This window comes from Deinococcus sp. QL22 (assembly GCF_023370075.1).
Lineage (GTDB): Bacteria > Deinococcota > Deinococci > Deinococcales > Deinococcaceae > Deinococcus.
In genome coordinates, this window is record NZ_CP097152.1 from 113,267 (window position 1) to 541,487 (window position 428,221).

A 428,221-nucleotide genomic window follows, 5' to 3' on the forward strand; every position below is an offset into this window, starting at 1 on the left:
ACATCTTCAGTAGGCGCAGCGCTGACCGGGCCATTGCTCAGGGAATAGAGTAGTCGCTATGAGCAGCTTCCCGAGCCTCGGCATGCGCCTCACGACCCTGCTGCTGCGCACCCAACCCAAACTGCTGGCGGATGCCCAAACTTACCGCCAGATCAAGCAGCACCGGACATATCCACAGCCCGCTTCTCTTCCCGACTCCCTTCAACTCTTGACCTTCATTCGTGAAGAAGAAGTGGACGGTCAGGTCGTGTACACCCTCAAACCCAAGGCTGGCCGCAGCGACTGGCATTTTATCTATACCCACGGCGGCGTGTTTGTAGAAGCGCTGATCAGCCCGCACTGGTACATCATCGAGCAATTGATTCTCCACACTGGCGCGACCGTCACGGTGCCGCTCTACCCGCTCACGCCAGAACACACCTACCGCGAGACGTTCCCATTGCTCACCGAGGTGTACCGGCAGGTTCTCGCCTCCACATCTCCGGAGAAGGTCATCTTGTGCGGCGACTCGGCAGGCGGAAATCTGGCGCTCACGCAGGCCCTCCACTACCGTGACCTGGGGCTGCCCCTGCCCGGACGGTTGCTGCTGTTTTCTCCATGGCTGGACCTGTCGATGTCCAACCCTGAGATGACGGCCATTGAGCCGCATGACCCGATGTTGGCGCGGCCCGGCTCCCGTGAGGCGGCCAAGTGGTGGGCAGGTGGCGATGACCTCCGCCTCCCGCTCCTCAGTCCGCTGCACGCCGACCTGCGCGGGTTGCCTCCGATGGACGTGTTTCAGGGAGAGCTAGACATCCTTTGGCCAGATACGCGGCGGCTGGCCCAACAGGTTCAGGCGGCAGGAGGAACCCTGCGGCTGCATCCCTATCCCGGGGCCTTTCATGTGTTCATGGCGGCCACCTACACGCCGGAAGCGCAGGATGTCTTCCGCCAGATCGGTCGGCTGCTGAGCTACAGCCCGAGGGCGGTCAAGCGCACTGGGCTGATCAAACTGGTGTCGCTGCCCCCAGTGCGTCTCGTGGTTTACCTGTCTGAGCGTGCTCAGCAGCGCCGCAACTCAGATGCCCCAAGGGAGGGAGCGGGCAAGCACCGGCCCTTGGGGATCCTGCTGGCCGTCCTCGCCCTGTGGCTGTGGCAGCGCCGGAAGTAAAGCGCACATGTGGTTCTCGTTCAATCCCTTGCTGTCCTCAGGTGAGACAAGGTGTATGAACGGGCGCTCTATTGACGGCCCTTTGTGACCTGTTGTCCTTCAACACGGACAGTGTGGTCAGTCGTCCAGGACTGTTCCAGACCCCCCACCATCAGGCTGATGTTGACTCTTTGACCTAAAGCGATGCGGCGGCTGTTCTTTATCAGGGACTGCAAACGTATACACGGTCGCCTGTCTGTAGGTTGAACAGGGCACTCCACCCCTGGCCAGACCTGTATTCGCAGCCCTCCAGCCATCAGTTGCTTACACCGTTGCCTATTGCAACCGTGACTCTTCCCCCGTAACTCCGGGCTCAGGTTCAAGGACAGAGATTTGCGTCCTCAAGGCGGTGAGATGACGGTGCATCCGCCTGGCGGCTGCCTCCGTGTCACCGGTATGAAGCGCCCGAACGAGGCCATCATGCACCCCCACCAGTTCCTGCATTTGGACTGGTCCAGGGGGATGGGTCGCCGCGGCCGAATAAATCAGATCAATCAACGCGTCGACGAACAGACTCAAGATCGGGTTGTGGGCGGCCTCTACAATGCGGCGCACAAAGCCCAGGTTCAGGCGCGCGACCGTATCGAACGTGACAACCTGAAAATCCAGATCCTGGTACTGCTGCGCAATGGCGCGCAGGTCTGCGAGGTCCTGTGGCTGTGCCCGCTCCGCCGCCAGTCGCGCGCAGGTCACGGCGAGTTCCTGCCACGCGTCCAATAAGGCGTCTGAGCTAACACCAGACAGGTGGCGAAAGGCCTCAACGGTGCGCCCCAGTGGGGCGGTGATGGGCTGTCCCACCAAAATGCCTCCACCTGGACCAGTTTTGGTTCGCACCAGTCCTTCGCGCTCAAGCATGCGAACGCTCTCGCGAACCCCAGCCCGACTGATTCCTGTGGCCTGCTGCAGCGCACGTTCAGAACAGATGCGCTCTCCAGGCTGGAGGTTCCGTTCCCGAACTTCGTGCTGAATAAAGGCCACGACGCTGTCGCTGGCACGGGGCCTAGATGGCGCAGGGGAAATGGGCATGCACATTCAAGCTACTACCTTTCGACTGGCCAAGCACATCTGTCCCTCGATTGAGTATACTCAATTCATTCCAACTGATGATGGGCCCTTGGGTCCATTCGCTTTGCCTGATTCGTTGGGCCGGAGGATCCATGGATTTTATGCTGAACGACGAAGAACGGCAGCTTGAGCAGCTCGCACGCACTTTTACCCAGCGCGAAATCGTACCTGCCGCTGCCGCACTTGACCGCGAAAAACGCTTTCCCCAGGCCATCTACGACCAGGCGCTCAAGCTGGGCTTGCTCAATCTGACCATTCCTGAAGCGTACGGCGGCGCGGGCCTGGGCTGCCTGGCCCTCACCTTGGTCACCGAACAATTTGCACGTGGCTGCGTCGGCGTTGCCGCGGTGCTGGGGATCAACGCTCTGGCCGCAGACGCCATCATCCACCATGGGAACGAAGAACAGAAAAACTGGGTGCTGCCGCGTCTTGTCGCCGGAGAGCTCGCCAGTTACGCCGCCACCGAACCGGGCGCCGGCAGCGACGTGGCCGGTCTGCAGACGCGCGCTGTGCGGGACGGTGACGACTACGTCCTGTCCGGCAACAAGATCTGGATCAGCAATGCCACCCACGCTTCCTTGTTCGTCGTGTTTGCCCGAACCGGGCCGCAGCCTGGCGCCGCAGGGCTGAGCGCCTTCATTGTGGAACGGGACACGCCTGGCCTGAGGGTGGGTGAACCGCTCGACAAACTGGGCCAGCGCTGCGCACCCACCAGTGAGGTGTTTTTCGATGGCTGCCGGGTGCCGCTGACTCAGCGGATCGGGGAAGAAGGCCAGGGGTTCAAGATCGCGATGGACGCTTTTGACCATTCACGGCCGATGGTTGCGGCCTTCGGGGTCGGGGTTCATGCCCGCTGTCTGGAAGAAAGCCTGGCCTACGCCCAGACCCGCCAGAGCATGGGGCAACCGATTATCCGTCATCAACTGGTGGCGGCCAAGCTGGCTGAGATGTCCACGTCGCTGGACGCCGCTCGGCTGCTGACCTACCGGGCCGCCTGGTTAATCGATCACGGGCACCGCAACACTCTGGCGGCGTCGCAGGCGAAGCTGTTTGCTGCTGAAAGCGTGATGCAGGCCGCCACCGAAGCCGTACAGATCTTTGGAGGGATGGGGTACTCCACCGAGTACCCCGTCGAAAAGCTCTTCCGTGACGCCAAGGTCCTTCAGATCTACGAAGGCACCAGCGAAATTCAGAAACTGGTGATCGCGCGGGAACTACAACGCTGAACGCCAGCTGGCAGCGTCAGGAGACAGAATGAACCTGAAGGAAAAGACTGTACTGGTCACGGGCGCCGCGTCAGGACTCGGCGCGGGAACTGCCCGGATGATTGCTGCTGCCGGAGGTTATCCCCTGCTTGTTGACCTGAATGTCGAAGCTGGAGAGCAGCTTGCGGCTGCACTTGGTGGCCTGTTCGTTCGGGCCGACGTCACCAGTGAAACCGATCTGCAACGGGTCATCCAGGCTGGACAGGCTCACTTTGGAGGACTGCACGGGGCCGTGAGCTGTGCAGGCATCGCCCCGGCAGCAACCACCGCCGGGAAACACGGCCCTCATCCACTGGACCTGTTTGAACGCGTGATCCGCGTGAACCTGATCGGCACTTTCAACGTTCTACGCTTAGCAGCACAGGCCATGCTGGAGAATGTGCCGAATAAGGAGGGTGAACGCGGGGTCATTGTCAATACCGCCTCGGTCGCTGCCTTCGATGGACAGGTGGGCCAGGCGGCGTATGCCGCCAGCAAGGGAGGCGTCGCTGGGATGACCTTGCCGATTGCCCGTGACCTCGCGCGCCATGGCATCCGGGTCATGACCATTGCCCCAGGTATTTTTGAGACGCCCATGCTGGCCGGTTTGCCCCAGGGCGTGCAGGCGTCACTGGGCGCGCAAGTTCCTTTTCCCTCTCGGCTCGGCCGCGCGGACGAGTTCGCCGGGTTAGTCCGGCACATCTTTGAAAACGTGATGCTCAATGGTGAAACCATCCGCCTGGACGGCGCCGTCCGAATGGCTCCCAGGTGAGCGGAATCACCAGCAACCGACTGCGGCAGACCACATGCACCAGCACGCGGGGGCTGCATCCACACAGGAGTCCTGATGAATGAAGCGGTGATTGTAGAAGCGGTTCGTACCCCCTATGCGCGGCGCGGCGGTGCTTACCGGGAAGTTCGGCCTGATGCCCTGCTGGCCTACACGCTCCAGGGCCTGATGGACCGTGCGGGTCTCGACCCCGCCCGGATTGAGGACGTGGTCACAGGCGCGGTCACGCAAACAGGTGAGCAGGGGGCAAACATCGGCCGCCTCGCGGTCATGATGGCAGGCTTTCCGGTGCACGTCCCGGCCGTGAGCCTCAACCGCATGTGTGGCAGCGGGCAACAGGCGATTCATTTCGCAGCGCAGGGGGTTCACGCTGGTGACCAGACGTACGCCATCGGATGTGGTGTGGAATCCATGACCCGCAGCCCGATGTTCAGCGACATCGGCGGCGGGTTCGAGCGCCTGAACCCAGAACTCCTGAGAAAGGTGAATCTGATCCACCAGGGCGAAAGTGCTGAGCGGATTGCTGACCGCTGGAAGTTAACGCGCACCGACCTGGATACCTACGCTGCACGGAGCCACCGCCGTGCAGCCGCCGCCCGGACACGCCATACGGAACTGCTGCCCGCTCCCGGCGTGGATGCCGCAGGTGAGCCTCTCATGCTGACGGCGGATGAGGGCGTACGTGACCCGGTATCTCTCGATAAAATGGCCTCTTTGACACCGGCTTTCCGGGAGAACGGCGTCATTACTGCGGGAAATTCAAGTCAGATCAGTGACGGCGCGGCGGCTGTGCTGGTTGGAGACCGCGCCGCGGTACTCGCGGACGGCCTGCAGATGCGCGCGCGCTTCCGCGCCCGCGTTGCGGTCGGTGACGACCCCACGCTGCAACTGATGGGGGTGATCCCCGCGACCCACAAAGCCCTAAAGAAGTCCGGCCTGACCCTGGCAGACCTTGACTGGATCGAGATTAACGAGGCGTTCGCGTCCGTTGTGCTCGCGTGGATCCGTGAATTTGGTGCCGACCCAGAAAAGGTGAATCCGTGGGGTGGGGCCATCGCGCATGGTCATCCGCTCGGCGCCAGCGGGGCGGGTTTGACCGCGAAGATGCTCGCTGGACTTGAAGCCACTGACGGAACCTTGGGTCTACAGGTGATGTGCATTGGGCATGGAATGGCGACCGCCACAATCATTGAGCGCCTTTGAAGAAGGGGCCCATTGCGCACAGGTGGAAGTTGGGGATGCCTCGCTTGGCGGCTCTTCCGCACTGGCGACTCGCAAGCCCTGTCAAGTGTCCTTGACCAGTAGCCCCACCCCCACAATCGCGCCTAGGGCTCGCAGGGCAGGCTCTAATACGATCTGAAAAACCGCGGAGCCGCTCGCCAGCTGAAGATCAAGCTCGCGAACCGAACCTGCGGTGGGGCTCAGACCGCGAATCTATGGGTTTGGTGATAGATCGGAATTTTGTCTTTGGACATGCAGGCACTCTTCTTAAGCGCGGGCTCAAGCGGGCATGCAGTATCCCTCATGGGACAGGGGGCCGAACGTCGGCTGGGGACAGCGTAGGCTGATCACGCTGAAGCACCTGGTGTTCGGCCAGCCGCGGGCGAAACCATCCTGGTCTCAAACAGCAGCTTGAGCCTCCGCTGTTCACCGCATATCCCTTCCCTTTTGCACACTTGTTCTGCTCTATATCCCCCATCAATAGCGTTCAGGTCAAGAGCTCAGAGGTTGATGCCCTTAACCTGTGGTCGTGACGCCCAGTCATTCTCATGGCCGCGGGAATTGGCAATGCTGAACGATCAGCGCCGCATCCACCTGGCCTCTCATGGTAAAACTCGACTTCTAGGACAGGGTTCAGGGCCGATGAAATCAACGTTTTTCGCACCTGATGATCCGAGGAAGCAGGTGGGACACAGGTAGTATGAGCCCGGCGTACACAGGAACGCACATCATGGAGTCAGGCCAGATAACGACCTTTCAGGGGAACACGGGGCAGATGACCAAGCACACCAATTGGGGGGGCAACTATACCTACCGCGCCGCGCGGTGGCACCAGCCTCATACCGTTGAGGACGTTCAAGATGTCGTGCGCCGCTCGGTACAGGTTCGGGTTTTGGGAACACGCCACTCCTTCAACGGAATCGCCGATACGCCCGAAGACCTCATCTCCTTGGAACACTTGAACCGCGTCCTGGCGCTCGACGAGGGACAACGGACGGTCACAGTGGAGGGCGGCGTGCGGTACGGGGAACTGTGCCGATACCTCGACGAGCGCGGCTGGGCACTGCATAACCTCGCCTCCCTGCCCCACATTTCTGTGGCAGGCGCGTGCGCGACTGGCACCCACGGCTCCGGAAATCGCTCACCAGGGCTCGCTTCCGCTGTGACGGCCATGAACCTTGTCACGGCGGGTGGGGAGATGGTCACAGTCTCGCGAGACCAGCATGGAGCGTCTTTTGAAGGCATGGTGGTGGGGCTGGGGGCTCTCGGAGTGGTCACCAGCCTCACATTGAAGGTCGAGCCCACCTATCTGGTGCGGCAGGACGTCTATGAACACCTGCCTCTGGTCCAGTTCACACAGCATTTCGATCAGATGACCGGAAGCGCCGAGAGCGTGAGTTTCTTCACCGACTGGCGTGAGCCCCACTTTCAACAGGTGTGGCTCAAACGCCGCGTTTCCCCGCAAGACGCATTCCAACCGGATGCCGAGTGGTTCGGGGCGACCCTGGCGCAGCGCGACCTTCACCCGATCCACCATCTCTCAGCGGCGCCTTGCACAAAACAGCTCGGTCTCCCGGGGCCTTGGTTTGATCGCCTGCCCCATTTCCGCCTGGAACATACGCCCAGCAACGGCCAGGAAGTGCAAAGCGAATACATTCTGCCCCGCGCGCACGCCCCCGCCGCTGTACACGCCCTCTACGCCCTGAGGGAACGACTGGCTCCTATGCTCCTAATTTCGGAGGTACGCACCATCTCTGCCGACGGGCTCTGGCTCAGCCCGTGTTACCACCAAGATAGCGTGAGCGTTCACTTCACCTGGCACCCGGATGAGCGGGCCGTGCGGGCTTTGCTGCCTGGGATTGAAGAGGTGCTCGCGCCGTTCAGGGCGCGCCCGCACTGGGGGAAGATCTTTACCCTGCCACCTGCCCGGTTGGAAGAACTCTATCCGCGCCTGCCGGACTTCCGGTGCCTGGTAACGACGTGGGATCCGGGGGGTAAGTTCCGCAACGGCTTTTTGGACGCTCATGTGTTCGGGAGCACCTGCAAATAAGGTGTGACATCACCCTGTATTCAGATGCTAAGTGCCGAGGTGCCCTCAGGAGCACGCTTGGGAGGTATGTTGACTGGGCCACTGTTTCATGAGCTCCACCTCGGCGGCGCTCCACAACTAACCTGAGGCGCGCCCGACACAAGGCGGCTGTTCCCCGTATCTCAGCGGCCCTGATCGAACTATTCCCTGAGGATCTGCTGTCCTTCCTCCGACGCCCTTCCCATTGTTCTCTGGAGGGTTGTGTGGCCTTCACTTGCCGCGCAGCAGGTGGAGGGCAGGGGTGGCCTGAGGTTCAAGCCACCCCTGCCGCAACCGCAGACCACGTCTGGAACGCTTGTCTTTGATGCGCTCTTCGGATCAGGGCGGAAACGCTGGTGCGAGTGTACTGGTAAAAGTTCAGAGGTCCGGGCGTGCCGGCTCAACACTTCCTGAGCGCGTTTTCGTCGCTTGAATCCAAGTTGCGTGTTGCAGCGTGCCGTGGAGATGACTTGGGGGGTCGACGTGGATTCAGACGGGTGAGTTCCTGGATCGCCGCCCCGTCACTTCGCCGCCCATCGGTGTGGATGACCTCTGAGACATCAGAGTCTTCCCACCGCCGGGTCAGGAAGGTCTGTGCAGCTCCTCCGTCCCGATGTCTCTGAAGGAGAAGGTCGAGGACGAAGCCCTGGTCATCCATGGCCCTGCACCACCAACGCCGGACGCCATCGACGCTCGGACACACCTGCATCAGAGGCCAGCGGGAACCCCACCCCTGTTCCCGGTGGCGTACATCTTCAGCGAAGAGGGAGGCGAACTTGATCCACCCTTCGCGCAGCGTCTCGTGACTGACCTGTTGGGCCGCGCCCGTGGCGCAAGTCCTGAATGTCCCGGTCACTGGGAGGAAAGCGGTGATCGCGCCAGACGGCGTGCTGGAGGATGATCATGGGGATACGGTGGCGGGAGGGCTGGGCAGCGGTCACGCACAGTCAGCCTCCCCCGATCCGGTTAAGGCAACACCACCGTTTCAGGATGTGCATCGAACCTCCAAATGTCTGTTCACTTGAGGAGGAGGGCCGGGGCGCCGACCCCCAATTCTTGCTTAAGACCTGTTCGACCTCGCCGCCTCAAGTGGAAGAGACTCTGTTGCTGAGGCCGGGGCTTCGGGTCTGGCGGTGGCGGTTGGAGACTCGGGCGTGGAGGGCCAGGAATTCCTGCGTTCGACGCCGTTGTTTGAAAGCGAGCTTGCTGCATTCCTGCTGCCGGATGGGCTGAGAGAGCCGCAGGACGTAGCCAATACCGTGGAGAGGAAAACAGTGGGGGGAGGGCGTCCGGCCAGGCACAGCCGACCACCCGCCCTCGCTTGCGGTGCCAGAACCGGTTTACGCATGATTGCAGGCAACAGCGTTCAGCAGAGCACTGAACCTCACGTTCACCTTTTCGGTTTACCGGACGACGTTCCATCAAAAAGCTGATTCAGCTCCTGAAGCAATTCGCTCACACGTTGGCGCTGCTGTTCATCCAGAGCCGAGAGCGCTTTACGGTTTTGCAGAGCCCGAACCACTTTCTGGGTGTGATCCACTGGCTTATCTTTCCGGAAAGATAGAACCCGCTCACGCAGTTGGGTTTTGGTGACGCCATCAAGGGCGAACTTCAGCAGCGCCGCCTGATGCTCGGCGGGCGCCGCTGCGACCACACCGGCCACGGTATATCCCAAGCCCCGCTCACGCATAGCCTGAAGAATCGGCGCAGGCCAGCGCAAGATTCTCACCTTGTTTTTAGTGAATGATTTCCACGACTCCCGGCCTAATCCTGCGAACAGGTTCTCCAGCCGAGTGACTGTCTCAGGATCTTCCTGAGGTCGGTTGGCCAAAACGTTCAACCGAACAGGCACTTCAGCAGCAGAGAGTCCGAGGTGCCGGGCCACCAGCTTCACCACCAGATCAATCTCGTCGATGACGTTGAGATCTTCACGCTGAAGATTTTCGACTGCTCCAGCGTCGAGCGCCTCGTCATCGGTCAACTCCCGGATGATCACGGGAACACTGGTCAGGCCCGCCAGCTGGGCGGCACGCCAACGGCGCTCTCCGGCGACAATCTCAAAGTCAGTGCCAATTCCAGGGGGCCCAGGACGCACCAGGAGCGGCTGCAGGACGCCTTGAGTTTTCAGGCTCTGGGCGAGGTCAGTCAAACTCGCCTCGTCAAAGGTCCGCCGGGCTTGGAATGCGCCCGCACGCAAGCGCTCCAGCGGCAGGCTGGTGGCCGGTTCCGTTGGGGCGTCCACCGGGGAGAGATTGGCCACCAGCGCGGCCAACGCCCCCTGACGGACGTCTGTCTGTTTATTTCGCGGCGCCATGTCGTCCCGTCTCCAGTTGGGCAAGCAGTTGATCGGTCACGGCTTCCAGTTCAGCCACCGCCGGATTGCGGGGATCATAGAGGGCCACAGGGAGACCCTGCAGTTGGGAGTTGGGGTACAGGCTTGGACGCTCGGTCACGGCGTCACTGATGGGCGCGATGCCTGAGCCCCGTAGCGCCTCGACACTGTCCCGGCTCAGGTTGGTGTTGCTCACGCGGGTCGGCACCATCAGGGCAATGCGCAAGGTGGGAACGGCCACCTGGCGGAAGGTGGCGACCATCCGGGTCACGCCTTCCAGTCCCTCCAGCCCCTTGTTGCCTGCTGGAACTGGCACCACCAGCTCGTCTGCGGCGAGGACAGCCAAGGTCGACAATTGGCCCAGGCTGGGCGGAGGATCAATCAGCACGAAGTCGTACTTGCCCTCTATTTTACGAATCGCCGAGCGCAACCGCAGCTGACCCATGACTTGCCCCGGCAAGAGCGGCTCCACCTCGGCCAGATCCAGGCAAGACCGGATCACGTCCATGCCGTGGGCGACGACAGGGGCGGGTAAGGCCAAGGTGTCCGTCGCGCCCAGAACAGCCGAGTAGAGGGTGTGGAGTTTGGCGTCTGAACCAGTGGGAACGTCGAGGCCGACCCAGCGGGTGAGGTTGGCCTGAGGATCCGCGTCAATCAATAAGACCCGGTGGCCCCGCCGACTGAGGCTATAGCCCACATTCAAAGCGGTACTGGTTTTTGCGGCTCCGCCAGCGTGATTAAAAAACGTGATGACATGCATGAATGCCCAGAGTCTAGCGTGAGGGGCCGGAAGTCTGGACAGTCCGCCACCCAGAACAGGCAACTGTCACCGTTGACCACGCTGGTTCAGGTGGCCGTCACCGGCAGCCACCTCTATGGGCATCAACTTGAAGAATGGACTGCATGATGCCCAGGCAACGGATGAGCACAGGCCCGACAAGGTCTGCGCGGCACAGCATTCACGCCTCCTCAAATTCACCGTCAGGTTGCGCTTCTAGTTCGGTTCCAAGTTGCTTGAACGGATCGACATTCTATTGAGCTTGTTAGGCCTGAACATCCTCGCGGTACAGCACCAGTCTCGACTCCACCTGATGAGAGGGGAGCAGACCTTCCTCGCCCAGCCTCACCAGTTCACTGGGACTGATCCCGAGCCATGCAGCCGCTGCTCGGAGCTCCAGCTCATCTGTGGGAGCAACCGAAATCGGTTGGCCAGTCTGTAACTGATGCAGCAGATACTTGAGCAGCTCGGCGAGGTGCATCGAAATCACTCCAGAGGGGAAAGAAGGCGGGAGCCAGTGCGGCAGCTCCTGCTGCTCAGCACACAAAATCTGCCTCCCTTGAGAAATTCCGTCTTACCCAGAATGAAGGTGCCAGAATCGCTCCTTGATGGAGTGAAGAAGGTCTGTAGGCATTCCAGTTGTGATTTGGGACGTGGGCCGCTGACCGAGATTGCTGGTGCTTTCATCACCTTAAAATGCCAGAGACCTGGTCACTTGCACATTCATCGGTCGCTTGACGATTTTTTCGGTGCGCTCATCCCTGATGGAGACGTCAGTGCCTTTGCAGTTGTGCCTTCTTCATTCCATCACGAGATTTAATCTCACCTGCCTTTCCGATCGCCGAAGCTGCGGCATTCTCAGGTGTACAGTGATTCATGGATCGCTCGCCAACGCCGCGTCCAGCCGCGCTTGCCCCACTGTGTGGCCGCGAGCACGACTTAATCCAACTTGTGGCGCTGCTCCACGGCGGCGTAACGCTGCTGACCCTACGATGGCCGGGCGGGATTGGTAAGACGGCGTTGGCTCAGCACCTGGCCCGGCGGCTGACCGACGACTACGATCACGTTCAGTTCATTGACCTCAGCGCCGTGAGAGCAGCGGATCAGGTGGCCAACCTCATCGTGGCCGCCCTGCCTGCCGCCGACCACGCTTTGGAGCCGGGACGGCTGATGCGTGAGTTCACCGCTGGACGGCGCACGGTGCTGGTGCTCGATAACTTTGAGCAAGTGTTGCCTGCGGCGGCCCTCCTGGGCGAGTGGTTGGCCAGTACTGAACATCTCCAGCTCGTGGTCACCAGCCGGGTGGCCCTGAACCTTCATGATGAACATGACTATCTGGTCAGGCCGCTGAGCCTTCCTCTGGGAACCCGTGATGTGCTCGGCAGTGCGGCAGTGCAGTTGTTCGTGGCCCGCGTGCAAGCCGTTTTGCCGACCTTCACCCTCAATGCCCGCACGACACCCCAGGTCATGCGCCTGTGTGAACTCCTGGAAGGCGTGCCTCTGGCATTGGAACTTGCCGCTGTCCGCACACGCAGCTACTCGTTGGGCGACCTGCTGGTTCAGCTAGAACATCCCCTTGACCTGTTGAAGGCAAACTTTCAGGATCGGCCAGAACGCCTGCGATCCTTACGGGCCGCAGTGGAGTGGAGCTACAACCTGTTGGACGAACAGGAACGGGCGGTCTTCGAATGCTGCGCGGTGTTTAAGGGGAGTTTTACACCGCAGGCCCTGACCGCGGTCTGGGGCTCCCCCGAAGTACTCGGTCAGGCCGAATCCCTCTTGGAGCAGAGCTTCCTCCACCGCCTAGAAGCCTCCGAGACGCTCTGGAAGATGCTGGAACCGCTGCGCGAACTGGCACACGAGCACTTGGCCCACAACCCGTTGACTCCGACCTGACACGAGCGGCACGCCCTGTACTTCTTGGCCATGCTGGACAGACATGACCGGAGCTGGACACAGAACGCGGCAGATCACCGTGGAAGCTACCTGCCGCACTATCCCAACATCCGCGCTGGGATGGTCTGGACCATTGAACAAGGCCGCAACGACCTGGCCTACCGCTATCTCGGTGCCATCAGAGGCTTGTGGATGCCTTTTGGCCTGACCATTCAAGAACTTCCTTTGGTAGAGCAGGTGCTGGCCTTGCCTGCGCCGAGTGACCGCACCGTGCTGCTCCGCGCCCTCAAGAACAGCGCCGATTGCCTGCAGCACAGTGGACAGCTCCAAGCGAGTGAGGCCTGCCTGCATGAAATCTTGGCATTGTGCCGTGACCTTGGAGACGGGGAGCGCGCGGCGTGGGCCAAGTTGAGTTTGGCTGGAATCAAGCGGGAAGCTGGACTGGGCGAACAGGCCTTGAAGGTCGAAGAACAGGTTCTCCAAGACTTCGCCACACAGGGGGAAAACCACCTGCAGGGCCGGATGCACCGGATGCTGCGGGCCAGAACCAGGTTGGGTCTGGCGTTGAGTCTGCTCGAACTTGGCCGCAGCGAACAAGCCCTGGAGTTTGCTCGGCGGGCCGAGGATGGTTACCGGAAGGCAGGAAACAAGGTGTTTGAGCTGGAATCTCGGCTCACCATAGGCCACCTGCAGCTGGAACTTCATCAAAGAGCAGAGGGACAAGCCACGTTGTTGGCTTGCTTGAACGAAGCAGTCGAAGCGGGACTGAGAGGCGTGGCTGAAGACATTTTTCGGTAGGGGTTGCCTCTCCTGGCGGCTCAAGTGCAGGACTGGAGCACGCTGGTTCAGTTTGCCGCTTTCGTCGACGATCCAGCTTTGGAAAACTCGCAGAGCGTTGTAGACCGCCAAGTCCGACACAATCTGCTCCGTGCACGTGAGGCGCTCGGTGAGGTGGCCTATCAGCAAGCCTGGATGACAGGAACACAACTCCGGTTGTCTGACGTGGTGGCGTTGGCTACCCACTTGGCACACCCTCAGCCACCGCAGGAGGAACTGCCTTCAGCAGAGCTCACTCCCCGGGAATGGGAAGTGTTGGCGCTGATTTCGCAGGGCCATCCTGATCGGCGGGTGGCCCGGCTCCTTGGCATCAGTCCGGGCACAGCCAGCAAGCATGTCAGCAACCTACTGGGCAAACTGGGTCTGCGCAACCGAGTTGAACTGGCCCGTTGGGCGATCGAACATGCCCTCTAGCGTCGGTTGAACAACGCGTTAGGGCATGACTTCGGTGGCCAGGTTCTCAGCAGTCGGTAGAAGTAGTTCTACCGACTGTTACCGGGAATCGGCTCCTGCCTGTACCTAATCCTGGCGATGTCTTTGTCGCCGTGCTCCGTCACATTCTAGCCATCAGTTGAGCGCTGATCTGCGGGGAATCGGGAGGCCAAAGGAATCATCTGGCCCCACACCTTCCCTGCCCTCCATCTCACGTTCGTCAACCCCTTCCCTTTGCACTGACTGCTGTTTTGCCGCATGGGAATGCCAGCAGAGTGCGGCGGCAGGTTTGCCCTGCCCAGGAGAACTGACCATGACCTTCTCTGTCTGGTTCCACCGCGTTTCCCTCGCCGCCGTCACCCTGGCCGTGTTGGCTTCGACTGGCCAGGCGTTCCGGCCAGCCGATCTGCCTGAGATCCCTGCCCCTCAGGTGTCGTTTCTGGCGGGCGAAGGACTTGTGCTGAGCGAGTGTCAGCAGCGGATGCACACCTTGGCGACCCAGCTCCAGGACGCCGGATACAACCCCGTGCAGACCCACATGACCAACGAGGGCCAGCTGCTGGCACGCTGGTATCACCCGCAACGGGACATAACAGTGGTGATGGTCTCTGGCTGGCAGGCGACAGAAAATGTTTTCTCTGCCGAAGCAATTTCAGGTTTGGTTCGCTGGAATGCATTGATCGGCACCCCGTGAATGCTTCATCAAGCAACGGCACTCAACTCGGTTCTGGCAGCTCAACCTCAGCGAGACTGGAATAGCTCAGCAGGCGGTTGGGTGGCTTCGTCGGAGGGCAGCGGGCATTGTCGTTCAGGGAGGGCCAGGAATTCCTGCGTTTGTCGCCGTCGTTTGACGCCGAGTTGAGCACGTTCCGGCTGCCGGGTTAGTCGATGGGATGGTTCCACGGGGGTATCACAACGGGCGGTGGAGACGACCCCAACGTGCTCCACTGCGTATAGCATGGGAAGTTACCGCAACGCTGCCCCGTCGCTCAACTGTTTGTCTGTGTGAGTGATGTCCGGCAGGTGGTCTCCCCCACCAGGTGCACGACCAAGGAGTTTGCAGCCTCAGTCTCCCAGTGTTCCGGAAGAAGGATGCCCTGCATGTCGCCACGTTCATCCACCGCCCGCTATACCCAGTGCTTCACCGCGCCGACCTTGACGCACCCCTCAATCAGAGGCCACCGAGAATCTCGCCGGGGTTCTCGGTAACGCAGTTCTTCAGTCAGGAGCGGCGCAAACGTGATGTTTCATGGGCAGAGGGTGTCATGGCTGACCTGAAGAACGCGCTGAAGGAGGAGTTCCTGCACGTCACGCTGGCGGAGTGGCAAGCGGTGCGGCAGCCACAGGGCGGAGCCGATCACACTCAGAGGAAAACGGTGGCGGTCAGGTTTCCGGTCGGTCACGGCTGACCAGCCTTCTGGCGTTAAGGTGCCAGAACCCGCGGGGCTGCCGAGGATTTGCGCGCTGACGACCGTCTTGCGGGATCAGGCGCTCCCCGCTCCAAGCGCGCCGTCCAGGGAGAGAATCGACCAAGCGCAAAGTTCTATTCTGAGTCTCATGCGGCCCCGCGGAGCAGAGGACAGCAGGCGTGAGGGCTGAGTACTGAGCAGTTGAAATGAGATTCTGGGAGGCTTGACCCAGAGTCGTTCATCTGTTCTGTGCTGCTCCTTACTGATTTGCCTTCTCGTACTTCCATTCACCCAGCTTCACCGCCGGGGCATTCTCGTACCGCGTGCTGCCCATCTCGTTCGAGCCGTTCGGCTTGAGCACCTGGATGTAGCTCCACCCGGCAGGCAGCTTGAGGTTGACCTCCGTCACGTCGGACAGGCCAGCGCCGGCGCAGTTCATCTTTCCCTGGATCGTGACCGGACAATCCATGTAGATCAGACAAATTGAACTGGAGTAGCTGCGGGTATCGGTAGAACCGGGTTTGAAGACGGTATCGGCCCGGTGCGCCTTCTCAAGAGCAGAGTTGGCCGTGCCTTTAAATCCCTTCGGCAGAGGATGAAACGCGTCGAAGGAGAGTCCCTGGGCTTTGGCATCGCTGATCTTCAGCGCTCCTTTGGGCGGACAGGGGGAGGCACTGTACAGATAATTGTCAGCACTCAGGAACGCCTGCTGGGCGGGGTGCAACAAGTGTGGAGGAAGTTGTTTGCCCACCAGCAGCGGCAGGCTGAATGCCCCCGTGGCGCTGATGTGGCCTGAGGCCAGCACATCGGCGTCTGGGTTCTCATCCTCGGGCGTATCCAGTGCCTCCCCGTTCCCGTACTCGTGCAGCCATTACCACCAAGAAGCGCTCACCGGGTGGCCAGCCAGACACCTTGCCCGTCAGAACGTTGTCCTTGACACCGGGTGCTGCCGCTGGAGCGACAGGCGGCGGCACAGGCTTCCAATTTTCTGATCGTTGGCAGATCACCAGGGTGAAATGGTCACCGACTGTCCCCTTGGCCCACATTCCCAACAGGAACGCGCTTCCCTTGCTGAACAATAACGTCCGCTAATCTCCATCCTCTCTGGGAACTTCGCGGTTCAGCCCATACCCCTGCCGGATCACGCCCGCGCCGAACTTCTCGTACGCCTGAAAGCTGTTGGGAAGAAACACCCCACCTTCAGTGCCTTCCACACAGGGCCAGGGTTCACTGAGACCGTCGGGGGTTCCCGCAAGGTCATTGCGGGCCAAGATGAACATCATGCCCGCAACGTGTTGCTGTGCCTGATTGAACTGGGCTGGGATAGCCCCCTCAATCTTCTCGTTGAAATTGTTGTCGTGAAGCTGAATCCGGTCGAGAACCAGTGGCGTGTCAGAAGCCATTGAGACAGCATGTGGTTCGGCTTCCTGCAGTCCTGACCAGATATCAATCGTGGGATCGTTTCGGATTCCAAGTCGAACCACATGTCACGATCCATGCTGAGGCCATCACCGTGAATGACCTTGGCTTTGACCCCATGTGTGATCAGGTCTCGCCTTGAGGTATCTGGCCAATGCTGAAGTTGGTCGGGCTTCATACTTGCCTGCACCGTATTCCACATGCACCTTCGCCTACACGACCTAGCTGTACTCCGCTACTTCGTTGCCGTATCTCACACAGCTTTGAGGTGACTTAAGCAAGGTTTGGTTTCTATTGGGTAACGTGCTGGTTCGGTGCACTCATGACCTGTTCGGCTGGTTGGGACGGATCACCTGCGGCGAATGTGTCATGGATGATGAGCTCATGACGGAGGAGCCTTATGAAGTGGTGACTCATCCTCGCCGGATGGAACAAAGGAGAACAATGCGTTTAACGATTGCCCTGACTGTGTCCTGTGCCCTGCTGCTTGCAGCATGTGGATCAACTCCTAGCGCCAGCGACACTGCTCAGATGACTGCACAGGCCCAGAAGGTCGCCGTACTGAGCGTCCAGACCGCGCCCGAGGTTAAATTCGTCAGCCTCGAACTCAAGGAAAGCAAGAGCGGCGCTGTTCAGACTGCGACCGCGGTGCCCCAGGATGGCAAGGCCATCTTTCAGATCAACAATGTCGCCGGAGGAACCTTCCAGGCCACGGTGCGCGCCTATGACCAGGACGATCGCGCCGTCATGCTGTACAGGGGCACCGGCTCAATTTCTCTGAAGATCGGCCGGGCGACCACCTTCCCCCCCCTGACCCGCGTGACCGCCACCGTGACGGTGAATGCTGCGCCGACTTCCGACATCTCGGCCACCTTCAGCGCAAAGCTCGGTGAGACCACTCTGCCGATGACCTTGAAAGAAGGTGTGGCGAGCGTGCAGTTCCCTGGCGTGCCCACTGCCCGCGCCCTGAACGTGCTCGTGCAGGGCACCTCCAGCGACGGCCAGGCCACCCAATCGGGCGAGGCGACCTTCAACCTGAGTGAAGGCGGCGCTGCCGTGCCCGTGGCCCTCACCGAGATCGCCAGCTGCCCAGTCCCCACAGGCACCTTGACCACCATTCCGGCCATCCAGGGTACCGGCACGGCCAGCCCTCTGGCCGGCCAGACCGTGACCGTGCGCGGCGTGGTCACCAGTAACTTGCAGAGCGGTCTTGGCGGCTTCTACCTCCAAGACGTCAAGGGCGACGGTAACGCTGATACCAGCGACGGCGTGTTCGTGTTCACCGGCCTGGGCACCGCTGCTGCGCCGCAGCCGGTTACCGTAGGGGATCTGGTACAGCTGACCGGCACTGTCAAGGAGTTCTTCAACTTCACGCAGATTGATACCGTCAGCGACTTTGCTAAGTGCTCGGGCAGCCTGATTGTCAAACCGATCGAAGTACAAGCCCCTTTCAACGACCTCGAGAAGTATGAGGGCATGTCCGTCACCTTCCCAGAGAAGCTGACAGTAACAGACAATTTTACCTACGGCCGCTTCGGTGAACTGGGTCTGTCGGCCGGGGGCAGGCTGTTCAACCCCACCAACGGCAATGTCACGCCCGCGCCCACCGCTGCCGAGCTGGCCGCCCGGCGCATCATCGTGGACGACCGCAGCAGCCGCCAGAACCCGGCCACGGTGCCCTACCTGGAGGGTGGCAGCACCCGCCGCACCGGCGACACCGTAACCGGCCTGACCGGTGTGCTGCACTTTGCCAACAACGCCTTCAAGGTTCAGCCCACGGCCGACCCACTGTTCGTGAACGAAAACCCGCGCAGCGTCACCCCCAAAGCGGTGGGCGGCACGCTGAAGGTCGCGGGCGCCAACGTCCTGAACTACTTCACCACCTTCGGCTCGAACGATCGCGGCGCCAACAGCGCCTACGAATTCGGGCGCCAGAAGACCAAGGTTGTCGCGGCCCTGAAGGGACTGGACGCCGACATCGTGACCCTGATGGAAGTGCAGAACAATGGTGATACCGCCCTGAACGATCTCGTCAATGCGCTGAATACCGCCTACGGTGCCGAGACCTATAAGTCTGTGCCCACCGGCACGATCGGCACCGACGCCATCAAGGTCGCCATCATCTACAAGCCGGCGCGCGTGCGACCGGTCGGCAGCTTCATGACCGATTCCGCCCCGGTGCACAGCCGCCCCCCGCTGGCCCAGAGCTTCCAAGATCTCGGCACCAGCGGCGTGCTGACCGTCGTGGCGAACCACTTCAAGAGCAAGGGGTCGTGCCCGACCACTGGCACGAACCTTGAGAACCAGGACACCGGCCAGGGCTGCTGGAACCAACTGCGCGTGCAGCAGTCCCAGGCGCTGCTGAGCTTCGCGGACACCCTCAAGACCCGTGTGAACGATCAGGACGTGCTGATCATGGGTGATCTCAACGCCTACGGTCAGGAAGATCCGATCAACACCATCGTCGCGGGTGGGTACGCCAGCCTGAACCTGCGAATTCCCGAAGCAGACCGCTATTCGTACCAGTTCAGCGGCCTGTTCGGCTACCTGGATCACGCGCTGGCCACCTCTCACCTGAACTCTCAGGTGACTGGCATCACTGAGTGGCACATCAACGCTGACGAGCCCGTGTTCATTGACTACAACGTCGAGTTCAAAAACAATCCGAACTGCACCGGCACCACCTGCACCAGCCCGGATCTGTTCACCAACGATGCCTACCGCGCCAGCGACCACGACCCCGTGCTGGTCGGCCTGAACCTGAGTGCTGACACGGTGACCGATCCGACCGAGCCCCTGACCGTGAGCGCAACTGGCAATGACACCGTGACCGTCGGCCAGCCCTACACCCTGACCCTGGGCACGGGCGGCACGCCGGACAGCCTGAGCGTCAACTGGGGCGACGGCAGTGTGGTGGAGACCCTGGCGACGACAGCCACCAGTGCAACCCACACCTACGCGGCCGACGGTAGCTTCACCGTGTCTGTGACCGCCACGCGCGGCGCTGAAACGAAGGCGGCGACGAAGGTTGTAAGGGTCAATCCCGTCGTGACGGGCGGCACTGGCAAGCTTGTGATTAGCCAGGTGTATGGCGGCGGCGGGAACACCGGTGCCCCGTACAGGAACGACTTTGTCGAACTGTTTAACGCGGGCAGCGCGCCAATCAGCCTTGCTGGGTACTCGGTGCAGTACAACAGTGCGGCGGGCCTCAGTTCCTTTCTGGTCACCCCGCTGACCAGCGTGACGCTGAATCCAGGCCAGTACTACCTCGTGCAGCAGGCAGCGGGAGCGAGCACGACGGCCCCCTTGCTGCCATCACCCGACACCACGGGCACCATTCCTATGAGCGGCACGGCTGGCAAGGTCGCGTTGGTGAAGAACTCCACCGCTCTTTCGGCAACGGACACGCCCAGCAGCAACGCCAATATCATCGACTTCGTGGGCTTCGGCAGCGCCAACGTCTTCGAGGGTACGGCACCCGCACCAGCTCCCTCGAACACCACCGCTGACCTGCGCGCCGGCAACGGATGCACTGATAACAACCAGAACACTACCGATTTTGTGGCGGGCGCCCCGACCCCACGCACTTCGTCCAGCCCTGTGAATGTCTGCCCCGGAACCTGAGTTCAGCCCAGCTGTACTTCAGGGTATATTCGGGCGCACTGTCCAGGCCAGCATCTTCGATGCTGGCTTTTTTGTTGAAGCGCACCCGTCTCCCTCAGTGGGCTCGTTACTTCCGCACCTAGTTGAAGGCCTCCAGGTTACCGTGCACTTGGGGGCGTCGCCTGCCGACCCTGCGCCGCTGGGTCTGCAGGGCGAAGTCAAGGTGCGGGCCGCTTCAGCCCCACTGGCCAACAGGCCACCTCCCAGCTGAACTGGGCAACAGCTCACGCCACTTGGACGCGGGTGTGGATCAACAGCAGTTGGCTGTTCAGGTCGTTCAGCCGAATGCGGGCGGCCCGCTCTGCTGGCTTATCGTCTCGCCAGACCGCTGTCTTAAACCGGGCTTCGGTGGCCACAAAACACTGTGATGTCTGTGACAGGCCCTGATGATTACAGTTGACCTCCGAGGAGATTCGATGAAGAAAAGGTTGTGCTTTGCCGCTCCGCTGTTGGCGTTCATGCCGCTTCTTTCTGCTCCGGCGGGTGCTGCGCTCGCCGCCTCTTCTTCCAAAGTTGCGGCCACCCCCGATTTCCTTCAAACCGACCCGAAGGCCGGCTTTGCTTCTGCCGGAGCGCAGTTTTGTGCACCGACCGCAGTCTCGAATTCATTGACCTGGTTGGGCACGCACGGTTATCCCGCGTTGCTGCCCCAGGGGAGCAACCTCCACAACGTGCAGGCAAACCTCATCCGTCTGCTGGGAAGCGCGAGCTTCACGAACACGGATCCGGCGAGCGGGACAGGCCCCGCGCAGTTGATGCGGGGCGTGGGTCAATACGTCCAGAAGGCCGGCTACGGCATCAGCGAGCTGAGTTATGAAGGCTGGCGAGCGGTTCCCGCAGCACAGCGCGTGAGCATGACACCTGATTTGGACAATATTCGTGACGTCATCGATGACGATGCTGGTGCCGTCTGGTTAAATGTCGGCTGGTATCGCTACGACGAGAATGACGATACCTATGAGCGATCCAGCGGGCATTGGGTCACCGTGGTGGGCTACGGTGGTGATGACCTGTTGATTCACGATCCAGCGACTTCGGTCGGGCGCACCGAGCGCGCCACGGTCACGCCTTTGGCGAGTGGATCTCTGGTCGGCCAAGAGGCGAACTTGCCGCGTGCCGCCGAGGAGTACTACGAATTGGGCGGATCGCTGGCCAGGGAGAACTGGGTCGCGATTCTCGATGGCGCCGTTTTTTTGCTGCTGGACTGAACCAACAGACTGTTCAGTCTGAATGGACACGTCGATGGTCAACTGATGAGCCGTACCCGGCTTCCTGTTGGGGTGCGGCTCCTCCTGGTAAGGGATGGGGGAAACCGATTCAGCGGTTGGGCGTCGGGTCAAGTGGGCAGCGGCCATTGACCCAACGTGAGCGGCAATAGGGGACGCGCAACGTCTGGTGCTCCTCTGGAGTGAACAGGGCCATGCCCGAGGCTCACTCGGAGACACCGCTGTCCAGACCCCTGGTAAAATCGCTGGCCTCGGCGCTGAGCGGCAGCTTTCTTCTTTCCTCAGGAACTGCGAGGGTGTGTTGCCTTAACTGGGTCAGGAGAGGCTGATCCGCCGCCACCGACCCTCAGCCCTCTTGCCACCGATGCTCGATGACGATCATCCAGCATGTCGTTTGGCTGTATCACCGCTTCCCCCTCAGTGACCGTGACGTGCAAAGCCTGACTTTCCCCTCGCTCACGCGGGTCGGTCTCCCGTCTGGGCTTCCCAAAGTGTTGTGCACAAGCGGGACAAAGGCATGTGGAGTTCTCCCTACTGGCAGGGAGCAGAACTGAATCTGTACCGTGACGGGAGACTCAGGTCAGGACGCCCGGCAGGAACCAAAGAACATGGCTGCCTTGGAGACCTAGCTTTCCAACCTTCTCCGGCCAGGGGCGTACCTTCTGCTCAGAGTCCAGGTGCCCACACCCAGCGCAGCGAGTTCAGCGGCTCCACATAGGGAGGGACGGGGCAGCCACTTCAGGGCAGTGACGGCAAACTGGGGGGGCGTGTCTCGTTGGAGGAGGCAAATGAGCTCCTTCGAGGCTAGGAGCCGCGGCTCTGGCCGACCAGTGAAGACGGCTCTTGCGCCGTTCTAGTGGGCAGCACACAGGGTGCGTAAAGGGGCAGGTGGGGGGCAACGAGAACGGGCCGAATGCCGCTGAGCGGAAGACACTCACCCTCAGCGCTTGGTGTGGGCGCTTTCCTGACCAACGGGGGCGGCCCCGACGCTGCGGTACTGGGGTGGGGTTCAGTTTCCTGGCCGGGCGTCCTGGTGTGCCCTCACTCGCTCAGTCGGGCCAGCGCCGAGCCAGCCTATGACGCCTCCACAGGCACCGGCCCGCCCACCGCAACACTCCTCAAACCGTCAGCCCTTAGCCCGCTGGGATGAGCGCCGCGCACTCCGGGCCAGGCTCAACCACGAAGGCTTGCAGCTCGGCTATTTTATTGCCACGAAAGCGCCACACATCGCAGTAAGCGTACCGGGTCGCCTGCCCCTCCTCATTCATCAAGGTGATCTCACCAAGGGCAACCACCCGGTCATGCTCAGCAATCATGCGCTGAACGTCAAACTTGGGCGGCTCTTGATACGTGGCCGCCATCCACTGGCGAACAGCTTCCTTTCCCTGAAGGGTTCGGTTCCCCACAAATGTCCACTGGGTATCCTCGGTGCAGCACCTCAACAACCCTTCATAGTCCCCTTGGGCGACTGCAGCGTTGGCCGTCTCCAAAATCTTTTTGTACGTCTCTGACATCTGGAACGCTCCTCAGTGGCCTGATCTCGAGAGGTCTTGTTCGGTCGTGTTCTCCATGCCAGCGTCTGCCGCTGTGGTGATTTGAGGGTCTTCTAGGGCAGGCGCGCAATGACCTTGATCTCGAAATCAAAGCCGGCCAACCAGTTCACACCCACAGCAGTCCAATTCGGATACGGCGGATCACCAAAGGCCTGAAGTCGAATGGGGGTGATCAATTCGAATTGCGCTGCTGGATCGGTATGGAAGGTGGTTACGTCAACGATATCGTCAAACGTACACCCTGCAGCCTCCAGTACGGCGGCCAGATGGTCAAAGGCCAGTTGAACCTGTCGTTCGAAAACTGGCTCGGGCGAGCCGTCCTCGCGGCTGCCCACCTGGCCGGAGACGAACAGCAGATCTCCGGAGCGAATGGCAGCCGAGTAGCGGTTGATCTCGTAGAGGGCCTGCGGAACAGCGGGGAACACAGCGTCACGTCGGTTCATTGGTGTACTCCTGGAACGAGCGAAGGCTACGCTCTGAAGAGCTGAAACAGGTTCATGGTGAACGTGCTCCGCGTCGCTCAGAGACAGCGGGGTCACCAGGGTCTCCAACGTTCAGAGAACCACTGACATACGCGCCGTATGTCCTGGTACACTAGCGCATACGTGCCGTATGTCAATAGGCATACCCGCCGTATGTCGCTGGAGGAGGGGGAAGGTCATCGCGAACAAACGTCTGCAGATGGTGGAAGAAACCCGGTCTAAACTCATCCACGCGGCACGGAAGGCCTTTGCCGCTCAGGGCTATGCCGCAGCGTCAATGGACGACCTGACGGCCGACGCCGGCCTGACGCGGGGCGCGCTGTACCACAACTTCGGCGACAAGAAGGGCCTCCTTCAGGCGGTCATCGATCAGCTGGACGCGGAAATGCTGGAGCGGATGCACGCCGCCCACGCCCAGGCGGAGGGGGCCTGGGCCGGATTTCTGGCGGAGCATCTCGCCTATATCCAGATGGCGCTTGAGCCAGAGATTCAGCGCATCATGCTGCTCGACGGGCCAGCAGTGCTCGGTGATCCCTCGCAGTGGCCCAACCAGACGGCCTGCCTGCAGCGAACGACGCACATGGTTCAGGCCCTGATCGACGAGGGCACCGTGAACTCCCTCGATGCAGAAGCGGCGGCGCGGCTCCTGAATGGTGCCGCGCTCCACGCCGCCCTTTGGATTGCCGCTGCCGACGATCCTCAGGTGGTGTTTGAGAAGGCAGTCACGACCTTTCAGCACCTCGCGGCTGGTCTGTTACGGGGCAGGGCAGAAGCAGTGACATGACCCCTGTTTCTCGGTTCACTTCGGTGGCGACACCACTGACAGTCAGGCGGGAGATGAACGGGCAACGGTCGACCGAGCAACCCCCATGCTGGTGATGCTCGGGGAAGTCGATGCGGGTGAGGCACTCGCTGAGATCACCCGGAGCCATGGCGTTGCTGCCAGTCCAGTTCAACGCTGAAAAACTGGTCTGGCCGCCTGACGGAGGACGAAGCCAAACGGCCCTCGTCTCCGAAGAAAAACATCGACGACTCAAGACGCTGGTTGCCAACCTCTCGCTCGACAACGTACTGCTCCAGGAGGTGGTGACAAAAAATGGTGAACCGAGGGGCGACACCACCATCCCAAACCCCAGCCGAACTCGGCAGATGACCGCTCGAGTTCGAGGGCGTCGGCCAAGAGGGGCTGCCTCTGCATCAGCGCAGGCTCGCTTCCGGCTTGCGAACGTCGTTTGACGGTTGGGGGTCTACCGGCTGCGCAGTCAGAGAGAAGGCGGTGGAAGCTGTCTGGCTGCCGAATGACTTGCGGATGGGCCGGGTCAGGCAATGGAGTCAGGTGGTGGCCCTTTGGCCTTGAAGCGTTGCCTGCGCCGCCATCGTCCGCATATAGCATATAGCCCGCAAACTGCGGCTCCGCCTCGTGCAGCAGTTCAGACAATGCCGCCCGGAAATCCTCGCGGGTGCACCAATCCCGCACAATACAGGCCCACGTGACCCAGATCTGCCGCATGCGGGGCGTCTGAACGGGAGGGTGCAGCAGGGTATACGCCGATTCCAAGACCACCAGCAGCAGGTCGTAGAGGGCCAGCCGCCGGGCCGCTTGCTCTGGGGTCAAGAGGTGGGACGCCGCCGCAGAGGAGAGACGCGACTGCAACTGGAGGTCAGCATTGGCGATCAGCGCCTGGGAGAACACCATAGAGCGGTCTATGAGGTGCTGGTAGAGCGCCAACTCTTCGTTGTGACGGGCTCCGCGTTGTTAGCGAACAAAGATCCAGATGGCGACGGGCAGCCCGATGATCGTGAATGCGTCGTGTAGAAATTCCATCGTCTCCAAGGAGGGCATGGCTTACTCTAGGCGCTCTAAAATGCACTGGAATCGCTCGTGGGATGAGGCCTGCAGGGGAACTCCTCTCCTCGGGTGTTGAGCAGAGTTGTGAGCCTCCATACGCAACGATGATGGTTGGAATTGAGCGGATCAAGTCAGTCAGGCTCCGTTGCAGTGGAGCATTCAGATGGATGCATACACCCTAGACAGGGGCAAACGGCCGGTGTGTCTGCCACAGGGCAAGGCGCGGTGAGAAGTCTTGCAAACCTTGACCGGAGGCTAAATCGGCTGCTTTCCGAAAAGGATTCCTTGAACTCGGCCGGTATGTGGTCGTGCACCTGGACGACTAATCCGGCCAGCCAGTCAACCATGAAGCGGGGTGGATAATCGGCCGGCCCTCAACCTGTGAGCCGCTGCAAGGCCCCGTGGTGCTGGTGCTCGTTGTCAGAAGGCCAGAGCAATCGCGTCCCGAGCGCAAGCACTAGCGGCGCTCTCAGGTGCAAGCACCGTCAGACATAAAAAAGTGTCCGAACAACAGTGGGGAAGTCGATATCCCCCTCTTACAAAGTCATTTCCCCGGCATAACTTCCCGTCCACCGGGTGATTGCCACGTCTGTCCGAGTCGATTTCAGGCCGACTCGCCTCCCCTACGTATTGCCTTTCAACGTCCTGGACGGCATTTACATGAAGCTTTACCTTTAGCATCCTACCCGCTTCGAAGAGTTGGAATACAGCGTGAGTATGAGAACCTTCATGTCGGACGAACGAAAGATCAACGTAACCTTAATTAACTTAGTCTCCATGGAACGGGTGGATCTGAGACCAGCCACCACGGCCCCCACTGACTGCAAGCGTCTTCACGGCGCACCCAAGAGTTCGAGTCAGTACCCATGGAGCTTTCGATGAACACACCACACCTGAAAACCCTCGCTGCCGCCGCCACCCTCTCCCTGAGCCTGATCATCTCCGCCTGCGGAACCACGCCCACCCCCACGGCAAGCACCCCGGCAGCAGCATCCGAACCAAGCAGCGAAACAGTCTGGGTCTCCGGCGTACCCAGCCTGTCCTCACAGTCCATACAGTCCATCGCAGGCGGCACCAACAACCTGACGCGCGTGCCCTGGACCTCTGCCACCAACGGCTGGGGGCCAATCGAAATCGACCGCTCCAACGGAGGGCAGGCAGCCGGTGACGGGCGCGTGCTGACCCTGAACGGCAAAACCTACACCAGCGGCTTCGGAACCAACGCTGCGTCGAGCATGACCTTCAACATCGACGCGCGCTGCCAGACCTTCACGGTGGGCATGGGCATCGACGACGAGGTCGGCAGCGTCGGCAGCGCCGTGTTCGAGATCCACGCGGACGGCGTCAAGGTGTACGACTCGGGCCGCATGACTGGCAAAAGCGCGACCAAGAACGCCAGCGTCAGCGTGAGCGGCAAGAAGCTGCTCAAGCTGGTGGTCACCGACGGCGGCGACGGCCCCTCCAGCGACCACGCCGACTGGGTCTCCCCCACCCTGCTCAGCTGCACGGCGCCCGCGCCTGCCCCCACGCCCGCACCCGCCCAGCGCTTCTTGTCCGACCTGGCCTGGATCAGCGCCAGCAACGGCTACGGCCCGGTCGAGCGCGACATGTCCAACGGCGAGGCCGCGGCCGGCGACGGGCGCGCGCTGACCCTGCAGGGCGTGGCGCACGCCAAGGGCCTGGGCGTGCACGCCGGGTCCACGGTGGCCTACGCGCTGGACGGCACCACCTACGCGAGCTTCCGCGCGGACGTCGGCCTGGACGACGAGGTCGGCACCAACGGCGCGGCCACCTTCCAGGTGTGGGTCGACGGCGCCCTGCGCTACGACTCCGGCGAGCTGACCGGCGCCAGCGCCACGGCGCAGCCGTTCGTGGACATCCGCAGCGCCCGCGAGCTCAAGCTGGTCGTTACCCCCGGCGCGAGCGCGGACTCTGACCATGCTGACTGGGCCAGCGCCCGCCTAAGCACCGAGCTCGCGCCGGCCGCGCCCGCTCCTGCACCCGTTCCTGCACCCACCCCGACCCCCGTGCCTGCCCCCGCCCCCGGCACCGTTACCTACGGCGGCAAGCTGGTCATCACCCGCGGCGGAACCTACACGGGCAACTGGGAGAGCACCGACACCGGCGCGGCCGTGACCATCCAGACCTCCGAACCCGTGGTCATCGAGAACGCCAACATCCGCGGCCAGGGCGCCCTGATCGCCGGCTTCGGCGTGAACCTGACCGTGCGCAACACCCGGGGCATCTCGCTGACCCCGAACGTGCTGGGCCGCGCCGCGGAGATGGCCATCAAGGCCGAGGAGATCCGCAACCTGCGCGTCGAGGACTCCACCTTCACCGGCGGCGGCATCTACGTGCGGCGCTTCATGGGCGACCAGGCTGCCGGCCAGGGCATCCGGATCCTGCGCAACGTGTTCGTCAACATCGATGGACGCAAGAGTAATGGCGCCGGAGGGTACTCGGGCAGCGAGATCCGCCAGATGGTGCAGTTCAACAACGTGACCGGCATCGGGACTGCGGAGATCGCCTGGAACCAGAACATCAACGAGGCGTTCAAGAGTGCCGGCGAAGACCTGATCAACATGTACGCGTCTTCGGGCACGCCCGGCGCAATGATCCTGATCCACGACAACTACCTGGAGGGCTCGTATCCGGCCAACCCCCTGACCGACAGCCACTATGGCGGGGGGATCCTGCTGGGCGACGGAACGGTGTCGGTGGCGGCGAACAACGGGTACCAGTCGGCGTACAACAACCAGGTGGTTTCCACAACGAATTACGGCATGGCGATTATTGGGGGGACCAACAACCGCATCGAGAACAACCGGGTGATTTCGAGTGGGCGCACCCCGGACGGCACGCGGGTGGCAGCGCAGAACGTGGGGCTGTACGTGTGGGACATGTACAACACCGGCAGCATGTTCAGCCAGAACGTGATGCAGAACAACGTGAGCGGCTGGACCAAGGTGGCAGCGGACGGCAGCCTGTCGAACAACAACTGGTGGTTGCCCAACGGCACGACGAACGGCTCGCTGGGGCAGAACAACACGGCTCTGGGCACGCAGACCCGGTCAAGTGAGCAAGCAGAGTTTTCCCGCTGGCAGCAAAAGCTCTCCACCGCTGGTATCACCATCGGCGCCCGCTGATTCAGACCCGCACGGCAGCGGTGCCCCGGAGCTCTTGGCTCCGGGGCACACTCCATTCCCCCGAGGAGGCACATCCCAGTGTCAGGGAGGCTGAACGAATTGTGTCCCCAGTTTGACGGGCCACGCCTGACCCCCACAAACCAGAAGGGGAGCTACGCGACCTCCACGAGCGGTTGTCCGGGCCCCGTGATCACCCACCTGTGTCAAACGCGGCCCGCGAGCATGCTCCGCCTTCAGCTTTCAGACTCCGTGGCAGTCACCGGTACCGCCCACGTGCCACCCGCTCCAGCTCTTGATACAACCCAGCGATCAGATCTGCACCGAAGCCAAGCCCCTTGAGAATCGTCCCAACGGCTTCAGCGCCCAGACTGAAGACAGTCTTTAACGCAGTGGTAATGGCACTGGCGTCAAAGCCAAGGGCCTTCAGGATGCTGCCAATCACTGCGGCACTCTCGTTGAACACGTCCAACAGAGCCTGCGTGATGGTGTTCACCCCAAAGCCCAGGCTGTTAGCCCGGTGATCGCCCCTGCACCAAAGCCAACCGCTTTCAGAATTCCCCGACCACATCCGCACTGGGGCCAAGAACGTCCTTCAGGGCTCCGGTGATGGCGCCGGCCCCAAACCCGACCGCCTGTAGAATGCCGCCAATGGCCTGTCCTCCGAGGCTGTATACGTCTCTCAGGGCACCTGTGATCGCGTTGGCACCGAAACAGAGCGCTTTCAGGACTGCACCAGTGGCTGTCCCGTCGAGACTGAAGATGACTTTCATGGCCCCCGCAATGACGTCTACACCGTAACTGAGAGACGTCAGAATTTCACCCGCCGCCAGCCTTCCGAGGGCGTACACCCCGTTCAGGGCTCCCGCGATGTGGCGTTGGCGAGGTCACCTAACAGGTAGGCCGATTTCAGGCCAGCCGACACTGCATTAACGCCAAAGCCGACCGCTTTCAGAATGGTCGCGTTGGTCAGGTCGCCCAGGCTGTAGGCCGTCTTCAGGCGCCTGCCGTTTGCGGCCCCGAGTAATTCACGCGGAACAGGATGGTGCCAGTCGCAAGGTCTCCCAAGGCAAAGACACTCGTCATGGACAAGGCCACCTCGTCAGCCGTAAAGAGTTCATTCTTAAGTAATTGTGCGGTCACGTCTGCGGCCAGGTTGAATTCGGCTTTCAGTTCCGTGGCAATTTCACTGGCAGTCTTGCCAAGTCCCTTCAGGGCGTGCGCGCGGATGATTGGACTCTTGTTAACGCTGCATGAGGTTGTGTGTGAGGGCAGCCAGAACGACCCACGCCGCCGTTGTTCTTTCCTCAGCCGTACACCCATCCTTTCTTAAACTTTGCTTCTTTCAAATCTCATCTAAGAGGGGCAAAAATATGCAAGATAAAGATATCTTCAGGAATCGACGTGGACGATCCAGTCTGCGTGCTCCCGTGAAAATCGGCCCGTCGCTATGACCTATGAACTCTGGAGCATGTCCTGCGTGGACTGCACGGTAAAAGGGGGATGACAGATGCGCGAGCCTCGACGCGTCCGGCCAGTCCATCTTCTGGTGGGCGCCCTGATTTTACTCAATCTTCAGCAGGCCTCCGCCCATAACTGGTGGTTCTGGCACTGGGACCAGAGCACGCTGGGCGTTGGTCTCTGGAATGACCTGGCAGAAACGGACGCTGTTCGTGCCGAGTGGGACAGCCGTACCGACCTGAGCCTGCCCCGGCGCAGTGAGCACACGGACATCAGCATGTTTGGCGGCAACTTTGGTGACACCGGCTGGTGGGGGCTGGCGACCATTGAAGGCTGGGGTCTGGACTGGCCCTGGCACTGCCCGACCATTGGCGGGTGCCGCATCACCCACGGGCACGCCAGATTCAACAGTTTTTATGGCGGAACGACAGGAACTGGCAGCGGCAGTGACAAGCGCGGCGTGTATTGCCAGGAAATCGGCCACCTCTTCGGAATCGACCACAGCAACACTGGGGATTGCATGGGCAAGACATATTTCAACACTGCCAACCTCTCCGGTCCACACAACTGGGCCGACATCAACAATCGGTACTGATGGCGTAGGAGGACTGCCCTATGAAACTTTCACTTGTTGTCGCCGCCTTAAGCGGCCTGCTTGTGGTGCAGTGGCTGGCGCCACTCCGCCCCAGGGGGCCTCAGGCTGCACCTGGCATGCACGCCAGTTGGGTCAATGTTGCTCGCTCTCTCGACGAAGCCGTCAAGCTCTCACAGACGGTGGTCGTGGCCCGGGTTGTGGGGGTCAAACGTGCCAGCGACCTGACCGTCAAGGCAGCCGGCGAGCCTAACGGCGTCGACCGTGTGCCTGTGGAGCGCGTGTTGCTGGAGGTTCAGGCCCTGTACGGCAGTGCGCCGCAACAGGTCACGCTGTTTCATACTGGCCTGAGCACCGGGCAGCTGACAGATCAGACGCCCCCGGAAAAGGCACCTGACTTGAAGCCCACGGATCAGGCGGCGCCTACCCAGACCTCGCCCCGGACCACCCTGCTCGAAGATGATCCCGAATACAAGGAAGGTCAGCAGTACGTGCTGTTCCTGCGCCCTGGGCCGGAGCTGGACGGCGAGAAAACCCTGCGGGTCATTGCGCCGGAAGGCCGCTACCTGCTGGAAGGACAACGGTTGATGGCGGTGACAACCCGCGGCGCCGCCAAGGAAATTGCGGGCCTGAGCCTTTCGCAACTCGCCGCGCGGCTCAAGGCGCTGTCCGCAACCCGGTTCCCAACGGGAGATGTCCAGCTGCTTCCGAACTCTCCTCTGGTGCCGGTCAAGCCCCCACCTCCCTGACACTCACCCACACCTGAATCGCTGGAAGTGCAAGGAGCACGCCCACCGTCGGGGGAATTCTTCCGATGATCGGCTTTAGCGCGTAGGCGATTGCGGAAGGCCTGGAAGCCCTGCTTCATCTCAGCTTGGAACCGCTGCTTGACGATATTGGCTCCGCCACAGCATTGATTGGCGGCTTCCTGTGCTTCTGCTGCTTTGTCCCCCTTAGGTCAAAGGATGAAGGTGCACCGTGGACACCATGTTAATGGTCAAGGCCAACCCGAAACCGACCGCAGAGTCCTACTGCCTGCGCCTGGGACAACAGTTCTGCACGGCCTACGCCGCTGCACACCCCGAAACAATCATTACTGAGCTTGACCTCTACCGGGATCACATCCCCCTCATAGACAGTGAAATCATGTCCGCCTGGGGAAAACTGGCCAAACGCGAAGACCTCACCTACAGCGAACAGAACAAGCTGGATCGTCTCAATGAAATTGTCGAACAGTTTATGCAGAATGACACCATCGTTTTCGTCGCTCCCATGTGGAATTTTGGCTACCCGCCGATGATGAAGGCCTACATGGATGCCATTGCGATTGCTGGCAAGACGTTTAAATACACGGTGCAGGGCCCGGTCGGATTGGTTACCGGTAAGAGAGCGGTTGTTCTAGAGGCACGAGGTGGCCTCTGGAGTGAGGGCGCTGGTTGCCAGCTGGAACATTCGTTCAGCCATCTGCGCGGATTTCTGGCTTTCCTGGGGATCACAGACGTCACACCAGTGTTCGCTGAAAATCTCAACGTAGACCCGGGAAGAGCCGAGGAGATTTTTGCTGTCGCTGCTCGACAGGCCAGGCAACTGGCCCATCATCTTTGAAGGGTTGTGTCAGGTTAGGTGAAGGTCATGTGGAACATGAGTCCAAGCGTACTCAAAGTCATGGCCGACTGGGGGAGAGCGGCCCTTCATTGCCAGCTATATTTTGTCTGGAACTAAATTAGGCTACGCTGACTCATCATTAGGCTACAAAAATAAAGTGGCATGAGTTACCAAACACTTAACTTGACAGAATCCGTCAATCAGATGCCACCGAAAACCGCGGCGGGGTTTTCGGTGGCGCAGTTCTTCCGCGAACAGTGGATTTCACTTGATACCTTACTCGCGAAGGATCTCATGGCTGACCTGGATGCCGCGTTGGTGGAGTCATTCCTGAACATCTCTGTACCTCAGGGCGAAACGGTGGTACAGCCAGATGGCGTGCTGGATGATGGTCACCTTGAAGCGGTGGCGGTAGGGCTTGAGGTCAGCCACAGCGGGTCAGCCTCCCCCGATTCGGGAAGGCAACATCATCGTTGGGTTTGATCCTGTTGATCTGCTTACAACCTGACGGCTCCTCTGATCATCAGGAGCAAGATCGCCGAGAAACCCTGCTTATTGCAGCTGTCGGAAGAAGCCAGCTAGATATACATTGCAGAAAATCAATATGCTTGAGGCCACTTCAGCGCAACCTTTATCCCCAAAACTGTTAGACATCAACGGGGAGTCCCGGTCAACAGCAGAGTAAGGAGGAGGCCACCTGTTGAATGGGCGGCATGCATTTTGACGATACGGTGGTCTTCCGCTCCCCTCTTACTGCTCGTTCAGCCGCTTTAATACCGTTTGAAGTGTGGAGGAGGGGAGGCCTTGCAAGAAGGGATTGACGGCCGGGGAAAGCTGTACCGCAGCTACTGTCGCCTGACCTCCAGGCACCTGAAAGGCCAGCCGAAAAAACTCGGGGCTAGGAGCGTCTTCTGTCCGCACCAGGCGGCTGCGGGCGAGAATCTGCGCCACCTGTTGTTCGCGCCGTAGCCGGCCCGAAACCAGCAGTCGCTGACCGTCGGCACCCAACGCCACTTGAATCTGGTTGAGCGTATGGTCTACTCGGGCCGTACTCAGTACTGTGAACCGGCCCAAGTCTGAAAGCACTTTCGTCAAAGCTGCCCGGTCTTCGATCATCGGCACTGCTGATGTAGGGCGCAGCAATTCGGCGAGTGCGCCCACAGTCACCAACAGTTCGAATATGGACGGCTGCCAGCGTGTGAGGGGTTTCACCGTCTGTAGAGAGACAGAATCGGAGCGTACAACGGGCCGAAATACGCTTGCCGAGGAGCCAAACGCCGGAGCACCTGCCAGTAACACCACTGCCAGACCGAGAACTGAACGCGAAAAGGAAAAGACTGTGGATCTTGTGGACATGACGTCTCCTGTAACGTTGGAAACCAGACGCGCGAATCAACCGTCAGCAGCCGAACGCAGCCAAAACCATTGTTCATGAGCGAGTTGACCTTGTTCTGACCTGAGAGGGCATTTGTTCCTGAGACGCTCACAACATACTTGGCGGAATTCTTTCCGTTCATCTGGACTCCGTCCTGTCGCTCGCCTTTGGAGCATCTTTGGATAGAGGCCGGTTGTAAGGGGCTCCCTTGCTCTCTGTGAAAGCTTTTCAATCCCAGTTGAACCGGACGTCGCATCTTGTGGATTTTGATCGGAGGACAGATCAGTCATCAATACCGAATTCAGGCTAAGGTCGGTGGCAAAACTAAGCGGGGTGCAAAGATGAACGACTTTCTAGAATGGTCAGGGATCAGAGCCGGTTCGTAGACCCTCTGTTTCGGCAACTCTTTACAGGGCGCGAGGAGCCAGAACAAAAGGGAGGCCCGATCAGCCTCCCCAACGTTCAGAGCATTTCCCAAGGAGGGAGTGGACGCCAAGACTTCCTTTCGTCCACTCCCTTCTTCTCGGCAACATTCTCCCTTCCGATCGGTCGCCTTCCAATGTTCAGGTCAGCAGCTGTTTTAAGGAGCGAGGCGCTTGACCCGCTGCGCTGCGGTTTCTTCAGGGCGCTGCACAGGCCCCTGTACGGGCCGCATATGGTTTACAGCGCGCGCAGGCTTGACCTCTGCCGCAGACAACTGACCCACGCGGTTGTACCATTTATATCCCTCGACATTAACTCCATTGGCCCGGGCCGCCGTCAACACAGTGCGGTAGCCATCGTGGGCCAAGCGGGCAGCGGTGGCATACTGGCGAGCCTGATAGGCCGCGATTGATTGCGTGAAGGCCTGATCCGCTTGCTGAGCGGCGGCGCTGACCTCAGGCACTTTCGCAGCGTTTTGGGTCAGGGTCAAAATGGCATTGCTGTTGGTGAGATAGGCAGTCGTCAAGTAACGGTACTGGGCATCCAAATTGAATTGCCCAAAGACTTTAGAGAGGTTGTTATAGCTCATGACGCTGTGTACCTCATCGCCGACGTTCACGAAGTTGGTATCGCCACTTGGGCCGTAGTCTTCATTGCGCTCGCTGTCGTAACCGTCGTGCGGGTGAGACTGACTGAGGTGGTGACCCGACTCGTGTACCACCGTATCGGTAAAACCGTACCCTGCGTCCAGCAGATCCGGGGTCAGGTAATTGACGGTCATGGTCTGGGTGCCGGTCACGCCGTCGTCGAGCGCTTGCCCCAGCAGGCCAAAATTGGGCGTTTTAGGATCACCGTCGTTAAAGAGGTAGGTGGCCAGATTGTACTGGGTGGGGGTCAGCTGGGCGCGTTCGCGTACCTCTTTCTGAGCCAGCTGGAAGAACTGTTCTCCGTTGGCATCGACGTAATCCGGTGAACAGGCGTCGTCTGTTGGCAGCGGGAAGAAGCAGCGGTAGGCAGCGGCCAAGTCGCCGCTCAGCGGAGTTTCCCGGACGCTGTGGCTCCACTGTACGAAGGGATTGAGAACCGACACCCGATCCTGAATCAGTTGCGGTTGCAGCACTCGGCTGGCAGGAGCCGCCTCTGTGCCCTGTCCGAGCGCCAGATCCAGGTGAATCTGCTCAGGCATTTCCGGGGGCGTCAGGGCCACCCTGTACAGGGCACTGGGGGTAAACAACAAGTTGATGCCGACATACCGCACGACCTTGCCCAGGTCAGCCGTAATGTTGGAGGCGTAGGCCGCGCTGGCCTTGCGGGTGCCGTATTCCCAGATGGGCGGCATCCGTTTGTCATAGATTTGGTCGCCGTCCAGATCTGCGTTGGTCACGTCCCAAGCATTGGTCCAGTAATCGGGGTTGGCCGACTGATCATAGAACCAGATGCGCTTGGCTGCTGTCTGGTCAGCGCTGGGCGTGCCGCCCCAAGCCACAGTGCGGCGGCTGCTGCGGGCACCGAAGTTGTTCTGGGTGTCGGTTTCGACCGAGTCGGCACGCTCATGGCTGTAGCTGTGGAATTTGAAATCGGGACGGCCGTACCAGTTGATCAAAAAGACCGTGTGCTGCGTGGGATCTACGCCGGCTTTGCTGGCATTGTCAGCCAACCATTGCTCGACCAACGCGCCGTCGACCTCAAAGTTTCCAGTGATTTCGCGGGCAATGTTGGTCGCAGGCACCGGACAGGCGTAGACGGGTGTGTCTTCGCCAGTAATACTCAGCCGCTTGACCACATCACTTTGACAGTTGTACTGGGCAGAGGCGAGATTGAGATAGGTCAAGCCGTCTTGCTTGATCGACTGCTCTTTACCTGAAGCTTGCAGAAAGGCAAAGAACTCATTTTCGAACGAAGTGTTTGCGTTGATCATGTTGTACTCGAACTCAAAATCATTGCCCGTGAGTTCGGGGGTGCCGTAAAAGCTGGGATAGCGGTTGATGGTCTGGTACGTAGAGGGCAACTCGCTGCGCAAACCCGCAAAGTTGAGCTCACGTGGGTCGGCGACTTGGCCCGGCGAAGTTCCCCGGTAACCGATATTGACGATATTGATGTTGAGTTGTTGTTTGATGACGCCGCGCTTGCCCGGCGCCAAGGTTTTCAGTTGATTGAAGGTTGACGGATCGGGTGACGGCTCCGGCGGTAGTGGGTCTGGAGAGACGTTGTTGCAAGCGGACAGCAGACCAAGCGTCAACAGAGATAGGCTGAGGTGTTTTATGTTCATATGAACTCCCAGTGAGGTGAGGGGATCAGCAAAGAGTGACGGAAACCGCTGCCAGGTGACCAGCAGGCCGAAGCAGGTGGAATAGTGCCTACAGCCTAACCCAAATGGCCCGGCGTGAGTGCCAAAGCCCTGTACAGGTCTCAAGTATCTGGGCATGTTTCAAAAATTTCGACGGAACACGGCTTAAGGTTGCACTTCGCAGGGCTGATGGCCTGACACAATTTATGAGAAAGCGTCCCCGGTAGGGGACACTTTCTGTTTGTGAAGACCGAAAATGCCACCGGGGACGCCCCCCGACTGTACCAAGCGATCCTGCCCCACCTCCACCCCGCCCTGTGGAACGACGTCCGCAACGCCCGTACGCTGGCCTGGATGGTCAGCGGCTTGGTGCTGTCCCAGAGCGTTTCCATTCCCTCCTGGCTGCCGCACATCCACTCCCAGGCCACGGTCGCCCAGAGCACCGAACGTCGCTGCCGACGGTGGCTGGAGAATCCAGCCATCGCCCCTGGCGTGTATGGCCCCTGATTACCCGAGCCTTGCGGGATTGGGGCCCGCATTCTGACGCTGGCGCTGGACACCAGCATCCTGTTCGGACGCTTCTGTCTGATCCGGGTGGCCGTCCTCTACCGGGGACGCGCGGTACCGCTCGTCTCCCGCGTCCTAGAGCATGCCAGTGCTCAGGTCGGCACCGAACAACTCCTGCCTGTCCTCGCCGAGGTCAAAGGCCTGCTGGATTTTCTTGGGCTGCACGATGTTCGACTCCTGGCGGATCGGGGTTTTTGCGACACGGCCTTGATGGGCTGGCTCCGCGTCTGCGGATGGCACTTCCGCATCCGCATCAAATCGAGCCTGATTCTGGCCGCTCCAGACGGGCAACGGGTCTGCACCATCGGGAAATCAAACTCGCAGCGCGCGAAACGCGCTGCTTCCACAACGTCACGATCACCGGACACCGATTTGGGCCGGTGGGAGCTCTGGGCCGTCCCACGGACGGCCCAGAGCAGTGGCAGGTGGTGAGCGATGAACCCACCAGTCGTGCAACGTTTGCTGAGTACGGCGAGCGCTTCCAAATAGAGGAAGGATTCTTGGATGATAAGAGTGGCCTCTTCGGTCTGGAGGACTCCAAACTGCGTGATGCCGCCAGCCTCGAACGCCTGATCCTGGTGATCTCTGTGGCCACGCTCCTGCTCGTCTCCGAAGGACTCCAGCTCGTGCAGCAGGGTGTGCGCAGAACCATTGATCCCCATTGGAACCGCGCCCTGAGCTATTTGAAACTTGGTTTACGCGGCGTCCACTTCGCGCTGAGCCGGGGCAGGCAGTACTCAACCGCCTGACGCCCGGAGGCGCCGATCCGGCGCCTCCCGGACGTCGCAAGAAATCGCATGTCAGTTCTGTGGACGCTTTAGAAGGCGGCTGGGTGCTCAGATTTCGCTCTCCCTCATAAATTGTGTCAGGCCGTCAGCTTCGCAGGGTCTTCTTTTTTAGGCATCACTTGGAGAGGTCTGGACACAGCAGTTCTGACGGTTGTGTTGCCTTAATCCGGGGTTGGATATGGGGAGGACAGGGGTGGCCTGAGATTCAGGCCATCCCTGCTGCAACCGCAGACCACGTCTGAAAGGCGGGCTTTTGATGTCCTCTTCTGGTCGAGGCGGAAACGCTGGTTCGCGAGTGATGGTGGAGGTTGGTGATCCGTGCGTGCAAACTCAGGAATTCTTGAGCGCGTTTCCGCCGCCCCAATCCCTGCTGACTTCGCTCTTGTCGCCGTGTAGATCGATGTTCCTGCTCAATCAAATTAGTGCAGCGTGCCCTGGCGACCACCTGCAGGTGGTTGACGTGAACGAGGCTCGAGATCTCCCGAATCGCGGCACCGGAGCTTCGCAGCCCATCCGTGTGGATCACCTCTGGGACGTCATCTTCACCCAGCAGCCGCGTCAGAAAAGTTGTTGCTGCTCCTCGGTCTCGGTGCCGCCCAAGCAAGATGCCCTGCACAAAACCGTGCTCGTCCACACCCCGCCACAACCCGTGTCGGATGCCATCCACCGTCGTGCAGACCTCATTCAGAGACCACCGGGAACCCGCCGGGGTTCCCGGTGGCGCAGTTCTTCAGCGAACAGAGGGCCGAATTTCATGCACCACTCGCGCAACGTTTCGTGGCTGACTTGGCTGCTGCGCTGGTGCAGCACTTCCTGCACGTCACGGTCACTGAGAGGGAAACGGTGATACAGCCAAACGGCGTGCTGGATGATGGTCACCTTGAAGCGGTGGCGGTAGGGCTTGAGGTCAGTCACAGCGGGTCAGCCTCCCCCGATTCGGTGAAGGCAACATCATCCTTTCCACACGAGAACTCCAATGAAAAAAGCCTTGGTTCACTCGCTGCTGTGCTCGCTGGCTCTCGCTTCCTGCGCCCCGATGGCCTAACTCCTCCAGCCTGCCGAGCGCGGCACCCTGACCCGCGACGGCTTCAGCCTGGTGCTGACTAATCCCGGCCCGGACGCCCTCACTGGCGACCCGACCAAGCCCACAGACGGCCCGGCGCTGACCATCGACACGTCGGACACGCTGCGCTTGGATGCGGTGGCGCAGGCCTGGTGCACGTCCGAGAAGATTTCGATTGGTCTGCGCTGGTCGTGCAACGTGCCGAACCTGCTGCCGGGCACTCAGGTGCGGGTGCGGTTCGAAGGCGGCACCGTGATCGACGCAACCGTGCTGGCGTATCGCCCTGGCAGCGGCATCCGTCCCGTGTCGGTCTGGCTGAAGTAAGCCGTGAAGGTTCGGCAGTGGACATACCCGGAGGCCGGGCAGGGATTTCCTTCCGATGCAAAGGCGGCGGCGGATACCACTGCGTGACGACCACCGGGCAAGGGGCCTGGACATGGAACGGTGACACTGGGAAACCAGTGCTGTCCCCATCGGCCCTGGTCACGCTGAAGTATCCCGACAAGACGCACGTGTGCCACACGTTTGTCGGCTGCAATGGCGCTCAGCCAAGCGAGATCATCTTCTTGAGCGACTGCACGCACCACCTCGCGGGGCAGGTGCGGGAGTTGCCCGACTGGACGGATCTCTGAGCAGTGCTGGTACCACCCTTCTCCAACCAAGCGCCCCCGCCCCAGCTTTGGCTGGATGGCGGGGGCGCTTTTTGCGTGTGGGTCAGACTACTTGTGGCATGCTTTGAGGGAGTTGATACCCTCTTCCCACTCCTCAGACCGAGTGATGTTGAGCAAGTGAAACTCTAATACTGTTGGCTGACCGCTACAATGTTAATGGGGAACGGGTTGTTGTTCGTCGCATGCATATACACCGAGCCGTTCGTGGCAGTCAGGTTGTAGTCATATACATCGTTGCTGTAAGTGTACTCAAAGGCACGTTGATCCGCCCGGCTGGTACCCAAAGTCCCTGTAATGGAGTGGCCGTCGTAGCTGTAAATTTCATTTACAGTGTTGCCCGTCCAGCCGTTGGTATTGACCTTGATCCACAACTCACCGTTTGCAGGAACCGTGAAGTACTGATAGTCATAACCTCCCATGTTTGCGTAGTCGAGCAACACGTCATAGTTGTTGAGGGGTGCAGCAGCCACGGAGACCGTCTGCTCGGCGCGGGTTTCGTTGCCCGAGCTGTCCGACACGATCACACTCAAGTCATGGCTGCCTGCTGTGGTGGGCACCCAGGTCGTGTTCCAATTGCCACTGGCGTTCGTGGTAATGGCGGTCACGTTGTCGCTCGCCACGTTGCTCGCGACCAACGCGTTATCGTCATACACCCGGATCTCACTGAGCATCACGTCGTCGGTAGCCGTGCCGCTCAGCGCACTGGACGCGCCGACTGCCGCATTGCTCACGGTATTGGAAACCAACGTGGGCATGACGGTGTCCGCGACCAAGGCGTTGGTCTCAATCGCCTTGCTGAAGTCCAGCGTGGTAGGGCCGTACACGGCGGTGTCGGTGCCGTCCACTTGTGTCCAGGCGTTAAAGCTGGCCGTGACATTCAGGGTGCTGTCTTCCGCCGTGCCACGGGCGGTGAGGTTGATGCCGATTTTGCTGCCTGCATTGTTCAGGACAGCGTCGGTGGCGTTGCCCAGGGTGTAGGTGACGTTGCCGATGTCGGTGGTGGGCACGGTCGCGCTCAGGCCAGTGACCGGGGCAATCTTGGGGGACAGCTTGAGGTTGAAGGTGCTGTTGGTGAACAGCAGGGGCGTGTTGGTGCTGAAGTCCAAGCTGCTGCTGGCTTTATGGAACACGGCATGGAACGTCAGACGCACGACTGCGCCGTCACCCTGGATCGTGGCAGTGTTTTCCGCAGCGGGGCCGTAGGCGAGCAGGGTGCTGCCGGTGGCGCCATCTTTGGCGGCGGTTTCGAAGGAGTAGGTGCCAGCGGGGAGGAGCAGGGTCTGACGGAAGGCGTTGCTGAGGTTCAGGGTCAAGGTCTTGGTGCCGGTGCCGGTGGGGTCAAAGGTGGTGCCGTTGAAGGCCACGAGTTGATTCTGGCTGTCGCGGACGTTCACGTTGAAGAACAACGGCCCCGCGTCGCCGGTCAGGCCTTGGGCGCGCAGACCGCCGAGGGCGGCGACGTCGACCTTGACTAGGGGAGCGGTGGCTCCGGGGGTGGTGACGCCGGGGGTACCTGGGGTGTTGGTGCCGCCGCAGCTGGCGAGGATGAGGGCAAGGGACATGAACGCGAACACAGTGGGGGTTTTACGCACAGAAACTCCTGTTCAGCTCCCCAGGGAGCTGAATTGAAAGGCGACGAGTGGCCTAGGGGGAGTTGCGGTGGGCGCACCACTTGCTCGGTCTGTGCCAGGTGCCCGGATACGGCGGCAGACGTCCTCGCGTCACAACAGGACGGCGCTCATGAGGCTTGACTCACGAACTTCATCTTCGTCTCATAGCGTGCAGCTGCGATTCTGACTCAAACCTTACAAGCCGGGTGGCGTGCTGGGGGGGAGGGGGAGGGGGAAACCCGAACGGTTTTCGCCCGACTGAGATGGACGGCAGGGTTCAGTCACCCCGAGAACACCAGACGACTCCAGTGAACCCGCCCCGCCCCAGCTTCGGTTGTGGGGTAGGTCTTGGTCAGCTTTCATTACCGTCCATCCCCTCATTGAGTTTTTCTGGATCAGTCTTCGGCTAAACTTCGAGCCACTTGATCGCTGCCTAGAGCGTGCCGACTTCCCCTCGGCTCGCCGGACTGCTGGAACATCATGCATCCCCACCGATCTAGAGGAGATCTATGCTCGAACTGAAACCCATGACGGCCGCTTCCTATGCCACTTTTTTGACGACGAGCCTCGTCAGCTATGCTCAAGAAAAAGTCGCCAGCGGGGAATGGCAGCCTGAAGACGCTCCTGAGAACGCGCGCCTTGAGTTTGCAGAGCTCTTACCTCAAGGGGTCGAAACCCCCCTCCAATTCCTGTTTGATCTGCATGATTTCTCCAGATCTGAACAGGTGGGCGTGTTGTGGTTTGCGCTGCGCGGTTCAGCCCAGCGCCGCCGCATTTTTGTCTATGACGTGCTGATCTATCCACAGTTCCAACGTCAAGGCTACGCCGCGAAGGCCTTTGAATTGTTGCAGGAAAAAGCGCAGACGCTGGAGGCCAAAGATATTCGGTTGCACGTGTTTGGGCACAACCAAGGCGCCATAGCGTTGTACGAAAAGCTGGGCTTTGTGATGACCAATATCATCATGCAATTGGATTTGTCCGCGTCTGAAGGCGTGTAGAGAAGGCTGGCGCAACCTTTGCCAGAGTGCACATGCGCGGCAGCGCCCCCGCTCCAGCTTCGGCTGATAAGGGGGGCGTTTTTGTTAAGGTCAGATGCCTTGAGCCGATGAATCCTTGATGTGTACTGGTTCACGTTTCTAAGACGTATCGGGGGTCTCTCCCCCCGAGACTGCAGGTGTTCCTTTCGGCCCTTCCCCTTGCTCGTTGGACTGGAGTCCTGATGTCGTATGCCCTGCCCCGCCTGTTGGTCGGTCTGACTTTACCCCTCGCTTTGTGGAGCTGCAGTCAGCCCACCAGTGCCACTGCGGCAGACCCCTATTCCAACGGCCAAAGCTACCCCTGGTCGCAGACCACGGCCCTGACCCCACAGTCGCTCACCCCCGGTCTCAATACCCTGCAATACGAGACCGCCCTTTTCGCCCGCAACAGTTGGGGACCGATGGAACGCAACCTCAGCAACGGCGAACAACAGGCCGGCGACGGCAAACCGTTGACCTTGAATGGCCAGGTATACGCTCAGGGCTACGGGGTGCACGCGGGCAGCGAACTGCGCTTCAGCCTGAAAGGCACGAACGGTGCACAGTGCACCCGCTTCACAGTCGATGTCGGCCTGGACGACGAAGTGGGCGCCAGAGGCAGTGTCATCTTTAAAGTCCTCCTCGACGGCGAAGTTAAGCGGGCCACCCTCCCCCTCACCGGCAACAGCCCAACTCAACAGATCGACCTGAATATCACGGGCGCTCAGGAATTGACCTTGATCGCGGACTCCGCGGGTGACGGCATCGATTATGACCACGCCGATTGGGCCGATCCCAAGATCTACTGCAACGATCAGGCGGCTGCAGTCCAGATGAGCCTCGACCGCTCCGAGCTCTCGATCTTCCACAAACTCAGCGGCACTCTGAACGCGACCTTTTCGTCGACCGCTCAGGTGGCTGGGCCGTTGACCTTGCGCCTGGAAAACGGGGATTGCCTTTAGAGCTGCTCACCACCTCGGTGCCGTTCATGGGGCCGGGACGAGTACGCATGCCGTGACGATCGGTGCGCCGAATGAGCTGTCTTATGACCCAGAACGTAATTTGTCGTCCTACCGCCTGATCGCCAGTTCGGGGGGGCAAGATGTGGCGAGTGCTCTGGTGACGATTGGGGTCAAGCCGCTCCAGGTGCACGCTTCTCTTGAACCCACCTTTGTCAGTGGCCGGGATGGTGAGATCAAATCGGTGACGGTGGTGTTGACGACGACGCCGCCGCTCCCGGGCCCGGTGCCGCTCGGCTTGCTCTTCGAGCCCATCAACAGTACTAAAGACTTCGTGGAGGTCTTGAGTATGGGGCCGACTCGGATGGAGGGCGGCACCATGCGGGCGGAGGCACAACTGCGCTTCTTTGACACGCCGGATCTGCCGGATCACCGCACGCTGATGAATGCCCTGATGCAGGTGTCGTTCGGGGGGACAGGTTACGAAATCTCTGGCTACCGCCAGGCTGGCTACGGTGGGAAAATGCAACCGACCCTAGGCCTTCAGCTGCTGCGGTAACCCCAGACGGATCGCCTGAGGAGATCAGCACTTCAGCGCCCCGCTCCAGCTTCAGCTGGCAGGCGGGGGTGCTTTTTGGTTGCAACATGACGCTGCTCGCTCAGCTAAGTACAACGCATTTAGCATGTAGACTTAAGCATGGCCCGTCCTGCCCGCCGCATTGACATTTCTGAAGACGCTGATGCGCTGCTTCGAGAACTGGAGACCAGTCCATCTACCCACCCGAAGGTTCGTCTGCGGGCCAGCATTCTCCGGCTGCATCGACAGGGCTGGAGCATTCCCCAACTCTCCGCGCACTTTGGCCGGAACCATCAGGCCATCCACCACGACTTCACCCGTTTCGAAGAGCGCGGCATTCCAGGATTGAGCGACGAGTGTCCACCGGGACAGCCTTCGAAAGTGACCCCCGAGATGGAGCAGCGCTTCTGGAACGCTCCACGGCTGTGCGAGTGCCTCGCACAGCAGTTTGGGGTGGGGATTCGACCTCGTGCATTGGCCAATCACCTGCAACGCCTGGGGTATAGCTGGAAACGCGCCCGGTATTCACCGGCTCAGACGCTCGATCCTGAACTCATTGCCCCGCATCAGGCTTCTTTGGAAACCCTAAAAAGGGGGCACTGGACGGCAAGCTGACCCTGAAATATCTCGATCAGACCGGACTTTCTCTGATGTTATCGGTGGGAGCGACGTGGTTTAAGCGGGGTTCCGGGCAACAGTTTGAGATCCCCACTCGGTGGGGATCGTCGGGACGGATCAACCTCATCGGCACCTACAGCCTGCACGCCTGCGAAGAACAGCTCGAAGTTCGCGAACTGGAAGGCAGCTGCAACGGGGATCAGGTCATCGCGTATTTGAACACCTTGGCCTCCGGCTGTGACCCAGATCAGCTCACGGTCGTCGTCCTGGACAATGCGCCCTTTCACAAGGGCGCGAAACTCAGGGAACAACGCGCGTCTTGGGAACAGCAGGGGCTGTTCCTTCGATACCTTCCACCCTATGCGCCCTTTTTAAACCTCATTGAGGAGGTGTGGCGGAAGCTGAAGGGCATCTTGATGCCGCGTCGTTGTTACAACGCCGTGACTGAACTTCGGGCCGCACTCGTGACTGGGTTGAAGATTCTTGGGGCAAGATTTATCTAGATGTTAAATGCGGCGTACTTAACTTTAATGACCACTCATGCACAGACCAACCGGGAACAGGTGCGCCTCCTCCGTGAGGCCCTGGCAGCAGCTCAAGCAAACCTGCCCACCATCCCTGTGCTGTGGCCCAGATGCAGCCCCAAGAATTCGCCGCCAAATGGCGTGTCCGCGCCCATGAAGTCACGGAAGAACAGGGCTATCAGGAGCATTACGCCGACGTCGCCTCCTCTACCAAACTCGCCCATCTGCTGGACGCCGCTTACCGTTAAGCCAGCAAGCGCCGCCTCACAGTTCAGATGAACGCGAATGAGTTTCTGTGGTGGAGCCTTCCACCCCTGCAGGAAGGAAGACCAGCGCCACCATCCCACCCAAAAGCGTGATGCACGCTGCGGTGATCAGCATCTGCACCGTCCCCACGTGCGGCCCAATCAGGCCGGCGGTGACCGTGGCCAGCACACCCACCAGCGCATTCGTCGTGCCTAGAGCGCCGTAGATCCGCCCCCGGTAGGCATCTGGGGTCACCTTCTGAATCATGGTCGAGAGGGCGACGTTCGAGACCACCATCGGGATCCCGAGCAGGGGGACGAAGGCGAACAGGAGAGGCAGCGACGACAGGCTGTACATGCCCAGCATCAGGAGGCCGACCAGGAGGGTGCCAAACGCGATCAGGGCACGCGGGGAAGCGCGGCCACCCCACCACGAGGACACCACGCTCCCGACGAGCGCGCCGGCGCCTCCCAGAGCGCTGAGCAGGCCGATGGTTCGGGCGTCTGCCTGCAACACCGCGACCAGGAACGGCGTGTAAAACGGATCCACCAGTGTGCCGCCCAGGCTGCTGATGCTCAGGACAGCCATCAGGGTCAAAATGACCGGGCTGCGCCAGATGACGCTCAGTCCTTCCCGCCATTGACGGCCCAGGTCACGCCAGGTGTGGAGCAGGGACACCGCTTGAGGCGGCAGGTCTGGCGTGAGGGGTGCTGACATTTGGAGCCGCAGGAACATCAGGCCCGCCAAGATGAACGAGGCGGCGTCGAAGAGCACGACGCCGGGAATCCCGAGGCTGGCCATCAGCACTCCGCCCACCACCGGGCCCAGCAGGCGTGCACCCGTCGTCCCCAGGGAGAGGGCGGCGTTGGCCTGCATCAGGTTCTCCTGGGGCACGAGGGCAGGGAGCAGGGCGCCCGCGACGGGCGTCGAGAGCGTACTGATCGAGAGTTCCGCGAAGGTGACCGCGTACGCTACCCAGATCAAGCCCGGCAGCGGGGCGAGGAGCAGCAGTGTGATGACCATGCCCTGGAGCAGGTGCGTGGTCACCAGCACGCGCTTGCGGTTCCAGCGGTCGGCCAAGACGCCTGCAAACGAGCTCAAGAGCAGGCCCGGGAGGTAAAACGACAGTGCGAGGAGGGCGGTGGCCAGGGTGGATCCGGTCTCCTGATAGATGAAGTAGGGCAAGGCGAGAAGCAGGGCCCGGTCACCGACCAGGGAGATCACCTCGCCCAACCAGAGCCGACGGAAGTTGGGAAGGGTCAGGAGAGTGGTCATAGGAGCCTCATGCAGAGCAGGGTGAGCGGTATCCTGGTGAAAATGACACTGGACGATTCACCCTGGGTATGGCAGCGCCTAGACGATCCCGAGGTGGCGGGTGTCCTGGCGGATGCACAGTCACGGCAATACTTTGAGCCGTTTATCTGGAGGGAGCGGCGGGTCATAGACGTGGCCGCAGAACTGGGCGTGACAAAGAACGCCATGTTGTACCAGGTGAACAAGCTGCTCTCCCTGGGGTTGCTGGAGGTGACCCGCAGCGAGGCGCGGGCTGGACGCGCCATTCGGTATTACCGGTCTTCCTCTCAGGGCTACTTCGTGCCGTTCACCGCGACTTCGGCGGAGTCTATTCACGCCCTATATGAATCGTCCCTGGATCACACCCGCCGCTCCGTCCTGTCGCTGCTGACTCGGGCGTGGAGCACGCTGGCCGAGGATCCCCGGTGGTTTGGACTGTATACGTATGGAGACGAGCAGGGGTTGAAGAGTCACGCCCTCCTGCCGGTGCGGCCCGCTTCGCTGGCGTCACCTGACCAGGGCATGTTGCAGTGTCTCCTTCAGGGGGACGTGCCAGCCATCTGGGATAACACCGCTCCCGTCAGTCTCTCCAGAGAGCACGCAAAGCAGCTCCAGAGAGAGCTGCATGATCTACACGTGAAGTACCAAGCATTACATGAGGATGCTGGAGGCGAGCCGTATGTCCTGCGGCTGACGCTTGTTCCCGTTTCCGAGCGTCGGTAGGGCCCTCAACGTCCGTCAGCATGGCCAAGCACAAGCATCCCGCAGCAAGCGGCGGCGGTTCTTGGAGAGCAGCGCCTGAAAGACTTGGTGACCGAGTTGCGCGACCAGGTGATGTTCTCAGGCGCTTGAAAACGCTTTGCCAGAAGTGGAGGGGATAACTGTTTCATTGACCTTAACCGCTCCAGGTTTCCGGAAATTCGTAAAACTTTCCGGAAATCCGTAATTTGTATTTTTTTTCTTTATCTCATATTCTCGGGCCATGCGCGTATATGGCATTACCAACGTCAAGGGCGGGGCCGGAAAAACGCACGCCTCTATTCATCTGGCCTACGAAGCCGCACGCTTGGGCAAGCGCGTGGCAGTCCTGGATCTTGACCCCACCCGGCAGAGCGTGAACTGGGTTGAGTTGGCCGGGCTGGGGCTGCCTGCTTTGCACCTGGACATCAAGCAAAGCGACCTCGAAGCGTACATTGAGCAGCTGCGGGCCGACGGTGACTTTGACGTGATCGTGATCGACACCCCGGCCAATGACCGCGACGCCGCCCTGGAGACGCTGATGGTGGCCGACGTGGCGATCATCCCGGTCGGAGTGGGCACCTCTGACACGGGCATGCTGGGCACCACCGAGCGCCAAGTCAAGCGGGCGCTGCAGCTGCGGCCCCATCTCAAGACCTTCATTCTGCTCAACCGTACCAAGTTCGCCCCCGCCCGCGAGCGCGAGACCGAAGAGGAATGCCGCAAGACGGGCATCCCGGTGCTGCAAGCCCGTGTGCCTCTTCGGGGCGACTATCAGGCAGCGGCGGGCAAGGTTCCCAAAGGCGAACATTACGGCGATGTGTGGCGGGAGATAAACGCATGACCCTGCGGCCCCCTCCCGCCAAAAAAGGCGCGTCCGCCCCGTCCATGCTGGACAAGAACCGGGAAGTCGAGGAACAGCAGGCCTCGCAAGACGCCCTCACTCTCCCGGCCCTCGCAGAAGCGCCCACCGGCAAATTCACGGTCTCCCCCATCCAGCTCGACACCATTGACGGCTTTGAGGAGATCTACCAGAAGCTCCGCAAGCAGCGCCGCACCCTCAAGCGCTATCAGGTGGCTGAAGCCCTGCTGGCCGCACTGGCAGAGCCCGTGGTGCTGGCCGAGGTCGTCAAGCGCCTGAAATAACCCGCACGAACAGACGTTCATCCCCTTATTCGAGGATGGACTTCGTATTGCAACTAAAAAAAAGACTCTGGTAAGGAAAACGGAAAAACGGATATATTTCCGGATTTCCGGAAGAGTAGAATCAGGCACTGTGGATGGTGGCAGCTTGGGCCTGTGGCACTTTGTGGCGTGGCCCTAGTTCCCTCCGCAGCAGTCGCAGCAGGAAGCTCATCACGGGTCAGGGGAGGGGAGAGGCGAGCTGTGCAACGCGTTGCCCGCCCTCGCCCAGCCTGAGGCCAGCACGCCAGGCTGAACACCTGACCGAAGCCGAGATGTACGCCGTGGGGCAAAAGGTACTGACTCAGCTGTGGCAGGCCGATGCCTCCGCTCTGCAGGTGGGTAGCTATACCAGCCCACATCCTGGCGCCTTGGTGTTCATGGCCCGCCAACGTGGCGGCACCGGACGTTCTGTGCGGGCAGGCACGGTGTACGTGTCGAAGCAGGCCCTCGACGATGACGTGGAGGCCGCCGCCCTGGAAGGCCTGGATTATCTGCTGACCCGCGTGCGGATGGAGACGTTTCCCGCCTGCCCGATGACGCGCAAGGCCCCCGTTCTCGCGGTGCGCGATTCCAAGGGCAGGCGGGTGATGCGTGACGGTGACAGCCTACCGTTCTAAACGGAACCCGAGAGTCCAGTTAGGCAGCGCCGTTGTGGTTGCGCCAACTGAGAAGCAGGGCTGGGGAAGAGCCTGCATACCCCAACTGCCGCGCGTATGCGAAGTCGGCATGCGTGGGCGGAATGCCGGGAGTCCAATCAGAGAGGTACAACACGCCCTCATAGGCGGCCATGCCCCATGAACCCTGCCAAGCCTGGTCTAACTTCACCGTCACCCGCAGGCGAACGTCCGGGATAGGCAGTGCGGGCGCGGGCGAGCGCAGCAGGCCGTTGAGTGTCCACACTTTTTCGGGATCCACGGCAGGTTCAACCACATTCACAGTGGGATCGGGGGGCACCAGCACGTTGACGGCTTTGGTTCCCCTTGCCAGCCACACGATCTTGTCGAACTCCGCCGTCATTCCCTCATGATGCGGCATTCCGGCCTCCTGGTGCCACCCGGTCCAGCAGCAGGTTCCCGACAGGCCGTAGCTCCAACAGGCCGCTCGCTTCAACCAGCGCCAGTGCCTGCCTCAGCCGTCCGTCATCACCCTGAACGCGGGCCAGCACCTCCCCCCGCGTAACACTGATGTTCCGCGCCGTACGTTAGGACGTCAAGGAGCGCCCGCGCATCTGCCGTCAGCGGCCCCGCCTGTACCGCACTCAGGCCAAGGCCTCCCGCGTTTGCGTGGCCGTCAAACTCGAAATTTCAATTTGGGATGGGACTGCGTTGCAATTTTCGTGGAGTTGCGCTTTGCCACAGTACCGCCAACAGCATGTCCTGCATGGGCAATGTCATGTTTCCACTTTGCCACGGTCAGAATGAAAGAAGCCGCCCAAAAGGATGCAACGAAAAAGCTCCACCAGTTCTTGGTGGAGCTTCAGCTTATGCAACAGCTCTCCAGGACATCAAATACATCATTATTGGGACACACTAAGGGTATTACTTCCTCAGAACGGCACGAACGGCGGCATTGGCATCCAAGAGCGGAAGTCCTCCCGAAACTCTGGCGCTGGAGAGCAGCAGCGCGCGCGTCTGAGGCGCCGTCAGGTCGGGATTCGCCGCCCGCATGAGGGCCACCACACCACTCACCAATGGGGCCGCCTCGCTGGTTCCCGCTGTAGTCGTGTACCTGTTGTTGGGCGCCAACACGAGGTGATCCTGACCGGCTTGTGCATCGTCGCACACGTCCACGCCCGCCCCTCCAGGCGCGACCAGATCCAGCCGACGGGTCAGGGTGTCGTTCGGACGGGCACTGTAACAGGCCAGTTGGGTGTCGCTGCTGCCGACCGCACCCACGGCAATGACGTTGGGATTGCTGGCCGGATAGTACACGCCCTCTCCACGGGTATTGCCCGCAGCAGCGACCAGCACGGCCGTTTGCGCAGCCGCATTCAGAGCCGTGTCTAGGGCAGCGTCTCCGGGATCTCCAGGAATGCCGAGGCTCATGTTGATCACTTTGACGCGCTGAGCAACGGCCGCATTCAGCCCCTGCGTGAGATCACTCGTGGAGGTGTTCCCAGCAGCATCCAGCACCTTGATGGGCAGCACCGTGCGTCCACTCCAGGTCATCCCGGCCAGCCCCACAGCATTGTTCGTGGCCGCGCCGATCAATCCAGCGACGCCCGTGCCGTGTCCCAACTCGTCGGTGTTCGCTGGGGTGTCCACGAACGACTGCCCGGGAAGGAGGCGGTCTTTGAGATCCACATGGGTGGCATCCGCTCCGGAGTCCAAGACAGCCGTCAACGCCCCAACGGGCGCCGCGCCGCAACTCTCCAGGTGATTCCAGGCACCGGCGGCATTCACGCGGGTCAAGTACGTTTGCGTGAGCGTGACATTCTGCACGGCGATTCCCTTGTTTCCAGGGAAGCCAGGATCATTGGGGAGGGCAAGCGACGAGTACACGAAATCTGGCTGAACCCGCAAGCCGGCGGCGGACAAGGTGGAGGCAAAAGCCTGATCGCCCTGGCCTGCAGGCGTGACCGCCAACGTGAGGTTCGGACTGATGCGCTGCGTGCGGATGGTGGAGAGCACCCGCAAGTTCTGAGCGACCAGTCGGGTGTGATCCTCCAGAATCAGCACCCGGCCAGGCATCCGCGCAGCAGTCCAGTCCGGTGCCCGGACAGCAGATGGACTGACGCTGGACACGCGGAGTGCCGCGGCGCTCACAAACCGGCTACAGGTCGGGGGGGTAACAGGTTCCGGCTCCCCCGGTCCACCGCAGGCTGCCAGCAGGAGAGGGAGGGCAAGAAGCGGGAAGCTAAGCAGGGGCGTGTTCATGGAGTAAGTGAATGGTATTCCAATCGTGCTGGCAGAATCTCATGTGGAGAGACGCTTGATCTTAGGTTCAGCGGTCATGGCGTCCCTTTGGCTTGCGCTTGACCGACCGCCGACGCGAGGCGCAGCCGCTCCAGCATTGCTCTCCCGTCCGGGGTGATGGCAAACAGCTTGGCCCGGCCCGCCGTGTCTCCGGGCTGCATGGGCACGACCTCCACGAAGTTTTGCTTCACCAGCTTGATCATCCCCTCCCGGATGGACTGATCGGACATCGGATTCTCGGAGAGGGTGTCGAGCTGTTCTGTCCAAGCCCGTTGGCTCTGACCGTCTGCAGACGCGGTTGCCAGCAGGCGGGCCTGAAGACTGCCGGGGACGAGCATGCGGGGCATGACGTTGGTCATCCTGTCTTCTTTAGCGCATTCAACAGGGCCAGGGCTAGCAAGGCGGAGTTGATCAGAAAGCTGCCCATTTAATCTGCCGCCTTCCGGATACAGGGCTTCGTGGCGGCCAGCCGTGAGGGCACAGGCTCCGGCGATGACCAGGCAGCGATAGGCGTCGCTCAGGCGGATGCGGCCCACCTCCTGCGGGATGCGGGCGAACGGCAGCTTCAGGGGATCACCCACCCAGCGCCGTGCGGCCTGATCGGCGGCCCGGCTGGAAGGAGCGGGCAAGTTGGAGGTCATACGGCACCCCCAAAGAGCGGCGTAGATGCTTTCTGACGCTCGGTATGCCCCGCCGCTTCCAGCCGGGCCGCCGCTTTGGGCTGTCTCAGCTATTCCGTGCGTTCCTCAGACAACAGAGCTTTACCGTAGGCCGCATGTACCGCATCCGCCACACGACCTTCCCCATCGGCAGAGCAGTCGAAGTCCCTCGCTACCAGATTGAAGCTGCTCCGGGCAACAAGCTGGAATTGATCCAGGAAGTGCGCCGTCTGCGGGTGGATTTTGCCACCTTTGATGCCCGCGCTGTCGCCTGTGCCACGGACATTCAGCCGGAAGGCTGGGAAATTCGGGGCCTCATCGCCGTAGACGCCGTGCATTTCGCCCATGCCCTCCAGCAAGCAACGGCCACCGGCACCTCGCGCAAGTTCGGGGCCGTGCTTGGGGATGAGTGGTATCTGCTGGCCCCGATTGAATGGCACGTGCCCCCACAGGCAGGGCAGTTCGTGGTTGTCGGCCTGTACCGCTGACCCTGTTCTCCGAAGACTTATAGTCCTGTGGGCAAGCAATGGGGAAGAGCGGGGTTTGGTGAATACGGAGGACGGTAGGGTACGCCGCATGTACCGCACCCGCCGCACCTCTTTCCCCCAGGGCATGAAAATTGGGTTGTGTTGCCTTCACCGGATCGGGGGAGGCTGACCCACTTTGACTGAGCCGAAACCCTACCGTCACCGATTCAAGGTGACGATGATCCAGCACGCCATTTGGCTCTCCCACCGTTTTCGCTTGAGCGACCGAGACGTTCAGGAATGATTCCACCAGCGCGGCCCAACAGGTCAGCCACGAGACCCTCCGCGAATGGTGCATCAAGTGTGGGCCGTTGTTCGCAGAAGAACTGCGCCAGCGAGAACCCCGTCGGGGTTTCCGCTGGCATCTGATTGAGGTGTACGACCGTCGATGGCGTCCGCCACTGGCTCTGGAGGGCGGTCGACGAGCACGGATTCGTGCAGGGTATCCTCCTTCAGCGGCACCGTCGCTGCCGGGGTGGCCTGAATCTGAGGCCACCCCTGCCCTCCATCTGCCCTGGGGCCGATTAAGGCAACACAACCGTCAAGACCACTGGCAGAGTGACGGCGAGCATCCCCAATACGATGCGGATGAGAACAAAGCGGTGCCAGGTGCAGGATATGGGTGAGGTGCTGATCGGTGAAACGTTCATGGTGCCTCTATAGAGCACTCTGATGGGGGAAATTTATTGTCGGCTCTACAACAAGTGCAGCATTGCCTTTCTGTTCTTCGCCCTTATGCACCAGATTCACCGCGTGGTGTGATGAGGACGGGCAGGCGTACGGTGAACTGCACGGGCCGCCACACGACGACTTGGCGCCACCAGGGCAAAGGAGAGGGGCTCTGGCGAACCAAGCGGGCAGTGGCTGCCTCTTCAAGGAACTTCGTGTTACGGTCGAGGGCAGCCTGATAGCGCTCTTCTAAAAACATACTTACCTCCGCAGCGGGTTGTGTCACCAGCCAAGAACAGGGATGTGTTGAGGAAACGTGAGGCTCAGGTGTCGTGCAGCGCGCCCGAGAAACCCATCACGATGAACGTGCTTTTCTTCGCGCTGGAGGTGTCGTCCTCTGAGGCGAGGTCCGTGAGAAGGCCGTCGAGAGCCGCTTGAGCTTGCTGGTAGTGCTCGGGGGTGAGGTGAACCGTCCGGATGCGCATCGCGGGAGGGTACGGCCCTTCAGGCGTTTGGGTAAAACTCTCCTCCTGCCCGCTTCCGTCCAGGTGCACCGTGAGCTGTGAACCGTCACCCACTGAGCTCTGTGGATCACGCCGAGCCTGCCACTCCAGAACGGCGTGTGCATAGGCAGTGGTGATGTCCCGCATGACCGGTTCGATCAGCGTCAAGGGTTCATCGAGCCGGACGAGGGCACGCGGAACGTGAAAGGTTTGTGCGACCACCTGGTACAGGACGCGTTTTCCTTGATGTCCAGCGACGTGCAGGAGGCCAGCATCAGCGAGTTTGCGGACGTGGTAGGCAATGCGGTTGGCCGGTTCTGCCAGGGCGTGTGCGGCTTGGCTGGGGGTGCGGGGGTGCAGGAACTGTTCCAACAGGCGGGCCCCGTAGGTGAAGTCCAGCAGCGCTTCGGCCTGTGCAGGCGTCCTCACCTGGAAGGCAGTGGTTCGGGCAACGGTCATGCCCGCATTGTGCGTTCTTCAAATTTCAATTGAAACCTGGAATTCTGAAAAAGACACCGCCGCCTGACTCAACACATATGTCCCTCTCCTCTTTGTCCTACACGACTCAAATACCACTTCTGGAGGCTTTGTCATCCTGATGACGTGAAACGCATGGGGGTCGAGGATAAGTCTGGAGTTGCGGAAACGGTTGGCGGTGGAGTGCCCCCCAAAAACAGAACGGCGTGAAGTAGAGACGAAAACTCGCCATCCCAGCCCTGATTTGTCAGGCTGGAAGACGAGGAGACGGCGTGAGACAGAAGCAGGTCACGGAAGAACAGATCCGGGAAGTTGCTCCAGGAGGCCAAGACCGGCCAACAGCCCACAGAGGAGTTGTGTGGGGACTTCGGATATAGCCCGGCGTCGTACGACACGTCGAAAAAGAAGTAAGGCAATACCATGGCGGATGACGCCAAGCGGCTGCGACACTTGGAGAAAGAAAATACACGTTTGTTGCGGATTGTGGGCGTCTTGGCCAAAACGGCACCCGTATGGGGCCTGGCCGCCAGCAGCGCCCCCTGATTGCGGCGGTCAAGGAGATGTGGGCAAAAAGCGCTGACAACCACTGAGAAGCGCGCTCTGGTGCACGAACGGATCACGCAGCGGGTTAAACCCGTTCGGGCTTGCTTCTTGGTGGGTTGACCCTAATCATCGTGGCACTCTCAATCGAAGCCGCGCCAGGACGATGAATTTTGTCGTCGGATTCGCGAACTGGCTTGGCAACATCCGCGACGTGGTTCCGGGTTCATCCACGCTTTGCTCGTCAAAGAAGGCAACAAGGTCAACAGGAAGAAAGTGAGACGAACCTGACGGGAGGAGCAGCTGACGGTCAAGAAGAAACCCAGCCGGAACATTCGCACCGGCAACCCCATCCCCATGAAAGCGGGCCGTGGCGACCACCTCTTGGTGGTCGACCTGGATCATGATGGGCAACTCCTGCGGGAGGTTCCGTATCCTCCGGGCACTTCCCCAGCCATCACACGTTCAGGACAGCCTCTCAGTCGATATTTCGGTTCTGGGGCCCTAGCAGGCGACGGCTCGCTCAGCGAATCCGACCTCTCTGATCGTATGTCGCATTTGGGGATGCCTCCCTATCCACCTTCTTCGTCATAAATCCTCTTCGTCGGGCCTGCCCTTCTTTGAGGTTGACCGTTGCCGCGCTGTGAGACGGCGCTCAAATACACTTTTTTCGATGGTGCCCTGTGCGTCCCATCCTCTAAGCTGCACAGGAATGTATGACACACAGGCTCAGGCCGCTGCAGAGGTTCACGCCCTATCCCGAAAGGCTGTTTCACACTTCCGGCTCTCCCCTCTGCTGCTCCTGCTCCTGTGGAGCGTCTCTGGGGCGGCGTCCCTGACGTCCTATACCGTCCGGGCGGGCGATACGCTGTTTAGTTTGGCGCAGCGCTCGGGCACCTCTGTGGAACGGCTCCTGCAGCTCAATGGGTCGATCCGTCCCGTCCTGAAGGTGGGTCAAGTCCTTCGGCTGCCCGGGTCTCTGTTCTCGCCGGCGGCCGTCTTAGTGCGCCCGGTCTCCAGCCCCGTTCGTGGGCCGTTGCCCCAACCCCGAGTGTCTCCCCCTTCTCTCCGGTTGCCCCGGCCTGACCTGTCCAAGATTTCCGGCCCCGTGACTTGGCCCACCGCGCCCGCAGCCACGGTGGCCAGCTTCATCGGTTGGTTGCCCTTGACGTCCAGTTCACCGATTGGGGACGCGTTGCCCGTGCGCACCTATCTCCACGGGCTGGCCTTTGACCGTCAGACCTACAACAACTGCGGCCCCAGTGCCCTCTCTGCAGTGCTGGGGTTTTACCGCGTGCAGATCAGTCAGGAGGCCATTCAGCGCACGGCCCGGCCCAACGGCGGCTACATGCAGATCAGCGCCATCGCCCCAGAATTGGCCCGCTTCAAGCTCAAAACAGCCGTGATTCGGCAAGGCCAACTCGCTCAAGTCAAGCGCCTGTTGGCCCTCGGGATTCCCGTGATCGTGCTGCAGTGGTACGACCGACCCGGCAATATCAACCATTTCCGGGTCGTGCGGGGCTATGACGACCAGGCCGGGATCTTCTGGATCAGTGACAGCATGGTGGGGCCGCTGACCTACCTGAGTTACCGCAGTTTCGACGTCCTCTGGAACACGCAGTCACGTCAACTGTTTCCGGTATATCCAGAAGGTTACGACCGCTTGGTGCAGGGACTGATGGCCAAAGGGAGCTAAGGGGCCAGCAGCACGGCCCCGCCAACAAATCACCTCTAGAGGTGTTCAGATGGAGTCTCCTTGGACGGCGTTGAGGGTCTGGGAGCGCACGTCCAGCCGTACGAAGGGCTAAGCTTTCGCGGACGCCTCCACCTGCGGCAGGAAAGTGATGCCCAGTGGTGCAAGGAAGAGAGCCAGACAGGCGCCGCTTGATTGATACCGGTGTGAATGTGAGTCGTGGGATCGAGTCAGGTCTTGTGCTGAACGTATCCTAGCCTGCTGCCTTGACCTGAAGGCAACTTTAATTTCTACCGGTATCAATAAAGTCAAGGAAGTGTGGCAGATCGGCAAAGGCTGAACCCCCGAACGCACCTCAAGCTGAGCTGCGTCAGAGCAGGTGGCCGGGCAATTCCTGATTGGCGCCTGGCCTGCTAACGCTCAGGCCAGGCGCCAATCAGGGCACTATGGCCCTCACACCCGTGGGCACTGCTGTCTGTCCATCAGTGTTCTGTCCCCAAGCGACGACCGAACCATCGGATTTCAGCGCCACATTGTGATACATTCCTGCCGCGATCGCGACGACGCCGCTCAACCCAGCCGGCACCGTCGAAGGGACACTATACCCCCAGCCGACAACCGTGCCATCCGATTTCAGCGCCACACTGTGATACCGCCCTGCCGAGATTGCGACGACCCCGCTCAGCCCAGCCGGCACCGTACTCTCGAAAAATTGATTGCCCCCCCAGGCGGTAACGGTGCCGTCCGACTTCAGCGCCAGCGTGTGATACGCCCCTGCCGCGACCGCCATCACACCGCTCATCCCGGCAGGCACATTGAGCTGCCTATCATTGTTGTTCCCCCAGGCGGCAACGGTGCCGTCTGATTTCAGCGCCACCGTGTGAAGCCACCCTGCCGAGACGGCGACCACGCCACTCAGCCCTGCCGGCACCGTCGTCTGGCCAGAGCCGTTAGACCCCCAGGCAACGACCGTGCCGTCCAATTTCAGCGCCACTGTGTGGTAGCTAATGTGGCCTGCCGCCAGGGCAATGACACCATTCAGCCCTGCAGGCACCGCCGTCTGGCCATTGCTGTTACTCCCCCAGGCGGCCACCGTACCGTCCGATTTCAGCGCCACACTGTGCTGCGCCCCTGCGGCAACACCGACCACACTGCTCAGCCCAGCCGGCACCGTGGTCTGGCCAGAAGCGTTGCCCCCCCAGGCGGCCACCGTGCCGTCTGACTTCAGGGCCAGCGTGTGCGTTTCCCCGCCCCCCAGGGGGATGAAGGGCGAGGTGCGCATTGAGACAGAAGCCGTCTGAGCACAACTGCTGCTGGCGGCCAGCGTGCTCTGGCCCTGAACCGTGGCAGTCTGCCGTTGCAGTGGGAAGGACGCCACGGGGTGCACCAGATTGTTGGTCACAGTGAGGGTCGCCGGGGTCAGCGTCTGCAAGGCATACGGAATCGAAAACTGGCTCCCGTTCGCAGCCAACGTCACGCTCGGCTGCGACTGCGTCCCACCGAGGATGGACGGCAGAGTTGGAGCGATCACGGTGAGGGTGCTCTGGGTGTTCACCAGCGTGCCCGTGGGGGCACTCCGCGGTCCAGCGGTGCGCACCCGGCACACTGGCCGGCTGCCCGTCGCGATGGTCGCGGGAGTCAGGGCTGGCCCCAGTAGGGTGCGAACCTCCGCCCCGGGCAGCGCTGCTGCCCGCAGTTCAACGGCCGCCTTGCCCGCAGCGTCCTGCTCTTCGAGGCCCTGGGTGACGGACGTGACGATGTTGCTGGCGGCACTCACCAGTAACCTGAAGCTGAAGACATCCTCGTTCGCTGTGGCCTGGATCGGCACGGAGAGGGCGAACGTGACTTCCCCCGTGCCGCCCACCGGGATCACCCGGCTGCCACTCGTGGTGGTCGTCACAAAGCCGTACGGCAGCAGGTCATAGGTGGTGCCGCTGGCGTCCACCTGGGCCTGCAACGCGTCGAGTTCTCCGCCCGCCGCATCATCGAAGACCTGGAGACCGGCGGTGGTCTGATCGACCTTGAGCGTTGTGCGGGAACCATACATGGGCTGAGTGGGCAGGATCTGCGTGGCGAGACTGACGGCCGCGGCGGTTCCACCGAAGGTGTTCATGGCTGTGATGGCCGAGTCACCCAAGGTCGCGTTGGATCCGAGGCGGCGCACGGCCACATAGGTCAGGTTCTGCAAACTGGTGGTGCAGTTGTTCGTGACGGGGAAGGTCGCCTGCATGTAGCGCTTGCCGCCGAAGTCGACGGTGCTCTGTAACAGGCTAGACCCGAGAACCACGCAGGGCCGGTCGGTATCCGTGAGGGCCTGTGGGGTGAGTAGCCTTGGCGCGGTCGCCTGGAACTGCGAGCTGGTTGCTCTGAACTCGATTTCGATCACACCCAGCTTGGGGGCCGCCTGCGTCGGTGTGGTGGCCAGGGGCAGATCTGGACTCGGGGGTGTGGAACTGCAGGCAGTGAGGAGAGCCGTTAAGAGCAGCGCTGCACAGAGGGAGCGCACTTAGAACATCTGGCGGTCTGGGTTCAGACCGGGCAGGGAGAGGCCCCCAGGGCCAAGACCAACACTCTGCACGAGGGTGACCACCTGCCAGGGCCCCAGGTCTTGCACATGAGGGGGCTGGTAGGGCAGAGCAAGCGGGCATGAAGGTTGAAGAGTGGACGTGGGGGCAGGTTGTTTCTGGGGGGTCATAGAACTCCTTGGATCGAGTCGGCGCAACTCAGGTCAGCCGCAACGAACGGCACATCCTTAAACACTCTGCGTTATGACAGCGTGACTGTCACAAAACAGTGACGCGGTAAAGAACGCTGGCCCTCCTTTCTCTGCGCTGAGCAGGTCATTGAAGACCTCCGCACGGTTGCCTTGGCCTGACCTGCCGTGAGATTGCGCCTGGAAGGGGTTGCGTCGGGAAAGCTGTGTCCATTCGCAGAAGAGCTAGTAAGTCAGAGCGAGGGCTGACCTCCAGTGATCCGGTCATGGGAATGGTCACATCGACCGCTGATCCACCTTCCCTTTGGGGATACCTCGATCTTGCGGCTCTTCCGCACTCCCGATACCGCTGGCTTACTCAGGCAACTTGTGCGGGAAGGCCTGTGAAGGCAGACACGCGAGTTTTGGCGCGGGGACGCCCGTTGAGATGATCAGCGACGCGAAGCAAGTTGAGCGCTGAGACCGTACAGAAATGTTGCAGACGTGTCTTGGTCAGCCCGCAATAACGTGACCGGCGCATGCCGGTCACCCGGACGCCGACAGAGATGGTGCCTTCGGCTCCGGCACGCTCGGCGTACAGGGCCGCAAACTCTTGGGTTTGTGTCCAAGATCGCCACTCCAACAGGGCTTCATGACGGTCTCTCTCTTGGAAGGTGACGGTACGCCGCGCTGCCGTAGTGCAATCTGTTTTGAACGCACAATTTTTGCATGGAGTGATTGAGAACTTTACTTTCACCACGGCTCGCTGCCGATGGTCGACCTCAACGTCAATGCCCAGCTCGCGGGCTTCGCGGGCGACCCGCCCAGCATGGTTGCTCCCTTCTGAGGAGCGGCTGGTGCAGGCGCCGCGGATCATGCCCGTCGCGGGGCGGGAGTCCTGGTGGGGGAGGGCGCGGTTCTCACGACCCCGCCCGGATCTGCCCGGCCAGAGCCTGCGTTTCGGCCTCCGGCTCGGCGCCCAGTTCCTCGGTGAACCGCTGCCGCCACAGGCCGTATTGCCGCAGGGCTGCCCCCCGATGTCCCCAGCCTCCGTTCGACCCCCTGTCCACTGAGGGAGACTGTATGTCCGCCTGAGCCCGCGCTGGAGCAGGTGAAAGAGTGCCTGCATGTCCAAAGGTAAAATTCTGACCCCCACCAGACCCATCCCCTGATCCCGACACCATTGAAGCCCTGAAACTGGAAGGCCTGCAGCCTGCGAACGATCAACCTGTGGCCGCCTTGTTCAAACTCTGGACGGGCGACCGCGAACACCTCTGTGGCCTCTACCGACGAGCAGACGCCGTGCCGCTGCACGTCAAAGAGGCCAGTCGAGTGCCGGTGCGCTCCTTAGAGTGGGCTTAAGGCGACGCCCGAACGGTGCGCGACTGCTGCTCCGCCCAGCGCCCCTTAAACTGGCACGATGACTTCGTCGTCTCCAGCCGTGTTCAGGGTAGCGGTCGCGGTGCGGGAGGAGTCGTTTTTCTTGTCCCCGCCGTCCCCACCACTCAACGGTGAGCAGCTCCTGATCCCCGTGGACTCTGCTGCGCAGCCCGCCTCCCGGACGACGCACTGGACGCCCAGGCCCACCCCCTCTTCGACCATCTATCCTGTGCCCTGACCCCGGAGATGCCCCATGACCCGACCTCTTGATCGTCGTGCCCCTCAACACCGCGTGTCTTTCGCGGAAGGGGCGGCCACTTGGGCCCGCATCGCGGCGCTGTCGTTCGGCGGCCCGGCCGGGCAAATCGCCGTGATGCACCGCATCTTGGTCGAGGACAAGCGCTGGATCAGTGAAGAGCGCTTCCTGCACGCCCTGAACTACTGCATGCTGCTCCCCGGCCCGGAAGCCCAGCAGCTGGCCATCTACATCGGCTGGCTGCTGCACGGCACCAAAGGGGGCATCGTCGCGGGCAGTCTGTTCGTCTTGCCGGGTTTCCTGTCCATCTTGATCCTCAGCATCATCTATGCCCTGTATCAGGAGACCACGCTGGTTCAAGCGGTGTTCTTCGGTCTGAAAGCCGCCGTGCTGGTTATCGTGCTCGAAGCCGTACAACGGATTGGGAAGCGTGCCTTGAAACACCCGCTCTTGGTGGTGCTGGCGGGCCTGGCGTTTGTCGCCCTCTTCTTCTTCAATGTGCCTTTCCCCCTCGTGGTGCTGGGGGCCGGGCTGACCGGGTACTTCGGAAGCCGCGTCCGTCCCGAAGTGTTTCAGGGAGGCGGGGGGCACGGCGGCCCCAAGTCTGGCGAAGAGGTGAAAGCCGCCGTGATTACTGCCGAGACCGCCATGCGGGTCATCCCCAGCTGGAACCGCTTCTTCCGCATCCTGTCCACCGGCCTCGCGGCGTGGTTCGGCCCGTTGCTGCTGATCGGCTCCGTCTTCGGGTTCGGCAGCGTCTTCTGGCAGCTGGCGACGTTCTTCAGCACGATGGCGGTGGTGACGTTCGGGGGGGCGTATGCCGTACTCGCTTACGTGGCGCAGCAGGCAGTGCAGGTCTACGGTTGGCTGAGCCCGGGGGAGATGCTCAACGGGTTGGGCTTGGCCGAAACGACCCCCGGCCCGCTCATTCAGGTCGTGCAGTACGTGGGCTTCCTGGGAGCCTTCCGTGACCCGGAGGGGTTAACGCCGCTGGCCGCGGGCGTCCTCGCATCGGTGGTCGTGACTTGGGCCACGTATGTGCCGTGCTTCCTGTGGATCTTCCTCGGGGCACCGTACATCGAGCAGCTGCGGGGCAACCGGGCGCTGTCGGGGGCCCTGACGGCGATTACGGCCGCGGTCGTGGGGGTGATCTTGAACCTGAGTGTGTGGTTCGCGCTCAACACCTTGTTTGCGAAAGTCGCTGAGCTGCAGGTCGGCCCCTTGCGCCTGTATGCGCCGGACTGGCGCACCTTGAGTGTGCCGTCTCTGGTGCTCGCTTTGATCGCTGCTTTCGCCCTGTTCCGCTTCAAGCTGGGCCCCATTCCGACGCTGGCCATGACCACCGTACTCGGCGCGCTGTACGTGCTGCTGCTTCAGGGCCGGTAGTCTGCCCAGATCCGCGTTCTCGCCCTGATCGCCTGACCACCCCCGTTGGGGGAGCGGATGCCGACTGACAGGCCGAGTTTTTAATCAAGCCGTCTCCAAGCCGACGCCCAAGGATGAAAGGGAACCTGCCGTTTCACCCTCCGCTCCCTTCAGCAGCGAAGGCACAGATGACTGAGCCGAACAGTCTTCCCGACGAAGCCCGGCAGAGGTGCGCCCTGCGTAAGGAACTCACCCGCCTGACCAGCGGCCACCATCAACTCAAGCACCTGCGCGGTCAAGAACTCCTGCTGCGCTTTCTTCCGCACGCACGAGCGGGGCTCAACCTAGCGAAGATGCGGATCTACGCCAGCTGCGATGAGAGATTCCCCATCAGATGTGTCCGATGGAGGAAGAAGGATTGATTGTCAATAAGCAAGCGGTGGCGAACATCAGTGGCCCTCTCTGAACCCGAGGCGATCCCGTTTTGCAACATGGGGTCGCCTCGTCCATCAGCTTGCTCCAACCACGGCCGAAGCGAAGAGTTTCGCCATGCAGCGCTTTACTCATATTTTTAGCATTGCAGATGGCGGAATTGACTGCCTTCGCTAGGTTGAGCCCAATAACCGCGCATTTTCTTTGTTCAGGTGACGAAGCTGCTCGGCTTCATCAGGACTGGTGTCGCCGTATTCCTTTTTCGACGTGTCGTACGACGCTGGGCTGCACCCAAAATCCCGGCATAAGGGTGGGCTCCCCGCCTCTTCTCGCGTCTTGGAGCACCTTGATCAGTTGATCTTCCGTGAACTGCCGATGGTCCATGACGTCTCCTCGCGTTCCAGCCTGACCCTTCACGGCTGGAATGGCGAGCCTTGGTCTCGACTTCACCCCACCCAATTTTTGAGGGCATTCTAGGCCATAGCAAGCTTGGAGCGCTGAACCGGATAAGCAGTCATGAGAGGCAGGATCATTGAACAGGGAACAGCTGACGCTGTTCCCTGTTCACTTTCCCACCGAACTCTGCCTCTCCTCACACTGCGCTGGACAGCAGTCTCCTTAAAACACCCTCTACTTGATGTTGCTGTTAATTTCCTTCAAGGCCCCCTCCAAAATGGAGGCGTAGTTGGGATTGGGTTTCTGTACGCTCTGGCTGACGGCGCTGCCCCACGGCCCCCAGACCGATCCCATCTGCGGCACGTTGGGCATGGGCGTGCCTGCCGAGATCGCTTTGCCGAACCCCGTCACCACCGGGTCTGCCTTCAATTTCGTGCGGGCGGCCAGACTGACTGGAATGCGCCCACCGGCCTGATTGAACGACACCTGCGACGTGCTGGTGATCAGCCGTTTGGCAAACTGTGCCGAGGCATTCTTGTTCTTGCCGTACGCGTTCAGCACCACACCCTGCACGCCCACGAACGGCGACCACTTGGAGGTGGCTCCGGGAGGGGTTGGCAACGTGGTGATGCCGTACTGAATCCCCGCTTTTTTGATGTCGCCCATGTCCCACGGCCCGGTGATGATCATGGCGGCGCGGCCATCCACAAACGCGCTTTTGACGACGTCGTTTGACACGCCTTCGGGCACGAGCTTGTATTTGTAGCGCAGGTCGTTCATCAGCGATACGGCCTTCAGCGCCCCCGCGTTGCCGACCCCCACGTCTTTCACGTTCAGGGTTCCGGCATTATTTTTAAAGATGTAACTGCCGTAAGCGCTGAAGATGCCGTAGTTGGCGTAAGCGTTGGTGAGATCCACCAAGAAGCCGAACTTGCCGTTCCCCGTATTTTTCTGGGCCACCGAGATAAATTCATTCCAAGTGGTGGGCGGCGTGGGCACCAGCGCTTTGTTGTAGATCAGCGCCATCGCTTCGGCAAACATCGGAAAGCCGAACACTTTGCCCCGGTAGGTCATGGCACTCAGGGCGGTGCGGTCGGTATCCGAGGTCGAGAGAATGTAGCGGTCAAGTGGTTCCACCACACCCGACGCGGCCAGTTGCCCAAAGCGGTCTTGCGGCAGGGTCACGATCAGGTCTGGCCCCTGACCTTTGGGCGCCCCCTGAATCAACTTGTCGGGAATTTGGTCGAGGGGCACGCTGACGATGGTGACCTTGTTGCCGCTGGCCTTGGTATACGCAGCGGCCTGCGTCTGTAACCACGAGACTTCGGCGGCGTCTGTAAAGTGGCTCCAGACGGTCAGGGGGGCGGCACTGGCACTCGCGGCGAGGGTCAACGACAGCAGGATCAGGACTTTGTTCATGGTGTTCTCCTGGAGGGTGAAACCCGGAAAAGTTCCGGTGGTGGGGCTGGACTTGAGTGAGGTGGCGTCAGTTCAGGCCGTCTACGGCAAGGGTGGCGCGGCCTTGGTCGTCGAACAGGGAGCGGCGGGAAGCGTCGTCGTCGGTCCAGCCGGGCGCCGTCAGCCAGCGCGCACTCTGTGACCAGAACGCGCCCCAGTAGAAAATGCCGCTGCCGCCCGCATTTCTGACGGCTGGAGTCAGGGCTTTGAGGTAATCGGACTGCCCTTGTTGGGTCTGGGGATAGGGCAGGCCGCTGTAGCCGACTTGGTTGGTGTCCCAGTAAAAAGCGGTTTCGGCCAGATATACTTTGGCCCAGGAAAAGTTGGAGCGCAGGGCCGACACCGTGCTGCTGAGATTGGCAAAGTCACCATGCCACATGGGGTAATACGACAGGCCGATGGCATCGACCCAGCCGCCCGCCGCAACAAAGGTTCGGTACCACGCCACCGTCTGGGCCGCGTCGCCTGTTTTGGCAATGTGCACCATGATCGGGGGCATGCTGGCGTTGCCACCGCTCGCGTCCCGCACCGCCGTCGCCCCAGCATTGCTGAGTTTGACGAAGTTGGCCATATTGCCGATTCGTCCGGCTTCCCAGAGCAGGCCGCCGTTGATCTCGTTGCCGATCTGCACCATGTCGGGCGCGGTGCCCTGAGCGCGGAGTTGGCTGATGACGTCTTTGGTGTAGGCGTACACGGAGTTGGAGAGCGCATTCACGTCTTGTCCGGCCCAGCGTGCCGGAGTCCACTGGTTGCCGGGATCGGCCCACCAGTGCGAATAGTGCAGGTCGAGCAGCACCTTCAGGCCGCGCCCCTTGGCGTCTTTCATGACGGCCTTCACGTAAGGCAGGTCTTGCAGCAGACCGTAGGTGCCGTCCGGATCCACCATCAGCCGCACCCGCACCCAGTTGTACTGGTGATCCTTGACGATCTGGAGGGCTGGCTTGACCGCGCCGGCGCGGTCTTTAAAGGTCACCCCCGCCGCTTCTGCGCCCCTCGCCTCCGAGACGTCGATCCCCTTGATCCATTCGCTGGGCAAGGTGGCCTGCGGGGTGAGTGCGGCCGCGGGCGCAGTGCTGGACGGTTCGGTCGCGCAGGCGGTGAGGGCCAGGGTCAGCACGCCCGTCAGACCGAGGCAGGCAGATCGAACAAACCCAGCGCTGAGGAGCCCCGTGCCCAAGAACGGTGTGTTCATATTGAAACCTCCGCAGGTTGAAGCAGGCGGGTGCTGACCGGGGCCAACTCTTGCCCCTGCCAGTGGACGGGGTGTGTATTCCAGTTCTGAAGCAGGGTGACGCCGCCGCGCCGCGAGAGCCGCACACCCTCGGGCAGCGGTAGAGGACTCAGGCCCGCGCCTGTCAGCAAGTCTTTCAAGACCTCTGAAATCAGTGATTCGCTGTGTGCGCCGACGACGGTCACATTGCCGTGCCGGATCACGGCGGCTTCCCCACCGAGTGGGCCGCCCCGGTAGCGGTACAGGGCTTCTGCGCCCTCCAGCTCGTAGCTTTCGGCCCAGTGCCAAGCCAGGTGAGAGGCGGCCTGGTGTTCGGTGGACAGGGAACCCCCGGGGTTGGCGGCTACGTTCTGGGTCATCTCCGGGTAGAGGCTGTCGTAATGCAGGAGGGCGGCTCCGACCAACCCAGCGAGGTCACCAAACTGCCCCGTTTCTGGCGTGCGGCCCGACACGGTACGGAAGGCGGTGCGCGGCCCGAACACCAGTTGGCAGTGCTGGGCAGCAGCTTCCAGGTGGCGGGCGCGTTCGGGGGTCATCAGCGTGAGGGCCGGGGCCACCACCAGCGCGTACCCGCTCAGGTCGCTGTCGGGGTGAATGATGTCTACATCAACGCCCAGAGCACGCAGAGCGCGGTAATAGGCAAATGCCTGTGCCCAGTAATTCAGTCCTTCAGCGTGCGGCTGCAAGTTATAGAGCCACAAACTCTCGTAGTCGTGCAGCAGCGCCACTTTGTTCTGCACTTTGCTCAAGGGGAACTCTTGCGGCTTCAGGGCCTCGACCTCGGCGTACCCCCGATCTGGTCGCTCGCCGTGCCGCAGCAGGCCAGAGTGCATCACCTCTTGAGCCATGGTCGCGGCGCGCCAGCGGAAATAGCTGACCACGTCGGCCCCGTGTGCCCATGCTTGGGCTGTCCAGAGCTGTACCGCGCCGTCGGCGGGCAACGGGTTGGAGGGGGCCCAGTTGACTTGACCACACTGCTGTTCCATCACCCAGAAACCGCGGGAAGGATGTGTGGAGAGTGGTGAGTGGGTCGGGTGTAGTGGGGCAGATGTGTTGGCCTGTGCGGTGTCAGCAGAACTGGAAGGCACATTCTTCACTGACTCACTCAGCATTCCCCGGTACAGATCATGATTGAATCCCGTCAAATCCGGATGCCCTGTGCGGGCGAAATCATGCGCCAGATGCGGCTCAGCCAGCTTCCATTCATGCAGGGCCTGCAGGGTGCCGGTGGGATAGCTGTCCCAACTGGCAAAATCGAGGCCTGCAGTCACGCGGTAATGGTCGAAGCCGCTGAAAAAGCCCATGAAATTGTGCGTGATAAAGCGGCCAGGAGAGAGTTCGCGCAAGAGAGCGACCTGCTCGGCCTGAAACTGCACGATTTGGTCGCTGGAAAAGCGCAGGAAATCCAGCGCATGTGCCGGGTTGACCTCAGACACCGCCTGGTGCGGCAATGGAATCTGAGTCCAGTCAGCGTATTCCATACTCCAAAACACGTTGCCCCAAGCCTCGTTCAGCGTGTCCAGCGAGCCGTAACGCTCTTCCAGCCACCCCTGAAAGCCCTTTAACGCAGCGGGGCTGTAGCTCTGAGCGGTATCCCCCCAGCCGAATTCATTGTCGGTTTGCCAGCCCACGACTGCCGGATGCTGCCCATAACGCTCCGCCATCGCCTGCGTAATCCGGCGGGAAAAAGCCCGGTATATGGGGCTGGACAGGTCGCAGTGTCGCCGGGAGCCGGACGTTTTCACTTGCCCAGTGCGTCCGTACGGCAGGATTTCAGGATGCTGGGCCACCAACCAAGCAGGAGGCGCGGCGGTGGGCGTACACAGCAGCACCTCCAGGCCTGCTGCTGCGTAGATGTCGATGGCCCGGTCGAGCCAGGCCCAGTCGTACTGCCCTGGCTGCGGTTCCATACGGCTCCAGGCAAATTCCGCGATTCGCACATAACGCAGGCCCAGCGCTTTTTGCGCCGCCGCGTAATCGGCCCAGCGGTCTTCCAGCACATGTTCCGGATAATCGCAAACGCCGAGTTCAAGGTGAGTGGTCTGAAATGGAAGCATACATACCTCTGAGAACAGGAGCTTGACCCCGGCTGAAGCTGGAGTACGGCGTAGAGGAAAACACGGCACAGTTGCCGCGTTGAAAGTGGACTGAAGAGGTCAGTCTGGACGGAGATTGATAGCGCAAACAGTAGAAGATGTTAAGGCTAACACTTGCAGGACAGATCACGTTTTGGTGTTCTGCGTCTTTAGAGCGCTTCGCCATAGTTCAGCATTCCCTGGATGAGCGCTGCTCAGACGATAAATCCTGATCAAGGAAGGGAGTTAAGCTGAACTTATCTGCAGGAAGCCAACCCCCTTTCCTCCCGCCTGCGATAGAGGTGCCCCGCCCGCACAATCACATATGTTAGCCTTAACAACAGGAGGCATCTTCAATGAGAACAGGTGAGAAAACGGCGACCTTGGCTGACGTAGCGCACCTTGCAGGCGTGTCGCAACAAACCGTCTCCCGCGTGGTCAATACGCAGGGGAAGGTGTCGGCCCGCACTCGCGCCCGCGTCATGGACGCTGTCGGACAGCTGAACTATGTGCCCAACCGTTTGGCGCAGGGGTTGGCTCGGCAGCGCAGTCAGTCCATCGGATTTGCCACCAATGATATTTCTCTGCACGCGCCTTCCCAACTCACTTCCGGCATAGAGCGGGCAGCTCGGGAATCCGGCTTCAGCTTGATCGTGTCTATCGTGCCGGGCTACGGCCTCGCCAGCGTGACCCAGGCAGTTCGCGCCCTCAAAGAGCGGCAGGTGGACGGTGTGCTGATCAACGCCTCTCTGAGCAGCACGGACGCCGCCGAAATCTCGCGCCGATTTGCCGATGTCCCCTCTGTCTTCTTGGATGTTCCGCCGGATTCGCCCGTCAATGCGGCGCTGCTCGATCAATATCACGGCGCAGCTTTGGCGGCTCAGCATGTCGTGGAGTTGGGCCACACCCGGATCGCTTGCGTCCACGCGCCACAAAACGCGGTGGCTGAACATTCACGCCTGCAGGGGTGGGTGGATGTCTTGCAACGTCAAGGCTTGGCGTTGGTGGCCCAGCAAGAAGGCGATTGGAGTCCAGCCAGCGGCTACTGCGCCGCAGTGGCGCTGTTGGCTTCGGGCATACCATTTACGGCAGTGTTGGTCGGGAACGATCAGATGGCGGTCGGTGTGCTTCGGGCCTTGTGGGAGCGCGGCCTGAACGTTCCCGGCGACGTGTCGGTCATCGGGTATGACGACACTGCCGAAAGTGCGCTGCTGATTCCGCCGCTGACCACCATCCGGCAGGACTTTCCGACCCTGGGACAGAAAGCGTTTCACCATCTCAAGGCCCTCTTGGACGGCCCAGAACCCACCCGCGTGACCCTGACCCGGCCTGAATTGGTGGTGCGTGCCAGCACCGCCGGGCCGCGCCTCGGCCAACGCCTCCAGTGGCAGGAGGCCTTACAGGTCGTGCAGCAGCACCTCTGGAACCGAAGAACGGAAGAGGAGGGGGCCGAGGAAACGAAGTGAGCGAGTGTCCCGAACGTGATCTCGAACGGCCAACACTACGTACCGACGGAGTAAGGAGTAAGGCGGCAAGGCCGCCTTACTCCTGCTTGAGCTCATGCAAAAGTGAAGGCTTTTGCGGGGAAGAGTGGATGTTTAGGCTGCTGCTTGAGATCAGGATAGTTTCGGTAGCGGTTGGCCTGATGCGTTCTCCAACGGAGCCTCTGGCAGTTCCAAGACTTCTCCCTCTGGCAGCGGGCGCATCTGCTTTCCAGGCTGGCCCGTGTCCATTGAGAGAGACGGTGTGCCCGCCTGAGTCCGCGCTCCGGCCAGGCGACCGAGAACACCTCAGCAGCCTGTACCGCCGAGCAGACGCCGTGCCGATGCAGGTCAAAGAGTCCATCTTCTTAAGATTGAGCGCTGGGCGAAGCCATCACCTTCCGCCATCCACAATGAGGCAGTACTCATTAGGAGGGCAGCAGGCTAAAGTATCCAGGTAAATCATTCGCTCTGTTCAGGCCAGAGCCGGAGTTTCAGATCGATTACACTGGATAAATGACTACCGTCGCTGCACCCACTGTTCTCGATCAATTGAAGGCCCTTTCACATGAGATCCGCTTTGACCTCGTGCAGCGCCTGGCGCTGGGAGAGCGGTGTGTCTGTGATCTCGAAGACCTCCTTTCCCTGCCCCAGTCAAAAGTGTCGTATCACTTGGGCATTCTCCGAGACGCTGAATTGGTGCAGGCGGAGCAACGGGGTAAAAACACCTATTACACGCTCCGTCACGAACAGTTCTTTCGGTTGGGTGGGGCCCTGCTCACTGAAATATTTACGCAGCTTCCTGGTTTGACACATCAAGAAAGTTCTATATGCTGAGCACGATATGACCCGTGTCCTGATTCTGTGCACCCATAATTCGGCCCGCTCGCAGATGGCTGAAGCCCTCACCCGGGATGCGGCGCAGCGTTTGAAGGTCGATCTGGAGGTTCACTCCGCTGGGACTGAAGCGACCCGCGTTAAGGATGATGCCAAGACCGTCATGCAAGAGATTGGCCTGAGGCTGGACGCCCACACCAGCAAAACGCTGTGGGACGTGCCGGACGCGCAGAACTTCGACTACGTCATCACGGTCTGCGATTCTGCCGCCGAAGCCTGCCCGGTGTACCCCGGCAAAACGAATCGGCTGCACTATCCTTTCATCGATCCCAGCGGCGGCAGTCTCGACCGTTGGCGGGCCGTGCGCGACCAACTCCGGGTTCAATTTGATGCCTTCGTTCAAGGGTTGAAAGACGGTCAACCCGTGCCCGCGACCTACGAAGACAGCCCCAGCGTCGCGGTGGGTTAGGTGAGCGTTCCCCTGCCGCGTGCCTTGGCCGCTGAAGGCATCGGCACCTTTGCCCTGATCTTTTTCGGCCCCGGCGCTGCGGTGGTACAGGCGCAAACTGGGGCGCTCGGACATGCTGGTGTGGCTCTGGTCTTCGGTCTGACCGTCGCCACCGTCATCGCCGCCCTGGCCCCCATCAGCGGCGCACACATCAACCCGGCGGCCACCTTTGCGCTGGTGCTGGCTGGAAAGTTTCCGCTCAGTCGCGCCGTCCCCTATGTGCTGGCCCAACTCATCGGTGCATGCCTGGCCGCTTTCACCCTGCTGGCCCTGTTCGGGATGAAGGGGAATGTGGGCGTGACCGTGCCCGCCGGAAGTGTGGGTCAGGCCTTCGCCCTGGAAACGGTTCTGACGTTTTTCCTGCTGCTGGTCGCCCTGCGGTCTGGATTGCCGTGGGTGGTCGGGGGTGTGGTGGCTTTGGAGGCCATGATGGGCGGCCCGATCACTGGGGCCAGCATGAACCCGGCCCGCAGTTTTGGTCCGGCGCTCGCCAGTGGCATCTGGACGGCGCACTGGCTGTACTGGGCCGCTCCGTTGCTGGGCGCAGCTCTCGCGGTAGCGGCCAATCATTTCATCAGTCCCAGCGAACCCATTGAAACCAAGCCCCATCAGGCGCAGGAATTCGCCCCGACAGGAGAACTGCTATGACTCAGAATGAATCTGCTGCGCCCCGTCTTGCCCGTGTCTTGTTCCTCTGCACCGGCAACACCGCCCGCTCTCAGATGGCCCAAGCCCTCCTGGAGCACCGGGCGGGAGAGCGGTTTGAGGTCATGTCCGCAGGCCTCGAGCCCGGTCAGGTCAATCCACTCACGGTGAAGGCTCTGGAGGAGCTGGGGTTGCCGACGGGCCACTTGGCTGCCAAAGGGGTCAAGCCCCTGATCGCGGAGCATTTCCACTACGTCATCACCGTTTGTGACCGCGCAGAAGCCAGTTGCCCGATTTTCCCGAACGCCCGTTACCGCCTGAGCTGGCCCTTTGAAGACCCCGCTGCAGCCACTGGAACCGACCAGGAACGCCTCCAAGTGTTCCGCCGCGTGCGCGACGAGATCAATCTCAAGATCCTGGCCTGGCTCAAAGAAGGCGCATGAAGATCGCAGTGTTCGGCGACGTGCACGGCAACCGCTTTGCCTTAGAAGCTGTCGTGCAGGACATAGAACGGCATGCTCCAGACGCGTGGGTCAACCTCGGGGATCAGGTCTTCGGCGGAGCAGATCCGGCGGGGGCGTGGCAGCTTCAGCAAGCCTTGAAGGCCCAGCACGGCGTCCTGGAAGTGCGGGGCAATACTGACGAACGGTTGGGTGAGCCGCTCACCGAGACCACGGAGAAGCGGGCCATGCTGGCATGGTTGCACGCTGCCCTACCAGACGGGACAGGGACCTCCGTCGCCGGGCTGCCCACCCAGGTCACGCTGGCAGGTGGCGCCGTCATGGCGGCCCATGGGACGCCGGACAGTGCCTGGACGTATCTGCTCCTCGACGGAAAAGCGTGGGCCAGTGACGCGCTGGTGCTGGAACGCCTAGGTGATCTGGGAGCGGTCCGAGTCGTGGTGGTCGGCCACTCGCATCAGGAGCACCTGCGGCAGATCGGCCCGCTGACGGTGGTCAATGTCGGGGCGGTGAGCCGCCAGAAGGACGGCTCTCCTCTGGCCCGCTGGGTGCTGCTTGAAGGCGAAGGCGACTACTGGAACGTGACCTTCCGCCGGGTGACTTATGACGTGAACGCCGCCGCAGCCTGGGCTGAACAGCACGCCTATCAGGGGGACAAGGAAGCGGCCCAGCTCCGGACCGGCAAAGTGGGTCACTAGAGCCTGCTCCACTGTTGAGATCGGCAGTGCAGGCGACTGACTGCGGATCTGAGCGCGCCTGCACCGCAAGCTGAAACTGCGGATACGCTCCTGTCACCCCGCTCGCCTGGCGCTTTGAAGGCCCAGACCCATTTACAGCAGCTTCTCGACGATCACCACGTCTTTCCAGACGCTGTCCAGCTGGCCATGGTGTTCGTACGTGCCCACTTCCCGGAAGCCCAGGGACGCCAGGAGTTTCCGGCTGGCTGTGTTCTCAGGAAAGACCCGGGAGAGCAGTTTCCAGAACCCAGCGTCCTGAGCTGCAGGGATCAGAGCGGTCATGGTCGCTCGGCCCGCTCCCAAGCTCCGCGCGTCCCGGGCCACATACACGCTGAACTCCGCAATCCCGGCGTAACAGTCCCGGGGGCGGTACAGACTCGTGCTGGCAAACGCGACGACCCACCGTTGTGCGCTGCCACCACAATGGGGTGAACGCCATCAAACCAGGCTTGAATGTGCTGCATGGTCCGGGGCTGGGTTTCGAACGTACTGGTGCGGTCTTCAATGCCCTGGTTATAGATGAGTGCGATGTGTTGAGCGTCGGTTGGGGTAGCCAGGCGGGTGGTGAACATGCAGGATCTCCTGATCGTTGAAGTTGACAACGACTTATCCACAGGTGTACGGTCTTTTCAGACCGTTGTCAAGGTCAACGAAAGGAGCATGGATGATCCAGAACCCTGGCGATCTGCTGCGCCGCATCACCCGCCTCCACACAGCCCTCCAGCAACGCACGGCCAACTGCTGCGGGGTTCAGAGCCTCACCCGCTGCCAGCTGCTCACCACGCTCGGCCGGGAGAGCCCCTTGACCCTCGCGGACCTCTCTCGCCGCCTGAACGCCGACAAAGGCTGGCTCAGCCGCAACGTGGATGAGCTGGTGCAGGACGGGTTGGTGAACAAGCAGCCCCGCGCCACGGATCGGCGGGCGATTGAACTCACGCTCACCGCTCAGGGACAGGAGCAGGTTGCCGCCCTCAATGCACAATTGGCCGCCCAATCGGTGCGCCTCCTCGGCCATGTTCCGCAGGAGGAACAGGCGGGCGTGCTCCGGGCGCTTGAACTGCTGGCCGACGCCTTGGAAGCGGAATCCCAGGATAGCCAGGCATGTGTTACGACGTGACCTTCCGGGAGGCCACAGCAGACGACCTGACGGTGATCGAGACGCTCCTGAGGGCGGCGGCACTTCCCCTGGAAGGGATTGAGGCTCACTTGCCCGGTTTCGTGCTGGCCCACCGTGACCAGGAGGTGGTGGGGCTCGCCGGAACCGAGCGGTATGGAGCGTATGGCCTGCTCCGCTCGGTGACCGTCCGCTCTGATCAGCGGGGCCAGGGCAAAGGACAGGCACTGACCAGCGAACTGATCCGGCGCGCGCATGACGCTGGACTCTCGGGCCTGTTCCTGCTCTCGACTGCGGCGGAACGCTTCTTCCCGAAGTTTGGCTTCACGCCCATCACACGGGGTGACCTGCCACCAGGTCTGTTTGCCTCACAGGAACTCCAGGGGGTCTGTCCAGCGTCAGCAGTGGTCATGCACCTCGCACTCCAACCGACCCAAGCTGGGATACCCCGATGAGCCTCCGGTACGACGCTCTGGTTCTTGGTGCTGGGCAAGCAGGTCTGGCCACGGCTTACCACCTGCAGCGGCGCGGCCTGCAGTTTCAGGTGCTGGAGGCCGGTCACCGGCCAGTCGGCTCCTGGCCCCTGCACTACAGGAGCCTGAAACTGTTCTCCCCCGCCCGGCACGCAGCGCTGCCAGGCCTGCCATTTCCCGGAGATCCGGAGCGCTACCCCTCGCGGGATGAGGTGGTCGCTTATTTGAACGCGTATGCGGCGCATTTCCGGTTTCCAGTGGTCACAGAGGCGGAAGCGACGCAGATCTTGCCGGATGATGGAGGGTTCCGGGTGCTGACGGCAGACGGCCGAACCTTCCTTTCCCGAACGGTCGTCGCTGCCACCGGAACATTTCGCCGCCCTTTCATTCCCGCGGTGCCGGGTCAGGAACTGTTCGGGGGCACTGTTCTGCACTCCCTGGCGTATCAGGAACCGTCACCGTTCACCGGGCAACGCGTTCTGGTGGGGGCGGGCAACTCAGCAGTGCAGATTGCGGTGGAATTGGCTCAAGTGGCCCGGGTGACCCTCGCCGTCCGCACGCCGGTGCTGTTCGCGCCGCAACGGATTCTGGGCCGGGATATCCATGACTGGATCACCTGGCTGAGGGTGGATCAGCTGACCCTGGGGCACATCCGGCGCCTGCCGTCCCCACGCAACGTGTTTGATCCTGGCCTGTACCGTACGGCCTTCCGTCTGGGACAGCTGGATCAGCGGGCGATGTTCCTGCAGTTCACGGCGCAGGGAGTGGTGTGGCCCGACGGGCAGGAGGAAGCGGTGGACACCGTGGTGTTCGCCACCGGATACCGGGCGGACTTGGACTTTTTGCGGGGCACGGGAGCCCTGGATAGCCAGGGAGAACCCGTTCAACGTCTGGGCGTGAGCCGCACGGTACCAGGGCTGTATTTTGCGGGCCTGAGTGGGCAGCGGGCGTTGGCATCGGCGACCTTGCGGGGAGCGGGACAGGAGGCCGCACTGGTGGTTGAACAGATCGCCAGAGGGCAACCTTAGAAGTGCCTGTCTCCCATTGACAATCTTCTATGCGTTGCGTACTATACATCCATGAACTTCGATGAGACAGCCAATGTCTTCAAGGCATTGGGAGACGTGCACCGCCTCAGGGCACTGCACTTCCTGGCGACCGTCGACGCTGGCTGCTGCTCCACTGGGCAGGGCGTCTGTACCTGCGACGTTCAGGAGATGCTGGGCCTGAGCCAGCCCACCACCAGCCACCACATGAAACTCCTGGCAGACGCTGGTTTGGTCGACACCGAGAAACGGGGCAAGTGGACCTACTACACTCTCAGCGCTAAAGGCATGCTCATCGCCCGCACCGCACTGGATCAGCTGCTGGCCGCTGTGCCGCAGGAACAGAAGGAGGCCGTATGAATTGGATTGCTCTCGAACAGTTGGTCTTGGAACATCAACGTGAGCTGCGGCACGAAGCTGAGCAGCAGGGTCAAGCTCAGTGCCTGGTTCGCGTTCGTCCGCCGTTCTCTTGGCCTTGGCGCCGTGTGACTCGCCCTGCCCCGACACCTCCCTGCGCCGCCTGCTGATTTTTTCGCCGCCATCCATCGACATCTATCGATTAGGAGCTCACCATGATCCAGACCATCCCCGGCTTGACTGACCAGACCTCGACCGTCACCCTTCTGGGCGAACTGCGGGCTCAACCCCAGCGTCCTCTGGAGTTTCACCTCCATGGTGAACCGCTGGTGCCCGCGGGGTACCACGTCACCGAGGTCAAAGCCGTCACGATTGAGGCCATGGACTGCGGCGGCAAGGCAAATGCCTGGCGTGAAACGGTCATTCAACTGATGGACGGCAGTGAAAAAGAAGCCTTGGCGGGTTTCATGACCAACCGCAAGTTTTTGGCCATCTATGACCGGGTGGTGCGGCATATCCCGGTGCGGGACGAGGCCGAGGTGCGCTTTGAGTACGGCAACAGCGTGACTCCAGCGATGCAGTACCACGTCAGCCACGTGGAAGCCCAGCCGGAGCGGATGATCGTCCACCTGCGGACACCGGGCGTGCAGTGCAAGGCGGGAGATGCCTGTGGTCTGCCCATCAGCGACTCCACCGAGTCGGCCGATGGCTGCGCGCCGGACAGCGGGTGCTGCTCGCCAGCCCCCGTTCAGTTGATGACCTTGGGGTGATGGGTTCATCCGCTCGCCAGCGTCTGATGGTCTGGACGCTGGCGCTTTTGGCGACGGTGGCGTATGGCGCGCTGTATTACGCCCAGCCCTTGCTGGCGGTCGCGACGGAGCAGGCCTATGGTTGGAGCCGCACGCAGACCAGTTTGGCCTTCACTCTGGCGTTGCTGGCCACGGCCTTTCTCGCACCCCGAGTCGGGCGAGTCCTCGATCAAGGGCACGGACGAACCTGGCTCGCTCTCGGCGCACTGCTGGGTGGTCTGGCCTTCGGGCTGTTGGCCTGGACGAGCAATTACGTTCTCTTTGTGGCCGCTTGGCTGCTCGCAGGCGCGGCCATGAGTTTGACCTTCTACGAAGCGGTATTCACGGTGCTGGGGCAACAGGTGGGGGGATCGGCCCGCCGTTCGGCCACCCTGACGGTCACTCTGATTGCTGGACTGGCGAGCACTGTGTTTGTCCCGCTCACTACTGCGCTGTTGGGGCAGGGGGGGTTACAGACCGCGCTGTGGTGCCTGGCCAGTCTTCTGATGGGTGTGGGTGTGTTGGTGTGGTGGATCATCCCCGCCAGTGGGCTGGTTCAGGCACACCGCGCCGTTGTCCCCTTTACGCCCGATTTGACCTTTTCACGACTGGTCTGGGCGTTTACTTTGTCACGGATGGTGACTGTTGGCATCGGTCTCCAGCTGGCCCCCTTGCTCCTGGCGTCGGGCTATCCCCCAGGCATGGCTGCCGCGTTGACAGGACTGATGGGTGTGGCGGCCCTGCCAGGACGGGTGATTTTTGCGCCGCTGCTCCAGTACTGGGGAGTCCAGACGCTCACCGCGATCCTCTTGGGTTTAGTGGGCGTCGGCGCACTGCTGCTGCACTTCAGGGCATCTCTGCCTCTGACCGCCCTGGGGATCGTGCTCTTTGGAGTGGCCAATGGCGCCTTGACCCTGGCCCGCAGTGAACTGCTGGTGACGTGGTATCCCCCGGCCCAGTTTGGCACTGTGAATGGTCGTCTGGCCTGGCCCGTCAATCTGGCGCAGGCCTTGACGCCCTTCGGGATGGGGCTGTTGTTCGTTGGGACGGGTGGCTACGGGTGGTCACTCACGATTCTGACAGGCTTGGCAGCCTGGTCTGTGTGGAGTTTACTGAGCCGATCTACAGGTACAAACGAGCTCTCAATAGGGTGACTCTCGACAAAAACTTGGTGCTGAATACTGCTGGCCGAGGTGGCGGCCTCGGTCACTTCGAGAATCCGAAGACTGAGGACGGTGATGCTTTATCGGACAAAGCAAAGTGGTGTGACCTACATGCAGTAAATGCGTCATTCAGGCTGAAATATCGAAGGTGGCTTCTGGATCACCTTTCTCTTTGCTGCTTATACTCTGGTAAGCTAGTAGTATGGGTCTGCAAATGAATTTGGGAGCGTACCTGGAGCGCCGGGGCATTACCGCCTACCGCCTAGTCAAGGCCACCGAAGGGCGGTTGGCTGCGGCCACAGTCTACGGACTGGCCGCCAGACCAGCCCAGCGCATCGACCTCGCCACAGTCGGCACAGTGTTGGAGGCTCTATCCGAACTCACGGGTTCCCCTGTGCAGGTACAGGACGTCCTGGAAACCCTGGACGCCGAGGGAGATCAGCGCCGCGAGGAGGCTCGCCGCCGCATCGCCGCGCCCCGCAGGGCAGGCAAAGCGCAGGGCAGCGCTGCGCCTGCCCCCGAAGGTGAATGGAGCGTGCCCGACCAACTGGCCGAGATGCGTGGGCGTGACCTTTGACCCAAGCGTCCCCGCTGTTTCTGGATACCTCAGCCTTGCTGCGGGCTTACCTGACCAAAGATCAGTTCCATACCCAGGTGCAAACCGCTATCGCGCAGGCCGAACCTGTGGTGGTCAGCGGACTGGCCCATCCCGAACTGGTGGCCGCGCTGACCCAGCGTCAACACCGTGACCATGCTGGACGGCTGGGAGCAGGCCAGGTCAACGCCTTGTTGGAACAGTTCCGAGCAGACTGGGACACCCTCTATGTCGTGCCAGTCGATGAAGCCCTGCTGTTGGAAGCGTCTGCATTGGTCATCCGTCAGGCGACATTCGGCCTGCGAGCGATGGACGCCATACATGTGGCGAGCGCCCTGCTCGCGGCAGAGGCTTTTGAGGGCCTGCGCTTCTTGACCTTTGATGCTCGTCAGCGGCAGGCTGCCCAAGCCGAGGGATTGATCCTCTTTCCAGAAAGCTAAGTGACCACAGTGGCGTGAAGGCGGTCATCTCTTCCTCACCTCACGCTGCACAGCCTCAGCACGGGCGCGGGCGGGCCAACTTCCGATTCCTTCCTGCCCGACCTGCCCCAACTCCAACCGCTGCCGGACGGCAGACCTCGACCGCCTCTCCCGACAGACAGGGGTGAGCAGGTTACGGGGCGCACGGTGGGATCAAGCTGGAGCCCCAGGGTGAGAGGTGGTTCAGCCTCTTACGGTTAGGTGGTCATCTGCAAATTACACCTGCCAATACAGCCGCTCCAATCGTATCTTCACTGCTCAGAGGGCTGCCTTTGAGGGCACTGCCCAACATCATCGAATTGCATAAATTCTGCCGGTGAGAGGCCAAAGACCCGGGCAATTTTCAGTAGGGTAGTGAAACGCATATCCACTTTGGCCGTCTCCAGGCGGTGGGGGTAGGCCCGGTTGAGACCAGCGAGATGAGCAAAGGTGTCCTGGCTCCATCCCCGCCCCTCGCGCAACTGCTTGATGCGCTCGCCCAGCATGATTTGCGCTTCACGCAGGAAAAGACTCTCTTCTAGTGGCTCTGCTGGCATCCGCTGAGGGTGCTGGATTCTGCTCTTGCGTTGTCGCCTTATATGTTGTCGCCTTATATGGTGATAAGATTTTGAGGATCCAGCTTAGGAGGTGCTTCCCGTGTTCACTCAGCGCAACCGCAAACCGATAAGAAGGAACATGTTTTCCTCCCAGCGCAGAAAACCTGCTCCCTTTCCCTTTCTCTGGAAAAAAGCCATGAGCTCTTTCAGATTGCTTCTCCTCATTCAGGCGATGACCCAGCTCAGTGCAGAGGGTGTGCCTTCTCTTACAGGGCAGTTCCATGTTGCTTGATCACTTGCCGGATCAATCCACACTGGAACTGAAACTGGGAGGGCGGTTTCAGTTCCATGGCCTGATTGGTCCAACACCCTCACCCCCACCGACCCTCCTCCACTACATCTGGGCGTATAGACGACGTCGGCATGGTTTTGAGCAAGGCGTCGAAGCGTCAAACGCGCAGGATCTGGTGCCCTATGGCACGGACGTGTCAGTCCTTGAAGCCCTATTGAGGCTGCAGACTCTCCAAGGTGTTCCCCCTGGAAAAAAGTTGGCCACAACTGGGGAGGAACTCCAGTCCGTGATTCGAGAGGTTGATCCGCAAGTCAACCTATCCACTTTCGAATTGTTGACTTCGTTGCATCGCCTGATGGGCGCTGTTTATCAAGTGGTGCAACCCAAACCGTATTACTGGAGTCTTGGATTTCGGCTCATCAATTCACTGGATGTCACGCTTCCAAGGATGGGTTCAAAAGAGACGCTGCGTGAAATTAAGCTCGAATTAAGTGAGACGACTCTGCACTTGCACACTTCTGGAAATCTCACGACATGGCCCCATGAATACTGGTGATTTGCCAAGAGGACGTGTGTAAGTGCGTGTGGATTAAAAGTTATGAGTGCCACGGAAGGGAGAAAGATTTGGGCCAAAATTGGGGACTGGGGAAGCATCGCTCAGCTAAAGCCTAGTGGGTCACTTGCCACAGGTGTAGGGTATGAGGATGGCTCGTGTCCAGAAGAACCCCCTGCCGCATGTGCCGCCGCATCTGCTCGCCTGGCGGCACCGCATTACGGTGCGGCGCCACATCGTGCGGCTCTGTGAGCTGGCGGGAATCCGTTACGAGGGGCGTGAGGTGCATGGTCTGAGGCACACGGTAGGAACCCGCACCTACATGGAGACAGGAGACATCCTGGAAGCCCGGGATCTTCTCCGGCACCGAGATATCAGTTTCACCCAGGTCTACGTCGCGTACGCCCGGAGAGGAAAAAAAGCGAGCTGTGAAAGCATAAGAATGTGGGAACCCAGCGGCTGAGAATGCGGCGAAGCTGCCCTGTTGACCCGGGCAGCTTCAGTGACCAGCCCGCTGAACTGGTCTCACACGACCAACGGAACCGGTCGCGGGTCTCCTTTCAGCTTCCGGCGCTGTCCTGGGATCAAGGGCGGCTGTTCTCCCACCTGACGGACCCGGCCGTCCTTCACTTCCAGGTGCAGGTCGAAGTCGCCCACAAACCGGTCGGCCTCATGCATCACCGCCAGCACCGTTTTGCCGGTGGTGTGCTCCAACATCAGGTCCAGCGCGACCTGCCGGTTGAGATCGTCCAGATTGGCCAACGGCTCATCGAAGACGTACAGATCGGCCGGCCGCAGCAGCGTCATGATCAGGGCGAACTTCTTGCGTTGCCCCAACGATAGTTCTGTAAATCGCCTCTCCAGGAGCAGTGTCAGTTGAAAGGCAGCCATCAACCGCTGAGCCTCCACCGGATCCGACCCGGCCAGCAGGGTGGACAACGGCAGTGCAGGGAAAATCACCGGTTCAACCAGGCCACTGACTGTTCCCGGCCGGGTCAGCACGCCGCTGGCCGGTTCCAGCAGCCCCAACGCCGTGAGGGCCAGCGTGCTCTTGCCCGCGCCGTTGGCCCCGCTGATCAACACCCGTGCCCCACGGGGAATAGTGAATGTCACCTCCTGCAGGGTGGGCGGGGTCCCGAGGCCACAGCTGACCTGCATCCAGGCGAGTTCTCCGGGGGAGGGGAGAGCTGCTGGGGCCTCCGGCGTCACCGAGGCGATCTCGCGCAGCCGGTCCACCCGGGCGTGCAGCACACTCAGCTGGGGAATCAGGTCGATCATGTTCTGAACGGCATTGACCGCCAGCCAGTAGGCACCCATATAGGCCATCAGTCCACCCAGACTGAGGGAAGTCGTCATCACCGCGTAGCCCCCGGCGATCAACACCATGAACTCGGCCAGGCCCAGAGACATCCGGCTGAGCGTGCCGTACAGCCCGGTACTGCGGCTCAGGGTGTAGACCGATCCCAGACGCAGCCGCACCGCCTGCATCAGGTCTGCCAGGGTCCGCTCGGCCAGTTCAAAGGTTCGCACGGCCCGGTAGGCCCCGACCGCCTGGGTGTGGACACTCTGCTGCTGGGCCGTGCGCTCCTGAACGTCCCGGGCATTCACGTTCAGCTGGCGGGCAAAGAACCGGGAGAGCGAGAGCAGAACTGGAGTAATCACCAGCAGGGCCAGGGTCAACTGCCAGGACAGAATGACCACCGTAGCCAGTGCAGTGACCAGGGTGGCCACCGCACGCAGCAGGCCTGTGCCGATGCCCGTCAGTGGCCCGACCGTCTCCTGCACCTCGGTCATGGTCCGGGCCACGTAGTAACCCTCGCCGTGAGACGCCACGGTCTGGGGCGGCAGGTGGTAATAGGCCGTCATCATGCGCTGCGTGACCTGCTCGGTCATCCGGTTGGTCAGACGCTGCTGGTAGAGCAGGGCGAGGTAATCCAACCAGCGGATGGCCGAGAAAACCAGGGTGGCGGCAATGGCAACGGTCAGCAGCAGGTCCAGGCGGCGTTGAGGGACAGCCACGTCGAAAATCCAGCGGGTGACCAGCGGATTGAGCAGGGTAAGTCCAGTGGCCAGGGCGCCAGTCCAGGCCAGGGCCAGCGCGTACGCCCGGCCCTGGGCGCCGATCACAAACCCTGCATCCTCGCGCAGGCGGCGGATCATGCGTGGACAGCTGCGGGGCGCTGCAGCAGAGCGTCTGGGAAGAGGGGATGGGCGCCGCCCTGGGCCAGCCGGTGCAGGAAGACCGCGATGCCCGCGCCACCTGTGCCCAGATCCGTGCTGATGCGGTGCAGGTGATCGCCCGGGAAGGCCAGGCCCTGAGGCTTCTGAACCCCGAACAGCAGGGTGCCCTCTGCGGCCCGGTGGGCATCCTGCAGATACCGGGGGTCCTGCAGGAACTGGTAGGCGTCGAGCGCGTACATGCCCAGACCAGCCAGGCCTGAATGGAGCCCGGGGAACAGGGTGTACTTATGGGCCACCGCGGCGTGAATGCCTTCCAGCACCGCCTCATCGCCGGCTTCGGGGGCCACGTGATGGAAGCGCAGCAACACGCTGCCGACGCCCGCACTTCCAGTCATCAGGTAGGGATACAGGATGTTGCCCTCACCGGCCCGCTCTGGGAAGCCAAGCGCCTCTTCACCGTCGACACGCCGGCCCTGGGCGATGTCGGCGGCCAGCGCCTGACGGCCCAGCTGCAGGTACTGCTCGTCCTGGGTCGCCACGAACAGCGTGAGCAAGAACAGGGCCATGCCGCTGCCGCCTCCGGCCAGGCCCACCTGCACTGGCCCAAGCGTAGGCCACGTCGCCCGCCCGTCCTCCACCTGAGCGGTCTGGGTCAGCACCGCGCCGATGCGCCGGGCCTGCTGGAGCAGCTGGTCTTCCCCCGACGTGCGGTGCAGCTCCAGGGCGGCCAGCCCAGCCCCACTGGCCCCAGTCGCCAGGCCGGGCGTCTCGAACAGCAGGGGATGACGCAGCGCGGCCTGCAGGGCCCGGGTGGCCAGTGAACTCTGTCCCAGCCGGTGGAGGGCGCTTGCGACACCACCCAGTCCACCCAGGTAGCCGGAAGAGAGGCGTCCAGTCTGCAGCGGTTGACGGGCGATCCAGTCCATGACCTCAGAAGGGACGTGGCCGGTGACGGTCTGCAGGGCCAGCGCCACGCCCAGGGCCCCGTGGTCGAGGCTCAGGGGGTTGTTGTGCTGCGGTCCTGCCGGAAACAACCGGTCGTCGCGTCCAAAGTCGGCCACGGCCAGGGCATACTTCAGCGCCCCCTGGGCGGCGGCCTGAAGACGCTCGGGATCCACGGCCGCGGTCGGCGTCAGGATGGCCAGCTGGGAACCGCTGTCCGGCAAGGCTTCGAGCGCGTCTGCCAAGGCATGCAACTCCACCGTCGACTCGGTCTGGGTCAGGGCCAGGACGGCGTCCATATAGGCCGGCGGCAGATCGAAATCCCGTTCGAGACTGCGGCCGAAGACCTCGTAGGCATCGGGCTTGACCCCGTTGATGATGGTGATCGGCATGATCAGGCCCAGCATCAGGGCCCCGAGGGCGTAGTGGTCGTCCGTCAGGTGGGTTTCGCGCCGTTCCAGACGGGCAGCGGGCGCGTAACCGGGTGTAAACATGTTGATCGCGCCGTCGACGCCGATCTCGCAGGCGCCCTCGAAGTCGATCAGCCGTAGTTCGGGGTGGGCCGCTTCCGGATTGGTCACCATGATGTTGTTGGCCGACAGGTCGCCGAAGGCGATGCCCCGGTCATGCAGGCGGGCCACCAGCCGGATGGTGCTGACAGCGAGGGAGCGAACCTGACGGAACCACGCCTGAACTTCAGGCACGGTGTAACGAACCCGGATCGCCTTGCTGCGCTGGGCGGCAAACCCGTGCAGGGTGTGGCCCTCGATGCGTTCCTGAACCAGGAAGGCGTGTTCCCATTCCACGAAGAACGCCACGGGTTCCGGCGCGATCCCAGTGCCGGAGAGGGAGGTCAGCAGCCGGTGTTCTTTGCGCAGCTTGTCCACGGCGTCGGCGCCCGAGACCGACACGTTGATGTGCGGCCGCGCCTCTTTCACCACCACCTGTTGCCCGGTGGCGTGATCGAGGGCCAGGTACACGCCTCCCGTATTGGAGTGGTTGAGCACCGAGGTGATTTCGAAGCGGCCACCACCCAGCACCAGATCGGTGTCCTCTTCCGGGGCCTGAAAGGGATCGCTGATCCATTCCGGTAGCTGGAAATAAGGGGTGCGCTCGTCCGGTACCTCTTCCAGGGTCGGGCTCAACAGGAAAGACGCGCGGCCCCCACTGGCGTCCACCCGGGTAAACGGCAGGATCCCCCCGTAGCGGTAATAGACGACCTTGCTGTCCTTGTAGCGCCTGTCCGACAGGATGTAGGGGCCTTCCTGGTCTTTGAGCTCCTCGTACAGCGCATCCAGCAGCTCCTGACATGACTCGACGCTGCGCGGGTAGATGGTCATGAATTTTCCGCTCGAGCCCCGCGCGCACCCTTTGGAGAGCAGCATGCTGAGGATCTGCCGGTCGCTGGCGAATTTGAAGGGCACGCCGGCTTTCACGCAGATCCGGCCGGCCTTCTCCAGGATGGTGGTGGCGTTGTCCTGGGTGGCCGAGACGTGAATCTTCCAGCCCTGCATCAGGCTGCGCGCACCGAGAGGTTTGACGTGGGTCCAGAAGGCTTCCTGGATCAGCTGGCTGGTGACGGGAACGAACGTTTCGGCCACGCTCAGAAAATGGTTGCGCGGGCGGTAGCGTTCCAGGGGCTCGTAGAATTCAGGATCCACCTGCAGGCGGTGGGAGACGGCTTGCAGCCGGGCGCGTTGGGTGTCTCGTGGGGTGTGTGCAGTCATGGCCAACCTCCTGGGGAACGTCAATAAAAATTCTGGTGTTGGGGTGGAACAAAAAAGAGTGGGAACGCAGCCTGGCTGCGTTCCCACAGGAACCTTCAGTTGACTTCCTGGGTGCGGGTGCAGCCGTTGCTGGCGGTGCTCCACTCATCAGTGCCGACCGTGTTGCAGCCGTAGCTGCTGGTGCTCCAAGCGGCGGTGTCCTCGACGAGGCTGGTGGTGGACAGGCTCTGAAGTTTCAAGATCTTGTTCATGGGAATCCTCCTGGGGATAGGCGAGAGGCGAAAAAGAAGGCTGGACAGCGGGGATCAGTTGACTTGTTGGGTCTTGGTGCAGCCGTTGCTGGCCGTGCTCCACTCGTCGGTGCCGACCGTGTTGCAGCCGTAGCTACTGGTGCTCCAGGCAGCGGTGTCTTCGACGAGGCTGGTGGTGGACAGGCTCTGAAGTTTCAAGATCTTGTTCATGGGGACCCTCCTGGGGGTAGGCGAGAGACGAAGAGACGGTGGACAGGGCAGTGAGGATCAGTTGACTTGTTGCGTTTTGGTGCAGCCGTTGCTGGCGGTGCTCCACTCATCAGTGCCGACCGTGTTACAGCCGTAGCTGCTCGTGCTCCAGGCAGCGGTGTCTTCGACGAGGCTGGTGGTGGACAGGCTCTGGAGTTTCAAGATCTTGTTCATGAGGACCCTCCTGGGGGTGGGTGAGAGGCGAAAAATGCCGGACAGCGGGGATCAGTTGACTTGTTGGGTCTTGGTGCAGCCGTTGCTGGCGGTGCTCCACTCGTCGGTGCCGACCGTGTTGCAGCCATAGCTGCTGGTGCTCCAGGCGGCGGTGTCCTCGGCGATGCTGGTGGTGGACAGGCTCTGGAGTTTCAAGATCTTGTTCATGGGAATCCTCCTGGGGATAGGCGAGAGGCGAAAAAAAAGGCCGGACAGCGGGGATCAGTTGACTTGTTGGGTCTTGGTGCAGCCGTTGCTGGCCGTGCTCCACTCGTCGGTGCCGACCGTGTTGCAGCCGTAGCTGCTCGTGCTCCAAGCGGCGGTGTCTTCGACGAGGCTGGTGGTGGACAGGCTCTGAAGTTTCAAGATCTTGTTCATGGGACCCTCCTGGGGTAGGCGAGAGGCGAGGACGGGTGGACGGCAACAGGGAAACCTTCTGAATGCAGTGACGGCGAAGCAAGTGCGGCTTGCCGGTGAACATCACCTCCTGCAGCGGTGTGGGGTCACGTCCCATGGGGCAAGTTGTACGCCCCGGTCTGGGAAGCAGCCGGGACGGCTTCACATGCAGCTGGGAATCTCCCGGCGCTACAGTGGGTCATGGGTTTTCCAGAGGCGTCCGTGCATCCGCAGGCCCTTGTTCCGCGGGCGCTGCAGGTCGAAGTGGTGCGCTCAGAGCTGCTGGAGCAACTCGCAGGCGCGGACCGGCCCTGCGTGGCAGTGGTGGCCCCGAGCGGGTACGGCAAAACCACCCTGTTGGCCCAGTACGCCCGCAGCACGGCGCGGTCGGTCGCCTGGCTGACCCTGGCCGAGAGTGACGTTGAAACAGGTCAGCTGTTCCTGGCCCTGCAACGCGCGCTGCATGCCTATCCTGGCCTGCAGATTCCGCTGGACAACCTGCCAACGCCGGACCGCTTCCTGTCTGACCTGGTGAGGCGGCTCTCGGAGATGGACGGTTGCCTGGACCTGATCCTGGACCGCGCGGAGCGGGTCACCCGGTTGCAGGGAAGCTGGCTGGGTCAACTGGTGGACGCCCTGCCAGAAGGGCACCGCCTGATTCTGGCGGGCTACGACCTGAACGGCTTTCCCCTGGCCCGCCTGGTGGCTTCCGGACACGTGCAGCTGGTCACGCACACCCAGTTGCGCTTTACCCTGCAGGACACCGAAACCTTTTTGCAGTTGCGGGAAGCGTCGCAGGACGCTGCAGCCCTGCAGGACGCGCTGGAGGGCTGGCCCGTCGGCGTGGCGCTGGCCTGCGTTGAGGACGCTTCACCGGTGGAGCTGGACGACCTCCTGCACGACGTACTCGATCGCCTTCCCGGCGACGTCCGGCAGGCCTTACCAGAGCTGGCCCTGATGGAAGAGTGGAGCGAGAACATGGGACTGACGCTCGGCTTGACGCTGCCCGCCAATTGGCTGCGCACCACCCGTCAGGCGGGACTGCCACTGACGCCGCTCGGCCGGGGCCTGTACCGCCCCCATACCCTGCTGCTCGACACCCTCCGCACCGAGCTGGAACGTGATCCGGCGCGGGCCCTGCCGCTGCACCTGCGGCTGGCCGAACAGGCGGTTCAGCAGGGCGACCTCACCCGCGCGGTGCAGCACGCCGCCTGGGCTGGAGACGTCGCCCTGCTCGAACAGAGTGCCCAGACCCTCTTCCCGCGCTTGCGGGGCCGCCATGAGTTCGCGCTGCTGGCGGACCTGACGGCCCTGCACCCGGCCCCCCTTCCAGCCTGGTGGCAGGAATACAGCGCCGTGGCCCAGATCGAGACGGGCCAGGTGGCGGCGGGCCTGCGTCTGCTGGAGCAGCTGGAACAGGCCGGGGCATTGGGCACTCTCGGTTACGCGGCGTTGGCCCTGCAGGCGGCCCGGCGAGGAGATTTCGAGCAGCAATTGCAGCAGGCCGAGCGGGGGCTGGCATTGCCCGACAGCCCGGTGCATCAGGTGCTGAACATGCAGCGGGCCTCCGCCCTGATCTCCCTGCAGCGTCCAGAAGAGGGGCTTGAGGTCAGCCAGCAGATGGTGGAAGAGGCCCGGCGGCGTGGCCTCCCCCTGGACGAGGCCAACGGCCTCAACACCCAGCAGTACGCCCTGATGATGCTGCGCCGCTGGGACGAGCAGGAGGACGCGTTGACCCGCGCCCGTGCCCTGTTTGCGGCGAATGGACGGGCCTCGAGCGTCTTGCAGATTGACCAGCAGCTGCTGGACATCCACCTGCTGCATGGCCGCACGGCGGAGGCCGAAACCCTGCTGCGGGACGCCCTGCCGGCGGCCGAGCGCAATCAGCCGGTGCTGATGCCGACGCTGCTGCTGGCCAAGGCGCGGTTGCTGCTGGCCCGGAGCGACTGGAGTGCGGCGGCTGAAGCACTGGATCAGGCCGAAGCCCGCCTGCAGAGCCTGGGACTCACCGTGCTGCTGCCCTTCGTTCACTTCACGCGCTTTGACCTGTGCACCGCTCAGGGCGACGCTCCAGCCGCGTCGCGGGCCTTTGACGTGGGAGTGACCACCTCGGTGACTCCCTTGTTACGCGACCTGTATCTGCCGTTCTACGAGGGCGCCCGCGCCTTTGATACGGGGGACTGGCCCCGCGCCCGCAAAGCCCTGGGCCGCGCCGCGCATGAGAGTGCCGAACGCGGACATCAGCTGCGGGCAACGGTGCTACTGGCAGCCCTGGAGGAGGCCACAGGCCAGTCCGGGAGTCGCCACCTGCAGGCCGTTGCGGAGCAGTTTGGGGCTCTGGACGCTGCCCTGGTCTGTGCGGCGGATCAACCGCGCCTGACTGCGCTGGTCACGGCGCTCCAGGAACGCCAGCCAGATCATCCTCTGGCTCGCCTGGGACCGCTCCGGGTGGCCCATCCGCCCGCCAGCTTTCTGGTGCACGCCGAATCGCAGGTACGGGTGACCTTTGAGGGCCAACCGGTACGGCTGCCCCTCAGTAAGGCAGGTGAACTGCTGCTGTGGCTTCTCTGGTACGGCAGCGGCACCCTCCCTGAAATCCTCAATGCCCTGTGGGACGGCTCCCGTGATCCGCGGCACCACGAGTATTACCGGGTGGTGGTGCGCCGGCTGCGGGCCACCCTGCGTGGCCTGATCGGTCAGGACCTCGATCCGGTGCCCCACATTCAGGGCCGCTACAGCCTGCATCCCAACTTGGTGATCACGTCCACCCTGCACCAGGCGCTGCAGCAGGCCCGGCAGGGCAACCCGGTGGCCATTTTGCAGCTGCGGGCCGATGAACTGCTGGCCGATGTGGAGTCCGAGTGGGTGGAGGCCCTGCGCGAAGCGGTGCGCCGTGAACAGCACCTGGTGCTGGGAGACCTTGAGGGCCAACTGGCCTCCCGCGATCCTGACCGGGCCGTGCAGATCTTGAAAGACAGCCTGCGCCACCAGACCGATCAGGAAGCGTTCCACCTGTCCTTGATCCGGACTCTGCTGCTTCACCGCCCGGTTGAAGCCCCCGCGGCCTACCAGGGCTACGTCCACATGCTGGAAACGGCCCACGGTCAAACGCCGGATCCCGCGGTCCGGCGGGCCCTGACGGCCCTGGGGCTCAACGCCTGATTCCCTGCCCCAGCCCCCGTGTCCCAGCCTATTCCCAGCCGCCGGTTTACTGTATGGGTACTTCACCACCCCAGGAGGATCCCGATGCGACACCTGATCAAGTTTGTGCTGACCGGACTGATTCTTTCTCTCGCCCTGAGCGCTCCTGTTCAAGCTGCGGACACGACTTCTGTTCCCCAATCCAACGGCGCTGCAGATGATGGGGACAACCAGGCCCCAGCGTGGCCGCCCATCTGGTGGCCCGGAGGCGGGTGAGCGGCGCGTCCGCCCCGGTCATCCAGCGCACCTCGGCCCTGATCTGGGAACAGGTGCAGGCCCACAGCAATTTGGTGCTCCGGGCTTCGGTGCAGGACCTGTTGACCCAGCTGCAGATGTCGGAGGCCCAGGAGCGCCGGCAACGCCTTCTGGATGGGTTGGACCGCGCGCTGCGCACCGACAGCGATGATCGGCTGATCGTGGCCCGCGCCCACCTGAGTGCCCTGCGCGGGGTACTGGACGAAGAGGATTAGCGCAGGGATCACCAAAGGGCTGGGCAGGCTGGTCTGCCAGGCGGTGAAGAACGACGGTGCGGCCCGGCACCCAGTCGGCTGAGGCATGAACCGGTATGAGCGCGCGGTACAAACATGGGCCGTCCTAGCGTGGGCGGCCCGTCATCGGCAAACCATCACCTACCAGCAGATCTCGTAGGCCACAGGAGTGTCCACGGGCGGTCTGGGGAACGTGCTTGAGCCGATCTAGGCTTACTGCCAGGCCCATCAACTGCTGCCCCTCACGATTCTAGTGGTTCAGAAAGACACCGGGCTGCCCGGCGCAGGGTTTACGGCGGCCCAGGCCGTTCAGGTCGCCAGCGACTAGGCCAAGGTCTTCTTGGTCGACTGGTTGGAGCACGGCAATCCTCAGGAGGAGGGGCTCCGGCAGGCCAGCGAAGCGGCAGCGAAGTCCTCAGGTTGAACGGGGATTTCTGTGATAACGACTGCTTGGGGCCCATTGCCTTGCGTTCATTGAGGTGAATAATCCACTGAGCTCAAGCTCCCAGAGCTGAGACAGCCTCTGCGAAGGCACAGGCAGTAGCAACAGTTAACATCGTGCTGGCCGGGCTTTGACCTCTTTTCAATACAATGTGATGGGTCGTGGCTTCAACGTAATGACGCGTTGTAGCGGTGAATGAACATCCAGATCAGGAGTTCGAGATGCTCTTGTTTGCGGCTAAAGGACAGGCTCTTGCGTACCAAATGAGCGACCCGAAGCCGCAACGTGGCATTGAAGCGTTCGATATGTTGTGTCCCGCCGATCACGTGCAGCCCACCAAAAACGACGCCTTTATAGGCACTCAGGCCGTCGGTATGACACACGGCATCGAGATAAGGGGTGGGCAAGCTCTGCCACAACCCGAAGGCTCCAGCGGCATCTCGGTTTCCGATGAAACAGCCGACGATCTGACGGGTGGCGCGGTTCATGGCGAGCCAGATCCAGATGTTCTTTGTCTGCTGCGCCACAAAGGTGCATAACTCGTCACACTCCAGCACCAGCGGGGCTGGTGCTGGAGTGCTTACACTTTTTTTGCGACAGGCGTTTCAAGCTCGATGCTGTGTGGCACGGTCTTCATCAGAGATTGCAAGTGCCGGCGGAACCAGCTTCGACTGACCCCGATGACGCGGCAAATTCCCCGGTGAGAGAGGCGTTCGGAGAGCAAACGATCCACCAAGGTCACGGTTTCGGGTGAAACCGGAGTTCGAGTGTGGTTCAGGGTGAATTGATGTCGATACACGCGGCACAGATACCGTTGTTTTCCGGTATGGGCGTGACCGTTTTTAACGATGTAGACGCCCTCACACGCTGGACACGTCAGACCGTTCATGCTCTATGAAACCTCAATCATTCCTAAGAAACCACGACCATGTGATGCATCTCCTGTGCATGGCCTGTATATTGGGCTATATTAGAGGAATCAAAGGCGGCCTTCGGGCCGCTTTTTTGTCTGGCTTCTTTACTCTGGTAAGCTAGCAGTATGGGCCTGCAAATGAACCTGGGAGCGTACTTGGAGCGTCGGGGCATCACCGCCTACCGCCTAGTCAAAGCCACCGAAGGGCGGCTGGCTCCGGCCACGGTGTACGGGCTGGCCGCCAGACCCGCCCAGCGCATCGACCTCGCCACAGTGGGCACGGTGCTGGAGGCTCTGTCAGCACTCACCGGCTCCCCCGTGCAGGTGCAAGACGTGTTGGAGACTCTGGATGCCGAAGGCGACCAGCGCCGCGAGGATGCCCGCCGCCGCATTGCCGCGCCCCGTAAGGCGGCAGGCAAACTGCAGGGCAGCGCCGCGCCCCGGAAGGCGACTGGAGCGTGCCCGACCAATTGGCCGAGATGCGCGGGCGTGACCTTTGACCCAAGCGTCTCCGCTGTTTCTGGACACATCAGCCTTGCTGCGGGCCTACCTGACCAAAGACCAGTTCCATACCCAAGTGCAAACCGCCATCGCGCGGGCCGAACCCGTGGTAGTCAGTGGTCTGGCTTATCCTGAACTATCTGCCTTGACTCAGCGTCAACACCGCGACCACGTTGGAAGGCTAAGGACCAGCCAAGTGAGCGCCCTGTTGGAACAGTTCCGAGAAGACTGGGACACCCTATATGTCGTGCCCGTCGATGAAGCCCTGCTGTTAGAAGCGTCGGTGTTGGTGATCCGCCAGGCGGCATTCGGCCTGCGGGCGATGGACACCATTCATGTGGCCAGTGCCCTGCTTGCGGCAGAAGCATTTGAGGGCCTGCGCTTCCTGACCTTTGATACCCGCCAACAGCAGGCCGCTCTAGCCGAGGGGCTGGCGCTCTTCCCAGAAGGCTGAGTCACTCCAAGCGAAGGCGGCGCAGGCGCCCTCTGAGTTGCCCTGCTCTGAGGCAACAGGCGAAGTCACCTCTGAGGTCAGGATCACTACGCCCGCGGTAGGTCTGGAATTGCCTGCCAATCCGCCGGTACCGTTCTGGAACTTTTACGGCAACAAGATCATGTGGGTGTTGCTGGCGATTTTGGGATCAGAGTTTTCTGAAAGCGACGGACTGAATCAGCCGTAATCTTGACCCTTGGCGTGGTCTGCCGCTAGAGTCTGAGAGATGCACGGCTGAACGGCTCGGGAGGCTGCCAGCCAGACAGGATTCCAACAAGCATTCCCCTGCGAAATTGTTCGCAGGGGAATGCTTGTTGTTTGAGGGATGGACAATGCGCAGCCCAGTCCCACGCCCTCCAGTTAGGGGTCATTTCAAGATTGGCACGCCCTCCTGCGCTCAGGAAAGAAAAGCCCCTGGCAAGACGGTTGTCTGAGCCTACGGCCGGGTGCGCTCACCCTTCTCGCGGCGTTGCTTAAGCCTTTCCTGGAGGGAACTGGGCCGCTCGGGACGGTGGGCCGCCAGCCGCTGCGCCACCGCCCGCAGTCTGGAGTCCGCGAGTTGGGTCGCCTGCTCAATGCCCTGTCTGGCCTCTTCACCTGTCAGGTGGCCCAGCGCGCTGAGCGCCGCGAACCGAACCTCCCAAGTGTGGTCCAACAAGGCTTCCGTCAGGGCAGGCGCAGCCGCCGACTCACCGAGCAACCCCAAGATATCTGCGGCATGGGCACGCCGTCGGGCCTCCGGGTGCTGCAGCAATTCCCGTAGAGGGAACAGCGCGTCCTGTCTAAACTCCATCAGGGCTCTGCTGAGCGTGTTGCGCCGCTCATTGTCCGGGTGGCCCACCTCTGCGACCAACGTGCTCAGTGCTCCCGAGTGGCCCAGCTGTCCCAGGGCAAAGATCGCTTTGCGGGCCACCTCGTCATCTGGGTCGCGAACCGCTTGCCCCAAGGCCGCCACACTTACAGGATCGGCCAACTTGCTCAGCGCGTGAACGGACTGCAAGCGCACCGCAGCGTCCGAATGCTCCAGCAATCCAAGGAGCGGCGGTACGGCCTCCACACCCATCCGCACGATGGCCCAGGTCAGGTTCTCTCGGACAAAGAAGTCCGGTTCACAGCCCAGCCGTTCGATCAGAGTAGGTAGGGCAGCCCGGTGCTGGGCAGCGCCCAGATCCAGCGCCGCCCGGATACGGACGTTCTTGTCGGGATGGAGCAGGTTGGTTACCGCGCGCTGATTCGTCATGGCTGCTCCGTCTTGTTGAGAGGACATCGCCTCTGAAATAAACGTCCAGGCGCTGTGCAGCTCTGCCGGGACGTGATGTTCGTAAGCCCTTCCAAGAGCTTGGGCAATTTCAGGGCAGTCAGCGGTGGTGCGCCCGACCAGACGCTGCCAGCGAAGTGCCAGGGTTTGGGCTTCTTGGGAAGTGGGGGGAATACCCTCTTCCAATGCGGTAAAGACCTGGGTCAGCAGCGTCTCCCAATCATCATTGCCCGAGTCCCAGGACTGGTCCTGGAGGCTCTGGAGTTGTTCGTCACTGAGAGTAAGTTGCTGCGTGAGGTTCTGTGCCGTCTGCATAAAATGTCCCACCTGCCGGGCCACACGCTGGGTCAGGGCGATGGTTTCGGCGATCTCCGTCCAGCTCGCCTCAGCGGTTCCCTGCAATTCGCGCAGACGGCTGACCAAGTGCTGCTCCTGTGCGATGCGCGCCTCGAGCACCTCAATGTGTTGCTGAAGGATGTTTTGTGCGGCGTAGGCAGGGTCGTCCAGCGCCCGGGCGATCTCCGGCAGGGTCAGCCCCAGGGTCTTGAGGCTTTGGATGTGGAGCAGGCGGGTCAGGTCTGTGGGTGAGTACAGACGGTAAGCGGACGGGGTGCGCTCAGTGGGTTTGAGGAGGCCCAGCGCGTCGTAATGGCGCAGGGTACGAATAGTGAGGCCCGTTCGTTGGGCCAGTTCCCCGATCTTAAAGTTCACAGAAGACCTCCGCCACTTACGGTAAACCGTGACGCTACGAGAGAGTCAAGAGGGGATGGCGGGCGATTCCACTCAAGGGCAAGCTCCTGCATCCAGCACTGAAGACCCGGATGGGGGTGCTGTCGTCCCAAAGGCTTTGAGCCTTCCCGAGTTGGGGGCTGAAGAACGTTGTGTTTCTGAGGTCTGGTGGTGTTTCGATCGAAGGAGAGCTTGATGGGGACACAGGTGACTCAGCAAGCAGCATTTCCAGTGTGGCGCTGGTTGAGACCGAGAAAGTTGAGCCTTCCGTCAGCGCTGAGCGGAGGAGGGCGCATAGATCTTGAAGTGACCCCGATTTGCCTCTGCCGCTCATCGAGACGGCTCTCGATCTGATGAACCGGGATGTTGCGGCTGCACCCCTACTGAACCGTAGCCTGGGCATCCCACTCCCGCTAGGCTGGCTCTTTGATACTGGTCAGCAGCGTCACCAGATGGCCCCAGGGCAATGGGTCAACAGGCTGTTGACCAAATTCGAAGCCAGGAGAGGCGCCGGCAAACATGCGCATGTCGTTCAGGTTGGTGGGGGAAAACCCTTCGAGCTCCGGGAACTCCGTGCGCAGGTCTTGGGAGAGCCGTCCGATCACCTGGGCGTAAGTTCGATAGAGAACGCTCCGCGGCGCAGTGGCGTCGAGCAGGCCAGACGCTTTACAGTGCAGCTCATGACTGTTCTGCCCGCTGTGGCCTGCCACGTCACTGCCGGCGGCACGCGGGTCTACACCGTGACCCTGCGGGCGTTTCCCCAGTTTGAGGCCAACACCTTCCTGGTGGTTCAGGGCGAGCCCGCGGCGCCAAGTTACGCCGCCCTGGTGGACATGGGCAGCGCGCACGAGGACAGCCTGGGCGACCTGCACGCGGGTCTGGCGCACATCCGTTCGGCCTACGGCGAGGCGTGGTCTTGGGACACCCTGAGCCGGCTGCTGGTCACTCACCCTCACGCCGACCATGTGGGCGGGCTGCCGGCCGTGCGGGCGCTGACCCCTGCGCCCGTCGCGGCCCACACCTGGGCGGTTCCGGCCCTGGAACAGCCCGAGGCGCGCGGCGCCGCGTGGCAGGTTCAGGTCGAGGGCCACCTGCGCTGGGCGGGCATTCCCACAAAGAGCAGTTACGCGGCGCGTCTGCGCCGCCGCGCCCACAACCTGATGCTGCCCAGCCGCGTGGCGGTTCAGACGCCTCTCCAAGACGGCGACCTGCTGGACGGCGTCTTTCAGGTCATTCATACTCCCGGCCATGACGGCGCGCAGGTGTGCCTCCGGGTGGACGATCTGTTGCTCAGCGCTGATCACCTGCTGCCGCACAATTCACCACCGCTGATGCCAGAGCGCTACCAGCGGGGAGCGGGGCTGCAGCACTACCTGGCTTCGCTGAACCGCATCGAGGCACTTGAAGGCGTGGAGGTCGCGTTGGGTGGTCACGGCGGCCCCATGGCCGACTGGCGCGGGCGCATCCGCGCGCTGCGGGCGCGGTATCAGGACAAGCTGGCCACCCTGCGGGCGGCGGCTCAGCAGCCCGTGACCATTCACGACCTGCTCCCCTTGCTGTACCCGAACCTTCGCCCCGCACAAGCCATCTTGCTCCTGGATCAGACGGCGGCGCTGGCCGAGTATCTGGGGCAGGCAGGAGGGCTGGAGGAAACGCAGCGGGAAGACGGCGCGGCCCTGTTTCAGACCCGGTCGTAACGCCGCCGCCTCAACGGCGGCTCTGCGCTCTAAAGCGCCTGCCAATCCCTAAGCGAAGAGTCCCCCGGGCTCGCAGATCATTCAGGCTGCCTAGAAGCACATGATTAAGGCTGGCCAGGAAGACCTCCAACAAGTCTTCCTGCGCTGTTTGCCGGGAAACGTGGGCGGATGACCGTTTTTCTGCTGCGAGGGCCAACGCTTCACCCCAGCCACAATCCAATCAGGAAGCCAGCTTTGCCGCGGCACCCCCTCCATATTGGCTTGGCCCAGCAGCGCAGAAGGCGCTCCTGCGTCACCTGATCAATGTCCTGAATCAGACGAACCGCACCCGCGGGCGTGATGCTCAGATTTGCCCCAAACCAGTGCATACATCTGCCCTGCAGGCTACAAATGAGCTCCGCCATCTGAAGGTCGTGGCGAGTCCCCCGGTACGTGTCACGGTTCACGCTGGCCGATGCGAGTCAGAACGTCTATAGATTCAAAGTCGCGGTGAGCAGGGTCAAGATTGAGGCACAACTGGACAACTACGCGGAAAGTGTGTGTTCTGCACATAAGAAACGCTGTTTAGGGTCGTGAGCCAATGAGGGATTAACTGCCTGAAATCCCGCCTGTTCTCCAGGGCCGTGTAGCACGGCACAAAATCGCTTGGGAAGCCTCGGAAAGAGCGAGGATGCAGAGAGTTCAATTCGAGAGCCAGCTTTCGCGCTGGGCCAGCACCCGTAACGCATAGGCCACGGCCGAGAGCAGGGTCGCCGTTGTCGTTCCCCCGTCCAACCCCAGATACGCTGCTGAGTGCAAGGCGTGATAGGCCGCTGGCAGTGGTTCATCTCGCTCTGCGACCAAGCGCTTGTACCAGCCTTGCCCCAGCGCCGGCAAATCCAGGAACCGTTCCCCTGCCAGCGCTGCGACGTCTCCCGCATGCCGGTCCAGTTCAGCAGCAAACGCCAATAGGATCTCCCGAGTCGGCTGGGTGTGATGGAGGGCTGGGGCAAATTCCACCGCCGCCAACACCTGCAACGTCGTCGCCACACACGTCTCAAACGCCTGCTGGTTGCACAGCTGGAAGTGGGGAGGTTGAGGCACAGCCGTCATCCCCTTCAGCATGGCGCGGTCCTGAAAGACGGTCAAGAGCAAACTGGCCTGCCCACGCCGCGTTACACCCAGCGTGGGCAGGCCAAGCACGAGGTTGAAGACGGTGACCCGCAGGGAGTGAATCCCGTCTGCAGCGCCGTGGGTGCACCGAAGTGGCCAGAGGCCATCTCATCTGCCAACCACGGCAGGTTGTTCCGGCGATCCGAACCACCGAGGTGCTGGATCTCTCTTGAGGCCCACAGGCGCTGTGCCTGGTAATACTAGGACGTGTAGAACGGCAAAAGCCAAGTCAGAGGGGTCTATATCCTGGGCAGGTGCTGGCTCCTTTGCTGGCCATGAAGATCGCCCGGCGTCCAGCGCTTACTCGCGCCAGAGCACGCCTGTCTTACTTACAGCAGTCTGAACCGGACGGTCAAATAGCCCAGTTGGCACACCCCGCAACTGCAGGTCAAAGAACACATTCAAGTAGTGGTCTGCCGTCTCCTGCCCCGCCGCTGGATCGTAGCTCCTTGGGGCGATCAGGGGCAACATCAGCGGCATGATCGTAAAGGAGTAGTGGTTGGTTCCGGATACTTCCAACCACATGGCCGGGGCCTTGGCCGCCTGGACGTAACGTCTCCACCTTTGAATGGCGTACTCCAGGGAATTGCTATGGCTCGACGTCATCAGCAGCACTGGACGCTGTGCAGGCAGGAGCCCCCCTTGGGGCAGCCCACCGTCCAGGTTGACGGCCGCGCGGCACCGGAGCTCGACGCGGCAGACTTCAAATGCGGTGACGCCCCCGAACGAATGCCCAAATGACCCCATACGGCGCACATCCAGGCGGCCTGCAAACAGGGGATCTGACGCTTGCCAGGTCGTGAGCGTGTCGTAAACCAGCCGCTGATCCGCGACCCAGATAGGCAACAGAACCCGTGTGGATTCTCCGAGCTCTTCCGGCCGAATCCCGAGTCGCTGGAGGTCATACCCTCTGGCTTCACCGTCCGGAAACACGGTGACTGCCGCCGCGTCGGTGTGATCCAACGCCACCACCACAAAGCCGCGACTCGCCAATTCCTGAAAGGTTCCACTGTTCTGTAACCGGACGCCGACCAAGCCATGTGAAAACACGAGTACGGGAAAGGGTGGGGCGGAGGACAGCATCGGGGCGCCGAGGCTGGCTGAACTGGTGAAATACCGCAGGTGTTGCAGCAGTGGAGCGGCGGCAGGCAACCCAAAGGCGCGGGTGAGTCCTGCGGCCATTTTTTCGGAATACAGGGTGAGGGGCGCGCGTGCTCCCTTCTTCGCCGCCGGATACCAGACGGAGACCATCAGGCGCCGTGCCCGCACGGGATCGTTGAGTTCACGGTCGACGACTCCGACGGCATACCGCCCAGTCGGCGCAGGCAACGTGACCACGGGCAGAAGCCAAGCGGGGAAGGCGCCCGCCAAAGCCAAGACCACACCAGTCCCCAGTAGACGCAGCCGGGGGTGACCGACCTTCAGAGCCCTGTCCCTCAACCGCAGGCGCGAAAGCAACAACAGCGCCGCCAACAGATACAGCGGAACCATGTGGATTCGCCAGCCCTCGAACACCACATGGGCCAGGGTCGCGAGCATGGGAAGAACTGCAGCAAGGTCCAAGAGCCCGTGTCGCCGACCATTGCGAATGACCCAGGGGAGAAGCAAGGCGGGAAGAAAGGCCAGAAACGACAGCCACTCTAAAGGGCGCATCTACACCGCCGGAGCTGTCGGGCTTGAGTTAAGGTCATCACGTTCCGATGGTGACTTGAATGTAATTTTCCCACGACCTCAAAAAGGTGTATCTGGAGACAAGCAAGCACGCCAAGTGAGCGTTGAACGCTCAGGAGCGTACAAACCAGTGCCGGGCTTCTGCGGCAGGACGTTCCAACGCAGCCCGCACCGTGGCGACCTGCTCTGCAGTCAACGCTTGCAGTGCTGCCAAGGCCGCCGCTGAAGGTGCCCGGCTCAGCCCCAAGCCCCACTGGCATGCCCAGCGTCGCACGGGCGTCCTGAGGGCCAGGCCTCCTTCTATAGGCCTCAAGGGCGCTTCTCCACTCTGGAGAGGCCTTTCTGGGCACTTCAGTCGCCTCGAAACCCTACTTGCTGGACTCGCGCACTGCCTCTCTCCCAGAGGCGGTCAACGCTTGAGAACGTGATTCAGCGGCGGGTCGCCCGTCTACTGGCTGTAAGGCCGGTGCCACACAGTCAGGATGACCCGCCGCCAGCGCTTCTGCCACGGGCCGGGTCACATCGCAGTCGAGCAGACAATCCAGCAACTTTAGGTTGCAACACAGGCAAGAGGGTGTATGGAACGCTGCCTGCTTTGTCACTATATTTGCAAATTGCCTTGCGCAGAGCCTTCAAAACTGTGCCTGAACATTGATTCAGCGAAGGCAACAATTTCATCGTCAGACAAGGCTGAAACGGATCGAAGGAAAGCCAGACACTGCAACGTGAGACATGGCAGCGTACAAAAAAGAGCCACTCCTACCTGGTGAGGGGGCAGCAAATTAAGATCCAGACCCCTTGATCAGGCTCTTCTTTTCCGTAGGCGTTGGAAAGTCTCAGCGGCATACACTGTCGCCACCGCCTGTGGCACTTTGTGGAATTAGGGTTTGTCTCCCTGTGGCACTTTGTGGAATTAGGGTTTGTCTCCCTGTGGCACTTTGTGGAATCGCCCGCGGCACTTTGTGGAATTGAGATAAATTCGGGGCAACCAACCTGTGGCACTTTGTGGAATTAAGGTTTGTCTCCCTGTGGCACTTTGTGGAATGGCCGACGGCACTTTGTGGAATCTCCGGAGCTTTGCCTGTGGCACTTTGTGGTGATTTTGATTCTTTACCTGTGGCACTTTGTGGAATCAGAGGGTGTTCGCCTGTGGCACTTTGTGGAATTCTTTCAACAAATGCCGTCTAAAACAGTGTTTTTTGCTTTGCCTTGAGTGATGATCATTCATATGTTTTAACTTCTTTTAAAAAGATTGATCATCAATCACTACTGGCAGCAACTGATTCACGAAGTCTGAGAACCCTGTAAACTGCTCTCATGGCGACCAGGGACGCAGACGTAGAGTTACGGCATGACGAACCGAACCTGGCCCGGCTCAACTTAGTCCTTGCACCCAACCGCACAGAGCTCTACGAATGGACCAAACAATTGGCCTTGGACGCACTGGGGGCGATTCACATCACCTGTACGGCGCCGCGCAACAGTTTGGTTCCGCATGGCGTCGACAATGACATCTTGCTGGGCTTGGTAAATGCTGCCGTGTTGCAAGGCCTTCCGGAAGATGACACGGTGCGGGTGACCAGCCGGGAACTGCTGCGGCTCAGTGGAATCACCCCCAGTGCCCGCGCCTATGAGAAATTACGCGAGTCGCTCCGCCGTTTGCAGTACACCGCCTATGACGTCATTGACAGCTGGTATGACGGTAGCAAGCACCGCTGGCGCACCATGAGCTTCAGCCTGATCGTGAAGCATTCGGCTGAAGACAACACGGCAGACGTCACCAACCTCGGGCAATGGCGTGCCCAGACGGTGCTGGCTATCAAACTGGATGATGGCGTGATCAAAAATATTCGGGCCGGTCATATTCTGCCGCTGAATTTTGAGCTGTTGGCCAAGTTAACTCAGCCTCTGACCCGCAACCTGTTCCGCACCCTGTCGTTCCAGCGGCAGGGGAGCGGGCAGCCTGTGTTGGCTTATTCGGTTCCGCTGAGTGTGTGGGCCAGCCACCTCGGGATGCACGAGATGCGGCCCGATACGGTCATGCGCGCGCTTCAGCCCGCCCATGTCGAGTTGAAAGCGACGGGCTTCTTGCAGGACGTGACCTATCAGGGCCGGGGGAAATCGCGTGTGGTGCACTACACCTTTGGCCAGGTGGACGCCACAGCCACTGACCCCGAAGCGGCCGCACTGTTGGCCCGCTACGGGGTCAGTGGAGGGCGCACACTTCTATTGGCCCAGAGCCACGGACTGCAAGCGGTGAAGCGGGCCGTGGGGGTCTTGGAGGCCCTGCTGCGAACGGAGTACCGCACCAAGATCCGGAACAAAGCCGGAATCCTGACAGATATTCTGGAGCAACCTCACAAGTACGACATCCTGCTGATCCAAGCGGAAGGTCGGCAGTCCAGCACTCCAGCCGTTCGCCATTCAGCGGCTCAGCACCCCAGCGATGCGGATGCACCGGTGGCTGTCCGGGATATTGCGGCGGCACACATTATTCTGATGGGCACTTACGATCAACCTGCTGAACGCCGAGAGATTCGGGATCGGGTCTCGGCCCTGTATGTCGGGGGCCGAGTCACGACCCTCGACTTAATCGGAATGTTGGGCAAAAGTACTGCCGAGGCTCAAGCCATGCTCGCCCATTGGACAGGATAGAAGGGCAGTAGGCGGCCTGTGCTGAAGGTTGCCGATGGTCTTAAAGCGGCTCTGCTCAGTAGACCTCTTGCGAAAGTGATGGGCTAAGCTGGCAGCGTGGAGCGAGACCGTCTGACACGCACGCTGAAGATGAATCGCAAGCCGTTTCGTCGACGCACTGGGGTTTCCCCGGAAACCTTTGCCAAGATGGAAACGGTGCTGGCACAACGGGAAGAACGGAAGAAGAAATCTGGCCGCCCAGCCGCGCTCAGCGTGGCTGAACAACTCCTGATGACGCTGGAATTCTGGCATGAGTCCCGTACCTTCGCACACCTGGGTGACGACTGGGGCGTGCATGACGATGGCGTGCACCGCACGGTGGAACGCGTGGAAGCGGCCTTGATTGCCAGTGCGCGGTTCCAGATGCCCAGAAAACGCGTATTTCAGGAAGCGCAGCTCGTCTACAGCATCGTGGCGCTTGATGCTTCTGAAGTGCCGTGTGAACGGCCCAAAAAAAGCAGCGCGCTTGGTACAGCGGGAAGAAAAAACGTCATACCCTGAAATTTCAGCTGCTGATCTGCACGGTGACACAGCGCCGTGTTGGGCATCCCCACGAGTGCTGGGGCCGTTCATGATCCCAAGCTGTTCCGTCAGTCGGGTGTGCCGACACGGCGCTGATCGGGGACGCCGGAGACCAGGGACTCTGGCGGAGCCACGGGCACGCCATCACCACCCATAAGGCGACGCGAGCGTCGCCCCTCTCCGCCGAACAACGCCAAGAAAACCGCGTGCTGGCACATGCCCGGCAGGGCACCCTGCATGCCATCCGTCGTATGAAGATCTTCCGCGTCTTGAAGGGCATGTACCGACATCGGCGGCGTCGGTTTGCGCTCCGAGTTCAGCTGATCGCGGCGCTCTGCAACCTCACCCGTGCACGTCCCGCCTGACTTTCGCAAGAGGTCTAGTCAGTAGTAAAGCAATTGCTGCACTACTGCAATCAGTAAAATAAGGATGCTTGCCACATTGCTGAGCGTATGAAGTAGCTTGTGTTGGATCTCGACAATCGCTCTTCCAACTTAAGGCAAGGCAGTCACATGTGGCCTTCGGGTCGCCAAGTGCGCACATTTTTAGACCGCCCACCTGTGGGCTCGGGAGCGATCCAGTGCAGCACCGAAATTTGCCAGCCACGTCGGACATACGCCTCCTGCAGGCGGGTATGGTGCGGGACTGGAGGCAGCCAAGCGCTCACCTGACGGACTTGATTGTTGGGTTGAGCAAAGACGAGCCCCAAATCTGCCTCGACTCTAGCAATTAAGAGAACATTCAGGTGATCCCACTCCGGATCAGTCAACACGACTGACATTGATGGGACGTAATCTTGCAGAGAACACCAGCCCGCCCCAACAATTTCGGCGTCTGCCTCAACCACCCACAGGCTAGGCCAGGAGTGCCCGATGGGCGGCAAAGAGTACGGTGGGCAGGCATTGAGAATCTGCCACCCATTCGGAACCACATGCTGAAAGAATTCGAGCAGGGCAGAGGCATCCGCTTCGGTACCTTGTCTCAAGGTGTGAGGGGCTCCCATCAGTTTTTCCACCTCTGAAGGCCACCGTGGCTGGGCCTGATGGACAGCAGCGGGAGGAGTTGTTCAGCGATAGCTGCCAGAAAAGCCTGGCTGTTTTGCCTGTATGGCAATGGGTAGCCAATGATAAGTCCAGTCCACATAATTTTCTCCTTGAATGGGGTGTGATCTTGAAAGTGGTTGGGCGCTATCCCGCCGCTGTGGTGAACTCGAGGACGTGATACAACTTCTGTATGACTGTACCCACAGTAATAGTACCAGCATTCACTGTATTAAAAATTGCAACCTCATTCACGCTTAAGGGATGCCCTCCAAGAAACGCCCAGCCAGTAGCGTCCGCATTCTTTTTGGACGCCGTCTGCGTGAGGAGCGTCATGCCCGCGAGATCACCCTTGAAGAGTTGGCGGAACGCTCGGATATGAATTGGAGCTATATCGCTCAAGTGGAGCGGGGAGTGAGAAACGTCAGTATCGACAATATGGCCGCTTTGGCAGACGGACTTGGCCTGCCACTTCGCGACCTGCTCTGAGATGCTCACCTTTGTCATCCAGCACTAGCTCGGTCAGTTAGGCTGTAAAAGGTAATTCGGACACCTAAAGTTATTAGTGCCATTTCCTGATGCCCCTCCCCCACCGGAACACCACCGGCGATGGGGGGGGGCGCCAGCGTGGTCAGTGGTTCTGGTGTCGTTCCAGGACCACTGGTCGTGAGAGGCGAGGAGCCGAGGAAGGCAGGAGCCAGATGCAAATGGAAAAACCCCCAAACATTGCTGTTTAGGGGCCAAAATCACCAGATTGCCCTTAGGTTTTGTGACCAGATTTGCAGCGCGGCTACGCTGTCGTCTCAGAAAGGACGTAAGGGCCGACGAGTCCCCTACATCACCAAATCAAATCCCACCTAAGGGCCAACGTGTACCGAACAGTGCAGGCCAGCCATGTTGGCGGCCCAATCCCAGCCCCCTCTGAGGATCTTTTTCCCCGCCGACTTGACATACCAGGTTCGGGTACTGAGCTCTTCGCCGCTGGATGGGATTCTTGGAACATTATCCAGGTCTGCCAAATGAGTTCACGCAGCCGGAAAGCCATGTCGCCCTTGAGCAATTCACATTGGTAGGTCGTTACCCAGATACAGAGATATTGAATCTTGTATGTGGTGTGGTTCCCAGAGCGGTAGCCCATTGCACCAACCTAACGGCTGAAGGCTCACCGGCTAAAGCGGGTGGTTTGAACCTTCTGTTCAGAGCAATCAAATCACGCAAAAGTGAGGCTAAAGCACAAGAAGGAAACGCAGCAAAAGCTGCATCAGCACCCACCGCAGAAGCCGCCGCACCTGCCCGCAAAAGCAACGCGGGCTCCACGACCGTCGCACCCGAGGAAAACGCTGCAACTGTCTGAAATCGCCCTCCACCCCGCAGGCTCGCGGGGTGTTGCTTGTGCTGAAAGGACAGCACAGACCCTGCCAGAACGCCACAGAATCAGCTGCAATCCACGTGACAGCGTAAAGTGAAACGCTGTGAAGCAGACCCCATCTCAGGCCCGCTCAAGGGATCAGTACAACTCCACAAAGAGATCAGTCTGCCTCTGTAACCGATCCGCCACGGCTCTACAGAACAGAACATTGACACCCAGCAGGCAACTGAAGGACTGAAGAAAAAACAGAGCAGAGTAGCAGGCGAAACATCCTGACCAGAGATGCCGGGAAGCTGAAACAGCTGACTTCTTTGCCCAAGGTAACCACCTCCTGAGTGAAGATCAACAGGCAGCTGAAGTACTGAGAAAACATAAAACACAACAGTCATAAACGCACTGGCCGAAAGCGTCTGAATACCTGAATCAACTGTGATGTTTGTACCGGTTTGCGAACTCCAGAACACGAATCCGTACCGCAGTAAATGAGCTCAGAAACCTGAAATGAATGGACAGTTGTAAACCCCATAGGGCAGTGTTTCTTCGGCGAAGTCAAAGGCAGATCTGCCATCAAAACACGCTCCGCTACAGTCCGATCACAGCCGAGCATCGCATGGGTAGTGAGAGCCTTGCAGCAGCGGCGCAAACTCAACATGTTGGCATTGTCTGCTCCTGCTGAGAAGAGATTTCCGCGGCAATCCATCTGCCAAAATGCTGTGAAGGAACACTCTCAACATAGTAAAAATCGAGAATGTTTTACGGCAGTTATCGTTCAGATTTCAGCTTCAACGCTGCCCCCAGAAGCCGCGAGACTCTTGAGGTCAACGTTGCGGAATCGCAGAAATTCAACCGTAAAATCTCGGGCAAAAAACAGCGAGCGCACCTAAAATTTGGAAGCACCGATGCGCGAACTATCGCAGACAAATGCAAGAAGATGAGACGTGCAAAACTCTTGCAAAAGCTTAGAAAGCAAGGTCGCAAGACACTGAAAAGTGCGTCCAGATTTGGAAGATGTTGGAATAAATGGCGTCCCCAAATGCCGGTTCATGCGATGTTCTACGTCGCACTATCGGGCGCGGCCAGTGCTTCAGGTAAACCCTCCAAGAACACGACAATGAAGCAAGACGAACAAGACCGCATCAATAGAACGGCCTGGAATTTGCCACGAATTTGCACAACACCCCCTACGGGCACGCACTGGTGGCCGCCAAGCTCACCGGAAACGGGTATTCCACCAAGCACATACTCCGGATCGCGCAGCGCCTCCGCAGCAGTGCCCTGTCAGAAAATTTCTTCGTCATTATCCTGACTCCTAACCCGCGCAAGGGCCAGGTGTACGCCGCCCAACACGAAGCGTTTTTCAAGGTGATCAGCGTCTTGCCGGAGGCCCACACGCCAGTTCTTCCCCAGCCTCTGGTACAGGTGGTGCCGCAGTCGATCACGCCGCCTGGACCCCACCTGAGCGGAGAGGCCTGGAAGCATGATCCGCAGTATCTGCGGCTGCCACAACCCATTCAAAACGTGCTGCAATGTCCGCGCGACGAACGAATTGAACAGGCGATGCTGAGTGTGGAATGCGACGGGGTAATGAGCGCCGCGAAACTGAAATCTTTTTACGCGCTGACCCCCGAGGACCTGCACGGAATTTACCGCCGCGAAACTCTACTTCGCACCACCCCGGCACAGCGCACCAGCGGTCCCCGGAAATCCAAACAACCCGCCCAGGGCCCCCGGAAATCCAAACAGCAACACCCGGTTTTTGTGTCTACTTCAGTCCTCGTTCCGGGGAAAACCTGCGCCGAAAGTCGCCTGCTGTCATGCGCTCGGAAGGGGGCTGTGACCCACAAAACGAGAAGGGATTTGAGGGCTTACCCGTTCAAGCTGGGGCCTCAGCATTCTTCTCCGAAGGCAGGAGGTTTTAAAAATTCTCCCCCGGGAAAACCGGAAAACCAGGAGAAGAATTCCACTCGGAACGCCGCAAGATCGCCTCTGTGTTCAGGAGCAGCAGGAACGATTCTGGAAAAATTATCGTTCGGATTTCGCACTCAGGACTACGCTCGGAGGATGCACGATTGTCCAGGTCTGACCTTCAGAACAGCAGGCATCAGTACAGAAATATTCGCTTCGCGCACCGCAGAAATGCACTGCCCCTGAAGAATTTCAAGCATCCATTTGCGCAGAAAATCCGGACAAGATGCATGCCGTCAGAAGGGCCACGAACACCGAAACGCAAACTGAGAAAACAGAAGATGCGGTGTCCGTACCTACCAGATGGAGCACCGCACACGAGGTGGTGATGTGTCGCTCCTGGGCTGGGGGAGCACCGCAATTCGGAACAGAATTAACCGGTCAAAGAGGTTCATCAGAGCAGCAAAGAACAGAACAAGCCGTGCCAGATTCATTCACAAAACAGACGGACTGTGCAAGGCGCTGGTCATCAGCAACCCGGCCAGAAATGAGAACGCTCGGCTGATTTGCAGAAACCACCCACATACAACTTACACGGGAATCAGGACATCTTATGACTAACATTAAACGCGGTCCTCAGCGGCCATTACTCGATCTCAGCAAGGCTGAAACTCAACTTCTTGACCAGCTGTACCGGGTTGACGGGGCATGGACCATCGAAGAAGCACTGGCAGCATTTGGAGAAGAGAAACTCGCACAACTTCTGCGGGTTGAAGCGCTGGGAATCACGCACACCGAAATGGGTGAAATGCTTCTGTTGCTCTCTCATGGACGCATCATGGCCTTCGGCATCTCCAGCGCCGCAGTGAGTCTGCACAGACAACTGAACCGTGCCTATTTCCGCCTCTGCCTGACTGAACTGGACTGGCACATTCCGCAACCGAGCGAGGCCACACGGCATCTAGAGCAATTTGATCCCAGCAAACAATTCCGTGAGGTGATCACCCAGTACGGACACGCTCTGGTCGTGGGCAAACTGACCGGAAACGGGTACTCCACCAAACACATGATCCGCCTCGCGCAGCGGCTGCGCAGTACGGCCCTGTCCGAGAATTTCTTCGTAATTGTTCTCACACCAAACCAGCGCAAAGGACAGGCCCATGCGGTTCAACACGAAGCATTTTTCAAAGTCATCACTGTCCTCCCGCAAACCAGCAACACGTTTCTGCTGACCCCATTCGTTCAGGACATTCCGGAGCTTCTTACACCCCCTGGACCCTACCTGAGTGGGGAGGCCTGGAAGCGCGATCCGCAGTACCTTGTCCTTCCCAGAATCATTCAGGATGTCCTTCAATGTTCACGCGATGAACGCATCGAACAGGCCATGCTGAGTCTGGAGTGCGACGGGGCCATGAGCACGGCCCAACTGAACAGTTTTTACGCGCTCACCCCTGAAGACCTGCACAACATTTACCGCCGCGAAACCCTGCTGCGCACCTCGCCGTCTCAACGAACCAGCGAGACCAGAGTAGAGTTCCTCACCCTCAGCAAAAGGCTGTCACGTTTGGATGATCACCGCCTCGCGCACCGCTGCGGAACAGGGCGAATGCGGCACCTGATGGACATTGCGCCGAATACAGAAGTGTGGAAAGCGGAGCACCGAGGAGCGCTGCGATACGAAGAACCTGACGCAGTGATTTTTGAGCAGGACGGCGCAGAACGCGGCATTGAATTTGACAACGGAACATACATCATGTCAGTGGTGGGAAAGAAAATTTCAACCTTTCAGGATAGAGGATTTACCGAGATCATCTGGGGGGTGTCCAATCCACTTCGCAGGCGCAATCTCATGCGTGAAATTAGCGACCACCTACAGCGCGAAATCCTGCTGGCCGAATGGTGGAAATAGGGCAGAAAGTCCCGCGAAGGCCACCGCCGACCGCTCTCAATCGAGGGCGGTTTCGTGTCTCCTGAGCCTACTGAATGCTCCTAAAAAGGGAGCGAGTCACACGGACTGCACAGACCGAAAACTGGTACACATCACATCAGAATCAAACAGAACTTTGATCAGCGTTAACCACGAAAACACGATTGAGTAGCAGGCACGAACTCCAACATTTATAGGCTGAATCTCATACAATCTGGATAACTCGAAAGGGCAGGATAGCGTAGTGATTGACCGCCGGGTCTAGTAGGACATATAGAAGTATCTCGAAAACGGCCAAAACGTCGAAGTCGGACATATAGAAGTATTTCCGAATCGTGCTGGGTGGGAAAGTCGGACATATAGAAGTATCTGCCAGATTGGGTTCTGCTGAAAATCTAGGACATATAGAAGTATTTCCGAGATACTTCAATGAGTAAGAGAACTGAACCGACCCACCGGCCCTCCCCGCGAACCCTCCCTCTCCACGGTGTCCTCCTGAGCCCCCGCAAACGCCCCTCTTGAACCCCAAAATCACAGCACCGCCTGGGCCCAAAAAACGCGGCACACCTCACCCGGAATCACCGCCGCCCCACCAGAGACGCCGCTGAAAAAAGCAACACCTTCACCCCCACACAGACGGGGGTCAGAGGGCGGTATGAACAAAGCGATCAAACCCCCCGTCCGCACCCCCGCCACCCGCGCCGTCTCCGGCACCCACTTCGCAGAAGCCACCGTGGCCCTGGACTCCATCCTCAACGGACGCAAGATCACCAACTACCTGCCCCTGACCTTTATCGGCAGCGCAGCGACCTCCGCCGGTGAACGCCTCACCGCAGGCACCACGGTTTCCGTGCAGGCGACGGTGCGTCAGGAGAAGTGGGCCAGCCCCGAAGGCCAGAAGCGTTCCAAGGTTCGCCTGCAGGCCCTGCGTCACGAAGTCTTGGACGGCGACTTTGCGACCATCGCCGACCGGAACGGTGGACAGCGCCTGGCTGAAGGTGTGAACTCGGCCCTGCTGGGCGGCAACCTGGTCAGCACGCCCGAAGTGCGCTACACGCCCGCTGGAGATGCCGTCACCGATTTCACTCTGGCCCTGAACGAGAAGTTCACCAACCGCGCGAGTGAGCCAGTGGAACGCACCTCGTTCGTCGAAGTCACCGCCTGGAAGGAACTGGCCGTGAAAGTCGCGAGCATGGTGAAAGGCACCCCGCTCACCGTGATCGGCGCAGCCATCTCCGATTCGTGGACGGACAAAGACGGCAACAAGCGCTCGGCACTGAAGTTCGAAGCCGCGCAGATCTTCATGGTTCAGCCGTCCCAAGGTGGATGCCCTGAACTGGCCCCGGCCACCGCTTCCGGTCAACCCGGCGTGGACCTCCTGCCGCCTGAAGGTGACCTGCCCTTCTGAACCCCGGTTCCCTCTGGGCCCCTGCCTGATCCGCAGGGGGTTTTTTCTTGGCCGGTTCGGGCACCCACCAACGCTGCCGGTCAAGGCCGCCCCGGAGCACTGACCCCTGCGAACCCGGAACCACGGGCAGAGGTCTCCACACAGGCGGGCGCGGGCCTGTCCACATTCCGGCCCAACCTCCCATTCATCCCACCGCGTCAGCGGGAGCCGCACACCTCCCAGGAGAAGACATGACACAGCCTGCCGAACACAGACCCGCGCCCACTGAAGCCCACATGATCAGCGACGTCATTCCCCGGTTGTCGGGCGGACTGATCCCCGAACGCTGCACCGTGATTTCTTTTGACCGTTCCCACCGCTTGCGGCTGATCGAGGACGCCCTGCGCCTGAAAATCCCGCTGCCGCTGCTGGAACAAGCGGGCGATCCGGAAGGCCAGGCAGTTTTCGTCTTTGAGGCAGGAGAGACCATCCAGATGGACGCCCGAACCTCACTCGCGACCCTGAGCGACATGACGGCAGATGACCGCACCCGCGAACGTGACGTGTTCTTTGAGGCCGCCACGGCCTGGCCCGCCCAGCGGTTCACGGTTACCAGTGGTGCAGGCTGCGGCTACGGGTACTTCGGTTTGGACCTGAGCCGGGGCGAACTGATCAAGCACCTGATCCGGGTCTACAGCGATCTGGATTTCACCTGCCTCGCGCCGACCACCTTGCTGAACAAGATGCGGATTGAGAAGCAGGACGTGCGGGAAGGAACGCGGACGTGATCCTCGCGCCTGAGAACGCCACGGTCGCCGATCAGTTGCGCTGCACCCTCGAAGCGCTGGCCCTTCACGGTGTTTGGAAACAGGCACTGGCAGACCAGCCTGCAGGCGTCCTGGTCTACACCTCTGGCGGCTCGCCGCTGGTGTACGTCTACCAGGTGGAAGATGACCTGCACTCCGTGGAAGGCAGGGGCTGGTCGCTGCTCTTTTCCACCACGGCCAGACCCGGCACCCTGACCCGAATGCTTCAGGTGTATCTGCGCCGGGAAGAACACCCGAAGCTGCCCTGGTATGGAGACGGGTGGCCAGAGAAAACCAGAAGTGCGTGACCTGTGCGCCGCTGAACGGAAGAACAGAATTCATCCTGACGGGTCAGTGGGCAGCATGGTTCTCATCGTCGATTTCACCCTGCCCTTCCCCACCCCGTTCGCCAACCGCGACGAAGCGGAGGCCCAGGCCGCCACCGTCAATGAAGGATTACTGGTCAGCGCCTACAGCGAATTCTTGCCGACATCAGGAGCGGGGAAATCATCAACGCGTCACACCCGCAACCGGGGTCACTTCCCACAGAGGTGCCCCCGGTTTCACTGAAGAGAAAGTCAACGGCGCTTCACCCCCTGAACAGCTAGGGGGCAGGGCGCGGCATGAACACGCTGATCCAGATCCTGCTGCGCCGCGCCGCTTCCCGCCTGAGCGTCTGGGCGGATGGCCCAGCACCTGCCGCACCAGAACAGGACGGCCCTACGATACGGCTGATTCATCCGGGTGGCCAGGTGGAAGTGCTGCCGGTGGCGAACTTCCTGCGAACCGCCCGCCGCGCCCGCGGTTCGGAACCGGAACGGCCACACTTCAGGGCCCGCCTGAGGCGAACCAGCTAAGCGGGGTGGCCCCCCAAATCTGGGTGGTCGTGGACTTGCTGACGGCCACCGCCCATCAGCCGCGTCAGCCTCTGCCCGGAGACGAGGAGCACCTCCTGCCCATGGTCAAGCGCGCCCTCAGGCACTGGCCGGAACTGGATCTGCCGCTGCACCGTATGGCCACGCCCCAGTGGTTGCCGTCTCGAGCGATGTCTTCAATGCCAGCCTGATCAGGGCCGTGTTGGTTGCCCTGCCGACCTCCAACCTCAAGTGAGAACGTGCTGCTGGCCGACGCAGTCAACAGCCTGCAAAATGACAGCGTGATCAATGTTTCGCAGGTGTTGGTGGTGGATACAATGCGTCTAGAGCGTCGCGGGCATCAGTTGGAGGGTCAGTGCGCAAGGGTTGGATCAGGATCTCACACTCGTGTTAGAGCTGACCTGAGGGCACGGTGGTAAGCGTGTTTGGCGGCTCAATGGCGCAGGGTTGCAACTTCAATTGGTAAGTGATGTCGTCAGCCCACTTGCTTCCGACTGCACATGCTCTCCGATTTCCCTTCGGCCTTCGGAACGAGCAACGTGATGAAGGGGGTTCCAGTTTCTGCCCACTGCGGTGGTGAATGTATGGAGGGCAAGGCGCTGGAGCTTCGTTAACGCCAAAGCTCTAGCAAGCCCAGCAAAGCCCTTGCATAGTGGCCCAGGACTCCCAAGTCCGGCAGAGGAGCCGCTTGGCCCTCATGACGCTTAGGAGCCGTTGGGAGTGCTGCTGCAGTTGGGACTGAGCCTGGCGCTCTCACCGGCTGCATTAGCTGCGCTTCAGGGCTTGAGGGCCAAGAAGCTGAATACCGTCCGGACTGCACTGGAACGCCCGGTGACAGAAGCCTTACCACTGGTGCGGGCGCTCCTCAGCGTTGAACTCCAACCTAGCGTGGATTTATGCGGTGTCAGGAGGGATCCTCCTGTTCCCAGCCGCACTTCTGAGCATCCATCAAACCGTTCCTCCACCGCACAGTGGATTGACCCCCTCGGACAGGACTACAGGCCAAGACACTTCGCCCCAGTCAGCGGATACGCTGAGTGCATCGCGAAGGAGATCCCATCCCCGGACGGAACCACAGCCGCGAATTCAAACTTGAGGTCGTCAGCCAAATCAACACCGGCCAACAGACCACCGCCCAGCTCAGCCGCACCCATTCCTTGGCGCCGGGTCTGATGTACCGATGGCGCAAAGAGGTCGAGGCACGTGGTGAAGCTGCGTTTACAGATGGATCCAACACAGATCGCAGCGATGAACTTCGCATTGCCGAGTTGGAACGGTATTGCGGTCAACTCGCTCTGGAGAACACCATCTTGAAAAATCGTTGGCGACGTATCGCTCGAAAAGCGGCACCAAATGATCACGTATGCGCGCAGCGCGCATCCAACGGTGTCGGTACGTCGCTTGTGTGAGCTGCACGCGGTCAGTCGGTCTTGGTATTTGGGTCAGCAGACTCGGACACCAGTGAAGCCGGATTTAGATCTCACGAAAGAGATTGAGGCCATCGTGCTGAAGTGGAATGGTTACGGCTATCGACGCGTGACCCACGAATTGGCCTGCCGGGGACGTCCAACCAATCACAAGCGCGTCTTACGTATGATGCGGGCCGGAGGGTTGTTATGCCGTCCCAAACGGCGATTTCAGGCCACCACAGATTCGACGCACAGCGAACGTCGTTTTCCGAATCTGTTGCCTACGGTGGTGCCGACTCAACCCAACCAAGTCTGGCAAGTCGATCTGACTCACGTCCGGGTCAGACAGGGGTTCGTTTACCTCGCCTGCGTTCTCGACAGTTTTACCCGAGAAATCGTGGGCTGGGCCGTGTCCAAATGCATTGACGCAGCGCTGGCCTTGAAAGCGCTCGCTCTTGCACCCGCCGAGGTCAGAGGAAGAGCCTCCTGCTTGTGCACTAAAACAGCACCAAAACTCACCACAGAAGACACCCTCAATCTGCCCGTCCCAGCCGGTGCTTGACCAGCCGCTTCACTTCTTGGACGATCCTGGAAGAATGGCTGGAGCCACTCAATCTGCTCACACTGACGCTTTGACCCCCAAGAGCGGCCGGCCTCTTTTACAGCAATGCCTCTCCACGAGCAGCGCTTCAGTGGCAGAGGCGGCCTTTTCGCTGGGCCAACACCCGCCGCGCGTAACCTACGGCTGAAAGCAGCAGCGCCGTCGTTGATCCACCCGCCAGACCCAAATACGCCGCCGAGTGCAGCGCGTGATAGGCCGCCTGCAGCGGTTCATCCCGCCCGCTCGGCAGCTAGGCGCTCGTACCAGCCCTGACCTAGGGCTGGCAAGGCAAGTCCAAATGCCGTTCCCCGGCCAACGCCACGACGTCTCCCGCATACCGGTCGAGTTCCGTGCCAAATGCCAACAGGGTCTCCCGGGTCGGTTGGGTGTGATGCAGTGCTGGAGCGAATTCCACGGCGGCCAACACCTGCAGCGTCGTCGCGATACAGGTTTCAAAGGCCTGCTGATTGCTGGGGTTGGGGCGGTTGGGACACGGCGGTCATTCCCTGCAGCATGGCGCGGCGTGCCGAAAAGATCATAAGGCAGACGGGCAAGGCCTAAGTTCGAGGTAAAGACCCTTCAGGGTGCCCCTCACTGCACCGCGTCAAATAAGGAGGGTAAGACGTGGCGTCCAGTGGGGTCTTGCAGGTTGCCCACGGTGATGCCCAGGAGCCGCACCGCCCGGCCCTGCAGGAGTTCCAGCGTGAGGAGCTGCACAGCGATGCGCAACAGATCGCTCTCCAAAAACACTGGCCCTGGCAACGAGATTTGCCGGGACACCGATGCAAAGCTCGCAAACTTGACCTTGAGCACCACCGTTCGGCCAGCCAGGCCCTGGGTTTCGAGTCTTCTCTGAAGCTGCCCGGCGATCTTCACCAGCTGAAGGTGCATCTCCTGGAGGCTTGTCAGGTCGAGATCAAAGGTTTCCTCGACACCAACACTCTTGCGCTCCCCATTAGGATCCACGGGTCGGTCATCTTGACCCCGCGCCACCGCGTACATCTGACGGCCCTGCACCCCAAACAGCGAGATCAACTCTTGCAAGGACACGGCCTGCAAGTCTGCCCCCGTCTTGACTCCGCGCTCTTCCAATCGACGGGCGGTCACCGGACCAATCCCGTGAAATGCCCCGACAGGCAACCCAGCCACCAACGCTTCAACATCTTCGGGCAAAATCACGGTCAAGCCGTCCGGTTTGTTCATCCCGCTGCCCAGCTTGCTCAGGAGTTTATTGAAGCTCACGCCGCAGGACACGGTCAAGCCGCCTGTCCGTTCTTTGACTCGCCGCTTGATTTCGCGGGCGATCAGGGTAGCGCTGGGTGGGCCTTGCTTGGGTTGGGTGACGTCCAAGTAGGCTTCGTCCAAACTCAGGGGTTCCACGAGATCAGTGAATTCATAGAACACGCCTTGCAGTATCTGGCTGGCCTCGCGGTAGACGTCCATGCGCGGCTCGATGACGATCAACTGTGGACAGCGGGCCAGCGCAGTCCGGAGCGGGAGGGCGCTGTGCACCCCAAACTGCCGGGCTTCGTAGGTGGCAGTGGTGACCACGCTGCGGGGGCCGTGATACGCCACGGCGAGGGGGAGGCCGCGCAGCCGGGGCTGATCGCGCAGTTCCACGCTGGCATAAAAGGCGTCGGCATCCACGTGCACGATCTTGCGCATGACGCGCGCAGTCTAGGTGGGGCAGGGTCGGCTCAGTGTGAGACCGAGTCCGCCTTCAGGACGCTTTGCCCGGACGGGGAAGGGCGTCTGACCAGCCTTCACGGGTGGAGGGCGTCAAGGCCTCAGGGCGGTCTTGAACAGGGGTGAACCTCAGAATCAGGTACGGCATTTGCTGGGGGAGACCCGGCTGAGCGGCTCGGCGCTGGGCATAACAGGCCAGCGCCAATTGATGCACCCCTTGACTCATCGGCCCGATCCACAGTGAACCGGTGTAGCTGACCGTTGACCGCAGACCGTCCTCCCAGCGCAGCAGCACCAGCCATTGAGGAAGTGAAGGCGCAGTCATGCCCCCAGTCTGCCTGATGAAGCGGGCGATGGGGGCAGATGTGCCCTGGGGCTCTCAAGCACACGGGGTAAACCCACCCCCAGCTCTTCTGAAGTGCCGACCCCACCCAGGCTGCTGGTTGACGCACTTCAGTCAGCGATCACCACGTCGTCCTCACCCTCCTGGCCCCGCCAAGCGTGCAGCACCTGCGCGGCCCGTTCCTCCTGATCGGCGGCACCGGGAAGGTATTCAGTGAGGCCGCCGCCCACCACCTCAAACCGGGCATGCAGATCCTTCAGCAGGCTCAGGAGTGCCCCCAACGTCAGGCCGCCCGGCGTGGGCCACCCCAGCGCCGAGAATTCGGTGGGGTCGAGCACATCGAGATCGAGATGCACGTACAGCTTCCGGGCGCCCCGCTGGGTCAGGAGGTCTCCCACCGCGGTCGGCTGCGCGTTCAGCGTGGCCGCCGCGACAGGGATCCAGCCCTGGGCGTCCACGTAGGCCTGTTCGGGCGGGTCAAGCTCACGCACGCCGGCCAGAACCACTTGCGAGGGGCGCAGGGTGGACGGCAGGGCGGCCAACACCTCAGCGTCGCCTTCCCCCAGCAAGTGACGCAGGGGCATGCCGTGGAAGGTGCCACTCGGAGAGGAGGCGGGGGTGTTGAGGTCACCGTGGGCGTCCAGCCAGACCAGGGTCAGCTCCGGGCCATAACGCGCATTCAAGGCAGCAATCGGTACGAGTTCGGCGGCGCAGTCGCCGCCGAGGGTGAAAAGTCGCGTGGGTGGCTGGGCCGCCAGCAGGGCCAACACCGTCTTCAAGTGCCTGAGGAGGGGAGCACGTCCCAGGATGCCGCCTTGCACCGTCAATGACTCTGTGGCTGTGATGGGTACCTCGTGCCACGACAGGTCAGGCGCAAGGTGCGCGAGGCGGCGCGCGCCCTGTGCGAGGGCGGGAAGATGGCCTGCGCCTTGCCACTGCGGAAACAAGAGGTACATGAGGAATTGTTCCACGTCGTGGTGGAGCGCACGCGCACCTTGCGCTGAACCTCAGCCCGCACCTGTGTTCAGGCGTCGGCGTTGACAACGCGTTGTTGGCGGGTGACCGGAGACCAGAAACCACAACCTGCGCTAGGGAGTCCGGTGAAGATGTGCCTCCAGTCAGGACGGGTCACGCCGCAGTCTGAGGTCGCCCTGGGCCATCCTCGGCGAGCGCGTGAAATCGGACGAAGCCCGGGGAGAGGCTCATCCCGCAGGGAGCTGCGCCGGGCCGCCTCCGCCTCTCGCACTGGATGGGGGGGGGGGCCAGTACCGCGCCATTCATCCAGCCCGCGTCCCCATCAGCGTATTCCTCCCCGGATACCGCCCGCCATACGCATCGCCTGGATTGAACAGTGCACAACGCTCCAGCGACAGACAACCACAACGGATACACCCGCCCAGATCGTCACGCAGCCTGGTCAGCGTCGCAATCCGGGTGTCAAGTTCAGCACGCCAGCTCTCCGAGAGGCGTTCCCACTCCGCCACTGTCGGTGCGCGTCCGGCAGGCAGCTCCGCCAGCGCGGCGCGAATGTCGGCCAGCGGGACGCCCACACGTCCGGCAGCACGGATAAAGGCCAGCCGCCGCACCGTGTCGCGCGGGTAGCGGCGCTGGTTGCCCGGAGTTCGGGTGCTGACGATCAGGCCCTCACGCTCATAAAAGTGCAGCGCGGAGACGGTTAGGCCGCTGCGTTCGGCCAGTTGGGCAGGCGTCCAGTGGGAAGCGGGAAGAGACATCAGGTACCTCCGGGGGGTTGACCTCAACTTTACTTGAGGTTTTAAGCTGAGTGTCAACAACGTCGGGGAGAACCCCTGAAACCGATCTTGAGCCTGTCCACCCACTGGATGAATACCGTACGTTCACCCCCGAAAGGATCCCCATGCATATTGAGAGTCTGACCCTCTTTACTCCTGACCTTGACGTCCAGCACGCCTTCTATACCGGAGTCCTTGGCCTGGACACGGTGACGAGAACCCCCGACAGCGTGACTTTCCAGGCTGGACGAACCTTCCTCACCTTTCGTCAGCAGGGTGATCCCGGGCGCTTCTCCCACCTCGCCTTCGACATTCCGCGCCACCAGATGGACGGGGCCGAAACGTGGCTCCGGGCGCGCGTGCCGCTGCTCGAAGATGAAGAGGGAACCAGCCGCTTTCCGCTGAGCGAGGGCTGGAACAGCGAGAGCCTGTATTTCGAGGACGCTGCTGGCAATCTTCTCGAATTTATAGCCCGACACGATGTGCTGAACGATCACGCTGCCCCGTTTGGTTCCGGTGGCGTGCTGCATGTCAGCGAGCTGGGCATCGTGGTGCCGGATGTCCCGGCTGCCGTGCTGGATCTGGAACGCCGCTTCGGCCTCCTGACCTTCCATGAGCAGAGCGGCACCTTCACGCCTGTCGGAGATCATAACGGCCTGCTGATCGTGGTGAGGGAGGGCCGGGGCTGGTTCCCCACCGGGCGGCCTGCGGCTCCCGCGCCGTTTGAAATCACCTTCAACTGCGGCGGATCGACCCAGCGCTTCCAACACAGCGATCTCCTGAAACGACCAGGAGCCCGCCCCTGCTGACCCCTGCCACCCACATTCGCCTGGCCCGACCCAGCCTGAACCTGCGCGCCGCCGAACACTTCTACACGGCGGGCCTGAACCTGAGCGTCCTGTACCGCCATGACAGCGCGGGAGAGGAGGCGTCCCTACTGATGCTGGGCGTGATAGGCGCGGCCTGGCATCTGGAATTGACGCACCTGGCCACGCACCCGGTTCTCCCCACACCGACGGAAGACGACCTGCTGGTGCTGTATCTAGGAAGTCCGGTGGAGCCGTCTCTCATTCAGCACCTGATCGAGTGCGGCGGCACGCACGTCCCGGCGCTCAATCCGTACTGGGACACGTACGGTGTGACCATCCAGGATCCGGACGGGTACCGCTTGGTGCTGTGTCGGCGAGCGTGGACGGTCTGAACAGCCCCGCCTTTCCCTGCGAGTTTTCCGTGGTGTCCTGCATGGCTGGAATGAAACATCCCTTGGCGGTGCTGATCCCTGAGCACAGGTTTTAGGTGCCAGTCTCAGGTCTAGTGGAGGCCGCCATGGCGCGGGAGGCATCAGAAGCCCGTTAAAGGCTGTGCTGCCTGCCGAATGGGAGGTGGGCGAGAAGAGTCAGGAGAACCCATGGCCTCCGTTGTGCCTGTCGCGCACCCTGGGACACGGAGAGCCTGGCCGTTTCCCTTTGGTTCAAGCAGCGCAGGCTCACCCCACCGCAGGGCGCTCCCGGCGACCTGCTCGCCACGCCGCCCAAGCTCCGGTCGACCACAGGGCCCAAACCACCAGCAGCGGTTGAAAGAACAGGCGGATCAGCCGGGCCTGGTCGGTGTTCAGCCCAAAGGCGTCCGTTTGGGTCAGGTACTGCGAGATGTTGCCCGGAAACACGGCGACGAAGAAGGCGGCGACGACCGCGCCAACCCGGACTCGCTGCTTGGGCAGCACGATCAGTGCCGCGCCAAGAGCGAGTTCGACCACGCCTGAGGCGAGCACCACGAAGTCTGGGTCAAGAGGAAGCCAGGGCGGCACCTGCGCTTGAAAAGCCTGACGTTGGGTGGTGAGATGTCCAGTACCGGCCAGCAGCAGGGCGCCGCCCAGCAGGAACCGGGCTGCGTTTTGAACCCAAGTGGTGGGCTGGTGGAGAGGGGCAGTGGACAGAGAGACTCCTTCAGGAAAAAAGTGGCCTGAGCGAACGCAGACGCGGCCAAACGCTGACAAAGTGATGTTCAGCTAACCCTGGAGATGAGGCGGCGTAACGCCCGTCAGCATGACAGACCCACCACCGTCCGGCGACTCAACCGGCGGCCTGCAGTCACCAAACGCTCTCCATCAGCTGGCAGCGTACTCCAACCCGGCTGGTGCGCCCAGGAGCGGGCCACGCACCAGTGGGGGCGGCTTGAGCGGGCCGCTGATCCGCATAGGTGGCGAGTCGGCGGTGGGGCCAGGCGAGACGTTGAGGAACATGGTTCATAACATCCTCCGGTGCGGGGCCCAACGCGCTCGACGGTCCACCCTGGAGAACCGGTTCAGGGGTCGAGGTCGTGCAGGCCCGACTCAGTTGTCGGTTCTGTTCACCTTCCACCGCAGCATAGGCGCGGAGACGGCGGACAGGCGGATGCACCTAGCGTGCTCCCCCAGTGTGCCAAGCTGAAGGGGAGCGGGATCTCCAGCCGGGATCTACACAAGCACCAGCCCTCTTTCATGTTTTGGCGCTCCAGTCAACCCCTGTTCGCGGTGGGTGACAAAGTCGCACGGATCACATATGAGTTGGATGCCAGAAGGGCTGAGCGCAGCATTGCCCGTCTCACAGCGCCCCATACAACCCTAGGCCGCCATCCATAGAACTGTGTGGCAGATTGCCCTGCCGTAAGCTGAACCATGTCTCTTCCCTCCGGCACGCTTGCACGCCCTTCCCTGAATGAGCGACTGCAAGACGTGACCCACGCCCTCGCCGCGTCCACGACGGTTCACGGCGTCTTTGAGATTCTCCTCACCTCTGCCCTGGAAGCTGTAGACGCCACGACTGGGGCCGTCTTGTTGGTCAACGCGGACGGTGACCGCCTGGAACTGGCGCAGAGCTACGGATACACCCCGGACGTGCCCACCATCTGGAAAGATGGGCCGCTTGACGGCAGTGTCCCGGCTGGCGAAGCCTTGCTCAAACAGACTGCCTTGTTTTTCGAGCATCAGGAAGCGCTGATGCTGGCCTATCCTGACCTTGAAGAGCGCGTGGGCGCGCCGCCGCCAGTGGCCACCGCCGTGCTGCCCATGTTCGAAAACCAGAAATCCTTGGGCTTGATCGTGCTGGACTTCAAGGAGCCGCACCACTTCACGCCGGAGGAACGCTTTTTCCTGCGCACCCTGAGTACCCAGTGCGGCATTGCGCTGGGCCGCGCCCGCCTGATGGCCGACCTGCAAGGTCAAGTCGAGCAGCGCACACAGCAACTCCAAGAGCAAAAGGCAGAGGTGGAAAGCCGCAACCGTGCCCTGGAGGCGGTGGCCCAATTGTCCCGCGACCTGCGGCTGCAAGACGACCGCTACGCGCTGATCCACCGGGCACAGCAGAGTCTGGCGGGCCTGCTGGCGCCGGGCGTCTTCACCTACTTTGAGCTGGAGGGCGACTGCTGGTGCCTGAAAGCCCAGGAGGGTCAGTTCCAAGATCCTGCTGTGCAAGAGCAGATGGACGCGGGTTGGCCCCAGGCTACCCCTGCATTGTGGCTCCCTTTCGAGACGCGGCAACCCTTGTACCAGGCCAAAGACTCCCTGAGCACGGATCCGCTTCCTGAAGCTGGAGAGGATGTGCACGCGGCCGCCACCTTGCCGCTGCTGGTGGACGGGGTCGCGGTGGGCTGTTTCCGGGTCGCGCTGTTCACCCAACGCCTCTGGACGCCGACCGATCAACGGGTGCTGGAAATCATTTTGCATGGTCTTGGCTTGGCGCTGGAGCGGGCCGAACAGGCGGGACGACTGCGGGCGCAGCGTGACGCGCTGGCGGCCGCCAACGAGGAACTCGAGGCCTTTGCCTACTCCGTGTCCCACGACCTGCGCACGCCCGTGCGGCACGTCACCAGTTTCGCTCAGCTGCTCCGCAAAACCCTGGGTGACCGGCTGGATGACAAGTCGGCGCGTTACCTGGGCGTCATGGATCAGGCGGCCGCCCGCATGACTACGCTGATCGACGCGATTCTGGAACTCTCCCGCACGTCCCAGCAACCGCTGCACCTGCGGATGGTGGATCTGGGAACGGTGGTGGCCAGTGTGCGGGAACTGCTGGAGCCTGAAGCCATTCACCGACAGGTGAGGTGGACGGTGGGCCCCCTGCCGCTGGTGATGGGCGACCTGGGGTTGCTGCGCCAGGTCATCGAGAACCTCTTGTCCAACGCGCTGAAATACACCACACCGCGGGCAGAAGCGCACATCGAGGTCTGGGCGGAAGAAAGCCCTCAGGACTGGCGCGTCTCCGTGCGGGACAACGGGGTGGGCTTTGATGCGGGCTATACCCACAAGCTGTTTGGGGTGTTTCAGCGGCTGCACCGTCAAGAGGAGTTTGAAGGCAATGGGGTGGGCTTGGCCAATGTGCGGCGGGTCATCACCCGGCATAGTGGAACGGTAACCGCAGAGGGTGTCCTGGATCAGGGCGCGACCTTCTCGTTCACGTTGCCCAAAGCGTAGAGACAAGCCGCAGTGACCATGTTCACCCCGAACCAGAGACGTCAGTCAGGCGGCCCCATGTCTCTAAGGGTCACGAGTAAGCGGAACAAAAACACCCCTGGAGTCCTCCACAAAGCCAACTTTTGCCTTTCCTCAAGCTTGAGCGTCCAAGTCCATCGGCACCACAACCCCGTCACGATTTGCGGCTATGGCCCGCACGACACTCTTGGGGAATTGGCTTGTTGATGGGAACGACATACTTGGGGGATTGCGGGTTCATTCCATAGTTTTTCAGTGTTACTGAGCGAGGATTTCGCATTCCTCTCGACATTGATCCTGCGGTAAACCCTCGTACGACATACTTGGGGAAAGAGGAGAAAACGGCACGACATACTTGGGGAAAATCTGCATATTCAACGACATACTTGGGGGATTCAGTCCAGATCAGGCACGACATACTTGGGGGGAAAGCGCCTGAAAAGCACGACATACTTGGGGCATTTAACCGGGGCCTGACGACATACTTGGGGGAAAGAGGACGTAAAGCGCGACACTCTTGGGGGGAAAGAGGACGTAAAGTGCGACACTCTTGGGGGGAAAGAGGGCGAAAACACTGTCTGGCACACCCAGGGCCCCTCCCGCTTGATGTTGAAATCATCATTCTTTACTGCTGTACTTCATCTAAAAGAACATCAACATTCAAGGCGTGGCCCTGCACGCGCTAGACTGGCCACACCGGAGACCATGTGACGCGTGAACGCAAGAGCAAAGTTCAGCGAGGACAGGCCATGCAGCGCTTCACGGAGGCCAACGTGGCGCGGCTGGGCCTCATTTCCATTCAGGAACGGATTCCGGCGGACTTCACCCGTTGGGCTTTTGAATTTGACGTCGACGGCCGGATGGGTCACCTCTCCTGCTTCAGTCCTGCCGAGTGCGGGGGCGTACCGCATGGCCTGGACGGTGACATCGCCAACGCCCTGATCGACCTGTTCATGGAACAGGGTGCGCCAGAAAACGGGACGGTCACCACCACCGCCAGCCAGCTGCTGCTGCGGGCCGGGCTGCACAACAACGGTCATTATCACCGGGTGCTGACCGAATCCCTGCGGCGGCTCAAGCAGGCCACCTATACCCTGAGTCACGCCTGGCGCGACCATGAACAGCAGCGCTGGACCAGCGGCACCTTCAGCTACGTGCTGGCCTATGAGGTGACCTCCGGGGAGCGCGATACGGTCACCGAGGGCGCGGTGCTGGCGATCACTCTGGCGCGGCAGATCGGCCAGTCGATCCGGGCCAAATACGTCAAGCCACTTGACTACGCTTTTCTGACCTCGCTGGAACGGCCCCTGACCCGGGCGCTGTACCGGTTGTTGGATGCCAAGCGGCATGATCCGCATGATCTGACCCGGGTGGTGGCGTCGTATCAGGTCAACCTGCTGGACTGGGCGGCCGAGTGCAAGATTGTGGATCTGCGGACGGACAAGATCCGCCGCACCCTGGAGGGCGCCCATGAGGAGCTGCGGGAGCGCGGCTACTTGCAGGAGGTGGTCTATGAAGGCCGGGGCCGCAAGCAGACGCTGACCTACCGCTTTGGCGTGCAGCTGGTGGGGGAGAGCGACTCCGCCCTGATCCTGGCTCTGGTGGCCTTGCGGGTGGCGCGGCCTGTGGCCCGCAAGCTGGTCGACACTCTGGGAGAAGCGCGGGTGCAGGCCCGGCTGAATAAGTTTCGGGCCCTGCTGGCGTCCGGGTATAAGGCCCGCAATGCGTCAGCCCTCCTGGTGGACGTCATCAAGGATGAGGAGGGCAAGTACGCCGATCCGCTGGGTTTTGCCCCCCCAGAGCAGGAGAAGGCGGTGCAGCAGGCGCAGGTGGAGCGCCAGAAACGGGCAGTGGTGGATTTCGAGCATGAGGAGCGCGAACGCGAAGCGGCGTTTCAAGCGTTGAGTCTTGAAGCGCAGGCGGATCAGACGGTGCGGACGCTACAACTGGTGCTCAAAACCCGGTTGGATACCGCTCAGTATGCTCGGCTGCGCTCGGCTCTGGCCGCCGGGCGAGCTGATGCCGGACAGGTCGCCAAAGCGGTGACCAAGGCGGCCTTTGAAGGCACGGTGGAAAAGGTTCTTGAGGACTTGGCTGTCCTGACCGGATAAGGAAGCAAAGCAAGGTGAGGACACGGTCCTGACATGAGGAGCCCCGTGCTGGGAACAGCCAGACCGGCGCAGGCTCACGGGACATCACCTCCGCGATAGAGGGGAACCGCCAAGGTCTAGTGGCTCAACCAGACCTACGCAAAGTCGGGTGAGGCCCAGGGAGCGCGGGCGCCAATCGTGTTGCCTTAACTGAGTCCACCAACATCCGGGGGAGAGGTTCAGTCAGTGGACAGCCCTCTGGCAAGCAGCGTCTACGGCACCTAACGACGGCTGTTGGTAGGTTTCCAGACTCTTCTTGCCCAGATGGCCGCCCGCGACCGGGCCAGGTTTGGGGGGTACTCCGGCGATGAACGAGCTTAGCGCCGCACTACAGACGCCGTCCCATCGGTCAGGCGCTCGATGCCGTCCAGGATCAGATCGAGACCGATCTCAAACTCGTCGGCATACGCGTATCCCGGCTGAAGCACGTGATCTACAGCGATCTCCAAGAGAAAGGGGTACTCTCCTGCGGGCATCTCTGCCAGCAGGGTGTCCGCAACGGGAGCGGCCTGACCAGAGGTGTTGAAAGGCAGGTTGATCTGTTGAAGAACGAAGCCGTAGAGGTAGCTGTCCAGCACCGAGTAGGCGTGGGCCGTCGCTGGAAGCGGGAATCCGCCTGTTCTGAGGCAGCCGAGCACCGCGTTGTGGTGACGCAACGTGGCCGGGCCAGGTGCGGTGCGCGACTCCATCAGACCGATGGCCCAAGGATGACGGATCAGGGCGGCGCGGGCGGAGATCGACCGCGCCCGCAGCGCAGTCTTCCAGCCGTCTTCCGAAGACGGCAGGTCGATCTCGGCAAACACCAGGTCAATCAGGCCGTCGAGCAGCTCGGTTTTGTTGGCGACGTGGTGGTAGAGCGACATCGCCTTGACGCTTAACGCATCGGCGAGCTGGCGCATCGTCAGCGCGTGGATGCCGTCCCGGTCGGCGAGGAACAGGGCGGTGCGCAACACCAGTTCCCGGCTCAGGCGAAGTCGAGGCGTCGTCGTTGGGTCATTCGGGGGGATCGGCGGCTTGTCCATAGTCTCCATTTCTGCTTGACAAGCTTACAGCGTAAGCCTATGGTTGGCTTGCTGCCTTACAGTGTAAGGTCAGCGGAAGTTCAGGAGGAACCGCCCATGATGAGCAAGACCGCACGAATCGCCCCTCCTTTCGCTGACCGCCGCACCATGCAGGCAGTCGTGCGTGACCGCTACGGCTCGGCCGATCTGTTGCAGCTCCGGCAGGTCGAGCTTCCCACGATCACCGGAGATCAGGTGCTTCTCCGCGTCCATGCGGCGGGCCTCGACCGTGGCGCTTGGCACATCATGACCGGGCGGCCTTACCTGATGCGCCTGGCGGGTTTTGGCCTCCGCGCGCCCAAGAACCGGACGCTGGGCTCGGACGTGGCGGGCGTGGTCGTGGCCGTCGGCCCGCAAGTGACCGACTTCCGACCTGGAGACCGAGTTTTTGGAACGTGTTTCGGCACCAGCCACGGCTCCTTCGCCGAGTACGCCGTGGCCCGCACCAACAAGCTGGCCCGGATGCCTGCCGACACCTCGTTCGAGCAGGCGGCCGTCGTACCGGGGTCTGCCCAGACCGCCCTGCAGGCCCTGCGGGATCACGGGCGGGTGCAGGCCGGTCAGCGTGTCCTGATCATCGGCGCCTCAGGGGGCGTGGGCAGTTTCGCCGTGCAACTCGCCAAGGCGTTTGGTGCGGTGGTCACGGGCGTGTGCAGCACGGCGAAGGTCAACCTCGTGCAGTCGCTGGGGGCCGACCACGTCATCGACTACTCGTCAACCGACCTCGCCCAGATGACTGAGCGCTACGATCTGGTGCTCGACATCGGCGGCAACCGGTCACTGTCGCGGCTCCGGCGCCTGCTCACCGCCCACGGCACGTTGGTGCTGGTCGGCGGTGAGGCGGGAGATCGCTGGACGGGTGGGCTGGGCCGTCAGGTGGGGGCCATGTTGATCTCGCGCTTTGTCCCTCAGCGCCTCGTGTCCTTCATCACCAAGGAGAACAGCGCCGATCTGGAAACTCTGGCCAGGATGATCGAAGCCGGCACCCTGATCCCGCAGCTTGACCGGATCACTCCACTGGCGGGCGTGGCCGACGCGATGCATGACCTGGAGGCGGGCCGGGTGAGCGGCAAGGTGGCCGTCTCCGTCGCCAGCTGACTTGGAGCGGCAAGAAACCTCCTATTCTTGAGGTGACATGAAACGTAATGCAGCTCTGATTTTCTCCGGTTGTGTCCTGGTTGTCGTTTTTTTCCAATGTGCTCTGGCTGCTGGCGCACCCTGGGGGAGCTACGCCATGGGCGGCGCGTTCCCGGGGCAGTTCCCACCCGCCCTCAGGATAGCGGCCCTCGTTCAAGCGGCCCTGCTGGCCGCGATGGCTGGTCTGGTGCTGTCCCGTGCGGGTGCGGCCCTTCCGCGGTGGGCCAAAGCGTCACGCGCGCTGATCTGGCCCGTCGTGGCTTTCTTCGCACTGGGGTTGGTGCTAAACCTCATCACCCCAAGTGCACGCGAACGTGCCATCTGGGCGCCGGTCACGCTCGTCTTGCTGGTCAGCAGCGCCCTCGTGGCCACCCATCGGCGGGAAGGCCGCGTCTCTCCCTAGCCTGCGCGTGCTGCACTGCACCCGCAAGTTCCTCGGGCCCTGACAGGACTGCCCCCGAGGGCCAGTTCTGCTGGCTGCCGCCTCGGACTGACCCACTTCAAGCGGGGCTAAGGGATGTTCAGCGCAGGGGCGGTTTGTGCTGGCTGGCTGACGGTTCCCACGGCAGGCGTGAACGTCTTCAGGCCTTTGACCAGGAGCCAGCCCGCGAGCATCATCTCGTAGGCGGCCACCGGCAGTGCCAGCCCCACTCCCCAAGCGGAAATCTGCTCAATGATACCGAACAGCTCCAACAGGCCTGCGGCAAAGACCGAGACGGCCCCCACCATCCCCAGCCCGGAGATGAACCGGGGCACGAGTTTGGCGGCATAGAGAAGCAGGGCGCAGAGGAACGTGTTGACGCCGAGCATCAAATTTGGCCCCAGAATAAAGGTCCATGTGAGATGGAACTGGCTGTCGAACAGCAGGTGCGCCAGCGCCTCAGGACGTGGTTTGTTCAGAAGCTGGAGGAGCGGACGCAGTGCCCGAACTCACGGCTTATTTCGAAAGCCATGACCGCCACCTTACTGGCCAGCGGCGTCTGCGAAACGGCCATCCAATGGGCCCGGATGTCTTCAGCCCCGCCTTTGGAGCCCTGTCTCACCGAGGCGATGGTGTTCTTGTCCGCAGGACTCCAGTCAACCGGATACGCCACCTGACCACGCTGTGTGAACGTCATTCCCTCCGACGCACCCTGAATTGAGCTGTGAGAGGGTGCCCACACGGCTGAAAACCCCAGGCGCTGCGCGTCGCACCTGGGGTTGTGTTGCCTTAACCGGGCTGAGGGGGCCTCACCTGGCGTGACCGATCCGGTCCCTGACCGCCACCGATTCAGGGTGAGCATCATTCAGCACGCTCTCGGGTTGTCCCACCGCGCGAGATGTTCAAGAGGGACTGCACGTGCGCAGCATCGGGGTCAGTCACGAGACTTGGCGACAGTGGAACATCCCTTTTGCGCCGCTCCTGACCGAAGCCCTGCGTTCCCGAGAACCCCGGCGAGGTTCTCGGCGGCATCTGATGGAAGGGTGCGTCAAGGTCGGTGCGGTGAGGCACTGGGCAGGGCCAGCAGTTGACGAATGGGGCGACGTACAGGGCCTCCTTTTTCGGGAACACCGGGAGAGCGAGGCTGCCCACGCCTTGTTCGTGCGCCTGTTGGGGAAGACGACCTGCCGGACATCATTCGCAGCGGCACGTTGTGGCGTGATGGGACAGCGTTGCGCCACCCACCTGAACGCCGCGAGCTTGGCGGCAAACGCAGGACTTCCTGGCCCGGCACGCCCGGGTGGGTCTCCCACTTCCACCGCCAGACCCGAAGCGCTGTACCGGGCATCTGGAGGAAAAACCACCCCTCCCCAGCGGTTCTCCTGGGGCACCGAGCTGAAGTGGCCAGAACCCTTGTTACGGTGCCGCCGAACTGCCCACCACGAACGCCCGAATCGCCTGCAGTTGCTCGTCGGTCACAGGTTCTCCGTTCAGGCCCACCTCCGCAAAGCGCGGCATGACCACGCTGAGTTGGCGGCCTTCGGGGGCTTTGCCGTGCAGCACCGCAGCGGTAAATTCGGCCTCCGACCAGGTGCGCGATGAGGTCAGGGCCGGGCCGATGCCCCCCTGAGCCTGAGCGCCGTGACACCCGCCGCAACTGGCGGCGTACAGCTGGCTGCCGTTGACCGGGGCCGAGGCCAAAGCAGGCGACATCTGCGCGCCTTGGGGGCCAGCCATCCCCAAACCCGTACGGTAGGAACCGACCCCGATTCCGGTGGCTACCGCGACCAACGTTACGGCCACCAGCACCTCACGCACGCTAAAGCCTTCACCTGACATGTTGCCCCCCTGCTTTCATCGCCACTCTCAGCAGTCCAGCTCCCAGCAGTCCGGCGCTCATCAGTACAACTTCCAGCCGGGGACGGGTTGCAGACCGGTGACCATGCCCAGCAGCACGGGGCCGTACATCAGCAGCACCAGCAGCAGGGCCGCCGCCCACAGCGCCAAGAGGGGTTCCGTCACGCGGACGAGGCGGTTGGCTCCCGCCAGGTGTTCCCCGGCGGGGCTGAGGACTTCGCTGTAGGGGAGCGGCGTGGTCACTTCTCCCTGATCCACGCGGGGCGAGAGCAGCATGCGGAACAGGACATAAAAGAACATCAGAGCGCTGACCAGCAGGATGACGCCGCTGATGGCCGTCAGCAGTTGCGGCACGGCGATAGGCAGGTCGCGGTACACATCTGCGCCCGTCGCGCTGATCTGGGCCCGGCGCGGCACTCCCAGCAGGCCCTGCCAGTGCATGCCGAGGGCAAACACCATCATGCCGAGGAACCACGTCCACACTGACGCCGACGCGAGTTTCATGCTGGGGAGGCGCTTGCCGGTCAGGTGCGGAATCAGCCAGAACATGATGCCCATAAAGGTCAGCGTGGTCGCCGTGCCCACGGTGATGTGAAAGTGGCCGGGAATCCAGGCCGTGTTGTGAATGACGGGGGCAAAGGTAGAACTGGCATTCACGATGCCGCCCGCGCCGCCCAGAATGAACGAGATCATGGCGAGCACCTGGGCGCTGAAAATAGCGTTGCCCCAGGGCAGATACCGAATCCAGCCCACGATGCCCCGCCCGCCTTTGGCCCGCGCCGCGTCTTCGAGGGCGGCGGCCACACTAAATGCGGTGAGCAGGCTGGGCACGGCCACCAAAAAGGTCAGGAACATGTGCAGCACTTTCCAGAGCACCGAAATGTTGGGGTCGCTGTACTGGTGATGCAGGCCTACGGGTGTGCTGTTCAGCAGGAACAGGGCGAAGGTGAGCCGGGTCAGCGGTTCGGAAATCAGCCGCCCCCCGGCGTGGCGTGGCACGAAGGCGTACCACGAGATGTAGGCGGGCAGCAGCCAGAAATAGACGATGGCGTGGCCCGTCCACCAGAACAGGGTTTTTGCCAGGAGTGGGTCTACTCCCGCCGTCAGGCCCAGCGACCAGGGGATCAGCATCACCACCACTTCGGTGACCAGACCCAGCGAGGCCACCAGCCACATCATCCAGGTGGCGACGCACATATAGGTCACGAGCGGCGTGACGCGGCCCGGATTCGCCCGTTTCCATTGCCACCAGACCCAAATGACCTGCCCGGCCACGAGCAGGCTGGCCGCCACCATGATCGCGGCCCCGATATAGAACAGCGGGCTGCCCTGCATCGGCGGATAGAAGGTGTACAGCAGGGTGGCCTCATTGGTCAGCAGCGGCACGGCGGCCAGCAGCAACCCCGCCGTCATCATCAGGTACGTGAACCAAGCAAACCGCAGATTGATGCGGACACCGAGGTCACGTACGGGCAGGTACAGCATCCAACCGCTGATGAAAAACTGGGTGAACACCAGCGCGTTGAGGACGCCGTGCAGACTGAGGCCCTGATAGTAGGATTTGAGCAGGGCCTTGAGGATCGGAAACTCGTAGACGTTGATGCCGCCGTAGTTCAGGGCTTGCAGTGGCCCGATCAGCACGCCGATGAACAGGGCCAGGAACGCGGTGACGACGTAGTACTGCGTAACGGTTTTGAGCCGCGTCAGGTGAGCCGCGTCCTCTGATACGGCGGCAGGCCGAGAAGGTCTGGACAGGGTGATGGTCACGGTTGCTCTCCTGCGGATGTGGCGGTGTCCGGCCCGGTCACGATCACGCGGGCCAGCATGTTGTGGTGGCCGATGCCGCAGTATTCGTTGCATACGCTGTCCAGCGTGCCCGGCTCCCGGAAGGTCACGCTGAAACTGGTGACCTGTCCGGGAATCACGGTGGCGTTGATGTTGGTGCCCAGCACCATGTAGCCGTGCATCACGTCCACAGAGGTCAGGTGGATGGTGATGGGCCGTCCGGCGGGCACGCGCAGCACGGCGGGATCGAAGGCGAAGGCTTTGGCGACGATAAAGGCCTCCAGGCTACCGTCTGCGTTTTCGCGCAGGCCCGGTGTGGCAAACGGCGTGGCGGCCAGGGCGCGGGGATCGAGCCGCCCGCCCTCGACTCCAGTGATGTGGTGGCCCACACTGACGCCGCCGTTGTCACGCACCGCCTGATAGGTGCCGCTGATGAAACTGACCAGCACGCCTGTAAACAGCAGCACGGACAGAATCACAGAGATGACCAGCCAAATCGTTTCGTAGCGCTCCAGGGTGTGATGGTCGAGCCGGGGTGCGGGCAACAGGGGAAGGCGGGCCATCCGCTACGCCCGGCCCTGCTGAATCCCCAGCACCAACGTCCACAGCCACAAAACAGAGAGCAGCAGCACGCCGATGACCATCAGGGTGCCCCAAGGCACCACCGCAGACGCAGTCAGGGGCGGGGAAGGGGGCGGAGGGCCGGGGGACTGAACAACAGTTTGAACTTTGGATTCAGTCAGGGCAGCTTCAGTCAGGGCGGGTTTGGTCATGGGTGGGACTCCATGGTGTTAGGCTTCCGCGTGCCCATTACCAGGGCATTACGGCGAAGAGTGATGCGGGGCAGGACAGCAGAGTGCGCCGGACGCGCAGAGATGAAACCGAGTCCGACGAGCGTTTGCCTCTCACTTGATTGCGGCTGGAATTTGGTTTTAGGCCAGTGGCACGGCCCTATTCCACTTCACTTGATTGCTCGGTCAAGCCCAAAGCGGCGTGGAAAGCCAGCTCAGCGAACACGCAGGGGCGCTCGCCCGTTTTGATGCGCTCAGCCAACTGCACGGTGTCGGGCATGGGCGTATCTCCAATTTCGTCGCGCAGATAGAGGCGGTAGCGGCGGTAATGTTCTACCGCCCTGAAACGGCCCTGGGTCTGGGTCAGGCAGCCCATCAGGCGTTGGTGGTGGTCTTCCCCGATCAGCGGGTCGTTCTGAACAGCCTGCATCAGCAGGTCTACTGCCGCCGCACACTCGCGCTGGGCGCAGCAGAGGGCCGAGAGGGCCAGGCGGGCGCGGAGCAGCGCGGCACGGTGTCCCTGCCGGGCTTCCTCGACCCAATCGCCCCGAATATGCGGCAGATAGTCGCCCTCACTGCCGGCGATGACGCGCCGCAACGCCGCCGCCTGTTCCTGTGGGTCTGGAGCAGCGTGGGCTTCTTTCAGATCGCGGTGCATCTGCGCCAAATCGCTGGCGGCCCACACCTGCGGGTGCAGCAGATAACGGCCTTGCTGCTCGGTCACGGCGTCTGTCCGGCCCAGTGTTTTCCGCAGTCGGTGCAGGCTGACCCGGAAGCGGTTGGCAGCGGCAGGCGTATCTTCTTGCGCCCAGAGGTCAGACAACATGGTGGCCCGCGACGCGCCGAGCGGGTGGGCGTGCAGGTACCACAGGAGTTCTTCGGCGCTGCGGGCAGGCCACTGCAACAGCATTTCGCCGCGCCAGACGCCCACTTGCCCCAACGTCTGAAGACGCAAGGGCGGCGGGGCCGTGGATGCTGTCGGTTGTAGCATGTCGTGCCTCCTGACTTCAGCCCTGGATGAAAATGAAACGCGGAAGGGGGCGGCGTGACAGCCGTGGGACGTGGACTGAATTCGGAGGGGAGCCGGACGAGTGCAGAAACTTGCTGCACACTTCATCGGCCCCTCGCTCCATGCCCCAGCATCCTCCCCACTGCCGCCCAATGCCATGACTTTCGTCAAGACGGTGTGGGGCCGCGAGCGGGGCCTGACGATTGGCGCATAGCTTTAGACCTGACGCACAGCGCAGCCTTGACCATCAGCCCTTGACCAAAGTCATGGCGCGCGCCGCCCCGCCAGAGGATGCTGGGGCATGCCGCACATCATCACCAGCCCCTGTATCGGCGTTAAAGATCAGGCCTGCACGGAAGTCTGCCCTGTGGAATGCATCTACGACGGGGGCGACCAGTTTCTGATTCACCCCGACGAGTGCATCGATTGCGGGGCCTGTGTGCCCGCCTGTCCGGTCAGTGCCATCTATCCGGAAGAAGACGTACCGACAGAAGAAATGGCCTACATCGCCATCAACAAAGCGTTTTTCGGCCTATGAATATCAACCCGACCTTGCCTACCACGCCTTCCGAAGCTGGCCCGCGCCCGGCACACGGCCCTCTGGACGACGCCGAACTGCGTGCGCTGCTGTGGGCTTTTTACGGCGCGGTCATGCAGGACGGCCTATTGGCCCCGGTGTTCCGTACCAAATTGGGGCCGTTTCCCGGCGCGGGCTGGCCGGTGCACATTGCTCGGCTGGCTGGCTTCTGGCGGGCGGTCACGGGCAGCCCGAGCCACTACCGGGGGCAGCCTGCTTTGGCCCACCGCCATCTGGGTATTGGGGCCGAACACTTTGACCGCTGGCTGGAGCTTTGGCAAGACACCCTGAACGGGCAGCAGCGGTTGCCCTCCACGCAGGCGCACACCCTGCTGACGCTGGCACGCCGCATGCGGGTCAATCTCCAGCGGGCCGCCCTTCATCAACAGGATGACCAATGAACCGGGCCGAACCGCCCCAGATTCTCTGCGCCACCCCGCACGGACGCGTCCTTCTGTTCACATTGCAAACGGGCCAGGGCCTACCCAGTCACCGCCACCCACAGCACTGGGGAATCATTACGGTGCTGAGTGGAACGTTGGCGGCCACTTTTGGGGGGATGCAGACCCTCAGCCGATCTGAAGTGTTCAGATTCGACGCGAACGAGCCGATTGAACTGCGGGCGGCCACCGACGACACCTGTTTTCTGGTGACCCTGATCCCCATGACGCCGCCTGAAACGTTGCCGTGAAGTGGGCGGACGACTTGGGGCGCTAGCATGACCCGACTGTGACAGACCGCGCCCTAAGGATCTTGCTGCAACTCCCGATCTTTCGCGGCTCAAGCAGCGGGGTACTCGGTCCTCTGGCGCGTCAGGCCGAATTTCAGGCGCTAGAGCGGGGCAGCGTGCTGTTCCGTGTGGGAGACGCCATCGAGTACGTGCATGTGGTCGTCAGCGGGAGCGTGCGGGTCTTCCGAATGTCTAAAGACGGCTACCGGGAACTGACCCTGCACGTCGAAGGCCCCCGGCAGATGGTCGCCGCCATCGCGACCTTTCAGAGGCAGGCCACCTATCCTGCCAGTGCCGAGGCGTTACAGACCCCCACAGAAATTCTGCGAATGCCCGCCGACGTGGTACAGGCCACTGTCTTCGCCTCTCCTGACCTGTCGGCAGCCGTGATCGGGGCGTTCGCCCGGCGGCAGGCAGAACTGCTGAACCGCATAGATCAGCTGGTCTTCAGCGGTCTGAGCGTGCGCCTGGCCATCTACTTGCTGGAACACGCCCAGACTTCTTTTCAGCTGCCCACCAACAGTGAATTGGCCGCCTTGCTGGGCACGGTACCGGAACTCGTCAGCCGCAAGCTCGGAGAGTTTTACCGTCTAGGCCTGATTCGTCTGGAACACCGCCGGGTCGTGGTGGCCAACCTGGAGGAGTTGCAACGGCTGGTCGGTGAATCCTGAGGGGGAGCCAAGGACAGGCCAACCTCCTGAACCGCGTTAGGAAGTTAAACAGCTATCTGTGGGGGGTTCTGGCCACTTCAGCTCGGTGCCCCAGGAGAACCGCTGGGGAGGGGTGGTTTTTCCTCCAGATGCCCGGTACAGCGCTTCGGGTCTGGCGGTGGAAGTGGGAGACCCACCCGGGCGTGCCGGGCCAGGAAGTCCTGCGTTTGCCGCCAAGCTCGCGGCGTTCAGGTGGGTGGCGCAACGCTGTCCCATCACGCCACAACGTGCCGCTGCGAATGATGTCCGGCAGGTCGTCTTCCCCAACAGGCGCACGAACAAGGCGTGGGCAGCCTCGCTCTCCCGGTGTTCCCGAAAAAGGAGGCCCTGTACGTCGCCCCATTCGTCAACTGCTGGCCCTGCCCAGTGCCTCACCGCACCGACCTTGACGCACCCTTCCATCAGATGCCGCCGAGAACCTCGCCGGGGTTCTCGGGAACGCAGGGCTTCGGTCAGGAGCGGCGCAAAAGGGATGTTCCACTGTCGCCAGGTCTCGTGGCGGTTTCTGACAAGTTTATAGGTTGAGCTGAGTCGACGTCTTTCCGGAAAAAGGCTCAGTCCATCCTGGACGCCGTCACCACCAGCCGGGTTCCTGCCCGTTGTCGGTGGTCTGAGGTGCCGCAGGCTTGTCCAGACCAATCCTGTCTTCAGGTCATCGCGCTGCCTTCCGCACCCGCGCCTGTTCGCGTTCGGCTTCCCTGTTCCGAAAGCGCGCGGGCCCCGCGGAGATACCCGTTCAGCTGCGTGTGGTATACCCACCGCCAGAAGCGGGATACGCCGGTTGCGCTGCGTTCTTCCAGGTCTACCCTGCCGCGCGGGTGAGAGAGAAGCCGCCCGGCAAGACTGGTGACTGGCGCAGGGAGCAGCTCCAGGCGCCGGAGGTGCTTGATGTTCTTGTAGCCGTACAGTTGCGGCGCGATCAACCGCAGGGGCGCCCCATGAGCGGGCGTCAGCGGGGCGCCGTTCATGTGGTCGGCCAGCAGCACGTCGGGTTGCATCAATTCTTCCAGCGGGACGCACGCCTGGTAGCCGTCGTGGGCGCTGACCATCACGTGCGTCACGTCTGGCCGTGCGGAGTCCGCCAACGCAGCGGCCCACACGTCCGTAAACCGCCAGCCCTCCCACTGTACCCGGGGCGCGGTCCAGGTGGTGACGCAGTGGAAGTCACGAATGATGGCCGTCCGCGGGACGTGGGCCAGGAGCGATGGGGTCAGGACTGCTGGGCAGATGACGTGGCCGAAGATCCCGATCGGGGCATCGGGGGCGACCTGTACCTGGCGCCCCAGGTAGCGAGGCAGGCCAAATCGGGGCATGGGGCCGGGCAGAAAGACCTGGCCGGGAGCGGGGAATTCAGGGGTCATGGTACCTCCAGAGACGTTCGTTCCTGAAGCAGACTAGCCCAGTGGTGCGCAGGCCACCAGCACGTTCAATCCTGAGCGAAGGTGTTGGCAAGAGGAAACCTTACTGCGTTGCGAAAGCTATGGCCATCACCGCCGCCTCAATGGGGCATAAGCCCTCCCTTTTGCAGACTTGTTGTACGGCTCAGCCCCGTGAAGGCAGCGCCCTATAGCCGGCGGGTGATTAACACCTGGGGTTTCACCCAGCGAAGCTCTCAGAGATCGAGTGCCTCAGGCCGGGCGAGCAGGGTCACTGTGGCCAGAGGCGGTTCATCCAGCCTGCAGGATCTGTCGCGGTTCCTCTGACCCGGAGTTCGAGATGCAGATGCGGGCCGGTACTCAGGCCAGTGCTGCCGACCTCACCGATTTTTTGCCCGCGCTGAACCCGCTCGCCAATCCGAACCAGCAGCTTGCGCTGATGAAAATACAGGCTGGATACCCCCGCACCGTGGTCGATCACCACCAGACCACCCCGCACGGGAAATAGCTCAGCTAACACCACCGTTCCGTCATTCATGGCCGTCACAGGTGTGCCTGCGGGGGCCGGATAGTCTATGCCGTAGTGGTATTGAACGGGTCCGCCCGTTACATAGATCCGGGGTTGGCCGAAGGCGGTACTTTGCCCCTGCACCTTCAGTGCGGGTTGAAAGGGCTTCGACCAGGCCTGAGGCGTTCGCCGGAGGTAGGTCTGCTCTACCACCGTGTCCTCTGCTTTGCGGGCGGAAGCTTCCAACTTGCTGCTGAGACTGGCCGGAAGATTCAGGCGTTGGATCGGCTGCGGAAGTGAGCTGATCTTGACTGTTCCGCGAAGACGCTCTTCGCCCACCTGAATGTCATAGACGAGCGGTGTGCTTTTTCCGAGAACGACCCGCCCCAGCACCACAAACTCGTTTCCAAAGGCGACCGGCTGCAGCGCCTCGCCCGGCAGCTGGACGTCTTCGCCCTCTTCGCTCAGAAACCGTACGGTGGCTTGAGCGGCACGCGGTCCACCCAGCCTCAGGACAAACGCCTCCCCCACCTCCAGCGTGGCAGGAGCCACGACCGTCAGGCCCACCAATTGCTCGGTCTGGGGAGTGGCCGGCGTCTGAACAGGCACTTCTCCAGGAAACTGGAGGGCCTGTCCGACTTCAAGGGCGGTGCTGGTCAGGCGGTTGAGCCGCATCAGTTCCGCCACGGTCGTTCCCTGAGCCCGCGCCAGGCTGTACAGGGTATCGCCCGGCTTTACCGTGTAGGCGCTGGCCCCACTGCTCAGCAAGGCCAGCACCAGGAGGGTGGCCTGCCGAAACTGGAGGAAGGGGCGGCGGCCTTGAGTCCGGTGCGCCGCGCTGGTCTGCATTGAGGGGCTGGTTGGGGGGCGGGGGGTCTGAATCATGGGGTTCCTGTGATCATGGCTAGATTCTGCTTGAAAACGCCGCCTAACACTGGGCAAGCCGGGGTGGTCGCTGGCCAAGAGGTTCCACCTTCCCCAGTCTGATCGGGCATAGTGCGGCTATGAATGTTCCTGTGGCTCTGCTCGCGGTTCTCCTGTCCTGGGGTTCAGGCACGTACACCGTCAAGCCCGGCGACACCCTGTATTCCATTGCCCAAACGCAGGGCACCACCGTTTCTGAGTTAACGGGACTCAACCGCCTTCAGAGTCCTGCCCTCCAGGTCGGCCAGATCCTGCAACTCTCTTCAGCTGCTCCTGCTGTGCAGCAGATGGCGGGCGTCACCGTGACGGCTCCAACTCAAGTTCGTATGGGTGACGCATTCGTGTTGCGCCTCTCGGGATCCCGGGTGCAGGAGGCGACCGTGCGGTTTCCAAGCGAGGTGGGTGAAGATGTTCGCCTGCCGAACGAGGTGCTGAAGCCGGTCAGTTCCGCCGGAGGGGCACTCGTGTTCGGACGGGTGGTGTTGGGCAAGTCGACGCCCGTCGTGTACGAGATTCGCGTGGGACAGGACGTGATCCGGGGTTCCATTCCGGTCACGGACCAAAGACAAGCCACACAGCATTTGAACCTGCCCTCAAGTATCAGCAGCAGAATGCAGGATCCGGCCCGCAAAGCCGAGGAGGAGGCCGTCGAACGGGCCTACACCCTGCGAACGGCCCAACAGTGGAATCAACCGTTCCAGGTCGCGCTCTCGACCCGGCTGACGGCGAGCGCATTTGGTCAACCCCGCACCTATACCGCCGGCAGTCCCGTTGTGTACCACTACGGCGAGGATTACCTCGCCAAAGCTGGGACACCCGTCCGTGCCGTCAATGCCGGCGTCGTCGTCGTCGCCGGCAACTACCCGGTTCGCGGCGGCCTCGTGATCATTGATCACGGCCTGGGGGTCACCAGCCTGTACTTCCACCAGCGCCGCGTGCTGGTGCGCGTGGGCCAGACGGTGAGCCGGGGGCAGCAGCTCGGAGAAGTGGGTTCCGAGGGTGTCAGCAACGCTCCCCATTTGCACTTGGAACTGCGGGTGCGCGGAGAGGCCACCCGTCCCGCACAGTGGATGAACCGGATCTGGCCACAGTAACCCCGAGAAGAATGGGGTAACCAGGGTGCCTGGAGCCCGTGCACTTCCGGACGCCGTCCTGAAAGGTGATCTTGCTGGCCACCGTAACGTTGTTCAGGGGGCTTGTGGTACCCACCAGTCACCGGCGGCACACTCCGCCGTCAGCGCTGGCAGACACCACGGCGCGTGAGTCCGACACATCAGCTCGACCTGCAGGCCTTCAATGCGCAGATCCCGCGCAGCGGCCCGCACGTCGCCGCCGCGCTCACCGACTTTGCTCAGCACTTCGGCGAAATTAACGGCACTGATCACGGCGTCATTCTGGAGGGCCGCGTCCACTTGATCTGCGCCCGGTTCCTGCCGAAGCCAAGCGATGATGGCGCTGGCATCCAGAATGATCACTCGCCTCCTTCACGTCGCGCAGCCTCACGGCGGTCTTGCAAGAACTCCTCTGTCAGATTCACGTCTTCGGGGGCAAGTTGGGCGCCGAGGGCGAAGAGGCGTGACCGCGCTTCGCCTTTTTGTTCCATCACAATGCGTTCCCCATCCACATACAGCACAAACTCGCTACCTTTAGGAACATTGAGGCGTTCACGCACTTGGACAGGCACAACAACGCGACCTTGGGCGTTCATGCGCAACTTTGGCCGTCATGGTGTCAGGGCACCAAAAAGTATGTCAGACCTTTTCCAGATCTGTCATTCGAAGCTCCTCTTTCTGGTAAGCAAGTCTCACCAAAAGGGTGAGAAAAGCGGTGGGAGTGAGTGTTGCTTGTGCCCTGTCTGTTAAAATCAGGCATGACTGTGATGCTCTCCTATCATCTAAAATTACAGGCACAGGGACGCCTTGTGGTACCTACGGATGTTCGTGCCGAACTTGGCTTAAAAGAGGGCGATGAGGTCATCCTCCTGAAAGAGAGCAATGGGTACCGCCTGACCAGTCGCTCTCTATTGGCGGCAGCGCTGCTTGGCTCCCTGCAGAAGACAGGCGCTCCCGAGCTTGACCTCACGGCGGAACTGCTCTCCGACCGGCAGGCCGAGGCGGCACAGAAGGGTTGGTAAGGGGTGCTTCTGGATGCCAGTGCCCTGATGGCCTATCTGCTGGACGAGGACGGGGGAGAGCAGAGTCTGCAGGTGATCGCCAGCCGACCGTGTTTCGTCAGCAGCGTGACGCTCACCGAGTTGGAGGGCAAACTGGTCGGACGTGGGGCCTTTACTCCGCAACAGGTGCAGGCCGCGCTTGATCCGCTGCTGTCTCTGGTCTCTGAACTCCCCTTTGATGCCCAGTGCCGTCCCCGAGCCGCGTTTTATTACGCCCGCAAGAGTCCGTATGGACTGAGCCTCGGCGACGCGGCCTGTTTGGGCACGGCGGACGCGTTGGGGCATGACGTCCTGACCGCTGAACGAGGCTGGGCCACCATTCCAGACCTGCCGTTTCAAGTGCACCTGATCCGGTGAGGCAGCCTCAAGAACCCTGGCGGATCAGAGACCTTGGGTAGGGGGAGAGATGACGCTGGAACTGTAGCGGCAGGAAACTCTGGCCCCTTCCCGCGCTTGGGTGGCCCTCGCCCCGAAGAGCGGAGGCGACGGGCCGTGGCTGCTGTCACCGAAGGCGACACCGCCACGCTGCTCGACCTCCTCGAAGCCCATTTTGTCCGGACGCACGGCCACGTCAGTCCTGAAACCTTGCGCAAATACCGGCTGGGTGCCCGCACTTGGCTGAGCTATGCCCAAGCGAACGCGGTCGAGGTCTTGCATCCGGAAGCCGAAGACACCGACCTGTGGGTGCGGGCCATGGAGACTGCCGGGAAATCCCCCGCCTCTGTCGGCGTCCTGCTCGCCGGAGCACGCGCCCTCTACGCTGCCCTCCGTTGGAGCCGGGCCACCAAAGACACGCCGTTTACCGACACCAAGCCGAAAAAAGATAGGCGGCGCCCTTGGGATGAGCGCCAACCCTATCCAGAGTGGTGTATCAAGTTCAGTTCCCTATTTGCGGAAGAACTGCATGACCGGGAACCGGGGCGGGGTTCCCGGTCATGCAGTTTGATGACCTGCCCGCTCTTGCAGCTTCACTGTGTTGGTTTTTTCATTGCTTCTCCCCATTGCTTCGCTCAGGGCTTTGGGCAACGAACATCCTGTCCAAAGTATTTGACGCTGAGCTTGGCATAGGTTCCGTCTGCCATCAGGGTCGCCAGGGCTTTGTTGACCGCGCTGAGCAACTCGGGATTGTTTTTGTCCATCGCCATGCCGATGCGTTCAGGAAATACGATGTCGCCCAGTTGCAATTTGCCGGGCAGTACCTTGCTGGCATCGATGGCGTTGAAGCGGTCGAGCACCATCGCATCGGCGCGGTTGTTCAGCACGGCGTTGATTTGGTCGTTGGTGGTCGAAAACGTCTTGACGCCTGCAATGCCAGGCAGCTTTTGAACGTAGCCCAGATAGGTGGTGTTGACGCCCATGGTGACCACCTTGCCTCTCAGGTCTGCCAAGGTGCGGGGTCCGCCGGGCCGGGCGACCAGCACGCCGCCGCTGCAATAGTGCGGCGCTGAGAAATCCACCGCTTTGAGCCGCTCGGGGGTGATGCCGTGGGAGGCGATCACCAGGTCGTAGCGGTTGCGGTTCAGCCCCAGCAGCAGGCTTTCAAACACCACCGTTGTCCACACCGGCTTCAGGTTCAGCTGACGGGCCAGCGCATTGCCCAGCTCCACCTCAAAGCCAGTCAAGGTCTTGTTTTTGTAAAAATTGAAGGGAGGATAGTTGCCCTCGGTGGCGAGCCGCAGCACCCCCGATGTTTTGATCTGCGACAGGGAAGACGCCTGGGCAGGAAGCGTAGCACTCGCAAGGGACACGACCAGCAGGGCATACATCCGGGACTGGGACATTCTGTTCTCCTTAGAAGGGGCTGAGCTGTTAAAGGGGCGTGGACTGAAGAAGGTGAGCAGGAAAGGGCGCGCCGTGCCCAAACGCTCCGGGGGTAGCGCAGTTGCGGGCGGCTTCTTGGGCACCGGCGTTCAGCGCCGCTGGGATGTCCTGATGCTCGGCCCACTGCTGCAAAAAGGCGGCAATAAAGGCGTCACCAGCCCCGAGGGTGTCGGTCACCTGCGCCGGAAGACTGGGCTGGAAGTAGAGTTCCCCGCCACTCAAGGCCAATGAACCCTCCGCACCACGGGTCACCACTACCACCCGCGCCCCGTGCTCCGCCGCCGCTGTGGCCAGAGCCTGCGCCGCTTCCAGCGAACCTTCGCCCGCCGATAAGAAAGCCACGTCCAGCAGGGGGCAGACCTGAATCAGAAGCTCTGGAGTCCATTCCGACGAAAAATCGTAGGACAGCACTGGCGCGGCCTGCCGAATCTGGGGCAGCACTTCATCTAAGGCGCTGTAAATGCTGGTATGCACCAGGTCGTGGCGGGCAATGAAGCTGAGGTCCTGATCGTCGAGAGTCCACTGGCCCTGCACGCCGGGGTCACTGCCCACAAAATGACGGTCGCCGCCTCGGTGCTCGATTTTGGACCAGGAGGTCAGGCCCTCTATCTGGCGGCAGTGCGTGATATCCACGCCCTCGGCCCTCAGGGCCCCCAGAATCAGGTGGCCCGCCGGATCTGTGCCGACACAGCCCATGTAGCTGGAAGGGTGGCCCAGCCGCGCGCTGAGCGCTGCGGCGTTCACCGCGTTTCCACCGGGGTACATGGTCGCGCTGCTCAGGTACAGGTCAGCGGTATTGTCCCCCATTCCGAGCAAGCGGGCCATCTCAGTACTCCGTGATCCACATGTAGCGCCGGGTGTCCAGAGATTGCTGGCGCTCGGCGGCAAGGTGTTCTGCAAAGCGGTTCAGGGCAGCCTGAAGGGCGTACGGGGCCAGAAGCGCCCGAACCTCGGGAGCCACGCCCGTCATGGGCAGGTCGCGGGAATCGTAGGCCATCACGTGGCTGGTGTATTTCTGGCAAAAGGCCAACGCCCGCTCGGCCAGAGGGCGGCTGGGGTCTTCTCCAAGCAGCACGAAGACGGGGGTGTGTTCATCCAGAATCTCAAAGGGACCGTGGAACCATTCGGCGGCCTCAAAAGGAACGCTATGCACCCACTGCATTTCCATCAGCATGCAGACGCCGAACACGTAGGCAGTGGCAAACACCGGCCCCGACGCCAGATGATAAAAGGTCTGGTTTGTGCGGTACGTCTGGGCGTCGATCCGGCCCCGCGCGTCACTGAGTTCCGCCGATTCCACCAGCACGCCGGGCAGGGCGTCCAGCGAACGCATCAGCGGTTCATAGAGGGCGTACCCGTGCCGTCCATCCAGCAGCCCGGCCACCAGCCCCTGCAACACGATATACACCCCGGTATGGGCCTGCTCGGTTTCTCCCATCAGGAGCAGATGCTGTGCGCCCTGTGACAGGGGTTTGTCTGCGGTACTGGTGACCACCACGGTGCGGCAGATCTGGCCCCTCAGAAACTGTGCCGCCTGAACCGTTTCCTGCGTGGTGCCCGATTTGGAAGCCAGGACTACCAGGGTGCGTTCGTCCAACTTGGGCTGCAAGGCCAGAAATTCTGCTGGAAAGTAGCGCTTCACCACCAAGTCGGTCTGGGCCTGGTCAAGCCAGTACTCCAGGCTGAGCATGACGCGGTTGGGCGCACCGCAGGCCACAAAATAGATGCGGTCGATCTGATGGGCCAGCTCACGGCCCAGTGCAGCCGCCTCGTCTTTGGCCCGCAGCGCCCCTTGCAGGCTGCTGACAATCAGATCGCGGTCGATGGCGGCGGCAACAACGGACGGGACAGTCTCGGGGGTCAGCATACAGCTCCTTGGTCTACTTGGTATATACCAAGCATACGCTGGACTGTTTGGGTTCGTCAAGGCTTCCGGTCAAGAGCCTGCGTTCAGGGCTCCTGTGCCACGACGGCGCGGCCCTCGCCGATGTTGAACACCACCAACTGTGGGTGATTGACCGATTTAAGGTATTCAAACGGCTGGCCTGAGGTGTCCTGCACCACCGAGCGGTACAGCAAAACGGCGTGGTTGGGGGCCAGATTGAGGGCTTCGGCCTCAGGCGGAGTGGCGAACGAGACCCCGATCACGCTTTCCCCCAGCGCGGCGGCGATTCCGTAGCGCTCTTCAAGGATCTGATACAGCGATCCGCCTTCCAGCAGGTCTTCGGCGGCCAGGCCCGGAACCCGCGCCGCCGACAGATAACTCGTTTCCAGACAAAAGGGCACGCCGTCCACGAGGCGCAGGCGGCGGATGACCACCACGGGGCTGCCGGGAACGAGGTGCAATTTGGACGCCACATTGGCCGGAGCCGCGGTTCGTAGGAATTCCAGCAACTTGCCTCCGGCCCGCCCCCCTGTGGCCGCCACCATCTGCGTGATGCTGTGAAGGTGAGCGTGATTAAGCAGTCGCCGGACTTTGGGCGTGCTGACCCGCGTGCCGGTCGTGCTGTCCCGCTCCAGCAGCCCCTGTTTGACCAGGTTGTCGACCGCCCGGCGCACTGTCATGCGGCTGACGCTGAGAGTCTGGGCCAGTTCTCGCTCCGAGGGCACCTTGTCGCCGGGCTGGTACTCGCGGCTTCCGAGCATTTCCTGAAGACGCTGCTGAACCTGCAGGTAGCGGCGTGGCGTTAAGTCGTCCGTCATTTCCTCTATCATGCCGTCTTTCGGAACCCAGCTGGGCCACACAGACGGATCTGGCCTCTGGGATAAGCCCAGTCTCAGCTACCCAGAACGGGATGGTTCCTCCAGCGCCTGAAGATCGGCTGGCGTGAGCTGGATGCTGAGGGCCGCCACGGCATCTTCGAGGTGCGGCATCTTGCTGGCTCCCACGATGGGCGCGGTGACGCACTTTTTAATCACCGCGAATAGGGGTTGACCTGTAGGGTAAAACATGCGAAAGGGACGGTGTTATGGGCCGTCCCGACCTCACTTCACTGCCGCTTTCCACTGCTGTGCCCCTGCTCCGTCGTTGAACCCTTCCTTACACTCCACCGAACCTGCTTCATCCACACGAAAAAATCTCAGACGCAGAACTCCTGGCGATTGCCCTTCTTCAAAAACTGCATCAGGTGCCGTATTTCAGCCGCTGGTGGAGCTTTCTCAAGCTCAATCACTTCCCCCACTTTCCGTCCGGGACCCAGGCCCGCATTCGGCTGGCCCGCTTGACCCGGTGGTTGAGCAGCTCGCGACCGAAGTCCAGGAACTGGACTTCGGTGCCGTGGACTCCGAGCCCCTTCCTGTATCGACGTTCAAGCGAGCACCACGCTGCAAATTCAAGGGCGCGAGGTACGGATTGAGCACGGCTGAACCCGTCTACGGCTTCAAACTTCATGCGTAGAGTGGCCTGAACGGCAAGACTGTGCGCTATGAGATTTGTCCAGCCAATGAGCATGATTTCAGCGTCTTGTGTGACATGAACAGAGTTTGGCCCTCCGTAGGAGGGCCAAAGCAGCTTGGGGATGAGGGGTATCAATCCGGGACGTGCCTGACGCCGGTTGAAACGGCGAGTAATGTCTTCGCCTGACTCACGATGATCGCAGCCGTGTCATACGACCGGCTCAACCGCTCCAATGTGGCGCGTTCCTCCTCAGTTAGAGCACGCAGCGGGTTTTTCTGGACACGGGGCATCCTCAAAGACTACGCCCGTGGCAAGTGACCCACCAGGAGAGCGGAGAGTGGGTTTTAGCTCAGACCCAGGCTTGGGCCGTCCATAGGGCGCCGGGCGTTCTGGCTTGACTCAGGCGAATGACGGTGCCCCGCTCGTCCTCCCAGACTTGTACGTGCTCACCGCCGTGCATCCTGAGTGCGTTGTCATGGGCGATATAGCGATCTGAGCAGTGCACCAGCGTCACGACCCGGTCTCCAGTTTCCACGAGCACCTGCTCACCGTTATGCGTCAATACTTTCATGGCTGAGGCTAAAACAGCGTGATTTCCTACAATGAAGTGCTTCTTGCCAATAGCTTCATAAGTGTGAAGCGTTCTGCCCTGGCTGCTTCGCCGAGCCGTCTTAAGGATGCCGATCCCTGACCAGCATTTATAGATTGAGTACACGAGTGATGTTGAGGGCTAAACCGACTCCAGCACCCGGCCCAGGAAGTGGGCACGCTGCCGCGTGATGATCAAGCATTCGCCCGGCAGGTCGTCGGCCGGACGAAGTCAGAGATCGCATCCGCCCTCCAGTCCAGTCTCCGGCACGGCCAAGCTCTCGCGTAGGGGGCCGTTGTTACTGACAGAAGCCCGGCCGATCATGGCGGGGGTACCTTGGCGTTTGGGAAGACCTACTCCCGCCGAAGCGTGGGGAGAACATACAAAACCACGAGCATTCGTTCCCAAGAGCAAGTGTCTCGACTCGTGGTAAGACACCTCCAATTCCGACGCGCTCATGCCGCATCTACCCGGATCAGCACCCCGATGCCTGCCTCTGTCGCCGTGCAGAAGCCCGTGTCTACGGCGTCCAGTATCCTGAAATAGCGCCGATGGTGCGTCCGTTGGTTGGGCTGCTGGAAGACATGGTGACCGCAGGCATTAAAGCGGCGTACCCGTTGGCCGTCAAGCGCAAGGAATACCGGACAGCTCCGGCAAGCTTGACGCCCTCTGTGCGCCTCAACGCTCAAGACCGCTTTACGGGGTTTGCATCCTCTGACAAGGTGAACAGAGGACAGTCGAAGTCTTAGAGGAGACCAAATTCTAGTGGAGGTGACAGATGACGCGTCATGACGAAGAAGAGCAGCGTACAAAGACCCGTCAGCCTGAAGCGGTGCCGGAAGAGCACGGTCAACCTGAGCCCACAGATCACCAGGGTCAGGAACGCCCGAATCCCAGCACAGGGCCGGGCACGCATGGTCGGCCTTCAGACGATGCAGACCCCGGCCACAGCTGAGGAGCGCTTTCCTCCTGCGCCCCAGCTGTGGCTAAGGGCGGGGGCGGTTTTTGGGTTGAATTTAGTTATGGGTCGCCGGGCACACACTCCTGGCCGATGGAGACGGCGGAGAAGGCACAAATGTGCGTCAGATGGCTGTGAGACACCTCCTCCTACACTGCTGGACATGACATTCCACACCCTTCCAAGTGCTGTCCACCTGGAACAGCTCAAGCAAGACCTTGAAGAGCGCCTTCCTACGAACTGTACCGTCTACGTGGAAGGCTCGCCAGCCGTGATGCCTGAGGTATTTACCGTCACCGTCAAGACCTATCAGGTCAAAACGGCGACAATTGCTGGGGTCGTGTTGCCTTTTGTGGCGATGAAATGGAAGCAGAAAACACAGCAACAAATCACAGAGGATGTGGCCGCGCTCGTTCAGGTGGAACTGATGAAGGGGTTACCGCCCAAAGGCTCGGAAGGCTTCACGCGCCGCACACTCCACTAATAGGCGTCCCTGCCCCAGCTTTGGTTGGCAGGCGGAGGCGGTTTTTGGCGTTGGGGGTGGGCGAGCTGATGGAGAGGCTCAGCAAGCCGGACAGGTGGTGGAATCGTCGATGCTTTGAAGTGCCTATCTTACAAAACTGGCCCAGCGTTTCTGCCGCGAGGGTGGTCACGCGTCGGCACAAGCGACCCCCAGTACTGGAATTCAGCCGCTCTCGTGGTGTGATTGCGGTGGGGAGAGGTGATTCGGCCCAGCTTGAGGTTGGAAACGTGCTGGCGGTTGGAGTAAAAATATGGGTTGCCGCTGCTTACTTCAAAGAATCAAGGAGCGCGGAGAGCGCCCGGAGTTGCGTCGCAGGCACGTGCCCGATGAGGTCCTCGCTGATATGGGCTGCAGAGGAGAGGGCATGGCTGAGCAGTTCACTGCCCGTGGGGGTGAGGGCGACGTAACTGATGCGTGCGTCGCGGATGTCTGGCAGGCGCGTGATCAGGCCAATCTTTTCCAGAGGGAGGAGCAGCCGCGTCACCCCCGAGGCGGTCAACCCCAGCTGCGTGGCCAGATCGCTGCGGCGCACCTTGCCCTGAGGCACTTGAGCCACGAAGTAGAGGACAGTGAAGTCGTTCAGACTGAGCCCGTGCAAGGCGCTGAGACGGTGATCGATGTGACGGGTGAGGACGGCGGTCGCCCGGTTTAGGTTGAGGCAGAATTGAAGGGTGTCACGTCCGACCGGATCAGGCTCAGACATGTGCTCCTGCTCCATGAAGTGCTTCGGCTAATTCTGACGCGGTTGGTGGCTGGTATACCCGTTCCATCATGTCGAACATGGCTGGGGTGACGGTCAGGGCGAATGTTTCGCCTTGGATCTCGTTGCGGTGGAGCACACGTGAGCGGCGGAGATCGGCTGGCGCGTCAATCAGGTGAAATGTCGGTGTCGCGCCGCATTGTACGGCCAACTGCCGGGCACGCTCGCGGTCATCGGTGGTCAAGAACCCGAGGTCGAGGATGACGGAGATATGGACGGTCACGAGTTGCTGAACCATAGTCCAAATCTGAGTATGGCAGCGGGCAACGCGCGCCATGACCCAGCTCAGGTCAAGTGGTTGAGGCAGATCCGAGCCGTAGAGGGTGACCATCCACTCATCCATGGAGAACCGCACCCCCTGGGTCTGGGTGGTCAATGTCCGTGCGTGGGTGGTTTTGCCGGCGCCTTGAGGACCGTAGATAACGTGCACAATGGGGAGGGGCTTCATCTGGACTCCTGTTCAATCTCATTGATATGTATTTGATAGATCAAATATATATCAACCTTAAGCTTGATCGCCTGTGGTGTCCAGCCCATGGGCCATTGTGCCTATATCCTGCTCTGCGATAGTCCTCGGAAGCTGCCTTCAATCAGGTGGTGTAGATGTTCAAACACCACTTGAAATTCTGCGATCTCAGCACCTGATGGTCTTCCGAGCTACCCGTACTCCCGGTGATTGAAGTCCCCTTGGCTGATCAAGAGCCCGAGCCGTATGGGCGTGTGATGACTTCTAAACCATGCCCAGCAGCATCCTTGAACTACACGCCGCGTCCACCGTGGTGGGTATTCATCTGCCCAGGTTGCGTGCCCTGTGGATCTAACCCATGTTCGAGGCCAGTCGCCTGTATTCGCGTGTAACTCTGGTCGAAGGTGTCGTCGTCCACGAGAAACGCAACGCGCTGCATTTGAATCTCCTCCACCCTGGGCTCTGCACACTGGAGATGCACACCCTCGGTGAGGCTCACGCTGGTCAAAGGCCCCCAAGAGGTCGGTTCGGGCAAGCCGAACAGGTGCGCGAAGAAGGACGCAGAGGCCTGCCGGTCACGGGCGGCGAGGAGGACATGATTGAATTGAACGCTCATTCGAGCCACTCCTGGCGTGGCATCACCCTGTCTCAAGCAGCCGGACATCAGCGCACAACGCTCTTCCTGAGCCTACTGGGTGTGCGCCTGCAGCGCAAGTTTGGCCCTAGACACAGCTCGAGGCTCCAAATTGACCGCAACGAGTCACGTGCCTGATTCAGGAGCAAGCGGCACCAGCGGCTGAAATACGCGACCTTGTGCAGGGGTGGGAGGATCGCGACCCCGATGAGATCAACATCGCTTCTCATCGGGGAAGTGGATGCGCTTCGGTGGAGTGTGAGGCAGGGTTCAGCGACTGAGCAAGGGGACAGCGACCTTGAGGGTTAGAAAAGTGAGGTCGGGACGGCCCAGAGCACCGTCCCTTTCGCATTTTCCGCCGCTCAGGTCAACCCCTTATGTAGTACGTCTGGGTCCATTCCTGATCAGAATGGAGATTGCCAGGCCAGTCCGAGCCGCCAAGTCCGCGTCAACCCCAGGTCCAGCAAGACCGTCGAATAGTCCGGACCGGCTCGGGCGCTCTTCTCGAAAACTGAACGCTATCCAAGGCCACCAAGCCTGCACCATAAGAGCCAGTGCCGAGAGAGTCCGACCTGCTCCACCCCTTTCTCCAGGAGGTTGTTATGTTTGCCCTCGGCCTGGACATCGGAAAAGACTCTCTCTACGCACATTTACGGCTCAACGACGACCTGGAACAGTCACTCCCTAACCTCCCGAACACGCCCACTGGATTCAAGGGCCTGCTGCAGTGGGCCCAACACCACGGTGTGACGCCAACGGAGCTGCACGTGGTGATGGAGGCCACCGGCGTGTACTGGGAGCAGTGCGCGAACGTCCTGTTCAGTGCGGGCTGTACCGTCAGCGTGGTGAATCCCACCAGCATCAAATACTTCGCCCGCGCCACACTCAAACGGGGCAAGACCGACCGCATGGACGCAGCGGTCATTGCCCTGTATGGCGCCATGATGCGGCCGAAACCTTGGTCACCGCCCAGTACAGCGCTGCAGGAACTCAAGCAACTCGTCCGTGAACGCACGGCGTTGTGCGAAGCGCTGACACAGGATCAGAACCGATTGCACGCCTTAGAACGCCGGCAGCATGAAAGCCAGATCGTCGTGGCGTTGCTGAACACGCGCATTGCCCTGCTGAAGCAACAGATCTTGGAGCTCGAAACGGCCATCCGCAGCCTCATCCACGCGAATGACGCGTTGCGTGAGCCCTTTGAGTTGCTGACCAGCGTTCCTGGATTCGGCTTGCTCACGGCAGCATCGGTGTTGGCAGAAACGGAGGGTTTTGCGGTGTTGGAAACCGGCAAGCAAAGATCAGCTCATGCTGGCATTGCTCCCTCTCCGTTTCAGTCGGGTACGAGTGTGAAAGGCCGAGGGCGCATTTCAAAAACGGGCAATGCTCACCTGAGGCGTTCGGCGTACCTTGCGGCCTGGAGTGTCACGCGAAACAAAGGGCACCTGGGTGACTTCTATCGTCGTCTGCGAGCCAATGGAAAGCCACCCAAGGTGGCTTTGATCGCGCTTGGGCATAAATTGTTACGGACAGGACTGGCCGTCGTGAGATCAGGGCAGCCATTGGGCGAAACGTACGTGAAACCAGCTTCACACCAGGTGTGAAGTGGTTCGGCGAACGGGCGACCACTGTAGACAACCTCCAAAAACTACGCTATCTATTCCCGGTAACTTAATATTGAGCAAGCCAAATCTACCCAGTGGCGATCTGAAGTTCAGACCGCTGGATCAACGGCGTGTTGCCAAGCCAGGTGGGCCTTGGACTGATTCGTTCTTCCATTGAGCGCGGGGACAGTGGTGCGGGTGGAGAGTTGAAATGCGGGCATGTCGGGCCAAGAATTCCCGCGCTCGTCGAGGTTTCCTGAAGCCCAACTGACTTCGCTCCTGATCCCGGGGAGGCCGATGGGATTGCCAGGTCAAGGTATGGCAGCGCGCCGTTGAGATGACTTGGATGTGCTCCACAGCGTGGAGCACGGGAACTTCTCGAATGGCCGCCCCGTAGCTCCAGCGCTTGTCGGTATGAATGACGTCTGGGACATCGTAGTGGACGAATAGACATTCTTTGAATGTCTTCGCGGCCTGGGTGTACCGGTGGCGCTGCAACAGGATGTCGAGCACCGCGCCGGATTCTAGGGCGGCCCGCCACACCCCGTGTCTCTTGCCACCCATCTCGGTGCACACCTCGTCCAAGAACCACCGGGAACCCCGGCAGGGTTCCCGGTGGCGGAGCTCCTCGGTGAGGAGCGGCGCGAACTTGATCTTCGACTGGCGGAGGGTGTCGTGACTGACGATCGTGCCGCGCTGGTGCAGCAATTCTTGGACATCGCGCTCGCTCAGAGGAAAGCCGGTGGGAGAGCCAAAGGGCGTGCCGGATGATACTGAGCGGAAAACGGTGTCGGTAGGGCTTGCGGTCGGTCACGGACGGACAGCCTACTGCGGTTAAGCTGCCAGAACCCTGCCGGATGCTTCTGCACCGAGTACGCCCCTGCGGGTGGTTTCGCTGGAGTGCAGCACAGACCGTCGTACCGAGTTGGGAAAGTCTAGTCAGGGCCACGCCCTCCACCCTTGTGGGTCACTCTGCCAGCGCCTGAAGCCGACTGGTGTGCCTGCAGAGCGAACGCTCCTGGGAGCGCGTGCCCACTGCCGTGAGGGGCGTTCCACCACCGATTTACCGCCGTAGGTCGTATGACGTGGTATTCGGCGGCAACCTGCGTCCAGCAGGCTCTTCCACCATCGCTTGATCGGGAGTTTGAGGGATTATCGAGCATCCACCTGTGCGCTCGCGCTGCTTCCGGAACCCTGACCGGAATTCCTGAGGGCACAGTTGCTCGGTGAGCTTTGGGCATAGGTGGATACGTCTTCAGGCAAGGGGACTCGGCGGTTGGCCCATCAAACATTTTCAGGCAGCTGAGAGACAACCAGACCGCCTGTCCGGCAATGATCGCCGCAGAGGAGGAACAGAACCCGGTGTCCCTGACTGACCGGACAACCTGGCTGCAGTGCGTCTAGGCCACCTGCCCTGCTGCAGTCAGACTGCTGACAGAAGAGACACGTATGCTTTAGAGAACTTAAAGAAGACTTTCATGTGTTACCCATGAAGTTTGAGGGAGTGCTTATGGATGATCAGACGGCAGGCCTAAAATCCATTCCTTTCGATGTCAACGATCTGATCCGCGGTGACGACGGCGAGTTCTATCATCTTCCGACTCTGCGCGCCCTGAATGCCGCTGGACGACTGTCGCCGGACAGCATTGGCTACCTCCTCCTGCTTGAACGCAGTTGCGAGCGCACCCGCCTGATAGCCTGACCTCTTTCCGGCCGGTTCCAGTCAATTCTGGAGTCGGTGAGGGCTTGCCAGGATGCCGGCTGTCCTCACCGCCTTCAGCGGCCTTTAAACTCGGTCACGCCCTTGTTCATCTCCAGCTTGCCACTGGCGTGCAGCAGTGGACTGCGTTCTGTGCCGAAGCTGGAATAACGCCCCAGATGACTGATCTTCGCTTCCGCGCCGGTCAGGTCTACGGCGAACAAGGCCACCCAGAACGAGAAGTGGTTGCGTCCGAGGACTGGTGTGCGCACTTCCTGTCCCAGGTCATCTTTAAACACGGCTACCGGCCGGTACCCCGCAAATGATCCGACGCCGTTTTCCACGGCGCTGCACGCTGCAAACACGACATGTGCGACCTCTTCCGGACGGTGAATGACCGCCGTCTCCTTCCCGGCTGTTGTGCTGTCCGCCGAGAGGGTGATGTAGGGCGCGGCTCTGCAAGCGCCCTGGTTGCGGTAGCACACCTTGCCGGTCGTGCTGTCTTTCAGCACATAACGGAGTCTATCGATGCACCTTGCTAGCTCACGCTGGACGAAGCCGTCGCCGTCCTGTGGGCCGAGGGCCACCCGGAGACGATCCTCGTGCAAAGTGACGGCGGCAGCGACTTCACGAGCGAGGTCTTTCAACAGGGCTGCTTGAAGTACGGCCTCTGGGTGCGCTCCAAAGTGTCCCAGCCAGGCGGCACCGGAATCCTGGAAAGACTCAACAAAACCTACAAATATCAATTCGCTTTCCGTCACGACTGGAAGTCCATGGCGGAGGTTCGAGGCGCCATGCCAGACGTTTATCACTGATACAACCACCAACGCCGTCACTCGGCGCCTGGCTACGCCACGCCTTGGTCGACACTCACCTCATCGGCGAACGCTCGCAACGCCGCTTGAAGAATCTCTTGGAGCACTACCCTCCTGACGTGCTGCCCGAAAGTGTACTCGCCGCGTTCCCGACGAAATTCGTTGAGCAGCCTGTCACGTCAACCGCGGACAGAAGCTACGGGAGCTCAGAGCTCCCGCATGGTAGGTTGGCCAAAATTTAGCCGTTCGCCAGGTAAAGCCTTGGAAACAGAATCACCCAGAGGTAAACAGAATTTTTCATCTTCTCATTGGCAGCCGGTTCCGTCTTGGATGGCGATGACCTCACCAGCTGCAATTGGACGATGTGCCTGGCTCGGCGGGATTCGGCGCCGTGACAGTGTGTCTCCATTGTCCGTCAAGTAAACCGCGCGGCCTCAGTTGCAGCCGGCCTCTGCGGACAGTCAAGACAGTCCTGCTCGGCAGCGAAAACCTCTGCTCCGTCATTCGGAAGTGGGGCGCTCTACCTCCTCGCCGCTCAGGATCCTGCTGTCCCGCGCCAACCTGCGGATGCTCTGAGTGCTGGCCTCTACCTCGCGCGCGCTGGCCCGCAACGCTTCTGCGCCTTGAGCGTCCCCCTGATGCTGGCGTTGCTCACTCAGCATTCCCAGTAGGATGACCGCCTCTTCCAAAGTTCTCAGTACGGTGTAGGCTTTCTCCTCAATGGATCCACTGACGTGTGACAACAGGCTGTTCGCCGTATAGGCGTGCCCGGTATGACACCGGAAGCGCGTCACCGTTCCCTCCTTGAGCTCCATCAACGTGCCCCCGCAGTCCGGACAGGTCACCAGCGACGGCGGGCCCAGATGGGTGACCCCCTGGCTCAGGGCGTGGCGTTCACCCGCGATGCTCACTTCGATTTCCAGGCGGCGTTGCTCTTCAGGGCTCATTGAGGATTGACCCGGGTTCCTGAGCAGGTTCTGTACCAGTGTGGTCAGCAAGGCCCCCATCTCATCCAGGGGCACCCTGTGGTCGACGTTGACGGCTCCGAGCGCACTCCGCGGCATCGAGCCGTACTCAGCATCGTCCGGATCCTGAACCACCGTCAGGCCACCCGCCTGCTTGATCGCATGAAGGCCGGAGGTGCCGTCGTCCAGATTCCCGGTCAGCACCACGCCGATCGTCCTGGTTCCGGCGCTCAGGGCCGCCGAGCGGAACAAGGGATCGATCGCTGGTCGGGAACGGTTTTCCTTGGGTCCCCTGGTCAGCGCCACGGTCTGTTTCTTCACCAGCAGATGATGGTCTGGGGGGGCGACGTAGATCAGTCCAGGATGAAGCGACTGACCGTCCCGGGGATGGATGGCGTGCAGTGATCCAGCGGAGCTCAGGATTCTCGGCAGCATGCTGGGGTAGGCCGGTGACGTGTGCTGCACCACCAGAACTGCGGCTGGAAAGTCACCGGGCAGCTGCGCGCAGAGCTTCATCAGGGCGGAGACCCCGCCCGATGAAGCCCCAATGACCACGAGGGGAAAATCAATCATGGGTGACCATCCTTAGAGCGAACAAAATCCATAACGGTGAGGAAAGTCACGTGAGGTTTACTCACGAATCACCGGGGACTTCGGCCAGGCTAACCAGAAGGTGGCGCCCTGATCGACTTTGCCTTCTGCCCAGACGCGGCCCCCGAAGCGTTGAGCGGATCGGCGTACGGTGACCAGACCCACCCCGGTACCTTCATAGACCTTGGACGAATGCAGGCGCCCAAACAACTGGAACAACTGGTTCCTCTGGCGCATGTTGAAGCCGCTGCCGTTGTCCTCGACGCCAATGTGGTACTCAGAGTCGAATTCCCGCACCAGGACATGAATTCGGGCCAAGTCCTTCTCTTTGGTATACTTCAGCGCGTTCGCGATGTACTCGTCGAAGATCAGATAGAGCGCCTGAGTGTCGCCCTGCACAGTGGGTAACGCATCACTGGTGATCTGAATCTGCCGCTCGGCCAGCAACGGTTGAGCATTCTTGCGGATTTCCCGGAACACGCTGTTCAAGTCCACATATCGCAACCGGACGCGCATGGAGCGCATTCGCATGTACCGCTCCGTCGAGGCCATGAGGGCAATCACCTGCTGAACGGCCCGCTCTGTGTTCAGGAGTGGCTGCTTGACCTCATCTGAGGCGTCGCCGAGGGTGCGGCGTGTCAGGCCCAGGAAATTCATGGCCCGGGTGAGCGGCGGGTGAAGTTGTTGAATGAAGACCGTGACGACTTGTTCCAGCTCCTGATTCAACTCCCGAATCCGGGTACTGTGGGCTTGAGCCTCCTGCTGATGGGACTCCGCGTCATTGAGCAGGTGAGTATGCGCGGCTTTGTAAGCCGTGATGTCAGTGATGACCAGGCGGAAGCGTTGGAATTCCCCCGCGGCCTTCTCGGCGTTCAGATCCAGCAGCACCTCGAACACCGTGCCGTCCACATGAAGCAGTTGAACTTCACCGCGGTGACTGAGTCCCTGCTGCGACGCCTGACTGAGCAGCTGATCCAACGACCCCTGGGAAGTAGGCATCAGGAATTGGCCGAAGTGCTTCCCCAGGAGGACTTCGCGGGCGCGTCCAAGCAGTGAGGCGCCAGCAAGATTGACGTCCTGGATGCGGCCTTGTGAGTTCAGTAACAGGTAGGGAGCAGGCGCTTCGCTGAAAAGCGTGCTTCCTTGTTGCTGCCTATCCTGAAGCTGTGCTTCAAGCTCTTCAACAACGCGTTGAAGAGCTTGCTCCTGGGGATCAGGGTGAGGTTGCTCTTGGGACATAGGAATTAAGCCACCTTTTTCGCTTGAGTGTTCAGAAACGCCCTCAGAGTTCAAGTGACGTGTTTCCAGTGTGGCTGCTCACTTCAAATGAGGCAAGCTCATCTTCGGGAAGAGACAAGTGACCGCGAAAAGAGGTGGTCAGGGGAGACCAGGCGCTGAGGCTGATGGCCTGACACAATTTATGAGAAAGCGTCCCCGGTAGGGGACACTTTCTGTTTGTGAAGACCGAAAATGCCGGGGACGCCCCCGACTGTACCAAGCGATCCTGCCCCACCTCCACCCCGCCCTGTGGAACGACGTCCGCAACGCCCGTACGCTGGCCTGGATGGTCAGCGGCTTGTGCTGTCCCAGAGCGTTTCCATTCCCTCCTGGCTGCCGCACATCCACTCCCAGGCCACGGTCGCCCAGAGCACCGAACGTCGCTGCCGACGGTGGCTGGAGAATCCAGCCATCGCCCTGGCAGTGTGTATGGCCCCTGATTACCCGAGCCTTGCGGGATTGGGGCCCGCATTCCTGACGCTGGCGCTGGACACCAGCATCCTGTTCGGACGCTTCTGTCTGATCCGGGTGGCCGTCCTCTACCGGGGACGCGCGGTACCGCTCGTCTCCGTCCTAGAGCATGCCAGTGCTCAGGTCGGCACCGAACAACTCCTGCCTGTCCTCGCCGAGGTCAAAGGCCTGCTGGATTTTCTTGGGCTGCACGATGTTCGACTCCTGGCGGATCGGGGTTTTGCGACACGGCCTTGATGGGCTGGCTCCGCGTCTGCGGATGGCACTTCCGCATCCGCATCAAATCGAGCCTGATTCTGGCCGCTCCAGACGGGCAACGGGTCTGCACCATCGGAAATCAAACTCGCAGCGCGCGAAACGCGCTGCTTCCTAACGTCACGATCACCGGACACCGATTTGGGCCGGTGCATGTGCTCTGGGCCGTCCACGGACGGCCCAGAGCAGTGGCAGGTGGTGAGCGATGAACCCACCAGTCGTGCAACGTTTGCTGAGTACGGCGAGCGCTTCCAAATAGAGGAAGGATTCTTGGATGATAAGAGTGGCCTCTTCGGTCTGGAGGACTCCAAACTGCGTGATGCCGCCAGCCTCGAACGCCTGATCCTGGTGATCTCTGTGGCCACGCTCCTGCTCGTCTCCGAAGGACTCCAGCTCGTGCAGCAGGGTGTGCGCAGAACCATTGATCCCCATTGGAACCGCGCCCTGAGCTATTTGAAACTTGGTTTACGCGGCGTCCACTTCGCGCTGAGCCGGGGGCAGGCAGTACTCAACCGCCTGACGCTCCAAGGAGGCGCCGATCCGGCGCCTCCCGGACGTCGCAAGAAATCGCATGTCAGTTCTGTGGACGCTTTAGAAGGCGGCTGGGTGCTCAGATTTCGCTCTCCCTCATAAATTGTGTCAGGCCGTCAGGGCGCTGAGGTCAATGCGGCCAACCGTTGCTTCACGCCATCCAGTTTTCGGGGAGCCCTCCGGCTGCGGAAAGCCGGCCAATGGCCTGAAGAGAGGGGTGGTCTAGAGGAGCAAGGGTCAGTCCAGATCACGGATGAGTTGAAGAGCGGGGGCTGATGGTTGCGGCGTCCATGATGAACTGAAGCTTTTCGAAAAAGGTGTCTGGAGTCCACCTGGCAGTGGTTCACTGATGGATGTCGTCCGAGATCCCTGTACCGGGGAGTGGAGCAGAGCTGGCCGAGCGTATAGAGCGATTTCGACTGTTGAACTTAGACCTTCAAGCACGGCTGATTGAAGTGGCTTCACGGTGGATGGAGGTTGAGGCCATACAGGCGGAGCGACGATGGAGGCGAGAGCAACAGGCCAAGAAATAAGCGCTCTGCCGTGATCAGTGGGCTTATAAGTGGCCGCCTGAAAGACAGGTTGAGCACCTCAGAGGGCTCACGCACCAGACAGGGCCGAAGTCAAACCAGAACCTCTGCGCGTTCCCCGCAGCGAACAAAAAGAAAGTCGATTGAGGTTCGACAGTAGCGCACGCCGTCAACAGAGGCCAAGGGTGCTCAGAGGCCAGACAAGTTCGTTGGGAGCAGACACTAAACCCTGCAAATCAGCACAAGGCCCATTCACTCCGTGTCAGGGGACGCGAGGGGGTCATCAAGAAGTGGGCAAGTCTGACGCACCCCATAGGGTTCTAGGCCAAGGCATAAAGGTGCTGGGCCGCGATAGCAATGGGGTCTGGGTCGAGTTCGAGGGCGTCCCCCTGCAGCTCACCTCCTGCGTTGACCGCTACGTCGCCTGGAGTGCCGGGGCGTTCTCTCAGTCTCACCAGCTGGTGGAAATTTGGGAAGACGAGGTGGGCCATGTGATCCGGCTCAGCAAACCCCTGCAGCTGGACGCCCCATGGGATGCCCAAGCCTGGATTTGACTCCCAGCCGCGCGTTCTTGCTGGAGAGCAACCCCTTACACTGGGGTATGACCTCTCCCACAGACCATAACCTGCCGAGTGACCCCGATTCCCGAGCGGAACGTATGGCGTCCTCAGCGGCTCGGGAGCACGTCGGCGAAGCCGGCTTTATTCAGCAAGATGTGCTGGAGCACATCATCAACGCGGGCCGGGAACAACTGGTGGTTGTCCAAGCCTTGCGGCGCGTGGTGGCTGCCACCTTGGAGCAGGTGCGGGCCACGCCCCTGGCCGAGATCGGCTCCGTGGCCGCCGTGCACTTGGCCACCCTGGAAGGCATCGTCGCGTCTGGCCGCACGCAGATTCAGACGGCCCATGAGCTGCGGCTGACCATCCAGCAGACCTTGATCCAAGTCCGAGAAACCCCCTTGGAACATGTCAGTGCCCACCTGCTCACCAGCCTCAGCGAGGCCGTGCATGAGCAGGCCCGCAATCTGGAAGAGATTATCGCGGCAGCCTTGGGGCAGGCCAGTTCCTTGACCCAGATTGCCGAACTGGAGCGGATGGGGGCCGAAGCCGTGGAGCGGTTCCGGCAAGCCGAGCATCGCCAGGGGGAACGCGAACTGGCCCATCTGGAACGTCAAGCCGCTGAAACTCTAGAGCAGATCCGCACCCTAGAACAAGATGGCCACACCCACGCCCATCAGAAGCAGTTGTTGGCAAACGCGGCCGAAGAGGCCGAAGTGCACCTTGCCCAGTTGGAACATACCGAGGCCCGAGACCGGGCCGAGATCAGTCGCCTGGAACAGCAACAAGACGCCACCAGCGCCCAGCGGCTGATCTTAGAAACAGCGGCGGAAGAGACGCAGGACACTCTGCAGGCCCTCCAAGCCGCGTCAGCCTCCCAGACGCCAGAGACTGACGCGACATAGCGTGCATCCAACGACACACCTTCCACCCCGAAGGGCTCACTTACCTATAGGGACTCCGTTGACTCTTGAGCTAAAGGATGTCCAGCACGCAAGCACAGCCACCATCTGAATGGCCAAGAACCAGGTGCAGGGTACTCCCTTCCCAGAAGTCAACGGAGTCCCACTAGGCGTGACCGCCTGGGGACTGAACCTCAATCCCGGAAGAGCGTCTAGGAGCAACGACACCCCACCATAGATTCTGCGTCAGGGCAGTTCGAACGCTGCTCCTGCCCTAATGTAGAAAAACTGCCGGATCTTATCCTCCCCTCAAGGCCAAGCGTGCGCCCAGGATGCCTGGCTGAATCAGTCCCTATTGGCATACAGAGCGGCACATGGTTCCTTCGAGGCAATCCTGAGGCCGTGGATCCAGATACGATGCCAGACGGCGCAGGAGCGCAGCAAGTCGCAACTGGATGCCGGGTCGGCTCCCCTGTGCCAGAAAAGTTAGCCGGTCACGCTCCACTTCTTTGAAAAAAACTTCTTCCCGCACTTTGACTTCGTCCTCGTGAGATTGCATCTTGAACCTCCTGCTGCCCAGCCTAGGCAGCAAGCTTTACCATGGGAAACGATTCGCTTCTGGTCGAATCCATAGCCTGAAACATGAGCGTGCGAGCTGTAAGGAGAACCATGGGTGTGATCCATCTGCCATTTACAGCCACCGATCTGGTCAAGACGCGCTTTGCTTTCGGTCACCTCTGGGAAGCAGTCGTGAGCTACCGAGCCCTACAAAATCTAGGTCAGTTCACCAAGTCTATACTCACCTCATGAAACGCGGCACCCTCCTGATGGCCCTGTGCCTCCTGACCTCGGCACTGGCCGGGACAGGGACCACCTCCACCCTGACCGGCATCACCCTTGCTCCTGGAGCCACACGACTCTCTGCACCGGCCACCACAGGCCTTCATGGATACCTGACCCTCCTCGCCAGAGATCAGAAAAGTAGGTGCACCGCTCACGAAGTCTTCGACTGGAATGAAGAAACTCGCGCCGCAATGATCGGGAACGCCCTGAAAACCGGGTTGACCAGCAAAAAACTGACCTATAAGGAAACAGACGTCGATGAAGACGATACGGCAGTAGTACGGGAGTTCCTGTTGACGGGCACCGGTGTTCGCTTTGTGGGCCTCTGGATTACCGACACAGGAGGCAGCATCCTGGCATGGTGCACACTCAAATCCTATTGATAACGTCATAAGTTTCAGAACACCCTTCTAAAGACGCGGGTCTACAAAGAAAAGGACACCGTCTATCTCATAGCTTGCTGAGCGGTTTCAATTGTGGACGTTATCAAACGTAGGGGGTTGAGTCTGGGAAACCGTGCGATGAATACGTCGGTCTTCTTATCCTTACCTGGTGTGGTTGGCGTTCTTCATCCTCAGAACCATAGCTCTCAACCGTTATCGGGCAGCAAGTCAACGGACTATCACTATTGATTCCTGCCTAATTAAGCAACGCCTCTGGGCCATGGAGGAGGCGGTCAGGGAGGCGAATGTACCGGACTCGCTGCCATGCTTGGACGAGGCGAGCTTTGAGTTGGGGCAGGTGTCGCGGGCAGAAATTGCCCAGCATGTGCCGTTTGACGTAGGCCCAAGCAAGGTAGGAGTCAGTGCCGGTGCATCGGGCGGGAAATACTCCACTGTCAGTCGTGTTTCACCTTCCACGAAGGCGCCCAGCGCCTTCGTTTTATGGATGCGGGCGTTATCGAAGAGCAGGGTGACTTGGCCCGGGACGTGGCAAAGCACGTGCTGAACGAAAGCAAGCACCTGTGGCCCCCGGATCGCGCCGGGATGAGTCTGCTGCAACACTTGTCCTCTGGTGGTGATCGCCCCGATGGTGGAGCGTTTGTGCCAGCTGGTCTTGGCGGTCAAGATGGGCGTTTGACCGCAGGGCGCCCACGTGCGGGTCACCGCGGGCTTCAGACTGAAGCCCACTTCATCGGCGAAGACCAGCGTTTCCCCGGCCTCGATCTTTTTTTCCAACTCGGGGACGCGCACGTTCACCCCAGTCTCTACGGCGTCTTCTGAGCGTTCCATCGCCCGTCTATCCGGTTTCTGTGGGGAGAATCCCCACAGATGTACAAGCGACCGACATGATCAACGTCGTACCAGACGTTGATCCGAAGCCCAATCACCTCGCGGACTCGGGGACACGTCCAACGCTCATCCGGGAACCGAGTTGGATCTGGCCCCGCCTGGAGCAGCTCCATGAGCGTAGCGATCTGGTCATCCGTGAGCCGCCGTGGTGGGCCGGGTGCAGGGGTCGCCAAGCCCGCACCGTACTCGGACTGACCCCACTCATCTCCGCAATCTGAGCGGCATTGAGTTCTCCAGCCTCCATGAGCGGCTGAGCGAACAGGCGACGCTCCTCTCACTGTGCCCGTGTCCACTGGGATGGCTGCCAAATCAGCGACATGTCTCAAATTTAACTCGGCGTTGTTCAGCTGTACAGGGATCAATAACTGGCCTTCAGAGCAGATTCTCGGCTCGTGTCAGAGCGGCGTGGAGTGTGGCATCCGCCCCCGCAGAGGCAACTGCTTGCCTTGCTCGTAGACGGCAAGGCAGCCTTTAGCTCGAGCAGCCGTGCGGATGCAGGCAGCCGTTTTCTGCTCGGCTGTGGTTCAGCGGGCCCTGGAGGCAGTTGGAGCCGCCAGTTAACCTGGAGGGGCACGGCGTCTGCTCGTCGGTACAGGCCGCTGAGGTGTTCGCGGTCAGCCGTCCGGAGCTTGAACAGGGCGGCCACGGCTTGACCGTTGGCGGGTTGAAGACCTTCGAGTTTCAAGGCGTCAATGGTGGCAAGGTCTGAAGGGTCGGTCTGGTGGGAGGTCGGGATCTTGTCTTTGGGCATGAAGGGACTTTTCCGCCGGCTCCAGCGCGAGCTCAGCCGGCACACAGTGTCCCTCATGGGACAGGGGGCAGGCGGATGCTTTGGACAGAGGGGGCTGATCACGCTGAAGCACCCGGTGTTTGGCCACCCTGTACCTTGCCCAAAGCAACCCAGACAACAGCTGTTCTTGTTTCTGCTGCCAGAGGGAAGGCTCCTGCAAATGCAGGTGTCAGAAGTGCTGATGGAGAACGGCGCCAGGCCCGCCGCGGCCGAAACCAGCTTGGTCTTAAACGGTAGCTTGAGCCTCCGCTGTTCCCCGCACAAGCCTTCCCTTTTGCAGCACTCGGCCAGGCATGAATCACTTTATCGCCTCGATCGCCCAAAACCCCCGTTCGGGACTTGAACTCTGGCTCAGACGTCATTTCTACGAACAGTTCCCGAGGAGGTGGGCAGGCGAGATCAACGGTCGTTCTTTCAATCTGACCCAGAACTCCAGTCCGTTAGGGCCAGTTGAACTCGCTTCATAGCGGCAAAGCAGGCCAAAAGGGACGCGGATTGCTCACGCTGCCAACTTTGACCCCGACGACACCCTTTCCTGAACAGATGTTTTCGGAGGGCACTGGGGTATGGACCCGTTGAGGCGGAAAGTCATCCCGGGAACCCACGGCTGTGCTAGACCTTCACCCGCTCCCGAACCTGGTCTCCGACCATCCGGTTGCGTCCGGTGCTTTTGGCTAAGTACAACCGCTCATCGGCCTGGCGGAGTACACCCCGTTTTTCGCCCTCCACCTTCACCCAACCGCCCGATACCGTGATGGTCTCGCCCCACAGTCCGGCCCGCTCCGCCACCTGTTGCTCCACTTGAACCCGGAGCCGGTTGGCCACCTCCGCTACGCTGTCCGGGTCACAAGGTGTCAAGACCACGGCAAACTCCTCGCCCCCCAACCGGTAGATGCCGTCGAGAGGCCGCAGGTGGTCACGCAGCACCTGCACCGTTTGAATCAGGACTTGATCCCCCAACTCATGGCCATAGGTGTCATTGATCCGTTTGAACAGATCTAAATCCAGCAGGAGCAGAAAAGCGGGTTGGTGAATCTGGGGGTAATCGTCATCGAAGCGCCGCCGATTGAAGCTTCCCGTCAGAGCATCGAGGTAGGCCAAGCTTTCGAGCCGCTCGACCCGGGTGAGGGACTGCAGGCGGCTGCGAATCACCAAGTGGGCGACCACCAGACCCAGCGCACTCAGACCACCGAAGGTGAGATACACCGCGAGGGCGTCAATCAACGGTTGTTGGGTCACTTGGAAGGCCAGAAACGTGGTGAGATTCGCGCAGCCGAAAATCCCTACGGGCACCCACCACCGCTGATGCAAGCTGAACCCGCTGGGCTGGGGGGTCAACCGGAGCCACCCGCTCCGGTGGGCTGCCAGGAGGGCCACCAGCACGAGATTGAGCACACCCACCCATGCCGTCGGGCCACCCCGGGCCAGACGGTAGAGGGCAATCGGCAAGGCGACAAGCACGCCCGCAAGAAGGCCGTAGCGCCGGGCGGCCAAGGCCACCAAGACGGTACGAAAGTCAAAGAGCAGCCCCGGGCCGATCTGCACGCTGTTGAAGAGCAGGAGCAGGGCGACCGTGACCGTGGTGGCGTAACGAACAGCCAGGCGTGCCCAAGAGTCGCGCAGGCTGGCTTGCCGGTAGGTGAGGCTAATGGCGAACGCGCCCGCGACCAGCAACGCAAAATTAAGCAGCAGGTCGTTTAACATTGGCGCCACGGTCGCATCCCCTGGTATAGCTTGAGCCATATGACCCACCCCTGACTTCCATGAAGATGAGGGCCACAGGATCGACAGAGAGCGTTTATAGGATCAGCAACACGTCCGATTCAGTGAGACACAGCGAACAAACGTCCCAGAGCCAGACCACGTCCTTCTTCTGCGGGTTCACGGAGATGAGGCGGGATGGAATCTTCCCTTTGCATGACCTAGGTACGGCCCCGTCGTCCTGCAGGCCCAGCCTCCTGATGGGATTCCAGAGGTTGCCTGGGCGCTGAGGCGTATCACGGTAGGCTGCCCCATGCCCGACCACTTCAGTTCGCTCAGCGAAGGTCTGCAAAGTGTGACCGAAGCGCTCGCGGCCACGCGCGCCTGCTGAAGTGCTTCAGATCGTCTTGCACCCCGCCCTTCAGGCCCTGGACGCCGGCGCACACCTTCCGGGCCGATGAGATGGACGTGGTGGCCGAAATCAACGCGGCGGTTCCGGGCGGGGTGGATTTCTCTTCGGACTGCGTGGGTCGCCCGGCAATCCTGCGGCAGGCGTTCGAGGGACTGAAAGTAATGGATACGTGCGGTCTGCTTGGCGTTCCTCCGTACGGCACTGAAGTAAGCGTGCCCATGCAAGCGCTGCTGAGCGGACGCCGAATGGTGGGCATCATTGAGGGGACAGCGACCCTCAGACCTTCATTCCCCAGATGATCGAGATGAACCGAGCTGGCCAGTTCCCGTTTGACCGCCTGATCCAGCCGTATACGCTGCAACAGATCAATGAAGCCGCACACGACATGCACAGTGGCAAAACCATCAAACCGATCCTGCGCATGCCTGCCGGGGAACAGCCTGGGCGCTCTCAAGTCAACAGGTAAGGTGGGCAACGTGCCAGCCGCCGCCACATCAAGAAAAAGCCCAAGAGAAATACCCCCAGACGAATCCAGGGGCGGCGCCACGCGGTTTAAAAAGCATTAGGGGAGGGAGGGGAGCCCAGTGGGTCGATCCTACGGGGCGGACAGCTCTTGGCGGCCTGCAGAACCCAAGACTTTTTTTATACCAGCCATCCTGGGCCTCTTCATAACGGCCGTCGAGAACGCCGGCCTCCCCAGCTCTGCACCCTGCCCTCCACTCCAAGGATCAATCTGGCGTGCTTTCGCACCTATTGTCGAGAACTCACTCTTGTTCACCCTAGAAAGAGAGATACCCCTGCCACACGTGCGGTGTTACTTCACTTTGACAATCCAACCTTCCGGAGCAGGCCGGTCTCCATACTGAATCCCCGTCAGTTCGTCATACAATGCCCGGATGACCGGCCCGACTTCCGTTTCGCTGTAAAACACATGGAACCGCTCTCCATGCTGAATGCCGCCAATCGGGGTAATGACAGCCGCCGTTCCACACGCGCCCGCTTCGCTGTAGCTGCCTAGCTCGTCAATCAACACGTCTCCTTGCTCCACCTCTAGTCCCAGCCGATCGCGGGCGATGTCGAGCAGCGAAAATTTGGTGATGCTCTCCAGAATGGACGGTGAGCTGGGCGTCACCAAGCGCCGTCCATCTTTGGTAATGGCAATGAAATTCGCTGCCCCCACCTCCTCGATTTTCGTATGCGTGGCAGGATCGAGATAGATGCAGTCTGCAAAGTGCTGGTTTTTGGCCTCTTGCCCCGGCAGCAGGCTGGCCGCGTAGTTGCCGCCGACTTTTGCGGCCCCCGTGCCGTTCGGTGCGGCGCGGTCATACGAGGACACCATAAAGTTGGCGGGCGTCAATCCCCCCTTGAAGTACGACCCCACAGGAGTGCAGAACACCGAGAACCGGAACTCTGACGCACTCCGCACGCCGATATTGTCGCCGACACCAATCAGGTAGGGCCGCAGGTACAGCGCCCCACCCGAGCCATACGGAGGCACGAACCGTTCATTGGCGAGCACCACCCTACGGCATGCCTCAATAAACATCTCTGCGGGCACGGGCGGCATCAAGAGCCGGGCGCAACTGCGCTGCATCCGGGCGGCATTCTGATCGGGTCGGAACAGGTTGATGGAACCGTCCTGACACCGGTAGGCTTTGAGGCCTTCGAAACACTGCTGCCCGTAGTGCAGGGCCGTGCTGCCCTCGCTGAGGTGCACCAGGTTGTCTTCGGTCAGGGCGCCCTCATCCCAGGCGCCAGCTTGCCAGGACGAGACGTAGCGCAGGTCGGTCTTGATGTACTGGAAGCCGAGGTTGTGCCAGTCGAGGTCAAGTTGGGTCACCTCCCCATTCTGCGTGATTGGACGGCCCACCGGATCGGAAAAGCTTCGAAGTGGGTCAGGATCGGGGAAGGATGAAGTTGCAGAGGCGTTGCCGCTGGGCAACTGCGCCTCCTTCCACAGGGCACGTCTGGATCTCGGCATGGTTGCCCTCTCCGGCCGCATCCGGGCGTCCGCAGCTCAGGTGGTCAGCGCCCTGCACGCCCTGAATATCCAGACCGTGATGTTGACCAGGGACAACGCCCACACTGCCGCCCCCTTGGCCCGGCACCTCGGGATCGACACGGTGATCGCGAACGTCTTGCCGGAAGACAAAGCCGCTCAGGTTCGGACCTTGCAGAGTCAAGGCCGTCAGGTGGTGATGGCGTCAATGACGCGCCTGCCTTGGCACAGGCTGAAGTGGGCATCGCCATCGGCGCGGGAACCGATGTGGCCGTCCAAACCGCCGACGTCATCCTGATGAGCAGCGATCCCGTTATCGTCGCGTCCGCCATTCCCTTTGCCGCGGGAGCCTTGTATCCGGCCTACGGCATCCTGCTGCTGGGCCGGATGAACGCACCGGTTGGGCAAGAAGTACGGCGGATATGAGGGTGGGCTGAGCCACCACCTGACTTGACAACGCTCGTCCGTTAGCTGTTGGAAGCATTACGGCACCCCTTGGTAGCGGCGGACATGGATTCATCTGTGAGAGCCAATCTTCTGTGCCCTTGCCCCAAACGCCGAATTCTGACTTCTGTGCTCAATGAATTCTGTCCTGCAAAAATTTCGGCCTCGAGGCTCGACATCCAACGGGCCTTGGCCAGTCATTCCCTGCATCCACCGGAGGGTTTCTAGAGGATTCGGCACCGATCAATTCAGCTTTGCCGGATAGGTGACCAGTTACAGCCGGGGTTCGCAACCCGAGAAAAGATCACTTCTACTCAGCCCAATGCGTAGGTCTTGGACATTCAATTGAGGTGTCTCGGATCTGTTTCTCAGATGCACCTTCCTGATTGTTGTTTTCTTGTGACTGCTCAGCAGGGGGCCTGGACTGGGTGGAGCAGGTAGAGTAGGGACATCTCCGACGACGCCTGCCCGAACTGCAAAAAATTGGAAGCTCAGCTGGCCAAAGTGCTTGCTGAGTTACAGGAGATCAAAGCGCGTCTGGGGCTAAACAGCACAACCTCGCATCAACCTCCGAGCCAGGACAAGCCCTGGACGCCGAAGAGTGAGCGCCAGAAGACCGGCCGGTCTTCTGGCGCTCAACCGGGTCACCCAGGCAAAACGCTGAAGATAGTCGAGCACCCTGACGAGATCGTCACGCTTCCTGTCACCGGGCACTGTGGTTGTGGTCAAGCCTGGGACACGGTGATCGTCAGCGATGAACTGGCGCGGCAGGTTCTGGACCTGCCAGAGATTCGACTTCATGCCGTGGAGTACCGCGCCCAGGTCAAGGTGTGTCCGAGCTGTCATCACCGCGAGCAGGCTTCTTTTCCAACTCACGTTCCTGGTCAAGTGCAGTATGGCCCCCATCCATGGACTGGCGGTTTACCTCAACGCGGTGCACTTCGTTCCGCTCAAACGTACAGCAAACATTCTGGAAGCCGTCTGTGGAGCAAAGCTCAGTGATGGCACCATTGCTCTCAACCTGAATGTGGCTGCTGGGCGTCTGGCTGCTTTTGAGACTGAACTCAAAGCTGCGCTCCTCAGCGAACCTGTCCTGCACGCGGATGAGACCGGCAGCAAGGTGAATGGGACGTTGGCGTGGATGCATGTGGTGAGCTGCAAGCAGCTCACGTTGTACGGGCATCACCAGCAGCGCGGGTACGCGGCTTTGAAGGACATGGACGTCCTTCCCCGGTTTAGGGGCACCTTGATGCATGACGCCTGGAGCATCTATTTCCAGCTTCCTGGACAACATGCCCTGTGCAACGCCCATCTTCTGAGGGAATGGCGGCACTTGGCAGAAGGGTATGGACAAACTTGGGCAGGGGAACTACGCCGCGCCATGCAACGCGTCTACCACGAGAACAAAGCAGGTACCCTGACCTTGGCGGGAAAAGCAGCGTTCCTGGCGCGGTTCGACGCGTTGGTACAAGCTGGGTTGGCATCCAACCCAGCAGCGGAACCCATCCCTGGACAGCGGGGTCGGGTGAAGCAGACCCGGGGACGCAACCTGGCACTGCGGTGTCAGAGGCATCGCGAAGCAATTCTGCGCTTCCTTGACTATGAAGAGGTGCCGTTTGACAACAATCAAGCGGAGCGGGACATTCGGATGGCGTGCGTGAAACGCAAAGTCTCCGGTGGGTTTCGCTCAGTGAGAGGTGGCATGAATTTCTGCCGCATTCGTAGCTATACTTCCACGCTTCACAAGCAGGGGATGAATATCTGGCACGGCCTGGTCAGTATCTTTCGCAATGACGTCCTTATGCCTACCTTCGTGTGCTAAGTGGTCACAAAATTTACTGCACGGTACGAGTAATCTTCGAGTAATTTTAGTTTTTAGAAGTGACGCAGGAGTTGGTTATGAATAATAACGAATTGGTTGCAAATGTTAGGAGAGAAGCTTTAGCTGGGATTGAGACGCTGCAGCTCCTGAGAAATCTGGCAAGCGGTGAATATAGCCGTTCAAATCCTGTTATCTTTGCAGGAACGTTGTCGCAAGCTTTTAAAATACCTAACGCAGTTACAATGAAGCTAAGTGAATGGAATCAAGCTTTTGGCCCTCTGCACTTCTCGGAGAACGAAGTAGATGAACTGATTACGCCCTATATAGAGACTTATATTTCCTCTGTTACCGTTGATAAGTCTGTGTAATTAACAGCTTACGGTGCTCCCGGCTCCAGCCGGGAGCATTTGCAGTATTGTTGAGGGTGTAAGTTGGTTCCAAAGATTTTTCATCGCAGACAACACCCCATGAGAGCCGACTTCTGCTGACTACTTCCGACTTTTGACCCCTAGAAAGCCAGCGTGAGTCGAAAAGCAGTAGTTATCTTAGCAACCATTGTGATTGTTGGAATTGGCATATTTACTTAATAAATTATTCTCGCCCTTAAAGTTGATTGACCAAGCATATCGTAACTGTCTGGAAAATCCGAGTAGTGGTCAAATGGAGAGAAAGAGATGGTCAGGTTTGATTCACCCTATTGATGAATCGAATATCTACACACAATGTGGTTAAACGAAATCATTTTGAATTGCTGTTAAGTAACCACTCATTACAAAACTTAACTTTGTAACGAGTGGTTACTTAACATCTATTAGTCGGTGTTAGTATAACACTTCTTAAGTATTAGTAATTTGCCGCTAATTTTTAGTGCTAGCCGTTTTACCATAAAATCAAGTAGAAATTCCGGCGTTAGAGTCAATCCATCTTCTAGATCTTCTTCAAAAAAAGTATGAAATAATACGTCTATAGGCTTTGGGTGTCCTGTGATATACCCTAGTTCTACAGACATTTTATAAACTTCTTTATCTGATGCGTCCTTAAGAAAGGATGGATTCGAGAGATGTCTAATCAGCACGAGAGCTCTTTCCCTATCCATAGGACTCCAATCTATTACATTTCAAGAGCGAAAATAAAATTCCTGTACGCGAATTAGATGTAGTTTTCACAACTGCTTTTTTCAAGGTCGATAGGTTCAATATTCAGACCTTTATCGTAGTGATAGTTATATGTCAAAACCTCGTAGTGAAATTTTGGTGAAGCGATCAAAAGATTGTCGTAACTACTTAGCACAACAGGTCGTTGTGTGCTGAGCAGTTACGTTTTCTTTTTAAAAGATTGCTCGAAGAGCCTCTTCCGGAAGACCTGCCCGTCTCGGCTGACGATTTGGCCCGAACCTTGACCTTCTTGCTGCGTTCCGAAGGGGGGCGGCGGAGCAATTCTGGTGCAGCTGCCGTTGGGGGTCTGGCAAGACATGCACAGCCGGCTCCTGGGGCCTCCTCAGGATGAACGCAGCGAGACAGCCGCACATCTGAAAGCGCTGCTGGCGCTGTCTTGACCTCGCATCAGGTGAGTTCCACGGACTGGAAGCCGTCACGAATGGGGCGTCTGGTTTACTGCTGGCGGAGATTGATAGGCGCAACGCCTTCTCTAGAGTTTGGACGTGGCCTGGGAATAGCAAATGTCTTTCCCTCATGGCTATGTTCGGATGACCGGGGGTATGACTGAGATCCAGCCGTCAGAATCTCGCCGCCGAACCCTTCCATGCGCCACTCTGAGGCCATGACCGAAGCCCTGCCACACCCTCCACCGTTCACGCCCGCCTTCTGGCGGGGGATGCGGGCCTTTGCGCCGCTGATCCCCGGTGTCGTGCCGTTCAGTATGGTGGCGGGGATTGCGGCGGTGCAGGCGGGCTTCACGCCCACTCAGTCCATCGCCTTCTCCCTGATCGGCTATGCCGGGGCGGCCCAATTGATCGCCTCACAGATGGTGACCAGCCACGCGCCGACCATTCTGATTCTCCTGAGCACGTTGATTGTCAACCTGCGCTTCGCCATGTACTCCGCCTCCATGCTCCCCCTATTTGTCGGTGTGCCCCTCCCCAGACGCTGGCTCCTCGCCTACGGCATCACCGATCAAGCTTACGCGGTCACCATGGGACGGCCTCTCACCGAACCCCACCCCGTCGCCTATTACGCTGGAGCCGCTGTCCTGATGTGGCTGACCTGGCAGAGTGGCACCGCTGTCGGCGCCCTGCTGGGCGCGCGCATTCCCGCGCATTGGCCGCTGGATTTCGCAGTGCCGCTGAGCTTCATCGCGTTGCTCGTGCCGGTCTTGAAGAGCAAGCCGCAGGTGGTTGCCGCGGCCGTGTCTGCTGTGGTAGCGGTGGCCGCCCATGACCTGCCGTTTCGCCTGAATCTGATTCTGGGGGCGGTGTGCGGCGTGGCCATCGGGTACTGGGTGCAGCGTTCGCAGGCCAAAGCGGCATGAGCATCTGGCTTTTGATTGTCGGCGTGGGTCTGGTCAGCCTGGGTTTGCGTGCGTCGTTTCTCGTGCTCCTGCGGGGCCGAACGCTTCCAGAACATGTCACGTCTTCATTGGGGTTGGTGCCTGCTGCCGTGCTGGCTGCCCTGGTTGCGCCGGAACTCATGCATTCGGCAGCAACAGGCACCTTGGATGTTCTTAACCCCCGTCTGGTGATTGGTCTGATCGCGGCGGCAGTGGCGTGGAGAACGCGGAACGTGTTGTGGACACTGGTGGTTGGCTTGGGTCTGTTGTTCGTTGTTCAGGCCTTCGGCTGGCGGTAGGATTCTGGCAAGTTTGTGTGTTGGGCAGAGCTGTGGGAAGCTTTGTTCGTCACTCCCCTTGAGCCAGACAGCCTGTAAAAGCCTTTGACCCTTCAAGGTCGTATTGCAAATTTGGGCTGGCTCAAGGCCCTTCGATCAGGCGCAACAGTATCTGAGGCCAAGAAGACTGCATACAAAATTTCGCCGACCGAACTGGGGTGTGATCCCCTCTCTGCACGTTCCCCGCCTGGTGCTGCCCTCCAAATTGTCTGACACACTGCCCTCTACATGACCGACGCCTACCTGACTCTCCAAGACTTGAAAGCTCGGGGCTGGACTCCGGGAATGATCAGGGCGCTTCTGGATCCCTACGATCACGAGCGCTGGATCAATAAACGCGGGCATCGGCTGCCCAAGCCGATCAAGCTGTATCTCGGAACACGGGTGGTGCAGATAGAAGCCACCGAAGCCTTTGGCCATGCCAGAGAACGTGCCGGTGCCCACCAAGTGGTGATGCTCAAAGCAGTCCAAACACGTCAAGTCGTGAATACCAGAGCGTTGGCACGGTATGAGGCGCTTTCCCTCCCGAGTACGGGTGCGTCAAGTCGAGCTGGACGGGAAGGCAGCTGACCAGAAAGAACTCTGGCAGATGCATCTGCAGGAGTTCTACGTCTGGCACCTGGCGCAGGAACATTTGTTGTCCGGGCTGACTCAGACCATGCGCAGGGCAGCAGAACGTCGAATGTTTGAGCGCTACCAAGCCGCGGTGTCTCACGCGTACGGCTGGGTTGAGTAAGTCAAGAGATCACCACCACCCCGCCCCGGCGGGCACAGGACGTGTCCCCCATGCCGAAAGTCAAGATTCCCACTTACGAGCAAACCCATCCCCCGGAGCTGGCCACCACCGAAGCGTTGGCCGAGGCCGGCCTGCAACCCGCCCAGGGCCAAGTGGTGGCCGCCCTGTTCTACCTCCGCAGCAAAGACCGCGAACGGCTGACCGCCCTGTACTGCCGAGCAGACGCCGTGCCGCTGCAGGTCAAAGCGGAGCCGCTATGAAGCCCCCCGCTCTCACTGCGTTCGACCTGAAAGAGCGTGGCTGGACGCCCGTCATGATTTGCGAGCTGCTTGACCCACCTGACCGCGAACTGCCCAGTGAAGTACGGGTGGGCAGTCAGGGTCGCCACGTGGGGCAGGGCCGTCAAGCTGTACAACAAAGACCGGGTGATGCACATGGAGACCACCGAAGCGTTCGCAGTGGCCCAGGCGCGTGCCGGTATTCGGCAGGACGGCGCGCAGAGCCCTGGCGACCCGGCAGGCTGACCACGCGGAAGTGGTGGCCCGTTATGCTGCCGTCCCGTTGCCTGTGCCTCAGCCGCATTCAAGAGGGGCGCAGTTCACGGGAGAGTATCTGTGGAAGCACCATCATCCGGAGCTGATTAACTGGCAACGTCAGCACGATTACCTGCTCGACAAGTTGCCGAGAACACTCCAGCGTGAGGCAGAACCCCGGGCTTTTGAGCGCTACTACGACGCTTTCATGGCCCTCTACGGTGATCGGCCCTGGCGCTAGATCGGTGATCCGGTGCCAGCTCCAGCGGTGGCGAGGAGTGGTACTCCGTTGACTCATGGAACGGATGCAACTTAGGGAATGGACACCCAACGGCTCATTCCTGAACCGTTGGAGCAGTTTTGCCAGCTGTTCGACTCGACGTTTACGCGTTCCACACAGTAAGTCACCTTTCAAACGTATCTGCAAGTCTTTCTTCTGGGAATGGAAGGTCACGAAACGGCGACGGGGCTGGCGAATACCGAACCGGGCCAACCGGGCAGCCGACACAAGGACGCACAGCGTCTTCAGTGGTTCTTGCGAGAGAGCACTTGGGATCCGGAAGGGCTCAGTGAGGCGCGGTGCTGGTGGTTGACGAGACAGGCGACCGGAAATACGGCACGCACACCGCGCATGTGGGTCAGCAATATTTGGGGAGTTTGGGCAAGGTCGATTCGGGCATCGTGACCGTTCATGAGCTGTATGACACGTGAAACGCGTATATTCCCTTGAAATTCGTGTCGTATACGCCAGCCCATCATTTTGAACGTAAAACCAGTGATACGGCGTTCAAAACCAAGCCCCAACTTGCGATTGACCTGATTGACGCAGTTCGATGCGATTGGCCGTATCGGGCGGTGGTCGCAGACAATTTCTACGGGCGTAACGAGGTCTTCCAGCACCACCTCATCCGTCAACACATTCCCTTTGTGTTGGCACTGCCGGCCTCGCATACCTGGTGGCATACCGGAGATCAACCGGGGAGCGTAGAGCAACTGGCGCTGCACGCAGCGCCAGAGGCCTGGCAGCCTCTCGTGCGCATCTCTGCCGATGGGCATCAAGAAATCAAATGGGTCGCCGAACGACAGGGCAGCCCCTTTGGGCCGCACCAGACCTTTCGGCGGATTGTCGTCACGCCGGATCCGGTGGAGTTGCCAGAAGATCGCACGAAATATCTGAATTCTCAATCTCCGCGAGGGTGAGCAGGACACCATGGTGTGGCATGCCAAGACGCCGCCAGCGACCCTTTTGGAGATCGCCCTGCTGTATGCCCGGCGTCCTCGAATTGAACAGGCCTACCGCGAGGTGAAGCAGCATTTGGGCTGGACACACTGTCAGGCACGCTCAGACCTGGCCCTCCGACGCCATTGGAACCTCGTCTGCGTCGCGTTCTGTTTCTTGTATTGGGAGGCGGCACAGCCGACGGATGACCCTCTCACGACAGAGCCGCACGACGATCACCCACCTTCAGCGGCGGCTCAGCCGCCGACCTGGAGTGCCGCTCTGCGTCGCGTCCTTTGTTATCTGGAGCCATTCGTCTGGATCTGGAGAGCATGGCGTGCCTTCACGACGGCTGAGCCTCCCAAGACGCCGCTCGCGTTGCTCAGGTCTGTGGGACAGGGACAGCCCCTCTCGCTCTATGTCACCTCAATGCCGTCCACAAGGGCAATCTTCTTCAAGATCAACGGACTAGGGTAGTCCGTTGACTTCGGGTCAATCTTCTTTGCGGCCAAGCCACCAGAAGAGGAGAGAAGACAGGTCACGCCCTATGGGGCGGAGGCCAGATGAGCGCCGATGTCCCACTATGCAGGCGCGGTACGCTTGCAGCGGTTGTACTGTTGATCTATGCCCACATCCCCGTTGACCGCCACCGAACAACGCTTTGTCGCTCAGCTGCTTGCCGAGATGACATTGGATGAAAAAATCGGGCAGCTGACGCAGCCCGAGAAAAACAGCGTGACACCAGAGCAAGTAACGCGACTCGGCCTCGGGTCCGTGCTGAGCGGCGGCGGCGGCAACCCCGACCCCAACACTCCGGCCAACTGGCGGGCAATGGTAATGGCTTTTCAGGAAGCGGCGCTGGCCTCCCGCCTCGGCATTCCACTGCTGTACGGGGTAGACGCTGTACATGGGCACAACAACGTCGTCGGGGCAACGATTTTCCCTCACAACATCGGCCTCGGGGCCACCCGTGATCCGGATTTGGTGCGCCGGATCGGTCGGGCCACTGCGTTGGAAGTAGCGGCAACGGGGGTGCGCTGGAGCTTTGCGCCCGCCGTGAGTATTCCGCAGGATGTGCGTTGGGGACGCAGTTATGAAGGCTACAGCCAAGACCCGGCGCTGGTGTCCGAACTGGCAGTGTCCCTGATCGAGGGGTTCAGGGGCGACGGCTGGGACAGTGAAACCGCCGTACTGCCCTCGGTCAAGCATTTTGTGGCCGACGCCGCCGCGACGTGGGGAAGCTCCAAGCGGGTCAACCGGGAGGCAATGGCCGAGGTGCAGAACGCTGACCAATCCACCGATCAAACCCTAGCGATAGCCCATATGGATCAGAGTTTTACGGAACTGTTGAAGTTGGGTGCGTGGCAAATAGATCAAGGCGACGCTGAGATAGACGAGGCGACGTTGCGGGCGGTGCATCTCCCTCCGTATAGGGCAGCTTTGGAGGCAGGAGCACTGAACGTCATGGCCTCTTACAGCAGTTGGCAAGGCCTGAAAATGCACGCGCATCAGTACCTTCTAACTGACGTTCTGAAGGACGAACTAGGCTTCGAAGGCTTTGTGGTGAGCGATTGGGAAGGCATCGACCAGATTTTTCCCGGCGAGTACGACCGCTGTGTGGTGGCCGCCCTCAATGCGGGCATCGATATGGTCATGGTTCCCTTTGATCTGAACCGATTTATAGACAGTGTGCGCCGCGCTGTGTTGGGCGGGCAAATTCCCCATACTCGCCTAGACGATGCTGTACGCCGGATTCTGACGGCGAAAGTGGCGCTTGGCCTATTTGAGCACCCGCGCACTGATCCGGCCCTGCTGGAGTTGGTGGGTTGCGACGCGCACCGGGCACTGGCCCGCGAAGCAGTAGCGAAATCTCTGGTGATGCTCAAAAACGACGGTGACATTTTGCCGCTGCGCCGGGGCGGGCCTGCGGTGCTGGTGGCCGGGCTAGACGCTGACGATGTGGGCGTGCAGTGCGGCGGCTGGACGGTATCTTGGATGGGTGGGCGCGGGCCGACGACGCCCGGAACCAGCATTTTGGCCGGGCTGAGGCACACGTTGGGGGCCGAACAGGTGCAGTACAGTGCCGACGGGCAACTGGACGCCGAGCCTGAATACGAGGTGGGCGTAGTCGTGGTGGCCGAGGAACCTTACGCCGAGGGTATGGGAGACCGGGCCAGCCTGACTCTCAGCGCCGATCAAGTGGCCCTGTTGGGGCGCGTGCGGGCACGGTGTCAGCGCTTGGTGGTGGTCTTGCTCTCGGGCCGCCCGCTACTTATTACTGAAGAATTGCCACACTGGGACGCTTTTGTTGCGGCTTGGCTCCCCGGTACGGAAGGGCAGGGCGTGGCCGACGTGCTGTGCGGCGACCTCCCATTTACAGGCCGCCTTTCATTCGACTGGCCCCAAAACAGCAGCGATCTGCCGCGCCGCGCCGATTCTGCCGCTCTCTTTCCTATGGAGCCTTGAATCGCTGGAGCCTAAGTAGGAGGAGCGAACAGCAAAAGCACGGGCGAGGCAGAGGCCGGGGCACTGATGAGCGTCCGTCTCATACCGGCCTTTTTGCTGTTCGCTCCTCCCGGATGATTCTCGCAAATCATCGCAATTTGGTATGCCCTTACGGCGGCGTTGATCTGATCTTCAGCCCAACGCACACCGTGATTGATCCACCACTTTGGGGCGTATTTGGGGCGCAATTCCGAATGCGGCGGCTGATGTCAGTAGATGTCATTCAGAACACGACAACCCTTCAGGCGTTGGATGAGAGGTTGGCTCGGATACTGGAGAAACGTCAACGCCCAGGCCTGCTAGCGTCGTTCGGCGGACAAAGGTGGGGTGGGCCTTGCCTGATGCGCTGTGCTGGCGTGCCCAGGACTTCTTTGCAAACTTTGATTCGCGGCGCCCCCAACGTGTTGAGGAGGGTGCACACCTGATTAAGGGAACAGTTTTAGTCCTTAGCTGCCCAGCGCTCGTAGCTGTGGTCAGCGTGCGCTGAAGCACAGTGCAGATCAGCAGTTGCAATTTCAGGCGATGACACTGCTTCTTGCCGCTCGGGTGGGGGCACGGCAGCTGCATGCTGATCCCTTGACATTTCCGGCCCCAAGAACTAATTTAAGGTGTCCTCAATGTAACGTTTTCAGCGATGTTGGTCATCCTGTATGGAGGCCGTCGCGTCCGCCCATGTCGGCAACCGTGCCGATTCTTCTGCATGTTTGAGGAATGGAGCAAGCAGGAACGATTTCCTAGCGACTTGGTAAGAGAAGGCTGGCCCCGCATGAATCTGCAAGGTGCTGTGGTGTGGATTTCTGGTTGAGCATTGATTCCAGTAACACAGGAGAAGCCGTGAGCGAAGGAGGGATAACCGCCGTTCCAACCACCGCTCCACGGGGCGCGGGTATCCGTGAGGTGGCGCGGCAAGCGGGCGTGTCTACAGCCACCGTATCGCGGGTCTTCAACAACGCCGAGTCGGTGAACCCTGAAACGCGCCAACGGGTGATGGAGTTGGCTGCCTCACTGAACTATTCTCCCAGCCCACTGGGACGCAATTTGGTACAGGGCCGCAGTTCCCTGATCGGGTTGCTGGTGCCCAACCTGTCTTTTCCGCTGTACGGTGAAATGATCCGCGCCGTAGAAGACGTACTGAGCGCACACGGCATGAGCGCCCTGCTTGCTTCCAGCCACGACGACGCGGCCACCGAAACGCGGGCAGCACACAACCTGCTGCGGCACGCTGTAGACGGCGGCATCGTCATTAATTCGCAGGCAGGCTTCAGTTTGCCCACCGTGCGCGGCATGAACTGGGTGCAGGTGGCGCCGGAATTGCCGAATTTGCCGCACCGCGTCGAACTGGACAACGAGGAAGGTGGCAGGGTGGCGGCGCGGGAACTGCTGCGCTGCGGGCGGCGGGACTTGGCCTATGTCGGCGCAGAGGGCCGCGAAAGTGCCGACCGGGAGCGCGGTTTTGCGGCAGAACTCGCACAGGTGAGCCTCAGCTACCGCCGCTTTGTGGGCGATTACTCGGAAGCGTCTGGGTTAGTGGCAGCGGGCAGTTTGCTAGATCAGGGCGACCCACTTGACGGCATTTTTGCAGCGGGCGACCTGATGGCGGCGGGCGTGCTGCGTACCCTGCACCTGCGCGGCCTGCGCGTGCCCGCAGACATGGCGGTGGTGGGCTTCGACGACGCCGTGATCGCTTCCTTGCTCTATCCACGCCTGACCAGCATCCGCCAACCGGCCGATCTGATGGGCCAAGCCGCCGCCGAACTGGTGCTGAGCCTGCTGTCGGGCATTCTCCGCCCACCGCAAATTTTCGCGCCCACACTGGTACGGCGAGAATCTACTGGCCCGCCGGATTGACCGAACCGCCCCTCCTCTGCCCGCCGTCCCACTCGCCCGCACTCTCATTTCTGGAGGAAGACTCATGAACAGCACCCGCCGTAACAAGTTGGCCGCCACCTTCACCCTGTCCCTCAGTGCGCTGCTGATTGGCGCGGCGCTCGCCCAAAATCCTAAATCTACCTTTACGGTGGTGCGTGCGACGCAGTGGGGCGCGGCCAACCTCAACCCGTTTACGCCCGGCGATCAGCACCTTTTGCCCACCAACTCGGCCATTTATGAAACGCTGTTCTATGTCAACTCGCTGAACGGCAAGGTGACGCCCGTGCTGGGCACCAAATACGCGTGGAGCAAAGACAGCAAGACCCTGACCGTGACCACCCGCAGCGGCGTCAAATGGACGGATGGGCGGGCGTTTAGCGCCAACGACGCCGCGTTCACCTTCAACTACCTCAAGCAGTATCCGGCGCTCGATACTTCCGGCATCTGGAAAAGCGGCTTGACGGCGGTGAAGGCGAGTAACCCCACCACCCTCATCTTCAGTTTCAGCGCCCCCAATACGCCTGTGTTCCAGTACCTCGCCAACACACCGATGGTGCCGCAACACCTCTGGAAAGACGTGAAAGACCCAGCCACATTCACCAATACCAAGCCTGTAGCGACCGGGCCATTCGTGTTCGAGAGTGCCAGCCAGCAAGCCATTCGGGTGCTGAAAAACACCAACTACTGGATGCCCAATCAGCCGTATGTGGACGCGGTGGTGTGGGTGTCGACCAGCAGCAACGACGCGGGCCTGCTCAAGCTGCTCAGCGGTGATGTGGATTACGGGTACATCGGCATTTCCGACCCTAAAAATTACGCGTCCAAGGGACCCAACAATACCTATTGGTGGCCCACCAACAACATCAATTTCTTGTATTTCAACACGGTTAAGGCTCCGTTTAACGACGCAGGCTTTCGCAAGGCCGTTGCGCAGGCCATCAATACCAAAGATGTGGCCCTGAAAGCCTACGCGGGCGCGGTGCCTGCGGCCAGTCCCAGCGCCGTATTCCCCACCCAGCAGACCGAATGGCTGCCCGCCAGCGCCAAAACGGGGATGCCCGCCTTCAATGCCGCTGCCGCCGACGCCGCGCTGACCGCCGCCGGATACAGGAAGAACGCTCAGGGCGTGCGTCTCGGCAAAGACGGCAAGGTGCTGCCTACCTACAAAATCCTGGTGGGCGCGGGCTGGACAGACTTTATTACGATGGCGCAGGTGGTGGGCGACAACCTGAAAAAAGTGGGCATCAATACCAGCATCGACCAGCAGGCGTGGGGCAGTTATTCGGGTGGCCTACAAAGCGGCAGCTACGATATGGGCATCAGCTGGGGCTGGGGCAACGGCTCTAGCCCATACTACACCTTCAACGCTGCCTTCAACCCAGAATTTAGCGCCCCAGTGGGCAAAACCGCCCCCAGCAACCTGTCTCGTTATACCAATCCGGCCATCACCAAAGCCCTCAAAGACTTCAGCATGACCAGTGACAAGGCCGCCCAGAAAAAGGCCATGACCACTATCGTCAGCACGGTGCTGAAGGATATGCCGTGGGTGCCGCTGACCGACCGCACGCAGTTTTCCTTGTACAACACCAGTCGCTTCACGGGTTTTCCCAGCGCCGCCAACCCCTACAACGACGCTTCACCCGACGACCAGCCCGGCGCACGTTTGATGTACCTGAATGTGAAGCCGAAGTAGGGGAGAAAAGCACAACACTAAGTTTTTGCTTCTCGCCCTGAACGGACAAAACACATCGGGGAGGAGTCGCCAAAAATGACTGGGGGTGAGTGAGCAAAGCTGTTGCCCTTCACCCCCTTCCCTGGCTCCGACTTTAAAAGGTGGTGAACGTGCCGTACCTGCTCAGAAAACTGGTCATTCTGGTGTTTACGCTGTGGATGGCCGCCACCCTCAATTTCATTTTGCCGCGCCTCGTACCCGGCGATCCGGTCAGCGTGATGCTCGCCAAATATCAGGGCCGCCTTGATCCGAGCGCCGTAGACGCCCTAAAAATCGCGTATGGCCTGAACGACCTCGGCAGTCCGGTGGCGCAGTACTTCGCCTATGTGGGCCAATTGCTGCGCGGCGATTTCGGGCGGTCTATCAGCCTGTTTCCTACGCCTGTCGCCGACGTGATCTGGCAGGCGTTGCCGTACACGTTGGGCTTGGTCGGTGTGACTACCGTTTTGTCGTTCCTGCTGGGAAGTGCGTTGGGGCTGTATAGCGGCTGGCGGCGCGGCCATCCAGTGGCCGACGCGCTGCCGCCTATCGCACTGTTCCTGAATTCCATGCCCTACTTTTGGTTCGCGCTGCTGATGCTCTACGTCTTCGCCTTCCAACTGCGCTGGTTTCCGCTGGGCGGCGCACTCGACCCGTTTCCGGGGCCTGCGTTCAGTTCCGGCTGGTGGTCGTCGCTGCTGCGCCACGCCATGTTGCCCGTGTTTACCATCCTCGTTACCTCGGTGGGCGGTTGGCTGCTGACCATGAGAAACAACGTGGTCAGCGTAACCAGCGAGGATTATCTGGCGTTTGCCCGCGCCAAAGGCCTGCCAGAGCGCCAAATCTTGACGCGCTACGTGCTGAGAAATGCCCTGCTGCCCAGCTTTACTTCGTTTGGCATGGCGCTGGGCTTTGTGGTGGGGGGCAGCATCCTGACCGAAATCGTGTTCAGTTATCCGGGGCTGGGCTTTTACTTGTATCAGGCGGTGGTGGGGCTGGATTACCCGCTGATGCAGGCGCTGTTTTTCATCATTGCCCTGACCGTATTGGCCGCCAATTTTGCTGTAGATCTCCTGAATGTCATCCTTGATCCGCGCATCCGTGAAGGCCGGGCATGAACGGGCTGCGAACCCTGATGAGGCAGCCCCGAACCGTAGTGGGCGCAGGCATTTTGCTGGTGCTGCTGCTGATGGGGCTTTTGGCCCCGATCCTCACGCCGTACAGCCCAAATTCGCTGGAATTCAGCGCATACATGCCCCTTTCGGCCCAGCATCCTCTGGGCACCACTGCCATCGGGCAAGATATTTTTTCTCAGTTGCTGTACGGCGCACGCCTGACCCTGTTGGTGGGCGCGGTGGCCGGACTGATTGCCACTATTCTCAGCGTTGCGCTGGGCCTCACCGCTGCGTATGTGGGTGGCTGGGTCGATGAAGCCATCAACGCCCTGATCAACGTGTTTCTGGTGCTGCCGGGGCTGCCACTCGTGATTATCGCGGCGGCCTTTTTGCGCGGCGGCGGCGTGTGGCCGGTCATTCTGGTCATCAGCCTGACCGGGTGGGCGTGGGGCGCACGGGTGCTGCGGGCACAGGCGATGGCCCTGCGCGAGCGCGATTTTGTGCAGGCGGCGGTGGCGTCGGGCGAGGGGCCGGGCCGCATTATTTTTATGGAGATTTTGCCCAACATGACCAGCCTGATCGCCGCCAATTTTTTCGGCGCGGCCCTATATGCGGTTCTCAGCGAAGCGGGCCTGTCGTTTATCGGTGTGGGCGACGTGTCACTGGTGACTTGGGGCACCATGTTGTACTGGGCGCAGGCCAAAGGCGCACTCCTTCAGGGTGCGTGGTGGTGGGTGGCAATGCCAGGGCTGGGTATTGCGCTGCTGGGCACGTCATTCGCCTTACTTAACTTTGCCATTGATCAACTTGGCAACCCGCGCCTCGGCTGGGGCAGCGTCAAATCTTCGCGCCGCACACGGGCTCCTGCACCCGCGCCCAACCCAAATGCGCTGCTGGCCGTGCGTGATCTGGACGTGGGCTACGTGACGCCGCAAGGCACGGTGCGGGCTGTGCGAAAGGTCAGTTTGGACGTGGCCCCCGGTGAATTCGTGGGGCTGGCAGGCGAATCGGGCTGCGGCAAAAGCACGCTGGCCTTTGCCGCCACGCGCCTGCTGAATCCTCCCGGCGAGGTGCTGGGCGGCTCGGTCACGCTGGCCGGACAAGACCTGTTGGTGCTGGCCCCCGAAGCCCTGCGGCAGGTCCGCTGGAAGGAATTCAGCGTGGTGTTTCAGGCGTCTATGAACGTGCTGAACCCGGTGTTGAAAATCCGCGAACAGGTGTACGACGCGATGCAGGCGCACGGCATCACCGATCCGGCTAAACTGGACGCCCGCGCCCGCGAACTGTTCTCGATGGTGGGCATCCAAACAAGGTATCTGGACAGCTACCCACACCAACTGTCGGGCGGCATGAAACAGCGGGTGGTCATTGCGATTGCGCTGGCGCTGGAACCCAAATTAATTGTGATGGACGAGCCGACCACCGCCCTCGACGTGGTGGTGCAGCGCCAAATCTTGCAAGAAATCGCGGAGGTGCGCCGCCGCCTAAGTATCAGCATCGTGTTTATTACGCATGACCTCTCGCTGCTGGTGGAAATGAGCGACCGCGTGGCGATCATGTACGCCGGAGAACTGGTGGAGCAGGCCCCGGCCCACGACCTGTACGCCCATCCTGCCCACCCCTACACCCAGCAACTCATGAAGGCATTTCCGCCCATGACTGGCCCACGCGAGCGGCGTAGCGGCATACCGGGCCGCCCGCCCTCGCTGAGCGAAACATTGCCCGGTTGCCCGTTTTTTGAACGCTGTGCCGTGAGGATGCCGGGGATTTGTGACGTGAAACCGCTGGAAACGTTCCGCGTGGCTGAGGCGCATACGGTGGCCTGCTTCCTATACGATTCGGCAGTGTCGCCCGCCACCAAAGAACTTGCTCTGAGTCACGCTCCGAGTTCGGTCATTCCACAGGAGGTGCGTCTTGAGCCAGTCCCAAACCCCGCTCTCCATTAACTCTCCAGCTTGCGCGCCGGCAAGCGGATCAGCAAGTGGGCCAAACACGCTGGACATCGTCAATCTCCGCAAAGTCTTTGGGGGGCGCGGCAAATCGGGTGGCGTGGTGGCTGTCAATGACGTGAGCTTCAGCATCCGGCGCGGCGAAGTATTGGGCTTGGTGGGCGAATCCGGCAGCGGCAAAAGTACCATCGCCCGCCTGATTGCCCGACTTCATCAGCCCACGTCCGGCGAAATCCGGCTGAACGGGGAAGTGGTGCCGCACAAGTTGGGTGGGCAAGGGCTACGGCAGCTTCGGCGGCGCGTCCAAATGATTTTTCAAGACCCGTATGCCAGCCTAAATCCGCTTCATCCGGTGCGCTACACCCTGGCGCGGCCCCTCAAGATTCACCGACTGGCACGCGGCAACACCGATCTGCAAGTTACCGCATTGCTCGAACGGGTGGGCCTGACTCCAGCACTGACCTACGCGGCCAAACGCCCCTTTGAGTTGTCGGGCGGACAGCGGCAACGGGTAGGCATTGCCCGCGCCCTCGCCGCGCAGCCTGAACTAATTTTGGCCGACGAACCGACCAGCGCCCTCGACGTATCTATTCGGCTGGACGTCATGAACCTGATGCTGGATTTGAAGGATCAAGAAGGCCTGAGCATGCTGTTTATTACGCACGATTTGGCCGGGGCACGCTACATGAGTGACCGCGTGGCCGTGTTGTACGCCGGAACCCTAGTGGAAATCGGCCCCGCCGTGCAGGTCATAGATCAGCCGCAGCACCCCTACACCCAACTGCTGAAAAGTGCCGCACCCAAACCCGACGCGGGCTTGACTCCCGACCACATTGAAGCGCGGGGCGAAGTGCCCGACCTGAGTACCTTGCCGCCCGGTTGTCCCTTCGAGCCGCGTTGTCCGTCTGCCATGCCGGAATGCAAAAACGGCCTGCCCAAGTTGTACGACGTGAGCGAAGGGCATGGGGTGAGGTGCTTGCTGCATGATCCGGCGATCAAGGAGAGGCAGGCAGGCACGGTGGTGGGGTACGCGTTGTAGGCGAACAACCCGATCAAGAGGGGTCAAGCATTGAGCGTAACGGTTGCCTTTCTCTTAGACCCTTCGGCCACGCCCCCTTAGAACGCTCCTCCCCTACTCCAAAGGAACTACCTATGGCCAGCGTCAAAATTGCCTACATCGGCGGCGGCAGCACCCGCGCTCCCGGCACCGTCGCTTCGTTTATTCGGCAGGCCCAGAACTTTGCGGGCTGTGAAATTGCTCTCCATGACCTGAATCCAGAACGGTTGGAACTCGTGCGCCGCCTGTCGGTAAAGATGGCCGAGGCCGAGGGTGCAGAGATAAAAATTACGGCTACCACTGACCGCAAGGCCGCCCTAAGCGACTGTGCTGGGGTGCTGTCCAGCTACCGTCCGGGCGGCTTTGAAGCCCGCTACCAAGACGAACGCATTCCGCTGAAGCATGGATTGATCGGGCAAGAGACGCAGGGCGCGGGCGGGTTTTTTATGGCGCTGCGGGCGATCGCGGTGGCGCGTGAGTTGGTGCAGGACATGGAGCAGGTGTGCCCCGACGCCACGCTGTTCAATTACACCAATCCGGTGAATATCGTGGCTCAGGCGGTGTCCGACCATTCGCCTATCCGGGTGGTGTCATTGTGCGAAGGCCCCATAGTCTTTCCCGGCGAAATTGCCGAACTGGTGGGTTTCGACCCAGCCAAAGTGCGGGCGGTGATGCTGGGCTTAAACCATGCTTGCTGGAGCGCCCACACCCCAGACGGTGGGGCAGAATATGACGGTCAACCGATGCTTCCGCTGCTGGCCCAAAAGCTGGAAGAAGGCATTGCCGACGACTGGACGCGCCGCTGGGTGGAGTTAGCCGTGACTATGAATAGCCTGCCCGCCTCCTACATGAAGTACTACTACTTCGAAGACGAGATGCGCCGGGCGTTGCAGGCCAAGCCGACCACCCGCGCACAAGATATTTTGGCCGACGTGCCCAGCTACTGGCAGCATTATCACGAGCAAGCTTCGGCCACGCGCCCCACGCTGGAGCCTACGCTGTCCCGCGGCGGAATTTTTGAACTGGAAGTGGCCGTGGACGTGATGGACGCTGTGTTCAACGACAAGAACGAGGTGTGGCCCACCAATGTGGTCAACGGCGGAGCCATTCACGATTTCCCCGATGAGCGCGTGGTGGAAGTGCCTTGCATGGTGAACCTTCAGGGCGTGCAGCCCATTGCGGGCTACCGCGTGCCGCCGCCTGTGCGTGGGCTCCTGGGAGCGCTGGGCGAATACCAACAATTGGCCGCCGATGCCGCGTGGGACGGCACCCGGCAGCAAGCCATTCAAGCCCTGACCAGCAATCCTTTGGTTCGCACGTTACCGCTAGCGCAGGCTCTCTACGACGAATTGGCGCAGGCCCACCGCGCCCACCTGCCGGAGCGGTTGTGGTAGTGGAATCTGTGGGGAACCTCCAAGCAGGCGTGACGCTGAAGATACAGGCAGACGCGCAGGCCCTCGCTCACGCTGCCGCCGACCTGATTTGCGCGGCAGTGCAGGCCAAACCCGACCTGAGTATTTTGGTGCCTACAGGCAATACGCCCATGCCCACCTATGCGGAGTTGGCGCGGCGGGTGGAGCGTAGAGAAACAGATTTTAGCCGCGTCACTGCCGTTCAACTCGACGAATATTTGGGTCTGACCGAAGACGATCCGCGCAGCTTATGGGGCTGGATGCAGCGTTCTTTCGTCGCGCCGCTGGGCATTACGCGCACCATTCGGCTGCATGTGCCAGGAGAATTTGACCGGGATGTAGCAGCACTGGGCGGCCTCGATCTGGCCCTCTTGGGTCTTGGCCCCAACGGACATTTGGGTTTCAACGAACCGCCCAGCCCGCCCGACGCGCCCACCCGCGCTGTTACGCTGACGCCGGACAGTCTAGAGAGCAACCGCGTGTACTGGAACGGCCTCGCGGTACCCACCGGGGCCATGACAGCGGGCATGACTCTGATTCTCTCGGCCCGCCAAACGGTGCTGCTGGTGTCGGGCGCACACAAACGTGGGATTCTGCGCCGCACGCTGGAAGGCCAGCAGACACCCGATCTGCCCGCGTCGCTGTTGCGCCGCACCGCCCTGACCGTCATCGCAGATGAGGCGGCGTGGCTGTGAGGGTTTCACCAGGGGAGCGAGGGCATGAAGGCTGCAGCATGAGCGCACCTGATTTGGTACTGGGCATCGACGCGGGCAACACCAAAACCATCGCCCTGATCGCCGATACGTCGGGCCGGGTGCGGGGCTGGGGGCGGGCGGGCAGCAGCAATATTTACGTGTCGCATTCTGGTGCGCTGGCTGCCCTAGAAGCCGCTGTAATGCAGGCCAGCCAGAGTGCGGGGGTGGAGGATATGGGGGAGGGCCGCCTAGAGCGTCAGCCCTTTCTGGCGGTCACTCTCAGCGCGGCCGGAGCCGACTGGCCCGAAGACTTTAACGTGCTGCACGACGAACTGCACCGCTGGAACTGGGCGGAGCGAGGCGAAGTGGTGAACGACGCGGTGGGAGCGCTGCGGGCCGGGTCGCTGGAGGGCGTAGGCGTGGCGGTGGTCTGCGGTACCAGTGCAGGCACCGCCGCCCGTGCTGCTGACGGCCACACTTGGCACAGTAGTTACTGGCAGGAGCCGGAAGGAGCCGAGCAATTGGCCCAACTTGCCCTGCGTGCCGTGTACCGGGCTGACCTCGGCATCGATCCGCCCACCAGTCTGACCGGGCGGGTCTTAGAACATTTTGGCTGCGCCAACGTGAACGCTTTGCTGCATTCTTTTACAGCCAGAGTGCAGCCCCCGTGCGCCCAATTGGGCCGCTTGGCCCGTGTGCTGCTGGATGAGGCCGAAGCGGGTGACCCGGCCAGCCTGCGCCTTGTGCAGCAGCATGGCGCGGCGCTGGGCGATTACGCTTTGGCCGCTGCCCACAAAGTGGGCCTGACTGGAAAATACTTGCTGACCACATCTGGCGGCGTGATGCGCCACACTTCGCCCCTGTTGCGGGAATCGCTGCTGGCCCGCGTGCGCGAACAGCATGAGCAGGTCTATTGGCAGGCCAGCCACCATGAACCCGTGTTCGGAGCGCTGCTGCTGGCGCTGGAATTGGCGGGTGGCACGGTCACTCCGGTGCTGTTTCAGCGGCTAGAAGACACCTGCCCCGACGAATCGTTGTTTTCGACTTGAGGGAATCGTCAACGCCTCCACCACCTTTCACCCTTCATAAGGACGACACATGCCCAGCCTGACTACACCCCTGACCCTCAGCGCCCTGTACATATACCCGATCAAATCGGCGGGGCGCGTTTCGCTGAACAGCGCCCAGATCGGGCCGCGTGGCCTGCACCACGACCGCCGCTGGATGGTCGTTGATGCGGCGCAGCGGCCCCTGACCCAGCGCGAATGTCCGGCCATGCGCCTGATTGAGGTGGCCTTGAATGAGAACGGGCTGGCAGTAACCGCGCCGAGGATGCCACCGCTCGCCGTGCCCTGGCAGCCGTTGGGACAGCGCACCACTGCCGATATGTGGGGCCAACAGTTGGGCGGCATATCGGTTTCGGCAGAGGCTTCGGCGTGGTTCACGGCTTACCTAAGCCAACCCTGCAACCTGATCTTTATGCCCGAACAAGAACAGCGCTGGCAACCGGAGGGCCGCCCTTACCGCTCGCAACTGGGCTTTGCCGATGGGAACCCGTTTCATCTGGTATCGGAGGTGTCGGTGGCCGATCTGAATCTGAGTTTAGGGCGTCCGGTAGACACCCATAATTTTCGGCCCAATCTGGTCGTCAGTGGGGGCAGCGCCTACCAAGAAGACTATTGGCGACTGATCCGAATTGGTGCGCTGACCTTTGAAGTGGTGGAAAGTTGCGCCCGGTGCAGCGTGCTCAATGTGACGGCGGCGGGCACTCGGTCTGCCGAGCCGCTGCGCTCTATGGCCCGGTTGCGCCGAGAAGGGCAAGCCATCATTTTTGGGCAACATTTGGTGCAGCACGCGTTCTACAGCGAACGCACCGGATTCTTGCGGGTCGGTGACGCCCTAGAAGTGGTGGAACTAGGCACGACGCGCAACCCGGTCTACGTCTGAATTCGGAAACCAGATTGGATGTGTCTGAGTTTTCGCTTCAATCTGAGCGAACTCAGCGCCTAAAGCCGTGCTGTCCCGCTTGCAGGGGAAGAGAGCAGCATCGAGATTCCCCGGCGTCTGTCGCGGCCTCTAGACACCTGAGCATTTGCTCAGACATAGTGCGGTCATGGCCATTTCCGCTTCTGCTTTCGGCGCTGCCCCCACACAGCTCGATTATTTTGTGGAAGGGATAGATTGCCCAAACTGTGTGCGGAAGATTGAAGGGGCGCTGGAGCGCACACCGGGAGCCATACATGCCGTTGCCAACCTGAGTTCGTCAATGAAATCCCCACTTTTTATGGGGCACAGCTCCGCTCCTGTCTCACAGGGCACTTGGCTCCTGCCGTGGCGTGGTGAGAATCGTTGCTGGTCATTCACGGGGCCAAAAGCTTCGGCTCATGCGGCTGGTGACAGACCTCGCGCCAAGTCTTTCGTGGGCGCACCTTTCCGCAGCGCTCGCAGCAAGCCTTAACACCTGACCCCTGCATGCCCCATGGATTTTCATAGGGCTTGAGATGGCAATTGTAAAATGTCTGGGTGGCTTCACAACCGAAGATGACCCCGCCCACCATTTCATGAACCACTTCAGGAGAATCCCAATGCCTCTCGTACTCGACCCACACGCCCCAACAGATTTTGATTTCATTATTGGCGACTGGCAGGTTGATCATCGTCGGCTGAATGCCCGCTTCTCGAATTGCACCGAGTGGACAACGTTTGATGGCCGTTCATCGACCACGAAAACTCTGGGTGGCTTTGGGAACCTTGAAGACAACATCCTTCATTTTCCGACTGGAACCGTCCGTGCCCTAGCAATGCGCTCATTCTGTGCCACCTCTGGCACCTGGTCGATTTGGTGGCTGGATGGACGTCAGCCCACCACACTTGATGTGCCTGTCACCGGAAAATTCAGCGATCATATCGGCGTCTTCTCTACTAACGATGTCCTGGATGGAGTGCCCAGGAGCATCTCCGCTGAGAACAAGCGTTCTCAACTGACCAAGGCAAACCTGGGAGACCAACTGGACGGTGGAATTCGTTCCAGTCACGCCCGAATCGTAACTCGCCTGAAGCAAATTTTGGGGATAGACGGAATGCGGGTATCGGTAAGCAGGCAGTTCGGGCACACGAAGAACCTGGGCCGAAAAGCAGTACGTTTGGCATGAACCGCACTCTGCTTGGACCATCTGCAACAGGTGCCTGTTCATGCCTGACCTGCGTCCTGGTGCAGTTTGACGACACCCAAGGCACGTGTTGAGAAACAGTTCGATGTGGACGGTTGGGGGTGTAATGATATGGGGTCAGAGGTGCGAAATATTCATATTCTGCCCGGGTAAAACTTCATCATCATCTCTGATCTAAGGCAGCTTAGGCTAGGGAAACAGGGTTCAATTTTCTGGGTAAATGTAATGTTCGCCCAACGTTCACTCCAACCTACCAAGATCTGAGGATGCCTCTGCACGGTACGCCTCAAGAATTGTACCGGTGTCAATGTACCATTGACGCTTTAACGTCGTCAATCATCAGTTGACCGGGATAGACTGTCAATGTATAATTGACATATGACGCCAAGAAGCACTTCTCATGCCTCCCTCTTCACTGCCCTCGCGACGATTCTCGCTCAGTCCAACAAAACCCATGACGACCAATGATTCCCTCCGTACTCAACTGGCTGAAGTCATCGCTGCCGCCATCCCCCAATTGGAGGAACGATTCGGTCCAGGCCAGGGAGGCCACCTTGACCTGATTCGTGTCACTCACCAAGCACGGCAAGACGTTGATGTCTTACTCCACGCCGCTGTCTCCGCTGCGCGCACTGCCGGTTACAGCTGGGAAGCCATTGGACAAGTTCTTGGTTTGAGTAAGCAAGCCGCCCAGCAGCGCTTCAGCAAAGGCGACACCGTGCCCTCTTCAGAGGAGGAGATTCGTCGCCTCACACCACTGACGGCATTCAATGAAATGGACATCTTGAATCGAGCCGGCGTGTACGGCTGGCATTCCGTTGGTTTCGGGACGCTGTACCACGACGTTCAAAAAAGCGATGAGCAATGGGAACACCGCCGTGTCCTGGCTTTCGATCCAGCCCGCTCTACGTTGGAAGGGGAGGGATGGCAACTCATCGGCACCCTCTGGTTTCCCTGGGCCTACTTGGCACGTCCGACTGGGCAGCCCGCGCTGCCCCCACCCCCTACAGAGCTTGATATCCGGTCGCTCACGAATCCACGCATCGGGCCCTAATACAGTGCCCAACTGCGCTCATCCAGCTTTGTGATAACGCCAATAAATAGAAAGAATTCCTTCTGTGAAAGTATGTCGGACAGAGAAAATACAGTCTATTTGGAGGGTGAGCATGTCCGAAACGACTGACCAAATGTTGCTGCTCCAACACCCGACCCGCGCCTACGGGTGGACCTCGTTACCCGGTATGCAGATGGCCCATTGCCCCGTACGGGGCAATGGTAGAGGGTCTGCGCTGCGTTCGCTTTCGGCGGGCTGGGGATAGGGTTAATATCGGTGCACGTCTAGGAAGCTGTGCGTTCTGCCCCCTTTCTGAAGATGGCCACATCTCCCGCCGCCCGTTTCGGGTCCAGGAGGTTCCATGATGGCAAAGACCGCCGCTCAGATGGTGCAGGACGCCAAAGGCCGGATAGAGAACCTGACCCCCCAGCAGGTCGCCGCTGAACTCGCCAGTGGAAAGGCCGTGTTGGTTGATATCCGTGAGCCGAGTGAACACGGGCAGACTGGAACGATCGCTGGTTCAATCTCGGCGCCCCGCGGCATGTTGGAATTCTGGGCTGATCCTGCGAGCCCTTACCACCGCTCTGAGTTTGATCCGCAGACCCGCGTGATTCTGCACTGCGCTTCCGGCGGTCGCTCCGCGCTGGCTGCGGACACCCTGCAACAGATGGGGTACACGAGCGTGGCGCATATGGACGGTGGAATGAAAGCTTGGGCCGAAGCAGGTCAGCCAGTCTACAAAAGCTAGAGGAAGAACGACGTCAGTGAGTCCCTGTTGATCCCAGTCCGTTTCGGAGTTAAATTATCAGACTCCGGAACGTGGTTTTCGCTGGTGCAGGGGCTGGAGTAGCCCTCAGGGAGTGAAAGCGGTACATCTTTCATGGCTCAGGGGAGGAGAATGAACGGTTGTGTTGCCTTAACGCGGTAGGGATAGGCTAACCGTCCGTGAACGACGCCAAGCCCCATCGCCACCGTTTTCCGATGCCCATCATCGGGGACACCGTTTGGCTCTACCATCGCTTTCCACTCAGCGACCGGGACGACCCAGAATTGCTCCACCAACGCGGTACCCTGGTCAGCCACGAGATGGTACTCGAGTGGTGCATCAACTTTGGATCCCTCTTTGCTCAGGAACTGCGTCACCGGGAACCCCGCCGGGGTTCCCGGTGGCATCTGATTGACTACCACGGTGGACGGAGTCAGACACTGGCTTTGGCGCGCTGTTGACGAGCAGGGCTTTGTGCAGGGCATTCTCCTTCAGCGACATCGGGACAGAGGAGCTGCGAAGACCTTCTTGAACAGGTTGCTCAAGGAATATGACGTCCCAGAAGTCATTCATACTGATCAGTTCCGCAGCTACGGAGCTGCAATACGACGGGAGCGGATGCCAAGTACTGGGCCGGCTGGCGCGAAGAAGACCTGCAGGTACAGGGGGAGTTGGTCGCACGGGTGAGCACGCCCTTACCCGACCCGTGCCCGCATCCTGGGCTGGCGAGAAGAACCACTTCGCTCTCAACTTGAGCGGGCCTTCCATGAAGTGTCACGCTTGCCCTCTGCCCAGAACCGCTTGAGCTCTTCCTGCAGAACTCGGCGCCGGCGGGCAAGGTTCTGACCAGGGTCTCGATGCGCGTGCGAAAGGTCGTCTATTCCGGCTGATGCAACGTTAGGTCAGTCATGGGAAAGTTCCTTGCTCACCTGTCTGAGATGGGTTGGTTGTCGCAGTTGTGGTGATCAGGAGCACGGTTGTGCTCGGCCGTATAGTCATCAGGAGATGAACAACACACACTTCGGTCGCGTGAGTGGCGACGTGTATGCCCTCGCAGTTTGGGATGAAGAGTGGCAGTCCTACAACAACAGCTATCTGATCCTCCGGAATCAGCAAGTCATACTGATTGACACCGGTAGAGCAGAACATTTCCATCATCTGCAAGCGGCGCTGGAGACGCTTGGGAAAGCAGCCTCTGACGTCACCATGGTGCTGGCCACCCACGGTCATGCAGACCACATCGGGAGTGTGGGCCGCTTCCCCAATGCCGTGAACGCCCTTCACCCTGATCTTGCTAGGGTTCTGTGGAGGAGGAGTTCAGTCTGACCGACAATGGAGACTGACATGACCGCCAGTAAAAACCACTACACCGCCGAGTTCAAAGAAGAAGCCGTGCGTCTGGTGATCAGCAGCCAGAAAAGCTGCGCTGAGATCGCCCGCAACTTGGGTGTTCCACCGTATTTAGTCGTACGCTGGAAACAGCATCACGAGCAACAAGGGGCGGTGGGCCGCCCCCAATTCACCGGACGCGGCGTCGCCGCGTTGAGTGAGCAGGAAGCGCGGTTCAAGAAGCTAGAACGAGAGCTGGAAATTACCCGTCAGGAACGCGATATTCTGAAAAAAGCACTGGCCTTCTTCGCCAAAGACCACTAATTTACGGGTTCATTGAGCAGCATCGGCATGAGTACAGCATTGAGCGGCTGTGCAAGACGCTCGGTGTCGGGGTCAGTGGCTATTTTGCGTGGTGGAAGGCCCAAAACTGCTATCGGGTGGAAGACGTCGCTCTGACCGAGGCCATTCGAACCATTCATCAAGTCAGTAGGGGCACCTACGGTGCCCCTCGTGTCCAAGCCGCACTCGTGGACGAGGGAAAACAGGTCAGCCGAGCACGAATTACTCGGCTGATGAAGGCAGCGGGACTGAAGGCTCGCTGCAAGCGGAAATTTCGCGTGACCACCAATTCAAAACACCCGCACCCAGTGGCCGAAAATCTACTGAATCGCGAATTTGTTGCCGAACAACCCAATCAGAAATGGGTGACGGATATTACCTATTTACCCGTGGCTGAGGGCTGGATGTACCTCGCTGTGGTGATGGATCTGTTCTCTCGCAAAATCGTGGGTTGGGCCATGCGGGCCACCCTGCAGACCGAGTTGGTCGTCGCTGCGCTGGACATGGCACAGCAGATTCGGCGTCCTGGACAAGGATTGCTCCATCATTCGGACCAGGGAATTCAATATGCGAGTCGCGAGTATCGACAAGCACTGGAGCGCCTCCAGGCGCTCCAAAGTATGAGCCGAAAGGGAGACTGCTGGGACAACGCGGCGATGGAGAGCTTCTTCGCCACCCTCAAGCTGGAACTGGAACTCGACACAGCACAAGGAAACCGCGCTGACACACGTAATCTGGTCTTTGAGTGGATTGAGGTGTTTTACAACCGCGAGCGTCGTCACTCTAGCTTGGGGTACCGCTCACCGACTCGCTTTGAGCAACACCGCGCCACACTGAACTGATCCTCCACGAAGGCATTGCAATATCACGTGCTGAAGACCTGCGATCTGAACCACGCTGACATCATTCCGCTTAACGAACTTCACAACACTTACCACTGGGACGTTGAGCTTGAACGGCCCGTGTCTCGTGCCTCCAACCTGCCCGGTAGTGCGCTGTGCCAAGTCATGCAAGACCGAGGTTTCGCCCGTGAGGGGTTCGGTCATCGGTTCTTATTCCTCCTCCCGATCGAACTCGCCCCGACCGCCCGGCCCGCCTTCGAGCGCCATGCCCAGCACTGAAAGACCCGCTGGAACAGCACGGGCGGCACCCTGAGTGCGTGGGCCACTGGATGGACTGGCAGCACACCCTCACCCGCGTCCACCGCCTGTTCGCGCCGGCTGACTTCACATGACGCGGCCTCTCAACGAGCTGTATCTGCTCTCGCTCCTGCCCGTAGACGAGCGTCATTCCCCCGGCCACAAGTTCTGCCCCAGACGGCTTTTCCATACCGCTGATCAACTACCTCAGCGGTATACCTTGATATTGCAATGCCTTCGTGGAGGATCAGTTCAGTGTGGCGCGGTGTTGCTCAAAGCGAGTCGGTGAGCGGTACCCCAAGCTAGAGTGACGACGCTCGCGGTTGTAAAACACCTCAATCCACTCAAAGACCAGATTACGTGTGTCAGCGCGGTTTCCTTGTGCTGTGTCGAGTTCCAGTTCCAGCTTGAGGGTGGCGAAGAAGCTCTCCATCGCCGCGTTGTCCCAGCAGTCTCCCTTTCGGCTCATACTTTGGAGCGCCTGGAGGCGCTCCAGTGCTTGTCGATACTCGCGACTCGCATATTGAATTCCCTGGTCCGAATGATGGAGCAATCCTTGTCCAGGACGCCGAATCTGCTGTGCCATGTCCAGCGCAGCGACGACCAACTCGGTCTGCAGGGTGGCCCGCATGGCCCAACCCACGATTTTGCGAGAGAACAGATCCATCACCACAGCGAGGTACATCCAGCCCTCAGCCACGGGTAAATAGGTAATATCCGTCACCCATTTCTGATTGGGTTGTTCGGCAACAAATTCGCGATTCAGTAGATTTTCGGCCACTGGGTGCGGGTGTTTTGAATTGGTGGTCACGCGAAATTGCTTGCAGCGAGCCTTCAGTCCGCTGCCTTCATCAGCCGAGTAATTCGTGCTCGGCTGACCTGTTTTCCCTCGTCCACGAGTGCGGCTTGGACACGAGGGGCACCGTAGGTGCCCCTACTGACTTGATGAATGGTTCGAATGGCCTCGGTCAGAGCGACGTCTTCCACCCGATAGCAGTTTTTGGGCCTTCTCCACCACGCAAAATAGCCACTGACCCCGACACCGAGCGTCTTGCACAGCCGCTCAATGCTGTACTCATGCCGATGCTGCTCAATGAACCCGTAAATTAGTGGTCTTTGGCGAAGAAGGCCAGTGCTTTTTTCAGAATATCGCGTTCCTGACGGGTAATTTCCAGCTCTCGTTCTAGCTTCTTGAACCGCGCTTCCTGCTCACTCAACGCGGCGACGCCGCGTCCGGTGAATTGGGGGCGGCCCACCGCCCCTTGTTGCTCGTGATGCTGTTTCCAGCGTACGACTAAATACGGTGGAACACCCAAGTTGCGGGCGATCTCAGCGCAGCTTTTCTGGCTGCTGATCACCAGACGCACGGCTTCTTCTTTGAACTCGGCGGTGTAGTGGTTTTTACTGGCGGTCATGTCAGTCTCCATTGTCGGTCAGACTGAACTCCTCCTCCACAGAACCCTAGCAAGATCACCTTGTGTGCTGGGTCATGAAGTGCCTCCTCAAATTGAGGCTTCACTCCATGTATGTAAAATCGACTCACCCTCACTCGGAAGCTGTCACGCGAAAGGTCTGCAAAGCTTCTTCCAGCCTCAAGCACACCGTTTCCAACAGAGTCTATTTCACTGTCAGCTTTGAGCTAAGCGTGGGGACTTGACCTTCCCCCAAGGGCAGACCGCACACTGGAGTCACCTCTGGGGGAAGGCAGCGTGACGGCACACACAGATGACCCTTCAATCAAGCCACTCGGCGATCAGCACGGGCACCTCATGACGATCGGCGCATTCTCGCGGCTCAGTCGGTTGAGTCTCAAGGCGTTACGGCTCTATGACGCGTTGGGATTGTTATTGCCGACACAAGTCGATCAGGCGAGTGGTTACCGCTTCTATACAGCAGTGCAACTGGAGCGGGCGCGCTCCATCGGTTTGCTGCGGCAATTAGAGTTGCCGTTGCCTCAAATCCAGATGCTGCTCGACGCCCCACCCGCAGGACGCGCCGTACTCCTGCAAGGTGTGTGGCAAGAACTCGAGCAGAAGCACAAACAACGCCGGACGCTAGCTGAATACCTGATCCAGCAAGCTCATCAGCAACAGGAGGCAATACAAATGACCACTTCAGACGCTCAGACCGCCCACTCTCCGTATGCCCAGGCAGTGCAGCAACGGTGGGTACCCGAACAGCAGTTCGCGACCTTGACGCGCCGAGTGTACGTCAATCAGCTGAACAACGTGATTCGACAAGGTCTAGGGCAGCTCCACGCACTGGCAGCAGCTCAGGCCACCGGGCCGAGCATCGTGATCTATCACGGCGAGGTGAATACCGACAGCGACGGTCCAATAGAAATGTGTGTGCCTTACACGGGATTGCTGACGGTCCCAGACGGGGTCACGTTGCGAACGGAACCCGCTCACCAGGAGGCGTTCGTGACGTTGACCAAGCAACAATTTGAGTTCCCCGCCATCCTGCAGGCCTATGATGCGACGGCCGCCTATGCGAGAGCTCACGGCGACTCGGGGCCATCGGCTTGCCGCGAGGTCTACCATGCCGATTGGGACGCGTCTGGCGAGAATGATTCGGTAGGTGACGTGGCTTGGCCGTTTACACCGCTCTGAAGGAGTCGTACGATCATAGCCACCCAAAGCATGATCAGGACCGGGGTCAGTCCGAGCACCGTGCGCTTGGCGACGACGCTCGCTATGACTGGAAATCCGTTCCCGAGGGCTACGGCATCCCGCGTGTGACCGGCGAACCCCTTCTCAACTACGACCAGGTGATCCGATGAACAACCGTGCCGCCTTGGCTCTGGCCACCTTGCTCCTTGGGACCGTACACGCGCAGGCCACGCCCCAAATCAACCGCACGGTCACCACCGACCCAGCCCAGATCGTGCGTCTGTTGCGCGGCGACGTGACCATGATCGGCAGTTCCTTTCCCAACGTCACGTTTCAGAGAGGCGTCCTGACGAACCTGCGATCACGCGCGATCACGAAACTCACGCTGCTGATTACTCAGGAACAATTGAAAAACATGGTTCCTTTGCGCGCCGCTGGAGCGGCGGTGTACTACCTCCCGGTGGGCGGCGTGAATATGACTGGCAACATGGCGCTCGTGGGGAGCAGCACCGTGATCGTCCAGCAAGGTGCGAGGACCTGGACGATCTACCACGCCGAGCAAATGGCTGCTCAGGTGCGGGGCAGCCTGAACACCTAACTCACGCATGCCAAAAAGTTTGAGGAGCTGATATGCGTCGATTCCTTCCCCTGCTGATCGTCCCTCTCCTGCTGTCCGCCTGCACGCAGTTGGAACTGAATCAGGCTGGAGTGCTGGGATGGTTGCGGTTGAAACTGCCTCTCTAGATCCAGGTGGCTGTTTCAGAGGCCGAGGGCTGACCGCACAGCCCCCGCCGTATTCGGGGGATACACCGGAATAAATTCGGCATGGTTCACGGTCCAGAGTTGGTCAAACAACGGGTAGGGAATAGAGATCTGAGGGCCGTAGAGAGGGTCTAAGACCCGGAAGGCTTGCCGGGTATCATCGAAGCCGGTGACCACCCTGAAATGCGGAATGCTGGAGGCTGGCCTCAGCCAGTGCAAGACGATGACCGGAACCCCCAACGCCACCAGCGCACGCAGATGGGCGCGGCGACCCCCCACAAAGCGCCGAGCCTGCAGGCCGTAGCGGGCCACGTATCGTTCGATGGCTTCAGCGGTCATGTAGCCTCTGGGCGTGGCCTTGGCAACCACAGCGACCTGCTGCTGAGACACGTGCTGGCCGTAGTATCCCAGCACGCTGGCAATAGCTTGAGGGCCGCAGTTGTTGAAGGTTTGGTAAGCAAACGGCATGGTCTGTAGCCGCATCGCTGGGGGCAGGGGCAAGACAGAGCGGGCCTGTGCGTCTGCACCGCCTGAGCTCGGCCCTAGCAATGCGGCCACAAGCACGCACCAACTCAAAAGGGACTGCCGTGAACACCAGTGGAGGTTGCGCAGTACTGGACTTGTAGCCCTCAGGCTCAGCATCACCGAGCTTAAACCCACGGAACCGGCCCCAAGCTCTTCCTGAACTTGCCAGCTGAGTTCTTCACCCTCAGCGGCACTGGGTGGCGGTGCCAGTGTAGGGGCAGTCCAACTGGGGCTGGCGCCGCGCAGTGGAACAGGGGTCTTCTGCCAACCGACTGAAAGAAGACCATCACCAGCAGGTCACCCTCTCTTTCGTCAGCACCTCGGACTGGGTAGAGCAACTTCCCGACAGGCGGAAGTGGACAGCAACTAAATCTTTGGACACCCCTTATTGTGTCAATCGACTCCCACATCCTCCTGACAGTTAGGGAATGCACAACAGGCAGACTCCGGTCTTGTCAAGTTGTACGGGCTCCGAATAAGGATGGCATCTTGGAAGGATCAACATTTCCGTTGAGTTTCAGCGCACTGCAGACGAATTCTGAACGTTCCTCGGGCTCTCGACAACCCTCCGAGAGCTCAAAGCCCGAGGGTAGATCCTTGGGATGATTCAGACCCTTTTGAAGCCCCATGACCAGGAACGCTCAACCAACACACTCGGCCGTCAGTGGGCCACGCCCATTCAGTTGCCTCTTGAGATGCGGGCGGTGCAGCTGGAGCCCCCTGAAGCGTTCGCCCCTGCTCTAAGCACGGGCCGTGTCCAGCAAGCGGTGAGGGTCAGAGCGTCCCAGACCCGTCAAGCTCAGGACAGGACACCCAGATTGTGGCCCATGATGAAGCGCTGGTTCTCCCCACGGTGCAGATGTACTCAGTGGAGGTGGATGGGAACGCGGTGCCCGAGCAAGATTTCTGGCACTTGCATCTGCACGAGTTCTCCCTCTGGCAGCGGAAGCGAGACCATGTGCTGTCCGGTCTGATTCACGCGAGTCGCCGGGCGGCCGAACCCCGGGTGCTTCAGCGTGATCAGCTCTCGCTGTCCCCAGCATCCGCCAGCCCCTGGGCTGGCCCCAATGTTTGGACGACTTCGAGTAGAGACTCGGCTCAACTACAGGGTACTGGATGCGAAGCCGATTGAGCCAGCCAGGTCGCGGCAAACTCGTCTGGCGTTTGGTAACCGAGCGAAGAATGGGGTCTGTGGGCGTTGTAAAACGCTCGCCAGCCTTCGATCAAGACACGGGCGTGCTGTGCGGAATAGAAGACCTCTTGGGTTAAGCATTCTTCTCGCAAACGGGAGTGGAAACTATCGGCAAAGCCGTTCTGCCAGGGTTTTCCCGGTTCAATGAATCGGGTGCTGACGTCTTGCACGGCCAGCCAGATGCCCAAATCACGGGCAATAAACTCCGAACCATTGTCACTGCGCAGAAAAGTTGGGGTACCCCTCTCTTTGATGACCTCGTCTAGGACGGCTTTCACGTCCATGGACGTGAACGTCTCGGCGACCCGGATGGCCAGCGATTGCCGAGTGAACTCGTCCGTGAGGGTGAGGATTTTCAGGGTCGTGCCGCCAAGGGTCTGATCGAAGATAAAGTCATACGTCCACACGTGATTGGGGTATTCCGCGGTCATGGGGAGAGGGTTGCCCGTGCGAATTTTTCGGCTAGGCTTCTTCTTGATCGCCAGTCCCGCCGCTCGCCAAATCCGTCTGACCCGTTTCCGGTTGATCGTTTTGCCTTCTTTGACCAGCAGCACGTGGATGAACCGAGAACCGCGTCGCAGATGTTGCTCGGCCAGTTGGCGGATCCGATCCAAAAGTTCACCGTCCTGACGTTGTTTGGGGCGATAGTGCCACGAGGATTTGGGTAAGCCCACCAAGAAGCAAGCCCGTTCGGGCTTGACCCGCTGCGCCATCAGGTCTCGCACCAGGGCGCGCTTCTCAGTGGCCGTTATCGCTTTTTTGCCAACACCTCTTTGACCGCCTCGATTTCGAGGCGCTGCTGGCCCACGATCCGCAACAACCGCGCATTTTCCTTTTCCAACTGACGAAGCCTCTTGGCTTCATCCGGTGTGGTGTCGCCGTACTTCTTTTTCCACGTGTAGTACGACGCCGGGCTGCATCCGAAGTCCCGACACAACTCCTCTATGGGCTGTTCGCCTTTCTTGGCCTCTTGCAGCAATTTGATGATTTGCTCTTCCGTGAACTGCTTCTGCTTCATGACGTCTCCTCGCTTTCCAGCCTGACAAATCAGGGCTGGAATGGCGAGCCTTCGTCTCTACTTCACGCCGTGGCACTCCACCCCCTGTCACCTGAGCGATACTGTATGCCCGCCTGAGCCCGCGCTGGAGCCAGCGGAAGAGTGCTTTCATGCCCAAAGAGAACATCCGGGATCAAGCTAGAGTTGGAACAGAAATTCCCGCTCAGGCTGTGCCAAAGAAGTTATCCCATGTGATGGCACCTCTTCAGCAACAGTGATCATCCCAGTTCTGGGCGCACACTGACCTGCTCACCAAACCGTCGGCAGGCCGTTCACTCACCGTCCAGTTCCACCGTTGACTCCACCGTGTCATGATGCCACTCGTCCAACCATTTCATGAGCGCGGCGTGGAACGCCGCGCCACGGTTGTCCACATACACGCGCTCGCCCGCAAGGGCGATCATTCGCCCTTGACTTCGTCGGTTCCTGGACGGCCCTGCCTCCGGTGACTGCCAGTGGCCCCGACCTCGACCCCGGCTCGCCCCTTCATCAAGCCTCCATCTGGCCGAGCCTCCATGCCGCTCAAGCAGGCGCCCTGTCAGAACCTGGAGAGAGGTCAACCGACATCATAGGCCCATGGGTCTACCGCTTTCACCGCGCATCTCTGACCTCAACTCCGGGACAGACGCCCGCACCACTGCTGCCCAGAGCGTCCTGACTCTGACCCGGGTGGCGCTCGCCGCCCCCAGCCTGCCTGAGGGCCTGACGCCTACCCTCGAGCATCTGGTCTCACACACCGCAGCTGTAGGCGCCGCCTACTTCCAGGCTGGCGATCAGCGCCGTCTGGCCTACCATGTGCGCGCCGCCACCGGCGACCTGCCGCAGACACCGGGCATGGCCGCCATCGCTGCCCACGGCCTGCCGGCGGGCCTGCCGCTGCTGCTCGCCCTGGAAGCCGGCGCACACCCGCTGTTCTTCGACGACACCGCCCGGGATGAGGCCAGCGCCGGCTTTCCGGAACTGGGCGTGTGCTCCCTGGCCGCCGCGCCGGTCTGCACCGCCGACGGCACGCTGCTGGGCGCCTTCCTGATGCACACCTTCGAGCCCCACGCCTGGACGGCGGACGAGGCGGCGCTCTTCTCCATGGTGGCCAGCACCATCGCGGCGCTCGCCGGGCGCCTGGTGGCCGAGGAGCACACCACCCAGGCCCGGGGAGCGGCGGAGGCCTTCGCCCTCGAGGCGGTGGCCGCTCGGGAGGCGGCGCTGCGGGCGCTGGGTCTGGCCCTGGAGGTGCGCGACGGCGAGACCCAGGGCCACACGGACCGGGTCTGCGCGCTGGCCCTGCGGCTCGCAGAGAGGTTCGGCCTCAAGGAGGACGCAGTGCAGGCGCTGCGCTGGGGCGCGTACCTGCATGACATCGGCAAGCTGGCCATTCCGGACGCGGTGCTGCTCAAGCCCGGTCGCCTGAATGCGCAGGAGTGGGCAATCATGCAGATGCACGTGTCCGAGGGCCACCGGCTGGCCGAGACGCTGGGTTTCCTGCCGCTCGCGGCGCTGGCAGTGATCACCCAGCACCATGAGCGCTGGGACGGGGGCGGATACCCGCGCGGGCTTCGGGAACAGGAGATCAGCCTGGGAGCGCGGATCTTCGCGGTGTGCGACGTCTTTGACGCGTTGACCAGTGAGCGGCCGTACAAGGCGGCGTGGACGCGGGAGGCGGCCCTGGCGGAACTGCAGGTCCAGGCCGGGCAACAGTTCGACCCAGGGGTGGTGCGCGCCTTCGTAGCCGTGCTGACGGCACAGAGCCTAGCGACGCCAGCCTGACCTGCCGAACGTCCGCGCTGGTGCAGCAATTCCTGCACGTCACGGTCACTCAAAGGAAAGCGGTGGTACAGCTTTGTGGGCGTGCTGGATAAGGGTCATGGGGAACCGGTGGCGGTAAGGCTTGGCGTCGGTCACGGCGGGTTAGCCTCCCTTGACCCAATTAAGGCAACACAACCGTTTCCACTCCCGTTTGAACCGCAAATCTTGCGCCGGGCTCTGCCAAGAGTTCTTTCGAGTAGGGAGCGCTAGAAAGACGGTTCTTCCCCAAAGTTCCACTGCTCTGGACAGTATCTTGGCCCAGTGTCCAGCCATTCCGCCACGCCCCCCGGGGTGCCTCTCTCTTTAAGCGAACGTTTGCAAGCCGTCACCCGAGCCTTCGCTGCGGTCCACACCCAAGAGGACTTGTTCCGGATCATCTTGACGCCTGCCCTGGAGGCCCTGAATGCCATCGCTGGAGCCATCTTGATGGTGGATGAGACGGGGACTCAACTCAAGATTGCAGCCATCCAAGGGTATGAGCAGGGGGCCCACACCCTGTGGCAAGATGGCCCACTCGACGGCAATGTCCCGGCTGGCGACGCCCTCGCACGTGAGCTGCCGCTATTCTTTGAACATCAGGGTGCCTTGCTGCGGGCCTACCCTGAACTTGAAGCCCGCACGGGTGGAATGGCGGCCGTCGCGACGGCCGTCCTGCCCATGACGCTGGATGATCAGCCTCTTGGAGCGATTATTCTTGATTTCAAGGAACCCCACCACTTTACGGTGGATGAGGAGCGCTTCCTCCTCACGCTCGCGGCCCAAAGCGCCGTTGCTCTGGGCCGTGCCCGGCTCACCCAGACCTTGGAAGCTCGGGTCATCGCACGCACCGCTGAGCTCGACGAGCAGCGTGCCGCCCTGGATGCCTTCGTGGCCTACAAGGAAGCGGTGGGCAGTGAGAGCGATGTCTTGGCCCTCGCCCGTCAAGCTGTTGGGGTGGTGCACGCCAACCTGAATTATGTGAGTGCGGCGTACTACGAACTGGAGGACGGGCTCTGGAAAGCTCGGGTCTGGTCGGACGACCTGCGGCCCGAGGTCGCGGCTGAGATTCAGGCAGGGGTTCCTCAAGACGCCCCCGACTTCAGCGAGGCCGCGCGCTCAGGCGCGGCCGTCTTCGTTGATGGGTGGGACGCCGAAGCCAACGCGGTGCCGAGCGCCGCGGCGTACGGGGCAGTCGCCTTCCTCCCGCTGGTCGTCAACGGTGAAACCCGGAGCCTCTTTGTGGTGGGCACCCGCGAGGCCCGGGTCTGGAGTCAGCGTGAACAGGCCCTCGTCCGCGCAGTGGCGCGCGGATTGAACATTACGTTGGAACGCACAGAGGTGACGCGCCAACTGAAAGCGCAAAACGCAGAACTTGAGGCACGCACCCGGGCCCTCGAGGGGTTTGCGGAGCTCACTCAAGATTTGGTCATGCGGGGCGATCCTTATGAAGTCGTGCGGCGAGCGCAGGAAGTCACCCTGTCACTCCTGACCTCCGGCTACGCGCTGTATTACGAGCGTGACGGGGCGCACTGGCGCAACCGGGTTCAGGTCGGTGATGTCGGCAACGCTGACCTGCAGACCTTCATTGACGCGGGGCCGCTCGTTGGCGTCACGCCCAGTGTAGATATCCCCTGGACGACTCAGCAGCCGTACTACCAGGATGATTATGTGCGTGGGAGTGATACCCCCGCGGCCATGGTGCAGCACGTCACGACGGCCGCGTCCTTGCCCGTGTCCCGGGGCAGTGAGGTCGTGGGGGTCTTCATTGCGGTGCTGTTTGACGCTCGGCGCTGGACACCCACCGACAAAGTGGTGCTGGAAACGGTGGTGAGGAGCTTGGGCCTTGCCTTAGAACGGGCCGAGCAGGCAGGTGAGCTGCAGCAACGGACGCGACAACTTGAGCGCAGCAACGCGGAACTCGAACAGTTTGCCTATATCGCTTCACACGACCTGCAAGCCCCGATTCGAGCGGTCACGAGCTTTGCAGGCCTTCTTGACCGCAAGTACGGGGGGGCACTGGACGACCGAGGTCTGGTGTACCTCCGGCAGATTGTTGACGGCGGGGAGCACATGAAACGGCTGGTCGACGATCTGCTGACCTTCTCCCGCGTGCACACTGAGCAGCGGGAAGGGGGGCCAGTGGAGGTCGGTGGCATCGTTGACTCTGTCATCCAACGCCTGCGACCGGACCTACGGGACGCCCACCTCAACCGGACGGCGCTTCCAGTGGTGAAGGCGGATGCCCGGCAAGTGGATCAACTGTTCCAGAACCTGATTTCCAATGGGCTCAAGTACCGCCGCGACGGGGTCACGCCGCAGGTACAAGTGTCTGCCGAGCAGGACGGTTTGATGTGGCGTTTTGCAGTGTCAGACAACGGCATCGGGATTGAAGCTCAATATTTCGAGCGGATCTTCGTGATCTTCCAACGGTTGCATGGACGGGACACGTATGAGGGGACCGGGATTGGGCTCGCGGTGTGCAAGAAGATCGTGGAACGCCATGGGGGGCAGCTGTGGCTGGAGAGCACCCCAGGAGAAGGCAGTACCTTTTTCTTCACCCTTCCAGCCGTGGAGTGCTAGAGGAACAGGAGGCATTGGGCCGAGGTTTGTCAAGAGCCTGCTGCGGTGTGCGGACGATAAGCTTGAGGCGCCATGCAAAAGGGAAGGGATATGCGGGGAACAGCGGAGGCTCAAGCTACCGTTTAAGACCAGGATGGTTTCGGCCGGCAGATATTTCGCCCAGGACGCAATTGCCCACTTCACCAAGAGTTTTCCGCTCTGGCGGGAGCGCCGGATCAACCGAATCACCTGGAGACACGGAGCGTCCCCATAAAAGCGGAGCAGGAAGGCCACTATAGTAGTGAGGACGCTCTGCTCTCCCTATCCAACCAGCACACCGAACTGGCCTTTGGCCGCCCACTCCAACAGGAGCGCGTATGCCTGATCCCGGCTTCCGAAAAATTTCTTATGGCGGCGACTGGAATCCCGAGCAGTGGGACTGCGGGGTGTGGCACGAGGATATCCGGCTGTTCCGGGAAGCCGGGATCGATCTGCTGAGTATCAACATCTTCGCCTGGACAAGACTTCAGCCCGACGAGGCCACCTTCGACTTCGCTCAGCTGGACGAGATTGTCGCTCTGCTTCACGGGAACGGAATGCAGGTCTGCCTGGGCACGGGCACCGCCGCGCACCCGGCCTGGATGGCGACCCGATATCCGGACATCCTGCGGGTGGATGCCCAGGGCCGCAAACGCAAGTTCGGCAACCGCCACAATTCCTGTCCCAGCAGCCCGACCTACCGCCACTTCGCGCCCCGGTTGGCGGGTGCACTGGCCCAGCGGTATGGCCAGCACCCGGCGCTGGCGCTGTGGCACATTTCCAACGAGTTCAGTGGAACGTGCTACTGCGGGAACTGCGAGATCCGTTTCCGGGAGTGGCTGCGGGCAAAATACGGATCGCTGGACGCCCTGAACCACGCCTGGAATGCCCCGTTCTGGAACCAGACGGTGACGGTCTGGGACGAAATTGTTGCGCCCAACGCCCTCACGGTGCAGAGAGACGACCGGCACACCTGCATGCAGGGCCTGTCGCTTGACTACCTGCGCTTCAACAGTGACAACCTGCTGGACAGCTACCTGCTGGAAGATCGGGCCATTCGCGAGCACCAGCCGAACGCGGTGATCACCACCAACCTGATGGGCGCTTACCGCCCGATCAACTACCGGGCCTGGGCCCCGCACATGGACGTGATTGGCTGGGATTCCTACCCTGGCCGGGATCAGCCTGCCTCGCGCACGGCCATGCTGCACGGGCTGATGCGCGGTCTGAAGAACGGAGCGCCGTTTCTGCTGATGGAGCAGACGCCCAGCCAGACGAACTGGCAGCCGCACAACGCCCTCAAACGGCCCGGGGTGATGCGGCTTCAGAGCTTACAGGCCGTGGCTCATGGGGCAGACGCAGTGATGTTCTTTCAGATGCGCCGCTCGCCGGGTGCGGGCGAAAAGTTTCACGGCGCGGTCATCGAGCACCATGGACGCAGCGACACGCGGGTTTTCCGGGAAGTGGCCGCGCTCGGAGCGGAACTCCGGCAGCTTGCAGATCTGACGCTGGGGTTACGCCTGTCTGCCCGCGCCGCCGTCTGGTTTGACTGGGAGAGCTGGTGGGCGTGCGAAAACTCGATGGGACCCAGCGCAGCCCTGGACTACGTGGAAGAGGTCTGGAAGGTCTACGACGCCCTGCACGCTGCCAACATCGCGGTGGATCTGGTCGGGCCGGCAAGCGACCTGAGCGGCTACCGCCTCTTGGCCGCGCCCGTGATGTACCTGCTGCATCCAGAAGACGTCACGGCGCTGCACGGCTTTGTGCGTGGGGGAGGCACGCTGCTCACCACCTTCCTGAGTGGCGTGGCCGACCCCAGCGACCGGGTCTTCCGGGGCGGCGCTCCTGGCCCGCTGCGCGACCTGCTTGGGCTGTGGGTCGAAGAAATTGACGCCCTGGATCCACAGGTGCACAACCGGATCGTGCTGGGTCAGGCACTGGGAGAACTGTCCGGGAGCTACAGCTGCAACCTCCTGTTCGAGATCATTCGCACCGAGGGGGCCGAGGTCATGGCGACCTACGGCGAGGACTTCTATGCCGGCACTCCGGCCCTGACCCGCCACCGGCCAGGCCAGGGCCAGGCCTGGCACCTCGCGTCCAGTGCTGAACCGGCTTTCCTGCGCGGTCTGCTCGCACATCTGTGTCAGGAAGCAGGCATCGAACCCACATGGCCGGGGCTGCCCCAGGGTGTGGAGGCCACCATGCGCGGTGAGGGGGAGGCGCGGGTACTGTTCCTCCTCAACCACCTGGAACATGAGGTCACGGTTCCGCTGGCGGTTCCCCTGCGCGATCTGCTCGCGGGCGTGACAGTGCAGGGTGAAGTCACGCTTCCTGGCTCCGGCGTCTTGATCGCCCGACCTCAAAGCTGACCTGTCGGCTCTGGGCTTTCCAGCTGTGTCCGGGCTGCCTGCCTTTCCGAGGGGTTGAAGAGAGCGCTCCAGATCAGTGCTGAAGGGTCGGTCAAGTCGCGTGCGATCTGGCCCGGCCGCATGAAGCACTCCGAGCAGTCATCCTGAGGACCACCCGGCCACTCTTGGCCTGCCAGACGGCCTGGGCAACGGAACAGCGGAGAAACCGTCTCTGCCCCCAAAGTTTTTCTGGGTGCAGACCGTATCTTGGACCCGTGCCCAACCATGCCGTAGCGCCCTTGGGGGGCCCTCTTACCTTCAGCGAACGCCTGCAGGCCGTGACTGAGGCACTTGCTGCCGTCCATACACAGGAGGGCGTATTCGGGCTGATCCTGACGCCCGCTCTGGCCGCTCTGAATGCCCTTGCCGGAGCCGTGCTTCTGGTTGATGAGCCGGGCTGGCAGCTGAAAATGGCGGCCGCCCAGGGAGAGGAGGGCGCTCAGGGGGTGTGGCAGGATGGCCCTCTGGACAGCAGTGGGGCAGTAGGCGACGCCCTGGGACGGCACGAGGCGCTGTTTTTTGAACACCACGGCGCTCTGGCACGGGCCTATCCAGAACTGGAAGCCCGCACGGGTGGCGTGGCCGCCGTCGCCACCGCCGCGCTGCCGATGTTCCTGGATGCGCGGCCTCTGGACGCCCTGATTTTGGATTTCAGGGAGCCGCATGAGTTCACGGAGGCCGAAATCCACTTTCTGCGAACCCTGGCGGCCCAGTGCGCGGTGGCCCTGGGCCGGGCGCACAGGCGCCCATCCGGGCGGTCACGAGTTTCGCGGGCATCATCGACCGGCGCTACGGCACCCTGCTGGACGACCGGGGCCGAGTCTACCTGCGCCAGATCGTGGAGGGCGGCGAGCACATGAAGTGGCTGGTGGACGACCTGGGTGGCCGCGAGGCGTAGGAGGATGGCGGCGAACCTGGCTTGGTTCTCTAGGGTGGATAAGTCACCGCCGCCTACAAGGGTTACAGGCGCCACTTGAATGATGCAGCGGGGAGAAGCAGGCGTCTTGGACTTACGCGATGTTGCCATGTTCGATCTCCTCCCCATTGAGCCACCGAATCAGGACACTCCGCGGTTGTGTTGCCTTGACCGGGTTGGGGGAGGCTGACAGTCCGTGAGTGACACCAAGCCCCACCGCCACCGATTTGCGATGATCATCATCTAGCACGCGGTTTGGCTGTACCACCGTTTCCTTCAGCTCTCGAGATGTTCAAGAACTGCTTCACCAGCGTGGTATTGAGGTGAGCCACGAGACGGTGCGCGAATGGTGCATCCCATTTGGATGCCTCTTTGCTCAGGGACTGCGCCACCGGGAAGCCCGGCGGGGTTCCTGGTGGCATCTGATTGATGTCTCCACCACGGTGGACGGAGTGAGACACTGGCTGTGGAGGGCCGTGGACGAGCACGAACCCGTGCTCGGTATTCTGCTTCAACGGCACCGCGATACCGATGCCGCCCAAACCTTTCTGACCCGGCTCCTTGCTGAGTGCGATGTCCCAGAGGCCATGCACACCGACCAATTGCGGAGTGATGGCGCTGCAATCCGGGCGCTTTCAAGCCTGGTTCAGGTTGACCCCCAGGAAGTGGTCGCCGCAGCACGCTGTAACCACCGGATTGAACAATCTCATCGATGGACAAGATGTCAGGAACGGCAACAACAGCCATTGGAGCGGAAAAACGCACACAGGAGTTTCTGAACTTGCACGCCCGAATTGAAAACCTTCACCATCACTCCCGAAGGGGCGTTCCCGGCCGCATCAGAAACAGCAATCAGAAGCAAGCGTTCCAGACGTGGGCAACGGTTGGGGCAGGGGTGGTTTGAACCTCAGGCCACCCCTGCTCTCCGTCTGCCGTGAGTTCAGTTAAGGCAACACAACCCTTGAGTCTCCTGTGCACACGGCATTGCACCGAGAGCGACGAGCTTGAGAATGCTGTCCTGTGTTGCATACCTCCGAGTGCTTTTAACTCCTCAACACTTTTTTCGCCCATTGGAACGGCAATTCGTCGAGGTGTCAGGTGCTGAGGCTGACACTGATTGATGTAGCCGTCATGGCTGCATTCTTAGCGTCGAGTGGGACTGTTGAGCAAACTCCCACAGTGCGGCAGGAGTGAGCGGTTTGGCATAGAGGAAGCCTTGAGCCAAGGGGCAATGCCATGTCTGCAGGAGCGCTGCCTGCTGGGGGGTTTCGACACCTTCAGCCACGACCTGCAACCCCAATTCGCCTGCCATGCGGATGACTGAGGCGAGAATGACCTGTCGGCGTGGGTCGGTGTCGGCTCCCCTCATGAATGAGCGGTCGAGCTTGAGTTTGTCCAGTGGCAATTCCCGAACCAATTCCAGACTGGCGTAGCCTGTTCCAAAGTCATCAAGCGATACTGTTACCCCCAGCGCCCGCACCTGGGCGAGTTGCCGGGTTGCCGCCGCCAAGTCAGCGATCACGGCGGTTTCAGTCACCTCTATTTCCAACAGTCCGGATGGTAGGCCACTGTCCCGCAGCACTTCAGCCAATTGGGCAACGAAGGTGCCGTCCCGCAACTGCACAGCGCTGATGTTCACAGCAACCTTCAAAGACAGCCCCGCTGCGTGCCACTGCATGGCCTGAGTACAGGCCGTGTTCAGTACCCACCGCCCAATCTCCATGATGAGCCCGGTCTCCTCGGCCACAGGGATGAACTGCGCAGGTGAGACCGGGCCATGGCCACGACGTTGCCAGCGGAGCAAAGCCTCGCAGCCCACAATGCGTCCAGAGTGGAGATTGACCAACGGCTGATAGACCAGAGCAAACTCTTCCCGATCCAGAGCACCCCGCAACTCCCGTTCAATGGCCGCCCGCCGCTGGGCCTCGTCAGAGAGATGGGGAGTATAGGCTTCCACCGCTTGGCCCGTGATTTTGGCGTGATACATCGCTAAATCTGCATGCCGGAGCAAAATGGAGACATCTCCCGCATTTCCCCCCAGGGGTGAATGGCTCACCCCAGCACTGGCACTGACGAACAGGTCGCCTGCGCTGGTGGATAATGGGCAGTTCAGCGTGTTCAGCAACTGCTGAGTGCGTTCTAAGGCCGCCTCCATGGTCTGTACTTCCAGCAGCAACACAAATTCGTCCCCGCCCAAGCGGGCGACCATCCCCGGCGCGGACGTGGCCAGCGCGGTCGCGAAGCGATTGGCCACGTCTCTCAGAATTTCGTCTCCTATCTCGTGGCCAAGGGTGTCGTTGATGGATTTGAATCCATTGAGATCAATCAACGCCACAGCTACGGCCGTCGTGCCTTCCAGCACCCCTGAGAGCTGATCGCTAAACCGTCGCCGGTTGGGCAGACCGGTCAACTCGTCCCTAGACGCCTGATCGACGAGTTGTTGTTGGTGCTGGTCTGTGCGGTCAAGCAAACTGTTGAGGGCGTCTCCCAATGCACTCAACTCATCTTGACCTGACACGGGGAGGCGGCCGGCCCTCCCCTTGCTCGCCTGCAAGACCTGCACCTTTTGGCGGTAAACCGCTAAGCGGCGCAGAATCAAAGCTTCGACCAGCATCATGATTAAAGCTGTAAAGAGCAGCACCATTCCCAAAACTGCCAGCAAGATCACCCGGGCGGTGATCAGACCATTGGCATGATCTACACGGGCTGAACTGACCTTCAGGATGAGGCTGGCGCGTTGCTGAAAATCCAGCAGTTGCAGTTGCCCTTCTATCCGCTGCTGATTCAGAGGCTGGACGAAAATCTCTCCCGGCTCAAGGGTCACTCTTGCCCTAGCTTCACTGGTCACCTGCACTTGGAGAGTGAGTTGAGAATCGCGTTTGAGGGTGTCCAGCAACAGAGGCGTCAACGCTTTACCCATTACGATGGTTCCTGCTGCCGGACCCTTACCTGCGCTGGTGACGATGGGCCGCGCGGCGAGCAGCCAGGGTTTGCCTGACAAGGTGACCAACCCCTCCTGTACGTCTTCTAGATTCCGAAACGTCAGCAGGGATGGGGAGACGCGTTTGATCTCCGTCGCGAGGGATGTGGCGGGTTCAAACCGTTGGCGATTCAGGTCATAGAACCAGGCGCTGACCAGCTGACCTTGAGGCGTGAAGTAGACGAAAAGATTGACGGCCGCCGCCTCAAATGATGAAGGCACTAAATTGTTCTTCTCGTAGTCTCGGGTGGGACGCTGGACGTAGCGGTAGGTGTCGTCCCAGACGGACCAGTTCAGCACGAACGTGCTCAGATTCTTCTGTTCACTCTGAAGCGCTTGTGCAGCGCGCTGAGTGTTTTGACGCATGCGGGCCTTTTCTTGCTCGTCAAAGCGGGCCAACACCAATCGTGGCAGCAACGCCGCCACGACGAACATTAACCCCATTCCGGCCAGGGCCAAGGCCGCCAGCACCTTCAACCGCAAGGGGAACCGGATCCGGAGGGGAAGGGGAGGGGTAACCATAAGGAAGGTTCAACCCCCACGGGGAAGGCTGTCTAAGTCTGTATTTTTAGGCGCAGGGCGTCACCAGGATCTTACACCTCCTGTTTTCCAAGGGACGTTTCGGCAGCAACCCCAGTGAACGGTTCTGTCAAGTTAAGTAGGGCGCATCTATGTTCTTAGCGGATGGGTTGACCTCGTCGCAGGATGGAGATGACGTCAGCGCAAGATGACCAATTACGCGAGATGGAGCTGAGTAAGGCGTTTCATCCTCGAGCTCGTCTGCGTGCCCGAGTCCTGCATCTGCATGCCCAAGGGTGGAGTGTCGTGCAGTTGGCAGCGTATTTTGACCGCAATCACCAAGCGGTGCGCGACGATCTGACGCGTTTTGAACAGCAGGGGTTCGCTGGCTGAGCAGATGGTCGATCGACCGGCCAGCTGACCCGGATGAGCCCAGCGATGGAGCAATTTCTCCACGAGAAATTGCGGGAAGACCGGCTCTGGACGACCCCCCTGCTGCAGACGGCGCCGCAAGAGGGATGTCGCGCGAAAATCAGCCAACGCACCCGGAACCATCATCTGCACCGCTTGGGCTACAGCTGGAAACGGGCGAGATACTCGCCCGCCAAAGCGTTAGATCCGAACGTAAGTGCTGAGCATGCCGCGTCGATAGAGGCGTTAAAAAAGGGGGATTGGACGGCAAACATACCCTAAAATTTTTGGATCAGACTGGGTTGTCGCTCATGATGTCCATGGCGTTCACCTGGTTCCGCCGAGGATCTGGCCAACAGGTTCAGATTCCCACGCGCTGGGGGTCATCAGGCCGAGTAAATTTCATCGGGAGGTGGAGTTTGAGCGGCGACGACGCTCAATTGGAAGTGCGAGAACTGGAGAGCAATTGTACGGGAGCGCAGGTGATCGCTTATTTCGACACCTTGGCTGCCCACTGCACCCCAGAACGCTTGACGGTTACTTTCTCGCTTGGTGAGACGAAAGTGCTCACCTGCTAGCTGCAGCCGAACCCTCCAGTGAGAGGCTGTGTGACGGATTGCAAAACCTGTGAATTGAACGCCAACTGGGCCGCATCTCTGTGCACACCAACATGCTGCAAGGCCACCGCCTTTCTCACATCCTCACCCTCTGCTGGAGTGCTGCGACTGGATGCACAGAGGAAGATGTGGCCTTGTCCACCTAGCACACTGGTCTTAAATTGACCGTTCTGGGGGTTGGTTTGAGTCTTTGGAAAGGAAGCGAACCCGCCTCTTGGAATCGGCAAAAACGCCGCTGCGACGCTGGTGCAGCGAGGAACAAAGGGCCAAGGGACGATCCCCTGAACGGAGTTCCCGCGCCCAGCGCTGTTTGACCGCTGCTGAGTCGCTGTTTAGTCAGATTGCTGGAGACGAGATGAGCCGCTACTGTACGCGTTGCAGCCAACCTTAAGGCAAGTTCCCAACCCTGGAACTGGACTTTGTAAGGAGGCAATAATAAGTATTCTGTTAGGGTGAATTTATGAATGTGATCAAGCGTGAAGAGTGCAATCACGCTCACCGTTCCGTCGCCACCTTGAACAGGGTGATTGACGGGCCTGTCCTGCCCGGCGCAATCATGCGCCGCGTCAGGGTAGTATGGTCTCATCTAACGTTTCGGGATGGGGGTTGGAACAGCTCTCCAAAGAGACAAGCGTATGAGCCGTGGGGAAGCGCTGGATGCCGCTCATGACCCAGATGACCTCTCCATCCACTGCCACTTTGCAAGGTGAACTTCAGACCCTGAAGCGTCAGATCGAAAGTTCCAGCGACCCCAGTGCACAGGCCCTCCTGCACCGAGACGCTGCGTACGTTGCTCTGGACATCGGTGAGCCTGTGGTCGCGCTGGCACATGCCTTGGCATGTTTGGAACTGGCCCGACTTTGCCATGATCTGCCCCTCCAGATCAAAGCGCACGTGGCCGTCGCACTGGTGCAGGCTGAGGCGTACGACGACTTGGGAGCCGCCAAACATTTCCGACACGCCGAGCACTTGGCCGAAGAGTCCAAAGATGACCGTGGGGCGGCACTGGTGGCCGTGAACGCCTCTCACTATCACATGGAGCGCGGTGAATACCTCACGGCAGCGATCACTCTTCAAGCGTTACTGAACTCCTCTTCTTTCTATGCGTTGAGCCGCCCTGATTCCTGCGAACTTTTAGAAGCCTTTTACATCAATGTTGTTGTCAGCACGACTGAAGCGCTGATGCTGAAGACGGAACACATCGGTGAGCTGCCCCGCATAGGCCACTACCTCACTGAAGCAGCCCAGGAGCTGCACGCCCTCAACGCCCATCGGGGCAACTTAACCAGCCCTTGGTGCGTGATGAACGTGCTTGACGCCCTGACGCGCTACGCCTTATGGCAAAACGACCTTCCAACGGCTCGGCAGTTCGCAGATGAGTTTGTTGCCCTCTCGAAGAATACAGGAAGCATAGTCATCTATGGACGTGCTCTTCTAAACCGCGGCCGGGTGAAGGCCCGGCTGCACTCCTGGGAGGAGGCAATTCAGGATGCCGAGACCGCCATTGCTCAATTTGAAACCGGTCGCCATGACTTGTGGGCGATTCGGGCCCGGGAAACGTTGGCTCAAGTTTATGCCCAAACCCTGCGTTTTCGGGAAGCCTTTGAAACGCAGCGGGAAGTGACCCAACAGGTGGAATTGCTGTACCGGCAATTCCACCAGCAACAGGCCTTGCTGGGGCAGATTACGCAGCGTGCCAAGGAAGCTGAAGTGCGCGCAGTGACGTTTGCAGAGGCGGCATTGCAAGACTCACTGACTGGAATTCCCAACCGTGCCCACGCGATGCAAGTTCTCGCCGATCTTCAAGGCCGTGCACAGCGCGGCGAGACCAGCGTGGTTACGCTGATGGATCTTGACCATTTTAAACAGGTCAATGATACTTCGGGGCATGCAGCGGGTGACGTGGTGCTCACGCGAGTGGCACAGACCCTGAGAACTGAGGTGCACCCGGTTGACAGCGTGGCCCGTTTTGGCGGGGAGGAATTTGTAGTCATCCTCAGAGGGGTCACCCTCGCCGAAGCAGCAGACAAGTGTGAACGCTTGAGACGTGTTCTGAATAACTTGAACTGGGACGACATCGTCCCAGGACTGAAAATCTCGGCCAGCTTTGGCTTGGCTGTGCTTGATGGGCACCGTGACCTGAAAGAAACGCTCCACGCCGCCGACAAAGCCCTGTACCATGCCAAAGCAAGTGGACGAAACGTGGTGCAAATAGAACGCCATCTTCCCGCTGGCGTACTGGATTGAGGTTAACTCAGCGTTCCAGATCTGAGTTGATATTGCGAGGGCTTCGTGGAGGATCAGTTCAGTGTGGCGCGGTGTGCCTCAACGTGAGTTGGTGAGCGTTTTCCTCGGCTGGCGTGACGGTGCTCGCGGTTGTCCAACACCTCAATCCACTCAAAGACGAAATGACGCGTGTCAGAGCGGTGTCCTTGTTCTTTATCGAGGTTCAGCTCCAGGCCAAGGGGGCAAAAAGCGCTCCATCGCCGCGTTGTCCCAGCCTTCTCCTGTGCGGCTCATCCTCTGGAGCGCCTTCAGGCGCTCCAAGGCTTGTCGGTACTCGTGACTCGCCGATTGAACTCCCTGATCCGAATGATGGAGTCAACCTTGTCCAGGACGCCGAATTTGCTGTGCCATGTTCAGTGCGGCTCGAGTTTCCCCGATTGTGCACACTTGTGGTTAAGCCACTAAAGCTTGCCGATCGGCTTCCAGTGGTGTCAAGTAGCCCAGAGTCGAGTGCAGCCTTTTGCGGTTGTCCTACACCTCGATATATTCGAAGATCGCCCGTCTGGCCTGCTCCCGGGTGTCGTAGATCTGGTCGTCCACCAACTCGCGCTTCAGGGTCTCAAAAAAGCTCTCCGAGACAGCATTATCTGTATAACAGAGGTGGATGGGGGTGTTGCCCTCGCATTATCTGCCTCCGTGGCCTCGCTGGGAACTGCACACCCCTATCCACACTCCGTTGGATTCGCCGCGTCGCCAGATACCAGGATGCCTTGAGGCCCGATTTGACAGAGCTGCGCGCTGCCCATCCAGCTTGAGACTGGAGGTCGCATGATCACCCTTGGACTCGATCCTCATCCTGGCAGCCATACCGTGGCCGCCCTCGACGAGCAGGGAACGCCATTAGCGTCCCTGACGGTTCCAAACACTGCGGAAGGTCTGGCACAACTCCATCATTTCGCGCACCCGTACAGTTGTCGGCAGTGGGCCATCGAGGGTGCGGCAAACCGCTTTATCACGACCTTCGTCAGTGAACTGCTCGCGAACAACGAAGCTGTCACACACATTCCGCCAACCTTGACGAGTCAATACCGTGCTCGAAAAGGTCGCAAGAAGAATGATGTGGTAGACGCGCAAAATGCCGCGCGGGCCCTGATGGCCAATCCAGAGTTGCCGCCCTTTCAAAGAGGCGTACAGCAACGTCACCTCCAAGACCTCACCCATGCACAACGCAAGCTTTCCCAAGAACACCAAGCCCATAAAGCGACGCTGACGTCCCTCGATCTGAACTCGCCGGTCAGACCCGTCCTCGAAATGGTGATGACGACGCTTCAGGAGCAACGCAAGGTGCTCGAACGACACCTGAAGGACGTCGTGTCCTCTTTGCTTCCAGCCCTGTTGAATGTTCAGGGCGTGGGGCCCGTTGTCGCAGGCATCGTGCTGGGTGAGATCGGTCGTGTCGAGCGCTTCAAAAACAAACATCATTTTGCCAGTTATTGTGGAGCTGCGCCCGTGGAGCGTGGGAGCGGCCAAAATACGCGGATGCAGCTCAATACGAGTGGATATCGGCGCTTAAACTGGGCTCTGCACATCATTGCTATTGTCCGACTGCGACAAGATGAGCGAACGAAAAGCTTAGTCACCAGACTGAAATCTCAGGGGAAAAGTCAGCGGAAAGCGCTTCGGATTCTGAAGACCTATATTGCACGCGAGCTCTTCACCCTGTTGCAGCAAGCAGCCGCATCCAAGAGTCCTGAGGCCCCAGTTCTAGCTGGAAATGCTACTTGACAGGCTTATACCAGGTTCCCAGCAATTCCCTTTCCGACTCATGCTGTACACCATGCCCCGGTGAGTGAGCGCGGTCTGTTCCAGACCGCTTGAATCCACCCAATACGCCAGTAAAATTTTTCAAGCCGAATTGACGCGCATCGGTGCGCAAGGGAGCATGAACCGGAAGGCCAATTGTTGGGACAACAGCGTTCTGGAGAGCTTTTTCAGCTCCCTGAAACGGGAGCTGCTGGACACGGCTCCCTTTGAAAGCTGAACTGTAGCTCGTCAAGCGATCTTTGAATACATTGAAGTCTTCTACAATCGACAACGCCGTCATTCCACACTCGCTTACTTGACACCACACGAGTTCGAGCGCCAAGCAGGGGTGGCTTAACCAGACGTGCGCAAGACCGACTCAAGCCCACAGCGCTTGAACCCTCTGAAAGGAGGCCAAGAGTGGCTTAGGGTGCTACCTACGACCATGAGACTGCTGACCAATGGGGGCTGACTGCCTGACAGATTTTATGAGAGCAGACGACAAACGAGCTTCCAACCGACCTCCAGTGTTGCTTGAGAGTGAGTATCAGAGCGTTTTCGTCCGCAGACGGCTTAGGATCAGGTTCACCCTGAAGGGCCAAGCAGAAGAGAACAACTTGACCTCGGCTCAGTGCGTGCTGTCCAGCACGCAGGCCAATCTTGAGGTAGCTCAGACCCCACTGGCAGCAGGGTCGGAAGCCCCTCAGACACGAGCAACAAGGTCGCTATACCCACGATCAGAGTCAGCCGTTCCAGACTGGGCGCGTCACGGAGCTTGGAATTCTCCAGACCGAAGAGGCCGCTTTTGTCGTCCAGTCTGTTCCAGAATGACCTTGAAGCTGTTAGCCCTGCTTGGATGTACCCTGAGGTGACCCACAGCAGCTGTCCATTCAGGGTGGGTTGGGAGAATGACATGCCGACTGTCCACACGCGTCGTCTCTTCTTGGGGTGTTCCTTGTTGCTCTTGCTGATGGCCTGTGGTCGATCTTCGTTGGAGACCCATCCAGACGGGTCGCCCGGAGAACCGTCCAGACCACTGATTGGGCAGCGCTTGACTGCCACTGAAAACACCCTTCAGTTTGAGCCTCTGCTGGCCGTCACCAATGGTTGGGGGCCGATCGAACTCAATCGGAGCAATGGAGAACAGGCTGCTGGAGATGGTCGGCCCCTGACCCTGAATGGAGTGGTGTATCGCCAGGGGTTCGGGGTGCATGCGGACAGTGAACTGCGCTTCAGTCTTCAAGGAACCAATGGGGCCGAGTGCACCCGCTTTACGGCGGCGCTGGGCCTGGATGATGAGGTCGGCACCCAAGGCAGCGTGGTCTTCCAAGTCTTCCTCGACGGTGTCCGGAAGTATGACAGTGGCCGACTGACGGGGGCCAGCCCGACGCAACAGCTGAGTCTGAACGTGACAGGAAGCCAAGAGCTGCGATTGGTGGTCACTGACGCTGGAGATGGTCGGCGATCTGACCATGCCGATTGGGCCGATCCTAAGGTGTTGTGCCAGCCTTCCCACCGGTTGATCGATTACGATTTCGAATTTTCGTCCGACACCATTGAGGCCCGCGGAGGCACAACGGCGACCGCCAACTTGGTGGTGAGCGACCTGGGCACCTGGGACGACGGCTTGCCCAGTGGCCCGGTCTCGTTCAAGGTGAAGATTTTCAACACCAGCAGCCCCCTGGAGATCACCTTGGCCGAACCAGACAAGACCTATGCCGCGACAACATTTCCGGCCCAGTTTCCTGTGCGGTTCAACCTGGGCAGCAGCACTCCCGGCTCCCTTCAACGCATTGAGCTGTTGCCTGTGTTGGAAGATTTCAATGCGTTTTACGGCTACACCCGCCGCTTTGACCTGTATTGGCGGGTCTTGCCGCAATAGGCCGTGGGGAGTGCCCCTACAGGGGAAGGCGCTAGATCAGCGTTCTGGAACGTCCACAGAACGCTGCGCGGCGTGAAGGTCGGCGACCGAGGCTGACTTTCCTGAGAAGCCCTGAGGTAGGCGGCTGGAACGGCCCCACTCGCCTGATCCAAGCCCCATAGCCCTCTCTTTGCCCGCCTTGGCCCTCTGCCTCGGCGGGCTGCCCGTTGCCGTGAAAGAAGTGCCCATGACTCAGAGCAATGTTGTGTGTCCCTGTGCAGCAAATGATCTTGCAGACCCATTTACACCCAGGCGAGAGCTGTCCAAGGAACGCTGACGTTCAGGGGCCGGGCCAAGCGGATGACGCGTCCATCCGCCGCCTCCCAGATCTCAACGTCTTGCTCCGGTTGCCCCCAGCGGCCACGACTTTGATAGCGGTCGATTCGGTGGATCAGCAGGACAACCACACCGTCGATATCGAGGGCCACCTCGGTTCCGGTATGTGCTTGTACCTGCATGAGGGGATCAGAACATGACAAGCTGACGCTGACTAGGGGCCAGCATTGAGGCAGGAAGGGGAAAATCCTCACTTTGCGTTATCTTTGCCCTCAGCACGCTGCCCTGAACTCTGCTCATGCTCACGCTTGGACTGGGTGTGCAGCGTTAAGTCGCCCCATCCTCAATGTTTCTTCCCTGAGTGTGATCCCATGACGAACCCCCTGCCGCCGCCCGACGCCCAAACCCGTCTCCGCGCCCTAGAGACGCAATTGCAAGCCCAGCAGCAAACCGTGGCCTTCTTCACGGACGCCCCGCTCTCCTATCTCGTCCTCAACGCCCAAGGTCAGATTGAAGCGGTGAACGTTCGTGCATGCGGTCTGCTGCAACGAACCCCAGAAGAATTGGGTGGTCAGTCTTTTGGCAGCCTGCTAACTGACGGTGGGCCGTCCAACTTTCAGACGGTTTTTGAACTGGCGTTTGAGACGCGTCTCCCCCAACGTTTAGAAGCAAAACTCCCACGGGGCAGCGATCCTGCGCTGCCTATTGTGGTCGACTTAACGGTGTCTGGAGAGGCTCAGTCCGGGCACTGTCGCCTGACGGTGATTGAGCCCGGCCAACGCGAGTTCATGCTGGCCTCAGCGCTTGACCCTGACCAAGCCACGGCGGAATTAGAAACCGTGATCATGACCTTTATTCAGCAGGTTCACTTGCCGTTGGCACGCGCCATGAATTTCCTGGCTGTCTTGCGGCGCCTTCTCGGGCCACAGGAGGCAGCGGTCAGCCGGCCCTTGACCCACACCGAGCAGGCGATTCAAAGCTTGGTCACCCTGGCAGCGTCCGTCGAGCGGTATATGAAAGTGCGCCAATTGCGGGGCCACATTCGTGCCGTGGATCTCAACCAAGTCTGGCGGGAAGTGCTGCGGGACGCGCGGCTATTGATGGTCGACCGGAACGTTGAAGTGACCCATGACCCCTTGCCTGTCCTCCAGGGCGATCCTCAGGCGTTGGTGGTGATCTTGGGCGAGTATCTGAACAACGCGCTGAAGTTCACCAAAAGTAGAGCTGAAGCGCGCATGCATCTCCACATCCAAGAGACGGCCACGGAGTATCGGCTGGGGCTTGAGGACAATGGGGTGGGGTTCGCACCGCCGCAGGTGAGCAAACTCTTTCAGATGTTTGGGCGGCTGCATCCATCGAAGACCTATGAAGGCTCAGGGGTGGGGCTGGCGAGTGCACGCCGAACCGCGGAGCAGTTTGGGGGCCGGGTGTGGGCACAGGGCCAAGTGGATAGCGGGGCCACGTTTTGGCTGGCTTGGCCCAAGCAACCGCACGCTCAGCGCCATGCGGCGGCTGCTTCAAAGGCGCGGTAGATCAGGCAGGTCTGCGCCTTCGACCACCACCGGGTAGGCGGTGGCCTGAACCTGTACGCCGTTCACCCCCAACCAGCCCGTCAGGTTGGCCTGAGGATCGAGGTCGATCAGGAGCACCCGCGCCCCGGCAGCAGCGAGTTCGGCCCCCATGTCGCGGGTCAGGCTGGTCTTGCCGACCCCGCGTGATTGAAGAAGGTCAAGGTTTTGAAAGGCATCTGGCGCGGGCATACCGCGCTAGGGTGCGGCATGGACATCGCCCAGCTACAGGCCACCGGACACACTGCTGGAGCTGTTGGTGAAGAGCAATCACGCTCCCACGGAGATTCGCGCCTATACCACCCCTGACCCAGATGCCCTGGTGTTTCTGGCCCGCCACCCCGCACAGATTGAACGTCCGGCCCGCGCAGGGAGCGTGTACATCTCCAGAGAGGCGCTGGAAGACCACGGCGACCGGGCCGCCGTCGAAGGCTTGGCGTACCTGTTGGCCCGCGTAGAAGATGACACGCTGCCCACCTGTCCAGTGATGCGCAAAGCCCCCGTCCTCGCGGTGCGGGATTCTGAGGGCTTGCGGGTGATGCGCGAGGGCGACAGCCTGCCGTTCTAAGACCTGTCGACCAGGCGTTTTGGGACTTGCCTTCGCGCTTTGAAAACTGCTTTACCGTCGTGTGGCTCAGGTACCGAGCTTCAGAAAGCCATTCGGCGAGACTTGTGACCAACGATTATGCAGGGCTTTCCCAAACGTGTTGTCTGGGAAGGCGTGGGAGCAGACTGAACGTCTCTGGGCTGGGCGTCAGCGGTGGACAGAGCCTTGATCGGCGCGGCCCCTTCGATCTCGTCGGAAGCGACCTCTTCTGCGAACATAGGCTCCACTTCGACCTCTGGAGCGGCGTTCAGCCGCACAGCGAGCCTGGGCAGCAGGGCACGGGTTTCGGCCCCGGGGCGCAAGATTTTCTTGCGGCGGGCGGAGTGGGCGGCGGGGGATGCCTGGGTGTTGCCGCCGGTCTGCCTTCTCCCCAGGCTGCGCCGGGCCATACAACCCCCTGAAGTGCTCCTTCTGTTTCCATACTTGCCCCCTGCTGGCTTCCGGTGGGACGAGAGCGTTGGGTCGTTTCAGCGGTCATTAACGTGTCTTGGTCGCTGGTTCGGGCCAGACGGTGCAGCGCGGTGGTAAGCTGGAAACCTCGCTGCAGCGTGCTGCCCAGTCCCCTGCGTAGGGATGGAGGATCAGGTGAAAGAACCGCTCCCTCAGCTTACACGCCGTGTTTTGACCGACGGCGGCTTGGAGACCGATCTGCTCTTCAACCGCGGCATTGATCTTCCGTGGTTCGCTGCCGTTGCGCTGCTCGGCAGCGAAGAGGGCCGGACAGCGCTCGAGACCTATTACCGCCCCTATCTGGAGCTTGCACGCCGCCTCGGTACCGGGTTCATTCTCGAGAGTGCTACCTGGCGTGCCAGCCCCGATTGGGCTATACCGCTGGGGCTCCACCAGTCTGAACTTGATCGGCTCAATGTCGCTGCGGTCGAGCTCATGCACCGCTTGAGAGCTGAGTTCACCAGCGACACGCTTGAGATCGTGATCAGCGGCTGCGTTGGCCCCCGCGGCGACGGCTACGATCCGGGCCGGGTCATGGGCATAACAGAGGCCGCCCACTATCACGGGTACCAAGCACGTGTGCTCGCCTTGGCTGGCGTTGACATGCTTTCGGCACTCACCATGACCAACGTGAATGAGGCGACTGGTATCGCCTTGGCGGCGGCGGAGGCCAGTCTGCCGGTCGCGGTCTCGTTTACGGTGGAGACGGACGGACGGCTGCCGACGGGTGACTCACTGATGGACGCTGTAGCGGCTGTTGATGAAGCCACTGGCGGATATCCGAGCTACTTCATGGTCAACTGCGCCCATCCCGACCACTTTGCATCGGTACTGAGCGAAGCCGCCTGGACACAGCGGATTCGTGGTGTGCGCGCCAATGCGTCGCGTTGCAGCCACAAGGAACTGGACGCCATGACTGAGCTTGACGCTGGAGATCCAGCCGAACTCGGGCAACTCTACCGCACGCTTCTCGAAAGACACCCACAGATCACAGTCCTTGGTGGCTGCTGCGGCACAGACCTCCGCCATGTCACGGCAGTCGCTGAGGCGTGCGTGCATCTTCCAAGCCCTTTATAATCAGGGGAGACCAAGCCAAAACATAATCCCCTTGCACGTTGCCTCATTGAGACAGGCGTCGTCTACTGGTGAACAGCCACAGCGCTGTCTGATGAGCAACCATCGCCGTCGGCTGCTGATTTGCTGCTCCCCAAACCACCTGCTTTCATCATTCACAGGTGATAGCCCCAGACAGGGCTGTGGTGATTCGCTCGTTGCTCTGCTGCTGTTGCCAGCTGAGCAGCAACGGCGCGGGGCGTCCCATCCAGCCCAGGCGCAGGGCGTGATCCATATCCACCTGCGTGGGCGGCTTGGCCGTGAATCCACTGAGAGACATACAGCACGCCCTCATGCGCGGCCATCATCCAGACCCCGCCCGCGGCCTGCTGGAGGTGCACATGTGTGGGGCGAATGATATCGCCCCCAGGCGCGGGCAAACGCAGCAGCTCGTTGAGCGTCCAGCCCTTGGCCGGGTCAGCGTGTACCTCAAACCCTCTTACCAGGGGCTCTGAGCCCACTCGCCCCAACACATCGACCACGTGGTTTCTCGGCAGCCACACGATTTCCAACATGCCCGCGGTCATGCCGCCGTCGTATCGGTCAGGCTGCATCTTCACCCCCCTTTGCCGCCCGGTACAGCAGCAGATTCCCCACGGGCCGCAACTCCAACCGCCAGCCCTTGCCTCAGCCGTCCGTCATCAGCCTGCACGTAGGCCCAGCAGCTCCCCCTGCGTGACACTGGTGTTCCGCTCACTGGGGCGTTGCTCACTGCTCGGCACCAGGGCACACCACCTGAACAACGTCCGACACACAGAGCCGCTGCACGCCCGTGAGTTCAACTCCAGCTCCTAGATCACGACAAGTCGACTCCATGGCAACCTTCGGGAATCTATGGAAGGTTTTTGAGAGAAAGATAAGAATATAGTGTGCGGTAGGTATGCTGCCACCCACAATTGAAGTGGATCGGAACTCGGCGCCGGAGATCGAATGGCGCCGGCCACTGCTGTTCGCGCTCCCAGCCGCAACCCTGGCATTTCTGATTGGCCTGATATTCGATGTTTCAAGTGGCCAGAGCACCAGCTTTGATCGCGTTACCTATCCCTTGGCGCTGACGCTCCTCCTCGGTTTATCGCTCACGCTGTGGTGGCGGCAAGCCATCATCAACATCGTCGTGACCTGGCTAGTCTTCGCCATGAGCGGCCTGTTTTTGGGCAAGCTCATCTTCATTTTGTTCTGGATGCCTCAGACCCAGCAAGTCCAGCTGGAGATGACCGAGACCTTTTTCTGGATTCCCGCGCTGCAGGTGCTGTCGTTCTTCATTCCTCACCTGCGCAGTGCCCGGACGGCCTCCATTATCTTCTTCGCGCTCTTCTGCCTCGTCACTGTGATCTATTTGTTCAAATCTGCGTTTGATGGGACATCCCCAGGGATTGTGTACGCCCTCCTCGAACTCAACCTGGCCAATCTGGTGCTGTTCATCGTGACGAATCGGTTCATCGGGTTTAAGGAAAACTATGTCCGCTCCGCGTCGGAATACGACACCATGCGGCAACTGCTGCAGACCGATCTCCTGACCGGCCTTCCCAACCGCCGGCAGCTTAACGAGGTCATCACGGGCGCGATTGCACAGAAACGTCCGTTCGCGCTGCTGTTCATTGATCTCGATGGTTTCAAGCTCATCAATGACACCCTGGGGCATATCGTGGGTGACCTTGCTCTGCAGGAAGCAGCGCGGCGGCTGCAACACCCCAGTAACCCCATCTTTTTGCGGCCCGTCTCAGCGGCGATGAGTTCGTCGTGCTCGCGTTCACCGAGCCCGTAGAGGCACAGATCACAGCCCAGGCACTGCTGAGCTCTTTGTCTCACCCAATCCTGGCAGAAGGACACCTGGTGTCCCTCACCGCCAGTATCGGCATCAGCCTGTATCCAGAAGATGCCAGCGATCCCCAGGAGCTCATTCAGCACGCGGACGCCGCGATGTACACCGTGAAAGCTACGGCAAGAACGGCGTCCGCAGGTATGAGAAAGATACCGACTCGGCCATCGAACGCCTGAAACAGGTCGAGCGGGAGCTGACTCAGGCGATGACCAACGGGGAGCTCTCCGTCATGTACCAGCCGATCTATTCGCTGCAAGACGGTGTGGTGCGGAAGCTGGAGACCCTGCTGCGTTGGACGCACCCCACCCTGGGCTCCATTTCTGCTGCAGAGTTTATTCCCATTGCGGAGCACAACGGACAGATCATCCCGCTGGGCACCTGGGCCCTGCGCGCGGCCTGCCATCAGGCCCGGCGCTGGAACGACATGACCGGCCTTCCTGTGACGGTCTGCGTCAACGTCTCGCCCTGCAGTTCGCTCAGGCCAACTTCGTTGATCTCGTCCGGGAAGCGCTGCAGCAGGCTGACCTCCCCGCCGCCTCTCTGGAGATTGAACTCACCGAAGGCGCGGTCATGCGCCGGATCGACGTGGTCAAAGCCTGCTTGCACGAGTTGCAGGCGCTCGGCGTGAAGATTGCCATTGACGACTTCGGCACCGGCTACTCCTCCTGTCTTACCTGCGGGATCTACCCATCAACTGCGTCAAAATTGACCAGTCCTTTGTGCGTGATCTGAGCACCCCGAGGTACGCGCCTCAGTTCGCACTGGCCCTGATTGAAGCGGTGATTGGGATCGCCGATACCTTGGATCTCCAGGTCGTGGCGGAAGGGATCGAGACCCGTAAACAGCTGGAAATGCTGCGCGACCTCGGGTGTGATCTCGGACAGGGTTATTACCTGTCACGGCCGCTGGCCGAAGACGCGGCGCTGGAGGCCTTTATTGCGCCTGCTTTGTTTACGCCTCGAACAGTCAGAAGTTCTCTGAACTAACAAAACTCTTACAAAAGCTTCAGATGAAGAAATGATGGACTTTATGAGACTCTTCGTGTAGTCTCCAGGTATCCCACCCTGGAACAGGAGGCACATGCTCGACCAAACTCACCGGTTCTCGCCCGCCCCATTCACGCAGGTGGATGTCGCCCACCTGCTGCAACGCATCTGCGTGCGGCCCCCCTATTTCGCCCTGGACAACCTGCGTCTGCACGGTGAGCTCTTGAGCGCGACCGCTGTTGCGCAGCGGCAGATCTCCACGGAGTCCGGGCCGATGCAGGCCTGCGAGATCAGCCGTCATGCCGCGATCTGTGGACTGTGCGTCGTCGCCTTGACGTTCAACGACGATGACCGCCGTTATTACCTCGCGCGGGATGCGGTGTACACCGGCGCCGCCAATCCCGCGCCGTATGGCGCGGCAGTGAGCTTCGAGGCCCGGGTGGTCGAGCAGAACAAGCGGCATGCCACCGCCGAGATCACGGTCACGGCGGGCGGGGCAGACCTGGCTTTCCTGCGGGTCACCTACACCATCCTGGGTGACGCGTCGTTCAAACGTCTGTTTCGATCCAAATATTCGACGAGCTTTGCCCCGCTGGCAGGGGATCGGATGCCCGATCCCCCGACGGGCCAATTCAGCCGTGCCGGCCAGACCGGGGTGTTGACCCTGGACCGGGTGCCGGAAGAGGCCTGTGCCGGTCATTTCGAACATTACCCGGCGATGCCCGTGGCCGTGCTGATGGGTCAGTTGGGCTTGGTCGCCGGACGGCTGTACGGCGCACCTTACCGGGTGGAGGCGGCCACGATGACGGCGATGGACTTTTGCTGGGCGGGCGAGTCGGCGCGTTTTGAAGTCACGCCGCTGACCACGGTGGGGGCGTACAGCTGCACCGCCTACGCCTCCGATGAGGTCGTCAGCGAGATGTCCCTGCACCTCACACCGCTCAGCTGATCACCCGTTGTTTGGGACGAACAAGTTGCCAAACTTGTTCCGCAGCGACGACCTAGGAAGTTCTGGCCAGAGTTGTAGCAGGGCCGGTAAAGATGGTGTTCCGAGAGCTGTGTCCCTCCCGGGCCGATCCTTTAATCTGATCAAGCGTGGGCACCACAGGTTGGGTGGTCATGAAACGCCTCAATGGCGGTGGCATCAATCAGGGAAGCTGTCACGCTGCCGTATTCCGCAGCGCGTACACCACTAGGTTGCCCCCACGGGTGTAGGCCAGCCGCTCCTGCGCGTTGAGCACTGCGAGCGCCTGATCCACGTCGGCGCGGGCCAAACACAGGCCGCTGGCGATATTGGTGGCCGTGTCGGACGCGCTGCGGGCCGTGACGTGCGCCAAGCGCGCGGCCACCCGTTCCCCTTCCGGCGTCAGGGTGTCACTTTCTGGCTGCGGCAGGTGAAGCTGCTCCAGGCGGTACATGGCCCGCGTGCCCACTCCATCAAGGCGCTGCACTTCCCCAGTGGACTGTCGGTTGCACAGAGCGAGGCGCCGATGAGACAAGTTAAGCCCCAACGCTTGGGTGAGTTCGGTCTCGACGTACTCCTGCCCCGGCTTCAACAACCCCAGTACGGGCGCAGCGTTAGCCCGCATCGTGGCGTTCAGCTCGGCCTGATTGGGCGTCGGACGGAATGAGGTGGTTTGCGACACTTCAGCCACCTGAGCCTTCTTACTGGGCTCCGGCGGCAGGGCAGGCTTGATTTCTCCCGAAGCGTAGGCGGCCAGACGAGCCCGCCCCGCCGAGGTGAGTGAAACCAGGGACATGGTCTGGCCCGGCTCTATCTCCACCACACCCTCTTCACCCAAAGCCGTCAGCAGGCGTTGCAACGTGGTGCCCGAGAAGTCAACGTCCATGTAACCGTACAAACCTCGGTGGCTCTGCGGGCCATGCATGTCGAGCAGCAGCGCGCGGTGCGTGCGATCGCTGGGCAAGGGCGCAGCACGGGAGGGAACTTCTGGCTTGGGGGCCTGCGCCTCTATCGGCATCACAGGCAGCGGAGTTCCTGGCAGGGCGTACACCACGGGCGAGGTGCCCGGCAACGTCATCAGGAGTCTGTCTCTGACCAAGGCATTGAGCTGGATCGCACAGGGGCCGGGGTACAGGTTGAACGCGGCAGCCACGTCTTTGGCCCGGTGCGGCCCACGTTCGCCAAGCCAGACCACCGTTTGAGTCCGCGGGTTGCTGAGGAGAGGGGCAGGTTCGGACGCGGGTTCGACTTCGCCTTGATCAGCTTCGGCCTGAGCCTCAGTCTCCACCGACTCTGGCTTGGTGTTTTCAACCACTGGAGGAAGTACCTCAGCTTCGACCAGTACGGCAACGTCACGCTGAGTTTGCTCGCTTAGGCGGTAGCGGTAGGGCCAATCTGAATTGTCCACGGTCAGGTATCCCTGCGTAGTCAGGCGAGTGATCCACTTGGCCGTCGTGGAATCGCTCCACCCCAGCCGGTTCTTGACCTCACGGTTGCTGGAGTCTGGTTGGGCGGCGAGATCCGTCAGCAAGGTGGTTTGACGTTCCGCTTGCGTCATTTCAGTGGGCTTCTGAGGAGCAGCCACCAGCTCCAAGACTTGCGGAACCGTTTCGGCAGGCGCAACGGCCTCGGTGACAGGAGTTTGCGTCTCGCCCTGCGGCTCTTCCACTGTGGTTACAGGCTCGGCAGGGAGAGCCTCTGCGGGTGCATCGCCATCGAGCAGGGCGCTGCGAGGCGGTTCAGAGTCGCCTCGGCGTCTTCTCCGGCGTAGATGATGTCCTGGGCGTTCTCAATCAGGCCGTTCAGCACGGCCCCCTCAGAATCCTGATCTCGCTGCAGGAAGATCACGCGGAAGAGGGCCAGTGGCGACACGTCTCCGTAAGTTGTCAAGATCGCCTGCCCACCTGCGAGGAACTGGGCGCGGTGCGCGAAGCCTATTTCGAAGCTGACGCCACCGTCGTGCAGGTCATGCCCCCGGCCAGCCAGTGGGTCAATCAGCATGAATTCTGTCTGCACTTGTGGCAACGCCTCGACGCGCCCTCTTGCCCGAAGGCCTGCACCGTTCGGTGGGGCTGCGCGGCGGCGTACCGCTGGACGGGATGGAGAAGAGGCTCATCAAGGAGGGCCTGTCCCTGTTCAGCCTGCTGCGGAATCTGGCGTGCTCGCGCGGCACGCTGACGGCAATCGAGACTCACCTCGCGCTGGAGAATCAGGTGATGGGCGTCGTGCCCGTGGATCAGCAGACGGCTCAACTGCACTCAGCCCTGACCCACCTCGCCTCGGCGGCCCAGCTGTTCAGCGTAACGCAGGACGCGGACGGTGAGGCGTTCCGCTGGCAGGGGTGCCCGTATGAGTCCCACCCGTTTCCTCCCACATATCCGCGGCGTGACGGTCAGTGAGGCCGACAACATCATTGACCGTCACGCCAAGCGCCGCAACATGAACCCGCGCATCTGCAGGTCGGCCCTGTATGAAGACGGCCTGGACACTGACGAGGGGCTGCTGCGGCGAGATGCGGGGCGGTATTTCCTCAGCACCCCGGGGCGCGGGCTGTGAGCGAATCAGCGGTACACCCCCACCACCACCTGTTCCCCAGCCTGCGGGGAAAATTCCAACTCAATGGGGGCCAACAAGTACCACTTCTCCTTCAAAACTGTCCCGAATCGGCGCGAGTTTCCTTGGGCCACCGCCTGTTCAAGCGCGCGGGCAAAGGGCACGGCGTCGAGCGCGATCAGGCCCCGAATCTCCGAGCCGTCCCGCTGCACCCGCCTCGCATTGGCCACAGAAGCGGGGGAGATGACGGTTAAATCTACCTGAATCTGACGGGAATCTGGGGTCAATTCCAGCTGTGTGCCGTCGAAGGCGTTGATTCGGTAGGCGGGCACCTCGACAGTCTGACCGGTGGGAAAGTCCGTGCGGCGGACAGGGTACATGCGCTTGACTTTACCGCTGGCTGCCCGGACGACACCGCTGAACTGCCTACATATGAGGGCGCGGGTCTAGCGGTACAGGCCCACAATGACAAAGTGTTTTACCTGTGGGGCCAATTGCCCTTCAACCGCGACCAACAGGTACCAATCGTCTTCCAGCAGGGCGCCGCACCTGCGCGAGGTGTTATCGGTCATCACATGGTGAAGCGCTCGCTCGAAGGCATCAGCGTCCACCGTGATCAACCCCCTCAGCTCCCAGCCCTCCGGCCGCATCTCCAGGGCACAGGCAAGAGCGTGGGTGTCCATCGCCGCGAAATCTACCACCCTCTGCCGGGGTTCCCGGATTAACTCCAGGCTCTGGTCAGGGGAAATCTCAATCCGGTAGCTGGGGAGCTTAACGGTCTGACCCAGAGGGAAGGCTGTGCAGCGGAGGCGGTACATGCAGCCTACGGTACCGCTCTGCTGCCTGAGGAACCCACAGGCCGGCTGACGCAGTGGGGCGCGGGGCTAGCCTAGCGGTACAGGCCCACGACCACGAATTGCCCCACCCGGGGCTGAACGGGCCAGTGAAGCGGGGCCAGCAGATACCACTGGTCTTCCAGCACCGCACTGAGTTGGCGGGTATTTCCGTCTGTTGTGCTCTCCTTCAGGGCGCGGGCGAGGGGCACCGATTCCAAGGCGATCAATCCCCGAATCTCCCATCCCTCGGGTTGAATGTCCGTCGCGCAGGCGATGGCCTAGACACCAAACACAGACAGATCTACCGCGATGCTCCAAGGCTGCTCGATCAACTCCACACGCTGGCCATTGAACGCTCCGAACCGGTAGCGGGGCAGCTCAACGGTCTGGCCGGTGGGAAAGGCCGTGCGGTGGAAGCGGTACATGCGGCATACGGTACGCCGGTGCTGTCTAAGGAACCCATGGGACTGCTAAAACAGCGGCAAGGTCTGCGGTGATGTCCAAGCTCGCCCGTTCTTTTCAGCGCCGCGCCGGGGCCGATCAAGCCGCACGGGGTTGGGTCGGGGATCCGCTGAGACTTCCCTTTGCCCGCATTCTGTTCGAGGCTCGGCGCATCAGCATTGGCGAAACGTACCGCCGCTTCATCACGGCAGGCGCGTGTGTGCTAATGGGCCTGCCAAGCGTTGAGCAGCGCCAAAGCCACGGCAGGGTCTCTCTGGCAGGGATCGAATGCCGGTATGGAACGCCGGAAGTGGATGGGCCAGATCACAGCAAGACGTCTGGCAGGGGTGCGCGTTCCAGGCAGCGCAGCACGGGCAGGGTGAGGTCACGGACAGGCGGCTGGGCCTTGGTCTGCACCTCCGCCACCGCCCGGCGCAGGATCGCCAGTGGCGCCTGGTTGCGCCGGGCATGCTCGGATAGGGAAGCTTCAGCCCGCGTCATGCACCCGCCGCCTGCCGGAGCGAGGCGACGATCTGGGCGGTGAGGCTGGACTTGAAATCCACGGTGCCCAGCACGTGGTGCAGGTCGAGCTGTGTTTCGACTGCCAGGGGGTGGAGCAGCGCGGCGGTGTAGGTCAGGCTCAAGGTGACCGTCACGGCCCGGTCATCCCGGATGCAGGTCTTGATCAGGTAACCGCTCTCAACCAGGACGGCGGGAGCAGGAGAAAGGGTCATGAGGCATGACTGGAGTGACCGGGCTGGACGCAGACCAGGGAATTCGCAGCGCTGTACGCCAAGCGTGCTGAGATTGAAGGCATGATCTCGGTCGGCGTGCGGGTAACCGGCATGCGCCGGTCACGGTAGTGCGGATTAGGCAAAACGTGCTTGCAGCATCTGTGTACCGCTTCAGCACTGAACAGGCTGCGTGTGGCTGATCACTTGGATGGGCGTCCTCGTGCCCAGACCCGTGTCACTGCATTCGCACGCCTACTGGCGCGGGTCACCTGAGTAAACCAGCGCTATCGGGAGTGCGGAAGAGCCGCAAAAGTGAGGCAAGCCTACAATAGGGGTGGGCCACGTGAGGGCAACACAACCCTTGGAACAGGTCTTGGTTGTCGGTGCGTCCACCGTCATCCCGGAGGATCCGGCCAGGATGCGCGTCATACTGCGTTATGGCCCGCATCCTGCTGACCGGCGGCCGTGCGCCGGCCACACTTGAACTCGCCCGCTTGTTCTGGAGGCGGGGCCACCAGGTCGAGGTCGCCGAAAGCTGGGGGATCTACGCCAGCCGCTTCTCGCGCGCTGCTCGGCGGCACTGGCCCCTCCCCCCGCCCCGGCAGGCCTTCGCTGCCTTCTCACACGCCCTGCAGCAGCTGGTCAGCCAGGGCCGCTACGATCTGCTGATTCCGACCTGTGAAGAGGTGTTCTGGGTTGCGAGGGCCAAGCCGCTCCTGGAACCGCAGCTGCGCGTGCTGTCCCCATCTCTTGCCGAACTGCGCGGGCTACACGACAAGCACGCTTTTTCTGAGCTGATCGCCCGCTGCGGCCTGCCCGGCCCCGTCACCACTTTGCTGCACAGTCCACAGGCGGTGAGCTTGTACGCTGCGGGCGCTCCGGCGTCGGTCTACAAACCCAGTTTCTCCCGGTTCGGCACCCAGACCCTGATCTGCCCGCCTTGGGCTACCCTGAGCGGCCTGCGGCCCACAGCAGAGCAGCCCTGGAGCGCGCAGGAGTACAAAGCCGGGCAGGAATGGTGCGCTTACGCCGTACTGCAGACCGGCCGCGTCGCCGCGCTGGCCGTTTATCCCTCGCAGGTTCGGGTGGGCGGCGCCAGCGTGTATTTTCAGGCGGCTCGGCACGCCGGGATCGAGCGCTGGATCGAGCAGTTCGGCCACGCCACGAAACTCAGCGGGCAACTGGCCTTTGACTTCAAGGAAGACGCAGACGGTCTCTGGGCGCTGGAATGCAATCCACGTCTGACCAGTGGCATTCACCTCTTTCGCGATCAACCGGACGTGACTGAGGTGTACCTTGACCAGTTGCCTGCACAGACCCTAGACACACCGACCCTGCACGCCCGGCCGGCTACGGCGCTGGCCCTGAAGGGAGCGATGATGCTGGGCGGCAAGCTGCGAAGCGCCCCGGAGTGGCGGGCCTGGGCCGCCGCGCGGGACGTGATGTACGCGCCGCACGACAAGCTGCCGGCTCTGGCACAACCGCTTCTGGCCGCTTCACTGGCGCTGCGCGCCGCACGCCTGCGGGTAGGTCTGCTGGCCGCGACCACCCACGACATCGAATGGAACGGTGAGGCATGAAGCTCGGAAGCGACGCTTCCCGAATCGAGTGGCCACCCACCCCCGATGGCGACTACGCCCGGCGTGCCTTGACGCCCCTGCTGCAGCGGGGCGCGGCGGCGTTCGTCACCAATGCCCGGGTGCAGATGGCGGTGCTGACGGACCCCGAGACAGCCCTGCCAATCACCTTTGATCCTGCCTGGCATGACAGCTTTACGGTCTCGCCCGTGACGCATCTGGTTCACTATGCCGCGCAGGAGCTTCACCACCTGAGTCCGGCTGCAGCACGGGCCGCGCCGCTGTTCAAAGGCCTGGGCCTGGGCCTGCGCGGTCTGGGCTTCGAGCGGACGGTGTACGTCAACAACTGGCTGCTCTCTACCAACCTGTACCCGAACCTGACGCCGGCGCAACTGCGGGCAGCGACGCACACCCTGCTGACCGCTTTTCCTGACCGCCCGCTGGCGTGGCGGTCTCTGGATACCGCGCGGCACGCCCTGCTGATCGGCGCGTTGGAAGCGGCGGGCTACCTGCGGCTCCCCAGCCGCCTGGTCACGTATCAAGACCCACGGGAGGCGGCCTTCTGGCGCAATGCCCAGCTGCGCAACGATGCCAGCCGCACCCGCCGTCCAGAGGCTGAGCCGGTGCTGCACGACGCCTTTACCGCTGCTGACTTGCGTACGGCTCTGACGCTGTACCAGCAGCTCTATCTGGGAAAGTATTCCACCTACAATCCGCAGTTCACCCTGCCTTTTTTGCAGCTGGCCCACCGTGAGCGGCTGCTTGAGCTGCGCGGATTACGGGTCGATGGGGTTCTCAAGGCGGTGCGCGGCAGCGTCAGCCGTGCAGGCGTCATGACCTCACCGGTGTTCGGGTATGACCTCAGCGCGCCTCAACAGGAAGGCTGGTACCGCCGACTGAGTCTAGGCGTGCTGCAAGACGCCCGGCAGGACGGCCTGCTGGTCAATGCCAGCGGCGGCGTCGGAGCCTTCAAACGCGCCCGTGGTGGTGTGGCCGTGCCGGAGTACACCATGGTCTTCACCGCCCACCTACCCAAAGCCCAGCAGCACGCCTGGATCATCCTGGCAGGCTTGCTGGAACGCTTTCTTCTGCCGTTTCTGATCGAGTACGACCTGTAGGGCAGCGGGCTTTCTGGCAGTGGTGCTTCGTAGCCTGCTGTGGCTAGGGCTGAATCAATTAAGGCAGCCGGGAGCCATCTTCCGGCACGCTGATCCATGAGCTCCGTGGTCATGCTGGAGAATCCAGGTCAACCCTGCAGGATGGTGACGGGAGGGGTCGCGCACCCATGACATCAATACGTTATCAATACCCCCAAAGGTCGCCTTGTAGACAACTCACGCTAGCTTTGAGCCGAAAAAAGCCCCGCCCCCCAATGAAGGTAAGGGTGGGGCTCTGTGAATCAGGTGATTAAGTTGACGGGTGCGGGTAAATGACTGGCGGCGGCGAGGGTCGGGGCGGCGGCGGTGGCGTCTTGGGCGGTGGGGTCATGGCCCAGCGTGCGCCTGATCCTGTGACAGCTTCCTGACAACGGGAAGCTTCCTGGTGCTGCATTGTGATAGCGGGGCTTGAGCTGTGTTCTGGGCCATCTCCCTCACGGGGGCACTGGATGAGAGCCAACCTTATCTACCCAGATCGATGCCATGAGACATGTAGGAGACGTCTGTCTTATCAGGACAACACGTCGTGATGTTCGTCATCACTCTTGTTCTCCTGACATAACCTGCTTAAAGGTTCGCTGAAGAACATGTGCCGCAGGTGAAAACTGCTCTCTGAGCGCTCGGTCATACTGTGCCGCGTGCCGTTCTCCCGTTCCCTCCGTGTGCTGATGTTGTCGGTTTTGCTCTCTGCGTCAGCGTTGGCGGCCACTTCTGTAGAAGTGTTGATTTCCCCCACAGGCCAGATCACCCAGGCTGGGCGAACCGTTTCGCTGCGGACGCCTCCACAGTTTATCGGGACGACTCTGCTGCTGCCCCTGCGAGAAACGGCGGCCTTGCTGGGGCGGCCTGTCCAGAGCAGCGGTACCCTCATCCAGGTCGGACGTCTGGTGGTGCAGACCAGCAACCGCAGCATGACCATTGACAACGTGCCGTATGCCGGTGAGCTGATTCTCACGCCGGGCGGAGATCCACTGGTAGAAGCGCGTCTGCTGGCCTACGCCCTGGACGGCCATTTGGTGGCCCGGCCCGGCGGAATCCTCTCCATCACGGCGGCGTCCAACGACGTGATGACTGCCCCCAGCGCGCCGGTCTCCGTGACGCCCCCGACCCGCGTTCCCACGCCTTCCACGGGTGTGGGTCAGCAGACTGCCTCTGGGTCGCCCGAAGCGCGTTTTGCCACCAATAAAACCAGTTACGCTCCAGGAGAACGCGTCACCTACACCGACTTTTCTTTCGACCCAGAGGGGCTGAACCTGTCCCGGCAATGGGAAGGCATGAACGAAGTGTTCTTCTCTCCCGGCGAATACCGGGTGACGCTGGTGGTCACCAACAGCAAGGGCCGCGTCAGTGCGCCTACGTCCCGCATTATTCGCGTGCAGGGCGCATCCGTGAACACGCCGCTCTCCCACGCCCTGCGCCATACGCCCATCGGCTCGACGTTTCCGGATCCGCTCAATCCGGCTTACCCGGCCCTGATCCCCGTCACGCAGTCAGGCGCTTCCTTTCCGCTGCTGTTTAGTGATTCTCCAGAAGCGCCCACCCAGAGCGGCGTCTTGTACCGAGACCAGGTCTCTGGGCGGGTGCGCATGGTGGCCTATCACCTCAACCGCCTGTCCAGGCCTGCGCGGCTGTATGTGCTGGCGCGGCCCCGCAGCGCTGGAACTGCGGTGCAGGTGTTGCGGGGCGGCAGCGCGGGCGGTACACGTGTAGAAAGCGTGCTGGGGCAAGTGAGCGTGCTGGATTTCTTGAGCGATATCGGCGGCCCCCGCCAAGTTCTGGGGGCTCAGGGAAGTACGGCCCTGTATACCAGTCCACTGCTGGCCCCAGAGCAGGGAGCCAAAGTGCTGATGGACTTGCAGATCAGCGGAGAAGCTGAGCTGAGCGTGGTCATGTTGGAAGAGGGACGGCCCCTGACCGATGAAACGCTCCGTACCCTCGCCGTGCTGCCGCCCGACACCCAACATCAGCGCGGCACCTTTCCCGGCGCGGTGCGGAGTCTGACGGTGCGCCTCGGAGCCTCTCCTGTACGGGTGATGTTGGGAGACAGCGCCAGCGACCCTGCGCTCAGTGGAACAGACGCCACCACTGGAGCCCCGCAACGCCTGAACGGCAATTACGGCGTGCAGTACGACATCACGGTCGAGACGACTGTTCCCGGCAGCACCGTGGCCAGCTTTGTCCCCCGTGCAGGTCCTTACCGGGGCGGCCTGACCGTGGAAGACGGACAAGACCGCCAGATCATCCGAATTCCAGGTTCCGGCGTCCTGACCAATGGTGACTTTCCGCTGATGCTCTGGCGAACACCGTCCAGAACCTTCCGTATGTCCTTCATTCCGACCGGGGGTTCCTTCTTGCCTGTGGCGCTGGTGTTTTATCCAAACGCTGGGGCATTCACGCCCTGAGAGCACCCCCCGGGAGCAGAGCGCCCTCTCAGGGCGTGCCGGCAGACTCAACGCGAATGCCCTCCTTTCCGGCCTGACTCTGAAGGGGCCAAGGAGCCCTACCTCCGGGGCGTCACTCTCTGAACCTGCCCGATCATCTCGTCCATCAGGCCATCCAACTTTGCATCCACGACCTGGTGCGCCGGATTCGCGTCATACCACGCCAACACTTCCTGCACGCCACGCGCATAGGGAATGGTGGCCCGGAACTCGGGCACCAGACGCTTGATCTTGCTGTTGTCGAAGACGACGCTGTGGGCCTTGTCGCCCAGCAGGCCCGCGCCCCAGTCGGGAGCGAAGGCGGCGATCATCTCGGACGGCACGTGGACGATCTTCGCTTCTGCGCCCGCCGCTCTGGCCACCAGCTCAAAAATCTGGTTCCACGTCAGCCACTCGTCTCCGGTGATCTGCACGGCCTCACCGATGACTGCCGGGCGGTCCAGCAGGCCCACGAAGCCCACGGCGAAATCACGGTGATGGGTCAGAGTCCACAGCGAGGTGCCGTCGCCGTGAACGATCACCGGCTTGCCCCGGCGCATGCGGTCTACCACCGTCCAGCCGCCGTCCATCGGCAGCAGCGTCCGGTCATAGGTGTGCGAGGGCCGCACGATGGTCGCCGGAAAGCCGTCCTCGCGGTAGGCGCGCGTCAGCCGATCCTCGCAGGCGATCTTGTCGCGCGAATACTGCCAGAACGGGTTGTGCAGCGGCGTGGATTCTGTAATCGGCAGATGCCCCAGCGGCTTCTGGTACGCCGAGGCCGAGCTGATAAAAACATACTGTCTGGTTCGGCCTGCAAAGAGCTTCAGATCGGTCTCGATGTGCTCGGGTGTGAAGGCCACCCAGTTCACCACCACGTCGAACGTCAGGTCGCCCAGCGCCGCCTGCACGCTGGCCGGATCGCGGATGTCGCCGTGCAGCACTGTTGCGCCGTCTGGAACGGGCCTGGACGACTCGCCCCGGTTGAGCAAAAACAGCTCTATGCCCTGCGCCAGCGCCAGTTCCGAACACGCCGAGCTGATGATGCCTGTGCCGCCGATAAACAAGACGTTCATGGTTGCTCCTGTCCCCACTGCTGGCCCGGATCGCCCAGCGTGCCGCGCCAGCTGTGCTGAGGCTCAAAGCCGAGGTGGGCGCGGGCGTGGTCGATGCTCAGCAGCGTCTCGAAATCCGTCAGCGATTCGCGCAGTGGCACCTCCGGAAATACTTGGGCCATCAGCGTGCGCGAGGGCAGCGGCATCACCGTATCGGCGGCGGCGATGATGAAGCTGCTGGCCCCCACGAGCGGCGCGGTCAGGGCCAGTTGGCAGGCCAGCGCAGCGTCCCGCTCGTCGATGTAGCCCCACAGGTTCCATTTGCGTACGTGCAGATCCGGCCAGGCCAGCTCTGGAAACCGCCGGTACTCCTCTGGCCCCAGAATGTTGGAAAACCGCAGGGCCACGAAGGGAACGCCTGAGTGACGCGCAAAATCTTCTGCCATCGTCTCGGTGACCACCTTACTGAGCGCGTAAGACGATTCGGGGTGCGGATAGTGCGCCTCATCCACCGGGGCGTAGCGCGGCGGCGCATCGAACGGCAGGCCCAGCGTGGTTTCGCTGGACGCCCAGACCACCCGGCCCAGACCCAGCAGTGTGGCCGCCGTAAAAACGCTGTGGTTCATCGTCACGTTCTGCACGAAGGTGTGGTGCGGGGCCTGAAGATCAGGGGCAGGAATATTCGCCAGATGAACCACGCTGCCCGCCCCCTGCATAACTTCCAGCGTCTGGCCCAGATCGGTCAGATCCGCACGCAGGGTGGCCTTTAGGGAACCCGAAAAGTTGCCGTCTGGCCTGGGAATGGGCTGGGTATCCACGGCAATGACCTCGTAGCCGTATTCCAGCAGATGCCGCAGGGCCGCGCGACCAGCCCGGCCCGCCGCCCCGGTCAGCACCACTGGTCCTGCTGCGGGAAGCTGAGCGCCGGCCTTCACCACGCGTAGGCTTCCGGAGCCTGTCCGCCGGGGCCGGGCCAGATGGCGTCCAGCTTGTTCAGGCTTTCCTCTGTCAGCTTGATGTCCAGCGCGTGCAGTGCGCCGTCCAACTGCTCTGCCGTGCGCGGGCCGATGATCGGTGCGGTCACGGCGGGCTGATGCAGCAGCCAGGCCAGCGCCACATCCGCCGGGGATTCACCGATTTCCCTGCACAGCGCCTCGTACTGCTCCAGTTGCGGGCGGTGTTTGTCGATCTGCTGTTGCATGTTCTCGCTGGCGCGGCGACCCTCGCTGGCTTTTTGCAAGACCCCGCCCAGCAGGCCGCCGCCCAGTGGACTCCAGGGAATCAGCCCCAGGCCCAGCGCCTGACACGCGGGAATGACCTCCAACTCGATCATGCGGGCCGACAGGTTGTACAGGCTCTGCTCGGACACCAGACCCATAAAGTGGCGCTGGGCGGCCAGCGTGTTGGCCTGCGCGATATGCCAGCCCGCGAAGTTGCTGCTGCCCACATATAGCACTTTGCCCTCTCGCACCAGTTGTTCCATCGCCTGCCAGACCTCTTCCCAGGGCGTGGCCCGGTCGATGTGGTGCATCTGGTACAGGTCGATGTGATCGGTTTTGAGGCGGCGCAGGCTGTCCTCACACGCCTTGCGGATATGGTAGGCCGAGAGCTTCTGATCATTGGGGCCGTCCCCCATCTTGCCGTAGACCTTGGTGGCCAGCACGATCCGGTCACGGTGGCCTGGGTTTTTCTCCAACCAGCGCCCGACGATCTGTTCGGTCACGCCCTCGCCCGGCTGACGGCCATACACGTTGGCGGTATCGAAGAAATTGACACCGCGTTCCAGCGCCGCGTCCATGATGGTGTAGCTGTCCTGCTCACTCGTTTCTGGGCCGAAGTTCATGGTTCCCAGACACAGGGGGCTGACTTTCAGGCCGGTGCGGCCCAGATGACGGTACTCCATAGTTGACGCCTCCTTAGACTTTGCTCTCACCCGACGCTACACCCGCAGGTGCGGCGGCGTCATCTTGGCGCGGCCTTCATGGTTTCGGCAGGGATGGAAAGTGCCTCTTGCGGTGGGCAGCAGCGACACGGAGAACTCAAGCCTCTGGCCTTTGTGGCCGGTTTCTGACCGACTGCCCAGCTCACTCTCGCCTGCAGTCAGGGAAGAACACCCTCATCCAGCAGTGTCAGGACACGCAGCGCCCGGTCTCTGGCACTGACGTAGGCCAGGCGCGTTCCATCTGGAGCCACTTGCCAGTCGTCGCCCGCGATCTTGTCGGAGAACGACAGCAGGTCTTCAGTCTGGCCCAGCATCACGTCTACACGCAGGAGACGGTGTGAGGCCAGGCCCGGCTCGTAGGGCACGACCAGCAGCCGGGCATTGTCCTGCCACCGCGCAGACCCGAAGGTGGGGAGGGGCCAGACGGCTCCACCCGCCGTGGGCACAACGAACATGCCGTTGCGCCCCGCCGCGTCCAGGGTGACCCGGAACAGCACCTGGGTGCCGTCCGGGCTGGGCCGCACCCCACTCAGCAGTTGGCCTTGCGCCAGTACACGTGTGCGTCCCGTGGCCTGATTCACCGTCAGAACCGAGCGCCGGGCGTCAGTTCGGGCCAGTCGTCCCGTCAGCAGCAGCGTGTCCTCGTTCAGCCAGCCCACCAGCCGTCCCCCGTACACCGTCACCAGTGGACGGGACGCCGCCTTGGCCTCCATCCTGAAGGGATCGGCGGTCAAGACCGTCAGGGGCGTCCAGTCGTTCCGGTCGGCGGCGCCGTAGGTGGGCCAGGCCAACCGGCCACCTGGCGACCAGACGGCGTCCCGTCCACTGGTCGGCACCGTGACTCCCGCCGAGGCAGCGCCGAGTTGCAGGGCCACAGCCGTCGCTGGGCCAGTGGGTTGCAACCCATAGAGGCCACCCTCGGAGAGCAGCGTTGGTGGAAGACGCCACAGGCCAGTGGGTTCCATGCCATCGGCCGGCACGCTGTACATGCCCACCTCGCGTCCTGCAGGACGATCCAGGAACAACAGCTGGGCGCTGTCTGCCGTCCAGACCGGGTGGGCGCAGCAACCAGCGCGCGAGACCCGTCCGGCGACAGGTTCCAGATCCGGTCTGTCCAAGGGGGGCGGTGAAGCAAGTGGCCCCCCGGCAGCGGGTAGCTCCAGCACCTGACCGACCTTCAGACCCGTGCCGGTCAGACTGTTGAGCGTTTGGAGCTGCGCCACCGTGAGGCCCACCAGGCGCGCCAGGCTGTAGAGGGTGTCGCCTGGCTTGACCGTGTAGGGTGCCGCCGAAGCTGGAACAGTCCACAAGGTCACCAACAAGACGCCCGCCCACAGGCTTCTCCGCTTCATTTTCTCACCGGCGTACTGGGCGCAGGTGGCGGCCACGGCTGAGCAAAGTTGTTCAGGAGCGGGCCGCGGAGCCGGACGCCCGGCTGCTCCCCGGGAGCCTGCCAGACGCCAGGTTGCCGCAGGTCTTGCTGAAAGCCCGCTCCATCCATGTCCGGATCTACCAAACCCAGAGAGGCCCAGTCGGCATGCAAGTAACCCACGGGGTTGAGGAGCAGCTGATGCGAATGATCGCGAATCTCCAGGTGGAGGTGAGGCTCAGACACGCACGTCTCCTGGGAGTCGCCCGACAGGGCCACCACCTCTCCGCGCCGAACCTGCTGCCCCACTTTTACCGCCGCCCGGTTCAGCAGGTGCCCGTACAGGCTGGAGAGGCCATCCGGATGATTGATGACCAGGTTGTGCGGCGCGGAACCGTGTGGGCCATCCACCTCCGAGACGACGCCGTCTGCGATCGCCACGACCGGCGTGCCACAAGGCGCACTGAAATCCAGACCGAAGTGCAGGCCCTGACCATTGCCGTACAGGCTGCGCCGCTGCTCGTACGCAAAGGTGGTGTTGCCGTAGAACTGCCCCATCAGCCAGGTATCTGGACCCGGAGGTGCCGCGAAGGGCAGCCCGTACTGGCCAGCGGGGGTGGGCAGGCTGGAGAGTGCTGCCGGCTTACCCACGTGCGCTGAGGCCGTTCCAGTGCACAGAGGCAAACCCAGCAGGCAGACCAGAGAGAACGCTGAGCCCGCGGAGGCGCTCACAGCAGCACCTGTGGGCGTGAAGTGCGAACAGGTGCTGCGTCTTGCCCAATGTCCGGAGGCGGCAAGAACCCCACGGAATGAAGACGGCGCCTAGGTGCGGTCAATCCACACGGCATCATCAAGATGACCACTAACAAGAACCCGGCATGCAGGACGTGACGAGGTAGGACGGCGGCAGAAGATGCCTGGGTAGGGGCAGGGTGACGAGGAAATCAGGTGAATGGGTGAGAATGGTCACGGTGGGGTCTCCTGAGATATGAATTCAGCTGGCCCAGCAGGAGTTCCCCCAGGCTTAATAACAGAGCGGAGTTTCATGACTGGGTGAATGAGAAGGAAAGTAGGCGAGAGGGCCATCGCCAGACGAGGCCTCATGGATTGGGATGGTCGTGATCCAAGAAATTCTCCAAGCGGCGTTGCGAGCCTTCGCCGATGAGGTAAATGTAGACCAGGGCGTGGCGTAGTCCAGCGCCGTCACTCGGCGCTGGTGGTTGTACCAACGGTGAACTTCTGGCCTGGCCGCGCGAACCTCGGCCAGGCACTGCCAGTCATGACGGAAAGCAAATTGATATTTGTAGGTTCTGTTGAGTCTTTCCAGGATTCCGGTGCCACCTGGCTGAGAGACCTTGGAGCGCACCCAGAGGCCGTACTTCAAGCAGCCCTGTTGAAAGACCTCGCTGGCGAAGTCGCTGCCTCCGTCACCTTGCACGAGAATGGTTTCCGCGTGGCCCTCGGCCCGCAGGACAGCGACCGGTTCGTCAAGCGTGAGCTTGGCCAGGTGCATCGATCGGCTCCGCACCACCCGGCTGGCCAGAACCACGCGTGACAGAACACCCAGCACGAAGTAAATCCAGCAGACGCCATCCGGGAAGGAGAGGCGTGTGGCATCAATCTGCACCCGGCGTCCTTCTGGCCAATCCTGAGGGCTAGAAACCTCCTTGGGAGGTTTCCTTGTTTTCCGAGGCTGCAGGGGATGGAGCTGTAGTTCACCCAAGGCCGTTCGAATCTGATGCAGGCCGATCTCTTCGCCCTGTGCCTGCAATTCCTGATAGAGCAAGCGGTAACCCGAAGTGGAGTGCAACAACGCCGTCTGGCGCACCTTCTCGTACAGCTCATCGCGATGTTGCTGGCGCGCACAGCGCACCGGCACGCTGTGCTGATGGTTGCGAAGTCGCCAATACGGAACCTCGACGTACTGGGCAAAGCGCCGCAAGCTGAGCTGGGGACGGCTCTGCCGGAGAACGATCGTATCAATCATCCTCAGAGCCGCCGCACTGTTCGCGCGACATCCCACTCCAGTTCTTTCTCCGCCAAATGCGCTTTAGTCGGTCGTTCTCCCGCTCTAACAGACTCACACCTTGATCCGGACGATCTCCCGCGAGGCGGGCACGGCCCGCCTCCAAGAATTGAGCTTTCCAACTGGGGATCAGGCTTTCATGGACATCATGCTGTCGGGCCGCTTCCGCCACGCCCAACTCTCCACGCAAGACGCTCAGGACATTTGACGTCAGTCGTCCAGGTTTTCCGCTGTTTCCCCATGGCGCTCTCCAGTGTGCTCGTCCCCCGCTTCAAAAGGGTCAGGTTCTAGAAGTCATTCCTGGAGCATTAGCATCCAATTGCCCACACGACTGCTGCACGCCTACCTTCCGTCATCAACGTATGCCGAGATCAATAAGGGCGCTCTTCCGCCGGCTCAGGCGGGCTCACCGTCTCTCTCAGGAGACCGGGGTGGAACAGCGCGGCCGGGTCACCTCAAGCACCGGCGGTTCAGTCACTCCGAACCCCGCTGGCACTCCGCCGAGGCCCGAAAGCTCGGGAGCCCCGGCTCTTGAAGGCAAGGTCCCTGACGGTGAGCGCCAGGGGCCGCAACCTCGCCTGCTGCATCACGACAACTGGGGAATGCTTCTTGGGAGTCTTGTTAAGTTCTGCTTGAGCTGACGGGTGGACTGCCTCCCACGGCACACCGGGTGGCCCGAAGCCTGTTAGGGTGCCCCGATGCATTTTCACGCCTTCCGCCGCGGTCACGGTCAACCGCTGCTCCTCCTGCACGGCCTCGGCAGCAACTGGCGTACTTGGCAACCCGTTCTGGACGGTCTGAGCGCCCACCGTGAAGTCATCGCCGTGGACTTGCCGGGATCTGGGCATACCCCAGCCCTGGACGGGCCCGTGTCCATTGCGACCCTGGCAGATGCGGTCACCACCTTCCTCCATGAACACCACCTCATCGGCATTGACGTCGTGGGCAACTCGATGGGGGGCCGCTTGGCCATGGAACTGGCCCGGCGCAGTGTGGTGGGGGCCGTCGTCGCCCTCGATCCAGGCGGCTTTCAGCAGGGGTGGGAACAGCCGTTTTTCGACCGAACCGGGCAGGTGTTTTTGGGACTGATCCGGCTCTCCCGGCCCCTGATGCCTCTGCTGACCCGTACCCGGTGGGGACGCACCCTGCTGTTTGCCCAATACTCCTCCCATCCTTGGGACATTCCTGCAGAGCTGGCACTGGCGGAGATGAAGTCTTACGCGGCCTCACCCTCCGTGCCGGAACTCAGGCGCAGTTTGATCTTGCGGGGCGGGGACGTGCCACAGGGCGCAGCCATCGACACCCTGGCCCGGCCGATGGTGATTGCGTGGGGCCACTACGACCGGGTGTGTTTGCCCCGGCAAGCGGAGCGGGCCCTGCGCCTGTTTCCGCAGGCGCAGCTGTACTGGTTTGAACACAGCGGGCATTGTCCGCACTGGGACAGTCCCGCCGAGACGGTCGACTTGATCCTCAAGGTAACGGGGCGAACCAGCCAGCCATATACTGTGAGGGGCGCTGAGGCCGTAGGCCAAGGAATACAGCCCTCGCTTTAGGGTGAGCCAGACGAAGCGGTGTGAACCTCATTCTGAGATCAGGCACTTGCAGCGCTCTTTCCCATGGCGTGTGGTTCCGCGTCCTTGCGGTTCATTCGTCATAACCCACCTCTACTCCCGGTTTTCCACTTGGCCCGTTGGATCCCTCCAGATGAACGAACCGCATCTCTTCGGCAGGGCACAGGGGGAAGGCTCATCTGTGCCCTGCCCCTCCCCTTGAGCCTGAAGCTCAAGGGCACACAGAGGCGCGCCCGGGGCGTGAAGGAGCCGGGCGGCGCCCTATTCCCCAGTGGGGTATTCCCCAGTGGGGTACGTCTCCGGCACGTCCTCTTCGGCATCGTCCGGTGCAGTGTCGGCATCCAGGGGGGTCAGCGCCCGGGTGGTATCAACATGCAGGAGGGCGTCGTACATGGCCGCGGGACTGGTCATGACATAGTGACTCCAGCGCTCGGTTTGCGGACGGTAAATGACGCCGATGAAGCGCTGCAGCTGCTTGGTGTTCAGTGCTCCGTACACCTGTGGACTGCGCATGTCCAGCCAGTAGGTCGGCAGATCGACTTGGTGTAGCTGCGCCTCGACACTGGCATTCAGGCCTGGCTTCACGGCCTTGACCTGTCCCGGCGAGCCCCAGTCGTTGCTGGCAAACACCGTGCCGCTGTAGGTCGTCTGACCGATGATGAAGGTGCTTTCTGGCCACCGCTGGCGGGTGAGTTGCCCCAGATTCAGTTCGTCGCGCTCCCAGCTCATCGCGCTGCCCCGCGCATCGCCGAGGTGCGAGTTGTGCGCCCACACCACGATTCTCGCCTGCTGCCCCTGTCCTGTAAGGTGTTCGTCTAGCGCTTCGAGTGTTTGGGCCATGTGTGTGTCGCGGATGTTCCACGAGGTTTCCTGGCGCTGAAACATGGAGCGGTAATAACTTTCGGCGTTGAGGGCAAGCCTTGCATTCTGCTCGGCATAGAAGTACTCGTCCTCGTCCAACAGCCCGTCTCTGACCAGTTCTGGTGCGCGGCGCTGGAGATCCACGAGTTGTTCCACTGCTTGCTCCTCGCACGGCTCTGCCGCGCCCGCTTCGGTGGCGTAACCATACGCCTGCGGATTCAGGCCAAACGGATCGAAACAGGCGTACCGTTCACGCGCGCGCTCAGCGGCATCCGGGTCGACGCCCTGCAGGTAGGCCACTACAGCGTCCATGCTGCGGTGCAGGCTGTACAGGTCAAGGCCGAAAAAACCCACTTTCGCTTGCGAAGTCCGCTCATTGTGCCCACGCAACCACTCGACGAAGGCCTGGACGTCGGTGTTGCGCCACATCCACTTCGGGAACCGCTGGAAATCGCCCAGCGCCTCCTCCGCAGTGTTGTCACCGTTCAGCCCACGCACGAAGCGGTGGACGCGGTAGGCGTCGGGCCAGTCGGCTTCCACTGCCACAGCGCTAAAGCCTTTTGCCTCAATCAGGAATTGCGTGAGGCGGGCGCGTTCCCGGTAAAATTCGTGCGTGCCGTGCGACGCCTCTCCAATCAGCACGAAGCGGGCGTCTCCGACGGCGTCCAGCAGGGCAGCATAATCGCTGCTCGCTCCAGTCAGTGGGTGGGCGTGTGAGTGCAGGTCAGGCATGGGTGATCCTGGCCAGGGCGTGTAGGGATTCGCAGTTGGCTGAGAAAGCGGCCGCTCCCGCTGGAAAGGCCACGCGTACTGCCGCGCTGGTCAACAGGCCGCCCTCTGGTTGCCGCGCTGTGTTGGCCGCCCGTTTCAGGGGAAAGCATTGAGCGCAGTCCACGCCCTGTTGGCGAGTAAGTTCCGGCCCAATGCCCTGAGGTGTGGGCCGGGTCTGCGCCAACAACCCCCGAGCCAGCCCTCGCGCTTGGCCAGGCGCTATGTTTTTTCCTTTCGCTTGGGGAGAGGAGGGGAGGCCCACCAGGTGCACCCTCACCGGAACCTCGACTGCCTGTGAGTCCTCAGTGGCGGCCTGTGGGCCGCGTGGCCGGCCCAGCACCACGCTGTGCGGCCAGATGTGTCCCCTGGGCAGGAGTTCGCCCAGTTGCCGCTGAGCGCCGCGTCTGCTCTTGAAGTCCACCATCACGCTTCTCCTTGTCGCTGTTTCTGGATAGAACTGCTCACGGATTGGGGCCGGGTGAGCACCTCAGCCTTGGGCCGGGAGACGGGCCACGCTGGAAATGCCGGGTGCTCACCCGGACCGAATCCGTCCTCTGGGGCACGATCCGAACCAAAATGCTGCCTTAAGCAGCCCTGTTCTGATCGGATACGGCGGACACAGTATGCTTTTGAATCTCTGGTTTGAAGAGCGGTTATTGCAGTCAAGGGAGATCACGCCTCCACAGCGTCATTGAAAAAGGCCAGCCCAGCGGGGGTGGTTCGTGTCCACCTCTGAACCCTCAGGCTCCTGCCCTGCTGTCCCGTCAGTCAACCGCGCCGCGTCTCAAGGTGTGTGGCAGCCACCTCAACGCAGGCCCCTTCAAACCTGCGGGTGGCATGATGAAAGGACAAGCGAAAACCAATCAGATTCTTATGGGATAGCGGCTTCATCTTGAAGACATCACCGGCGCAGTCGCCATGCCTCAAGGGGCTCCCCGCTGCCCCCGCGCCAACCCGCTGAGCGTAAAAGCTGTTCCAGACCGTGTTTCTCAGCCCAGCTGCGGTGGAGCGCTCTGATACGCCGCTGCCAGACCACCTGACTGGCGTGAGGTGGGCAGCCGGTGGAAAATCACCTCAGGCCACCAGCCCCTCAAGAAGGGTCAATGCCCGCTCGGAACCCCTTATGGTTGTCTCTTGGGCACCGAAAGGCCTCTGCAGCCTTAAACCCGGCCGCAGAAAGGTCACAGTCTGGTGCGGTACAAGGAAAGCAGGAGACCTCTATGCCGGACGCCCGCAACACCCACTGCATGTCACTGAACCCCCAGGTCTGGCACGTCTTTACCGATGGCAGCAGCCGGCATGAGCGTCGGCAGACGTTTTCCGGTTGGGCCGCTCGCGCCGCGCAGCCCGAAACCCGGCAGATTCGTCAGATCAGCGGTGCCCGGCCGGGAGGCACCTCACTAGAGGCCGAGACCGAGGCGCTGCTGGCTGGTCTGCAGCTGGTTCCTGCCGGCGCGGTGGCCCGGCTGTACAGTGACCTTGACCCCGCGGCCCTGCGGGAGGTGCTTCAAGGGCCGGTGGCCCTGGCTGCCCGGAACCATCTGCACGCGCTCTGGATTCATCCCATTGGGCGCAACAGCAACAGGCACCACCATGACGTCCACCTGATGGCCCGCGCCGCCGAGCTGAGTGCCCGGGAAGGGGCGCGGGCTGAAGCTGCCGGGTTGAGCAATGCTGTGCTGGATCTCCAGGATCTGGCCCGGGCTGGTCAGAGCGACGCCCCACTCGCCCTTCATACTCCCTGGCAACTGCCCGGCCACACTCAGGCGCTCCAGGTGCAGTTGGAACCTGTCAAGAGCAGCAAAGCTGCCGGCGCCGGTCGCCGCGCCGCACTGGCTTCGCTGCAAGCCGCCATTCAGGGTCAGGGCCGCACGTCAGAGGAGGCCATGCGCAACGCGCTGGCCCGCAGCGTGCCGCTCCTGGCCCGCGCCAGTCTGGTCGACCTGACTGTGCCCCTTGAGTGGCTCCCGGCAGCCTTGGAAGTGGCGCGCGATCTGGGGACTGTCCGGGTGTTGCTGGCCGATCAGCTGGAGAGGGCAGAAGAGCCGTCTCCTGGCAACTGATGCCGGTTCACCCCGAACGGCTCTCAGCTCGGCGGATCCAGCGGCGTCAACGCCCGGGTCACGTCAAAGTGGAGTACCAGGTCGAATTGCCGGGGCAGACTGGCCAGAAAATAGTGGCTCAGACGTTCTGAGGCTGGGACGTACTGCACGCCGATGGCGCGTTCCAGCCGGTCTTGAACCAGGCCCTGAGGCGCCCGGCGGAGATCGAGCAGAAAGTTGGGAATCCCGGTGTCATGAAACAACCGCTCGTAGCTGCCTTCCAGAGAGGGTCGGATCTGCATCAGGCGCCCAGGGAGGTTCCATTCGGGCGCGGCGGTCACGCTTCCGGTATGGGTGGTCATGCCGATCAAGAGGGCATCTTTGCCGTAACGTTGCCGAACCAGCTGTCCCACATTCACCTCGTTCTGCCGGGCCATTTCGGTGGCCCGGGCATCGCCCAGATGGGAATTGTGTGCCCAGACCACGATCTTGGCGCCTGGCGCCAGATGGGCCCGAATGGCCTCCAGCGTCTCGGTCATATGCTGATCCCGGACGTTCCACGAAGACCCTCCACCCAACAGGTTCAGCGACGCGCGCTCGTAGTTCACTGCGTTTTTGACCACCCGGGCGTTCTGTTCCAGATCGAACAGAACCTCAGGGGCCGCACCTGGGAGGCGGCGGCGCCCGGTTACCAGCTGGCGCACCTCAGCGAAGACGTCTTCTACGTTTTGGGCACAAGTCTGGGCTGCGATGGCCACAGAAACGGCCGGGTCATCTGGGAGGGCTGGATCCAAGGCGTTCAGACAGCCATACCGGCTTTCGGCGCGGCGGGCGAGCGCCGGATCCAGGATGGACAGCCCGCGCAGAACCTCGCGCCGAGAGCCTCTCAGGCTATACAGATCCATGCCGTAGAAGGCAGCCATACTGCCTGGCTGCGAAGCGTTACGCGTGCGCAGCCAGCCCACAAAATCTCTGACCACGACGTTGCGCCACATCCAGCGGGGAAAACGTTCGAAGGCCGCCAAGGCCTGCTCTGGGGTCCGGTCTGGGCCTTGCCCGCGCACATAGCGGTTGACCCGCTGCGCCTCGGGCCAGTCCCCCTCAATCACCACGGCGTCAAAGCCCTGTTCGGTGATGAGGCGCTTCGTGATGTCCGCGCGCGTCCGGTAAAACTCATGGGTGCCGTGGGTCGCCTCACCGATCAGAACCACATTCGCGGTTCTGGCGGCCTGGATCACAGGATTCAGCGCGTGCGGCTGTTCAGAAATCGGAACGGCTGCAGCGCGTACAGCTGCTATCAGCGCGTTCTGCGCTTGGCAGCTGCCCGTTAGGCCAGCCAGGACGAGCGCCACTGCGGCGCGGCGAATGAACCTTGCGTGCATGGGCACCTCAGAGGGGAGAGGGCCTGACCGCTGTGTCAGGCCGCGTGTTTCAGAGTCTAAGAATCCGGTTCATTGCGGCGGCCAGCCTCCGGTGCAGAGTCCTGAAGATTTTTAAGGCCCTGCCCCAGAGTTGAATGAAGACCAAGATCATTTTGTCTGGTGGGGTTGCCTGAACTGAACTCCCAACCGGGGAACGGCACAGGTGCCCTGACGCTCAGGCCCCGCTCCTGCAGCGACAGTTGACTCTGTCTGAAACGCTCGTCCTGGTGTGCTGGTGAAGATTCTTGGTTCGGGCGTGCAAACTCAGAAATCGCTGAGTGTTTTCGTCGTCTGAATCCAAACTGCTGCCGTTCTTGACGGCGGCAGGGACGACGCGGCTGCCCGGCGCTCCAGCTGTCCGGGTGTACTGGATAATGGCCCTGGGAAGGCGGTGGCGATACGGTTTCAGGTCAGGCCCGGCGGGTCAGCCTCACCTAACCCAGTTCAGGCGGTTCTGTCAGGTGAATCGCGCCGCTGGTAGGCGGAGCGCCACACGTGAACGGCCCGGTACTGGTTGCTTCTTTTGACGTGGGCGGGAACTGTGGGTCTTGTGTGGTACTCAAGGGTGGTGATCCGGGCGTGGAAAGTCAAACATTCCTGAGTCCGCTGTCGTGGTCTGAAGCCGAGCTGGCGACGCTCGCGTGGTCGTGTGGGACAGTGTGACTGCAGGGTGAGATTGTTGCCGCGAGCGGTCGAGCTGACCTGCGGTTGGTCGACCGCCTCTCGGGCTGGGATAGCGCGGATGGTGGCCCCAGAACTGGCCAACGTATCGGTGCAGATCGTCTCTGGAACGTGAACTTCCCCCAGCCGTCGGGCCGGAAAGGTTCCCGCGGCCTCCGTGTCTCTACGGCGTTGCCGCAAGACATCAAGCACGGCCCCGTGCTCATCCACGGCCCGCCACAACCCGTGGCGGACATTTGATGTTCCATTCGCGAGGGGGATCGTGGCTGACCTCAAGGCCACGCTGATGGAACAATTCCTGCACGTCCCTGCAGTTGAGCGGGAAACGGTGGTAGAGCTGGGGTGGCGTGCTCGGTGATGCACATTGGAAATCGGTGGCGGTCAGGGAGCGGGTCAGTCACTGACCTCACCCTCCCGGTTCACCTGATAGTACTTCCTGACCTCCGCGGCCATCATCCTGCGGCCGCTTTTCTCTGGAAACCCCATCAAATTCACTGCGGCGATTCGAGTGGCCCTCATTGCTGGTCTGTGTTGGCAGGTCTATCCGGGCAAGGGCTGGGCCCGAATCCTGTGCATCTTCTTGATGAGTATGGCGGGCCTTTAAACTCTGCTCGCTCTCTTCGGCAGCATTCTGTTGCCAGGCTCCGGCCCGGTTGTCTTCATGCTCATGGGATTCAGCATGATTCATCTTGGAAGCCCTTTAGCCCTCCGTCTTCCCTTTCAAGTGCGTCAGTCCTTTGCTTCTGTCTCTCAATGACTGAAGGGGCAATTGAACTAGAGCAACACGTCTGATCTCAGACTAAAGCACAGCCCCCAATGAGGGGAGCTTTTCAATTGGGGCACGGCTCGACAAACTCTCTGTCCAGCCAATATTCGGCCTCATCTTCTTCGGCGTCGCCACCGTCAGCCATCAGCTCTTGCCACGGTTGTGTTGCCTTAACCGGACGGCGAGGCCAACCCGCTGTGCCCGACACCAACCCCTACCGCCACTGCTTTCCGATGATGATCCAGCACGCCGTTTGGCTGGATCACCACTTCCCCTTGGGCGAAGGGTGGATCCCATTCAGCGCGCTCTTCGCTGAGGAACTGCGCCGGGAACCCCGGTGGCCTATGGATGAGGTCTGCACCCTGGTCAATGCCGACCTACCACTCGGCCACACTGCCGTCAGCGTGCCGCCACACTGGGTTTCTCCAGCGGTGGCCCAGGGCGGCCATTTCACGCACGTAGGCTTCATTGACCTGTATCCCCAGTCCCGGCCCCTGCGGAATATTCACGAATCCGGCGGCGTATTCAAATACCAATGGGTCGGTCAGGTAGTCCAGCAGGTCGTTTCCGGCGTTGTAATGAATGCCCAGACTTTGCTCCTGAATAAAGGCGTTGTGCGAGACGGCGTCCAGTTGCAGGCAGGCGGCCAGCGCTATCGGCCCCAGTGGGCAGTGCGGGGCCAGCGCCACATCGTAGGCTTCGGCCATCGACGCGATCTTGCGGCATTCGGTGATGCCCCCCGCGTGCGAGAGGTCGGGCTGGATAATGTCTGCCAAGCCTTCTTGCAGAATCTGTTTGAAGTCCCAGCGGGAATACAGCCGCTCTCCGAGGGCAATCGGCGTACTCGTCAGGCGGCACACGTCGCGCAGGGCCTCAATATTCTCGCTCAGCACGGGTTCTTCTATAAACAGCAGGCGCATCGGCTCCAGCTCGCGCACCAGCACCTTGGCCATCGGACGGTGCACGCGGCCATGAAAATCCACGGCAATACCAAAATCCGGCGAGGTGGCGTCCCGGACGGCCTGCACGCGCTCCAGCACCTGGTCTACCTTGCGGGCCGAGTCCACGTATTGCAGTTCCTCGGTGGCATTCATCTTGATGGCGGTAAACCCTGCGGCCTGCGCCAGCCGCGCGGCGTTGCCCACCTCGGCGGGCCGGTCACCCCCAATCCACGAATACACCCGGATGCGCTCGCGGCAGGCGCCGCCCAGCAGGTTATGCACGGACGTGTCCAGCACCTTTCCCTTGATGTCCCACAGCGCCTGATCTATTCCGGCGATGGCGCTCATAAAGACCGCGCCGCCCCGGTAAAAGCCGCTGCGGTACATGACTTGCCAGAGGTCTTCTATGCGGGCCGGGTCGGCACCGATCAGCACGTCGGCCAGTTCGTGAACGGCGGCCTGTACGGTATGGGCGCGGCCTTCGACCACCGGTTCGCCCCAGCCGACCACGCCCTCATCGGTCTCCAGTTTCAAAAACAGCCAGCGCGGAGGCACCAAGAACGTTTCCAGATTGGTAATTTTCATATCGGCTCCCCCGTCTGTGCCCGGATGTCGGCTGCCGTGCGTCCCAGCGCGGCCCAATCGGGGTTATTCCAATCGGTGCGGGTCAGTGCGCCGCCGATGCCCGTGCTCACCGCTCCGGCGTCTAAGTAGGCGCGGATGTTGCCCGCGTCCACGCCGCCCACCGCCAGTAGCGGCACATCGGGATACGGCCCGCGCAACTGCCGGAAGTAGTCTGGCCCCAGCACCCCCGCCGGAAATACCTTGACAGCTGCGCTGCCCCCCTGAAACGCGGTGTAGATTTCGCCGGGGGTGAATGCGCCGCTCAGCACGCCCAAGCCCTGCTCGCGGGCATAAGCATTCACGTCCGGCACTGGGTGGGGCGTGACAAGAAAGGCAGCTCCGGCTTGGTGGGCTTGCCGCGCCAGTTCGGGCGTGACCACCGTTCCCGCGCCTAGCGGTACATCTGACCCAAAAGCAGCGCGGGCGGCCCGCAGTCCCGGTAAGCCGAGGTCGTCGCTGAGGGCCACTTCAAATAATTCTATGCCCGCGCCCAGCAGGGTTTCGATCAGCTTGGGCACGTGCTGAGGCGGCACGCCCCGCAAGATCGCCAGAATGCGGCTGCGGCGCAGGTGGGAGAGCAGCTCAGGCACGGCCTGCCTGCCCGTGTTCAGCATCGATCAGTCCCTGCAAATACATGGCCCCCAGCGCCCGGTCATACAGTCCGTAGCCGGGCCGGCCGGTTTCTCCCCAGATCATGCGCCCATGATCGGGCCGAACCGGAACATGGGGGCACAGGGCCGCCAGACGCATCACCACGGCGGCCAACTGGGTGTTGCCGTAGCGGCTGACATGCGGCACCTCGTCAAAATCCCGTTCGGAGTGCCGCATCACGTTCCGGGCATGAACAAAGTGAATGCGGGGCGCGAAGGTGGCGGCCATGCTCAGCAGGTCGTTGTCGGGCCGCGCCCCCAGCGACCCGGTGCAAAAGGTCAGTCCGCTGTGTTCATCCGGCACCGCGTCCAGAATAAACTGAAGATCGGCGGCGGTGCTCACCACCCTCGGCAGACCCAAGATCGGCCAGGGTGGATCATCCGGGTGCAGGGCCAGCCGGACACCCAGCCTGCGGGCTTCCGGCACCACCGCCTGCAGGAAATAGACCAGGTTGCGCCGCAGCTGCGCCGAATCAATGGCCGCGTACTCCAGGCGCAGCTGCTGAAGCTGGGCGGGCGTGAAGGCCTCTGCCCAGCCGGGCAGGTGCAGCTCTGCTGCGTCCACCGGCAACCGGTCGATCTCGGCTTGCCGGAACATCAGGGTGGTGCTGCCGTCTGGCAGAGGGTAGGCGACATTCGTCCGCGTCCAGTCGAAGACCGGCATAAAGTTGTAGCAGACCGTCTGGATACCCTCGGCGGCCACCGCCTCCAGACTCTCCACAAAGGTGGTGATCCGCTCGCCGCGCCGCAGGTTGCCGAGTTTGATGTCTTCATGGACAGGAATGCTTTCGATGACACGCAGCGTCAACCCTGCCTCTTCCACCTGTTGACGCAGTTGGCGCACGCCCTGACGAGTCCACGCCACCTCAGATGGGATGCCGGAGAGGGCGCTGACCACCCCTGTCAAGGCCGGGATCTGACGGAGTTGCCACAGCTTCACCGCGTCATCTGGGCCAAACCAGCGCATGGTCATGTGCATGTTCTGTTCTCCTCCCGGCTCACCGCAGTGGTTCGCCGAACGTGGTGCTGTCCAGTACTGCCCAAACGTCGGCTTCTGTGGCCTGAAGCTGATCGCCGGGCGTGGTGGTCTTGAGAGCGGCGCAGGCACTGGCAAAAGCCAAACTGCGGACGGGAGACTCACCGCTGAGGTGGGCGTGCAGGAAGCCTGCAGCAAAGGCGTCGCCGCGCCCCACCCGGCCCGGCCCCTGTGCAGGCAAAGCTGTCTGGGTCAAGGTTTGTCCGGTGGGAAGAAACAGCCGACTGCCTGCCGCGCCGAGGGTCTGCACCATCAGTGCAGCGGGATTGAGGGCGCGGAGGCCGTCGGGGCCGCCCAGCATGGCGGTATCTCGCTCGGCCACAAAGATCAGGTCGGCCTGCTGCAGGGCCAGGCGGTACGCAGTGGGCGCATCGACTTCGGGCAGCAGCAACCGGCGGTGATTCACGTCAAAGCTGAAGAGCAGGCCCGCTGATTTGGCCTGCTGAATCAGGGCCAGAGCGAGGGCACGCGGGCCTTCTCCCAGCGCCAGACTGATGCCGCTGACGTGGAGGGCGGCGTGTCCGGCCAGCCACGCGGGGTCATGGTCAGCCGCAGTAAGCTGGGCAAAGGCACTCCCCGTCCGGTCATAGACCACGCGGCTGGGACGCGGTGGATGGTGGTTTTCAAGGTAAAAGGTGCCCAGCCGCCCATCCCGCGTAAGGCTGAGATCGGTGACATGCAGGGCGTGGACATGCTCGCGCACCCAAGTCCCCAGCGGGCCAGCGGGCAGGGCACTGACCCAAGCGGTAAGGCGGCCCAGTGCCGCCAGCGCCGCCGCGACATTCAGTTCAGAGCCGGCGCACTCGGCCCCTAGTGCTCCCAGACTTTCGAGGCGCTGCGTGGGCGGCAAGGTCAGCTTCAGCAGCGCCTCGCCAAACGTGACGACGCTGCTCGGGGGAGCGCCGTTCAAGGTGGCCCTCCGAGGGAACGCGTCAAGCCCAGCAGGTCGGTCAGGCGCGCTTCCAGCCCTGCTGCGTCCTGAAACAGTCGGCTGCCCAGTCCCACGGCCAACGCGCCCGCCCCCAGCCACTCGCGCAGGCTGTCCTGGGTGGCCTCCACACCGCCGGTCACCAACAGTTGACTGTCCGGCAACGGCCCCAGCAGGGCACGCACAAAGGCTGGCCCCAACACCTCGCCGGGAAACACCTTGACCACTTCCGCCCCCCTCTGCTGAGCCTCGAAGACCTCACGGACGGTGGCCGCGCCGGGCAGGTACGGAACGCCCGCAGCCCGGCACACCGCTGCCACGTCCTCAATCCAGCAAGGACTCACGATAAACGCCGCTCCCGCAGTCAAAAAGGCTTCGGCTTGCCCAGCCGAAAGGATGGTTCCAGCGCCCAGCAAGAGGTCAGGGAACATCCCCCGCAGCTGCGTAAACACCTTCAGGCTCTGGGGAGAACGGTGCGTGAGTTCCACTGCTTGAAGGCCCGCCAAGCTCAGGACGCTGAGGTAATTCTGGGCCTGCCGAGACTCTGACGGCGTAAAGAGGGGCAAGATCCGGTCACGGGCGAGCGCCTCCAGCAAGGTTGGGGTCACGCGGTCAATTCTTCCACAGGCTGCACCTGTTGGAGGGCCAGACCCAGGTGACGCATCCGCAAGGTCGCGGCGCGGTAGGTATCGTGGCTGGCCGGAACCGGCTCGACCAGCCGCTGGGCCGTGGGTTCAGTCGCCACCGGATACCCCTGTGCGCTGAGGGCCAGCAGCGCCGCGCCCCGGGCACTCGCCCCGATCTGACGGTCTTCGAGCAGCAGCGGTTTGCCCAGCGCGTCGGCCAACATCTGCTGCCAGGGGCGCGAGGCCAGCAGCGCCTTGCCGCTGCCGATAAAGACGGCGTCATCGGGCAGCGGAAGGCGGTGGGCGAGTTCTGCCAACCGGCAGGCGACGGCCTCCATAGCGGCGCGTGCCATATGCACAGGCGTGGTGGCGTAAGACAGCCCATGCAGTGTGCCGCGGGCATAGGGATCGTAATCGGGACTGCGGGTGCCCCCCAGCGAAGGAATAAACGTCAGACCATGACTGTCGGGGGCCATGCTCAGCAACTCGGTGTCGAGGCTCTTGCCACTGAGCCGCACCGTTTGCTGCAACCAGCTGTACAGGTTGCCCCCCTCCGTGAGCGCGCCGCCTAACAGGTGAACGTCACGCCTGATGCAGTACGACCACAGGCCTACCGGAATAGGCGGCGCTCCGCCCTGAACCGCCATCCGCACGGCGCTGGTGCTTCCCACCGTGACGGCCACCCGCGACGGGGTCAGTGCGCCGCTCCCCACATTGGCGGTGGCTCCGTCGGCCACTCCGGGATAGAAAGGCACTCCGGCAAGTTTGGGCCAGCGTGCCCGGTGCAGCGCACTCAGCGTCAGGGGGCAGTCGTGTTCCGTCAGGGTGGGGAGCTGCCCGGCTTCGGTGCCGGCCACCTCCAGCGCAGCGGCGTTCCATCCCCAAGTGGTTCGGTCGAGCATTCCCGTCCAGGACGCCAGGGAGTAACTGGTCGTGAGTTCACCTGTCCAGTGCAGCAGCAGGTAGTCCGGAACACTGCAAAATTTATCCACCCGGAGGTGGGGATGGGCTTTGCGCCACCACCGAAGCTGGGCAGACCAATAGGCACTGAACGGCGGACAGCCGACCTCATCCGTCGAAACGGCGCGGGCCACGCTTGCCACCTCACCGGCGGCCCGCGTATCTGCGTAGGACAGCACCGGTCCGGTCGGCTGGCCCGCCCTGTCCAGGGCCACGAGGCTGCTGGCAATGCTGGTCAGGGCCACCGCCAGCACGGGCCGCGTGCCGAGGCGCTGATGCAGGGCGTCAAGGACGCTTTCCACACCGGCCACCAATTCCGGCAAGGGCACTTCCGCTACCCCTCCGGCGGCGTACCGCAGCTCGACAGGGGCGTAGGCCTCCAGTCCTGTCAGGGCGCGGCCCTGCACATCGAATCCTGCGCCTTTGACCCCGCTGCTGCCGATATCGAGGCTCAGCACGACCGGAGGAGGAGCGTTCACCGGGCGGTAGGAGGGGGAGGCCAGGCGGCTCATCCTTTCACGCCCCCCGAAGTCAGCCCCTTGACGATGTAGCGCTGCACGGTCAGGGACAGCAAGATGATGGGCAACGTAATCAGCACCGCGGCGGCGGCAATTGCGCCGTAATCCTGGCTGCCGTAGCTGAGGAAATTGAAGACGGCTACCGGCACCGTTTTGGTGTTTGGCCCCCCCAAAATCAGGCTGAATAAAAACTGATTCCAGGAGAAGATCATCGCCAGAATACCTGCGGTGACCACGCCCGGCGCGACCAACGGCAGGATGATCCGCACAAAGGCCCCGGCACGGCTGGAACCGTCCACCAGCGCGGCCTCCTCCAGATCGGTGGGAATATCCTCGAAAAAGGCGATGGTGATCCAGATAATCAGCGGCAGGGTGATGATCAGGTGACTGATGATCAGCGCCGTGAACGAACCGATCAGCTTCAGCTTGGTAAACACCAGAAAGAGCGGCAGCAAGAAGGTGATGTACGGAATAATGCGGCTGATCAGAATCCAGAGGCTGAGGCCCCGCTGTTTGAACCGGGCGATGGCGTAAGCGGCGGGAAGCCCCAGCACCATGCCAATCCCGGTGGCGGCGGTGGCCACGATCAGGCTGTTCTTGGTGAACTGTAAGAAGTTGTTTCGTTCAATCACGTTGCGGTAGTTCTCGAAGGTCGGCGCAAACACCCAGAGGGGCGTGGCCGCCGTGTTCTGAACCTGCGTTTTGAGGCTCATCATGATCATCCACGCGAAGGGGAAGAGCATCAGCAAAATAGCCAGCAGCAAGATGAGGTTCAGGGCCAGCGTGTTCCAATCGAAGGCCCGGCGGGGTTGACTGCGCTGGGCAGGCTGAATAAGTGGACGCTCTGCGGACTGGCTCATACGCGCCTGCGGAGCAGGTTCACGCTGACGGCGACCACCGCGACAATGACGAGCAGCAGAGTGAGCAGGGCGGCCGTATAGCCCACCCGCAGGAACTCGAAGCCGGTGTGATAGGCATACACGTTGAGCGTTTCGCTGGCGCTGCCCGGCCCTCCCTGGGTCATGACCTCGATGATGTCGAAGGTCTTGAGGGCGTCGATCAGCCGCAAGGTCAGCGCGGCGAACAGGGACGCTTGCAGCATCGGCCAGGTGATGTACCGAAACGCCTGCCAACTCGACGCGCCGTCAATTCGGGCCGCTTCAAAGGGTTCGTCCGGCATGGTCTGAAGACCGGCCAGCAAGATCAGGGCCACCAGCGGCGTCCACTGCCAGATGTCCACGAGGGCCAGGGCGGGAATGACCAGTTGGGCGTCTGCCAACCACAGGCTGCGGCTCAGGCCCAGCGTTTCCAGAAAGTAGTTCAGCACGCCCAGATTGGGATCCATCATCAGCGCCCAAATGAGCGCGACGGCGACGGGCGTGCTGATCATGGGCAGCAGCACCAACGCCCGCACGATTCCCTGGGCCTTCATCTTGCGGTTGAGCAGCAGGGCGAGGCCCAGCCCCAGCAGCATCTGAAGGGGCACCGCGATGGCGGTGAACTGGAACATCAGCTTGGTGGCATTCCAGAAGCGGGGGTCGTTTAGGGCCTGAAGGTAGTTCCCCGCGCCCACAAACCGGCTGGGCAGGGCGTCACTCACCGAACGGTCTTGGGTGCCCAGCACCAGGTTAAAGAGCAGGGGCAAGATGGTCAGGGCAAACAGGACGGCCACGGCAGGCAACGGAAACACCCAGCGGATATTGCGGTCGAGCCAGGAGGACAGTCCCCCCGGCTGCCTGCGCCTGTCCTTCAGAGAGACAAGACTCATCCGCGCTTATTTCTCTTTGCTGATGATGGCGTCAGTGGCCTGCTGCGCCGTCCGGAGGAGCGTCTGGGTGTTGCCCCCCTGCAAAATGCCGACGATGGCCTGCCCCAGGGCGTCGCGCACTTCGCCCACCGAGCTGACGGGCGGGTTCCACTGCGGATTGGCACTGGCGAGCTGCGAGAGGTGCGCCCGAGTCCATTCCGGGTTCTTGTCCTGCGCCTTGAAGGCGGCGTCGTTCCAGACGCTGCGCCGCACGGCAGGCACCTCCTTGAGCAGCACCCGCAGCTGGTTCTGGCGGTTGGTGGCCCACTGCGTGAACAGCCAGCCCGCCTGCTTGTTTTTGCTGCCCTTGCTGAGCGCCAGGGCCCAGGTGGTCACGGTGGGTTTGCGTCCGCCCGCTCCGGCTGGGAAGGCCGCAAAGCCGACTTTACCCGCCACCGTGCTGCTCTTGGGATCATCCACGATGCTGCGGAACAGGCTGGCGTCCGTGAACATCGCTGCTTTGCCCTGCGCAAACAGATTGGTCACTTCAGGCCAGCTCATGGTCACTGCGGCGGCTGGACCGTAATTGCGAATCAGGCGCGTATAGAGGTTCATGGCCCCCACGAATTTGGCGTCGCTGTAGTTGGCCTCGCCACTCGCATTCAGCCAGGTGCTGCCGCTGGAGTACATGTAGGGGGCAAACTGACTGGTGGCCGCCGCGCCTTTCCCCCGCAGGGCAATGCCGACCACGCCGTCCTTGCCGTTCAGCGCTTTGGCCGCCGCCTCAAGCTGCGTCAGGGTTTTGGGCACAGCAATCTGGTACTTCTGGAACAAGTCTTTGCGGTAAAACAGCATGGTGGTCTCGGTCTGAATAGGGATGCCCGTCATCACGCCTGCATACTGGGTGGACTTCACCACCGAGGGATAAAAGTCGCTGAAGGCCCAGTTGCCGACCAGCAACGACCGATTGTTGACATAGTTGTCCATGTCCTCGACCCAGCCACTCCTGGCGTAGAGCTGTCCTTCCTGGCCCGGCGAGAGCATGAAAGCGTCCAGATTCGCTCCACCAGTCGAGAGTTCCACGAGAACCTTCTGCCGGAACTGCGCTTCTGGATAGGTCTCGACCACCAGCTTGATTCCAGTCAGTTTCTCAAACTCGGGGAAATAGGGCTGAATGGCAGTCGTCCAGGGATGTTGGTTGAGCAGCAGCCGCAGGGACGTGCCTTTGTACGCGTCCCACTTGAGGGTCTGGGCCTGCGCGGCGGACGGCACGAGAACGGTGGTGAGGGCGAGCAGGACAGTCATATAACGCATCTGGATCTCCTTTGGGTCAGAGAGGAAGTTCGGTATGTAGGGCGCGGCGCTCGTTCTGAACCCGCGTCAGGCGCGCGGTCATGTAGGGTTCCTGAGAGACATGCAGGCTGGTCAGGAGTGCGTCCAGGAGTGCGAGTTGGGGTAAGCGAACCGCCACGTTCTCCGGGCGGTACTCGTCCCCCGGCGCAGAAGCGGTCAACACGAAGTGGGAGAGTTTGACGAGCGGCGTGCGTCCCAGACCGGTGAGGGCCACGACGGTGACCCCGGCTTGCCGGGCCAGCCGGGCGGCACGCAGAATGTCCGGCGTGGTGCCGCTGAAGCAGATGGCGATCAACACGTCGGTCGGTTCCATCAATGAACAGAACGGCAAAAAGGTTCCGGGATCGCTCTGTGCTCCGCAGGACAGGCCCAGCCGCAGGGCCCGCTGCTGCCCGTCCCGCGCGACGATGCCGCTGCCGCCCAGACCGATCAGCTCGATGTGCCGGGCCATCGACATGGCCTGCACCGCGCCGCTGAAGTGCTCCAGATTCAGGTGTTCGAGGGTGTCGCTTAGGGCTGTACTGGCGGCATCAAACACTTTCCGGAGTACGGTCACGGAGGTGTCCTGGATGTCCACCGCCAGGTCGTGATGGCGGCTGACCGCCAGGGCCCGTGAAAGCTGCAACTTGAACTCCTGGTAACCGCCAAATCCCAGGGCCTGAACGAGGCGCACGACTGTGGCGTCGCTGGTCTGTGCGGCGTCGCTGAGCTCAGCGATCGTGAGCGGCAAGAACCCCTCAGGATCAGAGAGGATGTGGTCAATCACCCGAATGCTGGCGGAGCCTACTTCGCCGCGCAGCAGGTGGAGCCGGCGCAACATAGGTGCGAGGTGGGCGGGGGGAACTGACATGAATCTCCTCCCAAATGGATGTTGATCGCTCCCACAGGGGTGTGGGAAAAGGCCTCTTGGACGAGGGAAGAAAAAGATTGGAGCCAAAAAGAATATAGGCCGTATCATCAAGTTTGAGAAGAGCAGTGCGGTGGTTTGTGTCCTGTCAACTCTGGAATCTATCCTCAAGAGCACCCTGTGTTTTACAGGGCGACGTTTCGAAGAAAACACCCGTGTATAGGCTTAAAGTCCTCTTTCTCGCGCCAGCATTCAGAAATTTTGTTTCACTTTTGCGATTTTTCCGTGAAACTTTATGTCTTTATGATCTGGAGTTCCGTGAAAGAGTTGGCGCCGGGTGCGGATGTAGGAGGGCCTGGGGCCCGCGCAAACAACCCGGCGCCCGGTAGTATTCCGGGCCACGTTGCACCCAACGTTTATCTCTACTGATCAGCACCAGCAGCAAAAATGAAACGAGCGAGCCACGCTTCAGTGGCAGCGACAGCGATGACGTGCTCAGGGCAGGAGCCTGGGAAGGCACAGGTTTGAGCACAACCGTCCACCCTCAACTGTTCCGCTGGCGGATGCTGACTTTAGCTCGGAGGGCCGCCCTGACCGGACACCAGCGGGCCGACGCGCAGATTCAACTTCTTGGCGGCCCTCCGAGCTGCGGTAAGCTTTCCGGATGACAGACCGTTCTCTTCTGACCTCGCCTGAGGCGACGCGCTTCGTAGAGGCCCTGCTTGAACTGATGGTGGAACATGGCCTGAGCAGCCTGACGGCGGGACAGGCAGGTGGGCAGCTGGGTCTGGCCCAGCCCGGCCAGTTCGTGACCAGCGACCTCACTTTCCAGTTTATGTCCCCGGAAGAACACCGCTCCGCCGTTCAGGCGTATGGCCGCCCGGCACGCCTGATCCAGCCTGCGACCAGCTCCCCAACGGATCAGGACGCTGAACAGTTTGTCCGTGCGGCTGGCCGCCTGTTTGACCTTCACCGCGTCTACAGCCTGAGATTCGGGGCGGGCGGTTATCTGGGGTTCCGGGCCAACGGATCCGCGCGGGAGTTCGTGCTGGAAGCCATTACGGTGAACGCTTGGCCTCTCCTCTGAAAGCGCAGGCGAATACCGCAGCCCATGACCGCGCCGTCTTTAGGGCGGTCTTTGATGACCGATCAACACCTGTCTGGAAACGGCGCCGCAGACATCCTGGTCAGTGAGTGGCAACAGCGCGGCCTCAGTCCATCACCGAACCGTCAGTGAGTGCGGTACGGACACCTGAGGGTGCACTGAGGCGGCCAGAAGTGATCTTTTGGTGGGGAGCCCAATGATGGGGGTAGGTTGTGGGCACTCTTCCACAGCTCTGCCTCGCCCGCTTGAGCGGTTGCCAGTGCCTCAAGCTGACAAGCTGGCCCTCCCAAGGATGAAACTTCTCTGAAGAAGCGTGAGGTGAATTTTTTCCCGCCTTCGCAGTTTTCATTCGCTAAGGTGGTGCAAGTTCCCACTGGCTCTTCAGTAATTTTCCTATCGCGACGGCACACCCGTGTCGGCAGCGGCCCTTTTGCCCGCCCTCATGTCATCGCTATTTGGTCTGGCCCTCTAGGAGGCTTGATGAACCCACCCGTAAACCGCCGTGATCTGTTGCGCTGGGGCGCGGCCTGTGCTGGCCCCACCTTGCTGGCCAGTTGCGGCCTGACGAAAGTGGCTGTTCTGAACCATGACACTCCCGGCCACCGCCTGAACACCCTGGCCCTGGCCTTCCCCAGCATTGCCACCACAGCCCTGTGGAAGGCGCAGGCCCCCAAGGAACCGGTCACCCTCTTGGCGACCCGGCCCACGCGGATTATTGTGCACCATACGGCCAGCGCCAACGTCAGCGATCTGTCTCAGGCCCAGGCGTACTCTCTGGCCCGCTCTATTCAGCAGAGCCATATTGACCGGGGCTGGATCGATTCGGGTCAGCAGTTCACCATCAGCCGGGGCGGGTACATGCTGGAAGGCCGTCACCAGAGCATCGACGCGGCCCGCACAGGCAACCAGCACGTGCGCGGGGCTCACTGCGAGGGCTTCAACGACGTTTCCGTGGGCATTGAAAACGAAGGAACTTACACCAGCGTTGCTCCGCCCACGGCCCAGTACAACGCCTTGGTGCAGCTGTGCGCCTGGCTGTGTCAGCAGTACTCCATTCCCGCCACCGAGCTGTACGGCCACCGCGACTTTCTGAACACCTCTTGCCCCGGCGACGTGCTGTACGCCAGGCTGCCTCAACTGCGGCGTGACGTGGCCGCCCGCCTGGGCGTCAATGTGCGGGTCTGGCCGACCACCCGAACCGGACAGACGGGAGAGCGCGTGAGGAGCGTGCAGTTTCTGCTGCGGGCGCGGGGGCAAGGCGGCAGTGTGGACGGCAACTATGGCAGCGGCACAGGCAGCCTCGTGAGCGCTTTCCAGACCTCGGTGGGCCTGACGCCGGACGCGCTGGTGGGATCGGCGACTTGGGAAAAGCTGATCCTGACCGTGCGGCGAGGCAACACCGAAGACGCCGTGCAGGCCGTTCAGAGTCAGCTGCGGAGTCGCGGCTTTGCTGTGGCCGTAGACGGCGTGTTCGGCGCGGGTACAGAAAGTGCCGTGCAGAGCTTTCAAAGCAGTCAGGGGTTGGGCGCAGACGGCATTGCCGGCCCAAATACCTGGGTGGCTCTGGTGAGCTGACCTTCTCCACTGCTGCAGGCCCTGTCAGTGGCTCAAGACCTGTCCGACTTTCCCGTCCTCTTTGTGTTCAAAGGAGTTGCCATGCGTTTAGTCCATCAGCAGTTTGGCGTTCTTGCCCTGACCTGCCTGTTTGCCCTGTCCTCGTGCGGTGCGCCCAACGCCGCCCTGCCGCAGGAATCCGCAGCCACGAACCTGAATCCAGACGCCACCCTGAATGCCCTGAGCGGCACCAAGCTGAGCGACGCCACCGCCCGCAGCCGCGTGACCGCCGCCGGTATTCCGGTGGTGTCCAGTGGCAACTGCAGTACCCGCAGCGTCTCGACCTGTACGTCTCTGGAGCAGATCTACTCCGGCACTATTGACGGCATCCTGACGCTGAAACGGGCCTCAGGCTGCGCCCTGAACATTACGGGCGGCACCGAAGTGGGACACTCAAGCGGCACCTACAGCCATTACAACGGCTACAAACTCGATACCAGCCTGTCGACCTGCATCAACAGCTATGTCACCAGAAACTTTACCTACATCGGATTGCGCGGAGACGGGGCGCCTCAGTACAAAAGTGCAGCGGGCAATATTTACGCCAAGGAATCCAACCACTGGGACATCCTGTACTACTGAGTCTCAGGGCGTGTTGACACCTGCTGGCTGGCCGGGGAGAGTCGTCCCCCCTCAGAGTCGCACCGTTTTAGAGTGGGAGAGGCGAATTGGCCTGGACTGGCATGGTTGTCATAGAAGTGGCCCTTGCCGGAGCGGACAGGGGCCACCTGCTTCTGCCCGCCTGCTCAGCAGGGCTGGCCGGAAGGCGCTATGTTCAGCGACAAGGATGACTCGACCCATGAAGATAACGGCGGCTGGATGGAAGCGTTTGCAGCAGAGTCTGGAACGCGAGCAAGAGCGTTTAGAGGAAGCCCGCGCCTACGTCCGGGATCAGATGGAAGCCAACGAAGCGGAAAATCTGGGGCTGGTGGAGGCCCAACAGCAACTGGCTGCGGTTGAGGAGCGCATTGAAGAGCTGAGAAGCGTGTTGGATGCGGCCCAGGTGATTTCGGTGGAAGGCGGTCAGCACGACTGTGTAGAGCTCGGTGATTACGTGCTGCTCAAAGACCTTCAGTCGGGGCGGGAATTGCGGGCTCAACTGGTCAGCCCGGTAGAGGTCGCCCCCACCACTCAGGGTGTGGTTCAGATCAGCTCGGACAGTCCGGTGGGCCGCAAGCTGGAAGGGGCAAAGGCCGGAGATTCCTTTGAAGTCACAGTGGGCCGCCGACAGGCGCAGTACCAGGTGCACAGCATTGAAACCAAAGCCTGAGCGTACTGAACCATTGACGAGATGAGAACCGAACGTGTTTGGGGGCAGCTTGAGAGTGAGGATGCCCCCGAACACTGTGCCGCGCGCTGTTAGCTGAGCAGGGCGCGGCCCCGGCCCAGCCTCACTTCTCCCCGGTCTGGCCCGCTCCATTATCCTCCGGCCATGACCATCCCCAGGAGCAGCCACCAGCTCACGAGCAGGCTGCGTAGAAGCCATAGCAGGGTTCGCGCCCAGTTGGTCGTGACCAGGCGCGAGTGCCGTCTCCGGTCAAACCCTGTTGTCAACTGGCGGTGTGCCGGAGACTGGACGAGGGCCGTCGAGAGCCAGATCAAGACAATGAGGGCGAGCCCCAGCGCCGTGGATGCAGCAGACACCAAGGGGGGTGGCCGCAACATCAGCGCGGCCCCTGTCGCCAGTTCAGCGAGCATCAGCGGCGCGACCAACCAGGTGATGCGCCGGATGTGTTCTTGTTGGTAGGCGGCGTAGTTGGTCGCCCCAACGCGGGAAAACAAGGGGTAATGAACGAGTTGGATGGTGAGGATCAAGCCGGACAAGGCCCAGGTAAGCGCGGCATGGACAACGAGCAGCATCGTCTGAGTGTGACATTGAACCGCAGCTGGAGGCCCGTTCCCGCCCGGTGGGGGCAGGGGCCAACACGGTTGTGTTGCCTTAACTTGACCCCTGCCGCGGTCATTGACCATCTCTGGAACGCTCGTTTTTGGTGACTGTCTAGGCCCAAGCGTCTTCAATGGAACCCTGTTCCTGTAAAGACTGCACAGATGAGCAGGGCCACGCGCCGCTCTGGGGACAAACACTCGGCTGGAGTTTGGCCTGGGCGCGGGGCTGGCGGGAACGCCACGCCGGGGAACCTTGGACTGGGTTCTACATTGTTGACTGATTGTGGCCAGCTATTTGCTTCCAAGGAGGGAAGGAGCCCTCCACAAGGCAATCGGCCGTTCAGGCCGATTGCTGCACGTTGTCTTGTTAAGTGGTGAACGCAGCCTATTGATGATGACGACGCCATAACGCAGGCATGCTGGAGCGGGCGGGATGGTGGAGGTGTGTGATTCGGGCCTGCAGTTCGAGAATGTCCTGCGCCCGGAGTTCTCACGGAAATCCTCGTTGTTGTCGCTCTTGTCGTCGTGTGAGACGATGGGATTGTTCAATCCAGTTGTTGCAACGTGCCGTAGACATGACTTGGCCGTGTTCCACGGCGTGAGCACAGGACCCTCACGTATCGATATCCAGCTTGTTCTGCCCCTCGCCGCTCAAATATGCGTATGATCTGCTCATATGCTCCCACTTGAGCGCCAAACGCGCATTATTGAACTGATGGACGTGCATGAAACATTGCTCACCCAAGAGCTTGCCGAAAAGGTAGGCGTTTCAGAGGCGACCATCCGGCGTGACCTGCAGGGCATGGCCGAACAGGGACTCCTGGCCCGAACACACGGAGGCGCGGTTCGCTTGCAGCGCAGTCTGACTCAGGAACCGGCGTTCGCAGCCAAATCGGTGCGGATGCCCAGCGAGAAGTTAGCGATTGCCGACTATGTCGCCTCTCAAGTCAAAGATGGCTCTACGCTTATCTTTGATGCTGGAACCACGATCCTCGCGGTGGCCCAGCGTCTGGCCGGCCGGCCCCTGACGGCCATTACGCTCGATCTGCCCGCCGCCCAAGTCCTGGCAGTCGGCGAGACGGAAGTGCTCTTGTTGGGGGGCCGGGTTCGCAGCAACTCCTTCAGCATCACCGGCCCGTGGACTGAGGAACTCCTGCGCGGTCTACGGGCTGACCTGTTCCTCATGGGTGCCCATGCCGTCGATGAACGCGGCGTCTCGAATGCAGTGATTGAGGAGGCGATGGTCAAGCGCCTGGCAATCGAGGCGAGCGCCAAGACTCTCTTGCTCGCCGATCACAGCAAGTTTGGCTGGCGAGCCATGACTCAGGTGTGCGCTCTAGACCGAGTGAGCGAAGTGGTGAGCGACCGGAAGAGTCGCAAGTTCGGCTGGCTGAGGGACGCGGGCCTGGAGGTCACGCTGGTGTGAAGAGGGCCGGGGCAACTGCCCCGGCCCTCTTCACTTTCGTTGCTCAGCGGCCGCGGGTGTACCGGTCGATCACCATAGCGCCGATGATGATGAGGCCGGTGGCCAGCAGTTGGTAGAAGGCCTGGACGCCCAAGAGGGTCAAGACGTTTTGCAACATGCTCAGGAGTAGCGCGCCCAGGAGCGCCCCGACCACATTGCCCTTGCCCCCGGAGAGGCTCGTGCCGCCCACCACTGCGGCAGCGATGGCACTCAGTTCCCAGCCGTTGCCGAGAATCGGTTCTGCCGCGCCCAACTGCGCGATCAGCACCAGGGCGGCAAAGGCCGCCAGAACCCCGGAAATGACGTAGGTCAAGGTGATGTACCGGTTCACGTTGATCCCGCTCAGCCGCACGGCTTCAGCGTTGCCCCCGATGGCCAGGATGTACTGCCCAGTTTTGGTGAACTTCAAGATCAGCGTGAACACCAGAACCAACCCGAGGGCAGCCAGCAGTGGAATAGGTAAACCCAACAGGTTGCCGCCCAGAACGCGTTTAAAATCGTCCGGCAGCGACAAGATCGGCTGTCCATTGGTGTAAGAGAGCGCCAAACCCCGGTAGAAGGTCATGGTGCCCAGCGTGACGATGAAGGGGGCGAGCTGTACCCGGGTGATCAGCAGCCCGTTGACAAGTCCTGCGGCAGCACCGACTCCCAGAGCGATGAGGACTGCCAGAAGCGGCGGCACGCCGCGCTGCATCAGGTCGGCGCCCACGACGGCTGAGAGCGCGGCAGTTGATCCGACACTCAGGTCAATGCCCCCGGTCATGATTACGTAGGTCAATCCAATGGCAACGATCGTATTGATGGCCGCGCTCAGGCCGATCCCGGTGATGGCATTGTCGACGGAGAAAAACGACGGCACGGTGAAACTGAAGACCACCGCGCCGAGAAGAAGGATGGCCAGAATGCCCGCTTCACGCAGCCGCTCAATCACGGCGGCGCGGCCTGCACTATTCGGAGAGGGCTGGATCTTTTGCATGGGTTATCGCTCCGGTGGCCAGCGCCAGGATGCGCTCCTCGCTGGCCTGGGCACGGGAAAGTTCGCCCACCAGGCGGCCTTCACGCATCACTAGAATTCGGTCACTCAGTCTCAACACTTCCGGCAATTCAGAGGACGCCATCAGGATGGCCACCCCCTGAGCTGCGAGTCCGTCGATCAGGGCGTAGATATCGGCCTTGCTGGCCACGTCGATGCCCCGGGTCGGTTCGTCGATCAGGAGCAGGCCGCAGCCCGCGGCCAGCCAGCGGGCCAAGATGACCTTTTGCTGGTTGCCGCCGGACAGTCGGCGGATGGTTTGGTCAGGATTGTTGGGGCGGATGCCCAGTTGCAGCATCTGTGGGGCAACCTGGGCCCGCATGTCGCGTTCCTGAACGGTCGCGGTGCCCTTGGCCCAGCTCGTCAGCATCATGTTGACGCTCACCCGGGCGTCCGGCACGATGCCCTGCATTCGCCGGTCTTCTGGAATAAAGCCGGTGCCCCGCCGCATCATCAGGTCGGGCGACGGACGCGCCACAACCAGGCCGTCGAGTTCGACCTCACCGGTATTGACGTCGTCCGCTCCGTAAATGGCGCGGAGTACCTCGGTACGCCCGGCCCCAATGAGGCCTGCTAGGGTGACCACTTCGCCTGCATGGACGTTCAGGCTGATGTCTTGGAAAGCTCCTGACCGGCTCAATTGCCGCACGGCCAGCCGCACAGACCCGGCTTGGCGCTCGGGCGGCGCTGTTTGCGCCACCAGGTCGCGGCCGACCATCATCTGCACGAGCTGTTCCTGAGTCACGTCGCGCTGGTGCACAGTGCCGATGTGTTGACCGTCGCGCAGGACCGTCACCCGGTCAGCGAGGGCCTCGATCTCATCAAAGTGGTGGCTGACGTAGATGATGCCGACGCCCGTGGCCGTGAGGTCGCGCACCACTTGGTAGAGCTGCTCGATCTCATGGGTAGTGAGGCTGGAGGTCGGCTCGTCCATGATGATGATGCGGGCTTGACGGGCCAGGGCGCGGGCAATTTCCACCATCTGCTGCTGGGCGATGGTCAGGCGCCGAACGGGGAGGCTGGGGGCTACCTGCAAGCCGACCTGATCCAAAAAAGGTTTGACCCGGGCGTTCATCCGCGCGTAGTTCAGCACCTCGCTGCCCTCGTTGCCCAGCAAGACGTTTTGCGCGACGGTGAGTTCCGGAATGAGGGCCAGTTCCTGATGGATCATCGCGATGCCCTGGGCTTCAGCGTCTTTGGGACTGTTTAGGATAACGTTCTTCCCGTTTACAGTGAGGGCGCCGCTATCGGGGCGGTGCATCCCGAACAGGGTCTTGAGCAGGGTGCTTTTCCCTGCGCCGTTCTCCCCGAGCAGAGCATGTACCTCTCCGGCAAGGAGCGTGAACTCGACGTCGCGCAGCACCTGCACGCCGCTGAACGATTTATGGATGTGGTGAGCAGCGAGCAGTTCGGCCACGAAACGGGTCTCCTTGCGGGTAGAAAGGGGGACGAGCGGGCCATCATGGGCCCAGTTCATAGATCCGGGGCGCTGCGGGTGGTGCAGCGCCCCTCTACCGGGTTACTTCTTAAACAGCTCGTACTTGGCGACGGTATTTTTCATGACCAGGGCCTGGGGTGTGGCCACCACCCGGGGGAGCTTTTGCCCTGCCAGCAGGCGTACGGCAACCTCGACCGCAACTTCCCCTGTGAGGCTCGGGAATGAGTCGACCGTACCTGTCAGCTCACCCTTCTTGATGCTGTCGTAGGCGGCATTGATGCCGTCTGTGCCGAACACCAGCGTCTTGCCCAAGCGTTTTGAGGCCTTGACCGCTTCGACCACACCCAGGGCCATGGTGTCGTTGTTGCAGTAGAACGCCGTCAGATTAGGGTAGCGCCGCAGCAGGTCGCGGGCGGTCGTGAAGGCCTTCTGGCGGTCCCAGTCGGCGGGTACGCTGGCCACGATCTTGAGCGCCGGGTTCTTGGCGAGCGTGGTCTTGAAACCAAGCGTGCGCTGTTTGGCGGCGTAGACGCCCGCCTGGCCCTCAATCACGGCCACTTGACCGCCCTTGGGGAAGGTTTTGAGCAGGTACTGGGCGACGCTCACGCCGTTGTCGTACTGAATATTCCCGACAAAGTGCTGGGCGGTGGGGGCGACAGCGTCGTTAACGTTGATGACCAGGCTGGTCTTGCCGGCGCGTGCAATGCCGGGCAGCAGGTTGACGTCACTTTGCGGTGAGACCAGCAGGGCTTTGTACCCTTTGCCGATCATGGTGTTCATCATGCTGAGTTGGCCGATCTGGTCACTCTCGTTGGAGGGGGCCTGGGCGTCCACTTTGACTCCGTACTTGCTGGCGCCTTTCAGGTACCCGCTGCGCAGCAGCTGCCAGTACTCGTTCGAGAGCGCCTTCATCACGCCGCCGAACTGGATGCCGGCGGTGGGCTTGGGCACTGGGCCGAACTTCGCAGTGAGCTGTGATGACTCGATGCGGCTTTTCTCGGTGTCGGGCGAGAAGGTTTGGGCGGCGGCGAGACTGCTGAGCAGGGCGGTCAGGGTACAGAGTGCGGCGGTGATCTTCATGGTGTGCCTCCTGAGGCAGGTTAAGGATGAACGTGCAATTGAGTTGAGCCGGTAGGGCCAGGTTATGAAGGGGCAGGTATGGGGTGGTTGTGGAGCTGCTGGACGAATTGGGCGGCCGAAGTCACGGCCTGCTGGAGCGCTTGAGGCAGAGGGTTGCCACTGGCCACGTGGGCCGCCAGCACACCCACAAAGTGATCGCCTGCGCCGTGGGTCGAGAGCGCCTCGACCGCGGGTACCCGGAGATCGGTGGTCAGCTCGCCGTCTTGGTAATGCAGGGCCCCACCAGCTCCCAGGGTGACCACGACGCTGGGATGATTGAAGGCGATGTGGGGCAGCCGCGCCTGGGGATCGAGGCCTGTCCAGGCGTGTGCTTCAGGGGCATTGACCACCACGTGGTCGGCGAGGGACAGGGTGCCGCGGTGAGTGTCCAACCACGGGGCAGCGTTGACGAGTGTGGTGATGCCTGCGGCCCGGGCCTCTTGGAGCAGCTGCTGAAGGGTATCTGGGGCTGTTTCCCACTGACAGACCAGCAGGCGTACGGGGTCAGTGCTCAGCAGGGTCTGGAAGGCTTCGGCCTGGAGGTCGGCGTTCGCGCCGGGCAAGACGATGCCGACATTCTCTCCAGATGACTCGATCAGTGCGACGCTGGAGCCGGTGGGCAGGTGCCCGGAGACCTGAAAGGTCGGCTGCACACCTAGGGCAGATAGGGTAGTTTGCGCTTCCCGACCCTGAGCGTCGTTACCAACGCAGGCCAGCAGCAGGCTCTGAACATGCGGTGCGGCGGCAACTGCTTGGTTGGTGGCTTTGCCGCCCAACTGAGTCCAACTCTCGGTCGCGATGACTGTTTCCCCCGGGGCAGGCAACTGGGGCAGCCGGATCATCTGATCGACATGGAGGCTTCCGGCAAACAGCACCTGCACTCTCTCAGGCATGAACCTGCTCCGGGAACAGCAACCGCTCGAGCACGGTGGTGACATGAAAGCCGTCATGGCCGAAGCCAAGACGCTCGTCGCCGGCCAGTTCACGTGCCAGGGTGAGCAGGCGCTGGGTGACGCGAATGTTCCATTCACATTCGCGCACAGGATCTTCGCGGACAGGGAAGGTGTCGAAGTAGATGGTGCCAGGGTAACCGCCACGTTCGAGCAGCACCAGCAGTTCCAGCGTAGTGATTAAGCTGGAGGTGCCGACCATCAAGCCATCGTCTTGTCGTCCGTAGCCGTCGTTGAGATGGACTCCGAACAGCTTGTTATGGCGCAGGGCCAGAGCAGCAGCTTTGGGCGCATGCTCGTTGGCCATCTGAGCGTGGCAGTAATCCAACACGACGCCCAGGTTGTCCGCACCGACCTCCTGGACGACCAGCAGGGCTTCGCCCATATTGCCGATGAGCGAGTACTTGCGGGGTTCCCAGGGCTTGTATTCGAGCCCGACCCGCATATCTGGAGCGTGGGCGGCCACCTGGGCGAAGCCCTCGACCGTGTGGTCGAACATTCGCGCGTAGCTGTCTTGGAAGGGATAGTCGAAGCCGTCGAAGCCGGGCCAGACGATGACATGGTTGCCGCCGAGCGCGGCGCAGGCGTCGAGGGCTTGGCAAGTCAGGTCAATGGCCGCTTGGCGGGTGGCTGCGTCTGGGTGGGTAAAGCCCCCGTCACCGAAGGTTTCGGCGGGATAGCGGACGTTGAGGCTGTCGACACCGAGGCCGAGAGCTTCGATGGTGTCGCGTGTCTCCCGCAATGTGGCGGGTGTAAAGTGCTCGGGGAAATTGAGGCTCAACGAGTTGAGTCCTTGAATCCGGGCGGCGCGTCCGAGCAGGTCACGGGTGTGGATACGGCCAGGCGAGAAGGCGAGTTCGGGCCTCGACTTGAGTGAATTGAGACGGGTGGCAAAGAGCATAACCCCTCCTAAATGCGCAACTGCTTGCGCGTTTGTGTTCGTTTTGAAGTTTAACGCAGTGATTATGCGCCTCGGATCCTGGGTTGTCAAGCGTTCTTGATCAAATGAACAGATATGATCACAATTGAGTTGGAGGAAAGCCAGTCATGTTCACTGAACCGTATGGCTGATGTTGACAGTGGTGTCGTTGTAAACGGCAAGACCCCTTGTCGCCAATGATCTTGGGGCCGCCAAAATCAGGCCACCAGCGATTCAGTTCGTAGCCCACCGTCGTGTCGTGCAGATTGGCGGGTTGAATCAGATACCCCGTTTAGGGCTGGGTAAGGTAAAAAACTCCCCTGCTTCAGAGACGCAAAAGCGAAATATTCCCATAACCATGTATGGTGATTCGCTCTATTCTTGCGCCTAGTGCGAACCCTTATTTCATCCTCTCTGCCTCTAGCCCCTAACCCTCATGGATCTCACGATGACTGAAGGAGCCAATTTCGATCAGGTAGATGAACACCTTTTACTCGGCTTACTCGGCGCGCTCAACGGCTATAAAAAAGGAGATTTCTCTGTTCGCTTACCTGTAACTTGGATCGGTGTGGCAGGGAAGATCGCCGACAGTTTCAATGAAGTTTTAGAGAACAGCGAGCGAATTGCACAAGATGTTGCGCGTGTCGGCCGCATTGTAGGCAAGGAGGGTAAGGTCACTCAGCGCGTCCCCCTTGGTTCATCGACCGGGGCTTGGGTCGAATTGATTGCAGGTGTAAACGAACTGGTTGATGACCTTGTTTGGCCCACAAGTGAGATGACGCGGGTCATTACTGCTGTAGCGAACGGTGACCTATCACAGCGGATGGCCATGGACGTCGGGGGGCAAGACATTCATGGCCAGTTCCTTCAGACAGCCCGCACCGTGAATACCATGGTGGATCAACTGAATGCCTTCGCGTCGGAGGTCACGCGGGTCGCGCGGGAGGTTGGTACGGAGGGGAAGCTGGGGGGTCAGGCCGACGTCCGTGATGTCGGCGGCACTTGGAAAGACCTCACCGACAACGTCAACGGCATGGCCTCTAACCTGACCAATCAGGTGCGCAATATCGCTGAGGTCACCACCGCCGTGGCCACAGGCGACTTGAGCAAAAAGATCACAGTCGATGCGCGCGGGGAGATTTTGGATTTGAAGAACACCATCAACACGATGGTGGATCAGCTGAATTCGTTCGCTGGCGAAGTCACCCGCGTGGCACGTGAGGTCGGCACCGAAGGGCGTCTGGGAGGCCAGGCCGATGTGCGGGGGGTAGGCGGCACTTGGAAAGACCTCACCGACAACGTCAACGGCATGGCCTCTAACTTGACCAATCAGGTGCGCAATATCGCTGACGTGACCACCGCCGTGGCCACAGGTGACTTGAGCAAGAAGATCACAGTCGATGCGCGTGGGGAGATTTTGGATTTGAAGAACACCATCAACACGATGGTGGATCAGCTGAACTCGTTCGCTGGCGAAGTCACCCGCGTGGCGCGCGAGGTCGGCACCGAAGGGCGTCTGGGGGGTCAAGCGGATGTGCGGGGGGTGGGCGGCACTTGGAAAGACCTCACCGACAACGTGAATTTCATGGCCTCCAACCTGACCAATCAGGTGCGCAACATCGCTGACGTGACCACCGCCGTGGCCACAGGTGACTTGAGCAAGAAGATCACAGTCGATGCGCGCGGGGAGATTTTGGATTTGAAGAACACCATCAACACGATGGTGGATCAGCTGAACTCGTTCGCTGGCGAAGTCACCCGCGTGGCGCGCGAGGTCGGTACTGAGGGCAAGTTGGGGGGGCAGGCGGATGTACGGGGAGTTGACGGCACTTGGAAAGACCTCACCGACAACGTCAACGGTATGGCCTCTAACCTCACGAGCCAAGTGCGTAATATTGCCTTCGTGACCACGGCTGTGGCGAATGGCGATCTCAGTAAAAAGATCACAGCCGATGCTCAAGGGGAGATTTTGGATTTGAAGAACACCATCAACACGATGGTGGATCAGCTGAACTCGTTCGCCGGCGAAGTGACCCGCGTGGCGCGTGAGGTCGGCACTGAAGGACGTCTGGGGGGTCAAGCGGATGTGCGGGGGGTGGGCGGCACTTGGAAAGACCTCACCGACAACGTGAATTTCATGGCCTCCAACCTGACCAATCAGGTGCGCAACATCGCTGACGTGACCACCGCCGTGGCGAATGGCGATCTCAGCAGAAAGATCACTGCCGATGCCAAGGGAGAGATCCTTGAATTGAAGAACACCATCAACACGATGGTGGATCAGCTGAATTCGTTCGCTGGAGAAGTCACCCGCGTGGCACGTGAGGTCGGCACCGAAGGGCGTCTCGGAGGCCAGGCCGATGTGCGGGGGGTAGGCGGCACTTGGAAAGACCTCACCGACAACGTGAATTTCATGGCCTCCAACCTGACCAATCAGGTACGTAATATTGCCTTCGTGACCACGGCCGTGGCGAACGGAGACCTCAGTAAGAAGATCACCGTGGACGTGCGCGGCGAACTGTTAGAGCTCAAGAACACCATTAACACGATGGTGGATCAGCTGAATTCGTTCGCTGGCGAAGTCACCCGCGTGGCGCGTGAGGTCGGCACCGAAGGGCGTCTCGGAGGCCAGGCATCTGTCCCGGGTGTGGGCGGCACCTGGAAAGACCTGACTGACAACGTTAACTTCATGGCCGGCAATCTCACCAACCAAGTGCGGGGGATTGCACGGGTCGTGACCGCAGTGGCCAACGGTGATTTGAAAAAGACGTTGACGTTAGAAGCCAAGGGTGAGATTGCCGAACTCGCTGAGACCATCAACGGCATGATTGATACACTGGCAACCTTCGCTCAACAAGTCACTGGCGTGGCACGTGAGGTGGGCGTGGAAGGACGCCTCGGCGGCCAAGCGAGCGTTCCAGGCGCGAGCGGCACTTGGAAAGACCTGACAGACAACGTCAATCAGCTTGCAGCAAACCTCACGACACAGGTGCGGGCGATTGCTGATGTGGCAACCGCTGTGACTGCTGGCGACCTCACACGTTCGATCAACCTGGACGCGCGCGGAGAGCTCGATGCCCTCAAAGACAATATTAACGCGATGATCCACAACTTGCGCGACACAACGGAGAAGAATACCGAGCAAGATTGGCTAAAAACGAATCTGGCACGCTTCACGCGGATGCTCCAGGGCCAACGCGATCTGCTTCCCGTCAGTCGGCTCATTCTGTCGGAACTCGCGCCGTTGGTGCGCGCCCATCACGGCGTTTTTTACACGATGGACGAAGAGGAGAGCGCGCCCACCTTGCAACTTCAGGCCAGTTACGCTTACCGCCAACGTAAGGGACTTGCCAACCGCTTTCAGCTGGGCGAGGGATTGGTGGGGCAGTGCGCACTTGAGCAGGAGCCGATCGTCCTCACTCAAGTGCCTCACGATTACGTCCAAATTAATTCTGGACTGGGGGCCGCTACGCCGAACAATATTGTGGTGCTTCCTGTCGTCTTCGAAAAAGAGACGAAAGCCGTTATTGAACTGGCGTCCTTCGAAACATTTAGTCCAACGCACTTGGCGTTTTTAGAACAACTCACCGAGTCCATTGGGATCGTACTGAACACCATCCAAGCGACCATGCGAACTGAGACGCTGCTCTCGCAGTCACAAGACATGGCTCAGGAATTGCAGAGCCAGCAGGAGGAACTGCGGCAAACCAACGAAGAGCTGGAGCAAAAGGCCCAGTTGCTGGCGGAGCAAAATCGTGAGGTTGAGCACAAGAACCGTGAGGTGGAGACTGCCCGGCAGGCATTAGAAGAAAAGGCTGCTCAACTCGCGCTGACTTCCAAGTACAAGAGTGAATTCTTAGCGAACATGAGCCATGAGTTACGAACTCCCCTCAACAGTCTGCTGCTGCTCGCTCACCAACTCCGCGACAACCCAGAGCAAAACCTCACCCCGCAGCAAGTCTCGTATGCCAAGACCATCTATGCCTCGGGTGATGACCTCCTCAATCTGATCAACGACATTCTTGATCTGTCAAAGATTGAGTCGGGAACCGTCACAGCGGACGCAGCGGAAGTGCCGCTGCGGGCCGTGAGCGACGCTGTCGAGGCGACGTTTTCCCCTGTTGCATCGAATAAGGGCGTCGCTCTGCACCTGGAGCTCAATCCGGCGCTCCCACCCGCCCTCCTCACAGACGAAAAGCGACTTCTACAAATTCTGAAAAACCTCCTCTCCAATGCTTTTAAGTTCACTGAGCGCGGAGAGGTGCGTCTGAGCATTGCCCCAGCCACGGTGGGTTGGAGCAGCGACCACATGAGCTTGAACCGGGCACCAAGCGTGATCGCCTTCAGTGTGGCCGATACGGGCATCGGTATTGCACCTGAAAAGCAGCGGGTTATTTTTGAAGCTTTCCAACAGGCGGATGGGAGCACGAGCCGCCAGTACGGCGGCACTGGGTTGGGCCTGGCCATCAGCCGCGAACTTGCCCGCATCTTAGGAGGAGAGATCACCTTGGAAAGCAGTCCGGGTGTGGGCAGCATCTTCACGTTGTATCTGCCTGTCACAAGCAACCGTAACCCGCCCAATGGGTTTTTCACGGAGCGCGGGTTGCAGACCCCGGCCACGCTGGTCAACCCGCGCCCGCGCGGGGCTGGCCGTACCACGCTCACGTCTCGCCATGAGCCAGATGCTCCAGACCAAGACAGTGTGTCCGCGCCCCTCTTCTCCGCTGGCATGGAGGATGACCGCGCTGCCATCCAACCAGGGAACCGCACGGTGTTGATTGTGGAAGACGACCCGACCTACGCTGGCATCCTCCTCAACTTGGCCCGTGAGCGGGGGTTTAGGGGAATCATCGCGACGCGGGGGGAGCAGGCACTGACGTTGGCACAGACGTACCGGCCATCGGCCATCACACTGGATCTCAGCCTGCCGGACATCAACGGCTGGGCCGTGCTGGATCATCTGAAGCATGATCCGGTCACCCGCCACATTCCTGTCCATATCATCTCGGGTGAGGAAACGTCGCTGTTGGGCCGCAAGTTGGGCGCACTCGACCACTTGGCGAAGTCGGGGGACAAAGAAGCCCTCCATCAAGCTTTTGCAACTTTAGAAGCGTTTATCGCCCGCCGAGTGAAGCATCTGCTGGTCGTTGAAGACGATGTGCTGCAGCGCGAGAGCATTGTGGAGCTCATTGGCAACGGTGATGTGCAAACGACGGCTGTCAGCAGTGGAGCTGAGGCGTTGGCGGCACTGAACAACGTGACCTTCGACTGCATCGTGCTCGACCTGAAGTTGCCTGACATGAGCGGCTTTGCACTGATGACGGCCCTGCAAGAAACCCCAGCCTTCCGCGCCATTCCCATTGTCGTGTACACCGCCCAAAACCTCACCCGGCAGCAAGAGACACAGCTCCGCAAAGCGGCGAAGTCAATCATTCTCAAAGACGTACGCTCACCTGAGCGGCTGCTGGATGAGGTCACCCTCTTCTTACACCGGGTCGAGGCGAGCTTGCCGGAGGCCAAGCGGCAAATCTTGGAGGGTGCGCGTCAGCAAGATCCGATGCTGCGCGGCAAGAGGGTGTTGATCGTTGACGATGACATCCGCAACATCTTCGCCTTGACGGCGGTGTTGGAACGGCATCACATGCTGGTCTTGAGTGCGGAGAATGGCCGCGCCGCCATTGAATTGCTCGAGAGTACACCCGACATCGACGTCGTGTTGATGGACGTGATGATGCCGGAACTTGATGGCTACGAGACAACCCGGTTAATCCGTCTGAACCGTAAATTCCGGGGACTACCGATCATTTCGCTGACGGCCAAGGCCATGCCTGGTGACCGTGAGAAATCAATAGAATCGGGGGCCAGCGACTACATTACTAAACCGGTGGATACCGGCAAGCTTCTGTCGCTGCTGCGCGTATGGCTGTCCCACTGAGATACACATGACAGCGCCCACAGAATCCTTGGAGGACATTGAAATTGCGCTGCTGCTTGAGGGCATGTACCGGTATTATGGGCATGACTTCCGCAGCTACGCACCCGTTACCCTGCGCCGCCGGATTTTGCACTGCCTCCATGCCGAGGGTTTGCCTACAGTGAGCGCCTTGCAACACCGGGTTTTACACGACCAGCAGGCACTAACGCGCTTGTTGGAGACAATTACAATTCGCGTCACGGAGATGTTTCGGGATCCCAGCTTTTACTGGGCTCTGCGCGATGAAGTGCTCCCTCTGCTGCGGACGTACCCCTTCATTCGGGTCTGGCATGCGGGCTGCGCCACTGGAGAGGAGGTGTACTCGCTGGCGATCTTGCTTGCGGAGGCGGGTCTGCTGCACCGGACACGACTCTACGCCACCGACATCAGTGCCGATGCCTTGGCGGTTGCCCGCAGTGGCATCTACTCCCAGCAGAGACTCACCGTGTATGCCGACAATTACGCACTGGCAGGCGGTCGGGGAAATTTTGAGTCTTATTTCACTCAGCGTGACGATCACGGCCGAATAGAGAGCTCACTCCGGGAAAACATCATCTGGGGTCAGCATAATCTGGCCACGGGTGGATCATTCAACGAGTTCCACCTCATCTTGTGCCGCAACGTCCTGATCTACTTCAATTCAGCCCTTCAGGAGCATGTCCAGAACCTGCTGGTGGAGAGTCTCACCTCCTTCGGTGTGTTGGGGCTCGGGCGCCACGAGTCGATGGAGTTCAGTCCATATGCTCGGCGCTTTGCGACACTGAACTTAAGTGAGAAACTTTACCGGAGAATTGCATGAGTCCGTCTACTGCGCACCAGTTCACTGCCAATATCCTGATTGTCGATGATCAAGATGCCAAACGTATGGCGCTTGCTGCTGCGCTCGAACCCTTAGGACACAACGTAGTGCTCGCTTCTTCTGGTCGTGAGGCTCTGCGCCTGCTTCTTCAGGATGAGTACGCTGTGATTCTTCTTGATGTGCGGATGCCTGACATGGACGGGTTTGAGACCGCTTCATTCATTCGAAGTCGCCAGCAGACCGAGCTGACCCCTATTATTTTTGTCACGGCCCATGACCGGGCTGAGGCGGACATGCTGGGCGGATACTCACTCGGCGCGGTTGATTTCATCTTCTCGCCGGTGCGTGCTGAAGTCCTGCGCGCCAAGGCCAGCGTGTTCGTGGAGTTGCACCTTAAAACGCTGACTGTGCAGTCACATGAGCGGCGTCTGCGTGAACTGGAAGCGCGGGAGGCACAGGAGATCCAAGAACGGCTGAGGCACGAACGTGAACAGGAGCGGCGTCAGGCCCAGCAGGAGATGCGCAAGCTCTCGAGCGCCCTAGAGCAAACCGCCGACCCAGTCTTCATCACGTCTCGCGACGGCACGATCGAATACGTCAATCCAGCGTTTGAAACGGTGACGGGGTATTCCCGTGCAGAAGCTCTTGGACAGCGCCCGAACCTACTGAACTCCGGAACTCACGCGAGCACATTGTTTCAGGACATGTGGGAGACGCTGCTGCGGGGCGAAGCGTATCGCAGCGAAGTCGTCAACCGCCGCAAGAACCGCACCCTCTATTACGAAGAGAAGACAGTCACGCCTATCAAGGATGAGCGGGGCGTCATCACTCATTTCGTGTCTACCGGCAAGGATGTGACAGAGCGCAAGCGCATCGAAGCTGAGCTGCTCGCGCTTAACACTTTATTGGAAGAGCGGGTGCAGCAGCGCACGGCGGAGCTTGAGGAGGTCAATGCTGAGCTAGAAGCTTTTGCATACTCCATTTCCCACGACCTGCGCACTCCACTGCGGCACATTGCTAGTTTTGCAGACCTGTTGCAGCGGGACACCGAACAGCTCCTTCCCGTAAAAGCGGCCAAGCACCTGGGCATTATTCAAGACTCGGCCCGTCGGATGGACTGGCTTATCAATGACCTTCTTGAGTTTGCCCGTACTGGGCGGCAGGATCTTAACTTTCATCCTGTTCCACTGGAGAATCTCGTTCAGGAGGTGATCCGCCATCTTCAAGCTGAGGACGGGGGGAGCAGCGTTCAGTGGAACGTTCACAGTCTGCCGGTACTCTACGGAGACCTGCCAGCACTGCGTCAAGTGCTCACAAATCTCCTGTCCAACGCGATGAAATACTCTCGAGACCGCGTTCAACCTCGCATTGAGATCTGGGGTACGACGGGCGTTGACGAGCAGATCATTCATGTGAGGGACAACGGTGTTGGATTCGATATGGCCTACAGCCATAAATTGTTCGGGGTGTTCCAACGCCTGCATAGCCCGGCAGCTTTTGAGGGCTCAGGGATTGGGCTTGCCAATGTGAAACGCATTGTGTTGCGTCATGGAGGCCGGGTCTGGGCCGAAAGTCATGAGAATCAGGGTGCCACCTTCAGTTTTGCACTCCCCCAGCGTCACGCTTTGATCCAAGTTGTCGACACGTCCTGATTCGATTGATTACTTTAACCGGGGTAGGCATCACTTTCTGCGAACCGTGAAGCCCTTGGCAGAGAGGGACAAACGAAAATACCAATGGCCTCTTGCGCCAATACTTTCCGAAAGGCACGGATTTGAGCCTTCACAGCGCAGACGACCTCGCGGCTGGAGCGAAGACGCTCAATGCCAAACCCCGCAAAGTCCTGGGTTGGCAGACACCCAATGAGGCCTCTGAACACGCGCTACACGGGATTGACGCTGCTGTTGCGATGACTGCTTGAATCCACCTTGGACACCAGTGGCGTTTTCAAGCAGAACTGGCTGCACACCAGCTGGTGTACAGCATGAGTCGGAAAGGGAATTGCTGGGAACCTGGTATAAGCCTGTCAAGTAGCATTTCCAGCTAGAACTGGGGCCTCAGGACTCTTGGATGCGGCTGCTTGCTGCAACAGGGTGAAGAGCTCGCGTGCAATATAGGTCTTCAGAATCCGAAGCGCTTTCCGCTGACTTTTCCCCTGAGATTTCAGTCTGGTGACTAAGCTTTTCGTTCGCTCATCTTGTCGCAGTCGGACAATAGCAATGATGTGCAGAGCCCAGTTTAAGCGCCGATATCCACTCGTATTGAGCTGCATCCGCGTATTTTGGCCGCTCCCACGCTCCACGGGCGCAGCTCCACAATAACTGGCAAAATGATGTTTGTTTTTGAAGCGCTCGACACGACCGATCTCACCCAGCACGATGCCTGCGACAACGGGCCCCACGCCCTGAACATTCAACAGGGCTGGAAGCAAAGAGGACACGACGTCCTTCAGGTGTCGTTCGAGCACCTTGCGTTGCTCCTGAAGCGTCGTCATCACCATTTCGAGGACGGGTCTGACCGGCGAGTTCAGATCGAGGGACGTCAGCGTCGCTTTATGGGCTTGGTGTTCTTGGGAAAGCTTGCGTTGTGCATGGGTGAGGTCTTGGAGGTGACGTTGCTGTACGCCTCTTTGAAAGGGCGGCAACTCTGGATTGGCCATCAGGGCCCGCGCGGCATTTTGCGCGTCTACCACATCATTCTTCTTGCGACCTTTTCGAGCACGGTATTGACTCGTCAAGGTTGGCGGAATGTGTGTGACAGCTTCGTTGTTCGCGAGCAGTTCACTGACGAAGGTCGTGATAAAGCGGTTTGCCGCACCCTCGATGGCCCACTGCCGACAACTGTACGGGTGCGCGAAATGATGGAGTTGTGCCAGACCTTCCGCAGTGTTTGGAACCGTCAGGGACGCTAATGGCGTTCCCTGCTCGTCGAGGGCGGCCACGGTATGGCTGCCAGGATGAGGATCGAGTCCAAGGGTGATCATGCGACCTCCAGTCTCAAGCTGGATGGGCAGCGCGCAGCTCTGTCAAATCGGGCCTCAAGGCATCCTGGTATCTGGCGACGCGGCGAATCCAACGGAGTGTGGATAGGGGTGTGCAGTTCCCAGCGAGGCCACGGAGGCAGATAATGCGAGGGCAACACCCCCATCCACCTCTGTTATACAGATAATGCTGTCTCGGAGAGCTTTTTTGAGACCCTGAAGCGCGAGTTGATTGATGGGCAGGTCTATCCCACCATCGAACAGCCCAGAGGGAAGATTTTTAAGTACGTGCAGATCTATGACAACCGCAAGGGCCGTCATTCGACGCTGGCTGACTTGACCCCCGTCGAGGTCGAGAGGCAAGCTCTAGTGGCTTAACCAGATCTACGTGAAATCGGGAGAGGCCCACAGGGCTTCTTTGATTCCACCGTTCTGAAGGCGAGATGCACGCCTCTGCTCATGTGGTGTGACAGTCTCTTTTTTCTCTCAAGTTGAGCTTGAACAAACACGAATCAGCCCGCTTTACGGCGGGCTGAGGAGCGTGCCTTATGCTGGAGTTATTGAGGCTGTGTGCGAACCAGTACCACATCGTACGTGGTCGTTCCCGGACGCTGCTTGACCGTTAGGTTGGTGGTCGTGTCGTCATAGAGGGTAAACTTCCCTACGACCTGCAGGCGCGAGTTGGTTATCTCGTCAGATTCGTAGCCCTGCCTTTTGAGCTGATTGGCATAGAAGTCGAACACGCGCACCAGGCCCAGCGTGGACTTGAACGAGGACTTCCAGGTGGAGGTCTTCGTCGTCGTGTTCGAGACCACCGGCAGAGGCGGCGTGGCCACTGTGGCGGAGATCTGATACTGCGCCACATCGGTCACCCAGTCTTGGGAGGCCAGCGGCTTGACGATGATAGACAGGGCCTGCGCCAAACCATTCTGGCCACCCTTGACCGTGACTGTCGCGAAACCTGTCTGCTGATCTTCCTTGAACTGGGCAATATCGTCGAGATCCAGTTCATCGGTACTTGCCACGGCCAACACCTTGTTCAATCCAGCGGGGCCGGCAATATCAAAGGTAAATTTGTCTTCCTTCCCGGGGAAGCTTTTGGTGGTGTTGGCCTTGATGAAGTTTGAGCCGCCGGCGAATCGATTGGGCAAAATCAGATTGACATTGCCCCGCTGATCCACGTTGAACAGATACACGTAGGCGTCCTGTGTCGTCTTGACGTTCAGCACGATGCGGTCGCCCGCCACATAGGTCGGGGTTTTGGTGCCCGTGGTGTCCTTTGCCGTCCAGACGTTCACTTTTAGGGGCGACGCCACAGGGTTCACGATGATGCTCTGCGAGGTGATGGTCTGGGCGAGGGCCGTCGAAGCGCCCGCCACCAAGGCGAGGGTCATGAGTACGTGTTTCATACCTCTACGGTGGCACGCCGGACATGACTGAACCTGAAAATCTCATGACCAAGTCCTGAGGTGGGGGACGTGTCATGAGGGATAGACCATCGGCAATCAGAATCTTCAAATCGTCGAGGGGATGTTCAGCGTCAGCGGGAACAGGCTGTACGGCCCATGTTCTCGTTGGATTGGCAAGACCTCTTGTGGCGTGACGAACTGTCCCCCGGTGTATGTAATGTTAGTAGGGTTTGGTGGAGGGTAAGTTCAGTGTGATCCACACTGGAGGACAGTCTGTCCGTACCCAAGCAGAAATTCACCGCTGAGTTCAAACACGAAGCCGTCCGTCTCGTTCGCACGACCGGAAAGAGTTGCGCTCAGATTGCCCGCGATTTTGGCGTTCCCCCTCACTACGTCATCCGGTGGAAGCAACAGCAGGATCACCAAACGGCCGCTGGCCGCCCTGCTTTCACTGGGCGGGGGATCCCCGCCCTTTCACCACAGGAGGCTCGCCTTAAAGAACTCGAGCGGGAGCTGGAAATTGCACGGCAGGAACGGGATATTCAGAAAAAAGCATTGGCCTCCTTTGCCAAGCAGCCCTGATCTTCAACTTTATCGATCAGCACCAGGACGAGTTTCCAGTGAACCGGATGTGCCGGGTTCTCGAAGTCAGCATCAGTGGGTATGACGCTTCGCGGGGAAGGCTGGAGAGCGAGAGCATCACGAACGACCGGGTGTTGACGGCCAACATCAGAACCAGCTTTGAGGAGAGCCGGGGAACGTACGGGGCGCTGCGCATCAAAGCTGACCTGTGCGAGCAGGGAGAGCAGGTCAGTCGTCAGCGGATCGGGTGACTCATGTGACAAGCGGCGCTTGTCGCGCGTGGGAAGCGGAAGTTCCGCACGACGACCAAAGCGAAATCTTCGCGCCCAGTCGCAGAAAACATTCTGGTCAGAGCGTTCACCACTGATCGCCCGAACCAGAAGTGGGCAACGGACATCACGTATTTACTGACCCGGGAGGGTTGGCTGTACCTGGTCACGGTCATGGATCTGTACTCACGGAAAATCGTCGGCTGGCCGCTGAATGAGCAACTTCACACACTGCTGGTTACAGCGGCGTTGGCGATGGCCGTAGAGCGTCGGCAGCCACCAGGAGGGCTGCTACACCATTCGGACAGAGGGAGTCAATAGACGAGCGAGGTGTACAAGCAGGCGTTGGACAGACTGCACGCCGTTCAGAGCATGAGCGTGAAAGGGCTTGGGTTGGAACAATGCTGTACAGGAAAGCTTTTTCGCGACCTTGAAAACGGAGATGGAGCTGATCGAGGCCCAGTGGGGTCGTGCTCAGACACGAACAGAGATCTTTGAGCGAACCTGATGTGTTCTACAACCGCCGCCGTCGTCACTCAGCGCCCTGCTACCGATCCCCAGTGGCCTTCGAGGAGCAAGTCACCATCCCGAACTGACCTTCCTCCCAACCCTTGACAGATCAGTCACGGCAGGTCAGCCTACCCTGAACCGGTTAAGGCGACATAACCCTGCCCAGTGTTCCGTTTTGTTGCTTGCCAACCCTCACTCTCTTGGCCCTGTGGGCAGATGGCCTGTTGCCTGTTCCCTGGATTTCTGCGGCCTGGACAACATTTCCCTCAACGTGTCAGGTACTGAGCGGCAACACGATCCTTTTATCCTCAAACACTGAATTTTAGGGAAATTCAGCGTAAGCTTTCGCAGTGACTTTTCTCTGAAATAAGTTGAAGTTTAATCTTGCTCCATTCAAAACTATCTTCCATACTGGACTCATTGCAACTTTCAGCGTACCCGCTTCTTTTATAAGGCTTTGTTTACGCCAGCAGCGGACGAGTGCAAGCTTCCAAACACACTCCATTCACAGGAACGCCCATGAAACATTTTTGGATGCTTGTTGCTACCCTTCTCACCTTCTTTCTGTTGTTGTTTGTAGTTGTCGAGGCGTTCCAGCTGCCCCTGCTCACCAACCCCACTCCGCTGCTTCAGCATCACGCCTATGGCGCACTCCTGAGCGTCACCCTGCTGATCGCAGATGTCGTGCTGCCTGTGCCTTCCAGTTTGATCATGGTAGCGAACGGGGCACTGTACGGCGCACTGCTCGGTGCCACCTTATCCCTGGTGGGTACCGTCGGCGCCACTCTTCTGGGTTATTTCCTCGGAAAGCGTGGCACGACCTTCCTGACGCGCAATATTCCCTTGGCTTCCCGCCTGACGGCTCAGCGACTCCTGCAACGTTGGGGGCTGCTTGCCATCATCGTGACCCGTCCTGTGCCGCTGCTCGCGGAAACCACCGCCATCCTGGCTGGAACCAGTGAATTGCGTTGGACCTCTGTTGCCCTTGCTGCCGCTGCTGGAGCCTTACCCCCGGCACTGCTGTACGCCGCCGCAGGAGCGGCAACACTCAAGTTGCAGAGCAGCGTCATTATTTTCGCCACCGTGATCGCTCTTGCTGGCTTGGTCTGGCTGACGGGATACGCCGTGCAACGCTACCTCACTCGGCGAACCGCGCCGCACAGATCCTGAACGTGTCATGACGGTTCTGTCAGGTTAATTGGGCAGCTGGTGGACGGAGGGCAGGGGTGGCCTGATTCTTAGGCTACGCCTGCCCCGACCTCGTGCCACATCTGAAGTGCCAGGCGTTGATTGCTTCTTCTGATGTGGGCGGGAACCGTGGTCCGGGCATGGCGCTGAAGGTTGGTGATCCGGGCGTGGAGATTCAAGAATTCTTGGGTTTGTTTTGTTGTTCTGAAGCCGAGCTGGCTACGCTCTTGTTGTCGTGTGGGACGATGTGACTGCAAGGTAAGATTATTGCAGCGGGCGGTAGAAATGACCTGCTGGTGGTCGACCGCCTCCAGAGCTGGGATTGCTTGGATAGCAGCACCATAACTGGCCAACTTGTCGGTACAAATCGTCTCTGGAACGTGGAATTCACCGAGCAGTCGAGCCAAGAACGTTCTCGCAGCTTCGGTATCTCGATGGCGTTGTAACAAAACATCGAGCACGATCCCGTGCTCGTCTACGGCTCGCCACAACCAGTGGCGGACACCGCCGACGGTGGTACACACCGCGTCTATGTGCCATCGAGAACCCTGACAGGGTTCCCGGTGACGCAGCTCTTCAGCGATAAGCGGCGAGAATTTGATGTTCCACTCTCGCAGCGTGTCGTGGCTCACCCCAATACCACGCTTCTGGAGCAGTTCTTGCACATTTCGGTAACTGAGAGGGAAGCGGTGTTACAGCCAAATTGCATGCTGGATGATGCTGATTGGGAAGCGATGGCGATAGGGCGTTGCGTCAGTCACTAGCCCCACCCTACCGGTTAACCTGACATAACCGTGCCACAAGGCCTCAAGGGCAACTTGAAATCGTCCCGGTTGACCCCTACGTTGCCTGTGGGCGCGGCTTAAGCTGGAGCAGTGGCTGGGCTTCGTGTCCAGCTCGTTGATCCGGGCCCAGATCAGCGGCTGGAGGCTGGATCATCCTCAAAGGCAGCAGGGTGGGCCAGTTTGGCAAGCGAGTTCTCGTCCAAAATTCCACAAAGCTCTTGACCTGCTGGAAGAAGCTGGACAACTCTACAGGTTTAACCACATACGAATTGGCAAACAGCGCATACGCCTGCGCTACGTCTTGTGCGGCCACTGAGGGAGTCAACATCACCACTGGGATGAACTTGAGCTGAGCATCTGCTTTCATGACCCTCAGCAGCTCAAGACCGCTCATCTGCGGCATGGTGACGTCCAGCAGCAAGAGGTCGGGAAGAACCGCACCCGGATACCGCAATGGCCTCTAAGGCCGCTTGCCCATCCAAATACGTCCTGATGGTCACCTTTCCACTGAAGTCGGCAAACGCTTCTTCAGCCAAGAGCAGGTCGGACTGATTATCATCAATGACGAAGAGACATAGGGGCCGGAGCATGGTCGTCCCATAGTAATTGACCTGTGATTTTACATACGTTTGCCCGGCTTACAGTCCATAGGGTTCCCGCGCCAGCACCTTGGTTCAAACAGTGGTCTGATGGCCTCTGGAGGGCAGGATTGACAGGACAGAGGGCAGGACAGATCCGCTGAAGCAAACTCGGTGACCGCATCTCAGTTGTCGTGCCGCTGAGCGCTCTTGGATTCCGTCCAGTGCCAACTCTCTCGCAGCGCTTCAACAGCGTCAATCTTGGCCTGAGTGATTTCGATTTGCCGGATCAACTCTTGAACTTCTTCTTCTAACAGTTGACTGCGCCTTAAAGATTCTGTGATTTCTTTTTCCCAGGCATCCATAGCTCCGTCCCACCTTGATTGGTGCGGTCTTCGCGGTCTGTGGTCACTGCGTCTTGGGCCGACTTGCTTGAAAACTCTACCTCATCTTCCCGCTTATAGAATTCCGCACACTGCCGCCCGACTTCCACGGACTCAATGAGAAGGCGATGCGCCCTGAGGATGACGTCTTCTTCGGGCTGCATAGGTCAATCTAGATCTGTCTGTGGCACTGCAACTGTTGTGCAACAGGTATTGCTCTAAAGCCCTTCTTCACCCTTGCAGTTGAGGGGACGGCGTTGCCTTACCTGTGTCCCCTGGCCCCGTAACTCCAAGAGGACGTCATTGAGAAGGGGATTCAGACGTGTTCTGCTCTGGCTGGTCTCCAGGTGGCCAAACAGCGGCAGGGTGGCCCAGCAGGTGGCCCTGGGCGCGGTCGCAGCCCAGCGCACGAACCGTGTCCAATTGCGCTGGAGTTTCAAGCGCTGAAATGGTGGGTTTTTAGATTATCCGTGACCAGCACAACCTTTTCCGCCTGGATGTAGTGTCCTTCAGCCAGTTCCTCGAGCAAATGTGCGAGTTCGGCGCGGGTCTGCCGCTCCGTGCAGCGCACGAGGCGTTTTCCGCCTCAAGGTTCGACCGCCATGAACAGCGAAACGGTTCCTGCGCGAACGTATTGGTCATCTTCTCGCTTGGGTCGTCTGGGCTCAGGAGCCTCCGTCTCCTGAACTTCGCCGTGTCACTCTTTGCAGCCCACGGCACTTCCCCTGCCCGGTTCGGTGCACCTTGACCGCCACAGCAGACTTGCGCCTGGCCGGAGCTTGAAATTCAGCCTCCAGCGCTCTTGCTCGCAGCAGAGATTGGGTGTACTGTTAATCAAACCAGTTGTAACAGTCAAACAGGAGGTGTGATGTTCCAGACGACCCGAGACACTCCGCGCTACGTCATTCAGGCTGCAACCAACACCTTGGAGGCACTGTTGGCTTTTGGCCGTCCTCCTCACCGGTTCACGCCGTCAGAATTGGCTCAGGAACTGGATGTAGACCGGAATCAGGCCTTTCGCTGCCTGCGAACGCTGTTCCATGTGGGACTGGTCAGAGTAGACGAAGATGACCGATATGTGCTGACTGCCCTGGTTAAGCAACTTGCCCCGGTGGCCGGATCACAGCTTTCTCTGGTCAGCACGGCCCGGTCTTTTATGGATGAGGTCTCGCAGACCACGGGCGAGACGGTGAATCTGTTTGTGCTAGACGGCGACGAAGTGACTTGTGTGGATCACCGGGACGGCCTCAGACCCGTGCGGTTGGTAAGTGGGTTGGAACGCCGAATTCCGCTGTATGCCGGAGCCTGCCCCAAAGCGGTGCTGGCTTTTTTGCCCCCAGAGCAGCAACGCGCCGTCGTGGAGCGGGTGGCCGAGTTTCCGGCGCTGACGCCGCAGACCATTCGCACAGTCGATGATCTGTGGGCAGAACTGCACCAGATTCGGGCTGCTGGGTACGCCATCAGTGACCGGGACATTGACGAGGAAGCGCGGGGCGTGGGTGCGCCCATTTTCAGGGCCGATGGGCAGGTCATCGGTGCCATCAGCGTGGGTGGCCCCACCTCCCGTATGACCCCGCAAAGAATCAATGAATTGGCAGAAATCATCACCTCGGTGGCGCGTCTGATTTCGCGGCATCTGGGTTACAACGGCACAGTTTTTTCTCCCCTTCAGTGAGGTGGTAGATATGAAACGAAGCAGCGTGTGGATGGGTCAGATGATTTTTTGTTCGTTGTCTCTTGGAGTCGGCCAAGCTGCCGCACAGGGCACGCCGGACGCCAACGGCAGCGTGTCTTTTGTCACGACCGCCGATCCTACGTTCAACCCTTGGAGTCCCAACGCGTTTGTGGAATCCAATCTGCTGAACGAACTTCTGTTTCCCGGCCTGACGCGCTGGGACAAGAACCTGAAACCGGCTCCAGACCTCGCCACCTCTTGGAAGGTCTCCGCCAACGGTCTGAAATGGACGTTCAATCTCCGCAAGGGCGTGAAATGGTCGGACGGCCAAGCGTTCAACGCAGACGATGTGGCCTTTACCTTCAATGACATCGTGCTGAAAAAGGAACTGGGGGCCAATCAGGGCAGTACGTGGCGCAATTCAGTCACCCGCGTCAATGTGGTCAATCCTCTGACCGTCGAATTTATCCTGTCGCGGCCTTGGGCCTCCCTGCCGACCTATTTGGCCTATTACGCGGGCATCCTGCCTCAGCACAAGTTTGCAGGCGTGACCGATCCTTGGAAGTACACCGAATTCAACAAACAGAATCCCGTCGGAACTGGCCCCTTCAAGGTGTCGCAGGTCGTTTCTGGGTCCAGCATCAAGCTCGTTCGCAACGACAACTATTGGGCAGGCAAGTCAAAACTTCAGTCCGTCACCTTCAAGGTCATTCCAGACACCAACGCTCAGTTGGCCCAGCTCCTTTCCGGCGATCTGGATCTGATCGCGGTGGGCAATCCCGAACTGGTCGAACGGATCAAGTCGAACAGTAACCTGACCGTCGATCTGTCTACGGCCAATATTTACTACTTCGTGGCGCTGAACCAAAACGACGCCCGCTTTCAGGATGTCCGGGTTCGTCAGGCGCTGCTGTACGCCATTGACCGGCCCGCCATGATCAAGAGCGTTCTGCGTGGGTACGGTCAAGTTGCCACGGGGCCTATCGCACCTATCCAGAAGTCTTTTTACAATGCCAACGTCGCCAAATACCCCTATGACCCGGCCAAGGCCAAGGCGCTGTTGGCGCAGGCGGGCTGGAAACCCGGCCCAGACGGCATGCTGCAAAAAGACGGCAAACCGCTGGTGATCCAGATGCCCACGGCCTCTTATCAGCAATTGGTGCCGATTACCCTCCTGATTCAGCAGTACTGGAAGGATATCGGCGTCAAGGCGGAAGTCAAGACGATGGACTGGAACTCCTTTATCCAGCAGGTCATCGTCAAGCGGGACTACGAAGCTTCGGCGGCGTGGTGGTCTACTCCTGCCGATCCAGACGTGCTGCCCTACTACGATTCCAGTACGGCCAACACGGGCAACAACATTCCCAACTACAAGAATCCCAAGCTGGATCTACTGCTGGAAAATGGCCGCAAAGCCAAGGGTGAATTTGCCCGCAAGCAGATCTATAACGAGGCGCAGGCGCTGATGGCAAAAGAGCTGCCCTACCTGTACCTGTGGTATCCGCAGAGCATCACGGCTTACAACAACAGGCTCAAAGGGATGCGCGGCATTACTCAAGCGGCTGATTTCCAGTACGCCAACGAGTGGTTCGTGACCAAGTAGGCCGGGCGACATGCTGACTTTCCTGAGCCGCCGTCTGGGGCAGGGCCTGCTGGTGCTGGTGATGATCTCGCTGGTCACTTTTTTCCTGATCAACCTAGCGCCGGGGGGCCCGAGCGCCGCTGCACGCTTCGAGACGACTGCCGAGGAACGTGCGGCCCTCACCAAACAGTTGGGGCTGGATGTGCCCGTGACCACCCGCTACCTCAATTGGGCCGGAGATGTCCTTCAGGGGGATTTCGGCGTGACCCTGAACGGAGGGCAACCGATTGGCCCCATGCTGCGGCAAAGGCTTTGGAATACCGCACAACTTGGGCTGTCGGCGCTGGCGATTTCGGTGGTGCTGGGCATCTCTCTGGGCATCCTGACCGCCATCTACCGCAATTCGGTGCTGGATCATGTGGTCAATACCTTCAGCACGATGGGCATGAGCATCCCCGATTTCTGGACGGGCATCATGGCGATTTTCCTGTTCTCGGTCACTTGGAAACTGCTGCCCTCATCCGGCTTGTATGACGCCAGTGAGGGTTTTTCACTCACCGGCTGGCTGCGCCACATCATCCTTCCGGCCAGTGTTCTTGCCTTCGTCATGCTGCCCAATCTGGTTCGCTTTACCCGCTCGTCTCTGCTGGAAGTCCTCAGCAGCGATTACCTCCGCACGGCCCGCGCCAAGGGCGTCAGCGAAGGTCAGGTCATCATCAAACACGCGCTGCGAAATGCACTGGTGCCCATTTTGGCGATGATCGGGCTGATTCTTCCGGCACTGCTGAGCGGCTCCGTGATCGTCGAAAGTGTGTTCGGTCTGCCGGGGATGGGCCGCCTTGCCGTAGATGCCGCGCTGGGCCGCGATTACAACACCATCATGGCCGTCACCATCGTGGCCGGGGCCGTCGTGATCGTCACCAATCTGCTCGTCGATATGACCTACTCGCTGATCGACCCGAGAATCCGCCATGACTGAAGCCCGTCTTCTGCCCGCCGCTGCCACGTCCGCCAGAAAGTCCAGAGGACTCTTCGCCCGCATGATCCGTCATCCGGTGGGCTTGATCGCCCTGATCATGCTGGCCCTGTTGTACGGCTCGGCCTTCTTCGGGCCTTTCTTCTACACCGTTTCTCCCATCACCACCGATCCTCTGCAAACAACCGCCGATCCGTCGGCCCAGCACCTGCTCGGCACCGACGAACTGGGCCGTGACGTGTTGGCGCGCCTGCTTCACGGGGGTCGCATCACGCTGCTAATCAGTATTATCAGCATGGTCGTGGCCCTCACCGTCGGCTCGGTGATTGGCGCTCTAGCGGGCTACCACCGGGGCTGGCTGGAAACCGTGCTGATGCGTCTGGTCGATACGTTCATGGCGATTCCCACCTTTTTTCTGATTCTCGCCGCTCTGGCGGTGCTGGGCAATTCGCCGCCCGTGGTCGTGATCGTGGTGGGTCTGGGTTTCTGGCCCAGTGTGGCCCGGATCGTTCATGCCGAGGTCAGTAAAATTCGCAACTACGACTTTGTCGAAGCGCAGCGGGCGCTGGGATCGTCTTCTACCCGGATCATCTGGCGGCATGTGTTTCCGCAGGCATTGCCCTCGGCAGCCGTGCTGACCACGCTGGGCATCGCTTGGTCTATCCTCACTGAAACGGGGCTGAGTTATCTGGGCTTAGGCATTCAGCCCCCGCTGGCCTCGTGGGGCAACATGCTTCAGAATGCCCAGACCTACTTCTGGGTTAAGCCCGCGCTGGCCGTCTATCCGGGCGTGCTGATCGCTTTGGCGGTGCTGTGTTTCAATCTGCTGGGCAATGTCCTGCGTGACCTGACCGACCCCCGGAGTCAGCCCTGATGTCCGTGCCTGTGCATCTGGAACCTGTGGGTACAGCTCCCGATTCCGGTTGGTGGGTGCAGACCTGCCTCCAACTGGCCGCTGTCCTGCCGCAGCTCAGAATCGCTGTGTATGCCTCTGGTGGCTCCGGCTACCACCATGCAGCCCTTATTGCCCAGTGGGCCGCAATTCCCGAACCTCTGGACGCGGCCCGCATCTGTGCCGGAGAACTGGATCAATACGACGTGCTAGTGATGCCGGGCGGAGGTCTGCGGGCGATGGGCGGGCTGTTGCAACCGCTGGGCGAAACCGGGGCGGCCCAGATTCAGCGCTGGGTCGAGGAAGGCGGGCTGTACGTGGGTTCCTGCGCTGGAGCCTTTCTGGGCGCACGGCTCTCGGAGAACTTCTTGACCAGCCATCCTGAAGCGCGGGGGCTGCATCTGCTGAATCTGAAGATTGCCAATGCCGCCGATGGAGGGCTGGGGGGCCTCGATTCGCCCGGTGTGGGTGTGGTGCAGGCAGAACTGACCGACCCGGCGCACCCTCTGGCCCGGGGACTTCCCCAACAGTTTCCCATCGTTCATTACAACGGCCCCTGTTTTTTGCCCCCAGCAGGCTCCGGCATTTCTGGAGCCGTGACTTGGAAGGTCGCCACAGCGCAATTCACGCCGTGGGAAACGAGTTTGCCGGGAAGCAGTGGCCCAGAAGGGGCAGAAGAGCACAGTTCTACTCCCCAAGTCGCCGCACGCCTGGCCGTCGCCGCCGGACAACTCGCCGTTTCTGGTCCCTGTGGTCAGGGCACGGTGGTGCTGTTCGGTTCACATCCCGAATTCGGCTTCAGTGTGTTGCAACTGGGCTGGGGAGTGGCCGCCCGCCTGCTTGCCAATGCGTTGGCCCTTGGGGTCAGCCGCTCATCTGGCCCATTGCCCTCCACCGTATTGCCGCAGGCTATTGGCCGGGACTCTGTGCTGAAGAGTGCCGGGCTGCTGGCTCAGGCGGCTGAGCGCTTTAGTTCGCTGGTGGGCCGCCCCCCCGACCTGCGGGCTGCTCCGGCCTTTATGGGGCTGGATGCCCAGGAGGTCTGGAAGTTGGGTTTAACCGAGGCCGCCACAGTGGCACAGGCCACAGCCGCTTACCTGACCGACCTCGCGCAGCAGCCTGACTTTAGGGCGGTTGCCCGCTGGACAGATCACGAACCCGTCGCCGCCCAAGATTACGGCCTGGTGGGGTTGGCGCAGTTGGCCCGCCACATCACGGCCCTGCTAGACCGCGCTGAACTGCGGCTTCAGGCTCCTGTTCCGGCCCAGACCTTTCCTTACGATGCTTGGGAAGACCACCCCTATCACCTGCTGGTCAGCTCTTATCTCAGCGCCGCTGGCCTGACTGCCAGTGCCAGCCTCGCCGCTGGCATTCTGGGGCGTCTCAACGGCGTTCAGGTCGCACCTCATCCTCTCGTTTCCGTTGCCTCTGCCTCACAGTTTCTGCCCCAAAGGAGTGCGTTATGACCGACCTCAAAGATGCTCCCATGCAGCAAAAAAACTACACCGGCTATAAGTCTTTTTCCTATCTGGAGGCGGGCACAGACTACAAGGTGTGGCCCCTGAGTGCCGAACTGAACCGCGTGCCCAGTCGCAAAGTTTCGGTGAGCAATGAGGAAGAGGCCCGCGTGCGCCGACTGTTTCAGCAACACCTGATGATCTCGCTGCACGACCACTGCTTCATTGCCCCCGAAGACCTCTCGCAGTTTCTGGAATTTCGCCGTTGGGGGCGCGATTTTACGGGCTACGAAGGCCTGAGCGTGTCGGGGCTGGACGCTGTGTTCGACAACCTGATGAACGGCACGGCCATGATCACCTCGCGCGGGGGTTGGAAGTGGGATGACGTGATCTACGACATGGGCATGCGCCTGTCGGACATTGCCCATCAGGAGATGGTGGTGCACTGCAAAACCACACAGGACATCGTGGACGCTAAAAAGAACGGCCAGATCGCCTTCATCGTGTCTCTGGAAGGCGCAGCGATGATCGAGAACGAACTGGACCGTCTGGACATTCTGTACGGATTGGGCGTGCGCTGCATGGGCATTGCCTACAGCGAGGGCAACGCTCTGGGCAGCGGCCTCAAGGAACCACGTGACGGCGGCCTCACCACCTTTGGGCGGCAGGCGGTCAAGCGAATGAACAAGCTCGGCATTGCCATCGATGTCAGCCACAGCGGAGATCAGACCTCGCTGGACACCATCGAAGTCAGCGACAAGCCGATTTTCATTACGCACGCCGGAGCACGCGCCCTCTGGAATTCCAACCGCCTGAAACCCGACGACGTGATTCAGGCCTGTGCAGCCAAAGGCGGCGTGATCGGTATCGAGGCCGCCCCGCACACCACCCTGACCGAAAAACATTCGCGTCACAGCATCGAATCGTTTATGGAGCACTTCGAATACTGCGTGAATCTGGTCGGGATCGACCATGTGGCGTTCGGCCCCGATGTGCTGTTTGGCGATCATGTGGGCCTGCATACCGCCCTCACCGAAGCCCTGTCGATCGGCGCGTCCAGAGGCCACCTGAGTTACGAGAAAGTGCCCTACGTCGACGGCATCGAGAACCCAGCCGAGGCCTTTCCGAACATTGTGCGCTGGCTGGTCAAGCACGGCTACAGCGACGGCGATATTGCCAAGGCTGTGGGCGGCAACGTGATGCGCGTGCTGAAGGAAACGTGGGCCAGATGAGTGGGACTGCAGAAGTCAATGGAGTCCGGCTTGTCTACGAGGACGGCGGGCAAGGCGTGGCCATCGTGACCCTGCACGGTGGGCCGGGCATGGGCAGCCGGGCAGGAGACTGGGCCGCCTTTCAGCCGCTGACCGACACCTACCGGCTGATTTCCTTCGATCAGCGCGGCAATGGGGATTCGGAAGGCGCGGAGCCTTACTCACACGCGCAGTTCGTGGCCGATCTCGAAGCGCTGCGCCAGAAGCTTGATCTGGGCAAGATCGTGGTTCTGGGAGGCAGCTACGGCGGCTTTTTGGCCCTCGAATATGCGCTGGCCCACCCCGAGAACCTGCACGCCGTGATTCTGCGCGACACTGCCGCCAGCAACCGTTTTCAGGACATCAGCAAAGAGCGGGCCATGTCCAGCACTTTCCCGATGGATGAAGCCACACTGGACCGGTTGTTCTCCGGGCAGGTGCGCGACGACGATGATTTCCGTGAGAGCTTTGCCATGATCCAGCCGCTCTATAACGTCATTTATGATCCCCAGGAAAGCGCCAAAAGGCTGGCCGCCATTCCGTTCCGCTACGAAACCCACAACTGGGCCTTCAGCCGCAATCAACCCGAATATGACCTGACCGCCCGCCTGCCCGAAATTCAGGTGCCGGTGCTGATCACGGTGGGGCGGCATGACTGGATCACGCCTCTGGAAGCCAGTGAGGAACTGGCGGCGGGTCTGCCCAACCATGAACTGGTGGTGTTCGAGCACAGCGGCCACTCCCCCCAGACGGAAGAGCGGGAGCTGTTTCTCTCCACGGTACGTGGATTCCTGAGCCGGAATTTACCCACGGCTCCATGACCGCTCAGCCCGTTTCTTCCGCCGAGCGTGCGGCGCGGGCCACTAGCCTCTTTGAGCATCTGCCCGCACAGATTGACGCCGCCGTCTTGTTCGACGATCAATTTATCCAGTACTACAGCGGATTTGCATTTATGCCGACAGAGCGCCCCATCGCGCTGGTGGTGCTGCGCGGAGGCGAGCGCCATCTGTTCGTGCCCCGGCTGGAGCGAGAACACGCCGAGCAGATGGGTGAGGCCGAAGTGGTGCTGGATTATGCCGAGTATCCGGGGCGGCTCCACCCCATGCACCAACTGGCCCAGTATCTGATTGAGCGGGGCCTAGGAAGCGCACAACTGGCGATAGACCATGACGGCTACCCCCCGGTCATGGGTTACTACGGCCCGACCTTCGGTGAATCCCTTCGTACCGCGACCATTCACCGACGCCCCGAGGCCTTCGACCATCAGATGTCGCTCAAATCCGAGGCCGAGGTGCGGCTGATTGAGGAAAGTATCGTCTGGGGCAACCGGGCACATCAGCTTCTTCAGCGCTACACGCGGGTGGGCGAAAGTGAGCACACCGTCGAGGCGCGGGCCACTAAGGAAGCCACCGAGGCCATGACTCAGGCGCTCGGCCCCAGCTACCGGGGGCAAAATCGCTGGCTGAGCGGAGCGGTGGCACTGTACCGAGGGCAAATCGGGCCTGCCAGCGCCCTGCCGCACGCTACCACCACCGGGGCACATTTTCAGGCGGGCGATATTCTGGTGACTGGAGCGGGGGCGGCGGTCTGGGGCTACCTCAGCGAGCTGGAACGAACCATGGTGATGGGCGAGCCGAGCCGCGAGCAGGAGCAGTATTTCCAGCATATGCTCAATCTTCAGGACATCGCCTTTGCCGCCGTCCGGGCCGGGGTCACAGCAGCTAGCGTAGATCAGGCTGTGCAGGCCTATTTTGCTCAAGAAGGCTTGCAGGCGTACTGGCGGCATCATGTCGGGCATAGCCTCGGTCAGCGCATCCACGAAAGCCCGTTTTTGGATATCGGAGATGACCGGATTCTGGAAGCAGGCATGGTGCTGACCATCGAACCGGGCCTCTACGTACCGGGTCTCGGTGGCTTCCGGCACTCGGACACCATTTTGGTGACGGCCACGGGGATGAAATGCCTGACCGACTATCCGCGTGACCTCGAATCGTTGATCATTCCCATTTCGTAGTTTCCAAACGGTGCAGTGTCATAGTCAATCTTCGGTGACTCAGATGGCTTCACATGTGGGGTGACCTTGCCTGGTTGTGTTGCCTTAAGTACAACGTATTTAACATGTAGACTTAAGCATGGCCCGTCCTGCTCGCCGCATTGACATTTCCGAAGACGCTGATGAGCTGCTTCGGGAACTGGAGACCAGTCCCTATACGCACCCGAAGGTTCGCCTGCGGGCCAGCATCCTCCGACTGCACCGACAGGGCTGGAGCATTCCCCAGCTCTCCAGGCATTTTGGCCGAAACCATCAGGCCATCCACCACGATTTCACCCGTTTCGAGGAGCGCGGCATCCTCGGATTGGCCGACGAGTGTCCACCCGGACAACCTTCGAAAGTCACACCCGAGATGGAGCAGTTCCTCCACGAGAAACTGCGAGAGCAGCGCTTCTGGAACGCTCCACTGCTGTGCGAGGGCCTCGCACAGCAGTTCGGGGTAATAATTCGACCTCGTGCGCTGGCCAATCACCTGCAACGCCTGGGGTACAGCTGGAAACGCGCCCGATATTCACCCGCCCAGACACTCGATCCTGCAGTCGCTGAAACACATCAGGCCTCCTGGAGACCTTAAAAGGGGGCATTGGACGGCAAGCTGACTCTCAAATATCTCGACCAGACCGGCCTTTCTCTGATGCTCTCGGTGGGGGCGACGTGGTTCAAGCGGGGTTCTGGGCAGCAGTTTGAGATCCCCACCCGGTGGGGATCCTCTGGACGGATCAATCTCATCGGTAGCTATAGCCTTCACACCTGCGAAGAAGTGCTGGAGGTTCGCGAACTGGAAGGCACGTGCAATGGGGATCAGGTCATCGCTTATTTGGACACGCTGGCAGGCAACTGTCGTCCTGACCAGCTGACGGTCGTCGTGTTGGACAACGCTCCCTTTCACAAGGGAGCGAAACTCAAGGAAAAGACGATGGGATGGGAGAAACAGGGCCTGTACCTTCGCTATCTTCCACCCTACGCGCCCTGTCTCAACCTCATTGAGGAGGTCTGGCGCAAGCTCAAGGGCCTCCTCATGCCTCGCCGCTGTTACAACTCGGTCGCTGAACTTCGTGCCGCACTTCTCAGCGGGCTAAAGATACTTCAAGCGAAGTTTATCTAGATGTTAAATGCGGTGTACTTAACTGGGTCGGGGTAGGCTGACCCGCGTTGACCAACGCCAAGCCCTACCGCTACCGCTTTCCAATGACCATTATCCAGCACGCCACCTGGCTCTATCACCGCTTCCCTGTATTGCGAGTCCGTTGACTCCGGCGAGCAATGCGATGAATACGGCGTTTTCTTTGTGTGCTTTTAATTTGACCGGCGTTCTCCAATCCCGTAAATACAGCTGGCGAGTCTGGTGGGGCGGCAAGTCAACGGACTCCCATGGGAGTCCGTTGACTTTGAAGAAGAATGCCCTTGTGGACGGCATTGAGGTGACATAGAGCGAGAGGGGCTATCCCTGTCCCACAGACCTGAGCAACGCGAGCGGCGTCTTTGGAGGCTCAGCCGTCGTGAAGGCACGCGATGCTCTCCAGATCCAGACGAATGGCTCCAAATAACAACGTACGCGACGCAGAGCGGCACTCCAGGTCGGCGGCGGCTCAGCCGCCGCTGAAGGTTGGTGATCGTCGTGCGGCTCTGTCGTGGGAGGGTCGGTTGATCCCCGTTGGAAAGAAGAGTACGGAGCCGCGAGGAAGTGTACCGAGTCCGCCTTCTCTGTTCTCGTTGGTGCGGGGCTGCGCTGGGGACAGGTCAAGACCTATCTCAGTTTGCGCTTGAAGGTTGCGCTAGGCGTCTTGGCGCATAACCTGAAATTCATCGATATCAGTGGCTGACCGTCCCTTGTCAACCCCTATTTGCGGTGATTCATAGGTTTGCCTCCAGCTCAACTCCGCCGTCAAGAAAGGGCGTGACGGCACCCAGCGGCGTCGACTGGATGATGTCGTAATGCGTGGTGTCCGGCAGGATGGCCAGGCGATGGGCCGCCTTGCCTGAGCCGTCCCAGCCCCCTTCGTGCAGTCCGCCGCCCAGCAGCACGAAGAACTCGGCGACGTGGACGGGTCCGATGCTGTCGGCGTCCCCGATCACGATCAGGGTGGGCGCACTCAGCGCCGTGAGGTTCGCAGACCAGTCATAGTCCTTCCTCAGCAGATCGCCCATCTTGCCTCTCTGGGAGCAGTGAATCATTTTAGGGCACTGGATCAGTCTCCCGGCTGGGCGAGCGGCGAGGTGTCGTTCCCGTCCGACGCGTGCTGCGGGGCACTCTTCAGGAACAGCGCCAGCACCACCGCAATCGCAGCGATCATCGCCGAGACGGTGAAAGCCAGATGCAGACCCCCCACCTGCGCCGCAATGGGGGCCACGCCCTGCGCCGTCATGCTGGTGGTCCGGCCCGCCATCAGCGTGATCAGCAGCGCCGTGCCCGCTGCGCCCGCGACCTGCTGCAACGTACTCAGGATCGCGCTGCCGTGCGAGTACAGCTGCGGCGGGAGCGGCCCCAGCGCCGAGGTGAACACCGGTGTGAACAGCAGCGCCAGCCCCACGCTAAGGGTCAAATGCAAGGCTAGCAAAGCCCAGATGGGCGTGGCGGCGTCAATGCGTCCCAGGCCGAACAACATCAACGTCATCAGCAGCGTGCCGGGCACCACCAGCGGGCGCGGCCCGATGCGGTCGTACAGTTTGCCGACACCGGGGGCCAGCAGCCCCATCAGCAGGCCACCGGGCAGCAGCAGCAGGCCGGTCTGGAGGGCACTCAGGCCGCGCAGGTTCTGGAGGTACAGCGGCAGCAGGATCATGCCGCCGAACAGCGCCATCATGGCGATCACCATCAGGCCCACGCCCAGCGTGAACATGGGAAAGCGGAAGGCCCGCAGGTCAAGCAGCGGTTCAACGTGGCGGCCCAGCTGAACTTGACGCCCGAGGAAGGTGGCGAGCGCCACTGCGCCCACCACCAGCGGCACACTCACGACGGGATTGCCCAGACCTCCCTCCCCGAACTTGCTCAATGCAAAGACCAGCCCGCCGAAGCCCAGGGCTGAGAGCGGCACCGAGAGCAAGTCCAGACTCAAGCGGCGTGGAGTTCCCACGTTCCGCAGGGTGCGCGCTCCATACACCAGCACCCCCAGCGCGATGGGCAGCACGAACAGAAACATGAATCTCCAGGGCAGCGCCTGAAGAATCAGCCCGGAGATGGTCGGTCCGATGGCCGGGGCCACCGAAATCACGATGCTGACCCTGCCCATCACCGTGCCGCGCGTGCGTTCAGGCACCAGGGTCAGCACGGTGGTGATCAGCAGCGGCAGCATGATGGCCGTGCCGCTCGCCTGCACGATCCTCGCCAGCAGCAGCGGCACGAACCCAGTGGAGAGGGCCGCCAGCAGGGTGCCGAGGCTGAATAGCGTCATAGCCAGCAGGAACACAGTGCGGGTGCTGAGGCGCTGCAGCAGGAATCCGGTCACGGGAATCACCACCGCCATGGTCAGCATAAAGGCAGTGGACAGCCACTGCGCGGTGCTGGCGGTGATGTTCAGGTCAGTCATCAGGCGCGGCAGGGCCACATTCATGATCGTCTCGTTGAGGATTACCACGAAAGTGGCGATCAGCAGGATCAGGATCACGGCGCGGTCACGTGGGACAAGGGAATCTGTGGCTGTCATGGGCTGACCTCTTTTGAGTTGTGGGCGGGGAGAATCAGGCATGCTGGTAGGCGTCGCGTCGCCAGGCCAGCACCTCGGCGTCAAGCCGAGCAGCGTCACTTTTGCACAGTAAAATAGACGTATGTGCACTGGCCTACTTCAACGAGCCTCGTCTTCTTGAGCAGAATCTGCCTGTCTTCAAGGTGCCCGAACAGTTGCTGCCCGGCACCGAGCAGAACAGGCATGATGCCGATTTGCAATTCGTCTACCAGACTTGCCTTGAGCAACTGCCAGCCAACGTTCGGGCCGCCTACAACCACAACGTCGCGCGCTCCAGCGGCCTGTTTGGCTTGACGAATAGCGGCTTCGACCGTATTGACGAACGTGAAGTGTAGACGGTCATTTTCTTTTGGTTTCCTCTCTGGCGCGTGCGTGGTGATGACAAAGATCGGCACTTGAAATTCATAGCTATCGGCGTATGAATCGGGATCACTGGCCCCCTCAAAGGTTCTGCGGCCCATCACAACCGCTCCAGTCTCTCCAATGGCCTCCTGCATCAGATCGGATCTGTCCAGCTCTTCCAGATTGGGTGCGAGCAGGACGCCACTGCCAGACGCGTCGTTGATGAATCCATCAAGGGACATGGTCATACCGAGGATTACTTTTGCCATCACGACCTCCAATCTCTGCGGGCCACCACAGACCAGGAGAGAACGTTGATGAAGCTGGCGGAAGGTGCGTTGGCCCTGCAACCAGTGGTGGCTCACTCATGATTTCGCTGCCCACGTGTCTGGCACGTTCAATCTGGTCAACGACGCCCCCCATTCTGACCGAGGAAGAGAGGGCGTGATGATGTGGCATTCTCGTCTGGTGAGAATGCTCAGGAAGCCTGTGGCCCGAGCTCCTGGGCGAGCCCGATGAGGATGCCTTCGGGATTCCGGATGTAGCAGAGCCGATACGTGTTCTCGTACTGAACCACTTCGCCGACGAGCTGCGCACCGCGTTTGCCGAGCCGGGCGAGCGTATCGTCGATGTCCTCCACGGTGAACATGACGCGGAGGTACCCGAGTGCGTTCACCGGGGCGTTGCGGTGATCGGCGATTACAGGCGGCGCGAGGAACCGCGACAACTCGAGGCAGCTGTGGCCATCCGGTGTCCGCATCATGGCAATGTCGACGCGCTGATGGCGCAGTCCAGTAACGCGATCTGCCCAGTCTCCTTCGATGGGGGCGCGCCCCTCAAGGTTGAGGCCAAGTTCGGTGAAGAACTCTATGGCGGCCTCCATATCTTCAACCACGATGCCGACGTTGTCCAGACGCTTGACTGTCATGCTGTCTCCCTAACAACTCCCTGATCATTGCAGCACAATCTCCTAAGAGTGATTGAATGACCGAAAACGGATGGCTTTGCTCAGCCCGTCTTCGGCTGGTAACGCAGTGCCAGCACGCCTTTTTCTAATATTTGCGTCTCGATCAGTTCCAACGCGGTGTGGGCCTGATCTCCGAAAAGTCTCTTCCCGCTGCCCTGAATGAACGGATGCACCAGGATGTGCAGTTCGTCTACGAGGCCCGCTTGCAGAAGAGCCTGCACCAGCATGCCGCTGCCGTGTACCAAGATGCTCTGGCCGGGCTGTGTTTTGAGCCGCCTGACCTCTTCCACCGGATCATCACTCAGAATGGTTGAATTGTTCCAAGCGGCTTCCTTGAGGGTGGACGAGATCACGTATTTCGCCATGCTATTCAGCTTGTCGGCTATGCCTTCTTCGTTGTTCTTGTAGGCCGACCAACCCGGCCAAAGCATCTCGTAAGTGGTGCGGCCCAGCAGGTAAGCATCGCTGTCATGGATGGCGTTGGCGATGAACGCCCCTCTCGCCAGACTGTGGGAGGGAAAATCCCACACGCCCATTGAAGTGGCGTCAAACACGCCGTCCAGGGTGACCCGCTCCGATACGATGAGTTTCCGCATGTCAATTCTCCTTGAGGCGGGAGGTGGGGCATTTGGCGTGCTGGGACTGGATGGCCCTCGCGTTGGCGTCCCTCTGGCCAGAGAAAGCCCACGGCTTCGGTGCATCCAGCACGCTGCCGAGCGACAGAACGGCCGACACGACTAGGTGCCTCATGGCTCGGCCGTTGTGGGTTCAGGGGTCAGACTGTCCGGCGCGTTCACCGCGTACGAAAGCAGTACCACGCCGTGCGGGAAAGCGCGTGTCCCTCGCAGCGTCAGGGGCAAGGGACTCTCGGTGCCCGTCTCGAACAGGCGGCGGCCCGCGCCGACCACAACCGGGTGAACCACCAGATCAAGCCCGTCGAGCAGCCCGTGGGCCAGCAGCGACTGTACCAGCGTGACGCTGCCGCTGAGGTTGAGGGGCCGGTTGCCCTGCGCCTTGAGCTCCTGAATGGCCGGCACGAGGTCGCCGCCCAGTACAGTGGAGTTCGTCCACTCGGCCTGCTTCAACGTGCGCGAGACCACGTACTTGTGGGCTCCGTTCATCATGGCCGCCGATGGGTTGCGGTCGCCCTGCGCCTCGAAGGCCGACCTGAACATCTGATAGGTCACCCGGCCCAGCAGCAGGCCGTCACTCTGGGCTGCCGACTCCCCGATGTACGCCCCAAGTTCGGGGGAGAAGGACGGCATCGTCCAACCCGCGCGGGCGAAGTCATCGGTGGGGCCGGGACCTTCAACGACGCCATCGAGAGACATGAGGAGACAGGCATGGAGTTTACGCATGGGAAGCCTCCCTAAGGCGGTAGGTGATGTGGGTAGCGTGCTGGGACGGCGTGACCCGCACGCGTTCGAGCTTCACAAGCTGACCGAGCGAGCCGAACAAAGAGAGACCGCCGCCCAGCAGCACGGGCGCGACATGCAGCTGCAATTCGTCCAGCAGCCCCGCTTTCAGGAACGCCTGTGCGGTTTGCGCCCCGCCTGCCACGCAAACATCACGTTCTCCTGCGGCGGCCTTCGCCTGAGCAAGCGCACTCTCTATCCCGTCGGTGATGAAAATGAATGTGGCTCCGCCGCGCTCGACGCTGGCCTGCGGCGTCTGGGTCAGGATGAAGTGCGGCACCTTGTACTCGGTGTCGAAGCCGTCTGGGGCAGAGCCGAAGGCGGTATGGCCCAGGATCATCGCGCCCATGCCACTCACCAGTTCGGCCTTGATGCCCTCGGCCGCCCCCGTTTCTGCAAAATACCAGTCGTGCAGCCCGCCGTCTTCCCCGTCCGGGCCAGCGATAAAGCCGTCTTGCGATACGGCGAGGTCGAGGTAGACGCGGGGCATCAGCAGTGCCCTCTCTGATGCTGAAGAGAATCCAGCGGTACAGCAGTCGGCGACATACAAGTCCTCCTGAGCGGCGGGCGGTCTGAAAACCCTGTGCCATCTTCGTAATTGTTTCTCTTTTTTAGGATACAGCGTAACAGTACGAAATTGCAACTTTGCACTACGTTTAACGTACCGTACTACGCTAGGCTAAGAAAAGAATGACGCCTCAACGCTCCTCGCCTATGCGCCGCTACGACGACGGCTGCGCGGCGGCCCACGCCCTTGATCTGGTGGGCGAGCGCTGGGCTCTGCTGGTGGTGCGTGAACTGCTGCTGGGGCCGAAACGATTCAGCGACCTGCGTGCTGATCTGCCTGGCATCAGCCCCAACGTGCTCTCGCAGCGCCTGAAGGATCTGGAAGAGATTGGCGTCATCGGGCGAGAGCAGTTGCCCCCGCCCGCCGCGAGCTGGGTCTACGTCCTGAGCGAGTGGGGCCGCGAGCTGGAGCCGATCTTGCAACAATTGGGCCGCTGGGGGGCACGCTCGCCCACCAGACCGCAGGCCCCCATCAGCTTAGCCACGCTGGTCTCGGCCATGAAGACCATGTTTCACCCGGCCGCCGCGCGGAACTTGAATGGGACGGTGGCGCTCGTGCTTGGCCGCGAGCGCTTTCAGCTCCAGATAGCCGGGGGCGAACTGAACGTGCGGCGCGGCGTTCCAGAGCAGGCTGACGTCACCCTCACAGCGGATGTCCAAACCCTCGGCGGCCTGTTGTTCGGCGGCCTGCCCCTAGAAGAAGCGGAGGCTCAGGGGCAGGTGATCATCGAAGGCAGCCGTGAATTGGCCAAGCGTTTCCCGTCGGTGTTTCAGATGCCTGAGGTCGTCACCCGGAGTCAGTGAAGGGCCAGCGCCACGTGCGGTAGGGGGTAATGCCCCAAGAAATTTTTCAAGCGGCGTTGCGAGCGTTCGCCGATGAGGTGAGTGTCGACCAAGGCGTGGCGTAGCTGTAATCAGCCCTGATTTTGAACGGTAGCTGGGCGTCGGCCTGCGCCGCCCGCAGAAGGCTTGAACCCCCTGTTCAGCTTGTCCGTGTCGGCCGAGTATCAGGAGTGTCGGGTGTGCGGGTTTTGGGCGGCCTCCGGCTCAGGAGCCCACATCGGGCGCAGATAGATCGTAGTCCGGTTGCCCCGCTGGGTGGCTGTGCGCGTAAACAGGCTATGCATGGCCCGTGCCGCGGCGTCCTGACCGGGCCACGTGGGGCCAATGGCCTGCACGAGGGCGCGGTAGGGCGCGGCATCATCTCCCTGAGACGCCAGCCATCGTTCGGTGCGCTGGATGGTGGTGTGCAGCGGTACAAGCGGGGTGGGGAACGCGCAGGCGGTCATCAGGTCCGTAATCTGGCCCGTGCCGGGGTGGAGACGCAGGCCAATTCCGGCACGGCTTTTGGCGGCCAGCCCAGCACGGATCAGGCCGGGAAGGTCGGGGGTCAGGTCTTCCAGCTCGTCCGGCAACCCACTGATTTGAAGCAACTGCTGAACCAGTGCGGGTTTCCAGCCGCGCAGTTCGTAGTACACCTTGCAGGCCACCTCCCCGCGGGGGCCAAGTGCAAAACCGACTTCCTGCGGGAATCCAGCGGCGTCCAGCAGGGTTAGGGCTTGTTGCAGCTGCAGAGTCACGGGAATGTGGGCGGCGTGCAGGGCGGCCAGCACGCGGGGGCGTCCACCGCCCAATTCGCGGTGCAGGGTATTCAGGTACAGCTTCAGCGCGGGCGGCGGGTGGGTCTGATCGAGAAGAGACGCTGCCTGATCCACGCCGCCTCAAAGGGTAAACCGTGTGCCGTCCGGGGCAGCTCTCATGGGCGCAATTAGGATGTTCAGGGCGGGCCAGAGCCGTTGCCAACCGTGGTGATAACCCAACGTTTCGGCTGCTTCTTGCACAATGGCCAGCCCGCTCTGAATCTGGGCAGGTGGCGGCACCTACGGATCGCTGACCTCGGTGGCGTAGCGCAGGGCGGGCCGCACGCCAGCCCCCACGGTGACGGAAAATTCGAGCGGCATCCCGCCCGACAGCCCCGTGAGTTGGCGCGAAGGCCAGGGCGCAGGCGGGCGCAGGCTGAGGCGGGTCAGTTGCCCGAACAGCGCCCGCGCTTCTGCGGCCTGAGCAGCTGGAAATCCAGCGGCCTGCGCGACCTGCAAGAGCAATTCGTTGAGGGGCGACTGACCCAGTTGCGGGGGCGTTGTTGGCTGACTTGGTGGCCAACGAGGTCTGGATGCGACTGGCAGTGTGAATTCTGGCGTAGCTAACCCGGGCGCCCCCGACACCAAGGCGCGCAGCGCACTGGCCGCCGTAAAAATGCGCCGATCATCCTGCCCCCACAGGGTCACGCCGCCGCTGGTGGGATGGGCTGGTGGCACGCGCAACAGGGGAGAGGAAGGCCATGCGCCGTCTGCCGTTTGCATGGTGAGTAGGTGGGCCGAGAGTTCGGTACGCTGTGCGGTTCTCAGGTTGACATGCCCTGCGCAGGTGCCGTTCAACAACGTCTCGGCGTGCAAGTACCAAGCCAAATCGAAGGCATGTTCAGCTACAGGCCAGCGGGCCGGAATCCAGCGCAGCGGCGGGCGGCCAGCCGAGTTCCAGAGTTCGAGGGCCAGCCCAGTGGGGTAGGCAGGATTCGGCCACCAATAGCCTGTCCACAGGCCATCTCGCCGCTGCCACTTCCCCACCATCGACACCCAGGCGACCCGCAACTGCGTCTGCGTCAACGCTCCCAGATCGTGCAGACTCCGCAGAGCGGCGGCGCTCACGTCCGGGCAAGGCTGTGTCCAAGGGTGGGTCGCCCCAGCCGGCCAAGCGTAAGTGCGAAAGCCCAAGTCGCCGACCCGGTGGGCGTGCAGGAAGGCCACCGCCTGCGCCGGAATATCCAGCTTCAGACGGGCCAGCAGCGACAGGGCGTGCGCGGTGCTGTCGGCATCGGCACTGACGGCGGCGTTGTAGCCCCAGCCGCCACGCTGATGCTGATGGTCGAGCAGCCACCTCGCGGCGCGGCGGGCAGCAGCATCGGCCAAAACGCGTCTATCGTCCGGCAACCAAGTGCAGCCCGACGCGGCGTGCAGGGCAAGGCCTACATACGCCGTGACCCACGCATCCGACGTGCCGACAGGCAGCCAAAAATCGGTGAAGCTGCCCGCCGGGTGCTGGCAACGGAGCAGATAGGCGAGGCCACGTTCGGCGGCCGTTCGGGTGAGGGCTATTTCGCTGGCTTCAATCATTGGTCGCCGGATTGGGGAACACGAACAGGTTGGAGCCTTCACCCTCTTTGAGTTCGCTCCACTGGCCTTGATGGTCAAAATAAATGTTCCTCACACGGTATCTAAAATGACTCACGCTAACAACAAGAGAGGCGCGATCCGAACTGGGATGTGGTTCAGGTCTTCCCTCACTTGTTGCGTCACCTTCCGGGGAAGATGGTCGTGGTGCTGGACAATGCCCGCATTCATCGAGCCAAATTAGTACAGACGTTCGTGGAGAGCCACGAACGTCTGTCTCTGGTGTATTTGCCACCGTATGCCCCAGAACTCAACCCCACACTGTTGGTGTGAGCCTACGTCAAGCGCAATAGGTTAGGAAACATCTATGCGCGCACGGTAGTGGCCTTAAAAGAAAGGTTGATTGCAGCGTGGCAGCGTGCCCGGTACTTCGACCTTCCGCAGCGCCTCATAAATGCAAACCTACACCGCGATCAATAATCTGAACCCTATTGATCTGGCGCTGGTTCCACTCTTCAGAACCACACCAGCGGAAGATGGGTCTGAATGCTGCCGACCTCTTGCCCGGCCCAGTTGCGGAGTTCGGAGGGAGCCAGCGCCCAGACAGCTTCTGTCAGGGGAACGCCCAACGCCTTCAGGACGGCCAGGGCCATGGGCGATCTGGCCCGCTCGCCTCCGTCCATCACTTTGAAGGCCACCCCCAGCGGCCCATAGGGGGTTTCTTGCAGGGCCATCCCGTAGAAGGCTTCGGCCCCCATCTTGGCCGTCAGGCCCGGCACCAGCGGCATCAGGGTGGTATCCAGCCGTCCGGGGCCAGCAATAAGGAAAGGGTGGGCCTGCATGGCCTGGGCAATGCGTGCCAGCGCTTGGGCATGGGGACCAGAGGGAGCCGCCAACCGCGCAAAAATACGGGCCGTTCCCTGAAGAGGCAGGGCAAAGGCGGGCACACTGCAACCGTCTACGCCCGCGTGTATGGCCTCTAGAGGCAAGTTGGCAAGGGTGGCGTGCAGCGCCCGAATCTGGACCTGTAGGGGATGGGCAGGGTGGGTGTAGCCCTCACGCGGCAGGCCCAGGCGTACGCAGGCCAGTAGCATTCCGGCGTGTTTTCCAGAACAGTTGTGGTGCAGTGGGGTAGGGGTCTGCTGACTCTGAATCAAGCTGGCGGCGGTTTGCGCATCAAAAGGCGGATGGATACCGCACCGCAGATCGGCCACGCTGCTTTCTGAGCGGGCCAGCAGACGCTGAACCACCGCCAGATGCTCGGGCGTTCCGGCATGGCTGGCACAGGCCACCGCCAGTTCATCCTGCGGAAGGTCGGGCATGGCCTCGGCCAGCGGAAGCGCCTGTACCGGCTTGCTGCTGCTGCGCGGAAAAGTCGTCAGGTCAGCGTTGCCGCAGAGGGCTTTAAGGTGGCCGTTTGCGTCCACCACCGCCACGTGAATCTCATGCCGACTTTCTGCCTGCCCACCACGCGAATAAGTGATGTGTCCAACCTCTGATTGGGTCATGACTTTCAGCCTAACCCGGCAGGGAGACGCAAGGAGCGATCAATTAATGTTCTGTGCCTCAATGGCCTGATGTTATTGATCACGGCGTAGGTTTGCATCCAGCAGGTGTTGCGGAAGGTCAATATATCGAACACGTTGCCAGGCACTGCTCAGCTTTTCCTGCAACGCCCTCAAGGTGCGGGCGCAGAAGTTCCCCAACGGTTGTGTTGCTTTAACCGGATCGGGGTAGGCTGACCCGCCGTCACTGATCCGAAACCCTATCGCCACCGTTTCAGGGTGACGATCATTCAGCACGCGGTTTGGCTCTCCCATCGCTTCCCCCTCAGTGACCGTGACGTGCAGGAATTGCTCCACCAGCGCGGCCCAACAGGTCAGCCACGAGACCCTCCGCGAGTGGTGTATCAAGTTCGGGCCCTTTTCAGAGAAAACTGCGCCCCCGGGACGAGGTCTGTACCAGCGTCGATGGTGTTCGACATTGGCTCTGGAGAGCAGTGGACGAGCACGGTTTCGTGCAGGGCATCACGCCCCAGCGGCACCGTGATCCCGAGGCCGCAACAACCTTCCTGACTTGCCTCCTGGGTGAATACGGTGTTCCAGAGGTCATTCATACCGATGGGCTGCGGAGTGACGGAGCTGCGATCCGGGAGATTCCGAGCCTCGTCGATGTCGACCACCAGCAGGTGATCTCCCAGCCCGCTGTCATCACTTGACCTGACAATCTCACCGTCCGACACGGTGCCACGAGCGACATCAGCAGGGATACAAACGGAGGAAACGTGCGCAGAAATTTCTGAGCCTACATGTGCGAACCTCTGAACCTCCACCTTCATTCCCGCACCAGCGTTTCCGCCCAGACCAGACGAGATCATCAGAGACAAGCGTTCCAGACGTGGTCAGCGGTCGCGGCAGGGGTGGCCTGAGATTCAGGCCACCCCTGACCTCCCCATACCCGGCCCCCAATTAAGGCAACACAACACTCTAGTCTGAATTCGTGTGCAACATCAGAACATTTGCGTTCTACACGCAGTGAAGGTCAAGGCAGCCCAAGAAATGTCATCAATTCCGCTGCAGCGCTGCGGCCTGCCCGGTTGGCGCCAATAGTTGACGCCGATGGGCCATAGCCCACGAGATGCACGCGCGGATCCTTGGCCACTTGCGTCGCGAGCCGTCCGGTCATCCGGATGCCGCCTTCGCTTTCTTGGAGCATCAGGGGTGCCAGGTGATCCAGGGAGCTGCGGAAGCCCGTGCACCATAGGATCACGTCGACGTGCTGCTCGGTGCCGTCGGCCCAACGTACTCCATCCTCGGTGATCTCGCTGAACATGGGCAGCCGCGTCAAGACCCCCCGCGCCCGCATGGCCTCCACCGCTGGCGTCAGCACCAAACCAGTCACGGACACCACGGACTGCGGCGGCAAGCCGAGGCGCACCCGCTCCTCCACGAGCGCGACAGCCGCGCGACCCGCTTCCTCGGTGAACTGGCCTTCGCGGAACTCTGGTGGACGCCGCGTCACCCAGGTCGTGGTGGTGATCTTCGAAATCTCATCCAGCAACTGGAGGGCGGAAATGCCGCCCCCGACGATCATGACGTGCTGCCCCGCAAACGTCTGCGCGTCTCGGTAATCCCGGGTGTGCAGCTGCCGCCCGCGAAAGCGGTCTGCGCCGGGGTAAGAGGGGATGAATGGTGTCTCCCAAGTGCCGGTGGCGTTGATGATCCCCCGGGCGGAGAAGTCCCCCCGGTCGGTCTCGATCTTCAGGCGGTGGCCATGTTCGGTGACCAACCTGACCCGCACAGGTCGAACGACCGGCAGATGAAAGGTCTGCTCATACGCTGCAAAGTAACGTGGAACGGCAAGGCTCGCCCGCACCTGCGGCTCGTGCGAACCGACTGTCTGTGCAAAAGGCAATCCGGGCAGGTCATGAATGCGGTTCACGGTGCTGAGCGTCAAGGTAGGCCAGCGGAACTGCCACGCCCCACCGGGCGCGGCTGCGGCATCGAGAACCACGTAGTTTTGATGCGGGGCCAAGCCGAGCTGCTGAAGGTGATAGGCCGCAGACAGTCCAGCCTGACCAGCGCCGACCACGACGACGTCCGTCTTGAGGGAGACACCAGGCACAGAGAGGCGGGGAGGCGGTGTGGGGGGGTTGGGCGTCATGCAGGTCTCCAGGGTTCTCTCTGTCGGTCGAATGTTGGGGCGCACCCCTGTATCGGGAGGGGCCTTGAGGTTCAATTCTTTCAGGTGCAGGAGTTTTCCCTTTGGCAGCATAAGCAAGAACATCTGTTGTCCGGGTTGCCTCGGGCAAGACTTAGGGTGGCCGACCACCGGGTGCTTCAGCGTGATCAGCCCCCATGTCCCCAGCTGTCTCCTCTCCCCTAAGAGAGACTGTGTACCCGCCTGAGCCCGTGCTTGAGCCAGCGGACGAGTCCCTTCATGCCCAAAGACAACATCCCCACCTATCAGCAAACCCATCCCCCCGACCTCGCCACCATTGACGCCCTGAAAGTCGAAGGCCTGCAACCTGCAGCCAGTCAAACCGTGGCCGCCCTCTTCAAGCTCCGGACCGGCGACCGCGAACACCTCTGCGGCCTGTACCGCCGAGCCACTGCGGTGCCGTTGCAGGTCAAAGAATCAATCTGATCGCCGGAGCTGCGCTGGGCTGCTGAAGGAGGAAAACGTCGGCCCTCTGAGCGTGAGCCTCACGCCGGAAGATCTGAAGCGCATTTCAGGCTGTCCCTGTCTGGCTCTTCTCCTTGCAGCTACCAGAACAAGCGTGCAAAAGGAAAGGGAGATGCAAAAGTCTATTTGGCTGAACTAATTGACCGGCACGTTTATTTCCTGACCTTGCCGACCTGATCGCGGATGGCCGTCAGTCCCAGACGTGGTTTGCGGTTCCCGTAGGGATCGCCTGACCCTCAGGCCACCCCTGCCGTCCTCATACCCGAATTAAGGCAAGACAACCACTGAGCCAGCTGTCGTTCACAGCTCAGCCGCTTCTCGAGATCCGATCGCTTGACTTTACTGGCATCAGGACTCTGAGTAGGGCAGGCCTCGTGCGTTACTGCTGTGCAGGATCATCCAAGCGGGGATAGCCTCCGCAGCCAGGGGCCGACTTAACAGGTACCCTTGCGTGCGGTCGCACTCGAGCGCCTGCGTCAATTGCCACTGCACGGCGCTCTCTACACCTTCTGCAACCACCGTCATGTCCATGTCGTGTGCCAGGTCGATGATCGACTTGACGATGCGCTGTGTACGGGCGTTCCCTTCAAGATCCCTCACGAAGGACTGGTCGAGCTTCAAGACATCAAATGACACTTGGGTGAGCGTCTGCATCGAAGAGTGCCCCACACCGAAATCATCCAGCGCAAGGCGCACCCCCAGGTCACGCAATGCAGCAAGCTTAGTCCTCACCGCCTCTGAACACTGGAACACCATCTGCTCGGTCAGCTCGAGCTCTAACTGCGCACCGTCCAGGCTTGATGCCGTCAACGCAGCCTCGACTTGATCGATGAAATCCTCCTGCTGCAATTGCAGTTGAGAAACATTCACGGCCATATGTAGGTTTTCATAGCCACTGCTCTGCCAAGCGTGCAGCTGCTGGCAGGCTTGCCGCGTCACCCATTCGCCCAGCGGCAAGATCAGTCCGTTGCGCTCTGCCACTGGAATAAAGACGTCGGGTGGCACCAAGCCCAGCGTCCCGTGCCGCCAGCGCAGTAAGGCTTCAAAGCCCCACAAGCGGCGTTGGGCGTCCAGTTGGGGCTGGTAGACCAAGAACAGTTCGTTGCGTTCCAGCGCACCTGGTAGGGCGGCGGCGATCTGTTGCGCTATCCGTTGTTGATCCGTGACCGTGGGCGAGAACCGTGCGCCAGAACCGCCGCCGGCATGCTTTGCGTTGTACAGGGCCAGCGCTGCGTGCTTCTGCAGCGCCACCACGTCCTGCCCGTCCGTTGGGAACATGCTGACGCCCACGGAGGCTGTCACGTGGAGGGGAGCCAGTGTTCCTGGAACAGTGAAGGGTTCCGCGAAGGCGTTCATCACCTGGTTGACGACGCGGAAGGCATGGTGTTCGTCCGGCACGTCTTCCGCGATCAGCATCAATGTTTCGTCGTCCCAGTGGGCGAGCGTGCTGACGGTGGCGGGCAGGTCCTGCAAACGCCGCGTGACCTGGACCGCCAGAGCGTCCCTGAATTCAGCTGATGAGGCGCGGTGGACGTCGGTGGGCAGATCCGGCTGGAGCAGCAGCAGAGCAAAGGAGGTCGCCGATCGCCGCGCGTGCCACAGGGACTGCCGAAGCCGGTCATTCGCCAGGGGCCGTGCGGGCAGACCGGTACGGGCATCGAACAGGGCGTGACGTTGCAGTTGCTGGATCAGTCGTTCCTGCTGAATGGCCGCGGCGGCCTGATGAACGAGGGCTTCGAGCCACGCCACATCGTCATCCGTGAACGATGGCCCCCAGGGAAGATTGATCAGCGTCAACGTCCCGAAGACTCGGGCCTTCATCATGATCGGGAGCACGACGATGTCGCCGCACATGGTTTCACGCCGGCGCTGCCTGGCTTCCGGGCCTTCCCTTGGGTCATCTTGCCCCATGGGTGAACGCGCGACGCGCCGTTCGCGCAGCACCCAGCCTGTCAGGCCGGTGGCCAGTTCCTGCCATGCGGGTCGCTGAACGTGAACCGCGCCGGGGCCAGCGACAATAAAGTGATCCACGTGCGGCAGGTCTTCGCTCAAGATGAGCAGGACGGCGCGGTTGACCCCCAGCACGTCCACGGCGGTGTGGACAACGCGGCGAAGCAACTCCTCTTCGGTCGGGCCGTCCGTGAGGGTCCGGGCCATATCGTAGAGGGCCTGTGCCCGCTGCAGCATCTGACGCTCGCGTGCGACCACACGGTGTGGTTCAGTCATGACCTTATGTTAGTCAACATCAGGGTCAAAACGCCCTCACCGTTGAGCCGGGATAAGACGTACCCGAAACGAGCTTACGCCAGGAAGGACGGCGTCCTTAACGGCAGCTAGGCTACCTTACAATCGCAGGAAGTCAGCGACGTTGTGCCTCAGGCCAGGAGGAAGGCGGTTGAACAGCGGTGATAGAGCGGTATCAGACGGCGGTCTCTCGGACGTACGGCTGGGAACCGTCTACCAAGAGATACTCTGTGGCTGCCCCGGCGGACAGAGAATTTCCCTATGCCCAAAGACAAGATTGTCATCTACTGCCAGACCCATCCGCCTAACCTCGCCACCATTGACGCGTTGAAGTTGGAAGACCTGCAACCTGCAGACGGTCAACCCGTGGTCGCCCTGTTCAACCTGCGCACGGGCGACCGGGAACACCTCAGCGGCCTGTACCGACGACCAGACGCGGTGCTGCTGCAGGTCAAAGAGCCCACATGAGCTGAGACGCAGGACTTCCTAGAAGCACGTCATTCCTCGCCTCATGTCCACCTGGTTGAAGTTTCGGTCTGGACTGACCCCCTCGGACAGGTTCACCGTCATTTTTGATGATCCCCTCAGGAACTTGGCCTCCAATAGGGTATGGAAAACGAAGCGTTAACAGCCCTCTTTCTGGGACAGCTTCCTGGGTTTCGGCTGGATACGGTGCAGGTCGCAGAGACCGTTGTAGTGATCGCCACCAGCATCCAACCGACGTCGGCCTGTCCGACGTGTGGTACCTCCAGTGCTCGAGTTCACAGTCGGTATCGCCGTCACCTGAGTGATCTCCCAGCAGGTGGAACATCGGTGACGCTCGAACTGGCTGTTCGCCGCTTCGTGTGTCAGGAGCCGTTGTGCCGACAACACATCTTTTGTGAGCGGTTTGTCGATGGACTCACGCCTTCCGTTCGTCGAAGTCGGCGGGCGCTCGCGGTGATCCAGCACGTGTCCGTGATTCTTGGGGGCAATGCTGGTGCCGCCCTGCTGAAACGGATGCAGTGTAGGGTCAGTGCGTCCACCGTGCTGCGTGCAGCACGGCTCCTGCCGCCAGTGGTGCGATCCGTGCCCGAGGTCATTGGGGTCGATGATTTCGCGTTTCGGCGGGGTCACGTGTATGGGACAGTCATCGTCGACCTCGAGACACGCAGGCCGATCGAACTCCTCTCAGATCGAAGCGCAAGCACGCTGGCGGCGTGGCTCAAACAGCACCCACACATCAAAATTATCAGTCGAGACCGTTCATTGGAATATGAAAAGGGAATTTGCGAAGGCGCACCGATGGCGCAGCAGGTTCTGGATCGTTGGCACGTCTTGAAGAACTGTCGAGAAGCGCTGGAACGTCAATTGGCACGCGACCGCACGGCCATTCTTGAGATCTGCCAGGATCAGGTTCCGTTACCGTCGCTCCCACGCACCCACAGTGAACAGGTGCGCCGGTCAGAACGTCAGCAAGTACGTCAACAGGTGTTTGACCGAATTCACGCGTTGTCCATCAATGGCCGCAGTCAACGCGCTATCAGCCGCAAACTGTATGTGAGTCGGGGACGGGTTCGAGCTGCTCTCACGGCTAAGGTACAACCGCCGCTTGGTCGGCAGCAGAGCCGCTCAGGGATCTTGGCACCCTTCTTGTCGTATCTCCAACACCGCTTCTCGCAAGGGGAGCGCAACGCTGGACAACTCCTGCGGGAGGTGCGCCAGCAGGGATTTTCTGGCTCGCGTAAGCGTGTCGCGCAATGGATGCAGATGCGCCGCACGGCACCAGCAAAGACCACGCCCGGCCCGTATGTCGCTATGGGGCGGTGAAGAGCGGGCCGATCCCGACGTCCGCTCACGCAGTGAGCGGTGCGTCAGAGCGGGCGTGGACGTTTGGAGTGACACCCTCTGACAGGACCATAGACCAAGACACTTCGCCCCAGTCAGCGGATACGCTGATTGCATCGCGAAGGAGATCGTATGCCCGGACGGAACCACAGCCGCGAATTCAAACTTGAGGTCGTCAGCCAGATCAACAGCGGCCAACAGACGACCGCCCAGCTCAGTCGCACCCACTCCCTGGCACCGGGTCTGATGTACCGATGGCGCAAAGAGGTCGAAGCACGTGGTGAAGCTGCGTTTACGGATGGGGCTACCACGGATCGCAGCGACGAACTTCGCATTGCCGAGCTGGAACGGTATTGCGGTCAGCTCGCTCTGGAGAATACGATCCTGAAAAAATCGTTAGCGACGTACCGCTTGAAAAGCGGCACCAAATGATCACGGATGCGCGCTGCGCGCATCCGACGGTGTCGGTACGTCGCTTGTGTGAGTTGCATGCGGTCAGTCGGTCTTGGTATCTGGGTCAACAGACTCGGACAAGGGTGAATCCAGATTTGGATCTCACGAAAGAGATTGAAGCCATCGTGTTGAAGTGGAATGGTTACGGCTACCGACGCGTGACCCATGAGTTGGCCCGTCGGGGACATCGAACCAACCACAAGCGCGTCTTACGGGTCATGAGGGCACAGGGGTTGTTATGTCGTCCCAAACGACGGTTTCAGGCCACCACGGACTCGACGCACAGCGAACGTCGTTTTGAAAATTTGCTGCCGACCGTGGTTCCGACTCACCCCAACCAAGTCTGGCAAGTTGATCTGACCTATGTTCGGGTGAAAGGTGGTTTTGTGTACCTGGCCTGCGTGTTGGACAGCTTCACCCGAGAAATCGTGGGCTGGGCCATGTCCAGGTGCATTGACGCGGCGCTGGCCTTGAAAGCACTCAACAACGCGCTTGGGGCGCGCTGCCCAAGCCCAGGCTTACTGCACCATTCTGACCAAGGGTCTCAATATGCAAGTCGCGTCTATGTCGATCGGCTTCGGGAGGCTGGGTTAATCCCGAGCATGTCCAGAAAGGGAAACCCATACGACAACGCCCGCATGGAAAGCTTTTACAAAACCCTGAAAACAGAAGAAGTCGATCTGCAGGACTATCTTGATTTCGACGACGCACATTGCCAGATCAACCACTTCATCGGTCGGCTGTATAACCAGGAACGTCTGCATTCCAGTTTGGGGTATGTCCCACCTGCCGAGTTCGCCACTCGGTATCATTGCGCCTAGAAGTGACTTGACTGCTGGCCCGGTACTTTGGGTTCATTCCAGTTTCAGCACCTGGTCTGGGTCATGCTTCGAGATCAAACCAAGCTCGACACGCAGGATCAACAGATCCTAGCTGCCATCAAAGCTCGTTCTGAGGTCGTGAGCCGTGCTCACGACCTCACTCAGGCCTTCACACGGTTGATGCGTGAACGACAGCCGCAAGCCGTCGAATCCTGGTTCCAATCCGCGAAGACGTCCGGTCTATCGGACTTCGTGACGTTCGCCCGCGGTCTCGAACGCGATGTTGTCGCTCTGACAGCAGCCCTTGTGCTGCAGTGGTCAAACGGCCCAGTCGAGGGCATTGTCAACAAAATAAAATTGATCAAACGTCAGGCGTATGGCCGGGCCTCATTTCAACTCCTACGACAACGCGTGTTGATGGCTGTGTGACGAGCGATCACCAAAAATGACGGTGAACCGGTACTTTGGGTTCACTCCAGTCCTGAGCTCTGGTGCATATCAATACGGTTGGGCGGAGTTCTCTGGCCTAGGTCATGGCGGGACAGTCTCATTCAGTGGCCTTCAAGCAACATCGGCGACGACAGCGTCAGAGAGCCGGCCGATTCGTCCTGCTGACGTCGCTCCGTCGTGTCGCCAGCCCCATCAGACGTTCTGCCGGTGCATTGCTGAGCAGCACGTCCACGTCCTCTGGATGGGCCACGGGGTACGCGGCCCACACGCCCAGCTTGGTCTGATCCAGCAGGGCCACCCGGGAGGTCGAGCGTTCCAGAAGAGCCTGCGTGCTGCGTGCCTCTTCCGCCCGCACTTCCCGGTACCCCTGTGCCCCAGAGCAAGCGGCACAGGAGAAGAAGGCGACATCCAGCGCCAGGTGCGCCGTGAGACGGGAGGTGGTGTCGAGACACCGATGTTCGGCATTGACCGTCCCGCCCAGCAACTGGACAGGAATGCCGCGTTCTGCGAGCAGGACTGCGGCGTCCAGACCGGTGGTGGACACGCTCAGGGTCGGGTCACGGAGGCACCGGGCGAGCTCCAGGGCGGTGGTACTGGCGTCAAGCCCAATCCGGGCACCGGAGGGCACATACGCGAGAGCCCGCGCAGCCAGCTCGGCTTTCGCGGCGGCCTGCCACGTTCGTCGCCGGGCAAAGGGCCTCTCCGGCACCGAGCGGATCCGGGTCACGTACGGGCCGTCCCGGCAGATGAACCCCAGATGTGCCAGATGCTCCAGATCCCGCCGCACCGTCACGTCGTGTACCCCGAGCCGTTCTGATAGCTCTCTCGTGGTCACTTCTGTCCCTGTAGACAGCAGCGCCAGCAGAGCATCCAGGCGCTGAGCCCGGCCTGGACGATCCGCCGCGCTCTTGACCTCTCTCTTCTGCAGCTGCGCCAAATCATTGCGGACAGTCATCGGGTGCACACCTAAGGCCTGCGCGAGCTGCGTGGTCTGGACAGTGGGATGCCGGTTCAGCGTGTCCAGAATCAGGGCAGCACGCTGGCTGGCCGGAACTTTGAGGGATGCACTGGGAGATGGAGGGGCGACGCCGTACCGCCCGCGTTGCGGGTTCGACGTCACGGCCGCTCCATCTCCAGCACCTTGGCCGCCACACCAGAGTGGGTCAGTCGCTGTAGGGAAGCTCCCCCCTGCTTCCCAGGCGGCAGTGGGAGAGGGGTAAAGAGCAGTGCAGAGAGTGGAACGGACAGGCAGCCGTCGGCAGGGACAGGCGTAGGAACACGGAGCACCAAGGACTGCCAGGCCATGCTCACGGTGGTGACTGGGTGGGGCGGACGGGGATACCGTTCGGCCAGCAGCGCACGGAGCCAGTCAGGCAAAAGGGGTTCAGTCATCGCAACCTCCAGAGAATGATCGTTAAGGGTATGGGCAGCCTTCCACCCACCGCTGGGCCTGCAACCAGTCATAAAAGCGGTTAATCCACCCATCACTCGGCAGGCCTTGCTGGCGCAGCCCGAACCCATGACCCCCCTGGGCGTACACGTGCAGTTCGGCAGGCCTTCCCACGGCGCGCCAAGCGGCGTACAGCTTCAAGGTGGGCCCGACGACCCATTCCCCCAGATCATCATCGTTGGCGTAGGCCAGAAACAGGGGTGGCACGTCCTCCCCAACACGCACCTCCTCCCACAGCGCCCCGTAAATGGGTGCGGCGAAGTCAGGACGTGATCCCTTATCCGAATTCAGGGTGACACACACGGTCACGTGTGCTCCCGCAGAAAATCCCATCATTCCTACCCGGTCGGCGGCCACCCCCCATTCGTTCGCGTGCTCCCGCACGAGATCTAGCGCGCGTTGGCCGTCCGCCAGGACATGCGGCGTGTGCTCGCGCATCAAGGCCTGAAGCACTTCCGGCTGCTGGAGCCGCTCCTGAAACTGCGCCTCAAACGCTTCGTCCAGGTCAGGGGTGGGCACCGTGCGGTACTTCAGCACGAACGCAGCGATGCCCCGTGCGGTCAACCAGCGCGCCACGTCGTAGCCCTCATGCTCGATGGCCAGGGTGTGGTGGCCGCCCCCAGGACAGATGACGACTGCAGTGCCGGTTGTGACCAGCGAATCTGGCAAAAATCCCGTCAGGGTCGGCTCAGACACGTTGCGTACCTGATTGAAAAAGAAGGACGCACCCGGCGGCGTGCTGAACCAGCGTTCTACTCGCGTGCCCTGGATAGTGGTGGTGGCCCCCTGCGGCCAGAGGGGCAGCTCGAAGGCCGCTTGGGGAGGCAGGGTGGAGTTCATGCTGGACTTCTTTGGGGGGCCAGGACTGTTCCGATCTGACCTGTGGGCACCTCCAGGGTGCCTCGCAGGGGCAAATCGCGGGCCGAACTGCCGACCAGGATCGTCCACCTGCCTGAGATGACTTCCCAACGCTGGGTTTCAGGCTCCCAAGTGGAGAACGGGCGTTCCAGGGAGTCCGGATGCAGCGTGATCTCCACGCGGCGACGTTCGCCTGCGGCCAGAGGGATGCGGGCCCACCCGGCGAGTTTCTGCGTCTGACCTGATCGTTTGAGGTACAGCTGCGTGACCTCCGTGCCCGCACGTGTTCCTGTATTGGTAAGGTTGAACGCCACGGTGATGGGGTCAGTGGGGTGTTGCTGCGGCGATACAGTCAGGTTGGCGTACGCAAACGTCGTGTACGACAGACCAAATCCGAACGGGTAGCGGGGCTCTAAGCCAAGCGCGTCGTACCCGCGGTACCCGACATTCACGCCCTCCGTGTAGTGCACGGTGCCGTCTTGGCCGGGGTACTGCGCCGCCGAGGTGAGGGGGGTCGCTGCGTCATCCATCGGGAACGTGATGGGCAGCTTCCCAGAAGGGTTCACGTCGCCCAGCAACACTTCCGCGACGGCGCGGCCCTGAGCCTGCCCGCCGTACCACGCTTCGAGCACCGCTGGAACCTGGGTCTCCCAGGCCGTGGTGTCAATCGGTCCGCCGCTCATCAGCACTACCACTGTTCTTGGGTTGGCGCTCGCCACCGCGAGGATCAGCCGCTCCTGGTCGTTCGGCAGGCGCAGGTGCGGCCGGTCCATTGCTTCACTTTCGAATGTGCGGGCGATGACCACAGCGACGTCCGCTTCCCGCGCGAGCCGCGCCGCCTGCTCCACGGCAGGGGTGAGCGTGCCAGCGGGCGGACGCCAGCCAAGCCGCACCTGCGCGCCGTACAGGAAGTACTGCTCCGGCGCGTCCACCGCGTAGTCCACCTGTACCCTGACAGCTTGCCCCGCAGTCAGGGTACAGGTGGTTTCAACCACCTGCGCGCCCGTGCCGTCCCATTCGGCGTCCGCAGTAGTGGGAATGGGGCGGGCGCTGAGCACTTCAATGAGCTGCTCATCGCCGAGGAAGACCCGCCCGGTGCCGACGCAGGTGAGCGCGAACGTGTACTCCCCAGTCGTGGAAGCCGTCAGGATACCCGTCCAACGAAACGAGGGACGCAGGCCAAGGTCACCGGGCAGCGGCATCAGTTTTGGGGTCGCCCCTTGGAAGTCCGGGAGGTCGAAAAAGCCGCGGTTCAGTTCCGCCACAGCATTTACGTGCGTGCCGAGCGGGGTGCCGTCCCACTCCGGATTGTTCCAGTAGGTCATGCGGAAGCCGCCTTCACCGGGTTCGCCGCCTTCCGGCGTCATGACATCCGAGGGAACAGGTGGCAGACCGGGAAGCAGGGCGCCCGGCCCGATGGGGTCGGTGCCGGGGGTAAACCCCACTTCCACGTCTGGTCCCAGGCGGGTTCGGAGTCCCTCCAGGACACTGACGGGCCGCAGAGGCCGAACGAAGGCGCTGCCGCCGCCTGCTGTTGTGGCCGTGTCCGCGTCCACACCGATGACGGCAACGCGCCGAAGGGTGTCCGCTTGCCAGGGCAGCTGATCCTGGTCATTCCGCAGGAGAACCACCGCTTGTCTGGCGACCTCCAGGGCCACCTCGTCGTGCGCGTCCGCATCCAGGGCGCCGAGATCCACCACGGGCGCCCTCATCCCGAGCCCAATGGTGGGACGCAGGATGCTGCGCACCATCTCGTCCAGCCGTTCACGGTTTACCTCCCCGGCTTGAACCGCCTGATGCAGCGTGTCTCCCCACTTTGGCGCGAACGTCAGTTCCCAGTCGAGGCCAGCGTTGGCGCTCGCCGCCGTACTGTGGTTGGCCCCGAAGTCGCTGATCACCCAGCCCCGGAACCCGAGCGTGCCGCGCAGCACGTCATTCAGGAGCTGCCGGTGGTCGCACAAGAAGATGCCGTCTGCCCGGTTATAGGAGGCCATCACCGACGCGGCCTGCCCCAGCCGGAGGGCAGCTTCAAACGGCGGCAGGTACACTTCATGTAGAGCGCGCTCGTCCGTGAAGACGTTGATGCTGTTCCGGGCATGCTCCTGGTTGTTCAGAATGAAGTGCTTGAGGCTGGCCTGCACGCCGTGCCGCTGGATGGCCTGCACTTCCGCGACGGCAAGACGCATGTGCAGCAGGGGTTCTTCCCCGAAGGACTCGAAGGTGCGCCCGCCGAGCGGTGCACGGGCGATGTCAACGGCCGGACCCAGCAGAACGTTGTGGCCGGTTGCGGCCGCCTCCGCGCCCAGGACGTCTCCGTACCGGGTGGCCAGGTCGGCGTTCCAGGTGGCGGCCAGGGCGAGCGGTGCCGGTAGGGCCGTGGCTTTCCCCTCGCCGGGCGAGGTTGCCGCGCGGCGCACGCCAGCGGGGCCGTCTGCCATGTTGAAGGGGGGTAAACCGCCGGATCCCGTGGAGCCCGCCTCCAGACGGTCTTGAATGAACTGGCCGCTGACCAGCTTGATCTTGTCGTCCAGGCTGAGGCGGCTCAGCACGTCCTCAACGCGGGCGTCGACGTGTAGAGAGTCATACCAGTAAACGTGATCTTCAGCCATAAGGCATCTCCTGAATGCGGGAGCAGTGAAAGGGGCGGCTTCTGATGGGGCCTCAGGAGCCGTTACCGGTGAAGGGCCTGAAGTTCCATTTCTAGTCTGTCTAGGAGCACTTCACGGTGACGGGTTCCCCAGACGGCTTGGCGGATGTTCATGCCCTGGATGCTGCTCCGCAGGACATTTTTGAAGCCGTCGAGGTGATCCGGAGAGTGCTCTGCGACGAGGCGCGTGACGAGCCGGTACGCTTCCGGGTGGTTGACGAGGGTGTCGTAGTCGCTGTCGAGCGTCACGGCTGCTGGAGAGATACTGGTTCCGTACTGCCTCGTCCAGCGGTGGGTGCCGGATCCAACCGTGTACTGTTCGCCGGTTCTGGGGAGGGTGACGTCCGCGCTGGTGTTGGGCGGGACAACCACCCGCAGGTCGATTTGTCCGTCCTGAATCCGCCAGTCCACCTCCGTTTCACCGTACGGAGTGAGATGCCTCGCGCTGGCATGCGTGAGATTCCCGCCGGGGCGAGGTTCGATCTTCAGACGGCGGTAGCCTGGCTCCGCGGGCGCCAGGCCGGCCACGGTGCGGTGCAGCCAGTCAGCGACCGCACCGAGCGCGTAATGGTTGAAGCTGGTCATTTCCCCAGGATTGATGCTGCCGTCGGGCAGCATGCTGTCCCAACGTTCCCAGACAGTCGTGGCGCCCATCGTGACGGGATACAACCACGAGGGGCACTCCTGCTGGAGCAGCAGGTGGTAGGCAGCATCGATCTCCCCGGCATGGGTGAGGGCGTCACAGATGAGTGGCGTGCCCACGAAGCCGGTGCTGATGAGGTAACCGTTCTCCCGGACGAGTTCACGCAGGCGCCGCGCCGCTTGCAGGCGCTGAGGCTCTCCGGGCAGCAGCGCGAACTCCAGCGCGAGCGCGTACGCCGTACTGGAGTCGCTGAGAATCCGGCCGTTGGGCGTGACGTACTCCCGGCTGAACGCGTCACGCACCTGCGCGGCCAGGCTGGCGTACGCCGCAGCATCCGCGGTCTTCCCCAGTACCTGGGCCGTTTGAGCCACCAGATCGGCTGACCGCGCGAAGGAGGCGGTGGCGACCACGCCCGGCAGAGTGCGTCCGGCACCTGGGTTATTGGACGGGGCCACCGGGTCAAGCCAGTCACCGAATTGGAAATCCCGGTCCCACAGCAGCGTGTCGCCAGCACGGCTGGAAATGTACTCCACCCAGGCTTTCATGCTGCTGTACTGCCGTTCCAGGACGCGGGTGTCCCCGTAGCGCTGGTACAGCACCCAGGGCACGACCGTGGCGGCGTCCCCCCAGGCGGCGGCAGGCAGGGTGGCAGGAAGAACCTGCGGAATCACGGCTGGCACCGCGCCACTCTCCTCCTGATCCGCGGCAAGGTCCGCGAGCCATGACGTGAGGAAGCCGTTCACGTCGTACAGGAAGCTCGCAGTGGGGGAAAACACCTGAATATCGCCGGTCCAGCCCATGCGCTCATCGCGCTGGGGGCAGTCCGTGGGCACGTCCAGAAAATTGCCACGCATCCCCCAGACAATGTTCTCGTGCAGCTGGTTGACCAGGGGGTCGCTGCACTGAAACCAGCCGGTGCGGTTCAGATCGGAATGCACCACCACGGCCTTGAGATCGTCCAGCCTGAGTTCACCTGGCCAGTTGTCCACCTCGGCGTACCGGAAGCCGTGGAAAGTAAAGGTGGGTTCCCAGGTTTCTGGTGCCCCGCCGCGCAGGATGTACCGGTCGGTCGCAGCGGCGAACCGGAGGGGACGCGTGCCCAGTTCTCCGTGCTCAAGTACCTCGGCGTGCCGCAGAGTGACTGTATGCCCCGCTTCACCCTGCACCGTGAAGCGGATCCAGCCGACCAGATTCTGTCCGAAGTCCACCAACGTTTTCCCGGAGGGGGAGGTCATGATGGCCACAGGGTTCACCGTCTGGATGCGCCGCACTGGTGGGCCGTTGGGGGCGACCAGCGTCGCCCGGTCACGCTGGACACTCCGCACAGGTTGCCAGCCGGAATCGTCGTAGTTGGGAGCACTCCAACCGGCCTGGTCAAGGCGGGCGTCATACGTTTCTCCGTCGTACAGGTCACTGGCCTGCAGAGCGCCGGTGCTGGCACGCCAGGAATCGTCGGTGACCACGTGCTCCACAGTGCCGTCGGTGTACTGGAGTTCCAGCTGGGCCAGGAGCGCGAGGCGGTCGCCGTACAGATTGCGTTGCCCGCCGCCAAATCCCAGGCGGCCCCGGTACCAGCCGTCGCCGAGCAGGGCGCCCAGGGCGTTCATGCCTTCCCGAAGGAGGGGCATGACGTCGTGCGTCTGGTAGCGGAGGCGGTGCCCGTAGCTGGTCCAACCCGGCGCGAGGACGTGATCACCCACGCGCTGGCCATTTAAATGCGCTTCGTACACGCCGAGGGCGGTGATGTACAGCCTCGCGCTGGCGAGATCCGCCTTGATTTCGAACTCGCGGCGCAGCAGGGGGGCGGGTTGCGGGCAGTTGAGGTCCTCATCCCACCCAGGAGCAATAAAGGTGGCCTGCCAGTCACTGGGGCTCAGCAGTCCCACTTCAATGATCAGCGCTTCACTCCAGTCGCTGGCAAGGTCATGCGTCCCACAGACCCTCACCCGGATCTGCACCTGTTCACGGGAGGTCAGGGGCCGGAAGGGCCAGGGGCAGAGCACGGACTGGTCCGACTCGATCCAGTCTGTGGCTTCCAGCAGGTCGCCGTGAACGGTGCGGCATTCGATGCTGTACGCCTGCTGGTGCCAGTTTGGGGTTGCGGTTTCGGTCTGCCAGCTCAGGCGGGGTTCGCGTTCACCGATGCCGGTGGCGTCCCGGTGGTGTTCGGCCTGCACTTGGATGACGCGTTGGAGGGTGGTTGGAAGGCGAGCAGTGTTGGTGACGGTCATACAGAAGGGCTCCACTTCGAAGCGGGGAACAACTCTTCACGGCGGCACTGCAGGTGAGGCCGTCCCGCCTGTGAATAGAAATCGGTGAAATTCAGCCTTTGACGGCGCCGGTGGCCATGCCTTTCATCACCATCTGGTTGAGCAGCAGGTACACCATCACAGTGGGCGCAACGGCCAGAGCGATTGACGCGAAGGTCGGCCCCCACTCCCGCTGGCCGTACTGTCCGGTGAAGGCCAGCAGGCCCGACTGCACCGTGCGCAGGTCTGGATTCTGGATGAAGGTCAGGGAGACCAGCAGGTCGTTCCACATGAAGAAAAACTGCACCAGGGCCACGGTAACGATGGCGTTGGAAACCATCGGCAACGCGATCTTGTAGAACACCTGGTAGATGGTCGCGCCGTCCATGATGGCTGCCTCAATGATCTCTCTGGCAAAAGACTTGAAGTAACCGACCAGGAAGAACACGACCAGGGGCAGCCCGAACGCGGTGTAGGTGATGATCAGCGCGAGGCGCGTGTCGAGCAGGTGCACCTTGAAATAGATGGTGAACAGGGGCAGCAACACGATCTGAATGGGAACCATGATGCCGGCAAGGAAGACCAGTGACGCCACATTGCGCAGTTTCCAGCGCATGATCTCGATGCCAAATGCGGCCATGGTACCCAGCACGATCACAAGGAGCAGCGCTGGCAGGACTGAGGTGACGCTGTTGACGAAGTACTTGCTCATGTTGCCTTCAGTCCAGGCGCGGGCGTAGTTGCTCCATTCCAGCGTTTGCGGAAGGGCCCACATGGAGCTGGTCGAGAACTCCGCGGCGCCCTTAAGGGAGGACAGGAAAATCCAGACCACCGGGTACACCGAAACGAACAGGACGAGGAGCACCAGCAGAAGCATAGGCAGCTGGGAGAGCTGGATCATTGGACGGCGGGGCGGTTGTCCGGGATGTGGGAGCGAGGCAGAACGTTGCATAGGTCACTTCCTCATTCGGCGCCGCGGTTGCGCGACCGCCAGAAGATCAGCAGTGTGACGAGCAGGCACTGGATGGCCAGCGTGAGCGCCAGGGTGCTGCCGTAGCCGTACTCGCCGTACGTGAAAGACGTCTTGTACATGTACAGCGTCAAGGGCGTCGTTGCGTTGCCAGGACCGCCACCCGTCAGGGCCAGGATGCTGTCGAAGACTTTGAGGGTACCGTTGAAGCTGAAAATCAGTGACGCAATGGTGATGGGGGCGAGGAGTGGCAACACTACGAACCGGGCGAGGCTCCAGCCCTGCGCGCCGTCCAGACGGGCCGCTTCAAGGGTGTCCTCAGGAATGTCGACCAGGCCGGTATAGAGCAAAATGGCGTAGAAGCCCATGGACTTCCAGATATCCATGGCCGCGATAATCCAGAAGGCGCTGGAGCCTTGCCCAAGGAAAGCCTGCACGGCGTGTTCAAGTCCCACCGATTGCAAGACACTGTTCACCAAGCCGTACTGGGGGGCGATGGCGAAAATTTTGACGAACAATTGCGCCACAGCAACCGTCGGCAGCACGACGGGAAGGAACACCAGGGTGCGCACCAGGGCCGAGGAACGCTTGAGGTAGAAGGCGTACAGCAGGGCCAACAACAGGCCGAACAGAACTTGGCCGGTCGAGACCAATAACGCGTATTTGGTGCCGAACCACAGCGCCTTCAGGAAGTTGGGGTCTTCAGTGAGGCGCAGGTAGTTTGTGAAGCCGACGAACTTGAACCCGGCGATCGGTGAGCCTTCGTAGAAGGTGTAGCCCAGTGACCACGCAATGGGTACAAGCAGCACCAGGGTGTAGAGCAGCAGGGCGGGGCCAACGAAGATCAGGATGGCGCGCCAGTCGCGAAGCGTTTTTTCCATGGGGGCTCCAAAGCGCAGCGGCCCCCTGCTGGGCGGTCCGCTGCGCGTGAATTATTTCTGTGCGGCTTGTAAGTCCCGGAGGTAGTCCTGCGGGCTCATATCACCGGTGATGAGAGGCTGAACGTTGTCGAGGGAGACGGCGAAGGCCTTAGGCCCGAAGAGCGCCTCGAAGAAGAGGAACGGGCTCTTGGCGCTGTTGATCTTCTGCTGAACCATTGTGGTCAGCGCCGGGACATTCTGGGCACGCTGGGTAACCTTAAAGCCAGTGATCAGACCCTGCTCGGCGAACGCCTTATTGCCGAAGTTGCTGAAGACCGATTTCATCCAGGCCTGGAGGGCAGCGTCATTTTGCTTCTGACTGATCGCGACCACGAGTCCCGTGTTCATGTTCCAGTCGTTCAGTGTGCCTTTGCCGCCCTGAACAGTGGGGAAGTTGAAAAACCCGATGTTGCTGTTGCCGATTTTGTTCTGCTTGGGATCATTGAAGTTACCCAGCGCCCAACTGCCCATGTAGAGCATCGCGGCCTTCCCCTGCATGAAGGTGTCCAGGGCGGTCTGGTAGTCAATGGTGTTGACGCCTAGGCCAAAGTACCCTTTCTTGCCGAGGTCGGCGACTGCCGTAGCGGCTTCGACAAAGCCCGCATCAGTGAGCTTGAGCTGTCCCTTGGCGACGCGCTGCATCACGTCAGAGCCGTACTTGCGTGCGGCGTAATTGCCAATCAGGCGGGTCAGGGGCCATTTCTGTTCGCCTGAGGCGGAGAAGGGCTGGATGCCTTTTTGCTTGAACTTCTCGGCGGCAGTGACGAGCTCGTTCCAGGTTTTGGGTTCCTTAACGCCGTTGTCGGCAAACAGTTTCTTGTTGTACCAGAAGCCTTCAATGTTGAGTTCTAGGGGCAGGGCGATGAGTTTTCCACTAAAAAGCTGTTTGTTGATGGAAACGGCAGCGGGGTTGAGCTGGTTGTAGATGCCGAGCTTTTTGAAAGTGGCTTCGATATCGACAAGCAACCCTTTTTGTGCCAGTTGGACGGTCTGGGTGTTGGCGGGAGCGCTGAAGAGGGTCGGCAGATTGTCGGCGGCCCCCAAGCGTTCGAGCTGTTGCTGCAGCTGCGTTTGGTCGGCGTTCTGGTACTGGACTTTCACGCCCGGCTTCTGCTTGGTGTAGGCCTGCGACAGATCAAGAATGGTTTTGGTGTAACCCTGCGTCACGGGCTGCGGAGAAAGAAAGACGATGGTTTTGTTGCTTTGGGCGGAGGCCGGGGAGAGCAGAATGCTGAGCAAAACAAGGGGTGACAGGCGGGCGATACGGGTGGGAATGTTCACGGTAAGCTCCTTAGGAATGAGGTCGGAAGGCCGGGGTCGATGTTGTGCCATAGGAACAGGGAGGGTAGAAGAGGAATGTAAACGTTGTGATTTGCGCCCAGATGTGGTCAGCAAGAGGTGATAACAGGGTGGGCAGAGGGACGCGGGAGAGGTGCTGGCCATCAGCTGGAGCCGCGGACGATCAATCTGGTGGGGAGGGTCACTCGGAGAGGGGAGAGGGGCAGGGTGCTGTCGAGCCGGGAGAGGATCATCTGAGCTGACTTCTGTCCGAGTTCGCTGAGTGGGTGGTGGATGGACGTCAGGGCCGGATCCACGTACCGGGTGATTTCAAGGTCATCAAATCCGACAATGGCCAGATCAGCGGGGATATTCAGGCCGCGTGTCACTGCCTCGCGGAGCACACCGATGGCCATTCGGTCGGTTGCAGCGATCACAGCATCCGGAGCTGCGGCGATCAGCTGGTCGAACACGCTGCGGGCCCCTTCAAAGGAGTAGTCCGCAGCAAAAACGAGCGTCGGATCCAGTGGGAGGCTGCAGTCTGTCAGGCCGTCGTGATACCCGCTGTACCGTTCCGTGTTGTGGTAAGCGTCAAGGTCACGCGGACCGCCCAGAAAGGCCACGCGCCGCCGCCCTCGGGCGTGCAGATGGCATACGGCTTCACGAACGCCCGACCGGTAATCGACGCAGATGACCGGCACGTCCTCTGGCAGGTCTGGTTGATCAATGGCGACGAGCGGAGTGTTCAGGAAAGGCTGGAGAGCGCCAGCATTGTTGGCAAATGGAATGAAGATGCCGCCATCGAATTGCCCCTGCGCCAGTCCCCGTCCATAAGCGGAGAGGTCCGCTTTTTTGAAGTTGCTGACGCTGAGGGTGTACCCGGCATCCTCTAGGGTGCCGACCATGGCCTCAATGATGATTGCGATGGCAGGATCAGCCAGGTTGCCGAAGGCCGGTTTGTCATCCTGGCCGTACGCGACGAGAGCAACGGCAAAACTCTGCCCGGTTCGCATTGCCCGGGCCGCCTGATGGGGGTGATAGTCCAGAGTCCGGACGGCATTTAGCACGGCTTCCCTGGTTTTGTCGCTGACCTTTTCTCCGCCGTTCAGCACGTATGAGACGGTTTTAAAGCTGACGCTGGCCTGCAAAGCGACGTCTTTGATGGTGGCGCGTTTCAATAGTTTTCCTCCTTCCAGTTGAAGGTGCTGAACTTGATATTCAGATGTAAACGTTGTGATTCAAGAGTAGACCTCTGCATTCATCATGTCAAGCTCCGTTCAGCAACACCTCCACCGAAACCTCGGGTTTCTTTTTTTCTACGGTGGCAAAATCGACTTGCTAGAATCAAGTCATCATGGCTCGTCAATATCGTCGTCATGCACCAGACCGGGAAGAAACGCTGCACCGCTTAACTCCGATGTGTCCGGTCTGCGGTGCCTTCGCGCCGCTGGATTACCACAACAGTCGGTCTGTGGTGGGGATGCAGGAGCAGGTGAAGTACACCCTGAAAATTCGTCGATGTCGGAATGAGGCGTGTGACTGGTTCCGCAGACCCCTGCGCCCTGAAGCGGAAGGGCGTTTGGCTCTCCCGTACAGCGAATATGGTTTTGATGTCCTGGCGTTTATCGGCCGGGAACGCTTTGCGTTCCACCGTACTGTCCCAGAAATCCATACCCTGTTATCGCAACAACAGGTGGAGATCAGCCAGCGTCAAGTCACTCATCTGATCGCTCGGTACGAAGAATTGTTGGCGTCCAAACTGATGCATCCGGATCACTGGCAGGCCAAGCTACAACAGCAAGGTCGGGTGATCCTGAGCTTGGATGGGTTACAGCCTGATGTCGGTCATGACGTGCTGTGGCTGATCCGGGAAGTGCTTTCAGGAGAAATTTTGCTGGCTCGTCCCCTAGTGACGAGTTCAGAAGATGACCTCGCTTCGCTGCTTAGGGAAGTCAAAGAGGCGCTCACCGAGCGCCTCCCGGTCGTTGGCGTCATCAGCGATGGACAGCGAGCGATTCGCCTGGCGATTCAACAGGTCTTTCCAGGGATCCCTCATCAGTTATGCCAGTTCCATTCGCTGCGAGAGGCCGCCCGGCCTCTGCTGGACGTGGACCGTCATGCCAAAGTGCAACTTAAAAAGCGTCTGCGAGGCGTCAAAAAAATTGAATCCGCTCTGGAAGCGCGTCAAGACCCTCAGGCACGAGTTTTACTCGACTACGCGCTCACCGTCAGAAGCGCCCTGACGGATGATGGTCGTCCGCCGCTGGTCGCCAGCGGCTTGCGGCTCCAAGAGCGAATCCAGCATATTCACGACTCTTTGGAGCGCCTTGAAGAGACGCCCCAGAAAAAAGGGGGGGTCAAGCCGATCAAGACTTGAGTCGTCTGAGACGACATCTTCAGCAAGCTCTTCAGGAAGAGGGTCAACCTTGGGAGGCCTTGAGCCAAGCGCACACCTCCGTGATGCGTATCGCGCAAGTCCTCCAAAATCCCGGTGAGGACGAAGCGCACATCGTCCAGCAACAGTTTCAGCGCGTTCTCTTCTCCGTGCAACGTCAGCAACAGCAACAGAGTCTGCCTGAGGTCTCGAGTGCGCTGGCGCACTTCATCAAGATCTTGACGGCTCAACAGGACTGGCTCTTTCATTGCTACCGTGTACCGGGGTTGCCTCGAACGAACAATGCACTGGAACAGTATTTTGGCTCGGCCAAGCGTTATGAACGTCGTGTCAGCGGCCAGAAATCAGCTTCGCCGAGTTTGGTCATCCGTGGATACGTCCGTCTGGTCGCCGCAGTGGCGACCAGGAAAGGCATGATCCGTCCGCAAGACCTTCAGCCGACGAAGGTCGAGCAGTGGCGTGCAGTACGTCAAAAATTGGAACGCCGTCAGGAAATTCGCCGGCTCCAGTCACGGTTTCGGCGAACCCCCCAGGCCTGCCTCGCTCAACTTGAAGCAGATTGGGACAAGCTGATTTTGCCACCGTAGTTTTTGAAAGAAGAAGCGGCACCTCTCAGGCGGGATCGTTCTTTAGCGTTGCCTGCCCTGCGAATGAACCGGAAGCGGGGTATGGGGCGCGGCTTGAGGGTGTCCCAACAGGGCGGGTGCGCCTGCGGCACGTACTGACCGCACCCTGCACCCATGTCGGGGAAACGCTTGACCTGGTTGGAAACCGATGGTACGCTCTAGTTAACTCACAAAGTAAGCAAACCTATCGGGGGCTTCTATGACTCGAACAAAAGGCGATCCCAGCGCATTGCGCGCCCATAACCGTCAGACCATTCTGAACCACCTACGCCAACTGGGCCCAGTGAGCCGCACGCAGCTCGTCGAACTGACCGGTCTGAGCTCCGCAGCCATCACCGGGATCACCGCAGAACTGATTGAAGACCAGCTGCTCACCGAGCAGAGTACTGGTGAAGCGGGCATCAGCGGTGGGCGCCGTCCGATCTACCTCGGCATCAAGTACAGCGCGCACTATGCCGTCGGCCTGAAACTTCGTGAAGACCGCATCGAGGGGGTGCTCACCGACCTGTCCACCCACGTCCTGGCGCACCTCGTCGAAGACCTCACCATCCATGACCCGCTGCAGGTCGCTGTCCAGATCCATACCCTCTGCAGCAAGCTCTACCGCCACGCCCGCATTGACGCTGACCATGTCATCGGCATTGGCATCGCCCTGTCGGGCGTGATCGACGCTTTACACGGGACTGTCGTCCACGCGCCGCTGCTCGGGTGGCACGACGTGCCCCTGGCGCCGCTGGTTCGGAAGTGCACCGGTCTCCCCACCCATGTGGACAACGACGTCAACAGTCTTGCTGCCGCCGAACGGCTCTTCGGTCATGGAAAGCAGACCAGCCACTTCCTCACCGTCGCTCTCGGCAGAGGGCTTGGAGGCGCTCTCGTTCTGGGCGGCGAGCTTCACCGCGGTCGCCAGGGTGGCGCAGGTGAATTTGGCCACAACCTCGCTGTGCCAGACGGCCGCCTCTGCTCTTGTGGCCGCCGCGGCTGCCTCGAAGCCTACGTGGCTGAGCCTGCCCTCCTCGCCCAGTTCCAGGCGCAACATCCAGACCTGTCCTCCAGTGTGACGACCATCCCCGCCCTGGTGGCACTTGCTGAATCCCACCCCGGTGCTGCTGGACTTCTAAGGCGTGCCGGACAGCTTCTCGGCACGCACCTGTCGTACCTGGTCAACACCATCAATCCGGAGCTGATCATCATCGCTGGCGAAGGCACCCGGCTCGGCCCCCTCTTCTTCGACTCCCTCCGCAAAGCTGTCCATGAGTCTGCGTTTGACTGCCTCGGTGACGACCTTCCCATCGTCATTGACATCTGGCCGGACGACGACTTCACCCCCTGGGCCCGCGGCGCCGCCAGTCTCGCGGTGCAGTGCGCGTTCGATTTCGGAACGCTGGCGAAAGGAGGGGACATGGTGCACCGCTGACTCTCCTCTTTCTCCGCCCAACGGGCCTGTGATGCAGGGTCCGAAACCTACGCCTTGCCTTTTTCTGCCCCAGGAGTGCCCATGAACAAGACTGCCCGCTTCACCACCGTTACCGCTCTGCTGCTGAGCGCAGTCGCCTCCCCCGTCCTTGCGCAGGGCAATAAGACCGTCGTGTTTCTTTCCGGACAGAATGAGGACGTCGGGTACACCCGGATTATCAGCGAGCTGTCCAGGGAGTATCAGAAACGGACCCCGGCTACGACCTATCAGTACCAGGGCAACACCACGGAAATGACGCAGAAGCTTCAGCTGCTTGCCGCCAGCAAGAACCTTCCTACCCTGTACTCCATCGGTGAGCCGGCCCTGCTGAGCCAACTCGCCAGCCAGGGTCAGGCCGCCGACCTGGAAGCCACCTTCAAACGGCTCGGCATTTACAACCAGCTCAATCCCGTCGCGGTTGAACTCAACAAGAAACTCACCGGCGGCAAACTGCTCGGGTTGCCCCTAGAACTCAACATTGAGGGCTTCTGGTACAACAAAAAACTCTTTGCGAACCATGGCCTCAAGGAACCCAGAACCTGGGACGAGATGCTCGCCGCCGCCGAGAAGTTCAAGCAAAAGGGCGTCCAGCCCTTCTCCGCCTCGGGGCAGCAGAAATGGCCTCTCACCCGCCTGATCGGTGGGTATGTTGCCCGTAAACTCGGTGCGGACGCCATGGACCGGGTCAAGGCTGGCACGCTCAAACTCACCGATCCCGCGTTTGTCGAAGCGGCCCGCAGCGTCCAGCAGATGGGTCTGAAAGGCTACTTTGGTCAGGGCGTCAACACCATCGACTACGACACCGCCGTCGATACCTTCCTGCAGGGCAAGGCGGCGATGTTCTATATGGGGAGCTGGGAACTGCGGACGTTCAACGACCCGGCGCGGAACAAGATTGGCGTTCAGAACATCGGCTTCTTCAATACACCGCTCGTCCGGGGCGGTAAAGGAACCCTTAACGACTGGTCAATCAATACTGGCCTGACCGTGGCCGTCAACCAGTCTCAGAATGACGCGGCACTGGGCAACTGGATGAAGTACGTCTTTGCCAACTACGCCAACCGCGCCATGAGCGACCTCGGCATGCTCACCGGCTTCAAGGTCACGAAAATGCCCGCGAACGTGCCCGGGCTCACCACGTTAACCCAGCAGAAGTTGAATACCGCCAAGAAAGGCTACCTCTGGTTTGAAGCATTCTTCTCGGCCAAGGGCACCGCTGTTTCGCAGGATAACGTGCAGCCCCTCGTCACCGGCGACCTGAGTCCTGAAGCGTACCTGGCACAATTGCAGACTGCCCTGAAGTAAACATTGCTGGGCGCGTCCAGGAGCTCATTCCTGTGATGCCAAAGTCATTGCCGCAGCGGATCCCCACTCGCGCCAACGCCAGCCATCAGCATTGACGGCGCGGGTACCCCAGTCTGCGCCCACAGTTAAACCGCACGCATGCCGTGCAAGGAGTCTCATGACGACGAACACAGCCAATCACGTCCATCCTGACCGTAGAGCGGCGAGGCGAACCTCTATCACGCCAGGACAACCCTGGCTGGACACCAGCGGAAACTTGATTCAGGCGCATGGCGGGTCAATCCTGCACGATGGAGGCATTTTCTATTGGTATGGAGAGAACAAGGAGCGCACCACTGGACAGACAGACATCTGGCACTGGGGGGTGCGCTGCTACGCTTCAAAGGATCTGTACAACTGGGAGGACTGCGGCGTGATTATTCCTCCCGTGCTTGACGATCGTACTTCACCCCTGCATCCCGCGCAGAAGATGGACCGTCCGCACATTGTCTACAACCGCTTCACGGGGCAGTACGTCTGCTGGGTCAAGGTCATGCACCCGGACGACACCCAAAAATCCACAGTTCTTGTGGCGGACTCTCTTTTCGGCCCATACCGCATTGTGCGCACGGACCTTCGGCCATTAGGCATGAGTGCCGGAGACTTTGATCTGGTCGTCGACCCCGTCGATGGGAAAGCCTACTATTACTTCGAGCGGGTGCACAGCGAGATGATCTGTGCAGACCTCACAGAGGATTACACGGATGTGACCGGGTATTACTCCACGCACTTTCCTCATCCCCACCCTCCGTTCGTGCGTGAGGCGCCTGCCTACTTCCGGCGAGGTTCCCTACATTACTTGTTCACGTCGGGCACCAGTGGGTACTTCCCGAACGCGTCAGAGGTGGCAGTGGCGCGAACGTATCATGGCCCGTGGACGGTTCTGGGCGATCCGCACCCCGGCGACGAGAGCCGCACGTCGTACCGTTCGCAGATCTGTTCGGTATTCAAGCACCCCCATAAGAAAGACCTCTATATTGCGCTGGCTGACCGCTGGCTTGGTGACCGTGATGTGGACGCGCAACAAGCCGCCCACATGTTTGAAACGGCTTTTGCCAGTGGACGACCCTCGGAGTACTTCGCGCGATATGAACAGGAAGATCCTGCCGTGTTCGCCGCGCCCAACACCTCTACAGCAGGTTACGTTTGGCTACCAGTACGATTCGATGGGGACATGGCGTACCTGGATTGGCACGAGGAGTGGCAGATCGAAGACTTTGATTGATCGCCCACAGGTGCCAGTGACCCCGTAGAGCCTGTCAAGTTGTTTGCAAACAGACCGGTATCGGCCGCGCGACGCTGTACAAGTATTTCCCGGATGTCGAATCGATCTTGATGGCCTGGCATCAACGCCAAGTTGCGGCCCACCTGCAGCACTTGACCCGAGTCCGGGAGCACGCGGGAACGCCGGGACAGCGGCTCGAAGCAGTTCTTCAGGCTTTTGCCCTCATAACCCACCGGCACCACGACACTGATCTGGCGGCTCTCCTGCACCGGGGTGAGCACGTCATCCAAGGTCAGCAGCAGCTTCACGCCTTTCTCCAAACCCTCCTGGCCGAGGGGGCGCAAAGCGGCGAACTCCGGGCGGATATCGAGCCTGCTGAACTGGCCAGCTACTGCCTGTATGCTTTGACTGCCGCTAGCAGCCTGCCTTCTCTGGCTGCAGGGCAGCGACTGGTGTCAGTCACGCTGGCTGGCCTGCGTCCCCCCCCTTGATGCCAGTTCAGGCAACACAACCGTTGAGGCGCAAACGAACTTTGGGGCTGGTCTACCTCATTCGTCTTCAAAGAATCTCAGATGTAGAACCGCGTGATGTGTAGGAAGCTGTCCGTTAAGCGAACGTAGTTTGGCTACCGGAGTTTGATCCCAGCAGAATAGTTGGGTGACCCGCCGTGCTTCCCCCAGTGACATTGACGAAGACATGTATCACTTCAGGGTGCCGTATTTGGTGTGAAAGCCAGAACATGCGGCGCAGCGAAAGTATCCGCTACGTGAGGGGTTGAATGCGCTGTTTTGGATGGCCCGGACGGGGAGTCAGTGGGCGTATTTGCCACATGATGTTCCACCGTACAAGATCGTCCATGAGCAGGCGATGCGTTGGTTTGAGCGGGGGTGTTTTGAGACGCTGCGCCATGATTTGCGCCTCCTGACGCGTCAGGAGGCACTGAAGAACAACGAACCCACGGTGGCGATCATCGACAGCCGAACGTTGCACAGCACGCCAGAGAGCGGCCACCGAGCCGGATATGATGGCGGCAAGAAGCGTCACGGCACCAAAATTCATAGGGCTGTCGATACGCTGGGCAACCTCATCACGGTGCTGGCAACCCCAGCCAATGAACAAGACCGGGCACAGGTCCGTGACCTGTGCCTCCACGTTCAGGACGTGACCGGAGCGAACGTCGAAGTGGTCTACGCCGATCAAGGGTATACGGGCGATCAAACCGCTCTGGATGCCGCAGAGCGAGGGGTTGAACGACAAGTCATCCAACGGCCCAGCGGGAAAACGGGAGTTATCTTGCTCCCCCAACGCTGGATGGTCGAACGCTCGTTTGCTTGGACATCCCGGTTTCGACGTCTTGGAAGAGATTTGGAACCGTTGTCTTCCACCCTCATCGGCTTTCACTTCGTTGCAGGCTGCCTTCTGCTCCTGAACACACGTCATCCGATTTTCGGTTCGCTTGCCGGATAGCTTCTAAGCGCGGCGCGGCTCAAGTCATCGCCTGAATCCGTGCTCGAGAGCAAAAACGCGCCCCCTTCAGGGCGCGTTTTGCTTGTGGTCGGGCAGACAGGATTCGAACCTGCGACCCCTTGGTCCCAAACCAAGTGCGCTACCGGCCTGCGCTACTTCCCGAACACTGGGGTGATCAACCAGAATCGAACTGGCGTTTCCTGATCCACACTCAGGCGTCCTGCCGCTGGACGATGGTCACCATACCTGGAAAGGCCTGACTTTTCTATTGTTCGCCACTAAGAGACTCGATCCTTCATCCTGCGCGTCTCTCAGTGGCATCACGTTCTGCTGGATTGGCGATCCCGACGGGAATTGAACCCGCGACCTTCCGGCTGACAACCGGGTGCGCTGCCACTGCGCTACGGAACCGTGTGGTGACCTCAGCCGGGTTCGAACCGGCGATCTTCTGAGTGAAAGTCAGACGTGTTCAACCACTCCACCATGAGGCCACGGGAGGCGACAGGCAGATTCGAACTGCCGGATGACCTGTTGCAGAGGTCTGGGTTGATCCACTTCCCTATGTCGCCTCGGGGTGGATGGGGTTACGGGAGCAAGACACGCAGCAGAGCGGTCTTAGGGGAGGAGCCGGTGTTCCGGACAGGCGAGAGCTTCTCGCGGATCTCGGTGATGACCTGGATGCTCCGGGGGGCACACGCGCGGCCGTTCCAGATCCTCCAAGCGGCCAGCGAGGTGCGGCGCGAGGTGGGGGTGGAGGGGGCGGGTCGTGTTCATGCCGGGCAGTCTACGGAGTACAGGCCCGCCCGTCATCGGCCACGTGGCGGGGGCATGGCTAGGCCAGATGGTCGGGCAAGAGTGAGCGGCGGCCTGGATCCTGTGTTGGTTCCGGTGAGAGCAGATTTGCTTGCAACGCTCCAAACCGGTTACCCCTCCCGGAATGCATGACCACCACAGCTGGGCCACAGGCGCGTTCGCGGAACGGGCGTTCCTGCACGCACGAGTTGAGCAGGGCCGCCTGTCGTTTCAGCCTGCGTGCGGCCCAGTCACCGCCTGAAGGTGACTGGGTCAGCGATTTACAGAGCCTCTGAATTTTGAAACTGTCTCACAGTTCACCTGAGACGGTGGTTTAGCCCTTGACGGTGGTTTTAGCGATTGAGGAACGCCCCAGTTGGCTGAATCCACTCAGGCAGCCGCTACAGGAGTCACCACCACTGGACGTTGCAGCCGCACCCGGTTCAGCAGCAGGGCGTTGACCGTCACAATCACCGTGCTGGCACTCATCAACAAGGCCGCCCATTCGGGGCGCAGGAGAATCCCGTAGCTGGGGTAGAGCACTCCTGCAGCAAAGGGGATGGCCAAGACGTTATAGGCCGCGGCCCAGAACAGATTTTGTTTGATCTTGCTCCGCACGCGGCGGGCCAGGTCGATGCTGCTGGCCACGTCGGCTGGATTGTTGCGCACCAAGATCACGTCCGCGGTCTCGACAGCCACATCGGTTCCGGCGCCAATGGCCACCCCGACATCCGCTTGTGCCAAGGCTGGGGCGTCGTTGACCCCGTCTCCGACCATCGCCACATTCCGGCCCTGTGCTTGCAGGCTGATGATCTGCGCAGCCTTGTCTTCAGGCAACACGTCTGCAATCACCACATCGATCCCCAGCTCCCGCGCGACCGCTTCCGCCGTCCGGCGGTTGTCCCCGGTCAGCATCACGGTCTGTACGCCCGCTGCATGGAGCAGCTGAACGGCTTGCCGGGCCGTCTCGCGCACGGTATCCGCCACTGCGACCACACCTAAGAGCTGGCCCTGTGTCGCCACGTACATGGCCGTTTTTCCATCTGAGGAGAGCGCGTCTGCCCGCTCGGCCAGCGTTCCCACCTCCAACCCCTCCCGTTCCATCAGTTTGCGGTTGCCTAGCCACACCTGCTGACCGTCTACCGTGGCCACCACGCCGTAACCTGGGATGGAATCAAAGCTTTCCGGTGGCCGCACTTCCAGGCCTCTTTGCTTCGCGCCGGCGACGATGGCTTCGGCCAACGGATGCTGAGACGGCTGGTCAGCGCCCGCTGCCAACCGGAGCAAGTCGAGTTCATTGACGCCCTCCGCCGGGATCAGGTCGGTCAACGCGGGTTTGCCGGCGGTCAGCGTGCCCGTCTTATCAAACACGACGGTATTGACGCTGGCCATTGCTTCCAACGCCGAGGCATTCTTGAACAGCACGCCTTCCCGGGCGCCTTTTCCGACGCCCACCGTGATCGCTGTGGGCGTGGCCAACGCCAGCGCGTCCGGGCAGGCAATGACGATGGCCGACACCGCGGCTGTGAGCGCGAACACGACACTTTCGCCCAGCAGCATCCAGACCAGGAAGGCCAGCAGGCCGGAGCCCAAGGCCACGAAGACGAGGTACTTCCCGGCCGTGTCTGCTAGGCGCTGGGCCGGCGCTTTGCTGGCCTGGGCATTCTGAACGAGCTGCACAATCTGCGAGAGGGCCGTGTCACTCCCGACCGCGGTCGCCCGGAACGTGAACGCGCCGTTTTGATTCACAGTGCCGCCCGTGACCTTTACCCCCGTATTCTTGACGACTGGGATTGGTTCTCCGGTGATCATGCTCTCGTCGACGTAACTCTCGCCCCGGATCACTTCTCCATCAACCGGCACGCGGTCGCCGGGACGAACGGCCAGTTCATCCCCGACCAGCACTTGATCCAGAGGAACTTCTGTTTCTTGCCCGGCACGCAGGACACGAGCAGTGGGTGGGGTGAGCTTCAGCAGTGCTTCCACGGCCCGTCCGGTCGCAAACCGGGAGCGCATCTCCAGCCAGTGCCCCAGCAGGGAGAGCGAGGTCAGCATCGCGGCGGCTTCGAAGAAGACTTCTCCTCCGCCCAAGAAGAGCGTGACCACCACCGAGAACAACCAGGACACCAGGATGCCCGTGGCGATCAGGGTCATCATGTTGGCCTCAGCGCGTTTTAGGGCCCGCCACGCCGCCGAAACAAACGGCCAGCCACCCCACCACACGACGGGGGTGGCCAGAATCAGCCCGAACCAAGCCATCGATAGGCCGAAGGGGGGCATGGCTGTGAACCCGAAAATCTCTCCGATAGGGGAGAACAAGACCACTGGGACGGTCAGCACCAGACTGAGGACGAAGCGGCGCAGCAGATCGGTGGCCATCTCAGCGCCGTGCCCGGCGTGTTCGTCATGGTTCATGGGTGTGGCGGCGTGTCCACTGTGACCCATGGCGGCATGATCTGCACCCGGCTCCTCTGCTCCTGAAGGGTGATGGACGTGAGAGGAGGCCGCAGCAGGGCTGGGCATGGAGTGTTCCACTGCATGGGAGGTGTGACCCAACTGCGGATGCCCGGGCTGGGCTGCAGAAGGAGCGCGATCGGTGCAGGCGCAGGCGTAACCGGCCGCCTGGAGCCGGTTACGCAAGACGCGTTCCGTGACCGAGCCGAGCAGGTAGCTGAGGTGAGCAACGCCGCGAGTGCGGTCGAGATGCACACTCTCAACGCCCTCCAGCTGAGCCAGGTGGCGCTCTAGATCTGCGAATTCAGACGCGTCATAGCAGTTCTTGAAGGCCACCTCCAACACTCTGGTGGGCGGCGTGCTGGAAGGGCTCGGATGGTGCTCAATTGAATGGTCTCGCATGGTCGTCTCTCCGTGGTGCAGGTGTGGTGCCGAAGGGGCAGGAACGGTCTTGGGGGTTGATGGTCTGCCCTCTCGACCCGTCAGACTCTTGTTCGGCAATTGCGGGCTGAGGCAGAGTTTGGGTCGACTTCAGGCGAAAACCTTGAACCGTTAGGCAATCCCCTAGGGGGGGTATAAGTCCTTAAGAGAGGTGAGGTCATCAAGGGTAGGAAGATCTGCTGAGAAAGAGTCTGTTTGCCCACGATGGGCACACTAAAACTATGTTTCAAAGGAGTAGGGTTGAGGATGTTCTGGTCGTGTTTGGCCACTCGTCAATCCTTGGGCTATTTCAAGCCTATATCCTCCCCAGGGGGATTGCAAGAGGGAGATTGAGCAGTGACGTTCACCAAGCCAGTCCTGAAGCGTGAACCCCGGTAACAGCCAGATCAGGCGACCCTCCAGGCTCATGCCATCCTTTTCAAGTGGATAGGCACCTTAACACCACGGAAACACAGCGCGATTAACGTGAGCGCTGTGAAGCTTCTCTGGATAACTTGTGCAGCCCTGCTTTTTTCCCCCGTGGCCCATGCGGCGCCTTACGCCCAGCAGACCAGCTTCGGCCTCCCAGTAGCCACGGTTCAAGCGGCGCAGACACAGACGAGCGTGACCGGCACCTGGCAGCCTCTCCCCACGCTTCAAGGGGGCCGCCTGGAGAGTGCGCCCATGACCGTTCCGCCCTTCAATGAACTGATTCCCAGTTGGAATGTTCTCGGAGCCGTGGGCTCTCCCTTTACTCTAGAGGTGCGCGTTCGCCGGCCCAGCGGCCAATGGACGCCCTACTTCAACTTTGGCGTCTGGCGCGCGGCAGGAAAACGCTTGAGCGCTCCTGTGGTGAAGATGGGAGACGGCACGGTCAACACCGATACGCTGACCCTGCCGTACCGAAGCACAGCCTTTCAGTACCGGGTCGCAGTGGAAGCGGGCCAACAGGTCACGCTGCTGTCGCCGCAGATCCGCGGGCCCAACTGCTGGCGAAATACGGCCGCCCAGAGAACAACGTGAACGCCTACCAAGCTATCTCACCGAACTTCTTTCTTTAAAACCTGAAAGGACGTTCCCTGCAACTTCACCACGCTACGGCAGACACCCACGTGCCGTACCGATTTTCTCAAGTCCTGGCAGGGGCCTTGAAGCAGGCGAAGCAACCCCATGTCCTGTTCACCTACGCCAATGACAACCATGACCTCAGCAACAACTTGACGCTGGCATTGGCGCGTTCCGTCGCGTTTTTCAAGCAGAATTTGTAGATGATCGAAGGAACCCCGTGATCCAACACATAAGCCAATCGGCGCGGTGATCGAACTCGCGCCCACCGGCAGGCTTTTGCCTGCATGCCATTCCGCCTGCTTCACCCCGCGACTTTCGTGCAAGTTGCTTTGCTGATCAGTGGGGTAAGCGTCTTCACGGTCGACGAGACCTTGTCCAGTCCGGCCTGGTTCAAAGGGGAGACCCTGGGTGCAGCGTTTGAAGTGAGGCAAGCCCTTCAGTTGCCTGACGTCCCTGCCCCATCGCACTGCGCCGCTAAGCGTCATCCATCCAACTGTGTTAAAGCTGTGAAGGGGAGAAGGGTATCTATTGATGACGGTGTCAATATGGGTTGCTCTCTTGGGTCAAGTATGGCCTCTTGGCACCGAACTCAAGGCGCGGCTCCGCTCAGGTTGGCAGCGAGTGCGGGACATCCGCTTGCCACAACGGCTCACGGCAGCAACTCCGATCTGAATCGGCATCAATAGGGCTGTATGAGCTCGTGGAGGGGGCGACGATCGACGTCAGCCACAATCAGGTCGCGGAAGGTCACTTGGAAACCCTCGCGCTCTGGACTGCAGGCCATCACACCCACCTGCGCGGGCAGACCTGCCGGAAAGTAGGCCACGCGCAGCAACGTCCAAGGCGTGCCTTGGTCTGGCTGTGCATGGACGATCAGGGCATCGCCGCGCCGGATGACTCGGAACGTGACCTCAGAAAGATTGGCCGCAGGAGTGACGCTCCAATCGGAGTGTTCGTGCGTGACAACTGTGCTCCATTGCTGACGGCCCACGTATTCCACGCCGGTCTTCACCCACTGGGTTTCGCTGGCCCGCACCATGAGACCTGCCTGGTCATACAAGTGTTCGTACATGCCCTGCACGCGCACGCTCGCTGTGAATTCAAGTGGAGCCATCCCGAGGAGGGCATGGCCGTTATCTCGCACGAACCCATATTGGGTGGTACGCCAAAAGTCCGTGCGGTGTCCTGTGGCGATCTCCAGCGCACCGTCTTCCTGCTCCTGCGCATAGGGGGGTGGCGCATGCCAGATGAGGTTGTTCCACATCCTTACAGCCTAGCTCCTGAGTATCAAAAGCGACCCGGAGGCTCCCTCTGTATTTGGTTCAATTCTTCTCTCACCTATTTCAACAGGTGTAAATCAGAGTTGTGGTATTAAGTGAGGTCTTGTGCAGGACGTGTCCTGGCCTGCCTCATTGCGCTGAAGGCAACCCCAATTTCTACCGGTATCAATAGACCTCTTGCGAAAGTCGTGGGCTAAGCTGGCAGCGTGGAGCAAGACCGCCTGACACGCCTCCTGAAGATGAACCGCAAGCAATTCCGTCGACGCACCGGGGTGTACCCGGAAACGTTCGCCGAGATGGAAGCAGTGCTGGCTGAACGCGAAGAACGGAAAAAGAAATCTGGCCGCCCAGCCGCGCTTCGCGTGGCTGAACAACTCCTGATGACTCTGGAATTCTGGCGCGAGTACCGCACATTTGCACATCTGGGTGACGATTGGGGCGTCCATGACGATGGCGTGCACCGCACGGTGGAACGCGTGGAAGCAGCACTGATCGCCAGTACGCCATTCCAGATGCCCAGAAAACGCGTGTTTCAGGAAGCGCAACTCGTCTACAGCATCGTGGCGGTCGATGCTTCTGAAGTGCCGTGCGAACGACCCAAAAAAAGCAGCGCCGCTGGTACAGCGGCAAGAAAAAGCGGCATACCCTGAAGTTTCAGGTGCTGATGTGCACGGTGACGCAGCGCATCCTCGGCACGGCCACGAGTGCTGGGGCGGTTCATGATGTGAAGCTCTTTCGTCAATCTGGAGTGCGGTTGCCCCACGAGACGGCCCTGATCGGGGATGCCAGGTACCAGGGACTCTGGCGGAGCCACGGGCAGGCCATCACCCCCCATCAGGCGACGCGCGCGTCGCCTCTCTCCACCGACCAGCGCCAGGAAAACCGCGTGCTGGCCCATACCCGGCAGAGTATTGAGCATGTCATTCGCCGCATGAAGATTTTTCGTGTCCTGAAGGGCGTCTATCGCCATCGACGGCGTCGTTTCGCCCTCCGGGTTCAGCTCATTGCCGCGCTCTGCAACCTGACCCGAGCCTGCCCGTCATGACTTTCGCAAGAGGTCTAATAAACAGTTTGTCTCAGCCCTCACCCCCAGCTGACCCGCCGTTCGCTGGCTTTGGCGCCCGATGAGTTGGATCACAACTGCTGAAATTCTGACGAGGGGTCAAGGGGCAGCTTATCTGCGGGCCAGATATACCGGAGCCGCTTCACCTTCCCGCCGCCGGGAGGGGACCAGACTTCCTCATCCGCGCACCTCCCACCCTGGTGTTCATAGAAATTCCGCGCGTCGTGGTTGGCGTCCAGAACCCATAAGTAGAGGCTGGACGCTGGACTTTGAGCCCGGCAATCGCGAGCGACTTTGCGCAGTAAGGCAGCGCCGATGCCCGTTCCCTTCAGGGTCGGTTGAACATGCAGGTTGTCGAGCAACGTGCCCCAGTGTGGATGGTCATTGGAGTAGATGCAGCTGAATCCCACCAAGCTCCCGTCGAGTTCGGCGACGGTCACGTTCTGGCGTTGATCTGGTTGCTGCAACCGGCTCGTCCAGAGGCGTGTTCGGTCGGTGAGGATGTCACCGTCAAGGAAGGCGTCGCTAAACTGGCCCCGGTAAGCAGTGCGCCAGCTCAGCGCGTGAAGTTGCGCGACGGCGAGGGCATCAGCAGCGGCCGCTGGCCGGAGTTGAATCATGCCGCAATGATAGGCACTCTGCGGCGTGCTCTGGAACGGGTTGGCGTCGCGTCCTGCCGGGTTTACTCCGGAATGTCCGATCCACGGCCGCAGCTACCGGGAAGAAGTCCGGTCGGGACTCAGCCGCGTGGAAATGTACCGTCCTCCGCAGAGTTGAATCAGCTCTCAATCTCGATTAGACATCTGAGCATACATTCATATATAGTTCTGTCATGACGGCTTCTCGACCCATTTCCGGTGCCACGGAACTTGACTACTTTGTCGAAGGCATGGACTGCCCCACCTGCGTCCGCAAAATTGAAGGGGCTCTGGAACGCATGCCAGGGACGAACAATGCCCGAACCAACCTGACCAAGCAGATGCTCACCCTGACGCTTGACGAGACGCAAACCCCTCGGGCCACCTTGGAAAAGACCCTACGCAGCCTGGGCCACGAACCCCGCCTGATGAACGGCGAACACGGCGATAGGGCGCACACCCCCCGGGCCTGGTACCGCACCAATCAAGGTCGCCTGGTGTTGACCACGGGCGCGTTGCTGGTACTGGCGTTCCTGTTCGGCCTGCTCGAGCCTGCTCTGGCCGCCTGGGGCTACGTGGCCGCCACGTTGATCGGAACGTGGCCGCTGGCCAAGAAGGCGGTCGCTGCGGCCCGTGCCGGAGACCCCTTCAGCATCAACACCTTGGTGACCCTGGCGGCTATCGGTGCTCTGACCATCGGAGAGGGTGCCGAAGCGGCGGTGGTCGTGTTTTTCTTCGCCATCGGGGAACTGCTCGAAGGCATCGCTGTGGGCCGTGCCCGCAGCGGCATTCAGGCCCTGGCCGCGCTCGCCCCCAAGACTGCCTTCGTGCTGAAAAAAGGCAAGGTCTTCGAGGTGCCCGCCGATACGCTGCAGGTCGGACAGTTCGTGCAGGTTCAGCCGGGCGGCCGCGTTCCCGCTGATGGCACCATTCTCGAAGGTCAGTCGAGCCTCGACGACTCCCCCGTGACCGGCGAGAGCGTGCCTGTGTTCAAGACGGTGGGCGACACTGTCTACGCGGGGAGCATCAACACCGACGGCGTGCTGAAAATTCACGTCGATACGGCTGCCAGCGACAACACCATCGCGCGCATCATTCACCTGGTCGAGCAGGCGGAAGCCAATAAAGCACCTGTGGCACGTTTTATCGACCGTTTCTCGCGTGTCTACACGCCTATCGTCGTGCTGATTGCCACCCTCACAGCCATCCTGCCCCCCTTGCTGCTGAACGGCAGCTGGAACGAGTGGCTGTACAAAGGTGTGGCCCTGCTGCTCATCGGTTGTCCCTGTGCTCTGGTCCTCAGCGTGCCCGCTGCCATCACGAGCGGCATCAGCGCTGGAGCCCGCCGGGGGCTGCTGATCAAAGGTGGCGCGGCGCTGGAAGCCATCGGCAGCGTCAAGACCATTGCCTTTGACAAGACCGGCACCCTGACTGCCGGGCAGCCGAAAGTGACCGACGTTGTGCCGTTCGGAACGGAGGCAGGCGAAGTGCTGCGGCTTGCAGCGGCGGTAGAGCAGGGTTCCAGTCATCCGCTGGCCAAAGCCATTCTGGGGCACATCCAGGGCGTGGAGCTGCCTGCCGTCCAAGAGGCCCGCGCTCTGCCCGGCAGAGCAGTCCTCGCGACCCTGGATGGCCGGGAGCTGGCTGTCGGCTCTCCCCGTTACGCCCGGGAACAGGGCGCCCTGACCGCCGAGGTCGAAGTGGAAGCGCAGAAGTTGGAGGCTCAGGGGAAAACCGTCGTCACTCTACTGGACGGAGCACGCATTCTGGGCCTGATCGCCATCCGCGACGAACCGCGGGCCGACGCGCGGGAAGCCATCGTGCAGCTCAAAGCTCTGGGCGTGCGCCCCCTGATGCTGACCGGAGACAATGCCCGAACCGCACAGGCCATTGCTCAAGACCTTGGGTTGGACGTGCAGGCCGAACTGTTGCCCGAAGACAAACTGCGCTTGATTGAGGACTTGAAACGTCAAGGCGGCGTGGCGATGGTCGGAGACGGCATCAATGACGCTCCTGCACTGGCGGCCTCGGATGTCGGCATTGCCATGGGAGGCGGAACGGACGTGGCCCTGGAAACGGCCGACGCCGCCCTGCTCCGCCATGAAGTCGGCGGCGTGACTGAGCTGGTGCAGCTCTCGCGGGCGACCATGAGGAACATCAAACAGAACGTCATCTTCGCGGTGGGGCTCAAAGCCGTTTTTCTGGTCACCACCCTGCTCGGCATTACGGGTTTGTGGCCCGCCATTCTGTCCGACACGGGCGCGACCGCACTGGTGACCGCTAACGCCCTCAGATTGCTGCGCTTTCAGGGCGGGGGAGTCCAAACCAAGACCAAAGTGCAGCGGCAGCCAGTGCCGAACGCAGGCACACTATGACCGGGGCCTTGATGGAACAGCGTGCGGCCGAAGTGGACTGTGAGACAGCCTGCACCCACCCGGAAGCTGTGGCCCGCGCCCGCACCAGGCTGCCGGATGACGGAGGGGGACAGGCAGGCCTCGCAGCTGGGTATCAACTCGCAGCTGGGTATCAACTGCAGCGGCAGGGAGCCGAGTTCTGAATCCTTGATGCGAACGCCCGAACCGGAGACGTTGGTTCGGGCAGGAAGGTGAGGTTCAGGGTTCGGGCGTGCGGATTCAGGAAGTCCTGAGCGCGATTCCGGCGCTTGAATCCTTGCTGATTTCGCTCTTGTCACCGTGTTCAGCGATGTTCTTGCCAAGTGATGTTGTTGCAATGGGCACCCCTGATGACCTGCTGGTGGTCGACGTTCATCAGACTGGGAATTTCCAGAGCGGGGGTAGAAATCGGTGGTACACCCAGATTGCGTCCCCAATGATGCTCGGTAAAGGTGGGGCTTGGGGCCATCCACGGACAGTCAGCCTCCCTAGATCCAGTTAAGGCGATACACCAGTCAACACCCCTGCTTCGAACGAGTGAACACTTCAATAGGCAAGCCCATGTTTCCACCTTGAGTGGTTCAAGGCCTGTTGCTCATCTTGATGTCTGCCTTGGTCGGCCGTATTCGGCCGCGCTGAGCCGATCTCAAACGCTGCTCGGCCTTCTCCTCTGTCAGTGCGCGCGGCTTCGTCCTTTATTGAATGAGGTGGTGTTGAGCAGTGCCTGTTTGTAACATTTGTTCTAATCTGCTCACAATGGCGCCGTTGACCCACCGGTCACGGAAGGAGAACTCATGCGTACAGGCTTACTTGCCCTCACCACCATTGCCCTTGTCACGCAGGCCCCCGCCGCCTTCGCCTCAGTGCTCAGCTGGCAAGCCCTCCGTCAGGGCGACTCCGGCCGCGATGTCTACACCCTCCAGTACCTCCTCCGGGAATCCGGGCAACCCGTGGATCTCGACGGCATCTTCGGATCCAGTACGAACACGGCGGTGCGCAACTTCCAGGCGGCACGGAGTCTTACCGTGGACGGCATTGTGGGTGGGAACACCTGGGAAGCCCTGATCAAGACCGTTCGGCAGGGCGACAACAACAACGCCGTGCGGGCTGTCCAGGATCAATTGCGCGCTGGTTACGGCTACTCCTCGGTCACCGTGGACGGCATTTTCGGCGCGGGTACGAACACCGCGGTTCGAGATTTTCAGACCAAACGCGAACTGGGCGCTGATGGCATCGTCGGGCTCAATACTTGGCATGCTCTGGTCACTGGAACCAGTACGCCGACCACCGGCACGACGGCCAGCCTGGCCACACAGATCCTGAACAGCAGCCGCATTGCCCTCGGAACGAGCAGCAGCACCACCGGGGGGAGTCCCCGCCAGAACATCATCGACACGTCCAATGGTCTGGTGACCAAGCGCGGGTGTAACGGCAACGCCAACTGTGGCCTGACGACCACCCTGAAGCGCTCCATGCTGGAGGGGGCGCTGAAGATGGCGAACGCGGGAAACTCGTATCACATCACGTCTCTGGCCGGTGGCGTGCACTCGACGAACTCTGACCATTACGCGGGCCTGGCGATCGATATCGGGATCTGGAATGGAACCAGCCTCTCGACACCGAACAGTGCCCATACCGCCGCGCGCAATGCCTGTATCGCCGCGGGTTCAGATCCGAGCCAGACGTTCAATGCGTATAACGACTCTTCGGGGCGGCACAACAACCACGTGCACTGCGCCTGGAATTGAGGTCAGCACTCAGCAGGAGGGACACCTAGGCGGGTGTCCCTCCTTTGTGACATGCGAACGGGGGAACGCCCGCACTTTACGGACTCCGATCAAAAGCGGTGTTGAGTCAATCACGGCAGGTCAGTATCCCTCCGTCTGGTGAAGGCGAGACCGTTGTAGAGGCGCAGGTGGTCATTCAAGGGAGACTCCCTGAACTCAATCCACGGCGCGGAACCCTGTCGTTTACGGTACGAAGCGCGGTTTCCGGGCCCAGTGCACAAGCGGCAACCCTCTCGATTTAGAAAGGAGCGTTGCGGAATCTGGCGCTGTCATTGACAGCGTCTCTCCAGTGATCGCTGGCCTAGGGGAACGGTCAGTACCGCGGCGCGACCGATCAAGGCAACACAGCGCTGTAGGTAGCTGCTTCAGCCGAAGTGAACTGACCTGCCATTGCGGCCTCATTCAAGCCAACAAACTGCGCATGGGACGCGCCATCCTCCATCTGCAGCTCCTGCTGACCCCAGCACAGAAGCCTCTCAAGGTCGCAGCTTCGGTGACGTGCAATCAGCGCCCGAGCTTCCACACGCGCACCGTGCCCTCAACGCCCAGAGTCACGAGCTGCCCGTCCTCCGTAAACGCGAGGGAGTCTGCCCACCCTCCATTGCCAGACAAGCTCTGCACGACGCGTCCCGACGTCACATCGTGAACGACCACGGTGCTGCCGTACCCCGCGATCACCAGATGCGTCCCATCTGGGGTGAACATCCCGGCACGGGCCTGCCCAGGGGCGAACCACAGCACTCGGCTACTCGTCACGTCCGTCAACTCCACTCCGTCCGCCTGAAGCCAGGCAGCACGCGTCCCGTCCGGAGACAGCCGCGCAGGGATGCCCTCCTCGGACAAAATCTTCACGTGCGCCTGTTGACCGCTCAGGGTCATCAGATCGGTGGTCGAGCCTTCCATCCCCGCGTAACCAGCGAGGAGTCGCTCCCCTCCTACACTGATCGAGAGCCACTCGTAAAACACAGGTTGGCGCAGCGCCCATTGTTGTGGCGTCCAGGACGCGCCCTGAAAGCGGTACAGGGCGTCTTTCGTCAGAGCCACCACGGTGCTTCCCTGGCTCGCGGCGACAGTCACGCCCTTCAGGAGCAGGCGAGGTGCGCCTCCATTGAGGTTCCACCGCAGCAGGCGTCCCCCTTCCAAGGTCACCACCTCCTTGTTCGTCGCGCCGACCGGCAGGGCCGCCCCACCCTGACCGAAGGTGCCCGATACCTGACCCGTGGTGAGATTCACGCTCACCACGGCTCCCTCGTCGAGATTCACGAAGGCATGCGTTCCTGCCGTGACCACTGCGCCCTGATTCTGTCCGAAGATCGTCAGCTTCACCGCCTTCGCCTGCCGGGTTCCCAGATTCACTTGAAACAGGCCCTGAGATCCAGCCACCCAGAGATGCTGGCCGTCCGCAGACCAGGCTGCTTGCCGCCACCCGAAATTCACGGCGGTGATGGTGGGGGAGAGCAGCCGTGGTTGCCGAGAAGCTGCGCGTTCCTGGAGGGTCAATTGCGGGTCTCTCTCCTTGTTACCCACTGCCAACAGCAGTGTTCGGGCACCTGCGGACATGGCCATCACGTCCGCCTGACCGATGGCGAGTTGGGTCACGCGAGAGGTCTGCATGTCTACCAGCTGCCAGCCGCCGCCTACCCTCACGGCGACGAACTTGCTGTCCGCCGAGAAGACGGGCTGTCCGGAGGTGGCGCCGAGCGTCTTCATCCGTGCCGTGCGCCCGTTGCGGCGTTGTGCAGGTGCAGCTTCCTGCCCTGCACGACGACAACGGTGCGTCCGTCCGGGGCCACCTCCGCCGCCTCTCCACGGGCCAGGACGACGGGCGCGGCGTCTCCGCGGGCGGGCACGGTGGAAACCGTGCCCTCACTGACACTCAGCAGGTGACCGGTGCGGTTGAGGCTGAATTGGAACTGGTAGCGCGAGTAAACGTGACGGCCCACCATCTCACCCGTCGCGACATCCCACACCCGAATCGTGTCGGGAACTCCCGAGCAATTGGCCGCGGCGAGCAGGCCATCCGGTGAGAACATGACGGCCTGGGAGAGGCAGTCTTCCGCTGGAAGGGCCCGGAGGACACGGCCGGTTCTCGGGTCACGCAGCAGACGCCGTGCCCCGCCGCTGAGCAGCAGGGTTCCGTCCGGAGAGAGTGCGACTGAGGAGGTGCGGCCCTCACCCACCACGAGGTGCGGGGTGGGAACTGCGGGATGGACGCCGCATTCACCGGGGACGCGATCAGGACAGAACACAGGACAGCGTGTGTGAAGGGGCGCATGACCACATCGTACTGGCATGGTCGCGCTGGGAACGCTGCACCTGCTGAGCAGAGGAAGCCTATGCTCTGTGCCTTGGACAATGCTCATCGGTTGTGCGGGTGAGTGTGGTCAGCCTCAACCCGTGAGGAGAGATTGACCGCCGCAGCTGCCCCGGGAGCCGCAGTGGAGGGAATAATTAGCGCACCGAGAAGATCGTCAGGTGACCGACAAATTTGCACGTGATCAAGTCTCTGGTATCCAGGTTGGTGAGGGCCTGAGCGACCTCGGTTTTGCTCAGTCGTAAGGCCGTACAGACGCTTGTGAGCGTTTCCTTGCGGCCCAACAAAAAGGTCAACACTTGGGTTTCTACGGGTGAGAGGGGGTGTGGATCATGGAGTGGAGGAGCGCCGTTCAGGCTGTAGGCGGCGCCGGGACGGTGGGGAGGATCTGAAGCAACAAAGCGCTGCCTTACCTGATCTGTGGCGACCAGATCAGCCAGCAGTTCTTGAAGAACTGGCAGCGGGAGATTGAGTTCGGCCTGCAACTGTTCGAGGGGCCAAGTGGCTTGGGTGGCCAAGACCTCCAGCACTTGGGGCCGTGCCGCCCGGGCACGGGCAGTGTATTTCGACTGGGTCACGTGGGCTTCCAGGTGGGGGCGAGGGTAGAACGGGCGTTCCCACGGGGCATGCGTGCACTATAGAGCGGGGCGTTTTGGTGCGCGTGCACGCTGTGGTCAAGGGAGGAGGCGCAGGAGCCGCTGCGAGATAGAGAACATCCGCGTCAGCGCCAACTCCAGCGGGGCACGGTCACGAATGAAGTCGCCGTTTTGAATCCGCTGGGCGAACCCAGCACCAGCATTGAAGACCTCGCTGTGCAGGCGGTGCACGACCAGCAGATGGCGCTCGCGCTGAGGCGAGGCGTCGAACCACCCCGCGTAATTCGCCTATGGCTGGGGGAGCGGATCAGCAGGGCCTCAGTCTGACGGGTCTGGCTCAACCGGGCAAGAGCGGCTTGACCATCAGCGATCTTCAAGCACAATGATTTCCACTCTGCGTCACCGAAAGAGAGTCTCGTTGTCGACCTCCGGCGCAGGGACGACCCATGCTCGGCTTAGGCCAGTCTTCCTTCACCACGCCATTCCTCTAGAAGCTGCCGGATCAGGTCGGCTGCGGGCAACTCACGCGCCAAGGGTGCGCCTTGCCCCGCCCAATGTGCAGCGAACTCATGGTTGTTTCGCTGAGCCGCAGCGGCATGCAGTTGCTTGGCCGCGTCATACGCCACGGGATAGGCCGCTGGGACTGGGGTTCCATTTCCTTCGCCGTGAGTGATCAGGTCATTCACGATCCCCCGCGCGGCCCGTCCCGAGATGGCGGCGGTCAGACGGGTGGTGGCCGCCCGCGCACTCTTCAGGTTCGCCCGGTAGGCCGTGTTGGCGGCAGACTCCGGGCAGAGAATGAAGGCCGTCCCGAGTTGTGCAGCGGCCGCACCCAGATCCAAAGCCGCCTTGATGCCCTGGCCGTCCATGATGCCGCCCGCTGCGATCACGGGCAGCTGCGTCTGCCGCACGAGCAGCCGCGTCAACACGGCGGTGCTCAGGCCTTCGTCGGTCAGGGTGGCATCAAAGACGCCGCGGTGGCCTCCGGCCTCCATCCCTTGAGCCACGATGGCGTCCACCCCGCCCTGTTCGATCAGCTGGGCTTCCTGCAGGTTGGTGGCGGTCGCCATGGTTCGGATGCCCGCCTGACGAAGCGCCGCCAGTTGGTCAGCCAAGGGCAGGCCGAAATGAAAGCTCACCACTGCCGGGCGAAGTTTGAGCAGCAGCTCAACGGCTGCTGGATCCGTCTGAAAGGGCCGGTAAATCTCGTTGAGAGCGGTGGGGAGCTCCAGTCCGACGGCGGCGAACAGTGGGGCGAGGTGGTGCAACCACGCGGCTTCGCGGGCAGCGTCACGCGGGGCGGGCGCGTGGCAAAAGACATTGACGTTGAAGGGCCAAGAGGTCAGGGCCTGCGTCTGGTTGATCATCTCGCGGGCCTGAGCCACGGTACTTGCCCCGATGCCCAGCGATCCGAGACCGCCCGCGTTGGACACAGCGGCTGCCAGGTGGGGCGTGAAGACGCCGGCCATTGGGGCCTGGATGACCGGGTGCTGGAGGCCAAACCGATTCAGAAAGTCCTGGGTGCTTTGCAAGGGGCTCCTCCTGGGGAAAGACTCAAGGTCTCTGTCCAGTCTCAAAGAGAAAATACAGTGCCGTACGTGTTCTCGCTGGAGGAACAGAAGGGAACGGGCGTCCCTCAACATTTTTTGTGCAGGGAGAGCAGAACTGAGCAGCGCATAAACGGCCAGCGAGCAGCCGAAAAGTGTGGCGTTTTGAACAACCACCTAGTGGCTACCTTGGTCGGTACCCGCTAAGCGGAATTGCCCTCAACCGTGAGCCTCAGCGCTTAAGGGAATAGGGTGGCTTATTAACGTCCAGAACACAGCACGGGTGTTGTGCTGCCTTCACCCGCCGGTGAGGGCGGGGCGCTGTGACGTTTAGGGAGATGTACTCCCTCCGAAGCGTGCGCAGAGGGTTCCGAGAGTAGGAGAGAGGAAGGAGGACTCGCTCTGACCACCTTTTCCCCACACTAGCCTGAGAAGCGCCCCAGCTTCGGCTGGCAGGCGGGGCGCTTTTGCGTTGGGGTTAGGCGGCGAGCAACCTGACTTCGACTTTCAAGCCCAGCACCTCAGCCAGGCGGCGCAAGGTGGGCAAACCGTGCCCCCAGTAAAACGGATCGACCATGCGTGCAATGGCGGCATGTCCTGTCCCCATGCGGCGGGCGATCTCGCGGTAACTGAGGCTACTTTGCTCGATGGCCCGGAGCACCTCTGCACTGGCCGGATTCATGAGCGCAGGCTCCAGCAAGACTTCCTGCACGTCCTCCAGCCCCGCGTAAGTCTCCTGCAAGTCGGCAGGCAGGTCGCTCAAGCGCTGCGCGACCGGCACAATGTCGGTGTGGTCTTCGAGGTACAGCGCCAGGCCCTCAGCGAGCAGCTGCTCCACTTCTGTGGGTGAGTCACCCGTGGCCAGCACTGAAAGCTCAGCGATCTGCCCCGCGTAACCGTCTGCCGTTTTCGTAATCAGTCCGAGGTATTTCATGGGGATCTCCTAGAGGGGCGCGTTTCATGATGTCCACTGCAAAGTGCAAGTGTGGCGCAGGATGCCGTAATAATGTTGGGGAGAGGTTGTTGGGGAAGGGGGCGAGGCCCCCTATCCTTTATTTGAGTCCGAGTCTTCTAAGCACCTTGTCCTTTGTCGCTTTCGCGGGTCGCGTTGCTGCTGATGATGGGCGTGCTCTCTCCGGCTTTCCTCCATTTCCGGTGATTTGTGTCCTTTCGCGCGACTTCTCTCCATCCCACACATCGAATATGAAGACCCCAAAAAGCCCGTGCTGGTGGGCACGGGCAACGGGTTACAGCGTGTTGTGGTGGCGCTCAGCCGATCTCAGCTTGTACCAGAGGGCCAAGTGCCCAAATTCCTGAGTACTAGTGCTCACAGAAGCGCTTGGCAGGCCTTTAGTACACCAAGGACACCATTCTGTTCAACGCATGAGTGGGCGAAGGTTCTTTTACCCGCGCCGAGGATGGTAGGTAGCGATAACAATACCGCTACGGGTAGATTGACTCCTGATCAGATCAAAGCGTTTGAGCTGTCCACCATCAAACAAGCGTCTCCCATGGTAGGCCACCACATTGTGGATGTAGAGGGTCAGTTCATCGAGTAGGTCATGCTGAATCAATGAGTTGACCAGCGTAGGACTGCCCTGTACAGCGATGTTCTTGCCTGGTTGTGCTTTGAGTTTGCCGATCCCTTCAGCCAGATTACCCTGAAGGAGTTGTACCGTATCGAATGGCCCCCATTCGACATCATGCAGGGTGCGGGACACCACATATTTAGGCGTCTGGTTGATCAGACTGGCGTAGTCAAGATCCGTCGTGGCCATAGGCCAGTAGGAAGCCCACCCCTGATAGGTCTTGCGGCCCAGCAGAATGGTATCGATCTGAGACAGGGTTTCCGCTAACTCTGCTCCCATGTCCTCATCAAAGGTCTCCTGCCACTCGGCAGGATTCTCGACCACGCCATCCATAGAAATAAACAGTCCAGAGGTTACTTTACGCATAGGGCTTCTCCTTGTGTCACAGCACTGACGTTATTTTTCGCACGTCCAACCGCTACGTTAGGAGCATAAAGAACAGCCTTGGGTCTGGTCTTGTACCGAAACGACATCCGCTGAATCACTTGGGCATAAGTTCTGAGCGTGTGCGCTCCCGGCTGGTCAACGGAGCATGCCTCCACGCTTCCTTAGCAACGCGGGCGGGTGTCCGTCCAATCAGGCGCTGAAGCGACTTGGTTAAGTGGGGCTGATCGGCAAACTCCAGCTCGTAAATCACGTCAGGAATGGCGACTCCGGCCTCCAGAAGGGCCAGCGCCCGCTGGGCGCGGTCTATCGACATCACAGCGCGATGAGATAAGCCAGTTGCCTGTAAAAAACGCCGCTGCACGGTGCGGGTCGTAGATGGTCGCCCGTCCAATTCACCTTTCAAGATGACTTCAACCATCGGCTCAAAGCGCAACAGGCCCAGCCGAACCAACCGCTCGACGAAGAGTTCAGACTCATCCGGGGCAGGATTGGGCAAGACGTTATCACCCAGCCAAAATGAGGTTCCCGAACTGGTCAAGGCGGCGTGACGGTCCACCAGCGCCGTTGGGGGGAGCGCTGGAAGAAAAACACCAAGTGGAAACGTTATTCCAAAGAACTCAGCGTCACTGGGAGTTTGGGCGATAGTCGCGCTGGTTTCCGGCCCGCGCAGGACAACGGTCGTGGCCCCCTTTCGGCGTGTGAACACTAGTTCTGTCTGACTCACCGCCAGAGAAATGAATGATCCGCCGCACGTACTTGCGGACTGCCAGACCGTTTCAATGAGTGACGAGGGAGATTCACGGCTTTCGAGAACGAAGACGATACCTGCCTCCTTATTCTGGGCTTAAACGGGCACTTGACATTCAGATGTGAGTTTACGGCCTCAAGTGAAATTCTGCAGCAGACGAGAGAAAAGCGCTTATTAAGCGCTTTTCAAGTGCGCTGGTCATTGGGCTGCGCCCCCACCTGTGGCACTTTGTGGTGCTAGGCCGCGTCTACCCGGATCAATACTCCGATGCCTGCCTCTGCCGCCGTGCAGAACCCAGCATCAACAGCGTCCAGCATCACGAAGTAGCGGCCGCTGGTGATCGCGCTCGGCGCGGTTGTTCTGGCCGTCTGGCAGCGGCACCAACACCACCGGCCCCTGCAGCGGCGCGCAAGTCCACGGCATGCCGATCAGGCGGCCCGCGTGCAGGTTGACCGGCTGCCCGTACCAGTCATCGAGCTGCACAGCTTGAAGAAATCAAAGGTGATCCTTCACGGGTCGCCTTTCTTCTGTGGTCTGCTCACACACCGTCCCCGTTGTGGCCGATAGGTTCTGCGAATCAATGATGAGACGCTTCTCCTGAGGGTCGGTAACACCAAGCTTGTCCTCTCCTGTCTGACGAGACTGGTAGCTCTGGAAGGTCAATTCGCCTGTGCTGCCCATCAGTCGATGTTCCAGCAACGCTTCGGCCAGGTGCGCGAAATGCAGCAAGTAGCTGAGGTCAAACGTCTCCGGATCCCGAGGGAGTGTATTTAACACGCACACGGAACCGATCCGGAAACCGTCTGCACTCCGGATCGGTGCGCCTGCATAAAAGCGGAGCTGATGGAGGCCCGTCACCACCGCCTGGGTCGTGGCGCGTTGATCCTGGGTGGTGTCACCAATGACGAGCGCTCCCTCGGAGGTCAGCAGGTGTCGGCACAACGAGGAAGCCAGCGGAATGCTGCGCACCTCGAGGCCTGAAGCCGCTTTGACATGCTGTTGGGTGGCGTCCATGAAGGTCACCAGGGCAAAGGAAGTGCGGTAAAGCTTGGCTCGCCCTTCGGCCAACAGGTCAAAGGAGCGCTCGGGAGACTGGTAGGACAGGCCGTAGCGATGGAGCGCGTCTAAGCGCTGCTCTTTGGGTGAGGATGGGTTCGTCCAACGGTGAGCCATAGGGCACCGCCGAGACAAACACGAGTCAGGACGCCACGGGGGCATGGCGGATGTGTTCCAGTGCAGGGACGGGACTTGAACCGAACTGCAGGGCTGCAGGAGCTGTGGGTGGGGGCGGTTTCGCCTGTGAATCTGCAGTTATCTCAGATACGGCGTCACGAAGTTCTGGGCGAGCGCCGTGTCCATGCGGAACATAAAGTCGTTGCCTTTGCAGTTCGGGGTCACGCTAAACGAATTGACGGCCGCCACCACGCTGGTGTTGTTGAACAACGTGGGCCCACCGGAGTCCCCATTGCAGGTGCCGCCCCCACCGTTCCCCACCCCGGGATTGTTGGTCAGCTTGACGCTCTGGCTGCCCGTGGTGGTGCTGTTGACTTCAATGAACCGTTGCAGCCCCTTGTAGCGGGCGTAATCGTCCGGGATCGGCTTGTTGCTGGTCGGGGGCGCTTTGCCCAGCAGGCCGTACCCCACGGGCTCGAACACTTGCGCCTTGAGCAGCGCCTGAGGCGTGGTGTCGAAGTAGCCCAGGGGGGGGAGCTGACCGTAGGTGCCCAGGTTCACCGGTTGACTCAGGATCACCAGTCCCACGTCGTAGGTGTTGGGGAACGCCGAGTAATCGTCGTACAGGGGATGGGGGATCACCTGCGCCGCGCGGATCCACTTCTGTTCGAGCCACACGGAGGTGGGTGAGAAGTAGTCGCTCGCGGCGTCCTCGTCAAAGCGAACCCAGGTTTCAGAGTTGGCCTGGCCGCCGCCTTCCACACAGTGCCCGGCGGTGAGCATCACGGTGGGGGTGAGCAGGGTGCCCGTACAGCTGAAATAGCCCTCGCCGTTCTGTACGAACAGCAGCGTGCCCACGTAGGGGTGTTCGCCGCCATCTCGCTGACCGAACGTGATCAGCGGCTGGAGCGCTCCGCCTTGGGGCAGCGGGGCAACGGAGCCGCAGGCCGTGAGCGCCAATCCAGAAAGGGAAGCCAGAAGCCACGCCGGTCGTCTGAGTCCTTGCATGTTGTCTCTCCCCGGGCGCCAGACCAAGCGGGATGAGGATGGGTAAGTTGTGGTGCCCGTGTGACCATTGTCACATGTTTGAGGGAACAGCACAATGGGGCCTATGGTCATGACCCTTCGGGAGGGCTGGCCCTGAACGGCTGGGATGTGGACGGACGCTCAGGGACGAACCGGGCGAACCGCGCCCGACACCTACACGACGTCGGCGGTAGGGAAGGGGGTGTGGAGGTTGAGCGGCGGGGGCCTCATGCCTCTCCACCCCCTGTCCGGCTCCGAGCAGCCGCAGGTGATAGCGCAGGCAGTCCAGCGCGGCCCGGGCCACATCCAGGTCACGCCGCGCATCACGGGTGCCAGCCTCCGCCGCCTGCACCGCCACGTGCTGATCGGCCAGCTGGAGGCGCAGGTGAGCCTTGCGCTCGGGCTCGTTTTTGCCCTCGACCCCAGCGGCGATCGCTTTGGCCTCCGCCAGCTCCAGTTCAAACTGAATGGTGGCCTCCAGCTGGGCGCTGCGGCTGTACTCGTTCAGTGCGCGGGTGTCGTCGTCAGGATTAAATTGGTTCATCCTGAGTTTTGGTGATCAAGGGCCATCACCTTGCTGTCTCCCTGCCTGATAGCTGGCTGGTCGAGAGCTATAGTGTTGATCTGATCAGGCACCACGCCGGAGGCCCAGATGGATTCATCCTTGCCCTTGATGTATGGGTGGGTGAGACGTACCCGAGAACGACTCTTTGAGTACACCGAAACGTTGCCGACGCAGGTCTACCTCCAGGATCAGCCTGGCCTGTCCGCCAGCAGTCTGCGTGACGTCCACGCGCATGTAGCGAACATGTACCTGTGGTGGGTGGGCCGGTATGGCCTGGGTGTAGAACCATACGGGCAGCAACTGGCCGCACTCCCCCTCTCAACGGGAGCAACGCACGCCACCCGAACCGAAGCCATCATCGTGCTGGAACGGGCCGAAACGCTTCGGTTGACCGATGTGCGGGCCGTCCGCCGGAAGTTTTTGGAGGTGGATGCGCTGCTCGAGCAGGCCTTTGAGTCCTTTGACCAGTTGGATCAACCGTTCGAGGTGATCCGGGCCAGCGGTCGCCGAACTGTGGTGACCCAACGCTGGGTGCTAATGTCGAACATGCTGCATGAGTTCCATCACAAGGGGCAGATGCTGGCGTATGGACGTGCCTTAGGCTTTCCCTTGCCAGACGACATGGAGACGGATGTGGTGTTGCCTTGACTGGGCGAGGCACGACTCCCGACGGTGGAAGTTCACAGCGTGGGAGGTGCTTAGGCCTGACTCCGGCGCAGAGGGTGGCGCGGGTGAGGCAGTCACCAGTGAAGCCGGCGGCGACTTCGCGTCGCCTTGACGACTTGTCGCCTACTCTCAGCCTCACAAAACTATCCTGCCATTGACATGGGTAACATCTAGGGTGGCCGTCACTAGACTGGCCGTACTCAGGCCCAGAGAGAGGCTCATGCGGCCACCGTCCCCGTGGGCAGGCTGAGCTGGCCGTAAGCGGACGGCCAGTTCCTGATCGGTCAGCGTCGCGAGGCTGCTCACGGGGCGTTCTAGTGCTTGGCTGGCCAGTTCATAGTGGGACTTGTACCCCAAGCGGCCCAGCTCAACGTGCAGGAGGTAAGCGGGGCGCTTGTCAACGGGCTGAGAAGCGGAGAGCACCTCGGACTCCAGCCAGACCTTCTCGGTCCCTTTCAGCAGGCGGATGGCGTGGGCAAACTCTGCGGGCTCACCGTTGATGGCGGCAGGGAGACGGCTTCGGCGGCCTTCTTGGGCAGCGGCAAGCGCTTCGAGTGCGGTGGTGAGAGCGGTCATCAAGATTTCGTTCATAGGGGAATTTTTGCTTGCCAGCAGGGCCACGTGGTGTGTTCATTGTGTCCTGATTGTGTGTGCAGCACGGCAAAAAAAGACGCCCCCGAAAGGGCGCGATGAAGGGAGAGATCTGTTCAGGAGAGAGGTGCACGATGTGGTTTCAGGCGGAGCTTGACCAGCCGTCTGCCCAGCTTTCCTCAGTGATACTCAGCGATCTGAATGAGGTTCCCGCAGGTGTCGTCGAAGACCGCCGTCGTCACTGGCCCCATCGCCACCGGCGGTTGCGTGAACCGCACGCCCGCCTCCCGCAGCCGGGTGTACTCTGCCTGCACGTCTTCGACGCCAAATGACGTGTAAGGGATGCCGTCTTCCACCAGTGCTGCCTTGAACGGCCCCACGGCCGGATGCTCACTGGGTTCCAGCAGCAGTTCGACACTGGTCGCATCACCGGGAGACACGACCGTGAGCCAGCGGTACGCTCCAGTGGGGACATCGTTTTTCTTTTCGAAGCCCAGCATGTGGGTGTAAAACTGGAGTGCCTTCTCCTGATCATCTACAAAAAGACTGGTCACGACGATCTTCATGTTTCTCCTTCCTGCGCGAGGGGTTCCCGTGGACTCAGCCACCGCTCTACGATGGCCTGCAGCGGTGTGGTGTCCAGATGATGGTACTTGTAGCGGCCCCCCCGCTTGGTCGTCAGGAGTCCGGCCGCCTCAAGCATGCTGAGGTGCTGGGACACCGCTTGGCGAGTCAGGGGGAGGTGGTGATGCGTAGAGAGGCGGACGCAGAGCTCAAAGAGCGTCTGGCCGTCCCGCTCGTGGAGTGCGTCGAGGATGGCGCGTCTGGCTGGGGCGGCGAGCGTTTCGTACAGATCAGCCACGATCCTATGATAGGCAAGTCACTGCTTGCCTGTCAAGCCACATGATGGATGGGGAAAGTTGCGCCTCCCGCAAGACCCAAATGCTGCGCCACGGGTGCGAATCGTATGGAGCACGGCAAAGACGCTCCAGAAGGAGCGCCCACAGTTGGAGAGGATCAGTTCAGGGCAGGCACAGCGGCCACCCCCGGATGGAGCACTGGGGCGCGGTTGGCGCAGTTGGCGAGGATGTCGACCACTGCGCGGGCCACATTGAGGTTGTCCTCGGCGGCGGCCAACACCCGGACGCGCAGGCGCGTGGCGGGCAGGGCGCAGGCGGCCAGGAACAGCGCCTCGGCGTGGGCGACGTGAGCAGCCAACTGCACCACCTGCCAAGCGATTGCTGTTCGTCTGAGTGTGATGAAACTGTGGGGTTCAGTTGAGGTGCCGAGTTCTATGCTGAGTGCGACATGGCCTTGGCTTTTCTGGTGGCGCTCACGTTGGCCCACATCGTCTGGACGGTGCTGGGTGCGCCCTTAGAGCCGTGGCGTAATGGAATCGCAACCCTGATCTACTGGCCGGTGTACGGACTGGCCGCCGTGCTGGCCTGGCGGGCGGCCCGGATCAGTCCACCCCCCCTAGCCCGCATGTGGACTTGCATGACGCTGGGACTGGCTGCCTGGGGCGCCGGACAGGTGGTGTTCACGGGGCTCGCGGCCCTGAACATCCGAACCTTTCCCAATCCGGCCGCCATCTTGTACTTGGTGGCGCCGCTGTGCTTCGCCCTGGGTATTCTGTCCCTGGTACGCGGTTCAGCCCGCTTGGTCGCCCCTGCCCGGTACATACTGGACATCGCACTGGTCGTCCTGATTGTGGGGCACCTGCTTTGGGAGGTGAGCGGTGAGGTGACCGCCCAGGGATACGCCAAACAGCCTGTCGCGCTCGTGATGGCCCTGGCCTATCCGGTGATGGATCTCATCCTGGCCGCCATGCTGGCTGTGCTGGCGCTCGCCCGGCCTCTGGTGTTGAGTTGGGTACAGCTGCTTCTCCTGATGGGAGCCCTTTTGAGCTTCATGGTCGGCGACGTCCTGTGGGCTGTTCTCCTGGCAAACGGCCGGTACCAGTTGGGGCATCCCCTCGACAGCTTATGGACCCTCGCGGCGGCCCTAATTGGCCTGAGTGCTTCCTTACAACTGAACCACTGGATACCTTTGCTCCGAGTGCGATCAACCCGCCGTACCCGTTGGTCTCTCAGCCCCCACTACCTGATTGCCTCCGGCTACGTGGCGTACGTGATCACGCACCTGATCGGCCACGATCCGAACCACCTCGACAAAATCTTGCTTGTGGGGGTTACGTTCCTGTTCGCTGCACGTCAGCTGCTGGTTCTGACAGAGAACCACACGCTTCAACAAGACCTCCTGCACAGTCAGTCACACCTCAACACCGTCATGAACACCATGTCCGAGGCCGTCTATCTGAAAGACCTGCATGGCCGGTATCAGCTGCTGAACCCAGCAGCCAGCCGGTTTTTGGGATCGGCGGTGTTCATTGGGCCTGGCGCGACAGACGTTGAGCTGTTCCCCGAACACTCAGAACGAATCTGGGCCATGGATCAGCAGGTCGTGCGGTTCCGCGAGCCAGTCACGTACGAACTGTCGTTTCCTGCCCTGGAACGCGTCATGCTGACAACCAAACATCCCTTCGTGGTGGACGGGCAACTCATTGGCGTGTTGGGAGTGAGCCGGGACATCACCCCTCAGCGAAACCTGGAGCTGGAGCTGGAACGCCAAGTGCGCAGAACCCGCAGCATTCTGGAGAGTCTGCCCAGCGCGTTTGTCGCTCTGGACTCCACCTGGCGCTTCACGTACATCAACCCCGCTGCAGCCGCCCTGCTGCAGCGTCCCCCTGAGGCCCTGATGGAGCAGTCTGTCTGGGAAGCCTTGCCGGGCCTGATTGGCGCCCAGCCGGCCCGGCGCCTGAAGCGGACAGCGCGGCAGCGCCCAGTTCAGTTCGAGTTTCAGTCTTCGGCCACCCAACGGTGGTACGACGTCTCGGCGGCGCCCACCGAAGACGGGATGGCGGTGTCGTTCAATGACGTCACTCCCCGCAAGGAGATGGAGGCCACCCTGCGGCGCTCGAACGGGGAGCTTGAACACCGGGTCAGGGAACGCACTGCGGAGTTAGAGCGCCTAGCGTACCAGGATGTCCTGACGGGTCTCCCCAGCCGCCGGGCATTCGAGAAAAGGTTCGAACAGACCATCGAGAGCAACCGGGCCTTCCAGCTGTTGCTGCTGGATCTCGATGAACTCAAGGCCGTGAATGACCATGCAGGACATGCCCAGGGAGATCATCTCCTGCAGTGTTTCGGAAGCGCCCTGCAGGAGGCGTTTCATCCCTACGGCCATGTGTACCGGCAGGGAGGTGATGAATTCATCGTTCTCCTCACTGAACAGGTCGTCGACGCGGAAGAACTGAGCCGGATTATGGAGGGGGTTCGGCATCGCCTGGGGCTGCATGGGTATGCCTCTGTTCGGGCGTCGGCTGGATCCGCGTCGTTCCCTCAGGACGCCCAGTCGCCCAATGACCTGCTGCGCTTGGCAGACCAGCGCATGCTGCGAGATAAGGCGGCCCACCGAACCATACGGAGCCTGAGGGGTGAGCGGCTCCTCCCACACGCCCCACAACTGACAGCCGAAATGATGTGGCAGGCGCTCCGCGCGACGTCCGCCCTGATCACCACGGATGGGTTAATGGATCGGGCGAGCTGGCAGGCGTTCCTGAACGCGGTTACCACCGCCCTGCCCAGTGTTGAGGCCGCCTCCCTGTATATCTTGGAGGGCTCATCCTTCGTCGTTCGGGCTCAGGTGGGCTATTCCGAAGCGTTGATTGGCGTTTCTCACTCCTTGGAGGCCATGGGGCATTGGTACGGCACCGAAAGGAACTGGACGCTGGGGAAAGCCCGGATACTGCGGGGATTAGTGGACATCCGTGCAGCGGCCCACCTGCCTCAGGAGTGGGCTGAATCTGCGCACAGCCCAGACGCGTTGCAGCATCTGGGCGACCTTGACTACCTCCAGGCTTCCTTGTGTGTCCCTGTGCTGGTCTCCGGACACGTGGTCGCAGTGATCAATCTGGATAATCTCCGTTCCGAGCATGCCTTCGAGCCGTATGAATTCGACATAGCGGAAGAGTTCGGACAGCAAGTGGCTGCTATTCTGACGTCACACAACCGGCGTACCCGGGAAGCAGACCGGACGCAGGAACTGGAAGTTCTGGCACATGCGAACGCCGCACTCAATCTCGTTCAAGAGCCACAGCATCTGGAGCAGATGCTTGTCGACGAAACCATCGCGTTGTTCCGTACAGAGCATGTAGCGTTCGCGAGATACGCCCATCGGGAAAATGTTCTGCATTTGGTGGCTGTTTCTGGGCTGTATCGGGACTTTCCGGATCAAGTGGTGCCTGAGGGTCAGGGTGTCTCATGGGAGGCCATCCGTTCAAAGAATGTGGTTCATGTCGACCGCCTTGACCAGGATCCGCGAGTCCATACGCCTGGCACCATTCCGGACGGGACACTCCTGGCAGCGCCGTTAATCAGGATGGCCGAGACGCCGATTGGCGTACTGCTGGCCGTTCGGCCCGCTTCACAGGCCTTCACTTCTTTGGATGGACGTCTCTTGGGCGCGCTGGCCTCAGCAGGGGTGACTGCCTTTGAGCGGCTCCGGGTGACGGCCGAAGAACAACGTCGGTCTGAGGAATTACGGATGCTGGCAGAGTTGGCGACGCATGTTGGACTCGCGGACAACGTGCTCGCTGTGGCGACGGAGTGCCTGACCCTGAGCCGAACCTTCCTGGACGCAGACCTGGCGCTGTTCACCTGTCCTGGACGTGCGCTTGAGGTGACTGTCGGCAGAGGCCCAGATGACTTCCCCAGGGTGGCTGAACCTTGCGGAGAAGAAGCCTCAGGGCACTTCGCAATGTTTCATGAACCGGTCACGCCTGATGGCTCAGAGCATCCAGAAACGCATCTGAAGTTGTTGCCAGCCGACGTGCAAGGGATGGTCGAGGTTCCCGTGCTGGAGAGGGGACACCGCGTGGGTTGGTTGGCGCTGCTGTGGTTTCGCCCGCTCCATACGTTGCCCAGGACTGCGCAGGCCCTGATGAACCGTTCGGCCGAACTGATCGGGCAGGTTCTGGATCGGGAGGCACACTTGGCAGATATCGAGGCGACTCGTGAAGGGGCCTTCAGGGCCTTGGGGCTCTCGCTAGAACTGCGAGATTTTGAGACGGCGGGACATACCGAACGCGTGGTGAGGTTGGCCCTTCTGGTTGGAGAGGCACTGGGCTTGAGCGCCGAGCAGCTGGAGGATCTGCGCGTGGGGGCATACCTCCATGACATCGGCAAGCTGGCGATTCCAGATGCCATTTTGCTCAAGCCAGGTTCGCTTGATGCTGAAGAGTGGAAGCTGATGCAACGTCATGCTGTGATTGGGGACGAATTGATGAGACAAATTCCAACCGTAGCTGCAGGGGCCCGTTCCGTCATCCGACATCATCATGAACGTTGGGATGGAACTGGTTACCCGGATCGAATGGCAGGAAGTGCCATTCCCCTGGCCGCACGCATCTTCAGTGTGGCCGATGTATACGATGCCTTGACGAGTGTACGGCCCTATAAACAGGCCTGGACAGTTGAAGCCGCCCTGGATGAGCTTCGCCAGCAGGCAGGGCGGCAGTTTGACCCTGAAGTGATTAAGGCGGCCCTGGTCATTCTGTCCTCTGCACTGGGGAGTCCATCAAACGACTAAGGTGTGGGCCTGTTCATGCCAGCAGCTCTTCGTTCTGGGCTTCGAGTTCGAGTTGATGCACCCGGAGATTGGAGGCTTGGGCGTCAAAACGCTGCTGGAGATACTGATCCTGACCCATTGGTACTCCCCAGCGAGAGGCTCAGCCTCCAGCTTCCGGACGTGTCTTTGGGCCTGTCCCGATTGTGCGTAGCTGGAGTTAAGCAGCTGTAGTTTGACGTTCGAACTCCAAAGGCGTCAAGTAGCCCAGGGTAGAGTGACGGCGTTGACAGTTGTAAAAAACCTCAATGAATTCGAAGACAGCTTGCCGTGCAGTGGCGTGGTTTTCGAAGACGATGTCCTCAAACAGCTCTCTCTTCAAGGTGGTAAAAAAGCTCTCCGAGACAGCATTATCTGTATAACAGAGGTGGATGGGGGTGTTGCCCTCGCATTATCTGCCTCCGTGGCCTCGCTGGGAACTGCACACCCCTATCCACACTCCGTTGGATTCGCCGCGTCGCCAGATACCAGGATGCCTTGAGGCCCGATTTGACAGAGCTGCGCGCTGCCCATCCAGCTTGAGACTGGAGGTCGCATGATCACCCTTGGACTCGATCCTCATCCTGGCAGCCATACCGTGGCCGCCCTCGACGAGCAGGGAACGCCATTAGCGTCCCTGACGGTTCCAAACACTGCGGAAGGTCTGGCACAACTCCATCATTTCGCGCACCCGTACAGTTGTCGGCAGTGGGCCATCGAGGGTGCGGCAAACCGCTTTATCACGACCTTCGTCAGTGAACTGCTCGCGAACAACGAAGCTGTCACACATTCCGCCAACCTTGACGAGTCAATACCGTGCTCGAAAAGGTCGCAAGAAGAATGATGTGGTAGACGCGCAAAATGCCGCGCGGGCCCTGATGGCCAATCCAGAGTTGCCGCCCTTTCAAAGAGGCGTACAGCAACGTCACCTCCAAGACCTCACCCATGCACAACGCAAGCTTTCCCAAGAACACCAAGCCCATAAAGCGACGCTGACGTCCCTCGATCTGAACTCGCCGGTCAGACCCGTCCTCGAAATGGTGATGACGACGCTTCAGGAGCAACGCAAGGTGCTCGAACGACACCTGAAGGACGTCGTGTCCTCTTTGCTTCCAGCCCTGTTGAATGTTCAGGGCGTGGGGCCCGTTGTCGCAGGCATCGTGCTGGGTGAGATCGGTCGTGTCGAGCGCTTCAAAAACAAACATCATTTTGCCAGTTATTGTGGAGCTGCGCCCGTGGAGCGTGGGAGCGGCCAAAATACGCGGATGCAGCTCAATACGAGTGGATATCGGCGCTTAAACTGGGCTCTGCACATCATTGCTATTGTCCGACTGCGACAAGATGAGCGAACGAAAAGCTTAGTCACCAGACTGAAATCTCAGGGGAAAAGTCAGCGGAAAGCGCTTCGGATTCTGAAGACCTATATTGCACGCGAGCTCTTCACCCTGTTGCAGCAAGCAGCCGCATCCAAGAGTCCTGAGGCCCCAGTTCTAGCTGGAAATGCTACTTGACAGGCTTATACCAGGTTCCCAGCAATTCCCTTTCCGACTCATACTGCCCCTGGCTCGCATGCGGGCCAGTTCTTCTTGAAAAATCCGACTGGCGTATTGACTCCCTCTATCGCTGTGATGCAAGAGGCCTGGAGGAGGAGAACGACGTCCTACCGCCATCTGAAGGGCGGCCAGCGGTAATGTCGCTGGCATCTGGGTGTCCATGGCGTAGCCCACCACGGCACGGGAATGCAAATCCAGAGTGACGGCCAGGTAGAGCCAGCCCGCTTTCGTCGGTAAGTACGTCATATCGGACGCCCACACCTGATTGGGCTGCTCCACCTCGAACTGACGGTCGAGCAGGTGAGGGTAGACAGGGAAGGTGTGACGGCTGTCCGTGGTGTGTGCCCACCGACGCTTTCCTCTGGCCCGGAGTCCGGATGAACGCATGAGGCGAGCGACTCGCTTCCGGGAGACCCGCAAACCTTCAGCTCGCAGTTCGGCGTGAATGCGTGGTGCTCCGTAGCGCTGTTTATTGCGCTGGTGAACGTCCAGGATGTGCTGCTGGAGCAGCACATCCTCCTGCGTGCGCTTGCAGATTGGCCTTCTTCGCCAGCTGTGATAGCCACTCACCGACACCTCCAGGACCCGGCACATCACATCCAGCCGGTAGTACTCTCGGTGCTCTCGGATGAACTGGTATCTCAGCGCGTGCTCTCTCTGGCAAAGAAGGCCGCCGCTTTTTTCAATATTTCACGCTCTTGGCGCAGGATTTCATTCTCTTTCCGGAGTCTGCGGATCTCTTGTTGCTCAGTGGTCAGAGTCTGCTGCCCATGACCAGGGAAAGCAGACTCGCCCTTCTCCTGCTGCGCATTCATCCACTTACGCAATAAGGAATCGTGGATCCCCAGGTCCCGTGCTGTGCCCGAAAGGTTGCCACTCGTGCGGGCGAGGTGGACGGCGTCTCGCTTGAACTCGGCGGTATGGATTCTGCGGCTTGTCATGATGGTGCCTCCTATCTTCAAGGCTTATCTCCATCTGTGCCAAATCGGGTCACCCTCAGTTCTGGGTTGACCCGATAGGGAGTCAAGTCGTTCAAAAACGGCTGTCGTCGTTCCTCACTCTGATCTTGCTAGGGTTCTGTGGAGGAGGAGTTCAGTCTGACCGACAATGGAGACTGACATGACCGCCAGTAAAAACCACTACACCGCCGAGTTCAAAGAAGAAGCCGTGCGTCTGGTGATCAGCAGCCAGAAAAGCTGCGCTGAGATCGCCCGCAACTTGGGTGTTCCACCGTATTTAGTCGTACGCTGGAAACAGCATCACGAGCAACAAGGGGCGGTGGGCCGCCCCCAATTCACCGGACGCGGCGTCGCCGCGTTGAGTGAGCAGGAAGCGCGGTTCAAGAAGCTAGAACGAGAGCTGGAAATTACCCGTCAGGAACGCGATATTCTGAAAAAAGCACTGGCCTTCTTCGCCAAAGACCACTAATTTACGGGTTCATTGAGCAGCATCGGCATGAGTACAGCATTGAGCGGCTGTGCAAGACGCTCGGTGTCGGGGTCAGTGGCTATTTTGCGTGGTGGAGAAGGCCCAAAAACTGCTATCGGGTGGAAGACGTCGCTCTGACCGAGGCCATTCGAACCATTCATCAAGTCAGTAGGGGCACCTACGGTGCCCCTCGTGTCCAAGCCGCACTCGTGGACGAGGGAAAACAGGTCAGCCGAGCACGAATTACTCGGCTGATGAAGGCAGCGGGACTGAAGGCTCGCTGCAAGCGGAAATTTCGCGTGACCACCAATTCAAAACACCCGCACCCAGTGGCCGAAAATCTACTGAATCGCGAATTTGTTGCCGAACAACCCAATCAGAAATGGGTGACGGATATTACCTATTTACCCGTGGCTGAGGGCTGGATGTACCTCGCTGTGGTGATGGATCTGTTCTCTCGCAAAATCGTGGGTTGGGCCATGCGGGCCACCCTGCAGACCGAGTTGGTCGTCGCTGCGCTGGACATGGCACAGCAGATTCGGCGTCCTGGACAAGGATTGCTCCATCATTCGGACCAGGGAATTCAATATGCGAGTCGCGAGTATCGACAAGCACTGGAGCGCCTCCAGGCGCTCCAAAGTATGAGCCGAAAGGGAGACTGCTGGGACAACGCGGCGATGGAGAGCTTCTTCGCCACCCTCAAGCTGGAACTGGAACTCGACACAGCACAAGGAAACCGCGCTGACACACGTAATCTGGTCTTTGAGTGGATTGAGGTGTTTTACAACCGCGAGCGTCGTCACTCTAGCTTGGGGTACCGCTCACCGACTCGCTTTGAGCAACACCGCGCCACACTGAACTGATCCTCCACGAAGGCATTGCAATATCACTCTGTTCGCTCGCGACCAGCGTTTTTTTATGGGTCATGTGGTGCTTGCGGAACACTCGGTCGACGCTTTTGAAGCTGACCTTGAGGCCCGTGGTGTCTTCGAGCATGCGGGCATGCTCGATCAACGTGGCGTCTCGGTGCGTCTCGAGTTGCTTCAACAACTGCTGTTCATGGACAGGTGTCATTCGTGGTGGGCGTCCAGAAGACCGGCCGACTTGGTGCAGCGTCCCAAGACGCTGCTTGGCGAGGTAGGCATCAACGGTTTCAAGGTGAATCCGATACAGCCGGGCGACGACCTGACGGGGCTGTCCACCCTCGACCGCAGCCACCACCCGTTCCCGCAAATCCAGACTGTACCCTCGGCCTCCCACTCGTTTCACGTCATCATGATGACAAATGCTCTAGATCGTCGGAGTAAGGCTCGCCCTATGCGTCAACACGTGGAGGTACGACCCGTGGCGCCCGCAGGACGCCACGATGGTGGCGGCCTTTTCACGCACGTCTACTGCGGCTCAAAGCGTGCGCGGTTGACTTTCCTATCCGGCCTCGTAATGATGCTTCATACGGAATTCGTATCAGGGGTCGCGGCCTCGACCGAAACCGCCTCCAAAGACACACCGACATCCTGAGTTGCCGTCATTCCGAGTGGAAAGAGTGTGAGGGGGCCAACCGCAATGAGTCCACCGCACGCAGCGAGTCAGGCCGGACGTTTGGCGAGTTCATCTGGATTGAAAGCTGAAACGATGGGTTTTTCAGCTGAAATCCATTTGATGCACTTGCTCGCTGCCGAAACAGGCGCGTGGCAACTGGCTGCTTGTCTATCGGGTGAGGAACTGGCACGCGCCGAAGCTTATGCCGGTGCCCCCGCACGCGGGTTTTACGTCGCTTCAGTGGTCTTTCGCCGTACCGTTTTGGGGGCCGTGTTGCATATCCCGCCCGCTGAAGTGCGGTTCGAACGTTTACCGGGCAGGACTAAACCTCAGCTGGCCGCCTCTCAGAATCCGGAAAATTGGCGCTTCAGCCTCTCGCATTCGGGCGAACTGGCGTTGCTGGCGCTGGGGTGCGGGAGAGAAGTAGGCGTAGATTTGGAACGGATGCGGGCTGGGGTCAATTGGCGTGGTGTGGCACAAACGGCATTCTCTCCGTATGAGCGTGCAGCGCTTCTGGCTGTTGGGCCGCCGCATAGGCTGGACATGTTCTACCGCCTCTGGACGGCCAAAGAAGCCTATTTGAAAGCGTGCGGCCTAGGCCTGAGCGTGCCCCTAGAAGCAGTCAGTGTGATCTTGGCTGGAGCTGAAATTGATGTACTCCAAGCGGTTCACGGGGATTTGAGGCAGTGGCGGGGCCAATGTGTGCCGTTGCCGCCGGCGTTGATCCCCGCTTACCGCGCCGCAGTCGTTGTACAGGCGGCTCCACGCGAGCGTCTTAGCCTCAGCGTGCAGCACTGGAATCCCTTACCTTCAGCAGACATTTGAACCGGGTTCAGTCTGCGGGGTCTTCTGGCAAAAGATGACAAGTCACCCGTAGCGCCAAGAAAAATTCTGGCTTACAGTGAAGACTCAATTACAGTTTGCACTCACACAGTTCAGTGTTATCCCTCACCGCCGCCGCGCCCACCTTCCTGGTTTCACTTCTCCTTAGGATTCCGGATGTTTTGCTCCATCCTCTCCGCTGCGCTGCGGTGCGTCCACTCCAATCCGTCACCCCGTTCCCTCTCCCTTTGGTCGGGTCGCCCTCATTATTTCAGAATGGGAATTGACCGGAATTCTCCTCAGAGGTACACCATGACGCATTCCGAGTGGACGCCTTCCGCCTTTATTGCTGCTGTGGATGGGGTGGAGCTGGCTGCCGAAGTTGTTCAGCCTGCCGAAGCCATCGCCATCGTCGGTATCGGCTGCCGCTTTCCCGGCCAGTCCAACACCCCTCACCAGTTTTGGAATTTTTTGGTCAGCGGGGGCGACGCTGTCACCGAAATTCCGGCGGAACGCTGGCGGGTCGACGCCTACTTCAACCCCGATCACCGCGCACCGGGGCGTACCTATGCCCGCTGGGGCGGCTTTATTCGGGATATCGACCAGTTCGACGCCGCCTTTTTCGGTATTTCTCCGCGTGAGGCGGCCCGCATGGATCCCCAGCAACGCCTGCTCCTGGAAGTGGCCGACGAAGCTTTTCAGGATGCGGGTCTGCCCCCTAGCACGCTGGCGGGATCAGATACAGGTGTGTTTATGGGCGTCTCGACCTGCGATTACGCGGGCATTCAGACCGCCTCGAATGCCCGCCATTCCATCGACTCGTTTACCAATTTGGGCGTCGGCACCTGTATCACCGCCAACCGGATTTCTTACCACTACGATTTTCACGGGCCTAGTTTTGTGGTCGATACCGCCTGTTCATCATCGCTGGTGGCAGTCAGTTTGGCGTGCAAGGCGCTTTGGAACGGGGAATGTGCGGTGGCCCTCACGGGCGCGGTGAACCTGATGCTGCGCCCCGAAAACACGATGGGCTTCAGCAAAGCGCAGATGCTTTCTCCTCAGGGCCGCTGCAAAAGCTTTGACGCCGACGCCAGCGGCTACGTGCGGGCCGAGGGCGCGGGCGTTCTGGTGCTCAAGCCGCTGAGCCGCGCACAGGCCGACGGCGACCGCATTTACGCTGTGATCCGCGCCGCCGACATCAATCAGGATGGGCGCACCGGGGGCATCGCCCTGCCCAACGGAGAAGCTCAGGCGGGCCTGCTCCGCAGTATTTATGCACGTGCGGGCCTCAATCCGGCGGGGGTGCGGTACGTGGAAGCGCACGGTACGGGTACGGTGGTGGGGGATCCCATCGAAGTGAAGGCGTTGGGACAGGTGTTGCGGGCCAGCTACGCCCCCGGCCAGCCGGAATGCCTGATCGGATCGGTCAAAAGCAATCTGGGACACCTCGAAGCCGCATCGGGCATGGCTGGACTCATCAAGGCTGCCCTCAGCATCCAGCAGCGCGAGCTCCCCGGCAACCTGCACTTCCATACGCCCAATCCGGCCATTCCCTTTGACGCCTATGGCCTGCGCGTCGTGGTGGGGCAGCAGGCTTGGCCCACCGACCCAGACGGCTCGCAGTCGTTCCTGACGGGTATCAATTCCTTCGGCTTCGGCGGCACGAATGCCCATGTGGTGCTGGACAGTGCGCCGCTGATCCCAGAGCTTCAGGCCAAGGCAGCCGATTCACACAACCGCGCCGAACTCCTCCCCATTTCGGCCCGCAGTCCGGAAGCGTTGCGTGCTGTGGCCGAACAGTACCGAGACTTTTCCGCCTCGCATCTTCATCTGCCGCTCCCAGACCTTGCCGCCACGTTGGGCCGTCACCGCGAGCATCACCCGTACCGGCTGAGCCTTGCGCCGCGTAACCACCTGGAATGGCAGGAGCAGTTGCAGGCCTTCCTGGACAGCGAAACGCGGGCAGGCATGGCGCAGGGCCGCACGGTGGCCGAGGGCGAACGGGTGCCGCTGGCCTTCGTGTTTGCGGGCATGGGGCCGCAGTGGTGGGGCATGGGCCGCGAACTGCTGGGCGAATCTGGCGAACCGGTGTTCCGCGCCGCCCTGGAGGAAATAGACGCGCTGCTGGCCGTGTATACGGGCTGGAGCCTGCTGGCTGAACTGACGCGTCCTGAAGAAGAGTCGCGCATCAATGAAACGCAGATTGCCCAGCCTGCCATTTTTGCCCTACAAGTGGCGTTGGCGCGGCTGTGGGCCAGTTGGGGCGTGCTGCCCGACGTGATTATCGGCCACAGCCTCGGCGAAGCGGCGGCGGCCCACATCGCTGGAGCCTTGTCCCTCCCTGACGCTGTTCACCTCATCTATCAGCGCAGCCGGCTGCAACACAGCACTGCTGGGCAAGGCAAAATGCTGGCTGTCACCCTGCCGCCCGCAGAGGCCACTGCGCTGGTGGCCGAATTTCCGGGCCGGGTATCGGTGGCCGCCATCAACAGTCCCACCGACCTCACGCTGGCGGGCGTCACCGCCGACCTCGAAACCATCGCCGCCCGCCTGACTGCCGCAGACGTATTTAATGCCTTCCTGAAGGTCGACGTGCCCTTTCACAGCCCGGTGATGGAACAGATTCGCACGGAGTTTTTTACGGTGATGGGGGGGCTGGTGCCGCGTGCGCCGAGTATCCCGCTGATGTCGACCACCTTTGGGCGCTGGATCGAAGGCGCAGAACTGGACGTCACGGCGTGGTGGCACAATATCCGCCAATCGGTGCTGTTTGAAGGCGGCATTCGGCAAATTTTGGGGGGCGGCCCGCACGTCTTCTTGGAGGTCAGCGCCCATCCTGCGCTGTCGGCCAGCCTGACGCGCTGTATCGCGGCGGCCGCCCAACCGCACGCCCGCAACGCAAGCGTGGTGTTGCCGTCACTGCGACGCCTGGAACCCGAACGCATCACGCTGCTGGGGTCGCTGGGCCGCCTGTACACGCTCGGCCGTGAGATGGTTTGGCCCCGAATTCACACCGCCGCGCCCCAGCATTTGCCCTTGCCGCTGTATCCGTGGCAGCACGAGCGCCACTGGAACGAAACGGCCCGCGCCCACCGCGAACGCCTCGGCCTGAAGCTGCATCCCCTGTTGGGCGAGCGGCAAGACTCGGCCACACCCGCCTGGGAAAACGTGTTGGATGCCTACAGCACGCCCGATTTGCGCGATCATGTGGTGCAGGGCGAAGTGGTGTTTCCGGGTGCAGGCTATGTCGAGATGGCCCTTGCAGCGGCCCGCGAAACCTTTGCCGAGCCGGGTGCAGTGCTCAGCGATATCACCTTTGCACAGGCCCTGACTTTGCCGCCGGGTGAGGGCCGCGTGGTGCACACTCTCGTAGATGCCCGGCACGCCCTGCATGTGCATAGTCGCCCCGCGAGCGCGGCAGACGCGGCAGGTTCTGACGCCCCCGCCGCCGAAGACTGGACTTTGCACGCCCGCGCTACATTGCGGCGGTTGGGGGGCCATCTGGCACGGCAAGAATCGTTGCCCACGCTCCGCGCCTGTTTCCCGCGCCCATACCCCACCGACGCTTTTTACACCCGGTTTCACGCCCTAGGATTGCAGTACGGCCCGCATTACCGGGGATTGTCAGAGGTATGGCTGGGTGCGGGAAACGGAGAAGCTTTCGGAATGCTGAGGCCCGCGCTGCCACATGAGGGCGGCTTGTTGCCCCCGCCCGTGCTGGACGCGTGTTTTCAACTGCTCTTGGGGGCGGTGGCCTCGCTCCCGGATGCCCCGGAAGGCCGCCTGTATTTGCCGGTGCAGATTCGGGAACTGGTGTTTATTCCCGCTGCCGATGGGTCTGCCCCCCTGTGCGCCCACGCCCGCCTGACCCACTGGGACACGGCCCGCATCACGGGCGACCTGACCCTGATGGACGCGGCGGGTCACGTGCTGGCCGAGGTGCGCGGCCTGAGTTGTCAGGCGATAGACAGCGCGGCCACCAGCCTAGACGCCATGCTGTACACCCACACGTGGGAGCGGCACCCGCTGCTGGAACCTCAACAAGCTGAGCCGATTACCCTGACGCTCCCTGCCCTGTCTGAGTTGGAAGACATCCGCGCCGATACACTGGCCCGCATAGGAACCCCCCAAGACCGGGCCGACTTTGAAACCCTGAGTGCGCGGCTGGCTGGCCTGTACGCAAGGGCCGCCTTCGCCGACGTACCCAGTGTGCCCCAATCTGATCTGAGGCAGGCGGCGCAGGCCTTGGCCGATGCCGTCTCTGGTTCCGATGATGCAGATCCTGAAACCCTCTGGCGCTCGCTCTGGTCACGCTTTCCCGGTCACGCTGCCGAATTGCAGGTACTTCACCGCGCCGGGGCGACGTTGGCGGCGCGGTTGCAAGCTGATAACGCAGATTTCCCCGCTCCCCGACCTTCTGCACTCACCACTGATCACTCACCACCCACCGATGTTGCCACACTCTCTGTGCTCGGCGGACTGTCTGGCCCCCTCGACCACCTGCGCTCCGCCTCGCCTACCGTACGGCCCGCGCATACGCTGTTGGCGGCGGCGCTGACCCGCCTTTTGGATGCCCGGAGCTTGGACGCTCGAACCTCGCCCCAACCTGTGCGAGTGCTGCAATTGAACGCGGTAGGGGAAGGCTTGTCGGGTGGGTTGACGGCACAGTTGGCCCCCGCGCTGGCCCGCCCCGCCGTCACTCTCACGTTGGCCGATGCCGACCCAGACGCCCTGGAACGCGCCGCTGCCCGCGCGGGCCAAAGCCTGAGTGCTGCGCCGGAAACGTTGCTGCTCGGCCCCACCCGCCCACTCTCCGAGCAGTGGGAAGGTGAACAGCAGAGATTCGATGTGGTGGTAGGCGTGGATGTGGGAACAGACGCCGCCGCCAACCTGCGACACCTGCTGGCCCCCGGCGGCGTGCTGCTGCTGGAATTCACCCGGCGTTTGCCTGCATGGACAGGGCTTTTGCCTGAGCTTGGGGTAGTTTCCAGTCCTTTGGCCGCTCTGAACGCTGCAGGTATTGAAGACGTGCAGCGTTTGCCCGACGCGCCCGAATCCGAATTGGCCGTGCGAGACCTGATCTGGGGCCGTGCGCCTGTGGGGATGGCCGATCTGGCTGCCGTTCCTGCCGCTCAAATCGCTGCCCCCGCTGGCCGCTGGCTCCTGTTTGCCGACGATGCCGACTTTGCCGCCCAACTGGGTACCGAATTGAGCGCGCGGCAAGGCGCGGTGCAAGTGGTGGCCCCGCTGGGCACGCACATTCCCGGCGCATCGGAAGTGCCACCCGCTGACCGCGTCGCCCTGAGTGCGCTGATGGTACAGGCCGAGGCGTTTGCGGGAATCATCTTCGCTTGGGGTCTGAATTCTCCTGCCCAACCTTCCGTCACCGAGTTGCAGCACGCCGAAACCTTGGGCGGCCAAAGCGTGCTGGCGCTGGTGCAGGCTTTAGCAACCCAGGCGTTGGCGACCACTGAAACCAACACGGCGCTCTGGCTAGTCACGCGGGGAGCACAGGCGGTGAACACAGCGGCGGTCGCGCCTTTGCAAGCAGGCATCTGGGGGCTGGGGCGCGTGGTTGGCACCGAATACCCGCACCTCGAGCCTCGGCTGGTCGACCTTGATCCGGCTGCTCCGGCGGCGGCCAGTGCTGCCGTACTGGTGCGGGAACTGTTGGGCGGCAGCGCCGAAGATGAACTGGCCTTCCGTGGAGTGGCGGGCCAGTCGGTGCGCTGGGTTCACCGCCTGACCCGTCCTAGCCGCGATCGGCTGACCACTTCCAGCTCCCGAATCCCTGCCGATACTGCCACGCGCATTCACATTCAGCGCCCCGGCGTGCTGGCAAGTTTGGTGCATCAGGCCGCGCCGCGCCGCGCCCCCGAACCTGGAGAAGTCGAAGTGCGTGTGGAAGCCGCCGCGCTGAATTTTAAGGACATCATGGTGGGGATGGGTCTGCTGTCCGACGAGGCGTTAGAAGGCGGATTCACCGGGCGTTCTTACGGTATGGAAGCGGCGGGCATCATTGAGCGCGTGGGCGAGGGCGTGACCCAATACATGCCCGGTGACGCGGTGGTGCTGTGCGGCCCCGACGCCCTGAGTACCTTCCGCACCGTGCCGCTGCCCTACCTGGTGCGCCGTCCCGCCCACCTGTCCAGCGAGGCCGCCGCGACCCTGCCGATTGCGTACCTGACGGCGTATTACGCGCTGCATACCCTGTGCCAACTGGGGCCGGATGACCGCGTCCTGATTCATGCGGCGGCGGGCGGCGTGGGCTTGGCGGCTACCGCGCTGTGTCGGCGGGCCGGGGCCACCGTGTACGCCACCGCCGGAACACCCGAAAAACGCGAACTGTTGCGGGCGTTGGGTGCGGCCCACATCATGGATTCGCGTACGCTGGATTTTGCCGAAGAAGTAAGGGCGGTCAGCGGCGGCAAGGGCGTCAGCATCGTGCTGAATTCGTTGTCGGGCGAGGCGATCGGGCGCAGCCTGAGTTGCCTGAGTCCCTACGGCAAATTCGTGGAAATCGGCAAGCGCGACATCTATCAGAACAGCCCATTGGACTTGGCCCCCTTCCGCAACAACCTGTCCTACTTTGCCGTCGACCTAGACCGGATGTGGGTCGACCGCCCGCAGATGATGCAGGGCCTGCTGCACACGGTCATGGGCCTGTTCGAGTCCCGCGAGCTTGCGCCGCTGGCCTACCGCGTGTTCCCGTATGCGGCGGCAGAATCGGCCTTCCGTTTTATGGCGCAGGCGCGGCACACAGGCAAAGTGGTGCTGGCCCTCACTGCCGAAGCTCCGGCGCAGCTGTCTTCTGTCCCCAAACCGGTGCGCCTAAACCCAGACGGCGTGTACCTGATCACGGGCGGATTGGGCGGCTTTGGGCTGGCGCTGGCAGGCTGGCTGGCCGGGCGCGGGGCGCGGCGGCTGGTGCTGGTGGGAAGAAGTGGGGGCAGCGAGGCGGCGCGAACCACCGTGAATGACCTTCTTCAGCACACCGAAGGTTTGCAAATTGCACTGGAACAGGCCGATATTGCTGACCCGGACGCCGTGCAAACACTGCTGGAACGCACCCGCCAACTGGGGCCACTGCGCGGCGTATTCCATGCGGCAATGGTCATCGACGACGCCCTGATCGAGCAACTGACGCCCGAACGATTCAGCCGCGTCACGGCTCCCAAAGTGCTAGGCGCGTGGAATCTGCACACCCACACGCAGGCTGACCTGCTGGAGGTGTTCGTGTGTTTTTCGTCGGTTAGCGCCCTGATCGGCAATGTGGGGCAGGCCAATTATGCTGCAGCCAACGCTTTTTTAGATGCTCTGGCCGATGTCCGCCGCGCCGAGGGTTTGCCTGCACTGACTGTCAACTGGGGCGCGGTGGCCGATGTAGGCTACCTGACCGGGCAAGCGGCGGTGGCGGGGCGGCTGGAAGCGGTGGGCGTGACGCCCGTTCCGGTGGGTCAACTGTTGGCGGCGTTGGGCGAGTTGTGGCCCGCCGCGCTGAGCCGCGACCCTCGCACCCCCGGCGCAGTGGGCGTCGCGGCACTGCATTGGCCCTTGCTCGTTCAGTCCCGAGGTGTGCCGTTGCCCCCGCGTTTGGCGCATCTGCTGTCGTCCGCCGACGCCGAAGCGTCCACCCAAGAGGCAAGCGGATTCCTGTCGGCACTGCTCAGTCTGTCCGCAGAGGAACGCGGAGCCGCCCTGAGTCACCGCCTTGCCGAACAATTGGCCCGCATCTTGGGCACATCGCCGGGCAAGCTCGACCACGATTTGGCGATCATGAAAATGGGCGTAGATTCGCTGATGGCCGTGGAACTGGGCAGCCAGATTCAGGCCGAAACGGGCGTGAAAGTGTCGCCTATGAAGTTTGTCGGCGGCATTACGCTGCGTGGCCTGACCGAATTCGTGCTGGACAGCCTGACTGCGCCTGCAGCACAGCCGAAGGTATTGACCGTACCGCGTGCTGCCCCCGGAGCTGATCTCCATCAACACGTTGAAACCTTACCGGACGCCGATGTCGACGCGATGCTGGCGGGCCTGTTGGCCGAGCAGCGGGGCCGGGCATGACCGTCACTGGCCCGCCCTCCCATCTCCCAGCAGACCAAGCGTCAACTCAGCCATCAGACCCACTGGCGCACCTGACCCCTGATCAAAAACGGGCCTTGCTGTTGCGCCTACTGCAAGAAAAAGAAGTGGCGGCAGCGGCGGCCCCAGCTGTTCCGACTCGTGCAGCCCTGCCCACTGTCACGCCTGACCCGGCCCACGCGCACGCTCCCTTCCCACTCACCGATATTCAGCACGCTTACTGGCTGGGCCGCACAAAAGGACTGGAATTGGGCGGCGTGGGAGCGCACGTCTACAGTGAATTTGACCTAACGATAACGGATAGGGCGATGACCGACGTGGGGCGCATGGCGCGGGCGTGGCAACAAGTCGTCGCCCGCCACGCTCAACTCAGGATCGTCGTGCAGCCGGACGGTCTTCAGCGTGTGCTGGAGCAGGTGCCCGATGTTGAGATTGTCGAAACTGACCTCACGGGCCTGACCGCCGCTGAGAGTGAGGCCCGCCTGAGCGCCCACCGTGCCGACATGCAGGCCCGCGTATACGACCCCGCCGTGTGGCCCATGTTCGACCTGCGGGCGCTGCGTCTCGCGTCCGGTGTCACGCGGGTGTGCGTGTCCTTCGACATGCTGCTGCTCGACCTGCGCTCCTTTCAACTGGTGCTGGAAGACTGGTTGGTGTATTACAACAACCCCGATGCCGCGCTGCCGCCGCTGCCGATCACCTTCCGCGAGTACTGCCAGGCCGAAGCCACCCTGGAAGGTTCTGAGCTGCGGGCCACCTCGAAGGCGTACTGGACGGCCCGTCTACCTGAACTCCCCCCCGCACCCGAATTGCCCCGGCCCCGCACTCTCGATTCCGTATCCCAAGACAGTCCCGAAGGACGTACGTTTTCTCGTCGCAGCGCCCGCCTGGAGCCGCAGGAGTGGCAAGCGCTCAAAATGTTGGCGAACCAACACGGTGTCACGCCCGCCAGTGTGCTGCTGGGTGCGTTCGGCACGGTATTGGCGGGCTGGAGCGGAAGCCGCCGCTTTACGCTGAACCTGACTGTCTTCAACCGCCTGCCACTGCATGCCGCCGTGCCCCGATTGGTGGGCGACTTTACCGGAACCACGCTGCTGGCCTTCGATTTCAAGCCCACCGAAGCCTTTAGCGCCCGCGCCGCTCGGCTTCAGTCGCAGTTGTGGGCCGACCTGGAGCACCGCTATTACAGCGGCGTACAGGTCATGCGCGACATAACACGGGAAACAGGAGTGCGTCACGCCCTGTGTCCCGTCGTGTTTACCAGTCACCTTGCAGGTGGGCACAGCGCCCAAGACACCATTCCGCCGCCGCTGCCCGTACAGGTGGTGTACGGCCTGTCGCAGACCCCGCAAGTCAACCTCGACTATCAGGTGTTCGAGCAGGGCGGCGGCCTGAATATTTCTTGGGACGCCCGCGCCGCGCTGTTTGCTCCCAGCGTGCTGGACGAGATGTTTGCGGCCAACCTGCGCCTGTTGCATGACCTTGCCAGCGGCGCGGCATGGACAGCCACCCATCATCCGCTTGCTCCGGCGCACCAATTGGCGGCGCGGGCCACGGGTCCCGCTCCCGGTTTTGAACACAATCCCCACCGCAGCCCGGCCACCCTGCCCGGCCTGTTCGAGTCCCGCGCCGCCGTACAGCCCAGCGCCCCTGCCCTGATTGCAGGCGACCAAGTTTGGACTTACGGCCAACTGGACACCCTGACCGCAGCTTGGGCGCAGGCTCTGCGGGCCGCTGGCGTGGGCGCAGGCCAACCCGTCGCACTGGTCATGGAGCACGGCTGGGAAGGCGCGGCGGCGGCGTTGGCGGTGATGCGGGCGGGCGGCGCGTATTTGCCCATTGACCCCGACCAGCCCCATGAACGCATCCTCAATGTGCTGCACTCCAGCGGCGCACAATTGGCGTTGACGCAGCCGCATGTGCTGGCCCGCTGGCCTGCCCCACCCGGCCTGACCGTATGGCCCTTCACTGATTCGCCGCCGCCCGCCGCGAAGGTGCCGCTTCCCACGGTGTTGCCCACCGACCTCGCCTACATCATCTACACGTCCGGCTCCACGGGGCAGCCCAAAGGCGTGATGATCGATCACCGCGGTTCAGTCACTACCGTACTGGACGTAAACCACCGCTTCGCCATCGGCCCGGCTGACCGGGTGTTGGGCGTGTCGGCTCTCACCTTCGACTTGTCGGTGTACGACCTATTCGGCACCTTCGCGGCGGGCGCGGCGCTGGTGCTGCCTACCCACACGGGCCGCCGCGACCCCGACCACTGGCGGCACCTGATTGGGACTCACAGCGTCACGGTCTGGAATTCGGTTCCGGCGCTGCTGACAATGCTTCTGGAGAACGGGCTGATCGGGTCTGACGGTTCTTCCGATTTGGCTTCCCTCCGCCTGCTCCTACTCAGCGGTGACTGGATTCCGTTGGGCCTGTTGCCAACCGTGCAAAAGCACTTGCCGCAGGCTCAGTTGATCAGTTTGGGCGGGGCAACCGAAGCTTCTATCTGGTCGATTTTGCACGAAGTGGACAGACCGGATCCTGGCTGGGCCAGCGTTCCGTATGGCCGCGCCATGTCCTATCAAACGGTGCAGGTGCTCGATTCCGCCCTGAATCCCGCGCCTGATCTGGCCCCCGGAGAGTTGTTTATTGGCGGCGTAGGCGTGGCGCTGGGCTACTGGCAGGACGCCGAACGCAGCGCCTCCCGCTTTTTTGTGCATCCACGCACCGGAGAAAGGCTGTACCGCACGGGCGATTTGGGGCGCGTGCTGCCGGGCGGAACCTTAGAGTTGCTGGGCCGCGTCGACCGTCAAGTCAAACTTCGCGGCCACCGCATCGAACTCGGAGAAGTCGAAGCCGCCATCCGCGCGGTGCCGGGCGTGCGGGACACATTGGTCACGGTGCGCCCCGGCCCCGCCGGACAGCCGACGCTCACGGCTTACCTCATTCCAGACGCCATGCCTGAAGTTGCTGGCCCAGATTCCCTCGTGGCCGAACTACTGCAAGCTGCCGATACCCTGCGCCCCTACCAGAGTGGCAACGCCGAGCTAGACGCAGAACTGAAGCTGTTGACCACGCTGGAGGCCCGCGCCGCCTTTAAGCAACAATCGTCCGTCTCTCGTTTTGAAAGCGGCCCGACTTTTCCGCTCACTTCGCCCGCTGGCCCGCACCTGGAGCGGCTCCGCGCCCGCCGCAGCTTCCGCCGCTACGCGCTGGAGCCACTGCCCGCGCCTGTCTTCGGAGCGTGGCTGGGCGCGCTCCTGCCCGATCCCCTTACCGGGCGGCGGCGCTACGCCTCGGCGGGCGACCTGTACCCGTTGAGCGCGTACGTGTGGGCACGGGCAGGCCGTATTGAAGGGCTGAACGCTGGCCTGCACGTCCTCGACACCGCTTCCGGCTGCCTGCGTGCCGTCCCCGACGCGCCGCCTCTGCCCCGCGCCGCCTACCATCCCCTCATCAACCGCCCCATGTTCGACGAGGCCGCCTTCGCTCTATTCTTGGTGGCCGATCTGCGGACTATCGCCCCGGTATACGGCGACCGCTCGATTCACTTTTGTACGCTTGAGGCGGGCCTGATGACCGGCCTGCTGGAGCTTCAGGCTGCGTCTACGGCGCTGGGGGTGTGTCAGGTGGGCGAGTTGAACGACTCCGCTGTAGCCCGCGCCCTGTGCCTCGGCGCCGCGCAACGCCCCATCCATTCGTTGGTGGGCGGCCTACTGGAACCCGACCGAATGGCGGCCACCCGCGCCGCCAGCATTGCCGATCTGCGCCCGGAAGCCCGCTTTGCCCGCTTGCTGCACCGGGTCACGGCGGCTTCCGGGCCAGAGGAAGGCCTGCCATGAGCCAACGGACGCCCACCCAATTCATCTCCACTCCACTCACACCGACGCAGCGCACGTTACTGGCCCGCCTATTGGCCGAGCAGGAGCTTGCGCCGCCGCCTGCCTCCGCCGCCGAGCAACTCAGCGCAGACGTGCTGGCGGAACTGGAACGCCGCCTGCCCGCCCACCTGATTCCCCGCCAGTTTGCCGTGCTGCCCGCCTTTCCCCTCACGGCCAACGGCAAAGTAGACCCCACCGCGCTGCCCGACCCGGCCCCCACAGCGGCAGGCCACGCCGCCTCACCGCGCACCGACCTGGAGCGCGACGTGTTGGCCGTCTTCTGCGAAGTCCTGAACCGCCCTGCTCTCGGCATTCACGACGACTTTTTCCTGATGGGCGGTGATTCACTGCTGGCAACGGAATTGGGGGCCAAACTGCGCGACCGCTTGGGTGTGACCCTGCCCGTGGCCCTGATGTTTTCGTCGCCTACACCAGCAGGAGTGGCGGCGGGCGTGGCTGTGGCCCAAAGAACCCGGCCCACAACACCGGACTCCCTCGACCTCTCCGAATTCGAGGCCGACGACACCGACTTGGAACAGTCCACCGACCTCTTACGGGCCGATGTGAATCTGGCCGCCGAGATTCGGCCTGCGCCTGGGGCCGAAACCACGCCGCCGGGGCAATGGCGGGCCGTCTTCCTGACCGGAGCCACCGGGTTTTTTGGCTCGCATCTGCTGGCCGAACTGTTGGCGACGACAAGCCTGACCGTGCATTGCTTGGTTCGCGCCGACTCGTCGGAAGCCGCCCTAGAACGCTTACGGGCCGCTCAGCAGCGATTCTGTCCGGACAGAATTTGGGATGCCAGCCGTATCCGTACCCATCCCGGCGACCTGACTTTTCCCCACTTTGGGCTGGGAGAGGCTAGATTTTCCGCCCTAGCTGAAGAAGTCGACGCCCTGTTTCACGCCGGGGCCACTGTGAATTTTGCTTACGCTTACGCCACCCTTAAACCCAGCAACGTGGACGCCTGCGCCGACCTGTTCCGGCTGGCGGTGCGCGGCCACCTGAAGCCCGTCCATTTTGTGAGTACCATTCACCTGTTCAGCAGTTCGCGTTTGCTGGGCCGCGCCCGGATTGCCGAAACCGAACACATAGACGCCCTGCCCACCGTGACGGGCGGGTATGCCCAAAGCCGCTGGGTGGCCGAACGTGTGGCGGCGCAGGCGTGTCGGCGCGGCATTCCGGTCACCATTTACCGCCCCAGCATCATTGGCGGCGATACGCGCACGGGTGTCAGCAACGAGAACGACGCGCTGTGCCGCCTGCTGCGGGGCTGCGTTCAACTGGGTGCTGCTCCCAACATCCGCAGCGGCCTGAACATCGTCAGTGCCGACTACGCTGCCTCCGGACTGGTGCGCTTGGCGCTGGACGAAACTTCGCAGGGGCAGACCTACCATCTCGTCAACCCCGAAATCAGCGCCCTGAACGACATTTTTGAATACCTCCGCGCTTCCGGCTACCCGCTAGACACCACCGATTACGGCGACTGGCAGGCCCGCATCGAGGCGGCGGGGCCAGAAAACTCGCTCTACACATTGCTGCCCCTGATCGCCCATCTGGGCGTGGCCGAGGCGACTGGGTTGCGGCCGCCGCATTTTGACGGAGCGCAGGCGGTGGCCCGGCTCGCCCCGATGGGCCTGACCTGCCCGCCCGTGACTGCCAACCTGATACAGTTTTACCTGTCAGGCATGGTCAAGAGTGGGTTTTTACCCTCTCCGAGTGCAGGAAAGTCATGACCGCCGCGCCGCTGGCACTGGACGCCGAGCAAAAGCGGGCGCTGAACCTGTTGGCTGCCGGAAACCGCGATGTTCTGGGCGTGCTGGCCGGGGTTGCCACCCGCCAGCGCCGATCGTTGGAGTGGCACGCCCGCGCCCAACAAGCCCTCAGCGGAGGCCGCTCGCAACTGCCGTATTTCAGCCCGGTTTTACCGCTGTGCCTAGCAGAAGCGCAGGCGGGCCGATTCGTGTGCACCGATGGGCACGAGTTTGTAGACGCGCACATGGGCTACACGGCGGGCATTTTGGGCCACAATCCGCCCGCCGTGGTGACCGCCCTCGCCGCCGCCCTGGGCAAAGGCCCCGGCGCAGGCTATTTCGTGGCTCAACAGGTGGAATTGGCCGAAACCATCTGTGCCCTGGTTCCGGGAATGGAGCGGGTGGCTTTCTTGCACGCCGGGGCCGACGCGGTAACTGCCGCCGTGCGCCTGTGCCGCGCCGCCACCCGCCGTACCCTGATTGCCAAATTCGAGGGCTGTTATCACGGCTGGCACGAATCAGGTCTCGTGAATCCGGCCCTGACTTGGGCAGGCCGCACCCCAGAGGGCCCGCTGGAGAGCATCGCGCCCGAAGTCGCCACCGGGGGCGTGTCTCGGGCGGCGGGCGCAGAATTTCTGATCTTGCCCTACGGCGATCCCGTCGCCCTGCAACTGATCCGCGACCACGCCGCGCAGTTGGCGGGCGTGCTGCTCGACCCCGTGCCCCGCTTCATGATGAACGACCTGGCGGGCGCACAGGCATTTGCTCAGCAACTCCGCAGCGTCACCGCAGAGCTGGGCATCCCGCTCATTTGTGACGAAGTGGTTACCGGCTTTCGCCTCGCTCCGGGTGGGGTGGCCGAAGCCTTTGGTGTGCAGCCGGATCTGAGCTGCTTTGGTAAAATTACGGGTGGTTTGGGGCTGCCTCTTAGCGTGGTCGGGGGCCGCGCCGACCTGATGAACCGCGCCACCACCGCCGGCTTGGTCAACGATTACGTCAGCCAAAAGGTCTGGATCAGTACCACCGCCGCCGCCAATTCCCTGAGTGTCACGGCGTCGCTGGCGGCGTTGCGGGCCACCGCGCAGGCTGGAGCAGGTCTCTTCGCACCGCTGGATGCCCACCACGCCCACCTGAAAACCCAAGTCGATGCACTCGCCGCCCAAAGTGGCCTCCCCCTGCGTCTCGACGGTCACCCGCGCCTGTATTCCATGCTGGCTTTTGCTCTGCCCTCGCCCGATGCTGAGTTCACGCCGTTCCCTGACGCCCACAACCCCGCCCGCGCCTATTTCCGTGCCTTTACACCTGCAAACGTGCGGGCGGCCCGCTTGCTCACGCTGTACTTGCGGCTTATGGACGTGTACATGGAAACGTTGCCCACCGTAGACCTGTCGGCGGCGCACACGGCAGCAGACGTGGCCCAACTTTCGGCGGGTCTGACTGAAGCGGTGGGCCGCATGCAGGCGCACGGGGTCTTTGCATGAGCGCCATCGCCGTTCGCGCCCCTCAACTCAGGAGGGCGCACTTAACATTGCAAGTTTCCGGAACAGCGCCGGAACCTCTTCATTCCCAGTGTGCCCTCCCTTCTTCGGTACTCGCTTCGCTCGGTCAAGCTAAAACTTTAGGGCGAGGGACTTAGGTATGGGCCGGATAGAGGTTCGCCCCTTCGACGGCAATCCGGCAGACCTGGCCGCCCTGATCAATCTCTCTTGGCAGAACCGTTACCTCGCACGCGACCTGATTCCTGTGTACGACGCGCAAACTCTGGGATGGCAAGTGCTGAATACAGGCGAAGACAGTCGAGATTTTCGCTTGGCCGCTTACGACGGCGGGCGTTTGGTGGGCTGTTTTCTGGCCGGTCGCCTGACGCTGCGTGTGGGTGCTGAGATCCGGCACGGCACACAGGGCAGCTATTTCAGCGTGCATCCCGACTATGCCGCACGCGGAGTTGCTAGCCGCCTGATGAATGCGCTCGAGCGGGCGCACCGTCGGCACCAGTTGGATTTTATGCTGGGCTATGTCAACGCTGCGCCTCACACGCCCGCCGCGCAGTTTTGGACGGCGTTCCAGCGGGCGTTTCCGGCCCGCTACCGCCCGTTGAAATCCGTACATTTTTGGGTGCGGTTTCTAAATGCCCGCGCAGCGGCCGGGGCACTGGGCCATCCCGCCGAACGCGCCGGACTGCGGATCTTGTCGGCTCTGCAAAGCGCACCCAGACGCCTGAACGCTGCACAGAACAGCGGAGAGGTGCGCTCCTTCACGCCCGCCGATCTGCCTGCCTGTCATCTGTTCCTAGACCGCGCCGCCGCCCACTCCGACTTGGCGCAACTCTGGGACGCCTCCGCACTCGCTCACCAACTCTATTCGCCGCCTGTGTCACACACGTTGGTCAGCGCGCTAAACGGACACATTCAGGGCTTCAGCACCAGCTTTGCTTGGCCGCTGCACAGCCGTTCCTCTCTTCCTGCCGAAGCCATAGACCTGCTGCTGCTCGACGATCTGACGCCCGCCGCCCGCTGCCACTTGCTGCAGGCTACCGCTGCGGCCAGTGCCGAGCGCGGCGCGTGGCTGACCCTCGCTGCTCGCACAGATGCCTGCCACGCCGCCACTTTTTTGGCGTGCGGCTTTGTTCCCGTGCCCCAAGTCTGCACCCTGATGCTGCTGTTTCCGGTTCCTGACCTCAAGCTTGATGACCTGCGAACTGTTGGCCCGCTGCGGCTGCGGTAGCTCCTGAGTACAACGTTTCAACAATTTTTATGCCTGCTGGAAGCGTAAATTCTCCGGCCAACATGCTCTCTTCACTCCGGCCGCCTCCACTCACAGTCTGCGTTCCTTCCGCGAGGTTCCCAATGACCCGACTCGACCTGACCACGCCCGCCGCCGCCCGCCAGTTTTTTGAGACCAAGTTGAGGCAGCGGCAGGTGAATAAGGTGCTGCACAGCTTTCCTTCGCCCAGGTTTTGGACGGGTGGTGCGGGCACACCGCTAGAAGCCCGCCCCCTTGGTTCTGACGCGCCGAGCTGTGAACTGTATGTGGCCCTCCCGTTTTGCCTTACTACAGCGCCCGCCCACTGCGGCTACTGCCTGTTTCCCACCGAGGCGTATAGCAATCAAGATCAACTTGACGTGTATCTGGATTACCTTGCCCGCGAAGGCGAACTGTACCGGGAACGCTGGCTAGAGTTGCAGCCCCGTTCCGTTTTTATCGGCGGTGGCACGCCCAATTTGCTCAAGGCGCATCAATACCCGCGCTTACTCGGCCTGATTCATGACCTGTTACCTGCCTTGCCCGCCGCTACCGCGGTCACCCTGGAAGGCATTCCGCAATTGTTCAGCCGCGAAAAATTGGAAGTGATGCAGGCGCACGGGGTGACGCGCATTAGCATGGGGGCGCAGCAACTTGACCACCAACTGAGCCTGCTGAGCGGGCGCAAGCAGCAGCCCAAGCATGTGTTTCAGGCGGTGGAATGGGCGGCAGCATTGGGCCTCGGCTGCAACGTCGATTTGATTTTTGGTTGGCCGCAGCAAACGATGGCACATCTGGAACGCGACCTGCGCGGCCTGATGGCGTCGGGCGTGGAGCACATCACCCATTACGAATTGAACGTGGGCGGCGCAACCGACTTTGCCCTGAACCGCCGCGAAGAATTGCCCGGCCCGGAACTGGTGCGCGATATGTACCATCTGGCCCGCGAACTCCTGACGGCGGGCGGCTACGAACAATTGACGCCGTATGACTTCCAGAAACCCAATAGGCAGGAACAGGGCGAGAGCTTTGTCTATGAGGAATGCCGCCGCACCTTCGATGCCCACGATGTGTGGGGCTGGGGCTACGCGGCAATTTCAGACTTCCCGGATCACCGCGGCCCGCGTGACAGCCCCGATCAACCTGGACAAAATGGCGGCTCCACCCTCATGAACGCCCGCACCCTCACCGCCTATTACGCCGCGCTGGACGCGGGCCGCTTGCCTACGGAGGTCGGCTACACCCGCACTCCGGCAGATTTGCGGCTGTCTCTGCTGTTCCGCAACCTGCAATCGCTGAGCGTTGACCGGGCCAGCTACCGCGCCAACTTTGGGCAAGACGTGCTGGAAGAATTTCCCGGCATCTGGCAGGCTGCCGCTGACCTCGGCTTCGTGACCCTGCACGATGACGCCCTTCGCCTGACCCCAGAAGGAGCCTACCGCGTGCCGCTGATTCAGACGGCGCTGATGCAGGCGCGGGTGGAAGAACTGACGGACGCCCATGTCGCGGGATTGAAGCAGGCGAGACAACAACAGGCCGCCTTCCAACCGCTTCAGCCTGCGTCCTCACCTTCGGCGGCTCCGTCATGATTGCCGCCCGCCTGGAAGCAGTGGCGGTGCATCTGCCCCAGCACATAGAAACCAATGCCGACTTGCACGCTCAATTTCCAGACTGGAATGTCCCCGAAGCGGCCAAGCATACAGGCGTGGTGCAGCGCCACATCAGCGCCCCCGGTGAAACAGCCCTCGATTTGGCTGAAGCCGCCTGCCGCAAGCTGTTTGCCGATCAGCCCGAACTGCCGAGCCGCCTCGACACCATTATTTTTTGCACCCAAACGCCTGATCACCGCCTGCCTTCCAACGCCTGCTTGCTGCACGGACGGCTGGAGTTGCCCCAGCATGTCGCTGCCTTCGATATCAATTTGGCCTGCTCCGGTTTTACCTACAGCCTCATTCTGGCCTCCAGTCTGCTGGCCTCTGGCGCGGCCCATAACGTGCTGATCGTCACTGCCGATACCTACACCAAGCTGATCAGTCCCCAAGATCGCTCGACTCGCCTCTTGTTTGGCGACGGCGCGGCGGCCACCTGGGTCACTGAGGGAGACGATACTTCTTACATAGTGGGTTCGGCGTGGGGCACCGATGGCAGCTTGAAAGACGCCTTTTGTGTGCCTGGCGGCGCGGCCCGCCTGCCCACCCCGCCCGAACCCCTGCCCGAAGTCACCGATGGCCCCAACATGCGCACCCGCGACCAAATTCACATGAACGGCAAAACCATGCTGGGCTTTACTTACCGGATGGTGCCGCCCCACCTTCAGGCGTTGCTGGCCGCACACGGAGCTACCACCGAAGACGTGCGCCTGTTCCTGTTTCATCAGGCGTCCCATATGGTGCTCGACGGCCTGCGCTCCCGCCTGAACTTGCCCCCAGAGCGAATGCCGCGCACACTGGCAACCACCGGAAACACCGTGTCGGCGTCTATCCCTATTTTGCTGTATAGCGTGTTGCACGGGCCGCACGATTTGAAACGCGGCGACCTTCTTTTGCTGAGCGGTTTTGGCGCAGGCTTATCATGGGCCAGCGTGCTGCTGCGGTACTGAATCAGTTCTAGGAGAGAAAAAATATGACCCTGACCCAAGATTGGACAGCCCTAAACCACAGCAAAGCCAAAGGCCAACTGCTGGCCGCCCTCAGGCCGCTGCCTGTCTCTGAGCGGCTGCACCTGCTGACCCAATACATCGAGCAGCAAGTGACGTGGATTCGGCAGCAAGGCGGCACCGAAACCGACCTCACTGCCAACCGCAGCTTCCTGGCCATCGGCTTCGATTCGCTGATGAGCGTGGAACTTCTCTACAGCCTGCAACGCGATCTAGGGCGCGACATCGATCCGGCGGCGCTAGAACAAGACACCATTGACGAGTTGGCGCAGACCATTTTGGCCGAGGTTTTTCTGGAGGGCTGATCCAGATTCTGAGTTGAAGCTGGGCATTGCCAGCAGAGTCTATAGAACCATTGATCCCTAACAGGGGTGGACAGCTCAGCGATCAGCCGCTGACCTCAATCGATTTCGAATCGTGCGCCAGAATATTCAGCGCGGTTGTGTTGCTTTAACCGAATCGGGGTCGGCTGACCCGCCATGACCGATGACAATGAACCAGCACGCCTTGGGGTTGTGTTGCCTTAATCGGCCCCAAGGCAGATGGAAGGCAGGGGTGGCCTGAAGTTGAGGCCACCCCTGCCGCGACCAAAGACCACGTCTGGAACGCTTGCTGCTGGTTGGTTCGTCTGGTCGTGGCGGAAACGCTGGTTCAGGTGTGATGGTGAAGGTTCAGAGGTGCGGGCGTGCAGGTGGAGGAATTCCTGCACCCGTTGCTTCCGCTCCAATCCCTGTTGTTGGCGTTCCTGACATCGAGTAGGTCGGTGAGATTGTTCAACTCAATGGTTGCCGCGCGCCGTGGAAATCACCTGTTGGTGGTCTACGTTAGTCAGGCTGGGCATCTCCCGAATTGCCGCGCCATCACTCCGCAGCCCATCAGTATGAATGACCTCCGGGACATCGTATTCACCCAGGAGCCGGGTCAGGAAGATCTTCGCGGCGTCAGTGTCTCGGTGCCGCTGAAGGAGGATACCCTGCACGAACCCGTGCTCGTTAACCGCTCTCCAGAGCCAGTGGCGAACACCATCGACGCTGGTACAGACCTCATCCAGGTACCACCGGGAACCCCGCCAGGGTTCCCGGTGGCGAAGTTCTTCTCCGAAGAGGGGTCCGAACTTGACACACCACTCGCGGAGGGTCTCGTGGCTGACCTGTTGGGCCGCGCTGGTGGAGCAATTCCTGCACGTCACGGTCACTGAGGGGGAAGCGATGGGAGAGCCAAACCGCGTGCTGAATGATCGTCACCCTGAAACGGTGGCGATAGGGTTTCGGATCAGTCACGGCGGGTCAGCCTACCCCGATCCGGTTAAAGCAACACAACCCCTGCGACAGCGGCGAACCCCGTCGGGATTCGCCGCCGGCTCGTCTTGGCCAGAACGGACGTGCCTGGCTGCTGGAGGATCGTGGACGAGCAAGGCTTGGTGCTTGACATTCCAGACGTCGACCATCAGCAGGTCATCTCGACGGCGCGCTGCAACAACACCGCCCTGCACTCCCACCGTTCTACAAGATGTCAACAAGGCAACAGCAGGGATTGGAGCGGAGCAAACGAGCGCAGAAGTTTCTCAACCTGCAGGCCTGAACCTTCACCCTCAGTGCCGAACCAGCGTTTCCGCCGCGACCAGACAAGCCAATCAAAACCAAGTGTGTCACTAATCGCGGCAGGGTTGGCCTGAACTTCAGGCCAACCCAGTCCTCCACGCAGGTTTACTTTTTGCAGCTGAGATTGACGCGCAGGCTGGGGTCAGGGATGCTGTACTTCACCTCTGAGTAGGACGGAAGTTTCCCATTAATCTGCAGGATGAGCTTGCTGGGCTTCAACGCCCGTGCCTGCCCTGCAGTCGTCCCACCTGGGTAGGAGAAGCGCAGCGTAAACGTATTCACCCCGCCCTGGAGCACATCCTGACTCCAGGGCTTCAGGAAGTCGGAGTCGTTCAGCGTCAGAGTGCTCCCATCCGCGAGGATCAGCGCCGGCTGGCTTCCCCCGCTGCTCGCCCCGAAGCCGGTGTTCATCAGCGAGGTGGTCTTCTGGGTGCCGTTCCTCACCTCGAGCTTGACCGCCCAGCCCGGCGTGTTCGGACTCCAGGTATCTGAGGAGCTGAGCGGGTCGAGCGACACGACCTTGACGCGCCAGATCCCGTTGAACAGCGTCTGGTTGATACACCCCTCCAGCGCCGTCATCTGGTTGGCTCCACCGGCCGCCGGGGTAGGAGCGCGGGCGCTTCCGATGGCCAGCGTCAGTGTGTTCCCTTTGACCGTTCCTGTCACGCCCAGGAGCTTGAGCGCTGAGAGCGGCACGTACGGCTCGCCGTTCATGACCACCGCTGGCTTGCCCGCAACCTGGCCATTCACGACCAGGCTGTAGTTGGCCGCAGCCAGCGCCAGACCAGCGAGGTTCAGGGTCAACCATCCTGCACCGATCAAACCGCGTCCTCTCATCATCTCTCCTTATGGATCAACTTTTCAGCGCAGGTTGCCCTGAGCTGCAGGGGGTGGTGCTCTGCGGCAATCCAAGAGCACTCCCGAATTCGATAGTTGTGGTGGGCGTGACCCCAGTCAACGTCACCTGCCAGATCCCCGGCCCGGCCACGACCCGCTCTCCCTGGTGCTAGGCAAGGACGGTGGGACTGTCCGCGCGCACGGCCACCACTTCCAGAAATTCCGCCTTGTAGCGGGTTGTGCCGTCGCCAGCCTGGTTGTGCTCCGTCCACAGTGCTTCTAGGTCTCGGCGCAGCGCCGCCTGTCCAACCTCATCCAGGGCCGCGAAGGCCCGGTTCGTCGGCCCATAGTTGGTACGGAAGAACTCTGCAACCTCGGCAGGGCCGAAGGGGTAGTTGAAGGGATAATGGCGCTTGGTGAGGGTCAGCTCAGAGCTTCCCGCCTCCAGACGCTCGCGGACGATCGCTTCGTTGCCCCAGAGCAGGGGTGACGGCATCAGGGGTGAGGGTGGGACATGCTGGCCCATGAGTTTGAACAACTGGCCCAGGAAGCCCTCTGGGGTCCAATTCGCCATGACGATCCGGCCGCCCGGCCTGCAGACGCGCAGCATCTCTGCCGCCACGCGGTCAGGCCGCGGAGCGAACATCGCGCCAATCAGGCTGACCACGAGGTCGAAGGAAGCGTCCGCATAGGGGAGCATCTCTGCGTCACCCTCTTCAAAGGTGACATCAAGCCCCTCCGCCTTGGCCCGGATGCGGGCCTGCTCGATCTGCTGAGGCGCAATATCGATCCCGGTGACATGGACACCAGCACGGGCAGCGGGGATTGCAATCTGGCCCGCTCCACAGCCGAGGTCGAGCATGCGAGTTCCAGGGGCAATGGAGAGGCGATCCAGGAAAGCGAGGGCGCCCGCTTCCAGGTAGGTCGCAAAGTGCCCGTAGTCTCCGGCGTTCCAGGTGGCCTTGAGACGTGTCTTCAGCGCTTCCATCTCGGGTGTCATACTGACGGTGTTTGTCATGGCTGTCTCCCCAACGCTTCGTGCAACGAAAGGCTTCAGAAGGGGGCCTGGCGTCTCAATGCCGGTTGTGCTGGCCAGCAACGTGGTTCCGCACTCTAGGGGCCTGTGACCCGCCCTGCCCTGCTTCTGTCGGTCGTCCTGCGGAGTCAGCCGAGGTGAAAACTTGAACCGATAGAGGCCCTTCCCCCTCCTGAACCTTGCCTGTCTCCCGCCACCTGGGATGACACCGTGCGCTAAGTGTATACCCTCTTACGAAAGGTAATGCCAGCTACGATGATCGTTCCCTCTTGGGAGCCACCCATATCTGGGTGCTAGAGGTTGAGTGAGCGGACAGCCTGCTGATAGAGAGCGTCCACAGCGTCGAGCGACAGGTGCTGATAGATTTCCAGATTCTTCTTGCTGGCATGGCCACCGAGATCGGCAGATAGCTCAGCCGGCGGCGCTTATGTGTTGCCATACACCGGGTGGCTTCAATGGAGTCGAAGGCGTCCGGAATGGCGGCTTGAAGTCTGGGCAGCGCTTCGGCGAGGCGCTTGCGCGCTCTTCTTCCGAACATGCTGGGGTTCTAGTGGGAGGCTGGCGAGCGGTTTACAACGTCTGCAGGCCACATTCTTCCCTGTCCTACCAAACGCCACACGAATTCGCTGCCGGCTGGCTGGTTCAATGGGCTTCACAACCTGTACCCTATACTTGAGCTGAGCCTCTCCTCGAAGTCGTCCGAATATTGGGGCCAGCCCACTTGAGCGTTGCCAGCCCCACCATCCCCAGCCTCCGTTCGGCCCCCTGTGCCCTGAGAGATACTGTGAGCCCGCCTGAGCCCGCGCTGGAGCCGGCGGGAGAGCCACTTCATGCCCAAAGACAAGATCCCCACGCATCAGCAAACTTACCCACCCGATCTCGCCACCATTGATGCTCTGAAACTCGAAGGCCTGCAACCTGCAGACGGTCAACCCGTGGCCGCCCTCTTTAAGCTCCCGACAGGCGGCTGCGAACATCTCAGTGGCCTCTACCACCGCTTAGACGCTGTGCCGCTGCGGGTTAAGGCGTCCCTCCCTCTAAGGACTCACCCGAGCAAAGGTCGAAATGCTGTCCACGTTGCCTCAGCATCTGCCAAGGTGAACAGCCACTCAGGACGTGACACTTTTCTGAGGGGCCTGAAAGAGCTCGCTTCAGAGGCGACCACAAAACGCGTCTGGCTCCCGCTGGGCTTCGGTGTGGGGCTCTCGCGCGACCCAGGCTGATGCCGTGATGGATGTAGACGATGCACTGACCAGTCATCGCCCTTCCCCGGCCGCGTAGACACAGCACAGGCCCCTGAAGCATAGTCAGGCTAATGCCGAACCCCACTTTGGCCCTCGGGTCGACGAGTCTTTCTCCCAGAGGCGCCATGCTTGGCCTCTTGCCCGTTCCTGCGGTCTGCCAGGTCTCACCATGACGCCCCTCTGGGGAACAGCGAAGAGAGACAGAAGCAGCATGCACAAGCTGGCCCGGGTGAGGGCTCAGCTCCGGACGGCCTTGAACAGCGTCGCGCAGGCTCAGGCGCGGACGGCCGACGCAGAATACCTCGCCCACCTGATGTTCGAACTCGATGCCCCAAGCGATGCACGCGTCATCAGCGGGCAGAGGGCTGAACGCCTCCGGCGCCTCACCCAGGCCGATCAGATCTGTATCAGTTTCGGCACCCTCCGTCAGGGCGTTCAGTTCCTCGTCCTGCAGGGCGACGGTCCGTCCCAGTTCGAGCTCTTTCGTCAACAGCGCTTTCAACGTGCCCAGGGCGGCGTCTTCTGGGAACGCATCGAATCCGGCGAGGCGCTGTTCGTCGACGACTATCCCCGCAGCCCGACGACCTCCCCCTTCATGCTGCAGGCTGGGGTGAGTGCTGTGGCGCATCTGCCCTTCGGTCAGCTGGACGGGGAAGTGGGGGTCCTGACCGCTTTCCGTTTTGGTGTGCCGAGACCCTGGACACCCAGAGAGCGAACGCTCCTCGAAGTGACTGCCAGAGCGTTGGGACAGGCGGTCAGCCGGGCGCAGACCATCCTGGAGCTAGCCCGGGCCGTGAAGTTCTCAACGGCCATCGCTCAGGTGGCCCGGCTCACGGAAACGCCCCTGGGCCTTCACGAAACGGCGCAGCAGGCGGCGGGAATCATGGCTGATCCCGCCCGATTTGACTTCGCGGTTTTGGCCCAGGTGGACGGTGAACGCGTGATTCACCACTTGCAATTCAGGAACGCCCGTGTGTCGGCGGAACTGGTGCGCTTGATTGAACTGGGCTTGCCCCGGACGCAAAGTCTGGCCTGGATGAGCCTGCAGCGGAACGAGGCGCTGTTCATCGACCGGTATCAGGACAGCCCAGTGCGCGTTGAAGCCCTGGCGAATGAGGATGTGCAGGCACTGGCCTTCGTCCCATTAACCATGGGGGACCCGGCCCACGGCCTGGCGCTGATCATCGGCCGGGTTGGAGACAGTCCTCCTTGGTCCGTCCAAGACCAGGACTTGTTCCTGACCGCCGCTCAGAGCCTCCGGCTCTCCTATGAACGCCAGCACTCCATGGATCATCTGCGGGAAGCCGCCCTCACAGATCCCCTCACCCAGCTGGGCAACCGCCGCGCTCTCGAGGACGCCCTGGAACTGGCCCTGGCGGAGGCCCGGGAAACCCGTTCAGGCCTGAGTCTGATCTCCATAGATCTTGACGGCCTCAAGGCGGTGAATGACTGCGATGGGCATGAACGGGGGGACGCCTTGCTGGTTGGGTTTGCGTCCTCGCTGCGGCTGGCTTTCCGGGGTGAGGACGCCTTGTTCCGGGTCGGGGGTGACGAGTTCGTGGTGCTGGTGAAACACCCGTCTCCAGCAGGTGCGGCGGTCGGCGGTTCGCTGTCCCGCGTCCGGGTCGCCGTCGATCAGCTGAGGCGCGGCGGATTTGACCAGGTGGACGTCAGTGCAGGAATCGCCACCTTTCCGGAAGACCGTGACGATGTCACTCAGCTGCTGCGCCTGAGCGATCAGCGGATGTACCTGCAGAAACAGGAACACCGTCAGCGCTGACAGCTGCCTTCGCTGTTCCCCGCAAAAGGCTTCCCTTTTGAATGCCTCATAAAACACCCTTGCCGTTAGCGTAAGACGGGGCCAAGCCATGTGAAGCCTTTTGAGGTGTGACCCAAGACGCTTGCTGGCCATCTGTTCAAGTTGTGTCAGAGCCGCCGCGTCAGCTGAATGCATGCGACTTCAAGGATGGGTGTTGGCGCTGGCCTTAGTTGGGGGCGCGTTGGCATGGGACAGGCCGAACCACTGCAGGTGGCGCAGGTCTACGCTGCCGGAACCATCATTGACGCCCCCACTTTGGGTTACCGCCTGAAAGTGCCTCCGGGCTATCAGGCACAACTGGCCCCCAGCGAGGAAGCCCCCGGCGTGGCCTCCAAGGCCAAAGCACCATTACCGTCAGCGTGCTGCCAGATGCTCCCACTAACGCGCTTCAAACGGCCTTTCCCGCCAAGCTGATCCAGTCGCAGCTTGAGGCCGTCCTGACTGCGCCACCGACAGGAGTCGATGTGAATGTGGCCCGCTACAGCCTGCCCGGAGGTGGCGTGCTGACCCGCGCCGCCCTCCTGCAGCGCGCCAGTGGGAGCAGCGCCCCGACACGGGTGACCGTGATGGTGCCTCACGACCCCGATCAGAATGACGCGGCCCTGGAAGTGATGGGCGGCATGCTTCAATCCATGGCCCTGATTCTAGTCGACCCCGTGCCTGCCCAACTCTGGGCTGAGCGTCTGAAGGTGGCGCAGCGGACCGCATTCGAGTCCATCAGGAGAGTATCGAGCAGTCCAACCATGTTTATGAGCCTGTGTGAAGGTGGCGGTACGGTTTCAGGTCAGTCACAGACGGTCAGCCTCTTCCACCTCGGTTGAGACACCACAACCCCGTCAAGACGTATTTGGGGCTGTGGTTGACGGTGGCACTGCCTGTCCTCGCGCGCGACCTGAAATTTATTGATCTCCGGGCCTGATCGCCGCTCATTAACACGATATTGAGAGTAAGCCAGCGGTATCGGGAGTGCGGAAGAGCCGCAAAACTGAGGTATCCCCAGGAGAGGTGGTCACACACGTGCGCACCTCTCCACCTCACGGTTGGGCACCGCAGGCTCAGGTTGTTCCTGTTGTGGGATCAGCTGCAGCGGCCAGCACCTGGTTCCGTCCCTGCTTCTTCGCGCGGTACAAGGCCTGATCTGCCGCCTGAATCAGATCTGCAGGTTTAGAACGTTGCTCGGACAAAGCCGCCACACCCACGGAGATCGTGATCGTGCCCAGAGGCTGGTGTTGAAACAAGACGGTCAGCCCTTCCACGGCTTGCCGGAGGTGCTCCGCACGCCTCATGGCCTGCGCTTCATCGGCATCAAGTAAGGCAATCAAGAACTCCTCCCCGCCGTACCGGCATACGATGTCTTCCTCTCTAAAAACGCGTTGCATGAGGCCAGCAAGTTCCTTCAGCACTCCATCGCCGGCGTCGTGACCAAACGAGTCATTGAATTTCTTGAAATGATCAATGTCGAGCACCAGAACACTGATCGAGAGCCCCCCACGGATGGCCCGGCGGACTTCCCGTTCCAAGGTCTCTTCCAGGTAGCGCCGGTTGTGCAGCCCAGTCAAAGGGTCACGAATGGATTGCAAACGCAGCGACTCGCGCAACCTTAAATTGGCCAGCGCGAGCGCCACATGCCGCGCCATACTTTGGACAGCTTCGTTCATCCCCTGCAGCGCTTGTGGATCTTTATCCTCGGTCTGAAGGCGAAAGACGCCGACCGTTTCGCCCTGAGCGACCAATGGAACGCACAGGTATGCCGCTGGCACCTCCCGACCAAGCGGGAGACACGGGATACTCACGCGGCTTCCATCGCGCTCATGGGAATGAGGATGACCCCGCCGCAAAGCCCAGCATTCTGACGGTGCGAATACCTGTTCCGCAGTTGAAGTCGGGGCTTCGCTCCACTGCACGAAGGACTCGATCAGGTTGCGGGACGAATTGATTGTGGCGATCGATCCCCGGGTTCCCGGGAATATGGTGGCTGCTGCACGCAAAAGAACGGTTCGTGCCTCATCGAGCGTCAGGCAGGCTTGAAGCAGGTCTGCGACATCGCTCGTGGTTTGGATCTTCAGATTTTGCTGCTCTAGGATCCGGGACTGTGCTCCCAGTTCTGTGTTTCGCACTTCCAGCGTGGAGACCGCGTCCCGGACGCGCTCATTGAGCTGGGTGTTGGCTTCAATCAGGGACGTGTTCGCCTGAAGGAGGTCTTTGTCCAGAGCTTGATTCTCAAGCCTGCCGATTCTGTCGCGACTGTGAATGAAGTACCCGAGACCAAATAGCGCTAAAAGCGCCACGACGGTATCAACGATGCCGGTGTCCCGCGCCAGCATCAAGGGAGCCAGGGCGGCGTACGCTCCGAATTTCAAGAACAAAATGAGATTCGATGATGTTTCCTCGCGCGTCGTGCGGGTGCCGGCCGGCACGGGGACAAATGACCTCGCCTTAAGAGCAGCGAAGGTGAAGAGGGTCAGGCCGGTCGCCCACGTCAGGTCCAGAGGAGATCCGGCAGTGTAGGTTCCTCGGGCCACCTCAACGGTATAGATGATGTTGCCCAGAGCGAAGACCAGCACGCCGCCCAGGATCAGCCACAACATGGATCGCCGCTCCCGCTGCCATTCGTATTGCAGGATAAATACGACGCCTCCGAGCATGACCAGATCACCCAGGGGGTACAGGACGGCCGCAGCGGCCGCCAGGACACTGTCTGCTGTCTTGACAGTATGGCGGAGCAGAACCGACCACTCAATCAGGCCCAGGGAAAACAACATAATCACGGTGTTGGTGATGACTTTGACCCGTGCGAGTCCTTCTAGGCGCGTGCCGGTGAGCTGTACCAGGGCAGCGAACATGAACCATGGGAACAGCAGGAACAGCGCGTCCGCCATGGTTGGAAAAGGAATCCGCTGGTACACCACAGTGTGGTACCCCCAGAAGATCATGCCAGCGGTATACATGCCGGTGGCGACCGCGAGGGTCAACCAACCGCGGCTGGTTCGGGCATCTTGCTCTTGCTGGGATCGCCAGAACACCACCAGCGTAGCGATCAAGCTCGGAAGAATAAGTGGCGTGCCGCCGATCTGAGCGGTGACGCGGATTCCCCCCCAGTGCTCAAGCGTCCAGAGGGCATACACGACCACGTAAGCAATCAGCAACAGGGGCCAGCGTGCCAGCGTGCTTGAAAACATGTGCTCACCATTCTAGGGTACGTTGTCATACCCTTTCAGTAAATATGACCCAGTTTGTTGATGACAGTGTAAATGTGGGTTGCTCTCTTGGGTGAAGTGTGGCTGCTCACGGTCTAGTGCATCACCACAGGCATGTCTGGGGCTATGACTTGTGAATGATGAGAATAAGTGGTGTATTTTGGAGCGCGGGAGATCAGTATTCGACGGCGCAACCACGTGCCACCGGAGCCAGCCGACCTCACTCTGCCCCGTTACCGACCAACCCGGTGCGCGAGAACCTCAGCCTGCAAACTCGAACGGAATTCAAGATTCAGTTTGATGGCATCACCTCCCAAGCTGTGCGGGCAGGACTGGGAGATTGAGCCTATGGATCTCTCGAAGCAACTGCTGCGCCCCGTGCTGAACCAAGCAGGCCGCCAAACACCTGTGCGGAAACGGGCCGAACTGGACGCCACGCCAGACGCGGAACACCTCTATCCGGCAGGACGACTGGATGGCCTCTTGCCACTGGTCTACCCGCTCAACGGGCTAGCGCGTCAAGCAAAACGGCTACTGTAAAGCGCCTGCTGTAACCACTGCTGACCCAGGAAGGCCTTCACCGCCTGACACGGCAGCTGGCAGGTGTGGAGGAAGCGACAATGACACACCACTCCGATTCGGGCCTGCTGGGAGCATTGCTAGAGGCGTGGAACCGCAACAACACCATCCTGATGAACTTGCTGCACGTCTTGCCTGAGGGCGGACTGGAGGCCAAAGCTACGCCGGGCAGCCCTTCCATTGCCGAACTGCTGACCCACATCCGCTTCATCCGCATCTGCACGGTCTATGAGAACGACCCGGAGTTCGCCCGAAGACACGCTGAGCTGGCCCTGCAAGATGAAGACGAGTGGCTCGATGAGCGCGATCCGGTTCGACTGGCTCAAATGCTTCAGGACAGCGCCGGGGTGGTGCGGGACGCCGTGAAGGGCTGGGTGGAAGCAGGACGGGGCAGGGTCGGCGACTACGCCCACCCGGTTCTGCTGCTGCAACACCTGCTGTGGCACGAGGGCTATCACGTCGGCCAGATGAAGCTGGCCCTCAAAATCACGGGCCGCCCCCTGAGTGATCAAGAAGCGGGCCCGGCCACCTGGAACGTCTGGCGGCACTGAGCGGTGGGCGGCGCGTTTCTGGACAACGCGCCAGCAGGCCAGCCCCGGTACCGTGATGTGCTCAGCATGCACGCCCCGCTCCCCCTCTAGACTGACCCCAATGTCCAGCAGATCGGTGAGAAAGCCCGTGGGCACCAAGGTGACGGGCTGGGTCGACTCCAGATCGCCCACATGCAGGTCAAGCTTTAGCGCCGCACTGGGAATGAGGCGGGCCGGTAAAGGCGCGAACCGGCATGGGGCGGCCGTGGTGCATACCCGCAGGGTTTGCCGCTTGTCTCTGCGGTGGCCTTTCCAAACGGTGGAGGCGGTCAACCCCCGAGATATTCGGGGAAATACCCCGCCCTCCATGGCTCTCCGGGTCAGGCAGAGCTGAACTCTCTGAACCGTGTCCTGATCGCCGTGCACCGTCTGCGCTGGCCCCGGCCCGCGTCCACTTGTTTCCCGGCTTACACTGCCCTATGCAGCGGTTGATCGTGCACGTGGATATGGACGCCTTCTACGCCTCCGTCGAATTGCGCGAACAGCCTGAACTGGTCGAACGCCCGGTCGCCGTCATCGTCCCCGGTCGCCGGGGCATCGTCATGACCGCCAACTATCTGGCCCGCAGCTTCGGCGTCCACAGCGCCCTGCCTGTCTATCAGGCCCGCCTGCGCTGCCCCGGAATCGTGCTCCTTCCACAACGCATGGACTTGTACCGCGCCGTCTCCGCACAGATCCACGGCGTCTTCGCCCGCTACACCGACGTCATCGAACCGCTCGCTTTGGACGAGGCGTACCTGGAGGTCACGCAGGCGGGGCGGACGCTTGAAGACGCGGCCCACCTGGCCCAGGCCATTCAGGCGGACATTCTGACCGAAACGCGCCTGACCTGTTCGGCCGGGGTGTCGGTGAACAAGTTTCTCGCGAAGTTCGGCAGTGGGCAGCACAAGCCTGGTGGGCTGACCGTCATCCGGCCCGAGGATGTCGACGCGCCGCTCGCCGCCCTCCCCATTGAGGCGTTTTTCGGGGTAGGGCCCGTGATCGCGGGAAAGCTGCAGGCGCAGGGGATCTCCACGGGAGCAGAGTTGCGTTCGAGGACGCTGGCAGAACTTCAGGCCGTGCTCGGTTCCGGAAAGCTCGCGCCGCGCCTGTATGAGTTGGCGCGCGGTGTGGATGAGCGGCCGGTGGAGGCGAACCGGGCGCCGCAGTCAATTGGGGTGGAACGGACGTTTGACCATGACCTGAGCACGCGGGAGGCGTTGCTGGCCGAACTGCCCAGGATCACGGCCGAGGTCGAAGCGCGACTGATGAAGCGGGGGTACGTGGGGCGGACGGCTGTGCTGAAGGTGAGTTTTGGAGACGGAACGACGGTCACGCGGCACCGGACATCAGAACAGCCCCTGACGGGCGCGGTCGAGCTGGCTGAGGCGGTCACCCAGGTGCTGACCCCAGAGTTGGTGGAGGGGCGAGCAGTGCGGCTGTTGGGCGTGAATGTCGTCAACCTGAGACCCCGGGCCTGAGATTCACCCCGTCCTCCCATTGCGCTGGATGCGGGCCAGCTCCAGCAAGCCCGGCAGGGGCGACACCATAACAATGTGTTGCCATGCATCTCAGCGGCTGACACAGTGCCGTTTTCCTCATCCAGCACAGGAGACGGCACCTCAGCAGTCGATTCGTGCGTCAAGGGCGCTTCATTTCCAATGCTCAGGGCATCGAACTCTCAGGCATGCTGTTGGTGCAGTACCATCCATAAGGACGATTTGTCCGCTGAAATGGCCGCCGATTTGGGCATCAAACGCGTCACCAATACTGTGATTGGCGTTTCTCCTCGGTAATGACCCCTCTCTATTCAGACGAACTCGACCCCGCGCGCTGCGACCACTTCGTGCAACTGGCCCTCGGTGACCACCGCTAACGTGACCTTTGAACCAAGATACTCATGCCCTGCCGGGAACCCCACAGGGGTGACGGTCGTTATCCGGCATGAGAGGCGGTAGTCGACCACCTTCAGATCAGGTTTAGCTCAACTGCCTGGCTTTCTGACGTTTCCGCAGGGCTTCTATCTCGGCATGCGCCTGGGCCGCCTCTTTCGTTGAGGAAGCGAGATTGCGCTGAAGCAATGGAAGGTACTGCGTGAATTCTGTCTAGCAGTAAGCATTCCAGCAGTCGAGGCCTACGCAGGAAGCGATCCTTTGATGGCCTGTTCGACATAACCCTCGAGGGCTGACGGCCTGACACAATTTATGAGGGAGAGCGAAATCTGAGCACCCAGCCGCCTTCTAAAGCGTCCACAGAACTGACATGCGATTTCTTGCGACGTCCGGGAGGCGCCGGATCGGCGCCTCCTTGGAGCGTCAGGCGGTTGAGTACTGCCTGCCCCCGGCTCAGCGCGAAGTGGACGCCGCGTAAACCAAGTTTCAAATAGCTCAGGGCGCGGTTCCAATGGGGATCAATGGTTCTGCGCACACCCTGCTGCACGAGCTGGAGTCCTTCGGAGACGAGCAGGAGCGTGGCCACAGAGATCACCAGGATCAGGCGTTCGAGGCTGGCGGCATCACGCAGTTTGGAGTCCTCCAGACCGAAGAGGCCACTCTTATCATCCAAGAATCCTTCCTCTATTTGGAAGCGCTCGCCGTACTCAGCAAACGTTGCACGACTGGTGGGTTCATCGCTCACCACCTGCCACTGCTCTGGGCCGTCCGTGGGACGGCCCAGAGCCACATGCACCAGCCCAAATCGGTGTCCGGTGATCGTGACGTTGTGGAAGCAGCGCGTTTCGCGCGCTGCGAGTTTGATTTCCCCGATGGTGCAGACCCGTTGCCCGTCTGGAGCGGCCAGAATCAGGCTCGATTTGATGCGGATGCGGAAGTGCCATCCGCAGACGCGGAGCCAGCCCATCAAGGCCGTGTCGCAAAACCCCGATCCGCCAGGAGTCGAACATCGTGCAGCCCAAGAAAATCCAGCAGGCCTTTGACCTCGGCGAGACAGGCAGGAGTTGTTCGGTGCCGACCTGAGCACTGGCATGCTCTAGGACGCGGGAGACGAGCGGTACCGCGCGTCCCCGGTAGAGGACGGCCACCCGGATCAGACAGAAGCGTCCGAACAGGATGCTGGTGTCCAGCGCCAGCGTCAGGGAATGCGGGCCCCAATCCCGCAAGGCTCGGGTAATCAGGGGGCCATACACACTGCCAGGGGCGATGGCTGGATTCTCCAGCCACCGTCGGCAGCGACGTTCGGTGCTCTGGGCGACCGTGGCCTGGGAGTGGATGTGCGGCAGCCAGGAGGGAATGGAAACGCTCTGGGACAGCACCAAGCCGCTGACCATCCAGGCCAGCGTACGGGCGTTGCGGACGTCGTTCCACAGGGCGGGGTGGAGGTGGGGCAGGATCGCTTGGTACAGTCGGGGGGCGTCCCCGGTGGCATTTTCGGTCTTCACAAACAGAAAGTGTCCCCTACCGGGGACGCTTTCTCATAAATTGTGTCAGGCCATCAGCCCTCGAGGGTTAAATAAAGACTGAGCCGGCTGTCACTCTCATGATCCCACTTGAAGACGCTCAGCGCGTCCACTTCTCCTTGCAGTATCCGGAAGCCTACCAGGTTACCATTCCCCAAGTCTCCGAAGAAGAAGAGTTGCTCGAAGGACATAGACAGAGATCTGAAATCAGCAGAGGCTCGCATGAGGTGGTTCTGCTTTTCGATCTCTTCTGTGCCCCACACGATGCCTTCCCCGTATCTGCCCGAAATAGGACCGACTTCCACGAGCAGGTCTTTGAGTTGATCTGGGAGGACGACTTGAAAAACCTGCTCCAGGCGAAGAATATCTGTCATCGCCTCTGGAACAAATGCCAACACATTGACACCGACATCTTGAAGGAGGGCTGACCACACCCCTCCAGATTAAGAGGGAAAAGCCAGCCCCACTGAGGGAGTCCTCAATGGGCTTCACTCATGAACCATAGCCTGGCACTCTGTTCGCTCAGCGAACAGAGTGCCAGGCCAAAAACGGAAATTGAATGCAGCCAAACAGTCTTAGTGAAGGTTAGGGACTGAGCGAAATGACGCTGGATACCTGGGCGAGTGCAGCCCACCAGACGTAGTCTTCGAAGGTGTCTCCCATTTTAAAGATGCTTGAACGTCCGTTGAAGGACCTTTAAAAAGAAAAAACAGCTCTTGAGCGACGGCTCAAGAGCTGTTTGCTTGAAGACAATCTCCCAGAAGTTCAGCATCGGGGAAACAGAATTATCTGCTGCATTCCCGATCCGGCACAGAATGGCCGAGCTTGGCTGTCTGGGTCTCCGCTTCGGGCGTGTCGAGTGCAGCGGCCAGATTCAGCTCCCCCTCCTCGGCCTGCCGGACGAGTTCTGCGTCACGCGCCGCCTGTTCAGCCTTGACTGCGGCTTCGCGCGCTTCGTCCTCGCGCTCGAGCTGCTCTTCAACCTGGCCGCTGATCAGCGCCATGGCCACCGCATCCGGGATGTCTGGCGCGTCCTGGAGGTAAAACTCCTGATAGAGCGCCTTCAGGATAATGAGGAATGGCACGGTCAGAAACGCGCCGACCAGGCCGAACACGCTGCCGAACAACAGCACACCCACCGTCACTGACAGTGGGTGAAGCTTCCCGGCGCCGCCCAACAAGAATGGCGCGAGAACAAAACCCTCAAGCTGCTGGAAGACCAGCGAGAACAGCGCGACGTAGACAGCTTGTTGCGGGTCGTCCACCAGGCTGACCAGGATCGGGGGCAGGGACGTGACGATCGGGCCGAGGTTTGGCACCAGTTCGCCCAGGGCGGCCAGGAGGCCAAAGACCAGCCAGTTCTGTACGCCCAGCAGCATGAGCCCAGCCGCCATAAAGGTGCCGGTGACCAGCATGATCAAGACGGTGGCGCGTCCCCACGCGCCCAGTTGTTTCAGAATCTGTGCCAAGGCGCGCGCCGCCTTCAGCCGGTACCTGGGCGGTACTGCCCCCAAGGCCCCATTGATCAGAGGAACGGGGTTGCTCAGCACGAAGACCACCATCACTAGCGTCACCAAACCCAGGAACAGCCCCCCCACCGCAGCCCCCACTACGTTTGGGAGGGTGCGGGCGGCTTGGGTGCTGAAGACGGTCGCCTGTTGGATAAGCCCGTGGATCGTGTTCTCAGATAAGGCGCGACTGACCGCTGGATACTGATCGACGACCGTACGGATGCGTTGTTCCAGCTCGGGAAGAGTGCGGGGCAGACTGCCCGAGAGCTGCCCAAGTTGAGTCACCATGGGGGGCACCGCCAGAAACCCGAGGAAGATCAGGATGGCCAGAACCAACAGCACGGTGGTGAGGCCAGCGACTGCGCGCGGCATCCAGCGTTCCAGAAACCGGGCCACCGGATTCAGGGCGGTCGCCAGGATCAGCGCCAGAATAATTGCCAGCAGGGCCGGGCCGACTTGTCCAAAAAAACGGATGGCCAGCAACACCGCAATGACACCCAGTGCGACGGGGAGCAGGTTGATCACCTGGATGCTGCTTCGTGGGGCACTCGGCGGTCTGGAGGAGGGGGGCGTGAGGGGAGAGTTCATGGGTTGCTCCCATCATGGGGACTTGCGTCTGACAAAGACTTAACGGCTGTGTTGCCTTAACTGGGGGCCAGGGATGGGAAAGGCGAGGGATGGCCTGCCAACGCGGGAATGGGCGACCTTGCGTTAGACACGCGGCTGCTGAAAGCGGCTTAACTCAGCCTGTGCAAAAGCCTGTTGCGTCAATCAATACCAAAGCAACAGGCTTTTGCAACAAGAAGAGGCTGTCTTCATCACTGTTCTCCTCTCGCAGCAAAAGGCTTCCCTTTTGCCTGCCTGCCCTGCTCTCCATAACCCTCACTAGCCTGGGATTTATCGTCAGGGTGAAAGAATGATTCATGTCCTCTCCGTACGCCCCAAACGCAGAGTTACGCGCCGCCTGCAGCCGCAGCCTTAGCCTTCACCGGCCACTTGGACCCCGTGCGTGGTTCGAACGCCTGGCAGCCTCGCCGTACGCGGCCTTGGACATTGATCAGTACGGGCAGGGCGAAGCGGTGCAATTGCTGGAGCAACGCGTTGCTTCGCTGTTAGGAAAGCCCGCCGCCGTGTTTGTTCCCAAAGGAACCGTGGCTCAGATGGTCGCTTTACGCGTCCACACTGACCGGCGCGCGGCACGCACGGTCGCTCTGCACCCCTTCAGTCACATTGACTTTGATGAGGACGGGGCCGCCGAACGCCTGCACCACTTGACCTTGCTGAGAGTGGGGAACCCCAATAGGCCCTTCACACGCGCTGATCTGGCCTCTTTGCATGAACGGCTCGGCGCGCTGGTGATTGAGTTGCCCCTGCGCCAAGCCGCGTTCCAACTGCCCGAGTGGGCAGAGCTGGTTGATCTTCACGCATGGGCCGCTGAGCATGGCGTGCCCGTGCATCTGGACGGCGCGCGCCTGTGGAGCAGTGCACCTGGCTACGGGCGCAGCCTGGCGGACATCGCTGCCCTCGCCCATTCGGTGTACGTGTCGCTGTACAAGGACATTGGAGGTTTGGGAGGCTGCGTGCTCGCCGGAGAGCAGGACTTCATCGACGAGGCGCGCCCCTGGCTGGCGCGGCATGGCAGTCTGATGTACCGGTCGTTTCCGCTGGTCGTGTCCGGCCTTGACGGCCTGGACCGGCATCTGCCACGTGTCGCCTCGTATGTGTTGAGGGCGCGCGCGCTCGCTGCTCAGCTTGCAGAGGTGCCAGGCTTACGCATCCGCCCCAGCGTCCCCCACACCAGCGGGTTTCAGGTCCTGATGGAGGGAGATCCGGATCGGTTATGGGACGCGGCGCGCGATCTGGCCGTGGATCGAGACGTGTGGCTGGTCAATGACGTCCGTCCCACGGCCGTTCCCGGCATCAGCATGGTGGAGGTGCAGGTGGGGGACGCGGCAGAGGATTTCACCGACGAGGAGGTCGCCGGGCTGTTCAAGGAGATGCTCTGCCAGGGACGTTCAGGCGCTATCGGTTCCTGGACCAGCGATCAGCTGGCATGACCGCATCTCTTGGTCTCAGGATGCCGGCCGTACGCTTGATAGACAGCAGCCGAGTCACGCTGAAGCACGCAGGCCTGACCTCAGGCAGCTTGAACAGCAACTGATCTTGGGCCTGCTGCCAGAAGTCTTTTTAGAGAACGGCACGACGCCAACGGCTGCCGAAACCATCATAGGATCAAACAGTACTTGAACCTTCGCTCATAACGGCAAAAGCCTTTCCTTTCGCACGTTTACCCTCTTCTAAATCTGAAAATGAGTGATGTTCAGGTCGAGGGCCCAGATTTTGATGCCTTTCAACTGGGCACGTGAGGTTGAGCCATCTCGGCATGAGCCACATTGACGACCACCTGGAGGACAAACTCCGCGTCCAGTTTCAAAGGCTCGAGGCCGATCATGGACAGCATGCCCATCAGGTTGTGGTCTGGTAGTAGTCGCAGCAGATCTGGCGCAGCAATTTTTGGGGTGGCCCCCGTCGACCGAGCGAGCAACTTGGGAGCGGATCGAGCAGCGAAGCATGTAGTGGCGGGCGTTCATGGCTTTAATTCATGAGGGAGCTTGCTTGTACAGAGGCCCAGGTGGTGTGTCGTTCGTGTCTAGATGGCATGTGCAGCACGGCAAAACCGTCCCCAGAGGGGTGCAGGCGGGAGCAATCAGGCCCAGGCAGTGAAATAGGCCTGAAATGAGGCTTCGAAGGCGTCGCTGGAGGCAGAGTAGCCGTCCTCCAGGAGCTCAAGGTCGCCGTGCACCTCTTTGGGCAGAGGGCGACCGCTGTAGTCGTAAGCCTGTCCACCGGCCAGTCTGACGAGATCAAGCATGCTGACCGCTTGGCGTGGGCCCGATTAAGGCGACAGAACCGTTAATCCAGCTGCAGTCCCCGTCGTAGTGCTTCCATGCTCCGCGCCAGAAAGTCACGAGAGACAGACGCCGCCGGGGCGAACAGCTCGCTGGCATGGTAGCCGCCCTTCACTTCATAGAACTCGCAGGGCACACCCGCCTCGGTCAGCCGATGAGCGTACTCGCGGTCCTCGGCATAGAACAGGTCAAGCGTACCCACGCCGATCCAGGCGGGTGCCAGTCCCGCAAGATTCTCCATGCGAGCCGCTGCCGAGTAGAGTGGCGTACCCTCCAACTTCGGTGGGCTTCCCAGGTACGCCGTCCAGCCCAATACGTTCGAGGCGGACGTCCAGACAAACTCCCCGCGCCCGGCATGGTCCGTGTTCAGGGCGGTGCGGTCGTCCAGCATGGGGTACAGCAGAAGCTGAAAGGCGGGCTGCACGTCCCCCCGGTCGCGCGCCCTCGGCCAAGAGCCCAGCATTCTTTTCGGCGGCCAGATACGGGAACAGTGGCGTGTACATCGGTGCTTTCTTCATGGGTTCTGTCCTTCCTGTGCCTTGAGCCATGCCTGGCGGTCGTCTCTGACTTCTTCTTCCCGGCTGATCTGGCTGCTGCGCATGGAGGCGGCCACCACCAGAGCGGCCCAGCCCATGCCCGCCAGGAGCAGCACGCTCATGCCACACGTCCCTGCTGTGTAGCCAGCCCTATATTGCTGAACAGAAGCGCAGTTGTAAGGTAGGTTCCATGCTGCACATCGACCGCACCACGTTTCCCAAAGGGCAGACTGTCGCCGTGCCGCACTACCGAATTGACTCGTGTGACGGCAAAACCTGATCCTGATCCCAGAGGCCCGTCAGGTTGAGGTCAATTTCGCCCTCTTCGAGGCCTACTCCATTGCCCATGCCACCGCCGTGCAGAGCGAGGGATGGGAGATTCAGGGCCTGATCGCGCTGGAGGCCAAGCCCTTCGCCAACGCCCTTTACCAAGCGACCACCCAGGGCCATGCCCGCAAGTTCGGTACGGTGGTGGGGGACGCCTGGTATTCCGTCGCGCCCATCGAGAAGCATTTCTCTTCCCGGGTTGGAGACCATGTGGTGGTGGGCCTGTACCGCTGACCCTGGCCCCTCAAGACGTGGAATCCTGTGTGCAAGCGATAGGGAGAAGGGCGGGGTTTGCCTTAGAACGAGGACGCTAGGGTACGCCGCATGTACCGCATCCGCCGCACCGACTTCCCCACAAATCAAACCGCCGAGGTGCCCCGCTACCGGATTGACGTCCTCAAAGACCAACACGTCGAGCTGACCCCAGAAGGATCTTTCCTCCAGGTGAATTTGGCGGCGTTCGATTCCCGTTCGCTGATCGCTGCCATGGGCATGCGGCGTGAGGGGCGGGAAATTCGGGGCTTGATTGCTGTGAACGCGGTGTCCTTTGCGAACGCCCTCCGACAAGCTTCGGCAGCAGGTACCCCGCAGGAGCTCCGTGCTGTTGTGGAAGACGACTGGTATGTCTTGGCGCCTTTCAACTTGTACTCCACGCCCCGCGCAGGAGAAGACGTGGTCATCGGCCTGTACCGCTAGAGCCGTCACTTCACCGCCTCGTTTCCCGCTCTGGGCTGTCTCAGCCACCTTGTGGGTTCCTCAGAATGCAGAGCGTTACCGTAGGCCGCATGTACCGCACCCGCCGCACCTCTTTCCCCCAGGGCATGAAAGTTGAAGTGCCTTGCTATCAGATCAATGCCTTCACCGGCCAGGACTTGGATCTGAAGTCCGAAGATCAGTTCACAACGGTAGATTTTGCTGAGTTTGATGCCCCCTCTATCACGAACGTCATGCGTGCTCGGCCCGGGGGTACAGAGATCTGGGGCTTGATCGCTGTAGATTCGCGTCAATTTGCGGAGGCGTTCGAGCAGGCAGTTGCGAATGGTATGGCTCACAAGTTCGGCACGGTGTTGCGCGATGTCTGGTATCAGTTGGTACCAGTGGAATTGATGTTCTCCCCACGTGCGGGGGAGTACTTGGTCATCGGCCTGTACCACCAAGCCGTTCATGCCCCACGCCCCGGCGTACTGAGGAAATAGCGCCCCGCGTCCTGCCGCAGCAGGCCCTCTGCAGTGTCCAGCCCGTCCTTATACAAGGCCGACTTGTAGATACGCGGGTTCATGTTGCGGCGCTTGGCGTGACGGGCAATGATGTTGTCAGGTTCAGAGACCGTCACATTGCGGGTTTGAGGGAGGATGCGGGTCGGGCTCATGCGGGCCGCCAGCAGAACGCATCGCTGCCCGCGTCATACGTCACGCTGAACAGGGAGGAGGCTTCAGCGAGGTGTATCAGGGCCACCCGCAGGCTGACCGTCTGCTGGGCCGGAGTCGAACCGTCGGCCACCTGATCCTGCAAGGCCACCTGCGCCTCTGCCGCCGTCAGCGTGCCAGATTCCGCAGCAGGCTAAACAAGGGCAAACCCTCTTGCATCAACCGCTTCTCCATGCCGTCCAGCGGTACGCCGCCGCGCAGCCCCACCGAGCGGTGCAGGCCTTCGGGCAAGAGGGGCGCGTCCAGGCGTTGCCAGAGGTGCAGACAGAATTCATGCTGATTGACCCACTGGCTGGCCGGAGGCATGAGCTGCACGACGGTGGCGTCCTGTGGCCCTGCCCCCAGCAGACGAGCTGGAACTCCAAGAAGCCGCCCTCCTCCTCCAAGTCAGCCCTGATGAAATCACGAGGCTTATCGAAGAGGACAGCTTGCCCCACCACCAGGTAGGAGCCAAGTGGGTGGTGTACCGCGAGGATGTCTTGGCCTATCAGGACTGGGCCAGCCCAGTCGACCGGACAGAAGAAACCGAGTCGGACTCAGATGGACACGTCGAACACAGGTGAGAGTGAAGCGAGCCTGCCCGAAGCATCGATCTCCCCCATAGGGTTTGGCCTTGAACGCCTGCTAGATCAAGAACCGACCGTTCAAAACGTATTTGCGGAACAGAACACACATTTGCCAGCCCTCGCAATGCACTCTTGCTCCCAGCGACTGCTGGAATCGAGGACAACACACTTGACAACGGCCTCATGGCCTAAAAATCATGGGTACTCTATACCCTCAAGACGTATCCGAGGCCCCTTCTTGGCCTTCCTGTGAGGTCAGGCATCATAGGCCAAAAGTTTTGTTTAACCTGTGGCCCTGACGTTAACAGCGTTCCTTGCGATTCTCAGCCGCCATACCTCACCCTAAAACCACTTGGCGTGAACGAGGTCACCAGGGAACCTCCAGCTGGTTTGCCGTCCAATTCACTTAGGTTGCAACGAAGGTGCCGCACGGGAGGGTATCAGGTCTGCCCGCTCTACCGTCCAACTCCGTGACCACCAGCGCCAACAAGTGAAGGAGATTTCATGGGTGCCGACTGTGACACCAACTCTAGTCACGCTGCCTCTAGGACAGCTATCGATTCGTTCCCGGGACATGCCTAAATTTCAGACAAGCTGGTCATTTCAGGGAATAACTCAGTGTAAATACTAACTGAAATCAGATCATCACGCATTGCCCCTGCGCAATATCAATGCTCATGCTTCAGCCAGCAGGCATTGATGTTCAACTATCCTCCCGACCAGATTTCTGCCCATAAGCACCTTGGTCGTTGGGACGTTCCCGCTGAGGCCGAAGCTTCGCAGATCATTGCCAGTGAGGCACACCGGCCGACACGCCTTCCTACAGCGGGAGCCAGGGCAAAGGCCGAGCGCTGGGGGAGGGACAGGAGAGAGGGGCCTGCATGGCAAGTGTTCGCTCTCGGCAAGCGTCAAGATAAATTCGGCCCTCCAGTTTATTTATGGGTTGTCCAAAGCAAAGCGCAAAATAGGTTATTAGAGGAATAAAATATGGATATCGTAACCAGACGAGATCTGCCTCACGGCCAAAAGCAGTCCTCACCCACTGAACCGGATCCATGTAACATTGACCGGCTCAAACCCGACCTCACAGGAAGGCCAGGAAGGGGCCTCGAACAAGGTGTGAGTACGTCTGTACCCCTCCTTACCAGCCCGCGAGATCGTCTTTCAAGTCATCGGCGGCCAGCTGAGCGTAGCCTCGGCGCGTTGTATCCACGGATTCATGTCCCAGGTGGGCCGCCACCCGTCCGAAGTCCTTGATCTGCCGGAGGAGGCGGGTGCCCGCATATTTGCGCCCTGGATGAAAGCCACGAAAGGGAACAGCGCCCAGCTTGAAGGCTTTTTCGACGTGGTACCGCGCGGTCATGACGCTGGCATAGCGGAACACTTGGGTACTGGCGGTGGTTCGTTTCCCGTCGGTATGTTCTGCCCCCCCCGGCCCGTAGAGACTCCGGTAGAGCCGGGCGGCCCGGCTCAGGCTGCTGCTCATGGCCACGAAACGGCCCTTGCGTCCCTTACCACTGCGGACGTGGATTCGCTTGGCACTTTCGTCGACGTCATCCCAGGCTAAGGCCAGGGCTTCACTGATCCGCAGTCCCGCATGGGCAGTCACAAACAACAAAAACTTGACCTGAACGTCGGCGTATTCGAGGACATCAGCCAGCTCATCTTCGGTATAGGGTGGCCGCTTGACGATCCCGGGCGTGTGGTCTTTGGGTACCTTGGCATCCCGGAACGGATCGGATTCGGTGGCACCCGCCCAGCGCAGCGCACGGTAGAAGCACGAGGCGGCAGCGACTTTCAATTGCACGCCCGCGGGCTGGCGTCCAGCCGCCAGCATGTGATTGATGTAGTTCTGCGCGTCATGCCGTCCGGGGCGCAGCAGGTTCACCGCTTGAGCCGTGGCGTACTCGAGAAACTGCCGGGCCCCCAAGGCGTACGCTTCGACGGTGCGGGGACTGGTGAGCACTCCACTGCCCCCCTGATGGGCCAGGTAAGCCGTCGTCAAGCTGACCAGCACCGGAATGTCCTGCTCTGCGGCGGCTCTGACGGCCCGGCGTTTAAGTTCATCGTCATGCAGGTTCGTCCACTCCCGGCTATGAGCCAGGAGATTGCCCCGGTACTGGACGAGCGTCATGCTGGATGAGGGCCGACCTCGCCCTTCAAGTACCGTTTCCACTGGGCATTAACACTTTTCGGGGAGACGGCGGCGTGTGGATCATGGCGCATGAACTTGAACCAGGCCAGGGTTTCAGGGTCACCTTGAGCCGCTTGCTCCAGATGAAGCTGGTAGCCATGCACCCCGCCACTGTCTTCGCAGGGGGCGACTCCGTGGGCGGCTGTACACGTCTTCAGGAGGGTGCCCGCCACCGTCATGGGCTTCAGAGTCACCGCACAATTCCAGCAGTCGCCGTAGTCATAGACGTAGGTCAGAGTGGGCACCGAACTCCCCGGCCAGAACACATTCAGCCGGTGTTCGGTGAGGGCCAAGGTCATCAAACGCTCGTCGTGGACAAGGGTCAGGTCACAGTCGGGCATCTGGGGGTCTTCATACGTATGCGCTCCACTGGCTTGGGTGAAGATGAACTGGTGCAGGTGGGCATTCCACCACCCAAAGCTGCCTTGAATGGCGTGGTGGAGATCTCCCAAGTGGGCGGCGGCAGGAAGCACCAGCGTCCGGCTCACTTCAAGACCCTCCAGGGTGACCGTGGCTTGGACGGCAGATCTAGAAACGGGGGGCATAGTGATACTCTACCGTTTTTCTGGCCTAAGTCTAGTTAGGTAAGAGAACAGCATGACTTCATCTGCTCCCCCGGCCTGGCTCATGACTTTGGCCCAGACCCTCAACATTTGGTTGACCCGGCATCCCTTCTGCAGGCGCAGTTCAGCAGAGGCGCAAAATGAGGCGAAGCCACAGCAGTGGCTGTGGCTCAGCAACTCGGGTGAAGCTTAAAAGAAGCGTATTCAGATGCCCGACAGCACCTGAGCCAGACTGATCTCCAGACCACCGCCCAAGGGTTGGGCGAGGATCTCAACCGGCTGGAGCGAGGCGATTGGTGAGGGGACGGTAAAACAGCGCGGGCAGTGCCGTCAGCTGGTCAGCCCGGCCCACTTCGCTGCTCCAAGAGCATGTCGACAGGCTTGGAGAAGATGATTTCACGCGCCTAGACGAGCTGACCTGCGCGATGCTTAGAATTCGTTCCCTCGGTGCCTGAGCGGGAAGTGCTGTTCCGGCTCTTGTAAGACCCTGTATTCAACCTTTTTCAAGACCCTTGCCTGTAGATTGGAATATTTTATTCCCCTAATAACGTATTTGAGAGGTACGATTTCGGGAGCTTGAAGGATTCGGTTCCTTCCTGCCTGAGCCGGTTCTTCCACCTTAAGCGAGGGAAGGTGGTCAGCCGTAACCGACCGGATCGGGAGCCACTGGACGTTCTTCGTCGGCGAACGTCATCTACCACTGTTGGACACAGCAGGGTTGTGTTGCCTTAACTGGCGTCACGACAAGCTGAAGGCAGGAGCGACCTGAGACTCCGTTCACCCCTGCTGCAACGGTAGACCAGGTCTGAAACGCTTGCTGGTGACTGCTTCGTCTGTTTGGCGCGGAAACGCTGGTTCGCGGGTGATGGTGGAACTGGGTGATCCGGGCGTGCAGACTCAGGAATTCGTGGGCACTGGACGGCAAACTCACCCTGAAATTCTTGGATCAGCCTGGGTTGTCACTGATGATGTCCATCGCGTCCACCTGGTTTTGCCGAGGGTCTGGACAACAGGTTCGGATTCCCACTCGCTGGGGATCATCAGGCCGTCTCAATTTATTTGATCGGGACATGGAGTTTGAGCGGCAACGCCGCTCAATTGGAAGTGCGAGAACTGGAGGGCAACTGTACGGGAGCGCAGGAGATCGCTGATCTCGGCCCTATGGCGGCCCACGGCACTCCGGAACGCTTGACCACCGTCATTCTGGACAAGGCCCCCGCGGCCCTGCGTGAACAGCGCGTGATCTGGGAGCAACAAGGACCGGATCTCCCGCCTTATGCGCCGTTCCTCAACGCAATTGAACTGGTCTGGAAGCGGTTGAAAGGCTTTCTGATGCCGCGCCGGTTCTATGACTCCCTGGCTCAGCTGCCAGCAGCCATCATGACCGCCCTCAATCTTCTCGGCGCTGTTTTTATCGAGAATATATGTGCGAGGTACTAAGGTTTCACTGGCGCGCGCTGACTCTTCACTACCACCCGCATGAACGACAAATAAAGAGTATGTTGAACGCTGATCGCCTCACGTTGAATACAACCACTCAGCCCCTTCGGGATACTGGTTTAGGAAGCGTGACCAAGACGTTATGCCGTACAACTCATCCGTGTTTTGAATGGAGAACCTATGTCCCAGCAAACTGCGTCCGCCCGGAAACTTCAAGTGTTCTCACGGGGGCTCGCGCTGGCCCTCTCCCTGGGGTTGTCACTTGCAAGCGCCCAGAATGCACGGCAAAGTACCCTGGTCATCGGCGGCGATTTCTCGGATCTGATTACACTGGATCCAGGTGTGTCCTACGAATTCAGCGGCTCGCTGGTCGCGGGCAACCTGTATGACACACTGGTGATTTACGAGGGAAACAATCTCAAGACCCTGAAGCCCCGCCTGGCGTCGAGCTGGACGGTCACCCCCACGGCCGCCGGATCACGCATCACCTTCAAGCTGCGGGACGCCAAGTTCAGCACCGGGCGCCCCGTCACGGCGGCTGATGTCATCTATTCCCTCACGCGCGTCATTGCGCTCAAAACGCCGTCCAGCTTCCTGCTGACCGACGTGGCGAACATCACTGCCAAGTCGCTCAGCGCGCCCGATGCAAGAACCGTGGTCATCGACATTCCCAAGACCGCCAACCCTAATATCGTGCTGGCGCTGCTGACCTTTAATGTGGGCGGTGTGATCGACTCCACCGAAGCCAAGGCGCATGAAGTGAAGGGCGACTTCGGCACAGCCTGGCTCAAGGATCATTCGGCAGGCAGTGGGCCGTTCATGCTCAACCGCTGGGACCGCAGCGCTCAGCTGGCGCTGGACGTTAATCCCAATGCATTTCGCAAGTCGCCCAACATCAAGCGCGTGATCCTGCGTTACATGCTCGAATCAGCCGCGCAGCAGAGCTCTCTGAACTCTGGCGAGATCGACGTGGCCTGGGATTACACGCCCGACGCTTTTAAGGCCGCACAGAGCAATCCCAAACTCAAAACGCTCAAAACCGATACCTTTCAGTTGCAGTACTTGGGCATGAACTCCAGCAAAGGCTCGCCCTTTGAGGATCCTCGCGTGCGTGAGGCGGTGCGCTACGCTCTTGACCAGGACGGCATGATCGACAGTCTGCTTCAGGGTCTGGGACGCAAAACGCAGACCATCATCCCGATTGGACTGGCCGGATCCGACCCCAAGATTTACTATCCGTACAACCTTGCCAGAGCCAAAGCGCTGCTTACGGCGGCGGGCAAACCTAACGGCTTTAGCGTGGACTTTCTGGTCAGCACCGGATCGTGCGCGGGCGGGGTACCGTGCCAAGATCTCGCCGCCAAAGTTCAGTCCGATCTCGCGAAGATCGGTATTAAGGCCAACATCCGCCAGATGGTCAACTCTGAATTGCTCACCGTTTACCGCGCCCAAAAAGCCGAGTTGATTCAGGTGGCCTGGAGCCCTGATTATCCCGATGCGGACGGTAACGGCACCCCACTGAGCGACTACGCCGCCAAATCTCTGGCCTGGCGCAACAGTTGGAATAACCCGGCGGCCAGCAAACTGGCCCAGGCAGCGGCTGTCGAGACCAACAGCACCAAGCGGCTGGCTCAGTATGGTCAGCTCACGGCGCTGCTTGCCAAGGAAGGTCCCTTCGCCGTCCTGTTTCAACCCTATAAACCCATTGTCCTTCAGGCGGGCGTTTCTGGCTTTAACCGCAACGCCAATGGCGACGTGCAATTCGAGAAGATCAGCAAGAAGTGAGGGTAGAGTGGGGATGAGAGCGGCTCCCAGATGGCGGGGGCCGCCTCATCCCCCTACGGCTGCAGATTTCAGCTCCATGAACGGCGTGAATCGAGCTGCAGATAAAGAACCGTGGCCTTTAAGAGCCCACGCCCACGGCGTTGCCACAAGACCACAACGCTCAAGAGATAAACCAGGCCACAAGGAGAACCTTTGCTGATCTACATTGTGCGCCGCCTCGCCCTGATGGTACTGGTGCTGTGGGGCGTGACCCTGGGCGCGTTTCTGATTTCACACGCGCTGCCCGCTGACCCGGCGGCGGCAGCGATGGGCAACAATGCCCGCGAGGAACAACTGGCCGACTTCCGCGAGCGCAACGGCCTGAACAAGCCGCTGGCAACGCAGTACGTGATCTACATGGGCCAGTTGCTGCGCGGCGATATGGGAACCTCGCTGCGAACCCAGAACGAGATCGTCGAGGATCTGCGCACCTTTTTTCCGGCGACGCTGGAACTGACGCTGGTGGCCGTCGTGTTTGCAGTGCTGATCGGCCTCCCGCTGGGGGTGATCGCCGCTTTGTACCAGGGGCGGCCACCAGACTTACTGGCCCGCACCTTTGCGGTGCTGGGCGGGGCCACGCCGGTGTACTGGCTGGCGATTCTGGCGCTGACGTTGTTCCATGAGCGCCTGGGCTGGCTCCCGGGGCCGGGCCGCCTGGACGTCTACAACCTGCCCCCCCCCACCCATACGGGATTGGTTTTAATTGACAGTCTGCTGGCCCGTGATCTGGCCGTATTCTGGGATGGGCTGCGGCACCTGATCCTGCCTGCCCTGGTGCTGGGGGCGTATTCGGCCGCGCTGCTGACCCGCATGACCCGCAGCGCGCTGCTGGAGGTGCTGTCCCAGGACTACATCCGCACGGCCCGCTCCAAGGGACTGACCCCGGCGCGGGTGCTCGGTAAGCACGCGGTTCGCAATGCAGCGCTGCCTATGCTGACCGTGCTGGGCAGCCTGTTTGGCAGCCTGCTGACCGGCGCGGTGCTCACTGAGACGATCTTTTCATGGCCGGGGATCGGCGGCTACGCCACCACTTCCGCCATCAGTTTGGACTTTCCAGCCGTCATGGGCGTCACGCTGATCGCGGGCCTGGCGTACTCGGTGGTCAACCTGCTGGTCGACCTGGCCTACGGCTTCTTCGATCCCCGGATCAGCTTCTCATGACGGCTATCCTGGCGGCAGAGAGCGGGACGGGCAGCGCGGTCTGGCGGCGGTTCCGGCGCAACACTGGGGCCATGATCGGACTGGTGCTGCTGGTGTTTCTGGTGGTGTTGGCTGTGCTGGGGCCGCTTCTGGTGGGCAGTCCCAGCACTCAGGATCTGGCCGCGCGGCTGGCCCCGCCCTCTGCCGCGCACCTGCTGGGCACCGATCAACTGGGCCGCGACGTGCTGACACGGGTACTCAGCGGCGCGCGTATTTCGCTGGGCATTGGCGTGAGCGTCATGCTGGCCTCGCTGCTGGTGGGCTCGGCGGCGGGTCTGGTGGCGGGACTGCTGGGCGGCTGGTGGGACGAGGTGATCATGCGCGTCACCGATATATTTCTGGCTTTTCCTGGCCTGATCCTGGCCATGGCGATCTCAGCGGCGCTTGGGCCAAGCCTGACCAACGTGATGATCGCCGTGGCACTGGTGTCGTGGCCCACCTACGCCCGCCTGATTCGTGCCCAGGTTCTGGCCCTGCGTGAGCGCGAGTTTGTGGAAGCTGCCCGCGCACTGGGCAGTTCGCAGAGCCGCGTGGCCTTCCGGCACCTGCTGCCCAACTCACTGGCCCCACTGCTGGTGCAGGGCAGTTTCGACGTGGGCAGCGCCATTCTGACCGCCGCAGGACTGGGATTTATCGGCTTCGGCGCGCAGCCCCCCACCCCCGAATGGGGCGCGATGGTCTCTGAGACCCGCAATTACATCGCGCAGGCTCCGTGGGCTTCCAGTGCTCCGGCGCTCGCCATTTTGATGACAGTCCTGGCCTTTAACCTGCTTGGCGACGGCCTGCGCGACGTTTTCGATCCCAGGAGAGGGGTATGACACCCGGAAACCGGTGAAGAGCCGCTGGATGACAGCGTGTCCCTGCCAAATCTCGGGAACCCCCATTCGGCCCTTCTATTCAGGCTTCTTACTTCAGGCGCGTGGGAACCTGGATATCGCAGATACTGAAATCTGCGCCCTTCTCCCGCCGCACCTGGTCCACCAGTTGCGCAAAGGCTGAACTCTGCGTATCTAGCATTTCGACGACGGGACGTTGGCCTTCCGGGAGGTCGGCGGCCACCTGCACACGCTGCATGATGTCGGGATTGGCCGGGGGTTCTCCAGCAGCCAGCGAGGTCACCACTTCGCGCCCCATCACGGTATTGCCCCAGGCGGTGTACTGCAGGCCCAGCCGGAATGACGACGCCCCACGCATGAAGAAGATTTCGCTGTTGGCGCTGTTCTGGGCCTCCCCCCGCCCCATCCCGGCCACGCCTGGACAGTACGCGCCCCAGGCCTGGAAGTCCGGCACATTGCGCCGCCGGGTCTCGGCATCCGAGACGGTGAGGATCGGCATGGTGCCCAGAAAACCAGCATTGCCGTCGCTGGTCCGGGTGACCTGCCGCCAGACTGTTTTGTCTGGCAACCTCACCGAGAACTCGGGGTCGAGATTCGGGTGGGTGGAGGTTCCCCCATCCTTGTTGTTGGGATTGCCCGTCTGCACGACGAAGAGGTCGATCACGCGGTGAAATTGCAAGCCATCGTAAACTTTTTCGCGCGCCAGCAGCTTGATGCGCTCGACGGCCTTGGGCGCCAGATCAGGGCGCATCTCGACGATCATGCGCCCTTTGGTGGTGTCGATGACCAGGAGATTTTGTGGATCAATGGGAACCCAGCGGGCTTGAGTCTGCACAGACTGCATTGGAGCACATGACGCGAGCAGCCCGAGCCACACTACAGATGCTTTCATGGTTCAGTATTGGGGTTTAACGGCGGGGCGTCAATCTACGCCGGGTGAACGGGAGGCGGCAGGAGTGCATCTCACCGCAGGAGAAGGCAGGGACAATCGGTCAGCTCGGTCAGCAAGGTGGAGATCCTCAGTACCCGACACTTTTTGACGGGTTGAAATCTCTCGTCTGATCCGTCAAAACAGAACGCGTCCCCTGCCACGCTGACCCATCTGACGCGCTGCTTTTGTGCTCATTTTCCGGAGTACCGCAAAAACCAAGTGGAATTGCTCTCCTTGGTCGTCCTCGCACTTCTTCAAGCCAAGGACGTCCGGCATGCGGAACTGGCTGAGCGCTTCCCGGGAAGCGCTCAGACGTCTTCGGTCATTCGCCGAATTGAGCGGTTTTTCAACCGCCATCCTCTGTGCCCGGCTGATCTTGCCGCTGTCGTGCTGAGGCTGCTTCCGGATGCCCGGAAGCGAGAATTTATCATTGACCGCACGAATTGGAAGCTGGGTCAGGCAGATGTGAACGCACTGGTGCTGGCTGTCTTGTGGCGTGGTGTCGCCATTCCACTCCTCTTCGAGCTGCTGCCCCATGGGGCAGCAGCAGCACCGAAATCCGGCTAACCCTGATGAACGACGTGCTTTGCCTTCTGTCCTGCCAGGAGATCGCCGTGCTCTATGCCGACCGGGAATGTATTGGCCAAGACTGGATTGGTGGGCTGTCTCGTGCGGGCCCAACCCCTCTGTGTCCGACTCCGGCAGGACACGTTCATTGATGGCTCTCCCGCACGAGACTGGCTGCAGGGACTGCAGCCAGGGATGAAAGGCATTTTGGTTGATCAGGCCGAGGTCTACGGTCAACCAATGAATGTCGTCCTGACCTACAGCCAGGATGGGCAGGTGCTGATTATTGCCAGCACTTCCGGTTCTGCCAGCCGCATCCTCTCCGGGTATCGTAAGAGGTTCCGCGTTGAGTGTCTGTTCCGAGCTTTGAAAAGCAAGGGATTCAAGCTGGAAAGCACCCACATGACGCTCCACGATCACGTGGAGCGCCTGCTCTGCCTGCTGACCCTGGCGTACGTATGGTGCGTGCTGGTGGGTGTTCTCCAAACGTGCACCATGAAGGTGCACGGTCGGCGAGCCTGGAGTGTCGTGACGCTGGGCCTCCGGAACCTCGTGCGGACATTCGCCCGCATCCACGAGCGTGGGGAGGCGGAAGCCCTTCAACTCATTGGGCTTTTGAAACCCAGCCAGACGCTCAATTCATAAAGTGTCGGGTACTGAGGTGGAGATCAATCAAAACTCCATTCTCGACTGCTTCCTTCTATCCACATCAGGTCAGAGGGTTGTGTTGCCTTAACTGGATCAGGGTACGCTGATCGTCTGTGACCGACGTCAAGCCCTACCGCCACCGATTCCCAACAACTATCATTCAGCACGCCGTTTGGCTGTACCACCGCTTTTCTTTGAGTGACCGGGATGTCCAAGAATTGCTCCACCAACGCGGCCCAACAGGTCAGCCACGAAACTCTCCGCGAATGGTGTCTTAAATTCAGCACCCTTTTCGCTGAGGAACTGCGCCACCGGGAACCCCGGCGGGGTTCCCGGTGGTCTCTGATTGATGTGTGTACGAGCGTCGGTGGCGTCCGATACTGGCTCTGGAGAGCAGTCGACGAGCACGGCTTCGTGCAGGGCATCTTCCTCCAACGTCACCGTGAGAGCGAGGCCGCGAAAACGTTTCTGATCCGACTCCTGGGTGAATACGATGTCCCAGAGGTTATTCACACCGATCGGCTGCGAAGTTACGGAGCTGCGATACGGGAACTTCTGATGCTCGATCATGTTAACCCTAAGCACCTGACACTTCGAGAAGTTGACGTCCCAGTGGGCGGGAAAGGTGTGCTGAGGAGCTGAAGGCAGCTCCAAAAGGCGTCTCTACCCCACCGCACGGCCTCACTGAGGGCCATCTACCCGGTGCGCACCTGACTTCGGATGGCTCGCCCCCGATGGTCAGACCTCGTCGAGGTCTGCCGCTGATCTTCCGCCCCGACCCGGGCCATCCAGGCCAAGGCGATGCACAGCAACCCGAACAGCCTCGAAATCCGGTCGGCGGCTGTCATCTGCGTGGCTTCCAGGTTCAGTCCCCTTGATTTGAGGGCCGAGAACGCACACTCGATGCCCCACCTGAGCCGGTACGTGTGAAGAACGTCCCTGACAGGCAAATCCGAAGCGACGATCACCCTATCCTCCGCAGGGGACAGGGTGATGACCACCTGCATCCAGCCACCATATACCCAGGTTCGCTCAAAGAGCGTCCGCGCTTCACCGGGTTTCAGGTGGGTGAACAGGTCACGGACAAGTTCATCTTCAATCCGGGTGTTTTCCCGGATGCGCAGACACTGCCGGATCTGTTTCCAGCGCAGGAAACGGCACCATTCCTGCCCAATGAACTCTCGGTCGGCGATCAACACCGCCCAGCGTTTGGCAGGCAGCACTTTGAGCAGTCGAGCCACCAACAGAATGCGGGCTGCGGTGCAGGTGTTGCCCTGGTGAGGGAGGACTGTCCACACCAGCGGGATCACGGCGCCCCCGAGGAGGGCGCCCAAGACAAGAATATTGAGAGGGGTCTGACCGGAATGCCAGGTCGTGCGGTCCATCACCAGGGTGAGTTTACTGTCGGGGAACAAGGGAAGCAGGACGTCTGTGACGTCCTGCGGGGTGAGCTGGGCATCGTGAAACACCTGTGCCACGACGCGAGTTTTGGACTCCAGAGTCGCGTCTCGGGCAGATGAAGAGCGATCTTGCGGTGGAGGGTGGATTCGGCCTGGAGAAGTGCCAGGAGCACTTCGGCCAGCCGCTTCAGAGCATCCATGCGGCGGTGCGGGAGACGGGTGTTGAGATGGGCGGCGAGCGTGTCACTCTTGCAGCAGGGCGGTTTCGGTGTTCGTCACAGACTCTGATATCGCCCTTTGTCATGTCGCACTGCGTCTAGGACGCCATTTACCTCAAAGTGTCAGGGGCTGAGGTGTTGACCACCAGCAGGTGATTTCTACCTTGCGCTGCAACAACATGATCGAGCAGTCCCACCGTCCTACACAGAGTCACGAAAGACAACAGCAGGGATTCAAACGGAGGAAACGTACACAGGAATTTCTCAACCTGCACGCCCGAACCTCTGAATCTTCACCATCACACCCGAACCAGTGTGACCGCCATGACCAGAAGAAAGAACCAGAAGCAAGCGTTCCAGACGTGGTCTGCGGCCACCCCTGCTCTCCACATGACGCACGGCAAGTTAAGGCAACACAACCGGGCCGATACTTCCGGGTCTTGAGTCCAGTGGCCTACCCGGTACATGCCGCTGTAGAACCAACGGCCTTCTCCCTTCATCACCTCTGGCCCCTTCATAAACACGGGAATGGCTTCGGCCTGCTGACACAATATCGCCGCAGATCCTTCGACGCCTGACCCCTCCCCCACCAGAATTTCACGCGGCGCGAATGGCCCTTTCTTCACGCTGAAGCACCCGGCAACGACCCTGCCTTCTTTCCGCTTTTAACTGAACTTAAGAGCAAGTCCACCTATCGATAAAAGCTTGTTCCTGCCCGTTCGCCTGTTCTGGTAACGCGGATTACCCGAGAAAATTCGTACTATTGGTAGAAATTGAAGTTGCCTTCAACTCAAGACGGCACGCTAAGCCACGTTTAGTACAAAACCTGACGTGATCCCACGACTTAGATTTACACCTGAATCAATAATGGTACTCCGTTGAATTGGCTTGATGTTCTCAGAAACACGTTGTTCTTCGCAGCTTGGATTGGTTGACCTCAGCAATAAAAACGGCTTTCCACTCCTTGGTTACGCTCAGTCAACGGAGTACCCGCACTCAGCGTGCCCGCCAAGACCTAGGGCTTTCACTGCTGACCGTCCAGCCGTCAACTCTTGACCTATGCAGACATTGAACCAGCCCCAGATCGATCGGGAGGAATGACGGGGCCAGCTCATATTTTGAGAACAGGGAACGCACATCTCCGTCGCATGGCCTACCTGAATCCCATAGGGGCCATGAAACGGGGCGAAGTGGCTCTCGTGCTTCCACTTCGCCCCCTGGTGCTCCGGCTTACTTCACGAGGCCGATGTCTTGCAAGATACCTTTAGTCCGCACGGCTTCCAGTTTCAGGAACACGTCGAACTTGCTGCCGCTCATGTACAGGTCTGTCCAGTTGCGGGTCTTCAGGGTGTCTTTCCAAGCTTTGGATTTGTGCATCTTGTCCAGCGCTGCCACCAGCGCCGATTTCTCGCTGGCGCTGATGCCGGGAGGAGCCACGATGCCGCGCCAGTTGGCCAGATCAATGTTGTAGCCCTGAGATTTAAGCGTGGGTACAGCAATTCCGGCCTGAGCTTTGGGCGCACTGATGCCGATGGCCCGCAATTTTCCGGCCTTGATCTGGGCCTCGAACTCGCCGTAGCCTGCCACGCCTGCCGCGACCTGATTGCCCAGCAAGGCTGCCAGGGTTTCGCCGCCGCCACTGAAGGGCACATAGTTCATCTTTTTGGGGTCTACGCCCGCCGCCCGCGCCAGCAGGCCCACCAGCATATGGTCGGTGCCGCCCGCGCTGCCGCCTGCGAAGGCTACTGCGCCGGGGTTGGCCTTCCAAGCGGCGACCAGGTCGGCGGTGTTTTTATACGGGCTGCTGGCAGGCACCACCAGCACCTCATATTCCCCGGTCAGGCGGGCAATCGGGGTCACACGGCTCAGGTCGACTTTAGAGTTGTTGGTCTGGATCGCGCCGACCATCACGAGGCCCATGGTCATCAGCAGGTTGCCGTCGCCCTTGGCGTTGTACAGCTGCGCCAGACCAATCGTGCCGCCCGCGCCGGGAACGTTGAACACCTGCACGGGCTTGACCACACCTTCGTCTTGCAGAACGGTTTGCAGCGAGCGGCTGGTCTGATCCCAGCCACCGCCAGGGGCAGCCGGGGCCATGATGCGCAGGTTGTTGATGCCCTGAGCGTGTGTGACAGGCGCGGCCAGCAGCAAGGCGGAGAGGGTCAGGAGTGTTTTTTTACTGGTCATAGACATGCGCTTTATGGACATGGGGTGCCTCCGGGGGCAGGGTGTTGGTGATGGAGAGGGCTTGTCGAACGAGCTGAACGAGAAGAGTGAAACTACAATTCGTCTACTAAAAATCAAATGGAATTCAGTTGCTCCGCTGAACTGTGATCTTCTGCTCAACTTTGAGGACTCAGCGCCCGTAGCTCTAGGCTGAGTACGGTTTTTCAGTAGCTCATCTCTAGATTCAGTCTTTCAGGATGAGCTCTGAGCAGCGTATCTGTACGAAGATGAGCAGCTGAGGCGCCTGCCTTCGGCTCCTCAGCTCTCATTCGTTTGTTCCTTTTTACATCCCTGCTCGACCCCTTAGTTTTTGATGTTCAAATCTTTGAGCAGCTGGGCAACATAGCTTCGCTGCGTGCGCAGGAACCGGCCGAAGGTATCACCCGAAGCGAAGTAAGGGTTCCACTTGTTTTGAGTCAACTGTTGTTGCCAGGTTCGGGTGCGAACCATTTTCGTCATCAGGAGGGTCAGTTGGTTCCGTTCTGCGGTACTGATTCCGGCAGGAGCGACGATACCACGCCAATTAGAGACATCAACATCCAGACCTTTTTCAACGAAGGTGGGCAGATTGATGCCGTCAACCGCTTCTGGCGCTGAAATGGCCAGGCCGCGCACCTGACCACTCTTAATAAAGTCTTCCAGTTCGCTGTACCCTGCACTGACCACGTCCAGCTCGCCTCCCAGCATGGCTTTGGTGGCTTGAGAGCCGCCTGCAGAGGGGATGTACTGGATTTGCGATGTCGGAATCTTCAACTCTTGGGCCAGCCGGCTCACCGCAATGTGCCCGCTGCCTCCTGCACTGCTTCCTCCAAAGCGGATGCTTCTCGGGTTGGCCTTAAAGCTTTCCATCAAATCCTCGACGTCCCGGTAAGGCGATTTTGCCGGAACCACGAAAACCTCGTAATCCGTCGTCAGACGAGCAATAGGGGTGACATCAGTTGTCAGGTCATACGGGCTGTTGTTGAGCGGAATTCCCGCCACCATCACAAAGCCAGTCATCATGAGCTGATTGGCCTGACCACGGAGTTTGACAAATTCAGCCAATCCAAGCGTGCCGGCTTTGCCCGGCACATTGTAGACCTCGGATACGCCTCTTAATCCCTCTTTCTTGAGGGTCTCAGCCACTGCATGGGCTGTATTGTCCCAACCGCCCCCAGCTGTTGCTGGTGCCAAAATCCGCACGGGAGGCCGAGCCGTCTGAGCTTGAACACTACTTCCAACAACAAACGCCAGCATCAATATGCTCCGCAGTGAACTTTTTTGATCCTTCATCTTGACCTCTCATCTTGATCTGACCCTCACTCTCACAATGCAAAAGGAAGGGGAGCAGGGGGGTGCGGTAACGCTGCATGGGGTACCGGCACGCTTAATTTGCATGTGCTGCCGTAAGAGCAGCGTGACAGCTTCATCCTTACAGTTTCCTCACCTTTTGGCTTTCGTAATGACGAGTCCAAGCCTTTAAGGTTGCCTTGCTGCCAAGTGACCCTTGAGAGCAGATGTCCCTTCGCACCTACTTGACTGAATGAGGTTGTCATGTTTAAAGCCACCTATACCCGCGAGACTCTTCCCCCACTCCTGCAATACCTTTCGGGTATGGGGCGCTCGGGCAAGCTCAGCTGCTCAGTTTCCGCAGGCATAGAAATCACCTTGACGCTCGACCACCAGCGGGTGATGACCTGTGCATGGCAACAACTTCAACAAACGCGGTATGGCATGGAAGCTTTTCAACTTCTGATGAACACAGAGGGAGAATGCGTTTTTGAGGAAGGTTCGCTGCCTCCACTGGACGATCCCCGCGCCTTACTAGGGCTGAGCATGGAGCAGCTCCTCTTGCGGGCATTGACCGTACAGGACATTCAAAATGTTGCCCACATCCGTTCCTACAGTGTGCCGATACGGCAGGGTCAACCGCCCGCACACGTTGTATCGGATCTCATAGATGGCAAGCGAAGTGTTCAGGAGTTGGCTCAGACATTGCAATGGGAGATTGAAGAGCTTCGTATGGAGCTCGCCTCTCTTGAAGCTCAACAATGGATAACGTTTAGTACTGGCCCTCTCCTCACCGCCGAGAGCCTCACCCACTTCACGTATGAACTCACCAAAATCTTTGGCCCGGTGACGCGCATTCTCATGCGCGATGCTTTCTCGGCCTTGGGTTTGACAGCAGAATCTTTTCCCGCCGCTGCCTTGGGAGATCTGGAACACGAATTGCTGCGGATCAGTCCTGCGCAGCATCAGCCACAAGTGCGGAGCTTAATTGCGACGCTATCGACTTCTGTCACCCACAGCGTGAGAGAGCCATTTCAGGTGCAACACCTGACAGATCAGTTGACTCTCCTCATCGGTCCCATCGCTCGTGAACTCGTGCGCGAGAGCTTGCAACAGATCCGGGCACCGCAGGGGGACTTGCCAACAACGCAGGTACGACCTTTTCTTCATTCGCTGCGAGCCCTATTGCCTTCTGGACGTCACAGTGAGGCTTTAACCCTTCTGCGCCGTATTGAGAAAGACATTCAAGTCTAACTCAGTTAGCCAGCGTTCCCTCTTTCTGTTTCCCTTCGGTTCTATGCTTTTAGGAGTCCCTATGTCACTACGTGCCAAAATCTTTTTGCTGGTTTTGCTGCCTCTCTTGGTAGTTTCCAGTTTGATCCTCACGCTCATTTTCGTGCGTCAAGCAGAGCAATACCGCGCCTTACTCGTGCGCTCCGCTGCGCAATCAGCTGCTGTGTTCGGCACCGGGATCCAAGAGTTAATGGATGCCACTGGACGGCCACTCAATAGCGCTGAAGTCCAAGAAAATGCTCAAATGCGTCTCCTAGAGTTGGTCAATCTCGGTGTGACGCCGCTCTACTTTGCCACTGTCTATCAACCCAGTGGCGCCCTTGTCGCAGCCTATGACCGGAGTTTCAGCAACACGCAGACCGATACTGATATTCAGGGTTTCTCCCGCCTAATGTCGAGCGGCACTGATGCTATTGGCATCTACGCCAAGAAGAACACCCTCTTTCGTGCGACTTCGACTCAGCTCACTCCTGGAGCGCCTGTTCTCACTTTGGCGGATCGCGAGACTACGTTGATCGGGTATCCATTGCCAGGTGGTGCGGGGATCACCGTGCTCGGTTTGGACAATTCTTACGTCGAAGAGCGTGTGAGGAGTAACATTCTGCCGACCGTCGCTGTTACCCTGGTGATGGTCTTGCTGGCGGCTGTACTCGCGGCAATGTTTGCCAATCAACTGATCCAACGCATCCAGCGTCTGTCTCAACAGGTAAACGCCATCAGCATGGGAGAACTGTCACAACCGGTTCGTGTAGAAGCCAAGGATGAATTGGGCGACCTAGCACAGTCGGTCGAACGCATGCGGGTCAGTCTCGAAACCATCATGAGCCGCCTTTAGGGCTGGATTGCCTTAACTTGACAGCGACAGGTGAAGCGCAGGGGTGGGCAGGAATTCTGCCCACCCCTGTGGCAACCGCAGACCACGTCTGGAACGCTTGTTTCTGGTTGTTTCGTCTGGTCGTGGTGGAAACGCTGATTCGGGTGTGATGATGAAGATTCTCGAAGTGGGCGTGCAATGGAAGGAATTCTTACGCTTGTTTCCACCTCCTGAATCCATGACGTCGTGTGAGACGGTGTGACTGTAGGGTACGGGACGACCAAGTGATCGGGGCGATTGGAGTCAGCGGCGGCTGGGAGAGCAGGATCACGCGATCGCCGAAATGGTCTAAAGCGTCACGATGGGTAGATCGCTTCGCTGAGCCGGCCCTTCAAGGCCCATGAACGCCGACCCTGGAACCTGCACCGCAGCTCATCCGGGTTCGCGAACGCAGCGTCCAGTTGAGCTGCTTCTCCCCTCGCTAGGGCGCTGAAAGATGTTTGACAGGGCCAGCCCGCTACAGTCATTGGATGACTGCTGCTTCTCCTGTTCGGGCCACCCGGGTGCTGCTCAATGTGCTGCTAGAAAACGGCGCCCCAGTGGACGCCGTTATCGGTGGCAAGGCCGCTGCCTATTTGCGGCTTCAACCGGGCGTGATCCGGGCCGACTCCAGTTCGTCGGGAAACATGGAACTTCACTACGACGCTGAGCAGGTGACACTGGTCGAGCTGGGCCGGGCGCTGAGGCGCGCCCGGCTGCGCATGGGGATTGTGTAGGGTTGTGTCGCTTTAACTTGACCCGCGGCAGA

411 protein-coding genes, 5 tRNA genes and 37 pseudogenes are annotated in these 428,221 nt (G+C 61.0%); 245 read left to right on the forward strand and 208 right to left on the reverse strand.

Annotated elements, in window-relative coordinates:
• The first annotated feature begins 58 nt into the window (after window positions 1-58).
• Window positions 59-1,150 (forward strand): alpha/beta hydrolase, encoded by a 1,092-nt coding sequence (locus tag M1R55_RS22595; RefSeq protein WP_249395646.1) that lies wholly within the window; start codon window positions 59-61, stop codon window positions 1,148-1,150.
• A gap of 315 nt (window positions 1,151-1,465) precedes the next feature.
• Here M1R55_RS22595 and M1R55_RS22600 read toward each other — a convergent pair whose 3' ends face one another.
• The gene (locus M1R55_RS22600) at window positions 1,466-1,987 is read right to left on the reverse strand and encodes a FadR/GntR family transcriptional regulator (RefSeq protein ID WP_249395647.1); all 522 of its coding nucleotides are present in this window, start codon (window positions 1,985-1,987) and stop codon (window positions 1,466-1,468) included.
• Window positions 1,988-2,011: 24 nt separating this feature from the next.
• Window positions 2,012-2,221 (reverse strand): annotated as a pseudogene (locus M1R55_RS32380) (GntR family transcriptional regulator); the annotation flags it as partial.
• Between the two features lie 125 nt (window positions 2,222-2,346).
• Between M1R55_RS32380 and M1R55_RS22605 the strand changes: the two are divergent.
• The 4 genes from M1R55_RS22605 to M1R55_RS22620 all read left to right on the forward strand — a co-directional run bounded on the left by M1R55_RS22605 (window position 2,347) and on the right by M1R55_RS22620 (window position 7,559).
• Window positions 2,347-3,480 (forward strand): acyl-CoA dehydrogenase family protein, encoded by a 1,134-nt coding sequence (locus M1R55_RS22605; protein WP_249395648.1) that lies wholly within the window; start codon window positions 2,347-2,349, stop codon window positions 3,478-3,480.
• A gap of 28 nt (window positions 3,481-3,508) precedes the next feature.
• Entirely contained in the window at window positions 3,509-4,270 is a 762-nt protein-coding gene (locus tag M1R55_RS22610; RefSeq protein WP_249395649.1) for a 3-hydroxyacyl-CoA dehydrogenase, read from the forward strand.
• A 75-nt stretch (window positions 4,271-4,345) separates the two neighbouring features.
• On the forward strand, window positions 4,346-5,491 hold the full coding sequence (locus tag M1R55_RS22615) for a thiolase family protein (protein WP_249395650.1): 1,146 nt from the start codon (window positions 4,346-4,348) through the stop codon (window positions 5,489-5,491).
• 793 nt (window positions 5,492-6,284) lie between these two features.
• Window positions 6,285-7,559: an FAD-binding protein gene (locus tag M1R55_RS22620; protein ID WP_249395651.1), complete on the forward strand. Its 1,275-nt coding sequence runs from the start codon at window positions 6,285-6,287 to the stop codon at window positions 7,557-7,559.
• A 418-nt stretch (window positions 7,560-7,977) separates the two neighbouring features.
• On the opposite strand, the gene M1R55_RS32385 is transcribed toward M1R55_RS22620, so the two are convergent.
• The 4 genes from M1R55_RS32385 to M1R55_RS22640 all read right to left on the reverse strand — a co-directional run bounded on the left by M1R55_RS32385 (window position 7,978) and on the right by M1R55_RS22640 (window position 11,168).
• Window positions 7,978-8,286, reverse strand: a complete 309-nt coding sequence (locus M1R55_RS32385; protein ID WP_371827305.1) for a DDE-type integrase/transposase/recombinase — start codon at window positions 8,284-8,286, stop codon at window positions 7,978-7,980.
• A gap of 681 nt (window positions 8,287-8,967) precedes the next feature.
• Complete coding sequence (locus M1R55_RS31860; protein ID WP_256566055.1) at window positions 8,968-9,891, reverse strand: ParB/RepB/Spo0J family partition protein; 924 nt, start codon at window positions 9,889-9,891, stop codon at window positions 8,968-8,970.
• Complete coding sequence (locus M1R55_RS22635) at window positions 9,875-10,669, reverse strand: ParA family protein (protein ID WP_249395652.1); 795 nt, start codon at window positions 10,667-10,669, stop codon at window positions 9,875-9,877. The genes M1R55_RS31860 and M1R55_RS22635 overlap by 17 nt, the downstream gene beginning before the upstream one ends.
• A 283-nt stretch (window positions 10,670-10,952) precedes the next feature.
• Window positions 10,953-11,168, reverse strand: a complete 216-nt coding sequence (locus M1R55_RS22640) for a hypothetical protein (RefSeq protein ID WP_249395653.1) — start codon at window positions 11,166-11,168, stop codon at window positions 10,953-10,955.
• A 395-nt stretch (window positions 11,169-11,563) separates the two neighbouring features.
• Here M1R55_RS22640 and M1R55_RS22645 point away from each other — a divergent pair, with 395 nt between their 5' ends.
• The 4 genes from M1R55_RS22645 to M1R55_RS22660 all read left to right on the forward strand — a co-directional run bounded on the left by M1R55_RS22645 (window position 11,564) and on the right by M1R55_RS22660 (window position 14,546).
• Window positions 11,564-12,583, forward strand: a complete 1,020-nt coding sequence (locus tag M1R55_RS22645) for a hypothetical protein (protein WP_249395654.1) — start codon at window positions 11,564-11,566, stop codon at window positions 12,581-12,583.
• Window positions 12,584-12,613: 30 nt separating this feature from the next.
• Window positions 12,614-13,381, forward strand: a complete 768-nt coding sequence (locus tag M1R55_RS22650; RefSeq protein WP_249395655.1) for a tetratricopeptide repeat protein — start codon at window positions 12,614-12,616, stop codon at window positions 13,379-13,381.
• Window positions 13,382-13,405: 24 nt separating this feature from the next.
• Entirely contained in the window at window positions 13,406-13,834 is a 429-nt protein-coding gene (locus tag M1R55_RS22655; RefSeq protein WP_249395656.1) for a response regulator transcription factor, read from the forward strand.
• A 331-nt stretch (window positions 13,835-14,165) separates the two neighbouring features.
• On the forward strand, window positions 14,166-14,546 hold the full coding sequence (locus M1R55_RS22660; RefSeq protein ID WP_249395657.1) for a hypothetical protein: 381 nt from the start codon (window positions 14,166-14,168) through the stop codon (window positions 14,544-14,546).
• A 47-nt stretch (window positions 14,547-14,593) separates the two neighbouring features.
• Here the strand turns inward: M1R55_RS22660 and M1R55_RS22665 are convergent.
• From M1R55_RS22665 to M1R55_RS22675, 3 genes and pseudogenes are all read right to left on the reverse strand, one after another.
• Window positions 14,594-15,255, reverse strand: a pseudogene (locus M1R55_RS22665) (DDE-type integrase/transposase/recombinase).
• A gap of 265 nt (window positions 15,256-15,520) precedes the next feature.
• The gene (locus M1R55_RS22670) at window positions 15,521-16,066 is read right to left on the reverse strand and encodes a hypothetical protein (protein WP_249395658.1); all 546 of its coding nucleotides are present in this window, start codon (window positions 16,064-16,066) and stop codon (window positions 15,521-15,523) included.
• A 283-nt stretch (window positions 16,067-16,349) separates the two neighbouring features.
• On the reverse strand, window positions 16,350-16,664 hold the full coding sequence (locus tag M1R55_RS22675; protein WP_249395659.1) for a hypothetical protein: 315 nt from the start codon (window positions 16,662-16,664) through the stop codon (window positions 16,350-16,352).
• A gap of 547 nt (window positions 16,665-17,211) precedes the next feature.
• On the opposite strand from M1R55_RS22675, the gene M1R55_RS22680 reads away from it, so the two are divergent.
• Window positions 17,212-20,304: an ExeM/NucH family extracellular endonuclease gene (locus M1R55_RS22680; RefSeq protein WP_249395660.1), complete on the forward strand. Its 3,093-nt coding sequence runs from the start codon at window positions 17,212-17,214 to the stop codon at window positions 20,302-20,304.
• Between the two features lie 263 nt (window positions 20,305-20,567).
• Here M1R55_RS22680 and M1R55_RS31865 read toward each other — a convergent pair whose 3' ends face one another.
• Window positions 20,568-20,699, reverse strand: coding sequence for a hypothetical protein (locus tag M1R55_RS31865; RefSeq protein WP_256566056.1), 132 nt, complete (start codon window positions 20,697-20,699; stop codon window positions 20,568-20,570).
• Window positions 20,700-20,759: 60 nt separating this feature from the next.
• Here M1R55_RS31865 and M1R55_RS22685 point away from each other — a divergent pair, with 60 nt between their 5' ends.
• Window positions 20,760-21,551, forward strand: a complete 792-nt coding sequence (locus M1R55_RS22685; protein WP_249395661.1) for a C39 family peptidase — start codon at window positions 20,760-20,762, stop codon at window positions 21,549-21,551.
• A gap of 389 nt (window positions 21,552-21,940) precedes the next feature.
• Window positions 21,941-22,012, forward strand: a pseudogene (locus M1R55_RS22690) (IS6 family transposase); the annotation flags it as partial.
• 690 nt (window positions 22,013-22,702) lie between these two features.
• Here the strand turns inward: M1R55_RS22690 and M1R55_RS22695 are convergent.
• Both M1R55_RS22695 and M1R55_RS22700 read right to left on the reverse strand, forming a co-directional pair.
• Window positions 22,703-23,083: a nuclear transport factor 2 family protein gene (locus tag M1R55_RS22695; protein WP_249395662.1), complete on the reverse strand. Its 381-nt coding sequence runs from the start codon at window positions 23,081-23,083 to the stop codon at window positions 22,703-22,705.
• Between the two features lie 92 nt (window positions 23,084-23,175).
• Complete coding sequence (locus M1R55_RS22700) at window positions 23,176-23,565, reverse strand: RidA family protein (protein WP_249395663.1); 390 nt, start codon at window positions 23,563-23,565, stop codon at window positions 23,176-23,178.
• Between the two features lie 238 nt (window positions 23,566-23,803).
• On the opposite strand from M1R55_RS22700, the gene M1R55_RS22705 reads away from it, so the two are divergent.
• On the forward strand, window positions 23,804-24,388 hold the full coding sequence (locus tag M1R55_RS22705) for a TetR/AcrR family transcriptional regulator (protein WP_249395664.1): 585 nt from the start codon (window positions 23,804-23,806) through the stop codon (window positions 24,386-24,388).
• A gap of 249 nt (window positions 24,389-24,637) precedes the next feature.
• On the opposite strand, the gene M1R55_RS22710 is transcribed toward M1R55_RS22705, so the two are convergent.
• The gene (locus M1R55_RS22710; protein WP_249395665.1) at window positions 24,638-25,300 is read right to left on the reverse strand and encodes a hypothetical protein; all 663 of its coding nucleotides are present in this window, start codon (window positions 25,298-25,300) and stop codon (window positions 24,638-24,640) included.
• Window positions 25,301-26,331: 1,031 nt separating this feature from the next.
• On the opposite strand from M1R55_RS22710, the gene M1R55_RS22715 reads away from it, so the two are divergent.
• On the forward strand, window positions 26,332-28,599 hold the full coding sequence (locus M1R55_RS22715) for an NPCBM/NEW2 domain-containing protein (RefSeq protein WP_249395666.1): 2,268 nt from the start codon (window positions 26,332-26,334) through the stop codon (window positions 28,597-28,599).
• Window positions 28,600-28,855: 256 nt separating this feature from the next.
• Here M1R55_RS22715 and M1R55_RS22720 read toward each other — a convergent pair whose 3' ends face one another.
• The 3 genes from M1R55_RS22720 to M1R55_RS22730 all read right to left on the reverse strand — a co-directional run bounded on the left by M1R55_RS22720 (window position 28,856) and on the right by M1R55_RS22730 (window position 29,739).
• Window positions 28,856-29,092 (reverse strand): hypothetical protein, encoded by a 237-nt coding sequence (locus M1R55_RS22720; RefSeq protein WP_249395667.1) that lies wholly within the window; start codon window positions 29,090-29,092, stop codon window positions 28,856-28,858.
• A gap of 55 nt (window positions 29,093-29,147) precedes the next feature.
• Window positions 29,148-29,447: a hypothetical protein gene (locus M1R55_RS22725; protein WP_249395668.1), complete on the reverse strand. Its 300-nt coding sequence runs from the start codon at window positions 29,445-29,447 to the stop codon at window positions 29,148-29,150.
• A gap of 145 nt (window positions 29,448-29,592) precedes the next feature.
• Window positions 29,593-29,739: a hypothetical protein gene (locus M1R55_RS22730; protein ID WP_249395669.1), complete on the reverse strand. Its 147-nt coding sequence runs from the start codon at window positions 29,737-29,739 to the stop codon at window positions 29,593-29,595.
• Between the two features lie 367 nt (window positions 29,740-30,106).
• On the opposite strand from M1R55_RS22730, the gene M1R55_RS22735 reads away from it, so the two are divergent.
• From M1R55_RS22735 to M1R55_RS22745, 3 genes are all read left to right on the forward strand, one after another.
• Window positions 30,107-30,652: a hypothetical protein gene (locus tag M1R55_RS22735; RefSeq protein ID WP_249395670.1), complete on the forward strand. Its 546-nt coding sequence runs from the start codon at window positions 30,107-30,109 to the stop codon at window positions 30,650-30,652.
• Between the two features lie 20 nt (window positions 30,653-30,672).
• Window positions 30,673-31,398: a hypothetical protein gene (locus M1R55_RS22740; RefSeq protein ID WP_249395671.1), complete on the forward strand. Its 726-nt coding sequence runs from the start codon at window positions 30,673-30,675 to the stop codon at window positions 31,396-31,398.
• Window positions 31,399-31,636: 238 nt separating this feature from the next.
• A complete protein-coding gene (locus M1R55_RS22745) occupies window positions 31,637-32,254 on the forward strand; it encodes an NAD(P)H-dependent oxidoreductase (protein WP_249395800.1) in 618 nt (205 codons plus the stop codon).
• A 201-nt stretch (window positions 32,255-32,455) separates the two neighbouring features.
• Here M1R55_RS22745 and M1R55_RS22750 read toward each other — a convergent pair.
• The 3 genes and pseudogenes from M1R55_RS22750 to M1R55_RS22760 form a co-directional block, all read right to left on the reverse strand.
• Window positions 32,456-32,686, reverse strand: a pseudogene (locus M1R55_RS22750) (IS6 family transposase); the annotation flags it as partial.
• 318 nt (window positions 32,687-33,004) lie between these two features.
• Window positions 33,005-33,466 (reverse strand): hypothetical protein, encoded by a 462-nt coding sequence (locus tag M1R55_RS22755; protein ID WP_249395672.1) that lies wholly within the window; start codon window positions 33,464-33,466, stop codon window positions 33,005-33,007.
• Between the two features lie 743 nt (window positions 33,467-34,209).
• Entirely contained in the window at window positions 34,210-36,192 is a 1,983-nt protein-coding gene (locus tag M1R55_RS22760) for a hypothetical protein (RefSeq protein WP_371827301.1), read from the reverse strand.
• Between the two features lie 390 nt (window positions 36,193-36,582).
• Here M1R55_RS22760 and M1R55_RS22765 point away from each other — a divergent pair, with 390 nt between their 5' ends.
• From M1R55_RS22765 to M1R55_RS22775, 3 genes are all read left to right on the forward strand, one after another.
• A complete protein-coding gene (locus tag M1R55_RS22765) occupies window positions 36,583-36,846 on the forward strand; it encodes a hypothetical protein (protein ID WP_249395674.1) in 264 nt (87 codons plus the stop codon).
• An 87-nt stretch (window positions 36,847-36,933) separates the two neighbouring features.
• The gene (locus M1R55_RS22770) at window positions 36,934-37,338 is read left to right on the forward strand and encodes a transposase (RefSeq protein WP_249395675.1); all 405 of its coding nucleotides are present in this window, start codon (window positions 36,934-36,936) and stop codon (window positions 37,336-37,338) included.
• Entirely contained in the window at window positions 37,335-37,655 is a 321-nt protein-coding gene (locus M1R55_RS22775; protein ID WP_249395676.1) for a hypothetical protein, read from the forward strand. Before M1R55_RS22770 ends, M1R55_RS22775 begins: the two co-directional genes overlap by 4 nt.
• Window positions 37,656-37,899: 244 nt before the next feature.
• Here M1R55_RS22775 and M1R55_RS22780 read toward each other — a convergent pair.
• Window positions 37,900-38,609: pseudogene (locus M1R55_RS22780) on the reverse strand (IS6 family transposase).
• 181 nt (window positions 38,610-38,790) lie between these two features.
• Between M1R55_RS22780 and M1R55_RS22785 the strand changes: the two are divergent.
• The gene (locus tag M1R55_RS22785; RefSeq protein WP_249395677.1) at window positions 38,791-39,081 is read left to right on the forward strand and encodes a hypothetical protein; all 291 of its coding nucleotides are present in this window, start codon (window positions 38,791-38,793) and stop codon (window positions 39,079-39,081) included.
• A gap of 17 nt (window positions 39,082-39,098) precedes the next feature.
• Window positions 39,099-39,389 carry a DUF6527 family protein gene (locus tag M1R55_RS22790; protein WP_249395678.1) on the forward strand — a complete coding sequence of 97 codons (291 nt, stop codon included), beginning with the start codon at window positions 39,099-39,101 and terminating at the stop codon, window positions 39,387-39,389.
• 164 nt (window positions 39,390-39,553) lie between these two features.
• Here the strand turns inward: M1R55_RS22790 and M1R55_RS22795 are convergent, their stop codons facing one another.
• Window positions 39,554-41,020, reverse strand: coding sequence for an Ig-like domain-containing protein (locus M1R55_RS22795; protein ID WP_249395679.1), 1,467 nt, complete (start codon window positions 41,018-41,020; stop codon window positions 39,554-39,556).
• Window positions 41,021-41,547: 527 nt separating this feature from the next.
• Between M1R55_RS22795 and M1R55_RS22800 the strand changes: the two genes are divergently transcribed.
• The 6 genes from M1R55_RS22800 to M1R55_RS22825 all read left to right on the forward strand — a co-directional run bounded on the left by M1R55_RS22800 (window position 41,548) and on the right by M1R55_RS22825 (window position 44,980).
• Window positions 41,548-42,036: a GNAT family N-acetyltransferase gene (locus tag M1R55_RS22800; protein WP_249395680.1), complete on the forward strand. Its 489-nt coding sequence runs from the start codon at window positions 41,548-41,550 to the stop codon at window positions 42,034-42,036.
• A gap of 221 nt (window positions 42,037-42,257) precedes the next feature.
• Window positions 42,258-43,016: an NPCBM/NEW2 domain-containing protein gene (locus M1R55_RS22805; RefSeq protein ID WP_249395681.1), complete on the forward strand. Its 759-nt coding sequence runs from the start codon at window positions 42,258-42,260 to the stop codon at window positions 43,014-43,016.
• Between the two features lie 52 nt (window positions 43,017-43,068).
• On the forward strand, window positions 43,069-43,572 hold the full coding sequence (locus tag M1R55_RS22810) for a hypothetical protein (protein ID WP_249395682.1): 504 nt from the start codon (window positions 43,069-43,071) through the stop codon (window positions 43,570-43,572).
• A gap of 138 nt (window positions 43,573-43,710) precedes the next feature.
• The gene (locus M1R55_RS22815) at window positions 43,711-44,205 is read left to right on the forward strand and encodes a winged helix-turn-helix domain-containing protein (RefSeq protein WP_249395683.1); all 495 of its coding nucleotides are present in this window, start codon (window positions 43,711-43,713) and stop codon (window positions 44,203-44,205) included.
• A gap of 2 nt (window positions 44,206-44,207) precedes the next feature.
• On the forward strand, window positions 44,208-44,711 hold the full coding sequence (locus M1R55_RS22820; protein ID WP_256566065.1) for a transposase: 504 nt from the start codon (window positions 44,208-44,210) through the stop codon (window positions 44,709-44,711).
• Window positions 44,712-44,842: 131 nt separating this feature from the next.
• On the forward strand, window positions 44,843-44,980 hold the full coding sequence (locus M1R55_RS22825; RefSeq protein WP_249395685.1) for a hypothetical protein: 138 nt from the start codon (window positions 44,843-44,845) through the stop codon (window positions 44,978-44,980).
• Between the two features lie 16 nt (window positions 44,981-44,996).
• Here the strand turns inward: M1R55_RS22825 and M1R55_RS22830 are convergent, their stop codons facing one another.
• Window positions 44,997-46,253 (reverse strand): MFS transporter, encoded by a 1,257-nt coding sequence (locus M1R55_RS22830; RefSeq protein ID WP_249395686.1) that lies wholly within the window; start codon window positions 46,251-46,253, stop codon window positions 44,997-44,999.
• Window positions 46,254-46,295: 42 nt separating this feature from the next.
• Between M1R55_RS22830 and M1R55_RS22835 the strand changes: the two genes are divergently transcribed.
• The 4 genes from M1R55_RS22835 to M1R55_RS22850 all read left to right on the forward strand — a co-directional run bounded on the left by M1R55_RS22835 (window position 46,296) and on the right by M1R55_RS22850 (window position 48,811).
• Window positions 46,296-46,994: a hypothetical protein gene (locus M1R55_RS22835; RefSeq protein ID WP_249395687.1), complete on the forward strand. Its 699-nt coding sequence runs from the start codon at window positions 46,296-46,298 to the stop codon at window positions 46,992-46,994.
• Between the two features lie 259 nt (window positions 46,995-47,253).
• Window positions 47,254-47,853 (forward strand): ParA family protein, encoded by a 600-nt coding sequence (locus M1R55_RS22840; protein WP_249395688.1) that lies wholly within the window; start codon window positions 47,254-47,256, stop codon window positions 47,851-47,853.
• Window positions 47,850-48,155: a hypothetical protein gene (locus M1R55_RS22845; RefSeq protein WP_249395689.1), complete on the forward strand. Its 306-nt coding sequence runs from the start codon at window positions 47,850-47,852 to the stop codon at window positions 48,153-48,155. Before M1R55_RS22840 ends, M1R55_RS22845 begins: the two co-directional genes overlap by 4 nt.
• A gap of 311 nt (window positions 48,156-48,466) precedes the next feature.
• Entirely contained in the window at window positions 48,467-48,811 is a 345-nt protein-coding gene (locus tag M1R55_RS22850; RefSeq protein ID WP_249395690.1) for a hypothetical protein, read from the forward strand.
• 19 nt (window positions 48,812-48,830) lie between these two features.
• Here the strand turns inward: M1R55_RS22850 and M1R55_RS22855 are convergent, their stop codons facing one another.
• The 3 genes from M1R55_RS22855 to M1R55_RS22865 form a co-directional block, all read right to left on the reverse strand.
• On the reverse strand, window positions 48,831-49,229 hold the full coding sequence (locus tag M1R55_RS22855; RefSeq protein ID WP_249395691.1) for a hypothetical protein: 399 nt from the start codon (window positions 49,227-49,229) through the stop codon (window positions 48,831-48,833).
• A 503-nt stretch (window positions 49,230-49,732) separates the two neighbouring features.
• Window positions 49,733-51,070: a S8 family serine peptidase gene (locus M1R55_RS22860; RefSeq protein ID WP_249395692.1), complete on the reverse strand. Its 1,338-nt coding sequence runs from the start codon at window positions 51,068-51,070 to the stop codon at window positions 49,733-49,735.
• Between the two features lie 74 nt (window positions 51,071-51,144).
• Window positions 51,145-51,750, reverse strand: coding sequence for a hypothetical protein (locus tag M1R55_RS22865; RefSeq protein ID WP_249395693.1), 606 nt, complete (start codon window positions 51,748-51,750; stop codon window positions 51,145-51,147).
• Window positions 51,751-51,794: 44 nt separating this feature from the next.
• On the opposite strand from M1R55_RS22865, the gene M1R55_RS22870 reads away from it, so the two are divergent.
• Window positions 51,795-52,256 carry a hypothetical protein gene (locus tag M1R55_RS22870; RefSeq protein ID WP_249395694.1) on the forward strand — a complete coding sequence of 154 codons (462 nt, stop codon included), beginning with the start codon at window positions 51,795-51,797 and terminating at the stop codon, window positions 52,254-52,256.
• Window positions 52,257-52,431: 175 nt separating this feature from the next.
• Window positions 52,432-52,760, forward strand: a pseudogene (locus tag M1R55_RS22875) (IS6 family transposase); the annotation flags it as partial.
• A 268-nt stretch (window positions 52,761-53,028) separates the two neighbouring features.
• Here M1R55_RS22875 and M1R55_RS22880 read toward each other — a convergent pair.
• Both M1R55_RS22880 and M1R55_RS22885 read right to left on the reverse strand, forming a co-directional pair.
• A complete protein-coding gene (locus M1R55_RS22880) occupies window positions 53,029-53,223 on the reverse strand; it encodes a hypothetical protein (RefSeq protein ID WP_249395695.1) in 195 nt (64 codons plus the stop codon).
• Between the two features lie 64 nt (window positions 53,224-53,287).
• Entirely contained in the window at window positions 53,288-53,926 is a 639-nt protein-coding gene (locus tag M1R55_RS22885; protein WP_249395696.1) for a helix-turn-helix domain-containing protein, read from the reverse strand.
• Window positions 53,927-54,676: 750 nt separating this feature from the next.
• On the opposite strand from M1R55_RS22885, the gene M1R55_RS32390 reads away from it, so the two are divergent.
• Complete coding sequence (locus M1R55_RS32390; protein WP_371827306.1) at window positions 54,677-54,775, forward strand: hypothetical protein; 99 nt, start codon at window positions 54,677-54,679, stop codon at window positions 54,773-54,775.
• 421 nt (window positions 54,776-55,196) lie between these two features.
• The gene (locus M1R55_RS22895; protein ID WP_249395698.1) at window positions 55,197-56,180 is read left to right on the forward strand and encodes a LysM peptidoglycan-binding domain-containing protein; all 984 of its coding nucleotides are present in this window, start codon (window positions 55,197-55,199) and stop codon (window positions 56,178-56,180) included.
• A 433-nt stretch (window positions 56,181-56,613) separates the two neighbouring features.
• Here the strand turns inward: M1R55_RS22895 and M1R55_RS22900 are convergent, their stop codons facing one another.
• The 4 genes from M1R55_RS22900 to M1R55_RS22910 form a co-directional block, all read right to left on the reverse strand.
• Entirely contained in the window at window positions 56,614-58,464 is a 1,851-nt protein-coding gene (locus tag M1R55_RS22900; RefSeq protein ID WP_249395699.1) for a hypothetical protein, read from the reverse strand.
• Between the two features lie 219 nt (window positions 58,465-58,683).
• Window positions 58,684-58,872 carry a hypothetical protein gene (locus M1R55_RS22905; protein WP_249395700.1) on the reverse strand — a complete coding sequence of 63 codons (189 nt, stop codon included), beginning with the start codon at window positions 58,870-58,872 and terminating at the stop codon, window positions 58,684-58,686.
• Between the two features lie 376 nt (window positions 58,873-59,248).
• Window positions 59,249-59,746, reverse strand: coding sequence for a transposase (locus M1R55_RS32395; RefSeq protein ID WP_371827302.1), 498 nt, complete (start codon window positions 59,744-59,746; stop codon window positions 59,249-59,251).
• 43 nt (window positions 59,747-59,789) lie between these two features.
• The gene (locus tag M1R55_RS22910) at window positions 59,790-59,939 is read right to left on the reverse strand and encodes a BTAD domain-containing putative transcriptional regulator (protein ID WP_249395701.1); all 150 of its coding nucleotides are present in this window, start codon (window positions 59,937-59,939) and stop codon (window positions 59,790-59,792) included.
• A 160-nt stretch (window positions 59,940-60,099) separates the two neighbouring features.
• Between M1R55_RS22910 and M1R55_RS31870 the strand changes: the two genes are divergently transcribed.
• Both M1R55_RS31870 and chrA read left to right on the forward strand, forming a co-directional pair.
• On the forward strand, window positions 60,100-60,231 hold the full coding sequence (locus M1R55_RS31870; RefSeq protein WP_256566057.1) for a hypothetical protein: 132 nt from the start codon (window positions 60,100-60,102) through the stop codon (window positions 60,229-60,231).
• Window positions 60,232-60,502: 271 nt separating this feature from the next.
• Complete coding sequence (gene chrA, locus M1R55_RS22915) at window positions 60,503-61,891, forward strand: chromate efflux transporter (RefSeq protein WP_249395702.1); 1,389 nt, start codon at window positions 60,503-60,505, stop codon at window positions 61,889-61,891.
• Between the two features lie 1,041 nt (window positions 61,892-62,932).
• On the opposite strand, the gene M1R55_RS22920 is transcribed toward chrA, so the two are convergent.
• The 3 genes from M1R55_RS22920 to M1R55_RS22930 form a co-directional block, all read right to left on the reverse strand.
• Complete coding sequence (locus M1R55_RS22920) at window positions 62,933-64,117, reverse strand: maltose ABC transporter substrate-binding protein (protein WP_249395703.1); 1,185 nt, start codon at window positions 64,115-64,117, stop codon at window positions 62,933-62,935.
• 67 nt (window positions 64,118-64,184) lie between these two features.
• Complete coding sequence (locus M1R55_RS22925; protein ID WP_249395704.1) at window positions 64,185-65,348, reverse strand: glycosyl hydrolase 53 family protein; 1,164 nt, start codon at window positions 65,346-65,348, stop codon at window positions 64,185-64,187.
• Window positions 65,345-67,444, reverse strand: coding sequence for a beta-galactosidase (locus tag M1R55_RS22930; RefSeq protein WP_249395705.1), 2,100 nt, complete (start codon window positions 67,442-67,444; stop codon window positions 65,345-65,347). Before M1R55_RS22930 ends, M1R55_RS22925 begins: the two co-directional genes overlap by 4 nt.
• A 374-nt stretch (window positions 67,445-67,818) precedes the next feature.
• On the opposite strand from M1R55_RS22930, the gene M1R55_RS22935 reads away from it, so the two are divergent.
• The 6 genes from M1R55_RS22935 to M1R55_RS22960 all read left to right on the forward strand — a co-directional run bounded on the left by M1R55_RS22935 (window position 67,819) and on the right by M1R55_RS22960 (window position 72,092).
• Window positions 67,819-68,928, forward strand: coding sequence for a LacI family DNA-binding transcriptional regulator (locus tag M1R55_RS22935; RefSeq protein WP_249395706.1), 1,110 nt, complete (start codon window positions 67,819-67,821; stop codon window positions 68,926-68,928).
• A gap of 531 nt (window positions 68,929-69,459) precedes the next feature.
• A complete protein-coding gene (locus M1R55_RS22940) occupies window positions 69,460-69,780 on the forward strand; it encodes a helix-turn-helix transcriptional regulator (protein ID WP_249395707.1) in 321 nt (106 codons plus the stop codon).
• A 7-nt stretch (window positions 69,781-69,787) separates the two neighbouring features.
• On the forward strand, window positions 69,788-70,249 hold the full coding sequence (locus tag M1R55_RS22945) for an arsenate reductase ArsC (RefSeq protein ID WP_249395708.1): 462 nt from the start codon (window positions 69,788-69,790) through the stop codon (window positions 70,247-70,249).
• Window positions 70,250-70,936 carry an MIP/aquaporin family protein gene (locus M1R55_RS22950; protein ID WP_249395709.1) on the forward strand — a complete coding sequence of 229 codons (687 nt, stop codon included), beginning with the start codon at window positions 70,250-70,252 and terminating at the stop codon, window positions 70,934-70,936.
• Window positions 70,933-71,376 (forward strand): arsenate reductase ArsC, encoded by a 444-nt coding sequence (locus tag M1R55_RS22955; protein ID WP_249395710.1) that lies wholly within the window; start codon window positions 70,933-70,935, stop codon window positions 71,374-71,376. Before M1R55_RS22950 ends, M1R55_RS22955 begins: the two co-directional genes overlap by 4 nt.
• Entirely contained in the window at window positions 71,373-72,092 is a 720-nt protein-coding gene (locus tag M1R55_RS22960; protein WP_249395711.1) for a metallophosphoesterase, read from the forward strand. The genes M1R55_RS22955 and M1R55_RS22960 overlap by 4 nt, the downstream gene beginning before the upstream one ends.
• 132 nt (window positions 72,093-72,224) lie before the next feature.
• Here the strand turns inward: M1R55_RS22960 and M1R55_RS22965 are convergent.
• Window positions 72,225-72,703: pseudogene (locus M1R55_RS22965) on the reverse strand (arsinothricin resistance N-acetyltransferase ArsN1 family A).
• Between the two features lie 92 nt (window positions 72,704-72,795).
• Between M1R55_RS22965 and M1R55_RS22970 the strand changes: the two are divergent.
• The 8 genes from M1R55_RS22970 (at window position 72,796) to M1R55_RS23005 (ending at window position 78,107) form a co-directional block, all read left to right on the forward strand.
• A complete protein-coding gene (locus M1R55_RS22970) occupies window positions 72,796-73,248 on the forward strand; it encodes a MarR family winged helix-turn-helix transcriptional regulator (protein WP_249395712.1) in 453 nt (150 codons plus the stop codon).
• Window positions 73,233-73,700 carry an arsenic resistance N-acetyltransferase ArsN2 gene (gene arsN2 / locus M1R55_RS22975; protein WP_249395713.1) on the forward strand — a complete coding sequence of 156 codons (468 nt, stop codon included), beginning with the start codon at window positions 73,233-73,235 and terminating at the stop codon, window positions 73,698-73,700. The genes M1R55_RS22970 and arsN2 overlap by 16 nt, the downstream gene beginning before the upstream one ends.
• Window positions 73,697-74,746, forward strand: coding sequence for an NAD(P)/FAD-dependent oxidoreductase (locus tag M1R55_RS22980; RefSeq protein ID WP_249395714.1), 1,050 nt, complete (start codon window positions 73,697-73,699; stop codon window positions 74,744-74,746). Before arsN2 ends, M1R55_RS22980 begins: the two co-directional genes overlap by 4 nt.
• Before the next feature lie 51 nt (window positions 74,747-74,797).
• Window positions 74,798-75,124: a helix-turn-helix transcriptional regulator gene (locus M1R55_RS22985; protein ID WP_249395715.1), complete on the forward strand. Its 327-nt coding sequence runs from the start codon at window positions 74,798-74,800 to the stop codon at window positions 75,122-75,124.
• A 212-nt stretch (window positions 75,125-75,336) separates the two neighbouring features.
• Window positions 75,337-75,891, forward strand: coding sequence for a DUF6428 family protein (locus M1R55_RS22990; protein ID WP_249395716.1), 555 nt, complete (start codon window positions 75,337-75,339; stop codon window positions 75,889-75,891).
• The gene (locus M1R55_RS22995; protein WP_249395717.1) at window positions 75,891-77,063 is read left to right on the forward strand and encodes an MFS transporter; all 1,173 of its coding nucleotides are present in this window, start codon (window positions 75,891-75,893) and stop codon (window positions 77,061-77,063) included. Before M1R55_RS22990 ends, M1R55_RS22995 begins: the two co-directional genes overlap by 1 nt.
• A 211-nt stretch (window positions 77,064-77,274) precedes the next feature.
• Window positions 77,275-77,649: a helix-turn-helix transcriptional regulator gene (locus M1R55_RS23000; protein WP_249395718.1), complete on the forward strand. Its 375-nt coding sequence runs from the start codon at window positions 77,275-77,277 to the stop codon at window positions 77,647-77,649.
• Complete coding sequence (locus M1R55_RS23005) at window positions 77,646-78,107, forward strand: type II toxin-antitoxin system VapC family toxin (RefSeq protein WP_249395719.1); 462 nt, start codon at window positions 77,646-77,648, stop codon at window positions 78,105-78,107. The genes M1R55_RS23000 and M1R55_RS23005 overlap by 4 nt, the downstream gene beginning before the upstream one ends.
• Before the next feature lie 290 nt (window positions 78,108-78,397).
• On the opposite strand, the gene M1R55_RS23010 is transcribed toward M1R55_RS23005, so the two are convergent.
• Window positions 78,398-78,682, reverse strand: a complete 285-nt coding sequence (locus M1R55_RS23010) for a helix-turn-helix domain-containing protein (protein ID WP_249395720.1) — start codon at window positions 78,680-78,682, stop codon at window positions 78,398-78,400.
• Between the two features lie 281 nt (window positions 78,683-78,963).
• Here M1R55_RS23010 and M1R55_RS23015 point away from each other — a divergent pair, with 281 nt between their 5' ends.
• Together M1R55_RS23015 and M1R55_RS23020 are read left to right on the forward strand one after the other, a co-directional pair.
• Window positions 78,964-79,530, forward strand: a complete 567-nt coding sequence (locus tag M1R55_RS23015) for a hypothetical protein (RefSeq protein ID WP_249395721.1) — start codon at window positions 78,964-78,966, stop codon at window positions 79,528-79,530.
• Between the two features lie 148 nt (window positions 79,531-79,678).
• Window positions 79,679-79,990 carry a tyrosine-type recombinase/integrase gene (locus M1R55_RS23020; protein WP_249395722.1) on the forward strand — a complete coding sequence of 104 codons (312 nt, stop codon included), beginning with the start codon at window positions 79,679-79,681 and terminating at the stop codon, window positions 79,988-79,990.
• Window positions 79,991-80,052: 62 nt separating this feature from the next.
• Here M1R55_RS23020 and M1R55_RS23025 read toward each other — a convergent pair whose 3' ends face one another.
• The 7 genes from M1R55_RS23025 to M1R55_RS23055 form a co-directional block, all read right to left on the reverse strand.
• Window positions 80,053-81,687, reverse strand: coding sequence for an ABC transporter ATP-binding protein (locus tag M1R55_RS23025; RefSeq protein WP_249395723.1), 1,635 nt, complete (start codon window positions 81,685-81,687; stop codon window positions 80,053-80,055).
• Window positions 81,684-84,377 carry a class III lanthionine synthetase LanKC gene (lanKC, locus tag M1R55_RS23030; protein ID WP_249395724.1) on the reverse strand — a complete coding sequence of 898 codons (2,694 nt, stop codon included), beginning with the start codon at window positions 84,375-84,377 and terminating at the stop codon, window positions 81,684-81,686. The genes M1R55_RS23025 and lanKC overlap by 4 nt, the downstream gene beginning before the upstream one ends.
• Window positions 84,378-84,472: 95 nt before the next feature.
• Window positions 84,473-84,628: a class III lanthipeptide gene (locus tag M1R55_RS23035; protein WP_249395725.1), complete on the reverse strand. Its 156-nt coding sequence runs from the start codon at window positions 84,626-84,628 to the stop codon at window positions 84,473-84,475.
• A 54-nt stretch (window positions 84,629-84,682) separates the two neighbouring features.
• A complete protein-coding gene (locus M1R55_RS23040) occupies window positions 84,683-84,838 on the reverse strand; it encodes a class III lanthipeptide (RefSeq protein WP_249395726.1) in 156 nt (51 codons plus the stop codon).
• 57 nt (window positions 84,839-84,895) lie between these two features.
• Entirely contained in the window at window positions 84,896-85,051 is a 156-nt protein-coding gene (locus M1R55_RS23045) for a class III lanthipeptide (protein ID WP_249395726.1), read from the reverse strand.
• 51 nt (window positions 85,052-85,102) lie between these two features.
• Window positions 85,103-85,258 (reverse strand): hypothetical protein, encoded by a 156-nt coding sequence (locus M1R55_RS23050; RefSeq protein ID WP_249395727.1) that lies wholly within the window; start codon window positions 85,256-85,258, stop codon window positions 85,103-85,105.
• Between the two features lie 54 nt (window positions 85,259-85,312).
• Window positions 85,313-85,468 carry a class III lanthipeptide gene (locus M1R55_RS23055; RefSeq protein ID WP_249395726.1) on the reverse strand — a complete coding sequence of 52 codons (156 nt, stop codon included), beginning with the start codon at window positions 85,466-85,468 and terminating at the stop codon, window positions 85,313-85,315.
• 219 nt (window positions 85,469-85,687) lie between these two features.
• On the opposite strand from M1R55_RS23055, the gene M1R55_RS23060 reads away from it, so the two are divergent.
• From M1R55_RS23060 to M1R55_RS23070, 3 genes are all read left to right on the forward strand, one after another.
• Complete coding sequence (locus M1R55_RS23060; protein ID WP_249395728.1) at window positions 85,688-88,648, forward strand: LuxR family transcriptional regulator; 2,961 nt, start codon at window positions 85,688-85,690, stop codon at window positions 88,646-88,648.
• 84 nt (window positions 88,649-88,732) lie between these two features.
• Window positions 88,733-88,903, forward strand: coding sequence for a hypothetical protein (locus tag M1R55_RS23065; protein WP_249395729.1), 171 nt, complete (start codon window positions 88,733-88,735; stop codon window positions 88,901-88,903).
• Window positions 88,900-89,157 carry a hypothetical protein gene (locus tag M1R55_RS23070; RefSeq protein ID WP_249395730.1) on the forward strand — a complete coding sequence of 86 codons (258 nt, stop codon included), beginning with the start codon at window positions 88,900-88,902 and terminating at the stop codon, window positions 89,155-89,157. Before M1R55_RS23065 ends, M1R55_RS23070 begins: the two co-directional genes overlap by 4 nt.
• 627 nt (window positions 89,158-89,784) lie before the next feature.
• On the opposite strand, the gene M1R55_RS23075 is transcribed toward M1R55_RS23070, so the two are convergent.
• Both M1R55_RS23075 and M1R55_RS23080 read right to left on the reverse strand, forming a co-directional pair.
• Window positions 89,785-90,174 carry an IS1 family transposase gene (locus tag M1R55_RS23075; protein ID WP_256566058.1) on the reverse strand — a complete coding sequence of 130 codons (390 nt, stop codon included), beginning with the start codon at window positions 90,172-90,174 and terminating at the stop codon, window positions 89,785-89,787.
• A gap of 23 nt (window positions 90,175-90,197) precedes the next feature.
• Complete coding sequence (locus M1R55_RS23080) at window positions 90,198-90,506, reverse strand: hypothetical protein (RefSeq protein ID WP_249395732.1); 309 nt, start codon at window positions 90,504-90,506, stop codon at window positions 90,198-90,200.
• A 150-nt stretch (window positions 90,507-90,656) separates the two neighbouring features.
• Here M1R55_RS23080 and M1R55_RS23085 point away from each other — a divergent pair, with 150 nt between their 5' ends.
• Together M1R55_RS23085 and M1R55_RS23090 are read left to right on the forward strand one after the other, a co-directional pair.
• Window positions 90,657-91,166 carry a helix-turn-helix transcriptional regulator gene (locus tag M1R55_RS23085; protein ID WP_249395733.1) on the forward strand — a complete coding sequence of 170 codons (510 nt, stop codon included), beginning with the start codon at window positions 90,657-90,659 and terminating at the stop codon, window positions 91,164-91,166.
• A complete protein-coding gene (locus M1R55_RS23090) occupies window positions 91,108-91,485 on the forward strand; it encodes a type II toxin-antitoxin system VapC family toxin (protein WP_249395734.1) in 378 nt (125 codons plus the stop codon). The genes M1R55_RS23085 and M1R55_RS23090 overlap by 59 nt, the downstream gene beginning before the upstream one ends.
• A gap of 475 nt (window positions 91,486-91,960) precedes the next feature.
• Here the strand turns inward: M1R55_RS23090 and M1R55_RS23095 are convergent, their stop codons facing one another.
• Both M1R55_RS23095 and M1R55_RS23100 read right to left on the reverse strand, forming a co-directional pair.
• Complete coding sequence (locus M1R55_RS23095) at window positions 91,961-93,493, reverse strand: HEAT repeat domain-containing protein (RefSeq protein WP_249395735.1); 1,533 nt, start codon at window positions 93,491-93,493, stop codon at window positions 91,961-91,963.
• Between the two features lie 431 nt (window positions 93,494-93,924).
• Window positions 93,925-94,116 carry a DUF1016 N-terminal domain-containing protein gene (locus M1R55_RS23100; protein WP_249395736.1) on the reverse strand — a complete coding sequence of 64 codons (192 nt, stop codon included), beginning with the start codon at window positions 94,114-94,116 and terminating at the stop codon, window positions 93,925-93,927.
• A gap of 75 nt (window positions 94,117-94,191) precedes the next feature.
• On the opposite strand from M1R55_RS23100, the gene M1R55_RS23105 reads away from it, so the two are divergent.
• Window positions 94,192-95,208 (forward strand): MBL fold metallo-hydrolase, encoded by a 1,017-nt coding sequence (locus M1R55_RS23105; RefSeq protein WP_249395737.1) that lies wholly within the window; start codon window positions 94,192-94,194, stop codon window positions 95,206-95,208.
• A gap of 681 nt (window positions 95,209-95,889) precedes the next feature.
• On the opposite strand, the gene M1R55_RS23110 is transcribed toward M1R55_RS23105, so the two are convergent.
• The gene (locus tag M1R55_RS23110) at window positions 95,890-96,300 is read right to left on the reverse strand and encodes a hypothetical protein (protein ID WP_249395801.1); all 411 of its coding nucleotides are present in this window, start codon (window positions 96,298-96,300) and stop codon (window positions 95,890-95,892) included.
• Window positions 96,301-96,660: 360 nt separating this feature from the next.
• Window positions 96,661-97,899, reverse strand: a complete 1,239-nt coding sequence (locus tag M1R55_RS23115; RefSeq protein WP_249395738.1) for a hypothetical protein — start codon at window positions 97,897-97,899, stop codon at window positions 96,661-96,663.
• A gap of 1,449 nt (window positions 97,900-99,348) precedes the next feature.
• On the opposite strand from M1R55_RS23115, the gene M1R55_RS23120 reads away from it, so the two are divergent.
• The 3 genes from M1R55_RS23120 to M1R55_RS23130 all read left to right on the forward strand — a co-directional run bounded on the left by M1R55_RS23120 (window position 99,349) and on the right by M1R55_RS23130 (window position 101,612).
• Window positions 99,349-100,686 (forward strand): replication initiator protein A, encoded by a 1,338-nt coding sequence (locus M1R55_RS23120; RefSeq protein WP_249395739.1) that lies wholly within the window; start codon window positions 99,349-99,351, stop codon window positions 100,684-100,686.
• 96 nt (window positions 100,687-100,782) lie between these two features.
• On the forward strand, window positions 100,783-101,226 hold the full coding sequence (locus M1R55_RS23125; RefSeq protein WP_249395740.1) for a transposase family protein: 444 nt from the start codon (window positions 100,783-100,785) through the stop codon (window positions 101,224-101,226).
• Window positions 101,227-101,390: 164 nt separating this feature from the next.
• On the forward strand, window positions 101,391-101,612 hold the full coding sequence (locus M1R55_RS23130) for a transposase family protein (RefSeq protein WP_249395802.1): 222 nt from the start codon (window positions 101,391-101,393) through the stop codon (window positions 101,610-101,612).
• Window positions 101,613-101,755: 143 nt separating this feature from the next.
• Here the strand turns inward: M1R55_RS23130 and M1R55_RS23135 are convergent, their stop codons facing one another.
• On the reverse strand, window positions 101,756-102,250 hold the full coding sequence (locus M1R55_RS23135) for a hypothetical protein (RefSeq protein WP_249395741.1): 495 nt from the start codon (window positions 102,248-102,250) through the stop codon (window positions 101,756-101,758).
• Window positions 102,251-102,551: 301 nt separating this feature from the next.
• Between M1R55_RS23135 and M1R55_RS23140 the strand changes: the two genes are divergently transcribed.
• The 11 genes from M1R55_RS23140 to M1R55_RS23190 all read left to right on the forward strand — a co-directional run bounded on the left by M1R55_RS23140 (window position 102,552) and on the right by M1R55_RS23190 (window position 112,527).
• Window positions 102,552-102,776 carry a helix-turn-helix domain-containing protein gene (locus M1R55_RS23140; RefSeq protein WP_249395742.1) on the forward strand — a complete coding sequence of 75 codons (225 nt, stop codon included), beginning with the start codon at window positions 102,552-102,554 and terminating at the stop codon, window positions 102,774-102,776.
• Between the two features lie 505 nt (window positions 102,777-103,281).
• Window positions 103,282-103,641, forward strand: coding sequence for a hypothetical protein (locus tag M1R55_RS23145; RefSeq protein ID WP_249395743.1), 360 nt, complete (start codon window positions 103,282-103,284; stop codon window positions 103,639-103,641).
• Between the two features lie 1,212 nt (window positions 103,642-104,853).
• Window positions 104,854-105,807, forward strand: a complete 954-nt coding sequence (locus tag M1R55_RS23150) for a hypothetical protein (protein ID WP_249395744.1) — start codon at window positions 104,854-104,856, stop codon at window positions 105,805-105,807.
• Between the two features lie 367 nt (window positions 105,808-106,174).
• A complete protein-coding gene (locus M1R55_RS23155; protein ID WP_249395745.1) occupies window positions 106,175-107,470 on the forward strand; it encodes a hypothetical protein in 1,296 nt (431 codons plus the stop codon).
• Window positions 107,471-108,143: 673 nt separating this feature from the next.
• A complete protein-coding gene (gene ssb / locus M1R55_RS23160) occupies window positions 108,144-108,896 on the forward strand; it encodes a single-stranded DNA-binding protein (RefSeq protein WP_249395746.1) in 753 nt (250 codons plus the stop codon).
• Between the two features lie 230 nt (window positions 108,897-109,126).
• On the forward strand, window positions 109,127-109,663 hold the full coding sequence (locus M1R55_RS23165) for a hypothetical protein (RefSeq protein WP_249395747.1): 537 nt from the start codon (window positions 109,127-109,129) through the stop codon (window positions 109,661-109,663).
• The gene (locus M1R55_RS23170) at window positions 109,660-109,989 is read left to right on the forward strand and encodes a hypothetical protein (RefSeq protein ID WP_249395748.1); all 330 of its coding nucleotides are present in this window, start codon (window positions 109,660-109,662) and stop codon (window positions 109,987-109,989) included. The genes M1R55_RS23165 and M1R55_RS23170 overlap by 4 nt, the downstream gene beginning before the upstream one ends.
• A gap of 315 nt (window positions 109,990-110,304) precedes the next feature.
• Complete coding sequence (locus tag M1R55_RS23175) at window positions 110,305-110,538, forward strand: hypothetical protein (protein WP_249395749.1); 234 nt, start codon at window positions 110,305-110,307, stop codon at window positions 110,536-110,538.
• Between the two features lie 5 nt (window positions 110,539-110,543).
• Window positions 110,544-110,747 (forward strand): hypothetical protein, encoded by a 204-nt coding sequence (locus M1R55_RS23180; RefSeq protein WP_249395750.1) that lies wholly within the window; start codon window positions 110,544-110,546, stop codon window positions 110,745-110,747.
• An 846-nt stretch (window positions 110,748-111,593) separates the two neighbouring features.
• The gene (locus M1R55_RS23185; protein WP_249395751.1) at window positions 111,594-111,965 is read left to right on the forward strand and encodes a transposase; all 372 of its coding nucleotides are present in this window, start codon (window positions 111,594-111,596) and stop codon (window positions 111,963-111,965) included.
• Window positions 111,966-112,017: 52 nt separating this feature from the next.
• Complete coding sequence (locus tag M1R55_RS23190; RefSeq protein ID WP_249395752.1) at window positions 112,018-112,527, forward strand: DDE-type integrase/transposase/recombinase; 510 nt, start codon at window positions 112,018-112,020, stop codon at window positions 112,525-112,527.
• A 313-nt stretch (window positions 112,528-112,840) separates the two neighbouring features.
• Here M1R55_RS23190 and M1R55_RS23195 read toward each other — a convergent pair whose 3' ends face one another.
• From M1R55_RS23195 to soxR, 5 genes are all read right to left on the reverse strand, one after another.
• Window positions 112,841-112,981 (reverse strand): hypothetical protein, encoded by a 141-nt coding sequence (locus M1R55_RS23195; RefSeq protein ID WP_249395753.1) that lies wholly within the window; start codon window positions 112,979-112,981, stop codon window positions 112,841-112,843.
• A gap of 176 nt (window positions 112,982-113,157) precedes the next feature.
• A complete protein-coding gene (gene dinB, locus M1R55_RS23200; protein ID WP_249395754.1) occupies window positions 113,158-114,231 on the reverse strand; it encodes a DNA polymerase IV in 1,074 nt (357 codons plus the stop codon).
• Between the two features lie 55 nt (window positions 114,232-114,286).
• Window positions 114,287-114,577: a hypothetical protein gene (locus M1R55_RS23205; protein WP_249395755.1), complete on the reverse strand. Its 291-nt coding sequence runs from the start codon at window positions 114,575-114,577 to the stop codon at window positions 114,287-114,289.
• Window positions 114,578-114,705: 128 nt separating this feature from the next.
• Window positions 114,706-115,566 (reverse strand): arginase family protein, encoded by an 861-nt coding sequence (locus tag M1R55_RS23210; protein ID WP_249395756.1) that lies wholly within the window; start codon window positions 115,564-115,566, stop codon window positions 114,706-114,708.
• 306 nt (window positions 115,567-115,872) lie between these two features.
• Window positions 115,873-116,328 carry a redox-sensitive transcriptional activator SoxR gene (gene soxR, locus M1R55_RS23215; RefSeq protein ID WP_249395757.1) on the reverse strand — a complete coding sequence of 152 codons (456 nt, stop codon included), beginning with the start codon at window positions 116,326-116,328 and terminating at the stop codon, window positions 115,873-115,875.
• A 143-nt stretch (window positions 116,329-116,471) separates the two neighbouring features.
• On the opposite strand from soxR, the gene M1R55_RS23220 reads away from it, so the two are divergent.
• Window positions 116,472-117,155: a VOC family protein gene (locus tag M1R55_RS23220; RefSeq protein WP_249395758.1), complete on the forward strand. Its 684-nt coding sequence runs from the start codon at window positions 116,472-116,474 to the stop codon at window positions 117,153-117,155.
• Between the two features lie 20 nt (window positions 117,156-117,175).
• The gene (locus M1R55_RS23225; protein ID WP_371827307.1) at window positions 117,176-117,547 is read left to right on the forward strand and encodes a VOC family protein; all 372 of its coding nucleotides are present in this window, start codon (window positions 117,176-117,178) and stop codon (window positions 117,545-117,547) included.
• Between the two features lie 285 nt (window positions 117,548-117,832).
• Here M1R55_RS23225 and M1R55_RS23230 read toward each other — a convergent pair whose 3' ends face one another.
• Together M1R55_RS23230 and M1R55_RS31875 are read right to left on the reverse strand one after the other, a co-directional pair.
• Entirely contained in the window at window positions 117,833-118,282 is a 450-nt protein-coding gene (locus M1R55_RS23230; protein ID WP_249395804.1) for a DoxX family membrane protein, read from the reverse strand.
• 171 nt (window positions 118,283-118,453) lie between these two features.
• Window positions 118,454-118,588, reverse strand: coding sequence for a hypothetical protein (locus M1R55_RS31875; protein WP_256566059.1), 135 nt, complete (start codon window positions 118,586-118,588; stop codon window positions 118,454-118,456).
• A 414-nt stretch (window positions 118,589-119,002) separates the two neighbouring features.
• On the opposite strand from M1R55_RS31875, the gene M1R55_RS23235 reads away from it, so the two are divergent.
• The gene (locus M1R55_RS23235; RefSeq protein WP_249395759.1) at window positions 119,003-120,796 is read left to right on the forward strand and encodes an ATP-binding protein; all 1,794 of its coding nucleotides are present in this window, start codon (window positions 119,003-119,005) and stop codon (window positions 120,794-120,796) included.
• Between the two features lie 725 nt (window positions 120,797-121,521).
• On the forward strand, window positions 121,522-122,925 hold the full coding sequence (locus M1R55_RS23240; protein ID WP_249395760.1) for a replication initiator protein A: 1,404 nt from the start codon (window positions 121,522-121,524) through the stop codon (window positions 122,923-122,925).
• 356 nt (window positions 122,926-123,281) lie between these two features.
• Here the strand turns inward: M1R55_RS23240 and M1R55_RS23245 are convergent, their stop codons facing one another.
• Complete coding sequence (locus tag M1R55_RS23245) at window positions 123,282-123,995, reverse strand: TetR/AcrR family transcriptional regulator (RefSeq protein ID WP_371827303.1); 714 nt, start codon at window positions 123,993-123,995, stop codon at window positions 123,282-123,284.
• Window positions 123,996-124,082: 87 nt separating this feature from the next.
• Here M1R55_RS23245 and M1R55_RS23250 point away from each other — a divergent pair, with 87 nt between their 5' ends.
• Window positions 124,083-125,123 (forward strand): NAD(P)-dependent alcohol dehydrogenase, encoded by a 1,041-nt coding sequence (locus M1R55_RS23250; protein ID WP_249395761.1) that lies wholly within the window; start codon window positions 124,083-124,085, stop codon window positions 125,121-125,123.
• Window positions 125,124-125,259: 136 nt separating this feature from the next.
• On the forward strand, window positions 125,260-125,565 hold the full coding sequence (locus M1R55_RS23255) for a hypothetical protein (RefSeq protein WP_249395762.1): 306 nt from the start codon (window positions 125,260-125,262) through the stop codon (window positions 125,563-125,565).
• A gap of 107 nt (window positions 125,566-125,672) precedes the next feature.
• On the opposite strand, the gene M1R55_RS23260 is transcribed toward M1R55_RS23255, so the two are convergent.
• Complete coding sequence (locus M1R55_RS23260) at window positions 125,673-126,083, reverse strand: DUF4386 domain-containing protein (protein ID WP_371827308.1); 411 nt, start codon at window positions 126,081-126,083, stop codon at window positions 125,673-125,675.
• Window positions 126,059-126,280, reverse strand: a complete 222-nt coding sequence (locus tag M1R55_RS23265; protein ID WP_249395763.1) for a hypothetical protein — start codon at window positions 126,278-126,280, stop codon at window positions 126,059-126,061. Before M1R55_RS23265 ends, M1R55_RS23260 begins: the two co-directional genes overlap by 25 nt.
• Window positions 126,281-126,401: 121 nt before the next feature.
• Between M1R55_RS23265 and M1R55_RS23270 the strand changes: the two are divergent.
• Window positions 126,402-126,977: pseudogene (locus M1R55_RS23270) on the forward strand (IS6 family transposase); the annotation flags it as partial.
• A 22-nt stretch (window positions 126,978-126,999) separates the two neighbouring features.
• Here M1R55_RS23270 and M1R55_RS23275 read toward each other — a convergent pair.
• From M1R55_RS23275 to M1R55_RS23295, 5 genes are all read right to left on the reverse strand, one after another.
• Window positions 127,000-127,422 carry a cytochrome c gene (locus M1R55_RS23275; protein WP_249395764.1) on the reverse strand — a complete coding sequence of 141 codons (423 nt, stop codon included), beginning with the start codon at window positions 127,420-127,422 and terminating at the stop codon, window positions 127,000-127,002.
• 60 nt (window positions 127,423-127,482) lie between these two features.
• Window positions 127,483-129,207, reverse strand: coding sequence for a b(o/a)3-type cytochrome-c oxidase subunit 1 (locus M1R55_RS23280; protein ID WP_305880280.1), 1,725 nt, complete (start codon window positions 129,205-129,207; stop codon window positions 127,483-127,485).
• Window positions 129,204-129,788, reverse strand: coding sequence for a cytochrome c oxidase subunit II (locus M1R55_RS23285; protein ID WP_249395765.1), 585 nt, complete (start codon window positions 129,786-129,788; stop codon window positions 129,204-129,206). Before M1R55_RS23285 ends, M1R55_RS23280 begins: the two co-directional genes overlap by 4 nt.
• A gap of 3 nt (window positions 129,789-129,791) precedes the next feature.
• Window positions 129,792-129,998 (reverse strand): hypothetical protein, encoded by a 207-nt coding sequence (locus M1R55_RS23290; protein WP_249395766.1) that lies wholly within the window; start codon window positions 129,996-129,998, stop codon window positions 129,792-129,794.
• A gap of 178 nt (window positions 129,999-130,176) precedes the next feature.
• Window positions 130,177-131,007 (reverse strand): bacterial transcriptional activator domain-containing protein, encoded by an 831-nt coding sequence (locus M1R55_RS23295; RefSeq protein WP_249395767.1) that lies wholly within the window; start codon window positions 131,005-131,007, stop codon window positions 130,177-130,179.
• Window positions 131,008-131,107: 100 nt separating this feature from the next.
• Here M1R55_RS23295 and M1R55_RS31880 point away from each other — a divergent pair, with 100 nt between their 5' ends.
• From M1R55_RS31880 to M1R55_RS23315, 5 genes are all read left to right on the forward strand, one after another.
• Entirely contained in the window at window positions 131,108-131,239 is a 132-nt protein-coding gene (locus M1R55_RS31880; RefSeq protein WP_256566060.1) for a hypothetical protein, read from the forward strand.
• An 87-nt stretch (window positions 131,240-131,326) separates the two neighbouring features.
• Complete coding sequence (locus tag M1R55_RS23300; RefSeq protein ID WP_249395768.1) at window positions 131,327-131,563, forward strand: ferredoxin; 237 nt, start codon at window positions 131,327-131,329, stop codon at window positions 131,561-131,563.
• Entirely contained in the window at window positions 131,560-132,003 is a 444-nt protein-coding gene (locus tag M1R55_RS23305) for a group III truncated hemoglobin (RefSeq protein ID WP_249395769.1), read from the forward strand. Before M1R55_RS23300 ends, M1R55_RS23305 begins: the two co-directional genes overlap by 4 nt.
• Window positions 132,000-132,293 carry a cupin domain-containing protein gene (locus M1R55_RS23310; protein WP_249395770.1) on the forward strand — a complete coding sequence of 98 codons (294 nt, stop codon included), beginning with the start codon at window positions 132,000-132,002 and terminating at the stop codon, window positions 132,291-132,293. Before M1R55_RS23305 ends, M1R55_RS23310 begins: the two co-directional genes overlap by 4 nt.
• A gap of 38 nt (window positions 132,294-132,331) precedes the next feature.
• On the forward strand, window positions 132,332-133,003 hold the full coding sequence (locus M1R55_RS23315) for a Crp/Fnr family transcriptional regulator (protein ID WP_249395771.1): 672 nt from the start codon (window positions 132,332-132,334) through the stop codon (window positions 133,001-133,003).
• A 686-nt stretch (window positions 133,004-133,689) separates the two neighbouring features.
• On the opposite strand, the gene M1R55_RS23320 is transcribed toward M1R55_RS23315, so the two are convergent.
• Window positions 133,690-134,403 (reverse strand): molybdopterin-dependent oxidoreductase, encoded by a 714-nt coding sequence (locus tag M1R55_RS23320; protein ID WP_249395772.1) that lies wholly within the window; start codon window positions 134,401-134,403, stop codon window positions 133,690-133,692.
• A gap of 286 nt (window positions 134,404-134,689) precedes the next feature.
• Window positions 134,690-135,811, reverse strand: coding sequence for a M23 family metallopeptidase (locus M1R55_RS23325; protein WP_249395773.1), 1,122 nt, complete (start codon window positions 135,809-135,811; stop codon window positions 134,690-134,692).
• Window positions 135,812-135,930: 119 nt separating this feature from the next.
• Between M1R55_RS23325 and M1R55_RS23330 the strand changes: the two genes are divergently transcribed.
• Window positions 135,931-136,944 carry a M23 family metallopeptidase gene (locus M1R55_RS23330; protein ID WP_249395774.1) on the forward strand — a complete coding sequence of 338 codons (1,014 nt, stop codon included), beginning with the start codon at window positions 135,931-135,933 and terminating at the stop codon, window positions 136,942-136,944.
• Between the two features lie 93 nt (window positions 136,945-137,037).
• On the opposite strand, the gene M1R55_RS23335 is transcribed toward M1R55_RS23330, so the two are convergent.
• A complete protein-coding gene (locus M1R55_RS23335) occupies window positions 137,038-137,325 on the reverse strand; it encodes a PIN domain-containing protein (protein ID WP_249395775.1) in 288 nt (95 codons plus the stop codon).
• On the reverse strand, window positions 137,322-137,558 hold the full coding sequence (locus tag M1R55_RS23340; protein ID WP_249395776.1) for an AbrB/MazE/SpoVT family DNA-binding domain-containing protein: 237 nt from the start codon (window positions 137,556-137,558) through the stop codon (window positions 137,322-137,324). The genes M1R55_RS23335 and M1R55_RS23340 overlap by 4 nt, the downstream gene beginning before the upstream one ends.
• 162 nt (window positions 137,559-137,720) lie before the next feature.
• Here M1R55_RS23340 and M1R55_RS23345 point away from each other — a divergent pair, with 162 nt between their 5' ends.
• The 3 genes from M1R55_RS23345 (at window position 137,721) to M1R55_RS23355 (ending at window position 139,091) form a co-directional block, all read left to right on the forward strand.
• The gene (locus M1R55_RS23345) at window positions 137,721-137,984 is read left to right on the forward strand and encodes an AbrB/MazE/SpoVT family DNA-binding domain-containing protein (protein WP_249395777.1); all 264 of its coding nucleotides are present in this window, start codon (window positions 137,721-137,723) and stop codon (window positions 137,982-137,984) included.
• Between the two features lie 3 nt (window positions 137,985-137,987).
• Window positions 137,988-138,380 carry a PIN domain-containing protein gene (locus M1R55_RS23350; protein WP_249395778.1) on the forward strand — a complete coding sequence of 131 codons (393 nt, stop codon included), beginning with the start codon at window positions 137,988-137,990 and terminating at the stop codon, window positions 138,378-138,380.
• Window positions 138,381-138,515: 135 nt separating this feature from the next.
• Window positions 138,516-139,091 (forward strand): site-specific integrase, encoded by a 576-nt coding sequence (locus tag M1R55_RS23355; RefSeq protein WP_249395779.1) that lies wholly within the window; start codon window positions 138,516-138,518, stop codon window positions 139,089-139,091.
• Here M1R55_RS23355 and M1R55_RS23360 read toward each other — a convergent pair.
• The 5 genes and pseudogenes from M1R55_RS23360 to M1R55_RS23380 all read right to left on the reverse strand — a co-directional run.
• Window positions 139,034-139,804 (reverse strand): ABC transporter substrate-binding protein, encoded by a 771-nt coding sequence (locus M1R55_RS23360; RefSeq protein ID WP_249395780.1) that lies wholly within the window; start codon window positions 139,802-139,804, stop codon window positions 139,034-139,036. The two genes, M1R55_RS23355 and M1R55_RS23360, sit on opposite strands and share 58 nt — an antisense overlap.
• 28 nt (window positions 139,805-139,832) lie before the next feature.
• Window positions 139,833-140,669 carry a PfkB family carbohydrate kinase gene (locus M1R55_RS23365; RefSeq protein WP_249395781.1) on the reverse strand — a complete coding sequence of 279 codons (837 nt, stop codon included), beginning with the start codon at window positions 140,667-140,669 and terminating at the stop codon, window positions 139,833-139,835.
• Between the two features lies 1 nt (window position 140,670).
• Window positions 140,671-141,711, reverse strand: coding sequence for an SIS domain-containing protein (locus M1R55_RS23370; protein ID WP_249395782.1), 1,041 nt, complete (start codon window positions 141,709-141,711; stop codon window positions 140,671-140,673).
• A gap of 83 nt (window positions 141,712-141,794) precedes the next feature.
• A complete protein-coding gene (locus M1R55_RS23375; protein ID WP_249395783.1) occupies window positions 141,795-142,547 on the reverse strand; it encodes a GntR family transcriptional regulator in 753 nt (250 codons plus the stop codon).
• 78 nt (window positions 142,548-142,625) lie between these two features.
• Window positions 142,626-142,748: pseudogene (locus M1R55_RS23380) on the reverse strand (aldo/keto reductase); the annotation flags it as partial.
• 65 nt (window positions 142,749-142,813) lie between these two features.
• Here M1R55_RS23380 and M1R55_RS23385 point away from each other — a divergent pair.
• Window positions 142,814-143,397 (forward strand): annotated as a pseudogene (locus tag M1R55_RS23385) (transposase); the annotation flags it as partial.
• Window positions 143,398-143,590: 193 nt separating this feature from the next.
• On the opposite strand, the gene M1R55_RS23390 reads toward M1R55_RS23385, so the two are convergent.
• Window positions 143,591-143,812, reverse strand: coding sequence for a hypothetical protein (locus tag M1R55_RS23390; protein WP_249395784.1), 222 nt, complete (start codon window positions 143,810-143,812; stop codon window positions 143,591-143,593).
• 569 nt (window positions 143,813-144,381) lie between these two features.
• On the opposite strand from M1R55_RS23390, the gene M1R55_RS23395 reads away from it, so the two are divergent.
• The 3 genes from M1R55_RS23395 to M1R55_RS23405 all read left to right on the forward strand — a co-directional run bounded on the left by M1R55_RS23395 (window position 144,382) and on the right by M1R55_RS23405 (window position 145,272).
• Window positions 144,382-144,579, forward strand: coding sequence for a hypothetical protein (locus M1R55_RS23395; protein WP_249395785.1), 198 nt, complete (start codon window positions 144,382-144,384; stop codon window positions 144,577-144,579).
• Between the two features lie 29 nt (window positions 144,580-144,608).
• Window positions 144,609-144,785 (forward strand): hypothetical protein, encoded by a 177-nt coding sequence (locus M1R55_RS23400; protein ID WP_249395786.1) that lies wholly within the window; start codon window positions 144,609-144,611, stop codon window positions 144,783-144,785.
• Window positions 144,786-144,951: 166 nt separating this feature from the next.
• A complete protein-coding gene (locus M1R55_RS23405) occupies window positions 144,952-145,272 on the forward strand; it encodes a hypothetical protein (protein ID WP_249395787.1) in 321 nt (106 codons plus the stop codon).
• Between the two features lie 304 nt (window positions 145,273-145,576).
• Here the strand turns inward: M1R55_RS23405 and M1R55_RS23410 are convergent, their stop codons facing one another.
• From M1R55_RS23410 to M1R55_RS23420, 3 genes and pseudogenes are all read right to left on the reverse strand, one after another.
• Window positions 145,577-146,014, reverse strand: coding sequence for a MarR family winged helix-turn-helix transcriptional regulator (locus M1R55_RS23410; RefSeq protein WP_249395788.1), 438 nt, complete (start codon window positions 146,012-146,014; stop codon window positions 145,577-145,579).
• Window positions 146,007-146,519 (reverse strand): ATP-binding protein, encoded by a 513-nt coding sequence (locus M1R55_RS23415; protein WP_249395789.1) that lies wholly within the window; start codon window positions 146,517-146,519, stop codon window positions 146,007-146,009. Before M1R55_RS23415 ends, M1R55_RS23410 begins: the two co-directional genes overlap by 8 nt.
• A gap of 313 nt (window positions 146,520-146,832) precedes the next feature.
• Window positions 146,833-147,153, reverse strand: a pseudogene (locus M1R55_RS23420) (hypothetical protein); the annotation flags it as partial.
• Between the two features lie 620 nt (window positions 147,154-147,773).
• Here M1R55_RS23420 and M1R55_RS23425 point away from each other — a divergent pair.
• The gene (locus tag M1R55_RS23425; protein WP_249395604.1) at window positions 147,774-148,775 is read left to right on the forward strand and encodes an IS110 family transposase; all 1,002 of its coding nucleotides are present in this window, start codon (window positions 147,774-147,776) and stop codon (window positions 148,773-148,775) included.
• A 110-nt stretch (window positions 148,776-148,885) separates the two neighbouring features.
• Here the strand turns inward: M1R55_RS23425 and M1R55_RS23430 are convergent.
• Window positions 148,886-149,589, reverse strand: a pseudogene (locus tag M1R55_RS23430) (IS6 family transposase).
• A gap of 696 nt (window positions 149,590-150,285) precedes the next feature.
• On the opposite strand from M1R55_RS23430, the gene M1R55_RS23435 reads away from it, so the two are divergent.
• Window positions 150,286-150,477: a hypothetical protein gene (locus M1R55_RS23435; protein ID WP_249395790.1), complete on the forward strand. Its 192-nt coding sequence runs from the start codon at window positions 150,286-150,288 to the stop codon at window positions 150,475-150,477.
• A 74-nt stretch (window positions 150,478-150,551) separates the two neighbouring features.
• Here the strand turns inward: M1R55_RS23435 and M1R55_RS23440 are convergent, their stop codons facing one another.
• From M1R55_RS23440 to M1R55_RS23450, 3 genes are all read right to left on the reverse strand, one after another.
• Entirely contained in the window at window positions 150,552-151,121 is a 570-nt protein-coding gene (locus M1R55_RS23440) for a hypothetical protein (protein WP_249395791.1), read from the reverse strand.
• Window positions 151,122-151,789: 668 nt separating this feature from the next.
• The gene (locus M1R55_RS23445) at window positions 151,790-152,827 is read right to left on the reverse strand and encodes a chemotaxis protein CheB (RefSeq protein WP_249395792.1); all 1,038 of its coding nucleotides are present in this window, start codon (window positions 152,825-152,827) and stop codon (window positions 151,790-151,792) included.
• 57 nt (window positions 152,828-152,884) lie between these two features.
• On the reverse strand, window positions 152,885-154,084 hold the full coding sequence (locus M1R55_RS23450; RefSeq protein ID WP_256566061.1) for an ATP-binding protein: 1,200 nt from the start codon (window positions 154,082-154,084) through the stop codon (window positions 152,885-152,887).
• Window positions 154,085-154,372: 288 nt separating this feature from the next.
• On the opposite strand from M1R55_RS23450, the gene M1R55_RS23455 reads away from it, so the two are divergent.
• The 6 genes from M1R55_RS23455 (at window position 154,373) to M1R55_RS23480 (ending at window position 158,595) form a co-directional block, all read left to right on the forward strand.
• Window positions 154,373-154,831 carry a hypothetical protein gene (locus M1R55_RS23455; protein ID WP_249395793.1) on the forward strand — a complete coding sequence of 153 codons (459 nt, stop codon included), beginning with the start codon at window positions 154,373-154,375 and terminating at the stop codon, window positions 154,829-154,831.
• Window positions 154,831-155,058, forward strand: a complete 228-nt coding sequence (locus M1R55_RS23460) for a hypothetical protein (protein WP_249395794.1) — start codon at window positions 154,831-154,833, stop codon at window positions 155,056-155,058. The genes M1R55_RS23455 and M1R55_RS23460 overlap by 1 nt, the downstream gene beginning before the upstream one ends.
• Window positions 155,048-155,482: a hypothetical protein gene (locus M1R55_RS23465; RefSeq protein ID WP_249391324.1), complete on the forward strand. Its 435-nt coding sequence runs from the start codon at window positions 155,048-155,050 to the stop codon at window positions 155,480-155,482. Before M1R55_RS23460 ends, M1R55_RS23465 begins: the two co-directional genes overlap by 11 nt.
• Window positions 155,483-156,248: 766 nt before the next feature.
• A complete protein-coding gene (locus M1R55_RS23470; protein ID WP_249395795.1) occupies window positions 156,249-156,464 on the forward strand; it encodes a hypothetical protein in 216 nt (71 codons plus the stop codon).
• Window positions 156,465-156,511: 47 nt separating this feature from the next.
• The gene (locus M1R55_RS23475; protein ID WP_249395796.1) at window positions 156,512-157,372 is read left to right on the forward strand and encodes a hypothetical protein; all 861 of its coding nucleotides are present in this window, start codon (window positions 156,512-156,514) and stop codon (window positions 157,370-157,372) included.
• Window positions 157,373-158,175: 803 nt separating this feature from the next.
• Window positions 158,176-158,595: a hypothetical protein gene (locus M1R55_RS23480; protein WP_249395327.1), complete on the forward strand. Its 420-nt coding sequence runs from the start codon at window positions 158,176-158,178 to the stop codon at window positions 158,593-158,595.
• Between the two features lie 256 nt (window positions 158,596-158,851).
• Here the strand turns inward: M1R55_RS23480 and M1R55_RS23485 are convergent.
• A pseudogene (locus M1R55_RS23485) lies at window positions 158,852-159,766 on the reverse strand (IS630 family transposase).
• Between the two features lie 282 nt (window positions 159,767-160,048).
• Between M1R55_RS23485 and M1R55_RS23490 the strand changes: the two are divergent.
• Window positions 160,049-160,213 carry a hypothetical protein gene (locus M1R55_RS23490; RefSeq protein ID WP_249395328.1) on the forward strand — a complete coding sequence of 55 codons (165 nt, stop codon included), beginning with the start codon at window positions 160,049-160,051 and terminating at the stop codon, window positions 160,211-160,213.
• A 693-nt stretch (window positions 160,214-160,906) separates the two neighbouring features.
• On the opposite strand, the gene M1R55_RS23495 is transcribed toward M1R55_RS23490, so the two are convergent.
• Window positions 160,907-161,998, reverse strand: a complete 1,092-nt coding sequence (locus M1R55_RS23495; RefSeq protein WP_249395809.1) for a diguanylate cyclase — start codon at window positions 161,996-161,998, stop codon at window positions 160,907-160,909.
• 384 nt (window positions 161,999-162,382) lie between these two features.
• On the opposite strand from M1R55_RS23495, the gene M1R55_RS23500 reads away from it, so the two are divergent.
• Both M1R55_RS23500 and M1R55_RS23505 read left to right on the forward strand, forming a co-directional pair.
• Entirely contained in the window at window positions 162,383-162,706 is a 324-nt protein-coding gene (locus M1R55_RS23500; protein WP_371827309.1) for a zinc-binding dehydrogenase, read from the forward strand.
• Between the two features lie 5 nt (window positions 162,707-162,711).
• Window positions 162,712-162,873, forward strand: coding sequence for a hypothetical protein (locus tag M1R55_RS23505; protein WP_249395330.1), 162 nt, complete (start codon window positions 162,712-162,714; stop codon window positions 162,871-162,873).
• A gap of 348 nt (window positions 162,874-163,221) precedes the next feature.
• On the opposite strand, the gene M1R55_RS23510 is transcribed toward M1R55_RS23505, so the two are convergent.
• Window positions 163,222-164,388 carry a branched-chain amino acid aminotransferase gene (locus M1R55_RS23510; RefSeq protein ID WP_371827280.1) on the reverse strand — a complete coding sequence of 389 codons (1,167 nt, stop codon included), beginning with the start codon at window positions 164,386-164,388 and terminating at the stop codon, window positions 163,222-163,224.
• Here M1R55_RS23510 and M1R55_RS23515 point away from each other — a divergent pair.
• From M1R55_RS23515 to M1R55_RS23640, 28 genes and pseudogenes are all read left to right on the forward strand, one after another.
• Window positions 164,384-164,784, forward strand: a pseudogene (locus tag M1R55_RS23515) (HAD-IC family P-type ATPase); the annotation flags it as partial. The gene M1R55_RS23510 and the pseudogene M1R55_RS23515 sit on opposite strands and share 5 nt — an antisense overlap.
• A 516-nt stretch (window positions 164,785-165,300) precedes the next feature.
• Window positions 165,301-166,672 (forward strand): annotated as a pseudogene (locus M1R55_RS23520) (IS66 family transposase).
• A 77-nt stretch (window positions 166,673-166,749) separates the two neighbouring features.
• Window positions 166,750-167,040 carry a hypothetical protein gene (locus tag M1R55_RS23525; protein WP_249394270.1) on the forward strand — a complete coding sequence of 97 codons (291 nt, stop codon included), beginning with the start codon at window positions 166,750-166,752 and terminating at the stop codon, window positions 167,038-167,040.
• Window positions 167,041-168,451: 1,411 nt separating this feature from the next.
• Window positions 168,452-169,159 carry an AzlC family ABC transporter permease gene (locus M1R55_RS23530; protein ID WP_249395332.1) on the forward strand — a complete coding sequence of 236 codons (708 nt, stop codon included), beginning with the start codon at window positions 168,452-168,454 and terminating at the stop codon, window positions 169,157-169,159.
• Window positions 169,156-169,476, forward strand: coding sequence for an AzlD domain-containing protein (locus M1R55_RS23535; RefSeq protein WP_249395333.1), 321 nt, complete (start codon window positions 169,156-169,158; stop codon window positions 169,474-169,476). The genes M1R55_RS23530 and M1R55_RS23535 overlap by 4 nt, the downstream gene beginning before the upstream one ends.
• 267 nt (window positions 169,477-169,743) lie before the next feature.
• Complete coding sequence (locus M1R55_RS23540; RefSeq protein WP_249395334.1) at window positions 169,744-170,085, forward strand: hypothetical protein; 342 nt, start codon at window positions 169,744-169,746, stop codon at window positions 170,083-170,085.
• Window positions 170,086-170,301: 216 nt separating this feature from the next.
• Window positions 170,302-170,511 carry a hypothetical protein gene (locus M1R55_RS23545; protein WP_249395335.1) on the forward strand — a complete coding sequence of 70 codons (210 nt, stop codon included), beginning with the start codon at window positions 170,302-170,304 and terminating at the stop codon, window positions 170,509-170,511.
• 69 nt (window positions 170,512-170,580) lie between these two features.
• A complete protein-coding gene (locus M1R55_RS23550; RefSeq protein ID WP_249395336.1) occupies window positions 170,581-170,775 on the forward strand; it encodes a hypothetical protein in 195 nt (64 codons plus the stop codon).
• Between the two features lie 594 nt (window positions 170,776-171,369).
• Window positions 171,370-171,984 (forward strand): annotated as a pseudogene (locus M1R55_RS23555) (transposase).
• A gap of 10 nt (window positions 171,985-171,994) precedes the next feature.
• Window positions 171,995-172,480, forward strand: a complete 486-nt coding sequence (locus tag M1R55_RS32400; RefSeq protein WP_371827281.1) for a transposase — start codon at window positions 171,995-171,997, stop codon at window positions 172,478-172,480.
• A 147-nt stretch (window positions 172,481-172,627) separates the two neighbouring features.
• Entirely contained in the window at window positions 172,628-174,469 is a 1,842-nt protein-coding gene (locus M1R55_RS23560) for a glycoside hydrolase family 3 protein (protein WP_249395337.1), read from the forward strand.
• Between the two features lie 873 nt (window positions 174,470-175,342).
• Window positions 175,343-176,356 carry a LacI family DNA-binding transcriptional regulator gene (locus tag M1R55_RS23565; RefSeq protein WP_249395338.1) on the forward strand — a complete coding sequence of 338 codons (1,014 nt, stop codon included), beginning with the start codon at window positions 175,343-175,345 and terminating at the stop codon, window positions 176,354-176,356.
• 64 nt (window positions 176,357-176,420) lie between these two features.
• Complete coding sequence (locus M1R55_RS23570) at window positions 176,421-178,070, forward strand: ABC transporter substrate-binding protein (protein ID WP_249395339.1); 1,650 nt, start codon at window positions 176,421-176,423, stop codon at window positions 178,068-178,070.
• A gap of 149 nt (window positions 178,071-178,219) precedes the next feature.
• The gene (locus M1R55_RS23575; RefSeq protein ID WP_249395340.1) at window positions 178,220-179,206 is read left to right on the forward strand and encodes an ABC transporter permease; all 987 of its coding nucleotides are present in this window, start codon (window positions 178,220-178,222) and stop codon (window positions 179,204-179,206) included.
• Window positions 179,203-181,149: a dipeptide/oligopeptide/nickel ABC transporter permease/ATP-binding protein gene (locus tag M1R55_RS23580; RefSeq protein WP_249395341.1), complete on the forward strand. Its 1,947-nt coding sequence runs from the start codon at window positions 179,203-179,205 to the stop codon at window positions 181,147-181,149. The genes M1R55_RS23575 and M1R55_RS23580 overlap by 4 nt, the downstream gene beginning before the upstream one ends.
• Window positions 181,118-182,191: an ABC transporter ATP-binding protein gene (locus tag M1R55_RS23585; RefSeq protein ID WP_249395342.1), complete on the forward strand. Its 1,074-nt coding sequence runs from the start codon at window positions 181,118-181,120 to the stop codon at window positions 182,189-182,191. Before M1R55_RS23580 ends, M1R55_RS23585 begins: the two co-directional genes overlap by 32 nt.
• A 113-nt stretch (window positions 182,192-182,304) precedes the next feature.
• Window positions 182,305-183,603, forward strand: a complete 1,299-nt coding sequence (locus M1R55_RS23590) for a glycoside hydrolase (RefSeq protein WP_249395343.1) — start codon at window positions 182,305-182,307, stop codon at window positions 183,601-183,603.
• Window positions 183,604-183,632: 29 nt separating this feature from the next.
• On the forward strand, window positions 183,633-184,316 hold the full coding sequence (locus M1R55_RS23595; RefSeq protein WP_249395344.1) for a 6-phosphogluconolactonase: 684 nt from the start codon (window positions 183,633-183,635) through the stop codon (window positions 184,314-184,316).
• A 38-nt stretch (window positions 184,317-184,354) separates the two neighbouring features.
• Window positions 184,355-185,365, forward strand: coding sequence for an N-acetylglucosamine kinase (locus M1R55_RS23600; RefSeq protein ID WP_249395345.1), 1,011 nt, complete (start codon window positions 184,355-184,357; stop codon window positions 185,363-185,365).
• 49 nt (window positions 185,366-185,414) lie between these two features.
• On the forward strand, window positions 185,415-186,263 hold the full coding sequence (locus tag M1R55_RS23605) for an MOSC domain-containing protein (RefSeq protein ID WP_249395346.1): 849 nt from the start codon (window positions 185,415-185,417) through the stop codon (window positions 186,261-186,263).
• A 166-nt stretch (window positions 186,264-186,429) separates the two neighbouring features.
• Window positions 186,430-186,774 (forward strand): heavy-metal-associated domain-containing protein, encoded by a 345-nt coding sequence (locus M1R55_RS32405; protein ID WP_371827282.1) that lies wholly within the window; start codon window positions 186,430-186,432, stop codon window positions 186,772-186,774.
• A 127-nt stretch (window positions 186,775-186,901) separates the two neighbouring features.
• A complete protein-coding gene (locus M1R55_RS23610; RefSeq protein ID WP_249395347.1) occupies window positions 186,902-187,468 on the forward strand; it encodes a hypothetical protein in 567 nt (188 codons plus the stop codon).
• A gap of 472 nt (window positions 187,469-187,940) precedes the next feature.
• Window positions 187,941-188,540, forward strand: a complete 600-nt coding sequence (locus M1R55_RS23615; RefSeq protein ID WP_249395348.1) for a hypothetical protein — start codon at window positions 187,941-187,943, stop codon at window positions 188,538-188,540.
• Between the two features lie 361 nt (window positions 188,541-188,901).
• Window positions 188,902-189,288 (forward strand): rhodanese-like domain-containing protein, encoded by a 387-nt coding sequence (locus M1R55_RS23620; protein WP_249395349.1) that lies wholly within the window; start codon window positions 188,902-188,904, stop codon window positions 189,286-189,288.
• 197 nt (window positions 189,289-189,485) lie between these two features.
• A pseudogene (locus tag M1R55_RS23625) lies at window positions 189,486-189,915 on the forward strand (IS6 family transposase); the annotation flags it as partial.
• 396 nt (window positions 189,916-190,311) lie between these two features.
• On the forward strand, window positions 190,312-190,632 hold the full coding sequence (locus M1R55_RS23630) for an MBL fold metallo-hydrolase (RefSeq protein WP_249395350.1): 321 nt from the start codon (window positions 190,312-190,314) through the stop codon (window positions 190,630-190,632).
• An 18-nt stretch (window positions 190,633-190,650) separates the two neighbouring features.
• Window positions 190,651-191,819 (forward strand): IS3 family transposase gene (locus tag M1R55_RS23635; RefSeq protein ID WP_249395351.1). Its coding sequence is split into 2 segments (ribosomal slippage): window positions 190,651-190,933 and window positions 190,933-191,819, totalling 1,170 coding nucleotides; the frame shifts between segments, so codons are not numbered across the junction.
• Window positions 191,820-191,846: 27 nt separating this feature from the next.
• Window positions 191,847-192,098 (forward strand): hypothetical protein, encoded by a 252-nt coding sequence (locus tag M1R55_RS23640; protein WP_249395352.1) that lies wholly within the window; start codon window positions 191,847-191,849, stop codon window positions 192,096-192,098.
• A 265-nt stretch (window positions 192,099-192,363) separates the two neighbouring features.
• On the opposite strand, the pseudogene M1R55_RS23645 reads toward M1R55_RS23640, so the two are convergent.
• A pseudogene (locus M1R55_RS23645) lies at window positions 192,364-193,531 on the reverse strand (IS3 family transposase).
• A gap of 294 nt (window positions 193,532-193,825) precedes the next feature.
• Here M1R55_RS23645 and M1R55_RS23650 point away from each other — a divergent pair.
• Both M1R55_RS23650 and M1R55_RS23655 read left to right on the forward strand, forming a co-directional pair.
• Window positions 193,826-194,728 carry a MerR family transcriptional regulator gene (locus M1R55_RS23650; RefSeq protein ID WP_249395353.1) on the forward strand — a complete coding sequence of 301 codons (903 nt, stop codon included), beginning with the start codon at window positions 193,826-193,828 and terminating at the stop codon, window positions 194,726-194,728.
• A gap of 166 nt (window positions 194,729-194,894) precedes the next feature.
• The gene (locus M1R55_RS23655; protein WP_249395354.1) at window positions 194,895-195,326 is read left to right on the forward strand and encodes a hypothetical protein; all 432 of its coding nucleotides are present in this window, start codon (window positions 194,895-194,897) and stop codon (window positions 195,324-195,326) included.
• A gap of 161 nt (window positions 195,327-195,487) precedes the next feature.
• On the opposite strand, the gene M1R55_RS23660 is transcribed toward M1R55_RS23655, so the two are convergent.
• The 4 genes from M1R55_RS23660 to M1R55_RS31885 all read right to left on the reverse strand — a co-directional run bounded on the left by M1R55_RS23660 (window position 195,488) and on the right by M1R55_RS31885 (window position 198,668).
• The gene (locus tag M1R55_RS23660) at window positions 195,488-196,048 is read right to left on the reverse strand and encodes a C39 family peptidase (protein WP_249395355.1); all 561 of its coding nucleotides are present in this window, start codon (window positions 196,046-196,048) and stop codon (window positions 195,488-195,490) included.
• Window positions 196,049-197,113: 1,065 nt separating this feature from the next.
• The gene (locus tag M1R55_RS23665; protein ID WP_249395356.1) at window positions 197,114-197,932 is read right to left on the reverse strand and encodes an IS3 family transposase; all 819 of its coding nucleotides are present in this window, start codon (window positions 197,930-197,932) and stop codon (window positions 197,114-197,116) included.
• A 23-nt stretch (window positions 197,933-197,955) separates the two neighbouring features.
• Entirely contained in the window at window positions 197,956-198,225 is a 270-nt protein-coding gene (locus M1R55_RS23670; RefSeq protein WP_249395357.1) for a transposase, read from the reverse strand.
• A gap of 311 nt (window positions 198,226-198,536) precedes the next feature.
• Entirely contained in the window at window positions 198,537-198,668 is a 132-nt protein-coding gene (locus M1R55_RS31885; RefSeq protein WP_256566046.1) for a hypothetical protein, read from the reverse strand.
• Window positions 198,669-198,840: 172 nt separating this feature from the next.
• Between M1R55_RS31885 and M1R55_RS23675 the strand changes: the two genes are divergently transcribed.
• Window positions 198,841-200,028, forward strand: coding sequence for an HD-GYP domain-containing protein (locus M1R55_RS23675; protein ID WP_249395358.1), 1,188 nt, complete (start codon window positions 198,841-198,843; stop codon window positions 200,026-200,028).
• Here M1R55_RS23675 and M1R55_RS23680 read toward each other — a convergent pair.
• Window positions 200,022-200,163, reverse strand: a pseudogene (locus tag M1R55_RS23680) (IS6 family transposase); the annotation flags it as partial. The gene M1R55_RS23675 and the pseudogene M1R55_RS23680 sit on opposite strands and share 7 nt — an antisense overlap.
• A 195-nt stretch (window positions 200,164-200,358) precedes the next feature.
• On the opposite strand from M1R55_RS23680, the gene M1R55_RS23685 reads away from it, so the two are divergent.
• From M1R55_RS23685 to M1R55_RS23700, 4 genes and pseudogenes are all read left to right on the forward strand, one after another.
• Window positions 200,359-202,626, forward strand: a complete 2,268-nt coding sequence (locus M1R55_RS23685) for an ATP-binding protein (RefSeq protein WP_371827310.1) — start codon at window positions 200,359-200,361, stop codon at window positions 202,624-202,626.
• 356 nt (window positions 202,627-202,982) lie between these two features.
• Window positions 202,983-205,013: a beta-galactosidase gene (locus tag M1R55_RS23690; protein WP_249395360.1), complete on the forward strand. Its 2,031-nt coding sequence runs from the start codon at window positions 202,983-202,985 to the stop codon at window positions 205,011-205,013.
• A gap of 254 nt (window positions 205,014-205,267) precedes the next feature.
• Window positions 205,268-205,912 (forward strand): GAF domain-containing protein, encoded by a 645-nt coding sequence (locus tag M1R55_RS23695; protein WP_249395361.1) that lies wholly within the window; start codon window positions 205,268-205,270, stop codon window positions 205,910-205,912.
• Between the two features lie 252 nt (window positions 205,913-206,164).
• Window positions 206,165-206,872: pseudogene (locus tag M1R55_RS23700) on the forward strand (IS6 family transposase).
• A 225-nt stretch (window positions 206,873-207,097) separates the two neighbouring features.
• Here M1R55_RS23700 and M1R55_RS23705 read toward each other — a convergent pair.
• Window positions 207,098-209,470: a bifunctional diguanylate cyclase/phosphodiesterase gene (locus tag M1R55_RS23705; protein WP_249395362.1), complete on the reverse strand. Its 2,373-nt coding sequence runs from the start codon at window positions 209,468-209,470 to the stop codon at window positions 207,098-207,100.
• Between the two features lie 189 nt (window positions 209,471-209,659).
• Between M1R55_RS23705 and M1R55_RS23710 the strand changes: the two genes are divergently transcribed.
• The 4 genes from M1R55_RS23710 to M1R55_RS23720 all read left to right on the forward strand — a co-directional run bounded on the left by M1R55_RS23710 (window position 209,660) and on the right by M1R55_RS23720 (window position 212,742).
• Window positions 209,660-209,860 (forward strand): helix-turn-helix domain-containing protein, encoded by a 201-nt coding sequence (locus M1R55_RS23710; RefSeq protein WP_249395363.1) that lies wholly within the window; start codon window positions 209,660-209,662, stop codon window positions 209,858-209,860.
• Between the two features lie 45 nt (window positions 209,861-209,905).
• The gene (locus tag M1R55_RS32410; protein WP_371827283.1) at window positions 209,906-210,160 is read left to right on the forward strand and encodes a winged helix-turn-helix domain-containing protein; all 255 of its coding nucleotides are present in this window, start codon (window positions 209,906-209,908) and stop codon (window positions 210,158-210,160) included.
• Window positions 210,161-210,297: 137 nt separating this feature from the next.
• The gene (locus M1R55_RS23715) at window positions 210,298-210,456 is read left to right on the forward strand and encodes a hypothetical protein (protein WP_249395364.1); all 159 of its coding nucleotides are present in this window, start codon (window positions 210,298-210,300) and stop codon (window positions 210,454-210,456) included.
• 705 nt (window positions 210,457-211,161) lie between these two features.
• Entirely contained in the window at window positions 211,162-212,742 is a 1,581-nt protein-coding gene (locus M1R55_RS23720; RefSeq protein WP_249395365.1) for a diguanylate cyclase, read from the forward strand.
• Between the two features lie 432 nt (window positions 212,743-213,174).
• On the opposite strand, the pseudogene M1R55_RS23725 reads toward M1R55_RS23720, so the two are convergent.
• Window positions 213,175-213,369, reverse strand: a pseudogene (locus tag M1R55_RS23725) (IS3 family transposase); the annotation flags it as partial.
• A gap of 180 nt (window positions 213,370-213,549) precedes the next feature.
• Between M1R55_RS23725 and M1R55_RS23730 the strand changes: the two are divergent.
• The 3 genes and pseudogenes from M1R55_RS23730 to M1R55_RS23740 all read left to right on the forward strand — a co-directional run bounded on the left by M1R55_RS23730 (window position 213,550) and on the right by M1R55_RS23740 (window position 216,406).
• On the forward strand, window positions 213,550-214,506 hold the full coding sequence (locus tag M1R55_RS23730; protein WP_249395366.1) for a transposase: 957 nt from the start codon (window positions 213,550-213,552) through the stop codon (window positions 214,504-214,506).
• Window positions 214,507-214,603: 97 nt separating this feature from the next.
• A pseudogene (locus M1R55_RS23735) lies at window positions 214,604-214,882 on the forward strand (transposase); the annotation flags it as partial.
• 693 nt (window positions 214,883-215,575) lie between these two features.
• Window positions 215,576-216,406, forward strand: coding sequence for an NPCBM/NEW2 domain-containing protein (locus M1R55_RS23740; protein ID WP_249395367.1), 831 nt, complete (start codon window positions 215,576-215,578; stop codon window positions 216,404-216,406).
• Window positions 216,407-216,687: 281 nt separating this feature from the next.
• Here M1R55_RS23740 and M1R55_RS23745 read toward each other — a convergent pair whose 3' ends face one another.
• Window positions 216,688-216,903, reverse strand: coding sequence for a hypothetical protein (locus M1R55_RS23745; RefSeq protein ID WP_249395368.1), 216 nt, complete (start codon window positions 216,901-216,903; stop codon window positions 216,688-216,690).
• Window positions 216,904-217,092: 189 nt separating this feature from the next.
• Between M1R55_RS23745 and M1R55_RS23750 the strand changes: the two genes are divergently transcribed.
• Window positions 217,093-218,253 (forward strand): ATP-binding protein, encoded by a 1,161-nt coding sequence (locus tag M1R55_RS23750; RefSeq protein ID WP_249395369.1) that lies wholly within the window; start codon window positions 217,093-217,095, stop codon window positions 218,251-218,253.
• Here M1R55_RS23750 and M1R55_RS23755 read toward each other — a convergent pair.
• Window positions 218,239-218,481, reverse strand: a complete 243-nt coding sequence (locus M1R55_RS23755) for a ParA family protein (protein ID WP_371827284.1) — start codon at window positions 218,479-218,481, stop codon at window positions 218,239-218,241. The genes M1R55_RS23750 and M1R55_RS23755 overlap by 15 nt on opposite strands.
• 67 nt (window positions 218,482-218,548) lie before the next feature.
• On the opposite strand from M1R55_RS23755, the gene M1R55_RS23760 reads away from it, so the two are divergent.
• Window positions 218,549-218,857 (forward strand): hypothetical protein, encoded by a 309-nt coding sequence (locus tag M1R55_RS23760; protein ID WP_249395370.1) that lies wholly within the window; start codon window positions 218,549-218,551, stop codon window positions 218,855-218,857.
• Window positions 218,858-218,937: 80 nt separating this feature from the next.
• On the opposite strand, the gene M1R55_RS23765 is transcribed toward M1R55_RS23760, so the two are convergent.
• On the reverse strand, window positions 218,938-219,285 hold the full coding sequence (locus M1R55_RS23765) for a hypothetical protein (RefSeq protein ID WP_249395371.1): 348 nt from the start codon (window positions 219,283-219,285) through the stop codon (window positions 218,938-218,940).
• Between the two features lie 196 nt (window positions 219,286-219,481).
• Here M1R55_RS23765 and M1R55_RS23770 point away from each other — a divergent pair, with 196 nt between their 5' ends.
• Entirely contained in the window at window positions 219,482-220,423 is a 942-nt protein-coding gene (locus tag M1R55_RS23770) for a homocysteine S-methyltransferase family protein (protein ID WP_249395372.1), read from the forward strand.
• A 152-nt stretch (window positions 220,424-220,575) separates the two neighbouring features.
• On the opposite strand, the gene M1R55_RS23775 is transcribed toward M1R55_RS23770, so the two are convergent.
• A complete protein-coding gene (locus M1R55_RS23775) occupies window positions 220,576-221,013 on the reverse strand; it encodes a hypothetical protein (protein WP_249395373.1) in 438 nt (145 codons plus the stop codon).
• A gap of 326 nt (window positions 221,014-221,339) precedes the next feature.
• Between M1R55_RS23775 and M1R55_RS31890 the strand changes: the two genes are divergently transcribed.
• The 4 genes and pseudogenes from M1R55_RS31890 (at window position 221,340) to M1R55_RS23790 (ending at window position 224,216) form a co-directional block, all read left to right on the forward strand.
• On the forward strand, window positions 221,340-222,224 hold the full coding sequence (locus M1R55_RS31890) for a diguanylate cyclase domain-containing protein (RefSeq protein WP_256566047.1): 885 nt from the start codon (window positions 221,340-221,342) through the stop codon (window positions 222,222-222,224).
• The gene (locus tag M1R55_RS31895) at window positions 222,200-222,457 is read left to right on the forward strand and encodes a diguanylate cyclase domain-containing protein (RefSeq protein ID WP_256566048.1); all 258 of its coding nucleotides are present in this window, start codon (window positions 222,200-222,202) and stop codon (window positions 222,455-222,457) included. The genes M1R55_RS31890 and M1R55_RS31895 overlap by 25 nt, the downstream gene beginning before the upstream one ends.
• A gap of 53 nt (window positions 222,458-222,510) precedes the next feature.
• Window positions 222,511-223,267, forward strand: a pseudogene (locus tag M1R55_RS23785) (putative bifunctional diguanylate cyclase/phosphodiesterase).
• Between the two features lie 94 nt (window positions 223,268-223,361).
• A complete protein-coding gene (locus tag M1R55_RS23790; protein ID WP_249395374.1) occupies window positions 223,362-224,216 on the forward strand; it encodes a hypothetical protein in 855 nt (284 codons plus the stop codon).
• 211 nt (window positions 224,217-224,427) lie between these two features.
• Here M1R55_RS23790 and M1R55_RS23795 read toward each other — a convergent pair whose 3' ends face one another.
• Together M1R55_RS23795 and M1R55_RS23800 are read right to left on the reverse strand one after the other, a co-directional pair.
• The gene (locus tag M1R55_RS23795; protein WP_249395375.1) at window positions 224,428-225,900 is read right to left on the reverse strand and encodes a hypothetical protein; all 1,473 of its coding nucleotides are present in this window, start codon (window positions 225,898-225,900) and stop codon (window positions 224,428-224,430) included.
• A gap of 5 nt (window positions 225,901-225,905) precedes the next feature.
• Window positions 225,906-226,232 carry a hypothetical protein gene (locus tag M1R55_RS23800; RefSeq protein ID WP_249395376.1) on the reverse strand — a complete coding sequence of 109 codons (327 nt, stop codon included), beginning with the start codon at window positions 226,230-226,232 and terminating at the stop codon, window positions 225,906-225,908.
• 17 nt (window positions 226,233-226,249) lie between these two features.
• Here M1R55_RS23800 and M1R55_RS23805 point away from each other — a divergent pair, with 17 nt between their 5' ends.
• The gene (locus M1R55_RS23805) at window positions 226,250-226,630 is read left to right on the forward strand and encodes a hypothetical protein (protein ID WP_249395377.1); all 381 of its coding nucleotides are present in this window, start codon (window positions 226,250-226,252) and stop codon (window positions 226,628-226,630) included.
• A complete protein-coding gene (locus M1R55_RS23810) occupies window positions 226,617-226,787 on the forward strand; it encodes a hypothetical protein (protein ID WP_249395378.1) in 171 nt (56 codons plus the stop codon). The genes M1R55_RS23805 and M1R55_RS23810 overlap by 14 nt, the downstream gene beginning before the upstream one ends.
• 5 nt (window positions 226,788-226,792) lie before the next feature.
• Here M1R55_RS23810 and M1R55_RS23815 read toward each other — a convergent pair whose 3' ends face one another.
• The 6 genes from M1R55_RS23815 to M1R55_RS23840 form a co-directional block, all read right to left on the reverse strand.
• Window positions 226,793-227,164 carry a hypothetical protein gene (locus tag M1R55_RS23815; RefSeq protein WP_249395379.1) on the reverse strand — a complete coding sequence of 124 codons (372 nt, stop codon included), beginning with the start codon at window positions 227,162-227,164 and terminating at the stop codon, window positions 226,793-226,795.
• A gap of 66 nt (window positions 227,165-227,230) precedes the next feature.
• Complete coding sequence (locus M1R55_RS23820; protein WP_249395380.1) at window positions 227,231-227,602, reverse strand: hypothetical protein; 372 nt, start codon at window positions 227,600-227,602, stop codon at window positions 227,231-227,233.
• 71 nt (window positions 227,603-227,673) lie between these two features.
• Window positions 227,674-227,847: a hypothetical protein gene (locus tag M1R55_RS23825; protein WP_249395381.1), complete on the reverse strand. Its 174-nt coding sequence runs from the start codon at window positions 227,845-227,847 to the stop codon at window positions 227,674-227,676.
• Between the two features lie 51 nt (window positions 227,848-227,898).
• On the reverse strand, window positions 227,899-228,045 hold the full coding sequence (locus tag M1R55_RS23830; protein WP_249395382.1) for a hypothetical protein: 147 nt from the start codon (window positions 228,043-228,045) through the stop codon (window positions 227,899-227,901).
• Between the two features lie 340 nt (window positions 228,046-228,385).
• Window positions 228,386-228,562: a hypothetical protein gene (locus M1R55_RS23835; RefSeq protein ID WP_249395383.1), complete on the reverse strand. Its 177-nt coding sequence runs from the start codon at window positions 228,560-228,562 to the stop codon at window positions 228,386-228,388.
• The gene (locus M1R55_RS23840; protein WP_249395384.1) at window positions 228,559-228,795 is read right to left on the reverse strand and encodes a hypothetical protein; all 237 of its coding nucleotides are present in this window, start codon (window positions 228,793-228,795) and stop codon (window positions 228,559-228,561) included. Before M1R55_RS23840 ends, M1R55_RS23835 begins: the two co-directional genes overlap by 4 nt.
• Before the next feature lie 437 nt (window positions 228,796-229,232).
• On the opposite strand from M1R55_RS23840, the gene M1R55_RS23845 reads away from it, so the two are divergent.
• The 3 genes from M1R55_RS23845 to M1R55_RS23855 all read left to right on the forward strand — a co-directional run bounded on the left by M1R55_RS23845 (window position 229,233) and on the right by M1R55_RS23855 (window position 233,931).
• The gene (locus M1R55_RS23845) at window positions 229,233-230,375 is read left to right on the forward strand and encodes a hypothetical protein (protein WP_249395385.1); all 1,143 of its coding nucleotides are present in this window, start codon (window positions 229,233-229,235) and stop codon (window positions 230,373-230,375) included.
• Window positions 230,372-231,490: a hypothetical protein gene (locus M1R55_RS23850; RefSeq protein WP_249395386.1), complete on the forward strand. Its 1,119-nt coding sequence runs from the start codon at window positions 230,372-230,374 to the stop codon at window positions 231,488-231,490. Before M1R55_RS23845 ends, M1R55_RS23850 begins: the two co-directional genes overlap by 4 nt.
• Before the next feature lie 677 nt (window positions 231,491-232,167).
• Window positions 232,168-233,931, forward strand: a complete 1,764-nt coding sequence (locus M1R55_RS23855; protein WP_249395387.1) for a hypothetical protein — start codon at window positions 232,168-232,170, stop codon at window positions 233,929-233,931.
• A gap of 98 nt (window positions 233,932-234,029) precedes the next feature.
• Here the strand turns inward: M1R55_RS23855 and M1R55_RS23860 are convergent, their stop codons facing one another.
• From M1R55_RS23860 to M1R55_RS23890, 7 genes are all read right to left on the reverse strand, one after another.
• Window positions 234,030-235,022, reverse strand: coding sequence for an SDR family oxidoreductase (locus M1R55_RS23860; protein ID WP_249395388.1), 993 nt, complete (start codon window positions 235,020-235,022; stop codon window positions 234,030-234,032).
• Window positions 235,019-235,936 carry an NAD(P)-dependent oxidoreductase gene (locus M1R55_RS23865; protein WP_249395389.1) on the reverse strand — a complete coding sequence of 306 codons (918 nt, stop codon included), beginning with the start codon at window positions 235,934-235,936 and terminating at the stop codon, window positions 235,019-235,021. Before M1R55_RS23865 ends, M1R55_RS23860 begins: the two co-directional genes overlap by 4 nt.
• Window positions 235,933-236,904, reverse strand: coding sequence for an aldo/keto reductase (locus M1R55_RS23870; protein ID WP_249395390.1), 972 nt, complete (start codon window positions 236,902-236,904; stop codon window positions 235,933-235,935). The genes M1R55_RS23865 and M1R55_RS23870 overlap by 4 nt, the downstream gene beginning before the upstream one ends.
• A gap of 197 nt (window positions 236,905-237,101) precedes the next feature.
• Window positions 237,102-238,295, reverse strand: a complete 1,194-nt coding sequence (locus tag M1R55_RS23875) for a LysM peptidoglycan-binding domain-containing protein (protein ID WP_249395391.1) — start codon at window positions 238,293-238,295, stop codon at window positions 237,102-237,104.
• A complete protein-coding gene (locus M1R55_RS23880; protein WP_249395392.1) occupies window positions 238,292-238,963 on the reverse strand; it encodes a M23 family metallopeptidase in 672 nt (223 codons plus the stop codon). The genes M1R55_RS23875 and M1R55_RS23880 overlap by 4 nt, the downstream gene beginning before the upstream one ends.
• 373 nt (window positions 238,964-239,336) lie before the next feature.
• Window positions 239,337-240,254 (reverse strand): integrase core domain-containing protein, encoded by a 918-nt coding sequence (locus tag M1R55_RS23885; protein ID WP_249395393.1) that lies wholly within the window; start codon window positions 240,252-240,254, stop codon window positions 239,337-239,339.
• A gap of 37 nt (window positions 240,255-240,291) precedes the next feature.
• Window positions 240,292-240,510, reverse strand: a complete 219-nt coding sequence (locus M1R55_RS23890) for a transposase (RefSeq protein WP_371827311.1) — start codon at window positions 240,508-240,510, stop codon at window positions 240,292-240,294.
• 526 nt (window positions 240,511-241,036) lie between these two features.
• On the opposite strand from M1R55_RS23890, the gene M1R55_RS23900 reads away from it, so the two are divergent.
• Window positions 241,037-241,891, forward strand: a complete 855-nt coding sequence (locus M1R55_RS23900) for an alpha/beta fold hydrolase (protein WP_249395394.1) — start codon at window positions 241,037-241,039, stop codon at window positions 241,889-241,891.
• Window positions 241,892-242,170: 279 nt separating this feature from the next.
• On the opposite strand, the gene M1R55_RS23905 is transcribed toward M1R55_RS23900, so the two are convergent.
• Together M1R55_RS23905 and M1R55_RS23910 are read right to left on the reverse strand one after the other, a co-directional pair.
• Window positions 242,171-243,502 carry an erythromycin esterase family protein gene (locus tag M1R55_RS23905; RefSeq protein ID WP_249395395.1) on the reverse strand — a complete coding sequence of 444 codons (1,332 nt, stop codon included), beginning with the start codon at window positions 243,500-243,502 and terminating at the stop codon, window positions 242,171-242,173.
• The gene (locus M1R55_RS23910) at window positions 243,495-243,965 is read right to left on the reverse strand and encodes a hypothetical protein (RefSeq protein ID WP_249395396.1); all 471 of its coding nucleotides are present in this window, start codon (window positions 243,963-243,965) and stop codon (window positions 243,495-243,497) included. Before M1R55_RS23910 ends, M1R55_RS23905 begins: the two co-directional genes overlap by 8 nt.
• A 796-nt stretch (window positions 243,966-244,761) precedes the next feature.
• Here M1R55_RS23910 and M1R55_RS23915 point away from each other — a divergent pair.
• Entirely contained in the window at window positions 244,762-245,604 is an 843-nt protein-coding gene (locus M1R55_RS23915; protein ID WP_249395397.1) for a reverse transcriptase-like protein, read from the forward strand.
• A gap of 23 nt (window positions 245,605-245,627) precedes the next feature.
• Here the strand turns inward: M1R55_RS23915 and M1R55_RS23920 are convergent, their stop codons facing one another.
• The 13 genes and pseudogenes from M1R55_RS23920 to M1R55_RS23985 form a co-directional block, all read right to left on the reverse strand.
• Window positions 245,628-246,965 (reverse strand): erythromycin esterase family protein, encoded by a 1,338-nt coding sequence (locus M1R55_RS23920; RefSeq protein ID WP_249395398.1) that lies wholly within the window; start codon window positions 246,963-246,965, stop codon window positions 245,628-245,630.
• A gap of 483 nt (window positions 246,966-247,448) precedes the next feature.
• A pseudogene (locus M1R55_RS23930) lies at window positions 247,449-248,086 on the reverse strand (DDE-type integrase/transposase/recombinase).
• 5 nt (window positions 248,087-248,091) lie between these two features.
• The gene (locus M1R55_RS23935) at window positions 248,092-248,373 is read right to left on the reverse strand and encodes a hypothetical protein (protein ID WP_249395399.1); all 282 of its coding nucleotides are present in this window, start codon (window positions 248,371-248,373) and stop codon (window positions 248,092-248,094) included.
• A gap of 455 nt (window positions 248,374-248,828) precedes the next feature.
• On the reverse strand, window positions 248,829-249,977 hold the full coding sequence (gene dgoD / locus M1R55_RS23940; RefSeq protein WP_249395400.1) for a galactonate dehydratase: 1,149 nt from the start codon (window positions 249,975-249,977) through the stop codon (window positions 248,829-248,831).
• A complete protein-coding gene (locus M1R55_RS23945) occupies window positions 249,974-250,606 on the reverse strand; it encodes a bifunctional 4-hydroxy-2-oxoglutarate aldolase/2-dehydro-3-deoxy-phosphogluconate aldolase (RefSeq protein WP_249395401.1) in 633 nt (210 codons plus the stop codon). The genes dgoD and M1R55_RS23945 overlap by 4 nt, the downstream gene beginning before the upstream one ends.
• The gene (locus tag M1R55_RS23950; protein WP_249395402.1) at window positions 250,599-251,645 is read right to left on the reverse strand and encodes a mannonate dehydratase; all 1,047 of its coding nucleotides are present in this window, start codon (window positions 251,643-251,645) and stop codon (window positions 250,599-250,601) included. The genes M1R55_RS23945 and M1R55_RS23950 overlap by 8 nt, the downstream gene beginning before the upstream one ends.
• A 19-nt stretch (window positions 251,646-251,664) precedes the next feature.
• Window positions 251,665-252,612 carry a sugar kinase gene (locus M1R55_RS23955; RefSeq protein ID WP_249395403.1) on the reverse strand — a complete coding sequence of 316 codons (948 nt, stop codon included), beginning with the start codon at window positions 252,610-252,612 and terminating at the stop codon, window positions 251,665-251,667.
• The gene (locus tag M1R55_RS23960) at window positions 252,609-253,238 is read right to left on the reverse strand and encodes a bifunctional 4-hydroxy-2-oxoglutarate aldolase/2-dehydro-3-deoxy-phosphogluconate aldolase (RefSeq protein ID WP_249395404.1); all 630 of its coding nucleotides are present in this window, start codon (window positions 253,236-253,238) and stop codon (window positions 252,609-252,611) included. Before M1R55_RS23960 ends, M1R55_RS23955 begins: the two co-directional genes overlap by 4 nt.
• Window positions 253,235-254,728, reverse strand: coding sequence for a gluconokinase (locus M1R55_RS23965; protein ID WP_249395405.1), 1,494 nt, complete (start codon window positions 254,726-254,728; stop codon window positions 253,235-253,237). The genes M1R55_RS23960 and M1R55_RS23965 overlap by 4 nt, the downstream gene beginning before the upstream one ends.
• Window positions 254,725-255,477: a carbohydrate ABC transporter permease gene (locus M1R55_RS23970; RefSeq protein WP_249395811.1), complete on the reverse strand. Its 753-nt coding sequence runs from the start codon at window positions 255,475-255,477 to the stop codon at window positions 254,725-254,727. The genes M1R55_RS23965 and M1R55_RS23970 overlap by 4 nt, the downstream gene beginning before the upstream one ends.
• Window positions 255,478-255,590: 113 nt before the next feature.
• Window positions 255,591-256,502: a carbohydrate ABC transporter permease gene (locus M1R55_RS23975; protein WP_249395406.1), complete on the reverse strand. Its 912-nt coding sequence runs from the start codon at window positions 256,500-256,502 to the stop codon at window positions 255,591-255,593.
• A gap of 6 nt (window positions 256,503-256,508) precedes the next feature.
• Window positions 256,509-257,786 (reverse strand): sugar ABC transporter substrate-binding protein, encoded by a 1,278-nt coding sequence (locus M1R55_RS23980; RefSeq protein WP_249395407.1) that lies wholly within the window; start codon window positions 257,784-257,786, stop codon window positions 256,509-256,511.
• Window positions 257,787-257,811: 25 nt separating this feature from the next.
• Window positions 257,812-258,684 (reverse strand): MurR/RpiR family transcriptional regulator, encoded by an 873-nt coding sequence (locus M1R55_RS23985; protein ID WP_249395408.1) that lies wholly within the window; start codon window positions 258,682-258,684, stop codon window positions 257,812-257,814.
• 661 nt (window positions 258,685-259,345) lie between these two features.
• Between M1R55_RS23985 and M1R55_RS23990 the strand changes: the two genes are divergently transcribed.
• From M1R55_RS23990 to M1R55_RS24005, 4 genes are all read left to right on the forward strand, one after another.
• On the forward strand, window positions 259,346-259,768 hold the full coding sequence (locus tag M1R55_RS23990) for a hypothetical protein (protein ID WP_249395409.1): 423 nt from the start codon (window positions 259,346-259,348) through the stop codon (window positions 259,766-259,768).
• A 498-nt stretch (window positions 259,769-260,266) separates the two neighbouring features.
• Window positions 260,267-261,361: an N-acetylmuramoyl-L-alanine amidase gene (locus M1R55_RS23995; protein WP_249395410.1), complete on the forward strand. Its 1,095-nt coding sequence runs from the start codon at window positions 260,267-260,269 to the stop codon at window positions 261,359-261,361.
• Between the two features lie 81 nt (window positions 261,362-261,442).
• Window positions 261,443-261,982: a hypothetical protein gene (locus tag M1R55_RS24000; RefSeq protein ID WP_249395411.1), complete on the forward strand. Its 540-nt coding sequence runs from the start codon at window positions 261,443-261,445 to the stop codon at window positions 261,980-261,982.
• A 217-nt stretch (window positions 261,983-262,199) separates the two neighbouring features.
• Entirely contained in the window at window positions 262,200-262,670 is a 471-nt protein-coding gene (locus tag M1R55_RS24005) for a GreA/GreB family elongation factor (RefSeq protein WP_249395412.1), read from the forward strand.
• Between the two features lie 149 nt (window positions 262,671-262,819).
• On the opposite strand, the gene M1R55_RS24010 is transcribed toward M1R55_RS24005, so the two are convergent.
• Window positions 262,820-263,260, reverse strand: coding sequence for a hypothetical protein (locus tag M1R55_RS24010; RefSeq protein WP_249395413.1), 441 nt, complete (start codon window positions 263,258-263,260; stop codon window positions 262,820-262,822).
• Window positions 263,261-263,963: 703 nt separating this feature from the next.
• On the opposite strand from M1R55_RS24010, the gene M1R55_RS24015 reads away from it, so the two are divergent.
• On the forward strand, window positions 263,964-264,713 hold the full coding sequence (locus M1R55_RS24015; protein ID WP_249395414.1) for a DeoR/GlpR family DNA-binding transcription regulator: 750 nt from the start codon (window positions 263,964-263,966) through the stop codon (window positions 264,711-264,713).
• 43 nt (window positions 264,714-264,756) lie between these two features.
• On the opposite strand, the gene M1R55_RS24020 is transcribed toward M1R55_RS24015, so the two are convergent.
• The 6 genes and pseudogenes from M1R55_RS24020 to M1R55_RS24045 all read right to left on the reverse strand — a co-directional run.
• Window positions 264,757-265,728 (reverse strand): ABC transporter permease, encoded by a 972-nt coding sequence (locus tag M1R55_RS24020; RefSeq protein ID WP_249395415.1) that lies wholly within the window; start codon window positions 265,726-265,728, stop codon window positions 264,757-264,759.
• On the reverse strand, window positions 265,700-267,262 hold the full coding sequence (locus M1R55_RS24025; RefSeq protein ID WP_249395416.1) for a sugar ABC transporter ATP-binding protein: 1,563 nt from the start codon (window positions 267,260-267,262) through the stop codon (window positions 265,700-265,702). The genes M1R55_RS24020 and M1R55_RS24025 overlap by 29 nt, the downstream gene beginning before the upstream one ends.
• A 42-nt stretch (window positions 267,263-267,304) precedes the next feature.
• Window positions 267,305-268,303: a substrate-binding domain-containing protein gene (locus M1R55_RS24030; protein ID WP_249395417.1), complete on the reverse strand. Its 999-nt coding sequence runs from the start codon at window positions 268,301-268,303 to the stop codon at window positions 267,305-267,307.
• 62 nt (window positions 268,304-268,365) lie between these two features.
• Window positions 268,366-269,235, reverse strand: a complete 870-nt coding sequence (locus tag M1R55_RS24035; RefSeq protein ID WP_249395418.1) for a PfkB family carbohydrate kinase — start codon at window positions 269,233-269,235, stop codon at window positions 268,366-268,368.
• Entirely contained in the window at window positions 269,228-270,193 is a 966-nt protein-coding gene (locus M1R55_RS24040) for a sugar phosphate isomerase/epimerase family protein (protein ID WP_249395419.1), read from the reverse strand. The genes M1R55_RS24035 and M1R55_RS24040 overlap by 8 nt, the downstream gene beginning before the upstream one ends.
• 190 nt (window positions 270,194-270,383) lie before the next feature.
• Window positions 270,384-270,497, reverse strand: a pseudogene (locus M1R55_RS24045) (IS982 family transposase); the annotation flags it as partial.
• A 162-nt stretch (window positions 270,498-270,659) separates the two neighbouring features.
• On the opposite strand from M1R55_RS24045, the gene M1R55_RS24050 reads away from it, so the two are divergent.
• The 4 genes and pseudogenes from M1R55_RS24050 to M1R55_RS24065 all read left to right on the forward strand — a co-directional run.
• Window positions 270,660-276,146: a HAMP domain-containing protein gene (locus M1R55_RS24050; RefSeq protein WP_249395420.1), complete on the forward strand. Its 5,487-nt coding sequence runs from the start codon at window positions 270,660-270,662 to the stop codon at window positions 276,144-276,146.
• 7 nt (window positions 276,147-276,153) lie between these two features.
• On the forward strand, window positions 276,154-276,984 hold the full coding sequence (locus tag M1R55_RS24055; RefSeq protein WP_249395421.1) for a protein-glutamate O-methyltransferase CheR: 831 nt from the start codon (window positions 276,154-276,156) through the stop codon (window positions 276,982-276,984).
• Window positions 276,981-278,636 (forward strand): ATP-binding protein, encoded by a 1,656-nt coding sequence (locus tag M1R55_RS24060; protein ID WP_249395422.1) that lies wholly within the window; start codon window positions 276,981-276,983, stop codon window positions 278,634-278,636. The genes M1R55_RS24055 and M1R55_RS24060 overlap by 4 nt, the downstream gene beginning before the upstream one ends.
• A gap of 20 nt (window positions 278,637-278,656) precedes the next feature.
• Window positions 278,657-278,905, forward strand: a pseudogene (locus M1R55_RS24065) (transposase); the annotation flags it as partial.
• A 105-nt stretch (window positions 278,906-279,010) separates the two neighbouring features.
• Here M1R55_RS24065 and M1R55_RS24070 read toward each other — a convergent pair.
• The gene (locus M1R55_RS24070) at window positions 279,011-279,967 is read right to left on the reverse strand and encodes a transposase (protein WP_249395366.1); all 957 of its coding nucleotides are present in this window, start codon (window positions 279,965-279,967) and stop codon (window positions 279,011-279,013) included.
• A 162-nt stretch (window positions 279,968-280,129) separates the two neighbouring features.
• On the opposite strand from M1R55_RS24070, the gene M1R55_RS32415 reads away from it, so the two are divergent.
• The gene (locus M1R55_RS32415) at window positions 280,130-280,342 is read left to right on the forward strand and encodes an IS3 family transposase (protein ID WP_371827312.1); all 213 of its coding nucleotides are present in this window, start codon (window positions 280,130-280,132) and stop codon (window positions 280,340-280,342) included.
• A 179-nt stretch (window positions 280,343-280,521) separates the two neighbouring features.
• Here the strand turns inward: M1R55_RS32415 and M1R55_RS24075 are convergent, their stop codons facing one another.
• A complete protein-coding gene (locus M1R55_RS24075; protein WP_249395423.1) occupies window positions 280,522-281,373 on the reverse strand; it encodes a DUF4384 domain-containing protein in 852 nt (283 codons plus the stop codon).
• A 273-nt stretch (window positions 281,374-281,646) separates the two neighbouring features.
• On the opposite strand from M1R55_RS24075, the gene M1R55_RS32420 reads away from it, so the two are divergent.
• The 4 genes from M1R55_RS32420 to M1R55_RS24085 all read left to right on the forward strand — a co-directional run bounded on the left by M1R55_RS32420 (window position 281,647) and on the right by M1R55_RS24085 (window position 283,904).
• Window positions 281,647-281,955 carry a transposase gene (locus tag M1R55_RS32420; protein WP_371827313.1) on the forward strand — a complete coding sequence of 103 codons (309 nt, stop codon included), beginning with the start codon at window positions 281,647-281,649 and terminating at the stop codon, window positions 281,953-281,955.
• A gap of 47 nt (window positions 281,956-282,002) precedes the next feature.
• A complete protein-coding gene (locus M1R55_RS24080) occupies window positions 282,003-282,206 on the forward strand; it encodes an IS3 family transposase (protein ID WP_249395424.1) in 204 nt (67 codons plus the stop codon).
• A 93-nt stretch (window positions 282,207-282,299) separates the two neighbouring features.
• A complete protein-coding gene (locus M1R55_RS32425) occupies window positions 282,300-282,545 on the forward strand; it encodes a DDE-type integrase/transposase/recombinase (RefSeq protein WP_371827314.1) in 246 nt (81 codons plus the stop codon).
• Window positions 282,546-283,268: 723 nt separating this feature from the next.
• Window positions 283,269-283,904: a VTT domain-containing protein gene (locus M1R55_RS24085; RefSeq protein ID WP_249395425.1), complete on the forward strand. Its 636-nt coding sequence runs from the start codon at window positions 283,269-283,271 to the stop codon at window positions 283,902-283,904.
• 68 nt (window positions 283,905-283,972) lie between these two features.
• On the opposite strand, the pseudogene M1R55_RS24090 reads toward M1R55_RS24085, so the two are convergent.
• The 3 genes and pseudogenes from M1R55_RS24090 to M1R55_RS24100 all read right to left on the reverse strand — a co-directional run bounded on the left by M1R55_RS24090 (window position 283,973) and on the right by M1R55_RS24100 (window position 285,650).
• Window positions 283,973-284,683 (reverse strand): annotated as a pseudogene (locus tag M1R55_RS24090) (IS6 family transposase).
• 79 nt (window positions 284,684-284,762) lie between these two features.
• Window positions 284,763-285,161: a response regulator gene (locus M1R55_RS24095; RefSeq protein WP_371827286.1), complete on the reverse strand. Its 399-nt coding sequence runs from the start codon at window positions 285,159-285,161 to the stop codon at window positions 284,763-284,765.
• A 309-nt stretch (window positions 285,162-285,470) separates the two neighbouring features.
• Window positions 285,471-285,650, reverse strand: coding sequence for a hypothetical protein (locus M1R55_RS24100; protein ID WP_249395427.1), 180 nt, complete (start codon window positions 285,648-285,650; stop codon window positions 285,471-285,473).
• 886 nt (window positions 285,651-286,536) lie between these two features.
• Here M1R55_RS24100 and M1R55_RS24105 point away from each other — a divergent pair.
• From M1R55_RS24105 to M1R55_RS24155, 11 genes and pseudogenes are all read left to right on the forward strand, one after another.
• Window positions 286,537-287,343: an IclR family transcriptional regulator gene (locus M1R55_RS24105; RefSeq protein ID WP_249395428.1), complete on the forward strand. Its 807-nt coding sequence runs from the start codon at window positions 286,537-286,539 to the stop codon at window positions 287,341-287,343.
• 10 nt (window positions 287,344-287,353) lie between these two features.
• Window positions 287,354-288,946 (forward strand): ABC transporter substrate-binding protein, encoded by a 1,593-nt coding sequence (locus tag M1R55_RS24110; protein WP_249395429.1) that lies wholly within the window; start codon window positions 287,354-287,356, stop codon window positions 288,944-288,946.
• Between the two features lie 10 nt (window positions 288,947-288,956).
• Window positions 288,957-289,904 (forward strand): ABC transporter permease, encoded by a 948-nt coding sequence (locus M1R55_RS24115; RefSeq protein WP_249395430.1) that lies wholly within the window; start codon window positions 288,957-288,959, stop codon window positions 289,902-289,904.
• Complete coding sequence (locus M1R55_RS24120; RefSeq protein WP_249395431.1) at window positions 289,897-290,775, forward strand: ABC transporter permease; 879 nt, start codon at window positions 289,897-289,899, stop codon at window positions 290,773-290,775. Before M1R55_RS24115 ends, M1R55_RS24120 begins: the two co-directional genes overlap by 8 nt.
• The gene (locus tag M1R55_RS24125; protein ID WP_249395432.1) at window positions 290,775-292,259 is read left to right on the forward strand and encodes a BPL-N domain-containing protein; all 1,485 of its coding nucleotides are present in this window, start codon (window positions 290,775-290,777) and stop codon (window positions 292,257-292,259) included. Before M1R55_RS24120 ends, M1R55_RS24125 begins: the two co-directional genes overlap by 1 nt.
• A complete protein-coding gene (locus M1R55_RS24130) occupies window positions 292,256-293,482 on the forward strand; it encodes a dipeptidase (protein ID WP_249395433.1) in 1,227 nt (408 codons plus the stop codon). Before M1R55_RS24125 ends, M1R55_RS24130 begins: the two co-directional genes overlap by 4 nt.
• Entirely contained in the window at window positions 293,479-294,321 is an 843-nt protein-coding gene (locus M1R55_RS24135; RefSeq protein ID WP_249395434.1) for an alpha/beta fold hydrolase, read from the forward strand. Before M1R55_RS24130 ends, M1R55_RS24135 begins: the two co-directional genes overlap by 4 nt.
• Window positions 294,318-295,514, forward strand: coding sequence for a Xaa-Pro peptidase family protein (locus M1R55_RS24140; RefSeq protein WP_249395435.1), 1,197 nt, complete (start codon window positions 294,318-294,320; stop codon window positions 295,512-295,514). The genes M1R55_RS24135 and M1R55_RS24140 overlap by 4 nt, the downstream gene beginning before the upstream one ends.
• A gap of 118 nt (window positions 295,515-295,632) precedes the next feature.
• Window positions 295,633-296,127 (forward strand): helix-turn-helix domain-containing protein, encoded by a 495-nt coding sequence (locus tag M1R55_RS24145; protein ID WP_249395436.1) that lies wholly within the window; start codon window positions 295,633-295,635, stop codon window positions 296,125-296,127.
• Between the two features lie 9 nt (window positions 296,128-296,136).
• Entirely contained in the window at window positions 296,137-296,658 is a 522-nt protein-coding gene (locus M1R55_RS24150; protein ID WP_249395437.1) for an IS630 family transposase, read from the forward strand.
• Between the two features lie 541 nt (window positions 296,659-297,199).
• Window positions 297,200-297,376 (forward strand): annotated as a pseudogene (locus M1R55_RS24155) (IS982 family transposase); the annotation flags it as partial.
• Window positions 297,377-297,407: 31 nt separating this feature from the next.
• Here M1R55_RS24155 and M1R55_RS24160 read toward each other — a convergent pair.
• The 7 genes from M1R55_RS24160 to M1R55_RS24190 all read right to left on the reverse strand — a co-directional run bounded on the left by M1R55_RS24160 (window position 297,408) and on the right by M1R55_RS24190 (window position 302,450).
• Window positions 297,408-297,701: a hypothetical protein gene (locus M1R55_RS24160; RefSeq protein WP_249395438.1), complete on the reverse strand. Its 294-nt coding sequence runs from the start codon at window positions 297,699-297,701 to the stop codon at window positions 297,408-297,410.
• Window positions 297,702-297,742: 41 nt separating this feature from the next.
• Window positions 297,743-299,197 carry an MDR family MFS transporter gene (locus M1R55_RS24165; protein WP_249395439.1) on the reverse strand — a complete coding sequence of 485 codons (1,455 nt, stop codon included), beginning with the start codon at window positions 299,195-299,197 and terminating at the stop codon, window positions 297,743-297,745.
• 95 nt (window positions 299,198-299,292) lie between these two features.
• Window positions 299,293-299,847, reverse strand: a complete 555-nt coding sequence (locus M1R55_RS24170; protein ID WP_249395440.1) for a dihydrofolate reductase family protein — start codon at window positions 299,845-299,847, stop codon at window positions 299,293-299,295.
• A gap of 209 nt (window positions 299,848-300,056) precedes the next feature.
• Window positions 300,057-300,506: a VOC family protein gene (locus M1R55_RS24175; RefSeq protein WP_249395441.1), complete on the reverse strand. Its 450-nt coding sequence runs from the start codon at window positions 300,504-300,506 to the stop codon at window positions 300,057-300,059.
• 80 nt (window positions 300,507-300,586) lie between these two features.
• The gene (locus tag M1R55_RS24180) at window positions 300,587-301,141 is read right to left on the reverse strand and encodes a dihydrofolate reductase family protein (RefSeq protein WP_249395442.1); all 555 of its coding nucleotides are present in this window, start codon (window positions 301,139-301,141) and stop codon (window positions 300,587-300,589) included.
• A gap of 150 nt (window positions 301,142-301,291) precedes the next feature.
• Complete coding sequence (locus M1R55_RS24185; protein WP_249395443.1) at window positions 301,292-301,903, reverse strand: dihydrofolate reductase family protein; 612 nt, start codon at window positions 301,901-301,903, stop codon at window positions 301,292-301,294.
• On the reverse strand, window positions 301,896-302,450 hold the full coding sequence (locus M1R55_RS24190) for a dihydrofolate reductase family protein (RefSeq protein ID WP_249395444.1): 555 nt from the start codon (window positions 302,448-302,450) through the stop codon (window positions 301,896-301,898). The genes M1R55_RS24185 and M1R55_RS24190 overlap by 8 nt, the downstream gene beginning before the upstream one ends.
• Before the next feature lie 200 nt (window positions 302,451-302,650).
• Between M1R55_RS24190 and M1R55_RS24195 the strand changes: the two genes are divergently transcribed.
• Window positions 302,651-303,331, forward strand: a complete 681-nt coding sequence (locus M1R55_RS24195) for a winged helix-turn-helix transcriptional regulator (RefSeq protein ID WP_249395445.1) — start codon at window positions 302,651-302,653, stop codon at window positions 303,329-303,331.
• A 203-nt stretch (window positions 303,332-303,534) separates the two neighbouring features.
• Here M1R55_RS24195 and M1R55_RS24200 read toward each other — a convergent pair whose 3' ends face one another.
• Both M1R55_RS24200 and M1R55_RS24205 read right to left on the reverse strand, forming a co-directional pair.
• A complete protein-coding gene (locus M1R55_RS24200; RefSeq protein WP_249395446.1) occupies window positions 303,535-304,242 on the reverse strand; it encodes a hypothetical protein in 708 nt (235 codons plus the stop codon).
• Between the two features lie 165 nt (window positions 304,243-304,407).
• Window positions 304,408-305,700, reverse strand: a complete 1,293-nt coding sequence (locus M1R55_RS24205) for a prenyltransferase/squalene oxidase repeat-containing protein (protein WP_249395447.1) — start codon at window positions 305,698-305,700, stop codon at window positions 304,408-304,410.
• Between the two features lie 150 nt (window positions 305,701-305,850).
• On the opposite strand from M1R55_RS24205, the pseudogene M1R55_RS24210 reads away from it, so the two are divergent.
• Window positions 305,851-306,012 (forward strand): annotated as a pseudogene (locus tag M1R55_RS24210) (transposase); the annotation flags it as partial.
• A 200-nt stretch (window positions 306,013-306,212) separates the two neighbouring features.
• On the opposite strand, the gene M1R55_RS24215 reads toward M1R55_RS24210, so the two are convergent.
• Window positions 306,213-307,205 (reverse strand): asparaginase, encoded by a 993-nt coding sequence (locus M1R55_RS24215; protein ID WP_249395449.1) that lies wholly within the window; start codon window positions 307,203-307,205, stop codon window positions 306,213-306,215.
• Window positions 307,206-307,481: 276 nt separating this feature from the next.
• Here M1R55_RS24215 and M1R55_RS24220 point away from each other — a divergent pair.
• Window positions 307,482-308,125: pseudogene (locus M1R55_RS24220) on the forward strand (IS6 family transposase).
• A gap of 113 nt (window positions 308,126-308,238) precedes the next feature.
• Here M1R55_RS24220 and M1R55_RS24225 read toward each other — a convergent pair.
• Complete coding sequence (locus M1R55_RS24225; RefSeq protein ID WP_249395450.1) at window positions 308,239-309,360, reverse strand: NAD(P)-binding domain-containing protein; 1,122 nt, start codon at window positions 309,358-309,360, stop codon at window positions 308,239-308,241.
• 276 nt (window positions 309,361-309,636) lie between these two features.
• Here M1R55_RS24225 and M1R55_RS24230 point away from each other — a divergent pair, with 276 nt between their 5' ends.
• The gene (locus tag M1R55_RS24230; protein ID WP_249395451.1) at window positions 309,637-309,843 is read left to right on the forward strand and encodes a hypothetical protein; all 207 of its coding nucleotides are present in this window, start codon (window positions 309,637-309,639) and stop codon (window positions 309,841-309,843) included.
• Between the two features lie 387 nt (window positions 309,844-310,230).
• On the opposite strand, the gene M1R55_RS24235 is transcribed toward M1R55_RS24230, so the two are convergent.
• Complete coding sequence (locus tag M1R55_RS24235) at window positions 310,231-312,108, reverse strand: bifunctional diguanylate cyclase/phosphodiesterase (protein ID WP_249395452.1); 1,878 nt, start codon at window positions 312,106-312,108, stop codon at window positions 310,231-310,233.
• A gap of 279 nt (window positions 312,109-312,387) precedes the next feature.
• On the opposite strand from M1R55_RS24235, the gene M1R55_RS24240 reads away from it, so the two are divergent.
• From M1R55_RS24240 to M1R55_RS24260, 5 genes are all read left to right on the forward strand, one after another.
• Window positions 312,388-312,594, forward strand: a complete 207-nt coding sequence (locus tag M1R55_RS24240; RefSeq protein WP_249395453.1) for a hypothetical protein — start codon at window positions 312,388-312,390, stop codon at window positions 312,592-312,594.
• Window positions 312,595-312,735: 141 nt separating this feature from the next.
• Window positions 312,736-313,935, forward strand: coding sequence for an ISL3 family transposase (locus M1R55_RS24245; RefSeq protein WP_249395454.1), 1,200 nt, complete (start codon window positions 312,736-312,738; stop codon window positions 313,933-313,935).
• A gap of 150 nt (window positions 313,936-314,085) precedes the next feature.
• Window positions 314,086-314,385, forward strand: coding sequence for a transposase (locus M1R55_RS24250; RefSeq protein WP_249394620.1), 300 nt, complete (start codon window positions 314,086-314,088; stop codon window positions 314,383-314,385).
• The gene (locus tag M1R55_RS24255) at window positions 314,382-315,227 is read left to right on the forward strand and encodes an IS3 family transposase (protein WP_249394621.1); all 846 of its coding nucleotides are present in this window, start codon (window positions 314,382-314,384) and stop codon (window positions 315,225-315,227) included. The genes M1R55_RS24250 and M1R55_RS24255 overlap by 4 nt, the downstream gene beginning before the upstream one ends.
• A gap of 27 nt (window positions 315,228-315,254) precedes the next feature.
• The gene (locus M1R55_RS24260) at window positions 315,255-315,656 is read left to right on the forward strand and encodes a transposase (RefSeq protein ID WP_256566050.1); all 402 of its coding nucleotides are present in this window, start codon (window positions 315,255-315,257) and stop codon (window positions 315,654-315,656) included.
• Window positions 315,657-315,813: 157 nt separating this feature from the next.
• Here the strand turns inward: M1R55_RS24260 and M1R55_RS24265 are convergent, their stop codons facing one another.
• The 9 genes from M1R55_RS24265 to M1R55_RS24305 form a co-directional block, all read right to left on the reverse strand.
• Window positions 315,814-316,797 carry a DeoR family transcriptional regulator gene (locus tag M1R55_RS24265; protein ID WP_249395456.1) on the reverse strand — a complete coding sequence of 328 codons (984 nt, stop codon included), beginning with the start codon at window positions 316,795-316,797 and terminating at the stop codon, window positions 315,814-315,816.
• Window positions 316,794-317,069 carry a hypothetical protein gene (locus M1R55_RS24270; protein WP_249395457.1) on the reverse strand — a complete coding sequence of 92 codons (276 nt, stop codon included), beginning with the start codon at window positions 317,067-317,069 and terminating at the stop codon, window positions 316,794-316,796. The genes M1R55_RS24265 and M1R55_RS24270 overlap by 4 nt, the downstream gene beginning before the upstream one ends.
• A 22-nt stretch (window positions 317,070-317,091) precedes the next feature.
• Window positions 317,092-317,967 (reverse strand): alpha/beta hydrolase, encoded by an 876-nt coding sequence (locus tag M1R55_RS24275; RefSeq protein ID WP_249395458.1) that lies wholly within the window; start codon window positions 317,965-317,967, stop codon window positions 317,092-317,094.
• Window positions 317,964-320,594: a glycoside hydrolase family 3 protein gene (locus M1R55_RS24280; RefSeq protein WP_249395459.1), complete on the reverse strand. Its 2,631-nt coding sequence runs from the start codon at window positions 320,592-320,594 to the stop codon at window positions 317,964-317,966. Before M1R55_RS24280 ends, M1R55_RS24275 begins: the two co-directional genes overlap by 4 nt.
• 62 nt (window positions 320,595-320,656) lie before the next feature.
• Window positions 320,657-323,506, reverse strand: coding sequence for a glycoside hydrolase family 78 protein (locus tag M1R55_RS24285; RefSeq protein ID WP_249395460.1), 2,850 nt, complete (start codon window positions 323,504-323,506; stop codon window positions 320,657-320,659).
• Window positions 323,507-323,597: 91 nt separating this feature from the next.
• On the reverse strand, window positions 323,598-324,476 hold the full coding sequence (locus M1R55_RS24290) for a carbohydrate ABC transporter permease (RefSeq protein WP_249395461.1): 879 nt from the start codon (window positions 324,474-324,476) through the stop codon (window positions 323,598-323,600).
• 11 nt (window positions 324,477-324,487) lie between these two features.
• Complete coding sequence (locus M1R55_RS24295; RefSeq protein ID WP_249395462.1) at window positions 324,488-325,375, reverse strand: carbohydrate ABC transporter permease; 888 nt, start codon at window positions 325,373-325,375, stop codon at window positions 324,488-324,490.
• Window positions 325,376-325,426: 51 nt separating this feature from the next.
• Window positions 325,427-326,695 carry an ABC transporter substrate-binding protein gene (locus M1R55_RS24300; RefSeq protein WP_249395463.1) on the reverse strand — a complete coding sequence of 423 codons (1,269 nt, stop codon included), beginning with the start codon at window positions 326,693-326,695 and terminating at the stop codon, window positions 325,427-325,429.
• A gap of 161 nt (window positions 326,696-326,856) precedes the next feature.
• The gene (locus M1R55_RS24305; RefSeq protein ID WP_249395464.1) at window positions 326,857-327,870 is read right to left on the reverse strand and encodes a LacI family DNA-binding transcriptional regulator; all 1,014 of its coding nucleotides are present in this window, start codon (window positions 327,868-327,870) and stop codon (window positions 326,857-326,859) included.
• Window positions 327,871-328,046: 176 nt separating this feature from the next.
• Here M1R55_RS24305 and M1R55_RS24310 point away from each other — a divergent pair, with 176 nt between their 5' ends.
• The 7 genes and pseudogenes from M1R55_RS24310 (at window position 328,047) to M1R55_RS24340 (ending at window position 335,205) form a co-directional block, all read left to right on the forward strand.
• Window positions 328,047-329,069 (forward strand): hypothetical protein, encoded by a 1,023-nt coding sequence (locus M1R55_RS24310; RefSeq protein WP_249395465.1) that lies wholly within the window; start codon window positions 328,047-328,049, stop codon window positions 329,067-329,069.
• 83 nt (window positions 329,070-329,152) lie between these two features.
• Window positions 329,153-329,674 (forward strand): hypothetical protein, encoded by a 522-nt coding sequence (locus M1R55_RS24315; RefSeq protein ID WP_249395466.1) that lies wholly within the window; start codon window positions 329,153-329,155, stop codon window positions 329,672-329,674.
• Window positions 329,675-329,912: 238 nt separating this feature from the next.
• Window positions 329,913-331,130 (forward strand): ROK family protein, encoded by a 1,218-nt coding sequence (locus M1R55_RS24320; protein WP_249395467.1) that lies wholly within the window; start codon window positions 329,913-329,915, stop codon window positions 331,128-331,130.
• Window positions 331,131-331,211: 81 nt separating this feature from the next.
• Entirely contained in the window at window positions 331,212-332,474 is a 1,263-nt protein-coding gene (locus M1R55_RS24325; RefSeq protein WP_249395468.1) for an ABC transporter substrate-binding protein, read from the forward strand.
• Between the two features lie 157 nt (window positions 332,475-332,631).
• Window positions 332,632-333,738 carry a family 43 glycosylhydrolase gene (locus M1R55_RS24330; RefSeq protein WP_249395469.1) on the forward strand — a complete coding sequence of 369 codons (1,107 nt, stop codon included), beginning with the start codon at window positions 332,632-332,634 and terminating at the stop codon, window positions 333,736-333,738.
• A 110-nt stretch (window positions 333,739-333,848) separates the two neighbouring features.
• A complete protein-coding gene (locus M1R55_RS24335; protein WP_371827288.1) occupies window positions 333,849-334,229 on the forward strand; it encodes a hypothetical protein in 381 nt (126 codons plus the stop codon).
• Window positions 334,230-334,395: 166 nt separating this feature from the next.
• Window positions 334,396-335,205 (forward strand): annotated as a pseudogene (locus tag M1R55_RS24340) (IS5 family transposase).
• Window positions 335,206-335,290: 85 nt separating this feature from the next.
• On the opposite strand, the gene M1R55_RS24345 reads toward M1R55_RS24340, so the two are convergent.
• From M1R55_RS24345 to M1R55_RS24370, 6 genes are all read right to left on the reverse strand, one after another.
• Window positions 335,291-335,367: transfer RNA gene (locus M1R55_RS24345), tRNA-Pro, on the reverse strand.
• 5 nt (window positions 335,368-335,372) lie between these two features.
• Window positions 335,373-335,446 (reverse strand) — tRNA-His (locus M1R55_RS24350).
• Between the two features lie 95 nt (window positions 335,447-335,541).
• Window positions 335,542-335,616 (reverse strand) — tRNA-Asp (locus M1R55_RS24355).
• 3 nt (window positions 335,617-335,619) lie between these two features.
• A tRNA-Glu gene (locus tag M1R55_RS24360) sits at window positions 335,620-335,696 on the reverse strand.
• A gap of 5 nt (window positions 335,697-335,701) precedes the next feature.
• Window positions 335,702-335,774: transfer RNA gene (locus M1R55_RS24365), tRNA-Cys, on the reverse strand.
• A 613-nt stretch (window positions 335,775-336,387) separates the two neighbouring features.
• Window positions 336,388-338,853, reverse strand: a complete 2,466-nt coding sequence (locus M1R55_RS24370) for a copper-translocating P-type ATPase (RefSeq protein ID WP_249395470.1) — start codon at window positions 338,851-338,853, stop codon at window positions 336,388-336,390.
• Window positions 338,854-339,555: 702 nt separating this feature from the next.
• Here M1R55_RS24370 and M1R55_RS24375 point away from each other — a divergent pair.
• Window positions 339,556-339,894 carry a hypothetical protein gene (locus tag M1R55_RS24375; protein ID WP_249395471.1) on the forward strand — a complete coding sequence of 113 codons (339 nt, stop codon included), beginning with the start codon at window positions 339,556-339,558 and terminating at the stop codon, window positions 339,892-339,894.
• Between the two features lie 89 nt (window positions 339,895-339,983).
• On the forward strand, window positions 339,984-340,139 hold the full coding sequence (locus M1R55_RS32430; protein ID WP_371827289.1) for a hypothetical protein: 156 nt from the start codon (window positions 339,984-339,986) through the stop codon (window positions 340,137-340,139).
• Window positions 340,140-340,618: 479 nt separating this feature from the next.
• Here the strand turns inward: M1R55_RS32430 and M1R55_RS24385 are convergent, their stop codons facing one another.
• Window positions 340,619-341,203 carry a DUF1349 domain-containing protein gene (locus M1R55_RS24385; protein ID WP_249395473.1) on the reverse strand — a complete coding sequence of 195 codons (585 nt, stop codon included), beginning with the start codon at window positions 341,201-341,203 and terminating at the stop codon, window positions 340,619-340,621.
• 222 nt (window positions 341,204-341,425) lie between these two features.
• Here M1R55_RS24385 and M1R55_RS24390 point away from each other — a divergent pair, with 222 nt between their 5' ends.
• Window positions 341,426-341,869: a transposase family protein gene (locus tag M1R55_RS24390; RefSeq protein WP_249395474.1), complete on the forward strand. Its 444-nt coding sequence runs from the start codon at window positions 341,426-341,428 to the stop codon at window positions 341,867-341,869.
• Entirely contained in the window at window positions 341,806-342,264 is a 459-nt protein-coding gene (locus M1R55_RS24395; RefSeq protein WP_249395475.1) for a transposase family protein, read from the forward strand. Before M1R55_RS24390 ends, M1R55_RS24395 begins: the two co-directional genes overlap by 64 nt.
• Before the next feature lie 89 nt (window positions 342,265-342,353).
• Here the strand turns inward: M1R55_RS24395 and M1R55_RS24400 are convergent, their stop codons facing one another.
• On the reverse strand, window positions 342,354-342,902 hold the full coding sequence (locus tag M1R55_RS24400) for a GNAT family N-acetyltransferase (RefSeq protein ID WP_249395476.1): 549 nt from the start codon (window positions 342,900-342,902) through the stop codon (window positions 342,354-342,356).
• Between the two features lie 212 nt (window positions 342,903-343,114).
• Between M1R55_RS24400 and M1R55_RS24405 the strand changes: the two genes are divergently transcribed.
• Window positions 343,115-345,295, forward strand: a complete 2,181-nt coding sequence (locus tag M1R55_RS24405; protein ID WP_249395477.1) for a heavy metal translocating P-type ATPase — start codon at window positions 343,115-343,117, stop codon at window positions 345,293-345,295.
• Window positions 345,292-345,477 (forward strand): hypothetical protein, encoded by a 186-nt coding sequence (locus tag M1R55_RS24410; RefSeq protein ID WP_249395478.1) that lies wholly within the window; start codon window positions 345,292-345,294, stop codon window positions 345,475-345,477. The genes M1R55_RS24405 and M1R55_RS24410 overlap by 4 nt, the downstream gene beginning before the upstream one ends.
• 140 nt (window positions 345,478-345,617) lie before the next feature.
• Here M1R55_RS24410 and M1R55_RS24415 read toward each other — a convergent pair whose 3' ends face one another.
• Window positions 345,618-345,782, reverse strand: a complete 165-nt coding sequence (locus M1R55_RS24415; RefSeq protein WP_249395479.1) for a hypothetical protein — start codon at window positions 345,780-345,782, stop codon at window positions 345,618-345,620.
• 325 nt (window positions 345,783-346,107) lie between these two features.
• Between M1R55_RS24415 and M1R55_RS24420 the strand changes: the two genes are divergently transcribed.
• Window positions 346,108-347,061 carry a peptidoglycan-binding protein gene (locus tag M1R55_RS24420; protein WP_249395480.1) on the forward strand — a complete coding sequence of 318 codons (954 nt, stop codon included), beginning with the start codon at window positions 346,108-346,110 and terminating at the stop codon, window positions 347,059-347,061.
• Window positions 347,062-347,604: 543 nt separating this feature from the next.
• Here the strand turns inward: M1R55_RS24420 and M1R55_RS24425 are convergent.
• The 12 genes from M1R55_RS24425 to M1R55_RS24480 form a co-directional block, all read right to left on the reverse strand.
• Window positions 347,605-348,810, reverse strand: coding sequence for a WD40 repeat domain-containing protein (locus M1R55_RS24425; RefSeq protein WP_249395481.1), 1,206 nt, complete (start codon window positions 348,808-348,810; stop codon window positions 347,605-347,607).
• Entirely contained in the window at window positions 348,807-349,349 is a 543-nt protein-coding gene (locus tag M1R55_RS24430; RefSeq protein WP_249395482.1) for a WD40 repeat domain-containing protein, read from the reverse strand. The genes M1R55_RS24425 and M1R55_RS24430 overlap by 4 nt, the downstream gene beginning before the upstream one ends.
• A gap of 202 nt (window positions 349,350-349,551) precedes the next feature.
• The gene (locus M1R55_RS24435) at window positions 349,552-349,992 is read right to left on the reverse strand and encodes a hypothetical protein (protein ID WP_249395483.1); all 441 of its coding nucleotides are present in this window, start codon (window positions 349,990-349,992) and stop codon (window positions 349,552-349,554) included.
• Between the two features lie 96 nt (window positions 349,993-350,088).
• Window positions 350,089-350,241, reverse strand: a complete 153-nt coding sequence (locus M1R55_RS24440; protein WP_249395484.1) for a hypothetical protein — start codon at window positions 350,239-350,241, stop codon at window positions 350,089-350,091.
• Window positions 350,242-350,465: 224 nt separating this feature from the next.
• Window positions 350,466-351,542, reverse strand: a complete 1,077-nt coding sequence (locus M1R55_RS24445) for a nitronate monooxygenase family protein (protein WP_249395485.1) — start codon at window positions 351,540-351,542, stop codon at window positions 350,466-350,468.
• Between the two features lie 493 nt (window positions 351,543-352,035).
• Window positions 352,036-352,491 carry a type II toxin-antitoxin system HicB family antitoxin gene (locus tag M1R55_RS24450; protein WP_249395486.1) on the reverse strand — a complete coding sequence of 152 codons (456 nt, stop codon included), beginning with the start codon at window positions 352,489-352,491 and terminating at the stop codon, window positions 352,036-352,038.
• A gap of 469 nt (window positions 352,492-352,960) precedes the next feature.
• Entirely contained in the window at window positions 352,961-353,512 is a 552-nt protein-coding gene (locus M1R55_RS24455; RefSeq protein WP_249395487.1) for a dihydrofolate reductase family protein, read from the reverse strand.
• 115 nt (window positions 353,513-353,627) lie between these two features.
• Window positions 353,628-354,029 (reverse strand): helix-turn-helix domain-containing protein, encoded by a 402-nt coding sequence (locus M1R55_RS24460; protein ID WP_249395488.1) that lies wholly within the window; start codon window positions 354,027-354,029, stop codon window positions 353,628-353,630.
• A 552-nt stretch (window positions 354,030-354,581) separates the two neighbouring features.
• Window positions 354,582-354,764 (reverse strand): hypothetical protein, encoded by a 183-nt coding sequence (locus M1R55_RS24465; protein ID WP_249395489.1) that lies wholly within the window; start codon window positions 354,762-354,764, stop codon window positions 354,582-354,584.
• A gap of 12 nt (window positions 354,765-354,776) precedes the next feature.
• Complete coding sequence (locus M1R55_RS24470) at window positions 354,777-355,454, reverse strand: GAF domain-containing protein (protein WP_249395490.1); 678 nt, start codon at window positions 355,452-355,454, stop codon at window positions 354,777-354,779.
• A 138-nt stretch (window positions 355,455-355,592) separates the two neighbouring features.
• Window positions 355,593-356,462, reverse strand: coding sequence for a trypsin-like serine protease (locus M1R55_RS24475; protein ID WP_249395491.1), 870 nt, complete (start codon window positions 356,460-356,462; stop codon window positions 355,593-355,595).
• 70 nt (window positions 356,463-356,532) lie between these two features.
• Entirely contained in the window at window positions 356,533-357,024 is a 492-nt protein-coding gene (locus M1R55_RS24480) for a hypothetical protein (RefSeq protein WP_249395492.1), read from the reverse strand.
• 108 nt (window positions 357,025-357,132) lie between these two features.
• On the opposite strand from M1R55_RS24480, the gene M1R55_RS24485 reads away from it, so the two are divergent.
• Window positions 357,133-357,693 carry a DinB family protein gene (locus M1R55_RS24485; RefSeq protein WP_249395493.1) on the forward strand — a complete coding sequence of 187 codons (561 nt, stop codon included), beginning with the start codon at window positions 357,133-357,135 and terminating at the stop codon, window positions 357,691-357,693.
• A gap of 153 nt (window positions 357,694-357,846) precedes the next feature.
• Here the strand turns inward: M1R55_RS24485 and M1R55_RS24490 are convergent, their stop codons facing one another.
• From M1R55_RS24490 to M1R55_RS24505, 4 genes are all read right to left on the reverse strand, one after another.
• The gene (locus tag M1R55_RS24490; protein WP_249395494.1) at window positions 357,847-358,302 is read right to left on the reverse strand and encodes a hypothetical protein; all 456 of its coding nucleotides are present in this window, start codon (window positions 358,300-358,302) and stop codon (window positions 357,847-357,849) included.
• A 179-nt stretch (window positions 358,303-358,481) separates the two neighbouring features.
• Window positions 358,482-358,868, reverse strand: coding sequence for a VOC family protein (locus M1R55_RS24495; protein WP_249395495.1), 387 nt, complete (start codon window positions 358,866-358,868; stop codon window positions 358,482-358,484).
• Window positions 358,865-359,164: a helix-turn-helix transcriptional regulator gene (locus M1R55_RS24500; RefSeq protein WP_249395496.1), complete on the reverse strand. Its 300-nt coding sequence runs from the start codon at window positions 359,162-359,164 to the stop codon at window positions 358,865-358,867. The genes M1R55_RS24495 and M1R55_RS24500 overlap by 4 nt, the downstream gene beginning before the upstream one ends.
• A gap of 155 nt (window positions 359,165-359,319) precedes the next feature.
• Window positions 359,320-359,520: a hypothetical protein gene (locus M1R55_RS24505; RefSeq protein ID WP_249395497.1), complete on the reverse strand. Its 201-nt coding sequence runs from the start codon at window positions 359,518-359,520 to the stop codon at window positions 359,320-359,322.
• Window positions 359,521-359,610: 90 nt separating this feature from the next.
• Between M1R55_RS24505 and M1R55_RS24510 the strand changes: the two genes are divergently transcribed.
• Window positions 359,611-363,951: an HD domain-containing phosphohydrolase gene (locus M1R55_RS24510; RefSeq protein ID WP_249395498.1), complete on the forward strand. Its 4,341-nt coding sequence runs from the start codon at window positions 359,611-359,613 to the stop codon at window positions 363,949-363,951.
• A gap of 196 nt (window positions 363,952-364,147) precedes the next feature.
• On the opposite strand, the pseudogene M1R55_RS24515 reads toward M1R55_RS24510, so the two are convergent.
• Window positions 364,148-364,342: pseudogene (locus tag M1R55_RS24515) on the reverse strand (IS3 family transposase); the annotation flags it as partial.
• A 180-nt stretch (window positions 364,343-364,522) separates the two neighbouring features.
• Here M1R55_RS24515 and M1R55_RS24520 point away from each other — a divergent pair.
• Together M1R55_RS24520 and M1R55_RS24525 are read left to right on the forward strand one after the other, a co-directional pair.
• Window positions 364,523-364,810: an IS110 family transposase gene (locus M1R55_RS24520; protein WP_249395499.1), complete on the forward strand. Its 288-nt coding sequence runs from the start codon at window positions 364,523-364,525 to the stop codon at window positions 364,808-364,810.
• A 1-nt stretch (window position 364,811) separates the two neighbouring features.
• Window positions 364,812-365,477: a transposase gene (locus tag M1R55_RS24525; RefSeq protein WP_249395500.1), complete on the forward strand. Its 666-nt coding sequence runs from the start codon at window positions 364,812-364,814 to the stop codon at window positions 365,475-365,477.
• A gap of 6 nt (window positions 365,478-365,483) precedes the next feature.
• On the opposite strand, the pseudogene M1R55_RS24530 reads toward M1R55_RS24525, so the two are convergent.
• A pseudogene (locus tag M1R55_RS24530) lies at window positions 365,484-366,460 on the reverse strand (IS3 family transposase); the annotation flags it as partial.
• 178 nt (window positions 366,461-366,638) lie between these two features.
• On the opposite strand from M1R55_RS24530, the gene M1R55_RS24540 reads away from it, so the two are divergent.
• Window positions 366,639-367,810, forward strand: a protein-coding gene (locus M1R55_RS24540; RefSeq protein ID WP_371827197.1) for an IS3 family transposase whose coding sequence is annotated in 2 segments (ribosomal slippage) — window positions 366,639-366,921 and window positions 366,921-367,810 — 1,173 coding nt in all. Because the reading frame shifts where the segments join, the coding sequence is not laid out codon by codon here.
• Here M1R55_RS24540 and M1R55_RS32435 read toward each other — a convergent pair.
• Complete coding sequence (locus M1R55_RS32435; RefSeq protein WP_371827292.1) at window positions 367,752-368,216, reverse strand: IS630 transposase-related protein; 465 nt, start codon at window positions 368,214-368,216, stop codon at window positions 367,752-367,754. The genes M1R55_RS24540 and M1R55_RS32435 overlap by 59 nt on opposite strands.
• A 390-nt stretch (window positions 368,217-368,606) precedes the next feature.
• Here M1R55_RS32435 and M1R55_RS24550 point away from each other — a divergent pair, with 390 nt between their 5' ends.
• The 9 genes from M1R55_RS24550 to M1R55_RS24590 all read left to right on the forward strand — a co-directional run bounded on the left by M1R55_RS24550 (window position 368,607) and on the right by M1R55_RS24590 (window position 388,722).
• Window positions 368,607-369,311, forward strand: coding sequence for a 4'-phosphopantetheinyl transferase superfamily protein (locus M1R55_RS24550; protein ID WP_249395502.1), 705 nt, complete (start codon window positions 368,607-368,609; stop codon window positions 369,309-369,311).
• 309 nt (window positions 369,312-369,620) lie between these two features.
• On the forward strand, window positions 369,621-377,372 hold the full coding sequence (locus M1R55_RS24555) for a type I polyketide synthase (protein WP_249395503.1): 7,752 nt from the start codon (window positions 369,621-369,623) through the stop codon (window positions 377,370-377,372).
• On the forward strand, window positions 377,369-381,226 hold the full coding sequence (locus M1R55_RS24560) for an amino acid adenylation domain-containing protein (protein ID WP_249395504.1): 3,858 nt from the start codon (window positions 377,369-377,371) through the stop codon (window positions 381,224-381,226). The genes M1R55_RS24555 and M1R55_RS24560 overlap by 4 nt, the downstream gene beginning before the upstream one ends.
• Complete coding sequence (locus tag M1R55_RS24565; protein ID WP_249395505.1) at window positions 381,223-383,001, forward strand: thioester reductase domain-containing protein; 1,779 nt, start codon at window positions 381,223-381,225, stop codon at window positions 382,999-383,001. The genes M1R55_RS24560 and M1R55_RS24565 overlap by 4 nt, the downstream gene beginning before the upstream one ends.
• Window positions 382,998-384,500 carry an aminotransferase class III-fold pyridoxal phosphate-dependent enzyme gene (locus M1R55_RS24570; protein ID WP_249395506.1) on the forward strand — a complete coding sequence of 501 codons (1,503 nt, stop codon included), beginning with the start codon at window positions 382,998-383,000 and terminating at the stop codon, window positions 384,498-384,500. The genes M1R55_RS24565 and M1R55_RS24570 overlap by 4 nt, the downstream gene beginning before the upstream one ends.
• Window positions 384,501-384,657: 157 nt before the next feature.
• Entirely contained in the window at window positions 384,658-385,743 is a 1,086-nt protein-coding gene (locus M1R55_RS24575; RefSeq protein ID WP_249395507.1) for a GNAT family N-acetyltransferase, read from the forward strand.
• Between the two features lie 122 nt (window positions 385,744-385,865).
• Window positions 385,866-387,350, forward strand: coding sequence for a coproporphyrinogen-III oxidase family protein (locus tag M1R55_RS24580; protein WP_249395508.1), 1,485 nt, complete (start codon window positions 385,866-385,868; stop codon window positions 387,348-387,350).
• Window positions 387,347-388,360, forward strand: a complete 1,014-nt coding sequence (locus M1R55_RS24585) for a 3-oxoacyl-ACP synthase III family protein (protein ID WP_249395509.1) — start codon at window positions 387,347-387,349, stop codon at window positions 388,358-388,360. The genes M1R55_RS24580 and M1R55_RS24585 overlap by 4 nt, the downstream gene beginning before the upstream one ends.
• A 23-nt stretch (window positions 388,361-388,383) precedes the next feature.
• Window positions 388,384-388,722 carry an acyl carrier protein gene (locus M1R55_RS24590; RefSeq protein WP_249395510.1) on the forward strand — a complete coding sequence of 113 codons (339 nt, stop codon included), beginning with the start codon at window positions 388,384-388,386 and terminating at the stop codon, window positions 388,720-388,722.
• Between the two features lie 349 nt (window positions 388,723-389,071).
• Here M1R55_RS24590 and M1R55_RS24595 read toward each other — a convergent pair.
• The 3 genes and pseudogenes from M1R55_RS24595 to M1R55_RS24605 all read right to left on the reverse strand — a co-directional run.
• Window positions 389,072-389,697 (reverse strand): annotated as a pseudogene (locus M1R55_RS24595) (IS6 family transposase); the annotation flags it as partial.
• A gap of 426 nt (window positions 389,698-390,123) precedes the next feature.
• Window positions 390,124-390,822, reverse strand: a complete 699-nt coding sequence (locus M1R55_RS24600; protein ID WP_249395511.1) for a hypothetical protein — start codon at window positions 390,820-390,822, stop codon at window positions 390,124-390,126.
• Between the two features lie 202 nt (window positions 390,823-391,024).
• Window positions 391,025-391,873 carry a class I SAM-dependent methyltransferase gene (locus M1R55_RS24605; RefSeq protein ID WP_249395512.1) on the reverse strand — a complete coding sequence of 283 codons (849 nt, stop codon included), beginning with the start codon at window positions 391,871-391,873 and terminating at the stop codon, window positions 391,025-391,027.
• Window positions 391,874-392,318: 445 nt separating this feature from the next.
• On the opposite strand from M1R55_RS24605, the gene M1R55_RS32440 reads away from it, so the two are divergent.
• From M1R55_RS32440 to M1R55_RS24625, 4 genes are all read left to right on the forward strand, one after another.
• Window positions 392,319-392,567, forward strand: coding sequence for an integrase core domain-containing protein (locus tag M1R55_RS32440; RefSeq protein ID WP_371827293.1), 249 nt, complete (start codon window positions 392,319-392,321; stop codon window positions 392,565-392,567).
• Between the two features lie 779 nt (window positions 392,568-393,346).
• On the forward strand, window positions 393,347-394,915 hold the full coding sequence (locus M1R55_RS24615; protein WP_249395513.1) for a sensor domain-containing diguanylate cyclase: 1,569 nt from the start codon (window positions 393,347-393,349) through the stop codon (window positions 394,913-394,915).
• A gap of 225 nt (window positions 394,916-395,140) precedes the next feature.
• Complete coding sequence (locus M1R55_RS24620; protein ID WP_249395514.1) at window positions 395,141-395,368, forward strand: hypothetical protein; 228 nt, start codon at window positions 395,141-395,143, stop codon at window positions 395,366-395,368.
• Complete coding sequence (locus M1R55_RS24625; protein WP_249395515.1) at window positions 395,314-395,775, forward strand: hypothetical protein; 462 nt, start codon at window positions 395,314-395,316, stop codon at window positions 395,773-395,775. The genes M1R55_RS24620 and M1R55_RS24625 overlap by 55 nt, the downstream gene beginning before the upstream one ends.
• Window positions 395,776-396,009: 234 nt before the next feature.
• Here M1R55_RS24625 and M1R55_RS24630 read toward each other — a convergent pair whose 3' ends face one another.
• Complete coding sequence (locus tag M1R55_RS24630; RefSeq protein WP_249395516.1) at window positions 396,010-398,133, reverse strand: diguanylate cyclase; 2,124 nt, start codon at window positions 398,131-398,133, stop codon at window positions 396,010-396,012.
• A 318-nt stretch (window positions 398,134-398,451) separates the two neighbouring features.
• Here M1R55_RS24630 and M1R55_RS24635 point away from each other — a divergent pair, with 318 nt between their 5' ends.
• From M1R55_RS24635 to dinB (M1R55_RS24645), 3 genes are all read left to right on the forward strand, one after another.
• Window positions 398,452-398,691, forward strand: coding sequence for a hypothetical protein (locus tag M1R55_RS24635; RefSeq protein WP_249395517.1), 240 nt, complete (start codon window positions 398,452-398,454; stop codon window positions 398,689-398,691).
• 80 nt (window positions 398,692-398,771) lie between these two features.
• The gene (locus tag M1R55_RS24640) at window positions 398,772-399,281 is read left to right on the forward strand and encodes a DinB family protein (protein ID WP_249395518.1); all 510 of its coding nucleotides are present in this window, start codon (window positions 398,772-398,774) and stop codon (window positions 399,279-399,281) included.
• Window positions 399,282-399,748: 467 nt separating this feature from the next.
• Window positions 399,749-400,780 (forward strand): DNA polymerase IV, encoded by a 1,032-nt coding sequence (dinB, locus tag M1R55_RS24645; RefSeq protein WP_256566051.1) that lies wholly within the window; start codon window positions 399,749-399,751, stop codon window positions 400,778-400,780.
• A gap of 721 nt (window positions 400,781-401,501) precedes the next feature.
• Here dinB (M1R55_RS24645) and M1R55_RS24650 read toward each other — a convergent pair.
• The 3 genes from M1R55_RS24650 to M1R55_RS24660 form a co-directional block, all read right to left on the reverse strand.
• Window positions 401,502-402,158 (reverse strand): hypothetical protein, encoded by a 657-nt coding sequence (locus tag M1R55_RS24650; RefSeq protein ID WP_249395519.1) that lies wholly within the window; start codon window positions 402,156-402,158, stop codon window positions 401,502-401,504.
• Between the two features lie 591 nt (window positions 402,159-402,749).
• Window positions 402,750-403,148 (reverse strand): SMI1/KNR4 family protein, encoded by a 399-nt coding sequence (locus M1R55_RS24655; RefSeq protein WP_249395520.1) that lies wholly within the window; start codon window positions 403,146-403,148, stop codon window positions 402,750-402,752.
• 351 nt (window positions 403,149-403,499) lie between these two features.
• Window positions 403,500-404,750, reverse strand: a complete 1,251-nt coding sequence (locus M1R55_RS24660; protein WP_249395521.1) for an AI-2E family transporter — start codon at window positions 404,748-404,750, stop codon at window positions 403,500-403,502.
• A gap of 521 nt (window positions 404,751-405,271) precedes the next feature.
• Between M1R55_RS24660 and M1R55_RS24665 the strand changes: the two genes are divergently transcribed.
• Window positions 405,272-406,282, forward strand: coding sequence for a low specificity L-threonine aldolase (locus M1R55_RS24665; protein ID WP_249395522.1), 1,011 nt, complete (start codon window positions 405,272-405,274; stop codon window positions 406,280-406,282).
• 650 nt (window positions 406,283-406,932) lie between these two features.
• Here the strand turns inward: M1R55_RS24665 and M1R55_RS24670 are convergent.
• Genes M1R55_RS24670 through M1R55_RS24680 form a run of 3 tightly spaced genes read right to left on the reverse strand, consistent with a single transcriptional unit; the run spans window position 406,933 to window position 407,792 of the window.
• A complete protein-coding gene (locus M1R55_RS24670) occupies window positions 406,933-407,097 on the reverse strand; it encodes a hypothetical protein (RefSeq protein WP_249395523.1) in 165 nt (54 codons plus the stop codon).
• A 41-nt stretch (window positions 407,098-407,138) separates the two neighbouring features.
• A complete protein-coding gene (locus M1R55_RS24675; RefSeq protein ID WP_249395524.1) occupies window positions 407,139-407,597 on the reverse strand; it encodes an alpha/beta hydrolase fold domain-containing protein in 459 nt (152 codons plus the stop codon).
• A 51-nt stretch (window positions 407,598-407,648) separates the two neighbouring features.
• On the reverse strand, window positions 407,649-407,792 hold the full coding sequence (locus M1R55_RS24680) for a hypothetical protein (protein WP_249395525.1): 144 nt from the start codon (window positions 407,790-407,792) through the stop codon (window positions 407,649-407,651).
• A gap of 235 nt (window positions 407,793-408,027) precedes the next feature.
• On the opposite strand from M1R55_RS24680, the gene M1R55_RS24685 reads away from it, so the two are divergent.
• The 3 genes from M1R55_RS24685 to M1R55_RS24695 all read left to right on the forward strand — a co-directional run bounded on the left by M1R55_RS24685 (window position 408,028) and on the right by M1R55_RS24695 (window position 409,193).
• Window positions 408,028-408,231 (forward strand): hypothetical protein, encoded by a 204-nt coding sequence (locus M1R55_RS24685; protein ID WP_249395526.1) that lies wholly within the window; start codon window positions 408,028-408,030, stop codon window positions 408,229-408,231.
• Window positions 408,232-408,321: 90 nt separating this feature from the next.
• Entirely contained in the window at window positions 408,322-408,693 is a 372-nt protein-coding gene (locus tag M1R55_RS24690) for a hypothetical protein (RefSeq protein ID WP_249395527.1), read from the forward strand.
• 89 nt (window positions 408,694-408,782) lie between these two features.
• Window positions 408,783-409,193, forward strand: a complete 411-nt coding sequence (locus M1R55_RS24695; protein ID WP_249395528.1) for a hypothetical protein — start codon at window positions 408,783-408,785, stop codon at window positions 409,191-409,193.
• Here the strand turns inward: M1R55_RS24695 and M1R55_RS24700 are convergent.
• Genes M1R55_RS24700 through M1R55_RS24710 form a run of 3 tightly spaced genes read right to left on the reverse strand, consistent with a single transcriptional unit; the run spans window position 409,160 to window position 409,730 of the window.
• Window positions 409,160-409,366, reverse strand: coding sequence for a hypothetical protein (locus M1R55_RS24700; RefSeq protein WP_249395529.1), 207 nt, complete (start codon window positions 409,364-409,366; stop codon window positions 409,160-409,162). The genes M1R55_RS24695 and M1R55_RS24700 overlap by 34 nt on opposite strands.
• Window positions 409,363-409,515 (reverse strand): hypothetical protein, encoded by a 153-nt coding sequence (locus M1R55_RS24705; RefSeq protein WP_249395530.1) that lies wholly within the window; start codon window positions 409,513-409,515, stop codon window positions 409,363-409,365. The genes M1R55_RS24700 and M1R55_RS24705 overlap by 4 nt, the downstream gene beginning before the upstream one ends.
• A gap of 17 nt (window positions 409,516-409,532) precedes the next feature.
• A complete protein-coding gene (locus tag M1R55_RS24710; protein WP_249395531.1) occupies window positions 409,533-409,730 on the reverse strand; it encodes a hypothetical protein in 198 nt (65 codons plus the stop codon).
• A 23-nt stretch (window positions 409,731-409,753) separates the two neighbouring features.
• On the opposite strand from M1R55_RS24710, the gene M1R55_RS24715 reads away from it, so the two are divergent.
• Window positions 409,754-409,987 (forward strand): helix-turn-helix domain-containing protein, encoded by a 234-nt coding sequence (locus M1R55_RS24715; protein ID WP_249395532.1) that lies wholly within the window; start codon window positions 409,754-409,756, stop codon window positions 409,985-409,987.
• Window positions 409,988-411,131: 1,144 nt separating this feature from the next.
• On the opposite strand, the gene M1R55_RS24720 is transcribed toward M1R55_RS24715, so the two are convergent.
• Both M1R55_RS24720 and M1R55_RS24725 read right to left on the reverse strand, forming a co-directional pair.
• Window positions 411,132-412,124, reverse strand: coding sequence for a site-specific integrase (locus tag M1R55_RS24720; RefSeq protein WP_249395533.1), 993 nt, complete (start codon window positions 412,122-412,124; stop codon window positions 411,132-411,134).
• The gene (locus M1R55_RS24725) at window positions 412,121-412,729 is read right to left on the reverse strand and encodes a plasmid pRiA4b ORF-3 family protein (protein WP_249395534.1); all 609 of its coding nucleotides are present in this window, start codon (window positions 412,727-412,729) and stop codon (window positions 412,121-412,123) included. The genes M1R55_RS24720 and M1R55_RS24725 overlap by 4 nt, the downstream gene beginning before the upstream one ends.
• Window positions 412,730-413,824: 1,095 nt before the next feature.
• Here M1R55_RS24725 and M1R55_RS24730 point away from each other — a divergent pair.
• From M1R55_RS24730 to nikC, 4 genes are all read left to right on the forward strand, one after another.
• On the forward strand, window positions 413,825-414,187 hold the full coding sequence (locus M1R55_RS24730; RefSeq protein WP_249395535.1) for a hypothetical protein: 363 nt from the start codon (window positions 413,825-413,827) through the stop codon (window positions 414,185-414,187).
• A gap of 180 nt (window positions 414,188-414,367) precedes the next feature.
• Window positions 414,368-415,972, forward strand: a complete 1,605-nt coding sequence (locus tag M1R55_RS24735; RefSeq protein ID WP_249395536.1) for an ABC transporter substrate-binding protein — start codon at window positions 414,368-414,370, stop codon at window positions 415,970-415,972.
• Window positions 415,973-416,164: 192 nt separating this feature from the next.
• A complete protein-coding gene (locus tag M1R55_RS24740) occupies window positions 416,165-417,172 on the forward strand; it encodes an ABC transporter permease (RefSeq protein WP_249395537.1) in 1,008 nt (335 codons plus the stop codon).
• The gene (nikC, locus tag M1R55_RS24745) at window positions 417,169-418,029 is read left to right on the forward strand and encodes a nickel transporter permease (RefSeq protein WP_249395538.1); all 861 of its coding nucleotides are present in this window, start codon (window positions 417,169-417,171) and stop codon (window positions 418,027-418,029) included. Before M1R55_RS24740 ends, nikC begins: the two co-directional genes overlap by 4 nt.
• 88 nt (window positions 418,030-418,117) lie before the next feature.
• On the opposite strand, the gene M1R55_RS24750 is transcribed toward nikC, so the two are convergent.
• Both M1R55_RS24750 and M1R55_RS24755 read right to left on the reverse strand, forming a co-directional pair.
• Window positions 418,118-418,882 carry a peptidylprolyl isomerase gene (locus M1R55_RS24750; RefSeq protein WP_249395539.1) on the reverse strand — a complete coding sequence of 255 codons (765 nt, stop codon included), beginning with the start codon at window positions 418,880-418,882 and terminating at the stop codon, window positions 418,118-418,120.
• A gap of 231 nt (window positions 418,883-419,113) precedes the next feature.
• Window positions 419,114-419,515, reverse strand: coding sequence for a hypothetical protein (locus M1R55_RS24755; protein WP_249395540.1), 402 nt, complete (start codon window positions 419,513-419,515; stop codon window positions 419,114-419,116).
• Between the two features lie 84 nt (window positions 419,516-419,599).
• Between M1R55_RS24755 and M1R55_RS24760 the strand changes: the two genes are divergently transcribed.
• Window positions 419,600-420,190, forward strand: a complete 591-nt coding sequence (locus M1R55_RS24760; RefSeq protein WP_249395541.1) for a transposase — start codon at window positions 419,600-419,602, stop codon at window positions 420,188-420,190.
• Between the two features lie 116 nt (window positions 420,191-420,306).
• Window positions 420,307-420,757, forward strand: a pseudogene (locus tag M1R55_RS24765) (IS6 family transposase); the annotation flags it as partial.
• 2 nt (window positions 420,758-420,759) lie between these two features.
• Here M1R55_RS24765 and M1R55_RS24770 read toward each other — a convergent pair.
• Window positions 420,760-421,766, reverse strand: a pseudogene (locus tag M1R55_RS24770) (IS4 family transposase).
• A gap of 179 nt (window positions 421,767-421,945) precedes the next feature.
• On the opposite strand from M1R55_RS24770, the pseudogene M1R55_RS24775 reads away from it, so the two are divergent.
• Window positions 421,946-422,255 (forward strand): annotated as a pseudogene (locus tag M1R55_RS24775) (hypothetical protein); the annotation flags it as partial.
• 786 nt (window positions 422,256-423,041) lie between these two features.
• On the opposite strand, the gene M1R55_RS24780 reads toward M1R55_RS24775, so the two are convergent.
• Both M1R55_RS24780 and M1R55_RS24785 read right to left on the reverse strand, forming a co-directional pair.
• Window positions 423,042-424,019: a Bug family tripartite tricarboxylate transporter substrate binding protein gene (locus tag M1R55_RS24780; protein WP_371827295.1), complete on the reverse strand. Its 978-nt coding sequence runs from the start codon at window positions 424,017-424,019 to the stop codon at window positions 423,042-423,044.
• A 321-nt stretch (window positions 424,020-424,340) separates the two neighbouring features.
• On the reverse strand, window positions 424,341-425,309 hold the full coding sequence (locus M1R55_RS24785) for a tripartite tricarboxylate transporter substrate binding protein (protein ID WP_249395542.1): 969 nt from the start codon (window positions 425,307-425,309) through the stop codon (window positions 424,341-424,343).
• A gap of 261 nt (window positions 425,310-425,570) precedes the next feature.
• Between M1R55_RS24785 and M1R55_RS24790 the strand changes: the two genes are divergently transcribed.
• The 3 genes from M1R55_RS24790 to M1R55_RS24800 all read left to right on the forward strand — a co-directional run bounded on the left by M1R55_RS24790 (window position 425,571) and on the right by M1R55_RS24800 (window position 428,189).
• A complete protein-coding gene (locus M1R55_RS24790; RefSeq protein WP_249395543.1) occupies window positions 425,571-426,560 on the forward strand; it encodes a hypothetical protein in 990 nt (329 codons plus the stop codon).
• 61 nt (window positions 426,561-426,621) lie between these two features.
• Window positions 426,622-427,434 carry a HAMP domain-containing protein gene (locus tag M1R55_RS24795; protein ID WP_249395544.1) on the forward strand — a complete coding sequence of 271 codons (813 nt, stop codon included), beginning with the start codon at window positions 426,622-426,624 and terminating at the stop codon, window positions 427,432-427,434.
• 509 nt (window positions 427,435-427,943) lie between these two features.
• Window positions 427,944-428,189, forward strand: coding sequence for a hypothetical protein (locus tag M1R55_RS24800; RefSeq protein ID WP_249395545.1), 246 nt, complete (start codon window positions 427,944-427,946; stop codon window positions 428,187-428,189).
• Window positions 428,190-428,221: the final 32 nt, after the last annotated feature.

Excerpts from the sequence above, each read along its gene's own strand:
- M1R55_RS22595 (WP_249395646.1), top strand. The coding sequence starts at position 59 with ATGAGCAGCTTCCCGAGCCTCGGCATGCGCCTCACGACCCTGCTGCTG.
- M1R55_RS22605 (WP_249395648.1), top strand. The coding sequence starts at position 2,347 with ATGGATTTTATGCTGAACGACGAAGAACGGCAGCTTGAGCAGCTCGCA.
- M1R55_RS22610 (WP_249395649.1), top strand. The coding sequence starts at position 3,509 with ATGAACCTGAAGGAAAAGACTGTACTGGTCACGGGCGCCGCGTCAGGA.
- M1R55_RS22615 (WP_249395650.1), top strand. The coding sequence starts at position 4,346 with ATGAATGAAGCGGTGATTGTAGAAGCGGTTCGTACCCCCTATGCGCGG.
- M1R55_RS22620 (WP_249395651.1), top strand. The coding sequence starts at position 6,285 with ATGACCAAGCACACCAATTGGGGGGGCAACTATACCTACCGCGCCGCG.
- M1R55_RS32385 (WP_371827305.1), bottom strand. The coding sequence starts at position 8,286 with ATGCAGGTGTGTCCGAGCGTCGATGGCGTCCGGCGTTGGTGGTGCAGG.
- M1R55_RS31860 (WP_256566055.1), bottom strand. The coding sequence starts at position 9,891 with ATGGCGCCGCGAAATAAACAGACAGACGTCCGTCAGGGGGCGTTGGCC.
- M1R55_RS22635 (WP_249395652.1), bottom strand. The coding sequence starts at position 10,669 with ATGCATGTCATCACGTTTTTTAATCACGCTGGCGGAGCCGCAAAAACC.
- M1R55_RS22640 (WP_249395653.1), bottom strand. The coding sequence starts at position 11,168 with ATGCACCTCGCCGAGCTGCTCAAGTATCTGCTGCATCAGTTACAGACT.
- M1R55_RS22645 (WP_249395654.1), top strand. The coding sequence starts at position 11,564 with ATGGATCGCTCGCCAACGCCGCGTCCAGCCGCGCTTGCCCCACTGTGT.
- M1R55_RS22650 (WP_249395655.1), top strand. The coding sequence starts at position 12,614 with ATGCTGGACAGACATGACCGGAGCTGGACACAGAACGCGGCAGATCAC.
- M1R55_RS22660 (WP_249395657.1), top strand. The coding sequence starts at position 14,166 with ATGACCTTCTCTGTCTGGTTCCACCGCGTTTCCCTCGCCGCCGTCACC.
- M1R55_RS22675 (WP_249395659.1), bottom strand. The coding sequence starts at position 16,664 with ATGGCTTCTGACACGCCACTGGTTCTCGACCGGATTCAGCTTCACGAC.
- M1R55_RS22680 (WP_249395660.1), top strand. The coding sequence starts at position 17,212 with ATGACTGCACAGGCCCAGAAGGTCGCCGTACTGAGCGTCCAGACCGCG.
- M1R55_RS22685 (WP_249395661.1), top strand. The coding sequence starts at position 20,760 with ATGAAGAAAAGGTTGTGCTTTGCCGCTCCGCTGTTGGCGTTCATGCCG.
- M1R55_RS22695 (WP_249395662.1), bottom strand. The coding sequence starts at position 23,083 with ATGTCAGAGACGTACAAAAAGATTTTGGAGACGGCCAACGCTGCAGTC.
- M1R55_RS22700 (WP_249395663.1), bottom strand. The coding sequence starts at position 23,565 with ATGAACCGACGTGACGCTGTGTTCCCCGCTGTTCCGCAGGCCCTCTAC.
- M1R55_RS22705 (WP_249395664.1), top strand. The coding sequence starts at position 23,804 with ATGGTGGAAGAAACCCGGTCTAAACTCATCCACGCGGCACGGAAGGCC.
- M1R55_RS22710 (WP_249395665.1), bottom strand. The coding sequence starts at position 25,300 with ATGGTGTTCTCCCAGGCGCTGATCGCCAATGCTGACCTCCAGTTGCAG.
- M1R55_RS22715 (WP_249395666.1), top strand. The coding sequence starts at position 26,332 with ATGAACACACCACACCTGAAAACCCTCGCTGCCGCCGCCACCCTCTCC.
- M1R55_RS22735 (WP_249395670.1), top strand. The coding sequence starts at position 30,107 with ATGCGCGAGCCTCGACGCGTCCGGCCAGTCCATCTTCTGGTGGGCGCC.
- M1R55_RS22740 (WP_249395671.1), top strand. The coding sequence starts at position 30,673 with ATGAAACTTTCACTTGTTGTCGCCGCCTTAAGCGGCCTGCTTGTGGTG.
- M1R55_RS22745 (WP_249395800.1), top strand. The coding sequence starts at position 31,637 with ATGTTAATGGTCAAGGCCAACCCGAAACCGACCGCAGAGTCCTACTGC.
- M1R55_RS22800 (WP_249395680.1), top strand. The coding sequence starts at position 41,548 with ATGCTCGAACTGAAACCCATGACGGCCGCTTCCTATGCCACTTTTTTG.
- M1R55_RS22805 (WP_249395681.1), top strand. The coding sequence starts at position 42,258 with ATGTCGTATGCCCTGCCCCGCCTGTTGGTCGGTCTGACTTTACCCCTC.
- M1R55_RS22815 (WP_249395683.1), top strand. The coding sequence starts at position 43,711 with ATGGCCCGTCCTGCCCGCCGCATTGACATTTCTGAAGACGCTGATGCG.
- M1R55_RS22825 (WP_249395685.1), top strand. The coding sequence starts at position 44,843 with ATGCAGCCCCAAGAATTCGCCGCCAAATGGCGTGTCCGCGCCCATGAA.
- M1R55_RS22830 (WP_249395686.1), bottom strand. The coding sequence starts at position 46,253 with ATGACCACTCTCCTGACCCTTCCCAACTTCCGTCGGCTCTGGTTGGGC.
- M1R55_RS22835 (WP_249395687.1), top strand. The coding sequence starts at position 46,296 with ATGACACTGGACGATTCACCCTGGGTATGGCAGCGCCTAGACGATCCC.
- M1R55_RS22840 (WP_249395688.1), top strand. The coding sequence starts at position 47,254 with ATGCGCGTATATGGCATTACCAACGTCAAGGGCGGGGCCGGAAAAACG.
- M1R55_RS22845 (WP_249395689.1), top strand. The coding sequence starts at position 47,850 with ATGACCCTGCGGCCCCCTCCCGCCAAAAAAGGCGCGTCCGCCCCGTCC.
- M1R55_RS22850 (WP_249395690.1), top strand. The coding sequence starts at position 48,467 with ATGTACGCCGTGGGGCAAAAGGTACTGACTCAGCTGTGGCAGGCCGAT.
- M1R55_RS22855 (WP_249395691.1), bottom strand. The coding sequence starts at position 49,229 with ATGCCGCATCATGAGGGAATGACGGCGGAGTTCGACAAGATCGTGTGG.
- M1R55_RS22860 (WP_249395692.1), bottom strand. The coding sequence starts at position 51,070 with ATGAACACGCCCCTGCTTAGCTTCCCGCTTCTTGCCCTCCCTCTCCTG.
- M1R55_RS22865 (WP_249395693.1), bottom strand. The coding sequence starts at position 51,750 with ATGACCTCCAACTTGCCCGCTCCTTCCAGCCGGGCCGCCGATCAGGCC.
- M1R55_RS22870 (WP_249395694.1), top strand. The coding sequence starts at position 51,795 with ATGCCCCGCCGCTTCCAGCCGGGCCGCCGCTTTGGGCTGTCTCAGCTA.
- M1R55_RS22880 (WP_249395695.1), bottom strand. The coding sequence starts at position 53,223 with ATGTTTTTAGAAGAGCGCTATCAGGCTGCCCTCGACCGTAACACGAAG.
- M1R55_RS22885 (WP_249395696.1), bottom strand. The coding sequence starts at position 53,926 with ATGACCGTTGCCCGAACCACTGCCTTCCAGGTGAGGACGCCTGCACAG.
- M1R55_RS22895 (WP_249395698.1), top strand. The coding sequence starts at position 55,197 with ATGTATGACACACAGGCTCAGGCCGCTGCAGAGGTTCACGCCCTATCC.
- M1R55_RS22905 (WP_249395700.1), bottom strand. The coding sequence starts at position 58,872 with ATGACCCCCCAGAAACAACCTGCCCCCACGTCCACTCTTCAACCTTCA.
- M1R55_RS32395 (WP_371827302.1), bottom strand. The coding sequence starts at position 59,746 with ATGATCCGCGGCGCCTGCACCAGCCGCTCCTCAGAAGGGAGCAACCAT.
- chrA (WP_249395702.1), top strand. The coding sequence starts at position 60,503 with ATGACCCGACCTCTTGATCGTCGTGCCCCTCAACACCGCGTGTCTTTC.
- M1R55_RS22920 (WP_249395703.1), bottom strand. The coding sequence starts at position 64,117 with ATGAACAAAGTCCTGATCCTGCTGTCGTTGACCCTCGCCGCGAGTGCC.
- M1R55_RS22925 (WP_249395704.1), bottom strand. The coding sequence starts at position 65,348 with ATGAACACACCGTTCTTGGGCACGGGGCTCCTCAGCGCTGGGTTTGTT.
- M1R55_RS22930 (WP_249395705.1), bottom strand. The coding sequence starts at position 67,444 with ATGCTTCCATTTCAGACCACTCACCTTGAACTCGGCGTTTGCGATTAT.
- M1R55_RS22935 (WP_249395706.1), top strand. The coding sequence starts at position 67,819 with ATGAGAACAGGTGAGAAAACGGCGACCTTGGCTGACGTAGCGCACCTT.
- M1R55_RS22940 (WP_249395707.1), top strand. The coding sequence starts at position 69,460 with ATGACTACCGTCGCTGCACCCACTGTTCTCGATCAATTGAAGGCCCTT.
- M1R55_RS22945 (WP_249395708.1), top strand. The coding sequence starts at position 69,788 with ATGACCCGTGTCCTGATTCTGTGCACCCATAATTCGGCCCGCTCGCAG.
- M1R55_RS22955 (WP_249395710.1), top strand. The coding sequence starts at position 70,933 with ATGACTCAGAATGAATCTGCTGCGCCCCGTCTTGCCCGTGTCTTGTTC.
- M1R55_RS22960 (WP_249395711.1), top strand. The coding sequence starts at position 71,373 with ATGAAGATCGCAGTGTTCGGCGACGTGCACGGCAACCGCTTTGCCTTA.
- M1R55_RS22970 (WP_249395712.1), top strand. The coding sequence starts at position 72,796 with ATGATCCAGAACCCTGGCGATCTGCTGCGCCGCATCACCCGCCTCCAC.
- arsN2 (WP_249395713.1), top strand. The coding sequence starts at position 73,233 with ATGTGTTACGACGTGACCTTCCGGGAGGCCACAGCAGACGACCTGACG.
- M1R55_RS22980 (WP_249395714.1), top strand. The coding sequence starts at position 73,697 with ATGAGCCTCCGGTACGACGCTCTGGTTCTTGGTGCTGGGCAAGCAGGT.
- M1R55_RS22985 (WP_249395715.1), top strand. The coding sequence starts at position 74,798 with ATGAACTTCGATGAGACAGCCAATGTCTTCAAGGCATTGGGAGACGTG.
- M1R55_RS22990 (WP_249395716.1), top strand. The coding sequence starts at position 75,337 with ATGATCCAGACCATCCCCGGCTTGACTGACCAGACCTCGACCGTCACC.
- M1R55_RS22995 (WP_249395717.1), top strand. The coding sequence starts at position 75,891 with ATGGGTTCATCCGCTCGCCAGCGTCTGATGGTCTGGACGCTGGCGCTT.
- M1R55_RS23000 (WP_249395718.1), top strand. The coding sequence starts at position 77,275 with ATGGGTCTGCAAATGAATTTGGGAGCGTACCTGGAGCGCCGGGGCATT.
- M1R55_RS23010 (WP_249395720.1), bottom strand. The coding sequence starts at position 78,682 with ATGCCAGCAGAGCCACTAGAAGAGAGTCTTTTCCTGCGTGAAGCGCAA.
- M1R55_RS23015 (WP_249395721.1), top strand. The coding sequence starts at position 78,964 with ATGTTGCTTGATCACTTGCCGGATCAATCCACACTGGAACTGAAACTG.
- M1R55_RS23020 (WP_249395722.1), top strand. The coding sequence starts at position 79,679 with ATGGCTCGTGTCCAGAAGAACCCCCTGCCGCATGTGCCGCCGCATCTG.
- M1R55_RS23025 (WP_249395723.1), bottom strand. The coding sequence starts at position 81,687 with ATGATCCGCCGCCTGCGCGAGGATGCAGGGTTTGTGATCGGCGCCCAG.
- lanKC (WP_249395724.1), bottom strand. The coding sequence starts at position 84,377 with ATGACTGCACACACCCCACGAGACACCCAACGCGCCCGGCTGCAAGCC.
- M1R55_RS23035 (WP_249395725.1), bottom strand. The coding sequence starts at position 84,628 with ATGAACAAGATCTTGAAACTTCAGAGCCTGTCCACCACCAGCCTCGTC.
- M1R55_RS23040 (WP_249395726.1), bottom strand. The coding sequence starts at position 84,838 with ATGAACAAGATCTTGAAACTTCAGAGCCTGTCCACCACCAGCCTCGTC.
- M1R55_RS23045 (WP_249395726.1), bottom strand. The coding sequence starts at position 85,051 with ATGAACAAGATCTTGAAACTCCAGAGCCTGTCCACCACCAGCCTCGTC.
- M1R55_RS23050 (WP_249395727.1), bottom strand. The coding sequence starts at position 85,258 with ATGAACAAGATCTTGAAACTCCAGAGCCTGTCCACCACCAGCATCGCC.
- M1R55_RS23055 (WP_249395726.1), bottom strand. The coding sequence starts at position 85,468 with ATGAACAAGATCTTGAAACTTCAGAGCCTGTCCACCACCAGCCTCGTC.
- M1R55_RS23060 (WP_249395728.1), top strand. The coding sequence starts at position 85,688 with ATGGGTTTTCCAGAGGCGTCCGTGCATCCGCAGGCCCTTGTTCCGCGG.
- M1R55_RS23065 (WP_249395729.1), top strand. The coding sequence starts at position 88,733 with ATGCGACACCTGATCAAGTTTGTGCTGACCGGACTGATTCTTTCTCTC.
- M1R55_RS23080 (WP_249395732.1), bottom strand. The coding sequence starts at position 90,506 with ATGAACGGTCTGACGTGTCCAGCGTGTGAGGGCGTCTACATCGTTAAA.
- M1R55_RS23085 (WP_249395733.1), top strand. The coding sequence starts at position 90,657 with ATGGGCCTGCAAATGAACCTGGGAGCGTACTTGGAGCGTCGGGGCATC.
- M1R55_RS23105 (WP_249395737.1), top strand. The coding sequence starts at position 94,192 with ATGACTGTTCTGCCCGCTGTGGCCTGCCACGTCACTGCCGGCGGCACG.
- M1R55_RS23110 (WP_249395801.1), bottom strand. The coding sequence starts at position 96,300 with ATGACGGCTGTGCCTCAACCTCCCCACTTCCAGCTGTGCAACCAGCAG.
- M1R55_RS23115 (WP_249395738.1), bottom strand. The coding sequence starts at position 97,899 with ATGCTCGCGACCCTGGCCCATGTGGTGTTCGAGGGCTGGCGAATCCAC.
- M1R55_RS23120 (WP_249395739.1), top strand. The coding sequence starts at position 99,349 with ATGGCGACCAGGGACGCAGACGTAGAGTTACGGCATGACGAACCGAAC.
- M1R55_RS23135 (WP_249395741.1), bottom strand. The coding sequence starts at position 102,250 with ATGGGAGCCCCTCACACCTTGAGACAAGGTACCGAAGCGGATGCCTCT.
- M1R55_RS23140 (WP_249395742.1), top strand. The coding sequence starts at position 102,552 with ATGCCCTCCAAGAAACGCCCAGCCAGTAGCGTCCGCATTCTTTTTGGA.
- M1R55_RS23155 (WP_249395745.1), top strand. The coding sequence starts at position 106,175 with ATGACTAACATTAAACGCGGTCCTCAGCGGCCATTACTCGATCTCAGC.
- ssb (WP_249395746.1), top strand. The coding sequence starts at position 108,144 with ATGAACAAAGCGATCAAACCCCCCGTCCGCACCCCCGCCACCCGCGCC.
- M1R55_RS23165 (WP_249395747.1), top strand. The coding sequence starts at position 109,127 with ATGACACAGCCTGCCGAACACAGACCCGCGCCCACTGAAGCCCACATG.
- M1R55_RS23175 (WP_249395749.1), top strand. The coding sequence starts at position 110,305 with ATGAACACGCTGATCCAGATCCTGCTGCGCCGCGCCGCTTCCCGCCTG.
- dinB (WP_249395754.1), bottom strand. The coding sequence starts at position 114,231 with ATGCGCAAGATCGTGCACGTGGATGCCGACGCCTTTTATGCCAGCGTG.
- M1R55_RS23205 (WP_249395755.1), bottom strand. The coding sequence starts at position 114,577 with ATGACTGCGCCTTCACTTCCTCAATGGCTGGTGCTGCTGCGCTGGGAG.
- soxR (WP_249395757.1), bottom strand. The coding sequence starts at position 116,328 with ATGTCTCTTCCCGCTTCCCACTGGACGCCTGCCCAACTGGCCGAACGC.
- M1R55_RS23220 (WP_249395758.1), top strand. The coding sequence starts at position 116,472 with ATGCATATTGAGAGTCTGACCCTCTTTACTCCTGACCTTGACGTCCAG.
- M1R55_RS31875 (WP_256566059.1), bottom strand. The coding sequence starts at position 118,588 with ATGTTCCTCAACGTCTCGCCTGGCCCCACCGCCGACTCGCCACCTATG.
- M1R55_RS23235 (WP_249395759.1), top strand. The coding sequence starts at position 119,003 with ATGTCTCTTCCCTCCGGCACGCTTGCACGCCCTTCCCTGAATGAGCGA.
- M1R55_RS23245 (WP_371827303.1), bottom strand. The coding sequence starts at position 123,995 with ATGGAGACTATGGACAAGCCGCCGATCCCCCCGAATGACCCAACGACG.
- M1R55_RS23250 (WP_249395761.1), top strand. The coding sequence starts at position 124,083 with ATGATGAGCAAGACCGCACGAATCGCCCCTCCTTTCGCTGACCGCCGC.
- M1R55_RS23255 (WP_249395762.1), top strand. The coding sequence starts at position 125,260 with ATGGGCGGCGCGTTCCCGGGGCAGTTCCCACCCGCCCTCAGGATAGCG.
- M1R55_RS23265 (WP_249395763.1), bottom strand. The coding sequence starts at position 126,280 with ATGACGTTCACACAGCGTGGTCAGGTGGCGTATCCGGTTGACTGGAGT.
- M1R55_RS23275 (WP_249395764.1), bottom strand. The coding sequence starts at position 127,422 with ATGTCAGGTGAAGGCTTTAGCGTGCGTGAGGTGCTGGTGGCCGTAACG.
- M1R55_RS23285 (WP_249395765.1), bottom strand. The coding sequence starts at position 129,788 with ATGGCCCGCCTTCCCCTGTTGCCCGCACCCCGGCTCGACCATCACACC.
- M1R55_RS23290 (WP_249395766.1), bottom strand. The coding sequence starts at position 129,998 with ATGACCAAACCCGCCCTGACTGAAGCTGCCCTGACTGAATCCAAAGTT.
- M1R55_RS23295 (WP_249395767.1), bottom strand. The coding sequence starts at position 131,007 with ATGCTACAACCGACAGCATCCACGGCCCCGCCGCCCTTGCGTCTTCAG.
- M1R55_RS23300 (WP_249395768.1), top strand. The coding sequence starts at position 131,327 with ATGCCGCACATCATCACCAGCCCCTGTATCGGCGTTAAAGATCAGGCC.
- M1R55_RS23305 (WP_249395769.1), top strand. The coding sequence starts at position 131,560 with ATGAATATCAACCCGACCTTGCCTACCACGCCTTCCGAAGCTGGCCCG.
- M1R55_RS23310 (WP_249395770.1), top strand. The coding sequence starts at position 132,000 with ATGAACCGGGCCGAACCGCCCCAGATTCTCTGCGCCACCCCGCACGGA.
- M1R55_RS23320 (WP_249395772.1), bottom strand. The coding sequence starts at position 134,403 with ATGACCCCTGAATTCCCCGCTCCCGGCCAGGTCTTTCTGCCCGGCCCC.
- M1R55_RS23325 (WP_249395773.1), bottom strand. The coding sequence starts at position 135,811 with ATGATTCAGACCCCCCGCCCCCCAACCAGCCCCTCAATGCAGACCAGC.
- M1R55_RS23330 (WP_249395774.1), top strand. The coding sequence starts at position 135,931 with ATGAATGTTCCTGTGGCTCTGCTCGCGGTTCTCCTGTCCTGGGGTTCA.
- M1R55_RS23340 (WP_249395776.1), bottom strand. The coding sequence starts at position 137,558 with ATGAACGCCCAAGGTCGCGTTGTTGTGCCTGTCCAAGTGCGTGAACGC.
- M1R55_RS23345 (WP_249395777.1), top strand. The coding sequence starts at position 137,721 with ATGACTGTGATGCTCTCCTATCATCTAAAATTACAGGCACAGGGACGC.
- M1R55_RS23360 (WP_249395780.1), bottom strand. The coding sequence starts at position 139,804 with ATGTCCCAGTCCCGGATGTATGCCCTGCTGGTCGTGTCCCTTGCGAGT.
- M1R55_RS23365 (WP_249395781.1), bottom strand. The coding sequence starts at position 140,669 with ATGGCCCGCTTGCTCGGAATGGGGGACAATACCGCTGACCTGTACCTG.
- M1R55_RS23370 (WP_249395782.1), bottom strand. The coding sequence starts at position 141,711 with ATGCTGACCCCCGAGACTGTCCCGTCCGTTGTTGCCGCCGCCATCGAC.
- M1R55_RS23375 (WP_249395783.1), bottom strand. The coding sequence starts at position 142,547 with ATGACGGACGACTTAACGCCACGCCGCTACCTGCAGGTTCAGCAGCGT.
- M1R55_RS23390 (WP_249395784.1), bottom strand. The coding sequence starts at position 143,812 with ATGAAAGTATTGACGCATAACGGTGAGCAGGTGCTCGTGGAAACTGGA.
- M1R55_RS23395 (WP_249395785.1), top strand. The coding sequence starts at position 144,382 with ATGGTGCGTCCGTTGGTTGGGCTGCTGGAAGACATGGTGACCGCAGGC.
- M1R55_RS23400 (WP_249395786.1), top strand. The coding sequence starts at position 144,609 with ATGACGCGTCATGACGAAGAAGAGCAGCGTACAAAGACCCGTCAGCCT.
- M1R55_RS23405 (WP_249395787.1), top strand. The coding sequence starts at position 144,952 with ATGACATTCCACACCCTTCCAAGTGCTGTCCACCTGGAACAGCTCAAG.
- M1R55_RS23410 (WP_249395788.1), bottom strand. The coding sequence starts at position 146,014 with ATGTCTGAGCCTGATCCGGTCGGACGTGACACCCTTCAATTCTGCCTC.
- M1R55_RS23415 (WP_249395789.1), bottom strand. The coding sequence starts at position 146,519 with ATGAAGCCCCTCCCCATTGTGCACGTTATCTACGGTCCTCAAGGCGCC.
- M1R55_RS23425 (WP_249395604.1), top strand. The coding sequence starts at position 147,774 with ATGTTTGCCCTCGGCCTGGACATCGGAAAAGACTCTCTCTACGCACAT.
- M1R55_RS23435 (WP_249395790.1), top strand. The coding sequence starts at position 150,286 with ATGGATGATCAGACGGCAGGCCTAAAATCCATTCCTTTCGATGTCAAC.
- M1R55_RS23445 (WP_249395792.1), bottom strand. The coding sequence starts at position 152,827 with ATGATTGATTTTCCCCTCGTGGTCATTGGGGCTTCATCGGGCGGGGTC.
- M1R55_RS23450 (WP_256566061.1), bottom strand. The coding sequence starts at position 154,084 with ATGTCCCAAGAGCAACCTCACCCTGATCCCCAGGAGCAAGCTCTTCAA.
- M1R55_RS23460 (WP_249395794.1), top strand. The coding sequence starts at position 154,831 with ATGGGCTGGCTCCGCGTCTGCGGATGGCACTTCCGCATCCGCATCAAA.
- M1R55_RS23475 (WP_249395796.1), top strand. The coding sequence starts at position 156,512 with ATGACCTCTCCCACAGACCATAACCTGCCGAGTGACCCCGATTCCCGA.
- M1R55_RS23480 (WP_249395327.1), top strand. The coding sequence starts at position 158,176 with ATGAAACGCGGCACCCTCCTGATGGCCCTGTGCCTCCTGACCTCGGCA.
- M1R55_RS23495 (WP_249395809.1), bottom strand. The coding sequence starts at position 161,998 with ATGTTAAACGACCTGCTGCTTAATTTTGCGTTGCTGGTCGCGGGCGCG.
- M1R55_RS23505 (WP_249395330.1), top strand. The coding sequence starts at position 162,712 with ATGAACCGAGCTGGCCAGTTCCCGTTTGACCGCCTGATCCAGCCGTAT.
- M1R55_RS23510 (WP_371827280.1), bottom strand. The coding sequence starts at position 164,388 with ATGCCGAGATCCAGACGTGCCCTGTGGAAGGAGGCGCAGTTGCCCAGC.
- M1R55_RS23525 (WP_249394270.1), top strand. The coding sequence starts at position 166,750 with ATGAATAATAACGAATTGGTTGCAAATGTTAGGAGAGAAGCTTTAGCT.
- M1R55_RS23530 (WP_249395332.1), top strand. The coding sequence starts at position 168,452 with ATGACCGAAGCCCTGCCACACCCTCCACCGTTCACGCCCGCCTTCTGG.
- M1R55_RS23535 (WP_249395333.1), top strand. The coding sequence starts at position 169,156 with ATGAGCATCTGGCTTTTGATTGTCGGCGTGGGTCTGGTCAGCCTGGGT.
- M1R55_RS23540 (WP_249395334.1), top strand. The coding sequence starts at position 169,744 with ATGACCGACGCCTACCTGACTCTCCAAGACTTGAAAGCTCGGGGCTGG.
- M1R55_RS23545 (WP_249395335.1), top strand. The coding sequence starts at position 170,302 with ATGCCGAAAGTCAAGATTCCCACTTACGAGCAAACCCATCCCCCGGAG.
- M1R55_RS32400 (WP_371827281.1), top strand. The coding sequence starts at position 171,995 with ATGGTGTGGCATGCCAAGACGCCGCCAGCGACCCTTTTGGAGATCGCC.
- M1R55_RS23560 (WP_249395337.1), top strand. The coding sequence starts at position 172,628 with ATGCCCACATCCCCGTTGACCGCCACCGAACAACGCTTTGTCGCTCAG.
- M1R55_RS23570 (WP_249395339.1), top strand. The coding sequence starts at position 176,421 with ATGAACAGCACCCGCCGTAACAAGTTGGCCGCCACCTTCACCCTGTCC.
- M1R55_RS23580 (WP_249395341.1), top strand. The coding sequence starts at position 179,203 with ATGAACGGGCTGCGAACCCTGATGAGGCAGCCCCGAACCGTAGTGGGC.
- M1R55_RS23590 (WP_249395343.1), top strand. The coding sequence starts at position 182,305 with ATGGCCAGCGTCAAAATTGCCTACATCGGCGGCGGCAGCACCCGCGCT.
- M1R55_RS23600 (WP_249395345.1), top strand. The coding sequence starts at position 184,355 with ATGAGCGCACCTGATTTGGTACTGGGCATCGACGCGGGCAACACCAAA.
- M1R55_RS23605 (WP_249395346.1), top strand. The coding sequence starts at position 185,415 with ATGCCCAGCCTGACTACACCCCTGACCCTCAGCGCCCTGTACATATAC.
- M1R55_RS32405 (WP_371827282.1), top strand. The coding sequence starts at position 186,430 with ATGGCCATTTCCGCTTCTGCTTTCGGCGCTGCCCCCACACAGCTCGAT.
- M1R55_RS23610 (WP_249395347.1), top strand. The coding sequence starts at position 186,902 with ATGCCTCTCGTACTCGACCCACACGCCCCAACAGATTTTGATTTCATT.
- M1R55_RS23615 (WP_249395348.1), top strand. The coding sequence starts at position 187,941 with ATGACGACCAATGATTCCCTCCGTACTCAACTGGCTGAAGTCATCGCT.
- M1R55_RS23620 (WP_249395349.1), top strand. The coding sequence starts at position 188,902 with ATGATGGCAAAGACCGCCGCTCAGATGGTGCAGGACGCCAAAGGCCGG.
- M1R55_RS23630 (WP_249395350.1), top strand. The coding sequence starts at position 190,312 with ATGAACAACACACACTTCGGTCGCGTGAGTGGCGACGTGTATGCCCTC.
- M1R55_RS23655 (WP_249395354.1), top strand. The coding sequence starts at position 194,895 with ATGAACAACCGTGCCGCCTTGGCTCTGGCCACCTTGCTCCTTGGGACC.
- M1R55_RS23670 (WP_249395357.1), bottom strand. The coding sequence starts at position 198,225 with ATGAAGCAGAAGCAGTTCACGGAAGAGCAAATCATCAAATTGCTGCAA.
- M1R55_RS31885 (WP_256566046.1), bottom strand. The coding sequence starts at position 198,668 with ATGATCGCCCTTGCGGGCGAGCGCGTGTATGTGGACAACCGTGGCGCG.
- M1R55_RS23675 (WP_249395358.1), top strand. The coding sequence starts at position 198,841 with ATGGGTCTACCGCTTTCACCGCGCATCTCTGACCTCAACTCCGGGACA.
- M1R55_RS23690 (WP_249395360.1), top strand. The coding sequence starts at position 202,983 with ATGCCTGATCCCGGCTTCCGAAAAATTTCTTATGGCGGCGACTGGAAT.
- M1R55_RS23705 (WP_249395362.1), bottom strand. The coding sequence starts at position 209,470 with ATGGTTACCCCTCCCCTTCCCCTCCGGATCCGGTTCCCCTTGCGGTTG.
- M1R55_RS23710 (WP_249395363.1), top strand. The coding sequence starts at position 209,660 with ATGACGTCAGCGCAAGATGACCAATTACGCGAGATGGAGCTGAGTAAG.
- M1R55_RS32410 (WP_371827283.1), top strand. The coding sequence starts at position 209,906 with ATGGAGCAATTTCTCCACGAGAAATTGCGGGAAGACCGGCTCTGGACG.
- M1R55_RS23720 (WP_249395365.1), top strand. The coding sequence starts at position 211,162 with ATGACCCAGATGACCTCTCCATCCACTGCCACTTTGCAAGGTGAACTT.
- M1R55_RS23730 (WP_249395366.1), top strand. The coding sequence starts at position 213,550 with ATGATCACCCTTGGACTCGATCCTCATCCTGGCAGCCATACCGTGGCC.
- M1R55_RS23745 (WP_249395368.1), bottom strand. The coding sequence starts at position 216,903 with ATGCAGGTACAAGCACATACCGGAACCGAGGTGGCCCTCGATATCGAC.
- M1R55_RS23750 (WP_249395369.1), top strand. The coding sequence starts at position 217,093 with ATGACGAACCCCCTGCCGCCGCCCGACGCCCAAACCCGTCTCCGCGCC.
- M1R55_RS23755 (WP_371827284.1), bottom strand. The coding sequence starts at position 218,481 with ATGCCCGCGCCAGATGCCTTTCAAAACCTTGACCTTCTTCAATCACGC.
- M1R55_RS23765 (WP_249395371.1), bottom strand. The coding sequence starts at position 219,285 with ATGGCCCGGCGCAGCCTGGGGAGAAGGCAGACCGGCGGCAACACCCAG.
- M1R55_RS23775 (WP_249395373.1), bottom strand. The coding sequence starts at position 221,013 with ATGCAGCCTGACCGATACGACGGCGGCATGACCGCGGGCATGTTGGAA.
- M1R55_RS31890 (WP_256566047.1), top strand. The coding sequence starts at position 221,340 with ATGCTGCCACCCACAATTGAAGTGGATCGGAACTCGGCGCCGGAGATC.
- M1R55_RS23790 (WP_249395374.1), top strand. The coding sequence starts at position 223,362 with ATGCTCGACCAAACTCACCGGTTCTCGCCCGCCCCATTCACGCAGGTG.
- M1R55_RS23800 (WP_249395376.1), bottom strand. The coding sequence starts at position 226,232 with ATGCTGATTGACCCACTGGCTGGCCGGGGGCATGACCTGCACGACGGT.
- M1R55_RS23815 (WP_249395379.1), bottom strand. The coding sequence starts at position 227,164 with ATGTACCCTGTCCGCCGCACGGACTTTCCCACCGGTCAGACTGTCGAG.
- M1R55_RS23820 (WP_249395380.1), bottom strand. The coding sequence starts at position 227,602 with ATGTACCGCCTCCGCTGCACAGCCTTCCCTCTGGGTCAGACCGTTAAG.
- M1R55_RS23830 (WP_249395382.1), bottom strand. The coding sequence starts at position 228,045 with ATGTACCGCTTCCACCGCACGGCCTTTCCCACCGGCCAGACCGTTGAG.
- M1R55_RS23835 (WP_249395383.1), bottom strand. The coding sequence starts at position 228,562 with ATGACGCGGGCTGAAGCTTCCCTATCCGAGCATGCCCGGCGCAACCAG.
- M1R55_RS23840 (WP_249395384.1), bottom strand. The coding sequence starts at position 228,795 with ATGACCCTTTCTCCTGCTCCCGCCGTCCTGGTTGAGAGCGGTTACCTG.
- M1R55_RS23845 (WP_249395385.1), top strand. The coding sequence starts at position 229,233 with ATGGCCCGCATCCTGCTGACCGGCGGCCGTGCGCCGGCCACACTTGAA.
- M1R55_RS23850 (WP_249395386.1), top strand. The coding sequence starts at position 230,372 with ATGAAGCTCGGAAGCGACGCTTCCCGAATCGAGTGGCCACCCACCCCC.
- M1R55_RS23860 (WP_249395388.1), bottom strand. The coding sequence starts at position 235,022 with ATGAACGTCTTGTTTATCGGCGGCACAGGCATCATCAGCTCGGCGTGT.
- M1R55_RS23870 (WP_249395390.1), bottom strand. The coding sequence starts at position 236,904 with ATGGAGTACCGTCATCTGGGCCGCACCGGCCTGAAAGTCAGCCCCCTG.
- M1R55_RS23875 (WP_249395391.1), bottom strand. The coding sequence starts at position 238,295 with ATGAAGCGGAGAAGCCTGTGGGCGGGCGTCTTGTTGGTGACCTTGTGG.
- M1R55_RS23900 (WP_249395394.1), top strand. The coding sequence starts at position 241,037 with ATGCATTTTCACGCCTTCCGCCGCGGTCACGGTCAACCGCTGCTCCTC.
- M1R55_RS23905 (WP_249395395.1), bottom strand. The coding sequence starts at position 243,502 with ATGCCTGACCTGCACTCACACGCCCACCCACTGACTGGAGCGAGCAGC.
- M1R55_RS23910 (WP_249395396.1), bottom strand. The coding sequence starts at position 243,965 with ATGGTGGACTTCAAGAGCAGACGCGGCGCTCAGCGGCAACTGGGCGAA.
- M1R55_RS23915 (WP_249395397.1), top strand. The coding sequence starts at position 244,762 with ATGCCGGACGCCCGCAACACCCACTGCATGTCACTGAACCCCCAGGTC.
- M1R55_RS23920 (WP_249395398.1), bottom strand. The coding sequence starts at position 246,965 with ATGCACGCAAGGTTCATTCGCCGCGCCGCAGTGGCGCTCGTCCTGGCT.
- M1R55_RS23935 (WP_249395399.1), bottom strand. The coding sequence starts at position 248,373 with ATGAATCATGCTGAATCCCATGAGCATGAAGACAACCGGGCCGGAGCC.
- dgoD (WP_249395400.1), bottom strand. The coding sequence starts at position 249,977 with ATGAAAATTACCAATCTGGAAACGTTCTTGGTGCCTCCGCGCTGGCTG.
- M1R55_RS23950 (WP_249395402.1), bottom strand. The coding sequence starts at position 251,645 with ATGCACATGACCATGCGCTGGTTTGGCCCAGATGACGCGGTGAAGCTG.
- M1R55_RS23965 (WP_249395405.1), bottom strand. The coding sequence starts at position 254,728 with ATGAGCCGCCTGGCCTCCCCCTCCTACCGCCCGGTGAACGCTCCTCCT.
- M1R55_RS23970 (WP_249395811.1), bottom strand. The coding sequence starts at position 255,477 with ATGCTCTTCCCCTTCGCGTGGATGATCATGATGAGCCTCAAAACGCAG.
- M1R55_RS23975 (WP_249395406.1), bottom strand. The coding sequence starts at position 256,502 with ATGAGTCTTGTCTCTCTGAAGGACAGGCGCAGGCAGCCGGGGGGACTG.
- M1R55_RS23980 (WP_249395407.1), bottom strand. The coding sequence starts at position 257,786 with ATGACTGTCCTGCTCGCCCTCACCACCGTTCTCGTGCCGTCCGCCGCG.
- M1R55_RS23985 (WP_249395408.1), bottom strand. The coding sequence starts at position 258,684 with ATGTCAGTTCCCCCCGCCCACCTCGCACCTATGTTGCGCCGGCTCCAC.
- M1R55_RS23990 (WP_249395409.1), top strand. The coding sequence starts at position 259,346 with ATGACAGACCGTTCTCTTCTGACCTCGCCTGAGGCGACGCGCTTCGTA.
- M1R55_RS23995 (WP_249395410.1), top strand. The coding sequence starts at position 260,267 with ATGAACCCACCCGTAAACCGCCGTGATCTGTTGCGCTGGGGCGCGGCC.
- M1R55_RS24000 (WP_249395411.1), top strand. The coding sequence starts at position 261,443 with ATGCGTTTAGTCCATCAGCAGTTTGGCGTTCTTGCCCTGACCTGCCTG.
- M1R55_RS24005 (WP_249395412.1), top strand. The coding sequence starts at position 262,200 with ATGAAGATAACGGCGGCTGGATGGAAGCGTTTGCAGCAGAGTCTGGAA.
- M1R55_RS24010 (WP_249395413.1), bottom strand. The coding sequence starts at position 263,260 with ATGCTGCTCGTTGTCCATGCCGCGCTTACCTGGGCCTTGTCCGGCTTG.
- M1R55_RS24015 (WP_249395414.1), top strand. The coding sequence starts at position 263,964 with ATGCTCCCACTTGAGCGCCAAACGCGCATTATTGAACTGATGGACGTG.
- M1R55_RS24020 (WP_249395415.1), bottom strand. The coding sequence starts at position 265,728 with ATGCAAAAGATCCAGCCCTCTCCGAATAGTGCAGGCCGCGCCGCCGTG.
- M1R55_RS24025 (WP_249395416.1), bottom strand. The coding sequence starts at position 267,262 with ATGAACTGGGCCCATGATGGCCCGCTCGTCCCCCTTTCTACCCGCAAG.
- M1R55_RS24030 (WP_249395417.1), bottom strand. The coding sequence starts at position 268,303 with ATGAAGATCACCGCCGCACTCTGTACCCTGACCGCCCTGCTCAGCAGT.
- M1R55_RS24035 (WP_249395418.1), bottom strand. The coding sequence starts at position 269,235 with ATGCCTGAGAGAGTGCAGGTGCTGTTTGCCGGAAGCCTCCATGTCGAT.
- M1R55_RS24040 (WP_249395419.1), bottom strand. The coding sequence starts at position 270,193 with ATGCTCTTTGCCACCCGTCTCAATTCACTCAAGTCGAGGCCCGAACTC.
- M1R55_RS24050 (WP_249395420.1), top strand. The coding sequence starts at position 270,660 with ATGACTGAAGGAGCCAATTTCGATCAGGTAGATGAACACCTTTTACTC.
- M1R55_RS24055 (WP_249395421.1), top strand. The coding sequence starts at position 276,154 with ATGACAGCGCCCACAGAATCCTTGGAGGACATTGAAATTGCGCTGCTG.
- M1R55_RS24060 (WP_249395422.1), top strand. The coding sequence starts at position 276,981 with ATGAGTCCGTCTACTGCGCACCAGTTCACTGCCAATATCCTGATTGTC.
- M1R55_RS24070 (WP_249395366.1), bottom strand. The coding sequence starts at position 279,967 with ATGATCACCCTTGGACTCGATCCTCATCCTGGCAGCCATACCGTGGCC.
- M1R55_RS24075 (WP_249395423.1), bottom strand. The coding sequence starts at position 281,373 with ATGAAACACGTACTCATGACCCTCGCCTTGGTGGCGGGCGCTTCGACG.
- M1R55_RS24080 (WP_249395424.1), top strand. The coding sequence starts at position 282,003 with ATGTGCCGGGTTCTCGAAGTCAGCATCAGTGGGTATGACGCTTCGCGG.
- M1R55_RS24085 (WP_249395425.1), top strand. The coding sequence starts at position 283,269 with ATGCTTGTTGCTACCCTTCTCACCTTCTTTCTGTTGTTGTTTGTAGTT.
- M1R55_RS24100 (WP_249395427.1), bottom strand. The coding sequence starts at position 285,650 with ATGGATGCCTGGGAAAAAGAAATCACAGAATCTTTAAGGCGCAGTCAA.
- M1R55_RS24105 (WP_249395428.1), top strand. The coding sequence starts at position 286,537 with ATGTTCCAGACGACCCGAGACACTCCGCGCTACGTCATTCAGGCTGCA.
- M1R55_RS24110 (WP_249395429.1), top strand. The coding sequence starts at position 287,354 with ATGAAACGAAGCAGCGTGTGGATGGGTCAGATGATTTTTTGTTCGTTG.
- M1R55_RS24115 (WP_249395430.1), top strand. The coding sequence starts at position 288,957 with ATGCTGACTTTCCTGAGCCGCCGTCTGGGGCAGGGCCTGCTGGTGCTG.
- M1R55_RS24120 (WP_249395431.1), top strand. The coding sequence starts at position 289,897 with ATGACTGAAGCCCGTCTTCTGCCCGCCGCTGCCACGTCCGCCAGAAAG.
- M1R55_RS24125 (WP_249395432.1), top strand. The coding sequence starts at position 290,775 with ATGTCCGTGCCTGTGCATCTGGAACCTGTGGGTACAGCTCCCGATTCC.
- M1R55_RS24130 (WP_249395433.1), top strand. The coding sequence starts at position 292,256 with ATGACCGACCTCAAAGATGCTCCCATGCAGCAAAAAAACTACACCGGC.
- M1R55_RS24135 (WP_249395434.1), top strand. The coding sequence starts at position 293,479 with ATGAGTGGGACTGCAGAAGTCAATGGAGTCCGGCTTGTCTACGAGGAC.
- M1R55_RS24140 (WP_249395435.1), top strand. The coding sequence starts at position 294,318 with ATGACCGCTCAGCCCGTTTCTTCCGCCGAGCGTGCGGCGCGGGCCACT.
- M1R55_RS24145 (WP_249395436.1), top strand. The coding sequence starts at position 295,633 with ATGGCCCGTCCTGCTCGCCGCATTGACATTTCCGAAGACGCTGATGAG.
- M1R55_RS24160 (WP_249395438.1), bottom strand. The coding sequence starts at position 297,701 with ATGGGCGATCTGCTGAGGAAGGACTATGACTGGTCTGCGAACCTCACG.
- M1R55_RS24165 (WP_249395439.1), bottom strand. The coding sequence starts at position 299,197 with ATGACAGCCACAGATTCCCTTGTCCCACGTGACCGCGCCGTGATCCTG.
- M1R55_RS24170 (WP_249395440.1), bottom strand. The coding sequence starts at position 299,847 with ATGGCAAAAGTAATCCTCGGTATGACCATGTCCCTTGATGGATTCATC.
- M1R55_RS24175 (WP_249395441.1), bottom strand. The coding sequence starts at position 300,506 with ATGACAGTCAAGCGTCTGGACAACGTCGGCATCGTGGTTGAAGATATG.
- M1R55_RS24180 (WP_249395442.1), bottom strand. The coding sequence starts at position 301,141 with ATGCGGAAACTCATCGTATCGGAGCGGGTCACCCTGGACGGCGTGTTT.
- M1R55_RS24185 (WP_249395443.1), bottom strand. The coding sequence starts at position 301,903 with ATGCGTAAACTCCATGCCTGTCTCCTCATGTCTCTCGATGGCGTCGTT.
- M1R55_RS24190 (WP_249395444.1), bottom strand. The coding sequence starts at position 302,450 with ATGCCCCGCGTCTACCTCGACCTCGCCGTATCGCAAGACGGCTTTATC.
- M1R55_RS24195 (WP_249395445.1), top strand. The coding sequence starts at position 302,651 with ATGACGCCTCAACGCTCCTCGCCTATGCGCCGCTACGACGACGGCTGC.
- M1R55_RS24205 (WP_249395447.1), bottom strand. The coding sequence starts at position 305,700 with ATGATTGAAGCCAGCGAAATAGCCCTCACCCGAACGGCCGCCGAACGT.
- M1R55_RS24215 (WP_249395449.1), bottom strand. The coding sequence starts at position 307,205 with ATGACCCAATCAGAGGTTGGACACATCACTTATTCGCGTGGTGGGCAG.
- M1R55_RS24225 (WP_249395450.1), bottom strand. The coding sequence starts at position 309,360 with ATGACGCCCAACCCCCCCACACCGCCTCCCCGCCTCTCTGTGCCTGGT.
- M1R55_RS24230 (WP_249395451.1), top strand. The coding sequence starts at position 309,637 with ATGCCCAAAGACAACATCCCCACCTATCAGCAAACCCATCCCCCCGAC.
- M1R55_RS24235 (WP_249395452.1), bottom strand. The coding sequence starts at position 312,108 with ATGACTGAACCACACCGTGTGGTCGCACGCGAGCGTCAGATGCTGCAG.
- M1R55_RS24240 (WP_249395453.1), top strand. The coding sequence starts at position 312,388 with ATGCCCAAAGACAAGATTGTCATCTACTGCCAGACCCATCCGCCTAAC.
- M1R55_RS24245 (WP_249395454.1), top strand. The coding sequence starts at position 312,736 with ATGGAAAACGAAGCGTTAACAGCCCTCTTTCTGGGACAGCTTCCTGGG.
- M1R55_RS24250 (WP_249394620.1), top strand. The coding sequence starts at position 314,086 with ATGCCCGGACGGAACCACAGCCGCGAATTCAAACTTGAGGTCGTCAGC.
- M1R55_RS24255 (WP_249394621.1), top strand. The coding sequence starts at position 314,382 with ATGATCACGGATGCGCGCTGCGCGCATCCGACGGTGTCGGTACGTCGC.
- M1R55_RS24270 (WP_249395457.1), bottom strand. The coding sequence starts at position 317,069 with ATGACTGAACCCCTTTTGCCTGACTGGCTCCGTGCGCTGCTGGCCGAA.
- M1R55_RS24275 (WP_249395458.1), bottom strand. The coding sequence starts at position 317,967 with ATGAACTCCACCCTGCCTCCCCAAGCGGCCTTCGAGCTGCCCCTCTGG.
- M1R55_RS24280 (WP_249395459.1), bottom strand. The coding sequence starts at position 320,594 with ATGGCTGAAGATCACGTTTACTGGTATGACTCTCTACACGTCGACGCC.
- M1R55_RS24285 (WP_249395460.1), bottom strand. The coding sequence starts at position 323,506 with ATGACCGTCACCAACACTGCTCGCCTTCCAACCACCCTCCAACGCGTC.
- M1R55_RS24290 (WP_249395461.1), bottom strand. The coding sequence starts at position 324,476 with ATGCAACGTTCTGCCTCGCTCCCACATCCCGGACAACCGCCCCGCCGT.
- M1R55_RS24295 (WP_249395462.1), bottom strand. The coding sequence starts at position 325,375 with ATGGAAAAAACGCTTCGCGACTGGCGCGCCATCCTGATCTTCGTTGGC.
- M1R55_RS24310 (WP_249395465.1), top strand. The coding sequence starts at position 328,047 with ATGGCTCGTCAATATCGTCGTCATGCACCAGACCGGGAAGAAACGCTG.
- M1R55_RS24315 (WP_249395466.1), top strand. The coding sequence starts at position 329,153 with ATGCGTATCGCGCAAGTCCTCCAAAATCCCGGTGAGGACGAAGCGCAC.
- M1R55_RS24320 (WP_249395467.1), top strand. The coding sequence starts at position 329,913 with ATGACTCGAACAAAAGGCGATCCCAGCGCATTGCGCGCCCATAACCGT.
- M1R55_RS24325 (WP_249395468.1), top strand. The coding sequence starts at position 331,212 with ATGAACAAGACTGCCCGCTTCACCACCGTTACCGCTCTGCTGCTGAGC.
- M1R55_RS24330 (WP_249395469.1), top strand. The coding sequence starts at position 332,632 with ATGACGACGAACACAGCCAATCACGTCCATCCTGACCGTAGAGCGGCG.
- M1R55_RS24335 (WP_371827288.1), top strand. The coding sequence starts at position 333,849 with ATGGCCTGGCATCAACGCCAAGTTGCGGCCCACCTGCAGCACTTGACC.
- M1R55_RS24370 (WP_249395470.1), bottom strand. The coding sequence starts at position 338,853 with ATGCGAGACCATTCAATTGAGCACCATCCGAGCCCTTCCAGCACGCCG.
- M1R55_RS24375 (WP_249395471.1), top strand. The coding sequence starts at position 339,556 with ATGACCGTTCCGCCCTTCAATGAACTGATTCCCAGTTGGAATGTTCTC.
- M1R55_RS24385 (WP_249395473.1), bottom strand. The coding sequence starts at position 341,203 with ATGTGGAACAACCTCATCTGGCATGCGCCACCCCCCTATGCGCAGGAG.
- M1R55_RS24400 (WP_249395476.1), bottom strand. The coding sequence starts at position 342,902 with ATGATTCAACTCCGGCCAGCGGCCGCTGCTGATGCCCTCGCCGTCGCG.
- M1R55_RS24405 (WP_249395477.1), top strand. The coding sequence starts at position 343,115 with ATGACGGCTTCTCGACCCATTTCCGGTGCCACGGAACTTGACTACTTT.
- M1R55_RS24410 (WP_249395478.1), top strand. The coding sequence starts at position 345,292 with ATGACCGGGGCCTTGATGGAACAGCGTGCGGCCGAAGTGGACTGTGAG.
- M1R55_RS24415 (WP_249395479.1), bottom strand. The coding sequence starts at position 345,782 with ATGGCCCCAAGCCCCACCTTTACCGAGCATCATTGGGGACGCAATCTG.
- M1R55_RS24420 (WP_249395480.1), top strand. The coding sequence starts at position 346,108 with ATGCGTACAGGCTTACTTGCCCTCACCACCATTGCCCTTGTCACGCAG.
- M1R55_RS24425 (WP_249395481.1), bottom strand. The coding sequence starts at position 348,810 with ATGAAGACGCTCGGCGCCACCTCCGGACAGCCCGTCTTCTCGGCGGAC.
- M1R55_RS24450 (WP_249395486.1), bottom strand. The coding sequence starts at position 352,491 with ATGAAATACCTCGGACTGATTACGAAAACGGCAGACGGTTACGCGGGG.
- M1R55_RS24455 (WP_249395487.1), bottom strand. The coding sequence starts at position 353,512 with ATGCGTAAAGTAACCTCTGGACTGTTTATTTCTATGGATGGCGTGGTC.
- M1R55_RS24470 (WP_249395490.1), bottom strand. The coding sequence starts at position 355,454 with ATGGCTCACCGTTGGACGAACCCATCCTCACCCAAAGAGCAGCGCTTA.
- M1R55_RS24475 (WP_249395491.1), bottom strand. The coding sequence starts at position 356,462 with ATGCAAGGACTCAGACGACCGGCGTGGCTTCTGGCTTCCCTTTCTGGA.
- M1R55_RS24480 (WP_249395492.1), bottom strand. The coding sequence starts at position 357,024 with ATGAACCAATTTAATCCTGACGACGACACCCGCGCACTGAACGAGTAC.
- M1R55_RS24485 (WP_249395493.1), top strand. The coding sequence starts at position 357,133 with ATGGATTCATCCTTGCCCTTGATGTATGGGTGGGTGAGACGTACCCGA.
- M1R55_RS24490 (WP_249395494.1), bottom strand. The coding sequence starts at position 358,302 with ATGAACGAAATCTTGATGACCGCTCTCACCACCGCACTCGAAGCGCTT.
- M1R55_RS24495 (WP_249395495.1), bottom strand. The coding sequence starts at position 358,868 with ATGAAGATCGTCGTGACCAGTCTTTTTGTAGATGATCAGGAGAAGGCA.
- M1R55_RS24510 (WP_249395498.1), top strand. The coding sequence starts at position 359,611 with ATGGCCTTGGCTTTTCTGGTGGCGCTCACGTTGGCCCACATCGTCTGG.
- M1R55_RS24520 (WP_249395499.1), top strand. The coding sequence starts at position 364,523 with ATGATCACCCTTGGACTCGATCCTCATCCTGGCAGCCATACCGTGGCC.
- M1R55_RS24550 (WP_249395502.1), top strand. The coding sequence starts at position 368,607 with ATGCACTTGCTCGCTGCCGAAACAGGCGCGTGGCAACTGGCTGCTTGT.
- M1R55_RS24555 (WP_249395503.1), top strand. The coding sequence starts at position 369,621 with ATGACGCATTCCGAGTGGACGCCTTCCGCCTTTATTGCTGCTGTGGAT.
- M1R55_RS24560 (WP_249395504.1), top strand. The coding sequence starts at position 377,369 with ATGACCGTCACTGGCCCGCCCTCCCATCTCCCAGCAGACCAAGCGTCA.
- M1R55_RS24565 (WP_249395505.1), top strand. The coding sequence starts at position 381,223 with ATGAGCCAACGGACGCCCACCCAATTCATCTCCACTCCACTCACACCG.
- M1R55_RS24570 (WP_249395506.1), top strand. The coding sequence starts at position 382,998 with ATGACCGCCGCGCCGCTGGCACTGGACGCCGAGCAAAAGCGGGCGCTG.
- M1R55_RS24575 (WP_249395507.1), top strand. The coding sequence starts at position 384,658 with ATGGGCCGGATAGAGGTTCGCCCCTTCGACGGCAATCCGGCAGACCTG.
- M1R55_RS24580 (WP_249395508.1), top strand. The coding sequence starts at position 385,866 with ATGACCCGACTCGACCTGACCACGCCCGCCGCCGCCCGCCAGTTTTTT.
- M1R55_RS24585 (WP_249395509.1), top strand. The coding sequence starts at position 387,347 with ATGATTGCCGCCCGCCTGGAAGCAGTGGCGGTGCATCTGCCCCAGCAC.
- M1R55_RS24590 (WP_249395510.1), top strand. The coding sequence starts at position 388,384 with ATGACCCTGACCCAAGATTGGACAGCCCTAAACCACAGCAAAGCCAAA.
- M1R55_RS24605 (WP_249395512.1), bottom strand. The coding sequence starts at position 391,873 with ATGACAAACACCGTCAGTATGACACCCGAGATGGAAGCGCTGAAGACA.
- M1R55_RS32440 (WP_371827293.1), top strand. The coding sequence starts at position 392,319 with ATGTGTTGCCATACACCGGGTGGCTTCAATGGAGTCGAAGGCGTCCGG.
- M1R55_RS24615 (WP_249395513.1), top strand. The coding sequence starts at position 393,347 with ATGCACAAGCTGGCCCGGGTGAGGGCTCAGCTCCGGACGGCCTTGAAC.
- M1R55_RS24620 (WP_249395514.1), top strand. The coding sequence starts at position 395,141 with ATGGGACAGGCCGAACCACTGCAGGTGGCGCAGGTCTACGCTGCCGGA.
- M1R55_RS24630 (WP_249395516.1), bottom strand. The coding sequence starts at position 398,133 with ATGTTTTCAAGCACGCTGGCACGCTGGCCCCTGTTGCTGATTGCTTAC.
- M1R55_RS24635 (WP_249395517.1), top strand. The coding sequence starts at position 398,452 with ATGGCATCACCTCCCAAGCTGTGCGGGCAGGACTGGGAGATTGAGCCT.
- M1R55_RS24640 (WP_249395518.1), top strand. The coding sequence starts at position 398,772 with ATGACACACCACTCCGATTCGGGCCTGCTGGGAGCATTGCTAGAGGCG.
- M1R55_RS24650 (WP_249395519.1), bottom strand. The coding sequence starts at position 402,158 with ATGGGCTGGCTCCGCGTCTGCGGATGGCACTTCCGCATCCGCATCAAA.
- M1R55_RS24670 (WP_249395523.1), bottom strand. The coding sequence starts at position 407,097 with ATGCTTGATCTCGTCAGACTGGCCGGTGGACAGGCTTACGACTACAGC.
- M1R55_RS24675 (WP_249395524.1), bottom strand. The coding sequence starts at position 407,597 with ATGCTGGGCTCTTGGCCGAGGGCGCGCGACCGGGGGGACGTGCAGCCC.
- M1R55_RS24680 (WP_249395525.1), bottom strand. The coding sequence starts at position 407,792 with ATGAGCGTGCTGCTCCTGGCGGGCATGGGCTGGGCCGCTCTGGTGGTG.
- M1R55_RS24690 (WP_249395527.1), top strand. The coding sequence starts at position 408,322 with ATGTACCGCATCCGCCGCACCGACTTCCCCACAAATCAAACCGCCGAG.
- M1R55_RS24695 (WP_249395528.1), top strand. The coding sequence starts at position 408,783 with ATGTACCGCACCCGCCGCACCTCTTTCCCCCAGGGCATGAAAGTTGAA.
- M1R55_RS24700 (WP_249395529.1), bottom strand. The coding sequence starts at position 409,366 with ATGAGCCCGACCCGCATCCTCCCTCAAACCCGCAATGTGACGGTCTCT.
- M1R55_RS24710 (WP_249395531.1), bottom strand. The coding sequence starts at position 409,730 with ATGCCTCCGGCCAGCCAGTGGGTCAATCAGCATGAATTCTGTCTGCAC.
- M1R55_RS24720 (WP_249395533.1), bottom strand. The coding sequence starts at position 412,124 with ATGACGCTCGTCCAGTACCGGGGCAATCTCCTGGCTCATAGCCGGGAG.
- M1R55_RS24725 (WP_249395534.1), bottom strand. The coding sequence starts at position 412,729 with ATGCCCCCCGTTTCTAGATCTGCCGTCCAAGCCACGGTCACCCTGGAG.
- M1R55_RS24735 (WP_249395536.1), top strand. The coding sequence starts at position 414,368 with ATGTCCCAGCAAACTGCGTCCGCCCGGAAACTTCAAGTGTTCTCACGG.
- nikC (WP_249395538.1), top strand. The coding sequence starts at position 417,169 with ATGACGGCTATCCTGGCGGCAGAGAGCGGGACGGGCAGCGCGGTCTGG.
- M1R55_RS24755 (WP_249395540.1), bottom strand. The coding sequence starts at position 419,515 with ATGGGGCAGCAGCTCGAAGAGGAGTGGAATGGCGACACCACGCCACAA.
- M1R55_RS24760 (WP_249395541.1), top strand. The coding sequence starts at position 419,600 with ATGCCGACCGGGAATGTATTGGCCAAGACTGGATTGGTGGGCTGTCTC.
- M1R55_RS24780 (WP_371827295.1), bottom strand. The coding sequence starts at position 424,019 with ATGTCCATAAAGCGCATGTCTATGACCAGTAAAAAAACACTCCTGACC.
- M1R55_RS24785 (WP_249395542.1), bottom strand. The coding sequence starts at position 425,309 with ATGAAGGATCAAAAAAGTTCACTGCGGAGCATATTGATGCTGGCGTTT.
- M1R55_RS24790 (WP_249395543.1), top strand. The coding sequence starts at position 425,571 with ATGTTTAAAGCCACCTATACCCGCGAGACTCTTCCCCCACTCCTGCAA.
- M1R55_RS24795 (WP_249395544.1), top strand. The coding sequence starts at position 426,622 with ATGTCACTACGTGCCAAAATCTTTTTGCTGGTTTTGCTGCCTCTCTTG.
- M1R55_RS24800 (WP_249395545.1), top strand. The coding sequence starts at position 427,944 with ATGACTGCTGCTTCTCCTGTTCGGGCCACCCGGGTGCTGCTCAATGTG.